Here is a 461,373-nt window from a genome sequence, read left to right as displayed (position 1 = left end):
CGTTATCCGCAATGCGCGAGATGGGGACATCGGTGCTATTTTTGGCATCGGCTTCCCACCATTCTTGGGCGGGCCATTTAGATACATGGACAAACTGGGGATTACTACCGTAGTTCAGCGTCTCAAGCATTACAGTGAGACCATCGATAGCAAATTTGCGCCAGCTGATATCCTAGTCAAAATGGCAGACGAAGGTAAATCGTTTTATTGATGTAAACGATGTTGATAAATTGTTAACAAAACATTAAAAAACCGGGGTTATCCCGGTTTTTTAATGTTTAGGCTTTAAAAAAGCTATTTAAATGTCCAAAATAGGGTAAAATATGACCAGTTAAATTTGATTGGCATCTACCCTAGATAGTAGCTGCGGTTTAGAGAGACAGGTTAATGGTTGTACTCGTATTCTTTATTTCACTGTTGTTTGCATGTTACTACTACGTTGATGCGTTTAAGTCAGGTTTGTGCCCGAAATCATGGGCTGTGACGGGCTTATTACTCGGCCCTCTAGCGTTACCTATGTTTAACATATCCAAACATGTCGCGTGGCGACGGGCTGTTGGCTTTGGTAGCGTCCAACTAGCCGCGTAAGCATAAAAAAAGAGAGGCAAATTGCCTCTCTTCCAAAGATCTGTCCTAGAAAAAAAATCCTTGAATGCCAATTAGTCGAAACGCGTGTTTCTTGGGCGTTTCTTGCCCATTGGCTTTTCTACCACAACAATAGACTTACTGATTGTAGGCGCTTTAGCACCATCGTTGTCTACAGCTACTGCTGATTGTGCAGTTGTCATCGCTAGTGCTATTGCAAACGCTTTCAACATGGTTGACTCCTTTATGTCTTATTTGATTGTAGGTTTTTGACGCCACAAAAGTGACGCGCTAGCTACGTAAAGCTAAAGGCGTGCCAAGTTGGATTAAGTAAAGTTAAATGGCTTACGTAAATTGATGGGGGATGTTAGAAATAGCCTAGCAATAACGATGTAAAACAGTGGGTTACACGTTGTTTTGCGCGATGAGTTGATGCAGTTTTTGATTTTCACGTAGTAATTTTTCGAACTTTTCAGCACTGAGTGGCTTGCTGTAGAGGTAACCTTGGATCATCTCGCAATCATAGCGACGTAAAATTGACAGTTGCTTTTCTTGTTCTACACCTTCAGCCACAACTTTAAGGCCAAGGTTGTGGGCGATGTTGATAATCGCAGCCGCCATATGCCTATCAACGCTGCTTTCAGCTATATCATCGATAAAGGCCTTATCGATCTTCAAGGTATTCAACGGGAAGCGTTTTAAGTAGGCGAGAGAAGAGTACCCGGTGCCAAAATCATCGAGTGCCAAGTGAATGCCACGCTCTCGCAACCTCTGCATTAACTTGAGGCCTTGCTCGGGGTTTTCCATTAGCGTGCCTTCAGTGATCTCACATTCAAGGTGAAGAGGCGACAAACCCACTTGGCGCAGGATTTGGTCAATGCGGTCATCCAAGTCAGGCAATTCAAATTGTTTCGCGGAAATGTTAACCGCAACACGTCCAGTAAATAAACCTTCTTGCACCCAGCGTTTGGTGTCTTCACACGCTTTACGCAGTACTTGCTCACCAATTTCAACTATCTGCCCAGTCTGCTCCGCTAGAGGGATAAATTGATTGGGTGACACGATACCTTTTTGAGGGTGCTCAAAACGCACTAGAGCTTCCATACTGACCAATTTACCTGAAGTAATATCAACCTTGGGTTGGTAGAATACAGTAAAGAGATTGTCGCGTAGGCCTTGTCTAATGAGGTTCTCAATTTGTAATTGGCGAACAGCATTCTGGTTCATTTCACCACTGAAGAATTGATAACTGTTGCCACCACCATTTTTCGCAAAGTACATGGCCGTATCGGCATTCTTTAACAGTTCTTGGGGGCTACGACCATCTTCAGGGAAGAACGCAATCCCTAAACTGGCACTGAGTACAAACTCTTGTTTATTGATGACAAAAGGACGCGATAATGCATCGAGAATACTTTGCGCGAAGTGCGTGATTGTGTGTACATCTTCCTTGTTTTCGATCAGCAAGCTAAATTCATCGCCACCGAGTCGGTAACAGGTTGCCGACGATCCGGTAATACGTTGCACACGGCGCGCTATTTGTTTGATCAATATGTCGCCGGTCTGATGCCCTAATGAATCGTTAATCTTCTTGAAGTTGTCCATGTCAAGACAGATCAGAGTATGCGGTACATTTTTGCGCACTAAGTTGTGATGGCTAGCCTGGAAGAAAGATCGGTTGGGAAGGTCCGTTAGCGGATCAACGTTGGCCAACTTGAGCAATTCTTTTTCTGTGTTTTTACGTGAAGTAATGTCAGAAAATACGCCAACGTAGTGGCTAGTTTTGTTGTCGTCTCCAACCACAGCATCAATGTTTAACTCAATCTCAAAGCGCTCGCCATTCGCTCGCAATGATTCGACTTCACCTGACCAATTACCTTTCTGGCGCAACGCCTTTTTAATCTCATCGGTGAAGGCATCTGGGTACTGATGGAAAAACAAATAACTCGCTAGCGCTTTTTCGCGCGTTTCACCGGTGTATTTACAGTACGCATTATTGACCGAAACAAAACGGAAATCGGTATTAGTGATAAACACACCTTCCGAGATGTTTTCGATTGAGCGCTTAAACAAATAAAGCTGTTCTTCGGCAAGTTTAAGGTGTTGGATATCCTTTAAGGTACCTGTCATACGAAGCGCATTGTTGTTCTGATCGCGCTTAACCACTTTGCCTCTATCGAGCAACCAAATCCACTCGCCTTTAAATGTTTTAGCACGATAGGCGACTTCAAAGAATTCTGTCATACCATCAAGGTGACTTTGCAACGCTTCTCTGACACGCTCAATGTCATTGGGGTGAATGTTAGCTTCGTATGAGCTGGATGTGCGAATGTCATCCTGAGGGAAATCTAAGGTGCCCCAGGTGTTCGAACGATGAACTTGACCGCCATAAATATCCCAATCCCAAAGCTCGTCACCACTGCTCCAAAGGGTCAGCTTTAGTCGTTCTTCGCTTTCACGAATCGCTAACTGAGAAGACTTGCGACTTTGGTATTGGCGAACGAGATAAATGGTGGTTAGCACGATAAAGAATGCGTAAAACACAATAGCATGTCTGTGCAGCCAAATGGGCGGCTCTATTGTGACATGCAATTTACGGCTGTCGGACCAATCTGAATCATATACACGTGATTGAACTTCAAATACATATTCGCCAAACGGGACTCGGCTATAGCCTTCTATTCTATTGGTGTCGTTGTATACCCAGTCATCATCAAAGCCAACGAGCTTGTGTCGGTAGTTGGTTTGTTCAATGTCTATTGGGTTAATCACCCCGTATTCCACACTGAATCGTTCTTTGTATTCGAGCTTAATGCTATCAGACAGGTAGATCGGGGCTTTTAAAATTGAGTCAGCGCTATCGTTTGCTGCAATTGCAGTGTTAAATATTTTTAAACTGAGCAATTGAGGTGTTTCAGCGATGCCTAAATTCAATGTCGGCTGCAGCAGGTATGAAGGGTATATACGTGTAATGCCTTTTTCACCACCAAAATAAATCGCCCCATCATTACCACTGGTAATAGCGCTGTCAAAATGTTCGTTGTTCGCAAAGCGCTGTGATGTTAGTGAAAGTGCATGTTCCAGCTGGGGTAAACGAACTTCGTGTATGGTTTTGATGCCCGAATACCAAATAGAGTCGTCAACGCCGATGCCTGACATTACGTCAGATACATTGCTGGCTAAGTAGTCTACGACAGATAAATCGGACTTACTTAACTTGTATACGCCCTTGGTAGCTGAGACCACGTAATAGTGGCCAGCGTAAGCATAAAAGTAACGCAGCTCTTCAGCATGCAGTGGATGTGAGACATCACTTTGGAAAGGTGCTTCAAATAGGGATGTGTTTGCTTCAAATACCACTGCACCCATATTGGAATTTAGCCATATGCGTCCTAACGCGTCTTCGCCTATTGGCATGGCCGTTGTGATCATCGTTGGCGCTTCAGTCGCCTTACTTTCACCGCTGATCAGGTCGATGCGGACCAGATCGAGCGAGTCATGCCAAAACCAAATCGCCTGTTCGCTAGCATAGAGTTTGTCGATTAGGCTACCTGCGTATAGGTGAGCAAGTTCGCTCAATGAGCCATCGGTGTTAATTGAAAAGTGAAATATGCCGTTTGACGAAGCAATCCATAAATCGTTTTTAGCACCTAAGACTATGTCCCATATGGGGCTGTTCGCCAGATTGTTAAAAATTTGACTCTGCCCGTCTTCGTTCGGCATGCGGACGATTTTGTCCGGCGAGCTGACAAACCAAAGCGCACCGTCTGATGCCTGTTTAATCGACCAAATTTCTTTTACGGGTACTTCACGCGCATCTACGTTGACACTGGAAATGAGTTGTGGCGCTTCTTTTGTGTAGGGCAAGCCTCTAAATACACCGTTAAACGTACCTATCCATTTAACACCATTGGTATCTACATGCATCGACATCAGGTAGTTGCTGCGACTGTTAACTTCAACGGAATTTATAAGGCGTTGCTTAATAACCCGGTCATGACCCATAGTCAGGACGCCACTGCTAGTGGTCAGCCACAGAGTGTCGTCTATGACGTGTATATCTCGGACCTCAATTTTGCCAAGGTCATCAGAGAAAACGTTTCTGACTCCACCCGTCGAGAGAATTTCAAACAATCCTTCTTGTGTTCCGATCCATTCACTACCGTCATAACGTTGTATGGCATAAACCGATGATTGATAAAATTGTATGTTCCAAGGGTTTACATCATTTAAATCGAAAACCGATAGGGTATTTTTATCCAGAGCGTAAGTACCTTGTTCTTTAGTACTTAACCAAATTTTCTCATTGTCTTCCTGAATGAAACTGACTTGCGCGGGTGGGAAGTTACTTACATTGAGTCGCTTCAGCGAGTTATCAGCGATGGTGAATCGGTATAAGCCGTCACTGTCAGCGATCAAAAGTGTGCCATTGTGACCTAGCGCTATGGCCGTCACATCCCCACTCATTAATGGGCTGTTCTCGGCTGTATAACGAATAAAGCGCTCGTGTTTGTCATCATAACGAGACAGGCCTTGACTGCCTGCCACCCATATACGGCCAAGTTGGTCCGCTAAAAGTTTTTCGATGACGCCGTTTTGCAGAGAGCCATCAACATTGGGATCGTATTCAAAGGACGTGATTTTATAGCCATCAAAACGCGTGATGCCTTTTGAACTGTGGGTCCATATAAAGCCATACGCATCTTCCGTAATGTCACTTACGGAAGCGTTTTGTAAGTCGGTCCCCACGAACGCGGGTTTGAAGTTTTGACTGACAGCACAAAAACTCACAGTCCACAGTAGGAAAGTGAGTAAACTGCTTGTCATCAATGTGTTCAGGGCTCTAACTATTTGCACCGAAAGCCTTTGGCAACTCCAGCCGCCTTATAATTATTGTATTGTAAATAATGCGTCCCTCGCATGAAAGGTTAAATATGCCAAGTCATACCAATATCTACAAGCACTTTCTTGGTTCATAAAGCACTTTGCTTAATCGGTGAGCAGCAGATTCTTTACTTATAGGAGATGGTTGATTTGAAGGTGTCGGAATCTTCGATAATAAAGCTGTTGGAGAGTTCTAAAATCGGCATGTCAGGCGACAAGCTTCCGTGGCAATACAGCACCATTTCACCAAATGATTGACGTCGTTGAAGTGCTCGAGCGTGCTCGATGAGTTGCTCAAATTTTATCTGTTTAACAAAGTTAGCAATTTCCTGATTGTGATTAAAATTTGCCTCTTTCATCCCCATTGAAAGCCATAAACGTTGCGCTCTGGCGCTGCTGTTTACGTCAGGGCTTTGCAATTGACGAACGATGTTCATTTGAATTTGTGGCCAGTATTGGCGGTAATAGTCGATGTTGTTCAATTGAGTCATCAGGAATTGGGTGATCTCAATCACCAATGTATTGGCATTGTGTGTTGGCGATTGCACAAAAAACACCATGCCTGGGTAACTATTGTGAGACACAAAACCACTGCCAACTACATAACCTAATTGTTTGCGCGTGCGCATATCATTAAAAAAGGGAGATGCCAGCAACTGTTCAAAAATCATCGTAAGAGCGGTATCTTGAATCGTGTTCGAAGGGGCCTGCAAAAATAATAATGCAGCCGCGTCATCATGATGGCTTTCTACGGCATGGAAATAGGTTCGTGATGGTGTTAAGTGGGCTACATCTCTCGCGACAATTTCAACCTGACTTTGGTCCTTTGAATGCTGTGCAATGATTGTAGAGGTGCTATTGACATCTTCATCAGTCCACGCGCCATGCAAAAAACTTTGAATATATCTTTGGTGAAGCAAGGATTGCCGATGCGATATCATCTCTTCATAAGTAAGAGCTTCAAGAGCCGTTAATACGTCACTAGGGGCGTGGCTATGGCGTTGTAGAAGAACGCCTAAACGGGTGAATAAGCGGTTTACGGGTTTATTTAATAGATTGTTGCGCAATGTTGCGCACTGCATCGTCTTAACCCTATCAAAAACACCTTTGAAGTCTTTGACGTGTAAAACGTCCGCGAGCAAAGCTTGCATCAAATGCTGCTGTTTATAGGCTAATCCCGACGTGTGTATGCTTAGCCCCCCTTGGTGCCCATACAATCGGTAATTTAATCCGGCGACTTCTGCAGCATAGTATTTTTCCTGTAACGTATCGTTAAGACAACTTAACCATACCCGTTTCGCGGCGAGAATATCGGTCCCTTTAGCGTTTGCTGGGCACTCTAACGAGACATATGCGTCAGCTCTCTGTGCATCCATTAGGGGATCTGCAGCCACCCACAGTTCATAATTTTCCGTTTTGAACCGTTGTTCAGGTATAAAAGGTAATGTAGTTTGCGGTTGAGATTGTTCCGGCCCTTGTATGTAGGGATTGCGTTGAGGTAGTTGTAGTGTATCTAATTCTATTTGTGTCGAATGAGGAGTGCGCCATAAATTCATTTGTTTGGTAGACAACACTGACACGCAATAGGGGGTTTCATACCATTGCGCAATATGATCGCAATCCTGCTGATGATTAATATACTTGATCCGTAAATTGCTGATATCAAAATGAGCCAGGAGTTTATTAACATCATCACTCGTGTAGGGTAACTGATCAAAGTGCAAACTCAGTAGTGTTTGACTGGAGTATGTGAACAAACCCTGCGCTAACTGGGTTGCTATTTCTACGTCTGGCGTAACGACGATTTGTCCGCTTTGTATGTCATTGAGTTGTCGTTTTTCCTCAATGCGCCAACCGAAGTCCTTACACTGTGTTATTAAATTGATATAGTGCATGACGCAATGCACTATATCATCGATGTGGGCCTCACCTTGTGGAGTTAATTGCATATTGAGGTTGAAGTCTTTGAAGTTTCTCCCTTCAATGCCACCACCTGCACTTAAACTGACAAGCCAGTTGGCAGATTTTAATACTGCCAAAATGCTGCCTTGTCCTTCATCACCTAGTAGATGACTAATTAACCCTAAGGCTTCAATGTCAGTTGGCTGCATGCCGTCTAAGGCAAATGTAATAATCAGGCGGCGCGCTTCTGATAAGGATTGAACGCCAATCATGACACCTTTTTGACTGGCATTGTACAAAGCTGGGAGCTCAAGTAGCGATGGGGACGGGTTATCTCCAACTGGTAGAAAGTGCTCAAACGCGGTCTTAACTTCCTCGCTTGGTATACTCGATAATAGCGTAATTTTACACAATGGCGCGATAAAACGGCGTTGATGCAACGTGCGAAGCTTTTGGATTAACTGTGGTATTTCGAAGCGGCCAAATACCTCGGCATTGCCAACCGAAAATCGACTAAAAGGATGTTCTGGGTTACAGGTTTCTTTGTGCACTTGGTACAAGCGTCGCAGATCGTCTTTGCGTTTGTATTGAAACTCCGCGTCTATCGTTGCGACTTCTTTTTCGATGCCCGTTTCATCAAATAGAGGCTGTGACAACATAGTATGCAAAATCTCCACCACCGAACTAAATTTGTCTGATGGAAACTTGCATTGGATCGTCATGTATTCAGTGCCGGTGACAGCATTCAGTTGCCCACCTAGTTGCTCAATGCGAGTGACAACGTGGTTTTCAGAACCATTTTGAGTGGTTCCCATGAACAACATATGCTCTAACAAATGCGCGAGGCCTGGGCAGTCTTCATCGTCATAAAAATGACCACATGCAATGCTAATGGCGAGCGCACTTTTTTGCTCATCTGCCACCTCTATACATAGAACGTCAGTTCCATTGGCTAGGCGGTGATGGGTATGGTTGATGCTCTTTGCTCGCACTATTGCCTCAATAACACTGTCAGTTCACACAGCATAGCGTAGATAGGAAGAGTTACAATCCATCATGAACAAATTACTTGCTATAAATTGGCGGAAAAGGCTTTGCTAAACCGGTCGCAATGTGCGTACACTTATCACTACGCACTACAGATGGTCTGTTCGGACATATGCACGCTCAAGGAGCAACATCAACTCGGGTTATTATCGTGAGGCATGGAGAGGCTGAAGCCGCTCTGTTGGATGACAAGTCACGGCAATTAACTGACCGTGGTCGAAAGCAGACAACACAAGCGAGTATTGCTATCTCTCAGTTTGTCCCACATAAGAAGTTCGATATCGCTTTCGTAAGCCCATATCGTCGAGCACAACAAACTTTTGATGTTCTATCTGTGCGTTTAGCGACTAAACAGCGTGTTGAGTGCGAAGACATTACCCCCATGAGTTCTCCTGTGCAGGCCAGTCACATGATCTTGGGGTACACGGAAGACCCTATTGCAGAAAAACAGTGTATTTTAGTGGTTAGTCATATGCCCTTGGTCAGTTTTCTTACGGCTGAATTAGCAAACCTCGAGAGCCCTCCTATTTTTTCTACCAGTGCCTTTGCCGTTATTGATATAGACAACAATAATGGGTTTGGTCATCTAGTCGATTTGGTTCATCAACACGATTAACTGTTCAGATTTTTAGTTAACTTCCGATAATAATGTATCGTACAAATTGACTGAAAATGAATTCATCAAATGACAACAAGAGCCGAGTTGGCACTGCCTGATTTACTCAAGAAAGCGTTGGAGCAACATCGCAATCAGGCTGATATTGCGGATGATGATGACTTGCGTGATTTGATGGGGAAGTTGGATAACCTTAGTGAGAAAGTCAGTTTTTATAAGAATAAAATAAAATCTCGTAGAGGTGGGGCGTAATACTTAAGCGAGCTCTTCCGCTTTTTGATTTGGCCGCCTATATAACTCAGGCATTACACGCAAGGTTTTCACTTTGTTCTCACTCAAATCTACAATCTCTATCGGATAACCTGACAGTCTGAGACTAACGTTATTTTCAGGGATTTCTTCTAGATATTCGATTACCAACCCGCTTAACGTTTTCGGTCCTTCTGTTGGTAATTCCCAATCCATCTCTTTGTTAAGTTCACGTACGTTGGCACTGCCATCAACGAGGACACTGCCATCTTGCTGAATGGTGACTTCTTTGCTGTGAGTAGGGATCATGCTGGTGGTAAATTCACCAATAATTTCCTCTAGAATATCTTCTAATGTAACTAAGCCTTGAATATCGCCATATTCATCAACAACCAAGCCGATGCGCTCTTTCTCAGCTTGAAACTTATACATTAACGTATGTAACTTAGTGGATTCAGGCGTGTAATAAATTTCGCGCACCGCGCGGATCAACGTGGCTTTTGAAAACTGATCTTTAGACAACAGGCGTAACGCATCTCTGACATGAACAAAACCAACCGCGTCATCAATCGTGTCGCGATATAGTAGTACTCGAGTGTGTTGGGAGTTCACTAATTGACGTTGGATATCTTTCCAATCATCGTTGACATCAATAGCAAATATTTCATTTCGCGGGACCATGATGTCTTCCGCGGTAACATTTTCCAGATCCAAAATCCCAACCAGCATTTCTTGGTGACGTTTAGGGATCATACTGCCGGCTTCAAATACAATGGTTCTTAATTCTTCACGACTTAGCGAGTCATCGTTGCCATCAGTGGGTTTGATTCTGAGTAAAGCGAGCAACCCGTTGGTTACACCGTTTATGGCATAGACGAAGGGTTTCATAATTGTCAACAGTGGTAACAGTAACAAAGAACTTGGAAATGCGATCTTTTCCGGATAAAGCGCGGCCAGCGTTTTGGGCGTAACTTCGGCGAAAACTAAAATCACCAGTGTCAGGCCCACCGTCACGATAATCGGTCCCCATACAGGCCCAAATAAACGCATACAAATTTCAGTCGCTACAACGGTTGCAGCGATATTAACCAAGTTGTTTCCAATAAGGATAAGACCGATCAAGCGGTCAGGACGCGCCAATAATTTTTCAACCCGTAGGGCGGCTCGATGTTTTTCGTTTGTTAGGTGCTTGAGACGGTATCGATTGATCGACATCATCCCTGTTTCTGAGCTTGAAAAATACGCTGAGCAGAGGATCAGCACGGCTAGAATGGTGAGCAGCGTACTAGTAGTTAGTGCGTCCAACAAAGGGTCCTTTTGGCTAAGTCAAAAAGTAATGTAATAGCTGAGGCGCTAGGGTTCAAGTGATTATCCATGTTTACGATGAAACTCAGAGCAGAAGTTCTCTTACGACTCGACTACCAAAATACGCAAGGGTTAACAGTACACTGCCAATTGTCACCATGATGAGAGTAGGTTTTCCGCGCCATCCCCAGCGTTTGTTAGCGAATAACGTGAATAAATAAAGCACAAATGCAATCAGCGTTAGCGTCGTTTTGTGGGCATGCTGTTTATCAAACATATTGTCCAAAAAGATTGTGCCGCTGACGATCGCGATAAACAGAAGGGCAGAGCCGATGTACAACAGCTTGATCAAAATTTGATCTAGCATCATCAATGGCGGCATAGATGAATGCAGCAAGCTACTGTCTTTGTGTTTAAGACGGTTATTGATGTAGTTGACTTGAAAGGCATACAACATAACCATAACCAGAGCACCGTAAGCCAACAGAGACAGCGTGATATGGATAATCAGGCCAGGTTGCAGACTAATGCTCATCGCGTAATGACTGGGTAGCGTGACTGACAAGACTATCGACAACAAGGAAAAACCAAATACAACAGGCAGCAACACGGTGCTCTGCAAGTACAGACTACTGGATAACATGGCCACTGTAATCAACCACGCAACCAATGCTAATACATTGGTCAAACTCATATTTTGAGCATCACCTGAAGAAATCAGAAAATAAAGTAAGATCGCATGCGCGACAGTGCCGCCCATGGCTAATAAGCGAGTGGGTGTTTGACGCGCGGTCTCTTTTTGAAAAAATTGACGCGTCAGCATCAGCGTTGACGCCCCATAAAGTCCGCAGGCTAACACTGAAAAAATTAAAACGAACGTATTGATATTTCAGCTCCAATGAAGAACAAAACGCGCTTTTTGCCAATAGTAATCAAGGCATGAACCAATTTCTATGCTTTTATTTAGTGAAAGCTTAAATTTCGGTATACTCGCCAGCAAAGTTTTTTTAAATAGCGCTAATCATGTTTGAGAATTTAACCGAACGTCTGGGCCGGACGCTAAAAAATGTCAGCGGCAAAGGCCGTCTAACCGAAGACAATATTAAAGATACACTGCGCGAAGTCCGTATGGCTTTGCTCGAAGCTGATGTGGCACTTCCCGTTGTTAAATCTTTTGTTAATCAAGTCAAAGAGCGTGCACTGGGCACAGAAGTTTCCAAAAGCCTTCAGCCAGGGCAAATGTTCATTAAAGTGGTTCAGTCAGAACTTGAATCTGTTATGGGCAGTGCCAATGAAAAACTGAATCTGGCGGCAAAGCCTCCCGCGGTTGTGTTAATGGCAGGCTTACAAGGTGCAGGTAAAACGACCAGTGTGGGTAAACTAGCCAAGCACCTTAAAGAACGAGAAAACAAGAAAGTATTGGTAGTAAGTGCGGATGTTTATCGTCCAGCCGCGATAAAACAATTAGAGACTTTGGCGACAGAAGTCGGAGTGTCTTTTTTCCCTTCGACTGTTTTACAAAAGCCAATCGATATCGCCGAGAGTGCAATTGAACATGCCAAGCTGAAATTTTATGACGTTGTATTAGTCGACACCGCGGGTCGATTGCACGTCGATGGCGAAATGATGGAAGAGATAAAAGCTCTGCATCAGTCTATAAATCCTGTTGAGACACTGTTTGTGGTTGACGCCATGACGGGCCAAGACGCAGCGAATACCGCGAAAGCATTTAATGATGCGTTGCCGCTAACCGGCGTTATCTTAACCAAGGCAGATGGTGATGCGCGTGGTGGTGCAGCGTTATCCGTTCGTCACATTACCGGGAAACCGATCAAATTCTTAGGGATGGGCGAAAAGCTTGAAGCGCTTGAACCTTTCCATCCAGAGCGATTAGCGTCACGTATCCTAGGAATGGGGGATGTTTTATCACTCATTGAAGATGTGGAACGCAAAGTCGATAAAAAGAAAGCTGAGCAGCTGGCGAAAAAAGTGCAAAAAGGCCAAGGTTTTGACCTTCAAGACTTTAAAGAGCAGTTAGAGCAAATGCGCAATATGGGCGGCATGATGTCATTGATGGATAAGCTGCCGGGGATGGGCAATATGTCTGCGCAAATCAAAGACAAAGCAAATGATAAGCAGTTTAACCAAATGGAAGCTATCATTAATTCGATGACACCGTCAGAGAGACAACGACCAGATATCATCAAAGGTTCGCGTAAAAAACGTATCGCGGCCGGATCGGGTACCCAGATCCAGGATGTAAACCGTTTACTCAAACAGTTTACTCAAATGCAAAAGATGATGAAAAAAATGTCTGGCGGCGGCATGAAGAAAATGATGAGAAATATGAAGGGGATGATGCCACCCGGAGGCGGCTTTGGTGGTCCAGGCGGCATGTTCCCGCCACGTTAAGATGCATTAGCAGGAGATTTTCAATTTGATAGGTTCTTTGCGAGTTTTGGTTTTGTTGTTTTGCGCTTTGCATTTTACGCAGGCGGCAGCTCAAACAGATCTGGAATGCAAAGAGCCTCTCGTGCTGACATTCGCGGGTGATTGGTTTCCTTATTTCTATAAAGTTTCCAATGCTAAATATGACGGTTCAGATTACCAATTTCTTGCACAAGTGTTGAACGAAATGGGCTGCGATTTTGTCGTGCTTCCGATGAATGAAACACGCACAGGTCGTGAATTGCGTAAAGGCACCTTCGATATGTCAATCGGTGCAAGCTTTACCGATGCGCGGGCACAAGATTACTATTATTCTGACCCCTATCGTGACGAAATCATTGGATTCGCCATTCGTCATGACGGCGCAGGGCTTACTCCTGAAACCCCTTTTGAGCATGCAATTGCTAGCGGGAAAAAGGTAGCAATGAATGTTAATGGCTATTTTGGTGAATTTGTTGAACAGCTGCGTGCTGGCTCACCTAAACTTTTTGTTCATGCGTTTGGACTAAAGCAGCGTTTAAACTGGTTAGCACAAGGTAAGGTTGATGCTGTAGTGGATGATCGCATTGCATTGTGTATGCAGTATGCGGCAGAAAATCCAGCTAAATGGCGAGTCGCAGACCAATTGTTATATCAAAATTCAGTCCATTTTATATTCAATAAACATTCCGTCAGTGAGGCATGGGTGGCACGCTTTAATCAGTATTTGGAATCCCATCGCACCCACAGCGATGCGAATTCCCCACCGACTCAATGTTAACCCCGCAAAAACGCTTACATTTACTTGATTTACATAATTAATCCCGTATAATCTCGCGACCTTAATTTTGGGGTGGGTGTTCCACACTGATGTTAAGGTAATTAGTTAACGGTAACGCTACAACGAGTTGAGGCATTTATGGTTATTATTCGTTTACAGCGTGGTGGTGCTAAAAAGCGCCCATTTTATCAAGTTGTGGTGGCAGACAGCCGCCGTGCGCGCAACGGTCGTTTTATTGAAAACATCGGCTTTTTCAACCCAACAGCGCAAGGTCAAGCAGAGCGTTTACGCTTGGATCTAGACCGTGTTGAACACTGGGTTGGTCAAGGCGCTGGTCTTTCTGACCGTGTTGCACGCTTGGTAAAAGATGCAAAGAAAGCAGCTGCATAAGCTGTCATTATTAAGCAAAAGCTTATGAGGTATAGATGAGTCACGCGTCTGACACACTGGTGATAGGCAAAATCGGCGCTCCTTATGGAGTTAAAGGTTGGGTCAAAATCAACAGCTATACCGATGATTCGACCGGTATTTTCGATTATGTACCTTGGTTTTTAGGTGATGAACGGGAATACCAAGTTGAGCAATGGCGTTTCAGTGGAAAGTCATTGGTAGCTAAGCTGGTAGGAATTGAATCGAGAGACGATGCCGAACGCATCAAGAATCTTGACATTCACATTACTGCACAGCAACTACCAACACTTTCTGGTGATGATTACTATTGGCGAGACCTAATCGGCATGCAAGTGGAAACACAGCAAGGCTACAATTTAGGGACTGTCAAAGAAATGTTCGAAACGGGTGCTAACGACGTTATGTTGGTTAAAGCCCAGAGCAACGACGCTTTTGGTCAAAAAGAACGCATGTTGCCGTTTATCCGCGAAAGCGTGATTAAATCGGTTGATATGCAGGCGCGAACGATCACGGTTGATTGGGATCCAGGGTTTTAAATGCCAACCAAAAGTTGGTTTGGGTTAGTCAGTCTTTTTCCTGACATGTTTACGAGCATGACACAGGAGGGGGTCTTCGGTAGAGCTGTTAAATCAGGTTTGCTTGAACTAGCGCATTTTAATCCACGCGATTTCACTCACGACAGGCATCGCACAGTCGATGACCGGCCCTATGGGGGCGGACCTGGCATGCTGATGATGGTTCAGCCATTAACAGACGCAATACTGGCAGCTAAAAAGGCTGCTGGAAATAATGCCAAGGTGATTTATATGTCACCGCAAGGGCGAAAACTGGATCAGCAAGGCGCTAAAGAGTTGGCGTCAAATGATAATCTGATTCTAGTGTGTGGACGCTACGAAGGTATTGATGAGCGTGTAATCGAAGCTCATATTGACGAAGAATGGTCAATTGGGGATTACGTTCTCAGTGGCGGCGAGTTAGCTGCAATGGTGTTGATGGACACTGTCGCTCGGTTAAAACCGGGAGTACTAGGGCATCAACAATCAGCGCAAGAGGATTCGTTCAGTCACAATTTACTGGATTGTCCGCATTATACGCGCCCCGAGGTGTTAGGTGATAAAACCGTACCCAGTGTATTACTGAGCGGTGATCACGAAAAAATCAGGCAGTGGCGCCTGCAGCAGTCTCTTGGTAGAACATGGTTGCGACGCCCTGAATTAATTAATCATCGAGCTCTGACTGAGGAGCAGAAACGATTACTGGAAGCTTTCCAAACGTCGTTGAAGCAGCAAGATGACAGTTAACTCGAACGAGAGGATATGATGAGTAAAGTTAGTCAAGATATCATCAAAAAAATTGAGCAAGCACAGCTCAAAACTGATGTCCCAGCATTTGGTCCTGGTGACACAGTTATCGTAAAAGTGCGTGTAAAAGAAGGCGATAAAGAGCGTCTTCAGGCGTATGAAGGTGTTGTTATCGCGAAGCGTAACCGTGGCCTGCACTCGTCTTTCACTGTACGTAAAATCTCAAGCGGCGAAGGCGTAGAGCGTGTATTCCAAACACACAGCCCTGCAATTTCTGCGATTGAAGTCAAGCGTCGTGGTGACGTGCGTCGTGCTAAGCTTTACTATCTTCGTGAGCGTTCAGGTAAATCTGCACGTATCAAAGAGAAACTTAGCTAATTTAACAATTTCTGCGTTAACGTTAACTGATTCGAAAGCCCGCATTTGCGGGCTTTTTTGTATTTGACCCAACCTTGTCTATCACATACTGTTTGTCATCAATTATTCAAAAGTTATGCAAACGTGTCGGACCTCATTACCTTTACGCCTCATTTGGAACCTTATAAGTCGCAACGACATCGTGCAAAGCAGTTGTGTTTCCAACTTAATTCATTGTCGCCTGACCAAAAATCAGAACGCAAAGCGTTGCTATCGAAATTATTGCCAAATGCTAAAAATATCATTGTTGAATCTGGCTTTAATTGTGATTTCGGCACCAATATTATTGCCGGGAAAGGGGTTTTCTTTAATCATCATGTAACAGTGCTTGACAGTGCGTCGGTGACCATTGGCAATAACGTGCTGGTGGGTCCGCATACAGTTATTTCGGCCACAACACATCCAAAAGATACAGAACTGCGCCGTTCGGGAGTGCAATATGCATCACCCATTCAGATTGGTCATGATGTCTGGATTGGTGCGAGTGTCACAATTTTACCCGGTGTGATAATCGGGGATGAGGCGATAATCGCGGCGGGTGCTGTCGTCGTCAAAGATGTTCCGGCGAAAACGACCTTTATAAAATAGCAAGCATCGCATAGGTGTGGTTAAATAGGCGGGCTTTTTAGAATTAGAATAATATTATCTAGGCAACCTATGACAACAACAAATTCAACCTGGGTTACTCGTGCGCTCGACAAAGTCGAAGTTATCGGTAACAAACTTCCTGATCCTGCAATTATCTTCTTTGTTTGTTTGGTGATTGTATGGGCTTTATCTGCCGCTTTATCGGGTATCAGCTTCGACACAATTGATCCGCGTACCGGAGAAGCTGTAGTCGTTAATAACTTATTGACGGGAGACTCTCTTGCCGACTTTTTGAGTCGAATGGTTAAGATATTTACCGGTTTCGCACCGTTAGGTGTGGTTTTAGTGGCCATGCTAGGCGTGGGAGTAGCCGAGCATTCGGGCTTTATCAGTGCTGGATTGAAGCGCATGCTAGATGCCACACCTAAAGCATTGTTAACGCCAATGGTGGTGCTAGTGGCTATCATCAGCCACACGGCAACAGATGCTGGATACGTATTAGTTATTCCACTCGCTGGGGTTATTTTCTACGCAATGGGACGCCACCCGCTCGCAGGTATTGCTGCAGCATTTGCCGGTGTGAGCGGAGGGTTTTGTGCTAATTTCATCCCTTCTGCAATCGATCCCTTACTGCAAAGCTTTACTCAAAGTGCGGCGCAAATTATTGACCCAGCGATGCAGATAAATCCACTTAACAATTGGTTCTTTAATAGTGCGTCTACATTGTTGATTGTCGGTATCGCGTGGTACTTGACGGATAAGGTGATTGAGCCGCGTCTAAAAGACGTTGAAGTTGACGGCGATCCATCAGACATCCCTAAATTTGATGAGCTTGATGCCAAGCAAACACGTGCGCTACGCTTCGCAACCGCAACCATGTTGTTGGGTATAGTCGCGCTAGTGGCTATCTTGTATCCTGAAACGTCTCCAATGCGTGATGCAAACGGCGAGTTGACGTCATTTTCAGCACCGGTCATGCAGTCCATCGTACCCCTGATATTTTTGCTCTTCTTGTTACCCGGCATAGTCTATGGATACATGTCTGGCACTTACAAAACCACAAAAGACATGATTGATAGTATGACTAAAGCAATGCAAGGCATGAGCTACTACATTGTCATGGCTTTTTTCTGTGCGTTATTTATTGATGCATTTGGCAAGTCAAATTTAGGTGCATTGTTGGCAATTGAAGGTGCTGAAGTACTAAAATCGCTGGCGTTGCCGAGCATGGTGACAATTGTCGGGATTATATTTTTAACCGCATTTGTTAACTTATTCATCGGCTCATCATCCGCGAAGTGGGCGCTGCTTGGGCCAATCTTCGTACCGATGTTGATGCAATTGAATATATCACCGGATTTAACCCAAGCGGCATATCGATTAGGGGATTCATCTTCCAATATTATTACGCCGTTGATGCCTTATTTCCCATTGGTCGTGGTGTATTGCCAGCGCTATGTGAAATCAACAGGCATCGGCACATTGCTTTCACTGATGTTGCCGTTTAGTGTTTCTATATTATTGTTATGGACCGTATTCCTGCTCGCTTATTGGGGCTTAGGACTGCCGTTAGGGATCCAAGCGAGTTATGTTTATCCGGCAGTAGGATAGGCTTAATTAAACATCTGCACATTAAATAAATACCCGCCACAAGGCGGGTATTTTTTGTTGTCAGTATAAAGGTTGCTACTTTAGTCGATTTTTTACAGAATCGCTTGCTTATTCCTCACTGGCTTGATAAAAAGTCAAGCATTGCTGGCAGATGTTTACTGGCTGGTTGTAAACATAATAATACAAAGACAGAACGCCACCCCCTCGCACATTCGCTGCAATTGCTAACTTATTATTTTCATTAAATTTTGGGATCCCCATGTTCAAGGACACAATCAACAATATTCACGTCAGTGCAGAAGAAGTACTGCTAACACCTGAGGCGCTGGCGAGTGAGCTGCCTGTAAGTGAAAAAGCATTGCAAGCTATCGCAGATTCGCGCAACGTTATTTCAGACATTATTCATCGTCGCGACCACCGTTTATTGGTGGTGTGCGGCCCCTGTTCAATTCATGACGTGGACGCAGCGAAAGAGTACGCCCTTAAGTTAAAAGAGCTGCATGAAACCTGCAAAGACAGTTTGTATATCGTGATGCGAGTTTACTTTGAAAAACCGCGCACCACTACCGGCTGGAAAGGTTTGATCAATGACCCACATTTAGACGGAACCTTTGATATTGAAGCCGGCTTGCGTAAGGCCAGAGAATTGCTAATTTGGTTAGCTGAACTAGAGTTACCATTAGCAACCGAGGCGTTGGATCCTATTAGTCCGCAATATTTGGCCGAGTTGTTTAGTTGGGCAGCAATCGGCGCGCGTACAAGTGAGTCGCAAACGCATCGTGAGATGGCCAGTGGTTTATCGATGCCAGTGGGCTTTAAAAATGGTACTGATGGCAGTTTAGAAATCGCTATTAATGCCCTGAAGTCAGCCGCATCTGGGCACAGTTTTATGGGGATTAATAAACAGGGGCAAGTGAGTATTATTAAAACCCAAGGTAACCCTGACGGACATATTATATTGCGTGGTGGCAGACAGCCTAATTACGACAGTGTTTGTGTATCAGAATGTGAGCGAGAGTTAAAAGATGCCAATTTAATGGCGAGTTTGGTTGTTGACTGTAGTCATGCAAATTCGTCTAAAGATTATCGCCGTCAACCATTGGTTGCGCAAAACGTGGTAAACCAAATACTGGAAGGAAACCAGTCAATTATTGGCATCATGTTAGAAAGTCACATTAATGCGGGGAATCAAAAAAGCGACGGCGTTGCGCGTGATGATTTGCAACATGGCGTTTCGATAACCGATGGATGCATTGACTGGGCAACAACAGAAACGGTTATATCGCAAGCAAGAGAGCGATTAATTACGGTGCTACCCATGAGACAGACTAAATTTAGTAGCCAACAATAATATGAGCGAATCGCCGCAAGAACGCCTTAACGAACTGCGCGACAATATAGACCAACTTGATGCCGAGTTGGTCTCATTGTTGCGTCGTCGTGCTTTGTTAACCACAGAAGTGGGTAAAGTCAAAAGTCAAACCGGAATGCCGATTTACGTGCCACAGCGTGAAGCTGAGCTTATTGCCAGCCGCCGTGCTCAAGCCGAGCGAGAAGGCGTTCAACCAAATTTGGTTGAAGACTTGTTGCGTCGGATAATGCGCGAGTCTTACGCAACACAAGATGGCGAGTTTTTGCAAACCAACAAGGCAGTTGAAAAAGTCGTTATTGTTGGCGGTGCAGGCGCTTTGGGACGTATATTTACCGAGCTATTTCAACGCAGTCATTACGCAGTTACAGTAGTTGAGAAGGAGGATTGGAGAGATGCTGAGCGGTTATTTGCCAACGCTGACCTTGTTCTCATTTGTGTGCCAATAACCCTAACAGAGTCTGTCATCCAAAAGCTACCCAAGCTGCCTTCAAGTTGCGTACTGGCCGACATTACCAGCATTAAAAAAGCCCCATTGGACGCAATGTTAAGGATGCACGAAGGACCTGTAGTGGGATTGCACCCTATGTTTGGCCCCGATTCTATAGGAATGGTTAAGCAAGTGGTTGTTGTTTGTGATGGTCGTTTGCCAGATAAATATCAGTGGCTTATTGAACAAATGAATGTGTGGGGCGCTAAAATTCAACACACTAGTGCTGCAGAGCATGACGCTGCGATGGCGTTTATTCAGGTTATGCGCCATTTTAATACGTTTGTTTACGGTGCTCACTTGCACCATGAAGACCCTGATCTACAATTACTAACAGATTTCAGTTCTCCTATTTACCGCTTGGAGCTTGCAATGGTTGGACGGCTTTTTGCTCAAGACCCAGAGTTGTACGCCGATATTATTTTTAATGATCGCAATAATATTGCATTGCTCAGGCGGTTCAGTGAACGCTTTAATGAAGCCATTGCACTGTTTGAACAAGGTGACAAAGCGGAATTTATTAAGCAATTTATGCAAATTGGCAACTGGTTTGGTGAATACGCCAAGAAATGTTTGGTGGATAGCAAAAAATTACTGCTAAAAGCCGATGACGACCAAATGTTGCGTTGGCATAAATAGTTGATCTGTAAATCGACAATAAGCGTTTAAAAAATATTGCGCCCTAAAATTTTTAGCACACTTTAAAAAGGCTTATGTATGACTCTTAAGTTAAGGCTGTTAGTTACTGTTTTAGCTCTGGTGATCGGCGCTATATTATTTACCGCGATTTCCTCACTGAATATAGCCGTATCAGAATCGACAGAAGCACTTGAAAACAGTGCGAAGAAACAACTTATAGCAGAGCGGGCGCAAACCGAGGAAGCCATAACGGCCTATTTTGCGACCATTGAGAAACAAATCCGAACCAAATCTTCAGATCCAATAATTGTAGAGGCGGCCAAAGCCTTTATTCCAGCCTTTAACCAGTACTTGTCGCAACGCTCAGCATTAAATGCGAGCGAACGGTCATCGCTGCAAAGCTACTACACTAATGACTTTGCTGGCCTATACCAAGAGCGCAACACTGAAGCCCTGCGTGATCCTGCTGCATTATTATCTGGCTTAAGCCCTACAGCTATGGCGTTACAATACGATTTCATCGCGGGTTCAAGTCACCCCATAGGCGAAAAAGACAATCTTACTCGTTTGAACAATAGCTCCGAATATGCACAGCTACACGCGCAGTACCACCCAACTGTTCGGGCGTTTTTAAAAGCGTTTGGCTACTACGATATTTTTATCGCAGATATCAACAGCGGTAATATTGTATACAGCGTTTATAAAGAACTGGACTACGCAACCAGCATCAAAAATGGTCCATATACGCAAACCGGTATTGGTGAAGCATTCAAACTTGCGGCCAGCGCTCGTAACAGTGATGACGTTTTTTTCAGTGAGTTGAAGCCTTATCTACCTTCCTATGATGCTCAAGCTGGCTTTATATCGTCACCGATTTATGACAATGGACAGGCGATAGCGGTACTAATTTTCCAAGCACCTCTTGACGTCATCAGCGAAATTATGACGCATCACCAAGAGTGGAGTTCACGCGGCTTTGGTGAGTCAGGCGAAACCTACTTGGTGACTCCCAGTGAATTGCTATTGACTGAAAGCCGTTTCTTTTTAGAAACGCCGAACCAGTATTTTGCCGCCATTCAAAACAAATACCCAGCGGTAGCACAGAAAGCAAAAGCAAGTGGAACATCAGTAGGTATACAACCGGTTACAACACGTGCGTCGAAAGCTGCCCTTAAAGGCCAAACCGGGTTTGACTTGGTGGAAGACTACCGAGATGTTGAAGTGTACTCCGCGTATGCCCCTATTAAAATAGGCGATTATACCTATGCTCTGATGGCTGAAATTGACAAAGAAGAGGCGCTTCGAGAGGCCAATAGTCTGGCTTCCTCTTTATATGGTTCAGTATTTTTGATTAGCGTTATTGTAATTGGTATCGCCTCTGCTGTAGCCGTTTACATTTCGAATCGCCTTGTTAGCCCATTGGTGAGGTTGGGTGATGCGTGTGAGGGGTTGATTACTGGGGAGGGCGATTTAACACTCCGTTTGCATCAATCTTCTATTCCTGAAATTAACCGCGTGATCCAGGCTTTCAATATTTTTATTGGTCAAATTAGAGACCTCGTGGCGCAAATCAAGGAAGATTCGCATTCACTAGCGTCAGCATCTGAAGAGTTAAGTGCCATAACTGAGCAAAGTGAAAAAAGTTCAAAAGAGCAACGTGATCAAACGCATATGGTGGCGTCGGCCATGCAAGAGCTATCGGCATCAATCGCTGAAGTTGCTCATGCGACCATTACTACACGCGATTTTGGTGTTAAAGCTAAAAAAGGCTTGGATGAGAACATGGAGCGCACGGATATGGCGGCTGAGAATATCCGCCTGTTAGTGGATTTGATTCGTGACTCCAGTGAAGTGATTAGCTCGCTTAAAGCCGAGGTAAATCAAATCACGACGGTACTCAATGTGATCACCAGTATTGCTGACCAAACCAACCTATTGGCCCTCAATGCGGCGATTGAGGCAGCGAGAGCGGGTGAAGCGGGTCGAGGGTTCTCGGTTGTTGCGGATGAAGTACGCGCATTAGCAACTCGATCTCAAGAGAATACCGTTGAAATATCCAAGATTATTGAGAAGATGAATGTCTCGTCTGATCGCTCTGTGAACGCTATGGAACGTGCAGCCGCCGCCGCTGATGGCGGTATTCACTTAGTTGATTTGGTGACTACAGCCATGAACGAATTAGCGGATACAATCGATCAAGTGCAACAAATGACGGATACCGTGGCTACGGCGACTACCGAGCAAGATAGAACATCCGATTCCGTTACAGAGAGTGTGACGCAGATTTCGGATATGGCTGTAGACGTGGAGCAAGGCGCGACTCAAACCAGTGCCGCCGCAACCGACCTAGCCAGAATTGCCGCGCACACAAATGAGTTGGTTGAGCGTTTTAAAGTGTAAAACGGACTTGCACTGGCCTATTCGGCCAGTGCATTAACGGCTGCAACGCGGGTAGGGCTAATCTCTTCGCTAGGATAGCAACCCAACACTTTAAAGTAGCGCGTTATTTTCGACAGTTGTTCTAATGCATTTTGCATGGGACCATCTTCAATGTTGCCATCCACATCCAGATAAAACATCTCTTCCCATGGATTTCCAGGAATTGGACGAGACTCCAATTTCGTCATATTTATCGCATTTTCTTTGAGCACCAACAGCGCTTCAACCAATGCGCCGGGTTTTTGTACCGTAGACATAACAACCGTGGTCTTTGCCGGTACTTGCAAGGGCACGCTGACGGCTTTGCGTGAGACTACGATAAAGCGTGAATGGTTTTCCTTTTGATTGGCTAAGTTGGATTTAATGGCGTGCAGGCCATATAGCGCACCGCCAGCTTCACTGCCAATAGCCGCAACGGTTGGGTCGTGACTTTCACTGACTTTTAGCATTGCCGCTGACGTACTGTCGCATGGCTTAACTTCTACGCTGCCAAGTTCTGCCAAGAAATGGCTACATTGCGCAAATACTTGAGGGTGAGCATAAAGCACTTTAATCGCGGCAAGAGAGGTGTCACAACTAACCAATAGGCTGTGTTTAATCGGGTGGGTTAACTCACCCACGATATTTAATGACGTATGTTGTAGTTGGTCGTAGACCTCGTTGATACTGCCAGAAGACGTGTTCTCTATGGGAAGTACGGCGTAATCGGCTTCGTTGTTCTCTACTTTTCCGACAATTTCAGCAAAGCTCTGGCAGCCGATTTCTAATAATTCACCGCTACGACGGCTGAAGTACTTCTGTGTCGCTAAATAACTATAGGAGCCTTTATCACCCAAGAAAGCAACGCGATTTAACGGTAGAGAGCTACCGGGGTTCGCGCGGGCTGCCAACATGGCTTGCTGATTCAATACGGAGTCTTCGATGACAACATGGAAGACTTGTGTGACGTAGTGAGGATCTAAGCCAACGGTTTTGCCTTGCTGGATAAGGCGAACCAGCAATTGCTCTTCACGCTTTTGATCGCGTACCGGAATATGATGCTTAATTTTAGTTTCAGCAACTTCATTGGTGAGCGCTCGACGTTTGGCAAGTAGTGAAAGCAACTGAGTATCTAACTCAGTGATTGAGTGCCTAAGTGGCTCTAATGCATCGGTTGGCATAGCAAATCCTTTATAAAAAAAAACCTCCCAAGTGGGAGGTTTTGTGAATACACGACACCGCCCAGCCTAGTACCGGAAAAAGGTAAAAGCAAAAAAGCGGATGTGGTTAAGAATCGTTTTCATCATTTGACTTTAAGTTGATGGCTGTGTCTTGTCAATGGCTAATTATTCACTCAGTAAAGCTGCGAGCATGGCTCTGACTTCGTTGGCTTCAAACGGTTTATCACATAATGCGTTTACACCCGTTTGTTGAATGTTTGTCATATGCGCACTGTCTTGTGACTCCGATGTCACCATGATAATGGGTATATGCGAGGTTTCTGGATTAAAACGAATAAACTCAGAGAGTTCGCGACCATCCATTTCAGGCATGTTGTAGTCAGTCACCACTAGATCAAATGTGTCATCTTTGAGGAAGGTCAACGCCAGAGCACCGTTTTCAGCTTCCGTGATTTTACGTAATCCCATGCCCTCTAGAACTCGTCGAATGTGGTTTCGAGCTAAACGACTATCATCGACTAAGAGAACTCGAACATCTTGGATATCAAAAAGCTCCAATTCGAGTTCATCAGTATTGATTAAATCTAAACTTGCATTTAATGCACGGGATAGATGCAGCGGTTCAAAGGGTTTCGGCAAAATAGCAGCGACGCCCGCTTGTTTGAATTCTTCCAACTTGGCCAATCGGTTTTCGCTGGAAACCAACATGAAAGGAGTGGAAGCAATCGTGTTCGACTCTTTAATCGAACGCAGTAAATCTAAGCCGGTACCGTCTTCAAAATACATGGCACTGACGACCAAATCGGCTGGGTGGTTTTTTAACGCTGCAGTTGCTTCAGCAATCGTAGATACAGCATCAATTTCTTTCACATTCTCCTTAAGCAGCAGCGCAGTAATAATCTTACGCTGAGTATCTGAGGGCTCAACCAATAAGAGACTGAGGTCGGATATAGAGAGTTTATCCATGATGATTCCAGTTAGTTAAAAACAGTACGGCAACTGAGGTTGTATTGGAAAAGTGTAGTCTATCTGCGAGGAATACCAAGCTGTATGAACCTCACCCGCCGGCAAGTTTTACGGTAAACCCTTTATTTTGCAACAGTTCTTTAAGTTTTTCTCGAACGTCACCTTGTATTTCAATGGTGCCATTCTTCACTGCGCCACCACAGCCACATTGCTGCTTCAAGGTTTTGCACAATACTTTTAACTCACTATCAGGCAAGCCAAGCCCTTTGATGATTGACATGCCTTTCCCTTTGCGGCCCTTTGTTTCTCGGTGAATGCGAACAATTCCATCTCCCTTATCTATGGGTTTTTGTTGGGCCTTGGGGGGGATTTTTCCGCCGTCTGTTGAATATACCAATGGGTTGTCTGACATTTGTATCTGCACTCTCGTTGGTTGCTTGCTATTTTTACTATTATTAATTAAAACAAATCAATAACATCAGTGCTACACTCAAAGTGTAGTCTTCATTCAATACCACTTAAGAGAACGTTTACTATGGCACTCGAAGCAATACTTTCAGCAGATGAAAAGTCACTTACTATCAAAATGGACGATAAGTTTGATTTTGGGAAAGTTCAGGATTTTAGAAACGCGTATGCTGATCTACCGAGTTCAGTTAAATCAATAGAAGTTGATTTGTCTGATACCGAATACATGGATAGTTCTGCATTGGGTATGCTATTAAATATGCAGAAAGTTTTGCAAGATTCGGTGACACATTACTCAATAACCAATTGTCGGCCAACCGTACAAAAGATTCTTAGCATTTCGCGATTTGATAAAAAGTTCGAAATTAAATAGGCGCTACCATGCGAGTGCTGATTGTCGATGATGAATCAATAAACCGTTTTTTATTGGTTCATATGCTGGAAGAGCAGGGGTTCTTAGAAATCTATGAAGCTCGCTCTGGTCATGAAGCACTGGTTTTGTATGAAAAAGTCCATCCAGATCTCATATTGTTGGATGTGGTTATGCCCGACATGGATGGTTTTGAAGTTGCTCGTCGAGTCAAAACGGGTAAAGATGACGTCTATCTTCCTATTATTTTTATTACCTCACTGGAAGAGGGTGAGACGTTGGTCAGATGCCTCGATGTTGGCGGCGATGACTTCGTGTCCAAACCATTCGATAAAACCATTCTATTAGCTAAATTACGTGCTCATTTACGCACTCGCCAGCTAAGTAAAAATCTCAATGAACAGAATCAGCAATTAACCTATTTTCGCAATAATGTTGAGCGTGAGCGTGAAATCATTGAGCACATATTCAGTAAGGCCATTGTAAATAAGCCCGCAGCAACTAAATTTTTTGATTTTGTCAATCTACCCGCAGATGAATTTAGCGGGGATGTGTTTCTATGTGAGTCTAGCCCTAATGGTGGCCTTTATTTCTTAATGGGAGATTTTACCGGGCATGGACTCGCTTCTGCCATTGGTGCACTGCCGGTGACGCGGGCTTTTCAGGCAATGGCCAGCAAGGGGTTGTCGGTGTCAGAAATCGCCTCGACATTGAATAAAACGTTGGAGCCACTGTTACCTATCCATATGTTCTTTGCCGCAGCCATCGTTGAGATCAGTGTCAGCGGGAAACGATTTAGTGTTTGGAATGGTGGCATGCCGGATCTGTTGCTGCAAGCACCTGATGGTCGATTACTCAAACGTTTTAAATCTCAACATATGGCACTGGGCATACTGTCGAACAGTGAGTTTGAGGAACAAGACGAAGTATTTGAAGCGGAAATTGGCGCGCGTATCATTTGTTACACCGACGGTTTAATAGAGCTTCACAATAGTGATGGCGAGATGTTTGGTGAAGAAGGGCTTGAGCGCTTATTTATTGGCAATCCCAAGATCACCGTTGATGATCTGCTATCCGAGATGCAGGCGTTTGCAGAAGACGCAATTCCGCATGATGATGTAACGGTAGCGATGTTTCGTTGCCAGAGTTTACTCGAGCTTAAGCGCGACAAAGCCTTGTCACCCTTACCATTTACTTTGGAGTCAATGCTAACACCTGATTTGTTGCGTCAGGGCGATTCTATTCAGTACTTTGTAGAGCTTGTCTGCAGTCAGCTAGGCCTGGCATGGGTGCGCTCAGATTTGTTTACCATTCTGACGGAAATGTACAGTAACGCGCTAGAGCATGGAGTGTTACAGATCCCGTCTAGTATAAAATCTACACCAGAAGGGTTTATGGAGTATTACACCCTTAGAGGAGAACGCCTGACAAATCTTAGTGATGGTTTTGTCAGGATCCATGCGACGTACGATCCCAGTGGCAAAACCTTAACCTTGTCTGTTACTGACAGTGGCAAAGGCTTTGACGTTGATGCCCTCAAACCGTCTACAGATGAATTTAGTTACGGGCGTGGGCATACCTTGTTGGAAGAGTTGGCCGATAAAGTCACGTTTTTAGACGGTGGTAAAACCACCCAAGTATCCATAAAGGTATAACCCAAAGGCAGCTTTGCCGATTCAAAAACATTCCAATAGTCGCTCCTCAGTACGATAAATTTGATACATAGAGAGATAAAACTCATTGCCTTTAATCTAATTGAGAATTATTATCAATTGCAATCAGTCTTGTTGGAGAAATATGTGAAGCGTCAACTGTCAGTTATTGGATTGTGTTTGTCAGTCTGTTTTAGTTCATTGTCATTTGCTGAGGAAGTGAATGTCTATTCAGCGCGTAAAGAAGCTTTAATAAAACCCTTGTTAGACAAATTCAGTGCGCAAACTGGGATCAAAGTAAACCTTATCACAGGCAATGCTGACGCCTTAATCACACGCATACAGTCCGAAGGCCAATTCAGCCCTGCAGATATTTTATTAACCACTGATGCCGGCAGGCTCGTTCGCGCTAAAGGGGCAGGCATCACGCGCAAAATAGCCGATTCAGTAGAAGTCGAATTGGTGCCGTCAGAACTTCGTGATGCAGAAAATCATTGGATTGGGCTGACTAAACGTGCACGGCCTATCATGTATGCACCCGATCGTGTTGATGTTCGCTCATTGGATAGCATGCTAGATCTGGCGGATGCAAAATGGCAGGGTCAGATCTGTATCCGTTCTTCCAGCAATATTTACAATCAGTCGATGGTGGCTGCGCTAATGATTGAAAATGGCAGCGACACTATTGAGCAATGGGCAAAGGGGATTGTGACCAACCTGGCGCGTACTCCTAAAGGTGGCGATCGTGACCAGATAAAAGCGGTGGCAGCGGGGCAATGTAATATTGCCGTGGCAAATACTTATTATCTAGCAGGTATGCTCAGTTCTGATGATGCAAATGAACGTGAACAGGCTGCAAAAGTTAAGGTTCATTGGGCCGATAAAGCGGGTGGAACGCATGTCAATATTTCGGGTATTGCTGTGACTCAACATGCGCCAAATGCTGACCAAGCACAACGATTAGTTGCATTTATGCTTACACCAGAAAGTCAGCAATGGTATGCTCAACAAAATCATGAATATCCCGTAGTAGAAGGCGTCGCCTGGAGCGACTTGCTGACATCATTTGGAGCTTTTGAAGCACAAAAAGTCGATTTGCAAAAAGTCGGTGAACAAAACGCTGAAGCACTTAAATTGATGGATCGAGCGGGGTGGAAATAAGTTAGATTGCGGCAAACATTTAACATCCCCTACAAAATTTTATTTTTGTTCTTATCAATGGCGCTTTTGGCGCCATTGAGCATTGTGCTCGCTCATTTGTTTTTCCCTGATGGCGCTGCATGGTCACATTTAGTCGACACCGTTTTATTTGACTACATTATTAATAGCCTTACGTTGACTATCGGCGTCGCGATAGGTGCGTTGCTTATCGGCACCGCTAGCGCTTGGGTAATGACGCATTATGAGTTTTCTCTACGCAAACCTATGCGCGTGCTATTGTTGTTACCGCTGGCGATGCCAGCATATATTCTTGCCTATAGTTACACGGGCTTATTAGATGTTTCTGGGCCCGTGCAGTCTGCGCTAAGAGCATATTTCTCCTGGAGTTATGGTGACTATTGGTTCCCTGATATCCGTTCTATGCCATTTGCCATTATTCTAATGTCTTTGGTGTTGTACCCCTATGTGTACATACTCGCCCGTACTGCCTTTGCAGAACAAAGCCAAAGCATGCATGAGGTTGCTCAAATTCATGGCTTGAGTACTTCTCAATTTTTTCTACGAGTCAGTTTACCGTTAGCTCGACCTGCGCTTTTCACCGGTGCAGCGTTGGCGATGATGGAGGTGTTGGCTGACTACGGTACGGTCCAATATTTCGGTATTAGCACCTTTACCACAGGCATATTTCGTTCATGGTATGCAATGGGAAATCGCACGGCGGCTACTCAATTGGCCGGGCTACTGTGTTTGTTCGTGTTGTGTATTTTAGTCATAGAGCAACACAGTCGACGTAAATTAAAGTTTTACCAATCGGGCACTACTTTACGACGCAGCGCGCCGCGAAAGCGTCTAACGGGTTGGCGAAATGGAGTCGCAATTGGTGTGGTATCAGTACCGGTCGTGTTAGGTTTCTTGCTACCCACGGTTCAATTGGGTGTTTGGGCCTATTCCTCATGGGGGGATGTAGACTGGCCTGAATATACCCGCTTGATCAAAGCGACATTCAGCGTTGCGATTATTACTGCGGTATTGGTTGTCACGATTGCCTTGGCGTTTACTTACCAACAGCGCTGGCTGCCTTCACGCTTAGCGTTGTGGGAAGTGAGAGGGTTGAATTTAGGCTATGCATTACCCGGAATGGTCATTGCGATTGGTGCCCTTATCGTACTTGGTCGTGTTGATAACTGGGCGAATCATCTGTGGTATTCCATGTATGGTGAATATGTGGGGCTAATATTTTCAGGTACGCTGTTCGCATTGATTTTTTGTTACTGTATTCGTTTTATGAGCGTAGCCATTCAAAACACAGAGTCAGGTGCTGCAAGATTAAACCCATCTGTAGACGATGCGGCTCAGTCGTTAGGAAGCGGACGGGTAAAAACCTTCTTTCTGATCCATTTTCCCATAATACGCGCGAGTATTTTAAGTGCAGGGTTACTGGTATTTGTGGATGTGTTAAAAGAACTGCCCGCAACGCTTGTATTGCGCCCGTTCAATTTTAATACACTGGCGGTTAAAACCTATGAACTTGCGTCGGATGAACGCTTGTATGATGCCGCATTACCCGCGTTGACTATCGTAGTCGTCAGTTTATTACCTATTTTTGTCATTACCAAATGGCTTGATCGAGGAGTGTAGGCATCAATGTTATCGGTTCATTCTCTTGCTATTCAGTATCCAGGGGCGAATACACCATATGTTTTGCAAGATATTGAGTTCTCGTTGGAACCTGGTGATATTGGCTGTCTTTTGGGGCCTTCGGGATGTGGCAAAACCTCACTGCTAAGAACCATTGCTGGTTTTATGCGGCCTACAGCAGGCTCAATTTCGATCAACAATGAAACAGTATCTTCTTCCAGTAAAATGCTAGCGGTTGAACATCGACAAATAGGGATGGTATTCCAAGATTTTGCGTTGTTTCCCCACATGACCGTGGCACAAAATATTGCGTTTGGTTTGTCTCATTTAGACAAGCTAACACGCGCCAATGAAACGGATTTTTTTGTTTCAATGGTTGGACTTGGTGATTATAAGGACTCATTTCCACACCAGCTTTCGGGGGGGCAGCAGCAACGCGTAGCTCTTGCTAGAGCATTGGCTCCTCGACCTAAGTTGTTGTTATTAGATGAGCCTTTTTCAAATCTAGATATTCATTTGCGCGAGCAATTGGCGCTTGAAGTGCGCAATTTGCTGAAGCAATTAGATATCACCGCCATATTAGTCACTCATGACCAACATGAAGCCTTTGCTGTTGCAGACAAAATAGCGGTCCTCGAAGGGGGGCGTATGCATCAATTCGGCACGGCTTACGCGCTTTATCATCGACCCGCGACATCATTTGTTGCCAGTTTCATTGGCGAAAGCGTTTTCTTGCCTGTCAAGATGGATTCAGAGGGGGTATTACATACACCTATTGGTGAATTCAGCTCAAATGCCATTACCGCTAATCAAGATACCGATTTACATGACTCTACAGCGTTACGTTTGTTGGTTCGACCCGATGATATTATTCATGACGATACCAGTCCGTTTACCGCGAAAGTTATTCAACGTAGATTTCGCGGTGCGAATATTTTGTATCGTTTACAGTTGGATGCCGATACTGGATTAGCCGGGCATGAAGTATTGTGTTTAGCGCCAAGCCATCATGATCACGCGATAGGTGAAAATTTTGGTATTCGACTGGCGCTGGAGCATTTGATGGTTTTCCCAACAGAATAAGTTGATCATTCAATAGTGATTGCCGAATGGACGCTTTTCGCTTGCTGGTATACACTCGTTAAGATATCCAAGGGTATGTAGTATGATTAAATCGTTCCTCGCTATATTTCAGCAATATGCGGAGCAAGCTCCAAGTGATCAACATACGTTAGAGTTAGCCACTGCTGCACTTATGTTTGAAGTGGTGCGAGCTGACAATGTAGCTGATGAAGCTGAAAAAAACTACGTCAAAGCGGCACTTAAAGACAGGTTTTCCTTGTCTGATGAGGAATTGTCAGCACTGAGTCAAGATGGCCAGCGTCACGCTGAAGAAGCGGTCGACCTCGTCCAGTTTACACGCGTACTCAACAATCATTTTGACTTATCCCAGCGGGCTAAGTTTATTCAACAATTATGGGAATTAGCCAACACGGATGAACGCATTGATATGCATGAGGAGCATGCGATAAGACGCATCAGCGAGCTTATGTATGTACCTCACTCAATGTATGTGCAAGCAAAATTAAACGCTTTGTAGAGTAATTATGGTGCCTAGGCTCTTTTCAAGTATCCGAACCTCCCTACTGATAACCTCCATCGGGTTTGGTTTACTACTGACATCTGCTGTTATGTGGTTAGTGGTTAGTGAGCATGAAGAGTTATACCTAGACAGTACTATGCGTCACTTGAGCGCCTTGAGCACTAATATCAGCAATGACTTGTTACCTGTCATCGGCCCCAACTTAGATATTGTGTCAGTAACATCAACCTTGTTGCGTTTAGATGCCTATCCAGATGTGCTCATGGCGAATTTATATGACCGCAACCTGGTGTTGATCCAGCAATACATCGGTAAATCTGGACGCTCGGATCCCGCTCTGGTCGATCAATTGACCGCTAAAATAGTCGAGCCCGCTATTGGCAGTTATCGATTAGATGAGCATCTCTACAGTGTCGTGCGAATTGGAGAAGGCAACTTTCCGCAGGGTTATTTGGTCGTCGTGAATGATGTCAGTAGTGCCCTGAAAAATAGCAAAAAGCAATTTTTAATCGCCAGTCTGCCGATCTTGCTGATTATTTTCGTCGGCTTATCGGTACTTTATTCTTGGGTGTTACGAAAACGTATCCGCCCACTAATGACGCTGTCAGACTTCACCCAAAATTTGCAGTTCACCAAAGATTATAGTCAGCGCCTGGAAGTAAAAGGAAAAGACGAAGTCTCAAAGTTAGCGCGCAGTATTAATGGCATGGTGGCAACGATTGAAAACGAGTTGAAGATAAATCGAGAGCAAACAGCTAAATTGATTGAGCAACAGCGCACCATGACTCGATTAGCTAACTATGACAGTTTGACTGGCCTACCGAATCGCCAGTTTGTTATGGACACCCTTAAATTGGAATTGGCAAGGGCGTTAAGAGCTGAACAGGATTTAGTGCTAATGTTCTTCGATTTGGATGGTTTTAAGAGTATTAATGACTCATTAGGGCATGAAACCGGCGATAAAGTGCTGATTGATGTGGCGGGTCGCGTGAGCTCTTTGATGCGGGATGGGGACTTAGTTGCGCGTCTAGGCGGTGATGAGTTTTTGGTGATACCGTCTCGTGACACATCTCAGGCGAATATTCACCGAATGGCCACTCGCCTTATCGACGCTTTTCAGGAACCTTTCTACTACAATGGGCTAGATCTCTTCGTCGGTGTTAGCATTGGTGTTTCTAAGGCAACCGATGCAAATTTTGAATTAAATGAGCTGGTCAGCAATGCCGATATTGCGATGTATCGCTCAAAAGAGGCCGGTAAAGGAACTTACACAATATTTGATAGCAGTATGATTGAAGATCATAGGCGCAAGCTTATGATTGCAAACAGCATCAATTCAGCAATTACCAACAATGAATTTCGCGTGCATTATCAACCTAAAGTGGCTGCCAACGGCACTATTGTTGGATTTGAAACGCTGTTACGATGGGCTCATCCAATTTTAGGCATGATCTCACCGGCTGAATTTATCCCTATTGCCGAGCAGGGCGGTAAAATACCATCCATTACGTCATGGGTGTTGGAGCAAGCCTGTATGGATTTGGAACGTATCAAGGCATTGTTTCCACAACGTTTCAGGGTTTCAGTTAACCTCTCGGCATTTGATTTGAAAAACCCATCACTCTTTGACTACATAACCAATTTATTTGACCGATATTCTGTGGATCCACGCTTTTTTGAACTAGAAGTTACAGAATCGGCCTACTTAGAGAACTTTACTGCCAGCGACAAGTTTTTTAGGCGTGTAAGCAATATGGGCTGCGCCATTTCTCTCGACGATTTTGGTACAGGGTATTCGTCGCTTGGCTACTTGACGCGCATCAGCATTGATACGTTAAAAATTGATCGTCAATTTGTGCGCGAAATTAAATCGTCTGAGCGTAGCCGAATGGTAACTGGAACAATTATTGATTTGGCCAAACGCTTGAATTTGACCATTTGTGCCGAGGGTATTGAGGAAGAAGGCCAAATTGACTATCTGATTAGCCAAGGGTGTGACCACCTTCAGGGATTTTATTTTAGTAAGCCCATCCCACTTGATTCTTTATCAAACTTGCCAGAACGGTTCGAAATGCCTGAGCATATGGATTCTCCGCAATTAGCTATTTCATACGAAACCAAATCGTAGTGGGAAAGCGAATTGACGTTGATGCGAAATTCAGACACTTCTACGTCGTCCTCAGTTATGTTTAGTTAATCTAAATAAGTTTATACTTTTCATTGTCTTAGCAAAAATCTTCCAACCCCTTTCGTAATCAGCAAGTTCAGTTGTCACGTATTTTTAAAGTCTGAGATTGCAATTTTTTACGGGTTGTCTGCTGTTAGCGACGAATAGTCACATGCTGTTATTGTGTGAAGGTGTAAATGATTGAAAAATAACAATAAAAAATTTTGGCATTGGTTCTGCTATATGTTGTTTGGCACGGCGTGAGCCCCGGCTCTGAATTGGGTTCGAAGGATATGATCACGTCAAACAACACTGTGAGGAAAATGAAATGAATAAAGTACAAAAATTAACAACTATGTTCGTATGTGCAGCGTCTATCCAAGCTATGATGATGGCGCCTGTTCAAGCTAGCGCAGATTTACTTGCTACGCTGGATACTGACCAAGACGGTTATATTAGCTTGAAGGAAGCGGTCAGTGATGCAAAGTTACTTGAAAATTTTGGCGTTATTGATACTGATGAAGACGGTAAAATCAGTCAGGAAGAGCTGGCAGCGGCCAGCGCGGCAGCAAAAGAAAGCGAATAATTAGCTGACTAATCTAAGTGTGTATGCGCCCAGCCCTCCCTGCTGGGCGCTTTTTATTTGCGCGCGTTATATGACTGTGCGATCCTGTGAAGATTCATTCTTCTGAGATATTTCATGCAACTTGGCTCGCTGCGACAATTAACCTTAGTCAGTTTTGCGGTGGCCTTGATCCCACTTATTGCATTGCTCATTCAAAGCCAAAAAGATTTGGCTGATGTTGCTCGTATGACGGCGGAAGACAATGGTTTCTTCGTAAACTTGGTAAGCGGGACGCGAAATCTGGAGAGCAATGCTGTCGATATAGAACGATTGTTTCGGCAGTATCAGATTGTACAAAATGAAACAACCGTCACACTTATCCATACTCGTTTGAATGCTTTTTCAATCGATGCGCAAAGCATATGCTCTTTGTTGTATCAATATTCATGTGATGCTCTCATTTCACAAATTGATCAGTTGCATGCCTATACAACCGATGCCTCTTCTGAGGGGCTCAGTGAACAGCTATCAAATTTCACCCGAAGTGTGGCTTCACTGCGCGAAGCCGTGAGTATTGCTATCAATAATCGGATTAGCGAACAGCAAACTACGATGCAAACGTTAAGACAAGGACAAGCGTGGTCTACGTCCATTTTGGTGTTGCTCTCGTTAGGGCTGGTTATTGTCGGCAGTCACATGATTGTGCACCCATTTAAAAAATTAAAGTCGGTTATTAAAGCGATAGCCCAGCAATCTGATGGCTTGCCCTCGATAAGTCAGAAAGGCCCTAAAGAGCTGATCGAAATAGAAAAGGATCTGCACTGGCTGGCCGAGCGTCTGCAACAATTAGAACACTTAAGAACTGCATTGCTACGGCATGCTTCTCATGAACTGAAAACGCCATTAGCCAGTATTAAAGAAGGCTGTTCGTTACTGAATGAACAACTGGTGGGAGAATTAACCCCGCCTCAACAGGAAGTGGTGGGGCTACTAGCGTCTAGTACCGAGCGGCTTAATCTGTTAGTGGAAGGGTTATTAAACTACAACCTATTGCTGCAGCAAGCGAAGCCTCAAGTCGCCTTAACTGATGTTCATGACTTACTGCAGAAATGTCTAACCGAAAATGCGCTGGCACTGAAGCAGAATGGTCATCATATTGAAACCGATATTCGAGTAGCGCATATGTACACTGACCCATCATTGTTCAGGCGTATTCTGGATAACCTCTTATCTAACGCGATTGCTTATGGTGTATCGCAAAAGCCTATTTTCATCCGAATTTTTGAAGAAGGTGATTACAATGTGCTGGAGGTCGCAAACGATGGCAATGCAATCGTACCGGAAGAAAGAAAAGCATTGTTTGAACCGTTTATTCGAGGCGGCGCAACGCGCAACGATAAAGTGATCGGGGCCGGTTTGGGTTTGTCCATCGTAAATGATTGTGCAAGATTGTTGCATGGGCGAGTGGATATCGTTGATGTTGATTATGCTGATGTCTGCTTTCGGATACGCTTACCAGCCAATGTCGCCATGTAGAAGAACGAGAATATGAAAATGCGAATCGGAATAATAGTATGCCTGCTTTTTGTTTTGACTGGGTGTGAGTCGATATCAAAGCAGTTAAAAGACAGTTGGTCTGGCCAATCGAGTATGACTACCTGTGTGTTTAGTCAGGACGTTTATGAAAGCATGCGAGCGAGGGAAGAGAATACCTGTGACGTGTTGTTCTGGTTAGAATACTGGCAGCAACAATCGTCCACGCCTTGGCGGGAAAGGAAGCCAGAGCTGGCTAAATTGAGCGATTCAATCGATGATCGTCTAAGACGTTTCTTGTTATCACAACCACTTGATACACCCTATCAAACTAGACTGGGGGCGCAGTTAGTATTTGCCGAGCTGCGAGAGAAGTTAAACCCACAGTATGCAGAATTATTTTACCAAATCGCGTACATCCCCAGTCAAAAGTTACTCGAGTATGAGTCTGCGATCACGGTGTTGAGCCAAGTCAATACGCGCCAACAAAGTCAGATGAAAGAACAGGCTCAGTTATTGCAGGAGCAAGCAGAAAAGCTGAATCAGTTGCTAAAAATTGAAGAGGCGATTCTTGAGAAGTCTGCGGAGCGATAACATATGGATAAAAAAGCCTCACACCTTACACCGACGATTCTACTTGTTGATGATGACCAAAGTCTTCTTCGGCTGATGACGATTCGGTTGGAGGGCGAAGGTTTCGAGGTTATTTCAGTCGAAAATGCTAGAGAAGCACTGAAACAAATCAATGCTAACCATATTGATGTAGTGTTGAGTGATTTACGCATGCCAGGCCAAGACGGGATTGCTTTATTTGAGGAGATTGTCAGTAACCGTAATGACCTGCCGGTCATCATCATGACGGCTCATGGCACTATTCAAGATGCTGTCGCCGCAACGGAGCGGGGCGTCTTTGGTTTTTTGACCAAGCCGGTGGATCATACTGAGCTCAGAAAGTTACTGGACAAAGCGTTAAGTCAAAAGAGTGCTGTACAACAGAGCAGTTGGAATGAAGAAATCATCACGCGTTCATCTGACATGTTGCAAGTGTTGGATCAGGCTCACCGCATAGCGCAACGCGATGTGAGTGTGTTAATTACAGGGGCTAGCGGAACCGGGAAAGAGTTGCTGGCAAAGGCTATTCATAAGGCCAGTAACCGAAAAGATAAGCCTTTCGTGGCGATAAATTGTGGTGCATTGCCGGAGAACTTGCTTGAGTCAGAACTATTTGGCCACACCAAAGGCGCTTTTACGGGCGCCATTCAAGCAAATCCTGGCCTTTTCAAAGAAGCCGATGGTGGCACTTTGTTTCTGGATGAAATCGGCGATATGCCGACGACATTGCAAGTAAAGTTACTGCGAGCGTTACAGGAACAACAGATCCGCCCAGTGGGCAGCAGCAAAGTGGTTGATATTGATGTGCGCATAATATCTGCGACGCACAAAGATCTTGAGCAAGAAATGCAAGAAGGTAGTTTTCGTGAGGATTTGTATTACCGACTTAATGTGGTCAATCTTAAACTTCCGGCGCTAAAACAGCGTGCCGAAGATATTCCGTTGCTCGCACGCAACCTGTTGCAAAAAAGCGCCACTCGACATCAGGTGAACGTAACGCGTTTTTCTGATGATGCAATGCAATTACTGGCGACGTCTAATTGGCCTGGCAATGTACGCCAATTGGTGAACGTGGTAGAGCAATGTGTTGCACTAACACAAACCCCCGTAATTGCTGCCCACTTGGTTGAGCAGGCGCTGTCTTCATCGTCGCAAAATTGGCCGACGTTAACGGAAGCCAGGGATGCGTTTGAGCAACGTTATTTGGTGAAACTACTAAAAATTACTGATGGAAACGTCACGCGGGCGGCGGAAATGGCGGGACGAAATCGAACTGACATGCATAAATTAATGAAAAAGCATGCACTGGAGGCATCGTCCTTTAGACAGTAGTTATGGTTATATTTTGATCAGCTTGGGTCTATGTAATATGCTATGACGTAAGCTGATCTTTGTTTTGAGAGATGTTTTGCCCTTCCGACTCCTGCGTTTAACGGCTGCAAGTTGTATCATCATTTCCATAAGTTTTGGCCTATTGGTTGTTGATGTTCAAAAAGCGATTAGCCAAGAGCACAAACCAGCACTATCTGATGGTCGTCTTTTCACATCTCCATTAACCATTGCGCAACTCAAGAAAGAATCAGAAGATACGATAGTGCAGCATCTAGAAGCCTTACAGGAATCAGATCAAAATCAGCCCGCTGCATTACTGCAGGATATTCAAGTGATCATTGAATACGCCAAAGCTAGTGGGTTGGAACAGTTAGAATTGGAAGCTGTATCGTCATCGGTGTTGGTTCACTCACTACTTAACAATACGCCTGAAGTTGAACGCCTTGTGGAGTTGTATTTACCGAGAACGGTAAATAAAGGCTCCAAAGTAGCGTTATCTAGACTTTACCGCGCACTATTACGCGTCACCGTGGTTCGCGGGCAAGATGATAAGCGTGTCGCAATAAAGAGACAGTTAGGGCAGTTGGTACAACAGGGGCTACCCGCACGGCAAGAGGGCTTAGTTTATTTGTCATTAGGTACCAGTGAATACTTTGGCCGAAATTACTTCGCCGCTATACAAAATTTGCGCCGGGCACTGGATATTTTTGTTAAGCAGGAACTGCGCGTTGATGAGGATCGTGTATTGGCACTACTGGCGTTACTCAACTCACGCTTGGGTAACAATGAGCGTGCTATTGAAATTCAGTTAAAGATCGCGGAGCGCATGAGGCTCGGGGCTAAAACGCTGAATTGGTCGATCGTTGATTTTAATATCGCTCGGGCTTATTTCGATCTTCAAGATTTTGAAAGTGCCAGAATATACGCAGAACGTTCACGCGATGTGGCCAAAGAATTGTCAGATAACGTGGGAGTTGCCTATGCAAATGAGTTACTGGCAGATATTTATATTGTTGAGCAGCGCTATGTCGAAGCGATTAATTTAGCTGAACAGGCAATTGCCACCTTTGAAGAAGTGGGCGATAGGGAAAAGCAACTTGATGCGCTGATTCGAAAAGCAAAGGCGCAGGTGATGCAAAAAAACACAATTGAAGCGTCTAAAACCCTTGAATTGATTAAGCCGCTACAGGCACAAGTTAACCTGCCTGAGCCAAATATAGAAATAGCAGAGCTATTGTCATTGTATTTTGAGGTGCAGGACGATTATCAGCAAGCCTTAGCGTTCTACAAGCATTTTCATCAGCAGTTCGCAGATATAGAGTTGCGTGAACGAGGTGAGGCGCTTGACCGCATGTTGGCTGAGTTTACCAACGATGCACAGCAAAGCGAATATCGTTATTTGTCTCAACAAAACGCATTAAATCAAGCTCAATTAAACGAAAAGGAACAGCAACAAACGATTTTGTATTTGGCTATTTTATTGGCTGTGGTCACGGCCATTATTATCGTCATCATTTTGATAATCCAATGGCGGCGAGGTCGCCTGATGCGAGATTTAGCGCTAACCGATGAACTCACCGGTGCGCCCAATCGCCGTGCATGCTTTAGGTCAGCAAAGCTAGCATTTGATCAAGCTATTGCAGGGCATTATTCAGTCGTCATCGCCATGGTCGATTTGGATCGGTTTAAGCAGATTAATGATAAATTCGGTCATGATGTTGGAGATGAAGTGCTTAAGATTTTCGCAGGTTCAGTGAAGTCAGTAATGCGCGAACGAGATGTTTTTGGTCGTTTGGGCGGAGAGGAGTGGTTGCTTATTTTTCCCCGAAGTGACCTGATGCACATGGACAAAATATTCACTCGCTTGCGTGATACATACCAAGCTAAAGCGCTCGATGCCGCTATTCCTGAAACTCAATTGACGTTTTCGATGGGCGCAGTTAGCTCTTTAGACAACTATTCTTCAGTACAGGCGATGATCACTCAAGCTGATAAGCTGGTGTATCAAGCTAAATCTAATGGTCGAGACAGATTAGAAATTAATCTGCATACAAACAAGGCGTGATCCCGATAGGGCATTCGTTTATAATGCCGCGCTTTATTTTTAATGAATTTTTCTGGCGGAATGTGATGTGTTTCCACACTGACTGCCGACTTGCTTTTTGAGGATTGTCAATGCGCACTGATTATTGCGGAAATATCACTGCAAACTATTTAGATCAAACGGTCACGTTGTGTGGTTGGGTTAATAAACGTAGGGATTTAGGTGGTGTTATTTTCCTCGATTTACGTGACCGTGAAGGTATCGTGCAAGTGGTGTTTGACCCTGATGTGGCTGATGTTTTTGAAACAGCGAACAAAGTGCGCAATGAATTTTGTGTCGAGATCACAGGGCGTGTTCGCGCTAGACCTGAAGGTCAAATTAATAGCGGAATGACCACCGGTGAAATTGAAATTCTGGGCAAATCTATCCGTATTTTCAATGCGTCAGCGCCACTGCCACTCGACAGCAACCAAGAAAACAGTGAAGAGCAACGATTACGTTACCGTTATCTTGATTTGCGTCGTCCTTTGATGACTGAGCGTCTGATGTTCCGCTCTAAAGTGACGGCATTTGTGCGACGTTATCTTGAAGACAACGGTTTCCTTGATATCGAAACGCCAATCTTAACCAAGGCAACCCCAGAGGGCGCGCGTGACTACTTGGTACCAAGTCGTACGCACAAAGGTGAATTTTTTGCGTTACCACAATCACCACAGTTGTTTAAGCAATTGCTGATGATGTCAGGGATGGACCGCTATTATCAAATCGTTAAATGCTTCCGTGACGAAGACTTACGCGCTGATCGCCAACCAGAATTCACTCAGATCGATATCGAAACCACATTTCTTGATGCTGAAGGTGTAATGTCGATCACAGAAGACATGATCCGCTCTTTGTTCACTTCCTTGCTTAATGTCGATTTAGGCGACTTTCCGCGCATGAGCTATGCCGAAGCAATGCAGCGCTATGGTAGTGATAAGCCTGATTTGCGCAACCCGCTTGAGTTGGTTGATGTAGCTGATATCGTTAAAGATGTAGAGTTTAAAGTGTTTAGCGGCCCAGCAAACAGCGAAACAGGTCGAGTAGCCGTTATTAAAGTACCCGGTGGCGCAGAATTGTCACGTAAGCAGTTAGATGACTACGCTAAATTCGTAGGCATCTATGGTGCTAAGGGCTTGGCATGGATGAAAATCAACGACATCGCAGCTGGTGAAAGCGGAATACAATCTCCTGTGCTTAAGTTCTTGGGTGCTGATGTTGCAGCCGCATTGATTGAACGCACGCATGCAAGTAACGGCGATATCTTATTGTTTGGTGCTGACAATGCCAACGTTGTGACGGAAGCGATGGGCGCATTGCGTTTGAAATTAGGCGAAGATTTGTCATTGCTTGAAGGGGACTGGAAACCATTATGGGTAGTCGATTTCCCAATGTTTGAACAGGTTGATGGGCAATTTCATGCACTGCATCACCCGTTCACTGCACCGCGAGATATGACACCGGAAGAGCTTAAAGCAGACCCTGCGAATGCGTTGTCTAACGCTTACGATATGGTGTTAAACGGCGTTGAGTTAGGCGGTGGTTCGGTGCGTATATTTGACGCCAATATGCAATCGGCCGTATTTGAACTGTTGGGTATTGATGAGCAGGAAGCACAAACCAAGTTTGGTTTCTTGCTGGAAGCACTTAAGTACGGTACGCCCCCTCATGCAGGTTTAGCGTTTGGTTTGGACCGCATGGTTATGTTGATGACGGGCGCGTCATCAATTCGCGACGTCATGGCTTTCCCCAAAACCACAACAGCGGCTTGTCCTTTGACCGATGCGCCTGGAGAAGCGAACCCTGCACAGTTGCAGGAGCTTGGTATCGCAACAGTGGCGCAAGCGAAACAAGAAGACTGAGTCAGTCTTGACGCAATTAAAACGTCCTGAATCTTCACTGGTGGTTGTATACGACCACCAGTCTCGTGTACTTTTACTGCAGCGCAACGATGACGCGAATTTTTGGCAATCCATTACGGGTACCATCGAACTTGGTGAAACACCATTGCAAACTGCTTACAGAGAAGTCAAAGAAGAAATAGGCGTTGAGCTGTCTCCTGCATCGATGCAGATCCAAGATTGCCACACCGTTAATCAGTTCAAGATCAGAAATCGCTGGTTACATCGTTACCCGCCTGGTGTCACGACCAATACCGAATATGTATTTTCGTTGTGTATTGATATCAGCACGCCCATTATTCTTACTGAACATTCTCGCTATGAGTGGCTGGATAAGCACTCGGCGATTGCTCGTGCTTGGTCTGAAACAAACCGGCTCGCAATAGATAAATTTGTCCCGGAGTTTGCGTGATTATTTTGGGTATTGATCCGGGCTCCCGTGTGACCGGTTACGGTGTTTTGCGATACCAAAGCAATCAGTTGCACTACTTAGGCAGTGGCTGTATCCGAGTGAGCGGTGAATTGGATAACCGGCTGAATCAGATTTTTAGTGGCGTGACGGCAATTATTGAAGAGTTTTCACCGACGCAGTTTGCCATTGAGCAAGTATTTATGGCCAAAAATCCTGACTCAGCGTTAAAGTTGGGGCAGGCGCGCGGCGCTGCGATAGTGGGAGCTACGCAAAAAAGTCTGCCCGTTGCAGAATACTCAGCACGCCAAATCAAACAAGCCGTTGTCGGACGCGGAAGCGCTGAAAAGGCACAGGTACAACATATGGTGACACATATTTTGGGCTTGAATGCGACCCCTCAAAGTGATGCTGCGGATGCGCTCGCTGTGGCAATGTGCCACGCCCATACTACGCAGAGTTTGGTGAGAATGTCGGGTCAGGCGTCTAAGACTGTACGTGGTAGGTTAAGACAATAGTTAGGTAGGAAACATGATTGGCCGATTACAGGGCACTTTATTAGTTAAGCAACCCCCCGATATTTTATTGGATGTGAATGGTGTTGGATATGAAGTTCAGCTGCCCATGACATGCTTTTATGAATTACCCGATGTAGGTGCGACTGCCACCATCTATACCCATTTTGTTGTGCGCGAAGATGCACAGTTGCTGTATGGTTTTATGGATGTAAACGAACGCACTGTGTTCAGAGAATTGATTAAAGCAAATGGTGTAGGGCCAAAATTGGCGCTAACGATCTTATCAGGAATGAGCGCAGCGCAATTTATGCAATGTGTGAAATTTGAAGATGTATCGACACTGGTTAAGCTGCCGGGGGTCGGCAAGAAAACCGCTGAACGTCTTGTTGTAGAACTGAGAGACAAGTTGGCGAAGCTATCGTTGGGCGATTCGATGCAAATGCCCACCATGGTGGATGTTAGCCGTGACAGTGCTGACACATTAGTACCGGTGTCAGATGTCAAAGAAGAAGCAATGAGTGCCTTATTAGCATTAGGTTACAAACCTCAACAGGCCAGTAAAGCAATCAATGCAGTGTATAGTGAAGACATGACCAGCGAATCGCTCATTCGCGAATCACTAAGAAGCATGGTGTAGGAAACGTAAATGATTGAAGCAGATCGCATTATCAACGCTACAGGTAGTGCTGAAGATGAAGTTATCGACCGCGCCATCCGGCCTAAAATGTTGGCGGATTATGCCGGGCAGCCTCATGTATGCGAGCAAATGGAAATATTCATCCAAGCCGCTAGGCAGCGTAAAGATGCATTGGATCATTTATTGATTTTTGGTCCGCCGGGGTTAGGTAAAACCACACTGGCGAACATCGTGGCCAATGAAATGGGCGTCAGCATCAAGACAACTTCAGGTCCGGTGTTAGAAAAGGCAGGCGACTTGGCGGCATTACTGACTAACCTTGAAGAAAATGACGTTTTATTTATCGATGAAATTCATCGTTTGAGTCCGGTGGTGGAAGAAGTGTTGTATCCCGCGATGGAAGACTATCAGTTGGATATTATGATCGGCGAGGGCCCAGCAGCGCGCTCGATTAAATTAGACCTACCGCCATTTACACTTGTAGGTGCGACCACGCGAGCAGGTAGTTTAACGTCTCCACTACGTGACCGCTTTGGTATTGTTCAGCGCTTGGAATATTACAATGTTGCCGATTTAACCTCCATTATTCAGCGTAGCGCAGACTATTTAAATATGCCGTTGGTTGAAGCCGGGGCAAGAGAAATCGCATCACGCTCTCGCGGTACGCCGCGTATTGCCAATCGCCTACTGCGTCGTGTTCGTGACTATGCTGAAGTGAAGTCCACGGGAGAAATTTCATCGCCTGTCGCTGCTGCGGCACTGGATATGCTTGACGTAGACCAGCAAGGTTTTGATTACATGGATCGTAAGCTGTTACTTGCAATCATTGACAAATTTGGCGGTGGCCCGGTGGGCTTAGATAATCTTGCCGCCGCGATCGGTGAAGAAAAAGATACTATTGAAGATGTATTAGAGCCCTTTTTGATACAACAAGGATTCCTTCAGCGCACGCCTCGCGGACGTGTAGCATCACAACGTGCTTATCAGCACTTCGGCTTAAACAGAGACGATAGCTAAAAAAAAAGCCCGCTCAGTGAGCGGGCAAATAAACAACAAGTGTTTAAGGAAGGAAATAAAATCCAGGGAACTCATGTCAACAAACAAAACTTGGTGTCTCTTTGACAGATGTGCGCATTATATACAGCGTTTGGAATCTCACAATTGAGAAATACTGTGATTTGAGATTAGAAAAACTAATGTGTTAAATATTTGTTTAATTGTTAACGTCTAATTAAAACGTTATGTAACAGTTGTATTACAAGAGGTTGGCGTTTTCAGGTCTTTTTATTTAAATTCTTATCTATGCAAAAAACTAATTATGAATAATAATTCTCGCAAACAACATGAATGGTCTCTTCGAGTGTATTACGAAGATACCGATGCCGGCGGCATTGTTTATTATGCCAACTACTTGAAGTTTTTTGAGCGGGCGCGTACTGAGTGGCTGCGTGAGTTGGGCTTTGAACAAGACGAATTGTTGGAACAATCTATTGGTTTTGTCGTCAAACACGTTGAAATGCATAATCATGCGCCAGCGCGGTTTAACCAACTATTGAGTATTTGTACTGAACTAGTAAACTGCAAGGGCGCTAGCTTGGTTTTCAAGCAAATAATAAAAGGGCCAGAACAACAGTTACTGGCTGAAGCAAACATCAAAGTCGCTTGTGTGGACCTGTCGGTGATGAAACCGCAACGGATCCCAAGCGCTATTTTAGGGGAAATAACGCGTGTCGACTGATCTCACGTTTATCGGTTTGTTTTTACAAGCCAGCCTTGTTGTGCAACTTGTCATGTTGCTACTCATGACGATCTCCATTGTTTCTTGGGCGTTTATTTTTCAGCGCAACGCAGCATTGAAACGAGCCAATACTGAAATGATTACCTTCGAAGATAAGTTCTGGTCTGGCGCTGATCTGAATAAACTTTATCAAGAATTATCTGCACGCCAATCCATCGGTGGAATGGGCAGTATTTTTTGTGCAGGTTTTAAAGAATTCGTGCGCTTACGCAAAAGCGCGAATGTGGCTACACAATCGATTGTTGATGGAACGTACCGTGCAATGCGTGTTGCTATGTCGCGTGAAATTGATAGCCTTGAAAGCCGTTTACCTTTCCTTGCCACAGCAGGCTCAATCAGCCCTTACATTGGTTTGTTTGGAACAGTATGGGGGATCATGAATGCGTTTATCGCGTTAGGTCAGGTTCAACAGGCAACATTAACGATGGTGGCCCCGGGTATTGCAGAGGCACTTATTGCTACCGCTATCGGTCTCTTTGCAGCCATCCCTGCAGTAATTGCGTACAACCGTTTTAGCAGTCAAGTTGAAAAGCTGGAAAACAATTACGGCATTTTTATGGAAGAGTTTTCCGCTATCTTGCACCGTCAAGCGCTAGCATCTAGTCAATCAAACTGACAGGGGCAATAGTATGTACGTACGTAAACGCCGGCGTCAGGTTAGTGAAATAAACGTTGTTCCCTACATCGACGTGATGCTGGTATTGCTTATCATTTTTATGGTGACGGCGCCTTTGGTATCGCAAGGGGTTAAAGTTGACTTACCCGACGCAAACGCTGACGCAATTGAGCAAGAAGATAACCCGCCTATTATTGCGTCCATCGATGCAGAAGGTTTGTACTACCTAAATATTGGCGATGACGAAGAAAAAGCCATGACAGCGGCTGATTTAGCGACCATTGTTGCGGCGCAGCTGCAGAAGCAACCGCAAACACCCGTGGTGGTGAAAGCGGACGGTTTGGTTCCTTACAATGATGTAATTCAGCTAATGGTATTACTGCAAAGAGCAGGCGTGCCTTCGGTAGGGTTAATGACGGACCCCGTTGAAGGCTAGGTTCAGCGACGTGTGAGCATGAAATTAAACGAAGAGCGACAGTCATTTTTAAAATCATTCGGCCTGCACTTCGCTATTGCGATGGTACTGTTGCTGAGTGTCGCTTTTGGTCACGAGCCGATTGTGCCTATGTCGCAACCAACGCCTGTCATTCAGGCTACGTTTATTGATGCGCAAGCAATCTATGATAAACAACAGGCAGCTATTGCAGCCGAGCAAGAACGTCAACGGGAAGCTGAACGTCAGCGAAAAGCGCAAGAGCAAGCTAAGCGTAAAGCGGCTGCAGATAAAGCACGCAAAGAACGCCAAGCAAAGGAACGCGCTGAGCAGCGCGAGCTAGAACGCAAAGCACAAGAGGCGGCGGAACGAAAACGTCAGGAAGAAGCGCGTAAAAAACGCGAAGCAGAAGAAAAGGCCAAAAAAGAAGCTGAGCGTAAAGAACAGCAAGCATTAGAGCGTTTGATGCAAGAACAATTGGCACAAGAACAGGCGGCGCAAGCAAAACGACGCTCTCAGCAAGTATTGTCTGAAGTGGACAAGTACAAAGCACTGATCACGCAAACGATTAATCAGTATGTATTCAGTGACGATAGTTTTCGCGGTAAATCGTGTTTATTAAATATACGAATGGCCAGCAGTGGGTTGGTAACACAAGTTACGATCCTAGAGGGTGACCCTGCACTCTGCCGTGCTTCAAGAAGTGCCGCACTGCGACCAGATAAGTTGCCAATGTCTGATGACATTGAAGTGTATCAGCAACTCAAAGATTTTAACTTACGGGTATCATTGTGAAGAAAAAAACGATTGGAATTGGGATTTGCCTTTGGCTTTGGCTTGGATGGGTAAGTGCAGTCTTTGCAAAATTGGAATTGATCATTACGGAAGGTGTGGATGCAGCCCGTCCTATCGCCGTTGTGCCGTTTAAGTGGCAAGGTGAAGGTCTTTTGCCTGAAAATATTGATCAGGTGATCACCAATAACTTGCGTAGAAGCGGGAAGTTCAATCCGATCTCCATGAGCACAATGCCGCAGTTTCCGGCTACCGATGGAGAGGTTAACTATTCATCTTGGGCGTCTACTGGGGTGGATACGATCCTGGTCGGTCGTATTGAGGTGGAATCAGTTGACCGTTATCGCATCAGCTACGAATTAATCGATGTATTACGCGGCCAGATCACCGGCGGTAATGCGCAAATGCTGGTGGATGGGAAGTTGCAATATAGCAACGATCACATTATTGCGCGTGGCACGTCAATCATTGACGGCAACGGGTTTCGTCGCCATGCACACCAAATCAGTGATGCAGTCTATGAAAAGTTGACCGGTGAACGTGGTGCTTTCCTAACACGCTTGGCGTATGTTGTGGTGCGCGACCGAGAGACCGTAGAGTTACCGTATCAATTGGTTATTTCTGATTATGATGGGGCGAATGAAACACGGTTATTATCATCACCGGAGCCATTAATGTCACCTTCATGGTCGCCAGATGGCGACAGTCTTGCTTATGTAAGCTTTGAAAATGGCCGCCCACAGATTTTTATTCAAGACATTTACACCACAAGCCGCACGCGCTTGACCGATTTCCCTGGTATTAATGGGGCACCGGTATTTTCTCCGGATGGCAAGCAACTTGCTATGGTGCTATCGAAGGACGGTAATCCTGAAATCTATGTAATGGATATTGCATCACGTAATTTACGTAGAATTACGCGTCACCGGAGCGTCGATACGGAGCCTTCTTGGGCGCCAGATGGAAAAAGCTTAATATTTAGTTCAGAGCGGGGTGGTAAACCTCAGATTTATCGCGTAAATTTGTCATCGGGGAAAGTCCATCGTTTGACCTATGAGGGCGAAATGAATTTGGGCGCCTCCTTTACGCCTAATGGAGAGGATATCGTGTTAGTTAATCGTACTAACGGTGACTACCATATCGCTCGCCAACGGATTAATGATGGTGCGATTCAAGTGTTGACTCGAACATTTTTAGACGAGTCTGCGAGTATCGCGCCGAATGGAAGTATGATCATATACAGTACGTTACACGAGGGTAAACAAGTGCTTTCGCTGGTTTCTCTTGATGGACGATTTAAAGCGCGCTTACCTGCTGCAAATGGTCAGGTTAAATCGCCAAGCTGGTCACCATTTTTGTTTTAAACGTTTTAACACAATAAGGAAAAGAAAATGCAAATGAACAAGTTTATGAGAACACTAGTCCTCGCATTGCCTGTGGTCACGCTATTGGGATGTCAATCAGGCCCGAGCGAAGAAGAGCTAGCAGCAGAGCGTAACCGTGTTGCTCAAGAGCAAGCAGCGGCAGAAGCTCAGGCGCGTGCAGCTGAAGAAGAACGTGTTCGTCTAGAATCTGCTGAGCGTGCGCGTAAAGCAGAAGAAATGGCTCAGCAAGAGTTAGAGTCATTGCGTAACGATAGCATCGTATATTTTGATTTTGACCGTGCGACAATCAAATCAGAGTTCATGCCTGTGCTTAAGAAACACGCTGAATTCCTTATTGCGAATCGTGGTCAGTCTATCGTGATCGAAGGTCACACGGACAACCGTGGTACGCCTGAGTATAACATTGCGTTAGGTGAGCGTCGTGCGAAGTCTGTGGAAACATATTTGCTAAATGCAGGTGTTAGCAGCTCACAAATCTCTGTTGTTTCTTACGGTGAAGAAAAGCCAGCTGTGATGGGTGCGACTGAGTACGCATTTGCTCAGAACCGTCGTGGTGTTGTTGTTTATCAATAATGGCTAATTCACGACTCCTGTTCGCAGGTATCATTTCGGTCGCCAGTGCAGCAGTCGCTGCACAGGCACCTGTTATTGATGTAAATTCTACAGAAATTGAATCTCGCCTTAGTGCTATTGAACGTATACTTGATAGCCGCACAGAAAGCCAACATCGTTTACAGTCTCAGCTGGACACTATGCAGCAAGAAGTGGATGAGTTGCGCGGTGCTGTTGAGCTACACAATCATCAACTAGAGAAGATTTTAGAGCGGCAGCGTGAGTTGTATCTCGAAATCGACAAACGTGTTGAAGCGTTAAAAAGCACTGCGTCTATACCTGTAACGACACAAACGCCATCAGGTAATGTGGATGCGGGGTCAAGCGTCTCTCAGCAACCGGTTAGCTCAGCGAGTGAATCTGAAGCCTATGAGGCTGCAGTGAACCTGATCCTTAAAGATCGGGATTACGAACGTGCGGTACCCGCATTTCAGCAATTTATTGCACAATACCCGGATAGTCAGTATGCCGCAAATGCGCACTATTGGCTTGGGCAACTACTGTTTAATCAGCAACAATGGGCTGACGCTCAGCAACAATTTGCCGTGGTTGTTGACAGATTCACTGACAGTACAAAACGTGCCGATTCACTGCTTAAAATGGGTATCATTGCAGAACGTTTAGGTAATGCTGCATTAGCGCGTCAGAAATTTAATCAAGTGATCAGTGAGTACCCAGACTCCTCAGCGAGAAAGTTGGCCGATAGCCGGTTATCTCAATTAGGTGGGTGATTGTTGATTTAATCGACAGTAATTGTTTATTGATTAACCTTGGATAGGTTGCAAGGCAGATTAGTTGTAATTTTACTTAATTTTGTCTTGCACCTCGCAAGGAAATAAGTATTATATGCCGCCGTTGCCGAGTACGGTTGAGCAATCACTCGGAAAGCACTTGAATGGGTCGTTAGCTCAGTTGGTAGAGCAGTTGACTTTTAATCAATTGGTCGCTGGTTCGAATCCAGCACGACCCACCATTCAAGCTCGCACTGCAACATTTCGTTAAGGGTCGTTAGCTCAGTTGGTAGAGCAGTTGACTTTTAATCAATTGGTCGCTGGTTCGAATCCAGCACGACCCACCATTAACGAAAAGCCTTTATCCCTATTTTCTACTTTCTAAACGTACCTAGCAGCGTTCATCGTGTTGGTTAGTATTTGTAAAACCCCACTTGCCGTTTGCAAGTTTAGTAAGGCTTGGGAAAGGCAATGCTTCTGTATCAACTCCCATATTGGTTGTTTATATTCAACTGGCGTATTTAGTTGAGTTTTGATTAAACCAAGTTGTGAACGCCTCAGTATTAAACTCAAATGTGTAATTAATATGACACTCTTGTATAATCCGCGTGATTTTTACTTTTGTACTGAACTGACGAATTGAGATTATGGCCGTAACGCTTCGTATTGATGAAACTTCTTATCCATTTCCAGCCAAACCTAAGCCCTTGTCTGCAGAACGAGAAGCGTTTTTAAAGGCTGAAATTAAGCAGCTTTTAAAACAGAAGAATGCGGTTTTAGTTGCGCATTATTATACCGACCCAGAAATCCAAGCATTGGCCGAAGAAACCAATGGTTGTATCTCAGATTCACTGGAGATGGCCCGATTTGGTCGTGATGCATCAGAGCAAACGTTAATTGTTGCTGGGGTAAAATTTATGGGCGAAACCGCTAAAATTTTAAGTCCAGAAAAAACCGTTCTCATGCCGACATTAGAAGCAACCTGTTCACTGGATATTGGTTGCCCAGCAGATAAGTTCAGTGAATTCTGTGATGCGCACCCTGATCACACCGTTGTGGTTTATGCCAACACGTCAGCGGCTGTAAAAGCTCGCGCTGATTGGGTGGTGACATCCAGTATTGCGCTCGAAATTGTTGAACACTTGGATGCGCAGGGCGAAAAGATTATTTGGGCGCCTGACCGCCACTTGGGTAGCTATATTCAAAAGCAAACCGGTGCCGAGATGTTAATGTGGGACGGCGAGTGTATCGTGCATGATGAGTTCTCTGCCCAAGCGCTGAAAGATATGAAGCGTCTGCATCCCGATGCGGCTATTCTGGTGCACCCTGAATCACCTGCAAGTGTTGTGGAAATGGCTGATGCCGTTGGCTCAACGACGCAATTGATCAATGCGGCCCAATCATTACCCAATGAAAAGCTTATAGTTGCGACGGATCGTGGCATTTTCTACAAGATGCAACAACTTGCGCCGAATAAGACCTTCATTGAAGCGCCAACAAGTGGAAACGGTGCAACGTGTAAGAGCTGTGCACATTGCCCTTGGATGGCAATGAATGGTTTGGAAGCCATCTACAGTGCACTTACAGGTAATCACTCAGAGCATGAAATCCATGTTGATGAAACGCTTCGTGTAGACGCTATGAAACCCTTAAATCGCATGTTAGATTTTGCCGCGCAGCTTAAGCTAAAAGTCAAAGGTAATGCTTGATAAGCCAAGCACTTTTCCCTACTATACGCGCGCTTCAAGAGAATAACGCTTCTGTTGAAAATCGAATTCGGAGAGATGGCTGAGTGGCTGAAGGCGCACGCCTGGAAAGTGTGTATACGTTAATAGCGTATCGAGGGTTCGAATCCCTCTCTCTCCGCCAGAATAAAGAAACCGGCTATATGCCGGTTTTTTTATTGTCGGTGCAACAACAAAACATTTTGCGCATGTATCAGCTCAGTGTTAAATCGATTCTCCGTTATATTCTACCGTTTCACAGTGATATTTTTGCTTAGCTAAATAGGCGCAGAGTTTCCCTGCGGTTTCTGGGTACTCTAAGGGGCCTAAGCGCAAACTGTAAAGGGTTTGTTCTCCCATATCGACTTTGGCGATGACCGGCGCTAAAAATTTACTGATTTCAGGAAGCTGCAGTTTTATGTTGTTCCATTTAGACCTTGCAGTACCTGAACGCAAAAAATAAGCAAGGTGAACGGCATATTGTTGCCTTGCAGACATGTCATTGTCTGCCGCAAATGGCAATGCTTGGTTGTCAGAGGCAAATTGTGTGTAACCTTGGTCCTCACCTGAAAGATCACTCTCTAGTACATCAGTACCTTTCATAGCTGCGTATTGAGGTGGAAGATTTTTCAACTTACTTTGCTTTGAAATCTCTTCAATAATGAGGGCAAGATCACTTTCCAATGCACCTAAGCGTTCAATTTTGGCTATAGACTCTTGCAGCTCCTCCATTCTATTAGTCTGGTTCTCATCATTACTACTAGTGGCGCTGGTAATGGTATAAAAAGGGTTTGAGCTACAAGCTGCAAGTAGCGCACTAAACAGTACCACTGTCGCAATAGAAGTACGGTTTTTATTGTGTACAGCCTTCATTTAACAAGCCTCGTTCAAGCAAGAAGTTCAATACATATTGCAAATAACTTGCCATCGAAATGGTTTTTCTGGTTGGCATATAATCTGCTAGATGTATTTAGGTGAGATGACTGTCTTAAGCGCTACCAATCTTTTAGATTGAAAGCTGGAGATCCGACAATGCTAACATACAAAATTATTATGCTTGTTTTATTGGGATGCATGTCCTTGAGTGGCTGTTCTTCCATAAACCTTTTAGGGCAACAAAATCAATCGCAGGCGCCAGTATCGAATTTTCAAACTGGGCGCTTTGGCGACTTGACAAAACAGTCGGGCGCAGAAAAAGGTATTGAGCCATATGCTAGAGATGTAATGGCACAGATGGCTAATACCATGGTAGGCGTTGATAGTGATAGCCGAATTGTTGTGACTCACTTCAGTGATGTGAATTCAGATTTGCAGTCAACTTCAGCTCTTGGTTTAGCGCTCGGTGAATCCTTTCAAAAAGTATTACATGAGTTTGGGTTTAAGACGGTAGATTATGTGCTAACTGACTCCATACGCGTCACTGAACGAGGGAATTTTGCCTACTCACGGGATTTCCTAAATCTTGTGAGTAACGTTACGAGCGATTACGTCCTAGTTGGCACATTCACCCAACACCGCGGTGGCGTTACTGTTAATGCGCGAATCGTAGACGTTGCATCAAAAGATATCGTGTCGGTGGGTAGTAGTTTTATTCCACAACGGCAGATAAATCTCTTAGTTAACATGCCGCACACTCCCCATGGTGAGAAGGAGATCAGTGAATGAAATCTAAACACTTAGGGATAACGTTACTTTCAGGGGTTATATTGTCGGGTTGCTCATTGACAAATTTAACGTCAATGCCTGAACAGTCAACGAGCAATGAGCTATCACAAAAAATCGATGCACTAAACACAGTGGATTCAAACACTTTGATGCTTCGAGACTATTCTGGTTTCAGTTCTGCGCAACATAACAAGACGCTCCATGATTATGCTGAACAGCTGATTATGGAGTTGGATGTTGATTTTCAGGTTCGAGGAAGCGTAAGTATTGCATCATTTGTCGACTTCGATGAAACCTTACAGCGCACTAATAGACTAGGTAATCAATTGGCAGAAGTCATGATCGTTGAACTAAGCCAATTGGGGTATTCAGTGACAGACATTAACGTCATGGACAACATAAGCGCCTCCTCACAAGGGAATTTTGTCTTATCTCGTGAGAAAGGTTCAGTGCAACGAGACGCGTGTTGTGTGCTTACAGGTACTCTCGTTTACGAGCCCCGGGGAGTTAGAGTCAATGCTCGCTTAGTGCAGCACTCGGGCAACTCGGTGCTAGGCGCATCATCTGTGGTCATCCCTTATTTTGTTATCGAGCACCTATTATGAGCATAATATTGGTTATAAAAAGTGCAAAGCATTACCATATTGAGACGTAAAACAGCGGATCCCTTTTTCCATTAACGCCTCACAAGCAAACAGCGCGTCTATCTTGGTGTCAAATTGGCCTATCTTGAGACGGTAGATCGTGCCGCTAGCCGTTTCGATTTCTTCTGCTACTGGAGTAAACCCTGACAGTTCAGAGGCGTGTGATGCTGTTAATTGTTGCCAAGCACCCTCTATTTTTTGTTTCGTATCCAAGGCCATAAGTTGAATAGCATATTTGCCCGTCAAATTGTTATCCGCCACTTTGACGACAGTATTAGGCGTGATGGGTTCTATGTTGCTGTCTTCGGGGCGGTCTGCAGCTCCAGCTATAACCGCAGGCGACTTATCGACTGTTGCATCAGAATCTTGGGACGCAGACTGACTAGCCAAAACATCAAGTTGTTCAATCAACAGTTTGAGCTCGCTATCGATAGAAACCAAGCGCATTACGGCAGGGCGGGCCTCTTTCCAACTCTTTATCAATTGCTCATTTTCATCGCGCTTTTCAAGCATTGCGATTAAAGCGTAACGTTGCTCTTGAGTAAACTCAACTTGCTCTGATGGACTTGACGTCGAATTGCAGCCACTAAGCGATGTGAGCGCCATGATGCTAAAAATATGTAATGATGCTTTACGTAGCATGCTAACCCCTAATAATTGATATTTATATTAACAGCTCGACAGTTTAAGTCTAAGTCGCTTAGTTGTGAGCATACTTGCCTAACATGTTGCTCCTCTTTCTCACTGTTACCCTCGGCATAGTATGCGCCTAGCACGTATTTATCGCTGTCTTCAAGTTGGTAGTAAAAGGCGTTAATCAGAGCACCGTCTCCCAGTCTTCCGGTAACCAGATTATAAAATATTTTTAGTAGCCCAAGAGACGAGAACTCGCCTATCGAAGCGACATAACCATTGGCCTTCATTAGCGGTCTCAAAACAAAATCCACATCGGTGAATACATCACCTCGTGCTGAGATGTTGACCTGTTTATAACGGTCGGGAGTTAATCCTTTTTGCCTTCCGCTTGAGGTATCAACATGGATTTGGTAATCGCCAGGATAGACTTTGTCAAACAAGTAATATCCGTCAAATTCACTTCGGGTAGATGCAACTGTGTTGCCTGAGGCATCGACCAACTCCATACGCACGTAGGGGAGAATATCTTCTTGTCCTGATTCTGTGCGCGCATAAAGAGTGCCTTCGACCTCACCACCTCTGATTACCGCAATGTCAAACTGTTGTATGGAGCCTTGCCTGGCTTCTACGGCAAAACCTTGTTGGCTCAACATCATGCCAGGCTCTATGAAATTATAATCATCAACCACAATATCCGTAATTTGTCCTTTGGGGAGAGAGGTGAGAACGGCAATACCCTCTGAATTCGTATCGGCAGCCTTATAAGCTTGAACTGCCTCAACGGTAATATCTTTTAGTAGTGGTTCACCCTCTGTGTACTGGTTATCTAAGTTTTCATCTTCATACATCCGAACCACTACCGCACCCGTGCTTGACAGGGCTCGTCCTGAGGTGAAAAGTGTGTCTGTTGTTGCGTCGTATCCTAATCCCATTCTCATGGTAAGGTTTACGCTCCAGTCGTCGCTGTCAGCATAACTCGCAATACCTGTAACCGAAACAGACTCTCCAAACCAATTGAGACGCAAGTCATAACGATCTTCAGAATCTATAATATTATATGAGTACCTAAGCTCACCGGTGAACTGGTTCGAGATAGGGTAATTTAGTGTACCACCAACTGATGTAAACTCGCTTGTTGGCTCTATTGTGTAATTTGTAAATAAGCGTGTGTTAACCCTCCCGAAACGATCGCGGTACCCAAATGTTCCTCCTAGCAACCAATCGCCATACACAGTCTGGCCCGAATCACCATCCAATGAACCATTTCGTTGCCAAATCAGGCCGTTTGAAAAAGAGCCATATCGAGAATTCAACCCTAGGGAGTTTTGGAATATTTCGGTGGAATTTCCACTCGTAAAGTCTGATTTTATCCATTGGTTAAGATAATTAAGGCTTGCTGATGACGTCTGGAACAGGTTCCCGTTCATTCGAATATTAAACGTATCTGATTTGTCTCTTTGAGCATTGACCAAAAGTGCTTCATCCAGGATTTCATCTTGTTGATAGTTGAAATCCCATGATATTCCAGCCAGCTGTGTACGATAACTTTGCAAAAATGACCGTGACTGATTGTCATCTACTTGAAGCTGAGTGTTTAAAACACCCCAGCTACCGAGAGAGATATCTGAACGCACCAAAAAGCGCTGTGATTCTTGTCCTTCATCAGGGAAAAAGAGTGAAGCTCCTGTACCGAGAGACAACCAATCTGAAACCCCATAATTATAAACAGCGCTTATTAAAGGACCGGTTGCTTCAGGGTTGTTCTCTATATCATTGAATCCAAATACGCTCTTTCCACTTTCAGTGATAGAAAATTGAACTGATGATTGGCCTTTTGCCACGGCATTGCCATCAATAAAAAATTGCTCAACACGGCGTTCTATTTGCCCTTGAGGCCCATAAAAAACCAACTCAAAATTATTCTCACCAAAGCCGAGTTCCAGATCATTAAATTCATAACGACCTGAATCAATAGCAGTGATGGAATCGATTAATATCCCATTTCGATAAAGTTCGATATCCCAGCCGACTTGGACTTCACCCGTTAGATTGGTTCTGCGATTGTCAGCAAGCCGGGCAGCTAGATTGTTCATGCTAAAACCTCGACTAAGACCGCCAGTGGCACCTATTCCTGCGTTAACAGGAACAACGTCTCCAAAGGAGTACTCGGACATCTTTAGCGGACCCAGCAGGTCACCATCTGGCGAATACTTACCGAGTGAAAGGCGGGCTTCTATTAAACTGTCATCATCGGTACCGTATAAAAATACTTGGCTAGATAAATATGCAGCGTCCTGACTTGATAGTATCGAGTAAGAGCCAGAAGTGTCGGAGTCGGAATGCCTTACTGAGGCTTGAAAATCGACTAGAGGGTTTGAAAACATTTGGTAGCCGTTTTCTCTCAGTGGTAATACTGATTTGCTGAAACCTTGTCCTTGAACAACACTTTTATTCTTTCTTGCCATGCGTTGTTCGATAGGAAAAGGCCTGGGTGATTGGATCCCCAAGGTCAGGGTTGACTCATCGAGTGATGCCGTTAAATTGAACCATGAAGCTATTGTGCTTAGTTCAACGTAAATGTCATCACTGAGTTCAATATCAGTCAGTGGCTCGACGAAGGCTTTGCCAGCTATATTGACCGATAAGTAGCTTTCATTCGCTCTCGCATCAAACTTAGATGATTCAGCTATAAACCATCCGCTGGCAACGCCATTTTCTGGTTCCACATCAATAGCGAAGTCGACCAATTGAAAAAATTCGCCTAATCCAACTTTTATACCTTTATCGCTAACTATTGCAAACACATCACCGAGAAATATGTCGTTTAACTTAAGCGTGATAATCAGTTCTTCGCCAACGGGGAAGCGGCGAACATTCTCTGGTATTTGTTCACTGGCAGACGGGTAGCTATTCTGCGGAAGAGGAGATGTGATTTCTGAGCTATTCGTACTATCACTAGTATTTGATGCCGGGGACGCAGAATACCGACTCTTGATTCGTTCAAGTAGCTGAACAACCGACTGCTCAGAAGACTGAACTTCAGCTAATGTGTGTGGTGTATAGAGTAAAAAGCAAAGTGCAAAACAAAAAATGGCTTGTTTGAATGCCCCGTAGGTGGACCGTATTGTAGCGCTGCACTTACTGGTTAGTTTCATCACAAACCATTTTTATTATTATACTTAAGTTGTAACTTATTTCGGGGGAATAATCTACTCCGTTGCAATAAAATCGCTAGACTTTAATCGTACTGTTTCATTGATATATTCGATGCCGTCAAAGTCTCTCACTCCTTCATATACAACGCGTAGGGTACCGTTGCTTGGTGTAACTTTCTCTTGCGTCCAAACCAGTTTAGCCTCTAAATAGTCTATCTCAGTCCAAACACTGAAGTCTGCTATTTTGCCAAGCAAGACTTCCTGACCGCCGTCAGGCGTCCAATATGCCTCAATATCTCCACTTGGTGAGTGAAGACCTTCACGCTTAATACCTAATTTGACATTGGCCGCACCAGTACTTTGGCTTAATTCAATGGCTGCTTTTTCAAGTGAGACCTTTGTGTCGTATACACCCTGTTGAACTGAAATCGGAACAGCGAAACTCATAACCATGTTGATGGCAACGCCTTCTTCTACGGCATTCTTTTCTGGAGGAATAGCCTTTAATAAAAGATGTGAACGATATTCACCATCAGTGAGATCACGAGGGCGTCTTAGTGATAATTTTATGACTTGTCTTTCACCAGGTTTTAGAGTGACTTGTCGCGGCGCGAAGCGAATCATATCACTGGCAATAGGAAGTGATTGTGCTTTGGCCTCTTGCTCAGTAAGAAGCTGGTATCCGCCTTCAGGCAATGCTCTGTTTTCGTTCCACTGTAATCGGTAAGTATTTGTTTTATCTGAGGTGTTCGTTAAAGTAATTTGCTCAGTACGTTCATTTTCATCGAACGATATCCTAACAGGGTAAATCAGCAAATTTGCGGAAGCTATTTGCGGAGCTAATAGCATAAACGTTAACAAAAGTGCGGAGATAATACGGGTTTTCAACACGGTGTCATATCCTCAATAAGTTAAATTAATATTAACAGTAATTTCATAGGTTGCAGGCCCTATGTAAGAGCCACCGTTACCGGAGGTCTCTAATACACCACCTACAGAAAATTGTGCTGTTCCTGAAACATTAACCGGCACACTGGCCGGTATATCAACTGCGGTGAGCGTGAATTGCTCCGTTCCAGGAATCGTAGAGCCTGAAAACGCAGGTGTATCAGCCGTTAGCGTTAACAGTGAATACGGAGGGAGCTCCGTGACTGTGTATACACCAGGTGTACCTATTTCCAGTACATAAATGTTGTTAGTAGCAGTTGTCTGACCGTTTCTCGTCATTTGCAAAGAACTCACAACGCTGTTGTTGGTTATTGCAATCCGACCAAAATTTAGCGGGCTATCAACGATCAAAGCCGCTACTACATGACCGGGTAAAAAGAAGCCTATGACGAGTAAATAGAGCAAACTAAGTCGCATAAAAAATCCCAGCAAAACAACATGTATGCTTAGCATACACTGCTTTACTGGGATTGATAATATACAGAGGTTTATTAACGCAACTTAATATGCAACCGTTACGTCAAAGCTGCCTGCATAGCCCGTGTTTTCATAGGCTAGCGTTGGGGTGCCTGGGTCCGTGATAATCGTTGCGCCAACTAGGAATGTTATATTTCCTGATGCGTCAGCAACAATGCTTCCTGAACCCGTTGTCAAGGTAACATTACCAGCAGTACCTGAACTTTGATATACTGAGTGGTTTATCAGTTGAAGCTCTGGAGCACCTGCAGGTGCAGGATTTAATGTCATTGATGTAGCAGTAGTAGGAACAGTTACTGTTAACGTTGTGAATGCTGCGAGTCCTGTAATATCAAACTGCGGACGCGTAATAGAGCCACCCACAATTTGAATCTCTGCGTCACCAGCACCAGTATTACAGGGTTGACCAACACCACCGGGTACGTATGCGCTAGTAGCTGTTGCTGGGTTGGCAGGGATAACGATACCCACACATTCGTCAGAAGTAGGGTCTGCTGTCGCTCGGATCGTACCAACATCAAATGTGCCGGTTAACGCAAAGTTAATGGTATTGTCGACAGTAACCGTAGCTGGGACTGTAAGCGTTTCAGCGTTTGCGGTTGCCGTCACAACAGAAAGCGCAACCAATGCGCCTAAGTGTGATAGTTTAAAATTTGTTTGTTTCATCATCGTATTCCTAAGTAAAAACTTTGGTTCAACACCTTAGTGAGTCCACGTAAAACGCGCAAAACTAACGAAGTGCTCACTCTGTTATCGACTGCTTAACACAAATCTGTAGAAAAATTGTTAACTTAGTGTCATCAAGCAAACGTAATAGTGCAAAATATAATCCATTACGTATAAAGATAGATGCATAAGTATTTCCAATCAACAAATCTAAAGCGTGCGCCTGGATACATATGTATGAGAATCTATACGTATAAGTTGTAAGGCATAGGGGCCGATACTGAGTGCATATCTTGGAGTTGCTTTGTAACCCATATATGTCAAAAAAACACAAATCCTTCATAGTGCAAATCAACAAAAAAGCCGGATCTATAATCCGGCTTTTGATCATTTCGACTCTGCACCTTTCAAGGTGTCAGGCTTTCACTAATACTGTTGTATGATTAGTATGCAACTGTTACGTCAAAACTGCCCGCATAGCCAGTGTTTTCATAGGCTAGCGTAGGAGTGCCCGGGTCAGTGATAAGCGACGCCCCAACTAAAAAGCTGATATTTCCTGATGCGTCTGCTGTTACGGTTGTAGTCACAGCCGCTGGAGTACCCGATGTCTGATAGCCAGTGAAATTTACCAATTGAAGCACCGGAGCACCTGCTGGGGCAGGGTTCAAAGTTAAGTTAACTGCCGCTGACGGTAGTGTTAGATTTAACGTCGTGAAAGATGCTAAGCCAGTGATATCAAATTGAGGACGTGTAATCGTGCCACCTACAATCTGAAGCTCTGCATCACCTGCACCACTACCGCACGGAGCGCCTGTAAATGTGCTGGTCGCAGTTGCCGGGTTGGCTGGGATAACCACACCAGTGCATTCTGCCGCTGTATTGTCAACGGTTGCTCGGATAGTGCCGACATCAAACGTACCGGTTAACGCAAAGTTTATTGTATTATCAACAGTTGCAGCGGCTGGTACTGTGAGTGTTTCAGCGTTTGCGGCTGCTGTGACAACAGAAAGCGCAGCGATCGCGCCAATGTGTGACAACTTAAAGTTAGATTTTTTCATCATTGTATTCCTAAGTAATTACTTGGGGTCAACACCTTTAGAAAGTCTACGTCTAGCGCGCAAAACTACCGAAGGGCCTCGAAACTTTATCGGCAACGAAGTTGTGTTCTTTAATTAGAATCAACGACTTTGTTCGTTAAACAAAAAAGTGGCCAAAAAATATTCACTGCGTATAAAAATAGAACGGTACGTATGAATGGTCAATATGAAGCAGAGTTTGGCTCGTATACGTACGTATAGATACTTATAACTTTTGGTGCGGCAAGTTCTTGGTTAATTGGTATCGCATAGTATGCTGGAATAAAAACGCCAAGTAATATCTTGGCGTTTTTTTCAACTCTTAATCTTGTCTCGTCAACTGACGCTATTGTTAAAGCAAGAGTAGGACACTGTTTTTAGCTTAGTAAGCAACTGTTACGTCAAAGCTACCTGCATATCCTGTATTCTCATATGCAAGAGTAGGAGTGCCTGGGTCAGTAATAAGCGACGCCCCAACTAAAAAGCTTATATTACCAGAAGCGTCTGCTGTTACGGTTGTAGTTACAGCAGCTGGAGTACCCGATGTCTGATAGCCAGTGAAATTAACCAATTGAAGAACCGGTGCGCCAGCTGGGGCAGGGTTCAAGGTTAAGTTAACTGCCGCTGACGGTAGTGTTAGATTTAACGTCGTGAAAGATGCTAAGCCAGTGATGTCAAATTGAGGACGTGTAATCGTACCACCCACAATCTGAAGCTCTGCATCACCTGCGCCACCGCCGCAGGGAGCGCCTGTAAATGTGCTGGTCGCAGTCGCCGGGTTGGCAGGGATAACCACACCGGTACATTCAGTATTATCTGCATCGACCGTTGCTCTAATGGTACCCACATCAAACGTACCGGTTAAAGCAAAATTGATGGTGTTATCGACGGTTGCGGCAGCTGGCACTGAAAGCGTTTCAGCATTTGCGGTTGCCGTGACAACAGAAAGCGCTATAACTGCGCCTAAGTGTGACAACTTAAATTGTGATTGTTTCATCATTGTATTCCTAAGTAATAACTTTCGTTTAACACCTTAGAGAGTCCACGTAAAACGCGCAAAACTAACGAAGTGCTCAACCTGTTATCGACGTGCTTATTGATTTCTATAGGAATATTTGGAATAACTTAGCCAAACACACATTAAAACCATACGGAAATGATGTGATTTGTTTCCGTAATATTGCCGTTCATTGTTTAAATTATGTAAGGGGATAAAGACAGGTATTCGTTGCGATCTGACTGCAAATACTAATGCGTCTAAGCATTTCAATTGCAAACCTGACAAAGAGTTCTACAGCTCATAATCATGCTAAAGTTGCCTCATAATGTTATTTTTATTTTGGACAATGTCGATGTCAAATGTTCATCATTCTCACAGGCAAGCTTTGCGCTATAGCCGACAAATTATGTTAAGTGGTTTTGACTTTGAAAAGCAGGAAAAACTGTTAGCAAGTCGCGTGCTAATTATCGGTGTAGGAGGTTTAGGCTGTGCAGCGGCTCAATATTTAGCGGCAGCTGGCGTCGGTGAAATGACATTGATCGATGATGATCACGTTGAGCTTACCAATTTGCAGCGACAAATATTGCATCATGAAAAGAGTATTGGTCAGCTAAAAACCGAATCCGCTAAAGCTCATTTGCATAAGCTTAATGGCGATATGAAAATCACCACGTTGCATCATCGTTTGAAACACGATGAATTGCGAGTGATAGCCCCAAAGCACGACATTATTTTGGATTGTACTGATAACCTTGATAGCCGTCGCTTGATCAACCAAGTCTGTGTTGAAGAAGGCGTTGTACTTGTATCAGGCGCGGCAATCCGAATGGAAGGGCAGGTGTTTGCATATTTACCCGATACACACAGTGCATGCTACCACTGCCTAAGTCGCCATTTAGCCCCCTTAAATTTGACGTGTGCGGAAGCCGGTGTGTTATCGCCTGTGGTTGGTGTTGTAGGTGCCATGCAAGCGGTAGAGGCGATTAAAATACTGACTCACTATGGACAATTGTTAGCGAATAAAATGCTCCACTATGATGCTATGCATTCAACGTGGAGCGATTTTCAGATAGAGCGTAACGCAGACTGCGGCGTGTGTGCTAAGTCTTAGCCAAAATGAGTGAACTACAGTGCCTTTTTGGTTGGCATTAGGACATTGGCAAATATAAGCCCTGCCACTAATGACATAAATATGACGAAGGTCTCTTGTCCAATATGATCGGTCTGAGTGAAGTCTTGTCCTGACACAAATGAATTAAGCCCAATATAGGTTTTAGAGCCGGGAACCAATACTATCAGTCCTTGCATTAACACGATGCTGGCTGGGGCATTGGCAAGCCGCGTAAACAGGTTGGCGAAAACGCCTACTGCAAACGCACCAACGAACGTACCCAAGCCAAACTCTAAATATTTTGAAGCCCAAAAAGTGCCAAAATAACCGATAAATCCGCACATAATTGCCCAAGGGGCGTGTTTGAGGCGTAATTTAAAGATCACCACAAGTGCAGTACACAAAATAAATACTGCCACAAATGCAGCCCAAGCTGGCATCGGTTTGGTCGGCGTCATTTCCACTTCACTGAATAACCAAAAGCCCATAGCAATACCTAAGAAAGCGCCGAAGTAGAGCTTAAACAATTGCATTAATGCATCCATTACACGGGCTGTGCCTGATACCACATGTCGCGCTGAAAGCTCTGCTAAACCAATGGTTAATGCCAGTCCGGGAATGAAAATGATGATCGATGAAAGCACGACTAAACGAATATTTATCGCGGGATCGATAAAACTCGAAATAGCGCAGGCGCATAATCCCGCAATCATGGCTACCGCAGGTTCTAACATCAGGTTTACGCGCTTACTGCGCATAGCCCAGCGCGTGTACAAGTACATGAGTAAGCCAATAAAACCAGCTGCGAGTGAATCATCAAAGGATGAGCCCATCACTACAGCGAACGCGCCGGTTGACAGACCAAAAGCCAAGCAAGACGTGAGCGGAGAATAGAATTCTGGTAATTCGTCTATTTCGCTAAGTCGTTGGTCAGCTTCTTCTAATGTTAATTCTCCACTGAGTAACTTGGTCACCAGTTCGTCGGTTCTCGATAGTGAGCCAAGATCGAGATCGCCAGGTTGAACCCTTGCGACGCTGTTGTATTCTTCCTCGTGGTGATGGCTCCAAATACTGAAGCTCAGCGACGTTGGCGTTGAAACAAAGCCCGCATGCACACCTAAATAAGCGGAAACCTCCATTAAATGCGCCTCTAAACGAAACGCCGGTGTGCCATACTTATGTAGCATTTTCCCCAATTTGACGATGAATTTTCGAATTTGGACAAATTCTTTCTTTTCCACGTTATCCCTTATTTAACTGCACTGGGTGAAGATTGACGATCTTTATCGAATATAAGCAGAGCGGCGGGCAAGAATATCAAGTCGACGATGAGAGCGACAACAATAATGATGCTGGTCAGCATGCCCATGTCCTCGTTTAAAGCGAACGTCGACAAGGTTAATGTGGCGAAGCCTAAGGCTAGGACCACCGTTGTGATGAGCAACGCCCGCCCGACACTATTGAAGGCATATCGTACACTGTCTTCTGCGCTGTCTCCACGTTTGCGTGCATAATTATATTTGGTGAGAAAGTGCACGGTGTCGTCAACAATAATGCCCAATGTCATACTCAGCACCACCGACAGGGCCATGTTGATTTGTCCTGAAATCAATGCCCAGATACCAAAGCCTAAACCGGCAGGCAGCATATTCGGCAACAAGCTTATCACCCCCATGCGTAGCGATTTTAAGGCAAAGATCAGGAGCCCCGAAATGAGTACCAAGGCGAATAATGTTCCTTTAATCATACTTTGCATATTGGTTTCACCAACATGCGCAAACATCAATGGTGGGCTGGCGGCTGTTATCCTTAATTCAGGCGCGAGGCGCGTAAACCAATCGATGGCACGCTGTTCGAATTCAACAAACTCCTTACTGCCTAAATTTTGCATGGTCACCATTATGCGCGTGGCAGATTTATCAATGTCCACTTGGTTATTCAAATCGAGGCCGTAGGGCAATGACATTTCAAACAACAATAGGTATTGGGCGGCGAGTTCTTTTTCGTCGGGCAAGCGATAATAATCAGGATCATCATCGTGCATGTTTTTATTCAGGCGTTTCATTGTATCTGACAGCGTCGTGACATGGTCTACCTCGGGTTGACTGCGTAGCCAGTCCGCAAATGCGGCAATCACCGTGAGGTTTTTAGGACTATTGATTGCGGACGCTTCTTCTGTGTACACACCAAAATCAGCGGTAGACATGCCACTGAGGTTGTTGGTTTGGAAATCGGCAGCTTGGCGGAATTCGCTGGCGGTATCAAAGTATTCGACCGCAATGTCATTCAGTTCATTGGTAAATGCCAAGGCAATGGCTGCAACAAAGGCGATAATGCTGTAAGGCAAAATACGCTTATGTTTACTGATCACCCAATTGGCCAATATATCGGTCCAAGTATCTTGTTTTGTGCGAGTAGCTGGAACTCGAAGCCTCACAACCATGAGAAATGATGGCAAAAATGTCAGAGATAACCAACAGGCGAGTAGCATGCCAAATGCTGTAAGATTGCCTAAGTCATTTAAAATCGGAACCGCGGAAAAGTTCAATGTTAGGAAACCAATGGCAGTCGTGACAGAGGTGATAACAACGGGCATTAAGTTAATATCGAGGCTGTAACGCAGTGCATCCTCTTTGCTCTTGCCTTGCTGCATGGCGTAGAACATAGATGCTATCACGTGAATGCAATCAGCCACTGCAAGTGTCATGACCATGGTGGGAACATTTACCGTTGAGATACTTAAGAAATAGCCCGTCCATCCAGCAAATCCCATTGTTGCCACAATAGAAAAGGCCACGACCAGCAGCGTTGCCAATGTGCTTAACAGCGAGCGCAGCAATATCCACATCACGACGATAATGGTTAAAAACATTAACGGGATAAGGGTTTGAGCATCGTCATTGGCGGCTTCTTGGAATGCATTGTTAAGCATTACCATGCCGGTGTGATAAAACTTATGGGTCGGATATTGTTCAGCATATTGGTCGGTCAACTTGCGGACAAACTGATAAATAGCGGTCACTTCTGGCGTTTGATCGCCATCGGGCAGCTGAACCGTAATATTGATCACCGCCACATGACCTTCACGTGACACCAACCTTCCGACTAGATTGGGTTCTTTCATAGCGACGGCTTTAATAGCGTTGATACTTGCGTCATCTAAATTTGCCGGGTCCTCAACCAGGCTTTCCACTATTAAGTCGTCATACTCGGCATAGGTGTGCTGAAAGTTGGCAATTGAATCGACTCTTGTAGAGAGTGGCGTTTGCCATGATGCTTCGGTTAAGTCATGAATAAGCGTTAAGGTTTCAGGCGTGAAAACATTACCACTCTCTGGGGCAATGATGATGCTGGCGTTTTCATTCTTATTAAAGATGTTCTGCATTTCTTCAAATGCTAAACGCTGAGGATTGTCGTCTTGGAAGAATACTTTGTAGTCGCCGCGGAAATAGAGGTTTTGCGCACCAATAGCCAGCGCTACTAACGCGATTACATTAATCAAAAGTACCCACCAAGGGTGATTGATTACAAAATCCATCCAGCGCTGCTTCATTTCCAGATCCTTTTTCTACCGAGCATCAACATTACACATCGAACGTCTTTTAAGTTCAATCTCTTGGGCGGGTTAATTGTAGTCTATGCTCGTCGTTTGAAAAGGGAAATGAAGTCAGTTAGCGAAGATAAAGAAGCGGCGATATAAAGCGGCTCATCAGAATGGTTTGGTCGTGGTGAATCGACTGGGTACGTACAGTAACTCGATAAAATGAGACGGTGATGGGGTATTAAGGTTTTGTAGAGATTCAAAATCGAAAGAGCAACAGGGCGTTGGCCAGATTGACCAACGCACCTATTAAGGGGTTACTTGCCAGCGTTTGCAGAGGCTGCTTCCAGCGCGCTGCCTTGCTCTGGCTCGCTTTTACTCAGGCGGCGCTTAATAGCACTGAAGGGCTTGCGTAAATCCAATAGGATCAAATACAAACAAGGTACCAATATTAAGGTGACCAATGTTGCATACATTACTGCGAATCCTAGCGCTACCGCCATTGGCACAACAAAGGCTGCCTGTAAGCTGGTTTCAAACATAATTGGTAGTACGCCCGCAAAGGTTGTAATAGAGGTTAGTGTGATCGCTCTAAAACGCGCACATCCAGCTTCCAATACAGCTTCTCTTACGGAATACCCTTGTTCTCTGCGTTGGTTAACAAAGTCAGTCATAACAAGACTATCGTTGATCACAACCCCTGCAGCGGCTATCAACCCGAAGAAAGACATCATGCTAAGGTCAAGACCCATAAAGAAGTGCCCCCAGATAGCGCCTGTTAAGCTAAACGGGATGACCGACATGATGATCAGTGGCTGACCATAACTCTTTAATGGCACTGCAAGTAGGATGTACACCATGATCATACCTGCGATAAAGAACAATACCTGCTCATTTTGCTGTGCCTGTTGTTCTTTAATGTCACCGCCAAGTTCGGTCTTGACTCCCGGGAACTGCTTAAATAACTCAGGTAACAGTTTTTCTTTGATGTCTTCTACGACTTCATTCGGTTCGACTAAACGCTCATCAATGGAACCCCATACGTAAACGCTCTGATAGCCTGCCTCACGGCGAATATAGCTGATCCCCGGTGTTTCGGTTAATTCGACAACGTCACCTAACATGACTTCGCGTCCAGCTGGCGTTTGAATGACCGCATACTTCAATGACGAGAATTGTTCCCGCGTTAGACGTGGGTAACGCACCATTACGCGTACTTCTTCGCCGTTTCGGATCACGCGTTGCGCTTCACCACCAAAGAAGCTGGTACCGACTTGATTGGCAATGTTAGCCAAGTCTAAACCCAGATCATAGGCAACCGGTTTCAAACTCATTTGAATCTCTTTGCTCGCAGGGTCGATAGTAGAGCTCACATCAAACAAGCCTTCCTGTTGCTGCAACATCGCAATAAATTGACGACCAGCGGCATTCAACGTGGCTAGATCGGGACCAAATAACAAGTATCCAAACTCACCGTTGTCACCACCACCGTTAACGTCATCTTGAACAACAAAAGACTTCATACCGGGAATAGGAGGGATAGCTTCACGCCATCTACGCGCCAACTCGAAGGTATCAAACGGGCGCTCATCTTCATGCACTAATGGCACTACGATGCGCGCATCTGTTCGACCACGGTTGAACGCGAGTAAATCGCGGATCATGCCAGTTCCGTGCTCTTGAATAGTATCTTCTTCAATTTGCCAAATAACGTTTTCGATAATTTGTAACGCTTCAATCGTAGCGGTGTCGGAAACCGTTTCATTCATCTCAATGCGTACGCTTGGGAAATCGTGCGGTACTTTCGGATTGGGCACGGTCCTGACGTAATTGGCGTTTATTAAGCCAAAACTAATAGCCAATAGCGCGATGAATGTCATTAGTGTCGCCCAGCGCCACTCTAAGCATCGTGCGACGAAATTACGGTAAGGACCGTTTACGAAACCGAAGAAGCGTTTGTTAAACCGAGCACGCCAACTGGTTGGTTTAACCGGCGGAAATTTAGTGTGCGCGATATGTGCTGGCAAGATTAATTTGGATTCAATCAAACTAAATGCCAAACATAGGATAACCACCACTGAGATATTGTAGAAAAACGTACCTTCTGGGCCTGAGCTCATTGTCGCGGGGGCGAACACGGCAATTGTGGTCAATACACCAAAGGTTGCTGGTTTCGCTACCCGTTTGGCACCGCGTACGACGTTATCTATACCACCGCCTTTGCTCTCTACTTCAGTGTAGGCACTTTCACCTATGACGATGGCATCGTCGACCACAATCCCCAATACCATGATAAAAGCGAACAACGACAAGATATTAATACTGACGCTGAAAGCTGGCATTAGCATAACGGCACCAAGGAAACATACCGGAAGCCCAACCATGACCCAAAATGCTAAGCGGAAGCGTAAGAATATAGTCAACAATAATGCTACAAGGATTGCCCCTTGGAACAGGTTACTGAGCATCATGTCTAGACGTGCATTGAGGTAGTAAGTTAGATCGACTAAAACCTTTATTTGGGCGCCGTCAGGCAATGTTTGATTGCGCTGTTCGATATATTGCTTAACGCTTTCTGCAACCGGTATCGTATTCTGTGTTTTAGTGGCTTTAACAGCCATCCACATGGCGTTTTGGCCGGAATATTTGAAGTAGCGTTCACCTTCGGTAAAACCATCGGTCACTATGGCCACATCACCTAACAATACACGTGCGCCGTTTGCACCGATCTTAATAGGGATTTTCTTAAACTCTTCACCGTTGTAGATTTGATTTTCGACGCGGACAGAGATGATCCCGGCATCCGTGCGTAATTGTCCCGCTGAGATGTTGGCTGAGAAACGGCGAATAGCCTGGGTTACATCATTGATCGTAACGTTGTATTTGCGCAGCATTTCAGGTTGTATTTCCACCGCGATTTCATCATCGGGTGCGCCCATTTCAACCAAAGATACATTGCTTAATTGCAATAACTCAGTTTCGACTTGCTTAGCAAGCGCTTTTAACTCGGGTAATGGCAGATCACCCACAAGCGACATTTCTAATACATCTTGACGGAATTCAACCTGAGAAACCGTTACTGGTTCCATATCGGCAGGGAAGGTGGCAATACTGTCGACACGCAACTTCACTTTATCGAGTACATCGGTGAGGTCTTCATCAGGGTGGATTTCTAATGATACCTGCCCACTGTTGCGATAGGCGCGAGACACGATGCGCTTGATTTCAGTGACGTCTTTTAACGCTTCCTCAATTTTAATTAAAATCGATTCTTCAATCTCTTGCGGTGAGGCACCGCGATACTGAGCACTGACATTGATATAGTTGATTTCGACATTGGGGAACATCTGACGCTGGATAGTGAAGTAACTTACCAGCCCCATGATGAGTATAAATACCATCAGTAAGTTTGCCGCAACTGAGTTGTGGGCAAAATAGGCGATGATGCCGCTTTTAGTTTCGTTATTTGCGTTCATATTTATACCCTATTAGTCTGAGCTCGCCGCAACGGTAGGCGTGTTTTCATCGACTACTATGACTTCCATACCGTTTTGTGGGTACTCTGGTAATGTCATGATAATACGGTCACCATTTGTAAGCCCCGCTTTTACAAGGAAGAAATCTCCTTGTTCACGGATCACATCAACACGGCGTTTTTGCATTTTGCCTTCGTCGTCTAAGGTCCAAACGATATTGTTGTTGACCAAGTCTTGCTTCACTTTAAATACGTCCTGCAATACAGAGCCATCGAAGCTCACTTCGACATAATTACCGAACTTTAACGGCGTAACATCACTATTCAAACCATAAGGGTCAGGGATACGAACCACTAAGTTTGTCATTCGAGTTGCTTCATCTACAATACCCAGATCGCGGGCAATTACACCGCTGCGTGAAATCGCATTACGGCCACGGGTGATTACCTGTGCGGGCTGGCCTGCAAGGGCTGCAGGAAGGTATTCATTGTCAAAACCCGCGATAGGGAATACAACCTCTGCAATTTCAATGTTATGCAGGGTCGCAACACTTGCGCCGGTTTGTACGAATTGACCGACACCAATGTTGCGGCTTACGACAAGCGCGTCATACGGTGCTGTAACGTTGGTATTATTCAGGTCGCGCTTGGCAATGCGCAAACGCGCTTCCGCTGATTTAACACTGGCTTCAGCGCTCATTACTTGGGGTTTTCTTAAATACAGATCACTGACTTGTTTGCTTGATAGCGCTTTGGCTTCTTTTGCAGCCACTTCAGCGCGGGCTTTTTCCTCAATTAGCAATGCTTTTGCTTGTGAAAGTTCGGCCTCAGCTTGCAGCAACGCAGATTCGTAAGCGTCTTTCTCTATGGAAAATAGGGTTTCGCCGCGTTTAACAATACCGCCTGCAACAAAGTTAGGATTCCACGTCACAACCTCGCCCGATACTTGCGCCGATAGGTTAGTGCTCTCAAGCGGTTGAACTTCACCAAAGCTTTCAATTGTGACCGTATAGTCAATAGCATTGAGTGTTTGCGTTCGCACTGTAGGGCGGGTGTCTTTGAGTTCTTCTTCCTTTTCTTCGGGGGCGCTAGCCTCGATGCTAAATTTGAGCCCAACACCCACTACCAAAATTAGGATTGGGACTAGAATTTTAACAAATAGCTTATTCATAACAGTGCATCATCAGTGATTTAATTCCAGTGCATATACTAACTGGCTGAAGAAAAAAAACGATCAATCAAATGTAACGAACTGTTATTACATTTACATAAATTCGGCTTTTATAAACCGGGGTTTATTGCGTACTTTGGGGGAAACTAACGAGTATTGATTGTTAGGCGCTTGGTGAGTTTCGGCTAATCATTTAAGTAGGTAACTCATTCCCAAATGACTTTGTTTCGACCTTGCTGTTTCGCAATATATAAGCGTTTATCGGCTAGATTGATCGCTTCGTCAATGGTCGTATCTGGCGTGACTTCAGCTAAGCCTATACTGATTGTGACATTGAGTTTCGCGTTGTTGACGGAGATCGGATGAGATTCAATGTAGTGTCTAATCTTCTCAGCTACATCCTTTGCATTTGATGCATTTGTCATCGGTAATAGCAGTAAAAATTCTTCGCCGCCCCAACGAGCTAATAGGTCTTGCCCACGTACAGCTTGTCTGAGGTAATCTGAGATTTTGCACAGCACATCATCGCCCGTATCGTGTCCAAAGCTATCATTGATTTGTTTGAAATTATCCACATCAGCAAGCAAAACAGTAAAGGCCTGACCATCACGGACCGTGCGTTGATACTCATGTTTTAACTGTTCATTTAGATTCCGCCGATTCGGTAATTTTGTTAATTGGTCGTGCAACGCTTGTTGCTCAAACTCATCTCGTAAAAGCCTCATCGCTTTGAAGCTTTGTTCTCGGCTGTATTCGTATAATGCTGACAAAAAGATAATGGTGGCAAAGGAATACAAAAGCCGTGTTTTAAACTCATAGCTGTAGTTGGCAGCCAATAAAGCGTTATCTGGATAAAACAACACGATACTGACACATAGTGTGAAACCAAGGTTGGCAATCAAGCCTCTTTTAAACCCGCCTAAAAACATACATACCGGCGGCACCAAGTACATCCACAATGGACCCGTATTATTGTTCCCGCCGGTGATCACTAAATACAACGTCAGTACCATCAAACAGCATTGTAGAACGGTTGATGATATCAGCTGATAGAAGCGTGTCGGACGAACCACCTGCAATGTGCGTGTGGTGACGAACAAAAAACTTGCAGCGACCAGTGAGACGGCTAAAGGCCAATCGCCAGCTAAAGCCGCTCTTGCGAAGAGCAAAAAGGTAATGGTACTGCCAATAAACGCAAACAGATTAACGATAACGACGCGCCGATTGGTGTCATCGTCGAATCTATCGGAACATCCCGCATTTACGTAGTTGATACACGCTTGTTGAAAGGCTGCCAGCATGAATGCTATCGCTTCCCACTTATATGTTTATTTTCGGCAGCAACAAGTATGTCTTGTGCAAGCATACTGACAGACTCCCTTAATTTGTTAACTGCATGTGAATAACCATCTTCTTCCATTATCAGTCGATAATCAAATAAGTGTGGTGTTGAAGTATCGATTTGCGCTGAATACCAATACCCGCTCATGACCACTTCACCACTTGAGAGAGGCATGAAATGTTCAATTACGATGGCAATACTGAAATGAGGTTCGTGACTTGCACGCTCAAGTAAATTGCCGTAGAACGCCTGAAAACGATCACTGCGGCGAATATTCTTAGCCAGTAAATTGCCAATATCGTCTTCTAACGGTTGTGCCCATAAATGCTTAGTTGCGAGTGATAGCGTCTCATCATTGTTTTGCATGACTAAGCTGCGAGAACGAAGATGTTCGGGCAGTGATACCGTGTCGATGATGATAATCGGCAGTTCATTGTGGGCTTGACGTTCTGCAGGGTGTTGTACACTGTCGAGCAAATAATAATGCAGTGTAACGGGTTGCGATGAGCAGCCCATCAGCCCCATTAGAATAAGCATTGTGCCGATTGAAACCAAAATAAGCTTATTCATCACGTTTCCTCAGAGGTTGGGGATCTTCTTCAGTGTTATCACCAAATACCAGGCTATTGGGTTTTTCATTGAGTCTATTGAGTACGGGCTGAAGCTCAATTAATGCCTGTTGAATGGCTCGCATGCTATCGTTGATATTATTGTACGAGCGGGACCCTTCAGAATAATCTTGCATCAGCGCTTGTACCTTCTGGCTGATCGCTGCGATTTCCTGATTCAGCGCGGCGACATCAAGCTCGTTGATTTTATTATTGAAATTGTCACTGGTGTTAGCAACGGAGTCTGCGGTTGCTGACATGTCGTCCAACATTGTTTGAATATCAGCCGCGAGCTGATTGAACGGCACACTATTGAGTTTATTCAATAACGCATCTATCTTCTGCGTGATTTGAGTAAATTCATCTGAAGCACTCGGGATCACGTCATAGCCAAACAGGGATATTTGCTCCGCTTCAGCAGCGTTTTCTACGTGCTGTAAGTCTACATACAAGGCGCCGGTCAGGATATTGCCCATACGTAAAGTGGCGCGAAGATCGTGTGACACCCAATGTTTCATTTGCTCACGCACGAATGCTAGCCCTTGCTCATTGTCAGGTTGCCGCACTTTACCGGGGTAAATATTGATCAGCACCGGTATGTCATATCCCTCATCCAATATTGTACCCGGCATGGCATCTTGCAGGTTGATCGCCAGTACTTCGCCGATTTCAATCCCTCGATATTCAACGGGAGCACCAACCGTGAGACCACGTACGGTTTCATCAATCAACAATAAGAATTCGGCAGCATGTTTATAGCGCTTGTCGGTCGCAGCTTCAAAGGTTGGGTAGATATCAAAAAATGCACGTGTGGTTATTTGCTCACCGGGCGCAAGACCGGGAGGGATACCAAAGGTGATGCCATTGGTTAGCAGGGTTTCCAAGCTGCCACTTTCTACACTGACACCGGTTGAGCCTAATTTGAATTTAACACCACTGACATTCCAAAAGCGTGTATTTTCAGTAATAAGCTTGTGATAGGGCGCTTCAATAAAAGCATTGTAATAGACTACACGCTCTTCAACGTTAAAGAACGTATCTTCGAACTCGCCGACTTTAAATCCTTTGTAAATGATGGGATCGCCTTCTTTGAACGCAAATTCGTCTGCACTATTCAAAGTAATGTGCAGGCCTGGAGTTCCAGGCGGTGTTGCTGGTGGTCGACTTAGGCCAATAAAATCGCTACGTTCCTGACCATTCTCTGCTGCGGCCATAGCGATATAACTGCCTGACAACAGGGTATTGAGCCCCGATACTCCACTGATAGATATACGCGGCGAAACAACCCAGAATTCGGTGTCAGTGGTGAGCAAATCTTCCACCGATTTATCCATACGTGCGGTAACAATTACGCCATTTAAATCGGGTTTAAGATCGATTTTTTTAACGATACCAACGTCTAAATCTCGCGCTTTGATCGGCGTTTTGTTGACTTCAATTCCGGTAGCCGACTCCAAAGTGATAGTGATAAGTGGCCCTTGATTTGCCCACTGCTGCACAACCATCCATACACCAATAAGCAGCGCAATAAGCGGGATAAACCATACTTTTGAAAAGCGGGCGGCTGGTTTTACCGCGGCGCTGTGAATATCTGTTTTGTCATTCATGAGTGTAACGATACCAAATAAGTCGGCTGTCAAAGGTCATAGCAGCTAGCATAGTAATAAAAACCACAGCACAAAACGCGATGACCGCTGGGCCAGGATATATTGAAAGTGTGTTGCCTAACTGAATCAGTGCTACCAATATGGCGACTACAAACACATCTATCATTGACCATCTGCCGATTAATTCAGTGATACGATAACTAAAGGCTCTAATGCCTGAAAGGTTTGATTGTTGCTGTTGCACTGAATAATTAAGCCACGCCAATACAATCATTTTAACAATCGGCACGATTACGCTGGCAATGAAAATGACGCTTGCCACAGGATAGGAGCCATTTTCCCACAAGGTTACAACGCCTCCAATGATGGTGCTGGGTTCATCATTTCCCAGAACATTGGTGTGCATGATCGGCAGTAGGTTCGCAGGCACATAAAATAATACGGCAGTGACCAGCAACGCCCATGTGCGCTGAATACTGTAGACTGCTTGTTGCGGGTCTAAGGGCTTTTCATGGCCTGCATAAAAATCACTCAACCATATTTGCACTTCGTTACGCTCGTAATATAACAAGGTAAACGCGGAACACACCGTAAACGCAATATAGGCATAAAATGACATGCCGAAATAGATATCGGCCATTGACGTTATTTTGATAAGGCTGACTAAGGTTCCCACCAAAAATATCTCAGCCATGCTCCAAGGTAATAGTCGGTTAACCCAAACATGGATACGGTAGTTACTGAAGCTGGGCTCGCCATATTGATATTGGTATTCTAAATAAGCGATCCCCAGCAATGATAGGCCCGGCAAAATTAACGTTCCTAAGGCCGTAATAACCGCTAAAGAGGTGTAGTCATTCTCTGATAATGTGATTAAACCTGCAAAAAGGTCCATGGTGTGTTGTTGACCACTGGCGCGGAATAACAAAAAGTCAAAGGGCACAGAAAGCGATAGAAAGATTAGCGCGGATAACGCAAATGCGAGGGCATAAGCCGTGTGATTGTCTCTTTGAGCTAACAGCTGATTGCCACAGCGTGGACACATGGCGCGTTCACGGTGTTTAAGGTCTGGCAACTGAACACGCAGGTTACAGTGTTCGCAAAGCAATTCGGCCATATCCACGCTGGTTTTTGTGGTTAATCGTACTTATGAGCATAGAATATACTGTGCGACTAAACCAGCATATTTGTATGCTATTCAGTTGCTTAACACTTATTATTGAGCGTGTGATAATAAAAAGCCGCACTCTTGTGCGGCTTTTGGAAACTCAGTAGTGGGCATTTCCTGGCGTGCGAGGGAAGGGGATTACGTCTCTTACGTTTTGCATACCCGTTACATAGGCAACTAGACGCTCAAAACCTAAACCAAAACCACTGTGAGGTACCGTACCGTAGCGGCGTAAATCGCGGTACCAAGCATAGTCTTCCTGATCAAGCCCCATTTCTGCCAAACGCTTGTCAAAAACATCTAAACGTTCTTCACGTTGTGAGCCACCAATGATTTCGCCAATGCCGGGTGCTAGGATGTCCATTGCAGCAACGGTTTTGTTGTCATCATTTATGCGCATGTAGAACGCTTTAATGTCTTTCGGGTAGTTGCGCATAATAATCGGCGCACCGACGTGTTCTTCCGCCAAGTAGCGCTCATGCTCCGATGACAAATCAACGCCCCACTCGACAGGGAACTCAAAATCTTTGCCACTGGCTTTAAGGATATCTATGGCATCGGTATAGTCCATGCGCACGAATGACGTATTCACTACTTTTTCTAAACGTGAAATAGCATCTTTATTGATGCGCTGAGCAAAGAAGGCCATATCATCAGCGCGCTCTTCTAGCACAGCCTTAAAGACATACTTGAGCATATCTTCTGCCAACTGAGCAATATCATCCAGATCAGCGAATGCCACTTCTGGCTCAATCATCCAAAACTCAGCTAAGTGGCGGCTGGTATTGCTGTTCTCCGCTCTAAAGGTTGGACCAAAGGTATACACTTTAGACATCGCACAGGCGAACGTTTCTACGTTCAATTGGCCAGAAACGGTCAGATAGGTTTCTTTACCAAAAAAGTCTTGTGAGTAATCCACATTGCCTTTGTCATCTTTGGGGATATTGAGCATATCAAGCGTACTGACGCGGAACATTTCACCCGCACCTTCGGTATCACTGGCAGTGAGTATTGGTGTGCTGATCCAAAAATAACCGTGCTCGTGGAAAAAGCGGTGAATAGCTTGAGATAAGCAGTTGCGCACACGAGTTACTGCGCCAATAACATTAGTACGGGCGCGCAAGTGTGCATGTTCACGTAAAAACTCTATGCTGTGGCGCTTTGCTGCCATCGGATAGGTGTCGGGGTTTTCGACCCAACCATTAATTTCTACCGTTTGCGCTTCCAGCTCAACCGATTGGCCTTGCCCTTCTGATTCTTTTACAGTGCCAGTTACCGTTAACGAGCAACCTGTCGTAAGCCTCTGAATATCGGCATAATTCGATAATGTATTGAGTGCAATAACCTGAACAGGATCAAAACAGCTGCCATCATGCAGCGCGATAAAAGACAGTCCAGCTTTCGAGTCTCTGCGGGTGCGAACCCAGCCTTTCACAGTGACAGAATCACCAATTGCGAATTGACCCTTTAGCACGTCAACGACAGGGGCGTGCGACATATATTACATCTCCATTAAACAAAGGCGAAAATCAAACCCCGTAGTATACTGATCCCACATACTTATACCAGCACAGATAGCGGCTAAAACGTTATTGACGCCAATTTTTTTGAACGCTGAGGCAATGAAAGTGATAGACGAATGGATACGAGTAAATTGAAGCCATCTTCAGGCAAAATTAGTGACGAAGAATATTTGAAAATGTCAGGTAGGGACCGACGTACCCTGCCCAGAATGCAAGATACCCTGTATCGCATTGCGATTGGTCTCAATATTATTGGCTGGGTTTGTCTTGTCGCGGCTCTTATTATTTTCCATTTTGCCCGTCCCGAGTTAGCTGCAGGGCTACATGAATACTTTAATATTGAAGTTCGCGATAGCTGGAACGTGGAATATGTGGATTGGTTAAATCTTTTACTGCAAGGTTGTTTGGGGTTAAGCTTAATCAGCGTCTTGTTAAACCAACGTCGTTCTAGACGAGCAAGCGACACCAAGGGCTTTAGTTTTCTATTGCTAGTGATTATTGTGGTGGTTAGCTTTCTGACCCTACAAATTACTGTTATTGGGTCTGTTACTTAAATAGCTTGGTTATGCTAAACGTATCACGCCGCTTGTTGCACTCCGGTCTCCAATCAACCAAATACACTCAAACGGATGGTCTTCTGGGATATCGATAAACGCTTGTTGTGACAACAGTTCAACAGGGCGCCAATCAGGGTGGACATTGCGGACCACCAACCACACTTTTTCGCTGTGATAGTGCTTTTCCGCTTTTTGTTTCAATATGCGTTTTAATGCTGCACAAAGGCGCTGTTGTGTATCACCTTCAAGCATTAGTTGTTGTAGCTCGTATCGCGTGCTGTCGGTTAGTGTACGCCCGAGTATTTTCATGGCTTCTTTTTCGCTGCCATATAAATGCGCAATCTCTATATCAACTTTGTCATTGCCAATTTGACAGGTTACGTCCGGTTTTGCTGGTTGATTCGGTTTTATCAGGCGGCATTGCACGTCATAAGACGTGGCGTACCAATCTAGAAAGACACTCGCGGCTTCTAACTCAAGGGCTAGTTTTTCTGACTCACTTGCTCGACTCATCAGCGACTTCTTGTTCTGCATCTGGGACTAGTTTGATATTTAAATTAGCAAAGTTGGTCAGTTTGTCTTTCAGCCTTTGTGAGTAAGTCACAAAATTGATCAATGCGGCTGCGTCTTTGCGTGCGGGGTCAAGCATCAACAACAGCAAAGAGCGATTGGCGTCATTGATTTCTTGTTGCATTGCCTTGGCTTTTTCTTTCAAAACCACTTGGTCTTTAACGTGTGTTTTATCGCGCATTTCCGCCGCAATTTCGTCAAAGTATTCCAAGGTTTGAATGGAGAGACCACGAGTTAGGATCAATAGGTCACTTTTAAGTTCAATGTAGCTGCTATTGACGAAGCGTTTCGCCTCAAACAAGTCTTTGACGGAATCATGGATCTGAAATAAGTAATCAAATTGGTTTATGAGCTTAATTAACGCGCGCGACTCTACCTTTTGATTGATCAGCGTTACCGCATCGCCGAAGAAATGTTGATAGCGGGTTTTGAGAAAGTCGACGTAAGCAATGCGCTTTTCGGCGGTGTCATATAACCCTTTATAGTTGGTTTCAATGCTTAAGGTAACGGTGTTGTAGTTTTCTTGCAGAAATTTAAACAAATACTCAGCGCTATAATCGAGCTTTTGCTTTACTGTTTGCAAGGTGTCGTCTTCACTGATTGTCGGCAGCTCAATGCGTTCAAAGTCCATACTACCTTCACCCAACATGGAGTCGATAAGTCGGGTAAAGGGATTAATGAGTAGCGTAAATATAATACTGGCGGTTAGGTTAAATACAAGGTGGATGTTTGCTAGCGCTAGGGCTGGATTTTCCTCAAATTGAGACAGTTTATCGCCATAAATAAATAGCAAAGGTAAGAACAAGACAACGCCACCCACGTTGAACATAAAGTGGCTCAATGCCGCTTTTTTGGCTGCAACATCCATATTAAATACGGCAATTAAAGCCGTTGCAGTAGTCCCAATGTTCGCGCCCAAAATAATGGGGACTGCATTCTCAAGCCCAATCATCCCTTGTTGCGTAAATATAATCGCAAGCCCCGTGGTTACCGAGCTCGATTGGACTATCGCGGTAAAGACACAGCCAATCAAGATTGCGTAAATAGGGTTTTGCGGTTCGGTTAAGAAGGAAATTAACGTTTCATTGTGTTCGAGAGGCTCCAGTGTGGTTGAAATCAGGTTTAAACTGAAGAATACAAAACCAAAATAAAAAACGGCCTTACCAAATATGGATGCGCGATTGCGCAGAATGGTCATAAGGAAGCCAATCACAATAAAAAACGGTGCGAAATGGGTTAGTTTAAACGCCACTAATTGCGCGGTAACGGTAGTACCAATGTTGCTGCCAAATATGATCCCAACACTGTTTTTAAACGACAGCACGCCTGCGTTTACTAAGCCAATGCTGATCACGGATGTGGCCGAGCTCGACTGAATGAACATGGTGACGACAGCGCCAATGAGAACGCCGACGATAGGATATTGGGTAGCTGAACTGAGTGCATTGCGAAATTGCTCACCTGAGATACGCTCAATTTCCTTAGAGAAATTCTCAAGTCCAAAAACAAATAATATGACGCCAGTCAGGCCAGCAACGAATAACTGTAAATACTCCAACATGCCTCCTGTAGTGTCGGAACAGATTACATACTTAATTTAACTTAGCGCGGATTGCGCTAATTTGCAGTGATTTACGTCAATGTTTTTATAAGGTTGTCATAGGTTTGGCGTAAAATTGACTCACTCTGACCGCCAGTGGAGTTTACGAATAATATAATGACGCTATTACTCGCCTGATGATACCCCGCAATACTTTGGTAACCGGGTAGCCAACCTGAATGAGTATAAAAATAGGGATAGATTGCTTCCTCTCCAGCCTCAAATAAACTGCCATCATTTAATGCGCGGATAAAACGACCCGTATCCGCTATTGTTGATACCATAGAGCCCCCTGGAATGTCGTAACGCTGTTCAATGCGATCAATACCGCCCCAATATCCGTGCACCATTGCCTCATTGCTGGTGGTTGATTGGTGAAGCAAAGTATTGTTGAGCGATAAAGGCGTCAGAATTTCATCTTGAATGAAAATTTCATGCTCAAATCCCAACACTCTGTCCATAATGAGCCCAAGCAATAAGTAGTTGGTATTGGAATATTCGTATTCAGCGTTAGGTTCGAAATCAGCAGGCTTACCGAATACAAACGCCAATGTCTGGCTTAAATCGGTGTGCGGGTTTTCCCAACTAAATCCTACTTGACTGTCAAAATCAGGAATACCACTTCGGTGTTTTATCAGATGCTCAATAGTGACGCTTTCAAGGTTGTCGATTGAGCTAATATATTCAGGTAACCATGTTGCCACGCTATCGTTTAAGTGCAAACGTTCGCGCGCGACAAGGCGCGTAACCGCAATGGCGATGTAGAGTTTGCTGATACTGGCGATTTTAAATTGATCATGTTGCTCGATGGGAGTGAGTGATGAAATTTCACGATAGCCTGCAACATATATCTGCGCATCATCATTGCGGGTTTGGATATAGGCGAGAATGCCTGCCACATCGCTGTCGCTGGTTGCTTGATTGAGTAATGTTTGTGCATCCAAAGGTTGAGGAATAGGAGAAGGCGTGTTTGTATTGGGTGCCGAGTCTCCGCCACATGCAGACAGTAATATTACGCATAGCAAGGGAAGATAAAAGGCTTTCATCGCAAATCTCCAACAAATCGAAGAAATACCTTAAGCGCAACTTTTCGTGCTGTCTAGACTTCAACTATAATAGTGCTAGTTGATTCTATTGGATAAGTGCTTTGATACGGATCGTCATTTTTTGTCTGACACTGCTAGTACCTCAGTTATCAGAGGCCAGCGCTTATACCGTTGGCTATTACCCTCATTTTCAAATTGACAAATTCAAAACCATTGTAGAAAAGAGCTATCAAGACATTGGGATTGACATTGAATTTGTCGAGATGGCCGTTGCAGAAAGAGCCTATCTGGAATTGAATGCAGGGCACTTGGACGCAGAAGTGGCGAGAGCTAAACAGAACGCACAACATTACGAAAATGTTGTAGTGATTGAGCCCCATATCCTTGAGGCTAATATGTATTTGTTGTGCAAGCCTGAACGGGTCTGTGATACCAGTGTTTTCACAGATGAAAAAGTTTGGATTATTGCGACGCGAGCGATCACCGCTCTGCTACCAGAGGAAATCAGTGAAACGTTATCCGCTCGTTTTTATGATATGGGTAATGTTAAAAGTGTTTACAGCATGTTTGAGTCAGAACGCTTTGATTACGCGGTTATTTCAGTTGATCAAGACCAACTTCCGGCGCTAAAACGCGCTTATCAGTCACATTTACTCACTGTTGTTAAGGGCTATCACATTATCAACAAAAAGCATGCGGCTTTAGCAGACAAATTGTCAGAGGCTATTGCACGCAATAAACAGTCGATAGCGCAATAAGCCTCTTTTAATGCATACTCTCGGGGGCATGGTTGCCTAGCCGTATTGTCGCAATGTGTTGTAGATAGCTTGGGTTAATCGCTCAAGTTGAGCCTCAGTTACAATATAGGGCGGCATGATATACACCAGTTTGCCAAACGGTCTTATCCAGACCCCTGCGTCGACAAAGTGGCGTTGAAGTTCTGCAACCGGTATTGCGCGCACGGTTTCCACCACACCGATCGCTCCGAGTACACGGACATCTGCGACAACCGGTAAACTCTCGCATGCGCTCAATTGTTGTTTCAGTTGTTGCTCGATCCCTAAAACTTGTGTTTGCCATTGGTTGGATTGGATAATGGACAGACTGGCATTTGCTACTGCACAGGCAAGAGGGTTTCCCATGTACGTAGGGCCGTGCATGAAAACACCTGGCTCACCTTCACAAATGCCAAGTGCAACTTCATTGCTGCACACCGTGGCAGCCAAAGTGAGGTATCCGCCGGTTAAAGCTTTACCCAAGCACATAATATCTGGACTGATATTGGCGTGATCAACACCAAACAGTTTACCGGTGCGACCAAATCCTGTGGCAATTTCGTCACAGATAAGTAAAACCTGATAATGGTCACACAATTGACGAATGCGCTTGAGGTATTCAGGGTGGTACATACGCATCCCGCCCGCGCCTTGAACAATCGGCTCTAATATTACGGCGGCTAATTCGTGATGATGTTGTTCGAAAAGTTCTTCAACCGCTAACATTTCGTCATCATTCCAGATAGCACCAAATCGTGTCTGTGGTGCAGGCGCAAAGAGTTGCTTGTGTAATACATTCTCAAACAAGCTGTGCATACCATTGACCGGATCACACACAGACATCGCAGCGAAGGTATCACCATGATAGCCGTTGCGAGGACTGAGTATGCGGTGTTTTTGCGCTTGCCCTTGAGCTGCCCAGTATTGAATGGCCATCTTAATCGCGACTTCAACCGAGACCGAGCCTGAATCGGCCAGAAAGACTCTGTCCATGCCGTGAGGAAGTATGTCGAGTAAGGTTCTGCACAGATCAATGGCAGGTTGGTGTGTTATCCCACCAAACATAACGTGTGACATTTTATCGATTTGAGCATGGGCTGCGTCGTTCAATACTGCATTGTTGTAGCCGTGAATGGCGGCCCACCATGAGGACATCCCATCAATGAGTCTTCTACCGTCGGTTAAAACCAGCTCAACGCCTCTGGCTTCGGCGACTTCATAGCAAGGTAGCGGATTGGTGGCGGATGTGTAGGGGTGCCAAATATGGTGTTTATCAAATTCAATATTGTTCAAAATATAATCACTAGTAAATATTTATCATTGGTCAGAGTTGACAAGTCGCAAGGCGCGCTTAGACTAAGCCAGTCTTAAATAATAGTAAAGGGTATTCCATGGGCATGCAGGCTGTCACTGCCTCACTTCGCGGCGAAGTTCGACACAATTGGACGTTAGATGAGGTTAATGCGTTATTTGAACTGCCGTTCAATGATTTATTGTTCTATGCGCAGAGTGTGCATCGGCAGCATTTTGACCCCAATCATGTGCAAGTCAGTACCCTGTTATCGATTAAAACCGGTGCTTGCCCCGAAGATTGTAAATATTGCCCGCAAAGTGCTCGTTATGACACTGGGTTAGAAAAAGAGCGTTTGATGGAAATTGAGAAGGTCATTGAACGCGCACGTGAGGCGAAAGCGACGGGGTCTACACGTTTCTGTATGGGAGCGGCTTGGCGGAACCCGAAAGATAGAGATATTCCCTATGTTGCCGACATGATACGTGAAGTGAAAAAGCTCGGTCTGGAAACTTGCATGACATTGGGCATGTTAACGCGCGATCAGGCAATTGCGCTCAAACAGGCGGGCTTAGACTATTACAATCATAACCTTGATACGTCTCCCGACTATTATGGCGATATCATTACCACTCGTACCTATCAAGACCGTCTTGATACATTGGAACACGTGCGAGAAGCGGGCATGAATGTATGCTCTGGTGGCATCGTTGGCATGGGCGAAACGGCGGATGATAGATCAAGCTTGCTTATTCAATTAGCGAACTTACCTAGACAACCTGAAAGTGTGCCCATCAATATGTTAGTCAAGGTTCAAGGCACGCCACTGGATTCGATTGAAGATCTAGAACCTTTTGAGTTTATTCGTACCATAGCGGTTGCGCGGATCATGATGCCTAAATCCTATGTTCGATTATCGGCTGGTCGTGAACAAATGAACGAACAAATGCAGTCACTTTGCTTTATGGCAGGGGCCAACTCCATATTTTATGGCTGTAAGCTGCTGACCACGTCAAACCCTGAAACACATGAAGATGTGTTGTTGTTTAAGAAGCTAGGTATCAATGCACACAAGACGCGCGAATATTCTGATGAAGCACACAGCGCCGCTTTGCATGATGAAATTAATCGTAATCAAGGTGCTGACCTATTTTACGATGCGACGCAAACGTCCAGCGCCAGCGGTGCAGCTGAGGTCGCGACGACAAAGTAACCACAATGGCTTTTTCATTTATTCAGTCAGACGTTGCGCAGCGTCAAAGCCAAGCTTTGCTGCGCAAACACCATGTTATTGACCAAGAACACGAGGCACTTATCAGCGTTGATGGTAAAGCCTATATTAATTTTGCCAGTAATGATTACCTTGGCTTGCGGCAACACCCTGAGGTTTTGCAGGCATGGGTCGAGGGGCTTGAACTCTATGGCGGGGGAAGCGGTGCTTCACCTCTGGTCACCGGTTATTATCGTGCTCATCAGCAATTATCAGAAACATTAGCAGAGATGTTGGGACGCGATGAGGTGCTGTTATTCACTTCAGGCTATGCGGCAAATCAAGCCATTTGTCAGGCGTTATTTAAGCACGGCGGCGTATTACTCGCCGACAAGTTATCACATGCTTCTTTGATTGAAGCCGGTCGCAATATTACGGGCGAGTTTAAACGTTTTCGCCACAATGATATGCATCACCTTACGACTCTTTTGTCAGGTTCAGACGCTGTCGCCGCAGACAGTCAAAACCGCTTGATTGCATCAGAAGGTATTTTTAGCATGGATGGTGACAGTGCTGATGTACTGGCACTTAAAGCCATGGCAAAAGAAAACAATGCATGGTTTATGATTGATGATGCGCACGGCTTTGGCGTGATTGGCGCAAAAGGCGAGGGCATCGCAGCCAGTCAAGCGGAGCAAAGGGAATGTCAAATCGTGATGGCGACTTTGGGAAAAGCCTGTGGAACTGGTGGCGCATTCGTCGCTGGTAGTCATGATTTAATCGCGTATTTAACGAACTTCGCTCGCCACTATATCTATTCCACCGCAATGTCACCGGCACAAGCTCACGCTACGTTAAAGGCATTGCAGCTTGTGAAGGCGGGAGAACAGCGCGCGAGACTACATGAAAATATTGGTTATTTCCGTCAGCGAATGCATGACGCAGATCTTATATTGAGTGACTCTGTATCAGCCATTCAACCGGTGAAATTGGGGTCTCCTGAAAGGACCTTGGCTGCCGCGAGCCGGTTAAAGGAACTTGGGATTTGGGTAGGGGCAATGCGTTACCCAACAGTGCCAAAGGGCAGCGACCGTTTGAGGATCACGCTCAGCAGCCAACATCACAAACGGGATCTCGATGTACTTGTCGATGCGCTTTCCATTATTCAGGAGTCTGCATGACCGCTCCTTGCATACCCGCAACTGCACCGGCGTCTGCAGTAGAGAAGTCGCGTATTAGTGAGGCGTTTTCGAAAGCCGCTCAGGTTTATTCTGAACAGGCAAAAGTACAACAACGAATAGCCGATGACTTAGTCTCAATGGTCTCACAGGGTATTAACGGCAACAGTAGTTTGGATTTAGGTTGTGGAACGGGGTATGTAATGTCTCGTTTAGCACAAGCTAAGGAGCAATGGGTAGCCGTTGATTTAGCTCAGGACATGCTAAGCGCTGCACAACAACATATGCAAAATACGCAGTCAGACAGTCAGGTTAGCTATGTACAGTCCGATGCCGAATCCCTTTCTTTGCAATCGGCACAGTTTGACCGTGTTGTATCCAGCATGGCACTGCAATGGGTGCATCAACCGTCTTCAGCGATGGCGGAGATCCAGCGTGTTTTGAAAAACGGAGGCTCTGCCTATCTAGCCATTTTGCGACATGATAGCTTGCCTGAACTTCATCAAGGTTGGCAACGTGTACAGCAAGGTTATAGAGTGACGCCATTTATGGGTAGAGATATGTGGATGATGGCTGTGCAACAAGCCGGGTTGTCGGTGGTGTCGCTGGAAAAGAGGTTGTATACCACGTGGCATGACAATCTATTAGCCTTATTGCACTCGATAAAAGGGATTGGTGCAGGTAGCACTGCGTCGCAGCATACGCCGAGTATTCGCAAAGCAGACCTGCATCAATTATCGCAATGGTGGGGACTAAATTATGCAGAAAAGGGCCAGCTGCGCTTGACCTACAGCGTTGATTTTTGGCAACTAAAGAAGTAACAGGAACACTTTTATGCTCAATTTTTTTGTCACCGGAACTGATACCGATGTGGGTAAAACACTGATAAGTGCGGCGCTGCTTAAAGCATTTGCTGCACACAATATGAAATGTGTTGGATACAAACCCATTTCAGCTGGGTGTACCTTGCATAATGGTCAATTAGAAAACGAAGATGCTGTGTTACTTAAAACCTGTGGCAATGTTGATGTGTCACTCAGTCAGGTTAATCCCATTGCGTTTGAACCGCCTATCGCGCCCCATATTGCTGCCAGCGAAGTCCAACAAAGCATTGATGTTGAAACCCTACATCGAGGCATTCAAGTACTGAAAGAAAAGAAACCAGACGTCCTATTAACCGAAGGTGCGGGTGGTTGGTTACTGCCGATTAATCGAAACGTCACATTGGCCGATGTGATTGAGCCGTTGGATATGCAGATAGTGATTGTGTTTGGTATGCGTTTGGGGTGTTTAAATCATGCTTTGCTAACGGTCGAAGCGATTCAATCGAGAGGCTTTAAAATCGCTGGGTGGGTAGCGAATCACTTGTCCACCGACATGCCATATGCTCAACAAAATATTGAGACGCTGTGCGACTTTATTGATGCGCCGTTATTAGGTGAAGTGCCGTATTTTGATGGTGCAAACTCGCCAATGGAAAAGGTCGCGTTGGTACAATCCCATATCGATATTTCACCCTTGATTAAATAATCCTCACTTTTTAGTTAACGGTTTACAGCGCACGATGAGTTAGCCAACTATCGCGATAAGTATTTGATCAACCTGCTAGGCTGTTGCGTAGTATAGTGATTAATATTGGTAAACAGTAAGAGTGTCTTGGTGATCCGAACTTCGCATAAATTTATTCATATATTCAATGTGTTAATACTGTTTTGCAGTGTCAGCGCAAATGCACAATGGAGCGGTAATACACAAGCGACACTAGTCTTAGTAGAGCCTGTTCGCTACCAATATGAAGAAACCAAAGTTGAAGCTGTAGGCACTGCGGAAGCCTTCCGCTCTGTGATCCTGTATCCAGCAGTCGCAGACGTTGTAACAGCGGTCGAATTTGAGCCTGGACAACATGTCGAAGCGGGACAACTCCTCGTAAAACTAGATGACAGACGCCAGCGAGTGGCGCTTCAACGTGCGCAAATTGAATTAAATAACGCACAAAGAACTTTTCAACGGATCAAAAACAGCGTCAAAGACGGCGCTGCGACACAAAACGAATTGGATCTCGCTCAAACCGCACTCTCGCTGGCGGAAGTGAATGTAAAGGAAGCACAAACCAATTTAGATGATCGCCATGTATTGGCGCCTTTCAGTGGAGTGGTGGGTTTAACGGATATAGAAGTGGGGGACCGCATCACGCTTCAAACCGTTATCACAACTATTGATCAGCGTGATCAGCTATACGTCAATTTCAGCGCTCCAGAATCATCGGTGAGTGTATTGTCTGATAACTCTTCTGTGACATTACAACCCTGGGCGAATCGCGGTGTTGAATTAAGCGCGGCAATTGCGCAAGTCGATTCTCGAATTAACAATGCCGATCGCACCATTCGAGCCAGAGCACTGCTTGAAAACGTAAATGATCAGTATCGTCCCGGCATGAGTTTTCGCGTCAGTTTAACTTTGAGAGGTGAGCATTACGCTGCGATACCCGAAGCGGCCTTACTGTGGGGAGCGACGGGTGCTTACGTTTGGAAATCAGTCAACGGCAAAGCCGTTAAGGTTCCGGTTAACGTTAAACAACGCTTGCGCGGCACTATTTTGGTAGAAGGTGATTTACACGAAGGAGAATACCTCGTGGCCGAAGGGGTTCAGCGCTTGCGCGAAGGTCAATCCGTTCGGTCAGACAACGTGAGTTTGGCACAAGAAATGGCAAATGAAGGGTAAATCAGTATGAGTGGTTTAGATAGCAATCTCACTAACGATTTACCTTCACTGTCGATCCGCCGACCTGTACTAGTGGTGGTGCTTAATTTATTGGTTGTTATCGCCGGACTGGCTGCCATTGTGGGGCTTGAAGTACGCGAGCTACCGGATGTTGATAGACCTATTGTAACAGTGACAGCCAATTATCCAGGTGGCTCACCAGAGACTATTGACGCCGAGGTGACTAGTCGTCTTGAAGGCGCGGTAGCACGCGTCAGTGGCGTTAAATCTATACGCGCGCAAAGTGAAGAAGGCAATTCTCGCATACGGGTTGAGTTTCGCCCGGGCATTAATTTGGAAGATGCAGCGAATGAAACACGTGAATCAGTTTCGCGTGTGCAACGAGAATTGCCGGATGAGGTCGAACGTCTTGCGATTATTAAAGCGGATAACGATGCAGAATCCGTGGTGAGTCTAGCGGTCTCCAGTGACACTCTAAACCTAGAAACTCTGACAGAGCGTGTCGAAACAGACTTAGCGCCGCTATTTCTCAGTATTCCGGGTGTTGCTGATGTGCGATTGAATGGGGATAGAGAGCGTGTTCTGCGCGTGACTGTTGACCCGCTGCGGCTCACCAGCTTTGGTTTATCCATGACAGATGTAGCTGATGCGTTACGTTCTGCGCCTTTTGATGTTCCAGCGGGTAGTCTGCGCTCTAGCGACCAGCAATTAATAGTCCGTGCAGACGCAACATCAGTCACCGCAGAGGATGTTGAAGATATTGTTATTCGTGGAGCGACGCGAGTAGGCGATGTTGCAAGCGTGTATTTTGGCCCCGCAGATCCACAAAGCTTTGTCCGGCTAAATGGTGTTCCCGTCATCGGAGTAGGCGTTATACGTCAGGCTAAGTCCAATACGATTGAAATTTCTGATGAAGTATTGGCTATGGTCAAACAGCTCGACACTCGCTTTCCGGATATGAATATTGTTGTAACGTCTGATGACGCTGAGTTTATTCGAGACTCGGTTCAGGAAGTGATGACATCATTGTCATTCACGGTAGTACTGGTAATCATCACTTTGTGGGTATTTATTGGTAATTTCAGACCCACGTTAATACCCGCATTTTCAATTCCTGTATCACTCGCTGGCGCTTTGGCCATCGTATGGATGCTCGGCTTCTCCATCAATATATTGACATTGTTAGCCTTGGTGTTGGCTACCGGACTGATTGTCGATGATGCCATTGTCGTGTCAGAAAACATTCAGCGTAGACGCAGCATGGGGCTTGGTGCGCGGGCGGCTGCGGTGATAGGTACACGAGAAGTTTTCTTTGCCGTTGTGGCAACAACGGCCGTTTTAGCCGCGGTGTTTATTCCGATCGCCTTTTTACCGTCTACCGCGGGACGATTATTCCGTGAGTTTGGTGGTGTGTTGGCGGGTGCCGTAATTATTTCGTCATTTGTCGCCTTGTCGCTTGTGCCGGCACTTACTGCTCGTTTGCCTCTGAAAGCTGCGGCAAAAGGTGTCATCAGTGGCGGCATCGCGCGATTTGGACATTCATGCCTGAACATTTATCAGCGGTCGCTTGATTGGTCGTTACGTCATGCGTGGCTCGTGATTGGAATGAGTTTGTTGGCAGCCGGTGGTGCTTTTGTCACATACAACATGCTAGAAAATGAATTATTGCCACCAGAAGATCGGGGTACGGTGCGGATATTTGCCCGTGGTCCTGACGGTGTCGGTATCAGTTTTATGGACCGTCAGGCTCATGCGATGGAAGAGAAGCTACTGCCATACGTTGATTCAGGTGCTATTGATAGTGTGTATACCGTGGTCGGGCAGTGGGACCCAAATATTGTTTTTATCACGGTGCCACTTGCTCACTGGGATGAGCGGGACCAGAGTCAGCAACAAATCATCAATCAATTGCGCCCAGAATTGGGTGATATTCCAGGCGCACCAGGAAGAGCCTTTGGGGCAAACAGTCTAAACCTGCGTGGACAAGGTGGCGGGATGGAATTTGCGCTGACGGGCTCTAATTATCCGGATATTTATCAGGCAGCGCTCGACTTTACCGCATTGATTGAGCAACAGTTGCCTGATTTAGGCAGCCCACGCATTTCCTATCAACCCACGCAGCCTCAATTGCGGGTCAATATTGATCGCCGCCGCGCTGAAGAATTGGGTGTTCCCTTTGAGGATATCAACCGAACGTTAAGAGCCGCTATTAACGGTGATGATATCGCAGACCTTAACGTGGGCGATCAAGCCGTACCGATTATTTTGCAATCGTCGAATAGGGCAACCAGTGCTCCCTCTGACTTAACAAACTTATATGTCGCGTCAAATAGCGGAAACTTGGTGCCGTTATCCAGTGTTGCGTATATTACTGAAGAAGGTGTTGCAGCAGAATTAGAACGTCACGCACAGCGACGAGCAATTGAGATTGATGTTGAGCTACCGGAAACCGTGCCGTTGCAAACGGCTGTTGAATCACTGCGGGAATTGTCGCAAAGCGCATTGCCTGATGGCATTGGCCTGGTGTTTCTTGGTGAAGCGCAAACCTTTGAAGAAACATCGCAACAAGTCAGTTTGACCTATATTTTGGCATTTGTGATTGTATTTTTGGTGTTAGCGGCGCAGTTTGAGAGTGTGAACAGTGCGGTTGTTGTCATGTTGACGGTGCCATTTGGTATTGCAGCAGCCATATTTGCACTGTACATCACTGGCACTTCAATCAATGTTTATTCACAGATCGGTTTGGTTATGTTGATTGGGCTATTAGCGAAGAATTCCATCTTATTGGTCGAATTCGCCGATCAGCTGCGCGATCAGGGCGCAAATGTTCTCGATGCGATTAAAAAGGCGGGGGAAGTCCGTCTGCGCCCCATCATGATGACATTGATGTCTACATTACTCGGTGGTTTGCCGCTCATTCTTTCCACCGGAGCGGGGGCGGAATCACGTAATGCTATTGGCTGGGTTGTGTTTGGTGGATTAGGAATAGCGGTTGTGTTTACCCTTTACCTAACGCCCGTGCTGTATCATTTACTAGCCCGCTTTACCAAGCCTCGCGCGAATGAGGCGCAGAGGCTTGAAAAAGAATTGGCGGATGCAAAGCACCAAATGAGTTAATCTTGCAGGTAATCGCTTAAATCATCGCCGGGTTTAATCAGACTCTTGTCGGAGCCTGTGAATACAAACCCGTCAAGGCTTCCTTGTAATGTTAAGCGATTGCCCGTGCGCACCAGAGCCGTTCCTTCTCGAATCGCCAGAACCGGTGTTTGAGGGTTAAGTTGAGTAAACTCAAATAAGCGCTCATCGCGGGTTTCACCGTTATGGTTCGGTGGCTGGTAATCGGTATAGTGGGGATTTAATTGTGCGTTTACAAAACCGAGCGCGTTAAAACTTTTCGGTTCAATAATCGGCATGTCGTTTGTAGTTCGGATACTGAGCCCGCATATATTAGAACCTGCACTCCAACCAACGTAAGGCATGCCACTCTCAACGCGCTGCTGAAGTGAAGTTAGCAAATCGTATTGGTACAGCTGATGTAACAAATGGAAGGTATTGCCTCCACCAACTAAAACCGCATCGGCAGACTGCAATGCTGCTTTTGGATTGTCGCTGCTATGGATACCGGTGATCGATATATGAGGAAGTGCTTGTGAGACTTTTTCACAGTAGTCATCGTAGCTAATACTGACGCCTGCATAGGGAATAAAACAAACGTGTTTAACCTTGTTTTGTGCTGAAGACAGATGGTCATCAATGAGCGGGCGAGCGTGGGCGAGATATTCTTCATTGCCCGCGCGCGAACTGCTGAGCATGAGCACGTGATGCATAGGTGGTCCTATTAGTTTTAAAAGGAGCCAGTATACACGAGCACGACTAAAGGCTTAAGGTCAGTATCCTATGTATTCACCGATTAAGCATTGCGCTTCACTATTAACTGATTACAATGTTGCCTCTTCGCTCGCTTTTACCATTAATCAATGCTCAAAGGAATCACTCATGCCGGCTTCAAATGCATCCGTACTCTTTGTTTGTCTTGGTAACATTTGTCGCTCACCCACGGCAGAGGCAGTGTTTCGCTCGAAAGCGAAAGATGCCGGGTTAAATTTGAAGATAGATTCTGCTGGTACGCATGGATATCACATTGGTAAAGCGCCCGACAAACGATCGCAGAAAGCGGGTATTGCGCGAGGATATGACTTTAAAGGTTTAGCGTGCCGCCGAGTTGACGACGATGATTTTATTGCCTTTGACCACATTTTTGCGATGGACGAAGACAACTTACAGCATTTGTTAGAGCGCTGTCCTGATGAACATAAATCAAAAGTACAACTGTTTTTAACACTTATTGACAATGAGTTTGAAGAAGTCCCAGATCCTTATTACGGCGGTCAACGAGGTTTCGAACTGGTGCTGGATCTGATTGAAGAGGCGTCTGACGCCTTAATTAACAAACTATCTGTGACTGCTTAGTCAGTGTGCAACAGTCGATACTAATCTTGTCTAGACACCAACAGCGTAAATACGGGTATTTATGCGTGTTGGCAGCTTTGCTGATCGTATTATGTGCCAGTATTGTGTGGCTTCAATGGCTGCGAATTGACGACGCGAGCGTGCGTTGGCAAATTCTTCTGCAGTTCACTTTACCCATGATGCTAACCGCAATTATTGTCGGTGCCTCGCTCTCAGCCAGTGCCGCAGCACTTCAAGTATTATTGGCAAACCCGTTGGCTGATCCCGGCATAATAGGTATTTCCAGTGGCGCCAGTTTAGTTGCTGCTGTGGTATTGCTATCGGGCGCAACGCTGCCGTTTGTTGAGATACAGTATGCTTTGCCACTGGCTTGTTTTGTGGGGGCATTGGCGTCTACTGCGCTTATCTATCGTATCGCCAAGCATCTGCAGTCAGCGCCCGTGGCAGTCGTGCTCGCCGGTATTGCAATATCCACGTTAACGGGTGCCGTAGTGTCGTGGTTGTATTATTTTGCCGATGCGCAATCATTGCGAAACCTGACATTCTGGTTAATGGGCAGTTTGTATCAATCCGATTGGTTGCTATTGTCTGCGTCTATTCCATTGTCGGTGATTGCTGTGGGTTATATTGGATTGAAAGGCAGTCAACTTAATCGCCTATTTTTGGGGGCCAATACCGCTTTAGCAAGCGGTGTTGATACGCATCTATTGAATCAACGACTGATCCTAGCATGTGCCGTTGCGGTAGGTGTGGCGGTGTCACTCGCTGGCTCTATCGCATTTATCGGCTTGTTAGTCCCGCATTTTGTGCGCCTGTGGGTTGGTCATGACAATCGTTTTGTTATCCCTCTTTCGGCATTATTCGGCAGCGTACTTTTGCTGTTCATTGGGCTTTTGACAGAACTTTGGGCGGTGACGACCTTCCCGGTTTCTATGTTAACCGCGACTATTGGTGGTCCATTATTTATCTATGCGCTGGTGAAAGGACAATTTCGTGCACATTAGCCCCAGAAACGAGCCTGAAACAGTGTTTAGACTTGAAAACCTTGTAGTGGACGCACGCTTAGAAATTCCTCAATTAGATATTCCTGTAGGCAGTTTAGTGCAAGTACTCGGCGCAAATGGCTCAGGGAAATCGACTTTGTTATTGAGTTTAGCTGGCTTAATAACACCAACCAACGGCACTGTTCTATTCAGGAGTCAGGCACTGAGCGAGTGGACTATCGCTGAACTTGCCACTACGCGAAGTTACCTAGCACAAGAGCTGCACAGTGAATTCTCAATTTCGGTTGCGGAATATTTAACCTTCTTTAGTTCTCAACCTGCTTTACCCGATGCAGTAGAGCAGAGCTTGTCGGTCTCCCAGTTTTTGCAAAAGCCACTGGTTGAATTGTCTGGGGGCGAACGTCAACGGGTGCATTTAGCACGTTGCTTAATGCAAGTTTGGTCTCATTTAGAGGCCGGAAATGGGGTGTTATTGCTTGATGAACCACTGCAAGGCCTGGATATAGTGTTCCAATATAAGGTCATGGTGTTGTTACAAACATTGCAGAAAAAAGGAAATTGTATCGTGATGTCCTGTCATGATGTGAATATGGCGGCGAAGTACAGTTCCCATGCAATATTGTTAGACAAAGGCAATGTACTTGCACATGGGCCAACATCATCTGCGATAACCACTGAAAACTTGTCTACTTGTTTCGGTTGCAAGTTTCATCTTATTTATACTGAAAATGCATACGAATTCTTTGCTTCAGGGCTAAATAGTCGCGATTCTCTGTGATACTCTTCGGAGACTATCATCAACCAAACAGGAAATGAGCTAGATGAGCACGTGGCGCCCAGATACTTGGCGAGAAAAACCGATTCTGCAACAACCAACTTACCGAGATAAAACGTTGTTAGCAGACGTTGAGCAAAGGCTCGCAACCTATCCGCCGTTGGTATTTGCTGAGGAAGCACGTCAACTTCGCAAACAGTTAAGCGATGTTTGCTTGGGGAACGGTTTTTTATTGCAGGGCGGGGATTGTGCAGAGTCATTTGATGAATTTAATGCACCCAAAATAAGAGACACCTTTAAAGTACTGCTGCAGATGGCAATTGTACTGACATTTGCTGGACGTTGTCCTGTTACAAAAGTTGCGCGCATGGCGGGGCAATATGCTAAACCACGATCATCCGACATGGAGACGATTAACGGTGTTTCGCTACCGAGTTACCGTGGTGACATTATCAATAGTTTTGAGTTTACGCCAGAAGCCCGGGAGCCAGACCCAACGCGTTTGTTAGATGCTTATCATCGCAGTGCCTCTACTTTGAACCTATTGCGTGCTTTTGCACAAGGCGGTTTAGCTGACTTGCAACAAGTAAATCGTTGGAATATGGCATTTGTAGAGAACAATCCATTGAAGGAGCGTTACCACGATATGGCGACGCGAATTCAAGACACTCTCGATTTTATGAACGTGATCGGCATCAATGCGGCAAATACTGCAACGTTACACGAAACGTCTTTGTTTACGTCGCATGAAGCGTTGTTGCTTAACTATGAACAAGCGTTGACCCGCATCGACACATTAACCGGTAAACCCTATGACTGTAGTGCTCATATGTTATGGATCGGTGAGCGTACACGCCAGTTAGACCATGCACACATTGAGTTCTTTCGTGGTATTCATAACCCGATCGGAGTGAAGGTGGGACCGGGCATGCAAGGCGATGAATTGATTGAGTTAATTGATGCGCTAAACCCGCTGAATGATCCCGGCCGTTTGACCCTGATCACTCGCATGGGGGCTGACACCTTAGCAGAAAAGCTACCGCCGTTGCTACGCAGAGTAAAAAGCGAAGGTCGCCATGTGGTGTGGAGCTCTGACCCAATGCATGGCAATACGTTTAAAGCGAGCAGTGGCTACAAGACGCGTGATTTTGATTCGATATTGCGTGAAATCCAGCAATTCTTCGCAGCGCATGAACTGGAAGGCACGCACGCTGGTGGTATTCATTTAGAAATGACTGGTCAACATGTAACCGAGTGTACCGGTGGTGCTTATAAAATCAGCGATGATGACTTAGCACAAGCCTATCAAACTCAATGTGATCCGCGTTTAAACGCTGATCAGGTGCTGGAAATGGCGTTCTTGATTTCGGATCGCCTGCGCACTCACCGCTAAACCGAAAAGGTCAATGTGTCCATAGCACTATGGATACATTGACGCTCTCCATACTCAACGCTATGGTTATAGAACGTTCCGTTATGATCATATTGTTTGATGATAGATATCCGTCGAGTTTGTTTTTGGCTTTTTATTTTCTTAGCGCCTATTACCTATGCTAATGACAATACAGTCACTGTAGCAGGGGCCAACTGGACTGGTTTTGTTAACCCTGACGGGACCGGTACATACCTAGATCCAATCCGCAAAGCCTTTCAAAGCGACAAGGAAATCAAGTGGGATATTTCTGAATTCGAACGCGCTAGGCGACTCTTTTTAGCGCAACGCGCCGATATCTTAGTCGGTGTTTACCGAACTACCTACCCGGATAAATTGTATCCGTCTAAGCCCATCGATATTGAGAATGAACTCAGAGCCTATTTTATGCCAGACCGGGTGAATATCAATACCATTGCCGATCTGGACGATAAAGTGATTGCTTGGCGTCATGGCTATGAGTTTCAAGGTTTGTTGAATAACTATACAACCCATGTTGCTCATGAAGATAATGCGAGGGCCTTCGCGCTCCTAGCCGCAGGGAAGTTAGAGGTGATATTAGACTACGTCCACAATGTGCCACCATCACTGCGCAACAAGGTTGATTCGATAGTCGTTTTGCCGAAAGAAACGCTTTGGTTGGTGTTTCAAAATACACCTAAGGGTCAGGCATTGCTACGCCAATACGAGGCTTCAATCGAGTAATAGCACGCAATATGTCTTGGGCGCCTAGCCGCAATGAGAGTGCTTTTTATTGTTTAGACTGCTGTTGCGCTTGCCACAATTTTGCGTAATGCCCATCTAACTTGATGAGTTCATCATGGTTGCCTTGTTCAACCAATTTACCCTTATTGATCACTAGAATGTTATCGGCATCGACGATGGTGGATAGCCGATGGGCTATCATAATGCTGGTGTGGCCCTTTGCTATTTCTCGCAGTGCGTTCAGTATGGCTTTCTCGGATTGAGAATCCAATGACGAAGTCGCTTCATCGAAGATTAAAATAGGTGGACGTTTCAGTATGGTTCTGGCAATCGCCACGCGCTGTTTTTCGCCACCGGATAGCTTTAGCCCACGCTCGCCGACCTGCGTATTGCTGCCTTTGGGTAAGCTTTCAATAAAGTGCTCTAGGTGGGCTAGTCGAATGGCTTCTTCCACCTCGTTGTCAGAAGCTGAAGGCCTGCCGTAACGAATATTTTCAAAAATCGTATCGTTAAACAACACCGTATCTTGCGGCACCATACCGATGTGACTTCTTAAAGACTGCTGAGTAACACTGTCGATAGGGGTGTCATCTATACAAATTGAGCCTTGGTCTGGGTCATAGAAACGGAACATTAATTTAACCAGTGTTGATTTGCCTGAGCCACTTTCGCCGACAATAGCCACCTTGCTGCCAGGCTCAATGGCAAAGCTAATTTTATTTAAAATTTGACGCTCTTTCCCATAACCGAAACTCACATCTTTAAATGCAATGCTTCCGCGGGTAACAACAAGCTCATTGGCATTAGGCTTATCGATGACCTTGGGAGATTGTTCAAGTAAATCAAATAAGTTATCGATATTGGCCAATGAACCGCGGATTTCACGGTAGACAAAACCAAGAAAGTTCAATGGCATAAAAATCTGCATCGTAAATGCGTTGATCAGCACAAAGTCACCAATGGTCATTGAACCATCTGCTACCTTAAACGCTGCCATTGCCATCATTGACGTCATGGCTGCGGCAATGATAAAGGCTTGTCCACCATTTAGCGCAAATAACGAAAGGCGATTACGCCGTCTGGCAATTTCCCACTTCGCTAAATCGTCGTCGTATCGTTTGGCTTCGTAGTGTTCATTACCGAAGTATTTCACCGTTTCAAAATTAATAAGACTATCAATAGCGCGTGTTGTTGTGCTGTTGTCTGCTTGATTCATTTCGCGCACGAAGCGGGTACGCCAGTCTGTCGCTTTTACTGAAAAAGACACGTAGGCAACGACCGAAAGTAAAATGATGCCAGCAAAAGCGAATCCGTAATTAATGAACAAAATGCTGACCACTAAAGCTATTTCAAGCAAGGTGGGACCAATATTGAACACCATAAAGCGCATTAAGAAGCTGATGCCGCTGGTGCCTCGCTCTATATCACGGGATAAACCACCTGTTTGCCGGCTTAGGTGAAAGTCGAGGTCCAATGCGTGTAAGTGATTAAATACGGTTAGCCCCAAACGGCGCATCGCGCGCTCTGTGACTCGCCCAAATAAGGTGTCACGGATTTCACCAAATAACACATTCGCCAGTCTCAAAATGCCGTATGCAATGATTAACGCTATCGGCGCAATAACCAGTTGTGCTTGCGTTGTATCTACATTCAACGCATCCACTGTGTGTTTTAATACGAAGGGCAGGCCGACACTGGCGAGTTTAGCGGCAACAAGGCAACCAATGGCGAGCCACACGCGCTGTTTAAACTCAAGCAGGTAAGGCCAAAGCTTCTTAAAAATCTGCCAGTTAATAGGTTTGTCTTGGTCGTTAAAGTGACGGGAACTGCGCATGAAATGTGGTTGAAAAAAGATTTAGCCACATACTGCCACAAAGCGGCGATTATCGTCACGTTCGTTTGCAATTAAATTGGCATAAGTCAGGTCTTATTGTTCAGGTTTATCGAATAGATTTGTAACAAACTCCCGTTATTCATCCAGCATATTCTTGCGTATGCTGAATACATCAAAAAAGGAGTGTGTGATGCGAGATTTACAAAAATTAGTCGGTGGATTGTCAAAATCCGGTGCTATCAGCGGTTTTTTAGGTGGTGTTGCCGGTGGTGGTTTGACAACAATGGTGGCGAGTAAAAAAGGTCGAAAGGTAGGCAAGACGGCGCTTAAAGTAGGCGCTCTAGCGGCTGTGGGCGGTTTGGCTTGGAAAGCGTATCAGCAATACTCTGCTAAACAAGGTGAAAGTGAAGGCGTTAGACGAGAGTCATCAGGTGGTGGCCAATCCAACACCTATCAAGTTGCGCCTGCTCAATTATCGCAAGCGGCATTTGAAGATGTCGTGGATGATCAGAATGAGTCCGGACAGATGCTCCTTATGCGTGCAATGATCGCGGCAGCTTATGCTGATGGTCACATTGATGAAGCCGAGCGTGCGCGCATTTTTCAACAAGTCGATACGATGGATTTGAGTGTCGAGGAAAAAGCGACGTTGTTTGATGAGTTGCGTAAACCGCTTAAAATGCCGGCGCTTATTGCAGCCGTACCAGATGCCCAAACGGGCATTGAAGTTTACGCAGCCAGTGTAAGTGCGATAGATTTAGAACAGCCAGCGTCGAAAGAATATTTGCAGCAGTTAGCCAGCCAGTTGTGTTTACCAAAAGAGTTAGTTGGACACATTCATCAACAGGTAGCAGCCGCATAGAAGCGTGAATAGTAAAGGAGTCAGTGTGTTAGTCGATCCATATGGCAGGCAGTTTCGTTATTTGCGTTTATCGATTACCGATCAATGCAATTATCGTTGTGATTACTGTTTGCCTGACGGAAACGATCGCCATCGTGACCGCGCTCAATTGTCACTTACACAAATAGACAGCATTGTGGCTGCATTTGCGCATCTCGGCACACAAAAAGTGAGGCTTACGGGTGGTGAGCCTAGCTTGCGGAAAGATCTTACCGATATCATTGCGCAAGTACGCCAACATTCAGGTATTCGCCATATAGCGTTGACTACCAATGGTTTTATGCTCGAAAAACAGGTTGAGCACTGGGCGGACGCTGGATTGGATTCGGTCAATATCAGCATTGATAGCTTGGATCCTAAATTGTTTAGTGCAATCACTGGCCATGATCATTTAGATCGGATATTGCGCGGGATTGACAAAGCGCTTTCGCTTGGTATTTCAGTTAAGGTTAATTCAGTGCTGATGAAAAATATCAATTCTCAGGCACTGGCAGGCTATCTTAATTGGATCCGTGATTTACCCATCACACTGCGCTTTATTGAATTGATGCAAACGGGTCACAATACGCAGTTTTTTAATCAGCGTCATGTCTCTGCACAAGGGATAAAGCATTCACTCTTGCAGGATGGTTGGCAAATGATTAAAAAGCCTGCTCTTGGAGGCCCAGCTGAAGAGTTTAGCCATGTCGAATACTCGGGTAAGGTAGGGGTGATCATGCCCTACAGTCCTTCCTTTTGCAGCAGTTGTAATCGCTTGCGAGTGTCTTCAAAAGGGCGTTTGCATTTATGTTTGTTTGCTGATCAAGGTTATGATCTTCTTGATGATAACGTGCAGCCCAATGTCCAATCGATTAAGGATAATATTAAGCGATTGGTCAACAATAAAGTGGGTGAGCACTATTTACATCAAGGCAACACTGGCGGTACTGAAAATTTGGCCATTATTGGCGGCTGAAAATTCCTTTATGTTCAGAATACTGCTAGCCTTTATAGAGTCACATGTAGCTGAGTAACCTCATGGCGAGCGAATTTTTTGTCAACAACGGCATTGTGCAGATCAGGTTGTTTGATGATGTGGATGCATTTGATTTGATGGAAGTGCATCAAAGTACGTCATTTCTTGAGTTAGTGCGGGAATATAAACACGTACTCTATGACTATTCTGGTGCGAATGTTATTACCCTCACGGAAAGTGATGCTCGTTCTTTTGCTAAATTGGCGACGATTGAGTCTCAGATAACCCCTGAATTGGTGATTGGGGTTATTCCCAAAGATGATGCGCATAAGAAAGGTTCAGAATTTTATCGAGAGTTAGCAGTAGCTGGTGGGGCACGCGTTGTGATTGTTGACTCGGTATATGCCTTTCTGGCAGCCTTATAGCTCTCACCTAACACATTCTACCTAACTCCCTTGATGGGCACAGCATAGTATTGTTTAAGGATAAATATGCACATTACACCGAGCGAACGACTGCGTTTTCGCCTTCTTGACCCTAACAACCCCGCAGATGAAGAACACCTTTTTCAGCTTGATCAAGACCCTGAAGTTATGCGCTTTATCAGTGGCGGCAAAACAACACAAAGAGAAACGTTACGTGATGTGATGCTGCCGCGTCTCGCAACTTACACCCGACCTGAAAAAGGCTGGGGAATGTGGGGCGTATTTGATAAGGAGAATGCAGCATTTTGTGGCTGGATATTGGTGAGGCCTATGCACTTTTTCTCAGATAAGCCAGAACCGGACAATTTAGAAGTGGGCTGGCGCTTTGCTCGGAAATATTGGGGCCAAGGCATCGCGACAGAAGCTGCTAGGAATATTATTCAGGCGCTGAATGAATTGACGGGCATTAACCAATTCAGTGCACTAGCTGTAAAAGACAATGTGGGCTCAATACGAATTATGCAAAAGCTGGGTATGCAATATCTATCGTCAGGTGTTCATAACGACCCCCTAGGTGACATGCTAGTTGAGACTTATTCATTGATGATTAGCTAGTGGTTGCGCGTCTGATATTAGTGTGATGCTCTGCTACGCTGAAAAGTAGACTTGTTGCAGGGTGTTGAATGCAGTAATGATTTGTTTGGCTTTTATCGGATCACCGCCTTTGTCAGGGTGATGTTGATGCAGCAATTGTTTGTAATGTCGTTTTAACTGACTCGCATCTTCAATGGCATTATCGTCCAAACCTAACGTTTGCAATGCATCATTAACGACATCCTGACTCACACAAACAGGTGAACCACTAAACTGTTGCCAGAACTGTTCCAGCAGTGCATCAACATCATCTTCTTGGGTTTGCTGCAATTGCGACCAATCGAGGTAATACTCTCTTAATGGATCATTGGGAACAACACCGTCAGGCTGTTGCGTGAAGGGCATAAGTTGAATTTGCAGTGTATGTATATTGAGCACGCCAACGCCTTGTGAAATCCATGTGTCACGCATCAGATAAAGACTATTGAACAAAATAAAATGGCACCGGAACATATCCAATGTTTGGCGCAATTCCTGGCCAGTAAACAAATGAAAAGGTGCCGCCTTCAGCCGTTGCAATAATTCATATTCACTGATCCCTGCACGTAATTCAGGCCTTAATAGATCCAACGCGTCCAACAACGCTTCTTGTTTTTGAATAAAGTCAGCGTTCACCTGATCATGCCTTTAAGGTCTGAATAATGTCAGGGAAAAGAATGTGTTCCTTAGTTTCCATCCATTCAAATAACAGCATTTCCGTCGTCACCATGGCGCAACCTGAATCTTGCAGACGGGTAAATGCTAGTGCTTTGTCTTGGTTAAATCGAGAACCACAAGCATCCCAAGCCAACCACACGTTAAAACCTTGATTCATGGCGTCCAGCGCTGTCTGCAATACACAAACATGCGATTCAGTGCCGCAAATAATCAGGTTTTTGCGGTTTATACTTTGTAAGTGATTTTTAATAGTCGTTGTTTTTAATGCGGAAAAGGTTGCCTTTGTCAGTTTGGTGAAGAGGATGTTTGACTCCAGCAATTCGGTATGGGTTTGCCCCAATCCTTCCGGGTATTGTTCAACAATGGTAATGGGTAGCTGGAAGGCTGATGCGCCAAGCATAAGTTGCTTAGCGCGCATCAGCACATGCTCGCATTGCTCAATGTGGGGGTACAATTTCTCTTGAATGTCCACCACGAGCAATTGTGTGTGTTGCGGAATAGGGCAATTCATTGTTCAGCTAATTAGACTGTGTTTTGCCTATCATAGCTGATGCCACTATTACGCGCGAATTTGCCCATCTCCGTTAACCAGGTATTTTTCCGTAGTCAGGGATTCAAGCCCCATAGGGCCGTAGGCATGTAGCTTGGTGGTTGCTATACCAATTTCAGCTCCAAGACCTAGCTGGCTACCGTCGGAGAAGCGTGAAGAGGCATTCACCATAACCACAGACGCGTCTACGGTGCGCTGGAATTTGTGGGCATTCACTTCATTTTCGGTACAAATCACTTCTGTATGGTTGCTACCAAAACGTGCAATATGATCGATAGCCCCATCGATGTTATCGACGACTCGGATCGCGATTTCGAGATCAAGGTATTCGTCACCAAAATCGGCTTCATTAATCACGTTACACGCAGGCACGAATTGAGCAGTTGTTGCGCAACCATTCACCCTAACAGCATGGTCGTTCAGTAGTGATGCAGCTTTGGGTAAAAAGGTGCTTGCGATGTCTTTGTGAACCAGTAATCCTTCGAGAGCATTACATACACCGGTTCTCTGCGTCTTACCATTTTCAAGCAGATCGAGTGCTTTCTCGATGTCAGCATCTTTATCTACATATAAGTGACAGACGCCTTTAAAGTGCTGAATAACAGGCACTTTACTGTTATCGGTTACAAAATTGATCAGACCTTCACCACCACGAGGGATAATGACATCTATCAATTCTCGTTGCTCCATAAGCTCCATCATGTGGGCTCTATCTGGATCAGGTACTACCGAAATAAGTGCCTCAGGTAAACCGTGCTGGCGTAATACCGAGGTTAGAATTTCTGCAATTGCGAGACTGCTTTTAAGAGCCTCTTTACCCCCACGTAATATGACGGCATTGCCTGATTTAAAGCACAATGCTCCGGCATCAGCTGTCACATTTGGGCGCGCTTCATAGATCATACAAACGACGCCCAGTGGAACGCGCATTTTGCTGATATTGATACCGTTGGGGCGTTGGCCGAGTGTACGCACTTTGCCCACTGGATCGTCTAGCGATGCAACGGTTTCGATCCCCTTAGCCATATCTTCAATACGTTCAGGGTTAAGTGTCAGGCGGTCGATCATCGCCAAAGATAAATTATTTTTTTGTGCTTCAGACACATCAATTTCATTGGCAGTCAAAATGCTAAGTTGTTGTTCACGTAACGCTGTAGCCATATCTTGCAATACTGCATTTTTTTCAGATTCTTCTAAGATGGCCAAATGACGTGCGGCTGCCGCAGCAGCTGATGAAATCGTATTTACTAAACTCATGAATTCTCCAAAATTGCGATATTTTTATCAGATAAAATAGGTCCAGTGTTTTTCTGAAACTCATCGGCGTATTCAGGATTTTCCTGCTCCGCAATAAAGCTCAGCAAGCAGCTACTGTAATTTGAGCGTGCTTTGGCGATTTTTGTCCCGTCTTGCTTGGTAATCAAAACGGTATCGCCGACATTAAACTGACCTTTGACCTCTTTCAGCGTTGCGCCCGTGAGCTCCTCACTGGCTTTCTCTGCTGGTGCATCGAACTCTTCATTTACAATGAGCTCACCTTGCGCTTTCGCTGTATGTGTCATCCAATGCTGATGGTCACTAAGCGGCTTCGCATGTGGCTGAAAATGCGTTCCAGGGTTTTTACCGGCTAACAGCTGGTTAAATGACAATTCGGTAAACCCATTGACGATGAATGTGTCGATACCATGAGACGTCGCTTTTTCAGCAGCCTGGATCTTGGTTTTCATACCGCCAGTGCCCACGTCACTTACAGCATCACCTGCCATTCTGTAGGTGGATTCGTCTATTTCACTGATCCACGACAGGAGTTTGGCATCGTCATATTTATGTGGGTTTTTGTCGTATAGACCATCTACGTCTGAGCAAATGATAAGTGCATCTGCGTCAAACGCTGCTGCAACCATTGCCGACAAATTGTCATTGTCACCGACTTTTAGTTTGTCGGTTGTGACCGTGTCGTTTTCATTCACGATCGGCAATATTCCATTGTCGACCAAACTGTCGATGGTGTTGCGAATGCTTTCATAGCGCTCGCGGTCGCGCAGATCGGCGTGGGTCAATAAGATTTGTGCGGTCGCAAAATCAAACAGTTTGTCCCATGTAGCCATCATTTCAGTTTGGCCTGCCGCTGCCATCGCTTTTTTAGCTGCAATGGATTTGTCTTGGTCGGCAAATAAATGTCGACCTGCTGCAACAGAGCCTGACGAGACTAACACCACATCAATGCCTCGTTCGCGACAACGTAATATAAAATGTGCAATGCTGAGTAGATAGTGACTACTGCAGCCGTTTTGTTTCGGTGCGATTAACGCACTGCCGCATTTGATAACAATGCGTTTCCAATGTGTATTATCCACGATAACCTCTGCTTAAGAATGTTGAGTCACTAGTTGATGCGTTTTTTCGAATTCTTCCTGTACTTGTTCTGACGGTGATGAATCCAGTGCTGAAACGCCGAAAATTGTAATAAAGCTGACGATAAATCCGGGTACGATTTCGTACACTAGACTACTCAGGGTTTGCCCATCGCCTAGTACGGGCACATAGATCCAAAACAGCACCGTTGCAGCGCCCGTTATGATCCCTGCGATAGCAGCTCTATGGGTTAGATTGGCTTTATATAGACTGCACAGTACCAATGGACCAAACGCTGCACCGAAACCGGCCCACGCGTTGCTCACAATACCCAAAATGGTATTTGACCTGTCAAAGGCGAGTAAGGCAGCCACCAAGGCAACACCTACAACACCAATACGACCAATCAGCACGGACTGATTATCTTCAGTACCTTCTGTCTTTTTACTTGCCGAAAACACGCGATAGAGGTCTTCGGTTAATGAGCTGGCTGATACCAGTAATTGAGACGATATTGTGCTCATGATCGCTGCCAAAATGGCAGCCAACAAAAATCCACTGATGAGTGGGTGAAACAGTATTTCTGAGAAAATGATAAATATCGTTTCTGCATCGTTTACGGCAAGATCGAACTTATTGGCATAGGCAATACCGACGAGTCCTGTGCCTAACGCACCGATGATCGTTACCAGCATCCAGCTCATACCAATATTGCGCGCAGTGGCAATGTCCTTTATCGAACGAATGGCCATAAAGCGCACAATGATGTGTGGTTGACCGAAATAACCTAAACCCCACGCCAAAGCGCTGATCAGCCCTAACCAGGTTAAGTTGGTTAAGCCTTCGCCCATGGTTGGAATTGACGTCGTGGCAAAACTATTCATTTCAGATACGCTGTCAAACGCCTGAAATGCAACCACTGGTACCAATACAAGCGCGATAAACATGATACAGCCCTGTACAAAGTCCGTCATACTGACAGCCAGAAAGCCACCTAGCAGGGTATAACCGACTACAACACCAAGGGTTACCAATAAGCCAATGTGGTAATCAACATTAAATGCCGACTCAAAGAGCTTTCCACCAGCAACGAGTCCCGCACTGGTGTACAAAGTGAAAAACATAACAATGATTACAGCTGATACAATTCTCACGAGTTGTTTGTCACCACCGAATCGATTGGCAAAAAACTCCGGTAAGGTGAGTGAATCTCCAGCTACCTCCGTATATACCCTTAATTTAGGCGCAACAAGATAGTAGTTGGCTAATGCACCAATCAATAATCCAACCGCAATGTAAACAGTCTCAAAACCAACCAGAAACATAGCGCCAGGCAATCCCATTAGCATCCAACCGCTCATATCTGAAGCCCCGGCGGATAACGCCGTTACATGAGGACTGACTTTACGCCCTCCGAGCAAGTAGCCGGAAACGTCGTCTGTTGACGTACGGTAGGCAAAAACACCAATGCACAGCATGGCGATAAAATACAGGCCAATGGATACCCATTGAGACAATTCCATGAATTCCCCACTTAATGTGTTGTTAGAAAAAATACTTAGAGTACGAACTAATTATTGTGCAATAAATTAGCGTTTAAATCAAGCTTGGCATTTTTGATAGTATTTTTAGATTGCTGTGGCGGTGTTATGGATAAGAGAACGTTGTAAATAAGATTAGAATTGAATGTAAATATGCGATTTGGTTAATAGGTAAAGATGAAGTCGACGGTTGTACCGCAGAAGAAGGCTAGCGATCATATGCTGCTCAATTCGCAATGCGCTTTTGTGATGCTGGTACAGGTCATATATTTTATTTGGGACTTAACTTGGGTAGCCCTAACAAAGATGTTGTCAGAAGGTGTCTTTTCAATCGAGGATCAGCGACAATAGCATTACTCTATTAAAGCTGGATATTGCTATGCTAATTTGTGGTGTTGATATTAAAGGAACGGAAGCTGTTATTTGTTTGCTTGAGTACCGTGAAGGTGTATTTTTTATGCCGGATTGTCGTGTACGTAAGCTGGAATTCAGTAAACGTAACAGAACGTTGGATATCCGCTATTTTCAGTCCAGTTTTAAACAGCTAATGGGTGATTACAAAGTGAAACGTGTTGTGATCAAAGAGCGTCCATTAACCGGTAAGTTTTCAGGTGGTGCGTTAGGGTTTAAAATGGAAGCAGCTATCCAATTGATAGATGGGCTTGAGGTTGAAACTGTCCCTGCGCAAACGATTAAAGCGTCGTTAAAACGTCATCCAGTTGCAGTGCCATTTAGCGAAACGGGATTAAAACAGTTCCAAGAAGGAGCGTTTCACACCGCTCATGCTGTGCATATGGGCGGTGCCGAAGATTAACACAGAGGTGTTTTACCCACCTTTACGGAAGTAGTATCTTCAACAATTTAGGGCGGTGGTTGCATCACTGCTTGCAGGTTCAGAATATAAATCTTCTGTTGGTTTACATGATTGGAAAGGATTGCCGTGAAACTTACCAAAGCGAGTCTAGCAAACCCTGTCGCCGTGATCATTGTCACATGCATGATCTTGGCCTTAGGTGTCATTTCGTTATTTCAAATACCCGCACAGCTATTACCCAACATTGAAAAGCCTATCGTAACGGTTATCAGTTCATGGCCTGGCGCATCTCCAGCAGAAATAGAATCAGAATTAACCGTCCCAATCGAAGAAGTGTTGGTGGGTACGCCGGGTATGACCGATATGGTTGCCTGGAGTATGTCTGATTTTGGTTTTATGCAACTTGAGTTTGCCCTTGAAACTGACATGACACGTGCACTTATCGATGTGATCAGTCGGTTGAACCGGCTTCGTCCTTTACCTGCGAATGCACAAAAACCACAAATTATGATGGGTGAGTGGGGCGATGCGAATGACACGTTGATCGATTACTTTATTCAGAACAAAGACGGTATTTCACGTGAGGAAAAGCAGGCTAATAGTAAGTATATTCGCGATTTCGTGCTGCCTGAGTTGCAAGCCCTGTACGGTGTCTCCCGCATAGAATTCGATGATGGTAGCTGGGGCGACGGAGAGCAATTGCAAATCGTCTATGATATTTATCGTGCCGCTGATTTAGGCATCGATATATCACAAATAGCCGCATTAGTTGGGCGTTCACAAGATATGTCGAGTGGCTTCGTTGATATAGGCCGTAAACAATATACCGTGCGCTATGAAGGTCGCTACGACATCGAAGAGTTGTCTTCGCTTATTCTTGAAGAACGTGATGGTGTCGAGATTAAGTTAGGTGATATCGCACGTGTTGAGGTGGGGCCTGGACGGGCCGGTGGTTTTATCTATCAAAACGCAAACCCCGCTTTTCGTCTAGCGGTATCTAAAACCAATGACGCCAACGTACTGGAAGCGCTTGATGGTGTGAAGGCCAAAATGGACGAGTTGAATGCGACCGTTTTCGCTGAACGAAGTATGCATGCGCAATTCTCATTCGACCCCGGTCTTTATATCAAACGTTCAATGGGGCTTTTAACCAGTAATTTAATTGTCGGTATGGTGTTTGCGGTTTTCGTGTTGTGGTTGTTTTTACGGCAGTGGCGAGCAACATTACTTATTGCAACGGCGATACCTGTCTCGTTGTTGGCGACGTTTGTCGTGCTTAACCTAGCCGGGCGTTCGTTGAACGTTATTTCACTTGCAGGGTTGGCGTTCGCCACCGGGATGGTATTGGACGCGGCAATCGTTGTATTGGAAAACATTGTGCGTTTGAGAGAGAAAGGCGAACCATTGGCGGAGGCTTCGGATAAAGGTCCAACTCAGGTTTGGGGCGCATTGCTAGCCTCTACAGCCACTACTGTCGCCATTTTTATCCCGATCATGTTTTTAGAAGATGCAGAAGGGCAGATGTTTGCTGACTTAGCACTCACCATTGCTATCGGTATAACGGTGTCATTGATTGTCGCAATTACCTTGTTGCCAACTGGAGCAAAGTTCCTGTTGCGCAGTGCGCCCGTTGCCAAACAGGGAAATGATGCTTATTGGCAAAAAATTGTATCGATTTTGATGTCGCTGAGTAACACCACAGCTAAACGTTGGGGGTGGGTAGGCACACTGATCATTATTCCACTGGCGTGCATGATCCTGTTGTGGCCGACCAGTAACTATTTGCCACCAGTGAAACGAGATACGGTCGATAGCTTTCTGTTTTTTCCTCCGGGGACAAATGTTGCGACGGCTGATAGAGAAATAGCGCAATTGATTGCACAGCGGCTTGAGCCACACTTAAAGGGGGAAAAAAGCCCTTATGTCAGTGACTATTTCTTCTGGTCTTTCCCCGGTGGTTCGGGTGGGTGGCTTGCCTTAAATGGTGAGGAAGGCACCGACTTAGATGAACTTCAACAAACCATTCAAACGGACATTATCAGCGGGATTCCCGATATGTTCGGGTTTTCAATGCGACGCAGCTTGTTTGGCGGTTTTAGCGACAGCAACAGTGTCCGTATTGAAATGACCAGTACCGACTTAGAGGCAGCAAAAGCGGCTGCGATGATGGGGATGGGGTTGGTTATGCAGTCGATTCCTGGTGCGACTGCAAACCCAGAGCCGGATCCTTTTTCTGAAACCACAGAGTTGCGTTTTATGCCGAATGACAGCCGCCTTAAAGAGGTTGGCTGGACACGAGACAACCTTTCGGCAGTCATCGCTCAGTTAGGGCAGGGGCTTTGGCTCGGTGAATATTTTGATGGCCAAGAACGTTTGGATATTTATTTGAAAACGGAGCGATTTGCCTCTCCTGAAGCACTTGCGGAACTACCGGTAACTACGCCCAAAGGTGGGGTTATCCCATTGTCAGAACTGGTAACAATCGATACGGTATTGTCGCCAAGTGCAATTGTCAGGATGGAACGCAAGCGCGGGTACAGTTTGGTGGTGAATCCGCCTGCGGATATGTCGTTGGAAGCGTTAATTGATGCACTGAAAACGCGCGTTCAACCACAGTTGCTTGCACAGTTGCCCAGTGACGCCAAGATCCAATACACCGGCAGTGCAGAAGATTTAGCCAGAGCGATGTCCTCGCTGAGCCTCAACTTCGTGCTCGCATTTTTATTGTTATTGTTGATTATGACCGGGTTGTTTAAATCACTCACAGCGGCAATACAAGTATGTATTGCGCTCCCTCTCGCCGGTGTGGGCGGTGTTTTGGCGATACAATTGCTAAACGTATTCAAACCTCAGCCACTCGATCTATTGGGGATGATAGGTTTTATCATATTGCTGGGACTGGTCGTGAACAATGCTATTTTGTTGGTATCGCAAACACGGGATGGATTGAAGCAAGGGTTAAGTATAGAAGCGGCAGTTGAACAAGCACTGTCGATTCGATTACGCCCCATATTTATGAGTACACTAACGAGTTTGTTTGGCATGTTGCCACTCCTCTTAATTTCCGGCGATGGCAGTGAAATATATCGCGGTATGGCTGCTGCAATCGTTGGAGGGATGAGCGTGTCTACATTGTTCACCTTGGTTCTTTTACCTTGCCTATTGCAACTCTCGTTTAAACAGGGAAAGACACATGCATAAAATGTTTAAGGTCACTCGTTTTGCATTACTCACATGGTTTGTGAGTACAAGCGCTGGATATGCTCAAAATATGCCGCCGCCAAAAGTTGAAATCATTACCGCAGAGCAAAAGGTATTAGCGCCTAGCATGCAGTTAAAGGGCAATGTGTTGGCGCTACAAGATGCGGTAATTTCCGCTGAAGTTGAAGGTAAGTTAAACGGTATTGCACATGTAGGCTCTCAACTATTACAGGGTCAGCAAATTGCTCAGTTGGATAAATCTCGTTTGGTATGGACGCTCTCACGCGACAATGCTCAGCTTGAGGCGTTGCGATCTGATCTTGCTTTCCGCAAGACCGAAGTAGAAAGATTTGAGCGCCTCGCGAGTCAGGACAATGCCGCGAAAAACCAATTGCAACGTGAGCGTGCGGCCATGTTCCGCTTGGAGCAAGAGATTATAGCGGCCAACGCGCTGGTACTGAGTGCTGAAAAGGCTGTCAATGACGCGGTAATATCGGCACCCTTCGATGGCGTTATTGCTGAACGTTTCGCGCATTTAGGTGAATATATTCGTGTAGGCGATCCACTTGTTCGTTTCGTTAATCCATCACTAAAGGATTTATCTATTCCGGTGCCGATCAAATTACTCGAGCTATTAAAGCCGGGTATGAATATTCAGGTCATGCATGAAGACCACAGCCATGAATTTGCGATTCGGCAGGTTGTTCCTATCGGTGATCCGGCTTCTCGCATGGTGGAAATGCGTTTAAATGTAAGCGATAGCCACCTCACTATAGGTGACTCAGTCACCGCTCAAGTGCCCCTAGAGCTCGAACAATCCGTTGTTGTGGTACCAAGGGATGCGGTTGTCATTCGAGGCAATCAACGTTTTGTATACAAAGTTAATGGTGACAACGTTGCAGAACAAGTACAGGCCGACATTCGTTTTGCGGATGGCCCTTGGGTGGTATTGCAATCGGGTGTAGAGGCGGGGGATAAAATCATTATTCGCGGCGCCGAACGTTTGCAGCCGAATACTGAAGTAGTGTTTTAACCACTCTAAATCCGCGGGTAACGGCAGAAGGTAGCGCATCCCATAGGATAGCACTCCTTCTGCCGAGAAAGACTTATTTACCGATAGCGAAACTAACTTGTATGTCGCTGGGCAATGTTTTACTGATTTCGATATCTCTAATTTCAATGACTTGTCGAGCTGGCGTATAGCGTTGGAATGCCTTCATGGTGTCTGTTGCACCATATTGGCGGGCAAAGTTTGCCACTTGAACACCATTACATAAGAGTCCTTCAGCTAACACTCTATAAGTAGGGCCGGTCACTCGATGTCCGGGCGATATTTGTTGAATCGTTTGGTGTAACCCTAAGCGGTTATTCTCTGCAGCATGCTGGCATACTGATTTAAGGTTATTTTCTAATTCAACAGGATAATTGTTGGCCAGGGTATTGTTGCAAACGGCTGATAGCGACAACACCATTAAGCCTGTAGATAGTGCTCTTACTTTGTTCATTATTTTTTCCTTTGGCATTAATATTTGACGGTGTTCGCTGGCATTACTGCTGCGCAGACTCTTAAATATTATGTCCAGGTGCTTTCATTCACCCTGATATTTACATGAAAAATTCATGATAAATTTAATTGTTTTTTATTCAGTATCTTAACCCCTACTTGTTCATTTAATTGTCATGTGCACCGATGAGCAAGGTCGACTTATGCTAAAATTACTGGTGAATTTGTCGGGGATGTTTATGAATATGAACACGAGCTCCCTGCAGTATGATCAATCGACCCGAACTGTCAGCAATGATCAGGGGATTACAAAAATTTTGTCACCTCAATGTGCGACTTTGCTTGAAATCCTACTTCAGGCCAGTCCAGATATCGTGACCAGAGAACAGATGAAACAAAGCATCTGGGGTCATGATGTTGTAAGTGAAGATGTGATCAATCATTTAGTTTGCCGCCTACGTAGAGAACTTAGCGCCGTAGTTAGTAAGCAGTCTATTCGTATCGAAACCATTCCTAAAGCTGGTTACCGAATAATAATAAAGGATGAGAGCCCACACGACATGACGTATTGGCTTCACCGCTGCAGTGAATGGTTTAAACATTTAGCGGAATAACAAGATTGCTAATCGTTACACAACGTCTTTAAGGTAACTCTTAACGTTGTGATAGCGCTGCTCTTGTTCTGGCGTAAGTGATCCATTCTCAATCGCTTTTATGCAGTGGCGAACCAAGGCCGGTGTATTGTCTGCTACGCCTTTTTCGCGGATCTCGACTGCTGTAGCTTGTAATAGGTTAAGTGCAATTGATGGGTTCTTGGGCATAATAGTAAATGCTTGGCGGAAGACTTGAAGAGCCTCTTCTAAGTCACCTCGTTGATAATGGCTAACCGCTGCATTGTTCAGCTCTTTTGGACTGTGCTGGATAAGGGTTTTTTCTTGCTTTTCTTGTGAGATGTAGTGCATGAATAATTCACCCTGTTCTGGATCATGCTTGCAGCGTCGCTCGATCACATCCAACATATTTAACGCATGCTCTACCAGGCCTACCTCATGAAATGCTTTTGCCTTGTCTAACAATCCTTCCATGGGTTCAGCTTCCCATGCTTCGTTACTTAATTGCCCTAGCAACGACTTGGCGTTGTCAGTTTCATCCTGCAAATAAAGCAACCTGGCATCAATAACCTTAACTTGCTCGTCGACATCCGCTTTTGGAAAGTGCGATTTAAGTTGTTTTAAGTAGTCGTTGGTTTGCTTAATTAATTTGTTGGTTTGAGACGGATCCGCCGTCATCGCAAAATCAATACCAGCGCGGGCTGCTGCGAGATAGTTCTCCGGCTTATCATGAATTGAATGCTTAGCGAATTTGACAATCCGTTTGGCGGCCTCAAACTGCGCCTCGTAGTCATGGGTGATGCGAGACAACTCCATCGCAGTTTTGTGGCGACGAATATTGCGCGGTGACAACTCTGTGGCAACTTCAACACTTTCCAGTGCGTCTTCAAATTCTTGCTGTTTGATTTGCAGTGCCGTTAGAAGATCATATGCTGCTAATTTGCAATCTGGTTTGAACGCGAGTTCGAGTATACGTTTTTCTGCTTCATCATCATGATCCGTTTTGATCAGTGCGCGAACGATACCAAGCTGAGCCCAAGCAAAGGCCTGAACATTTAAAATGGCCTGATAGAACTCGATAGCCTGTTGATAAAACCCACACTGTTCGAGCAGCTCACCTTTAGTTTTTAAGGCCAACGGAAAAAACTCGGAGTTCTTCGGTTCACCGAGAAAACTTTCCAGCGTCGCGAGTGCTTTCTCTGGTTGTTGCTTTTCCATCAACTGGTAAATGGGCTTTAAAGCTTGTTTGCGATTCAACACACGTGTTAAGCGTTTGTCCAATTCACGCACAGTAAATGGCTTGGCAAGGAAGTCATCCGGTTGTAGCTCTACAATGCTATGGACAATATCAGGTGTCGTATCTGCGCTGATAAAAACAAAAGCGGTACTGGGTGCGATATCACCGTCTTGCTTGAGCTGATCGTAGAGATAATAACCGTCTTGTTCATTTTTCAAATCATATGAACAAATAATGAGGTCAAAGTATTCACGACGAATTGTAGACAAAGCTTGATTAACTTTATCTATATACTCGATATTCTGAAAGCCCAACTCTTCCAACGAATACTTCATGTATCCCTTCGCAAGCACTTGATCGTCAATGATCAGTACTCTGGATTGTCGTGCGAGTTTTAGGTTCATATCAGGCTTAACTACTCTGTCATCTTTATATTATCGTTCATTGGCGCAGAATTTTGAGCTATTTCCCCGATTGTTGGGCAAATAGTCGCGTTGCATCAACGGCTGAATGCCAGCGTTTTAAACTACGTTGCCTATCGGAATCGGCCAAATTAGCCGAGAATGTTTTATCGACAGGGTTTTGTTCACTTAACGCGTCTACATCTTTATACAAGCCTGCCGCTAATCCAGCAAGGTACGCAGCGCCCAGCGCGGTTGTTTCCATAACCTGTGGACGTACAACATCTACGTCCAATATATTGGCGAGGTGTTGACACACCCAGTCGTTCTCAACCATACCACCGTCCACCCGTACCGCTTGAGTGGTAATACCGTCTTGCTGCATTGCAGACAGTAGATCATGGGTTTGAAAGCATACAGACTCCAGTGCTGCGCGCGCTAAGTGAGCTTCAGTTGTACCGCGGGTTAGACCAAACACACTGCCTCTTGCATAGGGATCCCAATGCGGTGCACCCAAGCCTGCAAAGGCAGGGACTAATACTACACCGTGACTGTTGTCTACTGTTTCTGCCAGAGCTTTAGTTTGCTTGGCGTTTTCAATGACCTTTATGCCATCCCTCAACCATTGCACCGCTGCGCCTGCGATGAATATTGAGCCTTCTAGTGCGTAGGCTGTTTTGTTGTTAATGCTGTAAGCCACTGTGCTTAACAGCTGATGTTGAGAGAATAGCGGTTGTTCTCCAGTATTCACCAGTGCAAAGCAGCCAGTGCCATAGGTACTTTTAAGGCTTCCCGGGCTAAAGCAGCATTGACCAATCAGCGCCGCTTGTTGGTCTCCCGCGACTCCTGTTATCGGATACTGTTGTGCGAAAAGTCCTTCAGCAGTAACGCCAAAATCATCTGCACTTTGTTTTATGCTGGGTAAGAGTTCAGCTGGTACATCGAACAAGTTGAGTAAATGCTCGTCCCATTCTAATGAACGTAAATTCATTAAATTGGTGCGACTCGCGTTAGTGGTATCTGTGGCGTGCACTTCACCATTGGTTAGTCGCCAGATCAAGAAAGTATCGATAGTGCCGAAGGCGAGTTCACCAGCCAGTGCACGTGATCTGGCACCGTCAACATTATCTAAAACCCAGGCAATTTTGGTTGCGGAGAAATAGGGGTCTAGTCGCAATCCGGTGTGTTGATGAATGTCATCATCTTCTTTCATCAACGTTTCGCATAGCTCTGCCGTGCGTCTGTCTTGCCATACGATAGCGTTATATATTGGCGCCCCTGTTTTTCTGTCCCACACCACTGTGGTTTCACGTTGATTGGTGATGCCAATGGCGCCGATTTTATAGCCTTTCGCTTCCGCTTCATTAATCGCTTTTTGGCATACGGCTAGTGTACTTGACCAAATTTCCTCAGGATCGTGTTCCACCCATCCTTCATGTGGATAGAATTGAGTAAATTCTTGTTGCGCACTGCTGATCATCTGTGCGTCTAATGAAAATACGATAGCCCTACTGGACGTAGTTCCTTGATCAATGGCTAACAGGGCAGGAGTCGTCATATCTACTCTCTTATTATGGCTGTGCAACGCCAAATGTTCTTTTATGCGTCGCATCTGTGTTTGCCCCAATGTAAGTCATCAAACGTAAACTCTCAACTGCCAGCTTGCAATTGCGGCCTCATTTCACGCTGCTGTTTTAGTCTAAGTTTGATTCACCTCAATTTGCGGGAATCCGATCTCGCTATTATTGTTTTAATGCGCAGGGGTTTTGTCGATTGCATAAAGCCAAGAAAGGCAAAGCGCATTTATGGACAACTTTTTAGGCGGTGACTGATGAAGCTTTCTGATTTAACGCGACCACCACAGCAAGAACATATGCACGGCACTGGGCCAATTACTCGCTATCGGCCACATTACCAAAACCTAATGCCGCCGTGTAATCAAGCGTGTCCCGCAGGAGAGAATATTCAAGGCTGGATTGCACTAGTCGAGGCCGGTGAATGGCAAGCCGCTTGGCGGCTGTTAACACGGATGAATCCAATGCCTGCAATACATGGGCGTGTGTGCTACCACCCGTGTGAGACAGGGTGTAATCGTGCAAATGTCGACAGCCCAGTAAAAATTCACGCAACGGAACGCTATCTGGGCGATTTGGCTATCGAGCGAGGTTGGCAGTTTGAACCGCCAAGTGGATCAACCGGTAAACGAATTTTAGTTATTGGCTCAGGGCCAGCGGGATTGTCTGCGGCTTACCATCTGCGCCTTCATGGGCATGATGTTGAGTTATATGAATCCAGTGAAAAGCTAGGAGGCATGATGCGCTATGGTATCCCGGCTTATCGGTTACCGCGTGATGTGTTGGACGCAGAGATTGCGCGCATTGAAGCTTTGGGTGTTCAGTTTCATTGTAATAAGCGCATAGAAGATATCAGCACAGCAAAGCAAAATGGCAACTTTGATGCTGTTTTCCTTGCGACCGGAGCACCGCTTGCGAAGCAGGTGGATATACCCGTACGAGATGCGGCAAAAGTGTTCAATGCGGTTAGCTATCTGCACCAAGTAGAGCAGCATCAAGCACCGTTGCTGGGTCGAAAGGTCGCTGTGTACGGTGGTGGAAATACAGCAATGGATGCTGCCAGAACCGCTAAGCGCCTTGGCGCTGATGAAACAGTGATAATTTATCGTCGTGATAGAGCACATATGCCCGCACATGAATTTGAAGCGCAAGAAGCGCTGGACGAAGGTATCGCAATCAACTGGCTATCAAGTATTGCTGATATTGAAGAGGATGAGCTTACCCTTGAAATAATGGACATTGATGCGCAAGGGCAGGTGCAGCCCACCGGTAAATTTGAAAAACTACAAGCGGATAGCGTCATTATGGCATTAGGGCAGCAAGTCGAAACGCCATTGCTGACGCGTATACCCAATCTAAATATTGAGCAAGGCTGTGTCACTGTTGATGATGCGTTTAAGGTAAATGCAGACGGTGTTTTTGCCGGCGGGGATCTGACTCCCGGTACACGTTCAGTAACGGTAGCTACTGGGCAGGGGCGCAAGGCTGCGCAACATATACACGCATGGTTAAGTGGCGAAATATGGCGAGCACCAGAAAAGCCACCAACAGCCAATTATCAGGATTTGCATCTGTGGTATCACACGGATGCAAATAGCGGAGTACAAACTGAGTTAGCGCCAGACGCGCGAGTAGATAGTTTTGACGAAATAGTGCAAGGATTTAGCCAAGAGCAAGCAACGTTTGAGGCGAGTCGCTGTTACTCTTGCGGCAATTGTTATGAATGTGATGGTTGCTTTGGCGCTTGCCCTGAGCAAGCCATATCAATTTTGGGCAAAGGCAAGGGGTATCAAATCAATTACGAACAGTGCACAGGCTGCGGTGCTTGCGCTCTGCAGTGCCCAACACACGCTATCTCATTGCGTCCAGTGGATGAAGCTGACAAGGAGGGCAACGCATGAAGCATCAGCCAATTATGAAAGTAATGGACGGCAATGAAGCAGCTGCAGATGTGGCGTTTAGATTGTCTGAAGTGTGCGCTATTTACCCTATTACGCCATCATCAACTATGGCTGAACTGGCCGACCAATGGAAGAATGAAGGGCGCACAAATCTTTGGCAAGACTCGCCAACGATAATGGAAATGCAGAGCGAAGGTGGTGCTGCCGGTGCCGTGCATGGCGCGTTGCAATCGGGCAGTCTGTCAACAACCTTTACTGCCTCGCAAGGCTTAATGCTGATGATCCCCAATATGCACAAAATTGCCGGGGAATTAACACCAACCGTATTTCATGTAGCGGCTCGTTCTTTGGCTTCTCATGCGTTGTCTATTTTTGGTGATCACCAAGACGTTATGGCGGTACGTAATACTGGCTTTGCCCAGTTAGTCGCAAACTCTGTGCAAGAAGCGCACGACATGGCAGCCATCGCACATGCATCAACGCTGCAATCCCGCGTGCCTTTTGTTCATTTTTTTGATGGCTTTCGGACCTCACATGAGGTCAACAAAATTGCATGGATTGACGATGAGACGCTGGGTGAATTGATCGACGATGAGTGGATAAGGCAGCATCGAACAAGAGCGCTGCGGCCTGAAAACCCAATTGTACGCGGTACAGCACAAAATCCAGACGTGTATTTTCAAGGGCGAGAAGCGGCTAACCGTTATTATCAGCAGGCATTGTCGATTGTCCAAGGTCGCATGGATAAACTCTATTCATTGACTGGGCGTGAATATAAGTTGGTGGAATACCACGGTGTAGAAGATGCCGAACGTGTGATCATATTAATGGGATCAGCGGTTCAAACAGTCAAACAAACAGTCGATTATCTTAACGTCTCGGGAGATAAAGTGGCTGTTATCGCCATTCGTTTGTATCGTCCTTTCCCGACAGATGCGCTGCTTGAAGCGTTACCTCAAAGTGTTCGAAGCATTGCAGTGTTAGACCGAACTAAAGAGCCCGGCGCACTCGCAGAGCCTTTATATTTAGATGTGGTATCGGCAATTATGGAGGGCAAGCAAGCCGGAAAACGAAGTGCACTGCCTGAAATCGTTGGTGGGCGTTACGGCCTTTCGAGCAAAGAGTTTAATCCGACGATGGTAGCCAGCATATTGTCTGAATTGCGTAAGCCTGCCCCCAAAAATCATTTTACGGTGGGGATTGTTGATGATGTCACTCAAAGCCATATCGACCTTGTGCCCACCGTTCACATTGACGATAAGCAAATCAAACAGGCGGTTTTCTATGGTTTAGGCGCGGATGGCACGGTTGGAGCGAACAAAAACAGTATCAAAATTATCTGCGCGGAATCGCAATTGTTCGCGCAAGGCTATTTTGTGTATGACTCGAAAAAGTCGGGTTCGCAAACTGTGTCACACCTGCGATATGGTCATCACGCAATTGATGCGCCTTATTTGATTGAACAAGCCAGTTTTGTTGCTATTCATCAATTCAATTTTGTGCACCAGCTGAATATTCTCGATAGAGCGGCATTCGGTGCCACATTATTAATTAACGCTCCCTATTCACCTGATCACGTTTGGTCTTCACTACCGCGCCATTTGCAGCAAGGGATTATTGATAAGCAACTTCAATTATATGCAATTGATGCGTATGCAATTGCTTCAGATGCCGATATGGGGCGACGTATTAATACGATCATGCAAACCTGCTTTTTCTACCTATCAGACATCCTCCCACATGAGGAGGCAATTGCATTGATAAAATACGCTATTGCAAAAACTTACAGTAAAAAAGGGCAACAAATCGTTGAACAAAATTACACTGCGGTTGAGCAGGCGCTTTCTGGGCTACATAAAATAACAATTGGAGATATTGAAGGGGCTCGGGAGAGTACAAAAGATACCGCCAAGATGTCTGATTTTGTTAAAAGCGTGACAATGGAAATTATTAAGGGGCAGGGGGATCTGATCCCCGTCAGTCAGATACCTGTTGATGGAACCTACCCCAGTGGAACCAGCCAGTTTGAAAAGCGCAGGATCGCACAGCAAGTACCCGCTTGGGAATCGAGCGCATGTATACAATGCGGTAATTGTGTAGCCGTTTGCCCTCACGCAGCAATACGCGCGAAATTTTATCATCAAGAACGACTTAATGGTGCGCCAGATACCTTTCAGTCTATCGCCACAACGGCAAAAGGTTTTCCGGAAACTCAGTATACGTTGCAAGTTTATGCAGAAGACTGCACTGGTTGTGAGTTGTGTGTCGATGCGTGCCCTGTTCGGCAAGAGGGAGCCGCGGAGAAACGTGCAATTAATATGGTGCCATTAAGCGATGTTGTTGAACATGAAGTTGAGAACCTTAAGTTCTTTGACACAATTGATTATCCCGATCGTAGTAAAGTCGATTTTGCCACGGTGCGTGGGGTGCAATTTTTACAACCTCTGTTTGAGTTTTCTGGTGCTTGTGCGGGGTGTGGCGAAACACCGTATTTGAAAATGATGTCGCAGCTGTTCGGTGATCGCATGCTGGTGGCAAATGCGACAGGTTGTTCGTCTATTTACGGCGGGAATTTACCCACGACTCCTTGGAGTAAGAACGCAGAAGGGAATGGTCCTGCATGGTCTAATTCATTGTTTGAAGACAATGCTGAGTTTGGCTTAGGTTTCCGACTAACCGCAGATCATCACACTGAGCAGGCCTTGAAGTTGTTAGCGCAATTATCTCCACAGTTAGATGCAACACTCGTCGAGCAAATTACTTATGCGCCGCAACAGTCTGAAAGTCAGATCAGGGCACAACGTCAACGCCTTTCTGAGCTATTAGAGGACGTTGCAAAAATTGATAGCAATACAGCCCGTCACTTTGAATCGATTGCGGATCATCTGGTGCGCCGCAGTGTGTGGATTGTTGGCGGCGATGGCTGGGCGTATGACATTGGGTATGGCGGTTTAGATCACGTCATGGCCAGCGGTAAGAATGTGAATATCTTGGTCATGGATACTGAAGTGTATTCAAACACGGGGGGGCAGATGTCTAAGGCTACGCCATTAGGTGCTTCTGCAAAGTTTTCAGTGGGCGGTAAAACGGTCGGCAAAAAGGATCTTGCCATGCAGGCTATTGCTTATGGCAATGTGTATGTTGCGCGGGTGGCAATCGGCGCGAATCCACAACAAACGCTACAAGCCTTCCGTGAGGCTGAAAGTTACCCAGGGCCGTCGATTATATTAGCCTACAGTCATTGTATTGCGCATGGCATCAATATGAATGAAGGGCTGCAACAGCAACATTTGGCGGCGACATCAGGACATTGGCCATTGCTGCGTTACAATCCGTTGTTACGCCAACAGGGGCAAAACCCCTTTGAACTAGATTCATTGAGACCGAGCCGCAGTTTGAAAGAGTACCGGCAGAATGAAGGGCGCTACCAACAATTGATGCGCAGCGACCCAGAGCATGCTGAACATTTATTGGATCTAGCCATTCATGCGTTAGAGTTACGCTGGCAAACCTATGAAGAATTGGCGAGTCGAGATGCACAAGGTTTTGTTGCGCTAGTTGAGTAAAAGCATATTAAAAATACAAACTAACTTAAGAAGTTCGGCAAACCCTTTATCCTTTTCTGTATTGCAAAGGGGGAGCGAGCTTCTTATCTTTAAACAAACGTCTCAATGAACTACTACTCTCATAACCACAAGCTTCAGCGATAATTTCGATCGAAAGATCGGTTTCTTTTAACATGACCTTTGCCCTTTCCAGTTTTAATTCACGAATCCAATCACCATAGGACATGCCGACTATTTTTTGGAAGCGCCGCGTAAATGTTCTAGGACTCACTCCCGCTTGATGGGCGACTTCTTTAATGGTGGGATGCAAAGACTGAGTTGATTGAATATGGTTTAAGATATCGGGTAACTGTTGATGTTTATTTTGTGGTAAAAGCGGCTGCGCTACATCTTGAGTTGCTCTGCCCGAACGTAGGGGAGCAACGACCAAGCGCCGTGCGACATCATTCGCCCTTTTTAAGCCATAGTCTTGCTGCACGATGTGTAAACACAAATCGATTCCGGCGGCACTACCCGCAGAAGTGTATAAATTACCATCTTCACAAAATAACGGAGCGTCACTTACATCTATTTCAGGAAAAGTTTCGATAAATTTGTTTAAAAACATCCAATGAGTGGTCGCCTTTTTGTTTTTTAAAAGCCCCGTTGCTGCCAGAATGTAAGCCCCTCCACAAATAGCAACAATGCGCGCATTACGGTTATGAGCTTCTAACAAAGCATTGATTAAATCGAAGGGGACATCAGTATAGGGTTCGCGCCAACCCGGTAAGACAATAATATCTGCTTGCGACAGGCACTCTATGCTCTTGTCGATTTGGAATGAGATCCCGCCTATGCCCTTGAGATGTTTCCCTTCGACGCTGATTATGTCGAATTGATACCAGTCATTCCCAAACTCTGGACGCGCGAGACCAAAAACTTCGACTGCTATACCAAATTCAAATTGACACAATTTGTCATATGCGATCACAGCAACTCGAGGCCCATTTAAAGCGTTTTGAGACATAAATATTGAAACTTCTTTGTTTTTGACCACTTTCGCACGAAAAGTACCGTTTTGTATATATATAGCTCTCGTTTTTCCATGCTACCTTTAAAAAGTTAAGAAATAGCTATGCAGTCAGTGACAATAACTTTTAAAAGTCAGAGGTGAGGCATTTGGACCCAATTTCTTTTAGGCATGAGCATTACTCTTGTGTCAATGATGGTCAATGCAAAAACTAATAAAGAGTTTTCGACAATTAACGTACGTTTCCTAGATGGAAAAGCGGCCCTTAATATCGATTAAGTATCAATTCAGTATCAATTCAGTATCAATTCAGTATTTCGGACCATAATTGTTCAAGTGAATCAATTTTGACTAGCTGTAAAAAATAAGGAAAAGAACATGATTTCGACAATGAAAACCTCGGCTACTATAAGATGGCGCACTTTTAACAAAGGTGTTTTAGGCTTTGGTTTTATCTTTTTGTCGATGATGGCGAATGCAACTTCAAGCGAAGACTATGCGATTATTAACGCGCGTATTCTGGATGGAAATGGCGGTCCTGTTGTTGAAAAGGGAGCTGTTTTAATAAGTGATGGCAAGATTAAGGATATAGGCGACGATCTACTAATTCCCTCAGGTGTAAAAGTTTATGATGTTGCTGGTAACACGGTTATGCCCGGGCTTGCAGATATGCACACTCACTTGGCATGGGGAGGTGAAGATTTCGACCTGTTAGGCTATCAATGGAAATTAAATGCTTATCTTTATGCCGGAGTAACAAATATTTTTGATTTAGGGGGCGTATTACCTTACTTAAAACAAATACAGGCTGGCCTTAATAACCAAGAGATTACCGGCCCAGCAATTCACTACGTTGGCCCGCTGATAGATAGTGTTGACCCCGCTTGGCCTGAAGTGAGCAGAAGTATGGTTTCCGAAACACAAGCGCGGGGATTAGCGGACTATCTCAAGCGCAATGGTGCAAGTGCTATTAAGGCCTATGCCAAACTTAACAGAGCGCAAGTTGTAGAGCTCGTGCGAGAAGGCAAACGAATTGGCATGCCCGTTTTACTTGATGGTTGGGCACTAAATGGTGCGTTTCACAACATAACGGCTGGTGTCACGGCGTTTGCTCATACGCCTCGTGAAGTGACAGAGCACACGCTATCTTTAATGCAAAGGTTTAAAACAAAGATCATTACTACCCGCTCTGTAGGGGGGGCTGTCCCTCATAGTGTGTTAAGAGGGGCTGCATTTATAGATAACGAGTTTATTAAAAATACCATGCCTCCATGGCTTTTTAATAAAGTTAAAGAAGAAGTGCAAAAAGCTCAAGCTAATCAACAGTATATAGACGACAACTTCAGCCTAGAGTTTCATAAAAAATTGCAAAACACGATAAAAAAACTGCATGATGCTGGTGTTCCTTTAATTGCGGGAACGGATGACACCACTTTCTATGGCGATTCGCTTCATTTTGAACTAGAGCTATTGGTTGATGCAGGCCTTACCCCCTTAGAAGCGATAACAACAACTACCAAGAATGCTGCAGCATTGGTGCAACAAAGCGACCTGTGGGGAACTCTGGAAATCGGAAAAATAGCCGATATTTTGGTTGTCAAAGGAAAGCCTGACGAGAATATTAAACATACCCGAAATATTCAGTTCATTATTAAAAATGGCAATATTGTCAATCGTGATGCATTGATCTATCAAGCATCGGAACACCCCAGCATGCCAAGTACTAAGGTTAACTAGAATGTATATCGTTGAACCATCGTATTAGTCGCTATGTTCCCCGTCTAGGGGCACCTGATGACAATCAATTCCCAAGAAATAACCTCTGTGGTTAATTAATTATTTAGTACTTACTATAAAAGGAAAACCGAGATGCAATTCATCCTGCTAATGCTGCTTATCATTTTATCTACGTTTGTACAGGCTGGAGAGAAAATAGACCTAAACGCATTTGCTAATCAGTATTTTGACAAGATGGTAGCGACTCAATTCCCCAATGCTTCAGAAAAGGATTTAGATGAATATTTGGCTTTGCTAAAAGATGATGTAGGGCATTCACATTTACCTTGGGTTACTGACGATACCAGATATCTAGATGGAAAGAAGAGCATGAAGAAAGGTATGAAACACTACTTGGGTAGTCATACTAGATTTAAGGCAGAGTTGCTCAATGTGTTTACTTTTAATAGTTCAGCTATTGCAGTGCGGTATAAAAAACAAGTATCTGGCACTCATCCGGACAACAATCAGCCTATTGAGTATGAAAGAACAATTATGGAAGTGTTGGAGTTAGAAGGTGGAAAAGTAGCGGTTATTCGTAAATACCACGAATAACGCTATAACCCCGAAAAAGCCTAAAATGAGAAAAACGCTTACGATACACAACTTGTATCCGGAGGAATTCAAGTAGCTATACCGTCAATAAAGAATGTTTTTGAGTAAGACAAACCATCAAGATTGCTACATCAACGGATTTTTAGGCTTTTAAATCAAATACGAGAAATGCTCACATTATTCGGTTGCGGAAATGCAGATTGAGTGAGCGAGAAGCAATTCAAAACAATAAATAAGAATATGGCAGATGTTTCTGCTTCTATTTAAAGCGAAGGATGAAATTAAAATGGGAAAATTTTGGGGCAAATGTGCAATCTGCTGTTTAGGAGCGTTATCTGTGATTGCGTGCGGAGGAGGGGGCTCAACCAACTCAGCGCCAGTACCGTCTTCCAGTGTGCCTACGGGCGCAAGCTACTGGGATGCTGCAGTACCCAACTTTGCGGTCACTATTGATAGCCCCGTAATTGAATTGAATGGCCCAGACGTTGTGTTTTTGTCAGTTGATGAGGAATACGAAGAGCTTGGCGCAACTGCGCACGACAGACAAGACGGCGATGTGAGTGCCAATATCGAGATAGTCAACTTGTGGAACCGATTTTCTGTGGGGGATTATTTTATTCGATATAGCGTATCTGACTCAGATGGGAATAAGTCGTTGGAAAAAATCAGAATTGTACGCGTATTAGATGATACGCCCTCTACCATGAATTTAAGACCAGTAGGTTCGACACAATCCCACTTAGGTTATATCGAAAGTTTACCCAAAGACTATGGTGTTGATGAAAGCAAACAGTATGGACTGTTGATATTCAATCATGGCAACGGCTCAAATGTTGAAGTAAGTGGAAGTGATCCTACGGCGGCTTTGCAAACCATTATTCGTGGTGCTGGCCCCGCATTGATGCAACAAAGTGGAAAATGGGATACCACGTTACCCTTGATTACGCTGAGCCCGCAAATGGGCGGCATTGGTGATGGCGATGAATTAGCGCGCTTGGATGCGTTTATTGATTATGCGGTCAATACCTATCGCATTGATGAGTCACGTATTTATATGACGGGATGGAGTCAAGGTGGCTTTCTTAGTCTTCTGTATGCAGCAGATTATCCTCATCGAACCGCCGCTGCTATATCAATTTCAGGTGGTCTGCCGATGAATGACAACGAGGCGCCTGAGGATATTTGCCAAATAGAAACGGTGCCGGTCTGGGCATTCCATGGCGAATTTGATGATGTGGTCTCAGTAGACTCGAGCATTCGCGCAGTAGACTACATCGAGCAAAATTGTCAGCCAACAACGCTTCCACGGCTTACCGTTTTTAAACAACAAAATCATCGCATCCACCCTCTGGTTTACGGTTTGTCTGCAATGCAAGATGCGCCACGCGGCGTGATTGCAGATGACAACTTTGACCAGTACGACGTCAGTATTTATGAGTGGCTGTTGCAGTATACGAGTGAGTGAAATCTTAGTTCACTGAATGACCAAACAGTCTAATAGAAGCAGCACGATAACGGTGCTGCTTAGTATATTGCGTTGAAAAACGAAGCTGTTATTCTGGTTGCATTACTAATCAGTTGGCGGCATATGAAGCTCAACAATGATCGATTAAACGCATTTTATCAGGTGGCGATAGATAAAAGTTTTTCACAGGCTGCAGATTCATTGTGTATTACGCAATCAGCGTTGTCACAACGAGTGCTTAAATTAGAGCAGGAAGTTGGAACTCATTTAATCATCCGTAGTCCTGATGGGATCAGTTTGACAGAGCAGGGCAAAACGCTTTTTGAATATATATCAGACCAACAGGCTCGAGAGCAGGACGTTTTAAACAAGGTCACCGGTAGAAGTGCTATTGCCAATGGCATTATCAGGATTGGTGCATTTAGTTCTGTAATGCGATCCGTCGTTATGCCATCTCTAATACCGTTGATTAATTCACCTCATCAATTAAAAGTGGAGTTTTTTTCCAGAGAACTTCGCAATCTGCCATCGCTGCTGTTGTCAGGAGAAGTAGATTTTATTATCACAGATTCAGTGCTCGATGATTCTCGAGTGCAATCTGAACTAATAGGGCATGAAACGCTGGTTCATATCCGCAATAAAACGTTGGCTCATCATTTCACCCCCCCCATATTTTTAGATCATGATGTACATGACGTTACGACGTTTAATTTCTTTGAAGCCCAGGGAATGTCTGATTATGAGTTTGATCGCAATTTCTATGATGATGTGTATGGCTTAATCGACGGTGTTAGGCTTGGGTTTGGAGAGGCGATAGTTTCAAAGCATATGATTAAAGAAGACGATGTCTTCGAAATCATTGACTATCCAAAGGTCGTAACTAGCCCCGTCATGTTGTGTTGCCTAAAAACACGATATTTGTCAGAGCTGCAGCAGCAGGTTATTGAGCATTTAAAGCGTAACGTACCTAAACACTTATAGTTATTTTGCAATAATTCTTTCATTAAATCACCCTAACCAACTGATTTGTATGGTTTAAAGATATTTTAATAAGGCAATTAAATTTAATAATTGTACTTGTTTTAGACAGGTCCATAGACTTGCCGCTGTCTAAATAAGCGACTAGGGATAGAAAGAAATGAATAAAATAAAATTAAGCTTCATTGTTGTTAGCTTTTGGTTGTGCAACGCTGCGAGCGCGGGGTTAATGCAGTGGAATGTTACCGGCGTTAATGGAGATTATACGCTTAACGGTTATGTCATGGTGGACGAGGCAAACTTTTTGACGGGAGAAAACCTGACAAGTGTATTTGAAAGTTGGTTTTTTAAGTGGTCAGATGGCGTTGACTTTTCAACCAGCTCTAGCTTCAACGGTGATGTCTTGCTTGTGCCATGGGCTATGTTTCAGGTAGATAATGATAATAACGTGACGTGGGCAACACTGTGCGCCAACGCATGTGATGGTTGGCCAAATGTGCTAGTTAACACACACTCGTGGGATGCAACATTATTTGAAGACCAAGAATGTTGTATTGGCTCTGGTGATGCAGCATGGAGTTTTGCCGGTGTACGTCCGAGTGAAGTGCCTGAGCCGGCTGCATTTGGGTTGTTCGCATTGGCCATGGCTGGCGTTCGATTGGTTTCCAGGAGAACCATGTCTTAGGAACCAAAACGCCATTGCCTTCTGAGAAAAGCCTTTAAACGCGGAGGTGAGTCAAGTTGATTCACCTACGTATACCTTCTTGTCTGTAAATGATACTTCAATGGTTAGGGTTATTCAGATACATCGCCAAACGCTCGACACTGCAAAACGATTAGATTTAAATAACTCGAAATCAATCAGTGCTGAGTCTCTAAATTTCAGCACCTTTCTACCCAGCAAACTCTGCTGATATTACTGAGGCAGTGGTATAAACTCCTGATCGTCTCCTGGTATGGACGGAAATTGTCCGTTGGACCATCTCTTTTCTGCCTCAGCTATCTTTTCTTTAGAATAGGCAACAAAGTTCCATTTTAGATAAGGCATCTTCTCTAACGCCTGACCTCCGATCACAAAATAACGGGCGTTTTCAATGGTTTGCATAACTCGCTCATCTTCCAAAATAACAAAGTCTCCGGCCGTAAATTCTTGCTCGCCAATCAGTACTATTCCACTGATGATGTAACATGCGGTTTCTGAATCGCCGCAAGGCCTCTCTACTTGGGCCCCTGACTCGGTAATTGCATCGAGGTAAAACATCGGAGAATAGGTCTTTACAGGAGAAGTGTAGTTATATGCATCGCCGGCTATCAGACGCATTAAAACCTTTTCCCGGTGGATATAGGGGAGTTTTTCTCTATCGATATGTTGAAAGCTCGGCTCCATATCCACTTTGTCTTCAGGTAACGCTATCCAACACTGTAACCCGTCAAGCGTATGCACGCTTCCTCTGGTTTCGATTGTTTCTCGCTCGGAATGGACAATTCCCTTACCTGCGGTCATCCAGTTAACATCACCAGGGCGAATTTCTTGAATGGAACCTAAACTATCTCGATGAAGCATACTGCCTTCTAGTAAGTAGCTAATAGTTGCAAGCCCAATGTGGGGGTGAGGGCGCACATTTATACCTTGCCCAGCTTCAAACGTGGCAGGACCCATGTGATCGATGAATACAAATGGGCCGACCATTTTTTTGAGTTGATTGGGAATGATCCGTTTGACTGAAAAGCCGCCTAAATCTTTCGTTACGGATTTTATTAAATATGCCATGTTCACTTTCCTTTTGCTAAGTTGCTATTCTCTATCTTTTTCAAACAGTTCAATAAGCTCTTGCCGGCCAAGGTTACCCCTATCAACTAAGCCTTGTGTCGATAAATCACTGTTGATTGCGTGTTGAAGCATGTCTTCGTCATGTTGAGAAAAGATATCAAGCATTCTATCGGCTTGATTGGGTGTATACCCTATTTCGGATAAAACACTGCGACAAGCATCTATACCGCCAGTGAAAAGTTCCCGAATAACACTATCAACCCCCATTTTAGAAAGTTCTACTGCATGCATTCGATTGTGCGCTCTTGCAATTATCCTAATATGTGGAAACTCTCTTTTGATTAATCTGGCGAGTGTTGAGATTTCTTTCATGTTATTAATTGCGATTAATACAATTTGGGCGCTGTTGATACCAGCGTGTTTAAGCAGTTCAGAGTGTGTTGCATCGCCGAAGTAGACTTTGTGTCCGAATTTTTTTACGAACTCGATATGCTCTGCATCCTTATCCATAGCAGTAAAAGCAATATTATTCGCAGACAACACTCTGCCTGTGATCTGCCCAAATCGACCAAATCCAGCAATAATAACGGTGGGTTCACTTGTAACTTGATGATTATCGTAAACCGGCGGGCAATTATTGGTGTTGAATAGCGTACTTTGAATGATGACGATTGGAGAAGTTAATGCCATCGATAATCCAACGACCAAATTGACTATATTCGCGGTGTGTTCTGGTAATACTGATTGTGAAACGGCTAATGTCATGACTACAAACGCGAATTCACCACCTTGGCACAGCATCAAACCGACGCGGGAAGAATCGGTATTAGACTGTTTAGTCATTTTCAAAATGGCAAATACAATCACGCTTTTAACGGCAATTAAGGCAATGGTTAGGGTGAAAATCTGAACCGGTTGCTTCATCAGCAAGCTTAAATCGAGCGTCATACCAATAGCGATAAAAAACAAGCCCAAAAGAAGCCCTTTAAAAGGTTCTATTTCGCTCTCTAACTGATGTTTGAAACTGCTGTCTGCGAGTAAAATCCCAGCTATAAATGCCCCCATTCCCATGGATAGTCCAGACTTGTACATTGCCAATGCTGTGACTAACACAATAAACAGTGCAGCAGCTGTCATGACTTCGGCATTGCCAAACTTAGCGATTAACCGTAAAAAAGGATTGATGAAAAACTTTCCAATGATTAATACTGAAATGACAACTGTTACACTGATGTACCACGCAGGAGCATCATTGTTTTGCAGCGGCGAAAATGATGCGACTATCAGTAGGATAGGGATAACGGCTACATCCTGCATTAATAAAATTGAAAAGCCTTGTTGCCCGGGCGGTGTTTTGAGAATGCGTTGCTCGTTCATCAATTGAATGGCAAATGCTGTAGATGAAAGCGCCAAAGCTAACCCCACTGTTATTGATTGTGGCCAAGAAAAACCGAATGCGTAGTGTGTAATGGCTGTGATACTTAACCCAGTCATCATGAGTTGGCTACCGCCGCTAACTAGTATTGACGTCCTCATTTTCCACAGCATGCTAGGGGATAATTCGAGGCCAATAACGAAAAGTAACAGTACAACTCCAAGCTCAGCGAAATGCAGGATAGTGTAGGGGTCGTCAATGATATTCAAAACCGAGGGGCCTATTACCACGCCTGCAACAAGATACCCGAGAATCGCACCCAAGCGCATACCTTGAAATAATGGGACGGCAATAAGACAAGCAGCCAGAAAGACTGAAACTGAAATTAGAAAATCCATACGACCGCATCGTTAATGAGGATTCAGATGAGTATAAGCTACCGCTTAGGGGTTATCTAATTTCCTTTGTAGTATTTAAAATTTGCTTTTAATGACTAGTCGAGTGTTTTCAAAAGAGTGGTCGACGCTACTGGGCTTGAACCAGTGACCCTCGCCTTGTAAGGGCGATGTGTAGTGGTCGATAAACCCGGACACCTTTTTAGCTAAGTCTTCAGCTTTTGCCGGTGGTAGCCCATCGTTAAATTAATCTCGCTAAAAGTTCAAAATGTTAATCGTAATTTGCAGCACCGTCGCAATGGAAACCCAAATCAAATAGGGAATTTGAGCAATCGCGATGATACGGTAGTGTTTCCAAATTGCGATCATCATCCATACAATTGTTCCCCAAACAATAAGTATATCTAATGAGGCTAGGGTTAGGTTCCGCAGCCCAAACTGAATAGGAGTGAAAATGATATTTGCAACAAGGTTTATTGCAAATGGAAGCATCACACGCCTAGGTATTTTATTTCTGAATCCCTGAATAAAAACAAATAAAAAAGACACTATGATTATGGGATAAAGAATGGACCACATTGTGCCAATAAATGATGGGTCTGGTGTCCAAGATGGTTTTACAAGTGCGTTGTACCATTCCATAAATGACATAAACTCAGTTCCTGAAGTTAGCTACCACCAGATACGAGAACTTATGCCTTATACCTGTTGTTATTGTTAATTGTGTAATACGACGATTTGGGTAAAAGGAACATTTTGAGTAATCGAAAATTCAGTAGTAAATTTAATCTTGGATATGACGCTGAAGAACTAACGCGTGTGCTGACGAGGTCAAAATCACGCGCGCAACAGTTAAAGAAAGTGACTTATGTGTGTTTTGATAGCCAGAAGGTCTCACTTTGATTTACTGACTTTACGAACTCGAATTGGTCAAGTACATAAGGAAGTTTTTCATCAAGAGTCGTATGAGCAAACCGCAATTTAATGCCGTAAGTTCTTTTGCGAGTATTAAATGTAATGGGTTTAATCAAATGGACTATACTTCCTCGTCCGTTTAAGCGCTCGGAGAAGTCCCATTGATAACCTACATTAGGCCCGCCTAACAGGTGTGCACGAATTTGACACGTTTTGTCACAGATTAGACACAGATTTAGTCTATTCTGAATCACATTGTGGTTCGTAATGATGTGTAAGTGTTTGATTTAAAAGATGGTGGACGCTACTGGGCTTGAACCAGTGACCCTCGCCTTGTAAGGGCGATGCTCTCCCAACTGAGCTAAGCGTCCTAAGAGTCTGATACTTAATAAGAAAAGAGTGGTGGACGCTACTGGGCTTGAACCAGTGACCCTCGCCTTGTAAGGGCGATGCTCTCCCAACTGAGCTAAGCGTCCATCTTTTCCCGCTGAAGCGGTTAAGTGGGCGGTATTATAGAGTTGTAATATTAGCTGTCAACCGTAAATTTGAGAGTTAGTTTCGTTTGCCTATTTTGTAAACACCCATTAGATGAGAATGACGCAATTTAAGGTGTGCAGTGGAAAAGAATGGATTTATTTTACAAGCGCATATTCAGGGGGCATTAAAAAATGCTGTTGTTATAAAAGAAGCGAGCGGGGCGGGATAGGCAATAAAGAATATATACACATCGATTGTAACTTAATCGTTTCCATCGTTAATTGTTTTGCTGAAGGGGTTCGCTTCAATCCGCAGCTATTGTAGAATGCGCGCCAATTGATTTAGAGGTGTTTTTTATGACGGTTGTCACTCGATTTGCTCCCAGCCCAACGGGCTATCTTCACGTAGGTGGTGCCAGAACGGCATTATATTCTTGGCTCTATGCAAAAAGTCAGGGTGGACAATTCGTACTCAGAATAGAAGATACCGATATTGAGCGCTCTACTGATGAAGCCAAACAAGCGATATTAGACGGTATGCAGTGGTTGGGATTGGATGCCGATGTTGGGCCAATCTATCAGACCGACCGTTTTGACCGTTACAAATCGGTCATAGATCAGTTATTAGCTGAAGGCAAAGCGTATAAATGCTTTATGCCCGCAGATGAACTAGACGCCATTCGCGAAGCACAAAAAGCTAAAGGTGAAAAACCACGTTATCCAGGGACCTGGAGGGACAGAACCGATCATCCGAGTGATAAACCTTTCGTTATTCGTTTTAAGAATCCTCTAGAAGGTACTGTCGTTTTTGACGATCACGTACGCGGTAAAATTGAAATCGCGAATGCTGAAATGGATGATTTGATCATTATGCGCAGCGATGGAACACCAACCTATAACTTCTGTGTAGTCGTTGATGATTGGGATATGGGGATTACCCATGTAGTGAGAGGAGAGGACCATATCAACAATACGCCTCGCCAAATTAATATCCTTAAGGCCTTGGGTGCACCAGTACCAGAGTATGCGCATGTCTCAATGATTTTAGGGGATGACGGTAAGAAGTTATCAAAGCGCCACGGTGCGGTCAGCGTTATGCAATACCGTGACGATGGTTTCTTGCCGCAGGCGGTGTTGAATTACTTGGTTCGATTAGGCTGGTCTTATGGTGATCAGGAAATTTTCTCTAAAGAAGAAATGATTGAGTTGTTCTCATTGGATGCGATTGGTCAGTCGGCCTCAGCATTTAATACCGAAAAGCTTATCTGGCTTAACCAACACTATATTAAGACATTGCCGGCCAGTGAAGTAGCGAGTCATGCTCAATGGCACTTTGAGCAGCAGGGGATAGACGTGACGAACGGCCCGACAATTGAGCAAGTCATTGAAGTTCAGGCGGATCGTGTGAAAACCTTGGCTGAATTGGCTAGCATCAGTCGCTATTTTTATGAAGACTATGAAGCTTTTGATGAAAACGCAGCGAAAAAGCATTTGCGTCCTGTCGCTCGAGCAGCATTAGAATTGGTTAGCCAAAAGCTAGCGGAAATCAGTGAGTGGAATGGCACCAACATTCAAGCCTGTATTAATCAAACAGCAGAAGAGTTGGAAATTGGCATGGGGAAAGTGGGCATGCCTTTACGTGTTGCTGTTACGGGGGGCGGTAACTCTCCATCGCTTGATTTGACCTTATCGTTGATTTCTCAATCAAAGGTTGTACAACGAATAGACAATGCTTTGAAATATATCGAAAAGCGCGAAAATTCGTAAAAAAACCATTGACACATTAAGGTCTGATGCCTAGAATGCGCCCCGCTGTCACGGAACGGACTCAGCAAGAGTCAGGTCCAATAGCCGGGGCCATAGCTCAGCTGGGAGAGCGCTTGCATGGCATGCAAGAGGTCGGCGGTTCGATCCCGCCTGGCTCCACCAATATCCGGATAGCACTCAGTTAAATGAGTTAATAGTTCTAGGTACGTTGTTAGATAGTAATTGATAACAACACGCTGCAAAGCAGCGACAGAACATTGCAGTTGAAGGTCACTTCAACAGGCCAAGTTTCTGTCCCCTTCGTCTAGAGGCCTAGGACACCGCCCTTTCACGGCGGTAACAGGGGTTCGAATCCCCTAGGGGACGCCATTTTCCTTTGGTGGTTAATTCAAAGGAGCAGTCAGAGACATTCTGACATGAACCGTAAGGTTCAATTTGTTCTAGGTTCGTCGTTGACAATTGTCAACAACATCGCTGGTTAGCCAGCGGCGGAGCAACGCAGTGTTGAAGGTGACTTCAACAAGCCAAGTTTCTGTCCCCTTCGTCTAGAGGCCTAGGACACCGCCCTTTCACGGCGGTAACAGGGGTTCGAATCCCCTAGGGGACGCCATATACAAAAACACCCGCATTTGCGGGTGTTTTTGTTTGTACTGGCATATCCTTGTAGCAAACTCAGCAAACTCAGCAAACTCAGCAAACTCAGCAAACTCAGCAAACTCAAACTTGTTAAGCCTAGTGGATCTCACATAGGGGTATGGTGCGTGCACTTTCACAAAGCTGAAAGTGCCACAGATTCTGCATAGAGTTTTACAACACAGCATGAACTAAAGGCGGCGCAAAAGTCAGGCTAAAACGACTTAACCTTCAGTTTTGAATAACTTTTTTAACGTTTAATGGTTGTTTGATAGATAAAACACTTTAATCCAGATACCGAGAATGGTTACACTCTAGGCTCTATAATACTCATATAAACGCTAGGTTTACGAATACCTGCATAACCACACTAAAAATGCATCCATGGAACTAGAAGTTAAACAGCGAGTGCTTAATCTCATCACAGAAGTCATGCAGGCGAATGGCATTAGCAGTACGCCCAAGTCACTTAAGCTAGATGAGTCTACCTGCCAAGTGCTTTTCAATGCTGGCCATCAGATTGCTGCGGAAAGTCTTGGGTTGTATGCCAGCACATTGGCTGCGAGCGTAACTGTGGGGTCTTGGCTCGACATCTTAGTGATGATGCTTGAGGAAATCAGTGACAATCAATCACTGTTTGTGCTGACCACGTCTGTATCAGGTGTGACCATCACCATCAGCGAGCAATCGGAAGTGTTGGCTGCTCAATGTGTTTTGTGCGGTGTGTTAGTTCAACAACTTCGCTTGTCAGGCTTATTGAACGAAGGTTGGGGCGAATGTCAGGTAAATACACTGTTTTCGCCTTGGCAGGGTAACACCTTTGATTCGAATAATAATTTGTTGTGTCGTTTGAAAATCTCTCAAGAACATTTGTCTCGGCCTATGCGCAACGCCAATGAGCGCGTGTATCAAACGTTGGAGCGGCAGCTAAACATTTATCGCAGAGGCCATAAAAATCAAGCGAATATTGAATTTGCAGTGGTGCGTGAAGTGATGCGCACGCAAGAGTGGTCTGAATTGTCACAATCATCCGTCGCGGCCAAGCTAGCGATGAGCGAGCGAACGTTAAGTCGCAAACTACAAAACGAAGATTTAAAATTTAGAGATATCGTATCAGCCGCCCGCAATGCACAAGCGTTATCTCTGTTGTTTACTGGTCATTCAATCAGTGATGTAACCGATAAGCTGGGGTTTTCTGACCGAGCGACCTTTGAACGTTCATTTAAAAAATGGCAGGGCATGTCGCCAGCTAAGATCCAAGCGCAGTATGTTCTATTGGCAGTGGAACGCGACGTTCACGATATTGTTGACGCCGAACAATTACCCCATTTACCCGCCACTGTCAGCAAATTACTTGATTGCCTGAAAGATTCAGAATCAACGATTGAACAAATTATAGAGTTGTTGCAAAACGACCCGGTGTTAGTCGCTAAGATCATGAAAATTGCCAATAGCAGCATGTACTCGCACGTAAAGGTAGCAAACTTAAAGCAGGCCGTGATTGCCATTTTTGGGGTCGAAAAGCTATATGCGTTAACCTTGGCCATCGTTTCAGCTAAAACCTTTTCTGGGATCAGTAGCAAATTCAATTATGCATCATTCTGGCATAATGCACTGCTGACAGCTCACGTCATAGAGTTGTTGGGTGAAGCGAAAGGGTTGGCCAAAGATATTATTGAAGATAGTTATTTAGCTGCACTACTTCACAATATTGGCGAAATGGTACTGTACTTTTGTTTGCCCGCTAAAATGGTCGAATGCACCGAACAGCTTGATGAATATCCCACATGGCGGGAAAAGAATCGCTACCAGCATTACGTGGTGGGTACCAGTACAGTATCAGTGAGTGCTTTCGTTTGCCGTCTATGGCATATGCCAGAGCACGTTTGTCGCTTGATAGAGTCATTGTCACCGGTCAAAGACGCTAAAACCAGTATTGTTGATGACGCCTTAGATCTGGTCGATTACTTGCTACAACCGACGAAGCAAACCCAACATCAGGCAAAACATTTGTTGGCACACTATTTTGCTTATCAGGAAAATCAGCGTGAATTTTTAACGCGTTGTAAGCAAATGCGGGACGAATTGGATGAAATAGCCAAGCAATTGGTTACAGAGTAACGAATTCCTCTATATCCGTTTGGCTGTTATCGCGGAAACGATTACACTACGCCACCCATTTTAACCGCGGTAATGCTTGCAGTGAACACGTCCGGCAACACACCTTTAACCGTTATGTTGGCTCCGATGGAAGGAGTCGTCGATCACCTTATGCGAGATATGCTTACGCGCATTGGGGGCTATGACCTATGTGTGACTGAGTTTGTGCGTGTCGTAGAACAAAAAATTCCCAATCACGTGTTCTATCGTTTGTGTCCTGAACTTCGCGAAGGCGGCAAAACACCTAGCGGAGTGCCCGTGCGCGTCCAGCTACTAGGGCAATACCCACAATGGATGGCGTATAACGCAGCAAAGGCTGTCGAGCTTGGCTCTCCGGGCGTTGATATTAACTTTGGCTGCCCAGCCAAAACGGTGAATAAGAGCCGTGGTGGCGCAGTGTTATTGAATGAGCCAGAGACATTGCACGCGATTGTGTCAGCAGTGAGATCTGAGGTTGATGAGCAGCTACCTGTTACAGCCAAAATACGCTTAGGCTTTGAGGAAAAAGAGCAGGTGTTTGCCAATGTCAGGGCGTTGGAGGAAGCCGGCGCGTCAGCCATTACCATTCACGCTCGGACAAAAACAGATGGCTACAAACCTCCCGCATACTGGGATTGGATTGCTAAAGTTAAAGCACAATGTTCAGTCCCCATTATCGCCAATGGTGAAATCTGGAATGAAGCTGATGCACGAAGGTGTGTTGATGTTTCTCAGTGCCAACAGTTGATGGTAGGGCGAGGCGCACTGTCAATGCCAAACCTTGCGCTGCATATCAAGCACCAACATGCCCCGATGCCGTGGTCAGAAGTGACAGATTGGCTCGTCGCCTATTCGGGTTATGAAATTTTCGGAGACAAAGGTCGCTATTATCCTAACCGCATCAAGCAATGGTTTGGTTATCTTAAGAACCAATACTATGAAGCTGCTGTAGTGTTTGATGAAATACGACGTTTGCGAGAATCTGATGCCATAGTCGAGGTGATCCGCAATCATCAGGGCCTTCAAGCTACAGCCACGACACGTTAGTATTTAAAACTCCCACATTATTAAATCTCTGTGCTAATGTACCTTGCGCAAACATCAGTACTGCTCGTACGGTGTAGTTAAATTCTCATCCTCAGAAAAGACGTGATATGAAAAAAATAAGATTGTTAACCCTATGCACGGCCAGTGTGGTGTCAGTTAGCCTATTGTCCGGATGCGGTGAAGAAAAGAAGGCTGAGCAAGCCCCTCAAGCAAAATTTGAGTTCGCCAGCGATCCCTACCCAAGTACTTATCAACCATTACCTCGCACAACAACGTTGATCACGAATGTGACCATTCTGGATGGTGTTGGTGGTCAGATGGAAAATGCATCTGTATTGATGACCGATGGAAAGATTACAGCCGTTGGTGATTCGCTATCAGCGCCTGAAGGCGCAACTGTTGTTGATGGCACAGGTCAATGGGTGACGCCAGGCATTATCGATACGCACAGTCATTTGGGGGTGTATCCCGCGCCATCGACTCAATCTCATTCGGATGGGAATGAAATGACTAGTCCGGTAACCGCTGGCGTGTGGGCCGAACACTCTGTATGGCCACAAGACCCGGGGTTCGGTCGTGCCTTAGCCGGGGGAATAACTGCAATGCAAATTTTACCTGGCTCGGCTAATCTGTTTGGAGGTCGCGCGGTTACGCTTAAGAACGTACCGAATCGCACGATGCAGGCAATGAAGTTTCCAGAAGCCCCCTACGGCATCAAAATGGCCTGTGGTGAGAATCCGAAGCGCGTATACGGTCAAAAAGGTGGCCCAATGACACGTATGGGCAATGTTGCAGGCTATCGTCAAGCCTGGGCTGATGCGTTGCAATACCGTGACCAATGGCAACGTTATAACGATGACTACGAACAAGGTAAAAATCCTAAGCCACCCAAGCGTGACTTAGACAACGATACCTTAGTGGGTGTATTGAACGGCGATATTATTGTTCACATGCATTGTTACCGAGCTGATGAAATGACGGTGATGATGGATGTAATGAAAGAGTTCGATTACCAAATCGGTAGTTTCCATCACGCCGTAGAAGCTTATAAAATTGCAGACAAATTAGCTGAAAATAATGTTTGCTCATCGATGTGGGCTGATTGGTGGGGTTTTAAAATGGAAGCCTATGACGGTATTCGCGAGAATATCCCGATGGTACATAAGGCTGGCGCATGTGCGGTTGTTCATTCCGACAGTGATTTGGGTATCCAGCGTTTAAATCAAGAAGCGGCGAAAGCCTGGGCTGATGGTAAGCGCGTAGGTATTGATATCAGCCAAGCTGAAGCGTGGCAATGGTTGTCAGCTAACCCTGCAAAATCATTGGGTATTTTTGACCAAACCGGTTCAATTGAAGTCGGTAAAAATGCTGACGTCGTGTTGTGGAGTGGAAACCCGTTTTCTACCTATACACAAGCGGTACAGGTCTATATCGATGGTGCATTAGCGTACGACCGCAATGATCCTGCCGGTTGGCCGGTGAGTGATTTTGAATTAGGGCAAGTAGCGGAAGGAGACATAAAATGAAAACACTCGCTAAATTAAGTATCGCCAGTGTAGTGTCACTGTGTTTCAGCGTCGCCGCCAATGCTCAGTCATTGGCAATAGTGGGAGGAAAAATCCATACCTTGTCTCAACAAGGCACTATTGAAAATGGCACATTGCTCATCAAAGACGGAAAAGTTGAGAGAGTCGTTACCGATGGTTCAGTGCCAGAAGGTTATGAAACCATAGATGCATCAGGCAAGGTCGTTACGCCTGGACTTATTGGTGCATTAACTAATCTAGGCTTGCGTGAAGTTAGCATGTCGGCAGGGGTGGTTGATAGCAGCGTTAAAGCGCATCCCGTATCTGCTGCTGGCGCGGCATATGATGTGAGTTATGCGGTTAATCCTGATTCATCATTATTCGCTATCACGCGCATTGAAGGTTTCACCTCAGCAGCAACGGGAATATCCAATACTGGTCAGTTGTTCAATGGGCAAGGCGCGATGATTTCGCTAGCCGATTCTGATATGCCAGTAAGCAAACCTCGGGCGTTTGTTCACACGAATGTCGCAAATGATGGCGTACATACCAATGGCGATTCGCGCGCAGCTTTGTGGGTGGCACTTAACCAAGCGTTAGCGGAAGTAAAAGCTGCGCCGAGTAATATGCCGATGGGCTCGGAATGGCATGGCTTAACGTCAGTGGCTGATGTAACTGCCTTGAAGCCTGTGATTGCTGGAGACGTGCCATTGTTGGTTACGGCGAATCGCAAAGCCGATATTTTACAAGTTATAGCGTTAAAGCAGCGTCATCCAAAATTGAAACTGGTTATCGTTGAAGGACTTGAAGCGTGGCGTGTCGCTGATCAGCTTGCACAGCAAGATATTCCTGTGATTGTTAATCCAGAATATAACTTGCCGGGCGGCTTCGATCAGATGGGTGCAACGCTTGCTAACGCAGGTCGTTTGGCGGCTGCAGGTGTAACGGTGGCGATAGGCATGGAAACGCACAACATTAGATTAGCGACACAGCATGCAGGCAATGCTGTGGCAAACGGTCTGGATTACGATGCGGCGCTCGCTGCAGTTAGTCTAAACGTGGCAAAAATCTACAACGTTGATAACAGTGTGGGTAGTTTGAGCCCAGGCAAGCAAGCAGATGTGGTGATTTGGAGTGGTGATCCGCTGGAAGTTACAGAGGCGGCAGAACAGGTATTTATTGCCGGTGAAGCAGTTCCGATGGAATCACGTCAAACGAAATTACGCGATCGTTATTTAGCGTTTGGCGAAGATACGTCGAGCAAAACCTCTACTTACATTCGTCCATAATCGACATCAGTGGCTACCATGATGGTAGCCACTATTTCAGTATCAATTTTTCCAAAGCTTTTTGCATAATGTCGGCCACCATGGGCTGTGCTTTTGCATTTGGATGAATGCCGTCTCGCTGCATCAATTCAGGGTAGAGTGCGATGTCTTCTAAAAAGAACGGGATCAACGGCACGTTCATTTCGTTTGCAACTAAAGCAAAGCTTTCAGTGAACATTTGGTTGTATCGGCGACCATAATTGGTCGGGATTTGCATCTCTTGGATATACACTTCAATCTCTGCTTTTTGCGCCACTTTTACCATTTGTTTCAAATTTGCGCGCACTTTGTTCACATTGTGGCCTTGTAATCCGTCATTTCCGCCCAATTCTATAAGCAAATGAGTAGGGGAGTGTTGCTCCAATAGTCGTGGAAGTCGGGCTAAGCCGCCGTCGGTGGTTTCACCACTGATCGCAGCATTTATAACGTCGATCGTAGAATCATTCTCCTTCCAACGGTTTTGTAGCAGACTAACCCAGCCTTCTTCGGCTTTTAGTCCGTATGCGGCACTTAAACTATCTCCCAGTATTAACAAACGTTTTTGGGAGGTTTCTTGAGCCGCATAAATGTGATCTGAAACTGCCAATAAAGGTAAAAAGAGAAAGGCAATTGCGAACCATTTAGATGTATGGCTTCGTTTAAGATTAACCAATGTAAAGACTCCTCGAATGCAAAATATGATTGAAACTAGATCCATCACCAAGACAGTTAATACTAGCGAAGGCTCACTTCAGATCCTTCAGCCTATATCATTTGAAGTCAAGGCGGGTGAGTCGATTGCCATAGTAGGTGCGTCAGGCTCCGGTAAGTCGACCCTGTTAAGTCTGTTAGCTGGACTAGATGAAGTCAGCAGTGGCGAGATTTTGCTGGATGGACAACCGCTTCACAGTATGGACGAAGAGCAGCGTGCCCGATTACGTGGAGATAAAGTTGGCTTTATCTTTCAAAGTTTTATGTTGGTACAAAGTTTAACTGCGCTTGAAAACATTATGTTGCCGGCTGAAATTAATGGTTTGGATCAACCTAAGCAGCGAGCGCTAGAAATATTGGAACAGGTTGGGTTAGGACACCGAGCGCACCATTACCCGAATCAATTGTCGGGTGGTGAACAACAGCGTGTGGCCATTGCCAGAGCCTTTATTACCCAACCTAAAATTTTATTTGCAGATGAACCGACCGGTAATCTAGACGCGGCAAACAGTGATAAAATCGAGTCGCTATTGTTTACCCTCAATCAAAACAATCAAACGACGTTAGTGTTAGTGACACACGACAATCAATTGGCGGCGAAATGTCAGCGCCAACTGCATATGCAAGCGGGCGTGTTAACCGAGGCATCGGCCGATGATTCCGCGTCACAACCGTCGACTGAGTCCGAACAGCGAGCGGCGGGGTAAGTATGACGACATTTAACCTAGCCTGGCGATTATTTCGCCACGAGGCTCGTCGCGGAGAGTTGACCATCATCTTGATGGCTATCGTACTGTCGGTAGCTGCAGTATTGTCTTTGTCGCTATTCAGCGAGCGTTTACAGGCGGCACTGACTGACCGCTCTGCAGAATTTATCGCGGCTGACAGGCGCTTAAACTCTCGCCATCCTGTGGATGAAAATTGGTTAGTTGAGGCGCAAACCTATGGTTTAAAAACCGCTCAACAAGTCAGCACACGTTCTATGGTCTTTGGCGAACAGGAAATGGCGCTAGCTGATGTTAGAGCTGTGGATGAGCATTACCCTCTGAAAGGGGCGATTAGCATTGCACCTAAACCGTTTGAATTGGCAAGCGATGTTGAAGGTCGTCCTGCGCCAGGAGAAGTGTGGATGGACTCGCGTTTATTCCAGCTGCTTGAGGTCAATTTAGGCGATACGGTTTACGTCGGCGATGCTACCTTGCGTGTTACACAAGTATTAGGTGAAATACCGGATGCTGGTTTTAGCGTATTCAATACTGACCCTATCTTATTGATGGCCATTGAGGATATCCCAGCCACTAATGTCACAGGGCCAGGAAGCCGCGTGACCTACAAAGCTTATTACACCGGTGAAGCGGCAGCACTCGATGATTTTTATGATTGGCTACGCCCCCAATTAAATGATGAATTGCATTACTGGATGTCAGTGGAAGATGACGAGTCTGCTGTTGGGCGGGCCGTGGCGAGGGCTGAACGGTATTTCCTATTAGCCAGTTTGTTGGCGATTGTGTTGGCTGCCGTTTCAATAGCGGTTGCCGCACAGCGTTACAGTCAGCGTCATTTTGATCCGGTTGCGATCATGAAAACTATCGGCGCGAGCAAACAACAAATACAGCGCATATACATTCTTCAAATCAGCTTTATTACGCTGTTAGGCATACTGATCGGTACTGTGCTGGGTGTTATTATTCAGCAAGTTGTTGTCAGTGCGTTGGGTAATAGAGTGGAGGTTTCACTTGATGTTTGGCACTGGCGCCCGTTGTTTATTGCTATCTTCACCGGTGCTCTATGTGCCCTGATGTTCTCACTATACCCTTTGATGCAGCTTTTTTCGGTGCCGCCTTTACGCGTTTTGCGCAAAGATATCAGTGCCAGCCTTAGCTCGCGGACGTTGCAATTTGCAGCGGCTGGTTCAGCTATATTCTTACTAATGTGGGCTTACAGTCGCGACCTCACCATCAGTGCCATTCTATTTGTATCGGGTATTTTACTGATCGTGGGTTTATTGGCGGTTACCTTTGGTCTTATTGCGTTAGGGCGCAAGTTAGGTGGCGGTGCAATGGGGCCTTGGCAACTGGCGTGGGCGCGCATTCGTCGTCGCGCGATGGATAACTCTGTTCAGCTGATCAGTTTTTCAGTCACCATTATGTTGTTGTTAGTTGTATTGGTTATGCGCAACGATATGATTGCGCAATGGCGTGCTCAATTACCGGAGGGGACGCCGAATTATTTTGTCAGCAATGTCACAGAAGAGCAGCGTCAGCCCTTGATCGATCAATTTGACCGATACAATGTCAGGCATGACGACTTCTTCCCTGTGGTGCGAGGGCGCTTTGTTGCCATTAATGACGAGCGTATTCGTACAGAAGTGACTAAAGAAGATGATGAAACCCCACGCGAAGGAAGGGATGGATTGGGCCGAGAGGCAAATTTGACGTGGGATACACAGCTGCAATCGGAAAACCGCATTGTAGAAGGGCGCTGGCTAGATGCTTGGCAACCGGGTATGCCACATGAAGTATCCATCGAGTCAGAGGTTGCTGCACGCCTTGATATTAAACTGAATGATAAATTGACGTTTAATATCGGCAGTGAAATTGTTGAAGTGACTGTCACCAGTTTGCGTGAAGTGAATTGGCAAACCATGCAGCCAAACTTTTTCTTTGTGCTGCATCCGGCGTCGATGGAGCAGTTTGCTGCGACCTACATCACCAGCTTTCACCTAGACCAGTCACGAAAGTCAGAAATTACCCAGATCATGCAGCCATTTGCGTCGGTCACCTTATTTGACGTTGATGCACGTATCAATCAATTGCGTGAAGTGGTTGATCAAGTCTCTCTTGCTGTTGAATTTATTTTGGTGTTAGTGCTGGCAGCTGGCAGTTTGGTGCTAATTGCTCAGGTTCAAGCGAGTATGGATGAGCGTCAGCAGGAACTGGCGATACTGAGAACTCTGGGTGCTAAAGGGCGCCTTATTCGACTCAGTGTGATTTTTGAGTTTCTGATCATCGGTATCGTAGCGGGTTTTATGGCAGCGGTCGCCAATGAGTTTAGTTTGTGGATGTTACAGTCACGCGTATTCGAAATGGAGTCATCCATACATTGGGAATATTGGGCTGTTGCTCCATTGTCGGGCGCCATTGTGGTGGGCGTTTTAGGTGCCATTGGTTGTTGGCGACTACTGGCTTTGAATACCAATGCGTTATTGCGCCGTATGGTCTGATAAGGCCGTTTGAGATAGGTTGTAGGAAACGGTATTTCGCCCTTTTGTGGTGAAATACCGCGACCTTACTTGAGCGGTTTAAGAACGAGTTTCAAATACTAATCTGCTATTCACGTTTTTGTGGGCTTGCTCACCCTTATTCTGCTTTACATGATGTAGCAGTAATACTCAAAGCATTAGATATTGCCGAAACCTTCTTGATTCAGCCACGCAAAGGCGTCGATGTAAGTCTTAAAGTAGCGGGCATAATAGGCATCGCCTTGAGGCATCATCGCATCAATCTGAAACATTTTGACTTGACTCTCATCAATCACGTACGCTTCTCGACGTAATCCAAGGGATACTTGCTCTTCAGTACCTTGTGTAATCACTTCCTGAAATTCGGGGGTGCCGAGCTCCCATTCTCTAACATCAACAATAGTCGCCCACGTTCGTCCGTCCAGTGGTGCTATCAGCTGTTTTACCTGAGTTAGAAACTCATGCGCTAGGCGTTCGTCCCAACACCCAATAGCAATCAGCTCGACAATATCGCCGTTGCGTTCGAGTTGGAAACTTCCTTGATTGCCTGAAAGTCCTGTCATTCTTAAGGTATTCTCTACGGATATGTTGACCCATAAATACTAGGTCAAATTTTTTGAGTCGTACAGAAAGTTAGGTATCTTTGTGATTGGATGGGGATAGCCTGTGAGATCTTACAAAGTCAAATCAGTGAATGCGTCTTCTAATTGGGGAAAGAGAAAATGAAAGCCTTCGTTGATTAACGCGTCTGGCACGACATTTTGGCCGTACACTAATAAATCTGCAGCCTCTCCCATGAGCAGTCTAAGTGCAAACTCAGGCATAGGTAAAAGGCAAGGTCGGTGCAGGGCGTTGCATAACTTTTTAGCGAAAGCTTTGTTGGTTTCTGGTTCAGGCGCAGTGAGATTGTAAATGCCTTTGCTACTGGGGCGTTTAACCAAATGATGTATTCCGTTCACCATATCGCGAATATGGATCCACGACATATATTGATTTCCTGATGCTATCGGACCACCCAACCCACACTTGAAAGGCAGTAACATTTTAGCTAATGCACCCCCATCATCGGCTAGCACAATACCGGTACGCAGAATACAGACGCGCGTTTTCGCGCTAGAGGCCTGTAATGCTATCGCCTCCCATTGTTTGCACAGTTGATGCGAGAATTCATCAAATGGGCGATTGAAGGTTTCTGATATTTTTTCACTTCCCTGACGCCCATAAAAACCAATGGCGGATCCACTAATAAAAACCTCCGGCGGGAATCGACTTTGATTACATAGGTCCGCGAGTTGTTGCGTGATAGATAATCGACTATCGGTAATGATGTCTTTTTGCTGTGGAGACCAGCGTTTGTCTACGATAGGTTCGCCGGCGAGATTGATGATGGCATCAAATTGGTCAAGGTTACGAAAGGGGTCAAGTGAACTGATATATTCACACCCTTGGGGTAACAGTTGAGACGCCTTTGATTGATCGCGCGTAAGAACAGTGAAACGATACGTCGATTCAAATTGGTGAATAAAATGACGTCCAATTAATCCTGTTCCCCCGGTGATCAATATATTCACGTGCTTACCCCTTGTTGCATGACAATGTCAGTGACACCGAATCAGAGAAACGCAATGCATGGGGCTTATCAACCTCTACTTCGGCATAACTTACCCATGGATGTTCGGCTGCTATTGCGAGTACATCAGCGGTTAATTTCTCTAGTAAATAAAAACGGTTATCTTCGACTAATTTGATGATTGCCTTGGTAATGGTTTTGTAATTCAGTGCATCGTCCATTTGGTCACTGTTTGTCGCCTGTTCAGCGTCGTAGTGAATTTTTACGTTCACAACAACATCCTGTTTATTTTTGATTTCATCGTCATTGATCCCAATGTAGGTGCGCAAACGAAGATTTTTTATACGGATTGTTGCCTGGTTTAATTGCATTGTTTATTGAAATCCTTGTTTATGTGTTCAATAGCAGCGAGATTTGTTAGTTTGTCTTAAAGCCTAGTCTAATTAAATAGTTATGGAACTTAAATCGCCCACCGTTAAAGCATTATTTATTATGGCGTCGGTCATAGTTGTCCTTGCGGGATTAAAAGCCGCCAGTGAGATCGTGGTGCCATTTTTACTATCGGGGTTTATTGCGATCGCATGTAGCCCTTTAATTCATTGGGCTAATAGACACAGTATCCCACGATGGTTATCGGTTACTTTAGTTATACTGCTAATTGTTGTTTTTGGTTTTATGTTGGCTGGGCTTGTGGCTCAGTCAATGAGTGAATTTAAGCGAAATTTGCCGCAATACAGTGCACAGCTCAGCCAACAGTTTACTTGGGTGATTGCAAAACTAGAGACGCTGAACATTCATTTGAACACCGATTTGCTGCGCGAGCATCTTGATCCAGGCATGGCGATGTCAATGACAACCAACATTCTGGGTGGCTTAGGCGGCGTTTTGTCCAACTTATTCTTGATTCTATTAACGGTTGTATTCATGTTGTTTGAAGCTGAATCAATGCCGCGTCGTATACACGTCGCAATGGCTGATCCTGACATGAAACTAAATCATATTGATCGCTTTATTCGTTCGGTTAATAGCTACTTAGCGATCAAAACCCTAGTCAGTTTGGCGACGGGCCTCATGATTGGCGTATGGTTGTGGATATTGGGCGTTGATCACTTTTTACTGTGGGCAGTATTGGCGTTTTTACTCAATTATATCCCTAATATTGGCTCAATTATCGCGGCTATTCCGGCCGTTTTAATGGCATTCGTTCAATTTGGTTTTGGCGTAGCGGGGCTTGTGGGGCTTGGCTTTATATTCGTCAATACGGTTATGGGGAATGTGGTTGAACCTCGTCTGATGGGGCGTGGTTTGGGCTTATCTACTTTGGTGGTTTTCCTGTCATTAATCTTCTGGGGTTGGTTACTCGGTAGTGTGGGAATGTTATTGAGTGTGCCGTTGACCATGATCGTAAAAATCGCGCTTGAGACGCGTCAGGAAACCAAATGGCTTGCCATATTACTTAGCAGTGATGAAGGTAAACCGGCTTAAAGCGGAAGCTGCACATTAAAGCGCGCTCCACCGAGTGGGCTGGTTTCAATCCTGAGTTGGCCGTTGTAGGTTTCAATTAAATCAATGACAACGGCCAGACCAATACCTTGACCTTCGTCATAGGTATCAAGGCGCTCGCCACGATTGAGAATGGCATTCGCGTCATCGGCTGGTACGCCGGTGCCGTCATCGTCGACATAGATGTGAATGCTGTTTGCAAAACGCTTTGCCTCTACATTGACCATTGAGTTTGCAGATTTACAGGCGTTATCAATTAAATTTCCAAGCATCTCTAGCAGATCGGTTTCGTCTGCTTTAACGCCAATATCATTGTCAATCGAAGAGGTAATATCTAACTGTTTATCGGCATGTACTTTACGCATTGCATTCAGTAGTTTTTGTACGCAAGGCTCGAGGTCGATGGATGACATACGTTGGGTATTGCCGGTAACCGCTCGTTTCAATTGACGCTGAATAATGGCATTGATCTGCTGTAAGGGATCTTCAATGTGGGGTGGTAAATCTTGTGACGTCTGAATAACCGCTAACGGTGTTTTTAAGCTGTGAGCGAGATCGCCTAAGCTATTTTTATAGCGCTGGCGTTGTTGGGCTTCGGTATCCAACAATTGATTAATACTGATTTTGAGTGATTCCAATTCCGGCGGGTAGCGCTCGGTAAGTTTGTCTGATTCACCACGTTCAGCCGATTTAATGTTCTCGATAATACTGGTTACGGGGGATAGTACCCCTCGGGTAACTAATAAAATAATCACTAAGATAATTAAGCTGAGTAATCCTATCCATTGCCATAATGTAATAAGAAATGTTTGTCGGTTTTGCTGGAATTCGGTTTCTTCGTTAAAGACTAAGAAGGATACGGGTTTGAACGTTCCGCCATCTTCATATTCAACACTAAACGCATAGAAGAATGCGGGCAGTGTGACATCATCGTATTCGCGTTCAATTAAGATGTTACTGAGCTGCAGTTCATCGCCTACGGAGGGAAGGCTGTTGACGACAGGATCTGCATAATCAAGCGATGATAAGCTACGCCAAACGATTTCGTTTTGCCAAATGATATAGCCAATGTAGCCTGAGCCTAACAAGTTGAGTTTTTCTTCGAATAGTTGTTGCGGCATGAAGGGGGTTCCTTCATCGATCTCAAACTCAGTGATCATGGCAAGACTCATCAGTTTGAGTTCGCTGAATTTTGCTTGTTCTAGGCTGCTGGTAAAGCTGCGGTCCACTGTTAAGACCAAGCCGGGCACAATAAACAATAGACCTGCTAATGCTAACAGTATGCTGCGCGTGCGAAGGGATAGGCGTTGCATCGAATAGTTAGTCTGTATTGATCTGGCGGTTTAGACGGTAGCCTCGCCCGCGCAAAGTCTCTATTGGTTTAATACTGCCGTCGGGATCAATTTTTTTACGCAGACGCCCAACAAATACTTCGATGACATTGCTATCTAAGTCAAAGTCTTGATCGTAAATGTGTTCAGTCAACTCGGTCTTGGAGACAATTTTGCTGGGGTTCATCAACAGGTATTCCATGACCTTGTATTCATACGCAGTTAAATCCAGAGATTGACCGGACACCAGTATTTCCTCGCTTCGCGTGTCCATGCTAATGGGGCCAAAGGTGACAACGGGATTGGGTTGTCCAGAAGAACGGCGAATGAGCGCTTTAACGCGGGCAATCAGTTCTTCATTGTGAAAGGGTTTAGTCAGGTAGTCATCTGCACCTGCGTCTAACCCTTCTACTTTTTCTTGCCAACGGTCGCGGGCAGTGAGGATCAATATAGGGCATTTAATATCTTTCGAGCGCGCCGAACGTATGACTTCAAACCCGTCTATTTTCGGCAAGCCGATATCAACAATGGCTAAATCATAGGGGTGTTCGTTTAACAGAAATAGCGCTTTTTCGCCGTCATCGGCCAAGTCCACGCTGTAACCATTGCCACGCAAATAGCTATCGAGTTGCATCAGTAGGCGGCTGTCGTCTTCAACTACGAGTAATCTCATCGCTTTTCCTTTTTGTCTTTAGACGGCTTTACTGCACCCGACTTTTTATCAACATCTACCGAAACCACACGTCCGGATTTTTGTAAGACTTTTACGCGGTAGTTGTCTTGGCGTTTTTCTACCTTAAGCACCCGGCCTTTGAGTTCAGCTCTAGCCCTTTCGGCAGCTTGCGTTTTATCAATCTTTTCGGTTTTATCCTGTTTTTCTTTTTGTTGAGCATAAGCAGGCATAGCGATACCGCTAAGCGTTAGGCTCATCAATACTGCGATTAACAGGTTAAATAACCGGTTGTCTTTCATAGAGTTAAATGCTCGCAAGGTTACCTTTACATCGATTGTACTGTAATACTATGTACAAGCATACGCCAGCTGAATGAATGCTCGCTGAATTGTGCGGGGTTACGGAAGATTCACTTTTCCGCGCAATTGCTTGTTCATGCCATTGCGCTTTTTGGCATCGACACGACGTTTTTGTGAAGCTTTAGTGGGTTTGGTTGCTTTGCGCGTTGGAGCAACATAAGCGGCTTGCTGAATAATTGTGACCAGACGTTCTATCGCGTCTTTTTTGTTGGCTTCTTGAGTTCTAAAGCGCTGTGCCTTTAAAACAAGAACGCCATCTTGCGTAATGCGTGTATCACGTTGCTGTAACAGTGCTTGCTTATACCTTTCGGGTAGACTCGATGCGTTAATATCAAAACGCAAATGGATGGCGGATGACACTTTATTTACGTTTTGACCGCCAGCCCCCTGCGCGCGCATGGGGTGCATGTCGATTTCTTCGAGTGGCAGAAAAACATGATTGTTGATGGCGATCGTGTCATTCATTGTAATCGTTGATCCTAAGCATTGTGGGCTTTGATAAGACTCGTGCTCGTATCAAAGCCCAATATGCTTTATGGCAAAACCTTTTTAAATGGTTTAACGGTAACTGATTGATAGACACCCGCGGTTATATAGGGGTCGGCATCTGCCCACTGTTTTGCATCTTCCAAACTGTCAAACTCTGCAATAACGATACTTCCGGTAAAACCGGCATCGCCGGGATCAACGGAATCTATGGCTGGATTCGGGCCGGCAACGAACAGTCGTTCTTGTGCTTTTAGCGCTTCTAACCGTGCTAAATGGTCAGGACGCGCCGCAAGACGTTTGGGCAATGAGTCCGGTATATCTTGCGCAACTATTACATATAGCATCATATATTCCTTAGGTTTTGGGCCGTTACGTTGCAGCTTTCATCGCGCTGACAAACTCGCCTAATTCAGTGAGCATCGCGTCATGATCGCCAAGGTTGTTGGCAATAATATTGACGGTGGCTGAACCCGATATAGCGCCTGCGGCCCCAGCTTGTATGGCACTTCTGACCTGTTCAGGGGTGGATATGCCAAATCCCAATAACGGAGGCGCAACTTTATATTGGGTCAGTTTATCAATCAAGGCCGAGGCTGGAATGTCTGCGGCAGTTTCTGCACCCGTCACGCCCGCTCTGCCAAGTAGGTAGGTATATCCGGATGATAATTCACCTATGGCCTGAAGGGTCTCATCAGTCGCGTTGGGAGGGGCAATAAGTATCTGTTGTATGTGGTGTTGTTTTGCGATGCTAATAAATTGCTGTGCTTCACGCAGTGGCACATCAGCGATCAGGATAGAGTCTACACCTGCGTCTTCTGCTGCTTGATAGAAGCTCTCAATGCCGGGTTTAAGCACAAGATTACTATATAGCAGCAAGCCAATAGGGACATGCTCGAATTCATCGCGGATGGCACGGATAATATCAAAGCAATCTGATGGTGTGATGCCAGCACTTAGCGCACGAATACTGGCGCCTTGAATGGTTGGACCGTCGGCAATGGGATCGGAATAGGGAATACCGAGCTCTAATGCATCAGCGCCACTGAGAATAAGCTGTCGAATGATGTCGATAGAGGATTGTTTGCCAGGATCACCCAACATAACAAAAGGGACAAAGGCGCCTTGGTTTTGTTCAGATAATCGCGTGAACATCGCTTCATAGCGTGACATTAGGCATTCTCCCCTAAGATAGATATAACGTGATTCAAATCTTTATCGCCACGTCCAGATAGGTTGACCACGATAATGGTGTCCTCTTCGGCTTCATCTGCCATGTTGAGAGCATGGGCTAGCGCATGTGAAGATTCTAGTGCTGGGATAATCCCTTCTTTGCGTGCCAGAAGCTTAAAGGCGTTAAGCGCCTCTTCATCGGTGATCGCGACATATTCGGCACGACCGGTTTCGGCAAGGTGCGCGTGTTGCGGACCCACTGCTGGGTAATCTAAACCAGCAGAAACAGAATAGGATTCTTCGATCTGACCGTCTTTGTCTTGCATAATGAAGCTGTACGCGCCATGCAAAATACCTTTAGAGCCTGTGCAAATCGCGGCGCCGTGCTCCTTGGTGTGAATACCTTTACCGGCAGGCTCTACACCTACTAACCGTACTGAGGGTTCGTCAATAAAATCGGCAAACATCCCGATAGCGTTTGAACCTCCGCCTACACACGCGACAACGGCATCAGGCAGTCGCCCTTCTTTTTCCATGATCTGCTGACGTGTTTCTTCGCCAATCATGCGGTGATATTCACGCACAATGGTTGGAAATGGGTGAGGGCCAGCTGCAGTACCCAGTAAGTAATGTGCCTTATCATAGTTTGCAGACCAGTCTCGCATCGCTTCATTTACTGCGTCTTTCAAGGTGCCTGATCCTGAATTAACCGGGATCACTTCGGCTCCCATCAAACGCATTCTAAAGACGTTCGGCGCCTGACGTTCAACATCTTTTGCGCCCATGTATATGCGCGCTTTTAAACCCAGTAGCGCACAGGCGAGGGCCGTCGCAACGCCGTGTTGCCCAGCGCCCGTTTCGGCAATAACTTCCTGTTTCCCCATGCGCTTGGTCAATAGCGCTTGGCCTAACACCTGATTCGTTTTGTGTGCACCCCCGTGAAGTAGGTCTTCCCGCTTGAGGTACAGCTTTACATTTGGGTTGGTGACTAAGTTTCGTGTCAGTGTCATCGCTGTCGGGCGACCCGCATAGTCATGTAACAGTGACATAAACTCGCGTTGAAATTCTGGATCTTCCTTAGCATCTAAAAATGCTTGCTCTAACTGGTCGAGCGCGGGAATGAGCAGCTCAGGTACATACATACCGCCAAACTCGCCAAATTTTGTGTCTAATTTATTCATCGTTATCTCGTATGTATTTTAGTAACTTCGTAAATGCGCATACAGTGCATTCAATTTGGATAAACTTTTTACGCCTGGCGCGCTTTCGACGCCTGAATTTATGTCTAACATGGCAACACCGGTCGCCAGCGCTGCTGTAACATTGTTTGGCGAAATGCCCCCAGCCAATATAAGACGCTCAGGATGGACCATGTGCTTTACCAAAGACCAATCAAACTGACGTCCTGTGCCGCCCGATTGATCGCCGCTTTTGCTGTCTATAAGTACTTTATCCACAATGGACCACATTGGATCATCTGCGTGGGTGAGCGAAACCGGTAAAGACTTCACCGAATCAGAGGTAATATCAACGCCAATTGCCTTCCAAATTTCGCAGGTTGGGGGAAGTTTGTGTTTTAGTGCACGAATATCAGCTAGGGTTTCGTTCCCATGCAACTGCACGGCTGCAAGGCTAAGTTGATGAGCATATTCGACTATCAAGTCGATTGGCTGATCAACAAATACGCCGACATATTGATTGTGTGCTGCTGCAACAATCTTGGTTGCTTGCTCAAAGCTGACTTTACGCTTTGATTTGTCAGCAAAAATTAACCCGGCATAATTGGCCGGACTCGTTGTCAGGTAGGTGGCAGCTTCCACAGTCGTTATTCCGCAGACTTTGGTGTTTGCAAACAGCAACGACTTAACAGCACGAGTGATGTCATCTTGAGCCATTAACGCACTGCCTACCAAAAAGCCATCACATAGTGGGCTGAGTCTCTTGACGTCCGCATGGGTATAGATACCACTTTCAGAGATCACAACATGAGGGAATTGCACGTTTTGCAGCATGGGTGTTAAACGCTCTGTTGTCGCAAGATCAGTTGATAAGTCACGTAGATTGCGATTGTTGATACCAATGATATTGGCTTTTAAGGCAATTGCTCGTTGCATTTCTTCTTCGTTACTGACTTCGGTTAAAACAGCCATGTGGTAATGAGTCGCAATATTTGCTAAAGCGGTGTATTCGGCATCATTAAGAACAGATAACATCAATAAGATGGCGTCAGCGCCATGGTAGCGCGCTAAGTGAACCTGATATTCATCGACAAAAAAATCCTTATTGATCACAGGTTGAGTCACTCGTGCGGTGACATAGGCTAGGTAGTCAAAAGTACCTTGGAAATATTTTTCATCGGTAAGAACCGATATACAGGCAGCGTAAGGGGTATAAGCCGCCAGAATTTCGTCTAAATCAAATGACTTGCGGATCAAACCTTTTGACGGTGATGCTTTTTTACATTCCAGAATAAAGCTCGCATTCGGGGCGGCAAGTGCGTCGTAAAAAGACTTTTCGGTGGGCGCAAGCTGCGACTGAAATTCGGCAAGCGGGAACTCAACTTTACGCAACGCGACTTCTTCTCGTTTATCGGCAACGATCTGGGCTAGGACGTTTGACATTATTGGTTCTCTCCAGATCCTGATTGGCTAACCTTGGCGGCTAATGCGATGGTTTTGATAGGTTTGCCGCTGTCAATTGCGGCGAGGGCCATCTCCGTCGCTTGTTTGTAAGTTTCAGCTTTACCACTCAGTTTTATTACTGCGGCAGCGTTCATGGCTATTGCGGCTCTGTGCGCAGGCTTGCCCTGACCATTCAAAACATCAGCAATTAAGCGCTTATTCACTTCAGGCTCATCACCTTTTATATCATCGAGTGTGTAGTGGGGTAGGCCAAAATCTTCAGGCGTCAGTGCGTATTTCTTCTGCTCACCATGGTTAACTTCAATCACTTGGGTTGGGCCATGTACTGCAATTTCATCCAAACCACTGCCGTGAATAATCAGTGCATGCGGCATATCAATTCGGCTTGCCACATCTGCATATGGCTGCAGCAAATCAGGGCTATAGACGCCTAGCACGCTGTAAGTTGGTTTTGCTGGATTGGCGAGTGGGCCCAGTATGTTAAAGAGTGTACGGGTCTTCAGGGCTGAACGGATCGGGATGGCGTGCTTCACACCGGAATGATAGACCGGCGCAAATAAGAAACAAAAACCCGACTCATCCAAACATTTACGCGCGGCTTGTGGAGAAGACATCAATTCATAACCAAACGCAGCGAACAAATCGGCAGAGCCAGATTTTGATGAAACACTGCGATTTCCATGTTTCGCAACGGGTGCTCCACAACTGGCGGCCACAATGGCTGCTGCTGATGAGATATTAATGGTGTTATGACCATCGCCACCGGTCCCGACGATATCTGCAAAATCGTAGTCTGGGCGTTCAAACGGTGTCGCGTTGGCGCGCATCGCATCGGCAGCACCGGCTATCTCGGCTGCTGTTTCACCTTTTATCTTGAGCGCTACCAGAAGGGCCGAAAGCTGGCTAGGATCAAGCTTGCCCTGCATCACATTATTAAACAAAGCATAGCTGGTGGCTTGGTCGAGAGATTCTCCCCGATACAATTGTTCTAGGCAGTCAATAACGCGTTGATTATCCATGATCATAGTATTACTCCTTAGGCTGTTGCGATGATGAAGTTGTCATTGGCGTCGTCGCTGAGGTTAAGTAGTTAATCGTTTGCATAAGTAACTGGCTACCTTGTGCTGTCAGAATTGATTCCGGGTGAAACTGAAAACCGATCATCTTATGTTCTTCATGGAAGACCGCCATCGGTAAATGCTGATAGTGTGCGATGACCGACAGGCAGCTAGGCAAGTCTTTGCCAATCAGAGAATGATAACGTGCGACATTTAGTGGGTTCGGTAAAGCCCCGAACAGTTCAGGCATTTGATGGGTGATCGCTGAAGACTTTCCGTGAACAACTTGATCGGCTCTTACGACTTTTCCGCCGCAGAATTCAACGATTGCCTGATGCCCCAAACAAATACCAATAATCGGGAATTTACCCGCGCACAAGGCTAACAATTCAGGCATGCAACCGGCTTCAGATGGGCTGCCAGGGCCGGGTGACAACACCAGTATGACCGGTGCTTGTCGGCGAGCGATTTCCATCGCCGCGAAAATCGTATGTGCAGATACGGTATTTCGATATATCTTTACGTTTACTTTTAAGGCACGCAATTCATCCACCAAGTTGTAGGAGAATGAATCAATGTTATCGAGTAAAAAAACATTGATCATGCTGATACTCCTTGTGAATTCGTTGGTGAAGCTAGCAATGTATTGGCTGCTTGAATAGCACTAATAACAGCCTGTGCTTTACTGCGGGTTTCATCGGCCTCGGCTTGAGGGTTTGAGTCATAGACAACGCCAGCACCTGCTTGGATAAAGGCTTTTCCATGTTGCACGAAGGCGCTTCTGATAACGATACAGCTGTCCATATCGCCCTGAGCATTCAAGTATCCAACGGCACCTCCGTAGCTACCTCTACGTTTTTTTTCTACTTCGCGGATCAATGTGGCTGCACTGACCTTGGGCGCACCCACGAGTGTGCCCATGTTCATGCAGGCTTGGTAGGCGTGCAAGGCGTCTAGATCGCTGCGCAGTTCACCAACCACACGAGACACCAAGTGCATTACATGTGAGTAACGATCGACTTTAAGTAAGTCTTTCACATAGCGTGTGCCAGGCTCACTGACGCGTGCCACGTCATTTCGTGCAAGATCAACCAGCATCAAGTGTTCTGATTTTTCTTTACTGTCTTCGCGTAAATCTAATTCAATGCGACTGTCTAAGTCGGGATCATAGCTGCCGTCAGCACGTTTGCCGCGACCTCGGGTGCCCGCAATCGGGTATATCTCGACGATATTGGTATCAGCGGCATATTTCAGGGCTGATTCAGGAGACGCGCCAAACATGCAGAAGTCCTGATCTTTAAGATAAAACATGTAGGGGCTAGGGTTGCGTTTACGCAGTTCAGCGTATGCATGTAAAGGTGCAGGGCAAGGCAGAGAAAAGGTTCTAGAAGGCACAACTTGGAATATGTCTCCTGCCAAAATATGCTCCTTTAATGCTACAACATCTTCAATGAAGGCATCATCCGACTTATCGACCACAAGCGCTTCGTCAACCACTGTTACATTTGGATTGGCTAAATGCTCAGGTAATGATTGTAAGGCAGCTTTTAGATGTTCTACCCGCTGACTGACGCGAAAGTATGCATTGGCAACTTGCTCGCCGGAAAATACGCTGCCAATGACTTCAGTAGTTTGTTGTTGATGATCAATGCGTACTAATGTCTCTGCTACATAAAACACGTAATCAGGGCAGGTATTGGCACCATTTTCGACGGCAGGAAGGTGCTCAAATGTTGCCAGTAAGTCATAGGCAAATGCACCGCCCATAAAAACAGCGTGTGGCTCGTCTCTGATCGGTTGAATGTGTTTGATGACCAACCGCAATGCGTCGAACACTGAGGCTTGTTTTAAACGCGCATCTTCATCGGTGTCATTGTCGCTTGCAGGGCAATGCAATGTAATACAATTTTTGTCACGAGTGCTTAAAATGGTGACGGGACAATGCGCTTCTATCAACGCAAGCAGGTGCTGACCATTATCTGTTAACGCTTCGCATGTAACCGTATCGATATTACATTCAAAACGTAGCGCGGCATCGACCAAAATCAAACTTTGTAAGTTATCCTTGCTATCGATTTCTGCTGATTCTAGCAGCATAGAGTAGGGGCTATCTGCGCATATTTGTTCATACGCGATTAAAGGATCCATGACATAACTCGCCGGCTGGCAAATCGATTCAACCTTGCCGACTGCATTACCTAATTCCGCTAAACTCATGTTGTATTTTGCTCCTGCAAAAAAAAAGGCCCGTAAAATACGGGCCTTAATTATTTATAAACGCACACACGTGCACCGCCCGTTAGTTCAGGGAGTGCCACCACCAGTTGTTGGTCATTGTGAATGTTTGCGTCATGGAATTCTCTAAAATGTTATTTATGGCTTAGGATTTATGTAGCCACACACGTATACTATGCCTATAGAAGAAAACAAAACGTGGCTTGTGTCAACCGTAAATTTATTTATGTCGCAAAAATTTGATTTACATACCCATACTCGGCATTCAGATGGTGCGTTAACGCCAAAAGAGCTGGTGTTGCGTGCACATACTATGCAAGTGGATGTATTAGCGCTGACGGATCACGACACCATTTCGGGGGTAGTGGAGGCGCGGGCGTTCCAAGCAACACAGAAACGCCCTTTAACGATAGTGAGTGGCATTGAACTGTCTACCCGCTGGCATGGCTATGATATTCATATTGTAGGCCTAAATGTAAATGAGCAAGATGAGACATTCTTAAATCGACTGGAAATTCAACATCAAAGTCGACAAACTCGTGCTAATAAAATTGCTACCAAGTTAGCTGCGTGTGGCATGCCGGATGTGGGTGAAAAGGTACTCGTCGCGAGCACCAGTGAGCAGGTAACGCGCTCTCATTTTGCCAATGCAATGGTGCAATTAGGTTACGTAAAAGATTCTGCACAAGCGTTTAAGCAATTCCTTGGGAAGGGCAAAAGAGCACACGTGAGCCCGCAATGGATTTCGATTGAAGAGGCGGTGCAGTGGATCCATGACGCCGGTGGTAAAGCTGTATTAGCTCACCCAACACATTATGATATGACGACTAAATGGTTGCGCCGTTTGGCGGCAGAGTTTGTTGAACATGGTGGCGATGCAATTGAGATAAACTATCCTAATTTGGAGCCACAAAAGCAGGCTATCCTACTTGAGATAGTCAATGAACATGAGCTACTGGTTTCAGTAGGGTCTGACTTTCATTTTCCTAGCCGTTGGACCGAATTGGGCCGGCGCTCAAGATTACCTGACGATGTCACGCCAATATGGCATGATTGGTCGTGTTTCGATAAACCTCAAGATCAGAGAAGTTAATGAGTCAGTTTTTTTATGTACATCCAGACAACCCTCAAGCGCGATTGCTTAAGCAAGCGTGTGAATTGATTCGACAGGGTGAGGTTATCGTATACCCAACGGATTCCGGTTATGCCATTGGCTGTCAAATAGATAATAAGCAGGCGCTAGAGAACATATGCCGTATTCGTGAGATTGGAAAAGATCACAATTTCACGTTGATGTGCAGAGATATGTCTGAATTATCGCTTTATGCACGTGTTGATAATACGGCTTTTAGACAGATTAAAAATAATACGCCGGGGCCTTATACGTTTATTCTAAAAGCCACTAAAGAAGTGCCTAAACGCTTGCAAAATCCGAAGCGTAAAACTATCGGGATCCGTGTTCCAGATAACGCGATTGCTTTGCAGTTGTTGGAAGAACTCGGTGAACCCTTGATGTCTACAACGCTTATATTGCCGGGCGAAGATATTGCAGAATCGGATCCGGATGAAATCAGAGATAAGTTGGAGAAAAGAGTCGGGCTTATCATTCATGGCGGCTACCTAGGTGAACAGCCCACTACCGTCGTAGATTTATCTGAAGGCGAGAGCACGATCATTCGCTACGGCGCAGGCGATCCCGAGCCATTTTTATAATGAGTGAGAAGACTAAAGATCCTTTATCACAACCGGTTCAACAGCCGCTACCGTTGGCCTTTGTCAACGGTGAGGCGGTAATCGAAAAACCGGAAGATCTTTACATTCCACCGGATGCATTAGAGGTTATTTTAGAAACCTTTGAAGGTCCGCTTGATTTGCTGCTTTATCTTATTCGTAAGCAAAAGTTTGATATTGTGAATATGCCGGTATTGCAGGTCACTCAGCAGTATTTGCAGTACGTTGACATGATGCAAGATCTAAAACTGGAGCTGGCGGCAGAATACCTTTTGATGGCGGCAATATTAGCTGAAATAAAGTCGCGTCTGTTGCTGCCAAAGCGTGAATCTGATGAAGAAGATGAAGTAGACCCCAGAGCCGAATTGATCCGCCGTCTGCGTGAATATGAAGTGGTGAAACAGGCGGCAGAAGAGTTGGATCAATTACCGCGCTTAGAGCGTGATTTTTTCACCGCTACTGCCGAGGCTGCAGAGGATGTGACGCCAATTAAAATCATTCCACAGACCACTCTAAAAGAGTTGGTAATGGCGATGCACAGCGCAATGCAAAGAGCAAAAGCGTTTGAGCATCATCAAATAGCCAGAGAAGTGCTGTCTACGCGAGAGCGAATGGCCAAAATACTGCAAACCCTAAAAACCCAAGACTATACTCCTATGCAGCAACTTTTCACCGTTGAAGAAGGCAGAAGCGGCGCTGTTGTGACTTTTCTGGCAATTCTAGAATTAGTCAAAGAAGGCTTAATTGACTGTGTACAAGCCCAGCCCTATAGCAATGTGCATGTGCGCCTGTGCAGTGATGAGTAACCGTTGATGACAAAGATTAATGCAACCCAACTAAAACAATTAATTGAAGCCGCTATATTTGTCGCGGAGGAGCCTTTATCTAAGGCCCGTATACAGTCGACAGTGCTGGCCGACTTCACTGTGTCGGCTCAACAACTTAATAAAATCCTGGAAGAATTGAAGCAGGATTATGCTGCGCGAGGGATCCAATTACATGAATTGGCGTCTGGATTTAGTTTTCGTTCAAACGACGCATTAAGCCCATTTTTGTCAAGGTTGTGGCAGGAAAGTGCGCCACGTTATTCGCGCGCACTGTTAGAAACATTAGCGTTGATTGCCTACCGCCAACCCATAACTCGCGGTGAAATAGAAGATGTTCGCGGCGTGGCGGTCAGCAGCAACATCATACGGACACTGACCGAACGAGATTGGGTGCATGTGGTCGGACAAAAAGAAGTACCCGGTCGACCGGCACTTTATGCAACTACTGATCGGTTTTTAGATTACTTTGGGTTAAAATCCCTATCAGAATTGCCCACCGAAGATGCATTTAATGCGTTAGCTGAGGCACAAACAGACGAACCATCTTCATCGGAACAAGCGCCAGACTCCAATGAAGGATCGGGCCCGCCGACTACTGAGCAGTTACATTAATGAGTGAAAAATTACAAAAAATCCTTGCCAATTATGGCTTAGGTTCTCGTCGAGAAATGGAAAAGTGGATCGAACAAGGACGCGTTTCCGTTGACGGACAAGTCTCGACTCTAGGCGATCGTGCTGAAGCTACAGCACAAATTCGTGTTGATGGGCATATTATTTCGGGTCTCAGCAAAGACAGTGCTTGTAGAGTGCTGATGTACAATAAGCCGGAAGGGGAGTTGTGTAGCCGCAGTGATCCGGATGGCCGTGCAACGGTGTTTGATCGTTTGCCAGCGATTCGACCTGGCCGCTGGATTGCAGTAGGGCGCTTAGACATTAATACGTCAGGTTTATTATTGTTCACCAATGATGGAGAGCTTGCCAATCGTTTGATGCATCCTAGCCGTGAGGTTGAACGAGAGTATAGTGTGCGTGTATTTGGCGACGTCAACACCGCTCACCTTAAAGCGCTAAAAGCAGGCGTTAAATTAGATGACGGCATGGCTAAATTCACCGATATCAAAGCCAAGCCAAAAGACGATGAAAGCCTAAATCAATGGTTCAATGTAACCCTTTCAGAAGGTCGTAATCGTGAAGTAAGACGCTTGTGGGAGTCACAGGGACTACAAGTGAGTCGCTTGATACGTGTGCGTTACGGTGCGCTTGAGTTGAAGAAAAGGTTGCCTCAAGGCGCATGGATCGAACTCGGACTGGATGATATTAATTCGTTACGTAGCATGGTTCAGTTGCCGCCAGAAACGCAAACTAAAGTTGTTGAAAAACTTAATCAGCTTGATCACGCACGTTTGTCACGGATGCGACGTTCGGTGAAAAAACACAAATTAAATAAGTCGCGAGATGCTTCTGCGCCCAAAAAAGCTGTCAAAAAACCAGTTAAAAAGCGTACCAAGCGAAACTAGATGTCTAGTTCACAAACCGTAATGTCTGAGACGACAAACAGTAACCCTCTATACGGTATTAAGGGCTGGTTAATACTGGTTGCGATAGGTGTCACGTTAGCGCCGCTAAGAATGGCATTTGTGTACTTCCCACTGTACTACGATATTTTCGCAAGCGGCACGTATACAGCGCTTACAACCTTTGACCATCCGGCCTATCATCCCTATTGGGGCCCTTTGATCATCTCAGAGACGTTTTATAACGCGTTGATTTTGGGCTTGTCTGTTTGGTTAGTCTTTCTGTTTTATCGCAAGGACTATCGCTTTCCGAGCGTATTTATTGGGTTGGCAATCGCCAATTTAATCTTTATTCCTCTCGATGCGTGGATTGTGTCATTGATAGTGGTGGATGAGCCTATTTTTGATCCGGATACCATGCAAGAGTTTATTCGTTCAATCGTGACGGTATGCGTATGGTGCCCGTATATGCTGCTATCTCAACGGGTGAAAGTAACCTTTGCCAAGCCCTCGTTTTCTGAGCCGAGTATTTCAGCTCCGAAAATACATTTAAAAACATCTGCAGAATAGCGCTTGACCTTAACCTGACTCGAAGGTTTATCGTGTTTGTCGACTAAGGTATTTAAGGTTCAAAGGCTATGCAGGTATATTTAACAAATACTCCCATTCTCGATTTTCAGCATTCGTCTATCCAGCAACTTGTTGCCGAAAGAGCTTGGCAGGCGCTGCCAGCGTATGAACGTATTGGTGCGGTGTATGACTTTGTGCGTAATGAGATAGTGTTTGGCTACAACAAGAGTGATGATATTCCCGCGTCGTTGGTATTGGCTGATGGGTATGGGCAATGCAACACTAAGGGAAGCTTGTTGATGGCGCTGCTTAGAGCTGTGGGTATCGAGTGTCGATTTCATGGCTTCACTATCGACCAAGCACTGCAAAAAGGCGCGATTCCCAGTCTACTGTTTGGCTTGGCACCACGGTTTATCATTCACAGTTGGGTCGAAGTGTTATACCAAGGGGAGTGGATAGCGTTAGAAGGCTTTATCCTTGACGAGGCATACTTACGTGCGGTGCAGCGTAAGTTTGACAATATCAAAGGAGCATTCTGCGGCTATGGGATAGCTACAGACTGTTTTCAAGAGCCTGGCGTGGAATGGCAAGGAAAGGCAACGTTTATTCAGCACAAAGGCATTGCAGATGACTTTGGATTGTATGATTCACCTGATGATTTCTATCGGCAATACGGTACAAACTTATCGGGCGTGAAGCGCTGGTTCTATCAACATTTTGCGCGTCATATAATTAACTGGAATGTGCGTCGCTTACGCAAAGGGTAAGCGACGCGTGGGATTATTCACCAAAGTAACGACGTACTTTGCTTTGCAATTCTGGATTGGCAAATTCTAATTTTACCGGTCTGTGAAGGATGATTTCACCATCTACTCGGGATTTTGCATCGATAACCAGTTTGGGTTCATCAGAGCCCCAGTAGTTTTTACTGTTTTGCTCATACACGATGTTACCCGTTACGTGACTACCATGCAGTAGAGAAATGTCGCCATTGGTCGTCACGATGTCATTATCGATGTTGCCACTCTTAATTTCGATATCACCGTTAACTGTTTTGACTAAGCCGTTAATGTTGGCATGTTCAGCGATGTCGATATCACCGTTTACTGAGTTTACGCCGTTCTGATTGGTGAAGTGTTCACCAATTTCGATATCGCCATTAACTACATCAACGCCGTCAGCCGTTACGTGTTCACCGATATCAATATCACCATTGACGGAAGAGAGATGATCGACCGTTACTCTGTCTTCAAGCGTTACATCACCATTGACTGACGATACATGGCTTACATATTTGCCTTCGCCAACACTGACATCACCAAACACGCTGCTGACTTCACCATCTTCTATATCCCAACCGTTTCCGCCGCCCACGTGAATAACACAACCGGATAGTCCGAAGGAGACACAGGTTGCAATAATAAGATGTTTAAAGGCTTGTTTGTTTTTCATTCTAGGTTTACCGACTAATTAAACTTAGTGCGGATTAAGCAGGTGCCATGCCAATTGCAAAATTCTCATCAAATCAAGTGGTTACAAATTTTTGCTTTGTTGGCACGCTAGCGAGTTAGCCGATTTGACTAACTCTTAGTGTTAAAGCACTGGGAATAGCCTTGTTAGTATGTACGAAGGGCATTGACGACAGCATCAATTAACTGCTTATGGGAATAAGGCTTAGTTAGAATAATGTCGTTAATATCAACATCAAAACGTGATACTAAGTTACTGCGGCTATAACCGGAGGACAACACCACTTTAATGTTGGGTTGGAGCTGGCGAAGTTTGTGCACGATGTCGAAACCATTTTCTCCAGATTTGAGAACCACATCGCATATCACTAAATCGATTGGCCTAACATACCCGTAATCCAAGGCTTCTGATTCGGTTTGACTGGAGATGATTTCCGCACCCGTTAACTTGAGTAAATTTGCAAGCATATCAAGGACATCTTTATCATCTTCAATGATCATGATAGTAAAATGCGTCAGTGGCGAATCAGAAAATGATATGTTCTCTTCAGCTCCAACGGAGCTGTTTTGCGTTTCACAGAATTTGGGGAAATAGATTTCAAAGGTAGTCCCTTTGCCGGGTGTGCTATCTACCAGAATATCGCCGCCAGTGCTATGTACAAATCCAATTACCGTACTTAACCCCAGGCCGGTACCGTGTTCTTTTGAGGTAAAAAACGGCTCAAAGATCTTACTCACTAATTCGTCATCCATACCAATGCCAGTATCTTCAATACTGATACACACATAATCCCCAGGTTTTAGTGATTTTTGCGACGATATTTCACCATCAATGAAAATGTTCTCGGCACTAATATTGAGTTTTCCGCCGTTAGGCATAGCGTGTTTGGCGTTTACCACAATATTCATCAAAGCGCTTTCAAATTGCACTTTATCCAGGAATGAGTCCCATAAGTCGTCTGCTATATTCAACGACAGTTCGACGTCTTCGCCAACAATACGTTCAATCATGCTTTGTATATCATGTATGGTCGAATTTACGTTGACGCGGGTATTGTGTAATTCTTGTTTTTTACTAAACGACAGTAATTGGCGAGTCAATTTGGTCGCTTTGCTGCAGGCGTTGCTAATGCTAATAATAGCAGAGTCTCGCGTAGTGATCGGAATGTTCTTATTTTTGGCGATCTCCGCATTCCCGCTGATAATTGCCAACATATTGTTAAAGTCGTGCGCGATGCCGGCTGTTAGCTGGCCGACGGCTTCAAGTCGTTGCTGCTGGACGCGTTTTTTATTGAGCTGTTTTTCGAAGGTAATATCTTCCATGATACAGACAATATCGACACCGCCTTCGTTTTCGACTCTGTTCAGTGATATTCGGATGGGGAACTCGCTCCCGTCACTGCGCAGCCCAAATAAATCGCGGCGACCCGCCATGGCACGTTGACCTTTATTTTCAATAAAGGTCTCGCGTTTGTTGGTGTGGGTCGACCGATAGCGGTCAGGCATAAGTTCTTCGACGCGAATACCAACTAATTGGTCATTGGCTAGCTTGAACATTTGTTCAGTTGATTCATTGGCATAGGTCACGCGACCTTCGGTATTGACCACTAAGATAGCGGCAGGGCTCTCTTCGAGCAGGATTTTTAATCGTCTGGCATGCTGTGAAGTTCTGTTGCTAATTGAATGAAGGCTGAGCACAAGCTTAACAATGAAATAGCCAAAAATGAGGTAAAAGGCACCCGATGACAATAACAGATAATCATAAACAGACTTTCCTCTGAGCTCTTTTTCAAGCATGAACACGTCTTTTTCAAGTGAAACATCAACCGTTTGGCGTAATTTTGTTAATGCGTGGATTGCACGCACATCATCGGTTTGCACTAAACTATCAATCAGCTCAGCGGATTCGCTTGAGCGTAACGCCAAAAACTGTTCTTTACTGCGATAGTCTAAAAAGGTTTCTCTAACGGAATCTATAGCATCAAGCACATTTGGGTCGTCAAACAGAACATTGAGTTCCGACAAAGCCGCGGTAACCCTATCAGCATCATCGGCGAGCAATGCATACAAAGAGCGATCATCACGTAATACGATGTTTTTAAAATGGTGGATATAACCACCGTAACCTAATGCATCAGACAACCTGCGCATTTGCAGCTGTGCTTCAAGGCGTTTTTTGCTCAGTTGTGTCCAGTGATCATCAACGTTTACGCGATGAGAAATAACGAAACCACTTAAACTTAAATGCAACACGATAGCCACAATCAGGGCTGCTATTATATGGCCAATTTTAATCGTAGTATCAGTTAGTTGTGTATTCATATCAGCATTCCTTGAAACTCTGTTCTCTGCCTATTGATGTGACACATGGGAAAAAATGATTGAATATAATTGAGCAAAATCAATTGGTTTGGTGATGTACTCACTGAACCCCATTTTGACCAACTCTTCAAGGTTTAAGCTATCTTCTCCAGTAACCGCGATGATAGGGGGGCACTTGGCTATTCGCTTGCGGATCTCTTGGGTTGCAAGCAAGCCATTGCCCTCAGGCATATTAATATCCATCAAAATAGCATCGAACGGTTCCCCCAACGCTAGCTCAATGGCTTCTTTTCCATTGTGGGCGCGGCATATATTCGCGCCTTCTTGTTCCAGTACATAGCTGAGCATATCGGCGGTAATGTCCGCATCTTCTGCAACCAGAATTGACTTACCGCTTAACAGTGCCATTTACACCCCTTAACTGCGATGGCTCACTATTGTGTATAGTTCATGCTGCGAATGAGTCAAATCAATTTGAAATATTATTGATTGATATCATGAAATTATAGGTGCTGGCGATGCTAGAAGAGCTCGATGTCATCGTCTGTAACCTCACTGGTGGAGTCGGTTTCTTCCTGTTCAACGACACCATCATCTGCGAGGTTTTCAGCGCAGCGTTTGAGCAGGGTTACCACTTCACTAAACGTCTCATTGGCTTGATTATTTTCCAGTTTTTGTTCAATTAACTGAATAAAATAATCTTCTTGCTCGTCGGTCATTTCTAACTGATGAAAACTCAAACTGATACTTGTCGCAATACTTTCCAGGTTTTCACGCCGTTCAATTTCCATCGCCTCTATGGCCTTTGACACCATATCGATGGTCTCATTCAATGACTTACGCGTTTGGTTCATGGTTTGTATATTCATTAAGGCGGTAAAGCGAGTGCCTAATGCAGGGACTAATTTTGCAAATAAATCGATAGCAGCATCGTAAGAGTTAGTGCCCTCTGTGGGCATGTTTTTGACTAATATTGATGAATTGTTCTCGTTAAATATCGCACGTTTACCGAAATTATAAATACGCCCATGATTGTGCAGAAGCTGAAAAACTTTCTTTTCGTTCTCGCTACATTCTTTGGTATCAGCATCATAATTATAATTTTCAGTGTCCGTTCTAAATTCAACGGCACAATGATAGCCCTGAGCTAACAAACCTTGCACCAGCGTTTCCATAAATGCGTCTATGGTGTTAGCACGGTTTAAGCGTGCAAGTAACTCTAAACCTGAGCCGTATGCAGATGCCTGCGTCATGGCCATTTCGGCTAGGTTTCTTACGCTGGAGTCTTTTTGTTGCAGAGCTTGAATTTGGTTGATGTCTCGCGACAAGCGCATTAAGCGCTGATGGAAAGAGACGACGTTAAATGGCTTCCCGATGTAGTCGCCTGCACCAAGAGAATAGGCTTTTTTAATGGTTTCATCGCTTTGGTCGCCAGAAAGCACAAGAATACTCGGGCGATCATTGGCGGGTAAGGTCTGCACGTATGCGCAAATATCTAAACCGGATTTCTTGGGTAAGTGAATATCGACGAGAATAAAGTGGAAATGATTCTGTTCTATCGCTGCGATGGCTTTTTCACCGTCATCTACCAGTGCAAGGTCAAAATCTTCTTCCAACATAAGTTCGAGTACAGCCAATAGGTCACTGTCATCCTCAGCGATCAATACTTTGTGTTTAGCCACTCGCTAGCCCTCGATAATGCTTATTTTCCCTATCTGATTGAATCATCTTAGTAGATAACTCAGAACAACCATAGTCTAGGAATCTGATCTATATCAATTTTTTTTTCATCTAAATGAGAAATTTTATTTTTAATTTTTCAACATGCTGCTATACCTAATTACAACAACGGCTGAAGTTTTTAAGTGCGTTGGTCGTTATAGTCTTCGAAGCAATTTAACGAATTTATAAAAACAGGAAGTAAAATGGCGAAAATTTTGACTGTGGATGATTCCGCGTCGATGCGGGCGATGGTGACATTTACGTTAAGTGAGCAAGGTCATGAAGTCGCTGAAGCGGAAAATGGTCAAGTAGGGCTAGAAGTAGCAAAATCGCAACAATTCGATTTGGTTATTTCAGATGTGAATATGCCGATAATGGATGGCATTCAATTGATTACCCTACTCAGACAAGAGCCTGCGTATAAGTTTACTCCGATACTAATGCTGACCACAGAGTCTGGTCAGGATAAAAAAATGGAAGGGAAGCAAGCAGGGGCTACTGGGTGGGTTGTGAAGCCCTTTGATCCGCAGAAGTTAGTCGCGGTGGTAAACAAAGTTCTTAAATAAACAAGGCGCAAACAATGTCTGATCCAATGGAAAAATTTAGGCAAGTGTTTTTTGATGAGAGTGCTGAAGCATTAGATTCGATTGAACAACATTTGTTAGGGTTAGACATTACCAACATTGAATCTGAAGTCGTAAACGATATATTCCGCTCCGCGCATTCCCTTAAAGGCGGCAGTGCAACATTTGGCATGAGCCAGTTAGCTGATTTCACACACTTTATGGAAACCTTGCTCGACATGATCCGGGCGGGTCAACGTGCGTTTACTCAAGACGTGGTTGACTGTTTGTTTGAATGCTTGGATTGTCTGCGCAATCTGGTAAACCATTACCAAATCGACGAAGAGATTAATAGCGGCTTAATCGATCAGGTTAAGGGCACGCTGCAACAGCTTATCGATAGTGATGCTTCTGCTGCGACATCTGCAGGGACCTCTGGTTCTGGGCATGTCAAGCGGTCTCAGGGGCATAAGTGGCAAATTACCTTTGCGCCTGATGCCAAATTATTGTTATCCGGCAACGAGCCCCTCAGGTATATCGAGGAGCTATCGGAGCTCGGTAGCATTATGGTGAGCTGTGACAGTCAAAACTTACCTGCAATAGATAATATTGAACCTCTTGATTTATATCTTTCCTGGACGATCACACTTAATGCTGATTCGGTTGTGAGTGTTGATGATCTTAAAGAAGTATTTTTGTGGATCGAAGATGATGCTCGCTTAGAGTACCGTTGTTTGGATGAAGAAGGGCATGATAGCGCTAAAGTTGAAGACGCGATCGTTCAGGCACCGGTTGCTGAAGCTGCATCGACAAATAGCGCGGCTAATAGCGTAGCAACTCCCGCCGATGCCCCTAAAGCAGCTGCAGCAAGTAAACCCAAGAAAACGAATCAATCTATTCGCGTCGAGTTATCAAAGATCGATGGCTTAATTAACCTACTGGGCGAACTGGTCATTACACAATCGATGTTAAGTACCTTTAACGATGCTGAAAAATACCCTCAATTGCAGCGACTGCAAGAGGGGTTAGGTCAGCTAGAGCGACATACGCGGGATTTGCAAGACGGGGTCATGCAAATTCGTATGTTACCGATTGATTTTTGTTTCAGTCGTTTCCCCAGAATGGTGCGTGATTTATGTAAGCAACTGGGCAAAGAAATCGATGTGGTGATATCCGGTGAATCGACAGAAGTAGATAAAACTGTAATTGAAGAGCTGACCGACCCGATGGTGCATTTAGTCAGAAACTGTATTGATCACGGTATTGAGTTACCCAAAGACAGAGAGGCGAATGGTAAACCTCGAAATGGCACGCTAAGGCTTATGGCTTACCATCAGGTGGGAAATATTATCATTGAAGTGAGCGATGATGGTAAGGGGTTAGATGTCGATCGAATTAAAGCGAAAGCCATAGAAAACGGCGTTATAGGAGCTAATGATCGTTTATCTGACCAAGCTGTCAAAGAACTTATATTTGCGCCTGGATTCTCCACAGCTGAAGCCGTCACCGACCTATCGGGACGAGGGGTAGGCATGGATGTGGTGAAACGGAATATTCAGTCATTGGGTGGGCAAATTGATGTTAAATCTGAAGCCAACGAGGGCACCACATTTAGCATAAAGTTACCGCTTACACTGTCGATCCTGGATGGCCAATTGGTCAAGGTAAGAGGCGAAACCTTTGTTATTCCAATGTTGGCGATTATTGAGTCGATTCAAATCAAGCGTGAAGCTATTAATGAAATTGGTGCGCATGACGTGTCGTTCAAATGGCGATCTCAATTTATTCCATTACTTAATCTGGCTGAAACATTCGGTTCGGCCAATAGCGATAGCCGTACAGACGAAATGCTTGTTGTTGTGGTTGAGCATGATGGGCAGCATTTTGGCTTAATTGTCGACGAACTCGCGAATCATCAGCAGGTAGTGGTGAAGTCATTAGAGGCTAACTATATAAAAGTTGATGAGTTGTCAGGGGCTACCATTCTGGGTGATGGCTCTGTTGCATTTATATTAGATGTTGGCGCATTGATGCGCAGGTTAAAGGTACATTGAGTATGACAGAAGAACTGGCAACAGACGCTGAACTATTAGAGGACGACACTCAGAATAAGTCTGAGTGGCTTAGCTTCTCATTAGGTTCAATTACCTATGCTGTCGACATTTTACGAGTGAGAGAAATTCGCATATGGGAAAGCATGACACGTGTGCCTTATGCGCAGCATTTTATTCTGGGTTTGATCAATATTCGCGGTGCAATAGTGCCAATTATAGATTTGCGTAGACGATTTGGCCTACCTATCAGAGAAGCGGATAAGGAAACCATTGTCTTGATCTTGAATGTTGTCACCGAACAAGGTGAAAAAACCATGGGGATCGTCGTCGACCAGATATCAGAGGTAGTTAATTTGGCGGATGAAGACATTAAGAATGCAGAAAAATTTGATTTGTCGGTCGCAGATAAATTTGTGACAGGGATCGCTGACATACGTGGTGCAATGTCGGTGTTATTGGATATAGATGCAGTGCTAGATATTGCAGACTTTTAACGCGTACAGTTAAACGGGGAATACACAATGAAAAACAACCAGAACAGCTTTATTCTCATAGCTGTCTTATTGGCAGTCGCCGGATTAGGCGTTGCGCTTTGGCAATTTGCCCTCACGCCTTGGGTATTCGCCATTTTTATATTCCAACTGGTAACGGTGTTAGCGGCAATAGCGTGGTTTAAGCAAGCCCAGTCAGCGAGTTCTGAAACCATTGCTGATACCCAAGCAATGCTGCATGAAAAAGAGAAAGATGCTCACTTGCTGAATAATGCGGTGAAAGGTTTATCGACTAATTTAATGATGGCCGATGAGAATCTCAACATCACATTTGTCAATGGCACCTTGCACAGTATGTTGCGATCAAACGAAGCCGAAATCAGGAAAGCGTTACCACACTTCAGTGCTGATAACTTGATAGGTGTGAACATTGATACTTTCCACAAGAACCCGCAGCATCAACGTCAAATGTTAGCGCGTTTAACCAGCAAATATGAAACTAACATTCAGGTTGGGGATTTGCACTTTGGCCTAGTGGTAACGCCATTATTTAATCAAGGCAATCAACCAGCAGGGTTTACCGTTGAATGGCATGACCTAACCCTCAAACTGCAACAGGAAAAAGAACAGCGCAATACCGCTCGTTTGCAGGTCGCGTTAGATAACGTTAATACCAATGTTATGTTGGCCGACAATGACTACAACATCATTTATTTAAACAAAAGTTTGAATAAAATGATGAAAGACAATGTCGACACTTTCAGATTGCTCAAATCCGACTTCAACCCAGATGCGCTTGTTGGTGTCAACATTGATACCTTCCATAAAAGTCCGGCTCATCAACGCACGTTACTGGATCGTCTCACCGATACCTATCAAACTGAAATCAGCTTAGGTGAATTGGTCTTTCAATTAACGGCAACGCCGGTTATTGACAGTAGTGGAGAACGTATCGGTACAGCGCTTGAGTGGGCTGATATTACCGAGCTTAAACAGCAAGAAAAGATCGCAGCAGACAATGCGCGAGTGCGATCAGCACTTGACGGTGTTTCCAGTAATGTGATGGTGGCTGACGCGAATCTAGACATTGTGTATATGAACAACTCTGTTCAAAACATGATGAAATTGGCTGAATCTGATCTTAAGAAAGAGCTGCCTAGTTTTGATGCCAACAATTTGATTGGCAGAAATATCGACCAATTCCATAAAAATCCAGCGCATCAACGCAGCATGCTGGAAAAACTTAATTCAACCTACAGAACACGTATACAAGTGGGAAGAAGACGCTTTGATTTGATTGCAAACCCCGTATTTACCGGTAACGGTGAGCGTATTGGTTTCGTGGTTGAATGGGCTGACGTTACGCTGCAAGTGGAAACGGAGCAAGAAGTCGAAAAACTCGTTACCAGTGTCGCGCAGGGTAACCTGGGTGCTCTGATAGCAACCGACAATAAGGAAGGCTTTTTCCTCAATATTGCCAATGGTTTAAATGAACTTTCACAGACTGTGAATGCCTTCGTACGCGATGTGAATACAGCGTTACAGCGCGTATCTGAAGGGGATATGCGAGTGCAGATTGTTGATGACTACCAAGGTATGTTTGGCGAAGTTAAAAATGCACTGAATGACACCACGCGTCGTCTTAATAACGTTATTTCCTCGATTAAAACCAGTGCAGATTCGATTCGTTCAGCGAATCACGAATTGTCGTTGGGTAATGACCAATTGTCTGAGCGTACCGAAAAACAAGCATCCAACCTTGAGGAAACGGCAGCTAGCTTAGAAGAGTTGACGGGTAATGTGAAAAGTACGGCTGAAAATGCCTCGACAGCGAATCGCGCGGCTGAAGACGCGCGGGTTAAAGCCAATAAGGGCGAACATATCGTCTTAAGCGCGGTGAAATCAATGGAAGAAATCACCGAAAGCTCAAACAAAATTAGCGCGATAATTGGTGTGATAGATGAAATAGCGTTCCAAACCAACTTGCTTGCTCTTAACGCGTCTGTTGAAGCCGCACGAGCCGGAGAGCATGGTAGGGGCTTTGCTGTTGTGGCCAATGAAGTGCGGAATTTGGCCCAGCGTTCGGCGACGTCGGCCAAAGAAATTAAAGAGTTGATTGATGATAGTTCATCGAAAGTTATGACAGGCAGTGACTTGGTTAATCAGTGCGGCGAGTCTCTGAAAGAAATTCTGACCAATATTGATCAACTGTCGTCTCTGATCGCTGATATGGACAACGCGACAAATGAACAGGCCAGTGGTATCGCCCAAGTAAACCAGGCTGTGGCAGAGCTTGATGATATTACTCAACAAAATGCAGCCTTGGCTGAAGAAGCCTCATCGGCTAGTCAGTCTTCGGTACAGCAAGTGGATGAAATGGTAGAGCGCGTATCCTTCTTCCAAGTTGAGGATGATGGCACTGGGTCAGCTGGTGCTGCACCAATGCCTAGAGCATCTGTTGCTAAGCCTTCAGCACCTAAACCCGCGGTTAAAGTGTCTGGTGCTCAAGCGCCCAAATCGGTGAAGCAGACCTATCAGTCGAACGACGAAGAATGGGAAGAATTTTAATTCATGAATACTGCAATGGAGTCAAACCTGGAATTGCTGAGCTTAGATGTTGGTGGTGATTTGTTCGCCATCAACATCACGGATGTTCAGGAAGTTCGCGTCTTAGAATCCGTGCGCCGTTTACCTGATTTACCCTTTGGTTGGTTGGGTGTTATTGATTTCCGTGAAGCCATAGTCCCCATTGTTGATCTGCGTATTGTGCTTGGCAGCGACAATACCAGTATTGGTGATAAAACGGTTGTAGTCATTGTTCAGGCTGAAAGTGACTCCCAATCTCGATTGCTGGGCATTGTCGTTGATGCCGTGTCTGACGTGATGAGTGTAAAGCCGAATGATATTCGCCAACCTCCCAACGTTAAAAACGCCAAAAACAAAGTGATATTTGGTCTGTTTAAACGGGATGCGAACATCATTTTGCTGTTGGATATAGAGCAATTGCTTGAATCAAGCGATTTTGAAGAAGTGCGGTCACAAATTTCGGATGTAAGTAGCGCTGAGTAATGACAAGAAACATTAGTTTCGTTAATCAAAAAGGCGGAGTTGGCAAGACAACTATGTGCGCCAACCTAGCTGATGCGCTGGCGCTAAAGGGACACAAAGTTGTCGCTGTCGATATGGACCCACAAGGACATCTCAGTCAGTACCTCGGGTGTTTGGATAAATCGCTCCCAGGGGTGTACGAGATTATTCAGGGAGAAACAAGCGTTTCTGATGTTTGCGTTACATTGTCGGATAACTTAAGGCTTGTGCCTCCAGGTGAAAAGTTGATGCGCTTGGAGTCGGTGCAGATGAGCCCAGGGCGAGGACTCATAATGCGTAAATCGTTGGCAAAAGATGCAGCATTGCAGGCGGATTTTGTGCTGTTTGATTGTCCGCCATCAAATGGCTTTTTAGTGATTAACGGTATTGCTGCAAGTCAGGAGTTGCTGGTGCCGGTTACGCCTGATTTTCTCGGTTTGAGCGGTTTGTCTGAAATGACAAAGCAAATCAAGCGCTATGAGAATGTTATGGGCAGTTTTAATCATTTGTGGGTTGTGGTGAGTCGCTTCCAACACAGAGCGGTTAGTCGAGAAGCCGAAGCGAAAATACGTCAGTACTTTAATAGCAAAGTCACTGAACAAGTGATCCATGAGCGAGCGGCAATTGCTGAGAGCCCAGGCCACGGGCAATCGGTTATCCGATACAGCAACGATAGTCCGAGTGCTGATGAATTTATGGCATTAGCGAGCGAAATAGAAAGAGGCAATCACAGTGAGCAAAAATAGCAAAAGTGACAGTGAAAAGCTTGGCCATGATCCGCTCGAGTGGTTGCAAGAAGAGGATTCGGATGATGTTCAAGCAGTTAGTGAGAGCCAAGGTGAAGATACGCCATTAGAGCTCGATATTCCTAGCTTAAGTGATGAAGAACCTGAACCAGACAATGAAATAGCAGCGACTGCAGAAGAAGACAAAAATATCTCTGAGAGTGCGGCTGAGCCCGATGTCGCAGACGAAAATGCAGAGCAAACTGTGGCAAACAGTATCGTTGCCGATACGTCACTGACTGTGCAATTCGCTGAAGCATTTCATCAACAACTATTGTCCAGTATCGCAGTGTGCAATAAAGATACACCGCTAGTGGTGGATGTGTCTGAAGTGGGGCAAATTGATTCGAGTGGTTATCAACTGTTACTCAGTGCTTGTATGAGTTGCGGCCAAAAAGGTATCGGCATACAGATAACCGGTGCGTCATCAGCGTTGTCAGAGCAGTTAGAACTTTTAGGCGATAGTACACTCTCGCGTTACATGGAATCTATCCATGACTAGAAGTAAAGAGTTTGATTTTACTTTTGACCATTTTAATACGCTGCGCAAGTTGGCACATAGCCATTCAGGTATCCATATTACGGATGACAAATTTGAGATGTATTACGCACGCTTAGCTAAGCGTTTACGTGCGTTAAATATGAATGACTTCTCTGCCTACATAAAGAAAGTCAAACAAGACCAAAATGAATTTTCTGAGTTTATTAATGCCATCACGACCAATGTCACGGCGTTTGAGAGAGAGCCTCACCACTTCGCTAAACTTAAAGCTGAAATAGAGCAGTTCAATAAAAAAGATTTGAGTATATGGTCTGCAGGGTGTAGCAGCGGGCAAGAACCCTACAGCATACTTATCAACAGTATACCTGTGTGTGAGAAGCGTCATATCAACATAAAGCTTTTAGCTACGGATTTAGACACTAATGTTCTCAATAAGGCTAAGCAGGGAATTTATCCGTTAGATGATATTCGCGGATATTCAGATGCACAAAAGAAAAAGTTCTTTTTCAAAGGGAAAGGCAGTAATCAGGGGCTTTGCCGTATCAAACCTAGGCTCACTAACCTCATAGACTTTAAGCAGTTAAACCTATTTAATCCGTGGCACGTTGATCAAACGTTTGATTATATATTCTGCCGTAACGTACTGATTTATTTTGAAATGCCAAAGAAGCTTGAAATTATTTCTCGCTTCAGAGAAAACTTGAAAGTCGGTGGCATATTGTTTTTAGGACATTCAGAGTCGATTCCTCGCTCTGAAGAACATTGGCGCAACATTGGTAAAAACATGTACCAATTAAGCGAGTAATAATGAGTGTATTGCCAAAGTGCATAAAAGGATTTGAACATATTAATCGGTATTTGGACCGCAATGTCGGAGTAAGTACCGCTAAAATATTGCCTGGTGAGTTTTATGTTACGCGAGAGCCGGAGATTATTACCACGGTTTTGGGGTCATGCGTGTCAGTGTGCATTTATGATTTAAATGCACGGGTAGGTGGAATGAACCACTTTATGTTGCCTGCCAGCAAGCAAACACCCAGTAATGTCACCAGTGAGTCTTTTCGTTTTGGGGATGTGGCGATGGAACAACTCATCAATGAAGTATTAAAGGCCGGTGGCGAGAAAAAACGACTCAAATTTAAAGCCTTTGGTGGTGGTCACATCATTCAGAAAATGACGTCAATTGGCGATAGCAATATTACGTTTTTGAAAAAGTTTATGGCGTTAGAGGGCTTTTCGTTGGATTCGACAGATCTGGGTGGACCTCATCCAAGAAAGGTTCGCTTTGATCCTACGACTGGCAAAGCTTGGGTCAAGAAGCTGGCTCATTTACATAATGAAACTGTGAAGCAACGCGAAGAAAGCTATCAAAAAGCGATTGCTAAAGAAACCACACAGTATGGTGATATTGATTTGTTTTGAGTAAACCTAATGAAGCCTATTCGAATTGTAATCATCGATGATTCAAAGTTAATTCAAAGCGTGTTGCAGGACATCTTCGCTAGCGATCCGCGTACCGAAGTAGTTGGCATTGCTGAAAACCCGCATGATGCAAGACAGGTCATCAAAGACACCGATCCAGATGTAATAACCCTTGATGTCGAAATGCCAAAAATGAATGGGATCACGTTTCTGCGTAATTTGATGAGGTTACGTCCCATGCCGGTTGTTATGATTTCCACACTGACGGCTGAGGGCGCAGGCGTTACCATTGAAGCATTGAATATCGGCGCGATTGATTTTATTGAGAAACCGGCGAATTTAGCACAGTCAATCAATGCCTACCGTGATGAGATTTGTTCAAAAGTGGTCGCTGCTGCAAAAGTACCAAAACTTAAGTTACTGGAGTTACAACAGCGATTGCAACAGGGCGCATCAGAGGCTTCTGCACGGCCACAACAGGTTCAGCAAAAAACAAAGCTGCAATCAGCGCACATTGCAGGTCATCAAATTTGTGCTATTGGCGGTTCAACTGGCGGCCTAGAGGCATTATCGAATCTTCTGACGCGGGTTAAATTTACAGGTCGAGAAACCATAGTTGTCTGTTTGCATTTGCCGGCAGGTTTTACCGCTTCTTATGCCCGACGGTTAGACTCATTGCTACCGATTGCAGTGAAAGAAGCTGTGTCGGGAGAGCCCTTAGAGCAGGGTAATATTTATATCGCGCCGGGTGGTCGGCATATGGAAGTTGCCAAGCGCGGCAGCAGCTTCTGTGTAAGGTTGAATGACAACGAACCGGTGAATCGTCATAGACCTAGCGTATGTGTTTTATTTGATTCTATTGCCCAACATGTTGGGGCAGGTGCAACGGGGATCATACTAACGGGGATGGGGCGAGATGGTGCGCAGGGGCTTGCAAACATGAAGCAGGCTGGTTGTAAAACGTTCGCTCAAGATGAGGCTACTTCGGTTGTGTGGGGAATGCCTGGCGCTGCCTATGAAATAGGCGCTGTAGATGCACAGCATGTTTTGCCATTGGCAAAATTAAGTACATGCGTGGAACAATTTTATCAACGTAGGCATTAACACTGCATACCGAGGGGGTCACCATGTTTAGACTCGTATATGTGAGTAAAATTAATCAGCCATTGTTCGATTCAACTGCATTGGCAAATATTTTAGCCAAAGCGCGCGAGAAAAACGCAGAGCTTAATATTACCGGCATGTTAATTTGTAACTACGTGCATTTCCTCCAAGCATTAGAGGGCGACGAAAATGCAGTTAGGGATTTATATACTACTATCGCCCAAGACCCCCGTCATACCGACGTGGTATTACTGTCAGAAACAGCATGTGAAGAGCGTTTATTTGGCAATTGGCGCATGGGGTTTTCTAGTCTGGAATCGAGTGATACTCAAGATCTGTCTCTATTGTGTGGTGAAAGCGCACTGGAACTGCTACTGGCTAATGTGAAGTAAAATCAGCTATAAAAACTTACTAGTGTTGTTTGAGCGAAAACGCCGAGTATACGAGAGGTTTAGGTTGTGCAAAATGTAAACACATTGGAAAGAGAAGAATTACTTCGCGTTTTTGAGGTGATCATGGAGCATAGTTTTGAGTCCGTAATTATTACTGACGCAATTCCCAATAGTCACAAAATTATTTATGCTAACGCACAATTTTGTCGCATGACCGGGTATACGAAAGAAGAGTTGTACGGTAAAAACCCGCGTATATTTCAAGGGAAAAATACTAAAGCTTCGGTCATTCAGCGACTTAAGTTAGCCCTTCAGCAAGGTGATAGTTTTGAAGGTGCAACCATCAACTATCGTAAAGATGGTTCCGAATACCCTGTACAGTGGAATGTATATCCTGTTAGAAATGAACACAATGAGATCCAATATTTTGTCTCGGTGCAACGCGATCTTACTGCTTTTAGGCAAAGCCTTAACCGCTTAAAAGTATCCAGTAAATTTTTTAAACTATTTCTTTCAGAGTTATTGTCAAAAAATGGCGCTTCGAACGAACTTGAAACAGCCAAAGCTGAACTGGATAAGAATGTTGAGCTGTTATCAGCTTATTCCAGCAAAGTTAGCTCAAGCGAAGAGCAAACGTCTGACTTCTTTGATTTCGATACAACGTCATCCAGACACAATATTAGCGTGGAAAACAAGCGAACTCTAAGTGCTGCTGCGTTTATTGGTAGCGCTGAAATAGATCCTGCATGGATATCAGAACTTAAAGACATTGCGGGACTACTTGCCGTGACGATTTCAACAGATGACTTAACTAACTATGATGAAGTCGACCGTAAGAAACTTATTAACGACTTACAAGAGTTTGCTAACGCCGTATTTTATATCGAAGAGTTTATTGATATTTCGATTAACTTAAGTGAGCTCTCCGCCGCGATGTATCACAGTATCGAAATTCCGTTTGACGTTATTGTGACGCAAGCAATTAAAGGCTTGATCGACGACCTCTATGAATGGGTATACGCAGTTTTTGTAGAACAAACTGCAGAGGATATTCACTGGCTTGATAGCAGTATAATTTCCAGCTGTAAGCAGATAGCCATTTTTACCCGTTTAGACGGTACCAGTGACGAAGACGATGAGTTGTTCTAATCGATGAGTAAGAAATTACTTGATTCCATGGTGGCGTTAACGCGCAGTCGAGATATTGATTCTTTGGAAGCAAGTTTACTCGTAACACTGATAGATTTGATCGAATGTGAGTCTATTGTGTTATACGAGTTTGAATGCCAAGAGGGCATTTGTAAGCGCGCAATTCGGCGTTTGTTTATTTCGAAACAAGCAGAAAAATCACCTGTTCTAGAGGGAAATGAAGTTGTCGCAAAATCGACAATTAGTCAGTTGTCATTGGTTTGTGCCAGTGATGGATTAGTGGTTGATGAGCATGAAAAAACTATCGACTATTGGCTTGAGCAGGAGATTAGCGATAGTAAAAAAGTGTGTGTGAAAGTAACGACTCAATCGAAACTTAGTAAAAATAATCTTTCCTTGATAACCGCATTTCTTAAAGTCTATGCCAACTATGCAATGATTATCGCCCTGAGCGAGCAGGACAAATTAACCGGGCTATTAAACCGGCACTCGTTAGAACGCCGCTTTCAATCGTTAATCAAAGAGCAGTTGGCCTGCAAGCAATCCAAATATGAAACCGACGAGGATGAACAACGAGTACCAGTCGATACTCATGCTTTATGGCTTGGTGTGATAGATATCGATCACTTTAAGCAGGTGAATGATGTGTACGGTCATTTATGCGGTGATGAAGTGTTGCTGAAAATGTCTCAACTAATGCGGGAATGGTTTAGAAAATCCGACTTACTTTTTCGCTTTGGCGGTGAAGAGTTTTTGGTTTTATTGCAGCCCATTGAAACCAAAAATGCTGAACGGGTTTTTGATGACTTTCGTCATTGGATTTCGCAACAAGCTTTTCCGTTGGTTGGGCAAGTTACGATTTCGGTTGGCATAACCGCGGTTAAGCCTAATGAGTTTATCAATAGTGTAGTATCGCGAGCGGATCAAGCATTGTATTTCGCTAAAGAACAAGGACGGAATAAGGTTGCGGTATATGAGCATTTATTGCGCTCAGGCGTGTTCAACGATAAGAGCCAAGCAGAAGGGGATATTGACTTATTCTGATGGCCTGTATGGTTGAATAGGGGGTTCTGGTTCATATCATTCATATTCTCTTAAATAGCATTTTCATCCGTCTTAAGTTTTGGCCTGAAAGAATAGACTGAATATGCTGCCGTGTGTTATCGATTGACCTGCATCAAGCTTTCGCATGCATTAAGTTGTTCAACCGATTATTTACCTCTCTTAAGTTGCTTTTCATTGATCTCTAGACAACACTGAAAGAAGAGTCATAACTGAATGTGTAGTGCTATTCGTGATCGACTATAAGCAATTGCTAGCCAGTGTGAATACGCTTATTTGTGCGGTTTCTCCTGAAGGTAAGTTTCTTTACCTCAATGAGTACTGGCGCGAAGTGCTTGGCTGGACGCTTGATACCTTGTATGAGCAACCTTTTGTTGAGTTTTTGCACCCCTCTGATGTTAAAAAAACGATGCATGCTTTCGAACTCCTTGTATCGGGCAAAGAGGCGGTGACAGGTTTCCGCAATAGGTACCACTGCGCAGACAATAGTTACGTTTGGTTGGAATGGGCTGCACGTATTGATAAAAACGGCAATGTTGTTGCTAGTGCACTGCCTGTAGACGAAAAAGTCGCGCTAGAATCTCATGATAAACAAGCTACTGTTATGTTGCAGCAGGCTGAAAAACTCGCCAATGTTGGGCATTGGCATGTGGATAGAATTACCCGAGAAGTATTTTGGTCAGACCAAATTTATGCCATCCATGGTGTTGACAAAGAATCCTTTACTCCGACGATTGAGTCTTCCGTTGAATTATATCATCCCGATGATCGCCCGGTCTTTCAGGCCGCAATTGATAAAGCTATCAATGAAAAAAGTGGTTGGTCTTTAAATCTAAGAATTGTGCGACCATCCGGCGAAGAAAGACACGTACGCAGTGAAGCATATGTGCAGTGTGATGACGACCATGATGAGCCTATCGAAATATTTGGTGTGTCGGTTGATATCACAGATATTATAGAGCTGAATCAAAAGTTACGCTTACTCTCTAAAGTTGCTGAAGTACCCACGACTTCAATTGTGATCACGAACCCGAAACGTGAAATTGAATGGGTAAATGACTCGTTTATGGCAATGTCGAAGTACTCTTTAGATGAATTAAGAGGTAAAAATATAGCCGATTTGCTTGCCGGTGAGGAAACTGACAAATCATTACTTTTATTGGCGCAAGATAGATTATCTGAAGGTGAGTCCATCGATATTGAGGTTCTTTATTATACTAAAAAGAGCCAAGCCTATTGGGTGCATACGATCATTTCACCGTTAAAAGAAGGGGATGAAATCACGCATTTTATTGAATTTCATCAGGATATCACCAAACGTAAAATGCAAGATGCTCAATTAATGTCTACCCAAAAGATAGCATTGGCGGGTCAAATATCGGCTGGTATTTGTGATGACATCAATAATGTGCTGGCTATTATCGGCAATAGTACTGATGTGTTGGCTTCTGTACCCCATGAAGAATCAATAAATGCTCAACTGCGAAGAATTAAACATGGCGTGGAGAGGGGAAGGAGCGTAACAAGTCGACTGCTGAATTTAACCCGCGGTGATTCTCGTCCTCGGTATATTCTTGACCTCGATGAGTTCATCGCAGAGGCCATTACAGTGTACCAAGCCAAAGTGCCAACATCGATTGAGATAAACACGAACCTCGACGCTAACCGTCAATGCCTGCTCGATCCGGAAATGCTTGAAGATACCATTCATCTGCTAGTTGATAGAGCCAAACGGGTTATACCGACAAATGGTAATATCGTCATTTCAACCCACGTGGAATCAGAATTCTTACCTCATTGGGGACATATACAAGCCAGCCCTACAGAAGCAAGTGATTACATCGTATTAAGTGTTTCTGACACAGGGCAAAGTATACCTATGCAGGAGCTGCCAGAGGTTTTCTTGCCTTATTTTGAATCCGCTAACCGTACAAATACTCAAACTGTCGATCTCAGCAGCGTTGCCACTTTTGCTATAAATCATGGTTGTGGCTTGGTGATTGAATCGTTCAAGGGAAAAGGCACCAGTGTGTCCTTATGGCTGCCAGTATGTGAAGGAAAAGAACCAATGACAAAAGAGATAAAGAATTCAAAAGGGCTTCAGGGTCTGAACATCGTTATTGTGGATGACGAAACAGATATCCTTGAGGTTACAAAGCTATTGTTAACTTCTGATGGTGCTAGCGTAATGGCATTCGAAAAAGCAGAGGAGGCATTACAGTATGTGACCCAAAATCAATCCAGTGTGGATATCGTAATTTCTGATCAAACGATGAAGGGGCAGATGCAAGGGAACGAACTTATCAGCCGTATAACGGAATCTTGTCCACAGATTTATTGCGTCATCATGACGGGGTATTCGGCTCATAAAAAGTTGGCGGACGTTAATGTGAAAGTATTGCAAAAACCCCTGCATCATCAAGAGTTGGTAAAAGAGCTACTGGATTTTTATGATTAAGACGACACGGTTGCGGGGATTTTCCTACCTGAGCATTGGATGTGAAAAGGAGCAGTTATGAGCGAGATGCTAAACCAAGATTCATCAGACAATAAGATGCTGTGCAAAATGTTGGCAAAGTCTGCCTCTGTGTTGATATGGATAGCCAATACGGAAAAGCAATGTATTTACTTCAATGATGCCTGGCTCAAATTTAGGGGCAAGACGATTGAACAGGAATATGGTTTCGGTTGGGCAGCCGGTGTTCACGCCGATGATTATGATCGTTGCCTCGCGATTTATACTGATGCATTTGATAAGCGAGAAGCTTTCAACATGGATTATCGACTATTAGATGCAAACGATGAATATCGCTGGATAAGAGATGAGGGGCGCCCCTATTTTGATAATGACGGTACATTTGGCGGCTATATAGGTTCATGTTTTGACATAACAGATGTAATTGAACTCCAATCCCGCGTTATACAAAGCGAGAAAATGGAAGCTTTGGGTAAGCTGGCAGGTGGACTCGCTCACGATTTTAACAATAAATTGGCCGGTATAATGGGGTATGCTCAGCTGATTACCGCTTTGTCAAAAGATGAAAAAGCGATTGACTTGGCAGAAAAAATAACAAGGGTCTGTGAAAAAACAGGGCAAACTACGAAGACGCTTTTAGAGTTTGCTAAGAAACGGGAAATCGTGTCGTTTGAATTTGACGTGCACAAAGTTATCAAAGACGCATTACAAATATTACAGCATTCACTCGGTAAAAATATTGAGATCTCCAGTCATTTGGATGCGCAGTCTTCACGCGTTCGAGGAGATGAATCAGCCATTGAGAATGTTATTTTGAATCTGTGCTTAAACGCCAAAGATGCCATAGAGGGTGAAGGAAGGGTCGCGATTCACACTAAAAATATTGTTATCGATCAGGTGCAAAAAGAAACAAACTTTCCCGAAATTCAAGCCGGTCAATACCTATCGGTCGTTGTTAAAGACAATGGCAGTGGCATTTCAGAGCGCGATATTGTGAATATTTTTGATCCCTTTTTCACGACAAAACCAGAGGGAACCGGGCTAGGCCTGTCCTCGTCGTTTGCGACGGTGCGTCAACACGAGGGCCTGATTAAAGTTACGTCAACGTTAAATAAGGGAACGACATTCACAATATTACTGCCAGTCTCAGCATCGTGATGTAACGTAAATTGAGGACTCATTGGCTGCTAAATGAATAAACAGCCCTGTGATTAACGAGGTATTTAGCGAGAAAGTTATTCCGCGTTTTTGGTTGTGTTACTGATCTAATGGCGTCATAAAATCTTCAGATAGCTCAAAATCACCATCTACACGGGCGATTTGATCATTTTCAAAATGAATGATCAGTGACTTCTGAAAATCATTCCCACGCTTTTTCATGCCGCGTTTCATTTCGTAGATATAGTACCAAGTGTCATGATCAAAAGAATCTTGAACCACCGGATTACCCAGTACATAAATGACTTGTTCTTTACTCATACCTACGCGAAGTTGTTTGACATCTCGGTCATCAAGGAAATTACCTTGAGGTACATCAATGCGGTAAATCCAGTTAGAACAACCTGTTAACAATAGCGATACAAGCGCGATAGCGGCTAAAAACTTCATGAGAACCTTATCAAATACAAAATAACAAATGGGTGGAAAGCCGCATGACGGCTTAGCAAATAATATGCAAAACACCATTCCGGCAGGCATGCTACCTCAGCAGCATATGACCAATCAACCGTTAATTAGTTCGATGCAGTAACAATTTTTTATGTACTCAGTATTCAGTTGATAATGCAAGTGACCAACCCGCGGTATGAAAGACCTTTCTTGAACTTTCACTTTCTTCATTAGCTTCTATACTCGATAGAGAGAGGTCTGGTGGTACGGTATTATGAAGTCAATCCTTTTTACTTTTGCTACTTTGCTGTTTTTTGCACAATCAGCGGTCGCCGCAACGACTCCAGACCGTTTAAAAGTGTGTTTGATGGATTCAGACCTCTTTCCCCTATGGCGCAAGCCAGGACAAGAAAATCATCCCCATCCGGGTATCAATATTGAATTACAACAGCATCTCGCACGCCAGTTGGGTCAGAGCATAGAGTGGGTACGTGCGCCATTTCCAAGATGTTTGGTACTGCTAAAGCAGAATGAAGTAGACTTATTGAATGTAGCAAGCTTTAGTGCAGATAGGGAACAATATGGGCATTACCCTAAGCTCAATGGAAGCATTGACCCTAAACGACGATTAAAAAGTGACGCGTATCACGCGTATGTGCTCGAAAGCGGTCATGTGAGTTGGAACGGCATGGAGTTTTCCCACTTATCAAACAAGCCTATTGCCATTGAGATTGGCGCATCGATACGCCGTTTTCTCAATGAGAGAAATATACCGGTGTATGAAGTCAGTCGAGTCTCTCAAGCTTTCGGTATGCTTCGATTAGGTAGAGTTAGCGCGGTGGTCACGAACAAATTTAATGGACTTTCTTTTACAAACTCAGGGGTTATTGAGTTACCACAAGAGGTCAATAGTAAAGCCTATTACATTATGATCTCGGACGGGTTTATCAGCCAATATCCAGAGTATGCAGAGCAGATTTGGGCTCAATCTGGCGAAACCCGCAGGGCAATATATAACGATCTATTAGAGAAGTATGGCCGGCTTGAAGGCTGGCCATAACGATCAGGCAACAGCTTGTAACAGCGAGCGAGCATTCGACAATGCACTTTCTGTCAAAGTGTCTCCCGCTAACAAGCGCGCAAGTTCACTCACTCGTTGTTCTTTATCCAGATCAACAATGTGCGTTTCGGTTGTATTATTTTCAATTTGTTTGGTTACAAATAATTGCTGATGTGCCTGAGCAGCGACTTGAGGTAAGTGAGTTACACACATGATCTGAGCTTGATTGCCCATTGTGCGCAACAGTTGGCCCACTATGCTGGCCGTCGGGCCGCTTATCCCAGTGTCGATTTCATCAAATAATAATGTGGGCGACTGTTCTTTGTCAGCGGCAATAGCGTGCATGGCAAGTCCTACTCGAGCTAACTCACCGCCAGAGACTACTTTATCCAGTTTGTCTGCGGGTTGCCCTGGGTTCGTTGCAATACGCAGGGTAATATTATCAAATCCGTTAACCGAACAAGTCTCAGGGCTTGCCTGCACATCGATTTCAATCGTGGCATAAGGCATATTCATACGTTGTATGGATTGCTCTAGTTTTTTCGCTAAGCGCGGAGCTGCCTCGCTTCGTTTAGATGATAGTTGTTCACAACAATGCAAATAGGCACTTTTCAGCGTTTCCACATCATTTTCGATGGATTCTAGTTCATGATCGGCGCTGGTTATTTCATTCAACTCTTCCACCAATGCCATATGGTGAGCATACAAACACTCGGGTAAGACGTTATGCTTCCTAGCCAGTTCGTTGGCTTTATCAAACCGCTGCTCTACTTGTTGCATGCGCATGGGGTCAATATCTAAATCATCGCAGTATTGACGCAATTCTCGCGCTGCTTCTTCAACCTGAATACTTGCTTCGTTAAGTAACCCGACAATTGGACTCAACTGTGCGTCGCTGTCACATAGTTCGGCCAGACTATCAGCACTTTGTTGTATGGCGTTATACGCATTAAAGCGCTCATCATCATACAGACGGTGAAAACTGAGTTGGCTTTGCTCTAACAGGCTTTGACTGTTAGACAAACGTTTGTATTCGACTTCCAGTTCGGCGAATTCATGTTCGCTTAAAGCAAACTCATCTAATTCGCTCACTTGGTAACTTAAAAGATGTTTACGGTCATTGCGTGCTTGTGTTTGTTGCTGCAATAGCTCTAAACGCTTAAGTGCATCAAGGTATTGTTTGTGAGCTGTTTTAGTGTCAAATAAAGCTGATTGGTTGTCGGCAAAGTTATCAAGCATTTGCCGCTGTACCGATTCTTTGAGTAACTGTTGATGGCTGTTTTGTCCATGAATGGTGACCAGCAGGCTGCCGAGTTGCTTAAGTTGCTGAAGCGAAGTGGGGGAGCCATTAATAAACGCCTTTGAGCGACCTTCAGCTGAAATAATACGTCGAATAAAACACGTATCTTCATCGAACAGTTCGTGCTCTTTTAACCACTCCGTCGCTTTTGCATTTTGGCTGATATCAAAATGGGCAATTATCTCGGCCTTCTCGGCCCCCTTTCTTACCATGCTGGCTTCAGCGCGTTCCCCGATACACAATGACAGTGCATCGATACCGATCGATTTGCCTGCACCCGTTTCACCTGTAATGGCTGTCAGGCCAGATTTTAGTGAAACTTCAATATGCTTAACGACCGCAAAATTTTTAATCGATAAATGGGATAACATGACACTTACCTATATATCCATACAGTATGTGTAAATATATACAGTAAAAAGTATTTGTAAAGTGTTTCTTTGATACGAAAATGGAATTAGCGGTTAATGACTAGAATGCCTTAAACATAGTCTGTTTAGTAAAGCTTACTGCCCCAGCCTAATTTATTTCGTAGTACGGTAAAGTAGCTATAGCCCTTTGGATGCACTAGCGACAATTGGTCGGGGTTCTTGCGTATACGGATTTCATCACCTGGCAATACGGGCAATACAATATGGCTGTCACAGCTGACTTGTAAATTAGAGCTATTCACTTTCGACACGCGCATCGAAACGGTTGAATTCGCGTCAACAACGATTGGACGACTACTTAGGGTATGAGGGAACATTGGTACCAGCGTTAAGGCATCTAATTTGGGCATTAGGATGGGGCCACCACCAGATAGAGAATAAGCGGTTGAGCCAGTTGGCGTGGCGATGATAAGCCCATCTGAGCGCTGTGAGAAGACAAAGTGATCATCAATATACACTTCAAACTCCATCATGTGAGCAACTTTGCCATGATGCAGAACCACTTCATTTACCGCGGAGCTGGCACTTTTTAACTGTTCATGACGGTACACTTCCACTTCTAATAAAAAGCGCTGTTCAGTAACACTCTCACCGGCGAACAATAGCTCCAACTGTTGTTGAATTTCATCTGGGTGAATATCTGTCAAAAAGCCTAAATTACCGCGATTGACGCCGACCACTGCCACATTAAATCGCGCCAGCACGCGAGCGGCGCCGATCATATTGCCATCACCGCCTACCACAATAGCTAAGTCAGCCTTTTTACCAATATCAACCAGACTGCACACATGAAGCCCATCTAAATCAACGTCATTGGCGATATGTTCTTCTAACAAAATCGTACACCCTTGCTCACGCAAGAACGCGATAACGGCGGTAAGACTTTGTTGAGTGCCTTCGTGAGCGGGTTTACCTATCAGGCCGACGGTTTTGTAAGTCATTGATTAGAAGTTAAGTGTGCTAATGTCCAGAAACACTAGCACACTTCTACGTGAACACAAATGTTGAGTGTAACTTTGTCGATAAGTTATTGATTAACCCACTGTTTTCTCACGTTGATGGCGTTAGCGACAGGTCCAGCCGCCATCCAAGATAAGAGTCTGACCGGTAATATTACGTGCACTGTTTGATACAAGAAACTTTGCGGTATCGGCAAGCTCAGAAATGTCGATAAAGGCTTTTTTGGGCATGGGTTCAAGCATGATCTTGTTCACTACGTCCTCTTCACTTATACCATTCTCAATCGCCTGAGAGGCAATCTGTTTTTCAACCAATGGCGTTTTAACGTAAGCAGGGCAAAGTGTATTGATCGTGACATCGCAATCGCCCGTTTCTAATGCAACGGTTTTGGCAAATCCAAGCAACCCGTGTTTGGCTGCAACGTAGGCTGATTTGTAAGGCGAAGCAATCACAGAGTGGATTGAACCAACATTGATGATGCGGCCAAAATTTTGCTCTCGCATATGCGGTAGAAAAGCCTGAGTCAGCAGAGCCGGCCCGACTAACATGACCTGAATAAGTTGTTGCCATTTTTCAGGCGGGAATTCCTCAATCTTAGCGACATGTTGAATCCCTGCATTGTTGACCAATATATCAACAGGGTGTGTTTTGAGTAATTCAGGTAAGGCTGCTACTTGCTGGGGATCACATACATCAACCGCTACAGCAGAGCTACTATAGCCTAACGAGCTTAATTCATTGGCAGCAGCTTGAGCCGCTTCAGGGTTGAGGTCAGCAATAATGCAATGGTGGCCTTCTGCAGCTAACCCTTTTGCTATCCCAAACCCAATGCCGCTGGCACCGCCCGTTACAAGTACATTGCGCGTTGTCATTGATACTTCCTTAATTCATCGCGTTAGATAATAGCTGCTCTACCATATGCTCTACAGCTTTAATTTGAACACCATCTGCAGTGGCGTAGTCTTCACCACTGTAGCCCCACCAATCCCAGCAAGCTTGAGGATTGAGAGGCATAAACATAGAGGTTTTAGTTTGCGGGTATAATACGACTATGTTGTTACTGTCAGCCCAGGCATTAAGGCCTGTTTGCGAGGCGTACGCGTCACCAACTGCTTGCGCATTTTGATTGCACCCGTGAAAACTGATGTGTAAACGACAGCCTTCAGATGTACAACTTTCTGGTACGTACAAATAACCCGTTTCACCCAAGCCTTCAGCGTTTTCTCCCCCCAGCTGTTGCTGATTAAAGGAATACAATTTCCCCATTGGCTCTTCTGACTTAGGTTGTAGTTCACCGTACAAAAATTGGAGTAATTCACCCGCTGCATCGTAATCGCAATTTCCAATAAATGGCGATGCTGATTCTTCACATGCAGTGCCAGTCGACGTTGTAGGGAAGTGGTGTGAGAAAGGCTTATCACCGACAAATTCAACGGCACCTTCAGTAACCCACTGAGTATATTGATTGACCAATGTTTCAGCAGCGGTGCGGTTGACCGTTTTATCGAGTTTGCCGTGCAGGATCCACACGCGATCATCAGCTAAATTTTCCAGTGGTGGAATTTTGTTTTGAGCTTGATATTGTGCTGCTTGATTGAGCAAAGCATCTGCGTTTATTGGGGTTTCCATCTTAGACACACATTGGCTTAGCGCAACGCCTATATCGCCCTTAGCACAGTAATAAGGGCCAGTGCCGATAAGAGCTGCACCCGATACCCAGTCGCTGTGGGCTAAATGAAACTGAGTTGCCATATAACCACCAGAGGATAAGCCACTTACAGTCGTTTGGGCTTTGTCTAGTGAAAGCGATGGTAGGGGAGTGTCCGCAAGCGCAACAGGGCTGCTTAAAAGCCCTAATACGATGGCATGTAGTCGTGTCGTTTTCATGATTATTCCTTTAACGTATCTGGGCTATTGGTTGCTTGAGCTTCGTGGTCATCTAGGAAGCGCTTAATCGTATCGGCGTGTTGTGCAATGCCTAAAACCCCCTCAAGATGACCCAATGAGCCTTCGAGTTCTGCATACTGACTGTGTTTGTCTAATTGCACTAAATTTTGATGTGCAAGCTGCGCTAAATAGGGCATTAATAGTAGATCTTGCTGAGCAGGGATAAATAATGTTTTCGCCTTAATGCGCGCAAGTCCTTGGCGTAAATCATTTTGTTGACCGGCCATAAACAACTGGCAGGCGCGAACTAAATACAACAAATGGTTGGCATCCATAAGACGCGCTCGCTGTGCTGCGCGTTCTTTTAACCATGTTGTAATCGAATGATCTGCTTGAATGTTATGTAACGGAGAATGCTCTAATGGCTGTTGGCCTATTTGCATGCCTTGTTGATTAAAAAACTCAGGCGTGAGCGCTATTTGTGTAATAAACATTAAAGATGCGGTTAATCCATCTGTAGGCGCAGTGCCCTGATAGTAATCGCCATTGTTCCAATGTTTATCCAATTTAATGGGGATGGCCCATTGCTCTAAAGCCGCTGTAGTCCATGCGTCAGCAGACGCTGCCCCGATAACTGAAATTAAACGAGGCACCCATTCTGGATAGGCCGCAGCCCATTCAATCGCCTGCATAGAACCCATTGAGGGGCCAGCAACGGCATACAGTTTACTAATGCCTAAACTTTCCAATACGGCTTTTTGTACATTCACCAGATCACGCATAGTGAAAACGGGAAAATCCAGTCCATAGGGCTTGCCGGTTTGTGGATTAATCGACGCAGGACCTGTGGTAATGACATTGGGATCGTTTATGGAAAGGTTTGCCAACGAGTCCACGCTGATAACAAAATATTTGTTGGTATCAATTGCTTTTCCCGGTCCAATAATCGCATCCCAATATCCTGCGACAGGATCATCATTGTGGTATTTGCCTGCCGCGTGGGAATTACCTGTGAAGTAATGCGTTATCAGGATTACGTTATCTTTTGCGTCATTTAAAGTGCCGTAACTTTCCCAACCAACGGTTACCTCAGGGATGGTTTTACCATTGAAGAAGGTGAAATTCTCGGTGGTAAAAGACTGTTTGCTAGTGAGTAATCCCTCAGCAAATGCGGGAACTACTGAAGCCAGCAAAAGGCTTATCGTGATTGCCGCCGCGTGGATCTGACGAGAAGAAAACGGTATGAATTTCATCCTGTAATTATCCTTAGAAAATCGTAAACAGGCCTATAGCCATAATCAGGCCGACCAAAGGCACAACAACAGTCAACGCAGCCAATGGCCAATAAGCGGCTTGGTGAGTCTCGCCACAAATCGCTCTAATAGTGGTTACGACGTAGCCGTTGTGGGGCAATGAATCGAGCGCACCAGAAGAAATCGATACAATACGATGTAACTCTTCTGGATCCACTCCTTGATCGAGGTAGTGGGGACCCACAAGTGGTAGCGCTATAGCTTGCCCACCCGATGCCGAACCGGTTAGACCGGCGATAACTGAAACCGCTATAGCTGCGCCAATCAATTCATTTCCTGGAATTTGTGTCATCACGTCAACCGTTGCTTGGAATGCGTCGGTCGATTTTGCAATGGCGCCAAATCCAACAACCGCAGCGGTGTTACCAATAGCTAGCAATGCGCCTGTAGTGCCTAAATGCACGGCTTCCGACAGGTTGTGAAAATGCGAGAAGTTGATTGCCATTAACGTCAGTACACCACCACCAAGCGCTACTATTAGCGCCAATTGAGCAAGCGCTTCGTGCAAGGTGAAGGATAGAACCAACACCACGATCAGTGGGATGATACCCGTCATTGGATGAGGGTAATCGCGTACTGGAATTTCAGGATCGGATTTACGCGCTTCGAACTTTTCGCCATTGGCAACGGCTTTGCCAATCATGCGCTTTAGCCACCAATAGCCAAACAGGGCCATGAATACTGCAACTACGAAACTTACTTCCCACGCAGCAAATGGAGAAGTGCCTAAATATTTAATTGGGATCCAGTTTTGAATTTCTGGGGAGCCTGCAGACGTCATGGTAAAGGTTACAGAACCAAACGCCATCGTTGCTGGTATAAAGCGGCGTGGCAAGTTAGCGTCTTTGAATAAACTAAGCGCCATAGGGTAGACAGAAAACGCCACAATAAAGACGCTAACACCACCATAAGTCAAGATTGCGCATGCCAATACTACGGCCAAAACGGCTTGATGGAAGCCAAGTTTATCCACAATCCATTTGGCGACAGCATCAGCAGCGCCGGTGTCTTCCATAAATTTACCGAACAATGCGCCAAGCAAAAACATGAAAAACCACGAGGCAATAAAGCCGGTAAAACCTTGCATGTATGTTGATACAAAGTTTCCTTCACCGATAAATACGGGCAAGCCGCTTGTGAGCCCAACAATAAGTGCGCACAGTGGAGCCGCGATGAATAAATTCATTCCACGAATAGTAAGAAAAATCAGAAGTCCAAGACCACCGACTAATCCGATCAAACTAAGCATAATGAGTTTTCCTAATTGAGTACTGTGACCGCAGCCTCTTGAAAACGAGGTTTATTGTGGCGGGAATCGCGATTTGTGCCCATAGTACCATCGTACTACATACCTTAACGAAAAATTCACATAGATTTAACACCAGACCGTAGCCCTGCAATTTAACTAAAACAATTACAGAGACGAAAAGGGACAACCCAATGCAATCACAATCGTACACTCACCCATTTGCCAAACGAGCTTGTGCTATAGCCATTAGTGCTGCGCTAGCTGCTGCTTCACCCATGGTGATGGCACAAGACGCTGACGCCAGTGCTGATGCAGACGCTCCGAAGAAATTAGAGCGTATTGAAGTTACAGCGCGTAAAACTGTTGAATCTATCCAAGAAGTACCTGTTGCCATCACGTCAATTGGCGCGATGGAACTTGAACAGAAGGGCATCTCAGTTTTAACAGAATTACAACAATTCTCGCCTAACACCACGTTACAAACTAGCCGTGGTACAAACTCAACGTTAACAGCGTTTATCCGTGGTTTGGGCCAGCAGGATCCACTATGGGGCTATGAGCCAGGTGTTGGTATCTATATCGATGACGTGTACTTGGCTAGACCTCAAGGTGCCGTGTTGGATCTTATGGATGTTCAACGAATTGAGGTGCTACGTGGTCCGCAGGGAACACTTTACGGTAAAAACACCATTGGTGGTGCGGTTAAGTATGTCACTAAAGAAATGACAGGTGACATGAACTTTAATGTTCAAGGTACCGTCGGAAGCTACTCACAGCGTGACGTAAAAATTACCGGTCAAGTGCCAGTGGTTGATGATACGTTTTATATCGGATTTGGTTATGCTGACCTAACCCGTGATGGATTTGGTACTTACCTTCAGTCAGCGATCCCAAATCAAGACTTAGAAAATTACAATAAAGACCTATGGGCAGCTCGCTTATCTGTTGAGCTACACCCTGCAGACGATTGGTTTATCAGAATTGGTTGGGATAAGACAAACGACACGTCAAATGCTAAGGGCGGTTATCGTTTGATGCCAAGCTTGCTGACTAACGCGCCTGTACCTGATAGCGTGTATGATTCCTATACCAGTATGCCAACATGGAATGAAGTGACCTTGGAAGGCATTAACTGGTTAGTTCGTCACGATTTCTCAGAAAACTTAGAGTTAAAATATATTGGTTCATCACGTGAGAGCTATTCACCTACCAATATTGATTTCGACAATACGGCGTTGGACATTTTTGATGTTCCCGCTGAGTATGATGATGAAAACACTACACATGAATTACAGGCGAACTATACTGCCGATTCATTTTCAGTTGTCGGTGGTTTGTACTTATATGATGGCGAATCGTGCGGTAACTTTGATGCTATCCTAGGTTTCTTAGGCCGTGCCGCATTTGGAACGCCAGGGTTAACCCGTGAAGTGACAGGCTGTAATAACAGCGAAAGTTGGGCGATATACTCTCAAGCTAACTTTGATTTGACTGAAAATCTATCGATGTCTATCGGTGCTCGTTATACCGATGAAGAAAAGTCAGCAACAGTGAATAATGGCCTGATCTTTGACAATGTTTACCCATATTCTGGTTGGATCCCGGGTTATCAACGCCCAGGCGCTGACTTGGTTCCTCAAGTGCTAGGAACCGATACCGATGGCGACGGTGTTCTTGATGCGCCTGCGGTAGAAAGCTGGTCTCGTTTCACGCCTCGTGTTGGCCTTGAATATCAAATGAACAAAGATGTGATGTTCTATGCGAGCTACTCGCAGGGCTTTAAGTCTGGTACGTTCAACCCAAGAGCGACAATCAATGAACCTGGCGTAAACCCAGAAATCGTTGATTCTTTTGAAGTGGGTATGAAGAGCGATTGGAACGACAATCTACGTGCAAACGTGACTTTATTTAGTTACGACCACAAAGATCGTCAATATATTGGTATTGAAGGCAACAGCAATGATCCAACAGCACTTCTTCAACGTCTAAGAAATGCAGCGGAAACAGCGGCGAAGGGTATTGAAGCGGAGTTCACTTATGTGGCTACAGATAATCTTCAATTAGGCTTAAATATCGGCTATATCGATTTTGAGATTAAAAAGAACAACGCGGTTCCACCACTAATTGGTCTGTCAAACACGCCTGAGTTGACCTATAACTTCTCGGCAGGTTATGTCATGGAAAGTGATGTGGGTGACTTCGTGTTCAGTGCAAACTACAACCATCGTGACGATTATTTAATTTTTGAAACAAGCGATCTTATCCAACAAGATGCATACGGCATGCTTAACCTCAGCGTGAGCTGGGAGAGTGTAGACGGTGACTGGTATGCCAGCATACACGGTAAGAACTTAACGGATGAAGAATATGTTGTTGGTGGGTATGACTTTGTAACCCGCAATGACGACGGTACGCTTGGCCCAGGTTTAGGCGGTGACACCACGTTAATTGGTTACTATGGGGATCCTAGAACCTTTCACTTAACCGTAGGATATAGATTCTACTAAGTAAATACGTTCGTGTGTGTTCTGGCGGCTTCGGCCGCCTTTTTTGTGATAAACTCAAGCTATGCAAATACTCGACACTACCCATGTACTGATAGCCGACGACCACCCTTTATTTAGGGCGGCAATGCGTCATGCTCTGCAAGATATTATCAACGGCGACATAATCGAAGCTGAGGACTTTCATCAGGCGCGAGCACAATTGGAAAGCAATGCCGATATTGAGCTTGTTTTCTTAGATCTTTCAATGCCTGGAAACCAGGGGTTAACGGGATTAAGTCAACTTCGATTAGATTTTCCCAACACGCTAGTGGTTGTGGTTTCCGCTCAAGATGATGTTGCGTTAATTCGGCGTGCTGTAACCCTTGGTAGCAGTGGTTATATTCCAAAATCAACGCCGTTACCTGAAATTACCGAAGCGGTTAAATCCATATTAAATGGTGATACGTGGATACCGGCTGATATTGATTTGGAAGATGGTGACAGTGCAAATGAAGCGGACGACTTTGCGGCTAAATTAGGGCAACTCACTCCGCACCAATTTAAGGTGTTAAACCTAATGGCTAATGGACTTTTAAATAAACAGATTGCCTACGAGTTATCGATTTCAGAATCGACTGTTAAACAACATGCGTCAGCCGTGCTGAAAAAACTCGGGGTGATAAACCGTACTCAAGCTGGGGTGCTTTTTAAGCAAGCCATGCAATCTGAAGAATAAAAAAAACCGGTAATGTTCATTACCGGCTATCCGTTTGGATGAATGAGAAGTTAGGTACTTCTCCAGGGTTGGAACTGTCTCAAATTCTGCTCTATTGCGCTGCTTCTTCCTGTTTTACCAGCTTGAATAACACGTCTTTTAATTCAACACGCTTAAGTTTCTGTTGCTCCAGATATTCATCAGATGTCGCCTTATCACCCGCTTCAATTTGGAATACTTCATGATCAATGTCATGGTACTCATCGAACAATTTAGCAAAATGCGTATCGTTCATTTTTAAATGACGGATTGTGTGGTGATGATCCGGAAATTCTTTCAGTAAATTGTGCTTTTCTAATGACATTCTGATTGCCTTGTTTTGTTAACCTATGGCCTCAGTATGCCCACAACAGCAAACAGCAATATTGATCTATGTCATGTTCCGTAATCGTTTTAGCAATCGTTTTAATGCTAAAGGTTTTACGGGTTTGGGAAGGTGGGATAAACCAATGCTAAACGCTTGATCTTTAACACTATCATCGCGATTTGCAGTGGTTAGCACACCGGGGACTTGTTGTTGCCACAGCGCACTGGCTTTGCGTATAGCATCGATACCCGTTTCGCCAGCATCAAGGTGATAATCGACGATCAGCAGGTCGGGTGGGGAAGGGCATAATTGTTGAATTTGGTGCCACGAATCCGTGTTGATAACCGTTGCGCCCCAATCTTGTAGAACATGTGTAACGGCCTTTTGAATTTGCTCATCGTTTTCAACCACTAATACTGTCGTATTCGTTAAGAAACGATCATCTTTTGTTTCCGTAACGTTAGTCTGTTCTTTGTTGATAAGTTGCGCCTGATCGCTTTTGCCGCGAGGCAATGTGACACTAAACACGCTGCCAACATTTACATTGGAAGACAGGCCTATGCTATGTGACAGCAAACTGGCCATGCGTTCAACAATGGTCAAGCCTAAACCTAATCCGTGATGATGTTCAGCCGGATTCAATTGATGAAATTCGGCGAATATAGTTTGCTGGTGTTTTTTATCGATACCGACGCCATTGTCAGCAATGATAATTTCAGCCAGAGCACTGGCTCTTCGCTTGATGCCAACGACAACGCGAGGGCGCTCGTGTGGCCTTGAGTACCGAATAGCGTTGGAAATCAAATTCTGCAATATACGGCGCAACAGTTTCTTATCTGACTTCACGGTTAAACTGGACTTTACATAGCGGATTTCTACGCCTTTTTGTCGAGCAATCACTGAGAATTCGCGGCACAGCGATGAAAACAAATCGTCAATATTAAAGGTCGATATATTGGTTTGAAGTACACCTGATTCCAGCTTTGTCATATCCAATAGAGTATTCAGTAACGACTCAGCGCTGTTCAGTGACTGTTGAATACCTTCGCTGATTTCTCTTAGGCTATCATCATTGTTTGCCTGACTGACTCGCTGCGTGAGCATTGAGGCATACAATACTGCTGCGTTGAACGGTTGCATCAAGTCATGGCCCGCAGCTGCTAAAAATTTAGTTTTACTGACATTGGCCTGATCAGCAGCTTGTTTGGCTTTATGCAGTTGCTCTGTTCGTTGTAGAACGCGATTTTCAAGATTGGTTTTTGCCTGAGTGAGTTCATCTTGGATGCGGATGTAATCACTGATATCTGCATACGTTGTTACATATCCACCACCGGGCAATGGGCTACCATTGATTTCGATAGTCCGTTCATCAGACTGTTTACGAATGTACTTATAGCGGCTGCCATTTCGCATAAAACTAATACGTTTAGCAATTTCTCCCTCTATATCAGTGATATCACCAAACATGCCACGTTCTGCGTTTGTGCGCAGCAATTCTTCAATCGGTTTGCCAACGGTTATAAAGCCCTGAGGGTAATTAAATAGTTCGAGATAGCGTTCATTCCACGCAAGCATAGTGAGGTCGCGATCTAATACGCTAATGCCTTGCTGGATGTGTTGTACTGAAGATTGCAAAACCTCATGATTAAATTGCAGGGTTTGAGACGCTTGTTCTGCAATCTCAACAAGCTCTGTAATGCTGTGATTTTGTTTGGTTGCGACTGTTGATAATAATATTCGAGCGCCCGCTATGCCGACTTGAGACGCTAATTGCCGCTCACTTTGCGCCAGTAGTGGCGCGCTGGCAATGGCTTGCGCACTGTGATTCCTAATTTGTTGCGCAAATACGGAATAGTCTTGTTGTGGCAAAATGCGCTTTAACAGTTTCTCAAGATCTGCAATATGAATGGCCAATGATGGAATTGTATCAGCCGTGCTTGTTTTATTGCTGATACCTGCGGAAGGTCTTAATGCAAAAATGCCGTACACCATCAAATTAATGAGCAAGCTGAGTACAAAATTATTGCCCAGATCGGCATCCGTAGGGGGCGTGCCGAAATAATAGGTTGATGTGATACTTGGCCACAACATGGTGATAAACCAACAAACGCTGCCTGCGGCAATTCCCATCCATGCGGAGAGCGCATTACTTTTACGCCAGAAAAACGGTAGCAATATTGCGGGTGTCAATTGAGACAGCAGAGCCATTGCGATAGTGCCACTTTGAACGAGTGGCGCAGATTGGCTGATGTACACATGGTAGCCATAGGCAACAGACAATACGATCAATACGGTAAAGCGACGAATAATCAGTATTTGCCCGGTTGCCAGCGGTTGTTGCGAATTGCTAGCAAATTTAAATCTCAGCCACAATGGTGTAACCAAGTTATTGGAAATCATAATACCCAAAGCGAGCGTCGCCACAATAACCATACTGGTTGCTGCACTAATGCCGCCAACAAAGGCTATAAGTGAGACGGCACCTTGCTGTTGAGATATGGGAATGGCCAACGCGAAGCTATCAGTAGTGTACTGGTTTGCATCAAGCATGACGTGCCCAGCCAAGGCGATTGGCAGTACGAACAATGTCATTAAGGTCAGGTAAAGCGGAAACATCCAGCGAGCGGTGCGTAGCTCGTCATCACCGTTGTTTTCGACAAACGTAATGTGAAACTGTCTCGGCAGGCAGAATGCTGCACAAATTCCCAACAATACGTGGCACATAAACACGCCGATTGCATTATCGGCATAGATCACTTGTTTGGCTTCTGAATTTGCAGCCGCTTGCGCAATCAGATCCATCGGTCCGTCAAACAAGATAAACACCACATAAATCCCAACTGCGCTGATACCAAACAACTTGAGCACAGATTCAAACGCAATCGTGGTCATTAATCCCGGATGTTTTTCGGTTAAGCTAAGAGTACGGGTACCAAATAGAATGGCAAAAAGCGCCATTAAGGCGGCCACATATAAACTGATACCGGAGGTTGTTGCAGGTGATTCATCGGATATCAGCGACAGCGCTAAGGTTATCGCATCTAGTTGCAACGCAATGTAGGGAATTACCCCTAGAAAGCAAATTAAGGTTACCAATGCTGCGAGGCTAAAGCGGCTCTGATAGCGCGAGCCAATGAAGTCAGCGAGAGAGCTGATTTGTTGCGCTTGGCAATAGTTAGCCAATTTTTTTACCACGCCAAAACCCAAAATAAACACAATAATCATGCCTAGGTAGGTTGGGATAAAGGCCCAGCCATAATTGCTGGCTTGGGTGGTAGTACCAAAAAATGCCCATGAAGTGCAGTGAACACCCAATGCTAAGCTGTATACATAGGGGTGTTGTTGGTGTTCCCTTTTCCGTCTGTCTGACCAAAAGGCGATGCCAAACAAGGTGAGTAGGTAAACAACAATGACAACTGTAACAGTCCAAAAGCTAAACATTACAATATCTTAGATTCACACACTGGGTGGTTGACGCGCGTAGTTTGAATAACACCCATAATGACAAATATTCGTCTATTGACCTAGTAATAGTGAAAAAAATTTAAAAATAATCCCTAAAAGTGGTGTGGTTACCCTTGAACCCTCTAAATACAACCCCATTAAGCCCCCAAAGTGACAAACCGATAGTAGAAATAGAGTGGAGGCATGCATGAGCGACAATCGCGACGTGCAAGAAGAGCAGCAAACGAATTCCAACCTTGATAATGAGCAGGTGCAACATGCAGCTGACGGTAGTGAGGTTGACAACAACGCGCAATCATCTTTGGAAGGCGAATTTGAAACGCCGCACGAGATTATTGCTGCATTAGAAGCAGAACTTGAAGCGGCCAATGCCACAATTGAAGGTCAAAAAGAGTCTGTTTTGCGTGCACGCGCTGAGATGGAGAATGCGAAGCGTCGAGCTGAAGCGGAAGTATCTAAAGCGCGAAAATTTGCGCTTGAAAAATTCGCAGGCGAGTTGCTACCGGTTATAGACAATTTGGAACGTGCGCTTCAAGTGGCTGATGCTGAGAATGAGTCAGTTAAGCCATTACTTGAAGGCGTGGAATTAACCATGAAATCGTTCATTAGCACGGTTGAAAAGAATGGTTTAACGCTTATTGATCCGCAAGGTGAAGCGTTCAATCCAGAGCTTCATCAAGCGATGTCGATGCAGGAGTCTGCTGAGGTTGCGCCGAACACGGTGATAGCCGTCATGCAGAAGGGATATCAAATTAATGGGCGACTGCTACGTCCAGCAATGGTCATGGTTTCACGCGCACCAGAAGGTGGTGTGGATACGCAGGCTTAGTAGAGTTTTTTAGCAGTTTTTTTCGTGGGGAATATTGAAATTTTGTTGAAAGGCCCCACAACTAGTACAGGTATTTGAAACAGTTTTTTGGAGACACACAATGGGTAAAATCATTGGAATCGATTTAGGTACAACAAATTCATGTGTCGCAGTTCTAGACGGCGACAAAGCGAAAGTTATCGAAAACGCCGAGGGCGATCGCACAACCCCATCTATCATTGCGTATACTGAAGACGGTGAGACGCTAGTTGGGCAACCTGCGAAACGTCAGGCTGTTACTAACCCTAAGAACACCTTGTTCGCAATCAAGCGTTTAATTGGTCGTCGTTTTGAAGACAAAGAAGTTCAGCGTGATATCGACATTATGCCATTTAGCATTGTCAAAGCTGACAACGGTGATGCGTGGGTAGAGAGTAAAGGCGAAAAAATGGCGCCACCACAAATCTCAGCTGAAGTTTTGAAGAAGATGAAAAAGACAGCTGAAGATTTCCTAGGCGAAGAAGTTACAGGTGCGGTTATTACGGTACCTGCATACTTTAACGACTCTCAGCGTCAAGCAACTAAAGATGCGGGCCGCATTGCTGGCCTAGACGTAAAACGTATCATCAATGAGCCAACTGCCGCAGCACTTGCTTACGGTATGGATAAAAAATCAGGTGATAACGTAGTTGCGGTATACGACCTTGGTGGTGGTACATTCGATATCTCAATTATCGAAATTGATGAAGTAGATGGCGAGCACACCTTTGAAGTACTTGCGACTAACGGTGACACACACTTAGGTGGTGAAGATTTTGATAACCGTATGATCAACTACTTGGTTGAAGAGTTTAAGAAAGACCAAGGCGTCGATTTGCGTAAAGATCCATTGGCGATGCAGCGCTTAAAAGAAGCGGGCGAAAAAGCGAAAATTGAATTGTCTTCTGCGCAACAAACAGAAGTTAATTTGCCATACATCACAGCTGATGCGTCTGGTCCTAAGCACCTTGCAATCAAAGTAACGCGTGCAAAACTAGAATCCTTGGTTGAAGACATGGTGAAGGCTTCACTTGAGCCAGTTAAACAAGCGTTAGCCGATGCTGACTTAAGCGTAAGTGATGTTAAAGACATCATCTTAGTCGGTGGTCAAACACGTATGCCATTGGTTCAGAAATACGTTACTGAATTCTTTGGTAAAGAGCCTCGTAAAGATGTAAACCCTGATGAAGCGGTAGCCGTAGGTGCTGCAATTCAAGGTGGTGTTCTTTCAGGTGAGGTTAAAGACGTACTGTTACTAGACGTAACGCCATTGTCGTTGGGTATCGAAACGATGGGTGGTGTTATGACGCCACTAATCGAGAAGAACACAACAATTCCAACCAAGAAGTCACAAACCTTCTCTACAGCTGATGATAATCAGTCAGCGGTAACGGTTCATGTACTTCAAGGTGAGCGAAAGCAAGCCCAAGGTAACAAGTCGTTGGGTCAGTTTAACCTAGAAGGTATTCGCCCAGCTGCGCGTGGTGTGCCGCAAATCGAAGTAACATTTGATATCGATGCGGATGGTATCTTGCACGTATCGGCGAAAGACAAAGATACAGGCAAAGAGCAGAAGATCACGATCAAAGCCTCTTCAGGTTTGAGCGACGATGAAGTCGAACAAATGGTACGCGACGCAGAAGCGAACAAAGAAGCGGATAAGAAGTTCGAAGAGCTAGTGCAAACACGTAACCAAGCTGATGGCATGGTTCACGCAACGCGCAAGCAAGTAGAAGAAGCTGGAGATGCTTTACCTGCAGATGAAAAAGCGAAGATTGAAGAAGCAATCAGCGATTTAGAAACGGCGATTAAAGGTGAAGATAAAGAAGCGATTGAAGCGAAAACGCAAGCGCTTATTCAAGCTTCAGCGAAGTTGATGGAAATTGCTCAAGCGAAAGCCCAGGAAGCGGGTGCAGAGCAAGCTACTGACGCAACGCAACAGTCTCAAGATGATGATGTTGTTGACGCCGAGTTTGAAGAAGTAAAGGATGACAAGAAGTAATCGAAAGTCGAATTAGACTGACGACACAATAGCAAACACAGGCGTAGCAGATTTCTGCCTACGCCTTTTTGCTGAAATAAGAGCATTGCCAGTTGTACAAGGTAGGATAAGCACGAGATATGTCAAAACGAGATTACTATGAAGTTTTAGGTGTCGATAAAAGCGCAAGTGAACGCGATATTAAAAAGGCGTATAAAAAACTTGCAATGAAGTATCACCCAGATAGAACTGAGGGTGATAAGGCACTTGAAGAAAAATTCAAAGAAATCCAAGAAGCCCATGAAGTGCTTACGGATGAACGTAAACGCGCAGCCTATGATCAATACGGTCATGCGGGTGTTGATCCAAACCGCGGTGGCGGTGGCTTCGGCGGTGGTGCTGATTTCGGTGACATCTTTGGTGATGTGTTTGGTGATATATTCGGTGGTGGCCGAGGGCGTCAATCACGTGCCCGTTCAGGCGCCGATTTACGCTATAACCTAGAATTAACACTTGAAGAAGCAGTACGCGGAAAAGAAGTTGAAATTCGTGTGCCAACGCTAGTTGGGTGTGAAGTGTGTGACGGCTCGGGGGCGAAGAAAGGTTCTACGCCAACAACCTGTCCAACCTGTCATGGTAATGGTCAGGTTCAAATGCGCCAAGGTTTCTTCGCGGTTCAACAAACTTGTCCAACCTGCTCGGGCAAAGGGCAAATTATCAGTGACCCCTGTAACAACTGTCATGGTCACGGTCGCGTTGAAAAAACTAAGACACTGTCAGTTAAAGTGCCAGCAGGCGTCGACACTGGTGATCGCATTCGCTTAAGTGGTGAAGGTGAAGCCGGTGAACATGGTGCACCTGCAGGTGATTTATATGTACAGGTACACGTAAAAGAACACAAGATTTTCACCCGTGATGGCAATAACCTGTACTGTGAAGTGCCATTAAGCTTTACTACAGCGGCGTTGGGAGGCGAAATCCAAGTACCGACGCTTGACGGTAAAGTGAAATTGAAAATAAGTGCAGAGACCCAAACCGGGCGTATGTTTAGATTACGTGGCAAAGGCGTTAAATCTGTTCGCAGTGGGTCAATTGGAGACTTGATGTGTAAGGTGGTAATTGAAACGCCGGTAAACCTATCATCACGTCAAAAAGAGTTACTGAAAGAACTGGATGAATCGATGGGAAGCGGCACAGATGCAGCTAAGCATAGACCTAAAGAACAAGGTTTCTTCGACGGCGTTAAGAAATTTTTTGACGATCTAACGAATTAATCTGTACGTCTTCACTTATGCAAAAAAAGGCATCGATATAGGTGCCTTTTTTAATGCTTCAAGATTATGAATGCTTTCGTAAAGTTTTTGGCTATACCTTAATGGTATTTGAGCTTTATCGTTGAAATCGGTATTCTCAGACCTTCTTATTTGGGGAATTACAACAAGGAAATAGAATGAAAAAGGTATCAACATTTGCTGTTGCTCTGTGTCTTGGTGCAAGCAGTGCGCTGGTTTCTACAGCGTCATTTGCCGATATGGCTCAGAGTGAACGTCAAGCTGCGAGTGCTGCAACGTTTCGTCAGGCACTATTGCAATTGGTGCGTAGCAATATGGGACCATTAGGCGGCATGGCAAAAGGGCAGATCCCATTTGACACTGAAGTGATGAAAACTAATGCGCTACGTATTGAACAGTTGGGCACAATGTTGCCAGATTACTTCGCAACCAATACCACTTCATTCAATGTGGATACGGAAGCGTTGCCGAAAATCTGGGACAATATGGATGATTTCGTGGCAAAGGCCAATGATATGGTAGTGGCTGCGCAAGCGTTGCAAGTCGCAGCCGAGAGCGGCGACGAAGGCGCATACCGCAAGGCCATTGGTGGTGTGGGCGCAACCTGTAAAGGTTGCCACGACAGCTACAAGGCTGATTAATTAAGCTTTACCGCCTGGGTTACTAATAATAAAACTCGGGCTCAGGCGGTAACACCTCAACTAGTACATATACTCCGGCCGCAACAACTGCTGCTAGGATTACCGCCAATACTAGTCGGGAAGAGTTAATTCCCACATCCTCTTTAAGCCACTTTTTACCCGTGATCATGGCGTTGATTAACGCTTGGCCTTTATAAAACTGATAAAATAGCACCGCGACAACATGCAGGACGACGATAGCCAATAACAGGTTAAACAAATTGAAATGAATGAACTCCATCACGTTTAGTACGGATGAGGACACCGCGCTACGATAAGGTCCTTCAGTGAACACATCATCACTGACAAAGAGGCCACTGATCGCCTGTAGCGCCATTAATACTAGTATCATCACCACTGCCCAGCTTCCGACAGGGTTGTGCCCAGCGTATTCTTTTGACGATTTATTCAATAGCTGCTTACTGTAAGTTAGGGTTTCCTTTGGAGACAACGAAAGCGAACTAAAACGCGCAAAGCGGGTACCAATAAATCCCCAGACAATTCTAAACATGATAAGGCCCAAAAGGGCATAGCCAATGCGTGCATGCCACAAAATAGCGTCATCGAGTAATTCTGCACTTACCCATTGAAACGCAAAACTAGCCACTAATAGCCAATGAAAAATACGCGTAGGAATGTCCCAAATGGTTTGTCGCTTCATAAACGTTTTATTCCTTATTTTATATAGCGTTAGTGTACTGATTGTTTAGTTAACGAAAAGGCGCAAGCGATAGTTTTAATAAACACTCGGACCAATAACCAACAGTGTCCACACCAACGGACCCGAAGTGTTACTGGAATACGTTGATTTATTCACTTTGGTTATTGGAACTAGCCATAAGGTAGTTTAGTAATAACTGATAATGGATATTCAACTGCGTACCAATTCGCTTAGGGAAAGCTGTCTTTAAAACGTCAGTATTGTCATTACTTGTATGCCAGATATTACCCCATTGCTTTTCAGCGTCTCGGTCGCAGGCCGTATTCTGTTTATCGTCAAAGCAATCCCACATGGCATTGTGAGTCGTTTGTGAGTAGCCATCAAAACCTTCTTTTCCATTGATCGTAAAGTTTGTTGCTTCTAGATAGGCAATCGGTATACCCAGACATGCAAAGGGGGAATGATCAGACCAATACCCCGTTTCACCTTCTGGATAACCTTTATATTCAGGATGAAGCGTATAGGTTTGTTGCTTAAAAAATGTGTTGGAATAGGCGAGTAATTCATCTCTTAACGAAGGGGAGTGAGAGTAGGTGCCTGTTTCTTTTGCACAATCGTAAGGCGTTGAGTGGGCACTGTGAATATACAAAATATCGCCACCGACAACAGTGTCGAGGTTTATCATACCTACCGCTTTATTCAGTTGTTCTTGGCTTAATGTTTTCACATAGGCTTTTGAACCTTGCATTGACACTTCTTCAGCGCCAAACGCTAACATCGTAATGCTAATGGGTAATGATTGAGAGGCAAGAGTCTCACTGAGGGTTAGCAGCAAGGCGACGCTTGCCGCGTTGTCAATCACACCGTGCGAGTCGTTACCGATAGAGTCATAGTGAGCGGCAATGTACAACATATCATCGCTTTTTCCAGGCAGTGTAATGCTGACATTTTGAGAGCTATAGGTTTTATCACGTAGTGTGTAGGTAAAAGGGCTATTTACGACCGTGTAACCTTGTGCCTGCCATTGCGTTTCAATGTAGTCTGCTGCTTTTTTTTCAGCATCTGATGCGGGTGGGCGCGGGCCTATTCCTGATGCGGGATTGGACAAAGCGTCTAAATGCCCGAGCATAGTATTTATCGGTTTAGCTTGGACATTAAATGCCAAACACATGGCGGCTAAGGAGATTAAACAATATTTCATGCAAATAGCACCTGGTACTGAGGGTGAAAAAATCGAAGATGATAAAACCCGATCACAATTTATATTCTGCGTTGGTGTGACCCATCTCACGTTTTACTGCAATGCGTTGGTTTTTACCTAAGATAACGCGGATCTGATTGATACTTTCGGCTGCGAGAATACGGCGCTCATGGCGACACCAAATTTTATGGTATATCCGCTTAATAGTGCTGATGGCATCGGGTGAACGGGAAATCAATTGTTGAGCCAATGTTTCTGCAGCGTGCATTGGCTGATCGTTTACAGTGGTTATCAGGCCAATATTGTGGGCTTCATCAGCTGAAAGGGTTTCACTGGTCATCGCTAGTTTAGTGGCATGGTCGTTTGCGACGCATTCGCGCAATCCCAGAGTTCCGCCCATATCGGGGATCAAGCCCCAGCGAGACTCCATAATTGAGAGTGAACAATCGCTTGATGCAATGCGAAAGTCAGCGCCCAATGCGATTTGCATACCGCCGCCCCAACACTTTCCATGCAATACCATAATGACGGGGACTTTAAGCCTTCGCCATCCAACCGTGACACGTTGCGCCAAGTTTGCGTTGCCAGGTAACCATTTAAACAGCAGTCTAAACGCATTTCCTGCGCTGGATAGTACCGACTTGATATCTAAACCAGAGCAGAAGCTCTCACCTGCGCCATTCACAATCACTACGCGGATGGTTTTGTCGCGTTTGATCTGACTGATAACATTATCAATAGCGATAAACATCGCCATATCCAAGGCATTGTGTTTGTCTGGTCTATTCAATGTGACATAGCCAATGTGGTTTCTAACTTCTAGCGTTACACGAGCGCTATCCATAAATGTATCCAAATACGTGATTAATTAAAGACCAAGGCAGCTAGCTCGCCGATTTTGTTCGGCTCTAACCAGCGGGTGACTAACATGAGATCATTTTTTTGGTCGATAACGATAAAGTTTCCGCCAAAGCCTGCTGCATAAAATAGTGACGGATTATCTACTTTTGGCCACTTGCGTTTACCCTGATTCAACCACCACATAAAGCCATAACTAGGATTCGGAGTCGAGGGGGTAATCGCTTGTTCTATCCATGACGCATCGATAACCTGTTCGTCACGCCACATACCATTGCGAGTGAATAGCAAGCCAAATCGCGCTTGGTCGTATGTTGACACAAACACGCCACCACCCGAGTGCCCACCGCCGGTAACACTGTTCATGTTAACACCATCCACTGGCACCCATGCGTGGTCATAGCCAAACCATCGCCACGTGGTAGATGCGTCTATCTTATCCATAACATGCTGTTTTAACACCTGTGGCAACGGTTGTCGTAAAACTTGCAAAAGCGAGTAGGCAAGCAAGTTTACGCGTACATCATTGTATTCCATAACAGTGCCAGGAGTATTTAATTTGCGGTTTTTCCAATCATCCAAGCTACCTTGTGCAGGTGGGCGATCGGCCCAATCTTTTATGCCAAACAGTTCGCCACTCCAATCAGATGATTGATCTAACAAATGACGCCACGTTATTTGGCTATTGTGTTTGCCCGCATAAGTACCGTCCCAAACGTAGCCATCGACTCTTTCATCGACATTCGCAATTAAACCATTCTGCACGGCAATCCCTGCGACGGTGGAAAGATAGCTTTTGGTGACGCTAAACGTCATATCAACACGGTTAAGATCACCCCAGCCAGCAACGACATAGCCGTTTTTGATGATCATGCCTGCTGGCCCCCCGCGTTTTTTGGTTGGCCCTAAAATGTCGTGGAAAGGCTCTTGGGCAAATCCTTTCAATATGGCGATGCGTAAGTCTTTATCTCCGCTGTATTCATTAGCCATTGCAAAGTCTACAGCTTGTTTTATTTTTTGCGGATCGAGGCCCTGGCTCTCAGGGCTTTTAGTCTGCCAGTCACCACGCTCAGGGAAATACGGGGTGGGCTCACTCGCAAGTACGATATTAGCGGTTAATAGGCCAAGTAGAATGGCAAGAATGAATTGTTTTTTAAACATGGTTCCTCTTCCATAGTGTTCAGTGATTGATTGAACAGGCTTAAGCCTACATCCATCGCTTACTTTGGTTTTGTGTTGCAGCAAGCGATACATTAATCAGCTTCAATGCTTCAGACTTTCCTATCATAGGGACAGTGATCTTTTTCGAGGCTAATATCAAAATTGCATTTGCAAAGCCTGCTTTGCGTTGAAAATAGGTTTCAGATAATTGTGTAAGCTGGGTTTTATATAACGGGCTCACACACACATCGGTAGCGAATAATCCTTGCCGCACATAGATGTTGTTGTCATCTACCGTATACCCCCATCGGTACCATCGTAATATGATCAATCCCTCTACTACAACCGGCAGTGCGAGGAAAAAAACATAATATGGGTTGTTTGGTATTAGCCATAATGCGATGCCAATAATAATGCAAAGTAACAGATTCAATGTTAACGAGTACTTAGTAATAAAGCGTTTGCTAATAGGGTGAAACGTTAAGTCGTGAGGAGATACGTGTGAAAATGCGTATTGCCCTAACGCCGCTGCTTGTTCGGCTGTCACCGATGGTACCACTAAAGTTTGCTTATCTTCCCCTGGCACCGACAATGTGTGTTTTAGTTGTTTAAATACCAAATTGATCCTGCCAAATAAGTTGTCGAGCCAATCTTGGTTATATTCAATATGTTGAATGCGTATTTTATTCACGCTCACTTGATGCTTGGTAAGAAGGCCGCTTTGCCGTTTCAGGCGCTGCCCGTTAAAAAGCAATTTATAGTCATAGAAATTCAAAATAGCGCCTGCAACTGACAACAGAGTAACAAGCGTTAAGGTGAGCAGAACCGTTACCGCAATAGCTCCTACAACAAAGCCCAATCCTTGTTCGCTAACTGAAAAGTAATGCGTAAGCTGTAATGCCGAAATACGCTCATCAGCTGCGCGAATGGCATCATCAATAAAAGGTGAAAATACGCCAAGTATTATCCATACACGATTATTGGTTATACCGTGAAGTACCAAATCCTTCACACTTCGTGTGATGAGCAATTGTTCGTCTGCGGATGTGGTTGCGGCAGATGAGTTTGAAGAGGATGTTTCGGTTTGTATTGTAGATTGTAGCTGAGAAAGTCGTTGCGCAATGTTTTCAGCTTGCACTACCGGAAGGGCAACGATAACCGCCTCATCTTTGGCTGAACCCGCCGTGTCTAATGTGACTACGCGCATATCGTTGAAGCGATAGTAAATTGGCTGCGATAGTCGCACGTCTTGTATTTTATCGAATGGCAGATTGAGGCGAACGCGCTTAAAAAGTCCTTTGTGAATTTCAATATGTTTGTCGAGCACACGAAACTGAAATGCAAAGTAGCTGGCAATAACGAAAAATATTGCTATGCAAAGCACTGCGCCGGTCAGCAAAACCACACGCATAGGGTCATCCGTAAAACTATTTTTCAGTGCTATGGCTATTGGAATAAAAACATAAAAATTGCTCGCAGCACCTTTTATCAATTGTGCTGCAAAATACACTAGCGCAATCGGGTGTACGCGCTGCCATTCGTCAAGCATCTTATGTTTGTCGTCCATTACTGAGAATGCCCTGACGCCTCAGCTTCGGCTTTGCTGGCAATGCTGGCCTTATCACTGATTAATTGGCGTAACGTTTGTGCCGCTTGTTCTGGTAATCCGGGTATAATAAAACTCTGAAAACCGCTGCCCGCAGAGTACACGTGCAATTTGCTCAATCCGGCAAGGCGCTCAATTGGCCCTTGGCTGACTTCAACATGCTGCACGCGTCCAAATGGTTGAGACGTTAATCTTTTGACCCACAGACCACCACCAAAATGGATGTCATGTTCACGTACTGCATAGTACTTGGTCCGATCTGACAACCAACCAAGTAAACTAAATACACATCCAGCCGTCGCAATAATTATCGCAACAATGGGCAATAGTGTGATGACACGTGTGTCGAGTGTTATCCAAGGTTGAATAAACAAGATACCTAGCAGCGACAATACAATACCTATATTCACCACTTTGATACTCAGTCGGACCTTGGCATACATTGTCGATAAAGGTTGCTTAGAGAGTGTTTGGACAGAAGCCAATGGGGGAGGGGGAGATTGTTGTGTCATGAGTTTACGTCGCTGCCATCATTGCGCAATGTTAATCTATATCAGTAAAGATTTAAGGAATTTCGAACAACTACTGTAAATTATTGTTGTTTTAGGCACAATGAAGAAAAAATCGAGGAAACGCTATGAATATTGCAATTTTGGGAGCGAATGGCCGAATGGGGCAGGCGCTCATAGAGGCGTCTTCAGTCGTTCAGTCAGTGCAGATCAGTGCTGTATGCGTGCGTGAATCGTCTTCTTTGTATAAAACGACGCTATTGGGATCTTCTCTTCAATATCAGACATTGAATGATACTGACTCAAATGATGTTGATGCCGTTATCGATTTTACGCTGCCCGATGCTTTACCAGCGCATTTGGCCTATTGTGTTGAACATAATAAACCAATAGTGGTTGGGACAACCGGACTGTTAGCAGAGCAAAAGCAAGCACTTTATGAAGCGTCAAAGCACATCCCGATTGTTTTTGCGGCGAATTACAGCGTCGGTGTAACGCTCATGACGAAGCTATGCAGAATTGCAGCTCAGGCGCTGGAAGATACTGCTGATATTGAGATCATTGAGGCTCACCATAGACATAAACGCGACGCCCCGTCAGGCACTGCAAAAGCAATAGGCGAGGCCATTGCCGATCAATTGAACTGGGATTTAGAAACTCAAGCAGTGTATGCCAGAGAAGGTGATACAGGTGAGCGTGATCAAAAAACTATTGGGTTTTCGACCATTCGTGGCGGTGACATCATCGGCGAGCATACCGCATTATTTGCTGATATCGGCGAAAGACTCGAAATCACCCATAAAGCCAGTAGCCGTCAGACCTTTGCCATCGGAGCACTAAGGGCCGCAAAATGGCTGGTGGCAAAAGAGGCAGGTTTGTACGATATGGAAGATGTTTTAGGCTTGAAATAAGTGTCAATTTCGATGGTTTTGTTAAATAAACTTTAAAAAAGCCTTATTTTCAATATTTATCTCAATTGCAATGGATCTGTCAGGGCGCTTGCTATATACTCAGCGGAATTTGCCAAAAATCTGCGTTTTGCTACTAAAACGCCTTTTGATTAGCTGCAAAGACCCTTAGTAAGTAACGTTTTAGGTTACTTATGAACTGTCACGTATCAGGTATAGCTGGCCTGATACATGAGTTAACTTATGCTTGGAGGTTGACTTGGCTAATTCTGCCCTGTTGGTGCTTGAAGACGGTTCTGTTTTCAAAGGCACTGCCATTGGAGCTGACGGGCTCACAGTCGGTGAAGTGGTTTTCAATACGTCGATGACGGGTTATCAAGAAATATTGACTGATCCTTCATACACCGAACAAATCGTCACTTTAACGTATCCCCATATTGGTAATACTGGAACAAATGAAGAAGATGTCGAATCAGACAACGTAAGCGCCAAAGGCCTTATCATTCGTGACCTTCCCCTTCTAGCCAGTAATTTCCGTAATACCCTTTCTCTCTCTGAATACCTCAAACACCACAATATAGTCGCCATCGCCGATATCGATACACGCCGTCTAACGCGTATTTTACGGGATAAAGGTGCGCAGAATGGTTGCATTATTGCAGGTGACGACTTAAACGAAGCGACAGCGCTTGATCACGCAAAAGCATTTCCTGGCTTAAAAGGCATGGATTTGGCAAAAGTCGTTACGATTGACAGTCAACAAGAGTGGAAAGGTAATACCTGGTTATTAGGTACAGGTTATCAACCTGAACCTGAGAAATATGATTTTCATGTTGTTGCCTATGATTTCGGTGCAAAACACAACATTTTGCGCATGCTGGTCGAACGTGGCTGCAGAGTCACACTTGTTCCAGCAACAACGTCTGCTGAAGACGTGTTGGCAATGAAGCCAGACGGTGTGTTTTTATCAAATGGTCCTGGAGATCCGGAGCCATGTGACTACGCCATCGCAGCTATCAAAGTATTCTTAGAAAAATCATTACCGATTTTTGGTATTTGCTTAGGGCATCAATTATTGGGCCTTGCCTGTGGCGCCAATACCGTAAAGATGAAGTTTGGTCATCACGGTGCCAACCACCCCGTCAAAGATTTACGTCGCAATGTGGTTATGATCACCAGCCAAAACCATGGCTTCGCGGTAGACGAATCGAATTTACCGGATTGTTTAGAGGTAACACATGTGTCGTTGTTTGATGGCTCTTTACAAGGTATCGAACATAAAACCAAGCCAGCCTTTAGTTTCCAAGGACACCCAGAAGCGAGTCCAGGCCCGCAGGATGCAGCGCCATTATTCGATCATTTTATTGAATTAATGTCTAACCAACATCGTCAGGACAAATAACGCATGCCAAAACGTACCGACATAAAAAGCATTCTCATCATTGGCGCTGGTCCTATCGTCATTGGCCAAGCCTGTGAATTTGATTACTCTGGTGCTCAAGCGTGTAAGGCGCTAAGAGAAGAAGGGTACCGAGTTATCTTGGTTAACTCTAACCCTGCAACCATTATGACTGATCCTGATATGGCGGATGCTACTTACATCGAGCCAATTCACTGGGAAGTTGTACGTAAAATTATTGAAAAAGAGCGACCCGATGCTGTTTTGCCCACAATGGGTGGTCAAACCGCACTGAACTGTGCACTTGATCTCAATAAACATGGCGTGCTTGAAGAATTCAATATTGAGCTTATTGGCGCGTCAGCAGAAGCCATTGATAAAGCAGAAGACCGTGAGCGTTTCGATAAAGCCATGAAATCAATTGGTTTGGAATGCCCGCGCGCTGAAATTGCTCATACCATGGAACAAGCTCACGATGTGCTAAGCCGCATAGGCTTCCCATGTATCATTCGTCCATCATTTACCATGGGTGGCACGGGCGGTGGTATCGCCTATAACATCGATGAATTTAATGAGATCTGCGCGCGCGGATTGGATCTTTCTCCCACTAATGAACTGCTAATCGACGAGTCATTAATTGGCTGGAAAGAATATGAAATGGAAGTGGTGCGCGATAAGAACGATAACTGCATTATCGTGTGTACCATTGAAAACTTCGATCCAATGGGCGTTCACACAGGTGACTCGATAACAGTCGCGCCTGCACAAACGTTAACGGATAAAGAATTCCAAATCATGCGTAACGCTGCTATGGCTGTATTGCGTGAAATTGGCGTTGAAACAGGTGGCTCGAATGTCCAATTCGGCATCGATCCTAACACTGGACGTATGGTTATCATTGAGATGAACCCGCGCGTGTCTCGTTCGTCTGCATTGGCATCAAAAGCGACCGGCTTCCCGATTGCAAAAGTAGCCGCCAAGCTGGCGGTTGGTTTTACATTAGATGAACTAGCCAACGATATTACCGGCGGCGCTACGCCGGCTTCGTTTGAGCCGGCAATCGATTATGTCGTCACTAAGATCCCACGCTTTAACTTTGAAAAATTTGCCGGTGCTAACGACCGCCTAACTACTCAGATGAAGTCTGTTGGTGAGGTAATGGCGATTGGCCGTAATCAGCAAGAGTCTCTGCAAAAGGCGTTACGTGGTTTAGAAGTGGGCGCTTCAGGTTTAAATCCAATTTTAGATTTGGAAGACCCAGATGCGCGCAACAAGATCGTGTATGAACTGCGTGAGCCAGGCGCTGAACGTATTTGGTACATCGCAGATGCATTCCGTATGGGCATGACAATTGATGAAGTGTTTGACCTGACAAATATCGATCGTTGGTATCTGGTTCAGATTGAAGAACTTGTGCAATTAGAAGGGCTTGTTGAACGTATCGGTATATCTGATATCGACGCTGATCTCATGCGCAAGTTAAAACGCAAAGGCTTTGCTGATGCGCGTCTTGCAGAATTGACCAATGTAGCCGAAAGCGATATTCGTGATATCCGCGCTAAGTTTGATATTTTCCCAGTTTACAAACGTGTTGATACCTGTGCCGCTGAATTCTCTACTAGCACGGCTTATATGTATTCAACATATGATGAAGAGTGTGAGTCTCAGCCGAGTGATAAAGACAAGATCATGGTGTTGGGCGGTGGTCCAAACCGTATCGGTCAAGGTATTGAATTCGACTATTGTTGTGTTCATGCCGCTTTGTCTATGCGTGAAGATGGCTATGAAACTATCATGGTCAACTGTAACCCTGAGACGGTTTCAACCGATTACGATACGTCAGATAGGCTTTATTTTGAGCCAGTGACACTTGAAGACGTGCTAGAAATTGTCAGGGTAGAGCAGCCTAAAGGTGTGATTGTGCAGTATGGTGGTCAAACGCCATTGAAATTAGCAAGAGCACTGGAAGAAAACGGTGTACCCATCATTGGTACTAGCCCTGATGCGATTGACCGTGCGGAAGATCGCGAGCGTTTCCAACAGATGGTTAATAAGCTAGGCCTTAAACAACCGGCTAACGCGACCGTCAGCAACATGGAAGAAGCGTTGGTTAAAGCCGAAGAGATTGGCTTCCCATTGGTTGTGCGCCCAAGCTACGTGTTGGGTGGCCGCGCGATGGAAATCGTATATGACTTAAAGGACTTGAAACGCTATCTCAATGAAGCGGTAAAAGTGTCTAACGATTCGCCAGTGCTATTGGACAGATTCCTTGATGACGCGATTGAAGTTGATATCGATGCTGTTTCAGACGGTGAGACCGTTGTCATCGGTGGCATCATGGAACACATTGAACAAGCGGGTGTCCACTCGGGTGACTCAGCCTGTTCATTGCCGCCGTATTCATTACCGCAAGACATCCAAGACGTTATGCGCGAGCAAGTTCGAGCGATGGCGTTGGAATTGAATGTTATCGGATTGATGAATACACAGTTTGCGGTAAAAGATGGCGAAGTTTACCTCATTGAAGTGAATCCTCGTGCAGCACGTACAGTGCCGTTTGTGTCGAAAGCAACGGGCGTCGCCTTGGCGAAAATAGCCGCGCGTGTGATGGCAGGGCAATCGTTAGTTGACCAAGGCTTTACAGAAGAAGTCATACCGCCGTTTTACTCGGTAAAAGAAGTGGTACTGCCGTTTGCTAAATTCCGCGGTGTTGACCCACTATTAGGCCCTGAAATGCGCTCAACCGGCGAAGTTATGGGCGTGGGTGATACTTTCGAAGAGGCGTATGCAAAAGCCAATTTAGGCGCGGGTTCACCTGTACCTCAAAACGGTAAAGCACTTATCTCTGTGCGAGAGCATGATAAACGCAAGGTGATTGAGCTTGCTAAAGAGCTTGTGGCTAAAGGGTTCGCAATTGAAGCGACTCGTGGAACGGCAACCACATTGTATGATGCGGGTATTATGTCGACCGTGGTGAACAAGTTGTCTGAAGGGCGCCCGAACATTGTTGATGCGATTAAAAACAAGACATACACCTATGTGGTAAATACCACTGAAGGTCGTCAAGCAATCAACGATTCGGTGTATATTCGCCGCGAAGCGCTTGCTAGCAAAACAACCTATACCACAACGCTAAATGCTGCGTTTGCCACTATTCGTGCCAAAGACTCTGATGACAGAAGCAAAGTTGCATCTGTGCAGGAGTTGCATGAACGGGTAAAACAACGCTAGTAGAAGAGTGACAACGACTCAATTAGCAGGTATTCTATGCCGCTTGGAAGTGCGCTTTTTAGCGCACTTTTTTATGAGAAGAATAAAGAGAGAAAAACCATGAGCCAATACCCAATGACTGCTGCGGGTGCACAAAAATTGCGTGATGAATTACATGAACTTAAGACCGTACGTCGTCCTAAGATCATTGAAGCGATTGCTGAAGCGCGTGAACATGGCGACTTGAAAGAAAACGCAGAATATCACGCAGCCCGTGAACAACAAAGCTTCTGTGAAGGCCGGATCCAAGATATTGAAGGCAAACTGTCTAACGCACAGATCATCGATGTTACGAAGATGGAAAATACTGGAAAAGTCATTTTTGGGACTACCGTTACCATCTTAAATTGCACTACAGACGAAGAAACAACCTACCGCATCGTGGGCGATGATGAAGCTGATATTAAATCGAATCTGATTTCAGTGAATTCACCTATCGCACGTGGTTTGATCGGAAAAATGGTAGACGATGTAGTGAATATTCAAACCCCCGCCGGAACGGTTGAATTTGAGATCGTTGAAGTAGAATACGTGTAACGAGATTGCACAAACACATCATAGAAAAACCGCCGAATGGCGGTTTTTTTGTCTCTAAACTATTCGCAGATTGCGCTGTATAGACTTATTTTCTTTGTTGTTTTTGCGACAAAACCAGATTATTCAAACGTACCTTTTACTAAAACCTCATTGTCTTTTATCAGCCACTGTCCTTTAGCCATTACATGCTGTGCGGCCGGTGATTTTCCTTGGCACAAAACAATATCGGCGTCACACCCAACAGCAAGCTGTCCTTTTTGCGCTAACCCAGTGATTGCGGCAGGCGTCGAGGTTACAACTTGCAATGCATCACTAAGGTTAACACTGTGCACGTCAGTTAACTCTCGCAACGATTGCATCAAACTTCCGACTTTACCTACTTCGATTCCAACAAGTTGACCATTATTGTCGAAAACTGGAAGACTCGCATTTCCGTCTGAACTCATACTCAGTTGCGAGGGGGGAACCCCTTTATTTAGGCAATAGGCGATGGCCTCTGCAGCAGGGATCTCGCCTTCAGCAATAAAATGTTCGTTGGTGCTGGCGGTCATATCGATCACGCCACCACGTTTAGTCCACTCAATACCAGCGTCGAGCAATTGTTGATTTCGATTGATGTGGGTAGGGTAGAATTGCGTCGGTTGAATAGGGTACTGGTCAACGACCTGGTGCAGTAGGGAGAGTTGTTCTGACGCTTCGCCCGTGTGGATAAATACGATCCCTGCCTTTCCAGCAAGCATGCCACCGACACGCGAATCGCTGGCAATGCGTGCTAATTCAGCGGCACTCGGCTGACTACCTCTATGATCAGCAATAGCTACTTCACCAATACCTATCATACTGTCAATCAAAACGATGTCGTCAGTGATGCTACCGGTAAGAGTTCGTGCGGGAACTTGATATGAGCCGGTGTAACAATATGCACTGAGGCCTTGATTGTTGAGTGCACGCGCACAGGCAATCAAATCGCCCAAACTGCGCGTTGTAGCATCTGTGCCTAATGCACCGATTACGGTGGTAACCCCAGCAGATGATGCATCGGTAAACTTCATCGCTGGTGTTCGCGTATGAAAACCACCTTCACCGCCGCCACCGCTGATATGAACCAGTGAATCAACAAGTCCGGGAAAAGCGATTAAGCCATCACCATTAAAATGTTGAACAGGTTCTCCAGTAAGCGTGATGGCAGGGGATATTGCTGCGATACGGCCATCAGCAATCAAAATATCGTTAATACCTAACGGGGAAGGGGCGTATACATCTACACCCTTTATCAGAGTCAACATCACTGAAATCCTATCAATACGGCAATTGTTATGGTTATACAGGCAAGCATAAACAGCATGAGCGTTAATCGCCATACAAACCTAAACCATATAGACCAATCTAGTCGGGCTACACCTAAACAACCAATCAAAGATGCAGAGGTGGGAATGATGAGGTTCGTCAGACCATCGCCTAATTGAAACGCGAGTACGGCAACTTGTCGGCTGACGCCGACTAAATCACTTAACGGCGACATCAATGGCATTGTAATCGCTGCCTGCCCGGAGCCTGACGCGACAAAAAAGTTGAATCCACTTTGGAATACTAGCATTAACAAAGCACTGCCAAGTTGACCGACTTCATTGATGGCTTCGCTTGTGTGAAACAAGATGGTGTTGAGTACTGAGGGTTGTGTGACATCATCTCCACCTAATACTAAGACAATACCCTTGGCCATTCCTACAATAAGTGCTGCGGGGAGCAAATCTTTGGCACCATCTACAAATGCTTGGCTAACCTCATTAACTCTCAAACGGCCCGATAAAGTAGCAATGATGCCTACAGCAATTCCAATAGTGAAAAACTGACTCGCAATTTGGGGGATGTAGAATTCATGCACTGTGACGCCCCAAATAACCCAGCCGATACCCGCAGCGAAGATGAGCAATATAATACTGTCTACGGGGGTATAGTCTGATTGCGTTGTTTGCTGTTGCTGTCGAAAATGTTGGTCACTGTTAAAGCTTAATGATTGTTCTGGATTCCGGTGGATGCGCTGGGCGTAGATTAGCGTGAAAATTAAGGTTACTGATGTGAATACAGCCCACATAATCATTCTGAAACCTTGTCCCGATAACAACGGTACGCCCGCAATCCCCTGAGCAATGGCGACAGAAAAAGGGTTCATCCAACTGGTCGCAAAGCCAACTTGAGTGGCAACATAGGTAATCAAGACTGCAGTTATGGCATCATAGCCTAAGGCTATTATTAAGGGGACGAGCACGATGCAAAACGCAATGGCTTCTTCGCCCATGCCAAAAATAGCACCGCCTAGAGAGAATAAAACAAACATTAATGGCAATATGAGACGGCCCGCATTTTGAGTTTTACTGATAAGTGCCATAACGCCATTGTGAATAGCTTGCGAGCGCATGATGATGCCAAATGAACCACCTACAATAAGTATGAAGGCAACGACACCTACTGCAGATCCCCATTTGTTGCCAGACACCAATCCATCAAAAGCATAATTGAGCATGCCGGTATGATCCGCATTACTGCTAAACAGTGATACGCCTTGTGCGTCTTCGCTGATAAGTCGAAATGAATTGGCATCAACCAGTGTGCGGCTTTGCCCATTGACGAGAACGTCACGAGTATCATAGATGCCCTGCGGAATAAAATATGTCAGAACAAATGCCAGTATGATGACAAAAAATAAAATAACAAACGCGTCGGGTATGCGACTCGAGAGGGAATCCTTAGGGATTGTGGTCATTGATATCTCCGCGGTAAAACATGGGAGAGCCGCCCATAGGGCGGCCATACAAATTGCTTAAATACTAGTTAAAGTAATAGCTGATGCCAAGTTGATAACGCGTTCCATAAGGGGCTGCGTTGTATGCATCGTAACCTCGGGACGAACCAAAGACTGTTGGTGCTTGTTTGTCCGTTAGGTTTTCAATGGTGAGTCGCAAATCGAATTGTTCAAACGAATAACCCGCGCTGAGAGTCAGCGTTGTCCAACTGCTTACGTCTCGTTCATCATTAGCATTAAGCGCTCCTAAGCTAGCAATTTCATCAATTTCACGTCCGCGTAGTCGTGCGATGTCATCAGCATAGCTGGAAGTGTAATAGAGGTACAAGCCTGCGTACCAGTCGTCAGTTACCCAGAATAGCTCGGCACTGCCGACGGTTTCGGGATAGCCAAACTGACCGATGAGATCTTCTATCTGATCCGAGCCTACTTTATTGCGGTCATAGGACAAGTAGTGAGTCGCTGATAGGCCAAGCTCAAGCGTTCCGGTATCAAACTTAACATCATGGATTACGTCGAAGTCGATGCCTGCAAGTTCTTGGCTGCCTGTATTGTCCAGTAGCAATACATGGTCGCGATACAAGGGGAGTTCTATATAACGCGGGTCATCAAACGCCGCCCAGGCATCTAGGATCTCAGTTAAGTTCGCTCCCTCTTGTTCGATAGTCAGACCGTTACTGTCGGTGACTAGGCATAAATCCTCCTCGTAGGAAATACCCGTTTCGCCAGCAGGCACTAATCCACAATGTCTAAGAGATGCATCCGTCATGGCCTGCTCTAATACGCCAGTCATATTGGTATCAACCAGATCATCATGTTCAAATTGCCAATAATCGAGAGTGATGTGGGTATTTTGAGTTGGGCTGTATGCTAAGCCAACACTGATAGATTCAGACTCTTCAGCTTTAAGCAAAGGATTACCCAGCTCCAATACATTATTGCCCCGAATGCTACTTTCGCCTTCGCAATATAAATTGGAAACCTGCTGATTCGCCGAGCAGTCAAATGAGGCTCGCGTTGTGCGCAGATCCACACCTGCCTGAGTGAGTGACGGTGCCCTAAATGCAGTTGACCATGAAGCCCGCACGATGAACTCGTCAGTTGGGCGGTAACTAAGTCCTACTTTGGGGTTAAACGTACTGCCAAAGTCATCATAATGATCGTATCGGCCTGCAATACTTAAATTTACCTGCTGGTGCAGTGGAATCAACGCCTCAGCAAAGACTCCCCATTGGGTTCTTTCTGCCTCGGATAAACTAGAACCGAAGCCATACACATCCACTAGGTAGTCGTTGTCAAAACGTGCTCTGGCATTCGCTGTTGGTGTGTCAGTGATTTTTTCACGGCGGATTTCAGCGCCTGTTGCCACACGAATATAGTCATCGCCAAACGGGACTAATTCACCATTGAATTTGATATCCCAACCATAAACAGTACTAGTGCCGCTGCGCTCTGGCTTTGCTTGGGCAACTGCAAGCGCTGCTTGGCTGTCACTACCTAAGGGATCAAATGGGTTATACATCGCCATTAGCTGGGCGCCATTACACGTTAGGGAATCAGCGGATTCATCATAGCTTGCGATGCTGCCGTCAGTGCAAAGTTCACCTTCTACGGCAGCGGTAAAGCGGTACCGGTTGTAGACGCCATCAGTGGCGACTTGATCGGAACGGGACCGTGACAGTGTAATACCGGATTCCCAGTCCCAATCGCCAATCATTCCGCTGAGGCTTGTAACCGCCCTTACTGCTTCTGTTTCAATCTCGATGGTTCTGGGTGCAGCGAAGCGCGCATCGTAGCGAAAGCCGTATAGTTCGCGCCCAGCTTGAGTAATGAATGGATCTATGTACATTGCATCTAACAATGCGTCTCGAACATCATCGGAAAAAAAGTCCAATGCGTATTCACTTGCCCAAGGGCCTTCTTCGTCATCTATTTGGTTAATTGGTGCTGGACTGGAAAAGGAGGTTGATTCGGTGTTTGAAAATAGGATGTCTGCCTTGAGTGTTACTTCTTTAAACGCGTGTTCATAGGTGACTCCGGCTGAAAGAGACTCCAAAGGAGTTTCCAAAACATCATCTTGATTGCCATAGTAGGCACAAATATCTTCACCAAATTCAGTCGTGACAAACGGTGAGTTGCAGTTGGGAGCACCAATTTCATTGCCATCGCGCGCAGACCAATAGTAAATATTAGCCGATTCACTTGGTAAGTAACTGTAACTACTGGCTAATATCGGTGATTTTGTTTGCTCAAAATCATTCGCCCGTGCAGTTTTACGATCATAAAAGTCAATAAACGCGGTCAAGTTACCGCCTAAAACCTCAGTACCCCAGAGCGCTTGCAAATTTAACTTACCATGGTCGGCAGACACGGTCGTGTTTTCGTATGAAGCGTTTAGGTTTAACCCCTCATAATTGTCTTTGAGGATGTAATTGATAACCCCTGCAACTGCATCAGCGCCATAAATGGCAGATGCGCCCGTGGCTAGAATTTCCACACGTTCCACCGCGGCAGCCGGTATTGCATTGACATCGACAAAGTTTTCAGTGCCAGACGCGAATGAACTGGCGGCAATCCTTCGACCATTCACTAGAGTGAGGGTGGCAGATGGGCCTATGCCACGCAGAGACGCAGCAGCTTGTCCTGCTGGAGTAGATGTTGAGGTGGCACCGCTTTGTGTTGTATCAAAGCTACCAAATCCGCCGCGGGTTTGACTCACTGTGCGCATCAGTTCAGCGATAGTATTAGCCCCTGATTTAGCGATGTCTTCAGAGGTCAAAACGGTGAGTGGTTGTGTGCCTTCTAGGTCAACCCCCTTTATGTTGGTACCCGTTACCTGAATAACTTCTACGGTTTCTTCATTGTTTTGTTGCGCTTGAGCGTTGACAGTAAAAAGCGCAAGGCCTACTGCACACGCAATCGTAGTGTATTTCATAAACATTTCCTTCCACAACGCCATGCACAATGCACATTGGAATTGCGATTACTTGTCGTTATTTTTGTGTTTTAAATTTTCTGCGGAAAACAGACAACACAGCACATGCCAAGGTATGGCTGCTGGAGGAAATGCTATTCGTCAAACCACTCTGACAAATAGAAACTTTGGTAATGATAATGGCCTAGATTGGCCGCCTTTTTAATCATTAAATGCCGTTTCAGTTGTTGAACACGAAGACAACTATGCAATTGTTATGCACTAAAAGGTGAATATATTTATGCAATATTCAAAAGCCAATCGTGCGTCAATTTGTCGTTGACTTGTACTACTGGATATCACTAGGGTGATTTAATGTCAAGCCGTTTGGAAAGGACTTTTACCCACATGAAACCTATGTTTAACAATAAGTGGTTAACACGCAAAAAGTTTTCCGTTGTCTTATTTGTGATCGCAAATAGTTTATATAATACAAATGCTTACGGTGAAGATGCTGGCGACTTTTATGATCTTGTTTTGGCCGGTGGCGCGTTAAAAACGTGTGGAAGTTTTGCCCCAAAGAATTGTATCGAGGGAACAATTTTTGACGATGCGAAATCGCAAAATGTGTATGAAATTTCGCCAGAAGCACATGTTCGTTTGCAGAAAACCAGTGTATTTAATCAGCTGACGGATAAAAATAAGGTGAATATAAATTCACTTTTGAGAAAAGGGTATGCAGATGGTGGCGAGCAATTCCTAAGCCGGAATGAGTTTTTAAAACGGATCGATATATTGGCTGGCGACAGTAGCTACTCAAAGAACTTAGCAGACGATGTTTTTTTTGCATTACTGGATACACATGAGAGGCTCCAGGAAGATGGCAACCATCAACGACTAAAAGAGCAGGTGAATATAGCCAGAACAACTTCTGCAGCAAGTAGAGAGATATATCAGGCGTTTATTAAACAGGCGCACTTGCGCTCAGCGGGTGAAACGCCACATATCGTTGTAGTGACGGCATCGAGTCGAGACCCTTTTAGTGTCGCCGACTTCTACACCAATATCTTTGAAGAACTGGGTGCAAAGGTCACTTGGCTGCCGATATCCGGCACGTTGCAGCTTGCTTTATGGTTAGAGCAACTCAACAAGTCAGGCTGCAGCAACATTGCCACTTTGCGGGAACGCTTTGGCAGTTTTGATAGAGAACGCGTGTACCCTGATTTAGCGAGTATTGAGGCGGAATTTTGCCGTCAGCCGTCAGAGATTGTACAGATAATCAATCAGGCTGATGGGATCTTTTTTAATGGGGGAGATCAAAGTCGAACATTGTCGGCATTGCTGACGCCACAGCAGGCTCCATCTGATTTACTTTCATTAATCCGTCAGAGAGTTAAAGCGGGCGAGTTAGTTGTTGGCGGAACAAGTGCTGGCACCGCCGTACAAGGCGGAGGGGTTTGGGCTGATAAGCCGATCCCAATGCTAACTAATGGTTCTTCTGAAAATGCAATGGCGCGAGGCGTATTTGCAAAAGAAGCACCTTCGCAACGCTGCAGCGGTGAGTGCGTAAGTGGGCTGCAATCATCTGATGTCACGATCAAAGGAGATGGCGGTACAGGTCTATTCTCTTATGGTTTACTGGACACCCATTTTTCTGAGCGTGATAGAGAGACACGGCTCGTCATGGCAACGCTTTTTGCTCAGCAATCCTTTGGTTTTGGGGTAGACGAAACAACCGCACTTTTGACTCGGTTTAAAGACGGTGGAGCTGATTTTAAAGTGGTCGGTGCTGCAGGCGTATTTGTGGTGGATTTGCAACGCAGCCAATGGCAACAAGTGCAAGAGGGTAAAGAATTCACACGCACAATTGGCGGAATAGCGCATTACTGGCCAGCAGGCACGCAAGCGAGCATAAATGCAGACGGCCTGACTGTTAAATTACCCGCTATAGTCCAAGCTTCTCATGCTGGCGACCAAGCAAAACTGGATGGCGTATGGAGACGCCAAATGTCGCAAAATTGCGGGACACAGGAATTGTTGCAATGGCAGGACTTTGACAACAAGTACCAAGTGAAAGCCTCAAATTCCACTCAATTCGCGCTATCGCCAAACGAGTTGTGCGGCTATCAGTCTTTACCATTTGTTATTCATCATTCGATGATAGATTGATGATCTAAATGTGTGTGTTAAAAGTCGTCATCAGTTGCACGCGGTAAAGCGTGCAACTGAATTGCTTTCTGCAAAAGACATACATTAGAAGCATCTCGGCTAATGTTGATTAGGTACTTTCTAAAACCCCAGATAGTTTGCAGATTCGGCAGCGTCTTTTATTTTCATACCCACGCGGGCACTTCTGTTTCGTGAAGTGTTTTCTTTTTGGTATGCCATAAAAGAAAGATGACAAATGTTTTTGAACAACGAAACTAGCATTCTTTTGATAAGGCCCTCCTTATAAACTACGGAGTGCTTTCGTCAATAGATATCAGTTCAACATCAAATACAAGCATACCCTTTGGTGCTCCTGCCCTAGGATTTTCGCCATAGGCTAAGTCTTGAGGTATCCAGAAAAGATATCTATCGCCCACCGACATTAGTTGAAGGGCCTCTGTCATCCCCGCAATTAACTTGTTAACCTTAAATTGTGTTGCCATCTTCTTCTGGTTCAAGGGCAGGGTAGAATTTGATCAGATCAGGTTGGCGAGGCAATTCGACGTAGCGCAACCGGTGTCTAAATGTTGACCACTGTTAGCAAAAGGACTAGCGTTAGGTAACCGATTGGTTTTCCTATGCAGTATTTTGAACTCCAATCCTTTTGGAGTGAATATGCAAAAATCAATTGGCTTTTGGCAGTCATGGGCATTAGTTGTAGGTACCATGATTGGCAGTGGGATATTTCTTCTTCCTAGCGTGCTGGCGCAGTTTGGTTCGCTGAGTCTTCTCGGGTGGTTCTTAACTGCTATTGGCACTTTGCTAATAGCGTTGTCATTGGGGTCCTTGTCCTCACGCATTGACAAAGAAGGCGGGCCCTATGCTTATTGCTACGAAGTTATTGGCCCAGTAGCCGGATTCATCATTGGATGGGGCTTGTGGATATCCTTTTGGGTGTCTATTGCTGCATCATCGGTTGCATTTGCAGGCTATGCTTCGACCATCTTGCCGTCTATTGAACACGATGGGGCGTTTAGAACGCTAGTGTCATTGATGATGGTTTGGACGCTTGGTGCCATCTTTATCTTCGGTATTCGTGGTGTGGGCATGACGCAATTAATCACAACCGTGATGAAACTTATTCCGCTTTTGCTGATACCAACCTTGGGTTACGTGTACGCTGAGCAAAGCGTAAGTAGCATTCTCAGCTATGAAGCAAGCGAAGGCTTCTTTGCAACGATTGCCAAAGTGGTGTTGATAACCATGTGGGCGTTTTTAGGGATTGAGGTTGCAACCATTCCAGCAAAGGAAACCCTTAATGCGAAGAAAACTATCCCTCGGGCGTTATTCTTTGGGTTGTTATCTGTCACTTTTGTGTATTTCTTTGCAACTTTAGGCCTATGGTTTTTGCTGCCGACAGAGGTGCTTAGCCAGTCGCCTTCCCCTTTTGCTGATGCTGCAGAGGTTATCTTTGGCCCCGTAGGCGCCACGTTTGTAGCGCTTGGCATCATGATTTCAATCATTGGCTCGGTAAACGGTTGTTTGGTGGGTACAGTATTGTTGCCGGAAAGTATGTCTGATGATGGTTTATTTCCCGCAATATTTTCACACCGGAACCGGTTTGGTATTGCCTGGAAATCTTTGTTGATAGCCTTGGTGCTGATATCTGCCGTGTTAATGCTGAACTCAAATAGCCATTTGGTAGGGGTTTACGAGTTGTTGATTGTGTTATCTACTTTGACCGCAATTTTACCTTATGCAGCCAGTGCTATTGCAGATTTAATTGTACAATGCCGGAATAAGCCCATCAGGGGGATAAAATTAATGTCAATTCTGCGGGCTGTTGGGGCGTTGGTGTTTTCCGTCTGTATGATATTAGGTGCGGGCTTCGACGTCATCTTATACGGCATTATTTTAATCGCAGCAGGCTTGCCCATTTATTGGTGGGTAAAAAGGCCAATGGCAAGGGGTTAATGCTTTTTCTCCTAGACTATTAGTGCGCACATATAGTCTTGGGGTTTGATTTTTTAGCCTATCCCGCACATTTCGATATTGCTTGTTTGGCGCGTTCATACATCCACATAGAATGGTGTACGTGGCTGCTTTTTATTTACTTTTTAGTCACCTTCAAATATCAGCTGGATCGACAGACTGTCACAAAACCATCATCGCTCAGTAACAAAAGTTAAAATAATCTTTCAAAAAGTCGTCAAAGCTTTGTCATAAAACCTGCCTAGTCTTTTTGCGTCGGTTTTGCCGTGCGTTGAGCCAAAACCAATCAAACCAATAGGACTTAACTAAATGAAACTACTAATAAAAACTGCCGTTAGTGCAGTTGCACTGGCCGTATCGTGCGGCGTGGGCGCAAATGTTTTACCCGCACATCAAGTGGACAGCCAATGGTTTACTGATGCCCAACAAACCATTGATGCGAAAGTTGAAATCAACAATCGCTTCAAAGCTAAGAACGTAATCTTATTTGTCGGTGATGGTATGGGGATTTCGACTCTAACCTCAGCGCGGATCTTAGAAGGTCAATTGGCCGGCAATTCAGGTGAAGAAGGTTATTTAAGCTTCGAATCTTTCCCGCACACCGCGTTGGTGAAAACGTATAACGTTGATGCGCAAACACCTGACTCTGCGGGCACTATGACAGCGATGATGTCAGGTTTGAAAACGGATGTGGGTGTTATTGGGGTTGATGAAGACATTGAACGTGGCGATTGTTCTACAGTAGCCGGCAACGAAGTGGTTACAGCGCTTGAGCTCGCTGAAATAAAAGGCCTATCTACAGGCCTTATTTCTACAGCGCGAATCACACACGCAACGCCAGCCGCAACCTATGCAAAATCAGCTGATCGTAACTGGGAAGATAACTCAGACATGCCAGAAGCTGCACTGACTCAAGGCTGCAAAGATATTGCTGACCAACTGGTCAATTTCGAAGAATTTTTAGAGTCACGCTATACCGGTATTGATGTTGACGGCATTGAAGTCGCTTTTGGTGGTGGCCGTAGACACTTTTTGCCTAAGGATGCAGCGTTTAATAGTCCTGACGCCGCCAGCAGCACTGAAGGTGATAGAACGGATGAGCGTGATTTAACGGCTGAATGGCAAGCTAACTATAGCGATGGTGTGTATGTATACGACCAGGCTGGTTTTGACGCGATTGACCCAGCGACGACATCTCACGTGTTGGGTTTGTTTAACGAATCGCATATGCAATACGAAGCTGACCGAGCTAACGATATCGCGGGCGAACCATCGTTAACGGAAATGACTAGCAAGGCAATCGACATTTTAGACAACAATCAGAAAGGGTTTTTCCTAATGGTTGAGTCAGGTCGGATCGACCATTCTCATCACGCCGGCAGTGCATATGGTGCGTTAACTGACACCATTGAATTTGCCGCTGCTGTTAAAGCTGCATATGAAGCGACGGATCCTGAAGATACGTTAATCCTTGTGACGGCTGACCATGGCCACGTATTTACCATTGCGGGTTATCCAAAGCGCGGCAACCCAATCTTAGGCAAAGTTGTCGGCGTGGGCTCTGAAGAGCCAGCTCTTGCTGCTGACGGTATGCCCTATACAACGGTTGGCTACACCAATGGTCTTGGGTTCAGAGACTTAGGTGACGAAACTAATGCCGATGCTACATATGCAGATGCGGCTGACACAGGTCGTAAAGACTTAACAACGGTTGATACCGAAACAACCGGTTTCCACCAAGAAGCTTTGATCCCGCTGGGCTCAGAAACTCACTCTGGTGAAGACATTTCTCTGCATGCATCTGGTCCTGGTGCGCAATTAGTACAGGGCGTAGTTGAACAAAACATGGTGTTTCACATCATCAATCAGTCTCTTGGATTAATTAACGAATAGGCCGCACAGACATGAAAAAATTAAAATTATCAATCATTGCAGTAGCAGTAATGGGCCTAAATGGCTGTTTCCTTGAAGGCGATGACGGTGCTCAAGGCGCTACTGGTCCAGCGGGGCAAAATGGTGCGCCAGGACAAGACGGTAGCGCAGGTTTAACCAGCTTAACAGTGCAAACAGCGTTAGAAGTTGGTGACATCAATTGCCCTAACAGTGGTGTACAGTTTGATTCTGGTTTAGACAGCAATGCTAATGGTGAGTTAGACGCTGACGAAATTAGCCAAACAAACTATGTCTGTGCGCCGGGCAATACAACCGTGAATTCAGGTGAGCTACTGACAAGTTTGAATAATGAGTGGTTTGTTGCTGCTCAAAAAGAAATTGAAGAAGCAAAAACCGTATGGCAGGAAGCAACCGGTCAGGGTGCGTCTGCTCAATCGGCAATGACAATTAATGAGTATCAGTTTGATAGTGCAGAGCAAATGGCTGCTTCTCTTGAACAGATCAAAGGTCAAGCCAAGAATGTTATCTTATTTGTTGGCGACGGTATGGGTGTTTCAACGGTTACGGCAGCGCGAATTCTAGACGGTCAAATGAAGGGGATGGCCGGCGAAGAGAATCAACTTAGCTTTGACGATTTCCCGTTTGCAGGTCTAGTTAAAACATACAACGTGGATGCGCAAACACCTGACTCAGCGGGCACTATGACTGCCATGATGAGTGGTGTTAAAACTGACGTTGGCACAATCGGTGTTGATGAAGATATCTCTCGCGGAGATTGCAGTAGCGTTGCAGGCAACGAATTAGTTTCAGCATTAGAAGTTGCAGAAATAGCGGGTTTATCGACAGGCATTATTTCAACTGCGCGTATTACACATGCTACACCGGCTGCAACATACGCGAAGTCAGCTGATCGCAACTGGGAAGATATCTCTGATATGCCAGCGGATGCGGTTAGCGGTGGCTGTGTAGATATTGCTGATCAACTGGTTAACTTCGAAGATTACCTTGAAGCGCGTTACAGCGGATTAGATGTTGATGGTATCGATGTAGTAATGGGCGGTGGACGTCGTCACTTCTTACCAAAAGATCCAGCCTTCAATAGCCCTGATGCAGTAAGCAGTACAGAAGGCGATAGAACGGATGGCCGTGACCTAACCGCTGAATGGCAAGCTAAGTATGCAGATGGCGTTTATGTATACGATCAAACAGGTTTTGATGGTATTGATACCGAGACTACTAGTCGTGTATTCGGTTTGTTTAATGAATCACACATGCAATATGAAGCTGATCGTGCAAACGATATCGCGGGTGAACCTTCAATTGCTGAAATGACCGAAAAGGCGATTAAGGTGCTGGATAACAACCCTAATGGTTTCTTCTTGATGGTTGAATCTGGACGCATTGACCACTCTCATCATGCGGGCAGTGCATACGGTGCATTAACAGATACGATTGCATTATCTGAAGCGGTCGCAATGGCAGACGCATTAACCAATGATGAAGATACGCTGATCATTGTAACGGCTGACCACGGCCACGTATTTACCATTGCGGGCTATCCTAAGCGCGGTAATCCAATCCTAGGCAAAGTCGTTGGTGTTGGTTCTGAAGAGCCAGCCCTAGCAGCTGATGGCATGCCTTACACGACAGTGGGTTACACCAACGGTCTTGGGTTTAGAGACCTAGGCGATGAGACTAATGCAGATGCGTCATATGCAGCAGCGCCTGATACTGGCCGTAAAGATCTGATGGATGTTGATACTCAGTCGACAGGTTTCCACCAAGAGGCGTTAATACCGCTTGGTTCAGAAACTCACTCGGGTGAAGACATTGGTATCTATGCCAAAGGTCCAGGTGCGTTGTTAGTCAATGGAACAAACGAGCAAAGCTTAGTATTCCATGTAATGACTTATGCAAGTGACATGGTAACTAAAGCGGATAACGCGCTAGAGTAACCTTGATAGAAAGTGCCCCGTCGCATATGTGGCGGGGCATATTTGATTTTTGATATTAGAAATATGATGAAAAACCTAATGGTCAGACTTTTTATTTTCGCCTTTATTTGTACGCTCAGTGTTCATGTTAGTGCGCAACAACAGTGCAATGCAGAATTACTCAAAGCTGAGTATAAGATTACTCAGTTAAACAAACATTCGAACGAACCGTCAGAACAAAGCAAGCACCTCGTGCTAGTGCGTATGCCGGGCATGGTTGCCCAGCAACACAGAGAACTTAATATCACTGAAATATGGGAGCACAGTAAGGCAAACAAGATTAAGCCCTACCGTATGTTTGATGCATATCAACGTGCTATTGAGTATCAGCCTGGAGAGAGTGTGCACGGACGTGTAGAGCGTGATTGGTCATACCGAAATCAGCTGATTTCCGACCGTTTGTTATCGCATATGCAGGTGGTGCAAGAGGTGTCTGAAGGATGTGAGCGCGTGCAATATATGCAAGCTCAGCACGGTGATACACAAATCAATATCGAATGGATCCCCGAACAGAAACTGCTGCGCAAACTGGAAAAGACATCGGCCAACTCTGTTGAAACATGGGAGTTGGTGAACCACGCAAATGACCTAGGTGAAATCAAAGCGTTTTTTGATATACGTATGAACTATCACTCGACTGATTTTGCTGACATTGGTGATGACCATACCGATCCATTTTTGCTCAATATGGTTAACCTTGGTTTTATTGAGGCCGGTGCGAGTGGTTTCTATGATGATCGGGGTAACGCAATTGCAGGGCAGCACTCACATACCCATTAATATTGTGCAGAGAGAAGGTGCATACTGACTCTCTGATCCTCTCGTCTCGCGAACGCATATTTTATTCGTCGATTGATCGAAAAAGAGTGCGAATTGGCTAAAATCTGGTATACAGCATCCTTTATTTTGTTTCATTTGTTACGGGCACATTTTAACAAATGATGATGAGTGAGGATCACTGTGTCAGCCATTATCCAATTACGCGACTATCAAGGCGGAGACTCTACCAATGAGGCGCTGTTTGAAGCGATAGCCTGTGATCTTGAGTCCCAAGGATACAGCATTCGCCCCGGCGCTATGCCGGATGATATCGCGCATATGTTGCTTGAGTGTCAGCAATCATTAAATCAATCTGAATATAATGATGCAGGTATTGGTAGGCGAGATGATTACCTCAAAAATGATTTCGTAAGGACTGATGAAATCTGCTGGATAACCGGCGGTTCGGAAGCTGGCAGGCGTTGGCTCGATTGGGCATCAGATTTACAACAGTACCTCAACCGCCGCCTTTTCCTGGGGTTATTTTCGTTTGAAAGCCACTTCGCTCATTATGCGCCGGGACATTACTACAAACGTCATTACGATGCCTTTAGAGGTGAGATGAACCGTGTTTTATCGTTGGTCGCTTACCTTAATCCGGGCTGGGCATTAAACGAGGGCGGGGAACTTGTACTTTACGAGAACGATGAAGACAAAACCGGCACCAAAGTCGTTCCGTTATTTGGTACCGTTGTGGTTTTCCTGAGTGAATCCTTCCCGCATGAAGTATTGCCTGCGTCTCGTGATAGACATTCAATTGCAGGTTGGTATAGGGTTAATACATCGGTTAATAACAAGATTGATCCACCGCGTTAAGTGATGCCGCGCGATCAGGGAGTTCGTCATGTCTGCAGGTAAAATAAGCCCGCTAAAAGTCTTTCGCTTTTTTAGCATCGTGGCGGTTATATTGGGCTTTGCTTATTGGCTAAAAGGGTATTCTTTTAACCTCGCTGTGATCTCCGCTTTAGTGTGGGCAGCAATTTCCACCCTTGTGTTTGTTTTGACTCGCCTCTATTGGAGTGCGAGAGGTCAGTCATGCAGTACTTGTGAAAAGATACTGCATGAGGATGATAAAGCCGCAGACTAAGCGGGTAGGTGTTGAATGGCTTTTTCTAGCGCTACCGTACGGTCGTTAGTGAAGGCGTCATCATCAAGTAAGTCTTCTAATCCAATGCGCTTAAGCTTTTCTTCCGCTTTGCGTGTTTTCATCACAACAAACACCGCTTTGTTAAGCTCTTTCGCTTCTTTGACCACGTTCTCAATGGATAAGCTGATAGTATCATCCAGCATCGACACATCACTTAAGTCAATAATAATCACGTCGTGATCAGGAATACTTGCACGCTCGCGAGCGAGAGCTTTAGACACGCCGAAAATCATTGCGCCGCTGAGGTAAAAGAACAGGATCCGACCTTCGCCCATATTCAGTAGGCGTTTTTGCTCACGTGTTAACGGGAGTTTGTCATCCATATCGCTTATTGCACGGATATTCTTTGATTGGCTTGCGCTGAGTTTTTCAATGGTAATGACATTGGCGATAAATACGCCGATCCCGACGGCGATAATCAGATCCACGAATATTGTCAGTAGCATCACTGCGTACATGATCAAAGTTGAATGGAAAGACACGCGGTGTGCACGTTTTATAAAGCTCCAATCAAGGATATCGACACCGACTTTGACCGCTATGCCGGCCAATACGGCTAGAGGAATATTGCCTATTAATGACGCGGCGCCAAATACCGCGACGACCAATACGGCAACACGGGTAACGCCGGATAACGGGGATTGTGCGCCACTTTGTATATTGACTACCGTCCCCATGGTTGCCCCCGCACCGGGTAAGCCACCAAAAAGACCGGACATAATATTACCAATGCCTTGACCAACGAGCTCTTTATCGGATTTATGTTCAGTACGGGTTAAGTTGTCGGCAATAACCGAGGTCAACATCGAATCGATACAACCCAACATCCCCAATACCATGGCGTCTACCAACATGGTTTGGAATTGTTCTAAGGTAAATGTTGGGAATATCAAGGAGGGGATCGATGCGTTTATTTCGCCAATACGCTGGATGTCATTGTAGTTAAAGAAGATGACCGAAATTAATGAAACGATGACCAGTGCATACAGTTGCGGGGGGACGAATTTACGCCATTTTTGCGGCGTGTAAAATAAAATAGCGAGCGTTAACAATGCAAGTGCTAATTCGCCCCAGTGAATATTAGCCAGCAATGACGGGAGGTTGGTCAATGTACCGTTCACGCCTCCAGCAGGGGCTGATTGCCCAATTAAGGGGGCAAACTGAATGATGATGAGGATGAAGCCTATCCCTGACATAAAGCCGGAAATCACGCTATAAGGCATCAGCGTGATGTATTTCCCTAACTTTAACAATCCAAATGCGATTTGAAACATACCCGCCATCATGACGACAGTAAATGCCATGGCGAGTCCGTTATCTGGGTTGTCCGCAATTAGGGTTGTCACAACGGCTGCCATAACCACTGTCATGGGGCCTGTAGGCTCTGAGATGAGAGTAGGCGTGCCGCCGAACAAGGCCGCGAAAAGCCCTACTAAGATAGCACCATAAAGCCCTGCCTCAGCACCGGCGCCAGACGCCACCCCGAATGTTAGCGCTAGTGGCAGCGAGACAATGGCTGCAGTAACGCCACCTAATACATCGCCGCGTAGATTTCGAGTATGTAGTTGGTTCAAAAAACTCATCGAATACGTTGCCTGATTTTAGAATTTGGCAATTATAAAACGCAATAAATATAAATCAATTTAAAATTAAAGGTTATTTATATTTATAAAATTAAATGCATTTGTGTACGTTAGTCATGTTTAACAACTTCACCGTTTTTCATCACAAACTGAACATTCTCTAACAAGCTGATATCGGATAAGGGATCGCCCTTAACGGCTACAATATCGGCGAACTTGTCTTTGCTTACACTACCCATAACCGTTTGCTGTTTGAGCAGTGTGGCGGAATTAATCGTAGCAGCCTGAATCGCTTGCATTGGGGTCATGCCAAACTCAACCATGCGTTTGAACTGACGGCCATTGTCACCGTGGGGGTATACTCCCGCATCAGAACCAAACACCATTTTTACGCCGGCGTTGACCGCTTTATTAAAATTGTCGCGTTGACGTTTTCCGACGATACGCTCTTTGGCTAAGCTTTCTTCCAAAATACCGGCTTTGGCTCCTTCACCGAGAATGTATTCGGTGACATAAATATCCATAGAGAAGTAAGTACCGTGCTGTTTTGCCAACGTAATGGCTTCATCGTCTAGTAGGCTGACATGCTCTACTGAGTCAACACCGGCTTTGATTGCTGTTTTAATGCCGTCTGTGCCGTGAGCGTGTGTCGCCACGGTTAATCCGCGCATATGTGCTTCATCAATTAATGCTTTCATTTCTTCAAAGCTATATTGTTGAACCCCAACTTTAGTGCCTTTGGATAGCACACCACCGGTTGCACAAAACTTGATGACGTTGGCACCGTACTTGATGTTTTCTCTGACTTTTTCGCGCACAGCCCATGGGCCATCGGCAACGCCTTCACTTTTAACTTCGTATTCTGCTGGCAATAAATTGTTGTCACAATGACCACCGGTGACGCCAATAGACGGGCCTGCAACAAACATGCGTGGACCGATTACATCTCCGGCCATTATTGCATCGCGAAGGGCGATATCCGCATAGCCGGGAGCCCCGACATTACGCACCGTGGTGAAGCCTGCGAGTAATGTTTGCTTGGCATGCTTCACACCCGTAATCGCAGCGCGTGGCGTAGACACGGCGAGCCCTCTGTATCCGTGCATTGTCGCGTCACTGGTAAGGTGAACGTGCATGTCCATAAAGCCGGGTAACAGGGTATGGCCGCTCAAATCAATAACATCTGATCCGTCAGGTACTTGGTCACGCGTGTGGTTCAACACTTCAACGACTTTATCGTTTTTTACAATGACGAGTGGGTGCTTAATTGTTTTCCCATTTTCAACATCGACGAGTGCATCAGCTTTAATCGCTAATTGTGCGTGGGCTAGGCTAGAAATAAGAGTAAGAATAACGGCGCAGAACAATGCTTTCATGAAGGCTGAACCTATTAAAATGCCAAAACAAGCACTCAGTATAACAGTCAGCGTCGCCGCAACAATGTAAAATCAGCGCTTAACTGGTACGACGATCACGCCAAATCGCTATACCCGCAAACGCAATAAACACTAACCACGCGAGTGCGTCACCGAATATACGGTAAGGTGTGCTTCCAGATACGAGTTGTACTTGATGGCGCAACGACGCCAATTCAAATTGGGGCAGGGCGGCTTCTATTTCACCTTTGTGATTGATGTAGCCACTAATACCATTATTGGTCGAACGAATGACGGGCAAACCAAGCTCTTTGGCCCTTACCTGCGCGATTTGCATATGTTGAGCTGGGCCATGTGAGCGTCCAAACCATGCGTCGTTGCTAACGGTAAGGATCACATCGGTTTGAGCGTAAATGTTTGCTCGTACTTGACGAGGAAACGCTATCTCAAAGCAAATCGCCGGTGCGATATGGATCCCATTGGCGACTAAATTACGCTGTTGGAAATCGCCACGAGTAAAACTCGACATGGGCAAGTCAAAAATAGGAGCAAGGGTTCTTAGTACTGACTCAAAGGGGACAAACTCTCCGATGGGCAACAAATGGTGTTTGGCGAAGCGATTATTGTGGAAATAGCGGTAGTGCCTTTGGGTATCCTCTTTTTCCCTTTTGCCAACGGCAATAAGATTATTATACACATCGCCCGTTTCGTAATTGTAATTCACAATACCGGTGACTAACGCAGTATCATGTTGCGCGGTTAACTCATCCAATTCATGAATGTAGTCTTGTGCGAGTGATTCCAATTTTGGAATAGCGGCTTCAGGCCAAATAATGAGTTCGGCATCGAGCAATGGTAACGTTGCATCAAAGTAGGTGCGCATTGTCGGCATATCTTGCTCCGGCACCCAACGTAATTCTTGTTTTATATTGCCTTGCACCATGGCGGTGTTGACAGACTGATTCCGCGGTGTAACCCATTCAACGTCATTTAATATTGCGCCAGTCACAAATGGTAGCGCTGTAATGAGTACCATACTTAGCCAGCGCTTGTGCAATAAAAACCAAGCAAAGGATACGCTCATCAATATAAGTAATGCACTGAGGCCTGTTTCGCCTATGACGGGTAGCCAGCCAGCTAGCGGGGAGCTCAATTGGCTGTAACCAAGTGATAACCACGGGAAACCGGTTAGCATCCAACTGCGTAGCCATTCCACGAATAACCATACTAGGGGCAACATCAGCGGAATATTGTCAGCACTTGTTTTTTGGCAAATTTTCATCGCAAGTGCGGGATACAGCGCAAGATAAGCGCAGAGTAAAACCATTAGTCCAACGGAGCCAATCAGTGGCAAGCCGCCAAAATCGGCGATACTTACATGAACCCAACTAATGCCAGCGCCGAACCAGGCGAATCCAAACCACGCCATAAGCCAGGTTTTACTGTACTGAGTTTGGCGTAATATTGTGTAGAAAGTGATTGTGAGCGCGAGGGGAGTAACCCACCAATAATTAAAAGGTGCATACGCTAGGGTTAGCGATGCACCAGATAAAATTACGATAAGGTAAATAAACAACTTTTGCAGGGCTAGTCTTCCGTGTCGGTGCTGTTGACTCCGTCTTCTTCTAGCAAGACTTTAAGTTGCTGTAATCGACGTTTGTCAGATTGAGTGACTTTAAATAGTAACTTACCAACCGTGATTTCTTCACCGGTTTCGGGCATGTGACCAAACGCTTTGAGCACGATACCACCAATCGTGTCAGCTTCTTCTTCATTAAACGACGTTTCAAAGAAACGATTAAATTCATCTAATGGGGTCAATGCTTTCACTGAATAGGTGCTTTTGTTGAGCGGGCGAATATCATCCGTACCGTCCTCTTCAACATCAAACTCGTCTTCGATTTCTCCGACGATCAATTCGAGGATGTCTTCAATCGTAACTAAGCCAGAAACACCGCCGTATTCATCGACTACGATAGCCATATGATAGCGTTGTTGGCGAAACTCTTTGAGCAATACATCAACACGCTTACTTTCTGGGACAATGACCGCCGGGCGCAATACGTCTTTAAGCTCAAACTCTTTACCTGGGATAAAGGCGTAGGCTAGTAGGTCTTTTGCCAACAAAATGCCTTCGATATGATCTTTGTCTTCACTAATAACAGGAAAGCGTGAGTGAGCGGAGTCAAGCATCAAGGGCAGAAACTCTTCTACCGATTGATTGATGTCGATGGTGATCATTTGCGCGCGAGGTATCATGATTTCACGTACACGCATATCGTGTACACCAATGACACCTTCGATCATTTCGCGTGTTTGAGGGTCTATGACCTCTCGGGCTTCTGCTTCAGAAATGACTTCTTTTAAGTCTTCCTTGCTTTTCGGTTCTCCGGCGAAAGGTTGGAGTATTTTATCAAACCAACCTTTTGAAGAACCGCTGGTAGAGTGCGGGTTATCGTCGCTCATATTTTAACGTACTTTGTTAATAATGCCGTTGTCGGCTGTTAATAGTTAATGATCTTGGTAGGGATCGTCAATCCCTAATTTTGCAAGCAAACGTGTTTCGAGTGATTCCATCTCTTCTGCTTGCTCTGGATCAATATGGTCAAAACCTAACAAATGCAATACACCGTGTATCGTCATATGTGCATAATGATGGTTGAGATCTTTCTCTTGTTGAATGGCTTCCTGCTCTACAACTGCCGGACATATTACGAGATCACCCAAATAGTCCATTTCGATTTCAGGCGGGCATTCAAATGGAAAAGACAGCACATTGGTAGCTGCGTCTTTTCCTCTGAATTGAAAATTAAGTTGCTGTGATTCCTCTGGGTTCACTAGACGCACGGTGACTTCACCAGCGTCAAGCTGATTCGCGCTAAGAGCACTTTCAACCCATTGTTCAAACGCTTCAATGCTTGGCGTGTCTTGTTCACACGCGACCTGCAGGTCTACGCTAATGCTCACGATTCAGAGTTCTTCAGACGCGCTTGCTCTGCGTCGTACTCTTCATAAGCGCCAACAATACGCGCCACCACAGGGTGTCGCACTACATCATTGGCGTTGAAGAAGTTGAATGATAGTTCTTTGACGTCTTTGAGGACGTCAATCGCATGTCTAAGTCCGGAGCGAGCATTACGGGGCAGATCAATTTGCGTAATATCGCCTGTAATCACGGCTTTGCTATTAAAACCAATACGCGTTAGGAACATCTTCATCTGTTCCACAGTGGTGTTTTGACTTTCATCAAGAATAATAAACGCATCATTCAATGTACGCCCGCGCATGTAGGCAAGCGGTGCAACTTCAATGACATTGCGCTCAATCAGTTTCTCAACCTTTTCAAAACCCAGCATTTCAAATAATGCGTCGTATAAAGGACGCAAGTATGGATCGACTTTTTGTGATAAGTCGCCAGGTAAGAAACCTAATTTCTCGCCAGCTTCGACTGCGGGGCGAGTCAATAAAATACGACGAATTTCTTGGCGCTCTAATGCGTCCACAGCACATGCAACGGCTAGATAAGTTTTACCAGTACCCGCAGGGCCGATACCAAATGAAATGTCATGATTAACAATATTCGCGACGTACTGTGACTGGTTTGGATTGCGCGGTTTAATTACGCCACGCTTAGTTTTAACGTGAACTTCTTTACCGTATTCACCGGCTTCGGCACGTTCTAAACATTTAACTTCCTGGATTGCCAAATGCACTTTTTCGGCTTCAAGTTCCGGAATGCGACCTTTAATGGGCTGTGTTTCAATATACAACAACTTTAACAATTCACCCGCACCACCGGCGCGCATAGGCTCGCCAATAACCTTAAATTGATTATTGCGGTAGGTGATTTCAACGCCAAGTCGGCGTTCAATCTGCTTAATATTATCGTCAAACGGACCACAAAGACTGGATAAGCGCTTTTGGTCTTCTGGTTCTAATACAATTTCGTTGCTAGTTATATTATTCACAATTCCTCGGTCTACGCAGGTTGATATTGACTGACACCTAATGCATCAGGTGCAGTCGTCGATTCTTTATTCATGATGCTTTGCGGACTTACGGCTACACGAAGCCCCATGTCACATTCACGGCGCACCACATCACCGCGCAATGAGTTGGCAAATACGTCAGTGATGTTGATATCGACAAATTGACCAATCATATCGGGCGTGCCTTCGAAATTAACCACACGATTGTTTTCGGTGCGGCCTGAGAGTTCCATTGGATTCTTCTTCGATGGGCCTTCAACTAATACGCGCTGTTCCGTGCCGACCATATTTCTGGCAATGCGCAATGCTTGTTGGTTAATGCGTTGCTGTAATACATATAGACGCTGCTTTTTAGTATCTTCACTGACATCATCCACTGCATCTGCTGCAGGCGTTCCCGGACGCGCGCTATAGACGAAACTAAAACTCAGGTCGTAATCAATCGCTTGGATCAAATCCATAGTCGCTTCAAAATCAGCGTCGGTTTCACCAGGGAATCCAACGATAAAATCAGAAGACATACTGATATTCGGGCGGATCTTACGTAATTTGCGAATTTTGGATTTGTACTCGATCGCTGTGTGACCACGTTTCATAAGGTTCAAGATGCGATCCGAACCGCTTTGAACCGGCAAGTGCAAGTGATCAACCAACTCAGGGATGGTTTCATACGCGGCGATAATATCGTCCGTAAATTCCACAGGATGCGAAGTGGTGTAGCGGATGCGATCGATACCGTCGATGGACGCGACTAATTCAAGCAGTTCGGCAAAACGACATATAGAACCATCGTGCTGCTCACCGCGATAGCCGTTGACGTTTTGACCTAACAAATTAACTTCGCGCACACCTTGTTCTGCTAACTGAGCGACTTCTAACAAGACATCATCTACAGGACGGCTGACTTCCTCACCGCGTGTGTATGGCACAACACAGAATGTGCAATACTTAGAACAGCCTTCCATTATCGATACAAACGCCGTTGGACCTTCGGCTTTTGGCTCGGGCAAACGGTCGAATTTTTCAATTTCAGGGAAGCTCACGTCAACCACAGCCTTTTCACCGGCTTTAATTTGTTCGATCATCTCTGGCAATCGATGCAGTGTTTGTGGCCCGAAAACAAGATCCACATAGGGTGCACGTTGACGAATGGCATCACCTTCTTGTGACGCTACGCAACCGCCGACACCAATAATGAGGTCAGGTTTGCTTTGCTTAAGCGTTTTCCAGCGACCTAGTTGATGAAACACTTTTTCCTGAGCTTTTTCTCGGATTGAACAGGTATTTAGCAGGATAACGTCAGCATCTTCCGGTTCTTCCGCAACGGAAAAACCGTGAGTACTGTCGAGTAGATCGGCCATCTTTTCCGAATCGTACTCATTCATCTGGCAACCCCAGGTTTTGATAAACAGCTTTTTGCTCATGTGGTTTAACAGCTCAACTTTATTCAGTAATTTATTTGCATTTCCAATGGCTTATATCAGTATGCGAATATTGCGGCGATATTGACCAAATGCAATTCAAAATAGCCGGCCATTATACCCTTAAAACGCTATATCTGCCAAGCGATTCACAACAGCCAGCGGCGACGGATCGTGATGTTGGCAGCCCATATGATAAGTACTGAGCCGGTCAGAAGTGAGAGTGTGATAGGTTCGTTCCAGCCTATTGCACCAATGACAGCGGCAAATATAAGGCTGGTGTAGGACAATAGGCCAATTTTGACAGGCGAGGCCAATGCAAATGCTTTGGTCATCAACAATTGCCCCACGGCTGCGAGTATCCCCATCATGACAAGTCCTGGAATAACGCTTATCAGCAATGGCTGCCAAAACAACAACATGGGCACACACGAAATCAATGTTGCGATACCGGTGAAGTAAAACACTATACGCAATGAGGGCTCGCTGTCCGTTAGTTTGCGTATGGCACACTTAGTGGTTGCCACCAGTGATGCACATCCAAGCGCTATCAATATGGCGAGGGTGGGGTACTGACTGTTGCTATCAGGCTTCGTCATCAGAATAAAAATCACGCCGACAAATCCGATGCACATGGCGATAAGCGTTTTTCTATCGATATGTTCATGTAACCAAAACCGCGCGATGATTGGCACGATGAAAGGGGCAAGTAGTAATGCCATCATTGCTTGCGCCAGCGTTAACGCAGTGAGGACGTAAAAGAAACCGTACATAGCGAGCATGCCACAGCAAGCCCTGAAAACATGCAGGCTTAGACGCTGTGTTTTAACGCTTTGCCATGCTTGGTTCATTCCTCTTTTAAACAACAAAGGTAATAGCACAACCATTGCGCTGGCATTGCGAAAAAAGACCAGTTGCGTTTGGTTCATGTCTTCACTCAGCAATTTAACCAACGCGCCGACAAAGGCAAAGCAAAGCTCTGCAGCAATCAGACAAATAGCGCCCAGTAATAAAGTGTTAGTACGTTGTGTTGATAGTTTCATCGCTGCTACATGAGGAATTCATGCCTAGTCATAGGCAGGCGTGCTGTTTTACTTCATAATGCATATTACTACAAATCAGTCACGAGATTATGTTGGATTTCATTGTTATTGGCGGTGGTATGGTGGGTTCAGCCATTGCATTGGGCCTAGCGCAACAAGGCAAGCGTGGGCTTATTATCGAACGCCACTTACCAAAACCCTTTTCAACAGAGCAACTACCGGATATTCGGATGTCGGCTCTGAGCTTGGGGTCGGTCTCATTGTTAACGTCATTAGGGGCGTGGCAGCATATTGAATCGATGCGCTATCAACCCTACTCACGTCTGAGTGTATGTGAAGGTGTTACGTCTGATGTAACTCATTTTGATGCGTCGTCTATCGATCAAACCTGGTTAGGTTACTTTGTTGAAAACAGAGTCACGCAGTTGGCCTTACACAAAGCACTGAAAGACTATGACAGTGTGGAGTGGAAGACTGAGGTTGATGTTGAGCAAATTGATCCTGAACAGGGGGACATTCACCTTAGTGATGGAAGCCGTATACAAGCAGAATTAATTATTGGTGCCGATGGCGCACAATCACGTGTTCGGCAACTTGCCAAAATTGGTCAAACCGGTTGGCAATATGGACAGCAAGCGATGGGGATTATCGTGAAGACACCATTCCCATCCACTCATGAAACCTGGCAACGGTTTAGACCACAGGGACCAATCGCCTACTTACCCATGCATGACCAATACGCAGCGCTCATTTGGTACGATCAAGCAGACAGCATTTCACATTTAATGTCGCTCGATGAGCCTCAACTTAAAGAGGCTCTCGTTTCAGCATACGGCGCTGCATATCTAGGACTTGAGATAATTAACAAAGCGCGTTTTCCTCTCGCCCGTGCGCATGCGAATCAATACGTTAAAGGAAAAGTCGTGCTTGCTGGCGACGCAGCCCACACCATCAACCCATTAGCGGGGCAGGGCGTGAATATCGGTTTTAAAGATGTCGAGCAATTGTTGGCTGCGCTTGAAGGCCAATCCATGCCGTCGGCAGATCAACTTCGCCAGCGGTATGAGCGGCCGCGTCGACGTGCAAACGCGTTAATGATGAGCACGATGGACGCGTTTTATCTTGGTTTTAGCAATGATATATTGCCCCTCAAATTGGCGCGCAATGCACTTTTGAAAGTTGTTGATAATGCGGGCTTAATGAAACAACACATTTTAAAATATGCGGTAGGCTTATAAATGGAATTGTTGATTATATTGGCAGTGTTGTTTGCTGCTTTGTTTATTATTGTCCCTCTGATTGAGCGTTCAAAGGTACGTATCAGTGATGAAGAAACGAGCAAAATATCACGCTGGATATTACCTTTAATTGTGATTTTGCTCGTTGTTCAAGTATTTATGTTTATGGGTGATTAAGAAGCGCTAGAGGAATTTTCTTTAGCACTCCACACGCCATCTTCGTTTTCGCCTTGGATATAACAGTCGCCTTCGGTGTACTCGGGTAACTCGCCGCGATCCCGTTTAGTGAAATAATCTCGACTAATCGATACGATGGTTGGCGTCATCCACACAATAGCAATGATGTTTATTACGGTCATAAGGCCTAAGGCCATATCGGCCATAGCCCACACTTGCGGAAGTGCGGCCATAGAGCCCCATAAGATCATCATTAAATAGCCTAACGTATATAGTGCTCGGCCAATCTTATTATCAAGCCTAAACATATGAAGATTACTTTCTCCATATGCGTAGTTGGCGACTACAGAAGTAAACGCAAACAGACTGATGGCAGCCGCCACAAAGTCCTCGCCACCGTTGCCCAAATGGGAAGCCATGGCGGTTTGAGTTAAACGAATACCTTCCATTTGTTCACCAGATGATCCGCCTGCAAGCAATATGATGAACGCCGTACAGGTACACAAGATCATGGTGTCTATAAACACCCCAAGCATTTGAACATAACCCTGCGATACAGGATGGTTTGGGTAAGGTGACGCACTGGCTGCGGCATGAGGTACACTGCCTGAACCGGCCTCGTTAGAATATAAACCGCGCTGAATGCCATTTTTAACAGCGGCGGCAAACGCACCCGCAGCAGCTTCTGTTAAGCCAAATGCACTTAACACGATGTCACTGATCACGCTGGGTAATAAATCAATGTTGATGGCAGTGACATAAATTGCTACTGAAACGTAACCCACCGCCATAAATGGCACAATCCATTCCGCAAATCTTGCAATGGCGCGTAATCCACCTATTACAATTAAACCCGCAACTAAAATGATAACGAAGCCAGAATGCAACGTGGGGATGTCATAAGCGTTATTCAGTGCATCTGTTATAGTATTTGCTTGAACGGCACTGAAGATAAAGCCGTAACCTAAAAACAAACACAGTGAAAACAGTACTGCTAGCCATTTTTGCTTAATACCTTGGCGAATGTAGTAGGCTGGGCCACCGCGGTACTCTCCATTAGCATCACGCACTTTATACAACTGACCCAACACGCTTTCGGCAAAACCGGTTGCCATACCAAGCAGTGCAATCACCCACATCCAGAAAATAGCACCGGGCCCACCTAAGGATATTGCTACGGCTACGCCTGCAAGGTTTCCGGTACCAACACGGGCACTTAAACTGGTGCATAAAGCACCAAATGAGCTAATACCAGACTTATCGCCGCGCGTGCTGCCGCGCATGATAGAGAACATATGGACGAAATGGCGTAACTGAACGGCGCCTAATTTCCAAGTGAACCAAATACCACAGCCAAGGAGCATGTAAATCAGCACCTGACCTTCACCCCAAAGTACGTTATTTATCGCGGCGACAATGTCATTGATCAAAATAAATCCTTGTTATTCTTATTAGAAAACAAAAGTCTGCCGTTGATTGAAAGGGAAGTCTAGAACCGAATGGAATAACTAACAAAAAAGCGCCTAAAAAGGCGCTTTTTTATATGGCTGGGGTAGCTGGACTCGAACCAACGAATCGCGGGATCAAAACCCGCTGCCTTACCAACTTGGCTATACCCCAATTTGTGTTGTAACGCGACGTCAGCCACATTACTGAATAGTGGCTGGGGTAGCTGGACTCGAACCAACGAATCGCGGGATCAAAACCCGCTGCCTTACCAACTTGGCTATACCCCAACAATGGTGCGGAAGGAGAGACTTGAACTCTCACGCCGTGAAGCACTGGAACCTAAATCCAGCGTGTCTACCAATTCCACCACTTCCGCATAGACAACCTTCTACTAAAGTAGAAAGTGGTGGCTACGGCGGGACTCGAACCTGCGACCCCATCATTATGAGTGATGTGCTCTAACCAGCTGAGCTACGTAGCCACGTAGAAACTCCGTTTCGGAGTGGCGCGTATTATGCTGATAAGGGTATTTACCGTCAACCCCTTTTTAGCGATATATCTTCGCGATATTGCTGATTGCGCATTATCTAGTCAATTTCCTTGTGTATGTAATGACTAATTCGTTAAAAGCGCAGGAGAGAGTTATCAAAAGAGCGATTAAAGTGTGGACTTCACGGCCTCAATTTTAGCAACCCACTGAGCGTGAGTTTCATGAGCGTCGGGGTATTTATTAAACAAGGCCTTGATATTTTTAGCATCACGCATGTTAAATAAAGACTGGTTTAAGCGATTGAGGTAAACCTGAGCCTCTTTGTTTGTTTTTAACACTATCGTATGCACACTATCGGCATGAAAAATCGGTTCAATTTTTTTCATGCAGTCTCGGTTTTGGGCACCATCTACGAACAAACAATAGTAATCAATAATGCTCTCACCTAAAAATAAGTAATCGATTCGTCCAGCATCTAGCATGTCATATAGCTGTGGACGCTGGGCTGTGGGGTAAATATTTTCAAACCCCAGTTCGCGCGACAGCTCCTCATGGATTGATTTTGCTGGTACGCCGATCGTACTGTTTTGTAAATCAATCTCATCAAAGTGATTAACGCTGTTTTTAGGGTGAGTGAATATCGCAGAGCCCTCTGCGATCAAAGGGAGTGAAAACGTCGCCCATTTTTCTCGTTCTTTGGTCTTTAGTGCCGCGAAGACGAGATCGACTTTACCTGACTGTAGTCGCTTCATCGAGGCATTCCATGACGAGGGAATAACGACTAACTCAATATTGGCTTTTTCAGCTGCGGCTTCCAGCAACAGCCACGATAGTCCATATGAGCTGGACGCTGAGACATAACGAGCATGGTCTTCAAAAACAGTGACCGTCACTTCATCCTTGGCATAAGCAATGCCTGTGTAAAAGATTAAAAATACGACGCATAACACACGAAGCTTAAGCAACCTAGACATCCTGTTTGAGCGGAACCTTGTATGATTTTTATACTAACGAATATTACTTTTTTTGTCATAAGAAAATTAACTGTAGAGGCCATTTTGTTGTTTTGATTTGATGGTGGTCAATGTCAATGTGTAGACGTGATTTGGGTGGTCACTTTATCAACGTTTTAGGTTGCAGTGACTAGTTTTTATTGCTGTCATGGTGAGTTGGCAAAGTGTTGTGGAGCAGTCAGCGATGCATCTTGTTAAAGAGGCGATAGTATGACCCATGGTAATCTCGATGTACGTTAATAACGCTCAATTTATTGTGGGATAGTTTATCCAGCAGCACCAAAACGCCCCATTTTAAAGTGATATAGAATGGGGCTTTGGGTGTTTTTAATAGTGGGTTCCGCTATGGGTTCCCAACTGATTAACGGAAGGGCTAGACGTTAAATCTGAAGTGGATAACGTCACCGTCTTTAACAATATAATCTTTACCTTCTAGGCGCCATTTCCCGGCATCTTTTGCACCTTGTTCACCCTTGAATTCGATAAAGTGATCAAAACCAATGATTTCTGCACGGATAAAGCCTTTTTCAAAATCAGTATGGATTTTACCGGCAGCCTGTGGAGCAGTTGACCCTTCAGGGAAGGTCCATGCTCTAACTTCTTTAACACCTGCGGTGAAATAAGTTTGCAGTGTTAAAAGGCTGTAACCTGCACGGATAACGCGGTTTAGACCAGGCTCTTCAAGGCCCATTTCGTCTAAAAACTCTACTTTTTCTTCTTCATCAAGTTCTGCAATTTCTGATTCAATTGCAGCACAAACAGCAACGACTACCGCATTTTCAGTTTCCGCAATGGCTCTTACCTGATCGAGATAAGGATTGTTGTCAAAGCCATCTTCGTTAACATTCGCAATATACATGGTTGGCTTTAACGTCAGCATGTTCATGTAGCTGATCGCCGCTAATTCTTCTTTGCTAAGTTCAAGAGAACGTAGCAATAAGCCTTCATCCAGATGTGGCTTTATTTTTTCCAATACTTTTAATTCGTACTTGGCATCTGCGTCTCCACCTTTAGCTCTTTTGGCTACGCGGATAAGCGCTTTTTCGGTGGTTTCTAAATCAGCCAAGGCCAATTCAGTGTTGATAACATCAATGTCATCTTTAGGGCTTACTTTGCCAGCAACGTGGACAATATTCTCATCATCGAAACAACGAACAACATGGCCTATCGCATCAGTCTCACGAATGTTGGCAAGGAATTTATTCCCCAAACCTTCGCCTTTTGATGCGCCTTCTACCAATCCTGCGATATCAACAAATTCCATCGTGGTGGGTATAACGCGTTGTGGTTTCACAATTTCGGCTAGCGCAGTTAAGCGCTCATCAGGTACAGGTACCACACCCGTATTGGGTTCAATGGTACAAAACGGAAAGTTTGCCGCTTCGATACCAGCTTTAGTCAGTGCATTGAAGAGGGTCGATTTACCAACATTTGGCAAGCCAACAATACCACATTTAAAACCCATAGTTGTTTCCTGTAAACATTATCTGCGCCGAGCTATTAACCGGCTTTAAAAGAGTGAAGTCGTTGTTGCGCAGCGGTTAAGTCTTGCGCTAATAATAATTCCGTACAACGAATTGCTTCGTCTATTACCTCATCCATGGCCAGTTTCTCCTCAGTAGTCGGTTTGCCTAAAACAAAACCTGTTACTTTAGATTTGTGCCCCGGATGTCCAATACCTATTCTCAAGCGCAAAAAATCTTTGTCATTCCCCATTTTACTGACGATATCCCGTATACCATTTTGACTTGAGCTACCACCCACTTTGTATTTGGCAACACCCGGCGGTAAATCGAGTTCGTCAAATGCAACTAATATAGATGATACGGGGATTTTGAAGAAATTCGCCATAGCAGCCACAGATTGCCCACTGCGATTCATAAAGGTACTAGGGTAGAGTAGTCGTACATCTTTATTCGCAATAGTAACGCGAGCTGTTTGACCAAAGAACTTGGCTTCAGGGGTAAGGGATTGATTATACGTTTGTGCCAGTCGTTGCAAAAACCATGCACCGGCGTTGTGACGGGTATTTTCGTATTCGGGGCCTGGATTACCCAGGCCCACAATAAGGCGTATATCAGCCAAAGGAATTATTCCTCTGATGCCTCTTCGTCGTCGCTTGCAGCTTCTTCTTCAGCAGCTGCTTTCTTAGCTTTCTTGATTGTCACAACAGCAAGGTCGTGAGTTTCATCGTTTTTAGCTAGTTCTACAGACTCAACACCTTTTGGAAGTTTGATGTCTGATAAATGCAACGTCTGATCCATTTCTAAATCTGCAACATCAACTTCGATGAACTCAGGTAAGTCTTTTGGTAGACATGTGATTTCGATTTCGTTGACGTGGTGTTCTGCAATACCACCAGCTTTAACAGCAGCAGACTTCTCTTCGTTAACGAAGTGAATTGGAACATTAGTGTGAAGTTTTTCACCAGCGATTACACGTTGGAAATCGATGTGAGTTACTTTCGGCTTGAATGGGTGGCGTTGCATGTCTTTAACAAGCGCTTGCACTTCTTTACCGTCGACGTTTAAGGTAAGGATGTGAGAGTAAAATGCTTCAAACTCTTGTGCTTGGATAACTTTGTTATGCTCAAGAGTAAGTGCTACTGGCGCTTCTTCACCACCGTAAAGGATCGCAGGAACTTTATCCGCGTGACGTAGGCGGCGGCTCGCACCTTTCCCCAAGTCAGTACGGACTTGCGCATCCAAATTAAAAATTGCTTCAGACATTGAAATGTCTCCAAATTAAATCGTTTAAAAGAGTGGCATCTTGCGACCAGATCCCACGGTTATTGCAAGCAAAATGGTTTTACCAAGCTTGCACCCCTCAAAAAAGGGCGGCGAATTCTAACACTTCAATTGCCCATACACAACGCCGTATAAGGAAATAACGAGAAAAACCCATTGTGATGCTGCAAAACCTTTTACCTTGGGGGAATTTGGCTACACTCAAAAGCAATTTCTCGCAAATAAGGATCCAATAATGAGCTGTAATTTTGTGCGCAGGGTAATTAGAGCGGCAGGCGTTATAACGTGCCTAATATTGTCAATAGGTCATGCTATTGCTGACGTGGAGAGGGCTAATCAAAGCGGGAAGGTTGCGTTAGTGGGTGGCCGCTTGATTGACGGCTACGGTCATCAACCATTGGCAAATAGCGTCATATTAATCAACCAAGGTGTTATTGAAGCCATTGGTCAAACGGATTCTTTGCCAGTACCTGAAGGCTATGTGATTGTCAGTACAGAAGGACATGACGTATTGCCAGGACTTTGGGAGAACCATGCTCACCTAATGTTAACCGGGCATGCTGACTATGAACACTGGCGTAAATTTTATACTGATAGGCTCGCTTCAGAAATAATGCCAGCTTCAGCGGTGCAATTGCTGTTGGCGGGGATCACCAGCGCGAGAGATCTGGGGGCACCACTGGAAGATTCGCTGATCGTGCGTCAACGCATTAAAGATGGGGAGATCCCTGGCCCTAATTTATATATTTCGGGTCCATTTATACAGAAAGCACCTTACCCTGGCACATCACATTACCGTTGGGGGGTTGAGGGTGTTAGCGATGCCAAAGCAAAAGTCAATAAACTCGCAGATGCTGGTGTTGATTTTATAAAGCTGGTTGATCAGGACAGTATGACCCATGACGAGGCGCAAGCCGTCATCGACCAAGCGCACGCCAGAGGGTTGAAGGTCATTGGACATAGCCATCGCCCAGATGAAATTCGTGTGGGGTTGGAAATGGGTATCGATAATTTTGAGCATACTGGGTTAACCACTGCACCTGAGTATCCAGACGATGTTATGCAAGCATTAAAAGAGCGCACAGCACGAGGTCGAGTCGCCGGTGGACCTTTATATTGGACGCCGACGGTGGAAGGGCTTTGGAACTATCAATTAACCGTGGCAAATCCAGAGCGCTTGGATAATCCATGCTGGCATAGAGGCCTCAAAGCAGACACCATCGCCGATATCAAGCAATCGTTAGCACAACCCGGCAAGTTAGCGTACATGCAATTAACGCCGTTAAGAAAACCTACTCTGAAACGCAAAATTGAACAGCTTAGAGAGGCCGGTGTTGTGTTCCTTACCGGGACTGACAGTGGCATTCCGACCAAGTTTCATTGTCAAAGTACTTGGAATGAGTTGGCAGTATGGGTTGATGAAATGGATATACCGGCAATGGACGCAATAAGAGCCGCAACCTACTGGCCATCAGTATTTATGAATGTTGATGATAAATTCGGTACTGTAAGCGAGGGGAAAGTGGCGGATATTGTTGCCGTAAAAGGTGATGTATTACGCTATATAAGCCTATTGCAAGACGTCAAAATGGTTATGAAAGGTGGGGTTGTGTACAAATACAATGGGCAAGCCATTGAATCCGCGCTCTGAGACAGTTCAATAAAACAAACGATGCCTTCCATATAATGAAGGCATCGTTGATCTGATTAGAGCTCTTGCGGTGAAGCAGGTTTAGGTTTGACCGATGAATCATCTACATTACTGATAGAATCCACTTTCATAACCGTGCCAAATTGTGTTGTTGTTAACATCTCTGGCATCGGCGTGCCCGTAACCGTTAACGCTAAACCGTGTCTGTGATAGGCCTTGTCCAGACCTTGAAGAACCCACTTACTGCCATCATCACCGATAAACGCGTAGAAACCACCTTCAAAAGGCTTAAACTCTATGTGCCCGTTTAGTGTGATCATGTCAGCCTCTTTTTTATCAGATATATCAATAGGGTTGGCAGGAGCCTCCACTACGGTTTCTTCACTATTGTTTGTGTGTGTATCTGTCTCGTCTTGACAGCCTGTAATGCCCAATGCAATTGCCAATACAGCGATTAGATTTACATGTTTCATCAACTTCATACACTCCTTCACATGACAGTATTGAGTTTGGTGATGTTGCTCACAGTATCGTAAATGTATTGGGAAAACTATACGTCGCCTTCCTTTTTATCGTTGCGTTCAGTCACTATTCAGATACGAGAGTCATGGCGAAGTGTACTCATTGAGTGGCTGGTTTCTGCTGGATTGCGGGTAAAGTCAATAAAGGTAAATCTTGAGCCAATAAAAAAGCCGGCAAAAGCCGGCTTTTCTGATTGTCAGGGTTCGATTTAGTACTCGAACATAGCTGAGATTGACTCTTCATTGCTAATACGGCGAATCGTCTCTGCCAGCATCTGTGATAATGTCAGTTGCTTAACTTTATTAATTTTCTGCATTTCAGGACTCAATGGAATTGAGTCGGTGACGATGATTTCATCAATCACTGAGTTACGCAGGTTTTCACACGCATTGCCAGAGAAAATAGCATGTGTTGCGTAGGCATACACATTACGTGCGCCATGCGCTTTCAGTGCTTCGGCTGCTTTCGCCAGAGTACCACCGGTATCAATCATATCGTCAACGATGATGCAATCACGGTCATTAACGTCACCGATGATGTTCATGACTTGCGCAACATTCGCCTTTGGACGACGTTTGTCGATAATGGCAAGGTCGGTATCATTTAATAGCTTCGCGGTAGCACGCGCACGTACAACACCACCGATATCAGGCGATACTACGACAGGCGCATGGAAGTCTCGGCGACACATATCATCCAATAGGATTGGAGTGCCAAATGCGTTATCCACGGGTACGTCGAAGAACCCTTGGATTTGCTCTGCATGCAAATCAATCGTTAAGACACGGTCAACGCCAACGTTTGATAGGAAGTCTGCAACCACTTTTGCCGTAATAGGTACACGGGCAGAGCGAACACGACGGTCCTGACGGGCATAGCCGAAATACGGTATAACCGCTGTGATTCGTCCAGCTGATGCACGGCGCAGTGCATCAATCATTACGATCAGTTCCATCAAGTTGTCATTTGTCGGCGCACACGTAGACTGGATAATAAAAACGTCCGAGCCACGGACGTTTTCATGAATTTCAACACTGATCTCACCGTCGCTAAAACGACCGACGCTGGCATTTCCCAGCTTGGTGTAAAGCCTATCGGCAACTTTTTGGGCAAGCTCCGGTACTGCATTACCGGTAAATAGCTTCATATCTGGCACGTGTCTATCCTCAGTGCATAAGTTCATGATGTGGCTGGGGTAGCTGGACTCGAACCAACGAATCGCGGGATCAAAACCCGCTGCCTTACCAACTTGGCTATACCCCAATTTTTAGGTTTTGTTCGCAGTGACCCGCATTACGTCAATGCTTCCTTAGGAGTGTTTGCCTAACGCCAGTTTCAATGGCGAACATTCGACACCTTTCGCAACAAATCCCTGCCATTTCGGCGGTAATTGCTGCATAACAGCGAGCGCATCGCTTTCTTGCTCGAATGTTGCAAACACACAGGCTCCTGTCCCCGTCATTCGCGACGGTGCGTAGTTTATCAACCACTGTAATAATTTTGCAACTTTGGGATAGCGATTAATTACCAGATCCTGGCAATCATTCCGCGTGAGATCGAAATCATAGTCATCAATTTCAATTTTCGCGCTATTGCGTGGGAGCTCAGGTGCGCCAAAAATGGCCGCCGTGGAAATATGGCAGTTCGGGAAAACCACGAGGTAATATGCGCTGGGTATTTTGACTGGCGTTAATTGCTCACCCACACCCGATGCAAATGCCGTGTTGCCATGCACAAAAACCGGTACGTCAGCGCCCAATTGGAGTCCGAGCTTGGCAAGTTCATTGTCTGATAAACCACATTGCCACAAATGGTTGAGCACGCACAGGGTTGTCGCTGCGTTAGACGAACCGCCACCAATACCACCGCCCATGGGCAGATTTTTTTCCAACCAAATCTTACAACCAAACGTTGTATTCGTATGGTGTTGAAGCAATTTAGCCGCTTTGACAATTAAGTTGTCGTCGTTTGCTACACCGTCGATGGGGGTCTCGAGTATTATTTGACCATCATTCGGGATAACCTCAAAGGCCAGTCGGTCACCATAATCCAGCATTTGAAAAATACTTTGCAGTTCATGATATCCATCTGCACGACGCCCTGTTATGTGCAAAAACAAATTGAGTTTGGCAGGAGAGGGCCACCACTTCATAACACTTCCCACTGGTTCACTTTTAATCTGATTGATAAGTTTTCGCTCTGACTGATAGTCATCATGCGTGGCAGTACAATGCCTGATTCTTGGGTGTATTGCTGGTAATTGACGTGCCATGGGCCAGATGCCAATGGCACAACAACGGTAGCGAGCAGGCCTTTATCATCTCGCGTCACGATATCGTGCGAGCGTGCAGTACCTTTTACCCAATTTTTCATTGCTGTAACGGGAATAGGCCAGCCGCTGACTTCATAAATAAGCGCCTCTGCATCATTATGGCGATACGTTTCCCCATCGGCTTCGAGCACTGCTTCATGTTCATCCACCGTTAATGACAGCAAGGTCACACCGACAAGATTGGTTAACGTGAAAGTGTAAGCATCGCCGCGTTGTTGCCATCTTACATAGGCGCTGAACGATTCTTGCTCACTCTTGAATGCTAAACGACCGCGCAAATTCCAGTTGTGCATCAACGATAGCTTTTCATCGTTTATTGTCACGTTAACGACATCAGGCGGAGGAGGTGGCGATTTACACGCCGATAGTGACATCAGCGACAAAAATAAAACGAATAGGATACGATGCATTACATCAATGCCTTAACAGATTAAGTGATAAGCGGCCTAGTCACTATCATACAATATTTACATGAGAAGAATTAGGATACGTGCAGTTAGCTTTCCCATGCAAGCCAATAATATGCGTATATTTTTAATGAAATCACGTATAGATGGGCAGAATCGATTAGAACAATCGGGTAAACCAGTCATGCTAATACTTTCTTTCAATTTGGCTTTTTCGTACAATGCGCGGGCTTACAGTCACATCAGTATTCAATGACCTTAATCGCTCTAGGAATTAATCACAAAACCGCACCCGTAGCATTACGTGAAAAAGTCGCGTTCAATGCTGATAGTTTGGTGCAGGCGCTTTTGTCGTTGAAAGAAAAAAAACAAGCGAAAGAAGCCGTGATTGTGTCAACCTGCAATCGTACTGAGATCTATGCACTTGCTGATGACACTGATGCCGAGACCGGCGCCAAAGCACTACAACAGTGGTTAGCAGACTTTCATGCATTATCAGACGGTACGTTAGAGCAACATTGCTATACCTATTTTGATGATTCTGCTGTTCAACATATGATGCGAGTCGCTAGTGGTCTCGACTCGTTGGTGCTAGGCGAGCCGCAAATTTTAGGACAAGTCAAACAAGCCTTTAACGATGCGAAGCACACTGGTGTTGTGGGCAATGGACTGGAGCGTTTGTTTCAATACACGTTTTCAGTGGCGAAGCGGGTGAGAACAGAAACTGAAATTGGCAATAATGCGGTTTCAGTGGCCTATGCTGCGGTGCAGTTGTCTAAGCATATCTTTGCGAGTTTAGACAAGCAAAAAGTGCTTTTGGTTGGGGCAGGAGAGACGATTGAGCTTGTGGCACAACACCTGAAAGAGCAGGGCGTTAAATCCTTGATGGTCGCTAACCGAACTCTGGCCAGAGCCGAATCGCTTGCACAACAACTGTCAGCAGAAGCACTAACGCTGGCGCAACTACCGTCACATTTAGCGCAGGCGGATATCGTGATATCCAGTACCGCCAGTCAGTTGCCACTTATTGGTAAAGGCATGGTTGAACATGCGCTTAAAGCGCGTAAAAACAGGCCGATGTTTATCGTTGATTTGGCAGTACCGCGTGATGTTGAAGTGGAAGTCGCTGAATTAGACAATGCGTATTTGTACACAGTGGATGATTTGCAGCACATTGTTGAGCAAAATATTGCCAACAGACAGAATGCAGCAGAAGCGGCTGAAGAGTTGATTTTGGAGCAGTCAAAGGCCTATGAAGCCTGGTTACAAAGCCGAGACTCAATTGATTTAGTCAGAACCTACCGTCAGCGAAACCAACTGCAAACTGAGCAATTATTAAATAGTGCTTTGCAACAACTGGGTGAAGGAAAAGCCGCAGATAAATTACTGCAAGAATTAGCGCATAAATTGAGTAATTATTTAATGCACGCGCCAACAAAGGCGTTGAATGTAGCGATTGAACGCAACGATGAAGAATTGAAACGGACGTTATCTGATGCTTTTGAGTTAGAAACGCCGTCGATGGAAAAGAAAAACTAAGAGAGCATCATGAAAGAATCTGTAGTAGCGAAGTTAACCTCACTTGTCGAGCGATTTGAAGAGGTTCAAGCATTGCTTAGCTCACCTGAAGTTATCGCAGACCAAGAACGTTTTCGCGCCTTATCAAAAGAGTTTTCTCAATTAGAGGCGGTGGTCAAAGCGTTTAACGAGTATCAGCAAGCGCAAGAAGACTTAGCCTCTGCGTCAGAAATGATGAGCGAGGATGATGCTGAAATGCGCGAGATGGCCCAAGAAGAATACAAGGCTGCAAAAGCGCAAATTGAAGTGTTGGAAAAAGATTTACAGATCTTGCTGTTACCTAAAGATCCGAATGATGATCACAATTGCTTTATTGAAATACGTGCAGGCGCGGGTGGCGATGAGGCTGCGATTTTCGCTGGCGACTTGTTCCGTATGTACAGCCGTTATGCTGAAACGAGCGGTTTGCGTATGGAAATTGTTAGCGCGAATGAAGGTGAACACGGCGGGTTTAAAGAAATTATCGCAAATGTATCCGGCGATGGTGCATACGGTATTTTGAAGTTTGAGTCTGGTGGCCATCGAGTTCAGCGAGTACCTGAAACAGAATCTCAGGGGCGTATTCATACGTCAGCGTGCACAGTCGCGGTTTTGCCTGAGGTGCCAGAGTCAGAAGCGATTGAAATTAATCCTGCTGACCTACGTATTGATACCTTCCGTGCATCGGGTGCAGGTGGTCAGCACGTTAACAAAACCGATTCTGCGATCCGTCTTACGCACATTCCTACGGGCGTTGTAGTGGAGTGTCAGGATGAACGTTCACAGCATAAAAACCGAGCGAAAGCGATGTCGGTACTGAACGCGCGCCTGAACCAAATAGAGCAGGATAAACGCGCCGCAGAAGAGGCCTCTACACGTAAGAGTCTCGTAGGAAGCGGTGACCGATCTGAGCGTATTCGCACATACAATTTCCCACAAGGGCGCGTGACTGACCACCGTATAAACCTTACGTTGTACAAGCTAGATGACGTAATCGAAGGTGATTTAAATGCCTTGTTAGAGCCTATAAGACAAGAACATCAAGCCGATCTATTGGCCTCTCTGTCTGAGGAATAATGGCGATGCGCCTAGACCAAGCACTTGCGAGCACGCGACAGCGCTTAGCAAGTGCTGGCAGTGGGTCTGCATCGGTTGATGCGCGTGCTCTGATAAAACATGTTATGGGCTGTGACGATAGGTTTGTTTTTACCTACCCTGAAACGGTTTTGTCCGATGAACAAGCCCAAACACTCGAATCTTTACTGCAGCGTCGTGAAGCAGGCGAGCCTATCGCTTACATAACGGGTAAGCGGGCGTTTTGGAATTTCGAGCTAAACGTCGCACCCTCAACACTTATTCCGCGGCCAGAAACCGAACTATTGGTCGAAACCGCATTGCAGCGCGTAACAATCGATAATGCTTTAGTGTGTGATTTGGGTACCGGAACGGGCGCTATAGCTCTGGCGCTGGCAGCCGAGAAACCTCATTGGAGCGTTACCGGATTGGACTGTGTCGCCGATGCTGTAAGGCTGGCGCAACAAAACCAGTCAACATTAGGCATTAAAAATGTCTCGTTTATTCAGAGCCATTGGTTTGACGAACTCCCGCGACAAGCCTTTCATCTGATTGTGTCGAATCCACCATACGTAGAGCCGGATAGTCCTTATCTAAGTGAAGGAGACGTGCGGTTTGAACCAACCAGCGCATTAACCGCAGCGGATGATGGGTACGCTGATCTGAGAAATATCATCTTCCAAGCACCTGAGTTTCTTGCTAATGGCGGTTGGTTAATGGTAGAACATGGGTATGGACAGGCATCGAGACTTCAGGAGTTCTTCAATGATGCTGGTTTTTCAAAGGTTGAAACGCTGCACGACTTGCAACAACACCCGCGCATTACGCTGGGAGTTTGGTCTTCGCCACAAAAATAATAATAAAAGGCATATAGCATGAATGACGAACTGTTATTTGTTGATGATCCTGATGAACCCGAACTGCCTCCCATTGAAACCGACAGTGGTACATGGACAATACTGATCGTTGACGATGAACCGGAAGTTCACGCGGTTACTAAACTCGCACTGAGTGATTTCAGTTTTCACGGTAAAGGATTAAGTTTCATCAGCGCTTACTCAGGTGCCGAAGCAAAAGAAGTATTTAAGCAGCACAATGACATCGCTGTGGTGTTGCTTGATGTGGTGATGGAAGAAGATGACTCTGGCTTGAAAGTTGCCGAGTATATTCGCGATGAAATCCACAATCATTTCTGCCGTATCATTTTGCGTACAGGGCAGCCTGGCCAAGCGCCAGAGAAAGATGTCATCATCAATTACGATATCAATGATTACAAATCCAAGACTGAATTAACGGCACAAAAACTATTTACCGTCGTCATTTCAGCATTACGTTCGTTCAATGACATTATAGTCATCGAAGAAAACCGGGCGGGATTACAAAAAATTGTTGAAGCGTCTGCGGATTTATATTGTGCGCGCTCATTGGAAACCTTTATTCAAGGCTTAGTGCAGCAGTTGGCTTCTATCTTAGGTTGTTCTAAAGATGCTGCGTATATCACTAGTGCAGTAGCGACACCACAACCGATGAATCGCCCTGATTCTGAAGAGTTATTTATCTTTGCTGGGAATGGTGAATACGCCAATTATGAAGGTAAAAAGCTGCAAGATGTGATTAACGAGAAAGAGTTATCGACCTGTCGAGAAGCGCTAGAAAAGAAAGAGATCATCTATGGTGAAGACCATTTAGTCGCGTTTTGCCACAGTAAATCCAGACACGGTTCATTGTTGTACTTATCTGGTTTGCCGCGCAAGCTCAGTTATAACGATAAATTACTCATCGATGTGTTTGCGCAGAACGTTCAATTTGCATTTGAAAATGTCTTATCAACTCGCGATATAGAAGATACTCAGCAAGAGGTGATAGAACGTTTGGGTGTGGCTATGGAACACGATACAGCCACCAGTGAGCAATTACGCCGCATTCGTTTGATCTGCGAGTTGCTTGGTAAAAGCGCCAAACTTTCAGAGCAAGAAATTGAACGTTTAAGTATGGCAGTGCCTTTGCACGATATTGGCAGTACAAAAGTCCCTCACGCGATTATCCAAAAACCGGAAGAGCTTTCTAGCGAAGAAAGAGAACTCATTAAACGTCACACTAAGTTCGGTTACGACATTTTGAGTGGCTCAGACAGACCGGTTATCCAATTAGCGGCCACATTAGCCTATCAGCACCATGAGCGGTGGGATGGAACCGGCTACCCCAATGGCTTAAAAGGGGATCAGATTTCATTGGAAGCGAGGATCACCGCGCTGGCTGATGTATTTGATGCACTTTACAATAAACGTCCGCATAAACCCGCTTGGCCATTAGAAAAAGTGGTTGAGCACATACAGGCGCAAAGTGGCAAACACTTTGATCCTGAGCTAGTCGAGTTACTGCTTGCCAGTGTGGATGACATCGTCAAGATCCAGTCCGCTCATCCATGCCTTAATTAAATTCAGGAGTTTTGCTATGTACATGATGATGAAGCATCTTCATCTAACCGCTATTGCGTTAAGCGTATTATTTTTTGTGTTCAGATTTGTATTAAAACAAATGGATGCTGCAATGTTGCAGCAAAAATGGTTGAAGATAGTGCCGCATATCGTTGATACCGTGCTTCTGGTATCAGCCATTACGCTGTGTGTATTGCTTAGTCAATATCCTATTGTAAATGGCTGGCTTACGGTCAAATTAGGTGGGCTTATCGCCTATGTGGTGTTTGTTTTTCTTGCGCTTAAACGCGCACAAAGTAAAGCAGGGCAATGGGGCTCGGCTGTTGCAGCACTCATTTGTTTAGCCGTGACAGCGAAGGTTGCCATCCTGAAACAACCATTGTTCTTCTGAGGTTGTAATGATTGAAAACGTACAAGTTAAAGGTATCACTGTAGCTAATGACGCACCTATGGTGCTATTTGGTGGCATGAATGTGTTGGAATCCCGCGATTTGGCATTGCGTATTGCTGAACGCTATATGGAAGTGACGCAGAAGCTCAACATTCCCTATGTATTTAAAGCTTCATTTGATAAAGCCAATCGCTCTTCTGTGCACTCTTATCGAGGTCCAGGGCTAGATGAAGGCCTAAAGATATTTGAAGCCATTAAACAGCAGTTTGATGTGCCGATCATTACTGATGTTCATGAGCCGCATCAGGCTGCCCCTGTGGCAGAAGTGGTTGATATCATTCAGTTGCCGGCTTTTCTGGCGCGTCAGACTGACTTGGTGGTCGCAATGGCTGAGACGGGCGCTGTTATCAATGTGAAGAAACCTCAATTTTTAGCGCCCCATGAAATGCGCCATATCATCAAGAAGTTCGCAGAAGCCGGTAATGAAAAAATCTTATTGTGCGAACGTGGTAGCTGTTTTGGTTACAACAATTTGATTGTTGATATGTTGGGCATGGATGAAATGAAGCAATATGCGCCGGTTATTTTTGACGCCACTCACGCCTTGCAAAGACCTGGAGGTAGAAGTGACTCAGCCGATGGCAGACGTGCTCAAGCTGCGCAGTTAGCGCGTTCCGGCATGGCATTGGGTATTGCTGGGTTATTTATTGAAGCGCATCCAGATCCCAATCAAGCGTTGTGTGATGGACCCTGTGCACTGCCGTTAGATAAGCTTGAACCTTATCTTGCGCAAATGAAAGCCGTTGATGAAATGGTTAAACAGTTTCCCGCTCTAGATACAAGTGCCAACTAATTGTTGGCACTCATCGTTATCGCCATTAAATCGCTAATTATTCGCCAATCACTACCTTAAATTGATTTTGTGGCAATGTTTGCCTAGCTAGCGATAAGCGAGTGTTAAGCTCGTGAGCAAGCTCTTCTTGCTTAACCGCATTGGCAACGGTTTGCTGGATATAAGGTGCTTCTATATTTTTGATGTTTTGACGTATTTGTGCGGCTAGCTGTTGCGTTATATCCTGCGTTTCAAACAGGCGTACATCTGACGCATCTACAGATGATGATGCAAATGCAGTGTTAGTGACAATAGTCGCGACTAAATTGATGGCAATGAACAGGGTTTTCATGATGAAATTACTCTACCTTGAGTTAAATAAACTTGTTAACGATTTGTGATTGTTTTCACAATTGATTAAAATAAAAATGCTTAATCAATAATGAGTTATCAAACAACCTGAACAAATTATACTCAAATATTGGCGGAGCGAAATTGACAAAAATTTAGATTTTGGATTAGAAAAACTAATCCTTTTGTAGCATAATCTTCACGTTTACCTTTTCTGAGACAACTATGAACCGTCGCTTACCTCCGTTAAACGCACTGAAAGCGTTTGAGGCCGCCGCTAGACACCTAAGTTTTACTAAGGCTGCTGATGAATTATTTGTTACTCAGGCCGCTGTGAGCCATCAGATAAAATCATTAGAAGATTATCTGAGCATGAAATTGTTTTTGCGTAAAAATCGCACCCTATTGCTTACAGAGGAAGGGCAGGGATATTACTTAGAGTTGCGTGAAGCATTTCGGCATATGCAAGATGCGACGGAACGATTGTTGGCTAAAGGCGCTAAAGGTGCTCTCACGGTGGCAACGCCGCCTAGCTTTGCCAGTCAGTGGTTAATACCCAGGATCAGTCGTTTCTCGATACAAAACCCCGATATTGATGTGCGCATTAAGGCGGTTGATCATGACGAAGGGTTTTTGCAAGCAGATACAGATATCGCGGTTTATTATGGGCGAGGACGTTGGTCGGGGTTGCATGCTGAGCCGTTGCATGCAGAATACCTCACGCCGCTCTGTTCACCTATGTTGCTTACGGGCAATAAGCCGCTTGAAGTGCTAGAAGATTTAAAGTTTCACGTCCTTTTGCATGATTCTAGCCGTGAGGGGTGGAGTAACTATTTACGCCAGTTTTCAGTAAAAGGGGTTAACGTAAATCAAGGGCCAATGTTTAGTCACTCAATGATGGTGCTACAGGCCGCTGCATTGGGCCAAGGTATAGCACTAGGGAATACGATTCTGGCTCGCCCTGAAATCGATGCAGGGCGCTTAGTCGCACCGTTTGCTGAAAAGATAAAAAGTAAGGATAGCTTTTACCTTGTGTGTGAAGAAAGCCAAGTCGAGTTGGGTAAAATAGCGGCGTTCAGAGAGTGGATCCATAACGAGGTAGAACAAGAAATTGATGCAATGCTTTAACGTACCAAAAGGGAAATCAATCCATAAGCAAGTATTGCTTGCCCATGGTGCAGGGGCGGGTATGCAATCGGATTTTATGCAACACATAGCCCGTGAACTCAGTGAAAATGGTGTTACAACATGGTTGTTTGATTTCCCCTACATGCAAAAAGCTCAGGCGCTTGGGAAAAAGCGCCCTCCCGATAGGGCACCTGTGTTGCTGGATGCATTTTCCACCGCGATAGGAGAAGTGACTTCAAGTCGTGCGTTTGACCCTGACGTTCCCTTTTATATTGGTGGCAAATCGATGGGCGGGCGTATCGCGAGTCTATGGGCGTCTGACGATGAGCTTGTACTCCCGGAAAATGTTTCATTAGCCGGTGTTATTGCGTTAGGTTATCCTTTCCACCCACCCGGTAAACCCGAAAAGTTACGCACCGAGCACTTATCTACTTTGCGCTGCCCCATGTTAATTGTGCAGGGTGAAAGGGATACATTTGGCAATCAATCACTGGTTTCCGAACTAGTATTACCCGATATCGTGTCGTTGTTATGGTTAGCGGATGGCGATCACAGTTTTAAACCGAGAAAAGCGTCAGGTTTTTCTCAGCAGGCGCACATTGCGCAAGCCGCAGATTGGATAGCAGCATGGTAAATCAACGTAAAACAGGCGCGTTAATTCTCGCTGTTGCTGCAGCTGCCGCAATGCTGGCGGTCGCGATGGGGGCTTTCGCGGCTCACGGGCTTAAGGCATATATCAGCGTAACAGCATTGAATACAATTAAAACAGCGGTCTTGTATCAATTTATCCATAGCATCGCAGTTATTCTGTGCGTGCTATTGGCAGGGCAACCTCATTGGCAAAAGCAGGCTACTTTGCTGATTAACAGTGCGCGCTTGTTCTTATTGGGTGTTGTACTGTTCAGCGGTAGCTTGTACGCATTGAGTTTGTTTGAATGGCGTTTTATGGGGCCGATAACACCCATAGGCGGTTTGGCCTTTATTGCCGGCTGGCTATGCCTGACGTGGTGTGGATTGCGTGGTTACAGGGATATCAATGACAACTAAATATTGCTCGTTACTTGCCTACTGCCGAGCCGGTTATGAAAATGATTTGGCGGCGGAATTGACCCAAATGACTGCCCAATTGGGTGTGTATGGTTATCCGCAGGCTAAGGCTGGAGACGGATATGTACAGTTTATACTGCATGATGATTCAGCCCATCGTTTTGTTAAGCAATGCGCGGTCAGCGACATTATCTTTGCACGTCAACTGTTCGTTTCATTTTGCACTATCGAACCCTTTCCCAGTGAACATCGTGTTGAGGCGGTGCTCGATGGCATTGCAGAGGCTGACCTCGAGGGTTTAAGCACAGACTTAAGCAAGTTTATGTTTGGCCAGGCTGTTGTTGAATACCCTGATACGGAATCGGGTAAGCAAGTCGCGCGGTTTGCCAAAAAATTTGCTGTACCGTTACGACAAGCTTTGCGTAAACGTGGCTTACTGAGCAAAACAGCGCGTAACGATATGCCTTGTTTACATGTATTCATAGACGACTTCGCACGATGCTTCCTAGGGTATTCGTTGCCTCAGCAACATAGTCCCTATCACAATGGCATCCATCGTTTGAAATTTCCTAATGAGGCGCCGAGCCGTTCAACGCTGAAGTTAGAAGAGGCTATTTTGGACTTAGTCACACTGGAGCAACAGCAAATGTTGTTCAGAGAAGGCGCCAGAGCGGTGGATCTAGGAGCTTGCCCTGGCGGGTGGACTTATCAGCTAGTTAAACGAGGCATGCACGTTGAAGCTGTTGATAACGGCGCAATGGCTGAGTCCTTGATGAAAACAGGTCAAGTCAGTTACTTTGCCGCAGATGGTTTCAAATACAAACCGCAATATGGCAGTGCTCAGTTATTGGTGTGCGATATGATTGAACGTCCGGATAGGGTGGCTCAATTGATGCAGTCATGGTTAATCAAGGGCTATGCGCAAGCCGCCATATTTAACCTAAAACTGCCAATGAAAAAACGTTTTGATACTGTTTCAGGGCTTCTGAGTGAATTAAAAACGGCGTTGAAAGGGCGTTTTATTATCCGATGCAAGCAACTTTATCATAACCGCGATGAAGTCACCTTGAGCGTGATGCCGAAAGAATAAACACGCTCCATTTCGGGGTTTTACAGCGAATAGACAAGTTTTTTTCTGTTTTAGTGCAAAAAAAGTATAAATGTCATGCAGAAATCCTATATAATCCCCGCCGTTTTTTTCCTTGAACCAATAACGAAGTAGGGCTATGTCAGACTTATCCAAATACAGAAATATCGGTATTTTCGCGCACGTTGATGCCGGAAAAACCACTACGACCGAACGTATTCTTAAACTTACCGGTAAAATCCATAAAACTGGTGAGGTACACGACGGTGAATCAACAACCGACTTCATGGAGCAGGAAGCAGAGCGTGGTATTACCATCCAGTCAGCAGCAACGACCTGTTTCTGGAAAGATCACCGCTTCAACATTATCGATACTCCTGGACACGTTGACTTCACTGTTGAAGTATACCGTTCACTTAAAGTATTAGACGGTGGTGTTGGTGTATTCTGTGGTTCTGGTGGTGTTGAACCTCAGTCAGAAACTAACTGGCGTTATGCTAACGAATCTGAAGTAGCTCGTATCATCTTCGTTAACAAACTAGACCGTATGGGCGCGGATTTCTATCGCGTTGTTGGTCAGGTTAAGAAAGTATTGGGTGCGAATCCACTCGTTATGACATTGCCAATCGGTATCGAAGATGACTTCGTTGGTGTTGTTGACGTACTAGAGCGTAAAGCGTACGTATGGGATGACTCTGGTCTTCCAGAAAACTACGAAGTACAAGATGTTCCTGCTGACATGGTAGACAAAGTTGAAGAGTACCGTGAACAGTTGATCGAAACAGCGGTTGAACAAGACGACGACCTAATGATGGCATACATGGATGGCGAAGAGCCGTCTATCGAAGACATCAAGCGTTGTATCCGTAAAGGTACAATCAACCTAGACTTCTTCCCAACATTCTGTGGTTCAGCATTTAAAAACAAAGGTGTTCAAAACGTTCTTGATGCGGTTGTAGATTACCTACCAAGCCCGACAGAAGTTGAACCTCAACCTTTGACTGATGAAGAAGGTAATGAGACTGGCGAGCACGCACTAGTATCTGTTGATGAGCCACTTCGTATGTTGGCGTTCAAAATCATGGACGACCGTTTCGGTGCATTAACATTCGTACGTATATACTCAGGTAAGCTTAACAAGGGTGACACCATCCTTAACTCAGCTACCGGTAAAACTGAGCGTATTGGCCGTATGGTTGAGATGCATGCTAATGAGCGTACTGAACTTTCATCAGCGCAAGCAGGTGACATCCTAGCTGTTGTTGGTATGAAGAACGTTCAAACAGGTCACACACTATGTGATCCTAAGCACCCATGTACACTTGAAGCGATGGTATTCCCAGAGCCAGTGATCTCAATCGCAGTTGCGCCAAAAGATAAAGGTTCAACTGAGAAGATGGGTATTGCGATTGGTAAGATGGTTGCAGAAGATCCTTCTTTCCAAGTTGAAACTGACGAAGATTCAGGTGAAACCATCCTTAAAGGTATGGGTGAGCTTCACTTAGACATTAAAGTAGACATCTTGAAGCGTACTTACGGCGTTGAATTGAACGTAGGTCAGCCTCAGGTTGCTTACCGTGAAACTATCACTCAGCCAGTTGAAGATAGCTACACGCACAAGAAGCAGTCTGGTGGTTCTGGTCAGTTCGGTAAAATTGATTACCGCATCCGCCCAGGTGAGCCTGGCAGTGGCTTTAAGTTTGAATCAACGGTTGTTGGTGGTAACGTTCCTAAGGAGTACTTCCCTGCAATCGAAAAAGGCTTTAAGTCTATGATGGAGCAAGGTGTTCTTGCTGGTTTCCCTGTACTAGACGTAGAAGTTGAGTTGTACGACGGTGGATTCCACGCAGTTGACTCATCTGCAATTGCGTTCGAAATCGCAGCGAAAGGTGCATTCCGTCAGTCGATTCCTAAAGCATCTCCACAATTGATTGAACCAATCATGAAAGTTGACGTGTTCACTCCAGAAGATCACGTTGGTGATGTAATCGGTGACTTGAACCGTCGTCGCGGTATGATCAAAGACCAAGAAGCGGGTGCAACTGGTGTGCGTATTAAAGCTGACGTACCACTTTCAGAAATGTTCGGTTATATCGGTCACTTGCGTACTATGACTTCTGGTCGTGGTCAGTTCTCAATGGAGTTCAGCCACTACTTGCCTTGCCCACAAAACGTGGCAGAGAAGGTAATTGAGGAAGTTAAAGCACGTGACGAGAAGAAGTAAGCTGACTAATCAGTTTATGTGTTAAATTTAAAAAGGGCCTCTCGAGGCTCTTTTTTTATGGTTGTTTAAACGCAAACGACTGTGCAATTGGCGTGGATACTAAGCGTATTTCTTGACTGCGCGAGCTAAGCGTTTGCGCTTCAGTTTGAGCCCTTGGCATACTGATCGGTCGTCTTCTGTTTGTCTACTTTTGTATTGGTTCTGCACATAGGCGTAGGTAATATCAGCGAAGAGTTGGCGAACATCGCGTGGCAGGCGCGTGCGTATGTCATTGAGGTAATCGTTTGCACCACGCATGTTGCGCTGATCACGCGTCAACAACTCGACTAATTCGCAGCTACGGCGGTACTCATCAGCTATTGGATTTTTAGGTCGGTTGCGCAGTTGAGGCAATATGTAGAGCAGCATCAAGAACGCAATAAATAACACTACACCCACGCCAATAGCGCTCAATTTGCTAGCGGTTAATTCGCCAAACAGCTGTTTCAACAAATCATATTGCTGTTTGCTGTCAAATCCAAGGATCCATTTGCTCCATTGATAATCCAACTGCGCAAACCACATGCGTATTTGGTTGAACATCTCAATGTTCTTTAGTCGGGCTAGTGACAGTGGAGAATCTTCAAGGAAACTACCTTCATCACGCATTGCATGCTCTAAACCAAAATCAATGCGCCCTGGCGATACCCAGGCGGTTGGGTCAATGCGTAACCATCCGCGCTCATCCAGCCAAGCTTCAACCCAAGCATGGGCATCATATTGATGTACGCTGATCACATTGGGGGTTAGCTCTTCACCCCCTTGATAGCCGGTCACCATCCGCGCAGGAATTCCGGCTAAGCGTAAAGTATAAGCAAATGCACTGGCATAATGGGCGCAAAAGCCCGCTTTATGATCAAACAAAAAGCGATCAACCGGATCATTGGGCATGGGCTGTGGTTTTAAGGTGTACCTAAAATTCTGATCAAGAAAATACTGACGCATATTTTCAATAAAGGCCATGTCGTCTGGGTACAGTTTACGTTGCTCTGCGACCCATTCGCGTGTTTGAGGGTTGCCAGTTTTCGGTACAAGTAGATTTATGCGGGAATCTACGCTGGCTAATGTTTGATTCAGTGGCATTGTGTAATACGACTGAACTTGATAACTGAAAGGTGATACTAAAGGGCGAGAAGCGATGAGTTGGTATTCATGTCCGTGGCGGATACTGATGTCGTTGCTCGTGGTCGCTTTAGGAATATCTAAACTGAACAGCCAGCGTTGATGACTTGGCTCTGCAATGATTTCATAGTCAAAAAAGTCGCCTTCAAGGACCGGAGAGAAGGCGTGTCCCACCTGTTGATATTGTTGGTTCAGTTGCCGCCTTGAAGGACTGACTGACCAAGTTTTTCCATCAAAATTTTCAAGTGTCATGACACGCCAGTAGCGGTAAAAGTTTGAAGGCGGTGTGTCAGGGAAAATGGCCCGAAATGCCAGCTCAGTCGATTGACTAAGTTCAGCGAAATCGCCCGCTGTGACCGAGTCAGAGAGACCGGTTTTAGCGCCTTTTCCTGTAGGCATTTGCCACAGTGGTGGAAGTTGAGGCAGTACTAAAAAAAGCAATACAGCTATTGGTAAAGCTTGGCCGACTAACAGGCCTGTCGAACGTAGATTGCTAGATAGACGAACACTCGGTGCATTGTAACTAAACAGCGCAACCAGAATTAATAGCGTAATACTGAAATAAATGATTGAGTGAACAATACCTTGTTCAAAGATAAAGCCGCAGCCGGTTAAAAAGAGTAGGGTTGCCGCGAGTTGGCGAATATCCTTGTCGTTATTTATTCGCATCAGTTTGAAGGCGCAGGCCATGACCAATAAGTTCACCATGGTGAGCAATAGCCCCAACGACAGGCTAAACCAAGCAAGCGCTATAGCCGCAAGAACGGCGAGCAAATTGATACTTCGCATTGACATGGGTTGATGCGCATGGCGAAAAAACAGCACATAACGCATCACCGTAACGCAACCCGCTAGGATTGAAATCCAAATCAGCAATGGCGTAAACAGCGTCGCCGTGATTAGTGCATAGGCCGTTGCCAGCAGCAACATGCAGAGACTACGCTCTAAACGCTGTGGAGACATTGTTACGCTATTGGCAAGCAGCATCATGCGATATTCTCTGGTCTATTCGGGTAACAAGCTAATGCTTTAAGGCAATCAGTGCGATGCGCATCACCTTGGCTGGGTGCAATGCTATAGTTGCCCAGCTGCAACCCAAAACAGACATTTTTCTGGCTACATTGATTAATTTGGAAAGCCAACTGAGACAGTGCTAGCTCTACCGCATCCGAATCGACGACAGAAAGTTTGAGCCACCCTACAACCGCTGTATTTGAAGAAAACTGTTTACTTAACCATTGTTGCTGCTTCGCCACTTGTTTCCAGGCAACCCGATGCAAACTATCGCCTACAACGTAACTTTTTAACCCATCAAAATCCTCGGTACCTGCACTTTCCTGCAATCCGGAACCTTCATCATTGTCACTGGCTTGATTGTATAATTTGACCGGGCATGGCACTGGCTTGGGGTAGACGAAGATATGGCGATCAAAATCCAAATGTGTCCAGCAGCGGTATATCCCGAGCGGGTAGTAGCTTTCAATTGTCAGTCGCGGCACGCGATATATGCCGCGTGTTGGCAGCTGCATGCTGATCTCGCCAGTGGTATCGGTATCACAATCAATCGAGTGGCGCTCTTGATTATTGAAGGATGATACATAAATGAGCCCGTGTGCAGTCTTTGTGCGCTTCGACGCATTGCTATCAAGCCGAAGTATGGCGTGATCGCCAGCATATCCGGGGCTAATCGCATTTAGTTTGAGGTTCAAACGCACAAAGTTCCAGTAGCTGGCATGCAGGTTTATGAGGAGTAAGCCAACCAATAAAAAACACAGCAATAGCATTAAATTATTTTGATAGTTTGTGCCTAATAGGAATAAGCACATACACAACACGATGAACAGCCAACCAAAACGGCTGGGGAAGATAAACACACTTCTCATGTTCAGTTCATGCGTATGTTTAGCCGGTATTCGTCGGTCTAGCCAAGTGACTAAACGGGAGTGAAAATGTTTTTTGATTGAACCAATCACAAACGGACTAAATAGCGCTTAAGCTGCAATAGGGTCAACGGCTGCTAGCAGCTTTTCACTGACTTGATAGGATAGGTCTGCTTCAGCGTTTGGCGTGCGCAGACGGTGCTCCGCTACGGCAGAAAATATATTCTGTACGTCTTCAGGTAACACGTGATCGCGCGCATTCATCCATGCCCAGGCTTTGGCGGCTTTTAGCAAAGCTTTACTGGCTCTCGGAGACAATGGGTTGGCAAATAAACCAGAATCTCGACTGTGGTTTACAAGGCGCAAAATATACTCAATGACAGCATCTGCAACGTGAATGGCGTCTGTCTGCTGCTGCCAATTTTGTAATTCTGCAGCAGTACTAACAGCTTGAATGCCTTCATTCACAGTGTTTCTGAGCATTTGTTTTTCCGCTTGCCAGTCTGGATACCCTAGCGTTATTCGCATTAGAAACCGATCGAGTTGAGATTCAGGAAGCGGGTAGGTGCCTGATTGGTGCATCGGGTTTTGTGTCGCAATAACGAAAAATGGATTCGGTAAGGCGTGGGTTTCACCATCAAGGCTGACTTGTCTTTCCTCCATAGCTTCTAGCAGCGCGCTTTGCGTTTTGGGACTGGCACGGTTAATTTCGTCTGCTAGTACCACCTGATTAAAAATAGGGCCAGGGTGGAAGGTAAACTGTTGCTTATGAACATCAAATACATTTGCCCCTAGCATATCAGCCGGCAGTAGGTCTGATGTAAATTGAATACGTGAATAATCCATCCCAAATAGGTTGGCTAATGCATGAGATAATGTGGTTTTTCCCATGCCGGGTAAATCTTCAATCAGCAAATGGCCATGGCTGAGTAAACAGCATAAAGCCAATTTAATCTGTTGAGGTTTTCCTATTATCGTCTTTTCTAACGCCGCAATCACTGGCGAGATAGTTTTGTTCATAGCATGCCCTTATCGGTAGTACTAAAACTGTAGCTGAAATTTCATGCCATATCAGGGTTTTCATTTAATACCGAAGTATAAACTGCATGGATTACTTGGTTGGATTACTTGAGATGAAAAAATAGGACAAAGACATAGAGATAGTCATGATTTTAAAATTTTCAGGGCATATAATAAGTCGCGATATTTGATAAGGATTTGCATGAAAACAATAACAATTGATGATGAACTTTATGCGTATATTGCTGCGCAAACCAAATACATCGGTGAAGATGCTTCAGACATCTTAAGACGCCTACTATTGCCCGATACGGAGACTGCACCACAATCTGTAGTCGACGCGAGTGAAGAGCCGCAGCCAACGGCTAGCACGGATAATGCAGTTTCAGCAGAATCGAATGTTGATGTTGTCGCCAAACCCGCAGAAACCGAAAATGGGGCAGTGTTTGTGCCGGAAGCTACTGCGTTAGCGGGGTGCTCAACTGTGGTAGAGCGTTTTTTACAGTTACTGAGCGGTCTACATCGTCATCATGCTGCAACATTTGAAAGTGTATTATCAATCCGTGGTAAAGGGCGTGATTACTTCGCTACGTCAAAAGAGCAATTGCTCGCAACGGGTAGCAGCACTAACCCGAAAGCGATCCCAGAGAGTCAGTTTTGGGTCGTAACCAATAACAACACCGGTAAAAAAGCGGCTATCTTAAGACAAGTAGCAGAAGTCTTGAATTACACACCATCACAACAAGATGTCATCGTGGATGCTTTAACCCAATAAAACAACACAACTAAGGAACGGAACTATGGCGCTTCACCCTCAGGCTGGTCAACCTGCTGACCCTAAGCAGTTAATCAATGTCGCTAAACTTGTCAGTGATTATTATGCTCTCAGGCCTGATGTTGAAGACCCTAATCAGCAGGTTACATTTGGCACCTCTGGTCACCGTGGCAGTGCAGCGCTGTGTTCTTTTAATGAGTCTCATATCGCGGCAATATGTCAGGCGTTGGCAGAGTATCGACAAGTACAAGGGATCACCGGACCTTTGTTCATGGGAAAAGATACTCATGCATTGAGTGAACCCGCGCATATTACGGCCCTTGAAGTGTTGGTCGCAAACGGCGTAAATGTGGTTATTCAACAAGCAAATGGTTTTACACCAACGCCCGCAATTTCGCATGCAATATTGTCCTTTAATAAAGGTAAAGCAACGGGATTGGCCGATGGTGTTGTGATAACGCCTTCGCATAATCCGCCAGAAGATGGAGGCTTTAAATATAACCCTCCTCATGGTGGGCCAGCAGATACGACAGTGACTAACCTTATTCAGGCGCGCGCAAACGAATTGTTGGGTAGGCAGAATACGGATGTGAAGCGTATATCGGTTTCACAAGCACTGAATTCGCCGTTGGTATCGCAAATTGATTTTGCCCAAGCATATATTGAAACGCTTGATGAAGTCATTGATATGCAAGCCATCAGCAAGGCGGGTGTCAATATGGGTTGCGACCCTCTTGGTGGGGCGGGCGTTGAATATTGGGATCGGATTGCACAGCATTATGGATTGAATATTGATGTAGTGAATAGCCAAGTGGATCAGCGTTTTGCCTTCATGCGCAGAGATAAAGACGGAAAGTTGCGCATGGATTGTTCGTCGCCTTACGCGATGGCAGGTTTGATCGACATGGCGGACAAGTTCGACGTTGCTTTTGGTAACGATACTGATTTTGACCGCCACGGCATCGTAACGCCCAGTGCAGGTCTTTTAAATTCAAACCACTACCTAGCCGTCGCAATCGACTATTTGTATCAACATCGCCCGCAGTGGCCTGCTCATCTGAAGGTCGGCAAAACGCTGGTGTCATCCAGTATGATTGATAGGGTCTGCGGCAACTTGGGGCGCTCTTTGGCTGAAATGCCCGTTGGGTTTAAATGGTTCGTAGATGGCTTAGCTAATCAAACGATAGGTTTCGCTGGCGAGGAAAGTGCTGGCGGGATTTTTTTACGGCGTGATGCAACACCGTGGGCAACGGATAAAGACGGCTTTATTATGTGTCTGCTCGCGGCTGAAATGATTGCGGTTACCGGTACAGAGCCAGGTGTTCGTTATAAGCAATTAACTGAATCTTTCGGTGAACCTAAATATACACGTATTGATGTGGCGGCAGACTTAGCGCAAAAGCAGGCATTGTCAAAAATGCAGGCCGATGTGATCACCAGTGACACACTCGCAGGTGAAGCGATCACGCAGGTTCAAACCCATGCACCTGGCAATAACGCTGCGATTGGTGGCGTTAAAGTGTCTACCGAGAACGGTTGGTTTGCTGCGCGTCCTTCGGGCACTGAAAATGTGTACAAGATTTACGCTGAGAGTTTTCTGGGCGAAAGTCACTTGCAGAATCTGGTAGAGGAAGCGCAACAACTCGTTGATAAAGTGATTAAATAATCAATCTGCAACGATTTATTTTGCAATCGTATTCATACGCTAAATGTTAATTTAATGTTAAATCTGGCTAAAAATTGCCCAAAAGCGGTCTGCATTTACATTTATTTAACAATAAATCGAAATTTACGCTGCTATATTGATTCGTATTCGACGACTTGTTTGTCATTTTTATATGAAAATGTCTTTTACGGATGAGATATCAATATGAGCACAAAAGTTAAAGCGGCAACGTCTGCCACATCGCGTAAAGCCAAAAAAGCAGAATCTGCTGAGTCTATGCCGGTCAAGTTAGATAAAGCGGCATTGAAAACATCTATTGTTAAGCATCTCCACAGTTCGTTAGGTACTGACGAAAATAAAGCGAACAATCATGCTTGGTGGAAAGCAACCTGCGCGGCTATTCAAGAGTTGGTGCTTGAAGGATTGCGTAAGACACAAAAAGCTCACTATTTTAATGACACGCGAGCAGTACACTATTTCTCAGCCGAGTTCTTAATGGGCCGTTTGTTGTCCAACAATATGCATAACTTGAACTTGTTTGAGGTTGCTAATGACGCATTGACCGAATTAGGCGTGAACCTTTCCGATGTACTTGAGGAAGAGCCTGACATGGCGCTGGGCAATGGTGGTTTAGGCCGATTAGCTGCGTGTTTTATTGATTCGCTTGCAACCATGGAAATGCCAGCCATTGGCTACGGGATCCATTATGAGCATGGTTTGTTTCGCCAGGAAATTCGCAACGGCGCGCAAATAGAGCGTCCTGACAGCTGGCGAGACTATGGCAATCCGTGGGAGATCTGCCGTCCAGAGTCGATCCAAGAAGTATCTTTGTATGGCTATGTCGAAACGAAATACGGCGATAATGGTCGCATTCAAAAAGAATGGCACCCGGGCAGCATCGTGAAAGGTGTGCCTTGGGACATTCCGGTGGTTGGCTATGGCGGTAACACGGTGAACGTATTGCGCCTGTGGCAAAGCCAGTCTTCAGGCTATTTTAATTGGGACGTATTTAATGCTGGCGGGTATGTCGATGCGCAACGTGAAAATGTGCAAGCAGAAACCATTTCTAAAGTCTTGTATCCCAACGATGAAACAGAAGCCGGCAAAGAGCTACGATTGATCCAGCAGTACTTTTTCTGTGCCTGTTCATTGAAAGACATCATACGTCGCTACAAACGCGCTCACGGTGATGATTGGAGCCGATTCACCGATCAAGTCGTGATCCAATTAAACGATACGCACCCCGCTATAGCCATTCCTGAACTGATGCGAATATTAGTCGATAGAGCGGAATTAGATTGGGATAGCGCATGGGATATTTGTACTAAGACCTTCGCGTATACCAACCACACACTATTGCCAGAAGCGCTAGAAAAATGGCCTGCACGTATGTTGGAAAAAATACTGCCGCGCCATTTGGAAATTATTTATGAAATCAATCATCGCTTTATGGCTGATGTTGAAAGGCAGTGGCCAGGTAATAATCAAATCAAAGCTAAGCTGTCGATCATAGAAGAAAGTAATGAGAAGATGGTTCGAATGGGCCACTTGTCAGTTATTGGTTCTTTCCGCGTAAACGGTGTTGCTGAGATCCACAGTAAGCTCGTGAAGCAAAACTTGTTTCCAGAATTTGATCAATTGTGGCCAAACAAACTGACTAACGTCACCAACGGAATAACGCCACGTCGCTGGCTTAAAGCGTGTAACCCTGCATTGTCTGAACTCATTGACAAAAAGATTGGTCATGACTGGCCGCTGCACTTGGATAAATTATCTGAGTTAGCAGCATTTGCCGATAATAAGGCATTCCAGAAACAATTTATGCAAGTGAAACAGGACAACAAAGTCGCGCTGGCAAACACTATAAAAGAGCTTACGGGGCTAGAGGTGAATACCAATGCCATATTTGATGTGCAAATTAAACGTTTGCACGAATATAAGCGTCAGCATCTGAACCTGTTGCATATTTTGGCTTTGTATCGCCGTTTGTTGGAGAACCCTGCATACGATATTCACCCACGCGTATTTATCTTTGGTGCTAAGGCTGCACCGGGTTATGCGTTAGCGAAGGATATTATTTACGCGATTAACAAAGTCGCAGACAAAATAAACAATGACCCCCGAGTGAATCAAAAACTTCAGGTTGTATTCCTGCCGAACTATCGCGTTTCGTTGGCCGAGAAAATGATCCCTGCAGCAGATGTTTCAGAGCAGATATCGACTGCCGGAAAAGAAGCGTCAGGCACAGGGAACATGAAACTTGCGCTAAACGGTGCTGTGACGGTTGGTACGTTAGATGGTGCCAATATCGAGATTGCTGAAGAAGTGGGTGACGAGAATATCTTTATTTTCGGCTTAACGGTCGATGAGGTCGCGGCACTAAAGCGACAAGGATATAGTCCTGATGATCACTATTATCGGAACACTGAAATAAAGGCGATCTTAGATTGGCTCGAGAGCGATTATTTCACGCCGGGAGCGCCAGGTGAGCTAGCCTCGATTAAGCAAAGTTTGTTAGGCGGTGGAGATCCTTACTTATGTCTTGCTGATTTTGAATCTTATTCAAATGCTCAGAAAGCGGTGGATGAAGCGTATCGCGATAAATCTCGTTGGGCCAGAATGGCGATTATGAATACGGCCATGATGGGTAAGTTTACATCAGATCGTTCAATTCGGGATTACGTTGATAGGGTATGGAACTTAACAGCCTGTAATGTAGAAGATTGATGAACAGTGAAAAAAGGCGGTGATACCGCCTTTTTTGTATAAAAAATAAACACACAAAATACTAATGCTAGTCAAAGCAAATATTTGCCTTTACACTGCTCCCAGAATCCTTAGAGACCCGTTGTTTTCTTGAGTCGTATACATCCCAAATTAAACGCCATTCCTAACCGCTTCGCGTTTATTAATTGCATTGAACAGTGTGCTGAGCAATATGATGCTGTGTCTATCATGCTTATCGATGTGGTGCGCTTTTCTGACGTAACAACCAGTTTCGGTACGCATATTGGTGATGAGTTTTTACTGTCTATTGCCAATCGCATAGGGTTATTGTTCAAAGACGCGAAAGTACTTGGCCGCGTCAGTGGGGATGTGTTCGCACTATTGTTTGAAGGGCACATGTCTCGCAATGAGTTGATGCAAAAGTTCGAACACTTGGTTGAACATTTTAAAACACCGATTCAGCGCGCTGACCACTCGTTTATTGCCGATTTCAATGTGGGCGCTGCGGCGTGTAAGACTCAAAAATTTGAAATAACCGATTTTGTTGCGCGAGCTGAAGCTGCGCTAAAGCAAGCTAAACAAAACAAGTATGAAAACTTTGCCTATTTAGCTGATCGCAAAGAGCAAGTAAATGCCAGAAGTCTTACGCTAAAAGCCGATCTCCAACGGGCGCTCGATAACAATGAACTAGAGCTTTATTTTCAGCCAAAAATCCAACTCGACAATTTGAAAATCGTCGGTGCAGAATGCCTTTTACGTTGGAACCATCCACTCGATGGGGTGCTGTTCCCAGGTCCGCTCATTGAAGCCGCGGAATCCTATAACATGATGAATGAGCTCGGCTACTGGACAATTGAGAATGCGTTTAAACAAATGCGTCGATTTGCACAGTCGGGTATAGAGTTGTCTTTGTCAGTTAATATTTCACCCACTCAGCTCTACGATTCGCGCTTAGTGTCGTGTTTACGGCAGTTCTCTGAAACCTATGAAATTCCATTGGCTCAATTCGAACTTGAATTAACTGAAGACGTAGCACTTTCAAACAGTTTGATGGTAAAACGCCAATTAGACGAATTGCGTCACTTAGGCTTGTCGATTTGCATTGATGATTTCGGTAAAGGGTATTCGAACCTTTCCTACATCCGAGAGCTAGCTATCAACACACTCAAAATAGATAAAACCTTCGTACTCGAACTGCACGACGATAACATCAATAAAGCGATTATTCAGGCAGTTAAACTGATTGGCGATGCTAAGGGCTGTAAAGTTGTGGCTGAAGGTATTGAGTCTGTTCAACATCTTCACATTTTGCGCGATGTGGGTATCGAACAAGGGCAGGGTTTCTTATTTACACGCGCATTGCCTTTTGATGAATTCATTGCGTTTGCCCAGCAGGATATTTCTGTTGGTACATCGCCACTTCAAACTAAACGTCTTTCGTCTTAACGCTTACATCTCAATACAGATGCGGTACCATACACCTGATTTTTATTTGTGTAGGTGACCATGGATTTACTGCATTCTCTTAGGACACAAGGCTTTCTCGCATTAAGCAGACAGCAGCCTGATTTGTTTCAATTAACGACCTCTCTATCCCTAAATGACGGCACGCAAGTGATTGTGCATGCTGAAGGCCTTATTGAGTTTATGCCCGTCTATTTAGCCGATTTGACCGATAGTAGCGCGACCAAAGCCATTGTTTTGTCATGCGGTATTCATGGCAATGAAACGGCGCCAATTGAGATTCTTGATGATTTAGTACAAGACCTACTCAATGGTCGAAAGCAGTGTGCTCATCCCGTATTGTTTATTTTCGGAAATTTACCGGCCATGGATATTGGCCAGCGATTTGTGGAAGAAAACATGAATCGACTCTTCTCTGGTGCGCACAGTGAAGGAGAGGGAGCTATCAATGCAGAGCGCGTACGTGCGCGTGATATTGAGCATGCGGTGGCCGAGTTTTATCAAAAATTCGGTAAGCAACCAACGCGTTATCACTATGATTTACATACTGCCATTAGAGCATCAAAGAATGAGAAATTTGCGGTGTATCCGTTATTGCATGGGCGCAAACACAGCCGCTCTCAATTGTCGTTTTTGGCAACATGCGGCGTAAAAACGATCTTGTTATCTGAAAGTCCAACAACAACCTTCAGTTATTTCTCCTCAACACAATTTAATGCGCATGCGTTTACCGTGGAGCTAGGGAAGGTACGCCCGTTCGGACAAAATGATATGACGCGTTTTGCAGAGGCTCAATCAGCCTTAACATCTTTAGTGTGTGACGCGTCCTATCAAGCGCCCGAGATACCGTTATCTGAGATGTTGATCTATCGTGTGAATCAAGTGATCAACAAGCACCAAGATGACTTTCGCCTGCATTTTGACGATGACGTGGCCAACTTTACTGATTTTCCGAAGGGAACGGTATTCGCTAGCGAAAGTGGTCAGGAGTATAAAGCTGAGTATGATGGTGAGGCTATTGTCTTTCCAAACGCGAATGTTGCGATTGGTCAACGCGCGATTTTGACCGTTGTTCCTACACAATTGAGCGCCACTGATGAATAATCAATTTGGTCTGGATGGCCGATTGCAAGCCGACACCTATGTTGTAGGCTCATTACCTTTGTGTGAATTGCTATTGAGTAAGGATGCTAATTATCCGTGGTTTATTTTAGTGCCGCGAGTAGCCGGCGCGACAGAGATGATCGATTTAACGGCAGAGCAGCAGCACCAATTCAACATTGAGAGCAATGCTTTAAGTCATTATTTACGTGAAACATTCAAGGCTGATAAGCTGAATATTGCAGCACTAGGTAACGTTGTGTCTCAATTGCATGTCCATCATATCGCCCGATTTACAACCGATGTGGCGTGGCCAAAACCAATTTGGAACGCAGTAGCGGCCAAGCCGTACAGTGATAATGAATTGAAATTAACACTGTCTACAGTATTCAACTACATGAAAAAGAAGGAATTATTATGATTATAACAACAACGAATCAGTTGGAAGGTAAGAAAATCGACAATTATTACGGCATCGTAATTGGCGAAGCAGTGATGGGAGCAAACTTGTTCAAAGATTTGTTTGCCTCAATTCGTGATATTGTCGGTGGTCGTTCAGGCTCTTATGAAGATGAATTAACCCGCGCGCGCAAGATTGCATTTACCGAAATGGAGCAAGAAGCGCGTATGTTAGGGGCAAACGCCATTATTGGTGTTGATATTGACTATCAGGTGATCGGGGATAAAGGCAGCATGTTGATGGTAAGCATTGCGGGGACCGCGATCCGCTATTCAGAGTAGAATTGAAAATTGGCTGAAATACGCGCTTGCGTGACTCGGTCTATAAGTTTGTCTTTTAACGTACGCTAACGGAGTGTGTATGAGTTCGAATAGTTATCAGCCACCTAAAGTTTGGACTTGGGATAAAGGCAGTGGTGGGCGTTTTGCTAATATTAACCGACCAGTGTCGGGCTCAACACATGAAAAAGCGTTGCCTCAAGGTAAACACCCTTTTCAGTTGTATTCAGTGGCGACGCCCAATGGTGTGAAGGTCACTATAATGTTAGAAGAACTGCTCGCCGCCGGCGTCAAAGAGGCGGAATACGACGCTTTTCTTATCGATATTATGGAAGGTGAACAGTTTTCGTCGGGATTTGTTGAGGTAAACCCTAACTCAAAAATACCCGCCATGTACGATACAACCACTAATCCGCCAACTCGATTATTCGAATCAGGCTCAATTGTTTTGTATCTTGCCGATAAATTTAAGCGCTTTATTCCACAAAGTGCTGAACTGCGCGCAGAATGCATGAACTGGGTATTCTGGCAAATGGCCAGTGCGCCCATGTTAGGAGGTGGTTTTGGACATTTCTATGCCTATGCACCAGAGAAATGGGAATACCCAATCGATCGCTATACCATGGAGGTGAAGCGCCAGTTAGATGTGCTGGATAAGCAGTTAGCCAATCGGACATATATTTTAGGTGATGAATACAGTATCGCTGATATTGCTATTTGGCCATGGTATGGCGCGTTAGTATTAGGTTACTTGTATGAAGCTGCTGACTTTTTAGATGTTAGCAGTTATACCCATGTTGTACGGTGGGCTGAACTAGTGGCCGAGCGTCCGGCGGTTAAGCGCGGTAAAATGGTTAATCGCAGTTGGGGGAAGCCAGAAGGACAGTTACGCGAGCGTCATGATGCGAGCGACTTTGAATTGCGAACCCAAGACAAACTTGAACCATCCGCAGAACAAAGCTAACCCTATGTGATTTATGCTTGAGGCTTTTCGTTATCCGCTTTACGTTGAGCCTCATTTGCCTCTGACAAACTCGATTTAAACGGCATTTTTGCAGATTGCTTAAGCAGCATTATGTTGCTAATGATCACGGCTAGCACGATGGCTATGATCAATACGACCCATCCAAGACTCATAATATTGGGATCCCTTTGTTCAATACGTAGCGATAATAAATTTCGTCGAAATGTTCGATAAGCAAATCTTTGCCGCATATGTCACTGGCGTTAATCAATGCCAACAGGGCCGGCTTTTCAAAATTTGATTCAATTTTTTGAGCAAGCGGCACATAACTTAGATGCCAAGGCTCAGCGCCTATACCGCCAGTATATTTGTGATAAGGACGGTAAAAACCAAAATCCTGTGCATGCTGCTCTAGCCACTGGCTAAGCGTAGCGCAAGGGCCTGAATGTTCATATTCTTCAGCCACTAAATGAAACGGTTGACCCCATGCGTCCACAGCAGCTTTGTCGTATACGTCGATATCGCTGCCCCAATGATGACGTGATGCGCCGGGCATAGCGGACCATAATAATATGGCATGCATTTTCTCGGTGTCGCTTAAACTACCTTCTGGGATGATGACACTGTGAATATCGCGAATTGGGATCTTACCTTGCCACTTACCATTCCAAATAGCACATTGCCCTTCAAAACTGCGGTAGCTGCTGACAAGTTGCAAATCAATACCGGCAAGTTGAGCAGCACCTTGCATATCGTTAAATGCATTGAGGGTTTCACTACATAACGCGTGCTTTTCATTTATCTGGGTCAAATGAGAAGCATCGACACCTAGGTATTGAGTCGTCAGCATTACACTAATAACTCCTTCATCACACCTTTATACAAGTGAACCAAGGTTTCTAAATCAGTGATCCTGACATGCTCATCGATTTTATGGATACTGGCATTTACCGGGCCTAGCTCTACGACTTGCGCGCCGGTAGGGGCTATGAATCGCCCGTCAGATGTGCCGCCGGCGGTTGAAAATTCAGGTGCTTGGCCGACTTCATGGCGGATGACTTTATCTACCGCGTTAACTAATTCGCCGCGTTGGGTAAGAAACGGTAGACCATTAAACGTCCATTTGATGTCGTAATTCAGTTGGTGACTATCCAAAATACTGCGTACTTGGTCGATGAGCTCTTCAGCGGTGACTTCCGTGGAGTAGCGAAAGTTAAAACACACCTCACATTCACCGGGAATTACATTACCAGCACCGGTGCCAGCATGAATGTTCGATACTTGAAAGCTGGTGGGGGGGAAGTCGGCATTGCCGTCGTCCCAATGCGCATTGGCTAGCTCACTTAACGCCGGTGCCACGGCATGAACTGCATTATTGGCCAGATGTGGATAGGCTACATGTCCTTGGGTACCATGAATAACCAAATCGCCGGTCAATGATCCCCGTCGACCATGTTTAACCACATCACCAATATGTTCGGTACTTGAGGGTTCACCGACAATACACCAAGTAATTTTCTCATTGCGTGCTTCAAGCGTGTCGATAACACGCGTGGTGCCATTAATAAATGGTCCCTCTTCGTCACTGGTAATCAAAAATGCTATCGAACCATTGTGGTCTGGGTGATCTGCGATGAAAGCTTCAACGGCAACGATCATAGCAGCCAAGCTGCCTTTCATGTCCGCTGCGCCGCGCCCATAAAGCATGTTGGCATTTACTGTGGGTTCAAATGGCGGGTAGGTCCATTTTGATTCTGGGCCGGATGGCACAACATCTGTGTGACCAGCAAAACAAAATACTGGGCCCTTGCTACCGCGTCTTGCCCACAAGTTAGTCGTATCTTCAAATACCATGGTTTCGAGCGTGAAACCTAATGCGGCGAGACGCTCGCCCATTATACGCTGGCAGTCAGCATCTTCAGGCGTGACTGAACGCTTAGCGATTAATGTTTTGGCCAGTTCGAGCACTTCACTCATTGATTTAATGCCTCAGCATAGATTTCTGGCTTGAACCCTACCAGTGTTTTGCTATCTGCAATAAGCACTGGGCGTTTAATTAGGGTAGGGTTGTCAGCCATGAGTTGAATCGCAGTATGCTCATTGACCGACGCTTTCACTTGCTCGTCTAGTTGACGAAACGTTGTGCCACGTTTGTTTAGCAGCGTTTCCCAGCCGACTTGCTGCTCGACCGATGCAACCCAATCACTGTCAATACCGTCTTCGCGGAAATCGTGAAAGGTAAAATCGATATTGTGTTGTTCCAACCACTTCTTCGCTTTTTTTACCGTGTCGCAGTTTTTAATGCCATACAGCGTAATTGTCATAGTTAACTCTTGTATCCGATTATTTTAAACATACCGTCATTAGGGTATCCGATAGCGCTACAATTTTCCTGCCTTTATCAGCATGATTAGTGTGTAACTCAATGGACTTTAAAGGGTTTAATATGGTTACCGCAATACCAGGAATACCAACATTTTGTTTGAGTAAATTAATATCAAAGTCCAACAAACACTGCCCGGACGAAATTTTATGTTTGTTCTTACTGTGGCGCCTAAACTTTAATCCCATCAATGATTGAACGTTGGGCGTGAAGGCTATGCGTAAAACTAAGCCATTTAGCGCCCGTAGCGTAAGCGTATGGCAAGTGGGACTAATATTTATCACGTGACCGTCAAAAGGGGCGAACAATTGTGAACCCGTGAGCTGGATATAGGCACCGTGTCCGAATAAGCCGAGTGCAACGGTATTGTCAGGTGCATTGACGTGAGGAAAGGCCGTGCCATTACAGAGGGATAAAACGTCTATTGTCTGGCTGGTTTTCTCGTCAGTCATTAACGGATCACGTTATAGCCGTCATTCTCGAGCGCTTTTAGTGCCGTTTCCAGTGACTTTTGCTTAACTAGGAAGTAGTCCGTTTCAAACGTTGATAACACAAAAATGCTGACTTTAGCTTGTGCTAAAACATTGCAGATCTTCGCCATAATACCAACCATTGACAGGCTGAGGGGACCTAAGACTTCAAGTGCGCGCCAGTCACCATCGCTGTCATCTGCATCGATAGGCACACTTTCTGGTACAACAATCGATAACTCTTCCGGTGTTTTACCAAGAAAATAAAGAGGTGCATTTAACACGCATTCAGGCACCTTCGCATCAGGAGGCAAAGTGTGAATGACCATTGTGTCAGGGATAACGGCCAACGTTTGTTTCGGCATAGGCGTAGAAATCACCACAAAATTTTTATTCAGACTAGCATAGGTTTGTGATGAGAATGAAGTGTCTCAACACAACGTTTTGATCTAGATACTGTCAATCGGTAATATCGGGCGGTCGCCTATTGTTTGACAAAATGTATCAAAGTCATCTGCTAGCCTTTCTGTTTCCTTAAACACCTGTTGCCAGTACGCTATTCGTTGTTCAGCTGAAAACTGAGTAAAGTCTTCTCTGTCGGGTATCTTTTGATAGGGCAGAGAGGCAACAAACTCTTCAGAAGGGACTAACATCACGACATTATCGTAATTGTGTCGTGATACTTTTCGTGTGAGCGATTTATCAAACCAGCCCGCGCGCGGTGATGCATTAAAATGCGGGTACAATACCAGACCGTCACCGCTATTAATCTTGATGTCGAAGTGATAATCAATGATGCCACCATCCCGATACATGCCCTTTGGCGCACCCGGAATATTGGGAATGCCTTGCATAACTAACGGAATTGACCCCGACGCAAGTAACGACAACTTAAGGTTTTGTGGCGTAAACGGTATTGTAGTCGTAGCAAATTGATAGTCATCCTGGAACTCAAGTTGACCACTGGGTGATGAAAATACGAAACGTTCATATTGCGACTTTATCGCCTGACGTTTGAAACGATTCAAGGCATAACTGCGGGTTAACCCGAGTAATTGTGTAGCCTTACGTTCAGACGCCACTAAACCGTTCACTTTCGCTACGATAAAATGAGCTTTCATTACGGGGTTTTGGATGATTTCATCCAAGTTGTCGTCAGGCACGACAATATCCAGCAAAGCTTTGGCTTTTTCGGTTATTTCTGCTGGCGTTGGTTTGTCAGAATAAGTCGTATGGCAATAGTGCTCAGCCAGCCTTTCGATGGCTTCGACAGGGTTTGCTTGGGCAAAGCAGGCTGAACGAAACGCGCCTGCAGAGGATCCAATTAATTGCAGCGGTTTTTTCCGCGAGCGAAAAAATTCTCCAAACATGTATTTGTCTAAGCCAAATAATGTAAACCACTTAGGACCCCCGGAAGCACCTAGAAATGCTGTAAACATGTCTTGATGAAAACCTTCTTCGCGTAATCGGGCTGCAGCAGTATTGCCAGCATAGATTGATAACAACTCGCGTCTCCTATCGCTTATGTGTGGTTATTAATTGCATTATTGAACAGTGGGCTAAAACACAATGCATGCAGAATATCTAAGTGTCTATCATAAAAGATACGTTAGGGATTTGTTTTATCATACTTATTTATACAATCTATTTGTCAGCTAAATCTCATCCGATAGGGGCTGTGGTTGCCGCTACATCAAGCTTGCAGCCTGCTGTCAGTCAGGTATGATGGAAAAAACAACAATAAGAGTGCCCGCGCATGGAAAAGCACCAAATCCTGATCGTGGAAGACGATCCTGTCAATATCAATGTTTTGGTTGCTACCTTGCGCGATCGGTTTGTGTTGTCCATCGCTAAAACCAAGAAAAAAGCCCTCGAAATTCTAGATCAAAAGCACGTCGATATTATACTGCTCGATTTAAACTTGCCTGATGGCAATGGTTTAGAAATTTGCCAATCAGTGCGCAGCGAGCGAGATACCTACGCTCAACCTTCTATTATTGTAATGACCGGCAGTGAATCGACCGAAGACGAGCTGCGCTCATTAGAGCTAGGTGCCAACGATTTTATCAACAAGCCGGTTCACAACCGAATACTCATGGCGCGTATTGATATTCAAATTGATCTGCTGAGAAAAACTCAGTTATTGAATCAATTAGCGCGTATTGATGGTTTAACCGAAGTGGCAAATCGCCGTGCGTTTGATGAAGCGCTTGTACGAGAGTGGCATCGCTGTAAAAGAGCTGGGCAACCGTTATCGTTACTATTGGTTGATGTGGATGAGTTTAAGGTTTACAACGATACTTATGGGCATACCAGTGGTGATACATGTTTACGCCGTGTCGCGCGATTGCTCAGTGATGTTTTTAAACGAGCGTCAGACCTCGTTGCGCGATTTGGTGGCGAAGAGTTTGCCATAATAATGCCCAACACCTCTCAACAAGATGCATTGGCACTGGCCAATGTCGCGTTAGGCAAAATGGTAGAGCTTAGTATTCCACATAAAACATCGACGGTGCATGACGTGGTCACCTTTAGCGGTGGGTTAATTACCACATTCCCAGTGGATATTGATTTGAGCGCGGATGAAATCATTAATCAGGCTGACATACAATTGTATGCAGCGAAAAATGAGGGTAGGGCTCGCATCATGCCGGCACTGACGCGCACATTGAGTGAGCGCGTCGGTTAAGACGCGCCAAACTGCTTCAGAAACGTCTCTATTGGTTCGGGTTTGTGTAAACCGAATCCTTGTAAATAGGCTATATCCATACCGTTTAGCATGTTCACGGCCTCTTCTGTTTCGACACATTCAGCGACTACTTTAATGTCTTTGGCTGAAGCAATACCGACGATAGACTCAATCATTTTCTGATTCACCACATCGGTTTCGAGATCACGCACGAACATACCATCTATTTTAACCGTATCAATTGACAGTCGCTTTAAGTATTCATATGACGACGTACCGGTGCCAAAGTCATCAAGGGCAAATCGACATCCGAGTTCTTTAAGCGTATTGATGAATGCGATCGTCGCTTCAAGGTTGCTAATAGCGGAAGACTCAGTGATTTCGATACAGAGACGCTCTGGAGCGACATCATATTGTTCTAATTGGCGCTGTACGTAATCAGCAGATGATTCTTTGACGATAAACGCACCGCTCACATTGACCGAAAGCTCAATCACCTGAGTATTACTCAGTGCTTCGATACTCTTCGCCAAAATATAGCGATCAATTGCATCGATAATGTTGAATTTTTCCGCAACGGGTATAAAGAAACTTGGCGGTTGAACACGTCCTGAGCTGTCCATTAATCGCGCTAAAATTTCAGCTTTATGCAGTGTTTTGCCGCCGTCAGAGTATATACCTTGAGCAAATAACTTAATCCGTGATTCGTCTATGGCTTTGCGAATGATCGGTACCATACGCATTTGTTGTTGGGTTTTATCGACATGAGCACGGGTTACGTTATAGACCGAAATTTCACCTCCACCTTTTAACTTACTTTGATAGCAAGTTCTCTCGGCAACACTGATCAGGTGCGAGACCGAATCGATGCTCTCATCAATTTCTACCAAGCCCATACTGACGTTATGTTTGAATTTCTCATCCATCCACACAAATTCGTATGACTCCAATATTGACTTCAAAGCGCGTATTTTTTGAATTGCAAAGCCCATATCGGGTTGGACGAAGTAAACAGCGAATTCGTCTCCGCCAATACGCGCGACAATATCTTCTTTATCCAACTGGCCTCGCAGTATTTCCGCTAGTTGGCGTAATAATTCATCACCCGCAACGTATCCACAAGAGTCGTTAACTATCTTGAACTGGTCCAAATCGATGAGGCAGAGGAAACTTGTTCCATTGCTGGTCGTTGATGCCATGCACTCGTTTAGCCGCTCTTCTAGGGCAAAACGATTGTACATACGTGTGACAAAGTCATGGTGCGATAAAAAGGAGAGTTTGTCTTGCAGGCTGCGCCGTTCATTAATCTCTCTACGCAAACTGGTGTTGGCGGTAACGAGTTCACGTGTACGTTCTTCTACTTTCTTCTCCAAGCGTTCATTGGCGCTGCTCAGTAGCATATTGGTTTCATCTAACGCTTTTAATGTTGAAGAGAGTTTCAAATGCGTCATAACGCGCGCTTGTAACGCATCGCTATCAACAGGCTTAACGATGTAGTCTACTGCACCAACGTCAAAGCCTTCTGCGATGTCTTCATCACTGCTGGTAAGGAATAAAATCGGAATGTTGGCATTTTTTTCTGTGGCTTTAATGTGTTTACACACGTCAAAACCTGACATGCCGGGCATATTAATATCCAGCAATATAAGATCAGGGGATTCTTCTTCAACAACGCGTAGCGCTTTCTCACCATTATTGGCAACCAATATACGTGGATCTAATGGTTTTAATTGTTGTGTTATGACCCTAAGGGTCACGGGGTCATCATCAACTGCGAGTACGGTAAATCGTGATAAATCATTCATTATGTTCGTCTAATACTTGTAAAGCGAGTTCGTAATCAAATACGTCCAACGCATCCAGCAATCCTTGTTTTACAGTAGGCGCACATACGTCTTCAGATAGTCCTTCTAGCGCATCAATGAGTTCGGTTGGCACAATTTCGCTGCGCTCCAAGTGTTGCCGGATCTCATTTAGGACTTCTTCGTTTCCTGTACTGGTTTTTGTTTGTATCGTTTGAGTATTGGCTAAAACGATAGATTTTGCATCTTTTATTGATGATGCAAGCATACTGGCGAAAGCATCTAAGTCTTCTTGAGATACATTGCCTTCTTTAACTTTACTCTCAGTTTCTTTACTCAGAGTAAACAGTTTTACAAAGCCCATATTGCCACTGCTGCCCTTTATGGTGTGGAGCAAGCTCTGCAACTTGTCGCTCTCATTTCTATTCGTTGGGCATACAAGATCACTTTCTATCGCTCCATATTGCGCGATATAAACATTCAGAGTTTTTACATACAGTGCAGGTTGAGAGCTCAGGCTAGGGCGGTGAGTTTGCCAATCCATTGTCGTGAGATCGTCAGGCAGGATTAATGTGTCTGCTGCATTGTCGCCTTCACTTTCGGAGCTTACAGGTAACCCCGCGCTGGCTTTCAGTGAGGGAGATTCATGTGCATGTAGGGCTGCCACCAATTTTTCAGTGAGTACATCTAACTCAATGGGTTTCGGTATATGATCATCCATACCGGCCGCAAGGCATTTTTCCCTATCGCCTTTTAAAGCATTGGCGGTCATTGCCAAGATAGGAATCTTTTTGTTCGATTCTCCCGCAGTGCCGCTGCGGATTTGGCGTGTTGCCTCATAGCCATCCATTATGGGCATTTGACAGTCCATCAAAACCGCAGAGTAGTAACTGTCAGGTTTGCTATTGAGCATATCGATTGCTGCCTGGCCGTGCTCGGCATGCTCGCAATAAAGATTCAAGGTACCGAGCAGGCCCTCGGCAACAAGTCGGTTCACCTGATTATCTTCAACGAGCAATATTCTGGTATCTTCAGGCCATTGGACATCCAGAGAGTGCTGTTTGTGTAATCGTTGCAATGCATGCTCAGATACGAAGACTCGCTTTTCAGTACCGCTTTGATTAACTGCAATCAAGGCTATAGCATTAAACAGATCACTGGTGACAACCGGTTTTGTTAGGCAACCGTCTAGACCCAGTCGAGCCAGATCGGCACTGGCAATTTGGCTGGACACTGAACTTAGCATCAATATCGGTAGCTGTTCATTGGTGTAGTGGTTGCGCACGCTTTCAGTCAGCCACAAGCCATCTTTTTGTGGCATGTGCATATCTGTCAAAATGAGGTTGAAGTTGGCAGTAGGCGTTGCCTCTGCTCCATGATGATTTATGCGCAAAATATCCAGTGCTTCATCAACACTGTGTGCTGCTACCACTTTCGCCCCCCAGTTATCCAAATGAGCACTTAATATGTCGATATTGGTTTGATTATCATCGACGACCATCACTTTCCAATCTTGAAGACTGATTTGCGGGATTTCAGAGACCACCACATCAGTCGTTCTAAGACGAACGCTGAAAGCAAAACAGCTGCCTTCTCCAAAACGGCTATCAACGGATATTTCACCATCCATGAGGTTTACTAATCGCTTGGAAATAGCCAGGCCTAGTCCACTGCCACCAAAATTTCGTGTAGTGGATGAATCCACTTGGGTAAACGATTCAAATAAGCCAGACAGTTTGTCATCGGGAATACCGATACCGGTATCTTTAACTTTGCAATGTAAGCGCAGATCATCTTGTTCTTTGACTAAGGTTGCCTCCACATGAACTTCACCGTCTTCGGTGAACTTAATGGCATTCCCGATCAAGTTAGTAAGAATTTGGCGGATCCTAAGTGGATCACCGGAAACAAAGTCAAAGTCTATTTCAGAAACATCAACCAACAACTCAATGCCTTTAGTGTCGGCTCGAATGGCAAGTGATTGAGCGGTTTCTTCTATTAACTGACGCAAATTGAAATCGATATCCTCGATGGCCAATTTACCCGCTTCAATTTTAGAAAAATCAAGAATGTCGTTGAGCACTGACAACAGCGCGTCAGCGCTGGTCTTCGCGACGCTAACTTTTTGCCGCTGGTCGTTATTCAACGTTGAACGGCTTAGCAATTCAAGCATGCCAATCACGCCATTCATGGGAGTGCGAATTTCATGTGACATACGGGCTAAAAATTCACTTTTAGCGCTGTTAGCATTATTGGCTTGCTGGGTAGCGAGCTTGAGTTGTTGTTCGGCGAGTTTACGCTGGGTGATGTCTCTGCTGATCCCCAGAATCAGTTCCTTGCTTTCATCTGGCAAGTGAAACACTGATTTACGCGTTTCAAACAATACTTGTTGTTCTTCACCGATAGCGGTCCAGCGTTCGGTAATACGCGGTTTTTCACTGGCTAGCGTTTCTTTATCGTCCTGTTTAAACGCATTAGCTTCTGCGCGACTGTATAACTCATTGTCATGCTTACCTTCTACGTCTTCGACTTTTAATCCCAACAGCGCAGCAAACGCCTTATTTACCCTGAAGTAATATCCATCTTCTGATTTACAGAAAATAGGGTCGGGGATTGCGTCAAAAACCGTTGAAATAAGCGTCCTCTCGCTTTTCAGTTGTTCGGCTGTTTGTCTCAGTTCGGTGGTACGAGCCAACACTTCTTCTTCAAGCGCTCTAGCGGAATCTTTAATAAGGTGAGTCGCGCGGCTATAAAAAACATACAGTACGCCACCCAATGCAAGCGTGAATCCGATGATGATTGCCAATAGTGATATGATGATTGAGCGCGCGCGAAAATACGGTTTCATTGCCTCATTCACGTCGATTTCTGATGTGATACCGAGTGATAAAAAGTCAAGGTAACTCCAAGCGCCCATCACCGGCACACCGCGATAATCTCTATAACCTTCCAATTGCATGCCGGCAGATTGGTTAATGATACTTTGCGCCACTAATGTGAGCGGTTGCTGATCTCGCTCAGTTGACGCTTTTTTACCAAGCGTTAAATCGACACCGGGGTTTCTTACGTCCACGTGTAAAATGGATGAGCTACCTGAAACAATTAATTTGGCGCGCGTGAGATCGGCAATAAATCTGCTTTCGGAAACTAATTCGCCGGACTCATTGATTAAATAAGTTTCGCCAGAGTTCCCTAAGCGCCCTAGTTGAGTAATGGATGACAATTCTTCTTTGGGACTGTGATGGGATGCCAGCAGTGCGATCACTTCACCTTGGTAAACTATCGGTGCTACGTAATGCGAGGTAATAAATTCGCTTTGTTTGATAAATTCTTTTGTCGGAGGAATATACGCTGCTATTCCTTCTTCAATAATACTCTGAACGATATGAGCATACTGGTTGATAAATACGGGGACTTTATTGGCCGCGATATTGGCAGTTGTTACGACACGCTCACCATCTAGTTTGAGTAGGTCAAATCCGTTGTGGCCTTGTAGGCGTTGCAATTCAAAAAAACGGGTATGCAATAACTCTTCAAGAACCGCTTGTTCACCCTCAGGCGTTGTTGGGTCAAGCAGGGCTGCAACAGATTCATTTAATCCGTCAGTCGATGCCGCTTCGACTATCTGAATAATGTTGTTCTCGTGCCACAGTCGTAACGCTGTTGTGGTTGTTTCCATTACAACGGTCAATGCGTTACCCACTTCATTGCGCACATTGTCGCGAATAGAAATAAGTGCAAAGCGGGTTACCACAATAGATACGATAATTAGCACTATCGCTGCCGCTAGTGCAGTTTTAAGTAGCCGAGTATTGCTTTGATCAAGGTTTTTATTCAACGTTGATAATCTGTGCTTACATACCGTTAGTTATGAATGTAGCAGCCTGTTTATGGACCCGTCTAGTATTAGATAGCCTTAACATTTTGATTTGTTGAAAAAAGGTTTAAAAAAGCGCGAAAAGCACTTGCAGAAACAAGGTTGAATGGCTAACATACGCGCCGCTTAGTCAAGCACACCTATGCGTCTATAGCTCAGTTGGTTAGAGCGCTACCTTGACATGGTAGAGGTCCCCTGTTCGAGTCAGGGTAGACGCACCACCTTATAATTCCATAATGTTCCAATAAAATATTTAAACCCTTCAAAATTAACGGTTTTAGGCGTTTTAAAGCATAGCCATTGTGTACTAAAGTTACGGAAACTAAAAAGTTGCCCTACCGTCTCACAACTGTAACGTAGTACGCAAACTTAGAGAAAATATTACATGGCTAGTGAAAATTCCAGTAAACAGATGCAGTTACGTTCTCGTTCTCAGAATTAACCCTCTATACTAACAAAATTGAGCCATGGCGCATTTATGGACGCGTTAACTTATGATAGAGCGCATCGAAAAATTATTTTCAAATAGAACCCCGCTTTTATCTCCTTGTAATGAAATAGTTCAACCAAGGCGGAGAGGCCATTACTTATTAAAAAATATAGCGGTATTGGGTATTCTCGCTTGCCCGTTTTATCTTCAAGCTTACGAGATAAAATCGCTGTTCGAAATGCCTTTATCAGAGCTACTCAACGTCGAAGTTGCTGTATCAAACCGAAATGCAACGCCTATCAATTATACTCCTGCAAGTGTAACCGTGTATTCAAGTGCGGAGATAGAGAGTTTGGGGGTACGCACCTTAGATCAATTGCTCAACTATATTCCCGGATTTACTGTCGCCCGTTCTGATATCGAAGGTCGAAGTTATACGCCCGTCGTAAGAGGGCGCCGATCAAACTCAGTAGGACGAGAAATTCTCGTGTTATTAGATGGTATAAGGCTAAATGATCCCGTTACAGGAGGCGTCTTTTCTCAGGAACGCGGCATCAATCTGGCCAATGTAAAGCAAGTTGAGGTCATCAGAGGTCCTGGTTCAAGCATGTATGGAGCAAATGCTTTTTCAGGCGTCATTAATATCATTACTAAAGACAATGGCCGATTTACCCAAGTCGAGCTTGGTCAATTTAACGCCAAAAGTGCCGTTTTGATGGCATCGCATAATAGTCAGAATTGGGGCATCAGTGGAACATTCGCGTACTATCGTGATGATGGTGATGATTACCCTAATTTTTATAACTTCTTTGGCTCCTTGAACGATACGCAAGATCCAGAACGACAGACTGATGTTTTCCTCAACCTCTTTTACAAAGATACTAAGCTGATAGTCAGACACAATGAACGCATCAGTTACGATTTTATAATCGCTGGTGGTCAAGCCAATGGGGAACAGCGTCACTTGGTGGATAACACATCTATACGGTTATCAACTGACAACCAGCTCGGTCAATTTGATGTTAACTGGTTTGCAGAATATTCCATCAATGACGCTGACTCCCGTTTTGGTTTGTTTCCGGACTCTCCAAATCCAATACAAACAGGAAATCCACTCTATTGGTCGGACGGCATTACAGTGCAAATGATTGGTGGAAATATCCGAACCGTTAAACAACAGAGGTTTGGGGCTGATGCCAAGTATCAGATCGCGCCCAATCATTTACTGAATATCGGTCTACTTTACAAAAAGGAATCGGTAGGTCTTAATCCGTTTCAGACCAACATTGATATTGCAGAACTGGAACGAACTGGAAGACTGATTCCAAGTACGACAGGCATCGAATACGGTTTTTATATTGGCGGGGTGCGCTTTGATTTATTTACGCCGTCCTCCAGACGAAGCAGCGGTGTGTACGCTCAAAGCAGTTGGCAAGTTGATCCCTCAATCACACTGACATCAGGATTGAGATACGACGATTACGAGGATTTCGGTGACCACCTTAGCGTAAGGTTGGGGCTTGTTAAGAAGTGGGATACTGATACAACATTCAAGCTCTTATACGGTGATGCGTTTAGGGCACCCTCTTTCGTAGAAACCCGCGCAGGAATAGCATCGGGGGGGATTTCCAACCCGGCATTAATTCCAGAAAAAGTAAATACCTATGAGTTATCCTGGACAGAGAACCATGATAGTTTCAGCTCAACATTTACTTATTTTTATAATCAATATGACGATATGGTGGTGCCTGTCTTAGTGGATGATGTGGTTCCTGGCTTTACCGCATTTCAACCGCAAAATAGATCAAATGCGAATACCAGTGGTGTAGAGTGGGAAGTGAGTGCGGAGTTATCAGAAAATTTACGTGTTCGCAGTGGTGCCAGTCACATGTTTAAACGTATCGCAGAAGAACCTGTAGGCAATACATCTTTGTTTGTTATTGGCGAGTATAAATTCAGCGATTTTAGCTTTAATTTAAGCGCGTACTATCACGATAAGGTACTGTCGAGAATTAATGGCAACATACAACTCGACAGTTACATTGTGACAAACGCAATGTTTTATTATTCAATAAACGAACAACTCGATATTTCATTAAGAGCGAATAACCTGTTTGATGCAGCTTACACGACCTGGTCACCACAGGCTGGTTTGGAAGAGGGTATACCCGCAAGAGGTAGACAAGTTCTCATTGGACTTAAGTATACGCTTTAGTCTGAATTGCGTTTTACTGCACTCTCAACGTCTTAGGCGTTAACCTCGTGATTGCTGTATTTTATTTTAATTAAATCGAAAGCTGATACGCACAAATGCCCACTGAACTGGCGAGGTTTAGCGAGTCGATGACTCCACTTCCAGCAATGGTATAGGGTTTTGCATTGAATTGCGTTAGCGCCTGATGCGGAACTCCGCGAGCTTCATTGCCAAATAAATAACACTCATAATCGGTAAAGCTGGGAGTATTAATAGTACTGCCTTGCAGATCCAAATAGGCAAACTTAGCGAAACGATCCGACAGTGTTTCCAGCGCCACATCCAGCTCGATAGGCAAACTGAATATCGCCCCCATACTGGCGCGCACCACTTTTGAATTATAGGGGTCTACGCTGTTAGGACTCAGCAGTAGTTTAAATTCACCAAACCACGCTAATGTGCGAATGATAGTGCCGAGGTTACCGGGGTCTTGTACTTCGTGCAGATAAATACAGCGCATGGGTTGTGAAGCCGAGAGTTTGGTATTAGCGCTCGCTTTTGATGGTGATAGGGGGACTCTCGCAATCATGCCTTGCGGTGTTTTGGTATCACTAAGCTGCGCCATTTGTTTGTCGCTGACTACAACCAATTCAAACCCAGCGGATAGCTGTTTGGCCCATTCTTGATTGGATTCGGTCACATAGAGAGTGATCGCACGAGCGCCTTCGGTGTCTGGACAGGCTTTTTGCAATTCTAATATGAGGTGTTCACCCTCAACCAGATAGTAGCCAAATTGTGAGCGATACTTCTTTTGATGCAGCTTTTTGACATCGTCAAGCTTCATATGGGCGAGCCTGTTTTACAGTGGGAGGTTTGTAATTCGAGCCTGTGAGTATACAATATTTGCCGTTTTAGCGATACCAACAGAAGACACACCCGATGGCCCGATCAAAGACCAGTAAAAAATGGATGGATGAGCACGTTAACGACCCCTACGTTAAGAAGGCGCAAATGGATGGGTATCGCTCCCGCGCTAGCTACAAACTCATCGAAATCAATGAAAAAGACAAACTGTATCGCCCGGGATCTGTGGTGATGGATCTGGGGTCTGCGCCGGGTGGGTGGTCTCAAATCGTCGCGCCTGTCGTTGGTGAGTCAGGGCGCGTGATTGCGTCTGATATTTTGCCGATGGATTCCATCATCGGTGTGACCTTTATTCAAGGCGATTTCACTGAAGAGGCAGTGTACGAAGAAATTCTTCAAGCACTCAATGGTAGCCAAGTGGATACGGTTATTTCAGACATGGCGCCCAACTTAAGTGGTGTTAAAAGTACCGATCAATACACCTCAATGTATTTGGTAGAGTTGGCGCTTGATATGGCGCGTAACGTGTTAAAGCCCGGTGGCAGCTTCTGCGCCAAAGTGTTTCAAGGTGTGGGCTACGAAGAATACGTCAAAGACGTACAGCGTTCGTTTGATAAGGTCATTGTCCGCAAGCCTGCAGCGTCTCGACCTCGCTCTCGTGAAGTGTATTTGGTAGGCAAAGGCTTCCGCGCTTAACGCTCAAGTAGCGGCAATTTGTTCGCGACGCCGTTCCATTCGTCGGCATCGGCAGGGGGCGCTTTTAACTCATTGATGTTGGGCCATTGTTGGCAGAGCTCAGCATTGATAGCCAGATAAGGTTCTTGCCCACGGGGAAGGTCATTATCTTGAAAAATCGCTTCGGCTGGACATTCCGGAACGCACAGCGCGCAATCGATACAAATGGCCGGATCAATGGCCAAAAAATTGGGTCCTTCAAAGAAGGCGTCGACGGGACAAACCGCGACGCAATCGGTGTATTTGCACTTAATGCAATTGTCGGTGACTACAAAGGTCATGCGCAGAGAACAGCGTTGCTAGGTGAATATGCCGCATAGTGTAATCAAGCCCATTTAAAACACAAGTTTCCATTGTTGCCCTATAGTTGAAATGCCTCGTTTAGCTACCTAAATTGCAGCATCTGATTTACACTACGCACCTTTGCGAAGAAGCTATCCAATCTACTGATGAGTAAGTCTACATGTTGCGTTTAACTGATATTCAATTACCTCTGGCTCACGAAGAGTCAGCGCTTGAGCAGGCTGTGTTGAGTAAGCTTAACATTCCAGCTAGCCAGTTGCTGTCATTGAATGTGTTCAGACGCGGTTATGACGCGCGCAACAAGCGAGATATTAAACTGATTTATACCCTAGATGTGGAAGTAGAAGGTGAAGAGGCGCTATTAACCAAGTTTTCTCCCCAACAAGGAGTGCGTCAAACACCTGATATGGAATACAAATTTGTGGCTCAAGCCCCTGATGATTTGAGCGAAAGACCTGTCGTTGTTGGTCTCGGGCCGTGTGGTTTATTTGCGGCGCTTATTCTGGCGCAAATGGGATTCAAGCCAATTGTACTTGAGCGCGGCAAAGCAGTACGTGAACGCACAAAAGACACCTTTGGTTTTTGGCGCAAACAGCCACTCAATCCTGAATCCAACGTACAATTTGGTGAAGGCGGTGCGGGTACCTTCTCTGATGGAAAGCTATACAGCCAAGTCAAAGATCCCAAGCACTATGGCCGCAAAGTGTTGCATGAATTTGTTGCAGCTGGCGCCCCTGAAGAAATAATGTACGTAAGCAAACCCCATATTGGGACCTTTAAGTTGGTCAATATGGTTGAAAAGATGCGTCAACAGATTTTGGACTTAGGTGGTGAGATCCGTTTCAGCACCCGGGTTGAAAAGCTCGATATGGACAGCGCGGAAGGCCAACATAAAGTTAGAGGTCTTCATTTGTCGAACGGTGAATACTTACCGTGCAAACATGTGATCCTAGCGGTAGGGCACAGCGCGCGTGACACTTTTGAAGCGTTGTATGACCAGGGTGTCTATATTGAAGCGAAGCCATTCTCTATTGGCTTTCGCATTGAACATGAGCAGAGCATGATTGACCGCTGTCGCTTTGGTGATAATGCGGGCAACCCGATCCTTGGTGCGGCAGATTACAAACTGGTGCATCACTGTAAAAATGGTCGCTCAGTGTACAGTTTTTGTATGTGTCCGGGAGGCACTGTCGTGGCTGCTGCATCTGAGCCAGGCCGCGTAGTGACCAATGGCATGAGCCAATACTCACGCCACGAACGTAACGCGAATAGCGCAATTGTGGTGGGTATTGAACCCGAGAAAGACTACCCAGGGCATCCTCTCGCAGGAATCGCGTTGCAACGCAAGTTAGAAGAAATGGCATTCAAAGCCGGGGGCGAAAATTACCATGCACCCGCACAATTAATTGGTGACTTCCTGAAAGGTAAACCGAGCATTGAGTTAGGCGAAGTACAGCCTTCTTACACGCCGGGTATTACCTTGACCGATTTAAGTAAGGTCGTGCCTGACTATGTGACCGAAGCGATCCGCGAGGCCATTCCAGCCTTTGACCGTCAAATTAAAGGGTTTGCTAAAGCGGAAGGTTTATTGACTGGCGTCGAAACGCGTACGTCTTCACCGGTTTGCATTAAACGTGGTAAAGACTACCAAAGCGTTAATGTAGAAGGGCTTTATCCCGCTGGCGAGGGAGCCGGTTATGCAGGCGGCATTTGGTCCGCGGGGATTGACGGCATTCGCGTTGCCGAGGCCGTAGCGCTATCTGTGGTAGAAAGCCCTAGCCAGTAAAATTGGCAACCTAAATCACCTGCGATTTTTCTTCATGCGTCGACTTTGTTCGGCGCGTTTTTCGGTGCGTTTTTCTTTGCGCTCTTGTTTGTCTGGCGTCGCTGATCCGTCTTTGAAACGCTGTTTACGTTTAGCTTTTTCAGCAGCCTTTTTAGCCGCAGCTTCGGCTATTTCGATCTGTTCTTGCGCAAGCATTTCTGGTGTTTCTAGGCTGATCCTACCGAGCTTTCCTGACTGCAATTCGTTTAATAGGACTTCACAAATTTTATGCAGGTTTACTTTGCCGCCACTCATGATAGCACCACGCTTTTTCGCGGCAGCTTCAAGAAACTCTATTTCGGTGTCTGGCAGTTCATCAAGCTTATAGTTCTGCTTCATCAATTCAGGGTAGGCTTTAATCAAATAATCAGCCGCAAAGAACCCGACGTCGTCATATTCCATCGCGGTGTTTTTAACCGCCCCTGAAGACGCTAACCGGTAAATTGAATTGGGGTTTTCTAACTTTGGCCATAACACGCCTGGGGTGTCGTGTAAGACTATGCCATTATCTAAACGTATACGCTGTTGGGCTTTGGTTACAGCTGGCTCATTGCCGGTCTTGGCTATCACGCGACCTGCTAAGATATTAATCAACGTTGACTTACCTACATTCGGAATGCCTGTAATCATGGCGTTAATGGATTTAACAGACGCATCTTTTTCGGGGCAGATACGGCGTATGATCTGCATGATTTGCTTGCTCTCGGCCGGTTTGTCACTTGAAGTTGTAATGGTGGTGACACCGCGTTCACTTTCTAAATGCGCCTGCCAGCGAGCTGTAATTTCTGGGTCTGCCAAGTCGTATTTGTTTAAAATCTTGAGGCAAGGTTTGTCGCCACGGATTTTGGCAATTTCAGGGTTTTCACTGGAATAGGGAATGCGAGCATCCAAAACCTCAATGAGGATGTCTACTTGACTGAGAGATTCCTTAATCTCTTTAAGGGCTTTGTGCATATGCCCCGGAAACCACTGTAACGCCACTTGAACTGCCTTTTCACCATGTTAAAGCGCTATTGTACTTGATTTATGGATAAGTGTTTCAATTCTATTGTTCGAGTTTCTATGGGCCCAGCGGTTTTGTTGTGTTGTCTCCATTATATTGCCGTAATGTTTATGGTGATTTCGTTTCATTCATCTCGGCGTGTGCTTTCAGAAACGGCTGATAGTCGGCGTAGTCTCGATGGTGCAGAACTTGTCCCTCTTTGAGTTCTAGAATGGTAATAAAAGGCATGCTTTTGGTATCTACGATTTTATTGTCGCCGAGGTCAATTTTCCAATTCAGCACACCTTCAAATATCGCGACATCCCCCGACACCCATTGACGGGATGAAGTAAACGACATCTCCTGAATGCTGGCGTAGTTTTTTGTAAAGTAGGTCACTGTCTCTGCTTTTCCCGCAACGGAAACGTCACCAAATACAGGTTTAGCCGTGGTATCTGCGAAGCTACCATCCTCATGAAGAAATTGCGCTAGTGTTTGCCAATCACGTGCAATGTAAGCGTCAAAATAGGTCTGAGCGATTGTCTGGTTGTCTACCTGAGGGTTAGCAAATAGATGAAAGCTAACGAGACAAAGTACTATGGTTGCAAGATATTTTTTCATGGCGTTTCTCCAAGGGGCCAAAGTTCCAGCATAAATAACATTGTATTTTTCTGTCGTGTTTATACGACCAGAGTGCCCGTGCGCAAGATAAGTGGACGACTGTTTGGCTTTTTACCTATGCCATGCAAACCACCCGATCCAAATTTCAGCCCAGTGCTCTTTTAGTCTGGAATTCATCGGTGCAAAAATGTATTTCTTTGTTTCCTCTGGTGTATCCTCACTTATTAAGTACAAATTAGCCGTTTTCAGTTAGGTAGCTCAATATGATGAAGTCCATAAGTAGTCTTTTCCTTAAAACCTTCGTGTGTGCGTTTGTCATGTTGTTCAACTGCGCAAAAGCGTCAGACCTAAACAATCTGTTGCTCATGAATGTTGATATTGTCGATGTGGAAAATGCGGAACTGTTAAAAGATCAAAACATTCTAATTGGTGATGGAAAGATACTAAAGATCAGTGCAGATCCTTCAGGATTGCGCGAGGCGGCAAAGCACCACCTCGATTTATCTGGTTACACCGTAACACCAGGCTTGTTTGATATGCATGTACACAATGCAACATCGCCATCGGGATATGATTCGCTAGATGACGTGAAAAAGCGATTACGTTTTTTATTGCGTCATGGCGTTACAGGGATCCGTGATATGGCCGGTGATGTGAGGCAGTTAGCTTATCTATCAAGGATGGCACTGATTGACGAAATTGATTCTCCAAATATCTATTATTCAGCTCTTATGGCTGGGGAAACATTTTTTGATGATCCGAGAACTCACGCTTCAACTGCAGGTTTAACAGCCGGTCAAGTGCCTTGGATGAAAGCGGTTTCAAATACAACCGATTATGCTTTAGCTGTTGCCCAAGCTATTGGCACTGGTGCATCAGGGATCAAGCTATATGCAGACCTTACTGCAGAACAGGCTGGTGAAGTAATTTCAGAAGCCCGTCGACAAGGTATTCCGTCGTGGGGACACGCTGCTATTCTGCCAGCAAAGCCACATGAGTTAGTAGATGCAGGGATAACGAGTATGTCGCATGCTAGCTTATTAGCTTGGAGTTCAACGGATAAAGGCACGGGGACGGGTAAAGAACGCTATTCAGACTTTGCGATAGACACTGATGCTTCGATGTTCAAACAAATGATCTCCAGTATGGTTGAACAAAGCATTTACTTGGATGCCACCATTAACACCTTCAAGGATCACAAATCTAAGAATGTATATCAGAATGGGATTGCGGCAGCAAAGGCTGCTTATACTGCAGGCGTTCCTTTCCTCGTCGGCACAGACAGCGGTGTTGATTACAGTCAACCTTATCCACCGATTGTTGATGAAATGATGGCATTGCATGAGGAGGTAGGACTGACCCCTATAGATGTGATCAAAGCTGCGACAATACATGCGGCTAAATTACTGAAAATTGAACAATCAGTTGGTTCTTTGAGTGAAGGTAAACAAGCCGATTTGGTTATTTTGAACAGCAATCCTCTTAACGATCTAAATGCCTTTAAGTCAGTGGTGATGACAATCAAAAATGGCAGGATAATTCAATGAATTAAACAGATCACTGCGTTCACTCAATTTGATTGTAAAGGCACGAAGAAATGTCGCGCCTTATCAATCAAAATAATTCCCGATCATTGACAATTTCATTGTTCAAAGTGCTGATTAAAACAACTCTATCGAGTTATCTACACAGCGAACGAACATCCCTAGTGCACAGTTTCGCGGTGACGGTCTTACTTGTCATATTTCAACTCAAAACGCATTTTTGATGCAACACGGATACCTCAATTTAGACAAATTTTGCAACATGTTAGCCTATACGTTTTTGAATCTAGTGTGTTATAACAAACTCGTTGCTTGGAGTTTGGGCAACAGAACTACTAAATAAAACAACAAGTTGTAGTTATACACACAGGGACAATAAATGAAAAACAGAAACACAGTAAAACTCGCACTGACTGCGGCCGCAGTAAACTTAGCTCTCTCTTCTTCGTATGCATTTGCACAACAAACCGATACCGATAACATCGAGAAGATCGAAGTTACCGGCTCTATTATTAAGCGTACGGATTTAGAAGGTGCATCACCGATCACATCAATAGATGCCGAGCAAATAGCAAACACCGGCGTAACAGACTTGATCTCGCTGTTCACCAAATTGCCAATTTCTGGGCAGGGAACATTCTCAACACAGGGAAATAGTAGCGATGATACGGCTAATGGCGGTTCAAGCGTTTCATTGCGCGGGTTAGGTGCGGACTCTACCCTAATACTTGTTAATGGACGCCGCGTGTCGGTTTCACCTTTTGCAAAAGGCATTGATACGGCGTTCGTTGATATTAACAATATTCCGCTAGCAGCAATCAAGCGAGTGGATATTCAAAAAGATGGCGCGTCGGCGACCTATGGTTCTGATGCTATAGCGGGTGTTATCAACATTGTTTTAAAAGATGATTTTGATGGCGCTCAAGTCAGTGCAAAAATCGGTACAACAGCTGATGGTGGCGGAGAAGAGCGCAATGTCAGCCTAATATGGGGTAGCAGCGCAGACAAATTCAGTCACACTTTCATTATGGATTACTTTGATCGTGAAGAAGTTTTATACGCCGATCGGTCATATTCTCGCTCAGCTAATCAGTCCGCATTGCGCCCTGGTGATCCTGATGCAGTCGACTTCAGAAGTTCATCGGGTATTCCAGGTACCATTGCACTGGCTTCAGACCCAACCAATCGGATTATCGATGAATTTGGTAACGACCGTTGTGCACCAGAAGACATAAATCGTGCGGCATCTTTATGTGTATATGACTATGCACCTTATATGACTATGGTCCCAGATGCTGAACGATTCAGCTTTAACTATATGGGTAAATATGAGGTAAATAACGACCTACGCGCGTTCGCCGAATTAAATGGTCAGAATTCGAAATCTATAGTGCGCGGTGCGGGAAGCCCTAGCTTCAATGAATTGTTTATGTCGGGCGATAACCCAAATCATCCATTTGCAGATGATCCAAGTCACCCATTTTATGGTCAGGATCTGACGATGCGCAGACGTACTGTTGACATTGGCAATCGTGAGAAGCGCGTGGATACTGATTATTACCGTGCAATCATTGGCCTTCAGGGAGAGTTTGATACTTGGAACTGGGAAACTGCCTACAGCTACATCAAGAGTGAATCTGTCGAGCGCGGGGTTGATGGCTTCCCGAACTCTGAACGTATTCAAGACGCAATTGATAGCGGACTCTGGAATCCGTTTGAACCAAGCTCGAATACACAAGAAGCATTAGATTACATCGAGACATCCACTACACGTGTAGGTAAATCAACGGCGAAAACGCTAGATGCGTCTATCTCTGGACCAATCATGCAAATGGCGGGTGGCGATATGATGCTGGGTTTAAAAGCTGAATACCGTGAGGAGGCAATTGCGGATAACCCAGATGACCAATTCCTGCGTGGCAACGTTTTTGGTACTGAAGCGACTCAAGCAAATGGTAGTCGAGACAGTAACGCATTTACTGCTGAGCTTGTTATGCCTGTAATGGATGAGCTGGAAGTTCAGTTTGGTATTCGTCATGAGGATTACAGTGATTTTGGTACGACTACCGATCCTAAAGTGGCGGTTCGCTGGACACCTGCAGATAACCTAACCGTTCGTGGTTCTTATGGCACAGCGTTCCGTGCGCCGTCGTTACATCAACTGGGTCTTGGCCGTACCGATGAATCACCGAATTTGGTTGATACCATTCGCTGTAATGCTGTTGGCGTAGGTTGTCAGCCTATGGAATATACCGCTGTTTTCGCCGGTAACCCTGATTTGGGACCGGAAGAATCGACTAACTACAACATTGGTGTTATTTATGAAGTTACCGATGCGCTAAGTTTCTCTGTCGATTATTACGATTATGAAATTGAAAACATCATCGACTCAGATACCCAATTCGTGTTCACTAATTTTGGTGATGATCCTAACGTTGTCGAGCGTATTCCTACAGGAAATCCAGGTGATCCGGGCGAAGTTGTACGTGTATATGACTCATTCCAAAATATCGGTGACTTGAATACATCTGGTTTGGACGTCGATGTTCGCTATCGTTTAGAGACCGATATGGGGATGTTTAGATTCAGCTATGTCATGAACTATGTGCTCGATTTTGAAGAGCTTCGTCCTGATGCTTCTGGCGGTAAGCGTGTGAATAAGCAAGAAGGTGAGTTTGAGCAGCCTGAATTGCGCTTCACTGCTTCTGTCGATTGGTCGATGGATGATCTTGCAGCAACACTAGCTTGGAATCATATCGGAGAGTTTGATGGAGACGCAGATTCAGGGTTTGGTGATAAAACGATTGATGCGATGAACACATTAGATTTAGTTGTTAACTATTCGCTCAACGATAACACTCGTTTGACGTTAGGTGCTACTAATCTGCTAAATGAAGAGCCTTCATTTAGTCATCATGACTTTATGGGCTATGTACAAAGTGTGCACAGTGGTCAAGGTCGGTTTACCTATTTACAGGCGACATACAGTTTCTAACTGTTAGTATTGGCAAATTAAAGCGGCACATAGGTGTCGCTTTTTTTTATGGGTATTGAATAAATACTGTTGTAATCCTTTATTTTTAATGCTGTTTTTAATTTCAGATATCAAAATATATTTTTGCGTTTATCATAGGTATATAAATTACCTATCTGGTCTCTGTGATGCATAAACTTGATGCCACTGATAAACGTATATTAGACATACTGCAAAAAGATGCCTCGATTTCTGTTTCAGAAATTGCAGAACGGGTGAATATGTCACAACCTCCCTGTTGGCGAAGGATCAAGCGATTAGAAGAAAACGGTATTATTGAGCGTCGAGTCGCATTGGTGAACCGTAAAAAGCTTGGACTCAATGTCATTATCTACGTGGAAATCAAATTGTCTGCAAATGGACGTCAACACGTGGGAGAGTTTGAGGAGCAAATTCGAAATTTCCCTGAAGTAACAGAGTGTTATGTCATGCTTGGCAGGATAGACTTTCTTTTAAGAGTTGTAACGCAAGATGTAGAAAGTTATGAACAATTCTTTCGAACGTATTTATCGCAGGTGCCAGGTGTGCAAGAAATTAACTCTATGGCAGCGTTAACTCAAGTGAAGTACACCACCGAAGTACCATTGGATGCGATCTGACCAATATTGCATTTTGTGTCTCCTTCGCTGACTTTTGCGATCGCTTTGACTTACAGTAATTCATGTTGGAGCTACAACGAGGAATTTATATGGTTAAGGTATTTATAATTCATAAAAATGGTCAAGGTGAGATAAAAAATACCCGATAGGTCAAATTGAATACCGAGTTAGATAAAAAATAACTGAGTCGTTTACTTACAATCTACGCAAGAACAAATATACCCAGCGAGATGCAAGGCTCAGTAAATGAATACCTCAAATGACAACCTTACCTATTCATCTAGTCACTCCATCGTAAACGGCAGTTTTGCTGATATTAAAAGTGCGCACAAGGGATGTGCTCTTCGCGGTGCTGAGCTCTTGATCAAGGCGCTTATTGCCGAAGGTGTAGAGGTTGTTTTTGGTTATCCAGGTGGTGCCAACTTGGAAATTTTTGACGTTCTTGCACATAGTCCTATCCGTGTCATCAGAACCGAGCATGAACAAGGAGCAGTGCATGCAGCGCAAGGCTATGCAAGGGCTTCCGGTCGAGTAGGGGTATGTTTGGCGACATCAGGTCCCGGTGCAACCAATTTGGTGACAGGGATTGCCGACGCAAACAGTGACTCCACACCGATAGTTGCAATTACAGGCAATGTACCAACGCATTTATTAGGTAAGAACGCGTTTCAAGAAGTGGATATTACAGCCATTACGGCGCCCATTACCAAAGCCAGTTTTCTGATCAAAAAGGTATCCGACATTCCTGAAATCGTAAGTCGTAGTTTCCTTTTGTCGACCACTGGGCGGCAAGGTCCGGTGCTAATCGATTTACCTAAAGATATTCAACAGCAGTATCCTTTGGATTGCTTTGGTAATTATATTGAGCCACCAATCCCTGCGCTTGTTGACATGCCATCTGCCAGCAATCAAGAGATGACGCAATTTCAGGTGGAGGAGATATATCGCTTAATTGAACAAGCGCAAAAGCCCGTCATTTATGCCGGTGGGGGTATTGTGGCGGCCAACGCTGCGGCCAGCTTGCGATTGTTTGCTGAGCGCATCGAATGCCCTGTTGTTACCACTATTATGGGACAAGGGCTTCTTCCGTCCGAACACGCATTGAATTTTGGTCCTTTGGGAATGCACGGCAGCAAGTGTGCAAATACTGCAGTGAATGAAGCTGATTTGGTGCTCGCACTGGGGGTTCGTTTCGACGATCGTGTGACCGGCAACGTAAACACATTCATTGAGCACGCTAAGATTATCCACATTGACATTGATCGCAATGAATTGAATAAGAACAAAATCGTTACGTTTCCGATTTGCGCAGACTTAGCTGTCGCGCTCTCTCAATTACGGGATGTGCCAGTAAAACCCAAACAAAATGTTTGGGTGGATTATCTGAACGTTTTAAAGCGGGATTATCCTTTTAACGTTCCTCTTAGCGATGGGAATTCATTGTCACCTCAATACGCTATTTCTGTATTAGCTGAAGTTACACAGCGAAATGCGATTGTTTCGTTAGGCGTTGGACAACATCAAATGTGGGCAATGCAACATTATGCTAGTGCTGCACCTCGACAATTTTTGTCCAGTTCAGGTTTTGGCACCATGGGCTTTGGCCTTCCCGCTGCGATTGGGGCAAAAGTAGCGTTTCCTGAACGCATGGTCATTGATATTGATGGTGATGGCTCATTCAATATGAATGTGCAGGAACTCGCGACGTGTTATCGCTTCGGTTTGGGCGTGAAGATCGTGATCATTAACAATCAGTGGTTAGGGATGGTGAGGCAATGGCAGGACATGATATATGACCGGAACAGATCTAGTTCTGACATGTCAGATCCATTTGAGCAAGGCGATGTAAACTCTGCGATTTACCCTGACTTTATTGCGATTGCGAAAGGCTACAATATAACTGCCGAGAGAGTAACGCATAAAGATGAATTAGAGGGAGCGTACAAAAGGATGTTGGCCGATCCGAATCAACCATATTTGCTCGATGTGGTGGTTGAGTTTGAGGAAAATGTGTTTCCTATGATCCCCGCAGGGGGCAGTTATAAAGACATCATCATGGATCAGCAGCAATTAGTGCATGCGAATAAAGGCCAACAGGGAAGCAACATTTAACAGAAAATTTACTGAGTCGCACATTGATATGTGCGACTCGTCAGTTTGGATTATGTGTACCAACTACACACTTATCTATTGCCAATCAGACATGCCATAGCGACTCATAATTTGCTGTAATTGACCGGAGGCGCGCAATTGTGCGGTGCCTTCTTCTATTAATTTTATATATCCTGCAGAACTTTCTTTGGCAGGACTACAAGCAATAAACATTTCGGATGGTTCACCCAAGGTACCCGCTTGCTTAATGTTACTGAGTCCGAGCTCCTGCAATTTCGCTTTCATAACATTGGGTGACTCAATAACAACATCAATACGACCAGCAGAGAGTTTTTTGATGTTCTTTTCCAAAGCGTCGTTACCGCCTAAACCGTCAAAACTGCTTGGATTAGCGGCAATCAATTCATCAATCTCTTCACCATATGCGTAGCCGTTAATGACTCCGACCTTTTGTGTTAGCAGTGAATCAAAGCCAGTGTATTCCCATGCGCTATCCGATTTAACAAAGAATCCTGTACTGTCGAGCCCCCACGATACAGCAGGGAACGCGAAATCAGGCGCGTCTTCTTTGTAAGCGCCCACGACACAGTCATGGGAGCCTTTACGCACCGAATCAACGGCTCGCTCCCATGGCATTAGTTGATAATCTACCGTATGCCCAGCAGGCTCGAATATAGCCTTTGCTAACTCAATCATATAACCCGGCTTATCTGAATTGGGATCGCCATTATTGGGATACCAATCGTCAGCGCGAATAGATATGGTGTCAGACAGTGCATGACTACTAAAAATCGCAAAACTCAAAGCAAAGATAGGGGTAATGTTTTTCATCTTTTCTCTCTTGAACCCGTTGAACGGTAAAGTGTTCAGAGCTGGGAGCTTCATGAACGAATGATGTAAAGGACTACCTAAATATAGCCACACAATCTAGGAATGCCAAAATAGGTCGACAGGCCGGAAGTATGCATGGCTAATATTAGGCGTTGAAGCCTGCTTAATTGGTATTGTACAAAAATCAAACAAAAAAACTGGCGGTAAAAAATTCTCAACTATACTTACGCCTGAATGGTCAATTCTTTGATGAGAGCAGTCATGAAACTAAAGTGCTTCGTTTTAACCGCGTGTTTAGTTACTCCATTTGCTGTAAATGCAGAGTGGTCTTCAACCATAACGCTTGCCAGTGATTATCTCTTTAACGGTGTTTCACAAACAGATGAGGACCCTGCTTTGCAGGGCAGTATCGATTGGGAAGGTGAAACCGGTTGGTATGCTGGCACATGGGCTTCTAACGTAGATTTCGGCGATGACACTGATATTGAAATCGATCTGTACGTCGGTTATTGGCACGATCTCGGTGACGACATGAGTTTGGATATCGGCATCGCTCAGTACACGTATCATGGTGGCGACTTCAGTAGTGATGGAGACTATGCGGAAGCCTATATTGCGTGGGGGATCAACAATACCGAGCTCAAATTTTGGTATGCATGGGATTACTTTGGTACAGGCGCGGGTCACTACATCACTAAAATTAGTCATACGATCCCTGTAAATGATGATTTCAGCGTACTGGTAGGGGTCGATAGATCAGTCAGCATGGACGAGGATGATTTTGTTTGGGAAGACAACGATAAGGATTATATACATTGGCAATTGACTGCTAGCTATGCGTGGCAAGGTTTTGACTTCACTTTAGGCGTGGAGGGAACGGACCTAGACACTTATGGCGATACCGTTGTTCTAGCGACCGCCAGTAAAACCTTCAGTTTTTAGGAGGCGTTATGCGAATTGTCACACTTGTCATTGCGCTCTTATTTACAGCAAAAGTCGCGGCTGAAACGGTTTATGTAACGTCTCTTGTTTGGCCGCCTTATTCTGACTCGCAAATGAAAGAGCTGGGCGCTTCCATTGCCGTTGCTAAAGCCGCGTTTAGTGCAATGGGTCATGAATTAGTGGTTGAGTTTTACCCATGGAGCCGCGCGGTCAACTTGGCAGAGAAAGAAGATAGTAAATACATTGGTTACTTGCCAGAGTATTTTTTTGAAAGTGATAAATTTGTGTTTTCAAACCCAATGGGGAAAGGGCCACTCGGCTTGGTGGAGTCCGTCAGTTCGCCCATTAGTTGGTCAAGTTATGATGATCTCAACGCTTATACCATTGGTGTTGTACAAGACTACGTCAATACCGAAGAGCTTGATGCCAAGATTGCTTCAGGCGAAATCAATGCGCAAACCGTAACATCAGATGATAAAAACCTGTTAAAGGTCGCAGCAGGCAGGATCAATGCGGCGGTGATTGATGCAAATGTGTTTCGTTATATGGTTGAAAACGATAAAGCGCTTGCGAAGGTTGCCGATAAACTTCAAATGAACCCCAAGCTATTAGTCGAGAAAGATCTCCACATTGCGTTTAAAAATTCGGCCGAAGGAAAGCGATGGCAGGCCATATTTAACGAGGGACTTGAGAAAATAGATGTAGATGCGGTAATGGCAGACTATCTGAAATAAAGACGCTTACCAGTAAGGAATATACGGCATATGAAGTTTACTCAGTCCATATCATTTCGCTTGATTATCGCTGTACTCGCTGTGGTAGTAGTAGTGGTTATTGCTTCAGGCATATTTGAATATAGCTCTCAAAAGAACCGTCTTCATAATCGATTGGAAACGCAAATTTCAATGGCAGCTACACGCCTTCAGCTCAATTTGCCGGGAGCGGTGTGGAATTTCGAAGAACAGCAAACAGAGCGCATCTTAAGTGCAGAACAACAAGCGGATAGCATAGCCCGACTTGAGCTATTCAATGACTCTGGTGAGCAAACAATGGCCTCTCCAGGAGCAACGACCGATGATATGCGTATCATAAAGCTCTCTTTTGATGATGGTGGAAACCAGGTTCCTGTTGGGCAAGTTAAATTATATGTCGATCATACAGCCGTTGATGATGAACTTAGTAGTTTAGCGATAACTGCTGTAGTGAAGGGCATTATATTAGCTGTTCTGTTAGTCGCTGCGTTGTATTCGTTGGTAGAGTATCTGGTGCGCAAACCACTGTCTGAAGTCGGATTGGCTCTTGAAAACATTGCTCGCGGAGAGGGGGACCTAACCAAACGCCTTACCGTCAAAAATGAAGATGAGATTGGCATGGTTGCTAATTCATTCAACGAGTTTGTAGTCAAAATTCAAAACCTGGTGGTGGCAATTCAAGGGGCAATCTCTGAAGCCGTGAATAATGCGCAAAACGTGGAAAATGGCACCGTTAAGGGGCGTGGTTATATCGAAAAGCAACAAATTGAAACTGACCAAGTCGCGACAGCGGTGACACAAATGGCGTCGTCATCCAAAGAAATAGAACACAATGTGCAAAATACAGCGGGTGCGGCTGAGCAGGTCAGCGTCGATGCACAGCGAGTATCAGATGTTATTGGTGAATCGGTTGCGTCAATCAATGAACTCTCTCGACAGCTAGACTCTGCAACTGAGGTTATTCTATCTCTAGAAAGTGATGTTGAAGGTATTGTAAGCGTATTAGAGGTGATCGTTAGTATCGCCGAGCAAACCAATTTACTCGCACTCAATGCGGCGATTGAAGCTGCTAGAGCGGGTGAACAAGGGCGCGGGTTCGCGGTTGTTGCGGATGAAGTGAGGGCATTAGCGAGTCGCACTCAAGAAAGTACAACGCAGATCCAAAACACGATCCATAAGTTGCAGTCCAGCGCTAAATCTGCAGTATCCGTAATGTCGTCGAGTCAGCAGCAAAGTAAATTATCAGTCGAATCTGCATCAAGCTCCAGTGCGTCCATTAGCGGAATTTTACAATCAACTAAGGATATCACCGGCATGGCGGCGCAAATCGCAACGGCTGTTCAGGAGCAAAGTACGGTGTGTGAAGAGTTGAGTTGCAACATCAACCGAATCGTCAGTGCAGGACAAGATAGCTTGTCACAATTTACCTCAATGACGAATTCAGCGGAGAATATGCGCGAAACGGCTAATCAGCTTGACGAGCTAGCAGGGCAGTTTAAAGCTTAGATTTTGTAGGTTTGGATCAACAGTCCAAACCTGTTGAACTATGGAATCGTAACTCACCGCTATATAAATGCATTGAGACTGCTATCCTCGATGTCAGCACATCTTGCCGAATACACATACCCTAATGCTGCTGCATTTTTATAAATGACAACCGTTAAATTAATAAATGTAGTTTAGGCAACCGACATCTTCTGAAGGCTATCGATGTGCTGTTCATGGCCAAACACATTAAATGTATTGAGCCCAATCAGTTCGGTTTTCGCTGCTGTTTTTGCGATAAAGTCACCGCTAGTGGGATCAAAATCATATTCTTGTTTCCAACTCTTCAGATTCTGCATAACACTGCGCACAGCTGTAACGATAGATTGTGCTTCTTCATCTGTGTTTGTCGGGTGTAACGATATTCTCACCCAGCCAGGTTTATCAGACAGATCGCCTTGGTCGATTTTACAGGTAATAGACTCAGAGTGCGCTTTGTCTACATTCAACAAAATATGGCCATAGGTTCCTGCACAACTGCATCCACCTCTCACTTGAATGCCAAACTTATCATTGAGTAAACGAACCAATAGATTGTAATGGCATTGCGGAGCGTATAGTGAAACGATGCATAGCCTATCCTTTATATCAGGCTCTAGCAGGTAAATACCTTCAATTGAGCTTAGCCCGTTCATCAGAATGGCAGTAAGCTCTTTTTCCCGGCGGCTAATGTTATTTACGCCCATTGCGTCTTTAACCTGTATAGCGAGTGCGACTTTAATGGTTTGCAGAAAACCCGGCGTACCACCGTCTTCCCTGATTTCGATATCGCTGTAAAAGCCTTGTTGTCCCCAAGGATTTGTCCATGTCACAGTGCCGCCACCGGGTTGATCGGGGACATCCGTTGCGTACAACGAACGGTCAAACACGAGCACGCCACTGCTGCCAGGACCGCCAAGGAATTTGTGTGGTGAAAAGAAAATTGCATCTAGCTTTTGTTGCGGATCACTCGGGTGCATATCAATATTTACGTACGGAGCAGAGCAAGCAAAATCAACAAAACATAATCCGTCATGTTGGTGCATGATTTTGGCGAGTTGGTGATAGTCCGTTCGAATACCCGTGACGTTACTGCAGGCGGTGAAAGATCCAATTTTTAGCGCGTGGTTGCGATATTGCTGTAGCAGTTCAATCAGATGGTTTTGACAAGGCTTGCCGTCAGGTCCGCGCTTTATAATTTCTACTGTCACATCACAGGTGTTCCATGTGGTTTGATTAGAGTGATGCTCCATGTGAGTGACAAACACGACAGGGCGCGAGGGATCATCGACGCTCTTACTCATGCTATTCGGTACACGCAATCCCATCATGCGTTGTAATTTATTAACGACAGTCGTCATACCTGAGCCCGCACAGATGAGCGCATCATGTTCATTGGCATTTACGTGCTGCTTAATGATTTGTTGTGCCTGATGGTACGCATGGGTCATAGTTGAACCTGTAAGGTTCGTTTCAGTATGGGTATTGGCTACATAAGGGCCAAGCGCTTGACTGATAAACTGCTCAATCGGTTCGTATAGACGGCCACTTGCCGTCCAATCTGCGTACAAAATATCGTGGCTTTGACCATTCAACTCATGGGAAATTTGTTGGCCAATGATGTGCTTTCTAAAAGCTGCAAAGTGTTGGGTCAGCATGGATATTCGTGTTCAGTCTGTTCGATTTATAGAACGTATTTTCCTCTTAATGTGTTAGCAAATTGTTTCTTTCTTACGTCAATTACGAAATGTGAAAGAAAAAGTATTTCAATATAATTTCAATATGTAGAAATAATTACTATTAAAAGCGATCTTGATGGGGTTTTCACTTTGCTGGGGGCTGTTCTTAATTATCCCTAAACACTTGCCAATGTTGCTCTGCTGCACAGGTATAGGTATTGGTGCGTAAGAAGGTTTATACCCTTCCGATGCCTGTTTGGCCAATGGAAGGTCCATTAACATTTTATTAAAAATATGATCTGGAACAACTTTCGCGTTGTTAGTGGTTGAGTTTAAAAATGTCCGTTGTGTAATGAGTACCTTAGCTTGGTATGCATAAATGCAAGGTGGACACATGGTAGGGAAAGTGCTCGTCATCTCGGTGCTGATTGGTTTAGGCATCAATAACGTTTTGGCACAAGAAAAAACGCAAGAGCTGGTAGAACAAGGGTTGGAACGATTACAAGATAATCGCTCGGCTCAACAACAGATAGACGCTGATTACGAAGCCACACGCGCGTTAGAAAAGCAATATATCGATGAGCTCAAAGTGGTAGATGGATTAAACATGTACAACGCCATGCTGCAACGCCAACTGGACGATCAGCAATCAGAAATTGCCAAGCTTAACTTCTCCATTAGCAATGCCACTCAAATTGAGCGACAGATTATGCCGTTGTTGGTGCGGATGGTCGACGCTCTGGAAAATTTTGTAGCGCTGGATATGCCGTTTTTGCCACTCGAGAGAGAAGAGCGGATCGAGGGGTTACGTAACTTGCTCGAAAAGTCAGAGTATTCAACCTCAGAAAAATGCCGACGAGTATTTGAAGCCTATCAAATCGAAAACGAGTATGGCTACACGATCGAATCATACAAAGGACGGGTGCAAGTGTCGGGTAACCAATTTGCCGTTGATTTTTTACGCATCGGCCGTATCGCACTGTTATATCGTGATCTTGCAGGTGAACAAGTGGGTATGTGGGATAAGCAGAGTAACCAATGGCTTCCCCTGACTGAACAGCAATATCTACGTCATATTACCAAAGGCTTGAAGATTGCGAGAGAAGAAATATCACCTGAGCTAATCACCGTTCCCATGCAGGCTTCTGTGGAGGTGCGCCAATGAAAGCACTAAAACTATTTATACCCATGCTTCTGGTTATTGCATTTATGGGGGTAGCACAGGAGAACAATCAGCAAAGTGCTACAGGAGCTTCGGATACGCCAAATACATCTGAATCAAAAGCCATTTCTATGGACGCATTGCTCGACAGCGTTAAAGCTGGCCACCGCAGCGACGCGCTATTTAATCAGCAACGAATTGCAGAGTTTAGGCAAGATAAGACACAGCAACAGCAATTGCTCAAAGATATTCAAGAGCAACGCAAGGCTGCAGAAACACTGAGTGCGCAACGAGAGCAAGCCTTTGAAGACAATGATCAGCAAATCACTTTGTTGCAAGAGCGACTAGGTGAGCGGTTGGGAGCGCTAAAAGAATTATTTGGTGTTTTACAGTTAGTTGCGAATGATGCACAAGGGCAATTTGATAACTCGTTAATTCAGATACATTATCCAGAGAGAACGCAAAGACTGAATCAGTTTTCGCAAAAGATGGGCTCGTCAACTGAGTTACCGACTGTTGAGGAAATCGAATCGTTATGGTTTGAATTGCAGCGCGAAATGGTTGAGTCTGGCAAGGTTGTTCAGAGTCAGCAGACCGTACTGAACACTGAAGGTCAAGAGCAACAAATGGATGTTATCCGTTTAGGCACATTCAACCTGATTGCCAACGGTAAGTATATCCAGCGTATCGCCGAAACAGGGAGGCTGGTGGAATTCCCCCGCCAACCGTCCAATCGTTATATGAGTGGTGCAGAGCAAATCGCTAACAACGACGCCAGTATTATTCCGCTCACGCTTGATCCTGTTAGAGGGCAACTCATTTCATTGATGGGGGCTGCGCCAGATCTAAGAGAGCGCGTGCAGCAAGGCGGTATTATTGGTTACATCATTCTTGGGCTGGGCGCAGTTGTTGTCCTGCTCGCATTGCTGCGATACATCATCCTAGTAATTGAAGATGCCAGGATCAAAGGTCAGCTTAAACATCTAGATAAACCCGGCAACAATGCGTTGGGTCGCATAATAAGCGTGTATCAAAACAATTTAAATGATGGTTTGGAGTCTCTGGAGTTAAAACTAGGCGAAGCTGTTTTGCGCGAGGTACCGCGCATTACCAGAGGGCTGTCATTCTTAAAGATCAGTGCCGCGATAGCTCCATTATTAGGTCTGCTAGGCACCGTTACCGGCATGATCATAACGTTTCAAGCGATAACCTTATTTGGTGCTGGTGACCCTAAACTCATGGCTGGGGGGATTTCTCAAGCCTTGGTGACTACCGTATTGGGCTTAACTGTCGCAATTCCGACCTTACTGTTACATAACTTAGTTAATGATAAAGCGACCAAATTGTCGCAAATCATTGAGCAGGAAGCTGTCGCCTTAGTTGCTGTTCAGGCGCAAAAGTCGGGGGACTAGAGCATGCCTGTTTTCCTCGATAATTTATTTCCGTGGTTAGGCGACATGCTAGAGCTGGGCGGTGATATTTTGTTTTTGATCATCGTCATTGCCGCGTTTATGTGGGCACTCATTGTGGAGCGCGTCGTGTTTTTCTACATGGTGTTACCCAGCAAGCAACGTGTAGCCTATTTATTGTGGCAAACCTTGCCTGAGCATAAGAGTTGGCATGCGGGGCAGTTTCGTCAATTGTTGATCAGTCGCCTTTCACGCGACATGCAACGCAACCTTCAGTTGATCCGCACTATGGTGAAAGTTTGCCCCTTATTAGGCTTACTTGGAACCGTTTTGGGGATGTTGGAAATTTTTGATGCATTAGCGATAACCGGTAACAACAGTGCTCGAACAACTGCCGGTGGGGTATCTAAAGCCACGGTATCCACCATGGCAGGTATGGTGGTGGCGATATCAGGCCTAATGGTTTCCAATTATCTAATTAAAAAAGCTGATGTTATGAAGCTGGTATTCCTAGAAACATTCCGCATGGATGAAAACCATAAACGGATCAGAAAGGTGAATAAGCATGCGTAGATTTATAACCACTCAAGCACAAGATCAAGAAGCCAGTGTTGACATTACACCGATGTTGGATGTGGTGTTCATTATGCTGATCTTTTTCATTGTAACGGCTACGTTTGTAAAACTGTCTGGCATTGAAATTGATGCACCAAAAGCCTCAACGTCAGTGGTACAAGAAAAAGCCAATATATTGATTGCCATTGATGCTAATAATAAGGTTTGGATTAATCGCCGTGAAGTGGATCTTCGCGCGCTGCGCCCCAACATTGAAAGGTTGCATGCTGAGAACCCTAAGGGAATTGTGGTTATTCAAGCGGATCGTATGTCACGAAATGAAACGCTCGTCAAAGTGATGGACGCTTCACGTAAAGCCGGCGTATATGATATTGCGCTCGCAGCGGATCGAGACTAATGAGTCAATTAGAAATAGATAGCTTAGCGCAAGTATCTGACCGTCATTATGCTTGGCGTTTTGCGCTTTTATTTGTACTGGGTGTTGTTGTCGCAGGTGCATTAACGCTGTTTATGCATGCGCTTATTCAAGCGAGTCATAAGGAGCTTGATGATAGCGCAAAGGCTAATTTCCTAGATTTCGTGCGCGTAAAACGTGACGAAACATCTACCCAAAACCGACGTAAGCCTACGCGGCCAGAAGAGCAACAAGCTCCACCAGCGCCACCCACACCGCAAAGTAATCAGCAGGCCGTAAGTGAAGGTGTATTAGAAGTCGCTGCGCCCTCGGTTGAAAGTGCAATTGATGTTGATATTGGTGCAATTGGCGTGGGGCAGGGAGACGGTGAATACCTGCCTATTGTGAAAGTCGCACCGGTGTATCCGATCAAGGCCTCGATGGAAGGGATAGAGGGGACCTGTTTAGTCGAATACACGGTCACCGAAACAGGGGCAACTAAAGATGTGCAGACGGTTCAGGGGCAGTGCCCGAAACTGTTTGTGAGAGCTTCACTAGACGCGGCTAAAAAGTTTAAGTACAAGCCTAGAATAATTGATGGTGAAACTATTGAAGTGCCCCATGTGCAAAACCTATTTAGGTTTACTCTTCACGATAGGAATGAGCAATGATGCAAAGAGTCTGCTTGGCAATTATTTGTGCGTTTTTGCTGCTTAGCGTTAGCTTTTCAGGGCAAGCGGCAAAGGGTAAAAAGACTTATGCAATGAGTCTCCCAGTGTTTAAAGCGGTTGAAAGCATCAATCAATTGGTTGATGAAGAAAATGAGCAAGAAGCGTTAAGCGTATTAGAGGAAACGTTAAACAGAAGCCGATTATCGCGTTATGAGCAAGCTCAATTATGGTACTTAAAAGGTACAATCTTATATCGCACGAAAGGAGAAGCGGCCTCGATGCCGGCATTTTCGCAGGTACTGGAATATGAGGGCGGGATCCCGGTGTTTTTGCATATGCGAGTGCTTAAAACGCTGATGCAATTAAATATGGTTCAAGAGAATTACGTCGCCGCACGTGATCTAGGCGCTAAGCTGGTTGAGGTTGCGGAAGTTCCTTCGTCAGATGATTGGGCATTGTTAGCACAAGCCAATTACAAACTCGGTGATTGGAACGCAGCCTTAAGCGGTGTATTTAAAGCCAGAGAAATTGATCAACTTGCAGGCAATATCCCTAAAGAAAACCTTCTGCTATTACAAAATGCGGTCTACTTTGAATTAAAGCAGTTAGACAATATGATCGAGACACTCGTTCTACTTATTAAACACTACCCGAAATCGACTTATATTCTGTATTTAGCATCCATCTATGGCCAGAACGATCGGTTGGATAAGCAAACGGTATTGATGGAATCGTTATATGAAGCAGGAAAACTCAAGGAGTCTTCTCAGCTACTTAATTTAGCCAGCTTGTACATGTCTGAAAAGGTGCCGATAAAAGCGGCGCAATTGATAGAGCAAGAGTTGTCATCTGGCCGATTGAAAGAAACGCAACGCAATTTTGAAATGCTGTCTCAGGCCTGGCGTTTAGCTGCAGAAGTCGATGAATCGATGGTCGCACTAGAGCGAGCGGCTAGCATGGCTGAGGACGGTGAATTGTACATGCGATTGGCGTATATGCATTATGATGTAGCACAGTGGCGAGAGGCTGAAACTGTTGCGCGAACTGCTTTGGATAAGGGCTTAGACCCAGAACATCTTGGTGAGGCTTGGCTACTCATTGGCATGACACGCTATAATGTAAATGCCTTCGACAGCGCCATCCAAGCCTGTGAAAAGGCAGCACAACACAGTAAAAGTCGAGATCTAGCCCAACGATGGATCAGTTATATCTCTAAAGAGCAGGAAAAGTATAAGGCAATGAGAGGTGAGAGTTGATTTTGTGCATTGAATTTTAAAATCGTAGTTAAGCTTTCGACAAAATTCTCACTTCAAATAAAGCGTCAAACATTAAAAAGCCGGAGAAAATCTCCGGCTTTTACTATTCAACATAATCAACAGGTTCGATTAGCGTGAGGCAACTCTGCGGAATGCCAATAATAACATCATAGATAACATGCCTAGCGTCGCAGGCTCAGATACTGAAGCTAGAGAGTCACGAACAATAATGTTGTCAAAGAAAACGTCCCCGACTGTGCCACCTGAACCTACCCAATCTTCAAGAAATAAATACATAGAATTACCTGTTACTTCAAACGTGTAGGTGTTCCATTGACCGTTATCTACTAATAGGTCTGGGTATGGCGCAGTTGTGCCCACCCATTGGGTGATACTATTGCCAAAAAAACCACCACAGTTGTTGGTTTGGCAAGTACCTAAATAATCAAATGAAATAAAGAATTTACCGGTTGTACTGGTAAGCGTTTTTGAAAACAAATCGCCTCCGCCGATAAGTGAACGGAAACTTAATGCTTTGTCTCCTTGAAGCGGATCGACGACGATAGCGCCTGAAATATTACTAACCCAGTTATTTCCCGCGCCAAACAAAAGACCATTTTCGAAATCTTCAGAAAAGATGATCGCCGCGTTAGCAACGTTTGATAATAGTAGAAGGGTAACACACAACAATTTTTTCATTTTTACTACTCAGACAAATTTTACTACAGAGGTACTGAAGCAAGTGATGTGCCTAAAATAAAATCTAATTAATACAATGCATTATTGGATAGTCTGATGTTGGGTGTAAAAAAATCTGACAGTGGAGGGGGACTTTTCGGTTACCTCGTGATAGTTGAGAAACGAGTTAATGTAAATGCCTTCGACAGCGCCATCCAGGCGTGTGAAAAGGCAGCACAACATAGTAAAAGTCGAGATCTAGCCCAACGATGGATCAGTTATATCTCTAAAGAGCAGGAAAAGTATAAGGCAATGAGAGGTGAGAGTTGAGCTTTGCTCTCAACTTTAAGAGGTTAGCTAGAACCGGGAATTTTAAAATGTTGGATAGGTATAGTGTTCAACACCTACCCAACGTTTCGCTTACTGTATTGGTTCTACATGCAACACGCCTACATCAACGTGAGTGATCTTGACTAACTCGCCTTTTTTAAGCGGTGATTGACACTTTATTTGCCAATTAACCCCAGAATACTTTTGCATGGCTCTTTGCCCCGGCTCAATATCACTGTCGACGTCAAACGTGTTGCCAATCAGATCCGATTTCACTTCATTCGGCGCCTTATCGTGTTGCATCTTTTTCATCGGGCGATAAAGAATAGCCAGTAAAATGCTATCCAATACAGCAACCGCGATAAACGCGTGAAGCATGTTTTCTTCTAGAATATCGGCGTACATTAAACCTGATGTGATCATCATTGAAAGGCCTAAGGTCATCATTAGAACAGTGGTAAAACCGACCAGGACTTCCAAGATGAGTAACAAAACGCCAATGCCCAGAAACAAGTGAGGCATGCTGGTTAGCATGTTATCCATAAGACTATGCACCCTTGTTTGAATTTAATGTGTTGATGATTGACATGGCTTGCGCAACAACTCCACCGATTTCAGTATTGCTCTCAGGCAACAAAACCACTGAACTTTCTTTGGCGATTTTTTCTTTGGCGGTAATAGCGCCTTTTGCAAGATCAAGTTGAATTGCTTTTTGGCCTTCACTTGTCGCCGCTGCTTTACCAATGGTTTCAATCGCTTCAGCCTCAGCCGCTGCTACGCGGGTAATGGCTTGCGCTTCACCTTCGGCTTTTAGAATTTGTTGCTCTTTGTCAGCTTCAGCAGCCAGTACTATAGCGGCTTTGTCACCTTCCGCACGGTTGATTGCGGCCTGTCTATCACCCTCAGACTCAAGAATTTGTGCACGTTTTACACGCTCGGCGCGCATTTGCTGTTCCATTGCATCTAAAACGGAATTGGGTGGATTAATATCTTTCAGTTCATAACGCAATACCTGCACACCCCAAGGAGAGGCTGCTTCATTCAGTGCGTACACGATATTGGTATTTAGCGCATCGCGCTCTTCAAATGTTTTATCCAGCTCTAATTTACCAATTTCGCTACGCATTGTGGTTTGCGCCAGTTGCGTTACCGCAAAGGTATAGTGCTCTACACCATATGTTGCTTTATAGGCGTCGATGACACGAAAATACAAAACCCCGTCAACTGACAATGTAATATTGTCTTTAGTAATCGCACTTTGCTCGGGTACATCGACCGCTTGTTCTTTTAAGCTTCTATCCGCAGCAACACGGTCAATAAAGGGGACGATAAAATTTAAGCCTGCTTCTAAGGTCGTTGTGTATTTGCCGAATCGTTCGATGATGAATGCACGGTTTTGTGGTACGAATTTCACCGATGACTTAAGCAATATTACGACAAGAACAAGTAGCAACGCTTGCGCGGTAAATAGATAGTTGAAGATTAATTCCATTGTATGTCTCCACTTTTAAATTGTCTGAGTAAAGCACTGCCCTTAATGCGATGCTAGATGGCAAAGCAGGTGTTAAACACCAACCTTTGTTGGGCTTCCGTGCACGCGGAAAACTATAACACCAATTTACGCAGATACAGCACTATATTCTTATTTATCTTGCGCTTTGTGCAGACATAAAAATATCCAATTTTGTTTTATCGCTAAGTTAATCGCCTGGGTTCTCTTAATTAATAATGACTATTCATTAAGCGACAATAGTCACCCAATATCGTTAAATTTTATGGTTCTGTATCTCTTCAAGTAACGTCTGATAGCTCGGAGTTCCGGTTTCCGCATAGTTAAAGTTTTTAAATTTGCCTGTTAACCGAGTGAAAAAGTCGCGTGCTTGCTGCTTATCACTGAAGTCGTAGTCTTGCTGGGTGTAGTCGCAAATTAGATTGAACAGTAGTTTTTGACGAGACATAACACAGGCGGCATCAATGGGGTCGAATGCATCCTGTTGTAAGTAAACCATATCGATAAATAATGCTTTTTGATACACGATAAAGTCTTCTAGCGTGACGCCTTCTTCGCCGGTTACTTGCATCATTTGCAAAACTGCATCACCGTGATGAAGCATCGCTTGCAGCGCAGCGACTTGTGCACTCCAGCCGGGCTGTTGGTGTTCATCAAACCAATCGTGAAGTTGTTCGGAATACCGGGACCATGAGAGGAGGGGATCTACAGCCGGATAAAAGCGTTTGTATGCGCGATCTGCCGACAAGCCCAGAAAGCATTTCACCGTAGATAGGGTTGATTGTGTAACTGGTTCATCAAAGTTTCCGCCGGCTGGGGAAACAGTACCAATAAGCGTCAGGCTGCCGATCGCTTTGTCGTTTGTACGGACGCTGCCAGCTCGCTCATAGACACTTTTAATCGATGATTCTAGATAGGCAGGGAACCCTTCTTCGCCGGGGATCTCTTCAAGTCGTCCCGAGGTTTCTCGCATGGCTTGCGCCCATCGCGACGTTGAGTCAGCAATGAGCAGCACATCCAATCCCATTTGCTGATAATACTCGCCAATCGTTATGCCAGTATATATCGATGCTTCTCGAGCGGCGACCGGCATGGAAGAGGTATTGCAAATGATAATGGTACGATCCATTAACGTGCCACCAGTGTGTGGATCTGTCATGTGAGGAAACTCTGTAATAGTTTCAACCACTTCGCCAGCACGTTCGCCACAGGCAACGACGATGACCACATCGACCGCAGCGTGGCGAGAAATCAGATTTTGCAATACGGTTTTACCCGCGCCAAAAGGGCCGGGAATACACGCGGTTCCGCCTCTGGCAATTGGGAAAAAGGTATCAATTAAGCGTTGTGAAGTGAGTAAAGGCTCTGCCGGGTATAGTCGCTCAGAATAGCCATTTTTAACCAGTTTCCGGTTAAGTGGTTTTCGCACGGGCCACGATTGCTTAAGGGTAATGCGGTGTTTTCGTTGGTGATTGTCTACTACCTTTGCTACCGCATCATCAACAGTAAAATTACCTTCTTGGATCCAATCCAACAGAAATTCGCCGCGCCAATCAAATGGCAACATGATTTTGTGACTGATCCGTCCTTCTTGGACAACACCAATGCAATCACCAGCATGCAGTTTGTCACCGCTTTTTCGACTTGGGACAAACGACCATTTTTTGTGAGTATCTAACGGGTTTACACGATATCCTCTGGGTAAAAAAGTACCGCATTGATTAGCCAGTTCAGGCAATGGACTTTGCAGACCATCATACACTTGCCCCAATAATCCGGGGCCCAGTTCTACCGACAGCATTTGTTGGGTCTGGTAAACCGGATCGCCAATAGCAACGCCCTGAGTGCTTTCATATACCTGAGCATCTGCGCAGTCTCCTCTAACGCGCAGTATCTCAGCCTTTAGCCACTCCTCATGTGGTGCACTTGCATCCACCTTGGGGCAAACATAGATGACTTCATTTTTAGTTAAGCTGCTGGTAGTTGGGTCAAGTAATTGAATTTCCACCAAATCGTCTTGCACAGCCACAATCCGAGCTGATGCTTTTTGTATGCTATCAGCTTCCATTTATCGTGCCTCCTGAGTAAATAGCTGTCGATATTGTCCCAAGCCCTGTTTAACTAACTGTTCAAAACGTCGTTGTGCCTGATAACCATTACTATTCAGTGAGCGATCCAAAATGTTCCATTTCAAGACGTAAATGACGACGGCTTCAAAATCAAACCTATGTTGATGGCTGAGTCGCTGCAATTGTTTAAATGATTCAGTCAGAATTAGACGCTCAGCTAACACTGGGTTGTCGTTTTCAATATGCTGGCGAAACTCATTTATCCATGGGAATAAATGACTCAATGCAAAGTCGGCTTCCTGCCAATGGTTAATGATATGTGTTTGCCATCGTCCAAAACCCCACCGTGCGCTGGAGGGCTTGGCTTTCCCGTTGTGACGCATTCTCGTAGCTGCGATAAGCGTCCGCATTTCTAAACGGTTTCGAATGATAAGACTCAATGTTTCATTACGAACACTTGATATCGCGTGTAAATCTAGTGCTCGTATCATTTCATCAGACATATCAGCATCTAAAAAGCGCCAGTCTAAGGCCTTTTCCACACTCGCCAATATTGTGTGCTCAGCTGGTGATAAAACACTTAGACGCTGTTCTAGTTTTATCCTTGATAACGGGGTATGGCTAGATTTAAACAAGCCATTCGGGCTGGGCAAGCTCGATATCAGCATTACATACTTGTCTTCGCTAAAAGCGCTCATCGAATAACGCCCTCAAGGATTGCCCTAAAACGCGGTTGCAAATGCTGTAAGAGCAGTGTGGCCACAGCTGTATCGCTTAAATCTAAAGTCACGTTTTGGTCAACCAATTTAATGTGTATGCCGCCATCAAGTTCATCCGAAGCAGCAAACGTAACGCCGTTTTTCAGCATGTCGCGTGTTAGGTTGAAGACTAAATTTGACAATGCTCCTTCATGCAATGTTTTTGGATCACTGCGAAGTTCCTCAAGACCTACAATTTTCTCTGGCAAAAGCAATTGAACGTTGTCGGCATTGCTGACCGGCGCCGATGTTTGTCCGACGATTTCTAATATCATTTTTTCGAGCAATTCCGGCTGTTGTGTTGCCTCTACAACAAGGCGCTGCAGATCGTGGCTGAATTCGCGCGTTAAGTCAGCTTTTAATTCTAATACCATATCTCGCATGGCGGTTTTGAGTGCTGATTCAGCGGCTTGTTGGAACGATTGCGCCTCTATTCGGGCTTTTTGCAAACGCTCTTCTGATTCTTTCTTTGCCTCAGTTATCAACTGTCTTGCTTTTTGCTTCGCTTCCTCAACAATGGTATCCGCTTTTGCTTGACCCGCGGCAACGCCTTCGGATTTTAAACGCTCTATCAGTTCGTCAACACCGCGCGATACTATATGCTCGTGCCCTGGCTTTTCATTCATAAAGTACCTCCAGCGATACCGCCGCTAACGACTAAAGCGAAAACAAATGCAAAAACAGCAAATCCTTCGATGATGGCTGCCGGGGCCAGTGATAGACCGAAAATCTCAGGTTTTTCTTTTGCTGCATTGATGGCGGAAGCACAGGCTTTACCTTGCCATATACCGCTGTAAAGCATGGCGATACCAGCAAGCAGTCCAACGCCAAATAATCCACCTGCGTTTTCGATGGTTACCACACGGTTCAGCGTGAACATGATCACGATGCCGTAGATCACAAATGTAGAAGGGAAGGCGGAAATACCAATGTATTTTCCATATCCCCCTTCTGTTTCAACCATTGCGCCAATGCCTGCCTGTCCCGCAATACCACAGCCAATTGCACTGCCAATTGCGCCCAATGCCATTGGGGCATATATACCGAACCAGCCAAGTGCGATGACAAACTCATTCATGATTAATCTCCTTGCGTGCAAACCGTTGAAACGGTTTACCTTCATTGGGGAGTCCCCATTTATAAAATTCAATAAAATTCAAACGTAACCCATGTACCACGCCGCTTATCAACGATAGTGCGATATTCAAAATATGGCCGATCAATAGGATTAAGATGGCGCCCAATAGCCCCAAACCCGGCGAACTGTGGTAAACATCGGCGGCCAATTGATTGAAAGTGATCGCCAACGACGCGCTGGCTAACCCCAGGGCAAACAGCCGCATATAGCTCAACACATCGCCAAAGATCCCCATGATCCCAGTAAGTTTGAGTAGCCCTTTAAGCATTTCTAGTACGCGTTGTTTGGGGGCAAGGGGCGTTTCTGTGGTCGAAAACAGTGTTATCAAGACAACGCCAATTACCGCTACGCACACAGCTAAGATGTAGAGTGCTTCAATATGTTTGTATTGCCACACCAATACACCGGCGATGATCAAACATATCCAACCAAGCGACGACCACTTTCGTGTGTTGTGACGCAAGGTGAACGCTTGCATTGCGTTTGCTATACCTATGTGAATGGCACCAATAAAAATAGATAACTGCATCATGCTGTCAAAATCGTTTAGATTCAGTATGTGCAGTTTACCCAGCCAGTGGGACTCACTCGGTGTCATACCAAAATAACTGCCGACCATAACACCGTACAAAACAGTGGTAACGGAAAGGCATAGGCCGAGTAGGTAATACGCATGACCGTGACTTTTTTGCGTAATGTGTTTTTTACTCAGTAGCAAGGCGACTAATAGTACGATGCCATAGCCAGCATCGGCGAGTATCATAGAGAAGAATAGGCAAAAAGAAGCGAGCAAAACTTTGCTCGGATCCCAGCTTCGATAATGCGGTGTTTGATAAAACAAACTCATATCTTTGCCAGCTGCCAGAATCTCTGGCTGTTCAATAAGCGTTGGTGGTTCGTCAGTGACGGAGGGGGATTGCTCAATCCGTGCGCATTCGAATGAATCACATAGCTGATCGAGTGCGGGAATGGCGGCCGTAGGCACCCAAGCTTGTAGTATCACCCAATTCTCATTGTCGAGTGTTTGGGTTCCGGCAAATTTCAACAGTGCTTTGTCGTCAGCCTCAGCCAAATGCAACCGCATCAGTAGCAAGTATCGGGTGAGCGCTTCTCTTTGCGATTGCAGATCTTCGATTTGCGCATGCAGTTGCTCTAATTGAAGAGATAGCTCCTGCATTGGTAATGCACCAACGTGAGTTCTTGCAACAGGAAGTAAATCTGGCTGTGGCTCTTGTTTTGCAATCACCACTACATAAGCAAAACGTGGAGTAATGCTCACAATTTGCCAGGGGAGCTCAATTTGTTGCAGGCTTTCCATTTTGTTGCGAGGCAACATATAGAACCATAAGTGATAGCCTTTTAACTCTTCGTTAGGTGGGAATTCGATGTCTCCCCACGGTTTCATATCCTGGATACGCTTACGCAGAAAATCGGCTTTATCACTAGCGTCCCGCAAGGCAGATTTGATTTGTAGCGCTTCTTGACTGACTTGTTCAACATCAAAATCATTCGCACGGCTCAATGGTCGACGTTTATTCGAAACAGACTCTAGGAACATTATGGCGTTGTAAGTTCGCTCTGCTCTGGGTGAGCGCCTTTCTGTTGGTGCGGCGACTTTGCCATCTTGTGCTTTATTGAGCGGCATTATGTGAGCACAACCCAACGTTTGTAATTTTGCCAGAAAGTCCGGCTTGTGCTTTTTCAACATGATAAAGGTGACTTTTTTAAGTCGCGCAATACTCATTCGACTCTCCGTTGAGCATGTTTGCGTTTAGCTATTTTAGAGCGTACGACTGACACCATTTGTTCATCGGATAAATAAATTCTGATGCGCTTGATGTTATCTTTAGCTTTGGGAATAAGTACTTTATCGAATAAATTGACCCGTTGGGTTATGGTCGATACTGCTTTTTCTAAAAGTTTTATGCGCTTGCGTTGTACCTGCAGTTGAATATCGAGTAGCAGTGCTTTTGCGAGTTGACGGCATACATAATCGACCCAATGTGGCTTGCTGAAATAACTGTAAGGTTTAGTTACGACGTTGTATGACGTTAATACCGGCAGCCGAGTACCGACAATATTCTCTTCATCAATCTCGATATCCGCGATACTCACTAAGTTTTCTAGCGATATGTCTGAATTGGCTAACATTGGTGCTTTGTCGGCAATGGACTTTAGCAATACTGCGTTTTCTTGCTCTAAACGGACCAAATCGTTTCTCGCGTTGGCTCTTTCTGCCATTAATTGCTGCCGTTTGAGATCGAGAGACGGTAAAAAGCGCTGATACGTTTTTAAGTTGTGCGACTCTTTTGCCAGTGCCGATTTATTCAGTTGCAGTCGCGCCATACTGGCTTTCCTCACTCGTTGACGAATGGAAATACTTATCGATCAACGCTTGTTTCATTAACAGTTGTTCGGCCGAGAAGCATTCAGCGAGGGTTTGCCAGCACATATCCAATGCTTGCTCTAAGGGCATAGACACATTGATATCCATAAAGCGCGTTTTAAATAAATCGCCAAACTTCAATAGTTGATGGTCGTAGGCAGACAATTCAAATGCCATTGCCTTTTTCTTTTGTGCGTCCTGGGCTTCAGAATAAAAGCGGATCATCGTGTTCATTAACTGACTGTGATCATCGCGGGTAATTTTGCCAATGACGTTTTGTTTTAATCGGGACAATGAACCAAACGGGTCGATAACCCCGTTGTGCAAATAAAATTGCCCTTCAGTAATGTAACCCGTGTTGTCAGGCACAGGGTGAGTGACGTCATCGCCGGGCATGGTTGTGACCGAGAGAATAGTAACTGAACCTCCCTTAGCGTAGTCGCAGGCTTTTTCATATCGTCTTGCGAGTTGAGAATAGAGGTCCCCCATGTAACCGCGGTTGGACGGAACGCGTTCCATTGCGATGCCAACTTCTTTCATGGCATCGGCATATGCGGTCATATCTGTCAGTAATACCAGTACGCGTTTGCTTTCTTCTATGGCAAATCTTTCGGCTACCGCAAGTGCCATATCGGCCACCATTAGCCTTTCAACTATGGGGTCGGAGGCTTGATTAACAAACATGACGGTTCGAGCAAACACGCCAGCGTCTTCAAAGCTTTTTCTGAAGCGATAATAGTCATCGAAAATAAGCCCTAGTCCACCAAAGATCACGATGTCTGCGTCAGCTTGAATGCCGATGCGCGCGAGGAAAGGGTTGAATGGCTCACCAGAAACTGAAAATAGTGGTATTTTTTGACTTTCAACCAGACAGTTGAATACATCAATCATCGGGACATCAGTACGTATCATTTTTTTCGGTACGATCCGTTCGCACGGATTGACGGATGGGCCACCAATATTGATTTTTGGATCTAAGCTGAGATCGGGCCCTTTATCTAATGGGCGACCGAGGCCATCGAAAACTCTACCCAAAATGTTGGGTGAGTATGTGGTTTGAATAGGGTGGCCGAGAAAGGTAACACTGGCACTACTGGATATTCCTTTTGTGCCTGCAAAGACCTGTAGCGATACAATATTCCGATCGATGCTAATGATTTGTGCGGGCAACGACTCTTCATGCTCGGTGCGAACTAAGGCTAAATCACCTAACCGGATCGCCATGTCTGTAGGTCGGTTATCAGCTTCATCAGACACGCTGACTTTTAAAATGTCTCCTACAATTTCAAGGATGCGTGAGTAACGGATTAATTGTTGCACCCAACCAACTCCCTTATCTTGGCAATTATTGTCTTAATATCAAATGAAACCGGATTGCATTCAATCGGTTATAGGCAATTTATTGATTTCGATCAGTTTTAAGAGTGTAGGCTAACTTTGGCTATTGAGCGCAGTTAATCGGGGCAATTTTCAAATCTATATAATGGCCGCTACTTAATCTTTCGGATATTTTGCGGTGCACTACTATTTGGGCTTAACAAAAGACACAAATTGCTTGGCTGCCGAGTTGACCGACTTGGCGCCATCAAAAATATTTTGCGCCGTACGAGTAACAAATATACCCACTAGCCATGTATCCACTTCTTCAACGAGGGATTTTAGAACGGTAATGTGGAGTTCTGTAAGGGTGTTATCATCTATTGAAGCCAATACTTCCGCCACTTCATTCAAGGCTAAAGATGTGTCGGTAAATTCAACTAAGAAAAAGATGTCATCAGATAATTGGGCAATTTTCTCTCGAATAAATTCGATTTGAGATAGGTCGCTTTGCTCTGCAGACAAGCATTCAACTTCTTCTTCTATGTCTCTGAGAGTTTGAATAAGCGTATTGATTTCTTCCTGCGTCAAATGGCCATTGGCTAGGTACTCTGACGCGCTCATTCGCTGTTGAAAGGGAGGATTAGGTTCCTCCACTAAATCCATAGCATCCAGTTCTATAAACAAATCATCGTCAGCGTCGTCAGCCTCAGTAGCTGACGTTGATACATAGTTAGATGCATTGTTTTTTAAACTGTTTAGAAGTTTGCTTTCGGAATGTTTGATATTCTCGGCCTGTTTTTTACCCGATGTTAAATCATTAATCAGGTTTATCACTTGTTCGTTAAGGGTTTTAGCGTTTTTGGCGCGTTCTACCAATGTGGTTAGGTCGCGTTGACCGGAAATATACATTTCAACTGCGCCACTCTCGTTTCTGATCGGCGATATATCCCACGAAACAGGGTAACAGCTACCGTCTTTTCGATAATTTTGTGACATGCCGCGCGCATAACCGGTCGTTTCTAAAGACTCGCTTAATTTTTTTAAACCATCATAATTGCTATTAGGGCCTTGAAGGATTTTGGGCGAAAGACCCACAATTTCGGCAAGTTCGTACCCGTTTAAACGGCAAAACGCTTTGTTGGCGTAAATGATTTTATATTGGCCATCGACCTGACCTGCGTCGGTTATTACTATCGGCGTAACTGAATTAGCTAGCACTTGTCGGATCAAGCTAACGGGCTTTACGTTGTTGAATATCTGCGAGAGGAACAGCATTTCCTCTTGATTTGTACTCATTGCCCTTTTCCTTAATCTGTTCCGATAAGTTTAATTATTTATATAGAGCTTAGAAGGCTAGCTTTAATTTGCAACTAAATCATTGATCAAGCTCAAAACTTTTAAATTTAACTATATAGGCATATCTGTTTCTCAATTAATCTTCGCGGAAATTATTGCCACATTCTGGCTATAATAATTGGAAATGAAAAAATGTTTTATATTTGCTATACTTATCGACGGGTCAATGGATTTAGGAATAAAAACACATTCTTTTTTAGCAGCATCAAAAAAAAAACGCTGCATGTAAATGGCAATGCAAATTTGTGAGCCAGCATCATTTCTTAACCATCACTTGACCCCAGTGTTTAATAACTAACAGAGGGCATTGTGAAACTAGCTAAATTTTTTAAACGGAAATACCCCTATTCACCGATTGCGTATTTAGGACGCAAAAACGTTGAGCGTATTTTTGGTGCGCGGATCATCAAGTATAAAAAGCTTGAAAAAATTAAAGCGCAGCAAGATGCTAGCAATGAAGCGTCTGATTTAGAGCAAAAGAAAAGCGCTTAGTAGGCAGTAATTATCACGTTTTAGAAGGCGATAAATTACAGCGTTTGAATAGCTCCTGCCACAACGTAATGTGCTCCCTCATCGCGAGCGCGTAGCGGTCATGTTGCGCTAACATTTCGTCTATCGCATTCTTCCATTCAGGTGCTATCTCTGACAAGTCAGCAATTCGCACCAATAACGGTGAAAGTTTGTAATAGCTGTTGTTAATTTGCCCGGCTATAGGTTGAATTTGTTCAGCAAAGAACATGAAAAATACATTGCGTAATATAGAGGCCCTGTTTTGTTCGGCAGATGTACGGCAACTGATGGTGTCGAACTGCTGTTTTAACAACGGCGTTGAGAAATCGAAAAAAGCGATAATGAGCTGTTCAGAACGCCATAATTTGGCTGGTAATCTTGTTTTCAGTAAATCGTGTAAATGATTTTCTAAACGTTCACTTTCGATTGATGATGACAACTGTTGTTCAGGATTGATCGACAATAAAAACTCTAATGCTGCAAGGGTTTCGACCAATCCACTATTTTCTGTTAGATCAATAAATTCAGCAGATTGCGTCAAAGCCTGATGGATTTCACTGCTGGTTTGCAGCAAGTTAGCGTAACTGTGATGTATGGTTGTGCGTTTGTGTTCGAAAGCTTCCACTAATTTCCCTTGGTCACTGCTATCACTGTTAGCATCTATGCACTGGCGTAATGTGTTGAGTAAATTAACCTCATAGATATAGCGTTGAGAAGGGAGTTGCGTTTTACCCATTGCCGTATTGCGTTCTGCTATCAACGTACTTAACTGACAATCGGGAAGGGACATAAACTCTTGAACATTAATGCTAAGTGATGCAGGTTCTTTGTAAAGTGTACTTTTAGGCGGAAACGAATGCTCAAACGTGAAAGGTTGTTGAGAAATCTCGATATCGAGTACACGGGCTAAACGTGAATGGTATTCTTCCAGTGCATCTTTGAGTGCATTGCTGGGGCTACAAGCAGTGAGTACGAATAATGCAATTAGCAGGATGTATGTCTGTTTAAGCACAACGGAATTCATTTTCGTATAACAATTGAGTTTTCTTTTAATTTTTCCACGTTATAACACGAACGATGCGTTAAATCGTTAGACTAGAATGATGTTATATAGCGATTATATCGACCGTTTAATAGCCTCAACTAACGAACGACTCATCTCTAGGTAGCTATCGCCGAATAGCACTTGATGATTTAGTGCATGAGACAACTGATAAATGGACCGGCGCAACGCCATCCCATCTGGCATTGCATTTAAATCGCAATAGGTTGAGAAGAACGACTTGGCAAAGCCGCCAAACAGAGCTGCCATTGCGAGATCACACTCTGCGTCACCTATCCACACTGCGGGGTCAAAAATAACCGGTGCTGAAGTGCAAAAGCCAATATTGCCATGCCACAAGTCACCGTGTAACAGGGCTGGGTTGGGGGAGTGGCCGGATAATACCTGATGGATAATCTGCAGAGTTTCGTTATCAACAACGTTTTCCTTTTTAGGAATGTCACTCAGAAATCGTTCAATACGCTGAGTAATGTAGAAATCCGCCCAATTTCCACTAGGTGTATTGAATTGCTGTGTTGCTCCGAGAAAGTTATTCCGATGCCAGCCATATTGATGCTCTTGTCCGTTGAGTGTGAGCGAAATAGGTGCATTATGTAAGGCGCTCAACTGTTGGCCAGCCGTCTGCCAAAGATTTTCGCTTGGCGATTTGAAGGTAATGTATTGCAGCACTAAATATTCGTAATGCTTGTGTGCTTCTGAAAATTTGCCATAGCAAATAACCTTGGGACATTTTATCGTTTGCGTATCGGTTAGCGCGTTAAGCCCTTCAGCTTCGCAAAATAGGGGGGATGGGGCCTGTTCTATCACATCAAGGTTGTCGCATATTTTAACGAAAAAGCGACGCTGACTGCCCTTAAGCAGGTAGCTGGTATGGTGATGTTGACGATGTATTGGTTTAGCGCTGTCACATATAAAGACTTCATTTATCGCCGAACTAATCGTGTCGCTAATAAAATGCCACATATGTCTCTCTAGCAGGGCTTGAACTTCAAGTATGGACAACAATCTTAAATGTGTTAATCCAGTTCGATATGAAAAAACGCGTTTTTATGACGAATCATCATTAATAATTAAAAAAGGGGGAGCGAGCTGTAGGGCTAAGCCATTGCATATAAACGATTAAGCGTTATAATCGCGGCTTAACAGCACCCCCTCGTATGGGTGTTTTTTATTGCCTTTTATTTTAATTAAACAAGTGGCGCAGAGTAGGCGTCACCACTGTGTAGGATCGAACATGCCTGTAATTACTCTTCCTGACGGAAGCCAACGAGAATTCTCTAACCCTGTTTCAGTACTCGATGTCGCTATGGATATCGGCCCTGGCTTAGCAAAAGCTACCATTGCGGGGCGCGTTAATGGTGAACGCGTTGATGCGTGCGACATGATTGAAGATGATGCAACACTTAGCATTATTACAGCAAAGGACGAAGACGGCTTAGAAATTATTCGTCACTCTTGTGCTCACTTGATTGGGCACGCGATTAAGCAATTGTATCCAGACGCTAAAATGGCGATCGGTCCTACCATTGATAACGGTTTTTATTACGACGTTGATTTACCTGAAGCGTTAAGCAACGACGATTTAGCCAAGATTGAAAAGCGTATGCTTGAATTGGCTAAGACCAACTATGATGTGATCAAGAAGAAAGTATCATGGCAAGAAGCGCGCGATGCATTTGAGGCACGCGGCGAAACATACAAAATGGAAATCTTGGACGAAAACATCAGTAAAGATGACCGTCCAGGTTTGTATCACCACGAAGAATACGTCGACATGTGTCGTGGTCCACACGTACCAAATATGCGTTTTTGTCAGCACTTTAAACTGATGAAAGTGGCTGGTGCGTACTGGCGTGGTGATTCAGAAAATAAAATGCTGCAGCGCATATATGGCACAGCATGGGCAGATAAGAAACAACTTAAAGCCTATTTACAGCGTTTAGAAGAAGCTGAAAAACGTGACCACCGTAAAATCGGTAAGTCATTGGATCTTTGGCATTGGCAAGAAGAAGCGCCGGGTATGGTGTTTTGGCACAGTGATGGTTGGTCAATTTACACCGAACTAGAAAAGTTTATCCGCATTAAACAGCGTGAATACGGTTTTGGTGAAGTAAAAGCGCCATTGATGATGGACCGCTCATTATGGGAAAAGTCTGGTCATTGGGATAAATACGCAGAGAACATGTTCACGACGGAATCTGAAAAGCGTGAGTATGCGATCAAACCAATGAACTGCCCGGGGCACGTACAAATCTTCAATCAAGGATTGAAATCATACCGTGATCTACCGTTACGCTTAGCTGAATTTGGCTGCTGTCACCGTAACGAGCCTTCAGGTGCGTTGCATGGACTCATGCGTGTACGTGGCTTTACTCAAGACGATGCCCATATTTTCTGTACTGAAGAGCAAATTCAGGACGAAGTGTCTAGCTGTATTCGCATGGTGTATGAAGTTTATAAAGTATTTGGCTTTGAAAATATCGCAGTAAAATTGTCCACTCGACCTGAAAAGCGTGTGGGCTCAGATGAAACCTGGGATAAAGCTGAGCAGAAATTGGCCGATGCATTAACTGCAAATAATATCGATTTTGAATATTTGCCGGGTGAAGGGGCGTTTTATGGCCCTAAAATCGAGTTTACATTATATGACTGCCTTGGCCGTGCTTGGCAATGTGGAACCGTGCAACTTGATTTCTCAATGCCAGGCCGATTGGGTGCAACATACGTAGCGGAAGATGGCGAACGTAAGGTACCGGCAATGATCCACCGTGCTACATTGGGGTCACTTGAGCGTTTTATTGGTATTTTGACCGAAGAATATGCTGGCTTTTTCCCAACGTGGTTAGCCCCAGTTCAGGTCGTTTTGCTCAATATTACGGACAAACAGGGCGAATATTCGCAAAAAGTAGCGAAAAAGTTACAGGAATCTGGGTTTAGAGCAAAGTCTGACTTGAGAAATGAGAAGATTGGCTTTAAAATCCGCGAGCACACATTACAGCGTGTGCCATACATGTTGGTAGTAGGTGATGCCGAAATGCAAGATAATGCAGTTGCGGTAAGAACCCGCCGAGGTGAGGACCTCGGCAAAATGTCGGTAGATGCATTCATTGAATTGCTTTCTAAAGACGTCTCGGAACGAGAAATAAAGTAAACCGATAACATGTACTTAACGTTTGGCTCGGATAAATAAGTTCAGGGCCAAACATACGATTTTGTTTTTGGAGGAATAGCACATTAAAGGCGCTAACAATAAGGCTCAGGGCGATAAAGCCCGCATTAACGACGAAATTACAGCACGTGAAGTGCGTTTGATAGGAAGTGAAGGCGAGCAGGTTGGGGTTGTCTCCTTTGCTGAAGCCCAACAGGCAGCAGATGACGCTAGTCTGGACCTAGTAGAAATTAGTCCGAATGCTGAGCCGCCAGTCTGTAAAATTATGGACTACGGCAAATTCCTCTTTGAAAAAAGTAAGGCTCAAAAAGAGCAAAAGAAAAAGCAAAAGCAAATTCAGGTCAAGGAGATTAAATTTCGCCCTGGCACTGATGAAGGCGATTACCAGGTAAAACTGCGCAACCTGCGTCGCTTTCTTGAAGGCGGTGATAAAGCCAAAGTCACAATCCGTTTCCGCGGACGTGAAATGGCTCACCAAGAGATCGGCATTGAATTGCTAGAACGTGTTAAAAACGATCTGCAGGACATTGCCAACTGCGAGTCTTTCCCTAAACGGGTAGAGGGTCGTCAGATGATCATGGTGCTCGCCCCACTGAAGAAGTAGTAGCGGTCTAAAGTACCGTCGGTTCTGCACCCGACAGTCACCCTGCTGCAAATTTTAACTAGGCAAATATACGACTGCACGTATCAAGGCCTACATTTAACAATGCGGAGTTTTAGCAATGCCTAAAATGAAATCAAACAGCGGAGCAGCGAAGCGTTTTCGTAAAACAGCTTCTGGCCGCTTTAAAAGCAAGCAGTCTCACTTGCGTCACATTTTGACCAAGAAGAGTAGTAAGCGTAAACGCCATTTACGTGGCAAAAAATTAGCGCATGAAGCGGATACTAAGCTTATCCAACGCATGTTGCCGTACGTTTAAGACAAGGAGACTGAATAATGGCTAGAGTAAAACGCGGTGTAATTGCACGCGCACGTCATAAAAAAGTTCTGAAGCAGGCTAAAGGTTACTACGGTGCTCGCAGTCGTGTTTATCGCGTAGCTGTCCAGGCAGTTACTAAAGCAGGTCAATATGCATACCGTGACCGTCGTCAGCGTAAGCGTCAATTCCGTCAATTGTGGATTGCTCGTATCAACGCTGCCGCTCGTCAAAATGGTATGTCTTACAGCCGTTTCATTAACGGTTTGAAGAAAGCATCTGTTGAAATCGATCGTAAGATCCTTGCGGATATTGCGGTTCACGACAAAGTAGCATTCAGTGCACTTGTTGAAGCAGCCAAAGGCGCTTTAGCATAATCTATTAACCAATAGGTTTAAGTTCTTTCATGGAAACGGCGAGCAGGAAGCTCGCCGTTTTTTTATGTGTGAAAAATATCGGCGACACATATTTGTCTGCTTGTCATCGCTTTCCCGGCAATCCTTGAATGTGGGCTAAATCAACGGTTTAATACGTCTTGTATTCTCGATTGTTCGAGTTGGTTGCAGTATGTTTACGGTTAAATCTGGTTGCATAAGAAGTTTTTAAGTTGCGAATGAAAGAGGTAGCAGGGAAGTGAAAATATGACGCCAGCAGTGGAAACTCTAAACCGTTTCAAAATTTCCCACACACTGCATGAGTATCAGCATAATCCCTCAGCTGATTCATACGGCCTTGAAGCCGCAGAAAAACTGAAGCTAGATCCGCAAACCGTCTATAAAACCTTAGTATGCCAGCTCAATACGCAAGAATTAGTTGTCGCCGTTATCCCGGTAACAGAGCAGTTGAATCTCAAATTGTTAGCGAAAGCCGCTAATTCGAAGAAAGCAGTAATGGCTAATCCCATGGATGTTGAGCGCACAACCGGTTATGTCCTAGGCGGGGTTAGTCCACTTGGTCAGAAGAAGCCCTTAAAAACTTATATTCACAAACGTGCTGTTGAGCACAAGATTATATATGTAAGTGCAGGTAAACGAGGGCTAGAAATAGGTTTGTCACCGAACGATCTATTAAATTTGACCAAAGGACAGTTGGCCGTTTTATGCAATTAATCGAATTACGCTAATCACTCAGGATAAAACCTACTATTTACTGCTATTTAGCGGCAACTAGCCCTAGCACTTATGGTGCATTCTTGTGTAAAATACTCGGCTTTATTTTGCACGCTTTTACGCACAAATTTAGCTGCGTTCACCGCTAGAGGGTACTATGGATCTAGAAGCGATCATCAATGAAGCTAAAGCATTGATTGATGCCACTGATAATGTGGCAAATCTCGACGAAATACGCGTCGAGTTTATGGGTAAAAAAGGTAAGTTAACTGAACAGCTAAAAGGTTTGGGCAAATTAAGCCCAGAAGAGCGTCCAGCCGCAGGCCAGTTAATCAATCAGGCTAAGCAAACTATTCAAGGCCTGTTAAGTGATAAAGGCCAAGCGCTAAAGACTGCTGAGCTGAATGCTAAGTTAGCGGCTGAAACCATTGATGTTACATTACCCGGTAGAGGCCAATTAGCCGGTAACCTACACCCTGTTTCTCGCACCATTGCCCGTATTGAGAGCTTTTTTGGTGACTTAGGTTTTGAAGTCAAAACCGGCCCTGAAGTTGAAGACGGTTTTCATAACTTTGATGCACTGAACATTCCGGCGAATCACCCGGCACGTGCTGACCATGATACCTTCTACTTCTCTCCAAATATCATGCTTAGAACCCAAACCAGCGGCGTTCAAATCCGTACTATGGAAGCTGAAAAGCCACCATTGCGTATTATTTCGCCGGGCCGAGTTTACCGTAACGATTACGATCAAACCCATACACCTATGTTCCACCAGGTAGAAGGCTTGATGGTCGATAAAAACATCAGTTTTGCGGATTTGAAAGGCATATTGCATGATTTTCTTCATCACTTTTTCGAGGAAAATTTGCAAGTGCGTTTTAGACCGTCTTACTTCCCCTTCACCGAACCATCAGCAGAAGTTGATGTAATGGGTAAAGACGGTAAATGGCTAGAGGTATTGGGTTGCGGCATGGTACACCCGAATGTACTGCGAGCAGTGAATATTGACCCAGAAGAATTTACTGGATTCGCCTTTGGTATGGGCGTTGAGCGCCTAACAATGTTGCGCTATGGCGTAACCGATTTACGCGCATTTTTCGAAAACGATATGCGCTTCTTAAAGCAGTTCAAATAAGGGGCGACGAATATGAAATTCAGTGAAAAGTGGTTGCGTGAATATGTAAACCCAGCGCTTGATAGCAATGCATTATCTGAGCAGCTGAGTATGGCCGGTCTTGAGGTCGATGGTGTAGACCCTGTTGCGGGTGAGTTTTCAGGTGTTGTAGTCGGCGAAGTTGTTGAATGTGGTCAACATCCTGATGCAGATAAATTACGCGTGACAAAAGTCAACGTGGGTGATGAAGAGTTACTCGATATCGTATGCGGAGCACCTAACTGTCGCCAAGGCTTAAAAGTTGCGGTGGCTAAAGTTGGCGCAGTACTGCCTGGCAACTTTAAGATCAAAAAAGCAAAATTACGCGGGCAGCCAAGTTTGGGCATGTTGTGTAGTTTTTCTGAATTGGGCATGGGCGAAGACCATTCGGGTATTATCGAGCTGCCAACAGATGCGCCAATTGGTGTCGATATCATCGAGTACTTGTCGCTTGACGACAATATTATCGAAGTCGATTTAACACCAAACCGTGCTGATTGCTTAGGCATGCGTGGTATCGCTCGAGAAGTGGGCGTGTTGAATAATCTTGATGTTAATCCGTTGTCTTTTGAAGCAGCAGCTTCAACCATCGATGATACGCGTGAAATTGAACTTCATTCTCCAGACGCGTGCCCACGCTATTTAGGTCGTGTCATAAAAGGTATTACATTGGATGTAAAGACGCCGTTGTGGATGGTTGAGAAGCTTCGTCGTAGCGGCGTGCGTAGCATCGATCCTGTTGTCGATATCACTAACTATGTATTGCTTGAGTTAGGGCATCCAATGCACGCGTTTGATTTAAATGCCATCGACGAAAAGATTATTGTTCGCCACGCAAAAGCAGATGAGCAGTTAACCTTGCTGGATGAGAGCACGGTAACGCTCAAAGACAATACATTGGTTATTGCTGATGCCACTAAACCATTAGCGATGGCCGGTATTTTTGGTGGCCTTCACTCAGGTGTTACAAATAAGACGGTGGATATTTTCTTAGAGTCAGCATTCTTTGCACCTGACGCGATTATTGGTAAAGCACGTCAATATGGTCTTCATACTGATGCGTCACATCGCTATGAGCGCGGTGTCGATCCTCAGCTTCAACGCACAGCGATGGAACGGGCGACACAGCTATTGCTCGATATCGTCGGGGGCGAAGCCGGTCCAATCGTGGAAGCCGTGTCAGAACAGCATATTCCGCAAATGGCGTCAGTTACGCTGCGACGTGAGCGTCTTGATCGCGTATTAGGTCATCATATTTCTGACGATACCGTGACAGAAATCCTGACGCGTTTAGGTTTGTCGGTACAATTTGCTAGTGGTGAGTGGACAGCTGAAGCGCCGAGCTACCGCTTTGATATTGCAATAGAAGAAGATTTGATCGAAGAAGTTGCACGTGTATACGGCTACAACAGTATTCCTAACAATGCGCCGAACGGCACATTGGCGATGCTGCCAAGCCGAGAAGCAAAATTATCGTCATCTGCGCTGAAAAACGTATTGTTGCAACGTGGATATTCTGAAGCGATAACCTATTCGTTTGTTGATCCTAAGCATCAACAAGCGCTTTTCCCGAACCAAGAAGGGCTAGTGTTACCGCATCCGATTTCCAGTGAAATGTCAGTGATGCGCGTGAGTTTGTGGACGGGCTTGTTGCAAGCTGTCAGCTACAATCAAAACCGTCAGCAATCGCGCGTGCGTTTGTTTGAGACTGGATTGCGTTTTATACCTGATGCAAATGGCGAAAATGGGCTACGACAAGAATCTATGATTGCCGGCGTGATAGCAGGGCACCAATTGGCGACACATTGGGAAGTGAAAGAGCAGCATGTTGATTTCTTTGATATCAAAGGCGATGTGGAAGCACTGTTAGATATCAGTGGTTTGAATCAGAAGGTTACGATTGTTGCGGCACAGCACAGTGCGCTACACCCAGGTCAATCTGCTGAAATTCAGCTAGACGGTAAGGTGATCGGTTGGGTTGGTGCAATTCACCCTCAGTTTGAGAAAGCCTTAGGTCTAAATGGCCGCACATTTGCGTTCGAGTTGTTTATTGACGCGATCAGTCAACGTGACATTCCATTGGCAAAGCCTATTTCCAAATTCCCAGCCAATCGACGTGATATTGCTATCGTGGTTGATGAAAGTGTGAATTTTGGTGATATACGTGGGTATGTAGAAAAAATTGGCGTAAATCAATTAGTTGACCTAAACTTGTTCGACGTGTACAGAGGTAAAGGTATAGAGCCTGGAAAGAAAAGCCTCGCTCTATCGCTTACATTGCAAGACACCAGCAAAACGTTAGAAGAAGCCGAAATACAACAAGCGGTGGAATCAGTAGTTGCAGGTCTTGAGTCAGAATTTAGGGCTGCGTTAAGAGAGTAACAAGACAATGGCATTGACCAAAGCTGAAATGGCGGAACACTTGTTCGAAAAGTTAGGCATGAACAAGCGAGATTCCAAGGAACTTGTTGAAGCATTCTTTGAGGAGATTAAATCTTCTTTAGAGGCCGGTGAACAAGTTAAGTTGTCAGGGTTCGGTAATTTTGATCTGAGAAGCAAAAACGAGCGTCCGGGAAGAAACCCCAAAACAGGGGAAGATATACCGATAAAGGCGCGCCGTGTAGTGACGTTTCGTCCGGGTCAAAAGCTTAAGAGCCGCGTAGAAAACGCTAAACCGACAGGTCAATAGCCAGAAATAAACGCATACCGCGTTTTATTTTCCTCGCTGTATAATGCGACGCATACTGTTCAAGTGTGCGTCTGCTATTATGTCATCAAAAATCTTATATAAATCAATAACGTTTTAGTTCAGTTATGACTATGGAACAGAAGAAACCCATGAAATATCACTTGTGGTTGTGGATATTGGCTGCAGCTGCTGTGATTGCTACTGTCGTGTACCAATTTAATCATTCAGAGCCGCAGTTTGACGAGCCTCAGATTTTGCTAGAAGAACTATTTAATGCGAGTGATGTGCAAGCTGGCTTGTTAGAAGCACTTACGCTTAATGACGATGACCTGTTCGAATCATGGCAATCGCGGTTGATAGATGCTGCTATCTCAGTCGGTTACAAACAGCAGCAGTTGCATTTTTTAGAGGGGGACAAGGGGATCGATTACCTTCGTTTTCGCGCGTCTCGCTGGGCATTTCAACGCGAAATTGATGAAGCGTACAGCGCCGGTGAGGCATTTGAGCCTATCGCGGCGAAATATCCTCAAGCCAAGGATTTATTGCCTGCTGTACAGGCGTTATTTGAGGCTCGGGATCAAACCCTCGACTCGATTGCTGAAGTACTGATAGAAGCGCAAAAAAACGAAAATGATGGCGCTCGTTTGAACGTGCAGGAAGCCAATGCACAAGCATTGGCTTTGTGGCAAGCAAAGTTAAATGAGAGCGCTACGCCTGCGGTTCAAAACTAATCGTATAGATTGGCGCGGACGGTAACAGCGGTGTTTTTTCGCCGTCCATATAGTCGCTAAAACCGACGCGATAGAATTCACTTAGAGGGTGGCCAGATTGGCCGCCTGGGATCGTCAGAATAGCCTCATTCTCACGGCCGGGTTGCACAGTGAGCCGCTGCGAGGCACCATGAGTTCCGTTTTGTACTGCCGGCAAGTAACTGTCGCCATAGCCGGGTACGGATGGCATATCAAGAAAACGCGAAAGGATTGGCATCACCCGACTAAACGGGTGCTGGATATTTAACTCATTGACGTTGCCCCATGTGAGCTTATCAATATGTTCAATTTGCCCATTGGCATATTCATCCAATAGTGATTGGCGCGTTTGACGATAGGTATCCAATAAAAAGGGAAGGTAATCTTGATAGCCTGATGGCAACCATTGCGGTGGTTGTTGTTCCAGTAGTGCATTCAATGCTGGCTCCAAATGACGCAATACTGGTCTTAAACTCATCCCCTCTGTTTGCAGGTGCTGCTCAATCGGCGCAAATAAACGATCGAGTAATGCGCTGCGAAACTTTCTAGTCAAGGTATAACCAACAGACGAGCTGCATGCACATGCTTGCCATTGGTCTAGCAACTTAAGATCGGTTTCAAATTCATTCGGGCTTTGGCGTAGGGTATTGACCAATAATGCCTGCCAAGATGATAGAAACTGAGCGTCGTTGTCTTGTTGAATAAGGTAAAAGTCTTCTTCAGAATACTGTTCTTTTTCGAATAGCCTATCCCTGATCTGCATGCCTCTTGCGCCGACTGCATATCCTCCATCACCGTATCGGGCCAAATCATCGACACCAATTACACGTGCATTTGCAGTCCAAATGCGTTGGTGTTCAGGGTTTATAACGGCAGGAAGGTTCGGTTCACGTTGTGGCCACAGGTCTGATACATCTTCTTGATTGATTGCTGTATTAGTGGGTGTTTGACGGGCAGTAACGGCGCCCGCTGGCATCCAGCCGATATTCCCCTCTGCATCAACAGCGACAAAGTTTTGCACAGGTATGCCAGTGGATGACGCTATGTCTCGGGCTTCATGGATAGTTTTAACAGCGTCCAGATCCAAATGTTTGAGGTTAATGGCATAGGGATAATGTGCGACCCATTGCAAGGCATAACGTTGTCCTGCGATGGTTCTCACAGGCCCGTATTCGCTAATTTCTATAGCCAATTCGTGCTGACCGTCAGGTGTATGAATCAACTCTTTTACAGTGTTGGTCGGTGTATCGTCCGTCAGTTTTACCCAGTCCGTGTTATCGAGATTGGCATTGGTGAAACCCCAAGCAACATGCATATTGCTACCAACAATAATGCCGGGAGCACCAGGTAAACTGACGCCATGGATGGATACGTTTTGATCATCTTGCGTATAAGACAATGACAGTCGATACCAAATGGGCGGAACGCGCAATCCGAGGTGCATATCATCGCTTAACATGGGGACACCGGAGGACGTTAAGGCACCGCTGATCGCCCAGTTATTGCTACCGATATCAATTGGTTCTGGGATCGGAATGGCTGCCCAGTCTTTGTTGTCATTGGTGGGGAGTGGAGGGATATCGATAACAACCGGCGGCTCTACATCAGTGTAATCTAACGCTGCTTGATAACTGCTGGGCAATAGCATGAAATCGACCATGGATTGGCCATATCGAGCAGCGACTCTGGAGAATGTTATATCACGCTCGACCTGACTGCCTTGCAAGTCAAGGTACATGCTATACACCACGAGCAAAGAATCTTCGGGTAGCCATGGTTTAAACTGTGCGCCCAGCAGTAAATACTCAAAGGGTAACAGGGTGTACTGTGCTGCTGCGTCATTTACCCCTTGCGCGTACGCGTTTAAAACGGCTAATTGGTCCTGTGGTAATGAGGATAGTACCGAATGCGCTCGTTGACGGAATTGATGAAAGCGGGCACGCTTGTCCATTTCAATTGCCGCTTCTCCAAACAGCTCAGCAATTTCACCGGCACCGCTGCGGCGGAATAGATCCATTTGAAACAGTCGGTCTTGGGCATGCGCAAATCCGGTCGCATAAGCGGCATCGACGCGACTGGCGGATTCAACATGAGTATGTCCTTTTGCATCCCGATGAACACTGGTTTTAGCAGAGACGGGGGCAACACGATCATCGTTAAGTGAGGGAAGGCTTAGGGACAGGCTTAAGTACAGGCCACTGATACATAGAAGCAGTAATACACTTACTGCAATCAAGATGCGTTTCATGGTAGTTTTTCGTATAGTTTCAATTTGTTGTCTCATCCTATCGAGGCAATTGCCTAAAGCAAAGCGTTAAATACAGGAGTAGTCGTATTTTGGGTCCAGTTATGCTTGATATTGCCGGTCAATCGTTGACCGAAGAGGATAAGGAAATTCTCCGTCACCCTCAGGTGGGGGGACTGATTTTATTCTCCCGAAATTACGACAATCCAGAGCAACTCAGATTATTGATCAATGCGATAAGGGATGAGTCACCCAATATTTTGATTGCGGTTGATCAGGAAGGAGGGCGAGTCCAACGTTTTCGTGATGGCTTCACACGTATACCCGCAATGGGGACTTTGCTGCCTTTAGCAAATGGTTCAATTGAGCATGCCGCTGTGCTTGCTAAAGCCTGTGGCGTGGTCATTGGTTTTGAAATGACGCAAATGGATATTGATGTTTCTTTCGCACCCGTACTGGATATTAACGCAATTTCAGAGGTTATCGGCGATCGAGCATTTGCAACAAATGCCAATCAGGTTATTCATTTAGCTGAAGCTTTTATACTCGGCATGCGCAGTATGGGGATGTCTTCTACCGGAAAACATTTTCCAGGTCACGGTTCCGTTAAGGCTGATTCACACATTGATATACCTGTTGATCCGCGCGATTTTGATACGATTGCATGTACCGATATGCATGTTTTTTCTCGGCTAAATGAAATGAAATTACTTGATGCGGTGATGCCCGCGCACGTGATTTACCCGGCGGTTGATCAACATCCTGCCGGATTCTCATCTATATGGTTACAAAACATTCTGCGACGTCAGTTGAATTTTAATGGCGTTATATTTTCTGATGACCTATCCATGCATGCCGCTACTGTGGCAGGAAATGCCGACTCACGAGCCCAAGCAGCACTCAACGCAGGCTGTGATATGGCATTGGTGTGCAATAATCGAGATGATGCAATTACAGTGCTTGAATCATTGGGTAGTAAAGTCGATAAAATTACACGAGCGAGCAAATTAAAAGCGCGTAGCGTACCCGCGTCACATAGAAATAGCCTTTATCAACACGCTTTAAAACAATTAGAACAAATTCAGGAGCTTGAGGCATGAGTGAAGTACAACAAAATTGGGTGAAGTGGCCAATGGTGGCACTAGCACTGGTGTTGTCGAGTGGAACCTTCGTTGCAATTTCATTTACGGAACAACCCAGTATTATTGCCTTAACCGCAGCTATCACAATGCTCGTTGGGACGATGTGGGTAACGGAGGCCATGCCAATCCCTGTTACGTCTATGATCCCATTTGTTGCGTTCCCATTAGCGGGGGTTATTGACCATAAAACCGCAGCCTCGGCATTGGGCAATCATGTCATTGTATTATTGATGGGTGCCTTCATGCTATCTAAGGCATTGGAAAAGTCAGGTGTTCATGTGCGTCTTGCGTTTAACATGTTACGTCTTACAGGGACGCACAGTGCTCGGCGTATTGTATTGGCGTTTATGCTAACCGCAGCAGTGCTCAGTATGTGGATTTCAAACTCCGCTACGACGCTGATGCTAGTTCCTCTTGGTTTAGCGGTAGTCGCACATTTGAATCAACCTAGACTGGCTATTGTATTGTTATTGGGGATAGCCTATGCCGCGAGTTTAGGCGGTGTAGGAACGCCGATTGGAACGCCTCCTAACATTATCTTTATGAGTGTTTATGAGGAGTTTACTGGTATTCAGATGACATTCCTTGATTGGATGCAGTACGGCGTACCGATCGTAGTACTGGCCATTCCGATCATGGCGCTATGGCTAACCAGAGGAATAGGAGAGCTCGCGCACACCCCGATCCCTGAACAGCCCGCATGGTCATCACCTGAACGCCGTGTACTTATCGTGTTTGCCTTTATTGCCATGGCATGGGTGTTTCGTCCATATTGGTCGGCATTCCTTGGCGCGCCGGGTATTGGCGATAGCACGGTCGCATTGCTTGGTGTTGTCGCGATGTGCCTAATTCCATCGGGTGAAACTAATCCCGAAACTAAAAAGCCTGAATACTTGTTGGATTGGCAAACGGCACAATACATCCCGTGGGGTATGTTGTTGCTCTTTGCTGGCGGTATCTGTATTGCCAGTGCTTTTACGCACAGTGGTTTGAGTCAATTGATTGGCGAGGCGTTGTCCGGTTTGACTGTTTTGCCTATAGTGCTGCTTGTATTGGGGATATGTTTGGCCGTTAGTTTCTTGACTGAAATCACGTCGAATACGGCAACGGCTACGTTGCTAATGCCGATCTTAGCCAGTGCTGCTATGGCCAATAATATCGATCCTGCATTGTTAATGATCCCTGCCGCAATTAGTGCAAGTTGTGCCTTTATGTTACCGGTTGCAACGGCACCGAATGCGATTGTGTATGCGACGGGAAAAATTGACATCTCAACGATGGCCAAAGAAGGGGCCTTGTTGAATGTTATCGTGGCAGTGATTGCAGCAGGCGTTATCAGTTTGCAGTTTAGCGCGTAGAGATTACACCGGAATATCGCTGACACCATTGGCATGATTGCACAATCGTGCCATGACAAATAAATAGTCAGATAATCGGTTAAGGTACTGTTGCGCGTTCGGCGCTACATCGTGCTCAGTGTGTAAATGCACCAATACGCGCTCAGCTCTTCTGCAAACCGTTCTGCAAACATGGGCTTGAGCAGCGCTTTGTGTGCCGCCGGGCAATATAAAGTGCGTTTGTGCGGGGAGGCTCTGCTGCATTTTATCGATGGCATCTTCGAGCATGGTCACGCGCTCAGATTCCAATGTACTGGAATCTGAAATTGCAAAGCCGATAGTGAACAAATCACGTTGTATATGTTGTAGCTCTTGAACATAGCTTGCTAACGCGACATTGTCAGTGCCTAAGTAACAAGACAGTAGGCCAATGTGAGCGTTCAATTCATCAAGCGTTCCATATGCTTCTAATATCGCGTCGTCTTTTCGAACCCTAAGTGTGTCTTTGGTGTAGATCTGTGTTGTGCCACCGTCACCTTGCTTGGTATAGATCTTCATTGCGACAACGTATCCGTTAGCAACGCATCCACTTCAGGTTCAGGCCTTTGGTGTCGACGTATTTGTACCACAATGCCAAACAATGGATGGTCGAAATAGTGCACTTGTTGACTGATTACACGACGCAGTTGTTTGAGTTCAATTGCTTCAAACGCTGTTGGTAAACCGTTTTCTGCATATGCAGTAGGACGTTGATAAACCAAATCATTGTCGATATGTAAGTACGGGACGCGGTTAATGTATTGCAAGTACACTTTAAACTCGCCGTCTATCTGCCATAAAGGTGTTTCATAAGTTGCCAATAGGTCATCGCTTTTCTCATCGCTACGCAATATCTCAGCAACAATATTGCTTGAAACAGGTGCGTCTAATAGGGCGGGGAGTTGATCAAATAAAGCCTGTTGCTTTTCTTGTTCCGGAGTCAGGGTTTGATGTGATAGTGCCGCTAGGGTATCGGCTAAATAGTCAGGATTCTCGTCATCCGCAGAGACAGTTTCAATTTCGTCAGTAGCGGCTTCGATTGCATCTTGCATATTATTTTGCTCAATTTGAGCGTCTGCTCGCGCCTTCTCGTATAGCGGTAAATATAAATCGGGGCCAGCGATTAAACGCATGCTATCTGCTACATCACGACCGAACTTAACTTCCTGACGCCACAATGTGTGCAATAAGACTTTATGATCTTTCTGTCGATTAACGCCTCTAGCAAAGTCGTTCAACTCTCTTAACGTATTAGGCAATAAATGAGCCTCTGACGCACGGAACCATTCCACTCCGTCAATGTTCACTGGTATTTGTGCTTTGCGCGGTAAAGTAGTGTCAAAGGCATAGAGCTGTCCCTCACTACCATCCAGATATTCAGAGTCCAGAATGCAATTAATTCGAGTCGGAAGTTTTACTGGCTCTAAAGCTGGCAGCGTATCAATATAAGCTTGAAACCGAGTGGAATAGGGTTCAATTTCAAAGGCTAAATCGGACGCTTCCGGTAACTGCGTATTTGACGTTACCTCATCCCTAAGAAAGTCAATTTCTAGCGCTGAGTCAGAGGTATCCGTCAGCTCTTCACCTTCTAGTTGCGTCTCATCAGCAGGGATGGTTAGTAAATCGTCTTCACTATTTTCTAGCTCAATCAACGCGTCAACGGCATCTACACTATCAGCGTTTAATGCTGTTGATAGAGCCTCTTCCCGCTCAGCTTCAGCCAGTGCTTCTTGTGCTGCAACATAGGCGTTGTAGCTCTCAATTATGCTCTCTATTGATGGCAGTGGCTCGACAACTTCACACGCTTCTAGCAATGGCAATAGGCTTGCGACGTTGGGGGTCAGTGCGCGGCTTATAAGATCGCTATCCCAATTCGATGGAATGGTTTCGACAGGATCAAAGTGTTCCTCGACCGGCATTTCATGTTGACGCTCAAACACGATGACTTCTATATCAAACCACCATTCTTGTTCCTGTGCGCTGACCTGATGAGTCACCATTGTACTTAACAACACAAGTGAAGATGCACGCAAAGTGGATTTTAACGCTGACCAGAACGTGTAGCGAGACAACATCATGTAGGCCTGGATTCCTTAGTAAAAGATTGCAACATGGAAGATACCATATCCAGACGCTTTTGCGCATCGCTTGGTGTATTTACCAACTTCAATCGGGTAGGGCCATCGAAGCGGAATTGCTTTGACTGAGTTTGCACCAATTGAATAATGTATCCTGGATCCACTTTGGTATCTTCTGCAAATTCTATGCTACCAGATTGACTGCCCATATCTATTTTGGTGATGCCGATGTCTTTGGCCTGTAATTTATATTCTGCAATAGCGACCAAATTTTTCGCAGCAGGGGGCAACATACCGAAACGGTCAATCAGTTCAATCTGCAGATTATCGATGTCGACTTTTGAGGCACAACTGGCCAGCTTTTTATACAATGAAAGGCGAGTGCTAACATCCCCGATATAATCATCAGGGAATAGCGCGGGTATACGTAATTCAATCTCTGTTTGTTCAGCCAAGGCAGCATCTAGAGATGGCTCTTTGCCTTGTTTTAGCGCTTCGACAGCTTGCTCAAGCATGTCCATATACAGGGTGAAGCCAATACTTGCGATCTGACCGGATTGGTCATCACCTAATAGCTCTCCTGCGCCACGTATTTCTAAATCGTGAGTCGCCAGTTGGAAACCTGCGCCGAGATCTTCCAAATTGGCAATCGCTTCCAACCGTTTGGTCGCATCTTTGGTCATGCGCTTAGGATGAGGCGTCAGCAAATAGGCATACGCTTGGTGATGAGATCGGCCTACACGACCTCTAAGTTGGTGAAGTTGAGCCAAACCTAAATGATCTGCACGATCCATGATGATGGTGTTGGCTGAAGGGACATCGATACCCGTCTCGATGATAGTCGTACAGACTAATACGTTAAAACGTTGATGATAAAAATCACTCATCACTTGTTCGAGCTCTCGCTCACGCATTTGACCATGTCCGATAGCAATTCTTGCCTCGGGGACTATTTCGGCTATTTCCTGGGCGGTCTTTTCGATGCTGTCGACTTCGTTGTGGAGGAAATACACTTGCCCACCACGCAGTATTTCCCGCATGACCGCTTCTCTGATCACTTCTTTGTCGCGTTGTTGCACAAAGGTTTTAATCGACAAGCGTTTGGCCGGCGGTGTGGCGATGATGGATAGGTCGCGCATACCACTTAGGGCCATATTTAAGGTTCTGGGAATAGGAGTGGCGGTCAGTGTTAAGATATCAACATCAGCGCGCAACGATTTGAATTTATCTTTTTGACGCACGCCAAAGCGATGCTCTTCGTCAATAATCACCAGCCCCAGATCATGGTACTTCACATCATCCTGGATCAGCTTATGTGTTCCAACAACGATATCAACTTTACCTTCTGCCAACCCTTTCAATACTTGGTTTGTTTGCTTAGTACCCACAAAACGTGACATGACTTCAATATTAAACGGCCAATCAGCAAACCTATCTTTAAAGTTCTCATAGTGTTGTTGCGCTAGAAGCGTTGTAGGAACAAGGATTGCAACTTGCTTGCCTTGATTTGCCGCTAAGAAAGCTGCTCGCATAGCAACCTCGGTCTTACCAAAGCCTACGTCTCCACAAACCAGTCTGTCCATCGCACTGGGTTGGCCCATATCGTTGATTACAGCGCTAATAGCCTGCTGTTGGTCCACCGTCTCCTCAAAGGGAAAACTGTCTGCAAAACGCTGATACTCTTGCCAGTCAATGGTATAGGCGAACCCGGGCTTTACGGCTCTTCGTGCATATACATCGAGTAGTTGTGCGGCTACGTCACGTACTTTTTCGGCTGCTTTTTTCTTGGCTTTGCTCCATGCGTCGGAGCCGAGTCCATGCAGTGGTGCATGATCTGGGTCACCACCACTATAGCGACTAATTAAATGCAAGCTTGCAACAGGCACGTAAAGCTTTGCGCCCTTGGCATATTCAATGGTGAGGTATTCTGTTGTGACACCACCGGCATCAAGGGTTTGTAACCCAATATAACGACCAACACCATGTTCTATATGAACAACCGGTTGTCCTTCAGTTAGTTCAGCGAGGTTACGTATTACAGCCGATTCATCCGTGGCTTTCTGTTTGTCACGCCTGCGTCGTTGGCTTACTTTGTGGCCGAGCAGTTCGGTTTCAGTGATAAATAACAGTTCACCATCGCTATATTGCAGGTGGAAACTGTTTTCCACATTGCCGATGGTTAAACCAATGGCACCGTGTTGCTGAATAAAAGCGTCGAGATGATCGACCTGCACCGGTGAGATATGGGCTTTTTTAAGGATGTTTAATAAGTTTTCCTTGCGCCCTATGGTTTCAGCACAAAATAAAACTCTGCCACCACGAGATAGAACGTCCTCAATACGTTGCCGTAGGCGTTGAGCTGGTTCCTTGTGTTGCGGCTGTAGCGCGATATCATCTACATACTGCGCTGCAAAATTCATTTGGCCGGGCTTATCATCCACGTCTACGGGCGATATTTTGACCCGTGGCCACGACTTTAATTGTGCAAAAAGTTCCTCAACCGTTAGGTATAAGGATGAAGGGGGCAGCAGTGGGCGTTCGGGGTTATAACGACGTTGTTCATAACGGTGTTGAATGTCTGCCCAGACAAATTCACAAGCATCATTAATATCACCGTGCATCAATACTTGTGTGTTATCACTTAAGTAGTCAAATAATGTTGATGTGCTCTCGAAAAATAGCGGTAGATAGTATTCAATGCCCCCCGGAAGAACGCCACTACCGGTCGTTACTCGGTGAAAAATCGATTCTTTGGAACTTACCGCATCAAAATGAGTTAGATACTGTTCTCTGAATCGAGCAATGGCCGGTTTGTCGGTGGGGAACTCACGTGCGGGTAAAAGTCTGATTTCGTCAACTTTATCTGACGAACGCTGATCTTCTGGATCAAACAAGCGAATAGAATCAATTTCGTCATCAAATAAGTCGATCCTGAATGGGAGTTCGCTGCCCATCGGATACAAGTCAATAATACTACCACGCACCGAAAATTCGCTATGGCTCATGACCTGATTAACGTGCAAGTAACCGGCTTTTTCCAATTTGCGTCTAAACGCCTGAATGTCGAGCGTTTGCCCGGTTTTTAACAATAGTAGGTATTGGTCCAGATAGTCTGTTGGCGCAAGTCGTTGGATCAAGGTATTGATCGGGACAATGACTAAGGTGTCAGCAGCATTTGAGAGCGTATCAAGGGTTTCAAGGCGCTGAGAGACAATATCCTGATGCGGCGAAAAGGTATCATATGGCAAGGTTTCCCAATCTGGGAACACCTTAATGCTGAGAGCATTGGGCTTAGCAAAAAACTGGATTTCGCGCTCTAATCTAAGCGCACTGGGTGTATCTGCGGTAACCAGTAACGTAGGGCCTTTATGTTTGCTTGCTGCATTGGCAATCGCAAGCGCTGCACTGCTTTTAGGCAGCTGGCCCCACTGTAATAAGTCGACTTGCTTATTTTTTTTCTTTGGTAGTTCAGGATCGAATATCGAGTGTTTCATGAATTAAAAAAGAGTACCTACTTGAATGCCGCGATTGTTACTGTTTTTCGCTGTTTTCGGATCGTTTTCGTAATTGTTGCGTTTGCAAGTGCAAGCTGGCTCGCACCAATAGCTCCTGATCGGTGTCGCGGATACGGCTATAAATAAAGGCGATATGGTAACCGTCTTCGTGAGGGTCGCAAGCAATAACTTCGGCAAAACAAAATACAGCTGCCGCTTCTTCTGGCAGAAATACTTTAAGCTCAACCGCGCTCCCAATTGCAAGGGCTTGGTCATACATGACTTCAATACCACCACCGCCAAAACGTAGTGTCGAGTAACGCTGAGCTTCGTCATCTTGTTGATGCAGAATATATGACATCATCAGATCAATTTTACGCGCTTGCGCGTTTAGAAAATCAGCCAAATCTGCCGCGTGAGTGCTTAAATTACGCAGTGGCCTAATCGCTTGGGCTTCCAGCGCGGCAAGTTCACCCGCAATTTTAAAAGCATAAGGCATATGCTCTTCTAACATATTTGGTGAGGGCAATTCACTGTCTTCTACTGGTTTAATATTGACATTGAGTGTGTGTTTGATCAGAAAAAATTCGCTAAAGCGCTCTTTTTTTTGTTCGGGCGTTAGACTGTCAAATGACTGATCCATAGTAGATTACCTTGTATGGCTACACAGATGTTCGTATCATGCGTAGGCATTGTCGCATTAACCATAACTTTCGCAAGCGATTCAGATGAATCTGCGAAATGCTCAGTTATACAGGACGTTATGTTCCATCCAGTTTTCGCATTTATTGGTCTGCGCTATTCACGCGCATCGCAAGCCAGTAGTTTTGTTGCTTTTATAAATTTTTTCTCAGTGACCGGTATAACGCTAGGGATCATGGCGCTGATTGTTGTGTTGTCGGTGATGAACGGGTTTGAAGGCCAGCTTAAACAGCGAATTTTAGGGGTTATGCCACATATTGTTGCGCAAGCGCCAGCACAAACCCTTGCGACTGAACAGATACCGTCGCTTGTTGGTGCGATGCCGTTTGGTGAAGCAGAAGGCGTGTTACAGACGTCCAATGCGTTACGTGGGGTTATGCTGCAGGGCATTGAGCCCGAGCAAATGGAAACGCTATCGATTATTGATGACAGTTTATTGGTTGGCGACCTAAGTGATCTTCAGCCAGGCTCTTTTCGCATTATTATGGGCCGAGCATTGGCCTCGCAATTCGGGATTAGACCCGGCGAGCCGTTACGTATTTTGGTTGCTGGTGCTTCTGTTTACACACCATTTGGTCGAGTGCCGAGCCAACGATTGGTTGAGGTGGCGGGTATTTTTGATATGGGGTCTGAACTGGATGATAAGACCCTGTTTATGCATGTAAGTGATTTGCAAAAACTCAAGCGCGAAAAAGGGCCAATCGATACCTCCAGAATCTTTTTATCTGATGCGTTTGATTACGCCAAATCGTCGGCAGCACTAGATGAAGCCGGGATTGACCATACTACATGGAGAGCCCGCCAAGGGCCCTTGTTCGACGCAGTTAAAATGGAAAAAAACATGATGTTCTTGCTGCTATTGCTGGTGATCGCTGTGGCGGCATTCAATATAATTTCTGCTTTGGTCATGGTAGTGAATGAGAAGCAGGGGGATATTGCCATATTAATGACTCTCGGCATGCACAAGTACAGCATCATGAAAGTGTTTTTATTTAATGGTATGGCAAACGGATTGAAAGGTGCTGTTTTGGGAACAGCGCTGGGGGTTATTGCCGTGCTAAGTTTAAACCCACTGTTGTCGACTTTCGGTGTGTCCACTGGATACAGTCTATCGGGTGGTTTACCGATTGATTTGAGAGTCAGTCAAGTGATAGGCGTAGCGGTTTTTGCGCTAGTATTGTGTTTGCTGTCTACGTTATATCCAGCATTTAAGGCATTAACCGTGCAACCGGCAAGAGCCTTACAATACGAATAAGTTTTCACTATACTTGCGGCCATTCATTTTTTAGGGGCAGCTCATGCAAAAAACCTTTATTACTGCACAATCACTTCTTGAAGATTCATTTAGACTCGCCTCTAAGGTGTATGAAGATGGTTTTCGCCCTCAATTTATCATCGGTATTTGGCGCGGTGGTGCACCGATTGGTATAGCGGTTCAGGAATTTTTTGAGTTTAAACAAACGCCCACGGATCATATTGCGGTGCGCACGTCTTCCTATTACGGCATCGATAAACAAGCCAAAGAAATTAGAGTGCATGGCTTACATTATTTGATTGAAAATGCCAATGCAGACGATGCTATTTTGATCGTGGATGATGTCTTTGATTCAGGCCGTAGTGTGGATGCTTTGATCAAGCAAATTAAGGCACAAATGCGTCTAAACATGCCGCATGATGTGCGTATTGCATGCCCTTGGTTCAAACCTGCCAATAATAAAACTGAACTGACACCGGACTACTATGTACGTGAAAGTGACGAATGGTTAGTGTTCCCACATGAGCTTGCTGGGCTTACTGAGCAGGAAATTCGTGAGGGTAAAACCGAACTCTCCAACATTATGGATGTTTTGTTTTAGGTTAAAAGTGTTCGATTAAAAAAAGCGCCGCAAGGCGCTTTTTTATTGTCTATTAACACCGGTTACTTGCCATCGATATAAAACTTATCGTGAAACGTGTAAACCCAATGAGGCTTATAGATCACCAGCAATGTCATCGTCATACCGTTTAGCATGCCTTCAGGAAACAATAGCAGCGGGATTAGTACTACAAAATTGTCTTTAACGGTGAGCCAGTCGTATATGCCGTCAACAGTATAGTAGCTTCCTAATAGGAACATTTTACTGGCAATCATCAGTGCACCCGGAAAAAATGCACAGACAAATATATACACAAACAAATTCCGTGGCAGACGGTGAAATGAAAAATTAAAAATCAGGTGGGTTAAGGAAACGGGCAGCAAAATGCCTATCAGGCCATTAATGCCAAACATATGCCATTCTTCCAGTCCTATTGCCGTTACCCCCAGTAATGCTGCTGTGGCTGCAAGGATGGAATAGCGTACACCTAGAGTTAACGACAGTGCGGTTAGCCATAAAAAGTGAACTGACAAACCATCATAGATGCCTGCACGGAAAATCCATAAGAAAAACACACTGGCACTGGCACCAAATACAAGGTGCTGTTGTAATTTAGACTGGCGTAAAGCCGCTAGATCAATATGTTTAACCACCCAAAGTAAAATCAGTGCGAAACTAACAATGCCTAAGGTTTGTAACAATGTCACCGCTTAGCCTCCGAAGCTAGCCCAGATAGGCGCATGATCTGAAGGTTTTTCAATCCCTCTAAGTTCGTAATCGATGCCGGTCTCAATGAGTTTTTCAAGCATAGAAGGTGTTGCTAATATCAAATCAATACGTAACCCACGGTTGTCATCAAACCCCTTTGAACGATAATCAAACCAGCTAAACTGGTCACTTCGATCAGGGTGCTGATGACGATAGGTATCATGCAGTCCCCAACTCAGCAAATTATTGAGCCAGTCACGTTCCTCAGGCAAAAAGCTACACTTTCCAGTGCGTAACCAGCGCTTAGCATTTTGTTCACCAATACCAATATCGTGGTCAGTGTGGGATATGTTCATATCCCCCATTACAATGACATTCTGCTGGTTGTCACATTCGTCATTTAAGTAGTGATCTAAATCTTGATAGAACTTACGCTTGGCAGGGAATTTAGTGGCATGATCACGACTCTCTCCTTGCGGGAAATATCCGTTAAGAACGGTGACTTGCTGCCCTTCAAGAGTGTAGTGACCAATGATCATGCGTCGCTGAGCGTCGTCAGCATCACTTTTAAAACCATATTCAACATTGTCTGCCGGGACCTTTGACATCAGTGCAACGCCGTAATGGCCTTTTTGCCCATGAAAGGCAACGTGATAGCCCATGGCTTCGATATCAGCAACAGGAAAGGCATCGTTGTCGACCTTGATCTCTTGCAAACCAATGATGTCAGGTGAATGCTTGTCTATGAGAGCTTGTAATTGGTGCAATCGTGCACGGATGCCGTTGATATTAAAAGAGATGAATTTCATTGATGTGTACTACTTTGAATGAATAACAATATTTTATGTGTAGAGTATCAAAAATTAGCGCCCAGTGCGCCTAGTTAAAGCCAGAGAATTTGCCTCAAAATGCATAAGTTTTTATCGTTTAGGCAAGTTTTGGGCTGGTACATTTATTGGTCAATCGGTAGAATCGCGCCACTTCATTTTTAGGACGAAATATTATGCAAATCGATGGACATGACGCAGCTGCGGATAAACTCAGTAGTGAGGAGTTTTTGCGTGTTACACGCCTTACGCCAGAGCAACGTTTTGACTATTTTCTTGAGCATTTAAAAACGATACCGGTTATCTGGGGATTGTTTGGCAAAAACGGCTGGGTGATGGTGGAAAGCGAGAATGAGCTATGTCTACCCATTTGGCCACACCATGATTTCGTTGTTGGATGGGAAAGGGATGACTTTCCTGAATGTGAGCCTAAGAGTATTGAGCTTGAAGAGTTCCTGAGTGTTTGGGCAGAAGGTCTGGCAAAAAACAATACGTTATTGCTGTTATTCCCGTGCGGAGAAGAAGAAGAAGGTATTGTTATTAGTGCAAACGAGTGGGTTGAATGTGTTAATGAAGCGCTTTCAAATGCTTCTTAAGGTTGTTCGTGCCTGATAAACATTTACCCTTGGCGACTGCGATCCACGCAAGTAGGGCGTGGGATAGCATGTTTCGCCAAATCATGTTGGCGGGAAAGCAAATGCGCCCGCTGGATGAATCGCAACAAATTGATGAGAATAAAGTGGTTGGCTGTGAAGCGGCTGTCTGGTTAGTGGTTGATATTAATGCGCAAGGCAGTAAAAGCTATCATGCCTATTCACCATCCAAAATTGTGCGCGGCTTACTGGCGATAATTTTAGAAAAAGCCAATAGCTTAACAGGCAGTGAGCAGGCAACCTTCGACTATCAGCAGTATTTGTCTGATATCGGGTTGTCACGTTTTTTAAGCCCCTCGCGACAAAATGGGTTAGCCGCCGTTATAAAGCGGATCCAAACCGAAACAAACTAACCTTCTCCACCTTCTTTCGATTCAAGCTCCTTCTTCAGTGCTGTTTTTGCCTCAATCCATTGGCCCATGTACTTAGTGCTGGCATGAGAATGATGCCGTAACATTGCACCCACAAAGTTGCGCTTGCGTCGTTGTTCCAGACCTTTATGGGCATCTACCAGTGCTTCAATCAAGCTCTGTTGGTGCGCCTCGTAGCAGGCGGGCGTCAGACGTAATTGTAATGCTTGTTGATGGGCTAGGTACCACGCATTTTCATCGGTGTATAAGCGTACTGCATGGTTGATAATGTCATCAGGTGATTCGCTGATGTATCCCGGCCAGTTTGACTTATCTGTTATACCTTCACTGCCTAGAGGGGTTGTCATACAAGGCGTTCCAACTTGAAACGCATCAAGAAACTTACCTTTTACGCCAGCTCCAAATCGGAGGGGGGCTAAACAAATTCGAGCGGCTGCCAATGTTTGCTGTGCATTTTCAGCCCAACCTTCTACAAAAAACCGTTGCTTGGGGGCATGAAACTGCATTGCTTTCGGTGGCGGATAGGAGCCATAGATACGCAAATTTGCAGTTTTAAGCTTTTGACTGAGTTGCGGCCAGATGGTCTCTTTTAAGTATCGAACACAATCCCAATTAGGCTCGTGGCGAAAACTACCAATAAAAACAAAATCTTGTCGCTGTGAAAAGTCGGGGACTGCATGCGCAGAATTTATCTGCGGCATGAGTGGATGCACCTGTAAGTCGTCTTTATTTATAGCGAAATTATGCTGTAAAAAGCGCTGTTCAAATTCAGACACTAACAATGTTATATCAGAGCGCATGATGCTGGCGACTTCACGATAAAAAAGATCACTGTGCAGATTAACTTCTTGCTCGCCAGATTTATTCTGTTGCTGTCTAGCCGAACGCAGTGCATGCAAATCTTCAGTATTTAGTACGCATAGTGCTTGAGGGCACTGTTGGCGGACGCGCCAGGAGAATTGTTCTTCGATCATAAATCGATCGAAGATAACAATGTCAGGGGCTAACGCTGCGATCAATGAATCAAACGACGCATCATTGATAACAATGTCATGCGGTGTAACCCCGTAATCGGTTAGTACAATTGCATTGTCGCTGTGTTTGGCTGCACACAGAAAGTCTACTCGCCATCCTTCAGAGACCATTGCCGTCATTAGATTAAGCATATTTTGTCCGGCGGCCGAAGAATTGGGTTCTGGCCATACGTAACCGACAACAACTGCGTGCATGAATTATCTACTCTAGTAACTGAGTTTATTGGAATTATCGCGTATGATAGCAAGATTCGTTTACTACAATAACCTTACTATGCATTCTCAATTGGTTTTTGGCGCGGGTTTAATCGGCTGTTATTTAGGTGGTGTGTTAACACATATTGCGCAGCGCAGAGAAAACTCTGGCAATGTGTCCTTGTATTGCAGACCGAGTATGGCGGACAAAATTTCATCAGGCCTTACCTTGACTGATTACGTGCACAATACATTGTCAGTAGAAAACGTGTCGATTATTCGCTCAGATGAGGAAGTAAGCCCGCATTCTGTTTTTGATATCGTCTGGCTTACAGTGAAATGCACAGGTCTCCAACAGGCGGTAGAAGATATGAAACCTTTTGTTGGTCAACATACTTTAATTTTGTGTTGTCAAAACGGTTTAGACTCAGATCACACCGTACGTGAGGCATTTCCAGACAATGAGATCATTAGGGTGATGGTGCCATTTAACGTGGTCGATCAAGAAAATGGTCATTTTCACAGAGGATCTGAAGGGCGATTGACCATAGAATCATCAACCCACGATGCTATGTTGCGCGATTGTTTGTGTTTGGATGGGTCAGATGATGGCTCTGTAGAAAGCCGATTACCGTTAGATTTTACCGCTGATATGACGGCGATGCAGTGGGCAAAGTTACAATTAAATTTAGGAAATAGTATTAACGCCTTGGCGAATATTCCAGTCAAGGCTATGCTTGAACAAAGAGAGTATCGATTAGTAATTGCAGCAATGATGACAGAATTGCTCTCGGTGGCTAAAGCACTTAACTTGACGCTACCAAAAGTTGCTTCTGTTTCTGCACCCATAATTCCGTGGATATTGCGATTACCGAATTGGCTATTTAAACGTGTGGCGAACAAAATGTTGGCGATAGATCCAACGGTTAGAACGTCCATGTGGTGGGATATAAATGCTGGTCGGAAAACGGAAATCGAATTTCTCAATGGAGCTGTACTGAGAAACGCTGAACGTTTGGGCATTGATTGCCCCGTGAATGCAAAAGTTGTGGACATGATCCACGAAGCTGAAGCGTCGAATAATGGTAAGGACAGTATTAGTGCGTGTGATTTGTATCATATGGTTGGACTGAAATAATGAATGTTATTGATTACGCTGCTGAAGCAGCTGAAATGTTCGCTCTGCCAGACACTGTTACCACGTTGAAGGCCGTGATTGATGATGAGCAATCGACGGTTGACGACATAGCCAGTTTAATTACCTTTGATCCAACCTTAACCGCTCAGTTGCTCAAACTTGCCAACAGTGCGTTATATAAATTTCCAAACAGAATTGAGACCATATCAAAAGCGATTCAAATCATTGGTACGAAGGCGCTTTATGATTTGGCTGTTTCATATGGTGTGGCCAAAACCTTTGCCACAGTGAGTAGCAATGTCATTGATTTGGATAAATTTTGGGAGCAAAGCTTAAGTTGTGCGTTGCTCGGTAAATATATAGCCGAACAAAAGCGTATCGCTGAACCAGAGCGGTTATTTGTAGCGGGTTTGCTACATAATATTGGTGAGCTAGCCATTGTGCAATCGCACCCCGAAATGGCGTCTCAATGTGCCGCGATTAATAAAAATACGACACCTCGTGCGATGCAACAGACGTTGTGTGGCTTCACCTTTGCGCAATTGTCAGCAGAAATAATGACAGCATGGGGCTTGCCTGATCGGCTCACCGACTTAGTGGCGAATGTTCACCATAAACTGTTTCCAGCCGATCATATTGAAGATCAAATAATCCAATTGTCCTACGTCCTTGCGCTCGATAATGTTCATCAGGACGTGTACGACCCTTACGCGAACTTGCAACCCTTTCTGCGTGAATGCCTGGATTGGGAAGAAGAGCAGATTGAAACAGCACTGGATACAACTAACTTACAGTGTATTAATGTCATTTCGCTCTTCAACCCAAGCAGTTTTATGGTGTTTTAGTCGAAGATAGCCACGGTTTGACGACTGATTGCAACAAGCTCGCCGTCAGCGTCCCAAATATTGGCTTCGGTGTGCCCGTATCCCTCTCCAGCCTGGCGTGTCTCAGCTTTATACGCAAACCAATCATCCGGTTTTACTGGCCGGTGAGGGTGGAGAAACTCAATGTTCCAACTCACGGTGCTTGCGGGAGCCGGCCATTTGAGCATTTGCAGTAATGTTGGAGGCCACGCATCTATCAAAGATATTAAGTGTACATCTGTCATTGCTTTAGGGGGCTTGGAGTAGCGCATCCAGCCGTAGTAATGCGATTTCTTGCCATTCATAAAGGGAACGCCGCCATCATCAATAGCGAGATCAAAATGACGCAAAAATTTTGGCGTGACTTTAGGTATTTGAGGAATAAATTTAGCTTTCAAAGGCGGCGATAATTCATGTTGTAGTGCCTTATTGACCACAATTTTAGAATCTCTACCCACACCAAAACAGGCTAATGCAGACAAACAAATTTTTTCATCTTGGGTAATTTGAACGTTCAATTGCGATACATTTTTACCGCTACGGAGCATGGTTGCGGTAACGGTAAATGTTGCATCAAACATCAGAGGGCCGACAAAGTTGACTGAGTAGCTACGTAACACGCGATCATCACTTACTAGGGGTTTACAGCACAAATACGCTATACCCGCGGACACGCCGCCATAAACCGTGCGTCCTTGTGCCCATGAACTGTCCAGTGTCAGTTCAACGACGTTAGTTGTGCTTTGGGTGATTTGATCCCGAGTTATCGTCTCGATTATGTCATCTATATTCATAACAATTTCTGGTCGGATGAGTTGGTCGTATGTTGCTTGATACGGGGTTACAGTGCAAACAGTTTTAGTTATGCATACAAATAATTAACATTTAGTTGAGCCGCGTTGCACATTTTCCGTACACTGAGGCAACTGAACAATAATAAGAGCCAGTATGAGTAATCCCGCAGGAGAAGTCCCGGCCGCAACTTCAGGCGCTAATGAAGTATCAAACGGCTATAGAAATTACGTGTTAATTATATTAACGCTTGTATATGCATTTAATTTTATCGACAGGCAAATATTGGGGATTCTAAGTCCGTTCATCAAAGCCGATTTAGGCCTAGATGACGCGCAACTTGGATATCTTAAAGGTATTTACTTTGCGCTACTGTATACCATCGTCGGTATACCCATTGCGTGGCTTGCTGACCGCTACAATCGCGTCAATATTGTGGCAATATCATTGACATTGTGGAGTGGTTTTACGGCCTTGTCAGGTCTCGCAACTAACTATGTCCAATTAGCGTTAGCGCGCATTGGTGTTGGTATCGGTGAAGCGGGCGGTAGTCCACCATCACACAGTATTATCAGTGACTTGTTTCCAAAAGAAAAACGCGCGGGTGCGCTGGCAATATACTCACTCGGTATTCCGTTTGGGATCATGGCCGCATTCTTTGCCTCAGCCTTTTTCCTCACAGGTGGCAGTGCTGATTGGCGGATCGTTATGTTCAGTGTTGGTTTGCCAGGTATCCTACTTGCGATTTTGATGAAACTGACGATCAAGGAGCCTGTGCGCTCTCAGCAACCGGCGACAGACAATGCAGATAAGCCGAGTGTCAAAAAATCGATTAAGCTATTACTGTCTATCCCAACGTGGTGGGGGATGTGTTTGGGTATTTCTTTCGCCTCATTCGGGAATTATGCGATTTCAACGTGGTTAATTGATTTTTACGTACGCGTTCACCCTGACTATCCGATTAGAGACCTGTTAATTGCCTTTGGTATTATCAATGGTACTGCTTACGCGCTTGGCGTCTGGTTAGGAGGGGCTGTAGCCGATAAATGGGGTAAGCATGACCGTCGCGCGTATGCGCTTTTGCCGGCTATCATGTTAATTCTGGGTGTACCGGCGTTTTATTTCACCTTGCAAGTTGAGAGTGTGATGTTGTCTCTGGGCTTGATCACCATCTTCCTGTTTACCAGCGGCTCTTATTTAGGTCCGTCATTTGCCATGGCGCAGACCTTGGCTCCTGTTAATGTAAGGGCTATGTCTACAGCACTATTCTTCTTTGTGCTGAATATCATTGCCTTGGGTGGTGGTCCGACTTTGGTGGGTATATTCAGTCAATCGATGGTACCTGAATTAGGGGAAACCGTGGCATTGACGACGGCACTTGAGTACTTAGTGGTTATGTATGTTTTAGCGATATTAGTATTCTTGTGGACTTCAACACGTATTCGCAAAGATTGGCAACTCGCTGAAGAGAGAGGGCACTAACGCCATCCTTATTTATCCCGGGTAGATTTCTGCCTGGGATATCAATGTCACTGTGCTAGCCTTTACTGTATTATTCTGGCGTTTACATTGGGCTAGTCATCTTTCCTCTGGAGAATTATGCAAGATAACGCTCTCACCCTGCATTTCGCTCACGCGAACGGTTTTCCCTCAGGATCTTATCGTAAATTATTTAACGCTTTCCCTGACAACTATCATGTTATTGCAATAGAAAAAATGGGGCACTCGTCGCGTTTCCCGGTATCCAATAACTGGCACAGTCAGGCTGATGAGTTGGTGGAATATATCAATAAGAATACGCCAGAAAATGAGCCTGTTTACGCTGTTGGTCATTCATTTGGTGCTGTGGTGTCGTTTATTGCTGCATGCCGTTTTCCCGAACGCTTCAAAGGCGTGATCATGTTAGATCCTCCGTTAACTAGTGGGATCAGTCGTCATTTTTTTGCATTGGCTAAAAAAGTCGGAATGATCGATAAGTTTACGCCGGCAAAGCTAGCGGAAACAAGAAAACGCCGCTGGCAGCATTCGGTAGATTTGGTCGATTACTTTGCTGGCAAGGGGTTATTCAAGCGTATGGATCGTGATTGTATCGCGGACTATGTTAATTCTGTTATCGAAACGGCGGGGGATGAACAGGTATTAACCTTTGATCCCGCTGTTGAGGCTCAATTGTTTCGCACTGTTCCGTCGGATTTGCATCGCTATGCGGGTAAATTGAAGTGTCCGGGATATATTATCACCGGTGAGCAGACTGATGTTTGTGTGCCATTTTTGCGCAATACGTTTATTAAAGAAAATAACTTGGTCCATAAAACAGTGCCGGGTGCACATATGTTTCCGCTTGAGCGCCCACAAGAGATTGCGCAGTTAATCAGTACAATTATTGATGATTTGGCCTCGTCGGCTGACGAGGCCTAGTGCGGTTAAAACCCTACGGGTTGGCCGAGCATTTCGCGCGTCACTAATACTACGCCACGTTCAGATACACGAAATCCACGGGCTTTATCTTGCTCATGGTCGTAGCCAATTACCGTGCCTTCGGGCAGTACACAACCTCGGTCAATAATGGCTTTACGTACTTTACAATGACGATTAATGACAACATCAGGAAGAATGACCGCTTCTTCAATCTGGCTGTAGGAGTGCACACGTACATTTGAGAAACACAAGCTGCGACGGAGCGTTGAGCCAGATATGATACAGCCTCCTGAAACAACTGAATTGATTGCCTCACCCCGTCGGTTTTCCTCTTCCCAGACAAATTTGGCTGGCGGTAACTGTTCCTGATAAGTCCAAATTGGCCACTTTCTATCGTATAGGTTAAGCGCTGGAACTGGTGAAACTAGCTCCATATTGGCTTCCCAGAAAGAGTCGAGTGTACCCACATCGCGCCAATAGTTATTGCCTGCATCGCCTTCAGCAAAGGGATAAGCGTACACTGGGTGATCGGCAATAATACTCGGAATGATGTCCTTGCCAAAATCGCGTTGCGAACCTGATTTTTCAGCGTCTCGTTTGAGTTCCGAAAATAAAAATTCAGTATCAAACACATAATTTCCCATTGATGCTAAACACATGGTCGGGTCATTTGGCAGTGGAGTAGGGTTAGCGGGCTTTTCTTCAAAGCCCAAGATACGCATACTTTCATCGACGGACAGTACGCCGAATGCATTTGCGGCCTCTTCAACCGGAACAGGCATACAGCTGACGGTCATTTGCGCACCGCTTTCTGCGTGGCGCGCCAACATTGCGCCATAATCCATACGGTAAATATGGTCGCCTGACAGTATCATCACGTATTTAGGTAATTCATCGCGAATGATATCGATATTTTGAAACACTGCGTCGGCAGTACCTTCGTACCAGCTTTCTGAAAAACGTTGTGACGCAGGTAAAATCTCGATGGATTCACCCAGTTCCTTTTTAAAATGACCCCAGCCACGCACTAAATGACGGATCAGACTATGTGATTTGTATTGGGTTATCACACCGACGCGACGAATACCGGAGTTAATACAATTTGATAGAGGAAAATCAATGATGCGGAATTTACCGCCAAAATATAAAGCGGGTTTAGCTCGCCAATCGGTGAGTTCATGCAAACGAGAACCTCGTCCGCCTGCAAGAATCAAAGCATAAGTTTCTTTGGTTAGATTACTGATGTAGCGAGATTTATTGGCAGCCATAGACGATTCCCATTCGTTGTTGTATCGGCGTTTACGTATTGTTGTTCATGTTTTAGCCTAGTCATACTACAGCTAAATGACAAACGCCAGCGGCATGAGCCGAAATGGATTTTTTTCACCATTTAACGTTTCGCAAGTGTTAATGGAATGTTATACAATGATTTTCGCTCACTCATAGCAAGGGATGATTATGTTACTGCTGAAACGATTGGTTATTGGTCTGTGTATAGCGCTGGTAGCCTTGTATGTAATTGGTATGGTGTTGCCGTCGAAATACACCTTAGAGCGTTCAGTGGTCATAGAAGCGCCCGCGTCTGCTATTTATGATCAAGTGGTCGATTTGCGTCAATGGAAAACCTGGGGGGTGTGGTTTAAGCGAGACCCTGATATGACGGTCAGTTACAGTGGGCCAGACCGAGCCGTGGGCATGCGTTCTGAATGGCAAAGTGAAACGCAGGGTAACGGTGCGATGGAAATCACCGACTTGCAGCATGACAAGCGTATTGAATATCGCATTATGTTTCCTGATATGGATATGCAAAGTACAGGCACATTGCTATTTGAAGAGGTCAGTCAGGGTGTTAAAGTGACGTGGATGGACAGCGGTGATGTCGGTGATAGTGTCATCTATCGCTACTTTGGTTTGTTTATGGACAACCTAGTAGGGCCCGATTTTGAAGCCGGTTTAGCCAACCTGAAAGTGGTGAGTGAAAACCTTCCACGCTAATGCAGTTGAGGTGAAGTAAAGATGGCAGAGCATTTAAAACTTATTCGCAAGCTGAATCTACGTCCATTCATGCTGCGCTCTGACTGGCAGGGCAGTTACCTGCTATTAGTGAATTATTCATTGCTCCTCTTTGCATTAGCGCTCCCAGCTGTCTGGTCTCATTGGCTGGCGTATGGGATAAGCCTCACTTTACTTGGCAACCGCCAGCTTGGTCTTGGCATATTGATGCATGATTGCGCACACTATGCGTTGTTTAAGTCCAAACAAGCTAATGTTACGGTGGGGCGTTGGCTGTGTGCTGCACCTATATTCGCCCAATTTGATGGATACCAGCATTACCATTTAAAACACCATGCTAATGCCGGGACCAAAAACGATCCAGACTATCCCAATTATGCACCGTACCCGGTTAAGAAAACGTCGTTAAGACGTAAAATCATTCGTGATTGCTTGGGGATCACCGGTGTAAAAAATTTTATTGCCGTATTGTTAATGCACGCAGGTGTATTGGAATACGATATGGCATATAAGAAAACCACCGACATGCGCTGGCCAGGATTGGTGAATGTGCTGAAAAACTTAGCGAAACAACTCTACCGCCCTGTGATCATGCATACACTTATTCTGGGTTTTTGTTTGCTAATCAACCATGTGGTGATGTATGGGGTTTGGTGGGTAGCATATTTCACTACCTTCTCACTGTTTTCCCGAGTAAGAAATGCAGCAGAGCATGCAAGTGTACCTGATCTGTTGGATGTTGATCCTCGTCGACATGCCCGCACAGTATATGCCGGCTGGTTAGCACGGTTGACGGTGGCACCAAACCATGTGAATTACCACATCGAACATCATTGGCTGCCTCAGGTGCCCCCTTATCATCTGGCGAAACTACACGCGTACATGAAAGAGCAAGGCATATTAGAAGGCGCAGAAATCCTGCCGAACTATATGGCGGTAATGAAGAAACTTGCCTGAACACATTCGTCTTGTTATTGCGCTGACGGTTAATAAGTGTGCCGGCATTCTATTGTCGGCAAAAACATTGTTACCCGGATTGGTGCTTGCCATGGGTTTACCACCTTGGCTGGTTGGTTGGATAGTTCCGGTGAGAGAGTCTTTCTCTTTACTTCCCCAAGCCGCATTGAGCGTATATTTGCGCAATTACTCTAAACGCTATTGGGTGTGGCGAATGGGTATGTGTGTGCAATTGTTGTGTACCATTGGATTAATCGGTATGTGCTGGTATGCCATGCATGGCCATACTCAAATCCACGCTTTTCTATTTGCCTTGCTATTTCTAGCGACTATTGCAATTTATAGTATTGGTCGTGCATGCTCCTCTTTGACGGTTAAAGACATTCAGGCGGATGTTGTCGAGAAAGGACGACGTGGCAGTTTAATCGGTAATACCACTATGCTGTCTGGGGTTCTCTCGATCGTCATCGCACTTCCCATCGCCATATATCCGGTGTTTCAAGAGCAAAACTCACTGCTGTTGCTTGCGCTACTGTCTGCCTTAATGGTGGGGACGGCAATTTTTTTGATGTGGCCAATACGAACAGAGGTTATGCCGGATGTTGAACAGGATAAAAAAGGTCCTGCATTGCAAAACCTATTGCCGCAACTATCAAAAAAAGCGCGCAGGTTTATTCTGGTAAGAGCCATTTTTACTCACTCAGCACTGGTAGCCCCATTTTTTATGCTCTCTCAATCGTCTGTAGCGGAGCGTTTGGCGCTTTATTACCTTGTGGCAGAGGCGTTAGCGGCATTAGTGGCCGCGAGACTGTGGGGCAAATTATCGGATAAAAGCGCTAGATCGACATTGCGTTTATCAGGTGGGATGGCTGTTTCGGCGTGTGTTGGGTTATTGCTATTGCAACCGGATGAGTTGTGGTTATCCATAGGGCTATTCTTCCTACTGTCTATCGCTCATACCGGCGTGCGTAATGGTCGCAAGACCTACACTTTAGATATTGAGGAAGGCCAGTCACGCACCGAGTTGGTCGGCAGTGCAAACACTATAATTGGACTGGTTTTATTGATTGTTGGCGCGGTGTATGCGGCGCTTCAGCCATGGTTGGGCGAGGGTGTTGTCGTGATCATGACCGCCATGCTGACTCTGGGAGTCGCCATGACGTTCACCCTCGCAAAAGAAAAAGACTAGCGAGCGAGTAGTGCATTGGCCACTTTTGATTGATTCGCTTTGCCCAAGCTCGTGGTAATCGCCTGACCGGCTTTTGCTAATTTATCGATATCAACACCCGTGCGGATCCCCATGCCATTGAGCATATAAATCACATCTTCAGTGGCAACGTTGCCGCTTGCTCCCTTTGCATAGGGGCAGCCACCGAGTCCAGCAACGGCACTGTCGATAGTTGAAATACCGTTTTCCAGTGCAACCAGAATATTGGCTAATGCTTGACCATAGGTGTCATGAAAATGCACAGCCAGTGCGTCTTTGGGCACAACGTTCATCACCGCATCTAGCATGCGTTGGGTTTTTAGCGGCGTACCAACACCAATGGTGTCGCCCAATGAAATCTCATAGCATCCCATTTCATAGAGTGCTTGACTGACTTCTGCAACAGCACTTTCGGCGATCTCACCTTCATATGGACAGCCCAAAACACAGGATACGTATCCGCGCACTTTTAGGTTGTGTTCTTTGGCGGCTTGCATTACGTCTTTAAAGCGGGCAAGACTTTCTGCAATCGAGCAGTTTATGTTCTTTTGTGAAAATGACTCCGATGCAGCACCAAATATGGCGACTTCATCGGCACCACTTTCAAGCGCGCCCTCAAATCCGCGTAGGTTGGGGGTCAGTGCCGAATATGTAACGCCATCATGACGCTTAATTTGCTTGAATATTTCAGCACTATCAGCCATTTGTGGCACCCATTTGGGTGACACAAAACTACCGGTTTCAATACGCTTCAGACCTGCTTGGGCTAAAGCATCAACCAGTGCCAGTTTGTCAGAGAGTGGGATCAGTGACTTTTCATTTTGCAGGCCATCACGAGGTCCCACTTCTACGATACTGACATCAGTAGGATATTGAATGCTATTCATCCGCATCAAACTCCAACAATGCAGCGCCACCATCAACCAGTGCGCCAGCATCGAAATAGAACTCGACCACACGACCGTTGGACGGAGCTTTGATAGCGTGTTCCATCTTCATCGCTTCCATGATCATTAGCGACGTACCTTTTTCGACGTTTTGGCCTGGCTCTACGAGTAAGGTCACGATTGTGCCGTTCATAGGGGCCGTCAATCCACCCTGATTGGCGTCATCGTCTTCGATGCCCAAATCCGGTAGGACTAGGCTAAATTGCATGGAATAGCGGTCAGTAAATAACTGATATGCGTTATCTTGTTGTGCCAAAGTCAATTGTTTGCGGTGACCATCGACATTCGCATCAAGAATGCCATCGACGAGCTGACCGCTGCACGTATGCGATTGGCCATCAATGTCAATACGCCAAGTGGGTAGGGTGCGACCAGGAATAAAGCTCGCGCTAACGTCAACTAGTGAACCATCATTCAGGCTTAGCTGAATATGTTGTTGGTGCAGTTCATTCGCGCGCCAACCATCCAATACATGCGCTGGCGAAACAGGTTGATGCTGTTGTGTTTGAGTCAACAGCGTGGCTAACGCTGCATACACAACCAACTCTTTTCCACCCCGTAAACTGGCAGAAAATAGCGAATCGTAATGTTCATCGATAAAGCCTGTGGTTAACTTCGCTTCGCGGAAGGGTGATGAAGATGCAATGTTGTAAAGGAATTCGATATTAGTCGTTACACCGTGTACGTGATATTCACGCAATGCAATGGCCAAACGATTTAACGCTTTATCCCTGTCTTCATCCCACACGATTAGTTTTGCAATCATGGGGTCATAGAATACCGACACGCTATCGCCTTCAACAACACCAGTATCGACGCGTACAAAACGATTTTCCTGCGGCGGTCTTAAGGTGCTTAATACCCCAGTTGCAGGTAAAAATTCATTATTAGGGTCTTCAGCGTAAACACGAGCCTCAAAAGCATGACCGTGCATGGTGAGCTGGTCTTGCATACAAGGAAGGGGTTCTCCGCTGGCTACGCGTAACTGCCACTCAACCAGATCTTGGCCAGTAATCATCTCGGTTACAGGGTGCTCTACCTGCAAACGAGTGTTCATTTCCATGAAGTAGAAGCTGCCATCTACATCGAGTAAAAACTCAACCGTCCCCGCACCAACATAGTTGATTGCTTTCGCGGCTTTAAGCGCCGCTTCACCCATTTGCTGGCGAATGTCTTCACTCATGCCAGGGGCCGGGGCTTCTTCAATAACTTTCTGGTGGCGACGTTGAACTGAACAATCGCGTTCGAATAGATAAACACCATTACCTGTTTGGTCACAAAATACTTGGATCTCAACGTGACGCGGTTGAGTTAAGTATTTTTCAACGAGCATGATGTCATCACTAAAGCTCGACATGGCTTCTCGTTTAGCAGCGGCCAAGCCTTCATCAAACTCTTTTGCGCTGTGGACTTGGCGCATACCTTTACCGCCACCACCGGCAGCGGCTTTCAATAATACCGGGTAGCCAATGCTATCAGCGGCTTGTCTGAGGGTTTCAACGCTCTGATCTGTTCCATGATAACCCGGTACTAGCGGAACCTTGGCGGCTTCCATGATGGTTTTAGCCGCAGATTTAGATCCCATGGCTTCAATTGCATTGATTGGCGGACCAACGAAAATAATATTGTTGTCGTGGCATTGCTGCGCAAATAAAGCATTCTCTGACAGAAATCCATAACCCGGGTGAATGGCATCTGCCCCGGTTTGTTTCGCCGCTTCAATAATACGCTCACTGCGTAAATAGCTGTCTTTTGAAGCGGATCCACCAATATGAATAGCTTCATCAGCCAGTTGAACGTGCAGTGCATTTGCATCTGCATCTGAATAAACAGCAACCGTGGCAATGCCTAACCGTTTCGCGGTGCGGATAATGCGGCAAGTAATTTCGCCTCGGTTAGCAATTAATAATTTTGTGATCATGCGTTGTCCTCACGCCATGCTGGTGTGCGCTTTTGCAAAAATGCGTTTAAGCCTTCCTGACCTTCATCGGATACACGAACTTTGGCAATTAATTCGCTGGTCATTGTCATTAATGCACTATCAATGGGTTTGCCCGCAACGTCTGCCGCTAATGTTTTAGCCAATTTGACTGCGTCTGGACCGTTAGCCAACAGATTGCTAATAATATCTTCAATCGTACTGTCTAACTCTTCATCTGTTACGCATTCACTGACTAAACCTAAACGCCGTGCTCTGCGAGATGAGAAGACCTCTGCCGTCATAAAATAGCGCTTAGCGACACGAGCGCCCATGGCTTCAATGACGTAAGGCGAAATAGTGGCTGGAATTAGGCCGATTTTGACTTCGCTTAAGCAGAATTTGCTGAGCTTGTTTGCAATTGCGATATCACAGCAGGCAATAAGCCCTACAGCACCACCAAACGCAGCACCTTGTACACGTGCTATTGTTGGTACCGGAACCCTGTATAGCGCATCAAACATGGCGGCAAGTTCACCAGCGTCGGCTTTGTTTTGTTCATAGGTGTACGATGCCATGCGTTGCATCCAGCCTAAATCCGCGCCGGCACAAAAGCTCTTACCTTTTGATGCAAGAATTAATGCGCGTGCAGTTGGCTCATTGCTGGCTCTATCAAAGCATTGGCGCAATTCACTGATCATAATGTCATCAAACGCATTGTGTTTTTCTGGGCGTTCCAACGTAATGGTAATAACACCACGTGAATCCAGTGTATAACTTACATGTGTTAGTTCAGTCATGTGGCTTACCTTACATTCTAAATACGCCAAACTGCGTATCTTCAATTGGTTTATTCAGCGCCGCAGACAAAGAAAGGCCAAGCACTCTGCGTGTATCAGCCGGATCAATAACTCCATCATCCCACAAACGAGCAGATGCGTAGTAGGGGTGACCTTGTTGCTCGTAGGTGTCGATAATCGGCTGTTTAAATGCACTTTCTTCTTCTGTGCTCCATGATTCACCGCTGCGTTCTTTTTGGTCGCGTTTAACCTGTGCGAGTACGCCAGCTGCTTGCTCGCCACCCATTACGGAAATGCGAGCGTTAGGCCACATAAATAAGAAGCGCGGATCATACGCGCGGCCGCACATGCCATAGTTACCAGCGCCGAAGCTACCGCCGATCAAAACCGTTAATTTAGGGACTTTGGCACAAGCAACCGCGGTTACCATTTTCGCGCCGTGTTTCGCAATACCGCCAGCTTCATACTGCTTCCCGACCATAAAGCCGGTGATATTTTGTAAGAAGACTAATGGGATCTTGCGCTGTGCGCATAATTCTATGAAGTGAGCGCCTTTTTGCGCCGACTCAGAGAAAAGAATACCGTTGTTGGCCACGATGCCGACAGGGAATCCGTAAATGCGCGCAAATCCGCACACTAACGTGGTGCCAAACAAAGCTTTAAACTCATCAAACTCTGAAGCATCTACGATACGCGCGATAATTTCTTTCACATCATAAGGCTGACGTGTGTCTTTAGGCACAACGCCATAGATCTCCTCGGGTGCGTACGCGGGTTCACGTGAAGGCAAAACATCAATGTCATAGTGCTTCTTACGGTTTAAACGAGCAATCGCATTACGCGCCAATGACAGTGCATGGTGATCGTTATTGGCGAGATGATCGACAACGCCCGATGTACGACAGTGCACATCACCACCACCAAGTTCCTCGGCAGTCACAACTTCACCTGTCGCAGCTTTTACCAAAGGGGGCCCACCTAAGAAAATAGTGCCTTGGTTTTTAACAATGATAGATTCATCTGCCATTGCTGGAACATAAGCACCACCTGCGGTACAAGAGCCCATAACAACCGCTATCTGAGGGATGTTTTGCGCCGACATGTTGGCTTGATTGAAGAAGATCCGTCCAAAGTGTTCCCGATCGGGAAAGACGTCGTCTTGGCGAGGTAGGTTAGCACCGCCAGAATCGACTAAGTAAACACAGGGAAGGTTATTTTGTTCTGCAATCGTTTGGGCGCGCAGGTGCTTTTTAACGGTGAGAGGGTAGTAGGTACCACCTTTCACCGTAGCATCATTGGCTACGACCATACATTCGATACCGTTAATGATACCTATACCAGCAATAACACCCGCACTTGGGACGTAATCATCGTATACGTCCCAGGCCGCAAGCTGGCCAATTTCAAGAAACGGTGAACCTGGGTCGAGCAAAACGTTGATACGTTCGCGGGGTAACAGTTTACCGCGATCCAGATGGCGCTGGTTCGCTTTTTCACCGCCGCCTAACTTAATTTGAGCGACCTTTTCGCGCAGATCATCAACTTGATGTTGCATGTGCGCTTGGTTGTCAGCAAAAGCCTGACTATTAACGTTTATTTGACTAATGATGCGAGGCACGCGATCTCTCCTTAGGCAGACTCTTTAAATAGTTCACGCCCGACCAACATGCGGCGGATTTCTGATGTACCGGCACCGATTTCATACAGTTTGGCATCACGTAACAAGCGTCCTGTGGGGTACTCATTGATGTACCCATTTCCACCTAATAGCTGAATGGCATCTAGTGCCATCTTGGTGGCAAGCTCTGCTGAATATAAAATTGCGCCGGCAGCATCTTTACGTGTGGTTTCGCCGCGATCGCAAGAACGTGCAACTGCGTACACATAGGCGCGCGCAGCATTCATTTGTGTGTACATGTCAGCAACTTTGCCCTGAACCAATTGGAATTCACCAATAGATTGCCCAAACTGCTTACGGTCATGAATGTAAGGAACAACGATATCCATACACGCCTGCATAATGCCGAGTGGACCGCCGGACAATACCAAGCGCTCGTAATCCAAACCGCTCATTAATACGCGAACACCGCCGCCTTCTTCGCCAAGAATATTCTCTTCAGGTACTTCACAGTCTTCAAAAACAAGTTCACAGGTATTAGATGAACGCATACCTAACTTATCGAGTTTTTGCGCCTGGCTGAATCCTGGGAAGTCACGCTCTACGATAAATGCTGTGATACCACGAGGACCTGCATTGACGTCTGTTTTAGCGTAGATAACATAGGTATTGGCATCAGGACCGTTGGTGATCCACATTTTATTACCATTGAGGATATAACGGTCACCTTTTTTCTCGGCACGTAGTTTCATGCTCACAACGTCTGAACCTGCATTCGGCTCACTCATGGCTAACGCACCAATATGCTCACCAGAAACAAGTTTAGGCAGGTATTTAGCGCGTTGTTCAGCGTTACCATTTTTGAAAATTTGGTTTACGCATAAATTTGAATGTGCACCATAGCTAAGGCCGATACCGGCAGAAGCACGACTGACTTCTTCCATCGCAATAGTGTGGGCCAAATAGCCCATGTCAGAACCGCCGAATTCTTCTGAAACGGTGATGCCCAACAAACCCATTTCACCTAGCTTAGGCCACAATTCATTTGGGAATGCGTTGTTTTCATCTGCCTTTTCCGCCAGCGGCGCGATCTCACCTTGAGCGAATTGATAAACGTGCTCACGCAACATATCAATGTCTTCGCCAAGGCCGAAATTGAGAGTAGGGTAAGGGGTATTCATGCGATTTTTCCTCGTTCTAATTCGCTTAATTCATCACGGCAACGACTTTCTACTTCATCCAGTTCATTCATTAGCATTTGAATGTCGTCTAACTGCTGTCGCAAGGTTGCGCGTTTTTGTTCTGTCATTTTAAGCATTGCAGTTAACTGCGCTGCGGAGTTTGGGTTTGAGTCATACAACTCGAATAAATTTTTTACTTCGGCTAGAGAGAAGCCTAGGCGCTTCCCACGTAAGATCAACTTCAAACGGACTTTATCTTTAGTCCGGTAGACGCGAGATTGGCCAACACGTTCAGGTTGAAGCAGTTCTTGCTCTTCATAAAAACGGATTGAGCGCGGTGTGATATCAAATACCTTGGCCAATTCGCCTATAGTGAAAGTCTTTTCATTCATATGTACTGTTGTCCTGAGCGTTAGTAAAAGTTTACGCAATGAGTCTATTCATCTTCATTGAGTAATGACTTTTTGCTTGTCCTCACGTTTTTTAAACGCTAAGTTTACGTTTACGTAAACCTAAGTTAACGTAAAGGTAAAGTAGCCGACTTCATTCGTCAACTTGATCGGACATCTATGGGTGCATAGAACCAAAGTTGTGTGTCAAATTTGCTATACGAATGCTAGCGTTAATCAAATATTTCAAACGAAGGTACAAGTATGAGTCAGGATTCAGTAGTCATTGTTGCAGCTAAACGCACCGCTATGGGCGGATTTATGGGAGCTTTGTCTACAGTTCCCGCTACCCAGTTAGGCAGCCATGCAATTAGCGCGGTTTTAGACGGCGTTGCGCTAGAGCATGTTGATGAAGTGATTATGGGTTGCGTTTTACCAGCGGGCCTGGGCCAAGCGCCTGCGCGTCAGGCCTCGATTGGTGCATCACTTCCGCTTTCGGCGGGTGCAACCACTATCAATAAAGTGTGTGGCTCTGGTATGAAAGCTGTGATGATGGCTCATGATTTGATTAAAGCAGGGTCTGCTGAAGTCGTCGTAGCCGGCGGTATGGAAAGTATGAGCAATGCGCCTTACATACTACCAAAAGCACGTGCGGGTATGCGCATGGGGCATGGTCAGGTCATGGATCACATGATGCTTGATGGCCTTGAAAACGCTTATGATGGTCAGGCGATGGGGTGTTTCGCACAAGGTACTGCTGACGATGAAGGCATTACACGTGAAAAAATGGATGAATTTGCGCTGAGCTCACTATCCAAAGCCAACACTGCTATAGAACACGGTACTTTTAATGACGAAATCACGCCGGTTACAGTCAAAACCCGTAAAGGTGATGTAACGGTTGATACTGATGAAGGTCCTGGCAGTGCACGCCCAGAGAAAATTCCTAGCCTGCGTCCTGCGTTTAAAAAAGACGGTACGGTTACCGCTGCGAATTCAAGTTCGATTTCAGATGGTGCTGCAGCATTGTTGGTTATGTCTGAATCTAAAGCCAATGCAATGGGATTAAGCCCGTTAGCCAAAATCGTTGCGCATGCGACTAACTCTATTGAGCCTGAAGCATTCACAGTAGCGCCTGTTGGGGCAATAGAAAAACTATTGGCCAAGGCAGGTTGGGATAAAGACGATGTAGATTTGTTCGAAATCAACGAAGCATTCGCGATGGTTACTATGCTTGCCATCAGCAAATTGGGTCTGGATGAAAGCAAAGTGAATATTAAAGGCGGCGCATGTGCACTAGGTCACCCCATTGGTGCCTCTGGTGCGCGTATTATTGTGACCTTGTTACACGCTTTGAAACAGCAAGGTCATAAGCGCGGCGTTGCAGCGCTATGTATTGGTGGTGGTGAAGCAACCGCAATTGCCGTTGAACTGTGTTGATTATTGAGTAACTTATCTGTAAAAAAGGGCACCCTCGGTGCTCTTTTTTTATAAGGGAATAACATGGTAGTAAGCATTCGAAAACGTATAAAAACAATTGCATTATTGTCAGTTTGTGCGCCTTTGGCGATGATGTCTGTGTCTAACGGTGCATTGGCTAACGCCTCTGGCGAGCCAAAGCAATACTTGCATGGTGTCAGCTTCGCCTCGGTGACAGAGTTACCATCGCGCTCACCAACCCGTGTGATGACATATGGCGAAGATGAGAATCAATTTATTGAAATTTGGGCGAGTCAGAATCGTGACCGCATATATCCAGGCGGAGCAGGTGTTGTCATTGTGCATGGGGGATGCTGGCGAAAAGAATACGGCGTTGATCATGTGCGCCCATTAGCCACGGCACTCAGTGATGACGGGTACAATGTGTTTGCCATTGAATATCGCAGGACAGGACAACCAGGCGGCGGCTGGCCAGGCAGTTTGAATGATGTGCGCAATGCGGTTAAAGCCGTACGAGATCAGTATCCTAAAAGTTCATTAGCCTTGGTTGGACATTCAGCGGGGGGGCACTTGGCGTTGCTCGCCGCAACAGATGCGTCATTGCGTTTAGATGCGGTTATTGGCTTAGCGGCTATTACCGATGTGGCCAGTTACAGTGAGCTTAAATCCAGTTGTTCAGAGGCCGGTGTTGCTTTTATGGGGGCGTCTGTTGAAGACTCGCCTGAAGCCTATGCTAAAGCCAACACACGTGACAAGAAAATTGTACCGCCGTTATATTTGTTAACGGGCAAAAGCGACTCAATTGTACCCGAGAGTCAGAACAAACATCCGCAATCTAAGCGTTTCCATGGCGACAATATTGGTCATTTTGACTGGATCCACAGTCAAAGCGAAGCGTACCAACACCTTAAAAATACGTTAGGTCGACTGTATGAGTGAGCATTCGTTGCTTGCACAAGCGGAGCGCATGGATAAGCAGGATCCGCTTGCGCCATATCAACAGCGGTTTGAATTACCTTCAGATACCGTTTATTTGGATGGTAATTCTTTAGGTCCATTAACTTCAGCGTCTAAAGCGCGTGCCAAGGCGGTTGTTGAACAGCAATGGGGACGAGATCTGATTACCAGTTGGAATGCGCATAAATGGATTGAATTGCCGACACGTGTTGGCGAAAAGATCGCGCCACTCATTGGGGCAGCCAGTGGTCAGGTAGTGTGTTGTGATTCTACCTCAGTTAATATTTTCAAATTGTTGTGTGGCGCTATTGCGATGCAACCTGAGCGCCACGTGGTGCTTACTACCGACGATAATTTTCCCACTGACCGCTACATGATTGAGGGGATCCAGCGTCTTCATCCGCAGCTAGACATGTTGAGTGTTGATGAAAATGACATTCTGAGTCGAATCGACTCGTCTATTGCGGTGATGTTGCTGACCCAAGTGAATTACCGTACGGGCAAGCGTTTGAATATGCAGGAGATAACGCGCAAAGCTCATGAGCATGGCGTGCTGGTGATATGGGATTTGGCACACAGTGCCGGTGTTATTGATATTCAACTGGATGAATGTGACGTGGATTTTGCCGTGGGGTGTGGCTACAAATACCTTAACGGTGGTCCAGGCGCACCTGCATTTTTATATGTTGCTAAACGTCATCAACCGGCTTTTAAGCAGCCCCTACAGGGTTGGATGGGACATAGCGCTCCCTTTACCTTTGATCCGCACTATCAGCCTAGTCAAAGTATTCAGCACAACCTTGTGGGAACACCCAATGTATTGTCCATGAGTGTGTTGGATGCGGCTTTGGATATCTTCGTTGAGCTGCCAATGGAAGCAGTAGAAGCGAAGGCACTAGGTTTACGTGAATGGTTTGCGACGTTGTTAAATGAATGCGATGTTGTACGTTATTTTGATCAACTTGTTTGCCACCATGGAAGCGATGGCGGCGCTCAATTGGCACTGCATCACAAAGACGCCTATGCGATTTGTCAGGCTTTGATTGATGTTGGTGTGATCGCCGACTTTCGTGCGCCAGACATTTTAAGGATCGGTTTTTCGCCATTATTTCTAACATATAAAGATTTGCTAGTGGCTGTAGAGCGTCTTTCTGACATAATGGTCAACAATCATTATAAACAGCCGCGATATCATATAAAGCAAGCGGTTACCTAAGCGTATCCATGACTCATTTTTTTAAATTGATTTTTACCTATGTACTGGGATGTACTGTTGCCTTTCTAACGGTTTTTTCCGTTCAGGCTCAAGTGTCAAATGCGCAAGACCGCGTAACCCTGCATTATTGTGTTGATCCAGACTGGATGCCATACGAAGCGATCCGTAATGGCGTTCATGTGGGCATTTCAGCAGACTATCTGCAATTGCTATCTGAATTAGCAAATATTGAGTTCGTGTTGGAGAAAACCGAGAGCTGGACGGAAAGTTTACGCAAGGTAGCCGCCGGAACTTGTGATCTGATCCCCATGCTGAATCGAACACCTCAGCGAGAGTCTAGTATCGCTTTTACCGATACTTTTTTTACCTCTTCTAATGTCATGGTAGCACCGAGTTCTTCTACTGTTATTCAGGGTTATGAAGCCATAACCGATCAAGTGTTAGGAGTCGTGAAAGGGTATCGTCATAGTGAATATATCCAACGCTACTATCCCAATATCGCACTGCAACAATTTGATACAGAGCGAGACGTATTGTGGGCGCTGTCTGAGGGAAAAATTGATTTGGCGGTTGGCTCTTTATTGGCCGTCAATGCCATGATCCAAAACAACGGTTTAACCAACATTCAGGTGATTGGGTTGGCTCAGCCTCACGACCAGTTACGCGTGGGAGTGTCAAGACGTTTAAATAAGATCATCAATGATGAAGTCGTCTCAGCACGAGACATTCTCGATCGTTTAAACGACGCCATTCGTCAAATTCCAGAAACTGAACACGTCAATATTTATCGTCAGTGGAATAACGTTAAATATATCGAACATACCGACTACAAGATGTTTGTGTGGCCGGTGGTGTTACTGCTTATTATTATTTCGGCAATTGTTTGGCGTAACCGCAGTATAAATGCAATTAATCGGGCTCTGTCACTCACCAATAGTGAACTTGAACGATTGCAAACGGAGTTAGTAGAAAAAAACAGAAGCCTAGAGTTCTTATCGATTCACGATCACTTAACAGGCTTATATAACCGCAACTTTATGCTGCAAAGGGCTGAGGAAGCGGTGAATGCGTTTGAGCGATTCAAGCAGCCTGTATGTATTATGGTGATGGACGTCGATCATTTTAAAGCTATCAATGACCGTTTTGGGCATGCCGTAGGTGATAAAATATTAATTGAATTGACTCGCATTTCTCAGGGCAGTTTGAGAGAAGTCGATTTGATTGCGCGTTGGGGAGGAGAAGAGTTTCTGATCCTTTGCCCGAATACCACAGAAGGTGAGGCCAAAGTTCTAGCAGAACGGATCCGCACCTCTCTGGCTAAAACAAGGATTGCGCCATTAGATGGGCCCATTACCTGCAGTTTTGGTGTCGCTGAAATTCGCAGCGGCGATGACTTTACGACCTGGTTCGATAATGCCGATCGGTGCATGTTTAATGCGAAGAGAGAAGGTCGAAATCGTATTGTTGGATTATCCGATGCGCGCTAACTATATATTGCTGTTAATGGTGACCGTTATGTTGGTTTTGGGCGGTTGTCAGCGCGATGACCTGCCAACCATTGGTAGAACACACGGTGATTTTCCGATGGCGCGTATTCTAGTGAATAAAGATGGGTGTTGGGTGTTTACGCAGAAGGTGTATTTTGACACACCATTTGCTACTGGCATGAGCTTTGATAAAAACAGTTGTTTGCAAGATTCTGCTAAGATTGGTCGTAAGCAGGTCACTGATCTCGTTAATATGCACGTATCACTGACCTACGATGGCGAATATTACATTATTAAAAACGGTTACTAGTGTTATCCGCTATACCATTGGGTCATAGTGCCATTGGTGATCGTCATAGTTGACAACCGATCGTCCGTACTCTCGTTCAGAGCGCCATACGCGGTTATTGAGTTTTACCGATACGCCTGAATACATGCGTTTAAAGGCTTTAAGCATAATACCTCGCGTGTAATCGTCCTTGGCTTGTTTCATTTCAAGGTTTTTGATTTCAAGCCAATTCAATAACTGCGCTTCGTTTTCAAACATTTCTAAGGCTTCGTCTACTTTGCTGCGCAAACTTTTGGGGATCAGCTTGGATTTGATTAAGTCGATTTTATCTTTGTGTTTGGAGTTATTTTCGCGCAGTTGTTTTAGCAAATCGTCGAGAAGATCCTTTCGCTCCATTAACTGATTAAAGCCTTTACTGAAGTCGATGGCCAGGTTACTACCTGATACCGCACCAAGCGTGCCCGCCATGACCGCTTTTTGGCCAATGACATTACAGGCAAATAGATTACCATTCGGGTTATCGACTTGACCTACAATGATATCGCCTTTGCACTCTAATCGACTGTAGGCGACTTGACGTCCTATAGTGATATTGCCGCCACACTTGATATCAAGCCCTTGTCCATGCTGTACGTGAATACTACCACTGGCCTTTAATTCACAACTAAAGTCAGTTTGATCATCGCTGGCTTTCCCCATAGCACCTTCGGTGATCACGATGTCGCCACCAGCATGAATAGATGCTGATTCAACAAACCCATTCACGGTAATGTCGCCTGTTGCGACAATCACCATTTTTTCCGTAACATCACCATTGACCAGTACGGCACCGTCATAATTGATATTACCGGTGCCGACATTGACGCCTTGGCAAATAAAGGTGTCATCAACGGTCATGATGAAATCTTGGAATTTAGGCATGCCTGAGATCGTCGCAACCACTAGATTCTCATCATGGTCACTGATAGCGGTACCATCACCGAGTTTAATGCTCTGCCACTCGCCGGCTTTTGCTTCAAGCTGGTTGCCCTTAATGTCAAAACCAGAGCGCCCTTGGGAAGGTGGTAAACGACGTAATACTTCAGTTCCTGCTTTTACGCATATAACTTCACCCAAATTTCGCATATCGACGCGCGATGCAGACGATGTTTGAGGACGAAGTACGCGCTCTAATGCGTTTGGGACAAGCGGTTTAACGTGTGACGAATGGCCATCTCGTGCAGGGAGCCCTTTGGCAATGATTTGTTCGACAAGTTGCCCTGGCGCTGCCAATCTAACTTTATCTATTGCTTCTTTTATCCGCTTTAATCCGAGGCCTCTGGTGATCCCTTGTTGCTTCGCCATTTTGACAATCGCTTGTAGGCTCGGGGTTTGCCCACCGTAAGGCGCAGTAATCGCGAGTGTGGCTTGCATTGAATCCTCCGGTACGCGGAATTCAACTTCGGCGTGTCGTTTTTCACCGATTTTACTGTTTACGACGGAGAAATCTTTGGTTTTAAAGTGGTGATTTGCTTTATCACACGCACTTTTTATTTCAGTTTCAGAAAGATATAGCGAGGCATAATCGCTTTTTTGTACGTAGGCAAGCAGCGCCTTTGATTCGACTTCTTTTTCAAACTCAGCAGGATTGATTGACAATTCTACTGCATTGGCTTGCTCATTATACTTTAGCGAAACACCTTTCATTTGCACCAACCACTGAAGTTACGACATTTTGTTATCGGCGGTTTATGATTAAACCTTTATATAAGGATAGTCAACACTACAAGTTCTGTGCATATTCCGCAAGTGCACGCAGTATTGCCATTTTATTCGGGTCGTTTTGATATTGTTCAACTAATTGCTCTAACTCAAGCATGAAAGTATGGATATCGAGCCAGCCTGCCTGATTGTCAATCATTAATCTTGCTTGTCGGTGAGCTTGCCATTTGGCCATTTCTTGGGCATCTAACGTCGCCGGGAAGTTCCGCGCACGATATCTAAATAAACGGGTCTTAAATGCTGCAGTCGGGGCGTGATCCGACAATTCAGCTAGCTGCTCTGGCTTAGTTTCAATGACCTGTTGGCACCAGCGCTTTCGCTCGGCGGATAAAAAGCCTTCATGATATAAACCGAAGTCGGGATCAATTATTTGTTCTGGCGCGGCGTCGTCAAATACATCGATTAATTTTTCAATTAATCCTGGCGTATTGAGACATTGCTGGTGCCTCTCTAGTGCGACTTGTATATCTATTCCCAATTCTTTTGCCCGAGACTCCGACAATGTCGACATGGGCGCTACAAAGGGACAGCGGTTAATTGCGATGGTTTTTAGTGCCGGACGTGTTTCATCGGGACCTAATTCGGATGACTTTAGATATAGCCTCTGGCGGATTTCATCACTGTTTAATGACAACAAATTGTCTATCGGTTCAGATAAGTTAATGGTGATGACCGAGTTTCTATTGATCGGATGCAGGGCTATCGGCATGACGATCGCACAGCAACCGTTACTTGCTTTAAAGCGCGAGCTAATATGAACGACAGGCTGCATTGAATGAACATTGAGCCTCGCCTGAACCGTTTGCTTTTGCCGCAAACTAAACCCGTATTCGTATAGTTTAGGCTGTTTATCTTTGATTAACTTGGCTAGCCCGATGGTGGCGCGTACGTCAGATAATGCATCATGGGCGCTGGCATGATCGAGTCCATTCGCTTTTGACAGATCTTCTAATTTAAAAGAAGGACTGCCATCTTCTTTGTAAGGCCATTCTATTCCCTCAGGGCGAAGGGCATAACAGGCTCGGACTAAATCGATAAGATCCCAACGACTATTGCCGTTTTGCCACTCTCGAGCATAGGGATCATAAAAGTTACGAAACAATGAGAAGCGGCTGACTTCATCATCAAAGCGGATACTGTTGTAGCCAACAACGCAGGTGTTCGGTTCACTCAATTCTTTATGCACTAAGCGCATAAATTCAGACTCTCTGTACCCATCGCGTAAGCTTTGTTGAGGCGTAATGCCCGTGACTAAGCATGCCTGAGGGTGGGGCAGATAATCATTGGGAATTTGGCAGAACCAATTAACAGGCTTGTCGACTTCATTGAGTGATAAGTCAGTTCTAATTGCGGCAAACTGACTTGGCCAGTCTCGTTTTGGATCTGCGCCCCATGTCTCATAATCGTGAAACAGAAGGGTGGGCGTTGTAGACGTATTACTCAAACCAAATTCAGCTTATTCTTCGTCGCTGTCAAAGCCCAGCTGTTCAACATAGTTTTTAAACTTAGCAGCTTGTGCTGGGCCAAGTGATGCACTTTCAAGCAGAGTGTTGGCTTTCATTGCTTCTTGCAGGTGCTCAGGGCTTAAGCGTTCTGTCTGGGATATATTTGCTAATACTTTTAATAGGCTCATTGCCACTTGTTTATTTTGTGGCGAAAGTTTCAATGCTTGCTTGAGATTTTGAAAAGCTGGGCCCATGCGGTTTTCTTTGTAGTTTACCGCTGCCATTTCCTTCAGCTCTTTTGCAGTAAAACTAATTTCACGTCGCTCGATACTTTCTTGTTTCAAATATTCATTGACGACATTACTGGAAAAGCTATCACCGGCAATTTGCTTGCCCATTTTATCCAATATCGCTAAAGACTTTTCTTTGTGGCCTAGCTCGTGAAACGCTTTCATCTTATCGAGATTGTCTTCCAACGAAGCTTTATCGGAAAGAGAGACTTCCTCTTCCATCAATTTTTCAGCACTTTTCTTATCATCTTTGACGCACAAAATTCGCGCTTTCAGTACCGCAATTTGTTCGTTGTCAATTGCCATCGAGCCACGGCTTAATTTTAACTTTTCGATATCCCGATCTGCACGTTGCAAGAATGGCACAGCTTCTTCTTTGCTTAGGCTCGTCGCTAAATCGATGCCTGCGCGAACAACATTTAGCAAAAGTTCAGGAGAGTCATGTATTGAGTTTTTGGCATACCTAGCCATATTTTGTGTGGCCTGATATTGACCCATTTTATCGTGATTCAGCCGAGCTAAATCCCATAGCTTTTTATTACGGTTAATGTTGCGTGGTGCTAATCGGCTGGCCTCTTTCATCTGCTCATATGCTTCCGCATATTGCTCGTGGTCGATGTGGTACTGGGCCAGCAGATCGTATGTATTAAAGCGTGTATCTTCTCTCTCTAACATTTCTTCAATAAGCATGTCAGCTTCATCTTTTTTGTTCTGTTTCAACAAGGCTCTCGCCAAGCCAATTGAAACCCAACCGTAATTAAATTCTTTCAATAATTCGGTGTAATGGCGCTCTGCTTCCGCGAACTCATGTAAGCCAATAAAACATTCACCAATGATGCGCTTAACACGTGGATAAAGGTCCTTGAGTGACGGATCCAATAGTTGCCTTTCAGCGTGGTAAATAGCAGCAGAATAATCTTGATGATCCAAACAATAGAGCAGTTTATGCAGCTTTTTACGGATTGCTAATAGGTACTTTAAGCGCCTTTCTACTTTGGCAAGATCAAGAGGTTTAACCCAAAAATCATCAGGTTGAAGTTCAATAATACAGTTAACTAATTCTTTGCTGGTTTCTGCACTTAGGAACACAACCGTTGTTTCTTTGTTGATGTAACCTTTTATTTTGAGTTCTTCGTACAGGTGGAAGCCATCTTTGTCAGCATTGACATCAAACGAAATCATGATGATATGGAATTGGTGGGCTTCACATAAACGCAGCGCGTAAAACGCATTTTGTGCGCTTTTTACTTTGGTGATACCTACTTCTTTAAATGCATTTTTAATATTGTCTTGGACTAAGCTTTGTCCATCAATGATTAATGCACTTATTTCATGTGGTTCTAGTGGAGCAGGTATTTTTTTCAATCCGTAACTCAGCCTTTATGTAAGAATTGTTTGTAGCTAACTGAAAAATATAAAAAGGTTCCTTCTCCAAAATAATAGCGACATTCACGACGTTCGACAACTGTTGTTCGTGGGTTCTGGTAATAGGTTAGCGTTCAGCGTATGGTTAAATCACTTCTATTTACGGGAAATTGGTAAGATGGTTCAAGTTTTACGCAAAGGGCTATTGTTTGTAACGTTGTTCTTTATCAGTACGTTCGCTTTATCGCATGGTTCTCATTCAGTTGCTATCGCGATCCATGGAGGTGCGGGAACGATTACAAAGGCTGACTTAACAGATGCGCAAGAAGCTGCCTATAGAAAAGCATTAGCTGAGGCATTGGACACGGGATACGCGTTATTACAAGCGGGTAAGCCTGGCGAAGAGGCGGTGGTTGCAGCGATTCAGTTGATGGAGGAGTCGCCGCTTTTTAATGCCGGAGTTGGCGCGGTGTATACTTTCGACGCCATTCATGAGTTAGACGCGTCAATCATGCATGGGTTGTCGCGTGATGCTGGTGCTGTAGCAGGCGTGACGACAATAAAAAGCCCAATTGCCGCTGCTAGAGCGGTCATGCAGCATTCCCCGCACGTAATGTTGACGGGTAAAGGAGCAGAAACGTTTGCTAAGCAACAAGGCCTATCCTTGGTAGATAATAGTTATTTCAATACACAAAGAAGACTGAAAGCACTACAAAAAGCCAAACAAGCACTTAGCACTGAAACTTCAATGAGAACACTATTTGAGAGTGGGGCTGAATATAAATTTGGAACTGTTGGTGTTGTAGTGCTTGATAAGGACGGTAATTTGGTGGCTGGAACATCAACTGGTGGTATGACGGCAAAGCGTTATGGCCGCGTCGGTGATTCTCCTATTATCGGTGCTGGCACGTTTGCCGATAACAACAGTTGTGCTGTATCAGCAACCGGGCACGGCGAATACTTTATCCGCTATAATGTTGCAGCGGATATTTGTGCAAGAATGCAGTATCAATCACTAACGCTTGAACAGGCAGCAGATACAGTAATCAACAAGGTTTTAAAACCTGTCGGTGGTGACGGTGGCGTGGTGGCTGTTGATAAATATGGCAATGTTGCAATGCCATTTAATACTGAAGGAATGTACCGTGCGAGTATCGATGCGATGGGAACTCGCACTATTGCTATCTACCGTGACAACTGATCAATAGCTGACAAGTTGCAGTGCGTTAGTTGTAGGTGGTAAAAATTTCTTTTAAAAAGTAGTGGTTTAGTCGATTTACATCTACGCTTATTTTATGCAGCGTAGTTTTATCACTCAGGCTGCCGATAATAAGAAATAGGCTGTTAGTCATAGGAGTCATAATGGAATCACTATTGGTTTCAGATTATATGAATCGTCGCGCAGTTAAATTAACTGTAGATATGCCGATTGCAGAGGCGGTTGAGCGCTTGCTGACCAGCAAGCAATCAGGCGGCCCCGTCGTAGACGCACACAACAAAGTAGTAGGATTTTTATCCGAGCAAGATTGCCTGAGTAAAATGATTACGTCGAGTTACTACCGTGAGCAAGTGTGCCGGATTAAGGATGTTATGCAAACAGAGGTTTTATCTGTTAAGCCATATTCTTCGGTACTCGAGCTTGCTGAACTTATGCTAAAGGCTAAGCCGAAGATTTATCCCGTAATTGATGATGATGGTTTTTTACTTGGCAGTATTAGTCGTTCTGAAGTGCTAAATGCTATCGATGTGCAATTGCAGGACGGATATAAAGCGAAAGCAAGTTAGTCCAATTTGCTAGAGTAACTAGTATTTTGGCGAATGTTCTTCTAGGATCGCGCACCTATTAAATCATTAACGGGTGCCGATTGAGTTCTACTGACACGTCAATTCCTGATAACTTCGATGAAACCTTATCTATTGACCAGGTAAGCGCATTGCTGCCTGAGTGTGCGCTAGTTGATGCTCATCGTCTATCACGCGAATATTCCCGTCTGCATTCCTCCTTGAAAAAAGCTTCATCGGCAGATTTGGAGAAAAACGCGCGCTGGCGTGCTTTATCGTCTCGCTTGCTTAAATCTGTTCAACGTGTGCAATTACGTAAACAAAACATTCCCAATGTGCATTATCCAGACTTGCCAGTCAGTCGAGAAAAGGAACAAATTCAACAAGCAATTGCCAACAATCAAGTCATTATTATCGCGGGCGAAACCGGCTCTGGCAAAACAACTCAGTTGCCTAAGATGTGCCTTGAAATGGGGTTGGGAACGCGCGGGATGATTGCTCATACGCAACCACGTAGGCTTGCTGCGAGAAGTGTTGCGTCTCGAATCGCTGATGAGTTGGAAACGCCAATTGGCGAGCACGTAGGGTTTAAGATCAGGTTCAGTGACAACGTTAGCGAGTCTACGTATATCAAGTTAATGACGGACGGTATGTTGCTGGCTGAGATGCAAAATGATCGTTTTCTCAATCAATACGACACGATCATTATTGATGAAGCTCACGAACGCAGTTTGAATATAGATTTCTTGTTGGGTTACTTAAAACAGTTACTGGATAAACGTCCTGAACTTAAGTTGATCATCACGTCAGCGACTATCGACCCTGAGCGCTTTTCTAAGCATTTTAATGATGCGCCAATGATAGAAGTCAGTGGACGAACGTATCCTGTTGAAATTCGTTATCACGCACCTGAAGAAGACAGCGATTTAATGGATGCGATTGTTGGCGCTGTCGATGAGCTCATGCGTGAAGCTCCCGGTGATATTCTGATATTTCTCAGTGGCGAGCGCGATATACGTGATGCGCAAGAAGCGCTACTAAAACAGCAATATCGTCATACTGAGATTATTCCTTTATTCGCCCGTCTGAGTGCTAGTGAACAAAACCGTATTTTTCAAGCGCACTCAGGGCGTCGAATTGTACTCGCTACAAACGTAGCGGAAACGTCCTTAACCGTGCCCGGCATAAAATACGTGGTAGACCCTGGACTTGCTCGGGTTTCAAGATATAGCGCACGCAGTAAAGTGCAGCGTTTACCGATTGAAGCAATATCTCAGGCAAGCGCTAACCAGCGCGCCGGGCGATGCGGACGTACTTCTGAAGGTATATGCATTCGGTTATACAGTGAAGAAGACTATTTAGGTCGTCCTGAGTTCACCGATCCTGAAATACTCAGAACAAACCTCGCATCAGTTATCCTACAAATGTTGTCGTTAGGGTTAGGTGATATTGGAAAGTTTCCCTTTGTTCAGCCCCCCGATAGCCGCAACATTAAAGATGGTTTTTTATTGTTGGAAGAATTGCAAGCGATAACGCCGAGTAAAAAAGGGCCAGTGTTGAGTCCACTTGGACAACAATTAAGCCGTCTTCCAATCGATCCCCGTTATGCGCGAATGGTTCTCGCTGCGGGCGCCTTCGATGCTGTCAATGAGGTGATGATTATTGCGGCGGGTTTATCGATACAAGACCCGAGAGAGCGACCACAGGATAAAAGACAAAAGGCAGATGAAGCGCATAAAGTATTCCACGATGAAAGTTCAGATTTCATCGCACTATTGAATCTGTGGAATGGGTTTAAATCTCAACAGCGAGCATTATCGAGTAATCAACTGCGTAAGTGGTGTAAAACGCAATTTATTAATTATCTGCGGATGCGCGAATGGCAGGATATCGTTAGCCAAATCAAACATTCATTAGTCAACATAGATTTACGCCTAAACTCAACACCAGCTGAGTATGACGCGATCCACCAAAGCATTGTGACCGGTTTATTGTCACACGTGGGCCAATTGGACAAAGATCGTGTTTATACCGGCGCGCGAAACGCAAAATTCATGATATTTCCAGGTTCCGGAATCGCGAATAAAACCCCTAAATGGGTAATGGCAGCCGAATTAGTTGAAACATCCAAACTGTTTGCTCGTGTCGTTGCCAAGATACAACCGGAATGGATTGAGCCTTTAGCTCCACACTTAGTCAAATCGAGTTATAGCGAACCACACTGGTCGAAGAAACGTGGTGCCGTGATGGCATTCCAACGGGTTACTTTACTCGGTCTTCCCATTGTCGCTAAACGTTCTGTGAATTATGGCAACATCGATCCAGTGATATGCCATGAGCTATTTATTCGCGAGGCATTAGTCAATGGACACACGCAGTTAAACTATCAGTTTTTACGTGATAATCATGCGTTGGTAGAGCACATTGATGAATTAGAGCAAAAGACGAGACGACGTGATTTATTAGTATCAGAAGATGAGTTGGTCGACTTTTATCTTACCCGCATTCCAGAGCATATCGTCAGTGAAGCGAGCTTCAAAAAATGGTACCGACAACAGTCCTCGGAAAACATAGCAGCGCTGCAATTTAGTCGCAAAGATATTAGCCGTTCAGATGTTGCCGACAATACTGATGTTCAATTCCCCGCGTTTTGGCGCCAAGGGGATATGGTACTGCCCCTTGAATATGAATTTGATCCAGCCGCTGAGCATGATGGGGTTAGTGTTGTAATACCGTTACCACTTTTAAATCAAATTAAAAACCAAGGCTTTGATTGGTTGGTGCCGGGTTTGCGTCATGAGCTCGTGGTGGCCTTGATAAAAGGCTTACCAAAACGTTTGCGCCGACATTTTGTACCTGCACCTGATTATGCGACCGCGGTGCTAGCGGCGTTAACAGATAAACAGGTTTCGCCTGAACAACCGTTAATACCGGCTATTGCTGAGCAGCTCAAGAGAATGACGGGAACCTTGCTTACTGCAGAAGACTTTATTGATATTCAATTGCCAGTACATTTGCGCATGCATTTTCGTGTTGTGAATGAAAACAACAAGGTTTTGGCACGTGGCGACAACTTGGTAGAGCTACAGAAAAGCCTACAAGGCCAGGTTCAAGATACGTTAAATAAAGCCGCAACACCTGAATTTGAGCGCGAAGGATTAACGCAATGGGATTTCGAACAACTACCCGAAAAGTTCTCGCGTAAAACAGGGCAATTTGAAGTGCAGGCCTATCCAGGCTTGGTGGCAGCTAAGCAAGGTGTCGATATAAAACTGTTTGATACGGAACAAGAAGCGCATGAAGCACATAGGGCGGGTATAACCGCACTGGTCAAATGCGTAATACCTTCACCAATCAAACATTTACAACAGAAACTGCCCAACAAATCGAAGCTTGGATTGTATTTCAATCCATTTGGTTCGATTGCTGCGCTAATTGATGATTGTGTGGGTGCAGCGATTGATGCCATGGTGATTGATATGTACGGCGGGCATAGTACTGTGCGCAGTCAATCGCAGTTTGATGCACTGTGTGAACATGCTAGAGCCAATATAAATGAAGATGTACTTGCCTTGGCTATCCAAGTCGAAAAGGGATTGGTTGTCGCAGCTCAAATTCAAAAGCAACTCAAAGGGAAAATTGACTTTCAACTTGTGCATGCGTTGGCCGATGTTAAAGCGCATTTATCCACTTTGGTGTATCCCGGTTTTGTGTCTGATATTGGTGTCTCGCGCATCAAAGATTGGCAGCGCTATATCAATGGGCTTGCCAACCGAATTGAAAAACTCAAGGTTGATATAAACCGAGATCGGGTCAATATGCTGACAATTGAAAAGATCACTCAACAGTACTCAAAGTTGTTAGACGAGCGGCAAAGAATGCGAAACGTGTCACCGGAATTGCTTGAAACTCGCTGGTTAATCGAGGAATTGCGCGTATCATTGTTTGCTCAACAATTGGGGACACGAGTGCCTATTTCGGCTAAGCGAATAGAGAATCATTTAAAATCTCTTGCATAATCAGAAAGCTAACTTGTTGGTTGTGTGCTGTCATTAGATGTTCACTTTCAAGTCATTGACATTGATTGGATTGCATCCTATAACTTGGGAAGCAAATTGATGAAACAATTATCTGTCACGCTGGACCAACACAGCTAAACAGTCAGGAGATGCAGTAATGCTGGGATACGACGATAAGCGCAACTTTTTCCGAATGATGGTGAACTCTCCGTGCGAATTGATATTAAACGATGATGAATCGAGCCGCACGATACAGGCTATTTGCAGAGACATCAGCGCCACGGGCATGTCGTTGGAAGTCGGCGAATCTTCTATTGAACTTGGTACGCTTGTATCGGTAGCCATTGAGTCCACAAGTAGTCAAATTCCCTCATTATCAGCCAAAGCGAAAGTTGTCAGGTGCGAACCGGAGGGAGAGTCTAGCTGTGTCGTTGGGGTAGAAATACTCGAAATGAAATAACCACGCATTGCGTGGTTAAAACACCTGACATAATAAACCTTTCAAATAATACCCTTCAGGATAGTTGCCAGAAGTGGCGTGGTCTGGCGCTTGAGAAAGGCGCTGCAGGATCTTGAGCTCTCGGTTAGCGTCCAACGCAGCATCCGATACAATTTTCTGAAAAAGATCTGCAGGCATTAAGCCAGAACAACTATAGGTCGCTAAATACCCACCGGGTTTCACTGCATGAATACCGTAAAGGTTTATGTCTTTGTATCCACGTGATGCACGTGACAAAGAAGCTTTGCTGTCAACGAATTTGGGTGGGTCCAGAATAACGGTATCAAACTGTCGCTGCTGAGAATGATAATCTCTTAGCAGTTGGAATACGTCTTGTTGCACAAAGTCGTTTTCAGCATCCGAAAAACCATTCAACTGAGCATTGCGTTTAGCTGTTTCTAAAGCACTGGGTGAAACATCTACATGGGTAACATGAGCTGCGCCGTATTTTAATGCATAACAACCAAATGTTCCGGTGTAACTAAAACAGTTGAGTACGTGTCTGTCTTTACAATAACCGGCAGTCACATGCCTATTATCACGTTGATCGAGGTAAAATCCGGTTTTATGGCCATTGATCAAATCAACAATAATCGAAACACCATTTTCTTCAATCACAACTTCGTCGGGTAGCGTTCCACTTAACGTCTCGACACGTTGTGCTAACCCTTCTTTTTCTCTAACGGCTACATCACTGCGTTCGTGGATAATAGCTTCTGGATAAAAGCGTTTAACCGCCCATACTATCTTGTCTTTGTGCTTTTCTGCGCCTGCTGATAAAAGCTGCAAAACCACAACATTTTTATACACATCAATGGTTACGCCCGGTAAACCATCGGATTCACCTGCGATCAGTCGATAGGCATTAGTTTGAGAAGTTTCAATTACGTGCTGTCGCTGCGTTTGAGCTTGCTCTAGGCGACGGCAAAAGAATGCATTATCTACACTTTCAGACTGGTTGAAGGTCCAAATGCGGACGCGGATCTGTGAATGAGGGGAATACGCGCCACGCCCCAACCATTGACCTTTAGCCGATACAACATCAACGGTGTCTCCAAGTTGACAGCGTCCCTTTATCTTTGCAACGGCTCCGGCAAAAACCCATGGATGTTTGCGAAGCAGTGACTTTTCTCGATCGGCAGCTAGAATAATTGTGGCAGGCATAATTTTCGTATTTAATGGAAAACGCTGATTATACCGTACATTTAACCTCAACTGCGGAGATTTTATGCCCAATCAGATGCGATATATAGCATACGATAGCCAACAACCCGGCTCAGATCTTCAAATTCAACATATGGCAGTGCCAGCAGTGGGGAACGAGCAACTACTGCTCCGTGTTACTGCGTTTGCATTAAACCGCGCTGACCTTTTGCAACGCCAAGGCAAATATCCCCCTCCGCCAGGTGACAGTGAAGTACTTGGACTAGAGGTCAGCGGTGAAGTGATATCAGTGGGGGCAGATGTCAGTAATTGGCAGGTTGGCGATGCTGTGTGCGGTCTTGTCGCGGGTGGTGGATACGCAGAATATGCGTTAATCGATGCCAAGCAAGCGATTGCAGTGCCATCGGGAATGGAAATCGTAACGGCCGCAGGCTTGGCAGAAGTGTTTTTAACGGCGTATCAATCGCTGTTTAGTATTGCAGATTTAAAACCCAAAGAACGAGTACTGATCCATGCAGGGGCCAGTGGTGTTGGACTCGCTGCTATTCAACTCGCTAAGCTTGTTGGTTGCGATGTGGCATGTACGGCCTCCAGCGCAGACAAACTTGCACAATGCAAAGAGTATGGCGCACAGCTCCTCATCAACTATAAAGAACAAGATTTTGCTATCCAGTTAAAGCAGCTGAAATGGCAAGCAAACGTTATTGTCGATGTTGTAGCGGGAGATTATATCGCTGGAAATCTCAATGTCGCCTCACTAGACGCTCGAATCATATATTTGGCGATGTTAGGCGGACGAGTAGGGCAAATAGATATGGCTAAGATGCTAGCGAAGCGAATAACCATGGTGGGATCAACATTGCGAAATCGTTCGGTTGAGTACAAACGCGCTTTAGTGAAGAGTTTTTGCCAATCGATGGTTGCGCATTTCACTACCGGGGAGCTTGTTGTGCCGGTTGATAGCATTTTACCGGTTAACAGCATAAATGAAGCTCATCAGCGTATGCAGAGTAATCAAACCCAAGGAAAAGTCATCATAACGTGGGATTAAGACTCTTCACAAAAGCCCTGATCCGGCTGCAAATCTGATGATTCTGCGGCCGCACGAGCGAGCTCATCGCAACGTTCGTTTTCAGGATGACCTGAATGGCCTTTGACCCAATGCCAGTTGACGTTATGTTTGCTAATAGCCTGATCTAGCTGTTGCCAGAGGTCGACATTCTTAACCGGTTTTTTAGCGGCGGTTTTCCAACCATTTTTTTTCCAGTTGTGGATCCATTGGTTGATGCCATTTTTGACATACTGACTGTCAGTAGTTAACTCTACTTGGCAGGGATGCTTGAGAGAATTTAAGCCGACGATGGTTGCCAGAAGCTCCATGCGATTATTTGTCGTGTGTTGAAATCCTTGGCTCAATTCCTTTCTGTGTTGGTTAAAAATAAGTACTACTCCATAGCCCCCAGGGCCTGGATTACCCAGACAAGAGCCATCAGTATAAAGCTGAACCAGTTTCATTCAGTTAAGATCCTTAATATGAATTTTCGATTTTTCTAACGAACAGCGTGGAGTCACGATTAGTGTTGGGTATACTATCGCAAATAGTCGAGAAATAAGAGTCCTTATCCTATGCGCCAGATTGTACTGGATACTGAAACAACCGGTATTGATCCCAAAGAGGGACACCGGATCATCGAAATTGGTTGTGTTGAGTTGGTAGACAGAAAGCTCACGGGTAATCACTTCCATGTGTACATCAATCCAGAGCGAGAGGTTGAACAGGAAGCGATTGATGTGCACGGCATTACTAATGAGTTTTTGCAGGATAAACCCCGCTTTGAAGACATCGCAAAAGAATTTGTGGCGTTCATTGAAGGGGCTGAGCTGGTTATTCACAATGCGCCGTTTGACGTAGGTTTCATGGATTGGGAGTTTGCCATGACACCAAGCGTAACTGAAATACGTACAGCTAATATTTGCAGCGTATTAGACAGCTTAGTATTGGCGCGCAAAATACATCCTGGAGCCAAAAATAACCTAGATGCTTTATGTAAGCGCTACGGAATCGATAATAGTCATCGAACCTTGCACGGCGCGTTGCTGGATGCGGAAATTCTGGCCGATGTTTATTTAATGATGACAGGCGGCCAAAAAGCCTTAAATTTGGCCAATCAAAATCAAAATGAAGACGGAGGCGCTTCCATTGACGGTCGTCGCCCTATTGATCGTAATGGATTGAACCTAAAGGTTATTCGCGCTTCTGCCGATGAATTAGCTATGCACGAAACGCGTCTGGATATTGTAGAAAAATCAGGTAAGTGTCTTTGGCGCCATTGAACATATAGGAATGTCGATTGACCTTTTGGTGGTTTAAGCGAAGCTCATCCCCTTTTCATAGAACACTACTGGCACTGTCCTGCTTGGTGGCCATTTTTTATTGTTCAATTATTAGCGCACAAACTTCTCCACAAGCAGAGGGACAAGAGGAAGCCCCTTCGCCTTTAACGACACTCGGAGATGAATATCACAACAGTATTAAATTGTTGCAAAATCGTTTCCGTATCGACTATGAAGTCGATGAAATAACCCTAGTTTTCTTTAGACAGTTTGGTTCGGCACCTGTTGTACTGGTTAGACCCGACGGATCGAAGATCTTTTCTACACAGGCTGATGGTGAATCGGTGTTTTGGTACGACGCTAACACCTATGACATGATCAGTATTAAAAACCCAACTCCCGGTCCGTGGCAGGCGGTAGGACAAATTTTGCCGAATAGTCGGGTCATGGTGCTTTCGGATATAAGATTGCATGCAGAGCCATTACCGCCGATGATTTTTTCGGGGGAAATACTCAAGCAAACAGCCTATCTTACCAATGGTGAAGAGCCGATCAATTACAGTGAATTTCGCGATGTAGTTGAATTGTCGATTGAATTTAGCAGTACCAACAACCCCAATTACAATAACTTTGGGGCAGACAGCGAAATTGTAGCAACCTTCGTTGATAATGGACTGGGAATGGACGAAGCACCATTGGATGGGACCTTCACGGGTCAATTTAATTTGGCCATTGCGGCAGGGGAATGGCAACCCGTATTTCGTGTCATCACACCTATGTTTACGCGCGAACAGATCGATCCTCCACTCGTGCTTCATCCCAATCCGGTAATCATAAATGTAGAATTTACCGATGAGAAGGAGGGGTATCACAAACTGTTGATCGATGTGCAGCGAGATTTGGTCGATATTTCGTCGTTGCTGGTAGATGGCAAAATTCGCTTTCCCAATGGTGATATCCAGAATTTCTCACTCACGGAGTTGAGCGATGATGTTAGACAACACCCAATTGTTAACTTCGAAGATGGTGTATTCAGGGTCAAACTAACCGCATACGGCAAAACCATCAATGGCCGTGATTTTATCCTAGACGTGCCCGAATATACTTTTGTGTACCAAAGTCCTGTACCCGAAGTTGTAGAAACCGCAGCAACATCAGAAGTGACACCCGAAACGGTTATCAGTACGACTGAAAATGTCCCTGATGAGCATCGCGCAGAAGCGACAGAAATTGATGTTGTGTTTTGGGTATTGGCGATCAATGGTGGCATCATTCTATTGGGAGCTGTAGGCGGCGGGGTGTACTGGTGGATGAATAGATCGCCTAAGTCAGCTAACGCGGCTAAGGATGCTGAACCTGCAGCGGATGAATCGTCTGAAGAGTCACAAGAAACACCAGCCGAGAGCAAGCCTACATTGTTAAGCAAGCTCAAGTCACTATTGCCCTCGAAAAAGTCTTAATGGCGTAAATTTGAGCTAAAATTCCGTTTAATTGCGAATTTTGGTGGTTTATCAATCAATTGATTCAGTAACGCCCATTAAGCGTCAAAAAAGCGTTGACTCATTGCAGTGTAACCCGTATCATCTGCGCCGCAATGAGGGAAGGGGACTTACCTTAAGTTCAGTAACTCATTGTTTTAATTGATGATTGTGGAGCGGTAGTTCAGTTGGTTAGAATACCGGCCTGTCACGCCGGGGGTCGCGGGTTCGAGTCCCGTCCGCTCCGCCACTGTCAATTTATCAAATAATCGCCGGAGCGGTAGTTCAGTTGGTTAGAATACCGGCCTGTCACGCCGGGGGTCGCGGGTTCGAGTCCCGTCCGCTCCGCCATTATTTGAATCCCCTGATGCGGAGTGGTAGTTCAGTTGGTTAGAATACCGGCCTGTCACGCCGGGGGTCGCGGGTTCGAGTCCCGTCCACTCCGCCATTTATGCTTTCCCCAGACAAAGTTCTAATCGTCTACAATACCTATACCATCACCAGCGTTTACGCATTTATCAATACATACCGTGTAATTACCTTGACGCACACCTTTATGCATGTAACGTTTAACGTCTGATTTGACGAACGTATACATCAGAACCATATTTAGTTAGTGACGTGGCGTTTATTGCACGCGCTGTTGTCTATAAGGATATTATGAATACGCTGAAGGTAATAATTATTTTCCTCTTGCTTGTTGCGCTCAAAATTGAGTGGATGGGCAGCGCGTATGCACAAGATACGACGGAAAAAGTTGTAAAAATTGCCGCAATTGATTGGTGTCCTCAAATTTGTCCTCAAGATCCCAGTCAAAATGGATATGTGTTAGACATCGTCAAGCGCGTGTTTGAGGGCTCAGCATATACTCTACAGATCGATTATTTTCCTTGGTCCAGAGCCATTCAATATGTCAGACAAGGCAAATATCAAGTTTTACTCTCGCCGGCTAAGAAAGAAGCCCCCGATCTGACGTACCCCCAATTCCCTATAGGAACACAGCAAATGTGTTTTATTTCTCTAAAGGATTTTGATTGGTATTACCAAGGCTTAGAGTCACTTGCAGGGGTTAGAGTCTTGATTGCAACGGATACGTCTGTTGAGGAGCTGAATAGTTTTGTACTGAGTCACCCTAGCCAGGTCGCATTTATTCCTTATAGCGATACGTTTATTACGCGCGCAATTGAAATGTTAGAGAAAGATCGGGTTGAAACCTTTATGTTTACTTTACATAGCAGTCAGTATGTCGCTAAACAAGACGGTAAGTACGCAAAATTGAAAGTGGTGGGATGCGTTTCTGAGGCACCGATTTATTTTGCTCTGAGTTCCTCTGATGAGGTTATTGAGGAAGCACTTGAGTTACAGACATTCTTTGATTCACGTATTAAACAATTAATTTTAGAAGGTGATGTGGATGACATCATGCAAGCTTATGAATTGCGCATCACCTCAAACAACTTACTTAAGTTTGTGGACCCGATCCCCACTCAGTAAACAGCGATTAAGTGAAAACATGGCTTTGCTTAGCCTTCAACTGCTGTTCTTCGCCTCAAATGTGTAAACCTCAGCCGAACATTACAATATCTTGATTTGAAATCGATAGGTTAAGCATTCTTTTACTGATTGTAGGGTCAAAAGCATGTTCAAAATCAAATCTCGCTACCACAATGCCTGTATTGCATTCGCTTTGGCTGGTTGTGCAGCATGGGGCACTTCTTTTGCTACGGGTATTACTCACCATGCCATAGAGCCTATTCTAAATGATCACGCCACTGTTGATTATGGCTCTAGTATTTCACCGGATGGCAGCACTATGTATTTCACAAGAGCTGCTTCTGATTTTTCATCGCGTCAATTGATGGTAGCAAGACTTGATGATGGTAAAGTCGTAGACGTTCAACCTTTATTATTAGGTGGGAAAAGCATTAAGGGAGGGGACGTACAAATCTCTCCAGATGGGCAGACATTAACGTTTTGCGCCGAACTCGCAATTGACCGAGATGCTGAGCGAAAAGATAGAGATTTGTATTATTCGACTAAAACCTCAACAGGATGGTCAGCACCGAAACGTTTCCCTGACACTATCAATACAACCAGTGGAGAGTTCTATCCAGTGCTAACTCACTCTGGAAATCTCTACTTTTCTAGAGCAAATGAACAAACCAGTATGGACGTGTATGTATCTGAATGGGTTGAGGGAAATTATCAACCTGCGCGTAAGTTAGGTGGCAATATTAATACTGACTTATTGGAGTCTGACGCCTACATTTCACCGGATGAGTCCTTCATGTTATTCGTCAGAATGTATGAAGAGGGGGCACTTGGCGTTTCCGATATATATTTGTCCAGAAATACGGAAAATGGTTGGTCAAAACCAGAAAATCTAGGCCCAACGGTTAATTTTGCAGGTGTTGATGGAAGCCCGTTTGTAACACAGGACAAGCAATGGTTATATTTTACATCTAATCGAGATGCCTCGGATCCTAAGAAGTTTGATACTCATTTGGGCGTATTTAGATTTGAGTTGAATGCTGTTTTGTAGAAAAAAGGGTGCGGTGAATATTTCACTGCACCCTTTTTGACAACGGTTGTTCGTTATTTGTTACTTGCGATGTAATCGTCAACAAACTGTTCGAGTACATTTAATGGTACTGGGCCGCTGGCAAGTACCACATCATGGAACTGTCTGATGTCGAATTTATCACCCATTGCTTGTTGGGCCTTTTGGCGCAATTCAAGGATCTTTAGCATACCAATTTTGTACGCAGTGGCTTGGCTTGGCATTACAATGTGACGTTCAACCATTTTGACGGCGTCAGCTTTCGCGTTTGGCGTATTGTTGACGTAATAATCAATACCTTCTTCGCGCGTCCATTTCATGGCATGTATGCCGGTATCAACAACTAATCGGCATGCTCGCCACAACTCCATGGCTAAACGACCGAAGTCGGAATAGGGGTCTTCATATAACCCAATTTCTTTTGGTACTAGCTCGCTATATAGCCCCCATCCTTCAGTGTAGGCTGTGTAGCGGCCAAATTTACGGAACTTAGGAATGCCTTCCAACTCTTGCGCAATGGCGATTTGCATGTGGTGACCTGGAATACCTTCGTGATAGGCAAGGGCTTCCATCTGGTAGGTTGGCATCGACGCCATATCATACAGGTTCGCATAATAGGTGCCCGGTCGACTACCATCCATTGAAGGCTGTTGATAGAAGGCTTTACCTGCTGATTTTTCACGGAAAGGTTCAACCGCTTTAACAATGAGATCAGCCTTTGGCTTGGTGATAAACAATTCATCCAAGCGAGTTTTCATGTTATCAATCCAAGCCGTTGCTTCATCCAAATAGCGCTTGCGGCCTTCTTCAGTGCTCGGGTAGATGAATTGTTCACTTTCACGCATAAACACGAAAAATTCTTGCAGGTTTCCTTCAAAGCCCACTTTTTTCATGATCTCACGCATCTCGTTATGGATGCGTTCGACTTCATTTAAGCCAATCTGATGGATTTCGTTCGCCGTAAGGTCGGTCGTTGTAGTGCGTTTAAGGGCGACATTGTAGTAGGTATCACCTTCAGGAAATTTCCATGCACCGTCTTTATTATCTGCTTTGGCTTCTAAGGCCTTAACCGCGGTAATAAGAGCTTCATACGCTGGCTTAACCGAGTTGGTCAACGCCTCAGTGGCTGAATTGATCAGTGCTGATTTTTCTTCGTCTGCAATTTCAAGCTTGTTCACTTTGCCGCTAAAATCAGCGAGCAAAGTACTGGCTTCACCGTCATCAAAAGGGGCTCCAGTAATAATGTTTTGGCTGTCGTTGATCACGTGCGGGTAAACGAACTTAGGTGCAATGATACCTTTGTCGGCTCGGGCATTTAGATTAACGATAAGTTGCTCAAACAAGCTGGGTAGGGCATTTAGACGGCTAATATAAGCATTAGCATCGTTTACGTCAGAGATCCTGTGTTGGTTTATAAGCAATGAAGCAACCCCAGAATGCATACCAAACATTTGGTTTACGGGGTAGTTGTATAAGCGCCATTTAAAGTCTTCAATGTCTTCCTCAAGACCTTGTTTCATGAGCTCCCAACTGACCTTGGTTTGCGTGTCCAGTTTAGACACATCAATCGCTAATACGCGATCCAAATTGGTTTTTGTAATGGCAAGATCTTCAAGTGCACGGCGCTCTGAAATATCGTCCCATTTATCCTGATCTTTTTTAATGCCTAAATACGCTTGATATGTTGGGCTGCGCATGACGCTTTGCATAAAAATTTCTTCAAAAAGCGCATTGGCTTTTTCTGACTCTGTTTGGGCTTCCTTTACCTGAGATTCAGTTGAGACGGGTGTGGCATTATGATTGTGTGCGTATGTAATTCCGGTTCCCATAATTGCCAGCGAAACTACCGCGGCTATCTTACTGAGTTTTTTCATTCTCTCCCCTCAAGGTCTTTTGTTGTGTTAATCAACCAGAATCTCCAATTAGTGCCGGATGATCCAGTCTATCTATCTTGATTTGTAATAATCTGGTCTCAAGGTACTTATGTTTTGTAGCAATTGACGCAATTTCAACCCCGATCTTCATATTTAATTTGTGATTGATTCAAATCAACGCTACTTTTTAGTCACGTCGTTAGGCTATTGTTTTACCGAACGTTCTTTGTAAATGGACAACACATCATTTCGATTTATTTGTATTGGCAACCTATTGCACGGCAATGACGGGTTAGGGCATCGTGTGTTCCAGCAATTACAGCATTATTTTTTACCTGCAAATGTTGACGTTATCGAAGGCGGAATAGGGGGGATGACCCTGCTGCCGTTGTTCAGAGACATCGACCATGTGGTTATTATCGATATTATGAAACGTGACAATAATACTGGGGAGGTAACGCTGTACCCTGATGTGATTGGGCGTTTACCGGCAAATGCAAATGTTAACAAAGCCCATGGTGGCGATGTCACTACGTTATTAGGCATGTTGCCAGTATATTTAGACAAGGTTCCAATGGTTGATTTAGTGTGTGTCAATGTGACGGATGTAGAGCACTATTCTGTCGCACTAGAGGAACAAGTAGAAGCGTCGGTAAAACAGGTATGTGACACATTAATAGGCTTGATTGAACACAATTACGTGCAGTGTGATGACGTTAAGGGAGTCAATACATGAAATTATATTGGTTTGGTGCAGCAATGGGGTTAACTTCTCATTCCGCGATGGCACATGAAGAGTTTCGCTATTCGGTCTTTTTAGACTGGTTGCACTGGTTTTTACATCCTGAACATGCATTAGTTCTCGTGCCCTTGTTAGTTTGGGCTTGCATTAAATTGATTCGGCGCAACGTCAAAACCAAAAGAAGCTGATCAATTGGTACGCCTCCGTTTCAATGGTCGAGTTCAAGGCGTAGGGTTTCGACCCTGTGTCAAACGCGTTGCCGATCATCTAGGGCTAACGGGCCGAGTGTGGAATGCAGAACAAGGCGTTATAGTTGAATTGCATGCAAGTGATAGGGCTACGCAGGCGTTTATTGACGTACTAAACACCGCACTTCCTGAAGTCGCACGTATCGATTCAACTCAGATCGAATACGACATTGAAGGCTTTGAGCACTCCAGTTTTGACATTGTACAAAGTGACGATAATTGGCATGGCAAAAATGTATTGCCTGACATCGCACTATGTTCAGACTGTCGCTTAGACATTGAGACGCCTACTGGCCGTTTTCATCAATATCCATTCACAATTTGTGCAAACTGTGGGCCGCGATTTTCGATGATTTGCACCATGCCATTTGACCGCGGGCACACTAGCATGGAACAGTTCCCGATGTGTACGGCGTGCTCAAATGAGTTTGCAGATCCTGCCGCACGTCGTTTTCATATAGAGGGGCTGTCATGTCAATCTTGCGGGCCAACACTTACCTTTTATGATCGCTCTGGTTGTGAGTTTGTTACTCAGCACGACAATATCATGGTTGAAGCAGCTGACCGAATTAGTCGCGGTGACATCATTGCCATCAAAGGTCTGGGTGGTTTTCACATTGCTTGTTCTGCACTTAAACCTGACACAATTAGTCGATTACGCTCGCGAAAAAAACGTCCCACCAAACCACTTGCAATAATGATGAAGGATATTGCACAAGTAGAGCAGTATTTTACCCTCACTGAATTGCAGCGCTCTTTGTTGCAAGCGGCTGAGGCGCCGATCGTACTACTCCCAAAAAAGCAAAGTATTCAACCTTTACCTGACGTTATTGCACCTGGCGTAAATGAAATAGGCATAATGTTGGCCTACTCCCCGCTGCATTTCTTATTGTTACAAGCGACAAACGAGCCTCTAGTGATGACGTCAGGCAATCCCCGTGGGGAACCTATTTGCATCGATATCGACCAAGCCATTGAACAGTTGTCGGGCATGGTGGACGGTTGGCTATCGCACAATCGAAATATAGTGCACAGAGTAGATGATTCTCTTGTGCGCTGCTGCAATTCACGATCTCTGCTTATTCGCCGCGCCCGAGGATACGTACCAGAGCCGATTTCGATGCCTCTATACAAAAAGTCTGAACAGTCGCACATATTGGCCTTGGGGGCAGATTTTAAAAATACGTTTGCCATAACGCTGGGGGGAGATGTTATTTTATCGGGCCATAATGGTGATCTGGCCGATGTTGGAAACTTCATCGACCTTCAATCCCAAATAGAGTCAATGAAGCTATTGTATGGCGTGTGCATCGACACTGTGGTTATTGATAAACACCCGGATTATTTTAGTGCCAATCTGGGGCGGCAACTTGCTGAGCAATACAGTTTAAGATTGGTACAGGTGCAACATCATCATGCACATTTCGCAGCATGTTTATGTGACAACCAAGTCAAGGTGACAGCGCCTATCTTAGGCATCATGCTTGATGGCATTGGCTATGGTGATGACGGAACCCTTTGGGGCGCAGAAATATTGCTAGGTGACTACTCTGAATGCTCGAAAATAGGCGGTTTAGCTTCGTTTCCGTTACTCGGAGGCGACGCTGCAAATCGTCAACCATGGCGTAATATGATAGCACTACTGGTGAATGCGGGCGTTTGGGAGGACTTTTTAAAGTCTCCATTAACACGCGAGCGGATCCCACCATCACTTGATAAAGAACATTTATCGTTGTTGCTTAACCGATTTGAACAGTTTCCCCAAACCAGCTCTGCTGGACGATTATTTGATGCTGTTGCAAGCTTGTTGTGCGTTACACCAATGGAACAAAGCTACGAAGGTGAGGCTGCGATGAAGCTTGAGGCCCTTGCCGAGCAGATGTCAGACATAGGTAATAAGGTTTCATTGGTGTGTTTCTCTATCATTGAAAAAGAGGGGAAATGGCGACTCGACCCTAGCGTGTTTTTTAAGGCACTCTTGAAGCACTTAACAGAGGGCCACTACACATCAGCTGAATTAGCGTTGTGGTTTCATCTTTGTTTTGTTGAGAGTTGGGCCAGAGTCGTCGAAAAGGTGAGCGCACAGAAACGCTATGTTGGCTCAGAAGTCGCGTTGAGTGGTGGGGTTTTTCAGAATATGCTTATCCTAAATGGGTTAACTGAACGTCTCGAAAAAGCCGGCTTTAAGGTCTATAGTCATCTACATGTGCCGACCAATGATGCGGGGATCGCATTAGGGCAATGTGTAATAGCGGCAAATAGGGAATAACGTCAAAATGTGTTTAGGTGTACCGGCCAAAATAATTGAAATTGTCGATGAAAACTTAGGTAGTGCATTGGCTGAAACTGATGGTGTGCGTCGCCAAGTTAATGTTGGCTTGTTAGCACTAAAGGGAACCGGTTACGACAGGCTCGTTGGACAATGGATCCTTGTTCATGTGGGATTCGCCATGGCACTCATTGATGAAGAGGAAGCGCTTCAGACATTGCAGTTGTTAAGGAGCGCAGATGAGCAGCAATGAGTTTGATGGGCGAGAGTTTCAAGCCCCAATGCTCGTATCACCTTTGATTGATGAGCTAAACCCTCTCATTGATAGTGTTTCTCAACGTCTCGGCAGAAAACTGCAAATAATGGAGGTGTGTGGTGGTCATACACATGCCATTTTCCAAAATGGTTTAGAGCAATTAATCAGCAGCAATCTGGAGTTTGTGCACGGACCGGGTTGCCCTGTCTGTGTATTGCCGACAGAGGCTATCGATAACGCCACGCTTATCGCAGAAACCAGCAATACAATACTGGTGACCTTTGGCGATGTGTTACGCGTACCCGGAAAGAAGGGTGATTTACAAAAGGTTAAGGCACTAGGCGCGGATATACGGGTGGTGTATTCGCCTATGGACGTGCTGAGCATTGCAGATGCGCACAGGGATAAATCAGTTGTGTTTTTTGCTATTGGCTTTGATACCACCATGCCGAGTATTGCGTTAACGATACAGGCAGCAAAAAAGCGCGCTCTGACGAATCTTAGCTTCTTGTGTTACCACATTCGCCTTATTCCAACCTTGCAAACTTTGCTTGAGCGGGACAATGTGGTGATTGATGGCTTTATTGGGCCGGGACATGTCAGTATCGTGATTGGTAGTAGCGCATACCAACCCATTGCAAAGGCGTTTAAAAAACCCTTTGTGATTTCGGGTTTTGAACCCGTTGATATATTACATGCCTTGCTCAAATTAATTAGACAAATTGATACCTCACGTTGTGAGGTTGAAAATGCATATGCAAGGGTTGTTAGCCCTGAGGGTAACGATATTGCGCAAGCGGCCATTCATGATGTTTTTGTCAATTCAGACTACAGTTGGCAGGGCCTGGGCAGCGTGCCCAATTCGGTAACGTCACTCACCCAAGAGTATGCAATGCTTGATGCCAGTGGGCGGTACGCAGTATCGAACCGGTGCGCACCATCCCAATCCAGCTACTGCGAGCAAGTATTAACGGGACAATTAAAGCCGACACAATGCCCTAAATTTAATCGAGAATGTACACCAGATACGCCGCTCAATGCGTTAATGGTATCGTCTGAAGGTGCTTGTGCTGCGTATTACACCTATAAGGTTAGAGTACATGCGTGAAGCTATCGTTACCATGGCGCATGGGGCTGGAGGACGTGCATCTGCAGAGCTCATTCAACAGGTGTTCATTAATGCATTTTCCGACACTCCTGAGTCGACATTACAAGATGCTGCCAGCTTCAATGTAAATACCAGCAATAACGCTAAAATCGCGATGACCACCGACAGTTACGTCGTGTCTCCGGTGTTTTTCCCTGGCGGCGATATAGGCAAAATGGCGGTGTGCGGAACAGTGAATGATTTGGCTGTTAGCGGCGCCGTTGCATCTTACCTGAGTGCAAGCTTTATTTTGGAGGAAGGGTTAACGATTGCTGAACTTCAACAAATTGTAACGTCGATGGCAGACGCGGCAAGAAAGGCTAAGGTTAAGATTGTGACCGGTGATACCAAGGTCGTGCCAAGCGGCATGGCGGACAAACTATACATCACCACGACAGGATTAGGATTTATTCCTGAACATGTGAATATTGATGTCAGTGAGGCAAAAGCAGGGGATGTCATCATCATAAATGGTCATATTGGCGATCATGGCGCAGCTGTAATGTTGGCGCGCGGAGAGCTTGGATTTGATGCCGATATTGTCAGTGATTGCGCAGCCTTGAACGACATGATTGCTGACGTAGTGGCTCAATGTCCGGATATTCGAGTGATGAGAGATGCAACTCGCGGAGGTGTAGGAACGGTATTGGCCGAAATCGCCAATGCATCTGATGTTTCCATCGCGCTGGAGGAGAACTCGCTGCCTATTCGTCGGCAGACAAAAGCTGTGTGTGAGTTGCTGGGTATGGATCCGCTGTTTCTTGCCAATGAAGGTTTAGCGGTATTTTGTGTACCGCGTAAACTTGTCGATGATGTATTAGTAGCTATGCAACGTTATGAGTGCGGTCAGGATGCGCGTGCAATTGGGCAAGTGATGAATTCGAATAAAAGTTTGCTCTATATCAATACATCGTTTGGCAGTAAACGCATGATAGATGTTCCTTACGGCATCCAGCTGCCACGAATATGCTAGTAATGAGGTATTGGCATGCATGAGTTATCGGTTATTACTGCGCTGTTGGATAAGGTGAAATCAGTAGCCAAAAGTGAAGGGTTCAATACGGTTAAGACAATTGGTATAGAAATAGGTCAAATGACTTGCGTTGACCCACAGCGACTTCAGTTTTGTTTCGACATGGTTAAAGAAGACTCAAGTATGGCGGATGCTGTATTGATGATTAGTAGAGTACCGGCAACGGTGCGGTGCAAACAATGTGGCGATGAACATGCAGTTGCAGGCTATGGTGAAGCGTGTTGCTGTGGCAGTTACGAATGTGAGTTTTTGACCGGAAAGGAATTAAATTTAACGGAAATAGAGTGTGAATAATGTGTACTCATTGTGGATGTAGTAGTGATAAAGCCAGTGTCGTCAATCCGGGTAGCGGTCAAATACCTGAGACGATTACGCGCAAAGAAAGCGCTCATACCTTGCACTTACAGCAAGCAATTTTGGATGGGAATGATGATATCGCTGCGCGAACCCGACACCACTTTCAGCATCAGCAGGTGGTGTGTATTAATGTTATGGGCACCCCTGGAGCTGGTAAAACACACTTGTTAGAGACACTGTTGCGAAACGCATACTTTGACAACGAGCGAGTGGCGGTTCTTGAAGGCGACCAAAACAGTAACAATGATGCTCAACGTATCATCAACGCTGGCGGTAAAGCGCTGCAAATCAATACTGGAACAGGTTGTCACCTCGATGCAGAGATGATCAGCGTTGGTGTGGAAACGCTAGCCCTTACCACGGACAGTTTATTGTTTGTGGAGAATGTAGGGAATTTGGTCTGTCCCGCTTTGTTTGACTTAGGCGAATCGGCTCGCATTGCGATTATGGCGGTAACGGATGGAGAAGATAAGCCGGTTAAGTATCCACATATGTTTAGCCAGTGTGATCTTGTATTGATCAATAAGTCCGATTTGCTCCCTTATGTAGACTTTAATGTTGAAAAAGTCATTCATGATATTTCGCATTTAAACCCGGGTTGCCCGGTATTACTGGTATCAGCCAAAACTGGCGAAGGGGTAGATGCCGTGGCTAAATGGATCCTAGAGCGAACACCCCATGACCAAGCTATTCATACCGCGCAGTGAACTGGAACACTTGCTTAATGTGTTAAAAACATTGGGCTATTCAACGATTGCGCCGCAGGTCAAGCAAGACGCCATTGTGTTTGATTTTATCGAGGGCGTTGAACAACTCCCATGGGGCGTAGAGCAGGAAACTGCGCCCGGTCGATACCAATTGCATCATACCGATAAGCAACGTTGCTTTAGCTGGAACACTGGACCGCAATTATTTAAACCTTGGTTGTTTCAGCCGACTCAAACTTTGTGGACAGGGGTTGAAACTGAGCACGGCATCACGTTTAAACCTGCGCAACAAGATGTGCAAAAACTGGCGTTTATTGGCGCACGAAGTTGCGATATTGCAGCGTTGTATTTGCATGATCAGCACTTTATTCATGGCCCCTACGCCGATGAGCATTATGCTAGACAGCGATCGCAAATATGTATTGTTGCGGTGAATTGTAGCCAAAGTACTCAAACTTGTTTTTGCACCTCAACAGGCGATGGTCCAGAGGCGACATACGGATATGATGTTTTACTCGATGAATTAGAAGAGGGGTATCTCATCTCGGCCAAGAGCCCGACGGGAAATGAAATTATAGAGAAGTTAGCCACGCAGCAAGCGAAGCAAACGCATTTGAGCATGGCGCAGCAGCAATTGGCTAACGCCGCAAACCAACAGCGACAAATGCCGACTTCAGAGGATCTGCAAAAGTTAACGCAACATTTATCTGACGACCAATGGGATAAGATCGCTGAACGTTGTTTAGCCTGTGGCAACTGCACCTCGGTGTGTCCAACCTGTTTTTGTTCAAAACAAGAATCCGAAACAGACGTTGAAACGGGGGAGCATGGTCAAGTTCGTTATTGGGATTCGTGTTTTAGTGAACAACATGCCTACATCTCCGGCAAACCGATACGCACAGCAATCAGCCAGCATTATCGGCAATGGGTATTACATAAACTCGCAAATTGGCAGGTTCAGTATGGCCGAAGTGGTTGTGTTGGCTGTGGTCGCTGCATTGATTGGTGCCCCGCAGCAATTGATTTAGTCGAAGAAGTAAACCTGATGTTAGGGGGCGAGGCCCATGACTAGCTTTGTGCCAATGCAGGCTCGTATTGTTGATAAATCAGTAGAAAGTCCTGGGCTTGAAACCTTGCATCTGGCGATGGATCAGACGGAACCGTTTGCGTTCCATTTTGGCCAATTTAACATGTTGTCAGTCATGGGCATTGGTGAAATCCCCATTTCTATCATGGGCTGGCAAGATGGCGCTTTGTTGCACACTATCCGTAGTGTAGGGCGAGTATCAGAAGCGATATTACAACTTCCCATTGATACACATGTTGGTTTACGCGGGCCATTTGGCCAAGGCTGGCCACTCGAACATTTTGAAGGGCGCGATCTGGTGTTTATTACGGCCGGACTGGGCTGTGCCCCAGTCGTAGCAGCCATCAATTTTGCGGTTACTCATCGCAATAATTATCGACGCATTGTGATTCTTCAAGGGGTTAAACATCACAACGATTTGTTGTGGCAGCCCAAGTATGATGCATGGCGAGAGATGGGTGATTGTCAGGTGCTACTCGCTGCGAGCGAAGAGAAAAAGCAAAAGCATCAGTGGAAACTCGGTATGGTGACGGCGCTTTTGGATGATGCTGAGTTTGATCCGTCTCATTGTGCAGTGATGATTTGTGGTCCAGAAATTATGATGCTATCGGCGATGCCATACCTACAAAAACGTAACGTGCGCGACGACGATATCTATTTGAGTATGGAACGTAATTTTCAATGTGGCCAAGGATTATGCGGACATTGTCAGTTAGGCCCATTTTTCGTGTGCAAAGATGGGCCTGTTTTTCGTTATTCAGACGTTAAACCCTGGCTAGGTGTAAGAGGTATTTAATATGTCAGATCACCTTAGTGTTGCCATCCATAAATTAACCTCGTGCTCTGGCTGCCAGTTGGGCTTTATCAACCTCGGTAGCAAATTGCTCAACGTTATGTCTTTTGTGCATTTTACTCATTTTATTGAGGCCGGCGTCTATGATCCTGATACGCCGGTGGATGTGGCATTGGTAGAGGGGAGTGTCTCAACTGAGGATGATCTGTTACGCCTTGAACAAGTGCGTAAGAATTGTCGGTGGCTGGTGACTATGGGGGCGTGTGCTACCAGCGGTGGTGTTCAAGCACTTCGCAATATTGCAGATGCACAGGCGTGGAAAGCCTCAGTATATGCCTCACCGGAGTTTGTTGAGTCGTTGGATACATGTACGCCAGTCGCGGAGCATGTCAAAGTCGATTTTGAATTGTGGGGGTGTCCGGTTACCCATGAGCAATTAATACAGTTGCTACAACAACTGCGAGTCGGGGTTTTGCCAAAAGACAATAGTGAAAAAGTCTGCATGGCGTGCAAGCGTTCACAAAATGTGTGTGTCATGGTGACACATCAATCGCCATGTTTAGGCCCAGTTGTCAGAACTGGCTGTGGTGCGTTGTGTCCGTCATTTGGCCGCGCGTGTTTCGGTTGTTTTGGCCCATCCGGTCAGGCTAACACGGAAGGGGTTGCAAATCGTTTTGAGGGATTAGGTCTACAACCTGAAGCGATAGCGCAAGTATTCGCCGGGATCCACAGTCACCAACAACAACATCGTCAACAAATTGAGCGATGGCGTGACATTCCAATCAAGGAGGTTAAATGAGTAAAGGTCCTACCGAAGGTTTCACCGAGGGTCGCACCATTAACCTTAAAGTGCCTTTCATTACGCGTGTTGAGGGAGAGGGCGCATTAGAGCTTGTAACCTCGGGCGATCATATTGAAACGCTGCATTTAAAAATATTCGAACCGCCAAGGTTGTTTGAGCGATTGTTGCAAGGTAAGTCTTATACCGAAGTCCCCGATCTCAGTGCGCGAATTTGTGGGATTTGCCCCATGGCATATCAGTTGACATCCATACTGGCAATGGAGACGTTATTTGATGTAGAGATACCACGTCCGCTAGTGGAACTGCGTAAGTTGATGAATTTAGGCGAGTGGTTACAGAGCCATTCGTTGCACATTCACTTTCTTGCTATGCCCGACTTCTATGGTTTTGACAGTGCGTTGCAAATGGCTGCAACACACGGTGAGCTGCTCAAGCGAGGTATGCAGATCCAAGAGGCTGGTAATACCTTGATGCGATTATTGGGGGGGCGTTCAGTACACCCTGTGGGTTTGAAAGTGGGGGGCTTTAGCCAGTTACCGAGTAAAACCGCATGGGAAAACGCAAGACGGGTGGTAAATGACGCAATCCCTGCCGTGAATGCGTTGTTAAATTGGTCTGCTCAATTGACAATACCTCAGCACACACAAGATTTTGTCGGTGTGTGTTTACGAGATGAACACGAATATGCCATGAATCAAGGACGAGTTTGTTCGTCCAGTGGTTTGAATATATCGTCAGAGCGTTACCCGGACAGTTTTAAAGAGCATCAAGTCGCACATTCAACCGCTTTTTATTCATTATTAGATGGCAAGGATTACCTCGTGGGTCCTTTGGCCAGAATGAACATGAATTTCGACTTACTGCCTGAAAATATTCAATATATGGCCAATGAACTGGGTTTGAGTTTTCCCACTCAGAACATGTTTACCAGCATTCAAGCGAGGGCTTTAGAGTGTGTCTGGACTCTTTATTCGGCGCAGCAAATTCTGCAACAAGACTGTCCTACAGGAGCCGCGAGTGTGGGATATGATGTCAAAGCTGGGCACTGCACATTTGCAACTGAAGCACCGCGAGGTCTGATTTTTCATCGCTATGAATTAGACAATCAAGGGCGTGTAGAGGATTGCACGATCATTCCGCCCACAAGCCAAAATCAAGCGCGCATTGAACAAGATCTGAAAGTATCTGTGCGCCAGTTTGGGCTGGATAAACCTGAACAGGAGATTAAACATTTTTGTGAACAGATCATACGAAACTATGATCCCTGCATCTCCTGCTCAACACACTTTTTAGACTTCACTCATATTCGTAATTAGGCTTAGCTTTTAGTGTCATCAGATTGTCGTTAAACCGTAACGGATTTGTCATGCGTGGCATGCATAGTTGCATAGGTAATCAATTAGTTACGATATTTTATGCCAACACTTTTATCTGCAAGTGCGCGTACCAATCTGGCAATTGATATTGCCAAATCTCTTATTCAATGCCCATCTATTACACCCAATGACGCCGGCTGTCAGCGCATTATCCAATCGCTCCTCGAACCCTTAGGATTTCATTGTGAAACAATCAATGTGAACGGGGTGAGTAATTTGATTGCACGCATCGGTAATGGCGAGCGGCATATTGCGTTTAACGGTCATACTGATGTTGTGCCGCCCGGTCCAATGGATCTGTGGCAATGCGATCCGTTCGCGGCCAACATCATAGGCGATAGCCTTTATGGCCGCGGTGTGGCGGATATGAAAACGGGCGTTGCAGCGATGCTGGCTGCCTGTCAGCAGTTCGATTGGCATTGTCTAGATCCCAGTACTTCATTTTGGTTTCTTATAACCAGTGATGAAGAAGGAGAAGCTGAAGATGGCAGTAAAGCCATAAAAGCTTACCTTGATAATCAGGGAGTCCAGTTTGATAGTGTGTTGATAGGGGAGCCCACTGCAAGTGCTCACACAGGCGATACTTTAAAAGTAGGGCGAAGGGGTTCTTTATCAGGCACACTACTGTTAAATGGCAAACAAGGCCATGTGGCTTATCCGAGCAAGGCTATTAATGCGGCACTCCTTGCGGCACACGTTGCCCACGAATTAAGTGAATTGCCCTTTGCCTGCGGTTCTGAAGATTTTCCTGGCACCAGTTTGCAAATTACGCAGATTGACACTGGCGCATTCTCAGACAACATTATTCCGGGTCGGTGTACGATTAATTTTAATGTTCGCTATGCCAGCGATTTTACCGAAGGCGAATTGCAAACGCTTATTATGACGGCCGTTGAACGGGTGACGTCACACTACAGTATTACGTGGCAACGGCCGTGCACCGCTTATTTGAGCCAGCCGCGCAATTCCGAGCGCTGTTTGATCAGACTCGCCGAGCAAGCGATTGTTGATACCACTGGGCGGTATCCAAAGTTGAGCACCGCAGGAGGCACATCGGATGGCCGTTTTTTTGCCAGTGAAGGCACTCAGGTTGTGGAGCTAGGCGTACCCAACACTACCATTCATCAAGTCAACGAACGCGTACCTTTGGTTGAGATTAAACGGTTACAGCGGGTCTATTCTCGTTTGTTAAGTAGTTGGCTGGGGTAAGGCTGGATTAACCAGCCTTTTCTTGGTGTTGATGCACTTGTATGTAACGTTTATGCTTCTTAGCCTGCATTGTGGCGGTATCAACAACGACTAGGCCATCTATGCAGTGGTTAAAATCAGGATCCACGTTAAAATCTAGAAACGCAACGCCACCTTCCTCACATATTTCTGAATACTGTTTAAATAGTGTCGGAACATTGCAACCAATATTGGCGAGCAAGTGCTTCAATTGTTTAAATGCGGAAGCGTAATCGCTGTCAATAAAGTTTACTGGACTTTGTAAATGACCACCGTAGGGCGTTACCGCTGTTGCCTTTAACTCAGGTTGAGAATCTAACTGAGTGAACCGAGATGAATAAAAGTTTACCAAGAGGGCTTTGGCTGGCTCAGGCAGCGCGTTACTGATGCTAACAGCGCCAAACATATATTGGTAATTGGGGTAACGATTTAAAAAAGCACCGATCCCGTACCATAAATAATCGAGACTGCGCTTGCCCCAATAGCGCGGTTGCACAAAACTACGTCCAAGCTCTAGCCCTTTATCCATCATGGCCTGGCATTGAGGCGAATAATCAAACAACGTCGCAGAATATAACCCGGTTGGATGATTGGGCGCAGATAATTGCTTAGCATCACCTAAGCGGTAGGCGCCAACTATTTCGAGATCGTTATCATCCCACAATATCAAGTGGTAATAGTGACTGTCGAAAACGTCTATATCTCTACGTTTCAGAGAGCCTTCGCCAACAGCACGAAATGCAATTTCGCGCAATCGGCCAATCTCCCGCATGATAGGAGAGCTGCGTGTATGTTGATATAAATATATGAGCTTGCCATCACTGGTTGTGCCTAAATGTTCACACTGAGTTTTAATCGCGTGTTTTAAGCACTGTCTGTCTTCAGGTAAGGCTATTGGGTTTTGTGTGATAAAGAGTGGCTTTTTACCTTGGCCGACACGGTATACATGCTTTTTCATCAGTTTTGTGGTGTCGTCTATAGACAAGTTAATACCTGCATAGCTGCTATGCGGAATTAGCTCACCAATGCGAACTGGGATATGCGCACAACGTTGTTTGAACATTTCCTTGACTAACAGCGCCGTCGCTAAGGGTTTGTAAAGCATCGATGCACCGTAGAATAATGCCGAGTTTTTGGCATCAACGAACATCGGCAAAACCGGGGCTTGTACCGATTGAGCGATACGTAAAAAGCCAGTATGCCAATGGGTATCACGCACACCTTGAGGACGAAGGCGAGACACTTCACCTGCTGGGAATATCAATACTGCACCACCGCCGTGAAGGTGCTTTCTAATGTTGGCAAGATTTTGTTTTGGGGTTCTGCCGCCCATGTTATTGACGGGAAGTAACATGTCATTTAGCGGCTTAATTGCCATTAACATAGTGTTAGCAACAACCTTAAGATCGCTGCGTACTTCACTGAGCAATTTAATCAGTACCAGCGCATCAAGTGAACCGATAGGGTGGTTTGCAATGATGACCACTTTTCCTTCGCTGGGGATGTTTTCTTTCTCGCTATCGCGTACAGAAAAGCTGATGTTGAAGTACTCTAATACTTGTTCGACAAAGTCTATGTCGTGCAAGTGAGGATAGGTTTCTGCGAATGCTGCAAATTCGTCTTCATTGAGTAAGTGCTTAAGCAAAAAACTGGACGATTTATATAACAATGGTCGCTCAGACAATTGTGGATAATGTTGCTCAATTACATCAGATACAGTGAACATAGTATGTCTCTCTTAAGCAGCGTGATGACGTGTGAAAGGTATAACTTCAGCTGGCGCAATAGCCGCATCAATCATACTGTTGGTCAGTAGACGTAACTCACCAGATTCGAGTTCAATGAGTGCGGAGCAGCTTTCCACCCAATCACCGTCGTTGACATAGTGAACGCCATGTACGGTTACAGATTCAGGGTGGTGTATATGGCCACAAATAACGCCATCTACCTGATACTCAGCCGCTCTGCGACACACCGCATTGCGGTATCGATCAATGGCGAGGTTTGCACCTTTTATGCGCCTTTTTATATAGCTGGCAAGCGACCAGTAACGTTTATTACGACGCTGCATGTAATGGTTATACCAACGGTTCAGAGTGAGTAAAAAATCGTAACCTTTGTCACCCATCCATTGGTGGAACCAACCTAGCGTCACATCGGCATCAAACTGATCACCATGCAAAACAAGATATCGTTTACCGTCGGCAGTGGTATGAATGGTTTCTCGTTGGATATCCACTTCACCAAACGACATGCCATCGTATTTTTGTAACGGCGCGTCGTGATTACCGGGCAAGAAAACCACACGGGTTCCTTGGTGACTGAACTCCATCAGCTTATGAAGAACATCATTGTGGGCTTTGGGCCAGCGAAATTGCTTACTCATTTGCCACATATCAACAATGTCGCCAACTAAATAGAGTTGTTCGCATTCTAAGGCGTCGAGAAAATCAAGTAATAACTCAGCTTTACAGTCACGGCTGCCGAGATGAATGTCTGAAAGAAATACACTGCGGGCTTTAATGCGAGGTGTAGGCATAATGTGTCCAAGTCTGTAGGATCTACTCGGATTGATAGCGTATAGCCTTCGCTTGACAGAATCGTGAACGATTGATGACGTTATAGTGACAAAATAAATCGTCGATTAATTGTCAGCTTGGTTGAAATTTGCGTTATCATTCGCGCATCTATCTGATAAAGCTACTATTGTTTATGCCTCCATTGTTAACTTGTCACGCGCTGTGTAAATCATTTAAAGACGGAGAGAAGTCCATCGATGTTTTACAAAATGTTAATTTTAGTGTGAATGCGGGAGAGCAGGTCGCGATTCTAGGCAGCAGTGGCTCCGGAAAATCAACATTACTGCATATTCTTGGCGCCTTAGACACACCAACCAGCGGTAGTATAGAAATAAATGGCAACGCATTGTTTGATATGAATAGTCAGCAACAAGCTGACTTTCGTAATCACACGATGGGCTTTGTTTATCAATTCCATCATTTATTGCCCGAATTTAGTGCATTAGAAAACGTTGCGATGCCGTTATTGATCGCCGGGATAAATCCAAAGCAAGCCGAAGAAAAAGCTACCAGTATGTTGGATAGAGTAGGGCTTTCTCATCGACTGAAGCATCAACCCGCCAAACTATCCGGTGGTGAACGACAACGTGTAGCGATTGCCCGGGCGTTGGTCAACGAGCCGCAATTAGTATTGGCTGATGAGCCGACGGGTAATTTGGACAAAGCAACAGGTGAAACCATCGCCGAATTGTTGACTGAGCTGAGAGCGTCTCTGGATACCGCTTTTGTGGTGGTTACTCATGACAACGCCTTTGCTGAACAATTTGATAGAATATTAAGCCTTTCAGCAGGTCACCTAGAGGAGGTGCGTTGATGCCATTGGTATGGCAATTAGCCACCCGTTTTAGGCGCGCTAAACAAACTAACGGTTTTGTTTCGTTTATTTCTTTTTCCTCTACATTTGGCGTCGGATTAGGCTGTTTTGTACTGATATTGTTGCTTTCCGTTATGAACGGTTTCGAGCGAGAACTTAAACAGCGTGTATTATCCTTTATTCCTCACGGTGAGCTGCAAGCAGTGTCGTCTCAGGGTATTGCCGATTGGCAAATGGCAGCCAGAACCTTTTCACAAGACGGTCGAATCAAACACGTTCAACCTTACGCTAAGTTAACCGGTATGTTGCAGGTGGGAAGTAGCATGAAAGCGGTTGATCTGACGGCGTTGTCGCCGACTGAAATAGAACAAAATGCGTTGTTTAGTTATGTCGATGAGCAAAGCAAAGAGGCTTTTTCGGCACAAGATAATGGTGTGATTCTAGCGGCCGGTATTGTTGAATCTCTGGGCTTGAGCGTGGGTGAAAAAGTCCAACTTTTGATACCGACAGTAACAGAAGATTTAACTTTTAAAGCGCCTCAAACCATATGGCTAACCCTGATTGGCAGTTTTTCGATTGGCGGTGAATTGGACAACAAAATAGGCTTTTTACCGCTATCAGTGGCAGTTGAAAAACTTAATATTGACCATGGTGCGCAGGGCTTACGCTTTGAATTGTATGACCCATTCGACGCCTACAATACCATGCGCGATATTGGCTACAATTTTGACCAAGCCGTTTATATTTCTGATTGGACACGTACTCAGGGCCATTTATATCAAGACATACAGTTGGTGCGTTTAATCGTATATATTGCCTTGACGCTGGTTATTGCAGTAGCGTGCTTTAATATCGTCTCAGGGCTTGTTATGACGGTAGAGGAAAAGCGCTCAAGTATTGGTATTCTCAAAACGATGGGACTAAATGACAGTCGAATACGGCTGACGTTTTTAATCCAAGGGCTGATCAATGGCTTTATTGGTATAATTTTAGGGTGTTTGCTCGGTGTCATTACCGCCATCAATTTAAGTGATTGGATCGGTGCATTAGAGCGTTTGGTCGGTATTCAATTGCTCTCAGGCGACATCTATTTTGTCAATTTCTTACCAACCGAATTGCAATGGCACGATGTGGTGGTAACCGCCGTCATCGCCAGCGTGCTGACTATTATTTCTACGCTTTACCCGGCGTCTAAAGCGGCTAAAGTCTCTCCTGCAAGTGCTTTAAGTCATTAGATAATTCGTTTACCCCAAATTTATTTTGAATGCCAGCATTTGCATCTGTGCAAACTATGATGGCTCTGTCTATAGTTAGCTAACTTGCATTTTTTGTTAAGCGTTCACAGGAATAATTATGGATAGATTTGAATATAAGATTGTTGATTCTAAGGATGTCGAGTCAGCGGGGTTATTTAAAGGGCGCAGGCGCGAAGATGTGGAAGCCTATTTGAATGAGCTTGGTGCACAAGGGTGGGAGTTGGTTAATGTTGATTTTCGTGAGCTGGAAGCTGCATTGGAATTCTCTGGTGTTATGAAGCGTAAGCCATAATCTGTAGGTAACAGTTAATCATGAACAATCAAATTGAAGCTATTGGCCAATTAGCCATAACGGTGAAGGACATCAGCAGCGCATTAACCTTTTACCGGGATGTTTTAGCGTTACCTTTTTTATTCTCTCCCAATGAAAACCTAGCGTTTTTACAATGCGGTGAAACACGCATTATGCTTACCACGCCTCAAGGTTCTGGGCAGATTGGAGCTAACTCAATACCCTATTTCAAAGTGAGCCAAATTGAAGGCTTCTATGCCAATGCTGTTGAACAAGGCGCGACAGCTGAAAGAGTGCCTGCGATGGCTGCTCAAATGAGCGATCACGATTTATGGATTGGTTTCTTAAAAGATCCTGATGGAAATCTGATTGGTATAATGCAAGAAAAGCCAACAGAACAATGAATATTAAACGACTCCAACTTTTCCCGGCAAGGCAGCAAGTCATATGAAGTTACGTTACCCACACTGTGTGTGTTTATTGGCAATATGCGCTGTGCAATTCGCATATGCCAGCTCCTCCCCTGTTAAATTCTTAGATGCAGAGGCTTCAGACCCTAGGTCATTAGCCTGGATGCAAGGCACGCCACCCCCACCTGAAAAGCGCATCACGCAGCCGCAAAGCAATTATTTTAGTTTCCCTAAATTACGTTGGACGGTTTGTCATATTCGAGAGCTATTACCGACGAAACGAGTTAGCCGTGGCCTTGGGGCTCCGAGCCGGCTTGATTACGCGTTAGATCCGGCTATCGATTCACTTCAATTCCAACCTCTAAACCAAGATGAAACGATGTCTTGGCGGCAATCATTGGATGCTAATTACACCGATGGCGTTGTTGTGTTACATCGCGGTCGTATTGTTTATGAATATTATTCGGGATGTTTAAACGAGGAAAGTCAGCATGCTGCAATGTCTATGACCAAGTCATTGACGGGACTAATGGCAGAAATTCTGATCGCTGAAGGTTATCTTGACGAGACATTACTTGTACAGGACATCATTCCTGAACTGCGTGATAGCGCTTTTGGCAGCGCTACGGTTCGTCAAGTAATGGATATGACTACGTCACTACAATACAGTGAGGATTATGCAGATCCTCAAGCGGATATCTGGCAATACTCTGCGGCTGCAAGCCCACTACCTAAAGCGCCTGATTATAAAGGACCAAACGGCTATTTTGAGTACTTGCAAACGGTAAAACAAAATGCAGAACATGGTTCAGAGTTTGGCTACAAGACGATCAATACGGACGCGTTGGGTTGGGTTATTAGTCGCATTACGGGAATGGGATTGGCTGAATTTTTGTCTTATAAAATATGGCGAAAAATAGGTGCGGAACAAGACGCCTATATGACGGTTGACGCCTATGGTACTGCGTTTGCCGGTGGTGGTTTAAGTGCCGGTTTACGAGATTTAGCAAAAATTGGTCTTTTGATGCTGAATGACGGCAAATTAAACGGTATTCAAGTTTTTCCTAGCTCAGTTTTAGACAGTATCCAAAGCGGTGGAGACCAGCAGTTATTCGCTCAAGCCGGGTATAAAACCTTACCTGGAGCTAGTTATAGAAGCATGTGGTGGGTTTTCCACAATCAAAACAAGGCATTTGCAGCCAGAGGTGTGCATGGACAGACAATATACGTGGATCCTACAGCTGATATGGTGATTGTTCGTTTGTCGTCTTACCCGCTGGCTAAAAATGGCTATATAGATCCAACTTCATTGCCAGCCTATCAGGCGTTAGCCGATTATTTAATGTCTAAACCCGTTAATAAGGAATAATGATTATGAAAAAAGCAGCATTGTTATTTATCGTTGCGGCGCTAACCGGCTGTATGTCGCAAACGTTACAAGGTTTTGTTGGTAAAGACGTAAGAAGCGTAATGGTTGATATGGGACCACCGGATAACGCGTTTGATATGGGCGATGGCCGCAGAGCGTTTCAATGGGTTCAGAATCGTGAGTACACAGATCCGGTGACGGTCACAACAACAGAAGTGACAAAGGACGGTAAACATGTAGATTGGGTAAATTCAGTATCTACCATTTCTGGTGGTAGAACGGTTTCAACACCTTGCCACTATACGGTATTTGCGCGCTGGAATTCATCAAATGAGGCTTGGATTGTAGAGGACTTTAAACGTCCAAGCATTGAATGTGAGTAAAAGCCGTTTTATAGCTACTTACTGTACTTACATAAGCGATCGTTTCTCAGTATTCGAGTGCCATTTTTTTGTGCGAAATGAGCATAAAGTCGCTACATTTCATGTACATTTGTGACTTAACCAATTGTTCTAATTGCGGATTAGTGAACGAAACGCGTGCTCTCGTTTCGTTAATTGGTTAAATAATGACACGAGGTTTTATAAATTATGAATGCATCCAAGCCTTGGATACTGGGTATTTCGTTTATCATTGGTTGCCTACTACTGGGTATGACGCTGGGTAAGTCAGCGTTGGATTTTAAGGCGTTTGAACGCTCGGTGACGGTCAAAGGGTTATCAGAGAGAGAATACCCTGCAGATATCGTCATTTGGCCAATTCAATTCAATATTGCCAGTAATGAACTCTCATCGCTGTATCAAGAAATTGAACAAAATACGCAAGCGATAAAACAATTTTTAACCTCCAACGGATTAGGTGATGATGACATTACGGTCTCGTCTCCGAACATTACCGATAAATCGGCACAGCAGTATGGTGGTAATGCGCGAGCAGAGTTTCGATATACGGCTTTTCAAACGGTCACTGTATATTCTAACGATATCGATACCGTGCGAGCCGTTATGGGGAAATTAAGCGATTTAGGTAAACAGGGCATTGTCTTGACGGGTGGGAATTACAATGGCCAAACCGAGTACTTGTTCACTCGATTAAATGATGTTAAACCTGAGATGGTCGAAGAGGCAACGCGCAAAGCGCGCGAGGTAGCGGAAAAGTTTGCATCTGACTCTCAAAGTCGGCTGGGTAAAATTAAACGTGCGTCACAAGGCCAATTCACGATTTCTGCGCGTGACAATAATAACCCTCACATTAAAAAGGTGAGGGTGGTATCAACTGTTGAATATTACCTTTCAGATTAAAAAAAAAGCGCCAATCGGCGCTTTTTTTGACTAGGGTTTATTGTGCGAGAAGTCGGTAAAGTCGACTTCCTCTTTGCTTCCCCCAGCATCAGGATCATGATAAGTGTTACGATCCAACTCTTTCTCACTGTTAGCCACGATACACGCTACCGTGCAGTCACCGGTAATATTGACAACGGTTCGTGTCATATCGAGTAACCGATCGATACCGATGATTAAAGCAATACCCTCGACTGGCAGATTAACTTGTTGCAGTACCATCGCTAACATGATCAAACCAACGCCGGGAACGCCAGCGGTGCCGATAGACGCGAGCGTTGCAGTGACTACAACCATAAGCATGTCTGTTGTTGATAAGTCGACGCCGTATACCTGAGCGATGAATACGGTCGCTACGCCTTGCATGATAGCGGTACCGTCCATATTGATGGTCGCCCCAAGTGGGATGGTGAAGGATGATACTGTAGGTTTTACCCCTAACTTGTAGCGAGCGGTTTCCAGTGTGACGGGTAAAGTCGCACTGCTGCTTGATGTACTAAATGCAAATAGGGCAGCATCACGCATTTTTCGCAGGAGAATTATTGGGTTTAACCCGGTAAAAAACTTCAGTAAAAGGGGATAGGTGAATAAGGCATGCGCGATTAAAACAAAAAAGACCAAAAAGAAATACTTCGCCAAGCTACCCAACATATCAGTACCGACGGTCGCAAATAACTTCGCCATCAATACAAATACACCATAGGGCGCAAGATTCATAATGATCGTTACTAACTTCATGATAACGGTGTTGATATCATCGAAGAATTTACCAATACGTTTGCCGGCATCGCCTGTCATCGCCATCGCAATACCGAATAGCACGGCAAACACGATAATTTGTAGCATGTTACCTTCTGCCATTGAATTAATAGGGTTGGAAGGGAACATATTGATAAATACTTCAGACAGTGGTGGGGCTTGATTAGCACTGAATTGAGCGTCTGTAGGTCTCTCTACACCAGACCCCGGCTGGATTAGCAAGGCAAAAAACATCGCAATTGAAATGGCGATAAAGGTTGTAAAAATATACAAACCGATAGATTTCGCACCTAAGCGGCCTAATTTACTGGGTTCCGACAAACTGCTGGTACCACATACCAAAGACACGAACACCAAAGGAACTACCAGCATTTTCAAACTGGCTATAAAGATAGTACCTAAAGTTGAAAATATACCGTCTACTAAAATTCTATACGCGGAAAACTCCATACCAAATAGGCTAATGAGTAAATCTCCGCTATCATCAGCGAGAAGTTGAAGCAAACTGCCGATAACGATTCCGGCAATCATGCCGATAAAAATTCGTGCAGTTAGGCTATATTTAGTAGTAGGAGCTTCAGACATGCAATTTCCGAGTGTTATTGTTGTTGTAGTTGATAGCCTAACAAGTTTGCCGATTAACCTGAACCTTTTTAGACACCAAACTGTGGTCAGTGGATGGAAACCATAGCGGGGAAAACCAATGAATGTAAAGCTATCATCAATACCTAAAATAATCTTTATGATGCTCAGCCTGTTACTTGCGGCATGTGGCGGCGGGGGAGAAATCTCCCGAGAAGGAACTATAGAACCAGATCCCCCTACAGCATCGGTCATGGCCATATCACTGCAAATAGTAGATAGTGATGGTCAACCGCAAAATGAATTAGCATCAGGCGCACCGCTGACTATTGTCGCCACCGTTACCCAAGATGGCGATCCGGTGAACGACGAACTGGTGACATTTTCTTTCAGCATCGATGGTTTAGCTGAATTTGGTAATGACACAGGAACGGCGTTAACAGGAAGTGATGGCGTCGCTACCATCGACATTCTGGTCGGTGAAGATTCAGGTGACGGTTTAGTATTGGCGAACGCTGGCACTGCTGAAACCGCATCAGTCGGGTTTAAATCATCAGGTTCAGTTATCGTCGGAGAATTGCCGACTTCATTAGAATTCTTTGCATCGTCTATTCAACTCGCGTCGAGTGGCTCGGATCAAGTCGAGCTGATTGCGTTAGTTAAGAATGAGCAAAATATTTTAATGGAAGGTATTCAAGTAGATTTCTCTGCAAACCAAGATGCGTCACTGCAAATTGTAAATGCTGTCACACAAGCTGATGGTACCGCGCGGGCATTACTTTCTACGTCTAATAAAGCACTACGTACGATTACGGCAACAGCTTCAACCAGCAACTTGACTAATACGGTAGACGTAGAAGTCGTAGGAACTGAAATAAACTTGAATGCACCATCAAGCGTGATTATCGATGATAGCTCACCAGTCACGATCATTGTTGCCGATTCTGATGGTACAGGTATCCCTAATCAAACTGTTCAATTGAGTGCTCAATTTGGCACGTTAGACAATACGTCTCCGTCAACCAATGAAAATGGTCAGGTAACGGTTAATTACAGCTCATCGGTATCAGGCACGGATACCATTGTTGCATCGGCGCTAAACACTGAAACCAGTATTGATATAGTGGTGCAAGAGGATGATTTTAGTTTCTCAACGTTACCGACAGAAGATGTTGAGTTAGGTGAAAATGCGACGATTCGTATTCGTTGGTATAAAGATGGCACTCCGCTAGTGGGTGGTACTGTCTCGCTAACGGCGTCTCGCGGCACATTAAACACCAATGCTCAGCAAACGGATTCGAACGGTGTTGCTTCATTTAGCATTAGCTCAACTGATGCAGGTGTTTCATCACTCTCAGCCTTAGGTGTTGATGGCGGTGGCAATGAAGTGACTGCACGTGGTTCGGTTGAGTTTATCGCGACAGATGCACAAACAATCTACGTTGATGCATCACCGGATCTAATTGGTCCAGAAGGCAAGAAGAGTACTATTACTGCAATCGTACGTGATGGGTCTGGTAACTTGGTGAAAGGTAAACTACTTGAGTTCCGCCTTGACGATATCAGTGGTGGTAGCATCGAGCCGAGCACCGCTACAACGGATAGCAACGGTATTGCATCGACCGTATACACCAGTAATGCAACCAGCAGTGAAGATGCTGTTATTGTTCATGCAACAGTATCTGATAACCCAGCGGTAACAAACTTTACAACGTTGACGGTTGGTGAGCGAGCGTTTGACCTATCAATTGGTACGGGTAAGGATATTAATATTCCTGACTCAGCTTCATATATGAAAGAAATTGCAGTGTTCGTATCCGACTCTGTTGGTCAGGCAGTAGCAAATGTTGATTTGACGGTATCTTCAACGCCAGTGAAGTTCTCGCAGGGTGGTGGTTATTACAAGGGCTACTGGGAATGGGATCCAGATCTACGCGTGTGGTATCCAGTTCGTACTATTTTCTGTCCGAATGAAGATATTGATGCGAATGGCTTCCTAGATGCCGGAGAAGATAACAACGGCGACGGTGAGTTAACCCCAGGTATTATCGGTACGGTTGCGTTCCAAGATGGCGATAACTCGACTGACACAAACGGTCAGGCCACAATCGAATTGCGTTATCCGAAGCAATATGCGCCATGGACTGATGTATTGGTGTCGGCGTTCGGTAATTCGTCAGGTAGTGAAGCAACAGACAGCTTACAACTCACATTGCCAGTGGCTGCAAGTGACGTGAACGTTGAAGCGTCACCACCACCGCCAAACCCGTTTGGCGTGCTACCAGATTGTTCAACAACTGATTAATATCCGAAGCCGCTCAAATGAGCGGCTTTTTTTATGGGTTCTTACCTTTCTAGGTTTTAAACACCGTCTTATATTTTGTAGATTGATTCAAGGTGAAAATCTTAAATGCTAAACGCTCACAACTATGTCTCGTTGAATCAAATTTTTGCAACGTTACAAGCAGGTTTTAACCGATATTTAAACGATATTAGATAGAGTACTTACGTTATGTTTGTGGTTAGAGTATCGATGAATAAGATTAAGTGTTTTAGCCAATGGGCAAGTGAACTTTGGAGCAAAGTAAAAGCCCCCGGTGAAACGAACTCCGGGGGCTTTGGATTTAGTCTTTTTGGAATGGGTACACTGAACCCAATTTCATGATTTGAGTTAATTCATCAAGCGCTGTGCGTGACTCAATCAGAAGCTGTGGGTCACATAAATCTTTTACCGACAGTTCATCACGGTAATGCTTATCGACCCACTGATTTAAACGCGCAAACTGATTGTCGTTCATTAGTGCGTTTGGATTCACAGCAGCAAGTTCTACGTCATTCATGGCTACGCGTAACCGCAAACACGCAGGGCCACCGCCATTTTGCATACTTTGCTTAACGTCGAAGTATTTAACCTGCTTAATAGGTGTGCCCAATGTGACCAGCTTGTCTAAATACTGCTTCACCGCTGCACTTTCTTCACATTCGGTGGGGGCAATAATCGCCATTTCATTGTTGGGCAACGTAATAATTTGCGTGTTAAATAGATAGGTCTTAACAGCGTCCGCGACGCTGACTTCAGCGGTCGGAACTTTAATAAAGTGTACTGGACTGTCGCCAAACTTACGTTGGATCTCAGCTAGCTTCTTGTCGGTATCGAGGAAAGCTTGCTCGTGATAGAACAATACATTCTGATTTCCTACAGAGATAACATCATTATGGAATACACCCTGATCGATTACATCAGGGTTTTGTTGGATGTACACGACACTGTCATCACTTAATCCATGGAGGCGAGCCACTGCCTGACACGCTTCATATGTGTGGCGAGCGGGGTACTTAACGGGCGCGGGTTTACTTGTATCAAACGCATAGCGACCATACACAAATAGCTCAACGCCAGAAAACCCATATTCGTTGCATAACCGAGTGTGGTTTGCTGCACCTTCATCGCCAAAATGCTCATTGTCTGGCAAATGCTTATGGTGAGCAAAATACTTTTCGTTCGCGAAAATCGCTTTCAAAATATTGCCCGTTACCTGTGGTTCCAAACTACGGTGAAACTTGTTGGTTAGGTTAGCCGGCGTGAAATGCACTCGGCCATCTGCCGTGTCTGCGCTGGGTGAGACGGTCGCAGCATTTGCTGTCCACATACTAGATGCTGAACAACAAGCAAGAAAAATCTGAGGCGCTTGCTCATATGCATCCTTTAATACGCGTTCATCACTGCCGGTGAAACCTAGTCGGCGTAATGCATATATGTCTGGACGTTCTTGAGGCGCTAGCATGCCCTGAACCATACCCAAATCAGAGAGTGCTTTCATTTTTTGCAAACCCTGTTTAGCGGCCTGTTTGGGGCTACTCGTTGCATTCGCATTATTCAATGATGCAACGTTGCCATATGACAAGCCTGCATAGTTGTGTGTTGGTCCTACAAGGCCATCAAAATTCACTTCAAAATGCTGCATATACTCAGTTTTTCCTGCTCTATTATTATTGGAGGTGCAACGCATTATACGCATTTAAAGGGGGCTGCCAATCGAGATGGTTAAAAAGTGAACAGTTGAATTGATGTAAAAACCACCAATTGTGCGTAAGTATGAAGAAGAACTTGTTTTCTATTCACTTTGCCGATATATGTTAAAAAAGAAAAAAGTACCGCGACAGTGGTGTTAGTTGCGAGAATGTTGTTAAAAACCATTTAAAATCATAGGTTTAATTTAATTTAATGTCGAAATCACTGGTTATTGTGGAGTCTCCTGCCAAGGCGAAAACAATAAATAAATATTTAGGGAAAGATTTTATTGTAAAATCTAGCGTCGGCCATGTTCGCGACCTCCCAACGAAAGCGTTAGGTAAAGTAGAGCCGAAAAAACCGGCAAAAGAACTTAAGCAATTATCGGAAAAAGAACAGCAAACTTACCTACGCAAACATGAATACTTGAAGTTAGTTGATCGTATGGGTGTTGATCCTGAAGATAATTGGCGCGCTCACTATCAAGTACTTCAAGGCAAAGAAAAAGTTGTCAATGAACTGAAAAAGTTAGCCAAAACCGCTGACACTATCTATCTCGCAACGGATTTGGATAGAGAGGGGGAGGCGATTGCATGGCACCTTCAAGAGTTACTTGGCACTAAAGACAAAGAATATAAACGCGTAGTGTTTAACGAAATCACCAAAAATGCTATTCAAGAAGCGTTTGAGCACCCTGGTGACGTAAATACTGCGAGAGTGAACGCACAGCAAGCCCGACGCTTTCTTGATCGCGTTGTTGGCTTTATGGTATCGCCGTTACTGTGGAAGAAAATAGCCAGAGGCTTGTCTGCGGGTCGTGTGCAATCAGTTGCTGTTCGACTAGTGGTTGAGCGAGAGCGCGAAATTAAGGCGTTTGTTCCTGAAGAGTTTTGGGATGTACATGCTGATCTTAAATCGGGAGCAACCGATTTACGCATGCTGGTTGCAAAACAAAATGGTGATACATTCAAGCCTAAAAATAAGGCCGAGACGGATAAAGCGGTCGCGTTGTTAACTTCGTCAGATTACGAGGTATTACAACGTGAATCAAAACCGACATCAAGCAGACCGAGTGCCCCTTTTATAACGTCTACATTGCAACAAGCCGCTAGTACACGCTTAGGGTTTGGCGTTAAAAAGACTATGATGATGGCGCAGCGCCTGTATGAGGCGGGCCACATCACATACATGAGAACTGATTCAACTAATTTGAGTCAAGAAGCGGTTGCGAGCTGTCGCGATTATATTGCAGAAAACTTTGGCTCAGCCTATTTACCTGAAAAACCTAACTCATACGGAAGCAAAGAAGGTGCGCAAGAAGCTCACGAAGCGATAAGGCCTTCAAATGTTGCTATTAAGGCAAGTGCATTGGGTGACATGGAACGTGACGCTCAGAGGCTGTACGAGTTGATTTGGCGCCAATTTGTGGCATGTCAGATGCCCCCTGCGAAATATGATGCGACAACTATCCGCGTCAAAGCCGGCGATTTTGAATTGACTGCGAAAGGTCGAGTATTGAAATTTGACGGTTGGACCAAGGTCCAACAGCAGATCCGCAAGAAAGGAGACGAAGAATTAACGCTCCCCGATGTTAAAGTTGGCGATAAGCTGAACTTGCAAGCATTGGATCCTAAACAGCATTTCACCAAACCGGTTGCCCGCTTTAACGAAGCTTCATTGGTTAAAGAGCTTGAAAAACGCGGTATAGGCAGACCGTCTACTTATGCCAGCATTATTTCTACTATCCAAGATCGTGGTTATGTTCGCCTAGAGAATAAACGCTTTTACGCTGAAAAAATGGGCGAGATAGTGAATGACCGGTTGATGGAAAACTTTGATGATCTGATTGGTTATGATTTCACTGCCAATATGGAACAGCGCCTTGATGATATCGCTGAGGGTAAGAAAAACTGGAAGTCAGTGTTAGACGAGTTCTATAAAGATTTCTACCAGAAACTGTTGCAAGCCGAAAAAGATCCTGATGATGGTGGAATGCGTCCCAATCAGGCAGTTCCAACCAATATTGATTGTACTTCGTGTGGTCGTAAAATGAATATACGGACTGCAAGTACAGGTGTTTTCTTAGGTTGCTCGGGCTATAACTTACCGCCGAAAGAACGTTGTACTAACACAATGAACCTGACGCCGGGTGACGAAGTCATCAAAGTAGACGATGAAGAAGAATTAGAAACCGAAGCGCTGCGTTCAAAACGTCGATGTGATGTTTGTGGAACCGCGATGGACAGTTATCTCGTTGATGAAAAACGCAAACTTCATGTATGCGGTAATACGCCGACTTGTCCGGGCACGTATGTTGAAGCCGGTACGTTTAAGCTTAAGGGTTATGATGGTCCCATTATCGAATGCGATAAGTGTGGGTCTGACATGGAGCTCAAAAATGGTCGCTTTGGTAAATACTTCGGGTGTACCAATGACGCATGTAAAAACACGCGGAAATTATTGCGCAACGGTGAGCCAGCGCCACCTAAAGAAGATCCTGTAGATTTGCCTGAATTGCCTTGCCAAAACAGTGATGCTCACTTTGTCTTGAGGGATGGGGCGTCAGGTATATTCCTTGCGGCGCATAATTTCCCTAAATCAAGAGAAACGCGAGCGCCTAAAGTTGAAGAGTTAGCACGTTTTCGCGATCGCTTATCGCCTAAGTTTTATTATTTGGCCGATGCACCCGCACAAGATCCAGATGGAAACTTGGCGGTCGTAAGGTACAGCCGCAAAACGAAGCAACAATATGTGATGTCAGAAAATGCTGAGGGTAAGGCCACGGGCTGGTCCGCTTGGTACACTGATGGGCAGTGGAAGGTTGACGATAAGCGTAAGAAATAATACAGGTTATAAAATATTATGGCATTGTCGCTACAAGAACAGTTGCTAAAAGCCGGTGTCGCAGATAAGCAAAAGGCAAAGCAAGCCAGAGCTGATAAGCGCAAAAAGCAAAAGCAGAAACAACCGCTGGATAATGAGGCCAAAGCAGCAGCACAGGCATCGCTTGAAGCAAAAAAAGCAAAAGATAAGGCGTTAAACGACGCGCAAAATAAAGTTAAGCAAGAGCGCTCTATAGCGGCTCAGGTTAAACAGCTAATAAACTTAAATAAGCAGCCACGAGCTGGAGGTGAAGTTGTACTCAACTTTACCCACGATAATAAAATCAAGCGGCTTTATGTTACGGATGCGCTCCACAAAGGTGTATTAAAAGCCAGATTAGCAGTGGTTCAATTGGAAGATGAATACGAATTGGTACCGATTAAAGTGGCTGACAAAATCGCAGAGCGGAGTCCAGAAACCGTTGTCTATATAGCGGATCTTTCAGCCGAAGAAACGTCAGCCAGTAGCGAAGAATCTGATAATTGGTACGCTGATTTTGAAATTCCTGACGATTTGACCTGGTAGCTCAGAGCATGCAAGCTGATGTGTTGCTGAGGGTTAGGTTTGCTGATTGTGATCCGCAAAATGTGGTTTTTAATGCCCGCTATGCGGATTACGTAGATGTGGCGAGTACCGAGTATCTGCGTGGACTGTGTGGTGGTTATGACAAGCTTGAGGCGCAGGGGTTTGCAACGCAAGTCGTCAACCTGAATATCGATTGGCACTCTTCTGCCCAGTTTGACGATGTGCTGCTTTTATCAATGCAATGTGAGCATATTGGAAATTCGTCTTTTACCTTGATGTGTTCAATGATGCGCCATGAGGATAGTACACCTATTGCAACCGCGCGCGTTGTCTATGTTTTTATGGATTCAACAGCAACAACAAAGTGTAATGTACCTGATTGGATGCGAGCCGCATTGTCACAGAAAAAAGTGCATGGTCCAGTCAATATGGCTGGCTTGTGAAACGTTAACGTGAAGTGGATTAAATGATTGGCTAAGCGAGTTGTTCGCTTAGCCTAAAGCATTTACTAGCGCGGTAGAATAGCGCTTGGGTCATTCGCTTTTAATTGATCATTCCAATGAGCTTTGACTGAGAATGCACCTTTGCTTGCTTTTTTCGCGGCTTTCTTCGCAGCGGGCTTTTTGGCCGCAGGCTTTTTTTCGCTGGCTGCTTTAGCCGGTTTTTCTGCCTTAGCAGGTGCTTCGCCACCCATAGAGTCGGCCAGTTCATTTAACTGAGCAAGACGCATATTCTTTCCGCCATCTACACTGAACCATCCGCCTTTTGCTTCGATCGCTGGCGCTTTACCATTTTGCTTCGTGTAGGCAAGGGTAAACTTTTCGATAACTTTATCTTTATCTAACGCTGCCATGATGGATTGATTTCCTTTTAGTTGTTATTAATAAGATAATCTAGCATCTGTTTTATACCGATATTTACTAACAAAGTCTAATTTACAAAGGTTTTACATGTCGATTACACAAAATGCCTTGGTGCAATACCTGGACAGCTACTTAAATGTTGCCAAAATTCGAGACTATTGCCCGAATGGCCTGCAGGTTGAAGGTAAACCTAATATCGAACGGATTGTGACCGGGGTGACAGCCTCTCAAGCGCTTATTGATAAAGCTATCGAACTCAATGCAGATGCAATTCTGGTTCACCATGGTTATTTTTGGAAAGGGGAAGATCCATGCGTAAAGGGCATGAAAAAGCAGCGCTTAGCGAAAATTCTGCGTCATGATCTGAATCTATTCGCCTACCATTTGCCATTAGATGTGCACCCTGAGGTGGGTAATAACGCTCAATTGGCTGCAAAGTTAGGCATTGATGTAGGCGTCGGTTTAGATGCTCACGATCCCTTTAGCGTGGCATTAAGAGGGCGATTTAAAGATCCCATTACTCATGCTGAACTTGTCCAACGGATTGAAGAGAATATTGACACAAAAGTCCTCAGTGAAGGGGATGCGAACGCTGTCATCGAGACAGTTGCTTGGTGTACTGGAGGCGGACAAGGTTATATTGATTCAGCAGCAGAGCAAGGTATTGATGCGTTCATCAGTGGCGAAGTGTCTGAGAAAACCATCCACACAGCTCGCGAAATGAACGTGCACTTCTTTGCTGCGGGACATCACGCAACAGAACGCTATGGTGCCAAGGCGCTGGGAGAGCACCTTGCAGAGAAATTTGGACTGGATGTACAGTTTATTGATATTGCTAATCCGGCGTAAAGCACTGCATGACTCATATTAAAACAGATCAAAGTTTTGATGGTATCGCCAATAAATTCGATAAAAATATCTATGGCACAACTAAAGGGCAATTACGTCAAGCGGTGCTCGAAAGTCGCTTAACACCAATATTAAATACAGAACCATCGCTCTCGCTGATTGATATCGGCGGGGGCACTGGAGAAATGGCGCGATTTGCGCTTAATCTGGGCCATTCGGTATTGATCAATGACATTTCTAATGAAGCCATTGAATTAGCGAAATCCAAGTTATCTGAATTCAGTCATGCGAGTTTTAGTTGTGACGATCTGCACAATATCGAAGCAGAGCCAGCAGATTTAGTGCTGTGCCATGCCGTGCTCGAATGGACGATAAAACCCTTCGAAGTGCTGGCGAAAGTAAAGTCTCTGATTAAACCTGGCGGCCTGTTAAGTCTTACGTTTTTTAATTACGATGCTGCACTATTTGGTAATGCGCTTTACGGTAATTTTGATTTGATTAGACAAGGCATGGTGACGAAAAATCGAGTGCGATTGAACCCGAATAATGCACAAAGGCCGAAAGACATACTGGCGCATCTAGCAAAGGATTACGATATTTTGAGCACAGCAGGGATTAGATGTTTCCATGATTATATGCGCGATCGGGAACATCAAACCCTCAAGTATTCCGAATTACTGGCATTAGAACTCGAATATGCTGAAAAAGAACCCTACAAGTGGCTAGGAAAGTATTTTCATATAATTGCAAGGCATCAGCCCGAACAACCGATTTAACTCTCAACCCTAGGAATGATGGTAATGGAATTTATAACTCGAATAATGTTAATGCTGTCTTTGGTATTCGTTGCAAGAGTTGCGTTCGCAACTGAACCAAAAGAAGAGCTTCCCGAGCGTTTGGATCAGCAACAATTAGTGTATCTGTATACTCAAGAGGGAACGGTTATTATTGAATTGAGTGATAGCATTGCGCCTAAACATGTTGAACGTTTCAAACAGTTGGTCAAAGAAGGCTTCTATGATGGTTTGAGTTTTTACCGCGTGATTGATGGTTTTGTCGCTCAAGCAGGCGATCCATCAGAAGCAAAAGAATCTCAATACCGCTCTCCACTCAAAGCAGAGTTTAGTCGCACTAATAAAGATTTCGAGAACGACTTTACGCTGATCCAATCACCGGAGTTCCTTGCTGAAGAAACCGGGTTTATCAATAATTTTCCAGCGGGTAGAAGTGTAAAAGATGACCGCCAATGGTTATTGCATTGTCCCGGAGCTGTGGCAATGGCACGCTCGACTGAGGCCGATTCTGCTACCACTGAATTTTATATCGTTATAGGTCAAGCCCCGCGCCATTTGGATAGAAATATGAGTGTGTTTGGTCAAGTTGTTTATGGTCTGGAAGTGGTTCAGAAGTTTATGCGAGGAAATCCACAACAGGCTGGCGGCGTGATAGAGAACGAAGAAAAGCGTTCGCTTATCGTTAAAGCGTTAATGGGGACCGACGTTAGTGTACAAGAACAAATTGCACTGGAACGTCTAGGAGCAGACTCTTCGGCGTTTCAAAAACGTATAGAGAGTGCCAGAACGCTGGATAATCCTTTCTATCACTATGCCGGAAGCGGCAATGTAGATGTCTGTTATTATCGACCACGAGTGACTGTCACCGCTACTGTAAGTAGCGATGAGTAATGGAAAGGCTATGAGTATATTGATCACGGGAGCCGGGCGCAGACTTGGGCTAACGCTAGTAGAGCATTTCCTCGCTCAAGGAGAGCATGTTACTGCGGTTACGCGTGGTGGATGTGATGAGCTACATCGATTGAAACTGCGCTTTGAGCACGAACTTGCTATCGAAGTGATAAGTAATTACTCAATAGAAGGGCTAGAAGCGCTTATTGGCCGCTTGGGCCAGCGTAAATTTTCACTCTTGATCAATAATGCCTCAATGTTTGAAGATGACCAAACATCAAGTGGTGTGCAGGCAGCATATAATCAATTCACCCATTTTTTTGATGTGCATATGGCATTTCCTGCGCTGTTAGGAGATTGGTTTTACACGCAGTATGCGCCCACACAGGATGGACAAAGCGGATTGATCATCAATATAACAGATATTTATGTTGCTAATCCTAAACCTGGCCGGGCTTTTTATTCGGCGACTAAGGCAGGATTGGAAAACCTAACGCTGTCGCAGGCAAAAGAGTATGCACCTAAACTTCGAGTGAATAGTATTCAACCGGGAACGATGAAGTTTCTGCCAGAACATGACGAGCAAACGCAACAACAGGTACTCGCGCACAGTTTATTCCAATATGAAGCGGGATTTACACCGTTAGTGCAAGCCATTGAGTATTTGATGGGCAATTCATTTGTCACTGGGACGGCGTTGAAAGTCGATGGTGGGCGATCGCTCGCACGTTAGTCGGCTAGCCCGAGAAAGCGTTTAACGACAGGTTTATTGTTCACATAGTCATGTATGTTTTGCAGCGTAACATTTGCAATTTCATTCATGGCTTCTTGAGTAAAGAAACCTTGGTGACCGGTAATGATTACATTATGGAAAGTTGAAAGGCGTTGAAAAATATCGTCTTGGATCACTTCACAACTGTGATCTCTGAAAAATAGCTCAGACTCCATTTCGTAAACATCAAGGCCTACATATCCCACATGATGGCTCTTCAAGCCTTGTATGAGTGCCGATGTATCGATTAACCCACCTCGCGATGTATTAATCAGCATGACACCGGGTTTCATCTGAGCAATAGCGTTTTCATCGATCAAATAGCGATTCTCTTGGGATAACGGACAATGTAAGCTGATGATATCTGCACTTGCAAACAGCGTCTTTAATGAAACGTACTGACATTGCTCAGAGGTTATAGACAAGTCCGGGTAGGGATCATGACATAAGATTTTGCAGCCAAACCCGCTTAATATTCTGACAAAGGCTTTACCAATGTTGCCTGTGCCAATAACACCGACGGTTTTGCCTCGCATGGTAAAACCCATTAACCCTTGTAGATCAAAATTGCCTTCTTTAACCCGATTGTAGGACTTATGCATTTTTCTATTCAGCGTGAGGATAAGTGCCACTGCGTGCTCAGCTACCGCCTCTGGCGAGTATTGAGGTACGTGACTTACGGCAATACCTACCTCATGGCATTGGGCAATATCGACATTATTGTAGCCAGCGCAACGTAGCGCTATGTGTTTTACCCCCAACGCCGCCAGCTCTTTGACAACAATTGCGTTCAGTTCGTCGTTGACGAACACGCATACGCAATCACAACCCTGCGCTAACGAAACGGTTGTTTCATCCAGCCGGGCTTCAATATGTTTAATATCGATAGGAAACGAGGCACTCAGTGGATCAAATACAGTTTGGTCGTATCGTTTGCTGCTGAAAAAACCAACTGTAATTTGATCCATAGGATAGACCTTACAGTAACGCTTCTATTTTGTTTTTAAGTGCTTCAGGTTTTGTAGTGGGGGCAAAACGTTCAACAGTATTACCGTTACGGTCAACCAAAAACTTGGTGAAGTTCCATTTGATGCCTTTACTACCTAGCAAGCCTGGCGCATCGTCCTTGAGTTGTTTGAACAGTGGCGATGCATTGTCACCATTCACTTCAACTTTTTTGAACAGCGGAAAACTGACATTAAAGTTAAGTGAACAAAACTGTTGTATTTCTTTATCATCACCGGGCTCTTGATGACCAAACTGGTCACAGGGGAATGCTAAGATCGTAAAACCCTTATCCTTGTATTCATCATACAGCGCTTGCAAACCATCATATTGCGGTGTGAATCCACATTTGCTTGCCGTATTGACGATCAAAATGACTTGCCCTTCAAAATCTTTAAGCGATTTCATTTCGCCATTGTTTAAAGTGACTTCATGTTGATAAATTGGCTGCGACATTTCGTTATCCTTTTATTATCATCGGCATGAGTATAAACGAATCATAGCCTGAGTGTGATCACTTCTGTTGATTGAAAGGGCTTTTCTCACATTAATGAAGAGAATAGAAATAATGCAAATAACTGACATAGCATTTATTGGGTTGGGCGTGATGGGTTATCCCATGGCGGGACACTTAGCCAATGCAGGCCTTAATGTCCGTGTGTTTAATCGCACCATTAGCAAAGCAAAAGCCTGGTGCGAAGACTACAACGGGGCATATTTCGATACGCCTAAAGCGGCATGTGAAGGCGCGCAGTTAGTGTTGATGTGCGTGGGGAATGATGATGACGTTCGTTCTGTCGTTTATGGCGAGAATGGCGTATTAGCTGGTACTTCAAGCAATGCTATCGTGGTCGATCATACTACCGCCTCCGCAGAGCTTGCCAGAGAACTCGCACAGGCGTGTAAAGCAAAAAACATTGGCTTTCTTGATGCTCCCGTATCTGGCGGACAAGCGGGTGCTGAGAATGGGCAATTAACCGTTATGGTTGGTGGCGACCATTTAACCTTTGATACTGCCAGTTCAACGCTTAGTCATTATTCGCGCTGTATACGTCTTATTGGCGAGTGTGGGGCAGGTCAGCAGGCCAAAATGATGAATCAAATATGTATAGCCGGTATTGTACAAGGCTTAGCTGAAGCGCTGCATTTTGGTCAGTCAGCAGGGTTAGATTGCGAAGCGGTTATTGACACGATCAGTAAAGGTGCAGCGCAATCCTGGCAGATGGAAAACCGCTACAAGACCATGCTAAAAGGTGATTACGACTTTGGTTTTGCGGTGGATTGGATGCGTAAAGATTTGGGCATTGCACTTGCTGAAGCGAACAAACACGGTGCCAGATTACCCTTAACCGCGCTAGTTGATCAGTTTTATGCGGATGTTCAAGCGCTTGGCGGCGGCCGCAACGATACGTCTAGTTTGTTGCGGCGCTTTACTCAATAAACTCGTTACGCTGATAGTGTTTCACTGCTGATCACTTGTGGTACAGGAAAAGCGTCCTGTGCCGCATAGCGTTCATAATCTTCGTTTATTACGTCGCTCAACTCTTCAAGACGTTGGCGATTGGTTTCCGATAATTGTTGGTGCTGTAAGTGGTCAAGTAGCGGTAATGCATGCACGCCTTTAAAGTTCGACTTTTGATCACGCACCATACTCTGTAGCAAGTTGATGGCAAACGCAGGGATATGTTCAGCCAATTTATGCGCGTTAAAAAATTCACTGAGTGCGACGTCATTGTGTCCGGCAATAAAGGCTTCGGTACCTTTTTTGTTGTGCTCTAGTGCTGACTGTTCGGCTAGGCCCATAGCCTTTTCACTTTCTACTAATTGCGATTCAACCATCACGTGCTCGATTTGATCATCTAATGTGGCTGATTTTAGGGCACACAGTTCTAAAATTTGTTGTGCTCTGGATTCATCTCCAACGGCGAACCAAACTTGTGATGCAATCATCATGGTGCTGGTTTCACTACGAGAAAAATCGTGCATCCATTCATTTTCGAGCAATTTTTGCGCTTTGTCTGTATCACCTTCTAATACATGGGAATAGCACAACATGTAATCTCTGCGTTGATGAGCTTGGCGATCCGCAGCATTGCGAGAGGCATTGCCTATTAATCTTCGGGCAATATGCAGATTTTCTTGACGCTCATTAGCTTTTAAATTGACAGCATGGCGAATATGGCAATCGGCTAATTCAAAGGTTAATTCGTCGCGTTGCTCACGCACGCTCATTTGACTCAGGCGCTTTTTCTCTAGGAACTGTATTGCATCGTCTAAACGTTCTTGCATTTGATAGGTGAGGGTCTTCAGACGCGTTGCTTGCATCGTTAGTTCGCTCATTTTGATGTTATCTAGCCAACGTTCAGCTTTTTCAAAATTCTTTTCTTCGAATGCGATACAGGCCAACCATTCATAGGCTTTGTTTTGGGTAAATTGTAATTCAAGTAAATCACCAATGGCTGACTGACAGCTGTTCCAATCACCCTGCATAAATAAGCATTTAATTTTGCCCCAGCGTGCCCAAATAACATTGTTGGAGCGATTTAATACCGATTGATACAGTGCCATGGCAGAGTCATAGTCTTTCATCAACATCAAAATACGCGCACGCAGTTTCAATAGGTGGATTTTGTAACGCTTGGCGTTTGGATCTTGTATGACTTTATCCAGAGCTTTCAAAGCTTGCTCATACTGTTGTTTATCCAATGCGTGCAATACATTAGCAACAAGTTTTCTGATCGCCATGTATTGAGTCAGTACTTGTTTGATTGAGCGAATGGTATAGGGTTTGACGACGAGAAAGTCAGGCTGAATATCGAGGATCTGTCCAATCGTCTGTGCTGTTTGGTCAGATGTAATAAAAATAATGCCGGTAGAGGGTTTAAGCATGCCGGATTTCTGCAAACTTTTAACCCATTCAACGCCGTTTTTATTTTGCCCTAAATGAAAATCACTGATCACAATATCAACAGATTGCGTACGCAATGCAGCTTTTAGCTCTTTGCCATTGCTAAAGCTGAATATATCCAACTGGCCTAACGCCAGTAGGTGGCTACGTAAATGAATGCGTGCACTGGCGTTATCTTCAACGATGGCTAAACGCAAGTTCTGTTGCATAATGTAAACGGCTGTCTGCTGATTTATTAGTCAGCATAGCAAGTTGAGTTGCAAACATCATTATTCTGTTGCGGTTTTGTTATTGATTGATATAACCATTGCAAAAATTACGCGCGCGTCACAAAATTTTTACAAGAGTTAGGGCCGTGTCCGACCAGTTTACGTTTACGTTAAGGTAAGATGCGGGTATCGTACACCCAAATTACTGTGAACTAGGAAATCTCCATGCATACTGTTCCTTTGCTAATCAACGGTGAATTCGTTGAATCTAAAACCGAAAAATTCATTGCGGTAACTAATCCAGCTAATAATGAAGTGATTGCTCAAGCCCCTGTTGCAACTGATGATGAAGTTGAAGCGGCAATTGCGTCAGCGGAGAAAGCCTTTGAAACATGGCGTAAGATCCCGACGCCTGAGCGTGCGCGCGTTATGATGCGTTATCAGCATTTGCTGAAAGAGCATCATGATGAGCTGGCGACTATTTTAGCCAGCGAAACCGGTAAAACGTTTGATGATGCGAAAGGCGACGTGTGGCGTGGTATAGAAGTGGTTGAACAAGCCATGAATATTCCGGCACTTATGATGGGTGAAACGGTAGAAAATGTTGCACGTAATATTGATACCTACAGCTATATTCAACCATTAGGTGTATGTGCCGGTATTACGCCATTTAATTTCCCTGCGATGATCCCGCTTTGGATGTTCCCAATGGCCATTGCCTGCGGAAATACGTTCGTGCTTAAGCCTTCTGAGCAAGATCCTTTGACGCCTATTCGTCTCGCTGAATTGTTTATTGAAGCTGGCGCGCCTGAGGGGGTTTTGAACATTATTCACGGTGGCAAAGAGCAAGTTGATATTTTACTAAACCACCCAACAATCAAAGCTGTTTCTTTCGTTGGGTCAGTGCCAGTTGGCCAATACATCTATCAAACTGCATCAGCCAACATGAAGCGTGCACAATGTTTCGCCGGTGCTAAAAACCACACAGTCATTATGCCGGATGCGAACAAAGAACATGTACTGAATAACATGGTAGGCGCTTCAGTGGGTGCCGCGGGTCAGCGTTGTATGGCGATTTCGGTAGCTGTATTTGTTGGCGACAGTAAAGATTGGGTTGAGGAACTAGCGCAACGTATCGCGAAAGTACGTCCTGGTATTTGGGATGACAAAGATGCTGGTTTTGGCCCGTTGATCAGCCCTCAAGCTAAGGCGCGTGTATTAGATCTCATTCAGTCTGGTAAAGATGAAGGCGCGACCTGTTTGGTAGACGGTTCAAACACGACGGTTGAAGGATATGAAGCCGGTAACTGGGTTGGTCCAACAGTATTTACTGACGTAACGACGAATATGCGTATATATCAGGAAGAGATTTTTGGTCCGGTATTATGCTGTATGTGCGTAGACACACTAGAAGAAGCACTTGCTCTCGTTAACGCAAACCCATACGGCAATGGAACATCAATCTTTACTAACAGTGGTGCTGCAGCTCGTAAGTACCAGAGTGAAGTTGAAGTGGGTCAAGTGGGGATCAACATTCCTATTCCTGTGCCACTACCATTCTTCTCATTTACTGGCTGGAAAAATTCTTTCTATGGCGATTTGCATGCTTACGGTAAGCAAGCGATTCGTTTCTACTCAGAAACCAAAACGATTACGTCACGTTGGGTGGAAAATGACATTCCGTCAGGTCCAAATATGACGATTTCATTGAGATAATGGGAAGGTTTTGATGAATTTTGAATTAACTGATGATCAAATCGCTTTTGCTGAAACGGCGAAACAATTTGCAGACCAGGCGTTAGCGCCTTTTGCTGCTGAATGGGATCGAGAACATACGTTTCCGACCGACACCTTTCGTCAAGCGGGAGAGCTTGGGTTTTGTGGTCTTTATTCGCCGGAAGAAGCGGGCGGCCTAGGTTTATCGCGTTTAGATTCGTCGATCATATTTGAACAGCTATCAATGGGGTGTACCACGACAACGGCTATGTTAACGATACACAACATGGCAACGTGGATGATTTCTACTTGGGGGACTGATGAGATTAAAGCACAGTGGTGTGACGATTTAGTCAGTGGTCAAAAGCTAGCTTCATACTGCCTCACCGAACCAGGTTCAGGCTCGGATGCTGCGTCATTGAAATCTAATGCCAAGCGTGAAGGTGATGAGTATATCCTCAATGGTTCAAAGGTATTTATTTCGGGTGCGGGCTCTACAGATGTACTCGTAGTCATGGCAAGAACAGGGGCTGATGGTGCTAAAGGCGTATCTGCTTTTGTTGTGCCGGCCGACGCCGAGGGCGTAGGGTACGGGAAGCCGGAAGAAAAAATGGGCTGGAATGCACAACCCACACGTATGGTCACGTTTGATAATGTACGTTTACCGGCTAGCGCATTGCTTGATCAAGAGGGCAATGGTTTTAAACTTGCTATGCAGGGGCTGGACGGCGGTCGTATCAACATTGCGACATGCTCTATCGGTACTGCACAGCAAGCACTGAATACTGCCCGCGAGTACATGTTGGAGCGTCAACAGTTTGGTAAACCCATCGCGGCATTTCAAGCGCTGCAATTCAAGTTAGCGGATATGAATACAGAGCTAGTCGCAGCGCGACAACTCGTGCGTCTTGCTGCCAGCAAAGTTGATAATAAACATCCTGATCGTTCCACATACTGCGCGATGGCGAAGCGATTTGCCACTGATGTTGGTTTTAAAGTTTGTAATGAAGCGCTTCAGATCCATGGTGGTTACGGCTATATCAAGGAATATCCATTAGAGCGTCATGTGCGTGACGTTCGAGTACATCAGATTTTAGAAGGTACAAATGAAATTATGCGCGTGATCATTGCGCGTCGTCTATTATCAGATGCAGCCGAGATACTATAAGGATTGCTATGACAGAACAAAGTGTACTGTGTAAAACCCTTGATGCTGCCGAAGGTGGCAAAATTGGTTATATTCAATTAAACAAGCTCAAGGCACTGAATGCCATCGATTTGTCTATGGTTCGCCGAATAGACGCACAACTCGTTGAATGGCAGAGCCAAGAGGATATTGTTTGTGTCATTTTAGATTCTGTTGGCGATAAAGCTTTTTGTGCTGGTGGCGATGTCGTGTCTATGTACAACGCCATGGTGCAAGAACCGAAAAAAACGCCTGCGTTCTTAGAAGATTTTTTCAATTACGAATATCAATTAGATTTTCGTATTCATACTTATGAAAAGCCTATTATCGTCTGGGGTAAAGGGATCGTAATGGGCGGCGGTCTTGGTCTCTTCAATGGTGCCAGTCATAGAGTCGTCACTACAACATCTCGCATCGCAATGCCAGAAATTACGATCGGTTTGTATCCTGATGTGGGGGGCAGTTGGTTTCTGCCTAAAATGCCGGGAAAAGTCGGTTTGTTTTTAGGCCTCACGGGCGCAAGTATTAATGCAACAGATGCGTTGTATTCCGGCTTGGCGAATTTCTATGCGGGAGAATATAGCATTGACGACTGCATAGATGCGCTAGTACGCCAACCCTGGCCATCTGAAAAGATGTCGAAGAATGCTATTCGCGAAATGCATACCTTGGTCAGTGATGTCTTGCTGACCTTCCACAATATATCTCAAGATAGCAAACCAGAAGGGTTTATAGAGCCATTGCAGAAAGCGATTGATGCTGCCTGCTCTGCAGAAGATGTGAACTCGATTGTCGATAACATTCTGGCATTAGACAGTAGTAACAATAAGTGGCTATCCAAAGCGCAAAATAGCTTGGCACATGGCTCTCCAATAACGGCTTCGATCGTTCTTGAGCAATTGAAGCGTGGTGAGAGTATGAGTTTAGCCGACTGCTTTCGTATGGAGCTAGATTTGTCCTGTCGTTGTGGTGAGTTTGGTGAATTCGCAGAAGGCGTCAGAGCACTTCTGATTGATAAAGATATGCAACCAAAATGGCGCTACAGCGCTATCAAAGATGTTCCACAAGACACCATTGATTGGTTTTTCTCTTCTCCTTGGGAGCCAAGTGAGCATCCGTTAGCAATGTTAGGGAAATCATAATGAAAAAAATTGCATTTATTGGATTGGGTAACATGGGTGGCCCAATGGCTGAAAACCTCGTAAAGCATGGCTTTGCGGTGACTGTTTTTGATTTAGTCGATGCAGCCATGGCACAACTTAAATCGGTTGGCGCAACAACTGCTAGTAGCGCTAACGAAGCGGTTAAAGGTGCTGATATCGTTATTTCAATGCTACCTGCTGGGGCTCATGTACGCTCTCTATACAGTGCTGAGCAAGGGGTATTGAGTGAATTAAGCCAAGGCTGCTTGGTTATTGATTGCAGTACCATCGATGCAGACTCTGCAAAAACGGTGGCTAAACAACTCAGCGACTGCGGCATACGTTTCATCGATGCGCCCGTATCAGGCGGAGTAGGCGGCGCGAAAGCAGGCACGCTAACGTTTATTGTTGGCGGTGAAGAAAGTGATTTGAATGAAGCAATGGAAGCCCTAAATGCTATGGGAAAAAACATTTTCCATGCGGGCGCTCACGGTGCTGGTCAAATTGCCAAAATATGCAACAACATGCTGTTGTCTGTTTTGATGGCGGGTACATCAGAAGCGCTTCAAATGGGTATTGATAACGGATTAGATCCAAAAGTGTTATCAGAAATCATGTTGAAGAGTTCTGGGCGTAACTGGACATTAGAGTTATACAACCCTTGTCCAGATGTTATGGAAAACGTACCGTCAAGCAATGATTATCAGGGGGGGTTTATGGTCGATCTAATGAAAAAGGATCTATCATTAGCTATGGAATGTGCGGCCCAGTCAAATTCTACTGTGCCTATGGGTTCACAAGCTCAGAATTTGTATAAACTGCACAGCAAGCAGGGCAATGGTAAACTCGATTTCTCGAGCATTTTTAAACTGTTCTCCGCGCGCTAGTCAACGCAAAACGCTAGGCGCCGAGGCATTACAGGGTAAAGTAGGTCATGGCGGCTAGCGCAACTCCAGCACTTTTTCTCGATCGAGATGGCGTTATCAACGTTAATCATGGGTATGTCTATAAACCCAGAGATGTTGACTTTATTGATGGGATCTTTGGTCTGATCAAGCGCTTCAATGATGCAGGTTATAAACCTGTAATTATTACCAATCAATCCGGTATTGCACGGGGGATGTATTCAGAAGATGAATTCTTCCATGTGATGGACCTATTCCAAATCGAATTCAAAAAATGCGGTATAGGGACAATTCCCGTCTATTTTTGTCCCCATCATCCAGAATATGGTGAGCACAATGATTGTGATTGTCGTAAACCTAAGCCTGGCCTTTTTACGCTTGCGGCCACCGAACAAAATATCGATATGGCGCGAAGTATCATGATTGGTGACAAATTAACGGATGCGATTGCCGCTTCTCGTGCCGGGGTTGGGCGTTTTGTATTGTTTGATCCCATGGGGGAAGAGGAGACCAAGCTCGCCAGCCACCGGAATCAAATAACAACTCCGATGGTGCAAGTGGTACATACACTGGACGATATCAATCCTTAGCGTGAAGAGAAGCGACTTAAATGTTTAATCGCTTGACTGAATAGGTCAGTGTTTAACGTTGCAGTGCTGCGATTCCCATTGGCAATATCGCTGATATTGTAGTTACCATTACTCATCACTTCGGTGCGAAGGTTGCCGTGTAGCAGAATAATTTTGTCACCACTGGTTGTCACTACCCATTGGCGCTGTGGTTCTAGTAAATTTTGACCGGTTGAATACAAACCAACGTCCGCATTACATCCCATCATATTCAAAGCTGTTGGGATCAAATCTTCGGTGCTTGCCATCGCCGAGTCAATATCAGCAGAAGAATACAGCGTACCTGCTGTTTCTGGCGATTCAGGGTTGTAACCGGTAGCGATTAACAAATGCGCCTTACGTATGCTAGGTAGTGTAAGCCATTGCTCAATATCGGCTGCGGCAGCGAAAACAACAACTATCTTACCGCCGACGATGCTATTGGCGAAACGCAAACCATCTTGACTGACGATTGCAGCGCCTTTGTGCTTCACTAGGCCAGGGTCGGTATCTACAACGATTGGGATATCGAATGCCTCAGCCATATCAAACAAAACTGGCGTACGGTCACTGAGAGTTTGAGAATAAATCTCAGGAACGCCGTACAAGGTTGTATTCACCAGTGAACTGATATCCGTTGAAGAAACATAAAAACGCGGATTTTTGCGCAGATCCATGTCATCCAATACGCCGATAGGTTGAGTATCGGTTTGAACAAAAATAGCGAGTGATTGCTCTGAACTTATGCTGCAAAATAGCGAGGATAAGGGATAGGTAACCGTTTTTAGATGCGGATTAAATTGCAGCTGCTTGCGTTGTTGGTAGCTTTCTAAATCCAATAGTTCATATCGAGATAACAGTGTTTTAGCCGTCGCAGGGTAGGACAGTGGAAACATGTTATCTTGCTTTATGATGGGTTGGTAAAGCCGCGCATCTGCCCAAACGTGCATGGCATGGCTTGTTACAAAGCACAGCACAAACAATCCAGTCACAGGAACGCCCACCTTGTGTTTGGTTAAGCGTTCAATTCGTTTCCAAATCGCATTAGCGATAACCAACTGAAAAAGAAACCACACAACAAACAGTAGCCCAAGGTAGCTCCACTCTTGCCAACCAAACAAACTCAATTGGTTTTGCGTTTCCGATCGAACCAGTGCCGCAGAATTAAGCGTTATGTGAAAACCTGTGCGATTAAAGATGAGCGCATCGAGAGCCAGCAGCGCTAACCCAATGGCTGCGATTGCGGAACCACTGCCTTTCACAAAGTTAGAGTTGGTTACCCAGTAACATTGGGGGAGAACAAAAATGACAAACCCACAAAAAGTCAAAAAGCCAATGTGGCCGAACCAATTAGCGAATAAATAAACGGTTCCGATCCATGTCCCCGATTGCGGTGACGAGAAAACAAAAATTGACGAAATGATGAGAGCTAAAAGTATATTCGCTAGCGCAAACCAATGCCCCCAATTAACTAACTTTGTAACACGCTGTCGACGCGGCGATTCTGCTAAAATCATAGGGTTACTTCACGCTTTTTAACATTGCTTGGCTGAATTGTTCGGCCATCGCTTGTCGCTGGTTCTCGTCGTATTGTTGGGTGAGTACAGTTGTAACGGTGTTACCCAATACCATCAGCGCCAAGTCACGACCACATTGATGTTTATTTAGCACATCAACTAAATCTTGCATGACTGATTCGATTTGGGTGTTGGAGTAACGTGATTGTATTGGCATGCAGATCTCAATTTTTTATGTAGTTTTTGTCAAAAGGCATGGATTTTTATTTAGATCGATTATAATCCCTGCTTTCACGATAACAAAGTTTATCGCAAAGTTTACCCGATTACGCAACAAGGCCTTGAAAATTCATGCTGTTTTATCGCTTTGTTGCCAAAAGTATAGTCAGAAAAGTGAAATTTTGTCGTTCTCTCGACTGAGGAAATCTTGAATCAATGAGTGCAGTCATACACCAGTTTATTGTTCATCAACTGCTCGTGAAATCTGAACAGAAATTAACCTTATTACCTCGCGAAGCCTGTATTGAGGTTACCCCTTCAATAGAAACGTTGGTTGCGCAAATTAACCATGCATTTAATGGTAAACCAAGTAAAGGTATAGGTAAGTTTGCTGCACCTGAAGACGAACAAGCCTTTATATTCGAACAGGCGCTAAATCAAATGCTGATTGGCAGTGAATCAGAAAGCAGTGAAGAAACCTTTCAACACTTTACGCAAGCAGCAGCGCAGCATTTAATTGCGACTATGGCTGATATGCAGATGGTTGAAACGGGGTTTTTGGTGTTTTGTCGTTATGAGTATTTAGCAACAGATTACCTGATGGTCTGCCTACTTAATACACAGCAACATGTACACGTGGATAAGCAATTAGAGCTTACGATTAGTGAGCACCTGGACTTAGCCAAAATGCAATTAGCGGCTCGCATTGATCTGACTCAATTGAGTGTGCAGCCAGAGAAAGCTCGATACATTAGCTTTATAAAAGGGCGCATGGGACGAAAAGTGGCTGATTTCTTTATGGCCTTTTTAGGTTGCGAAGAATTGCTCGACATCAAACAGCAAAATGCACAATTGCTTAACAGTGTTGATGACTATCTGGCCAGTGAGCAGCTTGATGTGCAAGAAAAGCAGCAACACCGTGATACGGTGAAAGAATACTATAAAGAAAAGATAGCCAGTGGCGACGATATTCAGCTTAGCGAGCTGTCAGCAAAGCTACCGTCTGATGCGGCTGAGAATTTTGACTTCAGTCAATTTGTCCAAGCGTCTGAAACGCCAATAGAGGATACTTTTCAACCTGATCGAGCGGTGATAAAGCAGTTGGCTAAGTTCAGTGGACAAGGTGGGGGGGTTACGTTGAGTTTTGATCGCAATCTATATGGCGATAAAGTTAAATACGATGCCCATACGGACACGCTGGTTATTCGCGGCATACCACCCAACCTAAAAGATCAGTTAATGCGCAGCGAGAAATAAAGCAGTTCGCGTCGCACATATTGGTGAAACCCCGTTATACTATGCAGCAAATGGGGTTTAACTCCCCTTATTTAAAGAAATTAAAGGTACTATGCAGTTATTTGTTAATGATTTAACCGTAATGGATTTTTCTTACCTCTGCGCTAAGCGCGGAATGGTAGGGGAGAGTTGGATTGTCGATGTCGTTTTAGCGGGTGAGCTCAACGAAGAAAGCATGATCCAAGATTTCGGTAGGGTTAAGAAAGATCTTAAGCGCTTAATTGACGAGTACGTCGACCACAAGTTGCTAGTACCGGTGGAATCTCCTAGTACGTCGGTCATTCATCATACAGATGATGGTATGGTGCAAGTCAATTTTGAGCGGACCTGCGCTGGGGAGAGCGACGGTGAAGCGGTTACTCAGGATGCCAGCATCTACATGTATTGCCCTGATGAAGCTTACGCATTTGTCTATGCTGAACAAGTGGATATGGCATCAGTAAGTCAATATCTCAAAGATATCATTGCAACGCACTTACCGGATAATGTTGATGATATTACGCTAAAGCTGCGTACTGAAGTGATACCGACACCGTTTTATCACTACACTCATGGTCTCAAGAAACACGAAGGGAACTGTCAGCGTATTGCACATGGGCATCGTTCAAAAGTAATCGTGTATGAGAACGGTAAGGAAAGCATTGAAGCTGAACATTATTGGTCAACGCGTTGGTGCGATATCTACATAGGCTCTCAAGAGGATGTCATAGCGCCTGCACAATTAAAGTTATCGGGTATTAACAAATCCTTTGATTATGCACACTGCTTTGCTTACGAAGCGTCTCAAGGCTATTTTGAATTGGTGATCGCGAAAGCTGAAAGTGAAATTATCGATACTGACTCAACTGTGGAATGTTTGGCGCAGTATATGTTGCAGGAGCAACAGAGAATGGAACCCGATAAAGAATACGAAGTGATTGCTTTTGAAGGCGTTGGTAAGGGAGCAATTGCGCGTGTATAGATGCTTAGGTTTATGTTTACTGGTGTTTTCATCATTCCTATGTGCTGCACCCTTTGCATTAATCGATACGCCACAGCCAGGTGCATTGGTAAGAGGCAAGCTAACCCAACCTGCTACGTTATATTTTGACGATAAAGTGCTGAAAACGAGCGCTAACGGATGGTTTGTATTTGGTGTTTCAAGAGATGCTACCGGTGAGGTAATGTTACGCTGGGAAAACCATGAAGGTAGTGGTGAAGAGCGTTACGCGTTACCCGCTCGGGAGTACGATATACAACGAATTGATGGCTTGCCTCAGAAAATGGTGACGCCGCCAGAGTCAGTATTGGAGCGCATTCGCAAAGACAATCAGCAAGTGGCAAAAGGGCGCAGTATAAATACTGATTTTGAGTATTTCGCGCAATCGTTTATTTGGCCAGCTGAAGGCCGTATTAGTGGTGTATACGGTAGTCAACGTGTACTCAATGGTGAGCCTAAGCGACCTCACTATGGGGTTGATGTGGCAGGGCCCGTCGGCACGCCTGTCATAGCGCCTGCGGATGGCGTTGTCACATTATTTGTGCCGGATATGTATTATTCTGGTGGCACGTTGATTATTGATCATGGACATCAAGTAACGTCGACATTTATTCACTTGCACAAAGCGCATGTAAAAGCAGGAGATAAAGTCAAACAAGGTCAGCTCATTGCTGAAATTGGTGAAACTGGACGCGTAACTGGTGCACATCTAGACTGGCGTATTAATTGGGGATCAGTAAGAGTCGATCCCCAATTGCTGGTTCCTGCTCGTGATTAATTAAAACCTAACCACTGCTCAAGGCGCTCGAGATCTGCAATTTCAATATATGCAGTGTCAGCGGCTTGCGAAGACAACATACAGGGTAGGCTGAGCAGGCGACCATCTCGAATCACGGTCAGGCTAACCTGAGTGTTTGGCTGCTTTAAAAGCCGAGCAAGGTTCATAGGGGTTACAACCCATTGATCAATTGCAATTAGCTTATCGCCAACCTGTAACCCGGCATTGCATCCATTGCTGGCTTCTCTTACTTGTTGTACCAATACGCCAGTGTCTGATGATTTTATATTGATGCCTAATGGATTCAGCATAGGCTGAATGGCTTTCTTGCCACCCACGTCGTCAAAGTTTTCAGCGTGGGTGATTTTCAGCTTCAATCCTATCTTATTCAATACATCTGAAAGTGGTAATTCACCTGGTTCATAAACTAACTGATTGAGTAACTCATCTACAGGTTGTCCGATCAATCCTGACACTATTGTATGGATAACATTGTCCGGTGTGCCTTTGTTGTGCTTGCCGTATTCGTGCCACAGGGTGCGCATTACGTCATCCATTGAGTAGCGGCCTTGAGATTTTTCGCGAATGTAGACATCTAGGCACAGCGCAATTAAGCCTCCTTTGGTGTAATAGCTCACAATATGATTAATAGAGTTAGCATCTTGCTGATAGAAACGTGTCCATGCGTCGTAACTGGAGTCGGCAGCACTTTGTTTTAATCGGCCTGGGTTGCGCAGCAATCGAGTGATATTTTTACTTATCATCGCGGTGTATTGTTCGGGGGTAATGGCTTTGGCGCGAGCTAGCGCTAGATCATCATAGAAACTGGTGAAGCCCTCATAGATCCACAGCTGATTCGTGTATGACTCTTTGTCTAGCTGATAGTCAATAAACACCTCTGGTCGAGTGCGTTTAACATGCCATGTGTGCAAAAATTCATGGCTACAAAGGGCGAGAAAATCGCGGTAACTGTCTGTTTTTTGAAAATCGGTTGCTGCACCTTCACCGACTAGCGGTAAGTCCCAACGTGGATACATTAGCACCGTTGAATTAGTATGCTCTAGGCCGCCAAAACCGGTTTCAGCCAACAACGTCATAAACCAATATTTGTTTATTGGCGCCTTATCGTTAAATAAATCCACGTGTTGTTGAAGAATTGGTACCAGATCATCGGCTATTCGCTCAACATCGAGGGGCAACTTTCCCGTAAATAACATGACAATGTCGATATCGCCTACTTTAAAAGTATGTTCGAGTAGAACACCAAATAGAATCGGGTAATCAATTAATGTTTGATAATTGTCTGCTTGATAGTGACCCAAACCACTTGAATCGTTTTCTATTGCAGGCATACCGGTGCGTACTTGCCAATCTAGTCGCTGGTATTTTTCACCCATCGACAAATGAACGGTACATGGTTTACTAGCGTGTTCTTGTACGCACAAGAACGCGCTGGTGCCATTAATAAAACCAAATTCATCGTTTAAATATGCGCTTCTGACAGAGTAATCAAATGCATAGACGAGATACTCCACAGTCAGAGCTTGACCATCAGAGTGCACTGTCCACGTTTGCTTGTCTTCTTTATGCCAAGGGAGCGGGTCTCCTTTAGCACTTTTTACGGTGAACATAGACAGGTTTTTATTAAAATCCCTGATCATGTAGCTACCTGGGATCCACGCAGGCATTGTCAGTGTTAGTTGGTCTTGTTCGTGTGCAGTAATATCTAACTTCACATGAAACAAATGCTGACTTACCGAATGTGGACTTAAATGATAAACAATAGTTGGTGCATTACCCATATAACCCATGACTCTCTGTGAATAGTGACGCTGCAACAAAGCGCATTGCTTTGTTGGAAAAGGCCGATTATGATTTTAACTTTAAGATTACCAATAATTTGCCGTGACAAAAAATAAAAGCGTGAAGGCACCTCAAATTTCGGCAGACGATCTGGCTAGCTTGCGAGCACTTCAGCCCGGTGCTCTTGTTGACCTTCAAGTTTCTACGCCTACGAGTCCCAAGCGTGTAAAAACGGTTTATGTGGGGATGGACTATCCCCGTTGTCTGATATTTCAATTTCCCAATATCAAAAAATATGGCGTGATGAAGGATGTTTTGTATCCTGAAAATACCGTGATTATTCGCTATGTGCTGGAAGGTTCTAGTGGTCAGGTTATTGCGTTTAAAGCCAAAATAAATCATGTCCAATCACAACCGGGTCAATTGTTTTTTACGACGTTTCCTCGTTCGTTACAAAGTATCGGTTTACGCTCAGAAAGGCGGGCTGCACCTGGCATTGCTGCGGAGCTCAGTTTAGGTGATGATAAAAATGTCCTCAGCAGCTTGATCGTTGATGTATCGCAAAGCGGTTGTCGTGTTGCAGTGGCACAATCGTTGTTTGAAGACCGTCCGGCAGAATGTATTGAGGCTGGTCAGGAAGTCACTTTGTGTGTTGATCTCAGTGAAAAAACGCTGATTTTAAAAGGTGACATTCGAAATAGTCGTTCCGACGATGGCTATTTATTTTTGGGAATACAATTTGAATCGACGACAAATGATGTCGATGTATTATTAAAACGTCACATAATAACAGTATAAAACCGACGGAGGTTAGTATGCGTCAAATTGAGGCATTGCTACAAAAGTATGGCGAGAGTCATCAAAACAAAACCAATATTATGATCCATGCAATTGCGGTCCCGGCAATCTATTTAGTCACCGTTGGCCTATTGTGGTCGATTCCGGTTCCAGATTTTATCGCCTACTTTAATGTAAATTTTGCGCATATAGCAGCAATACCGGTTTTGTATTACTACTTCAAATTATCAGGCCCCATTGGCGCTGCAATGACATTGTTAACGCTGGCGGCTTTCGGCTGCATTAGATTGTTAGTGTTTTATGATATCAGTGTGTTTTATTTCTGTGTCAGCCTGTTTGTGGTGATGTGGATATTACAGTTTGTAGGCCATAAGGTTGAGGGCAAGAAACCTTCATTCTTTGAAGATTTACGCTTTTTATTGGTGGGTCCTGCCTGGTGGTGGGTTCACTGGTTAAAACGCATGAATATCAGTTACTGATGTGTATTTCTTCCTTTAAATTCTAGGGATCTGCGATAAGAAGGTGCGTTGATACGACCAGCGCATCTTCATTAACACTTTTTCCTTTTATAATCGAATCAAAGACTTCTAAAAGTGAATGATGTGAGTCGTTGGCAAAAAGTATTCGATAATAACGAACGTCTATTCTGGGCACTGCACTCTGCTGGTTGGGCAGGGTTTGCACTGGTGTATTACATCGGTTCGTTTTTGCATGATATGCGACCGATTTGGGTTTTCATCATAATTCTGAATGCCTATGCAGGTTGGCTTTTCACCATTCCTCTTCGCTACATATTCCGTTGGGCTCGTCAGCAGTCTGTAGTGAAAATGTTAACCACAGTGTCGTTGTCGAGTTATTTAGTAGCACTCATATGGGCCGTCGTTAAGAACATCAACTATTGGGAAATATACAAGCACGGATATCGTCCTGATGAATGGTATATGTATACAACCAATACCATTAACTCATTGATGATGATTGTGTGTTGGGGCGGTTTATATTTTGGTATTAAAAACTTCCAGATGCTACAAAAGGAAAAACAGTTAGCACTAAAAGCTACAACCATGGCTCATCAAGCTCATATTCGTATGCTGCGTTATCAGCTAAATCCACACTTTTTATTCAACACATTAAACGCTATCTCAACATTAATTTTAATGAAAGAGAATAAAACTGCTGAAACTATGGTCACTAGATTGAGTAACTTTTTACGTTATTCGCTGGATAATGATCCGATTAAGCGCGTGCCATTGTCACAAGAGATACAAGCATTGCGGTTATATTTGGACATTGAAAAGGTCAGGTTCGATGATCGGTTGACTGTCGAATGGGAAATTGAGCCACGTTGTGAGCGAGCGTTGGTGCCGAGTATGATACTTCAACCATTAATCGAAAACGCAATCAAATATGCGATTTCTAAAATGAGTAGTGATGGCACAATTCGTATACATGCGCGCGTGTTTGGTAGTGATCTACTTATCGATGTTTCAGATAATGGACCTGGTGCAGAAATAAAAGACGGTAAGCTTACCCGCGAAAATGGCGTAGGTTTACCGAATATACGTGAAAGATTGCATTCGCTTTACGGGAAGAATTTTTCTTTTGTAATTGCTAATAATCAACCAAAGGGGTTGCGCGTGAGTATCCGCATTCCCTACGAGGTAAAGGAAGCCGAGAATGACGAATAAAACATTGCAGGTGATGGTTGTGGATGACGAGCCTTTGGCGCGTCAAGGCCTTAAATTAAGGCTGCAAGCTCACGATGACGTGGAAATAGTGGGTGAATGCAGTAATGGTTTAGACGCTGTTACTCAGATACCACAAAAACGCCCTGATTTGGTATTCTTGGATATTCAAATGCCAGAACTCAATGGCTTTCAAGTAATTCAGAAGCTTCGCGATTTACGTCAGCCAATGCCACTGATTGTGTTTGTCACCGCATACGATAGTTATGCCATTAAGGCCTTCGATATTCATGCATTAGATTATGTGCTTAAGCCGATAGATGATGTTCGCCTTGAAAAAGCACTGAGCAAAGTACGAAACGCTTTGACCCATCAGGAAAGTCAACAAAACACTGATAAGCTTGTCAGTTTAGTCGCCGACCTAACCGGTGATGATTGTGAAGAAATCTTGAGAAAACTGGCAACGGGCGAGCCTGTTGAGAGTTCACCGTACCCAGATATTATGTCGATTAAGGATGGTTCTGAAGTCACGCGAGTGCCTGTATCTGATATTCAATGGGTAGACGCAGCCGGCGATTACATGTGTGTTCATGCGCGAGATGGAATGCATATAATGCGCAAAACGATGAAGGAATTAGAGCAATCGCTAAACCCTAAAATGTTTATTCGCGTGCACCGATCTGCCATCGTCAATATCAACTTTGTGAAAAAGTTAGTCAGCCATGTAAGCGGCGAGTATCACCTTATTCTACACAATGATACAGAGCTCAAGGTGAGTCGTAGTCACAGGGATAGGGTAAAAGCTGCTATGGATTTATAGCAGCTTCGCTAATCTGTCGTCGCGTTGACCAGAGTTCGCATAGTATCAACGCAGAAACCTTCCAATGGCTTACTGTTCTCCCATGTATGCGGTAAGGGAACTGAGACCGGTGAGCCATCAACTTCCCCAATCATTACGCCTGTTTCACCATTTTTAATGGCATAGACTGCGTGAGCTCCAAGCTTACTTGCGAGGATCCGGTCTTGTGGAACGGGAGAGCCACCACGTTGAACGTGACCTAGGATCACCGGCCTGACATCGCTACCGGTACGTTTTTCGAGTGTCGCTACTAAATTTGCGATCCCGCCTGGCCAAACATTTTCGGCTACGACAACAATATAACTGATGCTGCCATGCGTCTCGCGACGGTAATCCAATTCATCGATCATGGCCTGAAGCGCTTTTTCTTCTGTTTCAAAAAGCTCCGGTACGATCACATGATCTGAAGCTGATGCTAAGGCTGCATTTAACGCAATAAAACCGGAATGACGCCCCATTACTTCAACTAAAAATATACGTTCGAAAGCATCCGCTGTGTCTCTGACTTTGTCGATAGAACTAACTGCTGTCTCAATCGCCGTGTAATAACCGATTGTGGCATCTGTACCGTATATATCGTTATCAATGGTCCCAGGTAATCCAATGACTTGTCCTGTCCAAAACTGACTTAAATGATGAGCACCTCTGAATGAACCATCACCGCCAATAACCACTAATGCGTCTACGCCCGCATCAGAAAGGTTTTTGGCAGCGAGTTCTCCAGCTGCGTCGGTTTTAAATTCAAGACATCGAGCACTGTGCAAAACAGTACCACCGCGTTGAATCAGGTTGTGCATGTCTTGCGCAGCTAGCGGTTTATATTGCTGTTTAAGTAAACCGTTGTAACCGTGTAAGTAACCAATGGCTTCAAAACCTAACTGTTCACAGGCTAACACTACAGCACGTATACAGGCATTCATGCCAGGCGCATCGCCACCTGAGGTCAAAACAGCAACTTTTTTTGTCACAAAAGGAATCCTTTTACTAATTGTTTGTCGTAACAAGCGTATAAGCTACGCAAGCAAATTTGAATTGGCAAGTCACATTCGCTTACACAAAGCTGCGCAGTTTGATTTTATATTTTTGTAAACTGACAGTCGTACATTGCACATTATATTCAACGGTTACAGGTACGATAAACAAGGAGTTTTTATATGCGTCAGTGGTTGGTTATCAGTGCTGTTATTCTTTTTATCAGTGGTTGTTCTTCAAAATTCGCTTATAACAATCTGGATTGGTTGGTGTATTGGTATGTAGATGATTATGTTGAGCTATCAAAACAACAAGAATCAATCTTTGACGAAAAGCTAAATCAATGGTTGTCATGGCATCGTGATCACGAACTCAAGCGCTACATCGATCATCTCAATCAGGTAAAGTCCAGCGCGATGTCGGAGGGATTGACGCCGGAGCAAGTTAATCAACAAATAGAACTCGCACAGCAACACTGGGAAAGATTACGTTCAAAGTTGGCGCCAGAATTGGCACAGATGGCGGTTTCATTGTCTGATGATCAAGTGGTGTATTTGTTTGCCGCGTTAGAAAAAGAGAACCAAGAACGGGAAGAAAATCGTGCAGACATGGATGATGAGGAGCGTTTGGAGCGCCGCCGCGACGACTTATATGAAGACGTTGAAGAGATGATCGGTAAGTTGACCAATGAACAAAAGCAAATTATTGAGTTATATGTTCCATTGTTTGAATCAACGGTTGATGAATGGATAGCCTACCGACGCGATGTTCAACAGCGCGCAAGGGTATTGTTTACTATGCGACGCGAAAACCCTGATTTTGTTAGCCAATTAACAGAGTTAATGTTAAATCCAGATGTGTATCGGAGCGAAAAGCACAAAGAAACACAGGCGCACAATCGTCTCTTATACACAACTATGATTTCTGAAATTCATAGTACATTAACGAATAAACAAAAACGTAAGCTTGAAGAAGAAATTAGCGCTATTATTGCCGATCTTGAGGATTTGATGAGCTAACGTCATTGAGCGCGGTACAACAGCAAGTATATCGACCCGGTTTAGGTTTCTTTCTAGCATTTATTACAGCCGTTTTGTGGGGCATATTGCCTGTATTTTTGAAGCTCTGTCTAATGGTAATGGACAGTGCAACTATTACGGCCTATCGCTTTTACAGTGCAGGTTTAGTGGTGTTTGGCATGCTTCTGTTACGCAGACAAATGCCAACTAGACACAGTTTGAGCCGCAATGGTTGGGTATTACTTAGCGCGGCAACTGTACTGCTCGTATTGAATTATGTGACAAATGTTCAAGGGCTATTGTTTCTAAATCCGGAATCGGCACAAGTCCTGATGCAAATAGCGCCCTTTATGTTAATGCTCGGAGGCGTGTTTTTTTACAAAGAAGTCTTCACCCGTCAGCAAGTTACCGGCGCTGTTGTTCTGTTACTCGGATTAGTTTTATTCTTTAATCAGCGTTTGCCACAAATATTGTCTTCAACTCATGAAAGCCCTTATGGGCTATTTCTAATTATTATTGCTGCAGTATGCTGGGCGGCTTACGCGTTGTTGCAAAAGCCATTACTATCATCAATAACCGCACGTCAGCTCACGTTTTTTATCTACATGTTGGGCGGCACGATGTTATTGCCTTTTACTACGCCGATGTCCATTTTTGAGATGGACACTGTACAGCTGTGGTCATTGGTATTTTGCTGTGCGAATACGTTAATTGCCTACGGTGCATTTACTTACGCAATGGGAATATGGGAAGCATCGAAGGTGAGTGCAGTAATCGCGATCGCGCCACTGTTTACACTCATCTCCTCTGAAATAGCCATTGACGTTTGGCCTTCTGTATTCGTCAGTAGTGAACTTGATACTGTCGCGTACATCGGCGCTTGTTGTGTAGTCTTAGGCAGTATGTTGGCTTCTTTGGGGCGAAAGCGCAGCGCGAATTAGTTTTCCTTGCGAGCACCAATGGGTTTTTGGTCACCTTTGCAAATGGTGTCATAACCATCCCTGTAGTACCGCAGGTCAGTACATTCGGTTTCGTAACGTTTTCTAGCGGTTAAGGCTTGTTGCGGATGTTTATTATCTCGCATTGTTTTAGCTAGATCCTGACAAACCGCTTCTTGACGCTGGACTTCGAGTATATCTTCGCAAATATCCTTTGAGGCGCAGCCAGATAATGACGAGACAAAAGCAACACTGATAGCTGTCATAACAATTCGCATGGATTTACTCACTTTTAATATAGGGGGTCAGTTCAGATGTTAGCGCATCTAGTTTTTGTTGGTGCATGTCACGTAATGGAATGCTATTTACTAATTTATAGACGTCCTTGAGCTCTTTTACCAATTTGGCATCTGGTTTGCGTTGCATGTCGAGCAACTTCACTAAACTTTGCAGAAGATTGAGTGCGACACCAACATTGACTGGGGCTAATTCTTGAGCAGAACGAAAGCTATCTGCTGCGGTTTCATAGCGCCCTTCACGGTATGCATCAATACCGTTTTTATTGTGCACTTTGTATGCATCTTTCCGTTCCTGACTATCGGCTTGTTTGTCGAGTAAGTATTGTACGTTGGGATCGATGAATTCTTCATTAGAGGTTAGTAGCTTAGTTAATTTTTCAGCTTCCTCAAAATCACCGATATCGGTCATCACTTTAATGCTATCGGGCGCCAGTTTTAGCGGGAAGTCTGGGAAGTTTTGCTCAATGTTAATTTGTGCTTCTTCCATTAATTGTTTCGCTTGGAGTATTTTACCATCAATAGCGCTGATGCGTGAATTCACAATCGTTTCGAACAACGCATAGTCGAACTGTTCATCAGGTCGACTGAATACTTCGTCACGTTTACTGCGTTGCAGGGTAAGTAACGCCTCTTGTTGATAGCGATTTTGCACCTTCTTTTCGTCGGCTTGTTCGGCAATATCTAACAAGCTTCTTACGTAATTGCTGAAGTGCATGACATCTTTGTGCATTGAACGTTTACTGATCTGCCAAATGGTGTGACAACACTCTTTGGCGAACTCTAGATCTGTATTCACGCGTCCAATTTGGGCTGCTAATAATTGACGTTGAATGGACAAGGGCGCAATGGCAATAGCTTGCTTGATGTCCTCTAACGCTTCCTCGTGGGAACCTTCTAACATATGCGCTTGTGCGCGAAGATCGTACGACTCAACATAGAAGCGATTAACACTTAACAGCTGATTCGCGATGTCAAAGACAGGGGAGGGATTGCCTTGACCAATATACCCTCTCGCAAGGGCAACTTGTGCCCATTTAACCGGTCGGTTTTCATTTACGCTCGATGATAATGATACCGCAGCGTCATAGTTTTCAGCACGTAAATAAAGATTTGCTAATAGCTTCAGGCAGTTATTGCGATAGTTTAATTTACCCTTCAGAAGCGTCTGACAACAGTCAACGGCTTCATTAATTTCGTCTTTCTCTACAAGCTTGTATACGGGAGCTAACTCCATTCGCTTGTGAAATGCGCGGTTCAGGCGAGTTTTTAATTGGACTTGTGAAAATGGTTTAATTAGATAGTCATCAGGTTCTTTTTCAATAGTACCCAATACACGATGTCGTGTGCTGTCTGAACTTATTACTAACATTACAGAGGTGGGCTTAAGCCATTTGCGCGCCCGTAGCTCCTCTATTAATTCATAACCATTTTTCTTGTCTTGGCCTAAATGGATATCCGTAACCACAAAATCAAATTTCTCCTTACGACATAAGCCAAGTGCACTCTCTGCATTTTGTGCAACAGCAACGCTTTGGGCACCCAGCGTATTAAGCAAGCCCCTAAGCATCATAAGAAAGGGACGCTGGTCTTCGACCACTAAAAAGCGTTTTTTGGAGTAATTTATGATTTCCATGAATATATGTTTACTGCGTTCATAACCTGAATAGTTAATCAAAGCCAGCATAAAGGCAAGCTGAAGAATTTATTTTGCTGGCCGATAGTATTGAAAAGTCGAAGAAATTTTTAACTTAATGTCTGATAGCGCGGTTGTTGATCATCTTATTCTGCGAGACCTTGAATTTAGTGGACGCTTAAACAAAGCGTTACATTCAGGGCATGACTTTAGTTATTACTTAGCGCAAGTCAGCACAGACATTACCGAGAAACTATCGATCCAATCGATACAAGCTGAAAATGATGCGCGCGGGCAAGATACTCTCTCAAATTTCTACCGAAGACCCGCACTTTCAGCTTTGCCAAGTGACTATAATACTGTGCGAGTTAATGCTGAATGTTCGGCGCAAAACGATATGCCAAACTTAAAGCTTTGGCTGTGTATGCATCCAGAGCCCTTATCTGTACATAGTGATCCTAAGTACATAGAACCAGAGGTAGTTGCTAACTGCGATTGGCCGACACAACAAAGACTCAAACAGGCGCTAATACACAGTGTTCCACAATCGGCTCCTGAACTCGCAGACATTATTCCAATGAGTCAGGAATTGCTTGCCTAGTTTGCAATTTAACAGTCATTTCCGTATAGTTCGCGCCGCATTTTGCACTGGTTTTACGTTCCAATTCGCAAATAGGAAAATTTATGTCTGCTATAACCGTATGCGCGTTATACAAGTTTGTAACGCTGGAAAACTTCGAAGAGATCCGTCAACCCCTAACTGATGTCATGTTAAAGCATGGTATTAAAGGTACCTTGTTACTTGCCCATGAAGGCATTAATGGCACTGTCTCTGGTACGCCAGAAGCTATCGAGTCATTACTGGCATGGCTGAATGCTGATGAGAGGCTAGCGCCTATCTCGTATAAAACCAGCATACATTCTGAACAGCCTTTCTACCGTACTAAAGTCAAGTTAAAGAAAGAAATTGTGACTATGGGGGTCAATGGTATCGACCCGCGTAAAACGGTAGGTACATATGTTAAGCCTAAAGATTGGAATGACTTGATTTCAGATCCAGAAGTATTGTTGATCGACACTCGCAACGATTATGAAATTGAGATTGGTACTTTTCAAAATGCAATCAATCCGAACACAGAGTCGTTTCGTGAATTTCCACAATATGTAAAAGAAAACCTAGATCCCAACAAACACAAGAAAGTCGCAATGTTTTGTACGGGCGGGATCCGTTGTGAGAAATCTACTGCGTATTTAAAAGAGCAGGGATTTGATGAGGTATACCATTTAGAAGGCGGTATTCTTCAATATTTAGAAGATGTACCCAAAGAAAACTCTATGTGGGAAGGGGACTGTTTCGTTTTTGATAACCGTGTTGCGGTGAATCATGATCTAGAGAAAAGTGTTTATGATCAATGCTATGCGTGTCGTTTACCAATTACTGAAGAAGACAAGCAAAGCGACAAATTCGAAGCCGGCGTTAGTTGCCCTAAATGTTTCGGTACGCACTCCGAAGAGCAAATAAAGCGCTTTAGAGAGCGAGAAAAGCAAGTTCAGCTAGCGATGGAGCGCAATGAAGCACACGTGGGTAGTGACGCTCGAATTGCAACGAAAGAACGTCGACAAAAGAAAGCTGCTGAGCGAAGAGCGCAAAAGCAAGCAATGGGTAAGCCTTTTTAATTGGTTCGAAAAAGACTGAGGCACCATCAGGTAAGCGTAGACATTCAGGTTAATTCAAGGATAAACTTGAGTTTCATTTATAGATAAATTTAGTGTTGTACTATGTCTGATAAGCAATTGACAAACGAACAAATTGAAGCGATTCGTAAAGAATTTGAATTTTTCGATAAAGATAATAACGGCCAAATAGACTTACCCGAGTTTATCGAGCTGTTAACGATTATTTCTCCTAAAACAAAAGCGAGCCGCGTTAAAGAAGGGTTTGATTTGATTGACGACAACCACGATGGTTTCATCGATTTTGAAGAATTTCTGGACTGGTGGCAAGAAGGCTGGTGGGAATACTAAAAGTACCCAATCAAAGAACTTAAAAAGGGCGCCTATGGCGCCTTTTTATTATCTAATGTATTTCTCTTGAGCCTTGCAGCGTCGTATCAGCAGTTAACTTTTAGCGTTTCTGTCACTACTGAGCGGCTTTTCAGTGCAAATTCACTTACTTAGTCTTCATCCACAGGCTTGGGTTTGCGTCGAAGTGGGGCATCTCCAACTTCGGTGCCGAGCATACTTTTTACACGTTTATTCGATGTTTTTGACTCAGAGTTAGTAGTTTTTCGAGCTGTTTTCTTTTTGGGGGCACCTTTAGGTTTGCTCGGGGCTTTGATATCAAAGCCTTTAAACGCAGCCGCAAATCCTTCTATGATCTTTTGCGGTAGTTCATAGTCAAGAAGAGCACGTATAAGGGTAAAGCTACGCCAATCCCGAGGACCAACCAATGAAAGGCTCTGGCCAGCGCGACCCGCACGGCCTGTGCGCCCAATGCGGTGGATATATTCTTCAGGGTGTTTAGGTAAGTCAAAGTTGACCACAAGTTCAACGCGTGGCAGATCGAGTCCACGACTCGCAACATCCGTGCATATCAATAAGGTATGCTGGCCTCTGGAAAACGCGTTCATAATGTTTGCTCTTTGATTCTGAGCAAGCTCTGCATGCAGTGCGACAGCATCGAACCCTTGTTCATTCAATACCTGTGCTAAACGTTCTGTATCTTCGCGTGTTGCAACAAACGTAATCGCTTGACCATGAGGCGTTTGCTTTAATATCTGTGCAAGCAATTGGTCTTTATGTTCGACTGAATCGGCAAAAACGTAATGCTGACTAATATCAGCATGTTGTTCAGTGTCGCTGCCGACAACTATTTTTGTTGGGGTTTTAAGTAATTTTTCTGCCAGAGTATCAATACTGATTTTGCCAATCGTTGCAGAAAACATCATAGTTTGACGTTTACGATGATCAGCAAAGCGATTGATCATCTCCAATTGTTCTTTGAAACCGAGATCTAACATACGATCGGCTTCATCAAATATGAGTAGTTCTAGCCCATTAATGAAGAAAGAGCGACTATCTAAATGGTCGGCAATACGACCAGCAGTGCCAACGATGATATGTGGACACTTTCGTAGGGCTTTGATTTGGTCATTGTAATTTTCACCGCCCACGATCAATTGACAATTTACAGGCATACCCGCGGTTAACCACTTAGCTTCGCTGAATACCTGCTTAGCGAGTTCTCTTGTTGGCGCGAGAATGAGTACACGAGGGTCTTTTCTACTGAGTGCTTTATTACGTAATAAGCGTTGAACCGTTGGGATCAAAAACGCCAAGGTTTTACCGGACCCCGTTTTAGACGAGGCAACTATATCGTTACCTTTTAAAGCGGGGGCGATCACCTTAGCTTGGATTTCGGTTAAATCGGTTAACTTTTTCCCATCGAGGGCCTTAAGAATTCGGTGATCTAAGGGGAGTTCAGAAAATAGCAATGCAGCGTCCTCATATTAGTCTGCTTATTATCGCCGATCACCGCACAAAACGACAGTAAACAATACGTTTACTCAAACTAGATTAAATTGCTCGTGATATCGTGTAGTGACTACCACATACTACGTGTTCTTATCTGGAACGCTTGCCTTTACAAACTTAGCTCAATATTACACACAACAAGAATGTTCTATTTTGTTTCTAACCAATACATAACTTGCAGTTAAAATCGCTCATTTTGTTCCGCATCTTGTGAACGAAAACCGACTATGGTTCCGGTTTTGGCATCTAATTATGGTGACAACATCATGCCTTCTGAACAACCCGCTATAGGGCCATTGCCTACGATAAGAATGTCACCCTGACTCCATCCCGAAATTGATTTTTACGTGATTTTTATTGGTTGTATTTGTAAAGCTCAAACAAGGTTTACACTTCAGTGATACTAAGTGCGAGTATTGCAGGAAACTACTTAAATAAGATCGGTAAATGAAAACACTATTTCAAATTTTCCTTTTTGCCTCATTTAGCATAAGTCAGGCTTTAGCAAACATTGCTGCATCCGATGATGAAGAGGTTCGATATTTCACAAAAATAGTAGGCATTATTTCTCCCTTTATCGATTACACCTTGGTTGGAGAGATTGATAGCAGTAGCACATCCGCGCTGAATCACTACAAAGTTTCATATGATGCTCGGGGAAGAGTTAAAACCATCGCTTATTTTCATGGCATACATCCTTCTGAAGATTCGTATTTCTACGCTCACGAGGTACGTTATTCGTATGCTAAAGACATCATGTCGAGGCGGTATTTCGACATGAATGGCGCGCCTAAAGCCATGTGGAGACACTATTACATGGGCGGTGATATTCATCACGAACAATTTAAACAGTCACAGGAGCATGTGGAGTTAACGTTGTATTCAACCGCAGGCGAACCCGTTGAGACAGGCTTAAACGCCTATAAATTTGTTAAAAAGGAAAAAGACCTAGCGCAGTTCATTCAAACTCAATACGACAAAAATGAAACCCCTGTTGTTCTGACGAATTACTTTCCGTTTGAAACATCGTTAATCGTGTTAGATGAAAAAGGGTATCTAAACAGTATCATCAATCTCAACCCCAACACGGAAAAAGTGGAAAATCATGCTATTGCGGAGTTCAGTCATGTTGCTTTTGACTTCGATGAATTTGGTAATGAGCTTGGATGGACGTTTCTTAATACTAATGGAGAAAGGGTTAACAGACCGAGTGTTATTGAGTCACCAGGGTATGCTGAATGGAC

At 44.9% G+C, this 461,373-nt stretch carries 408 protein-coding genes, 17 tRNA genes and 2 pseudogenes (2 of these 427 cut by a window edge); 253 read left to right on the top strand and 174 right to left on the bottom strand.

Going from position 1 to position 461,373, the window contains the following annotated elements; genetic code table 11:
• A protein-coding gene (gene fadJ, locus CSH93_RS04440) for a fatty acid oxidation complex subunit alpha FadJ (RefSeq protein WP_100641983.1) crosses the window boundary here: on the top strand, nucleotides 1-211 show its 3' portion. Its footprint begins 1,907 nt before the window's first position; the window shows 211 of its 2,118 coding nt (coding positions 1,908-2,118); its start codon lies beyond the left edge, outside the window; it ends in the stop codon at nucleotides 209-211.
• Nucleotides 212-387: 176 nt separating this feature from the next.
• Nucleotides 388-588, top strand: a complete 201-nt coding sequence (locus CSH93_RS04435) for a hypothetical protein (RefSeq protein ID WP_100641982.1) — start codon at nucleotides 388-390, stop codon at nucleotides 586-588.
• 71 nt (nucleotides 589-659) lie between these two features.
• Here the strand turns inward: CSH93_RS04435 and CSH93_RS17895 are convergent, their stop codons facing one another.
• The 3 genes from CSH93_RS17895 to CSH93_RS04425 form a co-directional block, all read right to left on the bottom strand.
• Complete coding sequence (locus tag CSH93_RS17895) at nucleotides 660-818, bottom strand: hypothetical protein (RefSeq protein ID WP_164078292.1); 159 nt, start codon at nucleotides 816-818, stop codon at nucleotides 660-662.
• A 172-nt stretch (nucleotides 819-990) separates the two neighbouring features.
• Nucleotides 991-5,442 (bottom strand): EAL domain-containing protein, encoded by a 4,452-nt coding sequence (locus CSH93_RS04430; RefSeq protein ID WP_124748934.1) that lies wholly within the window; start codon nucleotides 5,440-5,442, stop codon nucleotides 991-993.
• 155 nt (nucleotides 5,443-5,597) lie between these two features.
• Nucleotides 5,598-8,363, bottom strand: coding sequence for an insulinase family protein (locus CSH93_RS04425; RefSeq protein WP_100641980.1), 2,766 nt, complete (start codon nucleotides 8,361-8,363; stop codon nucleotides 5,598-5,600).
• Between the two features lie 167 nt (nucleotides 8,364-8,530).
• Between CSH93_RS04425 and sixA the strand changes: the two genes are divergently transcribed.
• Both sixA and CSH93_RS04415 read left to right on the top strand, forming a co-directional pair.
• Entirely contained in the window at nucleotides 8,531-9,034 is a 504-nt protein-coding gene (gene sixA / locus CSH93_RS04420; protein ID WP_164078291.1) for a phosphohistidine phosphatase SixA, read from the top strand.
• Nucleotides 9,035-9,103: 69 nt separating this feature from the next.
• A complete protein-coding gene (locus CSH93_RS04415) occupies nucleotides 9,104-9,286 on the top strand; it encodes a hypothetical protein (protein WP_100641978.1) in 183 nt (60 codons plus the stop codon).
• 3 nt (nucleotides 9,287-9,289) lie between these two features.
• Here CSH93_RS04415 and CSH93_RS04410 read toward each other — a convergent pair whose 3' ends face one another.
• Together CSH93_RS04410 and CSH93_RS04405 are read right to left on the bottom strand one after the other, a co-directional pair.
• Nucleotides 9,290-10,588 (bottom strand): HlyC/CorC family transporter, encoded by a 1,299-nt coding sequence (locus tag CSH93_RS04410; protein ID WP_100641977.1) that lies wholly within the window; start codon nucleotides 10,586-10,588, stop codon nucleotides 9,290-9,292.
• A gap of 85 nt (nucleotides 10,589-10,673) precedes the next feature.
• A complete protein-coding gene (locus tag CSH93_RS04405) occupies nucleotides 10,674-11,411 on the bottom strand; it encodes a cytochrome C assembly family protein (protein WP_100641976.1) in 738 nt (245 codons plus the stop codon).
• Between the two features lie 200 nt (nucleotides 11,412-11,611).
• On the opposite strand from CSH93_RS04405, the gene ffh reads away from it, so the two are divergent.
• From ffh to CSH93_RS04350, 12 genes and pseudogenes are all read left to right on the top strand, one after another.
• Nucleotides 11,612-13,000: a signal recognition particle protein gene (gene ffh / locus CSH93_RS04400; RefSeq protein WP_100641975.1), complete on the top strand. Its 1,389-nt coding sequence runs from the start codon at nucleotides 11,612-11,614 to the stop codon at nucleotides 12,998-13,000.
• A 121-nt stretch (nucleotides 13,001-13,121) separates the two neighbouring features.
• A complete protein-coding gene (locus tag CSH93_RS04395; RefSeq protein ID WP_164078290.1) occupies nucleotides 13,122-13,796 on the top strand; it encodes a substrate-binding periplasmic protein in 675 nt (224 codons plus the stop codon).
• A 138-nt stretch (nucleotides 13,797-13,934) separates the two neighbouring features.
• Nucleotides 13,935-14,186: a 30S ribosomal protein S16 gene (gene rpsP, locus CSH93_RS04390; protein ID WP_100641973.1), complete on the top strand. Its 252-nt coding sequence runs from the start codon at nucleotides 13,935-13,937 to the stop codon at nucleotides 14,184-14,186.
• A gap of 35 nt (nucleotides 14,187-14,221) precedes the next feature.
• A complete protein-coding gene (gene rimM, locus CSH93_RS04385; RefSeq protein WP_100641972.1) occupies nucleotides 14,222-14,743 on the top strand; it encodes a ribosome maturation factor RimM in 522 nt (173 codons plus the stop codon).
• Entirely contained in the window at nucleotides 14,744-15,508 is a 765-nt protein-coding gene (gene trmD, locus CSH93_RS04380) for a tRNA (guanosine(37)-N1)-methyltransferase TrmD (protein ID WP_100641971.1), read from the top strand.
• A gap of 18 nt (nucleotides 15,509-15,526) precedes the next feature.
• Complete coding sequence (gene rplS / locus CSH93_RS04375) at nucleotides 15,527-15,886, top strand: 50S ribosomal protein L19 (protein WP_100642338.1); 360 nt, start codon at nucleotides 15,527-15,529, stop codon at nucleotides 15,884-15,886.
• Between the two features lie 123 nt (nucleotides 15,887-16,009).
• A pseudogene (locus tag CSH93_RS18260) lies at nucleotides 16,010-16,141 on the top strand (maltose acetyltransferase domain-containing protein); the annotation flags it as partial.
• A 240-nt stretch (nucleotides 16,142-16,381) separates the two neighbouring features.
• Nucleotides 16,382-16,486: pseudogene (locus CSH93_RS18255) on the top strand (DapH/DapD/GlmU-related protein); the annotation flags it as partial.
• A 96-nt stretch (nucleotides 16,487-16,582) separates the two neighbouring features.
• On the top strand, nucleotides 16,583-18,124 hold the full coding sequence (locus tag CSH93_RS04365) for an AbgT family transporter (RefSeq protein ID WP_100641969.1): 1,542 nt from the start codon (nucleotides 16,583-16,585) through the stop codon (nucleotides 18,122-18,124).
• 259 nt (nucleotides 18,125-18,383) lie between these two features.
• The gene (locus CSH93_RS04360; protein ID WP_100641968.1) at nucleotides 18,384-19,475 is read left to right on the top strand and encodes a 3-deoxy-7-phosphoheptulonate synthase; all 1,092 of its coding nucleotides are present in this window, start codon (nucleotides 18,384-18,386) and stop codon (nucleotides 19,473-19,475) included.
• Nucleotide 19,476: 1 nt separating this feature from the next.
• A complete protein-coding gene (gene tyrA, locus CSH93_RS04355; RefSeq protein ID WP_100641967.1) occupies nucleotides 19,477-20,622 on the top strand; it encodes a bifunctional chorismate mutase/prephenate dehydrogenase in 1,146 nt (381 codons plus the stop codon).
• Nucleotides 20,623-20,700: 78 nt separating this feature from the next.
• A complete protein-coding gene (locus CSH93_RS04350; protein ID WP_100641966.1) occupies nucleotides 20,701-23,022 on the top strand; it encodes a methyl-accepting chemotaxis protein in 2,322 nt (773 codons plus the stop codon).
• Nucleotides 23,023-23,039: 17 nt separating this feature from the next.
• Here the strand turns inward: CSH93_RS04350 and pheA are convergent, their stop codons facing one another.
• The 3 genes from pheA to yciH form a co-directional block, all read right to left on the bottom strand.
• Nucleotides 23,040-24,221, bottom strand: coding sequence for a prephenate dehydratase (pheA, locus tag CSH93_RS04345; RefSeq protein ID WP_100641965.1), 1,182 nt, complete (start codon nucleotides 24,219-24,221; stop codon nucleotides 23,040-23,042).
• Between the two features lie 165 nt (nucleotides 24,222-24,386).
• Nucleotides 24,387-25,187 carry a response regulator transcription factor gene (locus CSH93_RS04340; RefSeq protein WP_100641964.1) on the bottom strand — a complete coding sequence of 267 codons (801 nt, stop codon included), beginning with the start codon at nucleotides 25,185-25,187 and terminating at the stop codon, nucleotides 24,387-24,389.
• A gap of 91 nt (nucleotides 25,188-25,278) precedes the next feature.
• Nucleotides 25,279-25,599 carry a stress response translation initiation inhibitor YciH gene (gene yciH, locus CSH93_RS04335; RefSeq protein WP_100641963.1) on the bottom strand — a complete coding sequence of 107 codons (321 nt, stop codon included), beginning with the start codon at nucleotides 25,597-25,599 and terminating at the stop codon, nucleotides 25,279-25,281.
• 123 nt (nucleotides 25,600-25,722) lie between these two features.
• On the opposite strand from yciH, the gene CSH93_RS04330 reads away from it, so the two are divergent.
• The 28 genes from CSH93_RS04330 to CSH93_RS04195 all read left to right on the top strand — a co-directional run bounded on the left by CSH93_RS04330 (nucleotide 25,723) and on the right by CSH93_RS04195 (nucleotide 52,072).
• Nucleotides 25,723-26,028, top strand: a complete 306-nt coding sequence (locus CSH93_RS04330) for an STAS domain-containing protein (protein ID WP_100641962.1) — start codon at nucleotides 25,723-25,725, stop codon at nucleotides 26,026-26,028.
• Between the two features lie 8 nt (nucleotides 26,029-26,036).
• Nucleotides 26,037-27,680, top strand: a complete 1,644-nt coding sequence (locus CSH93_RS04325) for an ATP-binding SpoIIE family protein phosphatase (RefSeq protein WP_100641961.1) — start codon at nucleotides 26,037-26,039, stop codon at nucleotides 27,678-27,680.
• Nucleotides 27,681-27,824: 144 nt separating this feature from the next.
• On the top strand, nucleotides 27,825-28,838 hold the full coding sequence (locus CSH93_RS04320; protein ID WP_100641960.1) for an extracellular solute-binding protein: 1,014 nt from the start codon (nucleotides 27,825-27,827) through the stop codon (nucleotides 28,836-28,838).
• A 6-nt stretch (nucleotides 28,839-28,844) separates the two neighbouring features.
• Complete coding sequence (locus CSH93_RS04315; RefSeq protein WP_240615480.1) at nucleotides 28,845-30,476, top strand: ABC transporter permease; 1,632 nt, start codon at nucleotides 28,845-28,847, stop codon at nucleotides 30,474-30,476.
• Between the two features lie 6 nt (nucleotides 30,477-30,482).
• Nucleotides 30,483-31,559 carry an ABC transporter ATP-binding protein gene (locus tag CSH93_RS04310; protein WP_100641959.1) on the top strand — a complete coding sequence of 359 codons (1,077 nt, stop codon included), beginning with the start codon at nucleotides 30,483-30,485 and terminating at the stop codon, nucleotides 31,557-31,559.
• 82 nt (nucleotides 31,560-31,641) lie between these two features.
• Nucleotides 31,642-32,076: a tellurite resistance TerB family protein gene (locus CSH93_RS04305; RefSeq protein ID WP_100641958.1), complete on the top strand. Its 435-nt coding sequence runs from the start codon at nucleotides 31,642-31,644 to the stop codon at nucleotides 32,074-32,076.
• A 91-nt stretch (nucleotides 32,077-32,167) separates the two neighbouring features.
• Nucleotides 32,168-34,207 (top strand): EAL domain-containing protein, encoded by a 2,040-nt coding sequence (locus CSH93_RS04300; RefSeq protein WP_240615479.1) that lies wholly within the window; start codon nucleotides 32,168-32,170, stop codon nucleotides 34,205-34,207.
• Between the two features lie 367 nt (nucleotides 34,208-34,574).
• Nucleotides 34,575-34,832 carry an EF-hand domain-containing protein gene (locus CSH93_RS04295; protein WP_100641956.1) on the top strand — a complete coding sequence of 86 codons (258 nt, stop codon included), beginning with the start codon at nucleotides 34,575-34,577 and terminating at the stop codon, nucleotides 34,830-34,832.
• Nucleotides 34,833-34,946: 114 nt separating this feature from the next.
• Nucleotides 34,947-36,347, top strand: a complete 1,401-nt coding sequence (locus tag CSH93_RS04290) for a sensor histidine kinase (RefSeq protein WP_100641955.1) — start codon at nucleotides 34,947-34,949, stop codon at nucleotides 36,345-36,347.
• A gap of 12 nt (nucleotides 36,348-36,359) precedes the next feature.
• Nucleotides 36,360-36,938 carry a hypothetical protein gene (locus tag CSH93_RS04285; protein WP_100641954.1) on the top strand — a complete coding sequence of 193 codons (579 nt, stop codon included), beginning with the start codon at nucleotides 36,360-36,362 and terminating at the stop codon, nucleotides 36,936-36,938.
• A gap of 3 nt (nucleotides 36,939-36,941) precedes the next feature.
• Complete coding sequence (locus CSH93_RS04280; protein ID WP_100641953.1) at nucleotides 36,942-38,288, top strand: sigma 54-interacting transcriptional regulator; 1,347 nt, start codon at nucleotides 36,942-36,944, stop codon at nucleotides 38,286-38,288.
• Nucleotides 38,289-38,364: 76 nt separating this feature from the next.
• Complete coding sequence (locus CSH93_RS04275; protein WP_124748933.1) at nucleotides 38,365-40,353, top strand: GGDEF domain-containing protein; 1,989 nt, start codon at nucleotides 38,365-38,367, stop codon at nucleotides 40,351-40,353.
• A 110-nt stretch (nucleotides 40,354-40,463) separates the two neighbouring features.
• Nucleotides 40,464-42,233, top strand: a complete 1,770-nt coding sequence (aspS, locus tag CSH93_RS04270) for an aspartate--tRNA ligase (RefSeq protein ID WP_100641951.1) — start codon at nucleotides 40,464-40,466, stop codon at nucleotides 42,231-42,233.
• A 7-nt stretch (nucleotides 42,234-42,240) separates the two neighbouring features.
• Nucleotides 42,241-42,684, top strand: a complete 444-nt coding sequence (gene nudB / locus CSH93_RS04265) for a dihydroneopterin triphosphate diphosphatase (protein ID WP_240615478.1) — start codon at nucleotides 42,241-42,243, stop codon at nucleotides 42,682-42,684.
• Nucleotides 42,681-43,199 carry a crossover junction endodeoxyribonuclease RuvC gene (gene ruvC, locus CSH93_RS04260; protein ID WP_100641949.1) on the top strand — a complete coding sequence of 173 codons (519 nt, stop codon included), beginning with the start codon at nucleotides 42,681-42,683 and terminating at the stop codon, nucleotides 43,197-43,199. Before nudB ends, ruvC begins: the two co-directional genes overlap by 4 nt.
• Before the next feature lie 13 nt (nucleotides 43,200-43,212).
• Nucleotides 43,213-43,836 (top strand): Holliday junction branch migration protein RuvA, encoded by a 624-nt coding sequence (gene ruvA / locus CSH93_RS04255; protein WP_100641948.1) that lies wholly within the window; start codon nucleotides 43,213-43,215, stop codon nucleotides 43,834-43,836.
• A gap of 9 nt (nucleotides 43,837-43,845) precedes the next feature.
• Nucleotides 43,846-44,853, top strand: a complete 1,008-nt coding sequence (gene ruvB, locus CSH93_RS04250; protein WP_100641947.1) for a Holliday junction branch migration DNA helicase RuvB — start codon at nucleotides 43,846-43,848, stop codon at nucleotides 44,851-44,853.
• A gap of 301 nt (nucleotides 44,854-45,154) precedes the next feature.
• Nucleotides 45,155-45,574 (top strand): tol-pal system-associated acyl-CoA thioesterase, encoded by a 420-nt coding sequence (ybgC, locus tag CSH93_RS04245; RefSeq protein WP_100641946.1) that lies wholly within the window; start codon nucleotides 45,155-45,157, stop codon nucleotides 45,572-45,574.
• Complete coding sequence (tolQ, locus tag CSH93_RS04240; protein ID WP_100641945.1) at nucleotides 45,564-46,250, top strand: protein TolQ; 687 nt, start codon at nucleotides 45,564-45,566, stop codon at nucleotides 46,248-46,250. Before ybgC ends, tolQ begins: the two co-directional genes overlap by 11 nt.
• Nucleotides 46,251-46,263: 13 nt before the next feature.
• A complete protein-coding gene (tolR, locus tag CSH93_RS04235; RefSeq protein WP_100641944.1) occupies nucleotides 46,264-46,686 on the top strand; it encodes a protein TolR in 423 nt (140 codons plus the stop codon).
• 18 nt (nucleotides 46,687-46,704) lie between these two features.
• On the top strand, nucleotides 46,705-47,478 hold the full coding sequence (gene tolA / locus CSH93_RS04230) for a cell envelope integrity protein TolA (protein ID WP_100641943.1): 774 nt from the start codon (nucleotides 46,705-46,707) through the stop codon (nucleotides 47,476-47,478).
• Between the two features lie 11 nt (nucleotides 47,479-47,489).
• Complete coding sequence (gene tolB / locus CSH93_RS04225; protein WP_420807242.1) at nucleotides 47,490-48,839, top strand: Tol-Pal system beta propeller repeat protein TolB; 1,350 nt, start codon at nucleotides 47,490-47,492, stop codon at nucleotides 48,837-48,839.
• A 27-nt stretch (nucleotides 48,840-48,866) separates the two neighbouring features.
• The gene (gene pal / locus CSH93_RS04220) at nucleotides 48,867-49,433 is read left to right on the top strand and encodes a peptidoglycan-associated lipoprotein Pal (protein ID WP_100641941.1); all 567 of its coding nucleotides are present in this window, start codon (nucleotides 48,867-48,869) and stop codon (nucleotides 49,431-49,433) included.
• Nucleotides 49,433-50,203 carry a tol-pal system protein YbgF gene (ybgF, locus tag CSH93_RS04215; RefSeq protein ID WP_100641940.1) on the top strand — a complete coding sequence of 257 codons (771 nt, stop codon included), beginning with the start codon at nucleotides 49,433-49,435 and terminating at the stop codon, nucleotides 50,201-50,203. The genes pal and ybgF overlap by 1 nt, the downstream gene beginning before the upstream one ends.
• Before the next feature lie 166 nt (nucleotides 50,204-50,369).
• Nucleotides 50,370-50,445, top strand: a tRNA-Lys gene (locus tag CSH93_RS04210).
• 29 nt (nucleotides 50,446-50,474) lie between these two features.
• Nucleotides 50,475-50,550 (top strand) — tRNA-Lys (locus tag CSH93_RS04205).
• Nucleotides 50,551-50,850: 300 nt separating this feature from the next.
• Nucleotides 50,851-51,912 (top strand): quinolinate synthase NadA, encoded by a 1,062-nt coding sequence (nadA, locus tag CSH93_RS04200; RefSeq protein ID WP_100641939.1) that lies wholly within the window; start codon nucleotides 50,851-50,853, stop codon nucleotides 51,910-51,912.
• A gap of 69 nt (nucleotides 51,913-51,981) precedes the next feature.
• Nucleotides 51,982-52,072: transfer RNA gene (locus CSH93_RS04195), tRNA-Ser, on the top strand.
• Nucleotides 52,073-52,152: 80 nt separating this feature from the next.
• Here CSH93_RS04195 and CSH93_RS04190 read toward each other — a convergent pair.
• On the bottom strand, nucleotides 52,153-52,800 hold the full coding sequence (locus CSH93_RS04190; protein ID WP_100641938.1) for a hypothetical protein: 648 nt from the start codon (nucleotides 52,798-52,800) through the stop codon (nucleotides 52,153-52,155).
• Between the two features lie 159 nt (nucleotides 52,801-52,959).
• On the opposite strand from CSH93_RS04190, the gene CSH93_RS04185 reads away from it, so the two are divergent.
• Together CSH93_RS04185 and CSH93_RS04180 are read left to right on the top strand one after the other, a co-directional pair.
• A complete protein-coding gene (locus CSH93_RS04185) occupies nucleotides 52,960-53,592 on the top strand; it encodes a FlgO family outer membrane protein (protein ID WP_100641937.1) in 633 nt (210 codons plus the stop codon).
• Nucleotides 53,589-54,197: a FlgO family outer membrane protein gene (locus tag CSH93_RS04180; protein ID WP_100641936.1), complete on the top strand. Its 609-nt coding sequence runs from the start codon at nucleotides 53,589-53,591 to the stop codon at nucleotides 54,195-54,197. Before CSH93_RS04185 ends, CSH93_RS04180 begins: the two co-directional genes overlap by 4 nt.
• A 12-nt stretch (nucleotides 54,198-54,209) precedes the next feature.
• Here CSH93_RS04180 and CSH93_RS04175 read toward each other — a convergent pair whose 3' ends face one another.
• The 7 genes from CSH93_RS04175 to CSH93_RS04145 form a co-directional block, all read right to left on the bottom strand.
• Nucleotides 54,210-54,878, bottom strand: a complete 669-nt coding sequence (locus CSH93_RS04175; protein WP_100641935.1) for an SPOR domain-containing protein — start codon at nucleotides 54,876-54,878, stop codon at nucleotides 54,210-54,212.
• Between the two features lie 8 nt (nucleotides 54,879-54,886).
• Complete coding sequence (locus CSH93_RS04170; RefSeq protein WP_100641934.1) at nucleotides 54,887-58,027, bottom strand: hypothetical protein; 3,141 nt, start codon at nucleotides 58,025-58,027, stop codon at nucleotides 54,887-54,889.
• A gap of 54 nt (nucleotides 58,028-58,081) precedes the next feature.
• Nucleotides 58,082-58,918 carry a fimbrial biogenesis chaperone gene (locus CSH93_RS04165; RefSeq protein WP_100641933.1) on the bottom strand — a complete coding sequence of 279 codons (837 nt, stop codon included), beginning with the start codon at nucleotides 58,916-58,918 and terminating at the stop codon, nucleotides 58,082-58,084.
• 12 nt (nucleotides 58,919-58,930) lie between these two features.
• Entirely contained in the window at nucleotides 58,931-59,392 is a 462-nt protein-coding gene (locus CSH93_RS04160; RefSeq protein WP_164078288.1) for a DUF4402 domain-containing protein, read from the bottom strand.
• 84 nt (nucleotides 59,393-59,476) lie between these two features.
• Entirely contained in the window at nucleotides 59,477-60,121 is a 645-nt protein-coding gene (locus CSH93_RS04155) for a hypothetical protein (RefSeq protein WP_124748932.1), read from the bottom strand.
• Nucleotides 60,122-60,561: 440 nt separating this feature from the next.
• On the bottom strand, nucleotides 60,562-61,179 hold the full coding sequence (locus CSH93_RS04150; protein WP_124748931.1) for a DUF4402 domain-containing protein: 618 nt from the start codon (nucleotides 61,177-61,179) through the stop codon (nucleotides 60,562-60,564).
• A gap of 397 nt (nucleotides 61,180-61,576) precedes the next feature.
• Nucleotides 61,577-62,194: a hypothetical protein gene (locus CSH93_RS04145; RefSeq protein WP_124748930.1), complete on the bottom strand. Its 618-nt coding sequence runs from the start codon at nucleotides 62,192-62,194 to the stop codon at nucleotides 61,577-61,579.
• Between the two features lie 352 nt (nucleotides 62,195-62,546).
• Here CSH93_RS04145 and CSH93_RS04140 point away from each other — a divergent pair, with 352 nt between their 5' ends.
• Nucleotides 62,547-63,305: a HesA/MoeB/ThiF family protein gene (locus tag CSH93_RS04140; protein WP_100642336.1), complete on the top strand. Its 759-nt coding sequence runs from the start codon at nucleotides 62,547-62,549 to the stop codon at nucleotides 63,303-63,305.
• A 14-nt stretch (nucleotides 63,306-63,319) separates the two neighbouring features.
• Here CSH93_RS04140 and CSH93_RS04135 read toward each other — a convergent pair whose 3' ends face one another.
• The 9 genes from CSH93_RS04135 to asnS all read right to left on the bottom strand — a co-directional run bounded on the left by CSH93_RS04135 (nucleotide 63,320) and on the right by asnS (nucleotide 77,715).
• Nucleotides 63,320-64,546: a threonine/serine exporter family protein gene (locus CSH93_RS04135; protein ID WP_100641928.1), complete on the bottom strand. Its 1,227-nt coding sequence runs from the start codon at nucleotides 64,544-64,546 to the stop codon at nucleotides 63,320-63,322.
• Between the two features lie 8 nt (nucleotides 64,547-64,554).
• Entirely contained in the window at nucleotides 64,555-66,858 is a 2,304-nt protein-coding gene (locus tag CSH93_RS04130) for an efflux RND transporter permease subunit (RefSeq protein ID WP_100641927.1), read from the bottom strand.
• A gap of 305 nt (nucleotides 66,859-67,163) precedes the next feature.
• Nucleotides 67,164-70,322 carry an efflux RND transporter permease subunit gene (locus tag CSH93_RS04125; RefSeq protein ID WP_100641926.1) on the bottom strand — a complete coding sequence of 1,053 codons (3,159 nt, stop codon included), beginning with the start codon at nucleotides 70,320-70,322 and terminating at the stop codon, nucleotides 67,164-67,166.
• 12 nt (nucleotides 70,323-70,334) lie between these two features.
• Nucleotides 70,335-71,492 carry an efflux RND transporter periplasmic adaptor subunit gene (locus tag CSH93_RS04120; RefSeq protein WP_100641925.1) on the bottom strand — a complete coding sequence of 386 codons (1,158 nt, stop codon included), beginning with the start codon at nucleotides 71,490-71,492 and terminating at the stop codon, nucleotides 70,335-70,337.
• 206 nt (nucleotides 71,493-71,698) lie between these two features.
• Nucleotides 71,699-72,793, bottom strand: coding sequence for a GGDEF domain-containing protein (locus CSH93_RS04115; protein WP_100641924.1), 1,095 nt, complete (start codon nucleotides 72,791-72,793; stop codon nucleotides 71,699-71,701).
• 5 nt (nucleotides 72,794-72,798) lie between these two features.
• Nucleotides 72,799-73,404 carry a PqiC family protein gene (locus tag CSH93_RS04110; protein WP_100641923.1) on the bottom strand — a complete coding sequence of 202 codons (606 nt, stop codon included), beginning with the start codon at nucleotides 73,402-73,404 and terminating at the stop codon, nucleotides 72,799-72,801.
• Nucleotides 73,397-75,049: an intermembrane transport protein PqiB gene (gene pqiB / locus CSH93_RS04105; RefSeq protein ID WP_100641922.1), complete on the bottom strand. Its 1,653-nt coding sequence runs from the start codon at nucleotides 75,047-75,049 to the stop codon at nucleotides 73,397-73,399. The genes CSH93_RS04110 and pqiB overlap by 8 nt, the downstream gene beginning before the upstream one ends.
• Nucleotides 75,042-76,166: a paraquat-inducible protein A gene (locus CSH93_RS04100; protein ID WP_100641921.1), complete on the bottom strand. Its 1,125-nt coding sequence runs from the start codon at nucleotides 76,164-76,166 to the stop codon at nucleotides 75,042-75,044. The genes pqiB and CSH93_RS04100 overlap by 8 nt, the downstream gene beginning before the upstream one ends.
• A 151-nt stretch (nucleotides 76,167-76,317) precedes the next feature.
• Complete coding sequence (gene asnS / locus CSH93_RS04095; RefSeq protein WP_100641920.1) at nucleotides 76,318-77,715, bottom strand: asparagine--tRNA ligase; 1,398 nt, start codon at nucleotides 77,713-77,715, stop codon at nucleotides 76,318-76,320.
• A 141-nt stretch (nucleotides 77,716-77,856) separates the two neighbouring features.
• Here asnS and CSH93_RS04090 point away from each other — a divergent pair, with 141 nt between their 5' ends.
• Nucleotides 77,857-78,294: a hypothetical protein gene (locus CSH93_RS04090; RefSeq protein ID WP_100641919.1), complete on the top strand. Its 438-nt coding sequence runs from the start codon at nucleotides 77,857-77,859 to the stop codon at nucleotides 78,292-78,294.
• A 9-nt stretch (nucleotides 78,295-78,303) separates the two neighbouring features.
• On the opposite strand, the gene CSH93_RS04085 is transcribed toward CSH93_RS04090, so the two are convergent.
• The 3 genes from CSH93_RS04085 to CSH93_RS04075 all read right to left on the bottom strand — a co-directional run bounded on the left by CSH93_RS04085 (nucleotide 78,304) and on the right by CSH93_RS04075 (nucleotide 81,513).
• Complete coding sequence (locus CSH93_RS04085) at nucleotides 78,304-78,810, bottom strand: hypothetical protein (RefSeq protein WP_100641918.1); 507 nt, start codon at nucleotides 78,808-78,810, stop codon at nucleotides 78,304-78,306.
• Complete coding sequence (locus CSH93_RS04080; RefSeq protein WP_240615477.1) at nucleotides 78,794-80,428, bottom strand: Na/Pi cotransporter family protein; 1,635 nt, start codon at nucleotides 80,426-80,428, stop codon at nucleotides 78,794-78,796. Before CSH93_RS04080 ends, CSH93_RS04085 begins: the two co-directional genes overlap by 17 nt.
• A gap of 71 nt (nucleotides 80,429-80,499) precedes the next feature.
• The gene (locus CSH93_RS04075) at nucleotides 80,500-81,513 is read right to left on the bottom strand and encodes a serine hydrolase domain-containing protein (RefSeq protein ID WP_100641917.1); all 1,014 of its coding nucleotides are present in this window, start codon (nucleotides 81,511-81,513) and stop codon (nucleotides 80,500-80,502) included.
• A 101-nt stretch (nucleotides 81,514-81,614) separates the two neighbouring features.
• Here CSH93_RS04075 and CSH93_RS04070 point away from each other — a divergent pair, with 101 nt between their 5' ends.
• Nucleotides 81,615-82,271, top strand: a complete 657-nt coding sequence (locus tag CSH93_RS04070; RefSeq protein ID WP_100641916.1) for a hypothetical protein — start codon at nucleotides 81,615-81,617, stop codon at nucleotides 82,269-82,271.
• A 36-nt stretch (nucleotides 82,272-82,307) separates the two neighbouring features.
• On the opposite strand, the gene bioA is transcribed toward CSH93_RS04070, so the two are convergent.
• Nucleotides 82,308-83,582: an adenosylmethionine--8-amino-7-oxononanoate transaminase gene (bioA, locus tag CSH93_RS04065; protein WP_100641915.1), complete on the bottom strand. Its 1,275-nt coding sequence runs from the start codon at nucleotides 83,580-83,582 to the stop codon at nucleotides 82,308-82,310.
• 104 nt (nucleotides 83,583-83,686) lie between these two features.
• Here bioA and bioB point away from each other — a divergent pair, with 104 nt between their 5' ends.
• The 6 genes from bioB (at nucleotide 83,687) to CSH93_RS04035 (ending at nucleotide 91,806) form a co-directional block, all read left to right on the top strand.
• Nucleotides 83,687-84,793 carry a biotin synthase BioB gene (gene bioB / locus CSH93_RS04060; protein ID WP_240615476.1) on the top strand — a complete coding sequence of 369 codons (1,107 nt, stop codon included), beginning with the start codon at nucleotides 83,687-83,689 and terminating at the stop codon, nucleotides 84,791-84,793.
• A 5-nt stretch (nucleotides 84,794-84,798) separates the two neighbouring features.
• A complete protein-coding gene (locus tag CSH93_RS04055; RefSeq protein ID WP_100641913.1) occupies nucleotides 84,799-85,971 on the top strand; it encodes an aminotransferase class I/II-fold pyridoxal phosphate-dependent enzyme in 1,173 nt (390 codons plus the stop codon).
• On the top strand, nucleotides 85,968-86,789 hold the full coding sequence (locus CSH93_RS04050) for a methyltransferase domain-containing protein (RefSeq protein ID WP_100641912.1): 822 nt from the start codon (nucleotides 85,968-85,970) through the stop codon (nucleotides 86,787-86,789). The genes CSH93_RS04055 and CSH93_RS04050 overlap by 4 nt, the downstream gene beginning before the upstream one ends.
• 13 nt (nucleotides 86,790-86,802) lie before the next feature.
• On the top strand, nucleotides 86,803-87,498 hold the full coding sequence (gene bioD / locus CSH93_RS04045) for a dethiobiotin synthase (protein ID WP_100641911.1): 696 nt from the start codon (nucleotides 86,803-86,805) through the stop codon (nucleotides 87,496-87,498).
• 132 nt (nucleotides 87,499-87,630) lie between these two features.
• A complete protein-coding gene (locus tag CSH93_RS04040; RefSeq protein ID WP_240615501.1) occupies nucleotides 87,631-88,689 on the top strand; it encodes an efflux RND transporter periplasmic adaptor subunit in 1,059 nt (352 codons plus the stop codon).
• 6 nt (nucleotides 88,690-88,695) lie between these two features.
• Nucleotides 88,696-91,806 carry an efflux RND transporter permease subunit gene (locus CSH93_RS04035; RefSeq protein ID WP_100641909.1) on the top strand — a complete coding sequence of 1,037 codons (3,111 nt, stop codon included), beginning with the start codon at nucleotides 88,696-88,698 and terminating at the stop codon, nucleotides 91,804-91,806.
• On the opposite strand, the gene pepE is transcribed toward CSH93_RS04035, so the two are convergent.
• On the bottom strand, nucleotides 91,803-92,516 hold the full coding sequence (pepE, locus tag CSH93_RS04030) for a dipeptidase PepE (protein WP_100641908.1): 714 nt from the start codon (nucleotides 92,514-92,516) through the stop codon (nucleotides 91,803-91,805). The two genes, CSH93_RS04035 and pepE, sit on opposite strands and share 4 nt — an antisense overlap.
• A 169-nt stretch (nucleotides 92,517-92,685) precedes the next feature.
• Here pepE and CSH93_RS04025 point away from each other — a divergent pair, with 169 nt between their 5' ends.
• The 5 genes from CSH93_RS04025 to CSH93_RS04005 all read left to right on the top strand — a co-directional run bounded on the left by CSH93_RS04025 (nucleotide 92,686) and on the right by CSH93_RS04005 (nucleotide 97,075).
• Entirely contained in the window at nucleotides 92,686-93,159 is a 474-nt protein-coding gene (locus tag CSH93_RS04025) for a low molecular weight protein-tyrosine-phosphatase (RefSeq protein WP_100641907.1), read from the top strand.
• Nucleotides 93,160-93,185: 26 nt separating this feature from the next.
• The gene (locus CSH93_RS04020) at nucleotides 93,186-94,163 is read left to right on the top strand and encodes a FecCD family ABC transporter permease (protein WP_240615475.1); all 978 of its coding nucleotides are present in this window, start codon (nucleotides 93,186-93,188) and stop codon (nucleotides 94,161-94,163) included.
• A complete protein-coding gene (locus tag CSH93_RS04015; protein WP_100641906.1) occupies nucleotides 94,153-94,941 on the top strand; it encodes an ABC transporter ATP-binding protein in 789 nt (262 codons plus the stop codon). Before CSH93_RS04020 ends, CSH93_RS04015 begins: the two co-directional genes overlap by 11 nt.
• Before the next feature lie 43 nt (nucleotides 94,942-94,984).
• The gene (locus CSH93_RS04010; protein ID WP_100641905.1) at nucleotides 94,985-96,331 is read left to right on the top strand and encodes a class II 3-deoxy-7-phosphoheptulonate synthase; all 1,347 of its coding nucleotides are present in this window, start codon (nucleotides 94,985-94,987) and stop codon (nucleotides 96,329-96,331) included.
• Between the two features lie 96 nt (nucleotides 96,332-96,427).
• Nucleotides 96,428-97,075 carry a hypothetical protein gene (locus CSH93_RS04005; RefSeq protein ID WP_164078287.1) on the top strand — a complete coding sequence of 216 codons (648 nt, stop codon included), beginning with the start codon at nucleotides 96,428-96,430 and terminating at the stop codon, nucleotides 97,073-97,075.
• A gap of 46 nt (nucleotides 97,076-97,121) precedes the next feature.
• On the opposite strand, the gene CSH93_RS04000 is transcribed toward CSH93_RS04005, so the two are convergent.
• Nucleotides 97,122-98,909, bottom strand: coding sequence for an ABCB family ABC transporter ATP-binding protein/permease (locus CSH93_RS04000; RefSeq protein WP_100641903.1), 1,788 nt, complete (start codon nucleotides 98,907-98,909; stop codon nucleotides 97,122-97,124).
• A 190-nt stretch (nucleotides 98,910-99,099) separates the two neighbouring features.
• On the opposite strand from CSH93_RS04000, the gene CSH93_RS03995 reads away from it, so the two are divergent.
• The 4 genes from CSH93_RS03995 (at nucleotide 99,100) to CSH93_RS03980 (ending at nucleotide 101,805) form a co-directional block, all read left to right on the top strand.
• The gene (locus CSH93_RS03995) at nucleotides 99,100-99,771 is read left to right on the top strand and encodes a tellurite resistance TerB family protein (RefSeq protein ID WP_100641902.1); all 672 of its coding nucleotides are present in this window, start codon (nucleotides 99,100-99,102) and stop codon (nucleotides 99,769-99,771) included.
• Between the two features lie 25 nt (nucleotides 99,772-99,796).
• Nucleotides 99,797-100,765, top strand: coding sequence for a GTP 3',8-cyclase MoaA (moaA, locus tag CSH93_RS03990; protein WP_100641901.1), 969 nt, complete (start codon nucleotides 99,797-99,799; stop codon nucleotides 100,763-100,765).
• 62 nt (nucleotides 100,766-100,827) lie between these two features.
• Nucleotides 100,828-101,190, top strand: coding sequence for a hypothetical protein (locus CSH93_RS03985; protein WP_100641900.1), 363 nt, complete (start codon nucleotides 100,828-100,830; stop codon nucleotides 101,188-101,190).
• 66 nt (nucleotides 101,191-101,256) lie between these two features.
• Nucleotides 101,257-101,805 carry a GNAT family N-acetyltransferase gene (locus CSH93_RS03980; protein WP_100641899.1) on the top strand — a complete coding sequence of 183 codons (549 nt, stop codon included), beginning with the start codon at nucleotides 101,257-101,259 and terminating at the stop codon, nucleotides 101,803-101,805.
• Nucleotides 101,806-101,838: 33 nt separating this feature from the next.
• Here CSH93_RS03980 and CSH93_RS03975 read toward each other — a convergent pair whose 3' ends face one another.
• From CSH93_RS03975 to putP, 5 genes are read right to left on the bottom strand one after another with little or no spacing between them, the layout of a single operon-like run.
• Complete coding sequence (locus tag CSH93_RS03975; protein ID WP_100641898.1) at nucleotides 101,839-102,459, bottom strand: DNA-J related domain-containing protein; 621 nt, start codon at nucleotides 102,457-102,459, stop codon at nucleotides 101,839-101,841.
• 4 nt (nucleotides 102,460-102,463) lie between these two features.
• Nucleotides 102,464-103,012, bottom strand: coding sequence for an isochorismatase family protein (locus CSH93_RS03970; protein WP_100641897.1), 549 nt, complete (start codon nucleotides 103,010-103,012; stop codon nucleotides 102,464-102,466).
• Nucleotides 103,013-103,060: 48 nt separating this feature from the next.
• On the bottom strand, nucleotides 103,061-104,308 hold the full coding sequence (locus tag CSH93_RS03965) for a glutamate-5-semialdehyde dehydrogenase (protein ID WP_100641896.1): 1,248 nt from the start codon (nucleotides 104,306-104,308) through the stop codon (nucleotides 103,061-103,063).
• Complete coding sequence (gene proB / locus CSH93_RS03960) at nucleotides 104,305-105,408, bottom strand: glutamate 5-kinase (protein ID WP_100641895.1); 1,104 nt, start codon at nucleotides 105,406-105,408, stop codon at nucleotides 104,305-104,307. Before proB ends, CSH93_RS03965 begins: the two co-directional genes overlap by 4 nt.
• 12 nt (nucleotides 105,409-105,420) lie before the next feature.
• Nucleotides 105,421-106,929 (bottom strand): sodium/proline symporter PutP, encoded by a 1,509-nt coding sequence (gene putP / locus CSH93_RS03955; protein ID WP_100641894.1) that lies wholly within the window; start codon nucleotides 106,927-106,929, stop codon nucleotides 105,421-105,423.
• A gap of 397 nt (nucleotides 106,930-107,326) precedes the next feature.
• Between putP and CSH93_RS03950 the strand changes: the two genes are divergently transcribed.
• From CSH93_RS03950 to CSH93_RS03940, 3 genes are all read left to right on the top strand, one after another.
• Nucleotides 107,327-107,761 (top strand): DUF3010 family protein, encoded by a 435-nt coding sequence (locus tag CSH93_RS03950; RefSeq protein WP_100641893.1) that lies wholly within the window; start codon nucleotides 107,327-107,329, stop codon nucleotides 107,759-107,761.
• A 126-nt stretch (nucleotides 107,762-107,887) separates the two neighbouring features.
• On the top strand, nucleotides 107,888-110,962 hold the full coding sequence (locus tag CSH93_RS03945) for an efflux RND transporter permease subunit (RefSeq protein ID WP_100641892.1): 3,075 nt from the start codon (nucleotides 107,888-107,890) through the stop codon (nucleotides 110,960-110,962).
• Nucleotides 110,955-111,995, top strand: a complete 1,041-nt coding sequence (locus CSH93_RS03940; protein WP_100641891.1) for an efflux RND transporter periplasmic adaptor subunit — start codon at nucleotides 110,955-110,957, stop codon at nucleotides 111,993-111,995. The genes CSH93_RS03945 and CSH93_RS03940 overlap by 8 nt, the downstream gene beginning before the upstream one ends.
• Nucleotides 111,996-112,068: 73 nt before the next feature.
• Here CSH93_RS03940 and CSH93_RS03935 read toward each other — a convergent pair whose 3' ends face one another.
• The gene (locus CSH93_RS03935; RefSeq protein WP_164078286.1) at nucleotides 112,069-112,467 is read right to left on the bottom strand and encodes a DUF3718 domain-containing protein; all 399 of its coding nucleotides are present in this window, start codon (nucleotides 112,465-112,467) and stop codon (nucleotides 112,069-112,071) included.
• 202 nt (nucleotides 112,468-112,669) lie between these two features.
• Here CSH93_RS03935 and CSH93_RS03930 point away from each other — a divergent pair, with 202 nt between their 5' ends.
• Nucleotides 112,670-113,080, top strand: a complete 411-nt coding sequence (locus CSH93_RS03930; protein ID WP_164078285.1) for a winged helix-turn-helix domain-containing protein — start codon at nucleotides 112,670-112,672, stop codon at nucleotides 113,078-113,080.
• A 15-nt stretch (nucleotides 113,081-113,095) separates the two neighbouring features.
• Here CSH93_RS03930 and CSH93_RS03925 read toward each other — a convergent pair whose 3' ends face one another.
• Nucleotides 113,096-114,718, bottom strand: coding sequence for a response regulator (locus CSH93_RS03925; protein WP_100641888.1), 1,623 nt, complete (start codon nucleotides 114,716-114,718; stop codon nucleotides 113,096-113,098).
• A 58-nt stretch (nucleotides 114,719-114,776) separates the two neighbouring features.
• Nucleotides 114,777-116,273, bottom strand: coding sequence for a glycerol kinase GlpK (glpK, locus tag CSH93_RS03920; protein ID WP_100642333.1), 1,497 nt, complete (start codon nucleotides 116,271-116,273; stop codon nucleotides 114,777-114,779).
• Nucleotides 116,274-116,546: 273 nt separating this feature from the next.
• Between glpK and CSH93_RS03915 the strand changes: the two genes are divergently transcribed.
• Both CSH93_RS03915 and nifJ read left to right on the top strand, forming a co-directional pair.
• Nucleotides 116,547-118,190 carry an NAD(P)-binding protein gene (locus CSH93_RS03915; protein ID WP_100641887.1) on the top strand — a complete coding sequence of 548 codons (1,644 nt, stop codon included), beginning with the start codon at nucleotides 116,547-116,549 and terminating at the stop codon, nucleotides 118,188-118,190.
• Complete coding sequence (gene nifJ, locus CSH93_RS03910; protein ID WP_100641886.1) at nucleotides 118,187-121,756, top strand: pyruvate:ferredoxin (flavodoxin) oxidoreductase; 3,570 nt, start codon at nucleotides 118,187-118,189, stop codon at nucleotides 121,754-121,756. The genes CSH93_RS03915 and nifJ overlap by 4 nt, the downstream gene beginning before the upstream one ends.
• A 46-nt stretch (nucleotides 121,757-121,802) precedes the next feature.
• Here the strand turns inward: nifJ and CSH93_RS03905 are convergent, their stop codons facing one another.
• Entirely contained in the window at nucleotides 121,803-122,762 is a 960-nt protein-coding gene (locus CSH93_RS03905) for a DJ-1/PfpI family protein (protein WP_100641885.1), read from the bottom strand.
• 381 nt (nucleotides 122,763-123,143) lie between these two features.
• On the opposite strand from CSH93_RS03905, the gene CSH93_RS03900 reads away from it, so the two are divergent.
• From CSH93_RS03900 to CSH93_RS03880, 5 genes are all read left to right on the top strand, one after another.
• The gene (locus CSH93_RS03900) at nucleotides 123,144-124,502 is read left to right on the top strand and encodes an amidohydrolase family protein (RefSeq protein WP_100641884.1); all 1,359 of its coding nucleotides are present in this window, start codon (nucleotides 123,144-123,146) and stop codon (nucleotides 124,500-124,502) included.
• A 132-nt stretch (nucleotides 124,503-124,634) separates the two neighbouring features.
• Nucleotides 124,635-125,096: a hypothetical protein gene (locus CSH93_RS03895; protein WP_100641883.1), complete on the top strand. Its 462-nt coding sequence runs from the start codon at nucleotides 124,635-124,637 to the stop codon at nucleotides 125,094-125,096.
• 286 nt (nucleotides 125,097-125,382) lie between these two features.
• Nucleotides 125,383-126,561 carry an alpha/beta fold hydrolase gene (locus tag CSH93_RS03890; RefSeq protein ID WP_164078284.1) on the top strand — a complete coding sequence of 393 codons (1,179 nt, stop codon included), beginning with the start codon at nucleotides 125,383-125,385 and terminating at the stop codon, nucleotides 126,559-126,561.
• Nucleotides 126,562-126,684: 123 nt separating this feature from the next.
• A complete protein-coding gene (locus CSH93_RS03885; RefSeq protein WP_124748929.1) occupies nucleotides 126,685-127,542 on the top strand; it encodes a LysR family transcriptional regulator in 858 nt (285 codons plus the stop codon).
• A gap of 157 nt (nucleotides 127,543-127,699) precedes the next feature.
• On the top strand, nucleotides 127,700-128,224 hold the full coding sequence (locus CSH93_RS03880; RefSeq protein WP_100641880.1) for a PEP-CTERM sorting domain-containing protein: 525 nt from the start codon (nucleotides 127,700-127,702) through the stop codon (nucleotides 128,222-128,224).
• A gap of 231 nt (nucleotides 128,225-128,455) precedes the next feature.
• Here the strand turns inward: CSH93_RS03880 and CSH93_RS03875 are convergent, their stop codons facing one another.
• The 5 genes from CSH93_RS03875 to CSH93_RS03855 all read right to left on the bottom strand — a co-directional run bounded on the left by CSH93_RS03875 (nucleotide 128,456) and on the right by CSH93_RS03855 (nucleotide 132,471).
• The gene (locus CSH93_RS03875) at nucleotides 128,456-129,310 is read right to left on the bottom strand and encodes a pirin family protein (RefSeq protein WP_100641879.1); all 855 of its coding nucleotides are present in this window, start codon (nucleotides 129,308-129,310) and stop codon (nucleotides 128,456-128,458) included.
• Nucleotides 129,311-129,334: 24 nt separating this feature from the next.
• Nucleotides 129,335-131,083: a monovalent cation:proton antiporter-2 (CPA2) family protein gene (locus CSH93_RS03870; RefSeq protein ID WP_100641878.1), complete on the bottom strand. Its 1,749-nt coding sequence runs from the start codon at nucleotides 131,081-131,083 to the stop codon at nucleotides 129,335-129,337.
• A gap of 252 nt (nucleotides 131,084-131,335) precedes the next feature.
• Nucleotides 131,336-131,731: a TspO/MBR family protein gene (locus tag CSH93_RS03865; protein ID WP_100641877.1), complete on the bottom strand. Its 396-nt coding sequence runs from the start codon at nucleotides 131,729-131,731 to the stop codon at nucleotides 131,336-131,338.
• Between the two features lie 559 nt (nucleotides 131,732-132,290).
• Nucleotides 132,291-132,366 (bottom strand) — tRNA-Val (locus CSH93_RS03860).
• Nucleotides 132,367-132,395: 29 nt separating this feature from the next.
• Nucleotides 132,396-132,471, bottom strand: a tRNA-Val gene (locus CSH93_RS03855).
• Between the two features lie 357 nt (nucleotides 132,472-132,828).
• On the opposite strand from CSH93_RS03855, the gene gltX reads away from it, so the two are divergent.
• The 8 genes from gltX (at nucleotide 132,829) to CSH93_RS03815 (ending at nucleotide 140,872) form a co-directional block, all read left to right on the top strand.
• Entirely contained in the window at nucleotides 132,829-134,238 is a 1,410-nt protein-coding gene (gltX, locus tag CSH93_RS03850; RefSeq protein ID WP_100641876.1) for a glutamate--tRNA ligase, read from the top strand.
• 86 nt (nucleotides 134,239-134,324) lie between these two features.
• Nucleotides 134,325-134,400: transfer RNA gene (locus CSH93_RS03845), tRNA-Ala, on the top strand.
• Between the two features lie 131 nt (nucleotides 134,401-134,531).
• A tRNA-Glu gene (locus tag CSH93_RS03840) sits at nucleotides 134,532-134,607 on the top strand.
• 165 nt (nucleotides 134,608-134,772) lie between these two features.
• Nucleotides 134,773-134,848 (top strand) — tRNA-Glu (locus CSH93_RS03835).
• A gap of 407 nt (nucleotides 134,849-135,255) precedes the next feature.
• Nucleotides 135,256-136,992 (top strand): HDOD domain-containing protein, encoded by a 1,737-nt coding sequence (locus CSH93_RS03830; protein WP_100641875.1) that lies wholly within the window; start codon nucleotides 135,256-135,258, stop codon nucleotides 136,990-136,992.
• Nucleotides 136,993-137,064: 72 nt separating this feature from the next.
• Nucleotides 137,065-138,057 carry a tRNA-dihydrouridine synthase gene (locus CSH93_RS03825; protein WP_240615474.1) on the top strand — a complete coding sequence of 331 codons (993 nt, stop codon included), beginning with the start codon at nucleotides 137,065-137,067 and terminating at the stop codon, nucleotides 138,055-138,057.
• Between the two features lie 107 nt (nucleotides 138,058-138,164).
• Complete coding sequence (locus CSH93_RS03820) at nucleotides 138,165-139,583, top strand: amidohydrolase (protein WP_100641874.1); 1,419 nt, start codon at nucleotides 138,165-138,167, stop codon at nucleotides 139,581-139,583.
• Nucleotides 139,580-140,872 carry an amidohydrolase family protein gene (locus CSH93_RS03815; RefSeq protein WP_100641873.1) on the top strand — a complete coding sequence of 431 codons (1,293 nt, stop codon included), beginning with the start codon at nucleotides 139,580-139,582 and terminating at the stop codon, nucleotides 140,870-140,872. Before CSH93_RS03820 ends, CSH93_RS03815 begins: the two co-directional genes overlap by 4 nt.
• Nucleotides 140,873-140,903: 31 nt before the next feature.
• Here CSH93_RS03815 and CSH93_RS03810 read toward each other — a convergent pair whose 3' ends face one another.
• The gene (locus CSH93_RS03810; protein ID WP_420807234.1) at nucleotides 140,904-141,563 is read right to left on the bottom strand and encodes an arylesterase; all 660 of its coding nucleotides are present in this window, start codon (nucleotides 141,561-141,563) and stop codon (nucleotides 140,904-140,906) included.
• Nucleotides 141,564-141,588: 25 nt separating this feature from the next.
• On the opposite strand from CSH93_RS03810, the gene CSH93_RS03805 reads away from it, so the two are divergent.
• Together CSH93_RS03805 and CSH93_RS03800 are read left to right on the top strand one after the other, a co-directional pair.
• The gene (locus CSH93_RS03805) at nucleotides 141,589-142,308 is read left to right on the top strand and encodes an ABC transporter ATP-binding protein (protein ID WP_100642331.1); all 720 of its coding nucleotides are present in this window, start codon (nucleotides 141,589-141,591) and stop codon (nucleotides 142,306-142,308) included.
• 2 nt (nucleotides 142,309-142,310) lie between these two features.
• Nucleotides 142,311-144,824, top strand: coding sequence for an ABC transporter permease (locus CSH93_RS03800; RefSeq protein ID WP_100641872.1), 2,514 nt, complete (start codon nucleotides 142,311-142,313; stop codon nucleotides 144,822-144,824).
• 176 nt (nucleotides 144,825-145,000) lie between these two features.
• Here CSH93_RS03800 and CSH93_RS03795 read toward each other — a convergent pair whose 3' ends face one another.
• The 3 genes from CSH93_RS03795 to folX form a co-directional block, all read right to left on the bottom strand.
• Nucleotides 145,001-145,405 (bottom strand): hypothetical protein, encoded by a 405-nt coding sequence (locus CSH93_RS03795; RefSeq protein ID WP_100641871.1) that lies wholly within the window; start codon nucleotides 145,403-145,405, stop codon nucleotides 145,001-145,003.
• 111 nt (nucleotides 145,406-145,516) lie between these two features.
• Nucleotides 145,517-146,413 carry a TIGR01777 family oxidoreductase gene (locus CSH93_RS03790; protein WP_100641870.1) on the bottom strand — a complete coding sequence of 299 codons (897 nt, stop codon included), beginning with the start codon at nucleotides 146,411-146,413 and terminating at the stop codon, nucleotides 145,517-145,519.
• Nucleotides 146,414-146,417: 4 nt separating this feature from the next.
• Nucleotides 146,418-146,783: a dihydroneopterin triphosphate 2'-epimerase gene (gene folX, locus CSH93_RS03785; protein WP_100641869.1), complete on the bottom strand. Its 366-nt coding sequence runs from the start codon at nucleotides 146,781-146,783 to the stop codon at nucleotides 146,418-146,420.
• Between the two features lie 82 nt (nucleotides 146,784-146,865).
• Between folX and CSH93_RS03780 the strand changes: the two genes are divergently transcribed.
• The gene (locus CSH93_RS03780; RefSeq protein ID WP_205663187.1) at nucleotides 146,866-147,897 is read left to right on the top strand and encodes an AI-2E family transporter; all 1,032 of its coding nucleotides are present in this window, start codon (nucleotides 146,866-146,868) and stop codon (nucleotides 147,895-147,897) included.
• Here CSH93_RS03780 and CSH93_RS03775 read toward each other — a convergent pair.
• From CSH93_RS03775 to CSH93_RS03725, 11 genes are all read right to left on the bottom strand, one after another.
• Nucleotides 147,894-149,228 carry an ATP-binding protein gene (locus CSH93_RS03775; RefSeq protein ID WP_100641867.1) on the bottom strand — a complete coding sequence of 445 codons (1,335 nt, stop codon included), beginning with the start codon at nucleotides 149,226-149,228 and terminating at the stop codon, nucleotides 147,894-147,896. The two genes, CSH93_RS03780 and CSH93_RS03775, sit on opposite strands and share 4 nt — an antisense overlap.
• 7 nt (nucleotides 149,229-149,235) lie before the next feature.
• Nucleotides 149,236-149,919 (bottom strand): response regulator transcription factor, encoded by a 684-nt coding sequence (locus CSH93_RS03770; protein ID WP_100641866.1) that lies wholly within the window; start codon nucleotides 149,917-149,919, stop codon nucleotides 149,236-149,238.
• Nucleotides 149,916-150,218 carry a PepSY domain-containing protein gene (locus CSH93_RS03765; RefSeq protein WP_276307695.1) on the bottom strand — a complete coding sequence of 101 codons (303 nt, stop codon included), beginning with the start codon at nucleotides 150,216-150,218 and terminating at the stop codon, nucleotides 149,916-149,918. The genes CSH93_RS03770 and CSH93_RS03765 overlap by 4 nt, the downstream gene beginning before the upstream one ends.
• A gap of 99 nt (nucleotides 150,219-150,317) precedes the next feature.
• Nucleotides 150,318-150,743: an alternative ribosome rescue aminoacyl-tRNA hydrolase ArfB gene (gene arfB / locus CSH93_RS03760; RefSeq protein ID WP_100641865.1), complete on the bottom strand. Its 426-nt coding sequence runs from the start codon at nucleotides 150,741-150,743 to the stop codon at nucleotides 150,318-150,320.
• Nucleotides 150,744-150,811: 68 nt separating this feature from the next.
• Nucleotides 150,812-151,111 carry a YciI family protein gene (locus CSH93_RS03755; protein WP_100641864.1) on the bottom strand — a complete coding sequence of 100 codons (300 nt, stop codon included), beginning with the start codon at nucleotides 151,109-151,111 and terminating at the stop codon, nucleotides 150,812-150,814.
• 25 nt (nucleotides 151,112-151,136) lie between these two features.
• Nucleotides 151,137-151,937: a tryptophan synthase subunit alpha gene (trpA, locus tag CSH93_RS03750; RefSeq protein ID WP_100641863.1), complete on the bottom strand. Its 801-nt coding sequence runs from the start codon at nucleotides 151,935-151,937 to the stop codon at nucleotides 151,137-151,139.
• Nucleotides 151,937-153,118, bottom strand: coding sequence for a tryptophan synthase subunit beta (gene trpB, locus CSH93_RS03745; protein WP_100641862.1), 1,182 nt, complete (start codon nucleotides 153,116-153,118; stop codon nucleotides 151,937-151,939). Before trpB ends, trpA begins: the two co-directional genes overlap by 1 nt.
• An 18-nt stretch (nucleotides 153,119-153,136) precedes the next feature.
• Entirely contained in the window at nucleotides 153,137-154,558 is a 1,422-nt protein-coding gene (gene trpCF / locus CSH93_RS03740; RefSeq protein WP_100641861.1) for a bifunctional indole-3-glycerol-phosphate synthase TrpC/phosphoribosylanthranilate isomerase TrpF, read from the bottom strand.
• Entirely contained in the window at nucleotides 154,558-155,598 is a 1,041-nt protein-coding gene (trpD, locus tag CSH93_RS03735) for an anthranilate phosphoribosyltransferase (RefSeq protein WP_100642328.1), read from the bottom strand. The genes trpCF and trpD overlap by 1 nt, the downstream gene beginning before the upstream one ends.
• 10 nt (nucleotides 155,599-155,608) lie before the next feature.
• Complete coding sequence (locus CSH93_RS03730; protein ID WP_100641860.1) at nucleotides 155,609-156,241, bottom strand: aminodeoxychorismate/anthranilate synthase component II; 633 nt, start codon at nucleotides 156,239-156,241, stop codon at nucleotides 155,609-155,611.
• Nucleotides 156,238-157,854 carry an anthranilate synthase component 1 gene (locus CSH93_RS03725; protein WP_100641859.1) on the bottom strand — a complete coding sequence of 539 codons (1,617 nt, stop codon included), beginning with the start codon at nucleotides 157,852-157,854 and terminating at the stop codon, nucleotides 156,238-156,240. The genes CSH93_RS03730 and CSH93_RS03725 overlap by 4 nt, the downstream gene beginning before the upstream one ends.
• Nucleotides 157,855-158,098: 244 nt before the next feature.
• On the opposite strand from CSH93_RS03725, the gene CSH93_RS03720 reads away from it, so the two are divergent.
• From CSH93_RS03720 to CSH93_RS03690, 7 genes are all read left to right on the top strand, one after another.
• Entirely contained in the window at nucleotides 158,099-158,965 is an 867-nt protein-coding gene (locus CSH93_RS03720) for a PHP domain-containing protein (RefSeq protein ID WP_100642327.1), read from the top strand.
• Nucleotides 158,965-159,585: an L-threonylcarbamoyladenylate synthase gene (locus CSH93_RS03715; RefSeq protein ID WP_100641858.1), complete on the top strand. Its 621-nt coding sequence runs from the start codon at nucleotides 158,965-158,967 to the stop codon at nucleotides 159,583-159,585. Before CSH93_RS03720 ends, CSH93_RS03715 begins: the two co-directional genes overlap by 1 nt.
• The gene (locus tag CSH93_RS03710; RefSeq protein ID WP_100641857.1) at nucleotides 159,585-160,409 is read left to right on the top strand and encodes a segregation and condensation protein A; all 825 of its coding nucleotides are present in this window, start codon (nucleotides 159,585-159,587) and stop codon (nucleotides 160,407-160,409) included. Before CSH93_RS03715 ends, CSH93_RS03710 begins: the two co-directional genes overlap by 1 nt.
• A gap of 6 nt (nucleotides 160,410-160,415) precedes the next feature.
• Nucleotides 160,416-161,042: an SMC-Scp complex subunit ScpB gene (gene scpB / locus CSH93_RS03705; RefSeq protein ID WP_100641856.1), complete on the top strand. Its 627-nt coding sequence runs from the start codon at nucleotides 160,416-160,418 to the stop codon at nucleotides 161,040-161,042.
• On the top strand, nucleotides 161,042-161,947 hold the full coding sequence (rluB, locus tag CSH93_RS03700) for a 23S rRNA pseudouridine(2605) synthase RluB (RefSeq protein WP_100641855.1): 906 nt from the start codon (nucleotides 161,042-161,044) through the stop codon (nucleotides 161,945-161,947). The genes scpB and rluB overlap by 1 nt, the downstream gene beginning before the upstream one ends.
• Nucleotides 161,948-162,514, top strand: coding sequence for a DUF2569 domain-containing protein (locus tag CSH93_RS03695; protein WP_100641854.1), 567 nt, complete (start codon nucleotides 161,948-161,950; stop codon nucleotides 162,512-162,514).
• Between the two features lie 68 nt (nucleotides 162,515-162,582).
• Nucleotides 162,583-163,281: a transglutaminase-like domain-containing protein gene (locus CSH93_RS03690; protein WP_100641853.1), complete on the top strand. Its 699-nt coding sequence runs from the start codon at nucleotides 162,583-162,585 to the stop codon at nucleotides 163,279-163,281.
• A gap of 13 nt (nucleotides 163,282-163,294) precedes the next feature.
• Here CSH93_RS03690 and CSH93_RS03685 read toward each other — a convergent pair whose 3' ends face one another.
• The 4 genes from CSH93_RS03685 to CSH93_RS03670 all read right to left on the bottom strand — a co-directional run bounded on the left by CSH93_RS03685 (nucleotide 163,295) and on the right by CSH93_RS03670 (nucleotide 167,987).
• Nucleotides 163,295-163,966, bottom strand: coding sequence for a DUF4097 family beta strand repeat-containing protein (locus tag CSH93_RS03685; protein ID WP_100641852.1), 672 nt, complete (start codon nucleotides 163,964-163,966; stop codon nucleotides 163,295-163,297).
• Nucleotides 163,967-164,130: 164 nt separating this feature from the next.
• Nucleotides 164,131-166,305 (bottom strand): hybrid sensor histidine kinase/response regulator, encoded by a 2,175-nt coding sequence (locus CSH93_RS03680; RefSeq protein ID WP_100641851.1) that lies wholly within the window; start codon nucleotides 166,303-166,305, stop codon nucleotides 164,131-164,133.
• Nucleotides 166,306-166,335: 30 nt separating this feature from the next.
• Complete coding sequence (locus CSH93_RS03675; RefSeq protein ID WP_100641850.1) at nucleotides 166,336-166,713, bottom strand: response regulator; 378 nt, start codon at nucleotides 166,711-166,713, stop codon at nucleotides 166,336-166,338.
• A 113-nt stretch (nucleotides 166,714-166,826) separates the two neighbouring features.
• The gene (locus tag CSH93_RS03670) at nucleotides 166,827-167,987 is read right to left on the bottom strand and encodes a response regulator (protein WP_100641849.1); all 1,161 of its coding nucleotides are present in this window, start codon (nucleotides 167,985-167,987) and stop codon (nucleotides 166,827-166,829) included.
• Nucleotides 167,988-168,230: 243 nt separating this feature from the next.
• Between CSH93_RS03670 and CSH93_RS03665 the strand changes: the two genes are divergently transcribed.
• The 15 genes from CSH93_RS03665 (at nucleotide 168,231) to CSH93_RS03595 (ending at nucleotide 184,272) form a co-directional block, all read left to right on the top strand.
• Nucleotides 168,231-168,593, top strand: a complete 363-nt coding sequence (locus tag CSH93_RS03665) for a response regulator (protein ID WP_100641848.1) — start codon at nucleotides 168,231-168,233, stop codon at nucleotides 168,591-168,593.
• 14 nt (nucleotides 168,594-168,607) lie between these two features.
• Nucleotides 168,608-170,644 (top strand): chemotaxis protein CheA, encoded by a 2,037-nt coding sequence (locus tag CSH93_RS03660; protein ID WP_100641847.1) that lies wholly within the window; start codon nucleotides 168,608-168,610, stop codon nucleotides 170,642-170,644.
• Nucleotides 170,645-170,646: 2 nt separating this feature from the next.
• Nucleotides 170,647-171,138, top strand: a complete 492-nt coding sequence (locus CSH93_RS03655) for a chemotaxis protein CheW (protein ID WP_100641846.1) — start codon at nucleotides 170,647-170,649, stop codon at nucleotides 171,136-171,138.
• Nucleotides 171,139-171,165: 27 nt separating this feature from the next.
• Nucleotides 171,166-173,703, top strand: coding sequence for a methyl-accepting chemotaxis protein (locus CSH93_RS03650; protein ID WP_100641845.1), 2,538 nt, complete (start codon nucleotides 171,166-171,168; stop codon nucleotides 173,701-173,703).
• Nucleotides 173,704-173,706: 3 nt separating this feature from the next.
• A complete protein-coding gene (locus tag CSH93_RS03645; RefSeq protein WP_100641844.1) occupies nucleotides 173,707-174,204 on the top strand; it encodes a chemotaxis protein CheW in 498 nt (165 codons plus the stop codon).
• Complete coding sequence (locus CSH93_RS03640; RefSeq protein WP_100641843.1) at nucleotides 174,204-174,968, top strand: ParA family protein; 765 nt, start codon at nucleotides 174,204-174,206, stop codon at nucleotides 174,966-174,968. Before CSH93_RS03645 ends, CSH93_RS03640 begins: the two co-directional genes overlap by 1 nt.
• Nucleotides 174,955-175,509, top strand: coding sequence for an STAS domain-containing protein (locus CSH93_RS03635; RefSeq protein ID WP_164078283.1), 555 nt, complete (start codon nucleotides 174,955-174,957; stop codon nucleotides 175,507-175,509). Before CSH93_RS03640 ends, CSH93_RS03635 begins: the two co-directional genes overlap by 14 nt.
• A complete protein-coding gene (locus CSH93_RS03630) occupies nucleotides 175,502-176,314 on the top strand; it encodes a CheR family methyltransferase (RefSeq protein ID WP_100641841.1) in 813 nt (270 codons plus the stop codon). The genes CSH93_RS03635 and CSH93_RS03630 overlap by 8 nt, the downstream gene beginning before the upstream one ends.
• Before the next feature lie 2 nt (nucleotides 176,315-176,316).
• Nucleotides 176,317-176,931: a chemoreceptor glutamine deamidase CheD gene (cheD, locus tag CSH93_RS03625; RefSeq protein ID WP_100641840.1), complete on the top strand. Its 615-nt coding sequence runs from the start codon at nucleotides 176,317-176,319 to the stop codon at nucleotides 176,929-176,931.
• A gap of 9 nt (nucleotides 176,932-176,940) precedes the next feature.
• Complete coding sequence (locus CSH93_RS03620; RefSeq protein WP_100641839.1) at nucleotides 176,941-178,035, top strand: protein-glutamate methylesterase/protein-glutamine glutaminase; 1,095 nt, start codon at nucleotides 176,941-176,943, stop codon at nucleotides 178,033-178,035.
• Between the two features lie 23 nt (nucleotides 178,036-178,058).
• Nucleotides 178,059-178,427, top strand: coding sequence for a BLUF domain-containing protein (locus CSH93_RS03615; RefSeq protein ID WP_100641838.1), 369 nt, complete (start codon nucleotides 178,059-178,061; stop codon nucleotides 178,425-178,427).
• 66 nt (nucleotides 178,428-178,493) lie between these two features.
• Nucleotides 178,494-179,576, top strand: a complete 1,083-nt coding sequence (locus CSH93_RS03610) for a PAS domain-containing protein (protein WP_100641837.1) — start codon at nucleotides 178,494-178,496, stop codon at nucleotides 179,574-179,576.
• Between the two features lie 3 nt (nucleotides 179,577-179,579).
• A complete protein-coding gene (locus CSH93_RS03605) occupies nucleotides 179,580-180,620 on the top strand; it encodes a GGDEF domain-containing protein (protein ID WP_100641836.1) in 1,041 nt (346 codons plus the stop codon).
• 250 nt (nucleotides 180,621-180,870) lie between these two features.
• Nucleotides 180,871-183,096, top strand: coding sequence for a PAS domain-containing protein (locus CSH93_RS03600; protein ID WP_124748928.1), 2,226 nt, complete (start codon nucleotides 180,871-180,873; stop codon nucleotides 183,094-183,096).
• Nucleotides 183,097-183,153: 57 nt separating this feature from the next.
• Complete coding sequence (locus tag CSH93_RS03595; RefSeq protein WP_100641834.1) at nucleotides 183,154-184,272, top strand: two-component system sensor histidine kinase NtrB; 1,119 nt, start codon at nucleotides 183,154-183,156, stop codon at nucleotides 184,270-184,272.
• A gap of 99 nt (nucleotides 184,273-184,371) precedes the next feature.
• Here CSH93_RS03595 and CSH93_RS03590 read toward each other — a convergent pair whose 3' ends face one another.
• A complete protein-coding gene (locus CSH93_RS03590; RefSeq protein ID WP_100642326.1) occupies nucleotides 184,372-184,722 on the bottom strand; it encodes an outer membrane protein assembly factor BamE in 351 nt (116 codons plus the stop codon).
• A 274-nt stretch (nucleotides 184,723-184,996) separates the two neighbouring features.
• Between CSH93_RS03590 and CSH93_RS03585 the strand changes: the two genes are divergently transcribed.
• Complete coding sequence (locus CSH93_RS03585) at nucleotides 184,997-185,782, top strand: substrate-binding periplasmic protein (protein ID WP_100641833.1); 786 nt, start codon at nucleotides 184,997-184,999, stop codon at nucleotides 185,780-185,782.
• Between the two features lie 3 nt (nucleotides 185,783-185,785).
• On the opposite strand, the gene recN is transcribed toward CSH93_RS03585, so the two are convergent.
• The 6 genes from recN to CSH93_RS03555 form a co-directional block, all read right to left on the bottom strand.
• A complete protein-coding gene (gene recN / locus CSH93_RS03580; RefSeq protein WP_100641832.1) occupies nucleotides 185,786-187,453 on the bottom strand; it encodes a DNA repair protein RecN in 1,668 nt (555 codons plus the stop codon).
• Nucleotides 187,454-187,578: 125 nt separating this feature from the next.
• Nucleotides 187,579-188,454, bottom strand: a complete 876-nt coding sequence (nadK, locus tag CSH93_RS03575; protein ID WP_100641831.1) for an NAD(+) kinase — start codon at nucleotides 188,452-188,454, stop codon at nucleotides 187,579-187,581.
• A 123-nt stretch (nucleotides 188,455-188,577) separates the two neighbouring features.
• Nucleotides 188,578-189,345 (bottom strand): 3-hydroxybutyrate dehydrogenase, encoded by a 768-nt coding sequence (locus tag CSH93_RS03570; RefSeq protein WP_100641830.1) that lies wholly within the window; start codon nucleotides 189,343-189,345, stop codon nucleotides 188,578-188,580.
• Nucleotides 189,346-189,355: 10 nt separating this feature from the next.
• Nucleotides 189,356-190,360 carry an extracellular catalytic domain type 2 short-chain-length polyhydroxyalkanoate depolymerase gene (locus CSH93_RS03565; RefSeq protein WP_100641829.1) on the bottom strand — a complete coding sequence of 335 codons (1,005 nt, stop codon included), beginning with the start codon at nucleotides 190,358-190,360 and terminating at the stop codon, nucleotides 189,356-189,358.
• Nucleotides 190,361-190,362: 2 nt separating this feature from the next.
• Nucleotides 190,363-191,613, bottom strand: coding sequence for an E22 family MetX-like putative esterase (locus tag CSH93_RS03560; RefSeq protein WP_100641828.1), 1,251 nt, complete (start codon nucleotides 191,611-191,613; stop codon nucleotides 190,363-190,365).
• 13 nt (nucleotides 191,614-191,626) lie between these two features.
• Entirely contained in the window at nucleotides 191,627-192,922 is a 1,296-nt protein-coding gene (locus tag CSH93_RS03555; protein WP_100641827.1) for a GntP family permease, read from the bottom strand.
• 191 nt (nucleotides 192,923-193,113) lie between these two features.
• Between CSH93_RS03555 and CSH93_RS03550 the strand changes: the two genes are divergently transcribed.
• Both CSH93_RS03550 and CSH93_RS03545 read left to right on the top strand, forming a co-directional pair.
• Nucleotides 193,114-195,429 (top strand): TonB-dependent receptor, encoded by a 2,316-nt coding sequence (locus CSH93_RS03550; protein WP_100641826.1) that lies wholly within the window; start codon nucleotides 193,114-193,116, stop codon nucleotides 195,427-195,429.
• Between the two features lie 61 nt (nucleotides 195,430-195,490).
• A complete protein-coding gene (locus tag CSH93_RS03545; protein ID WP_100641825.1) occupies nucleotides 195,491-196,144 on the top strand; it encodes a response regulator transcription factor in 654 nt (217 codons plus the stop codon).
• Nucleotides 196,145-196,235: 91 nt separating this feature from the next.
• Here CSH93_RS03545 and CSH93_RS03540 read toward each other — a convergent pair whose 3' ends face one another.
• Together CSH93_RS03540 and CSH93_RS03535 are read right to left on the bottom strand one after the other, a co-directional pair.
• Nucleotides 196,236-196,487: an HP1242/YdcH family protein gene (locus CSH93_RS03540; RefSeq protein ID WP_100641824.1), complete on the bottom strand. Its 252-nt coding sequence runs from the start codon at nucleotides 196,485-196,487 to the stop codon at nucleotides 196,236-196,238.
• A gap of 66 nt (nucleotides 196,488-196,553) precedes the next feature.
• Nucleotides 196,554-199,931 (bottom strand): hybrid sensor histidine kinase/response regulator, encoded by a 3,378-nt coding sequence (locus CSH93_RS03535; RefSeq protein WP_100641823.1) that lies wholly within the window; start codon nucleotides 199,929-199,931, stop codon nucleotides 196,554-196,556.
• Between the two features lie 211 nt (nucleotides 199,932-200,142).
• Between CSH93_RS03535 and grpE the strand changes: the two genes are divergently transcribed.
• The 4 genes from grpE (at nucleotide 200,143) to CSH93_RS03515 (ending at nucleotide 204,716) form a co-directional block, all read left to right on the top strand.
• The gene (gene grpE, locus CSH93_RS03530) at nucleotides 200,143-200,784 is read left to right on the top strand and encodes a nucleotide exchange factor GrpE (protein WP_100641822.1); all 642 of its coding nucleotides are present in this window, start codon (nucleotides 200,143-200,145) and stop codon (nucleotides 200,782-200,784) included.
• 100 nt (nucleotides 200,785-200,884) lie between these two features.
• Nucleotides 200,885-202,804: a molecular chaperone DnaK gene (gene dnaK / locus CSH93_RS03525; RefSeq protein ID WP_100641821.1), complete on the top strand. Its 1,920-nt coding sequence runs from the start codon at nucleotides 200,885-200,887 to the stop codon at nucleotides 202,802-202,804.
• Nucleotides 202,805-202,923: 119 nt separating this feature from the next.
• Complete coding sequence (dnaJ, locus tag CSH93_RS03520) at nucleotides 202,924-204,057, top strand: molecular chaperone DnaJ (protein WP_100641820.1); 1,134 nt, start codon at nucleotides 202,924-202,926, stop codon at nucleotides 204,055-204,057.
• Nucleotides 204,058-204,233: 176 nt separating this feature from the next.
• On the top strand, nucleotides 204,234-204,716 hold the full coding sequence (locus tag CSH93_RS03515; protein WP_100641819.1) for a c-type cytochrome: 483 nt from the start codon (nucleotides 204,234-204,236) through the stop codon (nucleotides 204,714-204,716).
• A gap of 22 nt (nucleotides 204,717-204,738) precedes the next feature.
• Here CSH93_RS03515 and CSH93_RS03510 read toward each other — a convergent pair whose 3' ends face one another.
• The 6 genes from CSH93_RS03510 to CSH93_RS03485 form a co-directional block, all read right to left on the bottom strand.
• Nucleotides 204,739-205,416: a cytochrome b/b6 domain-containing protein gene (locus CSH93_RS03510; protein ID WP_100641818.1), complete on the bottom strand. Its 678-nt coding sequence runs from the start codon at nucleotides 205,414-205,416 to the stop codon at nucleotides 204,739-204,741.
• A gap of 148 nt (nucleotides 205,417-205,564) precedes the next feature.
• Complete coding sequence (locus tag CSH93_RS03505) at nucleotides 205,565-206,617, bottom strand: M28 family metallopeptidase (RefSeq protein WP_100641817.1); 1,053 nt, start codon at nucleotides 206,615-206,617, stop codon at nucleotides 205,565-205,567.
• Nucleotides 206,618-206,669: 52 nt separating this feature from the next.
• Complete coding sequence (locus tag CSH93_RS03500; RefSeq protein WP_100641816.1) at nucleotides 206,670-207,461, bottom strand: crotonase/enoyl-CoA hydratase family protein; 792 nt, start codon at nucleotides 207,459-207,461, stop codon at nucleotides 206,670-206,672.
• Nucleotides 207,462-207,481: 20 nt separating this feature from the next.
• The gene (locus tag CSH93_RS03495) at nucleotides 207,482-208,636 is read right to left on the bottom strand and encodes a serine hydrolase domain-containing protein (protein WP_100641815.1); all 1,155 of its coding nucleotides are present in this window, start codon (nucleotides 208,634-208,636) and stop codon (nucleotides 207,482-207,484) included.
• 46 nt (nucleotides 208,637-208,682) lie between these two features.
• Nucleotides 208,683-210,203: a PH domain-containing protein gene (locus tag CSH93_RS03490; RefSeq protein WP_100641814.1), complete on the bottom strand. Its 1,521-nt coding sequence runs from the start codon at nucleotides 210,201-210,203 to the stop codon at nucleotides 208,683-208,685.
• The gene (locus CSH93_RS03485; protein ID WP_100641813.1) at nucleotides 210,203-210,754 is read right to left on the bottom strand and encodes a PH domain-containing protein; all 552 of its coding nucleotides are present in this window, start codon (nucleotides 210,752-210,754) and stop codon (nucleotides 210,203-210,205) included. Before CSH93_RS03485 ends, CSH93_RS03490 begins: the two co-directional genes overlap by 1 nt.
• 125 nt (nucleotides 210,755-210,879) lie before the next feature.
• On the opposite strand from CSH93_RS03485, the gene dapB reads away from it, so the two are divergent.
• The 4 genes from dapB (at nucleotide 210,880) to greA (ending at nucleotide 216,865) form a co-directional block, all read left to right on the top strand.
• Nucleotides 210,880-211,662, top strand: coding sequence for a 4-hydroxy-tetrahydrodipicolinate reductase (gene dapB, locus CSH93_RS03480; RefSeq protein ID WP_100641812.1), 783 nt, complete (start codon nucleotides 210,880-210,882; stop codon nucleotides 211,660-211,662).
• Between the two features lie 256 nt (nucleotides 211,663-211,918).
• On the top strand, nucleotides 211,919-213,061 hold the full coding sequence (carA, locus tag CSH93_RS03475; RefSeq protein WP_100642325.1) for a glutamine-hydrolyzing carbamoyl-phosphate synthase small subunit: 1,143 nt from the start codon (nucleotides 211,919-211,921) through the stop codon (nucleotides 213,059-213,061).
• A gap of 3 nt (nucleotides 213,062-213,064) precedes the next feature.
• Nucleotides 213,065-216,289, top strand: a complete 3,225-nt coding sequence (gene carB / locus CSH93_RS03470) for a carbamoyl-phosphate synthase large subunit (RefSeq protein WP_100641811.1) — start codon at nucleotides 213,065-213,067, stop codon at nucleotides 216,287-216,289.
• A 99-nt stretch (nucleotides 216,290-216,388) separates the two neighbouring features.
• Nucleotides 216,389-216,865 (top strand): transcription elongation factor GreA, encoded by a 477-nt coding sequence (greA, locus tag CSH93_RS03465; RefSeq protein WP_100642324.1) that lies wholly within the window; start codon nucleotides 216,389-216,391, stop codon nucleotides 216,863-216,865.
• Between the two features lie 119 nt (nucleotides 216,866-216,984).
• Here greA and iadA read toward each other — a convergent pair whose 3' ends face one another.
• From iadA to CSH93_RS03450, 3 genes are all read right to left on the bottom strand, one after another.
• Nucleotides 216,985-218,151 (bottom strand): beta-aspartyl-peptidase, encoded by a 1,167-nt coding sequence (gene iadA / locus CSH93_RS03460; RefSeq protein WP_100641810.1) that lies wholly within the window; start codon nucleotides 218,149-218,151, stop codon nucleotides 216,985-216,987.
• Nucleotides 218,151-219,629 (bottom strand): putative basic amino acid antiporter YfcC, encoded by a 1,479-nt coding sequence (gene yfcC / locus CSH93_RS03455; RefSeq protein WP_100641809.1) that lies wholly within the window; start codon nucleotides 219,627-219,629, stop codon nucleotides 218,151-218,153. Before yfcC ends, iadA begins: the two co-directional genes overlap by 1 nt.
• A gap of 64 nt (nucleotides 219,630-219,693) precedes the next feature.
• Nucleotides 219,694-222,609 carry a TonB-dependent receptor domain-containing protein gene (locus tag CSH93_RS03450; protein WP_100641808.1) on the bottom strand — a complete coding sequence of 972 codons (2,916 nt, stop codon included), beginning with the start codon at nucleotides 222,607-222,609 and terminating at the stop codon, nucleotides 219,694-219,696.
• A 381-nt stretch (nucleotides 222,610-222,990) separates the two neighbouring features.
• Here CSH93_RS03450 and CSH93_RS03445 point away from each other — a divergent pair, with 381 nt between their 5' ends.
• Entirely contained in the window at nucleotides 222,991-224,751 is a 1,761-nt protein-coding gene (locus CSH93_RS03445; protein WP_100641807.1) for a cyanophycinase, read from the top strand.
• Nucleotides 224,752-225,038: 287 nt separating this feature from the next.
• On the opposite strand, the gene CSH93_RS03440 is transcribed toward CSH93_RS03445, so the two are convergent.
• Nucleotides 225,039-225,233, bottom strand: coding sequence for an FKBP-type peptidyl-prolyl cis-trans isomerase (locus CSH93_RS03440; protein WP_100641806.1), 195 nt, complete (start codon nucleotides 225,231-225,233; stop codon nucleotides 225,039-225,041).
• 172 nt (nucleotides 225,234-225,405) lie between these two features.
• Between CSH93_RS03440 and CSH93_RS03435 the strand changes: the two genes are divergently transcribed.
• The 6 genes from CSH93_RS03435 (at nucleotide 225,406) to CSH93_RS03410 (ending at nucleotide 232,515) form a co-directional block, all read left to right on the top strand.
• Nucleotides 225,406-226,704, top strand: coding sequence for an APC family permease (locus CSH93_RS03435; protein ID WP_100641805.1), 1,299 nt, complete (start codon nucleotides 225,406-225,408; stop codon nucleotides 226,702-226,704).
• Nucleotides 226,705-227,031: 327 nt separating this feature from the next.
• On the top strand, nucleotides 227,032-228,615 hold the full coding sequence (locus CSH93_RS03430; RefSeq protein WP_100641804.1) for an alkaline phosphatase: 1,584 nt from the start codon (nucleotides 227,032-227,034) through the stop codon (nucleotides 228,613-228,615).
• An 11-nt stretch (nucleotides 228,616-228,626) separates the two neighbouring features.
• Nucleotides 228,627-230,570, top strand: coding sequence for an alkaline phosphatase (locus tag CSH93_RS03425; RefSeq protein WP_100641803.1), 1,944 nt, complete (start codon nucleotides 228,627-228,629; stop codon nucleotides 230,568-230,570).
• Between the two features lie 78 nt (nucleotides 230,571-230,648).
• Complete coding sequence (locus CSH93_RS03420) at nucleotides 230,649-231,389, top strand: hypothetical protein (RefSeq protein ID WP_124748927.1); 741 nt, start codon at nucleotides 230,649-230,651, stop codon at nucleotides 231,387-231,389.
• A gap of 180 nt (nucleotides 231,390-231,569) precedes the next feature.
• Complete coding sequence (locus tag CSH93_RS03415) at nucleotides 231,570-232,244, top strand: 2OG-Fe(II) oxygenase (RefSeq protein ID WP_240615473.1); 675 nt, start codon at nucleotides 231,570-231,572, stop codon at nucleotides 232,242-232,244.
• A gap of 28 nt (nucleotides 232,245-232,272) precedes the next feature.
• Nucleotides 232,273-232,515 carry a hypothetical protein gene (locus CSH93_RS03410; protein WP_100641801.1) on the top strand — a complete coding sequence of 81 codons (243 nt, stop codon included), beginning with the start codon at nucleotides 232,273-232,275 and terminating at the stop codon, nucleotides 232,513-232,515.
• Here the strand turns inward: CSH93_RS03410 and CSH93_RS03405 are convergent.
• The 8 genes from CSH93_RS03405 to CSH93_RS03370 form a co-directional block, all read right to left on the bottom strand.
• Nucleotides 232,512-234,158, bottom strand: coding sequence for a SulP family inorganic anion transporter (locus tag CSH93_RS03405; RefSeq protein WP_100641800.1), 1,647 nt, complete (start codon nucleotides 234,156-234,158; stop codon nucleotides 232,512-232,514). The two genes, CSH93_RS03410 and CSH93_RS03405, sit on opposite strands and share 4 nt — an antisense overlap.
• A 110-nt stretch (nucleotides 234,159-234,268) precedes the next feature.
• On the bottom strand, nucleotides 234,269-235,534 hold the full coding sequence (locus CSH93_RS03400; protein WP_100641799.1) for a Xaa-Pro dipeptidase: 1,266 nt from the start codon (nucleotides 235,532-235,534) through the stop codon (nucleotides 234,269-234,271).
• A 79-nt stretch (nucleotides 235,535-235,613) separates the two neighbouring features.
• Complete coding sequence (gene lnt, locus CSH93_RS03395; RefSeq protein ID WP_100641798.1) at nucleotides 235,614-237,119, bottom strand: apolipoprotein N-acyltransferase; 1,506 nt, start codon at nucleotides 237,117-237,119, stop codon at nucleotides 235,614-235,616.
• Between the two features lie 2 nt (nucleotides 237,120-237,121).
• On the bottom strand, nucleotides 237,122-238,000 hold the full coding sequence (corC, locus tag CSH93_RS03390) for a CNNM family magnesium/cobalt transport protein CorC (protein WP_100641797.1): 879 nt from the start codon (nucleotides 237,998-238,000) through the stop codon (nucleotides 237,122-237,124).
• A gap of 45 nt (nucleotides 238,001-238,045) precedes the next feature.
• Nucleotides 238,046-238,501, bottom strand: coding sequence for an rRNA maturation RNase YbeY (gene ybeY, locus CSH93_RS03385; RefSeq protein ID WP_100641796.1), 456 nt, complete (start codon nucleotides 238,499-238,501; stop codon nucleotides 238,046-238,048).
• Complete coding sequence (locus tag CSH93_RS03380; protein ID WP_100641795.1) at nucleotides 238,498-239,502, bottom strand: PhoH family protein; 1,005 nt, start codon at nucleotides 239,500-239,502, stop codon at nucleotides 238,498-238,500. Before CSH93_RS03380 ends, ybeY begins: the two co-directional genes overlap by 4 nt.
• An 11-nt stretch (nucleotides 239,503-239,513) precedes the next feature.
• Entirely contained in the window at nucleotides 239,514-240,947 is a 1,434-nt protein-coding gene (gene miaB, locus CSH93_RS03375; RefSeq protein WP_100641794.1) for a tRNA (N6-isopentenyl adenosine(37)-C2)-methylthiotransferase MiaB, read from the bottom strand.
• Nucleotides 240,948-241,093: 146 nt separating this feature from the next.
• Entirely contained in the window at nucleotides 241,094-241,987 is an 894-nt protein-coding gene (locus tag CSH93_RS03370; protein ID WP_100641793.1) for a DMT family transporter, read from the bottom strand.
• Between the two features lie 89 nt (nucleotides 241,988-242,076).
• Between CSH93_RS03370 and CSH93_RS03365 the strand changes: the two genes are divergently transcribed.
• Together CSH93_RS03365 and CSH93_RS17890 are read left to right on the top strand one after the other, a co-directional pair.
• On the top strand, nucleotides 242,077-243,225 hold the full coding sequence (locus tag CSH93_RS03365; RefSeq protein WP_100641792.1) for an FAD-dependent monooxygenase: 1,149 nt from the start codon (nucleotides 242,077-242,079) through the stop codon (nucleotides 243,223-243,225).
• Complete coding sequence (locus CSH93_RS17890) at nucleotides 243,226-243,402, top strand: hypothetical protein (protein ID WP_164078282.1); 177 nt, start codon at nucleotides 243,226-243,228, stop codon at nucleotides 243,400-243,402.
• On the opposite strand, the gene CSH93_RS03360 is transcribed toward CSH93_RS17890, so the two are convergent.
• From CSH93_RS03360 to CSH93_RS03320, 9 genes are all read right to left on the bottom strand, one after another.
• Nucleotides 243,399-244,832, bottom strand: a complete 1,434-nt coding sequence (locus tag CSH93_RS03360) for an alanine/glycine:cation symporter family protein (RefSeq protein WP_100641791.1) — start codon at nucleotides 244,830-244,832, stop codon at nucleotides 243,399-243,401. The two genes, CSH93_RS17890 and CSH93_RS03360, sit on opposite strands and share 4 nt — an antisense overlap.
• 114 nt (nucleotides 244,833-244,946) lie before the next feature.
• A tRNA-Gln gene (locus CSH93_RS03355) sits at nucleotides 244,947-245,022 on the bottom strand.
• 40 nt (nucleotides 245,023-245,062) lie between these two features.
• Nucleotides 245,063-245,138 (bottom strand) — tRNA-Gln (locus CSH93_RS03350).
• 4 nt (nucleotides 245,139-245,142) lie between these two features.
• A tRNA-Leu gene (locus CSH93_RS03345) sits at nucleotides 245,143-245,227 on the bottom strand.
• Between the two features lie 28 nt (nucleotides 245,228-245,255).
• Nucleotides 245,256-245,332 (bottom strand) — tRNA-Met (locus CSH93_RS03340).
• A 176-nt stretch (nucleotides 245,333-245,508) separates the two neighbouring features.
• Entirely contained in the window at nucleotides 245,509-246,306 is a 798-nt protein-coding gene (locus CSH93_RS03335) for a substrate-binding periplasmic protein (protein WP_164078281.1), read from the bottom strand.
• A 421-nt stretch (nucleotides 246,307-246,727) separates the two neighbouring features.
• Nucleotides 246,728-247,819: a redox-regulated ATPase YchF gene (gene ychF / locus CSH93_RS03330; protein WP_100641789.1), complete on the bottom strand. Its 1,092-nt coding sequence runs from the start codon at nucleotides 247,817-247,819 to the stop codon at nucleotides 246,728-246,730.
• Between the two features lie 35 nt (nucleotides 247,820-247,854).
• Nucleotides 247,855-248,439 carry an aminoacyl-tRNA hydrolase gene (gene pth, locus CSH93_RS03325; RefSeq protein WP_100641788.1) on the bottom strand — a complete coding sequence of 195 codons (585 nt, stop codon included), beginning with the start codon at nucleotides 248,437-248,439 and terminating at the stop codon, nucleotides 247,855-247,857.
• Between the two features lie 5 nt (nucleotides 248,440-248,444).
• Nucleotides 248,445-249,083 (bottom strand): 50S ribosomal protein L25/general stress protein Ctc, encoded by a 639-nt coding sequence (locus CSH93_RS03320; protein ID WP_100641787.1) that lies wholly within the window; start codon nucleotides 249,081-249,083, stop codon nucleotides 248,445-248,447.
• A gap of 253 nt (nucleotides 249,084-249,336) precedes the next feature.
• On the opposite strand from CSH93_RS03320, the gene CSH93_RS03315 reads away from it, so the two are divergent.
• Nucleotides 249,337-250,752 (top strand): amidohydrolase family protein, encoded by a 1,416-nt coding sequence (locus CSH93_RS03315; RefSeq protein ID WP_100641786.1) that lies wholly within the window; start codon nucleotides 249,337-249,339, stop codon nucleotides 250,750-250,752.
• A 56-nt stretch (nucleotides 250,753-250,808) separates the two neighbouring features.
• On the opposite strand, the gene CSH93_RS03310 is transcribed toward CSH93_RS03315, so the two are convergent.
• From CSH93_RS03310 to lolB, 5 genes are all read right to left on the bottom strand, one after another.
• Nucleotides 250,809-251,234, bottom strand: coding sequence for a ribose-phosphate pyrophosphokinase (locus CSH93_RS03310; protein ID WP_100641785.1), 426 nt, complete (start codon nucleotides 251,232-251,234; stop codon nucleotides 250,809-250,811).
• A 248-nt stretch (nucleotides 251,235-251,482) separates the two neighbouring features.
• Nucleotides 251,483-252,430 (bottom strand): ribose-phosphate pyrophosphokinase, encoded by a 948-nt coding sequence (locus CSH93_RS03305; protein ID WP_100641784.1) that lies wholly within the window; start codon nucleotides 252,428-252,430, stop codon nucleotides 251,483-251,485.
• 31 nt (nucleotides 252,431-252,461) lie between these two features.
• Nucleotides 252,462-252,537, bottom strand: a tRNA-Gln gene (locus CSH93_RS03300).
• 46 nt (nucleotides 252,538-252,583) lie between these two features.
• On the bottom strand, nucleotides 252,584-253,426 hold the full coding sequence (ispE, locus tag CSH93_RS03295) for a 4-(cytidine 5'-diphospho)-2-C-methyl-D-erythritol kinase (protein WP_205663182.1): 843 nt from the start codon (nucleotides 253,424-253,426) through the stop codon (nucleotides 252,584-252,586).
• A complete protein-coding gene (gene lolB, locus CSH93_RS03290) occupies nucleotides 253,423-254,016 on the bottom strand; it encodes a lipoprotein insertase outer membrane protein LolB (protein ID WP_100641782.1) in 594 nt (197 codons plus the stop codon). The genes ispE and lolB overlap by 4 nt, the downstream gene beginning before the upstream one ends.
• 249 nt (nucleotides 254,017-254,265) lie before the next feature.
• Between lolB and hemA the strand changes: the two genes are divergently transcribed.
• Genes hemA through kdsA form a run of 6 tightly spaced genes read left to right on the top strand, consistent with a single transcriptional unit; the run spans nucleotide 254,266 to nucleotide 260,326 of the window.
• The gene (hemA, locus tag CSH93_RS03285; RefSeq protein ID WP_100641781.1) at nucleotides 254,266-255,552 is read left to right on the top strand and encodes a glutamyl-tRNA reductase; all 1,287 of its coding nucleotides are present in this window, start codon (nucleotides 254,266-254,268) and stop codon (nucleotides 255,550-255,552) included.
• Between the two features lie 9 nt (nucleotides 255,553-255,561).
• Nucleotides 255,562-256,647, top strand: coding sequence for a peptide chain release factor 1 (gene prfA / locus CSH93_RS03280; RefSeq protein ID WP_100641780.1), 1,086 nt, complete (start codon nucleotides 255,562-255,564; stop codon nucleotides 256,645-256,647).
• A 5-nt stretch (nucleotides 256,648-256,652) separates the two neighbouring features.
• Nucleotides 256,653-257,501, top strand: a complete 849-nt coding sequence (prmC, locus tag CSH93_RS03275; RefSeq protein WP_205663180.1) for a peptide chain release factor N(5)-glutamine methyltransferase — start codon at nucleotides 256,653-256,655, stop codon at nucleotides 257,499-257,501.
• An 18-nt stretch (nucleotides 257,502-257,519) separates the two neighbouring features.
• Nucleotides 257,520-259,082, top strand: coding sequence for a DUF3369 domain-containing protein (locus CSH93_RS03270; RefSeq protein ID WP_100641778.1), 1,563 nt, complete (start codon nucleotides 257,520-257,522; stop codon nucleotides 259,080-259,082).
• Nucleotides 259,083-259,098: 16 nt separating this feature from the next.
• The gene (locus CSH93_RS03265; protein ID WP_100641777.1) at nucleotides 259,099-259,473 is read left to right on the top strand and encodes a SirB2 family protein; all 375 of its coding nucleotides are present in this window, start codon (nucleotides 259,099-259,101) and stop codon (nucleotides 259,471-259,473) included.
• A gap of 7 nt (nucleotides 259,474-259,480) precedes the next feature.
• Complete coding sequence (gene kdsA / locus CSH93_RS03260) at nucleotides 259,481-260,326, top strand: 3-deoxy-8-phosphooctulonate synthase (RefSeq protein ID WP_100641776.1); 846 nt, start codon at nucleotides 259,481-259,483, stop codon at nucleotides 260,324-260,326.
• A 37-nt stretch (nucleotides 260,327-260,363) separates the two neighbouring features.
• On the opposite strand, the gene CSH93_RS03255 is transcribed toward kdsA, so the two are convergent.
• Nucleotides 260,364-260,657 (bottom strand): hypothetical protein, encoded by a 294-nt coding sequence (locus CSH93_RS03255; protein WP_100641775.1) that lies wholly within the window; start codon nucleotides 260,655-260,657, stop codon nucleotides 260,364-260,366.
• A gap of 224 nt (nucleotides 260,658-260,881) precedes the next feature.
• Between CSH93_RS03255 and CSH93_RS03250 the strand changes: the two genes are divergently transcribed.
• The 5 genes from CSH93_RS03250 to fusA all read left to right on the top strand — a co-directional run bounded on the left by CSH93_RS03250 (nucleotide 260,882) and on the right by fusA (nucleotide 266,142).
• Complete coding sequence (locus CSH93_RS03250; protein ID WP_100641774.1) at nucleotides 260,882-261,784, top strand: transcriptional regulator GcvA; 903 nt, start codon at nucleotides 260,882-260,884, stop codon at nucleotides 261,782-261,784.
• Nucleotides 261,771-262,418 (top strand): alpha/beta family hydrolase, encoded by a 648-nt coding sequence (locus CSH93_RS03245; RefSeq protein ID WP_100641773.1) that lies wholly within the window; start codon nucleotides 261,771-261,773, stop codon nucleotides 262,416-262,418. Before CSH93_RS03250 ends, CSH93_RS03245 begins: the two co-directional genes overlap by 14 nt.
• Nucleotides 262,412-262,831 carry a DUF423 domain-containing protein gene (locus CSH93_RS03240; protein WP_100641772.1) on the top strand — a complete coding sequence of 140 codons (420 nt, stop codon included), beginning with the start codon at nucleotides 262,412-262,414 and terminating at the stop codon, nucleotides 262,829-262,831. Before CSH93_RS03245 ends, CSH93_RS03240 begins: the two co-directional genes overlap by 7 nt.
• The gene (gene rlmM, locus CSH93_RS03235; RefSeq protein ID WP_100641771.1) at nucleotides 262,821-263,921 is read left to right on the top strand and encodes a 23S rRNA (cytidine(2498)-2'-O)-methyltransferase RlmM; all 1,101 of its coding nucleotides are present in this window, start codon (nucleotides 262,821-262,823) and stop codon (nucleotides 263,919-263,921) included. The genes CSH93_RS03240 and rlmM overlap by 11 nt, the downstream gene beginning before the upstream one ends.
• Nucleotides 263,922-264,057: 136 nt before the next feature.
• Complete coding sequence (fusA, locus tag CSH93_RS03230; protein ID WP_100641770.1) at nucleotides 264,058-266,142, top strand: elongation factor G; 2,085 nt, start codon at nucleotides 264,058-264,060, stop codon at nucleotides 266,140-266,142.
• 99 nt (nucleotides 266,143-266,241) lie between these two features.
• Here fusA and CSH93_RS03225 read toward each other — a convergent pair whose 3' ends face one another.
• From CSH93_RS03225 to CSH93_RS03215, 3 genes are all read right to left on the bottom strand, one after another.
• On the bottom strand, nucleotides 266,242-268,293 hold the full coding sequence (locus tag CSH93_RS03225; protein ID WP_100641769.1) for a transglutaminase TgpA family protein: 2,052 nt from the start codon (nucleotides 268,291-268,293) through the stop codon (nucleotides 266,242-266,244).
• Complete coding sequence (locus tag CSH93_RS03220; protein ID WP_100641768.1) at nucleotides 268,290-269,186, bottom strand: DUF58 domain-containing protein; 897 nt, start codon at nucleotides 269,184-269,186, stop codon at nucleotides 268,290-268,292. The genes CSH93_RS03225 and CSH93_RS03220 overlap by 4 nt, the downstream gene beginning before the upstream one ends.
• Before the next feature lie 108 nt (nucleotides 269,187-269,294).
• Entirely contained in the window at nucleotides 269,295-270,203 is a 909-nt protein-coding gene (locus CSH93_RS03215) for an AAA family ATPase (protein WP_100641767.1), read from the bottom strand.
• A gap of 202 nt (nucleotides 270,204-270,405) precedes the next feature.
• Here CSH93_RS03215 and CSH93_RS03210 point away from each other — a divergent pair, with 202 nt between their 5' ends.
• The 8 genes from CSH93_RS03210 to yghU all read left to right on the top strand — a co-directional run bounded on the left by CSH93_RS03210 (nucleotide 270,406) and on the right by yghU (nucleotide 279,638).
• Nucleotides 270,406-270,978, top strand: a complete 573-nt coding sequence (locus CSH93_RS03210) for a hypothetical protein (RefSeq protein ID WP_100641766.1) — start codon at nucleotides 270,406-270,408, stop codon at nucleotides 270,976-270,978.
• A 25-nt stretch (nucleotides 270,979-271,003) separates the two neighbouring features.
• Entirely contained in the window at nucleotides 271,004-272,644 is a 1,641-nt protein-coding gene (gene pgm / locus CSH93_RS03205; protein ID WP_100641765.1) for a phosphoglucomutase (alpha-D-glucose-1,6-bisphosphate-dependent), read from the top strand.
• Between the two features lie 276 nt (nucleotides 272,645-272,920).
• Nucleotides 272,921-275,371: a glycogen/starch/alpha-glucan phosphorylase gene (locus CSH93_RS03200; RefSeq protein WP_420807241.1), complete on the top strand. Its 2,451-nt coding sequence runs from the start codon at nucleotides 272,921-272,923 to the stop codon at nucleotides 275,369-275,371.
• 129 nt (nucleotides 275,372-275,500) lie between these two features.
• A complete protein-coding gene (locus CSH93_RS03195; protein WP_100641763.1) occupies nucleotides 275,501-276,817 on the top strand; it encodes a putative bifunctional diguanylate cyclase/phosphodiesterase in 1,317 nt (438 codons plus the stop codon).
• Between the two features lie 60 nt (nucleotides 276,818-276,877).
• Nucleotides 276,878-277,939, top strand: coding sequence for a succinylglutamate desuccinylase (gene astE / locus CSH93_RS03190; protein ID WP_100641762.1), 1,062 nt, complete (start codon nucleotides 276,878-276,880; stop codon nucleotides 277,937-277,939).
• The gene (locus CSH93_RS03185; RefSeq protein WP_100641761.1) at nucleotides 277,932-278,357 is read left to right on the top strand and encodes an HIT domain-containing protein; all 426 of its coding nucleotides are present in this window, start codon (nucleotides 277,932-277,934) and stop codon (nucleotides 278,355-278,357) included. Before astE ends, CSH93_RS03185 begins: the two co-directional genes overlap by 8 nt.
• Nucleotides 278,354-278,677, top strand: coding sequence for a heavy metal-binding domain-containing protein (locus tag CSH93_RS03180; RefSeq protein ID WP_100641760.1), 324 nt, complete (start codon nucleotides 278,354-278,356; stop codon nucleotides 278,675-278,677). The genes CSH93_RS03185 and CSH93_RS03180 overlap by 4 nt, the downstream gene beginning before the upstream one ends.
• A gap of 79 nt (nucleotides 278,678-278,756) precedes the next feature.
• Nucleotides 278,757-279,638, top strand: a complete 882-nt coding sequence (gene yghU / locus CSH93_RS03175) for a glutathione-dependent disulfide-bond oxidoreductase (protein WP_100641759.1) — start codon at nucleotides 278,757-278,759, stop codon at nucleotides 279,636-279,638.
• 11 nt (nucleotides 279,639-279,649) lie between these two features.
• On the opposite strand, the gene CSH93_RS03170 is transcribed toward yghU, so the two are convergent.
• The 7 genes from CSH93_RS03170 to CSH93_RS03140 form a co-directional block, all read right to left on the bottom strand.
• Entirely contained in the window at nucleotides 279,650-279,811 is a 162-nt protein-coding gene (locus CSH93_RS03170) for a DUF2897 family protein (protein WP_100641758.1), read from the bottom strand.
• Nucleotides 279,808-280,488: a M15 family metallopeptidase gene (locus CSH93_RS03165; protein WP_100641757.1), complete on the bottom strand. Its 681-nt coding sequence runs from the start codon at nucleotides 280,486-280,488 to the stop codon at nucleotides 279,808-279,810. The genes CSH93_RS03170 and CSH93_RS03165 overlap by 4 nt, the downstream gene beginning before the upstream one ends.
• Complete coding sequence (gene dapE / locus CSH93_RS03160; RefSeq protein ID WP_100641756.1) at nucleotides 280,488-281,615, bottom strand: succinyl-diaminopimelate desuccinylase; 1,128 nt, start codon at nucleotides 281,613-281,615, stop codon at nucleotides 280,488-280,490. The genes CSH93_RS03165 and dapE (CSH93_RS03160) overlap by 1 nt, the downstream gene beginning before the upstream one ends.
• The gene (locus CSH93_RS03155; protein ID WP_100641755.1) at nucleotides 281,612-281,962 is read right to left on the bottom strand and encodes an ArsC family reductase; all 351 of its coding nucleotides are present in this window, start codon (nucleotides 281,960-281,962) and stop codon (nucleotides 281,612-281,614) included. Before CSH93_RS03155 ends, dapE (CSH93_RS03160) begins: the two co-directional genes overlap by 4 nt.
• 19 nt (nucleotides 281,963-281,981) lie before the next feature.
• Nucleotides 281,982-282,473, bottom strand: coding sequence for a PTS glucose transporter subunit IIA (locus tag CSH93_RS03150; protein ID WP_100641754.1), 492 nt, complete (start codon nucleotides 282,471-282,473; stop codon nucleotides 281,982-281,984).
• Nucleotides 282,473-282,856 (bottom strand): ACT domain-containing protein, encoded by a 384-nt coding sequence (locus CSH93_RS03145; RefSeq protein WP_100641753.1) that lies wholly within the window; start codon nucleotides 282,854-282,856, stop codon nucleotides 282,473-282,475. Before CSH93_RS03145 ends, CSH93_RS03150 begins: the two co-directional genes overlap by 1 nt.
• A gap of 84 nt (nucleotides 282,857-282,940) precedes the next feature.
• Complete coding sequence (locus tag CSH93_RS03140) at nucleotides 282,941-283,996, bottom strand: patatin-like phospholipase domain-containing protein (protein ID WP_100641752.1); 1,056 nt, start codon at nucleotides 283,994-283,996, stop codon at nucleotides 282,941-282,943.
• 251 nt (nucleotides 283,997-284,247) lie between these two features.
• On the opposite strand from CSH93_RS03140, the gene CSH93_RS03135 reads away from it, so the two are divergent.
• Complete coding sequence (locus tag CSH93_RS03135) at nucleotides 284,248-285,180, top strand: GGDEF domain-containing response regulator (protein WP_100641751.1); 933 nt, start codon at nucleotides 284,248-284,250, stop codon at nucleotides 285,178-285,180.
• Here CSH93_RS03135 and CSH93_RS03130 read toward each other — a convergent pair.
• Nucleotides 285,177-286,985, bottom strand: coding sequence for a two-component system response regulator (locus CSH93_RS03130; protein WP_100641750.1), 1,809 nt, complete (start codon nucleotides 286,983-286,985; stop codon nucleotides 285,177-285,179). The two genes, CSH93_RS03135 and CSH93_RS03130, sit on opposite strands and share 4 nt — an antisense overlap.
• Nucleotides 286,978-290,820: a response regulator gene (locus tag CSH93_RS18190; protein WP_100641749.1), complete on the bottom strand. Its 3,843-nt coding sequence runs from the start codon at nucleotides 290,818-290,820 to the stop codon at nucleotides 286,978-286,980. The genes CSH93_RS03130 and CSH93_RS18190 overlap by 8 nt, the downstream gene beginning before the upstream one ends.
• A 183-nt stretch (nucleotides 290,821-291,003) precedes the next feature.
• Here CSH93_RS18190 and CSH93_RS03120 point away from each other — a divergent pair.
• Together CSH93_RS03120 and CSH93_RS03115 are read left to right on the top strand one after the other, a co-directional pair.
• Nucleotides 291,004-291,080, top strand: a tRNA-Val gene (locus CSH93_RS03120).
• A gap of 447 nt (nucleotides 291,081-291,527) precedes the next feature.
• Nucleotides 291,528-293,504, top strand: coding sequence for a TonB-dependent receptor plug domain-containing protein (locus tag CSH93_RS03115; RefSeq protein WP_164078280.1), 1,977 nt, complete (start codon nucleotides 291,528-291,530; stop codon nucleotides 293,502-293,504).
• A 70-nt stretch (nucleotides 293,505-293,574) separates the two neighbouring features.
• On the opposite strand, the gene CSH93_RS03110 is transcribed toward CSH93_RS03115, so the two are convergent.
• Nucleotides 293,575-294,327: a TrmH family RNA methyltransferase gene (locus CSH93_RS03110; protein ID WP_100641747.1), complete on the bottom strand. Its 753-nt coding sequence runs from the start codon at nucleotides 294,325-294,327 to the stop codon at nucleotides 293,575-293,577.
• A 95-nt stretch (nucleotides 294,328-294,422) separates the two neighbouring features.
• On the opposite strand from CSH93_RS03110, the gene rlmE reads away from it, so the two are divergent.
• Complete coding sequence (gene rlmE / locus CSH93_RS03105) at nucleotides 294,423-295,043, top strand: 23S rRNA (uridine(2552)-2'-O)-methyltransferase RlmE (RefSeq protein ID WP_100641746.1); 621 nt, start codon at nucleotides 294,423-294,425, stop codon at nucleotides 295,041-295,043.
• On the opposite strand, the gene fdxA is transcribed toward rlmE, so the two are convergent.
• The gene (gene fdxA, locus CSH93_RS03100; protein WP_100641745.1) at nucleotides 295,040-295,363 is read right to left on the bottom strand and encodes a ferredoxin FdxA; all 324 of its coding nucleotides are present in this window, start codon (nucleotides 295,361-295,363) and stop codon (nucleotides 295,040-295,042) included. The genes rlmE and fdxA overlap by 4 nt on opposite strands.
• Nucleotides 295,364-295,545: 182 nt before the next feature.
• Between fdxA and CSH93_RS03095 the strand changes: the two genes are divergently transcribed.
• The gene (locus CSH93_RS03095; RefSeq protein ID WP_100641744.1) at nucleotides 295,546-297,171 is read left to right on the top strand and encodes an NAD(P)/FAD-dependent oxidoreductase; all 1,626 of its coding nucleotides are present in this window, start codon (nucleotides 295,546-295,548) and stop codon (nucleotides 297,169-297,171) included.
• Nucleotides 297,172-297,186: 15 nt separating this feature from the next.
• On the opposite strand, the gene ylqF is transcribed toward CSH93_RS03095, so the two are convergent.
• Complete coding sequence (ylqF, locus tag CSH93_RS03090; protein ID WP_100641743.1) at nucleotides 297,187-298,191, bottom strand: ribosome biogenesis GTPase YlqF; 1,005 nt, start codon at nucleotides 298,189-298,191, stop codon at nucleotides 297,187-297,189.
• Between the two features lie 130 nt (nucleotides 298,192-298,321).
• On the bottom strand, nucleotides 298,322-298,813 hold the full coding sequence (locus tag CSH93_RS03085; protein ID WP_100641742.1) for a nuclear transport factor 2 family protein: 492 nt from the start codon (nucleotides 298,811-298,813) through the stop codon (nucleotides 298,322-298,324).
• Nucleotides 298,814-299,076: 263 nt separating this feature from the next.
• Between CSH93_RS03085 and CSH93_RS03080 the strand changes: the two genes are divergently transcribed.
• From CSH93_RS03080 to ilvB, 4 genes are all read left to right on the top strand, one after another.
• Complete coding sequence (locus CSH93_RS03080) at nucleotides 299,077-300,360, top strand: amidohydrolase family protein (protein WP_100641741.1); 1,284 nt, start codon at nucleotides 299,077-299,079, stop codon at nucleotides 300,358-300,360.
• A 376-nt stretch (nucleotides 300,361-300,736) separates the two neighbouring features.
• A complete protein-coding gene (locus CSH93_RS03075; protein WP_100641740.1) occupies nucleotides 300,737-303,352 on the top strand; it encodes a TonB-dependent receptor plug domain-containing protein in 2,616 nt (871 codons plus the stop codon).
• A gap of 167 nt (nucleotides 303,353-303,519) precedes the next feature.
• A complete protein-coding gene (locus CSH93_RS03070; RefSeq protein WP_100641739.1) occupies nucleotides 303,520-303,990 on the top strand; it encodes an Lrp/AsnC family transcriptional regulator in 471 nt (156 codons plus the stop codon).
• Between the two features lie 246 nt (nucleotides 303,991-304,236).
• The gene (gene ilvB / locus CSH93_RS03065) at nucleotides 304,237-306,102 is read left to right on the top strand and encodes a biosynthetic-type acetolactate synthase large subunit (RefSeq protein WP_100641738.1); all 1,866 of its coding nucleotides are present in this window, start codon (nucleotides 304,237-304,239) and stop codon (nucleotides 306,100-306,102) included.
• 75 nt (nucleotides 306,103-306,177) lie between these two features.
• Here ilvB and CSH93_RS03060 read toward each other — a convergent pair whose 3' ends face one another.
• Nucleotides 306,178-306,933: a substrate-binding periplasmic protein gene (locus CSH93_RS03060; RefSeq protein ID WP_100641737.1), complete on the bottom strand. Its 756-nt coding sequence runs from the start codon at nucleotides 306,931-306,933 to the stop codon at nucleotides 306,178-306,180.
• A 261-nt stretch (nucleotides 306,934-307,194) separates the two neighbouring features.
• Here CSH93_RS03060 and CSH93_RS03055 point away from each other — a divergent pair, with 261 nt between their 5' ends.
• The 3 genes from CSH93_RS03055 to CSH93_RS03045 are packed head-to-tail and all read left to right on the top strand — an operon-like array spanning nucleotide 307,195 to nucleotide 310,133.
• Nucleotides 307,195-307,875, top strand: a complete 681-nt coding sequence (locus tag CSH93_RS03055; RefSeq protein WP_100641736.1) for a TorF family putative porin — start codon at nucleotides 307,195-307,197, stop codon at nucleotides 307,873-307,875.
• Nucleotides 307,876-307,883: 8 nt separating this feature from the next.
• The gene (locus CSH93_RS03050; protein WP_100641735.1) at nucleotides 307,884-308,609 is read left to right on the top strand and encodes a substrate-binding periplasmic protein; all 726 of its coding nucleotides are present in this window, start codon (nucleotides 307,884-307,886) and stop codon (nucleotides 308,607-308,609) included.
• A 30-nt stretch (nucleotides 308,610-308,639) separates the two neighbouring features.
• Nucleotides 308,640-310,133 (top strand): methyl-accepting chemotaxis protein, encoded by a 1,494-nt coding sequence (locus CSH93_RS03045; RefSeq protein ID WP_100641734.1) that lies wholly within the window; start codon nucleotides 308,640-308,642, stop codon nucleotides 310,131-310,133.
• A 173-nt stretch (nucleotides 310,134-310,306) separates the two neighbouring features.
• Here CSH93_RS03045 and CSH93_RS03040 read toward each other — a convergent pair whose 3' ends face one another.
• Nucleotides 310,307-311,809: an aminotransferase class V-fold PLP-dependent enzyme gene (locus tag CSH93_RS03040; protein WP_100641733.1), complete on the bottom strand. Its 1,503-nt coding sequence runs from the start codon at nucleotides 311,807-311,809 to the stop codon at nucleotides 310,307-310,309.
• A 415-nt stretch (nucleotides 311,810-312,224) separates the two neighbouring features.
• On the opposite strand from CSH93_RS03040, the gene CSH93_RS03030 reads away from it, so the two are divergent.
• The 6 genes from CSH93_RS03030 to CSH93_RS03005 are packed head-to-tail and all read left to right on the top strand — an operon-like array spanning nucleotide 312,225 to nucleotide 317,298.
• Nucleotides 312,225-312,995, top strand: coding sequence for a DUF3450 domain-containing protein (locus tag CSH93_RS03030; RefSeq protein ID WP_164078279.1), 771 nt, complete (start codon nucleotides 312,225-312,227; stop codon nucleotides 312,993-312,995).
• Nucleotides 312,992-314,404 carry a DUF3450 family protein gene (locus CSH93_RS03025; RefSeq protein ID WP_100641730.1) on the top strand — a complete coding sequence of 471 codons (1,413 nt, stop codon included), beginning with the start codon at nucleotides 312,992-312,994 and terminating at the stop codon, nucleotides 314,402-314,404. Before CSH93_RS03030 ends, CSH93_RS03025 begins: the two co-directional genes overlap by 4 nt.
• A gap of 3 nt (nucleotides 314,405-314,407) precedes the next feature.
• Complete coding sequence (locus CSH93_RS03020; RefSeq protein ID WP_100641729.1) at nucleotides 314,408-314,974, top strand: MotA/TolQ/ExbB proton channel family protein; 567 nt, start codon at nucleotides 314,408-314,410, stop codon at nucleotides 314,972-314,974.
• Complete coding sequence (locus CSH93_RS03015) at nucleotides 314,967-315,374, top strand: ExbD/TolR family protein (protein WP_100641728.1); 408 nt, start codon at nucleotides 314,967-314,969, stop codon at nucleotides 315,372-315,374. The genes CSH93_RS03020 and CSH93_RS03015 overlap by 8 nt, the downstream gene beginning before the upstream one ends.
• Nucleotides 315,374-316,042: an energy transducer TonB gene (locus CSH93_RS03010; protein ID WP_100641727.1), complete on the top strand. Its 669-nt coding sequence runs from the start codon at nucleotides 315,374-315,376 to the stop codon at nucleotides 316,040-316,042. The genes CSH93_RS03015 and CSH93_RS03010 overlap by 1 nt, the downstream gene beginning before the upstream one ends.
• Nucleotides 316,039-317,298 (top strand): tetratricopeptide repeat protein, encoded by a 1,260-nt coding sequence (locus tag CSH93_RS03005; protein WP_100641726.1) that lies wholly within the window; start codon nucleotides 316,039-316,041, stop codon nucleotides 317,296-317,298. The genes CSH93_RS03010 and CSH93_RS03005 overlap by 4 nt, the downstream gene beginning before the upstream one ends.
• 129 nt (nucleotides 317,299-317,427) lie before the next feature.
• Here the strand turns inward: CSH93_RS03005 and CSH93_RS03000 are convergent, their stop codons facing one another.
• The 11 genes from CSH93_RS03000 to CSH93_RS02945 form a co-directional block, all read right to left on the bottom strand.
• Nucleotides 317,428-317,997 (bottom strand): hypothetical protein, encoded by a 570-nt coding sequence (locus CSH93_RS03000; RefSeq protein WP_100641725.1) that lies wholly within the window; start codon nucleotides 317,995-317,997, stop codon nucleotides 317,428-317,430.
• A 399-nt stretch (nucleotides 317,998-318,396) separates the two neighbouring features.
• Complete coding sequence (locus CSH93_RS02990) at nucleotides 318,397-318,849, bottom strand: NfeD family protein (protein WP_100641723.1); 453 nt, start codon at nucleotides 318,847-318,849, stop codon at nucleotides 318,397-318,399.
• A gap of 4 nt (nucleotides 318,850-318,853) precedes the next feature.
• Nucleotides 318,854-319,798, bottom strand: coding sequence for an SPFH domain-containing protein (locus tag CSH93_RS02985; RefSeq protein ID WP_100641722.1), 945 nt, complete (start codon nucleotides 319,796-319,798; stop codon nucleotides 318,854-318,856).
• 274 nt (nucleotides 319,799-320,072) lie between these two features.
• Nucleotides 320,073-321,884, bottom strand: coding sequence for a V-type ATP synthase subunit A (locus CSH93_RS02980; protein WP_100641721.1), 1,812 nt, complete (start codon nucleotides 321,882-321,884; stop codon nucleotides 320,073-320,075).
• Nucleotides 321,885-322,583 carry a DUF2764 family protein gene (locus CSH93_RS02975; RefSeq protein ID WP_100641720.1) on the bottom strand — a complete coding sequence of 233 codons (699 nt, stop codon included), beginning with the start codon at nucleotides 322,581-322,583 and terminating at the stop codon, nucleotides 321,885-321,887.
• Complete coding sequence (locus CSH93_RS02970) at nucleotides 322,580-323,269, bottom strand: hypothetical protein (protein ID WP_100641719.1); 690 nt, start codon at nucleotides 323,267-323,269, stop codon at nucleotides 322,580-322,582. The genes CSH93_RS02975 and CSH93_RS02970 overlap by 4 nt, the downstream gene beginning before the upstream one ends.
• Nucleotides 323,266-323,721, bottom strand: a complete 456-nt coding sequence (locus tag CSH93_RS02965; RefSeq protein WP_100641718.1) for an ATP synthase subunit C — start codon at nucleotides 323,719-323,721, stop codon at nucleotides 323,266-323,268. The genes CSH93_RS02970 and CSH93_RS02965 overlap by 4 nt, the downstream gene beginning before the upstream one ends.
• Entirely contained in the window at nucleotides 323,714-325,525 is a 1,812-nt protein-coding gene (locus CSH93_RS02960; protein ID WP_100641717.1) for a V-type ATP synthase subunit I, read from the bottom strand. Before CSH93_RS02960 ends, CSH93_RS02965 begins: the two co-directional genes overlap by 8 nt.
• The gene (locus CSH93_RS02955) at nucleotides 325,522-326,127 is read right to left on the bottom strand and encodes a V-type ATP synthase subunit D (protein WP_100641716.1); all 606 of its coding nucleotides are present in this window, start codon (nucleotides 326,125-326,127) and stop codon (nucleotides 325,522-325,524) included. The genes CSH93_RS02960 and CSH93_RS02955 overlap by 4 nt, the downstream gene beginning before the upstream one ends.
• Nucleotides 326,105-327,487, bottom strand: a complete 1,383-nt coding sequence (locus CSH93_RS02950; protein ID WP_100641715.1) for a V-type ATP synthase subunit B — start codon at nucleotides 327,485-327,487, stop codon at nucleotides 326,105-326,107. Before CSH93_RS02950 ends, CSH93_RS02955 begins: the two co-directional genes overlap by 23 nt.
• Nucleotides 327,488-327,691: 204 nt before the next feature.
• On the bottom strand, nucleotides 327,692-328,783 hold the full coding sequence (locus CSH93_RS02945) for a PAS domain-containing protein (RefSeq protein ID WP_100641714.1): 1,092 nt from the start codon (nucleotides 328,781-328,783) through the stop codon (nucleotides 327,692-327,694).
• Nucleotides 328,784-329,152: 369 nt separating this feature from the next.
• Between CSH93_RS02945 and CSH93_RS02940 the strand changes: the two genes are divergently transcribed.
• The gene (locus CSH93_RS02940) at nucleotides 329,153-329,335 is read left to right on the top strand and encodes a hypothetical protein (RefSeq protein ID WP_164078278.1); all 183 of its coding nucleotides are present in this window, start codon (nucleotides 329,153-329,155) and stop codon (nucleotides 329,333-329,335) included.
• A 13-nt stretch (nucleotides 329,336-329,348) separates the two neighbouring features.
• On the opposite strand, the gene CSH93_RS02935 is transcribed toward CSH93_RS02940, so the two are convergent.
• Together CSH93_RS02935 and CSH93_RS02930 are read right to left on the bottom strand one after the other, a co-directional pair.
• Entirely contained in the window at nucleotides 329,349-330,365 is a 1,017-nt protein-coding gene (locus CSH93_RS02935) for a DUF3080 family protein (RefSeq protein ID WP_164078277.1), read from the bottom strand.
• A 105-nt stretch (nucleotides 330,366-330,470) separates the two neighbouring features.
• Nucleotides 330,471-331,379 carry a fructosamine kinase family protein gene (locus tag CSH93_RS02930; protein ID WP_100641711.1) on the bottom strand — a complete coding sequence of 303 codons (909 nt, stop codon included), beginning with the start codon at nucleotides 331,377-331,379 and terminating at the stop codon, nucleotides 330,471-330,473.
• Between the two features lie 271 nt (nucleotides 331,380-331,650).
• On the opposite strand from CSH93_RS02930, the gene thrS reads away from it, so the two are divergent.
• The 9 genes from thrS to CSH93_RS02885 all read left to right on the top strand — a co-directional run bounded on the left by thrS (nucleotide 331,651) and on the right by CSH93_RS02885 (nucleotide 340,187).
• Complete coding sequence (thrS, locus tag CSH93_RS02925) at nucleotides 331,651-333,567, top strand: threonine--tRNA ligase (RefSeq protein ID WP_100641710.1); 1,917 nt, start codon at nucleotides 331,651-331,653, stop codon at nucleotides 333,565-333,567.
• 82 nt (nucleotides 333,568-333,649) lie between these two features.
• Nucleotides 333,650-334,189, top strand: a complete 540-nt coding sequence (infC, locus tag CSH93_RS02920) for a translation initiation factor IF-3 (RefSeq protein WP_100641709.1) — start codon at nucleotides 333,650-333,652, stop codon at nucleotides 334,187-334,189.
• A 118-nt stretch (nucleotides 334,190-334,307) separates the two neighbouring features.
• On the top strand, nucleotides 334,308-334,505 hold the full coding sequence (gene rpmI, locus CSH93_RS02915) for a 50S ribosomal protein L35 (protein WP_100641708.1): 198 nt from the start codon (nucleotides 334,308-334,310) through the stop codon (nucleotides 334,503-334,505).
• Nucleotides 334,506-334,522: 17 nt separating this feature from the next.
• Nucleotides 334,523-334,879, top strand: coding sequence for a 50S ribosomal protein L20 (rplT, locus tag CSH93_RS02910; protein ID WP_100641707.1), 357 nt, complete (start codon nucleotides 334,523-334,525; stop codon nucleotides 334,877-334,879).
• Nucleotides 334,880-335,143: 264 nt separating this feature from the next.
• Nucleotides 335,144-335,611 carry a Cys-tRNA(Pro) deacylase gene (gene ybaK, locus CSH93_RS02905; RefSeq protein WP_100641706.1) on the top strand — a complete coding sequence of 156 codons (468 nt, stop codon included), beginning with the start codon at nucleotides 335,144-335,146 and terminating at the stop codon, nucleotides 335,609-335,611.
• 157 nt (nucleotides 335,612-335,768) lie between these two features.
• Nucleotides 335,769-336,749 (top strand): phenylalanine--tRNA ligase subunit alpha, encoded by a 981-nt coding sequence (pheS, locus tag CSH93_RS02900; RefSeq protein WP_100641705.1) that lies wholly within the window; start codon nucleotides 335,769-335,771, stop codon nucleotides 336,747-336,749.
• 12 nt (nucleotides 336,750-336,761) lie between these two features.
• Nucleotides 336,762-339,149 (top strand): phenylalanine--tRNA ligase subunit beta, encoded by a 2,388-nt coding sequence (gene pheT / locus CSH93_RS02895; RefSeq protein ID WP_100641704.1) that lies wholly within the window; start codon nucleotides 336,762-336,764, stop codon nucleotides 339,147-339,149.
• A gap of 7 nt (nucleotides 339,150-339,156) precedes the next feature.
• Nucleotides 339,157-339,456 carry an integration host factor subunit alpha gene (locus tag CSH93_RS02890; protein WP_100641703.1) on the top strand — a complete coding sequence of 100 codons (300 nt, stop codon included), beginning with the start codon at nucleotides 339,157-339,159 and terminating at the stop codon, nucleotides 339,454-339,456.
• A gap of 149 nt (nucleotides 339,457-339,605) precedes the next feature.
• A complete protein-coding gene (locus tag CSH93_RS02885; RefSeq protein WP_100641702.1) occupies nucleotides 339,606-340,187 on the top strand; it encodes a hypothetical protein in 582 nt (193 codons plus the stop codon).
• Here CSH93_RS02885 and CSH93_RS02880 read toward each other — a convergent pair.
• Nucleotides 340,165-342,453, bottom strand: a complete 2,289-nt coding sequence (locus CSH93_RS02880; RefSeq protein WP_100642322.1) for a penicillin acylase family protein — start codon at nucleotides 342,451-342,453, stop codon at nucleotides 340,165-340,167. The two genes, CSH93_RS02885 and CSH93_RS02880, sit on opposite strands and share 23 nt — an antisense overlap.
• 101 nt (nucleotides 342,454-342,554) lie before the next feature.
• Between CSH93_RS02880 and nagZ the strand changes: the two genes are divergently transcribed.
• On the top strand, nucleotides 342,555-343,550 hold the full coding sequence (nagZ, locus tag CSH93_RS02875) for a beta-N-acetylhexosaminidase (RefSeq protein WP_420807240.1): 996 nt from the start codon (nucleotides 342,555-342,557) through the stop codon (nucleotides 343,548-343,550).
• On the top strand, nucleotides 343,547-344,950 hold the full coding sequence (locus CSH93_RS02870) for an SLC13 family permease (protein WP_100641700.1): 1,404 nt from the start codon (nucleotides 343,547-343,549) through the stop codon (nucleotides 344,948-344,950). Before nagZ ends, CSH93_RS02870 begins: the two co-directional genes overlap by 4 nt.
• Nucleotides 344,951-344,953: 3 nt before the next feature.
• Here CSH93_RS02870 and CSH93_RS02865 read toward each other — a convergent pair whose 3' ends face one another.
• The 4 genes from CSH93_RS02865 to CSH93_RS02850 are packed head-to-tail and all read right to left on the bottom strand — an operon-like array spanning nucleotide 344,954 to nucleotide 351,183.
• Entirely contained in the window at nucleotides 344,954-345,487 is a 534-nt protein-coding gene (locus CSH93_RS02865) for a cob(I)yrinic acid a,c-diamide adenosyltransferase (protein WP_100641699.1), read from the bottom strand.
• A complete protein-coding gene (locus CSH93_RS02860) occupies nucleotides 345,484-347,046 on the bottom strand; it encodes a CsiV family protein (protein ID WP_100641698.1) in 1,563 nt (520 codons plus the stop codon). The genes CSH93_RS02865 and CSH93_RS02860 overlap by 4 nt, the downstream gene beginning before the upstream one ends.
• A complete protein-coding gene (mfd, locus tag CSH93_RS02855) occupies nucleotides 347,043-350,540 on the bottom strand; it encodes a transcription-repair coupling factor (protein WP_100641697.1) in 3,498 nt (1,165 codons plus the stop codon). Before mfd ends, CSH93_RS02860 begins: the two co-directional genes overlap by 4 nt.
• Nucleotides 350,541-350,577: 37 nt before the next feature.
• The gene (locus CSH93_RS02850) at nucleotides 350,578-351,183 is read right to left on the bottom strand and encodes a PilZ domain-containing protein (RefSeq protein ID WP_100641696.1); all 606 of its coding nucleotides are present in this window, start codon (nucleotides 351,181-351,183) and stop codon (nucleotides 350,578-350,580) included.
• A 120-nt stretch (nucleotides 351,184-351,303) separates the two neighbouring features.
• On the opposite strand from CSH93_RS02850, the gene CSH93_RS02845 reads away from it, so the two are divergent.
• Together CSH93_RS02845 and CSH93_RS02840 are read left to right on the top strand one after the other, a co-directional pair.
• The gene (locus tag CSH93_RS02845) at nucleotides 351,304-352,497 is read left to right on the top strand and encodes a lipoprotein-releasing ABC transporter permease subunit (RefSeq protein ID WP_100642321.1); all 1,194 of its coding nucleotides are present in this window, start codon (nucleotides 351,304-351,306) and stop codon (nucleotides 352,495-352,497) included.
• Between the two features lie 43 nt (nucleotides 352,498-352,540).
• Nucleotides 352,541-353,098 carry a phosphoribosyltransferase gene (locus CSH93_RS02840; RefSeq protein WP_100641695.1) on the top strand — a complete coding sequence of 186 codons (558 nt, stop codon included), beginning with the start codon at nucleotides 352,541-352,543 and terminating at the stop codon, nucleotides 353,096-353,098.
• 62 nt (nucleotides 353,099-353,160) lie between these two features.
• On the opposite strand, the gene CSH93_RS02835 is transcribed toward CSH93_RS02840, so the two are convergent.
• Together CSH93_RS02835 and xthA are read right to left on the bottom strand one after the other, a co-directional pair.
• Entirely contained in the window at nucleotides 353,161-353,805 is a 645-nt protein-coding gene (locus tag CSH93_RS02835) for an energy-coupling factor ABC transporter permease (protein WP_100641694.1), read from the bottom strand.
• A 3-nt stretch (nucleotides 353,806-353,808) separates the two neighbouring features.
• Nucleotides 353,809-354,615 (bottom strand): exodeoxyribonuclease III, encoded by an 807-nt coding sequence (gene xthA / locus CSH93_RS02830; RefSeq protein ID WP_100641693.1) that lies wholly within the window; start codon nucleotides 354,613-354,615, stop codon nucleotides 353,809-353,811.
• A gap of 194 nt (nucleotides 354,616-354,809) precedes the next feature.
• Between xthA and CSH93_RS02825 the strand changes: the two genes are divergently transcribed.
• The gene (locus tag CSH93_RS02825) at nucleotides 354,810-355,229 is read left to right on the top strand and encodes a DUF2750 domain-containing protein (RefSeq protein ID WP_100641692.1); all 420 of its coding nucleotides are present in this window, start codon (nucleotides 354,810-354,812) and stop codon (nucleotides 355,227-355,229) included.
• 8 nt (nucleotides 355,230-355,237) lie between these two features.
• Entirely contained in the window at nucleotides 355,238-355,639 is a 402-nt protein-coding gene (locus CSH93_RS02820) for a SufE family protein (protein ID WP_124748926.1), read from the top strand.
• Here the strand turns inward: CSH93_RS02820 and CSH93_RS02815 are convergent.
• Nucleotides 355,636-356,886 (bottom strand): glycosyltransferase, encoded by a 1,251-nt coding sequence (locus tag CSH93_RS02815; RefSeq protein WP_100641690.1) that lies wholly within the window; start codon nucleotides 356,884-356,886, stop codon nucleotides 355,636-355,638. The two genes, CSH93_RS02820 and CSH93_RS02815, sit on opposite strands and share 4 nt — an antisense overlap.
• A 43-nt stretch (nucleotides 356,887-356,929) precedes the next feature.
• Here CSH93_RS02815 and CSH93_RS02810 point away from each other — a divergent pair, with 43 nt between their 5' ends.
• Together CSH93_RS02810 and CSH93_RS02805 are read left to right on the top strand one after the other, a co-directional pair.
• Complete coding sequence (locus CSH93_RS02810) at nucleotides 356,930-358,024, top strand: 2-dehydropantoate 2-reductase (protein WP_100641689.1); 1,095 nt, start codon at nucleotides 356,930-356,932, stop codon at nucleotides 358,022-358,024.
• Nucleotides 358,024-358,869 (top strand): HDOD domain-containing protein, encoded by an 846-nt coding sequence (locus tag CSH93_RS02805; protein ID WP_100641688.1) that lies wholly within the window; start codon nucleotides 358,024-358,026, stop codon nucleotides 358,867-358,869. The genes CSH93_RS02810 and CSH93_RS02805 overlap by 1 nt, the downstream gene beginning before the upstream one ends.
• Here the strand turns inward: CSH93_RS02805 and CSH93_RS02800 are convergent.
• Entirely contained in the window at nucleotides 358,866-359,681 is an 816-nt protein-coding gene (locus tag CSH93_RS02800; protein WP_100641687.1) for an acyl-CoA thioesterase, read from the bottom strand. The two genes, CSH93_RS02805 and CSH93_RS02800, sit on opposite strands and share 4 nt — an antisense overlap.
• Before the next feature lie 154 nt (nucleotides 359,682-359,835).
• On the opposite strand from CSH93_RS02800, the gene CSH93_RS02795 reads away from it, so the two are divergent.
• Nucleotides 359,836-361,161: a spinster family MFS transporter gene (locus CSH93_RS02795; RefSeq protein ID WP_100641686.1), complete on the top strand. Its 1,326-nt coding sequence runs from the start codon at nucleotides 359,836-359,838 to the stop codon at nucleotides 361,159-361,161.
• A gap of 117 nt (nucleotides 361,162-361,278) precedes the next feature.
• On the top strand, nucleotides 361,279-362,097 hold the full coding sequence (locus tag CSH93_RS02790) for an alpha/beta fold hydrolase (protein WP_240615472.1): 819 nt from the start codon (nucleotides 361,279-361,281) through the stop codon (nucleotides 362,095-362,097).
• Nucleotides 362,098-362,102: 5 nt separating this feature from the next.
• Here CSH93_RS02790 and glgC read toward each other — a convergent pair whose 3' ends face one another.
• Nucleotides 362,103-363,365: a glucose-1-phosphate adenylyltransferase gene (gene glgC / locus CSH93_RS02785; RefSeq protein WP_100641684.1), complete on the bottom strand. Its 1,263-nt coding sequence runs from the start codon at nucleotides 363,363-363,365 to the stop codon at nucleotides 362,103-362,105.
• A gap of 190 nt (nucleotides 363,366-363,555) precedes the next feature.
• Here glgC and CSH93_RS02780 point away from each other — a divergent pair, with 190 nt between their 5' ends.
• Genes CSH93_RS02780 through CSH93_RS02770 form a run of 3 tightly spaced genes read left to right on the top strand, consistent with a single transcriptional unit; the run spans nucleotide 363,556 to nucleotide 366,256 of the window.
• Nucleotides 363,556-364,092, top strand: coding sequence for an SRPBCC family protein (locus CSH93_RS02780; RefSeq protein ID WP_100641683.1), 537 nt, complete (start codon nucleotides 363,556-363,558; stop codon nucleotides 364,090-364,092).
• 21 nt (nucleotides 364,093-364,113) lie between these two features.
• Nucleotides 364,114-365,067 (top strand): fatty acid desaturase family protein, encoded by a 954-nt coding sequence (locus CSH93_RS02775; protein ID WP_100641682.1) that lies wholly within the window; start codon nucleotides 364,114-364,116, stop codon nucleotides 365,065-365,067.
• A complete protein-coding gene (locus tag CSH93_RS02770) occupies nucleotides 365,060-366,256 on the top strand; it encodes an MFS transporter (RefSeq protein ID WP_100641681.1) in 1,197 nt (398 codons plus the stop codon). Before CSH93_RS02775 ends, CSH93_RS02770 begins: the two co-directional genes overlap by 8 nt.
• On the opposite strand, the gene CSH93_RS02765 is transcribed toward CSH93_RS02770, so the two are convergent.
• Genes CSH93_RS02765 through CSH93_RS02740 form a run of 6 tightly spaced genes read right to left on the bottom strand, consistent with a single transcriptional unit; the run spans nucleotide 366,253 to nucleotide 373,130 of the window.
• The gene (locus CSH93_RS02765; protein WP_100641680.1) at nucleotides 366,253-367,161 is read right to left on the bottom strand and encodes a hydroxymethylglutaryl-CoA lyase; all 909 of its coding nucleotides are present in this window, start codon (nucleotides 367,159-367,161) and stop codon (nucleotides 366,253-366,255) included. The two genes, CSH93_RS02770 and CSH93_RS02765, sit on opposite strands and share 4 nt — an antisense overlap.
• Nucleotides 367,154-369,142: an acetyl/propionyl/methylcrotonyl-CoA carboxylase subunit alpha gene (locus tag CSH93_RS02760; protein ID WP_100641679.1), complete on the bottom strand. Its 1,989-nt coding sequence runs from the start codon at nucleotides 369,140-369,142 to the stop codon at nucleotides 367,154-367,156. The genes CSH93_RS02765 and CSH93_RS02760 overlap by 8 nt, the downstream gene beginning before the upstream one ends.
• The gene (locus CSH93_RS02755) at nucleotides 369,139-369,939 is read right to left on the bottom strand and encodes an enoyl-CoA hydratase/isomerase family protein (protein ID WP_100641678.1); all 801 of its coding nucleotides are present in this window, start codon (nucleotides 369,937-369,939) and stop codon (nucleotides 369,139-369,141) included. Before CSH93_RS02755 ends, CSH93_RS02760 begins: the two co-directional genes overlap by 4 nt.
• A 10-nt stretch (nucleotides 369,940-369,949) precedes the next feature.
• Entirely contained in the window at nucleotides 369,950-371,557 is a 1,608-nt protein-coding gene (locus CSH93_RS02750; protein WP_100641677.1) for a carboxyl transferase domain-containing protein, read from the bottom strand.
• A gap of 11 nt (nucleotides 371,558-371,568) precedes the next feature.
• Complete coding sequence (locus tag CSH93_RS02745; RefSeq protein ID WP_100641676.1) at nucleotides 371,569-372,738, bottom strand: isovaleryl-CoA dehydrogenase; 1,170 nt, start codon at nucleotides 372,736-372,738, stop codon at nucleotides 371,569-371,571.
• Entirely contained in the window at nucleotides 372,735-373,130 is a 396-nt protein-coding gene (locus tag CSH93_RS02740; protein ID WP_100641675.1) for a MerR family transcriptional regulator, read from the bottom strand. The genes CSH93_RS02745 and CSH93_RS02740 overlap by 4 nt, the downstream gene beginning before the upstream one ends.
• Nucleotides 373,131-373,391: 261 nt before the next feature.
• Between CSH93_RS02740 and CSH93_RS02735 the strand changes: the two genes are divergently transcribed.
• From CSH93_RS02735 to CSH93_RS02715, 5 genes are all read left to right on the top strand, one after another.
• Nucleotides 373,392-374,567, top strand: coding sequence for a thiolase family protein (locus CSH93_RS02735; protein ID WP_100641674.1), 1,176 nt, complete (start codon nucleotides 373,392-373,394; stop codon nucleotides 374,565-374,567).
• A gap of 63 nt (nucleotides 374,568-374,630) precedes the next feature.
• Nucleotides 374,631-375,506: an alpha/beta hydrolase family protein gene (locus CSH93_RS02730; RefSeq protein WP_100641673.1), complete on the top strand. Its 876-nt coding sequence runs from the start codon at nucleotides 374,631-374,633 to the stop codon at nucleotides 375,504-375,506.
• A complete protein-coding gene (kynU, locus tag CSH93_RS02725) occupies nucleotides 375,499-376,740 on the top strand; it encodes a kynureninase (protein ID WP_100641672.1) in 1,242 nt (413 codons plus the stop codon). Before CSH93_RS02730 ends, kynU begins: the two co-directional genes overlap by 8 nt.
• A gap of 8 nt (nucleotides 376,741-376,748) precedes the next feature.
• Nucleotides 376,749-378,227: a transporter substrate-binding domain-containing diguanylate cyclase gene (locus tag CSH93_RS02720; RefSeq protein ID WP_100641671.1), complete on the top strand. Its 1,479-nt coding sequence runs from the start codon at nucleotides 376,749-376,751 to the stop codon at nucleotides 378,225-378,227.
• Nucleotides 378,217-378,537, top strand: coding sequence for a hypothetical protein (locus CSH93_RS02715; RefSeq protein WP_100641670.1), 321 nt, complete (start codon nucleotides 378,217-378,219; stop codon nucleotides 378,535-378,537). The genes CSH93_RS02720 and CSH93_RS02715 overlap by 11 nt, the downstream gene beginning before the upstream one ends.
• 9 nt (nucleotides 378,538-378,546) lie before the next feature.
• On the opposite strand, the gene CSH93_RS02710 is transcribed toward CSH93_RS02715, so the two are convergent.
• The 3 genes from CSH93_RS02710 to CSH93_RS02700 all read right to left on the bottom strand — a co-directional run bounded on the left by CSH93_RS02710 (nucleotide 378,547) and on the right by CSH93_RS02700 (nucleotide 383,377).
• Complete coding sequence (locus CSH93_RS02710; RefSeq protein ID WP_100641669.1) at nucleotides 378,547-380,202, bottom strand: DUF342 domain-containing protein; 1,656 nt, start codon at nucleotides 380,200-380,202, stop codon at nucleotides 378,547-378,549.
• A 76-nt stretch (nucleotides 380,203-380,278) separates the two neighbouring features.
• Complete coding sequence (gene sbcB, locus CSH93_RS02705) at nucleotides 380,279-381,721, bottom strand: exodeoxyribonuclease I (protein ID WP_100641668.1); 1,443 nt, start codon at nucleotides 381,719-381,721, stop codon at nucleotides 380,279-380,281.
• 12 nt (nucleotides 381,722-381,733) lie between these two features.
• Nucleotides 381,734-383,377 carry a response regulator gene (locus CSH93_RS02700; protein ID WP_100641667.1) on the bottom strand — a complete coding sequence of 548 codons (1,644 nt, stop codon included), beginning with the start codon at nucleotides 383,375-383,377 and terminating at the stop codon, nucleotides 381,734-381,736.
• 178 nt (nucleotides 383,378-383,555) lie between these two features.
• Between CSH93_RS02700 and CSH93_RS02695 the strand changes: the two genes are divergently transcribed.
• The 4 genes from CSH93_RS02695 (at nucleotide 383,556) to CSH93_RS02680 (ending at nucleotide 389,638) form a co-directional block, all read left to right on the top strand.
• Nucleotides 383,556-384,578, top strand: a complete 1,023-nt coding sequence (locus CSH93_RS02695; protein WP_100641666.1) for an isoaspartyl peptidase/L-asparaginase family protein — start codon at nucleotides 383,556-383,558, stop codon at nucleotides 384,576-384,578.
• 161 nt (nucleotides 384,579-384,739) lie between these two features.
• Nucleotides 384,740-385,162 carry a CBS domain-containing protein gene (locus CSH93_RS02690; RefSeq protein ID WP_100641665.1) on the top strand — a complete coding sequence of 141 codons (423 nt, stop codon included), beginning with the start codon at nucleotides 384,740-384,742 and terminating at the stop codon, nucleotides 385,160-385,162.
• 80 nt (nucleotides 385,163-385,242) lie between these two features.
• Nucleotides 385,243-389,178 (top strand): ATP-dependent RNA helicase HrpA, encoded by a 3,936-nt coding sequence (gene hrpA, locus CSH93_RS02685; RefSeq protein WP_240615471.1) that lies wholly within the window; start codon nucleotides 385,243-385,245, stop codon nucleotides 389,176-389,178.
• Nucleotides 389,179-389,335: 157 nt separating this feature from the next.
• Nucleotides 389,336-389,638 carry a PilZ domain-containing protein gene (locus CSH93_RS02680; protein WP_100641664.1) on the top strand — a complete coding sequence of 101 codons (303 nt, stop codon included), beginning with the start codon at nucleotides 389,336-389,338 and terminating at the stop codon, nucleotides 389,636-389,638.
• Nucleotides 389,639-389,653: 15 nt separating this feature from the next.
• Here CSH93_RS02680 and CSH93_RS02675 read toward each other — a convergent pair whose 3' ends face one another.
• On the bottom strand, nucleotides 389,654-390,841 hold the full coding sequence (locus CSH93_RS02675) for a class I SAM-dependent rRNA methyltransferase (RefSeq protein WP_100641663.1): 1,188 nt from the start codon (nucleotides 390,839-390,841) through the stop codon (nucleotides 389,654-389,656).
• Between the two features lie 64 nt (nucleotides 390,842-390,905).
• Here CSH93_RS02675 and CSH93_RS02670 point away from each other — a divergent pair, with 64 nt between their 5' ends.
• Nucleotides 390,906-391,892 carry an NAD(P)H-quinone oxidoreductase gene (locus CSH93_RS02670; protein ID WP_100641662.1) on the top strand — a complete coding sequence of 329 codons (987 nt, stop codon included), beginning with the start codon at nucleotides 390,906-390,908 and terminating at the stop codon, nucleotides 391,890-391,892.
• Here the strand turns inward: CSH93_RS02670 and rnhA are convergent.
• Nucleotides 391,889-392,356, bottom strand: coding sequence for a ribonuclease HI (rnhA, locus tag CSH93_RS02665; protein ID WP_100641661.1), 468 nt, complete (start codon nucleotides 392,354-392,356; stop codon nucleotides 391,889-391,891). The genes CSH93_RS02670 and rnhA overlap by 4 nt on opposite strands.
• A 111-nt stretch (nucleotides 392,357-392,467) precedes the next feature.
• On the opposite strand from rnhA, the gene dnaQ reads away from it, so the two are divergent.
• The 7 genes from dnaQ to CSH93_RS02630 all read left to right on the top strand — a co-directional run bounded on the left by dnaQ (nucleotide 392,468) and on the right by CSH93_RS02630 (nucleotide 397,195).
• Nucleotides 392,468-393,175 carry a DNA polymerase III subunit epsilon gene (gene dnaQ, locus CSH93_RS02660; protein ID WP_100641660.1) on the top strand — a complete coding sequence of 236 codons (708 nt, stop codon included), beginning with the start codon at nucleotides 392,468-392,470 and terminating at the stop codon, nucleotides 393,173-393,175.
• A 92-nt stretch (nucleotides 393,176-393,267) separates the two neighbouring features.
• Entirely contained in the window at nucleotides 393,268-394,635 is a 1,368-nt protein-coding gene (locus CSH93_RS02655; protein ID WP_420807239.1) for a TIGR03503 family protein, read from the top strand.
• Nucleotides 394,636-394,826: 191 nt separating this feature from the next.
• Nucleotides 394,827-394,903 (top strand) — tRNA-Asp (locus CSH93_RS02650).
• A 24-nt stretch (nucleotides 394,904-394,927) separates the two neighbouring features.
• Nucleotides 394,928-395,004: transfer RNA gene (locus tag CSH93_RS02645), tRNA-Asp, on the top strand.
• A 20-nt stretch (nucleotides 395,005-395,024) separates the two neighbouring features.
• Nucleotides 395,025-395,101 (top strand) — tRNA-Asp (locus CSH93_RS02640).
• 212 nt (nucleotides 395,102-395,313) lie between these two features.
• A complete protein-coding gene (locus CSH93_RS02635) occupies nucleotides 395,314-396,147 on the top strand; it encodes a substrate-binding periplasmic protein (protein WP_100641659.1) in 834 nt (277 codons plus the stop codon).
• Between the two features lie 145 nt (nucleotides 396,148-396,292).
• Nucleotides 396,293-397,195: a TolB-like translocation protein gene (locus CSH93_RS02630; protein ID WP_100641658.1), complete on the top strand. Its 903-nt coding sequence runs from the start codon at nucleotides 396,293-396,295 to the stop codon at nucleotides 397,193-397,195.
• A gap of 53 nt (nucleotides 397,196-397,248) precedes the next feature.
• On the opposite strand, the gene CSH93_RS02625 is transcribed toward CSH93_RS02630, so the two are convergent.
• Nucleotides 397,249-399,087, bottom strand: coding sequence for a DUF885 domain-containing protein (locus tag CSH93_RS02625; RefSeq protein ID WP_100641657.1), 1,839 nt, complete (start codon nucleotides 399,085-399,087; stop codon nucleotides 397,249-397,251).
• Nucleotides 399,088-399,319: 232 nt separating this feature from the next.
• Between CSH93_RS02625 and CSH93_RS02620 the strand changes: the two genes are divergently transcribed.
• The 13 genes from CSH93_RS02620 (at nucleotide 399,320) to dapE (CSH93_RS02560) (ending at nucleotide 411,113) form a co-directional block, all read left to right on the top strand.
• A complete protein-coding gene (locus CSH93_RS02620) occupies nucleotides 399,320-399,823 on the top strand; it encodes a hydrogenase maturation protease (protein ID WP_100641656.1) in 504 nt (167 codons plus the stop codon).
• On the top strand, nucleotides 399,820-400,017 hold the full coding sequence (locus CSH93_RS02615) for a hypothetical protein (protein WP_100641655.1): 198 nt from the start codon (nucleotides 399,820-399,822) through the stop codon (nucleotides 400,015-400,017). The genes CSH93_RS02620 and CSH93_RS02615 overlap by 4 nt, the downstream gene beginning before the upstream one ends.
• A 4-nt stretch (nucleotides 400,018-400,021) precedes the next feature.
• On the top strand, nucleotides 400,022-402,346 hold the full coding sequence (gene hypF / locus CSH93_RS02610) for a carbamoyltransferase HypF (protein WP_100641654.1): 2,325 nt from the start codon (nucleotides 400,022-400,024) through the stop codon (nucleotides 402,344-402,346).
• Between the two features lie 7 nt (nucleotides 402,347-402,353).
• Nucleotides 402,354-402,599: a HypC/HybG/HupF family hydrogenase formation chaperone gene (locus CSH93_RS02605; protein ID WP_100641653.1), complete on the top strand. Its 246-nt coding sequence runs from the start codon at nucleotides 402,354-402,356 to the stop codon at nucleotides 402,597-402,599.
• Complete coding sequence (hypD, locus tag CSH93_RS02600; RefSeq protein WP_100641652.1) at nucleotides 402,586-403,710, top strand: hydrogenase formation protein HypD; 1,125 nt, start codon at nucleotides 402,586-402,588, stop codon at nucleotides 403,708-403,710. Before CSH93_RS02605 ends, hypD begins: the two co-directional genes overlap by 14 nt.
• On the top strand, nucleotides 403,703-404,722 hold the full coding sequence (gene hypE / locus CSH93_RS02595; protein WP_100641651.1) for a hydrogenase expression/formation protein HypE: 1,020 nt from the start codon (nucleotides 403,703-403,705) through the stop codon (nucleotides 404,720-404,722). The genes hypD and hypE overlap by 8 nt, the downstream gene beginning before the upstream one ends.
• A 15-nt stretch (nucleotides 404,723-404,737) precedes the next feature.
• Nucleotides 404,738-405,076, top strand: coding sequence for a hydrogenase maturation nickel metallochaperone HypA/HybF (locus CSH93_RS02590; protein ID WP_100641650.1), 339 nt, complete (start codon nucleotides 404,738-404,740; stop codon nucleotides 405,074-405,076).
• Nucleotides 405,076-405,846: a hydrogenase nickel incorporation protein HypB gene (hypB, locus tag CSH93_RS02585; protein ID WP_100641649.1), complete on the top strand. Its 771-nt coding sequence runs from the start codon at nucleotides 405,076-405,078 to the stop codon at nucleotides 405,844-405,846. Before CSH93_RS02590 ends, hypB begins: the two co-directional genes overlap by 1 nt.
• A complete protein-coding gene (locus CSH93_RS02580) occupies nucleotides 405,818-406,918 on the top strand; it encodes a 4Fe-4S dicluster domain-containing protein (protein ID WP_100641648.1) in 1,101 nt (366 codons plus the stop codon). Before hypB ends, CSH93_RS02580 begins: the two co-directional genes overlap by 29 nt.
• The gene (locus CSH93_RS02575) at nucleotides 406,911-407,729 is read left to right on the top strand and encodes an FAD/NAD(P)-binding protein (protein ID WP_100641647.1); all 819 of its coding nucleotides are present in this window, start codon (nucleotides 406,911-406,913) and stop codon (nucleotides 407,727-407,729) included. The genes CSH93_RS02580 and CSH93_RS02575 overlap by 8 nt, the downstream gene beginning before the upstream one ends.
• A 1-nt stretch (nucleotide 407,730) precedes the next feature.
• A complete protein-coding gene (locus CSH93_RS02570; RefSeq protein WP_100641646.1) occupies nucleotides 407,731-408,525 on the top strand; it encodes an NADH-quinone oxidoreductase subunit B family protein in 795 nt (264 codons plus the stop codon).
• Nucleotides 408,522-409,844 carry a Ni/Fe hydrogenase subunit alpha gene (locus CSH93_RS02565; RefSeq protein WP_100641645.1) on the top strand — a complete coding sequence of 441 codons (1,323 nt, stop codon included), beginning with the start codon at nucleotides 408,522-408,524 and terminating at the stop codon, nucleotides 409,842-409,844. The genes CSH93_RS02570 and CSH93_RS02565 overlap by 4 nt, the downstream gene beginning before the upstream one ends.
• A 99-nt stretch (nucleotides 409,845-409,943) precedes the next feature.
• Nucleotides 409,944-411,113 carry a succinyl-diaminopimelate desuccinylase gene (gene dapE / locus CSH93_RS02560; protein WP_100641644.1) on the top strand — a complete coding sequence of 390 codons (1,170 nt, stop codon included), beginning with the start codon at nucleotides 409,944-409,946 and terminating at the stop codon, nucleotides 411,111-411,113.
• A gap of 7 nt (nucleotides 411,114-411,120) precedes the next feature.
• Here the strand turns inward: dapE (CSH93_RS02560) and olsF are convergent, their stop codons facing one another.
• Both olsF and CSH93_RS02550 read right to left on the bottom strand, forming a co-directional pair.
• Nucleotides 411,121-412,857 (bottom strand): bifunctional ornithine lipid synthase OlsF, encoded by a 1,737-nt coding sequence (olsF, locus tag CSH93_RS02555; RefSeq protein WP_100641643.1) that lies wholly within the window; start codon nucleotides 412,855-412,857, stop codon nucleotides 411,121-411,123.
• Nucleotides 412,858-412,869: 12 nt separating this feature from the next.
• Nucleotides 412,870-413,670 (bottom strand): UDP-2,3-diacylglucosamine diphosphatase, encoded by an 801-nt coding sequence (locus CSH93_RS02550; protein WP_100641642.1) that lies wholly within the window; start codon nucleotides 413,668-413,670, stop codon nucleotides 412,870-412,872.
• A gap of 173 nt (nucleotides 413,671-413,843) precedes the next feature.
• On the opposite strand from CSH93_RS02550, the gene lolD reads away from it, so the two are divergent.
• The 7 genes from lolD (at nucleotide 413,844) to CSH93_RS02515 (ending at nucleotide 419,152) form a co-directional block, all read left to right on the top strand.
• Nucleotides 413,844-414,524 carry a lipoprotein-releasing ABC transporter ATP-binding protein LolD gene (lolD, locus tag CSH93_RS02545; RefSeq protein ID WP_100641641.1) on the top strand — a complete coding sequence of 227 codons (681 nt, stop codon included), beginning with the start codon at nucleotides 413,844-413,846 and terminating at the stop codon, nucleotides 414,522-414,524.
• Entirely contained in the window at nucleotides 414,524-415,759 is a 1,236-nt protein-coding gene (locus CSH93_RS02540; RefSeq protein WP_100641640.1) for a lipoprotein-releasing ABC transporter permease subunit, read from the top strand. Before lolD ends, CSH93_RS02540 begins: the two co-directional genes overlap by 1 nt.
• 118 nt (nucleotides 415,760-415,877) lie before the next feature.
• Nucleotides 415,878-416,072 (top strand): DUF4177 domain-containing protein, encoded by a 195-nt coding sequence (locus tag CSH93_RS02535; RefSeq protein ID WP_100641639.1) that lies wholly within the window; start codon nucleotides 415,878-415,880, stop codon nucleotides 416,070-416,072.
• Between the two features lie 20 nt (nucleotides 416,073-416,092).
• Nucleotides 416,093-416,476 carry a VOC family protein gene (locus CSH93_RS02530; protein WP_100641638.1) on the top strand — a complete coding sequence of 128 codons (384 nt, stop codon included), beginning with the start codon at nucleotides 416,093-416,095 and terminating at the stop codon, nucleotides 416,474-416,476.
• Nucleotides 416,477-416,519: 43 nt separating this feature from the next.
• The gene (locus tag CSH93_RS02525; RefSeq protein WP_164078276.1) at nucleotides 416,520-417,851 is read left to right on the top strand and encodes a serine hydrolase domain-containing protein; all 1,332 of its coding nucleotides are present in this window, start codon (nucleotides 416,520-416,522) and stop codon (nucleotides 417,849-417,851) included.
• A 5-nt stretch (nucleotides 417,852-417,856) separates the two neighbouring features.
• Nucleotides 417,857-418,234 (top strand): hypothetical protein, encoded by a 378-nt coding sequence (locus CSH93_RS02520; protein WP_124748924.1) that lies wholly within the window; start codon nucleotides 417,857-417,859, stop codon nucleotides 418,232-418,234.
• Nucleotides 418,235-418,441: 207 nt separating this feature from the next.
• The gene (locus CSH93_RS02515) at nucleotides 418,442-419,152 is read left to right on the top strand and encodes an SIMPL domain-containing protein (RefSeq protein WP_100641636.1); all 711 of its coding nucleotides are present in this window, start codon (nucleotides 418,442-418,444) and stop codon (nucleotides 419,150-419,152) included.
• A 30-nt stretch (nucleotides 419,153-419,182) separates the two neighbouring features.
• On the opposite strand, the gene CSH93_RS02510 is transcribed toward CSH93_RS02515, so the two are convergent.
• A complete protein-coding gene (locus tag CSH93_RS02510) occupies nucleotides 419,183-420,535 on the bottom strand; it encodes a dicarboxylate/amino acid:cation symporter (protein WP_100641635.1) in 1,353 nt (450 codons plus the stop codon).
• 118 nt (nucleotides 420,536-420,653) lie between these two features.
• Here CSH93_RS02510 and CSH93_RS02505 point away from each other — a divergent pair, with 118 nt between their 5' ends.
• A complete protein-coding gene (locus CSH93_RS02505) occupies nucleotides 420,654-422,837 on the top strand; it encodes an Ig-like domain-containing protein (RefSeq protein WP_100641634.1) in 2,184 nt (727 codons plus the stop codon).
• Between the two features lie 319 nt (nucleotides 422,838-423,156).
• Here CSH93_RS02505 and astB read toward each other — a convergent pair whose 3' ends face one another.
• Nucleotides 423,157-424,497: an N-succinylarginine dihydrolase gene (gene astB, locus CSH93_RS02500; protein ID WP_100641633.1), complete on the bottom strand. Its 1,341-nt coding sequence runs from the start codon at nucleotides 424,495-424,497 to the stop codon at nucleotides 423,157-423,159.
• A gap of 260 nt (nucleotides 424,498-424,757) precedes the next feature.
• Here astB and topA point away from each other — a divergent pair, with 260 nt between their 5' ends.
• From topA to CSH93_RS02485, 3 genes are read left to right on the top strand one after another with little or no spacing between them, the layout of a single operon-like run.
• Nucleotides 424,758-427,388 carry a type I DNA topoisomerase gene (gene topA / locus CSH93_RS02495; protein WP_100641632.1) on the top strand — a complete coding sequence of 877 codons (2,631 nt, stop codon included), beginning with the start codon at nucleotides 424,758-424,760 and terminating at the stop codon, nucleotides 427,386-427,388.
• A gap of 18 nt (nucleotides 427,389-427,406) precedes the next feature.
• A complete protein-coding gene (locus tag CSH93_RS02490) occupies nucleotides 427,407-427,952 on the top strand; it encodes a DUF2058 domain-containing protein (protein ID WP_100641631.1) in 546 nt (181 codons plus the stop codon).
• Between the two features lie 8 nt (nucleotides 427,953-427,960).
• Entirely contained in the window at nucleotides 427,961-428,395 is a 435-nt protein-coding gene (locus CSH93_RS02485; protein ID WP_100641630.1) for an acyl-CoA thioesterase, read from the top strand.
• Nucleotides 428,396-428,460: 65 nt separating this feature from the next.
• Here CSH93_RS02485 and CSH93_RS02480 read toward each other — a convergent pair whose 3' ends face one another.
• Nucleotides 428,461-428,805 (bottom strand): hypothetical protein, encoded by a 345-nt coding sequence (locus CSH93_RS02480; RefSeq protein WP_100641629.1) that lies wholly within the window; start codon nucleotides 428,803-428,805, stop codon nucleotides 428,461-428,463.
• Nucleotides 428,806-428,902: 97 nt separating this feature from the next.
• Here CSH93_RS02480 and CSH93_RS02475 point away from each other — a divergent pair, with 97 nt between their 5' ends.
• From CSH93_RS02475 to CSH93_RS02460, 4 genes are read left to right on the top strand one after another with little or no spacing between them, the layout of a single operon-like run.
• A complete protein-coding gene (locus CSH93_RS02475; protein WP_100641627.1) occupies nucleotides 428,903-429,664 on the top strand; it encodes a Nif3-like dinuclear metal center hexameric protein in 762 nt (253 codons plus the stop codon).
• An 8-nt stretch (nucleotides 429,665-429,672) separates the two neighbouring features.
• A complete protein-coding gene (locus tag CSH93_RS02470) occupies nucleotides 429,673-430,440 on the top strand; it encodes a methyltransferase (protein WP_100641625.1) in 768 nt (255 codons plus the stop codon).
• 24 nt (nucleotides 430,441-430,464) lie between these two features.
• A complete protein-coding gene (locus CSH93_RS02465) occupies nucleotides 430,465-431,349 on the top strand; it encodes a peptidylprolyl isomerase (protein WP_240615470.1) in 885 nt (294 codons plus the stop codon).
• Nucleotides 431,350-431,359: 10 nt separating this feature from the next.
• On the top strand, nucleotides 431,360-432,082 hold the full coding sequence (locus CSH93_RS02460; protein ID WP_164078275.1) for an SDR family NAD(P)-dependent oxidoreductase: 723 nt from the start codon (nucleotides 431,360-431,362) through the stop codon (nucleotides 432,080-432,082).
• On the opposite strand, the gene CSH93_RS02455 is transcribed toward CSH93_RS02460, so the two are convergent.
• Together CSH93_RS02455 and CSH93_RS02450 are read right to left on the bottom strand one after the other, a co-directional pair.
• Nucleotides 432,079-433,089 (bottom strand): 2-hydroxyacid dehydrogenase, encoded by a 1,011-nt coding sequence (locus CSH93_RS02455; protein WP_100641619.1) that lies wholly within the window; start codon nucleotides 433,087-433,089, stop codon nucleotides 432,079-432,081. The two genes, CSH93_RS02460 and CSH93_RS02455, sit on opposite strands and share 4 nt — an antisense overlap.
• Nucleotides 433,090-433,099: 10 nt before the next feature.
• The gene (locus tag CSH93_RS02450) at nucleotides 433,100-433,582 is read right to left on the bottom strand and encodes a glutathione peroxidase (protein ID WP_100641617.1); all 483 of its coding nucleotides are present in this window, start codon (nucleotides 433,580-433,582) and stop codon (nucleotides 433,100-433,102) included.
• A gap of 112 nt (nucleotides 433,583-433,694) precedes the next feature.
• Between CSH93_RS02450 and CSH93_RS02445 the strand changes: the two genes are divergently transcribed.
• Nucleotides 433,695-434,567, top strand: a complete 873-nt coding sequence (locus CSH93_RS02445) for an NAD(P)-dependent oxidoreductase (protein WP_100641615.1) — start codon at nucleotides 433,695-433,697, stop codon at nucleotides 434,565-434,567.
• 5 nt (nucleotides 434,568-434,572) lie between these two features.
• On the opposite strand, the gene CSH93_RS02440 is transcribed toward CSH93_RS02445, so the two are convergent.
• Nucleotides 434,573-436,243, bottom strand: a complete 1,671-nt coding sequence (locus tag CSH93_RS02440; RefSeq protein ID WP_100641613.1) for a response regulator — start codon at nucleotides 436,241-436,243, stop codon at nucleotides 434,573-434,575.
• Nucleotides 436,244-436,468: 225 nt separating this feature from the next.
• On the opposite strand from CSH93_RS02440, the gene CSH93_RS02435 reads away from it, so the two are divergent.
• Genes CSH93_RS02435 through CSH93_RS02415 form a run of 5 tightly spaced genes read left to right on the top strand, consistent with a single transcriptional unit; the run spans nucleotide 436,469 to nucleotide 441,782 of the window.
• Nucleotides 436,469-437,959 carry a CoA-acylating methylmalonate-semialdehyde dehydrogenase gene (locus tag CSH93_RS02435; protein WP_100641610.1) on the top strand — a complete coding sequence of 497 codons (1,491 nt, stop codon included), beginning with the start codon at nucleotides 436,469-436,471 and terminating at the stop codon, nucleotides 437,957-437,959.
• 13 nt (nucleotides 437,960-437,972) lie between these two features.
• The gene (locus tag CSH93_RS02430; RefSeq protein WP_100641608.1) at nucleotides 437,973-439,127 is read left to right on the top strand and encodes an acyl-CoA dehydrogenase family protein; all 1,155 of its coding nucleotides are present in this window, start codon (nucleotides 437,973-437,975) and stop codon (nucleotides 439,125-439,127) included.
• A gap of 8 nt (nucleotides 439,128-439,135) precedes the next feature.
• Nucleotides 439,136-440,287, top strand: coding sequence for an enoyl-CoA hydratase/isomerase family protein (locus CSH93_RS02425; protein WP_100641606.1), 1,152 nt, complete (start codon nucleotides 439,136-439,138; stop codon nucleotides 440,285-440,287).
• On the top strand, nucleotides 440,287-441,174 hold the full coding sequence (gene mmsB / locus CSH93_RS02420; protein WP_100641604.1) for a 3-hydroxyisobutyrate dehydrogenase: 888 nt from the start codon (nucleotides 440,287-440,289) through the stop codon (nucleotides 441,172-441,174). The genes CSH93_RS02425 and mmsB overlap by 1 nt, the downstream gene beginning before the upstream one ends.
• Before the next feature lie 47 nt (nucleotides 441,175-441,221).
• The gene (locus tag CSH93_RS02415) at nucleotides 441,222-441,782 is read left to right on the top strand and encodes a D-glycero-alpha-D-manno-heptose-1,7-bisphosphate 7-phosphatase (protein WP_100641602.1); all 561 of its coding nucleotides are present in this window, start codon (nucleotides 441,222-441,224) and stop codon (nucleotides 441,780-441,782) included.
• On the opposite strand, the gene CSH93_RS02410 is transcribed toward CSH93_RS02415, so the two are convergent.
• On the bottom strand, nucleotides 441,779-443,317 hold the full coding sequence (locus CSH93_RS02410) for a DUF3413 domain-containing protein (protein WP_100641600.1): 1,539 nt from the start codon (nucleotides 443,315-443,317) through the stop codon (nucleotides 441,779-441,781). The genes CSH93_RS02415 and CSH93_RS02410 overlap by 4 nt on opposite strands.
• 4 nt (nucleotides 443,318-443,321) lie before the next feature.
• Nucleotides 443,322-443,534: a YejL family protein gene (locus CSH93_RS02405; protein WP_100641598.1), complete on the bottom strand. Its 213-nt coding sequence runs from the start codon at nucleotides 443,532-443,534 to the stop codon at nucleotides 443,322-443,324.
• Nucleotides 443,535-443,752: 218 nt separating this feature from the next.
• On the opposite strand from CSH93_RS02405, the gene yejK reads away from it, so the two are divergent.
• From yejK to CSH93_RS02390, 3 genes are all read left to right on the top strand, one after another.
• Nucleotides 443,753-444,793 (top strand): nucleoid-associated protein YejK, encoded by a 1,041-nt coding sequence (gene yejK / locus CSH93_RS02400; protein WP_100641596.1) that lies wholly within the window; start codon nucleotides 443,753-443,755, stop codon nucleotides 444,791-444,793.
• A gap of 91 nt (nucleotides 444,794-444,884) precedes the next feature.
• On the top strand, nucleotides 444,885-445,793 hold the full coding sequence (locus CSH93_RS02395; protein ID WP_100641594.1) for a 6-carboxytetrahydropterin synthase: 909 nt from the start codon (nucleotides 444,885-444,887) through the stop codon (nucleotides 445,791-445,793).
• A gap of 19 nt (nucleotides 445,794-445,812) precedes the next feature.
• Nucleotides 445,813-446,589, top strand: a complete 777-nt coding sequence (locus CSH93_RS02390; protein ID WP_420807238.1) for a M23 family metallopeptidase — start codon at nucleotides 445,813-445,815, stop codon at nucleotides 446,587-446,589.
• On the opposite strand, the gene CSH93_RS02385 is transcribed toward CSH93_RS02390, so the two are convergent.
• A complete protein-coding gene (locus CSH93_RS02385; protein WP_164078274.1) occupies nucleotides 446,586-448,391 on the bottom strand; it encodes a M61 family metallopeptidase in 1,806 nt (601 codons plus the stop codon). The genes CSH93_RS02390 and CSH93_RS02385 overlap by 4 nt on opposite strands.
• Nucleotides 448,392-448,512: 121 nt before the next feature.
• Here CSH93_RS02385 and CSH93_RS02380 point away from each other — a divergent pair, with 121 nt between their 5' ends.
• The 4 genes from CSH93_RS02380 (at nucleotide 448,513) to CSH93_RS02365 (ending at nucleotide 451,695) form a co-directional block, all read left to right on the top strand.
• A complete protein-coding gene (locus CSH93_RS02380) occupies nucleotides 448,513-449,190 on the top strand; it encodes a PilZ domain-containing protein (RefSeq protein ID WP_164078273.1) in 678 nt (225 codons plus the stop codon).
• Nucleotides 449,191-449,207: 17 nt separating this feature from the next.
• Entirely contained in the window at nucleotides 449,208-449,669 is a 462-nt protein-coding gene (locus tag CSH93_RS02375) for an Mpo1 family 2-hydroxy fatty acid dioxygenase (RefSeq protein ID WP_100641586.1), read from the top strand.
• Nucleotides 449,670-449,792: 123 nt separating this feature from the next.
• Entirely contained in the window at nucleotides 449,793-450,878 is a 1,086-nt protein-coding gene (locus CSH93_RS02370; RefSeq protein ID WP_100642317.1) for a sensor histidine kinase, read from the top strand.
• The gene (locus tag CSH93_RS02365; protein ID WP_100641584.1) at nucleotides 450,868-451,695 is read left to right on the top strand and encodes a LytR/AlgR family response regulator transcription factor; all 828 of its coding nucleotides are present in this window, start codon (nucleotides 450,868-450,870) and stop codon (nucleotides 451,693-451,695) included. Before CSH93_RS02370 ends, CSH93_RS02365 begins: the two co-directional genes overlap by 11 nt.
• 8 nt (nucleotides 451,696-451,703) lie before the next feature.
• On the opposite strand, the gene CSH93_RS02360 is transcribed toward CSH93_RS02365, so the two are convergent.
• Nucleotides 451,704-452,702: an ATP-dependent 6-phosphofructokinase gene (locus CSH93_RS02360; RefSeq protein WP_100641582.1), complete on the bottom strand. Its 999-nt coding sequence runs from the start codon at nucleotides 452,700-452,702 to the stop codon at nucleotides 451,704-451,706.
• Nucleotides 452,703-452,888: 186 nt separating this feature from the next.
• On the opposite strand from CSH93_RS02360, the gene CSH93_RS02355 reads away from it, so the two are divergent.
• Together CSH93_RS02355 and CSH93_RS02350 are read left to right on the top strand one after the other, a co-directional pair.
• Nucleotides 452,889-453,725: a DUF6279 family lipoprotein gene (locus tag CSH93_RS02355; RefSeq protein ID WP_100641580.1), complete on the top strand. Its 837-nt coding sequence runs from the start codon at nucleotides 452,889-452,891 to the stop codon at nucleotides 453,723-453,725.
• Nucleotides 453,726-453,730: 5 nt separating this feature from the next.
• Entirely contained in the window at nucleotides 453,731-454,666 is a 936-nt protein-coding gene (locus CSH93_RS02350) for a DMT family transporter (protein WP_240615468.1), read from the top strand.
• Here CSH93_RS02350 and CSH93_RS02345 read toward each other — a convergent pair.
• Both CSH93_RS02345 and CSH93_RS02340 read right to left on the bottom strand, forming a co-directional pair.
• Nucleotides 454,663-454,941: a hypothetical protein gene (locus CSH93_RS02345; RefSeq protein ID WP_100641578.1), complete on the bottom strand. Its 279-nt coding sequence runs from the start codon at nucleotides 454,939-454,941 to the stop codon at nucleotides 454,663-454,665. The genes CSH93_RS02350 and CSH93_RS02345 overlap by 4 nt on opposite strands.
• Before the next feature lie 4 nt (nucleotides 454,942-454,945).
• Nucleotides 454,946-456,595, bottom strand: coding sequence for a response regulator (locus tag CSH93_RS02340; RefSeq protein ID WP_164078272.1), 1,650 nt, complete (start codon nucleotides 456,593-456,595; stop codon nucleotides 454,946-454,948).
• Between the two features lie 118 nt (nucleotides 456,596-456,713).
• On the opposite strand from CSH93_RS02340, the gene CSH93_RS02335 reads away from it, so the two are divergent.
• The 3 genes from CSH93_RS02335 to CSH93_RS02325 all read left to right on the top strand — a co-directional run bounded on the left by CSH93_RS02335 (nucleotide 456,714) and on the right by CSH93_RS02325 (nucleotide 458,620).
• The gene (locus CSH93_RS02335; RefSeq protein WP_100641574.1) at nucleotides 456,714-457,196 is read left to right on the top strand and encodes a VC2046/SO_2500 family protein; all 483 of its coding nucleotides are present in this window, start codon (nucleotides 456,714-456,716) and stop codon (nucleotides 457,194-457,196) included.
• A gap of 83 nt (nucleotides 457,197-457,279) precedes the next feature.
• Nucleotides 457,280-458,272, top strand: coding sequence for an oxygen-dependent tRNA uridine(34) hydroxylase TrhO (gene trhO, locus CSH93_RS02330; RefSeq protein WP_100641572.1), 993 nt, complete (start codon nucleotides 457,280-457,282; stop codon nucleotides 458,270-458,272).
• Nucleotides 458,273-458,374: 102 nt separating this feature from the next.
• A complete protein-coding gene (locus CSH93_RS02325; RefSeq protein WP_100641570.1) occupies nucleotides 458,375-458,620 on the top strand; it encodes an EF-hand domain-containing protein in 246 nt (81 codons plus the stop codon).
• Nucleotides 458,621-458,769: 149 nt separating this feature from the next.
• Here CSH93_RS02325 and CSH93_RS02320 read toward each other — a convergent pair whose 3' ends face one another.
• Nucleotides 458,770-460,089: a DEAD/DEAH box helicase gene (locus CSH93_RS02320; RefSeq protein ID WP_100641569.1), complete on the bottom strand. Its 1,320-nt coding sequence runs from the start codon at nucleotides 460,087-460,089 to the stop codon at nucleotides 458,770-458,772.
• Nucleotides 460,090-460,576: 487 nt separating this feature from the next.
• Between CSH93_RS02320 and CSH93_RS02315 the strand changes: the two genes are divergently transcribed.
• Nucleotides 460,577-461,373, top strand: the 5' portion of a protein-coding gene (locus CSH93_RS02315) for a hypothetical protein (protein WP_100641567.1). The gene runs 388 nt beyond the window's last position; only the first 797 of its 1,185 coding nucleotides appear in the window; the start codon lies at nucleotides 460,577-460,579; the stop codon falls past the right edge of the window.

This window comes from Neoalteromonas facilis (genome assembly GCF_002807665.1).
Taxonomy (GTDB): Bacteria; Pseudomonadota; Gammaproteobacteria; order Enterobacterales; family Alteromonadaceae; genus Alteromonas_E; species Alteromonas_E facilis.
This window is presented reverse-complemented; position numbering and strand designations above follow the sequence as displayed.

What these genes read in the sequence shown, in the direction of transcription:
- CSH93_RS04435 (WP_100641982.1), top strand. Translation starts at nt 388, where the DNA reads ATGGTTGTACTCGTATTCTTTATTTCACTGTTGTTTGCATGTTACTAC.
- CSH93_RS17895 (WP_164078292.1), bottom strand. Translation starts at nt 818, where the DNA reads ATGTTGAAAGCGTTTGCAATAGCACTAGCGATGACAACTGCACAATCA.
- sixA (WP_164078291.1), top strand. Translation starts at nt 8,531, where the DNA reads ATGCACGCTCAAGGAGCAACATCAACTCGGGTTATTATCGTGAGGCAT.
- CSH93_RS04415 (WP_100641978.1), top strand. Translation starts at nt 9,104, where the DNA reads ATGACAACAAGAGCCGAGTTGGCACTGCCTGATTTACTCAAGAAAGCG.
- CSH93_RS04405 (WP_100641976.1), bottom strand. Translation starts at nt 11,411, where the DNA reads ATGCTGACGCGTCAATTTTTTCAAAAAGAGACCGCGCGTCAAACACCC.
- ffh (WP_100641975.1), top strand. Translation starts at nt 11,612, where the DNA reads ATGTTTGAGAATTTAACCGAACGTCTGGGCCGGACGCTAAAAAATGTC.
- rpsP (WP_100641973.1), top strand. Translation starts at nt 13,935, where the DNA reads ATGGTTATTATTCGTTTACAGCGTGGTGGTGCTAAAAAGCGCCCATTT.
- rimM (WP_100641972.1), top strand. Translation starts at nt 14,222, where the DNA reads ATGAGTCACGCGTCTGACACACTGGTGATAGGCAAAATCGGCGCTCCT.
- trmD (WP_100641971.1), top strand. Translation starts at nt 14,744, where the DNA reads ATGCCAACCAAAAGTTGGTTTGGGTTAGTCAGTCTTTTTCCTGACATG.
- rplS (WP_100642338.1), top strand. Translation starts at nt 15,527, where the DNA reads ATGAGTAAAGTTAGTCAAGATATCATCAAAAAAATTGAGCAAGCACAG.
- CSH93_RS04365 (WP_100641969.1), top strand. Translation starts at nt 16,583, where the DNA reads ATGACAACAACAAATTCAACCTGGGTTACTCGTGCGCTCGACAAAGTC.
- CSH93_RS04360 (WP_100641968.1), top strand. Translation starts at nt 18,384, where the DNA reads ATGTTCAAGGACACAATCAACAATATTCACGTCAGTGCAGAAGAAGTA.
- tyrA (WP_100641967.1), top strand. Translation starts at nt 19,477, where the DNA reads ATGAGCGAATCGCCGCAAGAACGCCTTAACGAACTGCGCGACAATATA.
- CSH93_RS04350 (WP_100641966.1), top strand. Translation starts at nt 20,701, where the DNA reads ATGACTCTTAAGTTAAGGCTGTTAGTTACTGTTTTAGCTCTGGTGATC.
- pheA (WP_100641965.1), bottom strand. Translation starts at nt 24,221, where the DNA reads ATGCCAACCGATGCATTAGAGCCACTTAGGCACTCAATCACTGAGTTA.
- CSH93_RS04340 (WP_100641964.1), bottom strand. Translation starts at nt 25,187, where the DNA reads ATGGATAAACTCTCTATATCCGACCTCAGTCTCTTATTGGTTGAGCCC.
- yciH (WP_100641963.1), bottom strand. Translation starts at nt 25,599, where the DNA reads ATGTCAGACAACCCATTGGTATATTCAACAGACGGCGGAAAAATCCCC.
- CSH93_RS04330 (WP_100641962.1), top strand. Translation starts at nt 25,723, where the DNA reads ATGGCACTCGAAGCAATACTTTCAGCAGATGAAAAGTCACTTACTATC.
- CSH93_RS04325 (WP_100641961.1), top strand. Translation starts at nt 26,037, where the DNA reads ATGCGAGTGCTGATTGTCGATGATGAATCAATAAACCGTTTTTTATTG.
- CSH93_RS04310 (WP_100641959.1), top strand. Translation starts at nt 30,483, where the DNA reads ATGTTATCGGTTCATTCTCTTGCTATTCAGTATCCAGGGGCGAATACA.
- CSH93_RS04305 (WP_100641958.1), top strand. Translation starts at nt 31,642, where the DNA reads ATGATTAAATCGTTCCTCGCTATATTTCAGCAATATGCGGAGCAAGCT.
- CSH93_RS04300 (WP_240615479.1), top strand. Translation starts at nt 32,168, where the DNA reads ATGTGGTTAGTGGTTAGTGAGCATGAAGAGTTATACCTAGACAGTACT.
- CSH93_RS04295 (WP_100641956.1), top strand. Translation starts at nt 34,575, where the DNA reads ATGAATAAAGTACAAAAATTAACAACTATGTTCGTATGTGCAGCGTCT.
- CSH93_RS04290 (WP_100641955.1), top strand. Translation starts at nt 34,947, where the DNA reads ATGCAACTTGGCTCGCTGCGACAATTAACCTTAGTCAGTTTTGCGGTG.
- CSH93_RS04285 (WP_100641954.1), top strand. Translation starts at nt 36,360, where the DNA reads ATGAAAATGCGAATCGGAATAATAGTATGCCTGCTTTTTGTTTTGACT.
- CSH93_RS04280 (WP_100641953.1), top strand. Translation starts at nt 36,942, where the DNA reads ATGGATAAAAAAGCCTCACACCTTACACCGACGATTCTACTTGTTGAT.
- aspS (WP_100641951.1), top strand. Translation starts at nt 40,464, where the DNA reads ATGCGCACTGATTATTGCGGAAATATCACTGCAAACTATTTAGATCAA.
- ruvA (WP_100641948.1), top strand. Translation starts at nt 43,213, where the DNA reads ATGATTGGCCGATTACAGGGCACTTTATTAGTTAAGCAACCCCCCGAT.
- ruvB (WP_100641947.1), top strand. Translation starts at nt 43,846, where the DNA reads ATGATTGAAGCAGATCGCATTATCAACGCTACAGGTAGTGCTGAAGAT.
- ybgC (WP_100641946.1), top strand. Translation starts at nt 45,155, where the DNA reads ATGAATAATAATTCTCGCAAACAACATGAATGGTCTCTTCGAGTGTAT.
- tolR (WP_100641944.1), top strand. Translation starts at nt 46,264, where the DNA reads ATGTACGTACGTAAACGCCGGCGTCAGGTTAGTGAAATAAACGTTGTT.
- tolA (WP_100641943.1), top strand. Translation starts at nt 46,705, where the DNA reads ATGAAATTAAACGAAGAGCGACAGTCATTTTTAAAATCATTCGGCCTG.
- pal (WP_100641941.1), top strand. Translation starts at nt 48,867, where the DNA reads ATGCAAATGAACAAGTTTATGAGAACACTAGTCCTCGCATTGCCTGTG.
- ybgF (WP_100641940.1), top strand. Translation starts at nt 49,433, where the DNA reads ATGGCTAATTCACGACTCCTGTTCGCAGGTATCATTTCGGTCGCCAGT.
- nadA (WP_100641939.1), top strand. Translation starts at nt 50,851, where the DNA reads ATGGCCGTAACGCTTCGTATTGATGAAACTTCTTATCCATTTCCAGCC.
- CSH93_RS04190 (WP_100641938.1), bottom strand. Translation starts at nt 52,800, where the DNA reads ATGAAGGCTGTACACAATAAAAACCGTACTTCTATTGCGACAGTGGTA.
- CSH93_RS04185 (WP_100641937.1), top strand. Translation starts at nt 52,960, where the DNA reads ATGCTAACATACAAAATTATTATGCTTGTTTTATTGGGATGCATGTCC.
- CSH93_RS04180 (WP_100641936.1), top strand. Translation starts at nt 53,589, where the DNA reads ATGAAATCTAAACACTTAGGGATAACGTTACTTTCAGGGGTTATATTG.
- CSH93_RS04175 (WP_100641935.1), bottom strand. Translation starts at nt 54,878, where the DNA reads ATGCTACGTAAAGCATCATTACATATTTTTAGCATCATGGCGCTCACA.
- CSH93_RS04170 (WP_100641934.1), bottom strand. Translation starts at nt 58,027, where the DNA reads ATGAAACTAACCAGTAAGTGCAGCGCTACAATACGGTCCACCTACGGG.
- CSH93_RS04160 (WP_164078288.1), bottom strand. Translation starts at nt 59,392, where the DNA reads ATGCGACTTAGTTTGCTCTATTTACTCGTCATAGGCTTCTTTTTACCC.
- CSH93_RS04155 (WP_124748932.1), bottom strand. Translation starts at nt 60,121, where the DNA reads ATGATGAAACAAACAAATTTTAAACTATCACACTTAGGCGCATTGGTT.
- CSH93_RS04150 (WP_124748931.1), bottom strand. Translation starts at nt 61,179, where the DNA reads ATGATGAAAAAATCTAACTTTAAGTTGTCACACATTGGCGCGATCGCT.
- CSH93_RS04145 (WP_124748930.1), bottom strand. Translation starts at nt 62,194, where the DNA reads ATGATGAAACAATCACAATTTAAGTTGTCACACTTAGGCGCAGTTATA.
- CSH93_RS04140 (WP_100642336.1), top strand. Translation starts at nt 62,547, where the DNA reads ATGTCAAATGTTCATCATTCTCACAGGCAAGCTTTGCGCTATAGCCGA.
- CSH93_RS04130 (WP_100641927.1), bottom strand. Translation starts at nt 66,858, where the DNA reads ATGAAGCAGCGCTGGATGGATTTTGTAATCAATCACCCTTGGTGGGTA.
- CSH93_RS04125 (WP_100641926.1), bottom strand. Translation starts at nt 70,322, where the DNA reads ATGAACGCAAATAACGAAACTAAAAGCGGCATCATCGCCTATTTTGCC.
- CSH93_RS04120 (WP_100641925.1), bottom strand. Translation starts at nt 71,492, where the DNA reads ATGAATAAGCTATTTGTTAAAATTCTAGTCCCAATCCTAATTTTGGTA.
- CSH93_RS04115 (WP_100641924.1), bottom strand. Translation starts at nt 72,793, where the DNA reads ATGCTGGCAGCCTTTCAACAAGCGTGTATCAACTACGTAAATGCGGGA.
- CSH93_RS04110 (WP_100641923.1), bottom strand. Translation starts at nt 73,404, where the DNA reads ATGAATAAGCTTATTTTGGTTTCAATCGGCACAATGCTTATTCTAATG.
- pqiB (WP_100641922.1), bottom strand. Translation starts at nt 75,049, where the DNA reads ATGAATGACAAAACAGATATTCACAGCGCCGCGGTAAAACCAGCCGCC.
- CSH93_RS04100 (WP_100641921.1), bottom strand. Translation starts at nt 76,166, where the DNA reads ATGGCCGAATTGCTTTGCGAACACTGTAACCTGCGTGTTCAGTTGCCA.
- asnS (WP_100641920.1), bottom strand. Translation starts at nt 77,715, where the DNA reads ATGTCGCACGCCCCTGTCGTTGACGTGCTAAAGGGTCAATTCGCAATT.
- CSH93_RS04090 (WP_100641919.1), top strand. Translation starts at nt 77,857, where the DNA reads ATGGATACGAGTAAATTGAAGCCATCTTCAGGCAAAATTAGTGACGAA.
- CSH93_RS04085 (WP_100641918.1), bottom strand. Translation starts at nt 78,810, where the DNA reads ATGAGTCGAGCAAGTGAGTCAGAAAAACTAGCCCTTGAGTTAGAAGCC.
- CSH93_RS04080 (WP_240615477.1), bottom strand. Translation starts at nt 80,428, where the DNA reads ATGTTGGAGTATTTACAGTTATTCGTTGCTGGCCTGACTGGCGTCATA.
- CSH93_RS04075 (WP_100641917.1), bottom strand. Translation starts at nt 81,513, where the DNA reads ATGAAAGCCTTTTATCTTCCCTTGCTATGCGTAATATTACTGTCTGCA.
- bioB (WP_240615476.1), top strand. Translation starts at nt 83,687, where the DNA reads ATGCAGGCTGTCACTGCCTCACTTCGCGGCGAAGTTCGACACAATTGG.
- CSH93_RS04055 (WP_100641913.1), top strand. Translation starts at nt 84,799, where the DNA reads ATGGCTTTTTCATTTATTCAGTCAGACGTTGCGCAGCGTCAAAGCCAA.
- CSH93_RS04050 (WP_100641912.1), top strand. Translation starts at nt 85,968, where the DNA reads ATGACCGCTCCTTGCATACCCGCAACTGCACCGGCGTCTGCAGTAGAG.
- bioD (WP_100641911.1), top strand. Translation starts at nt 86,803, where the DNA reads ATGCTCAATTTTTTTGTCACCGGAACTGATACCGATGTGGGTAAAACA.
- CSH93_RS04035 (WP_100641909.1), top strand. Translation starts at nt 88,696, where the DNA reads ATGAGTGGTTTAGATAGCAATCTCACTAACGATTTACCTTCACTGTCG.
- pepE (WP_100641908.1), bottom strand. Translation starts at nt 92,516, where the DNA reads ATGCATCACGTGCTCATGCTCAGCAGTTCGCGCGCGGGCAATGAAGAA.
- CSH93_RS04025 (WP_100641907.1), top strand. Translation starts at nt 92,686, where the DNA reads ATGCCGGCTTCAAATGCATCCGTACTCTTTGTTTGTCTTGGTAACATT.
- CSH93_RS04010 (WP_100641905.1), top strand. Translation starts at nt 94,985, where the DNA reads ATGAGCACGTGGCGCCCAGATACTTGGCGAGAAAAACCGATTCTGCAA.
- CSH93_RS04000 (WP_100641903.1), bottom strand. Translation starts at nt 98,909, where the DNA reads ATGCGCAGTTCCCGTCACTTTAACGACCAAGACAAACCTATTAACTGG.
- CSH93_RS03995 (WP_100641902.1), top strand. Translation starts at nt 99,100, where the DNA reads ATGCGAGATTTACAAAAATTAGTCGGTGGATTGTCAAAATCCGGTGCT.
- CSH93_RS03985 (WP_100641900.1), top strand. Translation starts at nt 100,828, where the DNA reads ATGGCGAGCGAATTTTTTGTCAACAACGGCATTGTGCAGATCAGGTTG.
- CSH93_RS03980 (WP_100641899.1), top strand. Translation starts at nt 101,257, where the DNA reads ATGCACATTACACCGAGCGAACGACTGCGTTTTCGCCTTCTTGACCCT.
- CSH93_RS03970 (WP_100641897.1), bottom strand. Translation starts at nt 103,012, where the DNA reads ATGAATTGCCCTATTCCGCAACACACACAATTGCTCGTGGTGGACATT.
- CSH93_RS03965 (WP_100641896.1), bottom strand. Translation starts at nt 104,308, where the DNA reads ATGAGTTTAGTAAATACGATTTCATCAGCTGCTGCGGCAGCCGCACGT.
- putP (WP_100641894.1), bottom strand. Translation starts at nt 106,929, where the DNA reads ATGGAATTGTCTCAATGGGTATCCATTGGCCTGTATTTTATCGCCATG.
- CSH93_RS03950 (WP_100641893.1), top strand. Translation starts at nt 107,327, where the DNA reads ATGCTAATTTGTGGTGTTGATATTAAAGGAACGGAAGCTGTTATTTGT.
- CSH93_RS03940 (WP_100641891.1), top strand. Translation starts at nt 110,955, where the DNA reads ATGCATAAAATGTTTAAGGTCACTCGTTTTGCATTACTCACATGGTTT.
- CSH93_RS03935 (WP_164078286.1), bottom strand. Translation starts at nt 112,467, where the DNA reads ATGAACAAAGTAAGAGCACTATCTACAGGCTTAATGGTGTTGTCGCTA.
- CSH93_RS03930 (WP_164078285.1), top strand. Translation starts at nt 112,670, where the DNA reads ATGCTAAAATTACTGGTGAATTTGTCGGGGATGTTTATGAATATGAAC.
- CSH93_RS03925 (WP_100641888.1), bottom strand. Translation starts at nt 114,718, where the DNA reads ATGAACCTAAAACTCGCACGACAATCCAGAGTACTGATCATTGACGAT.
- glpK (WP_100642333.1), bottom strand. Translation starts at nt 116,273, where the DNA reads ATGACGACTCCTGCCCTGTTAGCCATTGATCAAGGAACTACGTCCAGT.
- CSH93_RS03915 (WP_100641887.1), top strand. Translation starts at nt 116,547, where the DNA reads ATGAAGCTTTCTGATTTAACGCGACCACCACAGCAAGAACATATGCAC.
- nifJ (WP_100641886.1), top strand. Translation starts at nt 118,187, where the DNA reads ATGAAGCATCAGCCAATTATGAAAGTAATGGACGGCAATGAAGCAGCT.
- CSH93_RS03905 (WP_100641885.1), bottom strand. Translation starts at nt 122,762, where the DNA reads ATGTCTCAAAACGCTTTAAATGGGCCTCGAGTTGCTGTGATCGCATAT.
- CSH93_RS03900 (WP_100641884.1), top strand. Translation starts at nt 123,144, where the DNA reads ATGATTTCGACAATGAAAACCTCGGCTACTATAAGATGGCGCACTTTT.
- CSH93_RS03895 (WP_100641883.1), top strand. Translation starts at nt 124,635, where the DNA reads ATGCAATTCATCCTGCTAATGCTGCTTATCATTTTATCTACGTTTGTA.
- CSH93_RS03890 (WP_164078284.1), top strand. Translation starts at nt 125,383, where the DNA reads ATGGGAAAATTTTGGGGCAAATGTGCAATCTGCTGTTTAGGAGCGTTA.
- CSH93_RS03885 (WP_124748929.1), top strand. Translation starts at nt 126,685, where the DNA reads ATGAAGCTCAACAATGATCGATTAAACGCATTTTATCAGGTGGCGATA.
- CSH93_RS03880 (WP_100641880.1), top strand. Translation starts at nt 127,700, where the DNA reads ATGAATAAAATAAAATTAAGCTTCATTGTTGTTAGCTTTTGGTTGTGC.
- CSH93_RS03875 (WP_100641879.1), bottom strand. Translation starts at nt 129,310, where the DNA reads ATGGCATATTTAATAAAATCCGTAACGAAAGATTTAGGCGGCTTTTCA.
- CSH93_RS03870 (WP_100641878.1), bottom strand. Translation starts at nt 131,083, where the DNA reads ATGGATTTTCTAATTTCAGTTTCAGTCTTTCTGGCTGCTTGTCTTATT.
- CSH93_RS03865 (WP_100641877.1), bottom strand. Translation starts at nt 131,731, where the DNA reads ATGTCATTTATGGAATGGTACAACGCACTTGTAAAACCATCTTGGACA.
- gltX (WP_100641876.1), top strand. Translation starts at nt 132,829, where the DNA reads ATGACGGTTGTCACTCGATTTGCTCCCAGCCCAACGGGCTATCTTCAC.
- CSH93_RS03830 (WP_100641875.1), top strand. Translation starts at nt 135,256, where the DNA reads ATGGAACTAGAAGTTAAACAGCGAGTGCTTAATCTCATCACAGAAGTC.
- CSH93_RS03825 (WP_240615474.1), top strand. Translation starts at nt 137,065, where the DNA reads ATGCTTGCAGTGAACACGTCCGGCAACACACCTTTAACCGTTATGTTG.
- CSH93_RS03820 (WP_100641874.1), top strand. Translation starts at nt 138,165, where the DNA reads ATGAAAAAAATAAGATTGTTAACCCTATGCACGGCCAGTGTGGTGTCA.
- CSH93_RS03815 (WP_100641873.1), top strand. Translation starts at nt 139,580, where the DNA reads ATGAAAACACTCGCTAAATTAAGTATCGCCAGTGTAGTGTCACTGTGT.
- CSH93_RS03805 (WP_100642331.1), top strand. Translation starts at nt 141,589, where the DNA reads ATGATTGAAACTAGATCCATCACCAAGACAGTTAATACTAGCGAAGGC.
- CSH93_RS03800 (WP_100641872.1), top strand. Translation starts at nt 142,311, where the DNA reads ATGACGACATTTAACCTAGCCTGGCGATTATTTCGCCACGAGGCTCGT.
- CSH93_RS03795 (WP_100641871.1), bottom strand. Translation starts at nt 145,405, where the DNA reads ATGACAGGACTTTCAGGCAATCAAGGAAGTTTCCAACTCGAACGCAAC.
- folX (WP_100641869.1), bottom strand. Translation starts at nt 146,783, where the DNA reads ATGCAATTAAACCAGGCAACAATCCGTATAAAAAATCTTCGTTTGCGC.
- CSH93_RS03780 (WP_205663187.1), top strand. Translation starts at nt 146,866, where the DNA reads ATGGAACTTAAATCGCCCACCGTTAAAGCATTATTTATTATGGCGTCG.
- CSH93_RS03775 (WP_100641867.1), bottom strand. Translation starts at nt 149,228, where the DNA reads ATGCAACGCCTATCCCTTCGCACGCGCAGCATACTGTTAGCATTAGCA.
- CSH93_RS03770 (WP_100641866.1), bottom strand. Translation starts at nt 149,919, where the DNA reads ATGAGATTACTCGTAGTTGAAGACGACAGCCGCCTACTGATGCAACTC.
- CSH93_RS03765 (WP_276307695.1), bottom strand. Translation starts at nt 150,218, where the DNA reads ATGAAAGACAACCGGTTATTTAACCTGTTAATCGCAGTATTGATGAGC.
- arfB (WP_100641865.1), bottom strand. Translation starts at nt 150,743, where the DNA reads ATGAATGACACGATCGCCATCAACAATCATGTTTTTCTGCCACTCGAA.
- CSH93_RS03755 (WP_100641864.1), bottom strand. Translation starts at nt 151,111, where the DNA reads ATGCTATATGTAATAGTTGCGCAAGATATACCGGACTCATTGCCCAAA.
- trpA (WP_100641863.1), bottom strand. Translation starts at nt 151,937, where the DNA reads ATGTCACGCTATGAAGCGATGTTCACGCGATTATCTGAACAAAACCAA.
- trpB (WP_100641862.1), bottom strand. Translation starts at nt 153,118, where the DNA reads ATGAATAAATTAGACACAAAATTTGGCGAGTTTGGCGGTATGTATGTA.
- trpCF (WP_100641861.1), bottom strand. Translation starts at nt 154,558, where the DNA reads ATGTCAAACGTCCTAGCCCAGATCGTTGCCGATAAACGAGAAGAAGTC.
- trpD (WP_100642328.1), bottom strand. Translation starts at nt 155,598, where the DNA reads ATGGATAATCAACGCGTTATTGACTGCCTAGAACAATTGTATCGGGGA.
- CSH93_RS03730 (WP_100641860.1), bottom strand. Translation starts at nt 156,241, where the DNA reads ATGATCAATGTTTTTTTACTCGATAACATTGATTCATTCTCCTACAAC.
- CSH93_RS03725 (WP_100641859.1), bottom strand. Translation starts at nt 157,854, where the DNA reads ATGAGTTTAGCGGAATTAGGTAATGCAGTCGGCAAGGTTGAATCGATT.
- CSH93_RS03720 (WP_100642327.1), top strand. Translation starts at nt 158,099, where the DNA reads ATGTCGCAAAAATTTGATTTACATACCCATACTCGGCATTCAGATGGT.
- CSH93_RS03715 (WP_100641858.1), top strand. Translation starts at nt 158,965, where the DNA reads ATGAGTCAGTTTTTTTATGTACATCCAGACAACCCTCAAGCGCGATTG.
- CSH93_RS03710 (WP_100641857.1), top strand. Translation starts at nt 159,585, where the DNA reads ATGAGTGAGAAGACTAAAGATCCTTTATCACAACCGGTTCAACAGCCG.
- scpB (WP_100641856.1), top strand. Translation starts at nt 160,416, where the DNA reads ATGACAAAGATTAATGCAACCCAACTAAAACAATTAATTGAAGCCGCT.
- rluB (WP_100641855.1), top strand. Translation starts at nt 161,042, where the DNA reads ATGAGTGAAAAATTACAAAAAATCCTTGCCAATTATGGCTTAGGTTCT.
- CSH93_RS03695 (WP_100641854.1), top strand. Translation starts at nt 161,948, where the DNA reads ATGTCTAGTTCACAAACCGTAATGTCTGAGACGACAAACAGTAACCCT.
- CSH93_RS03690 (WP_100641853.1), top strand. Translation starts at nt 162,583, where the DNA reads ATGCAGGTATATTTAACAAATACTCCCATTCTCGATTTTCAGCATTCG.
- CSH93_RS03685 (WP_100641852.1), bottom strand. Translation starts at nt 163,966, where the DNA reads ATGAAAAACAAACAAGCCTTTAAACATCTTATTATTGCAACCTGTGTC.
- CSH93_RS03680 (WP_100641851.1), bottom strand. Translation starts at nt 166,305, where the DNA reads ATGAATACACAACTAACTGATACTACGATTAAAATTGGCCATATAATA.
- CSH93_RS03675 (WP_100641850.1), bottom strand. Translation starts at nt 166,713, where the DNA reads ATGGCACTGTTAAGCGGTAAGTCAATTCTGGTTGCAGAAGATGCGGAC.
- CSH93_RS03665 (WP_100641848.1), top strand. Translation starts at nt 168,231, where the DNA reads ATGGCGAAAATTTTGACTGTGGATGATTCCGCGTCGATGCGGGCGATG.
- CSH93_RS03660 (WP_100641847.1), top strand. Translation starts at nt 168,608, where the DNA reads ATGTCTGATCCAATGGAAAAATTTAGGCAAGTGTTTTTTGATGAGAGT.
- CSH93_RS03655 (WP_100641846.1), top strand. Translation starts at nt 170,647, where the DNA reads ATGACAGAAGAACTGGCAACAGACGCTGAACTATTAGAGGACGACACT.
- CSH93_RS03650 (WP_100641845.1), top strand. Translation starts at nt 171,166, where the DNA reads ATGAAAAACAACCAGAACAGCTTTATTCTCATAGCTGTCTTATTGGCA.
- CSH93_RS03645 (WP_100641844.1), top strand. Translation starts at nt 173,707, where the DNA reads ATGAATACTGCAATGGAGTCAAACCTGGAATTGCTGAGCTTAGATGTT.
- CSH93_RS03640 (WP_100641843.1), top strand. Translation starts at nt 174,204, where the DNA reads ATGACAAGAAACATTAGTTTCGTTAATCAAAAAGGCGGAGTTGGCAAG.
- CSH93_RS03630 (WP_100641841.1), top strand. Translation starts at nt 175,502, where the DNA reads ATGACTAGAAGTAAAGAGTTTGATTTTACTTTTGACCATTTTAATACG.
- cheD (WP_100641840.1), top strand. Translation starts at nt 176,317, where the DNA reads ATGAGTGTATTGCCAAAGTGCATAAAAGGATTTGAACATATTAATCGG.
- CSH93_RS03620 (WP_100641839.1), top strand. Translation starts at nt 176,941, where the DNA reads ATGAAGCCTATTCGAATTGTAATCATCGATGATTCAAAGTTAATTCAA.
- CSH93_RS03615 (WP_100641838.1), top strand. Translation starts at nt 178,059, where the DNA reads ATGTTTAGACTCGTATATGTGAGTAAAATTAATCAGCCATTGTTCGAT.
- CSH93_RS03605 (WP_100641836.1), top strand. Translation starts at nt 179,580, where the DNA reads ATGAGTAAGAAATTACTTGATTCCATGGTGGCGTTAACGCGCAGTCGA.
- CSH93_RS03595 (WP_100641834.1), top strand. Translation starts at nt 183,154, where the DNA reads ATGAGCGAGATGCTAAACCAAGATTCATCAGACAATAAGATGCTGTGC.
- CSH93_RS03590 (WP_100642326.1), bottom strand. Translation starts at nt 184,722, where the DNA reads ATGAAGTTTTTAGCCGCTATCGCGCTTGTATCGCTATTGTTAACAGGT.
- CSH93_RS03585 (WP_100641833.1), top strand. Translation starts at nt 184,997, where the DNA reads ATGAAGTCAATCCTTTTTACTTTTGCTACTTTGCTGTTTTTTGCACAA.
- recN (WP_100641832.1), bottom strand. Translation starts at nt 187,453, where the DNA reads ATGTTATCCCATTTATCGATTAAAAATTTTGCGGTCGTTAAGCATATT.
- nadK (WP_100641831.1), bottom strand. Translation starts at nt 188,454, where the DNA reads ATGACTTACAAAACCGTCGGCCTGATAGGTAAACCCGCTCACGAAGGC.
- CSH93_RS03570 (WP_100641830.1), bottom strand. Translation starts at nt 189,345, where the DNA reads ATGACAACGCGCAATGTACTTGTAACGGGCGGTGCCAGCGGCATTGGG.
- CSH93_RS03565 (WP_100641829.1), bottom strand. Translation starts at nt 190,360, where the DNA reads ATGAAAACGACACGACTACATGCCATCGTATTAGGGCTTTTAAGCAGC.
- CSH93_RS03560 (WP_100641828.1), bottom strand. Translation starts at nt 191,613, where the DNA reads ATGAAATTCATACCGTTTTCTTCTCGTCAGATCCACGCGGCGGCAATC.
- CSH93_RS03555 (WP_100641827.1), bottom strand. Translation starts at nt 192,922, where the DNA reads ATGCTTAGTTTGATCGGATTAGTCGGTGGTCTTGGACTTCTGATTTTT.
- CSH93_RS03550 (WP_100641826.1), top strand. Translation starts at nt 193,114, where the DNA reads ATGCAATCACAATCGTACACTCACCCATTTGCCAAACGAGCTTGTGCT.
- CSH93_RS03545 (WP_100641825.1), top strand. Translation starts at nt 195,491, where the DNA reads ATGCAAATACTCGACACTACCCATGTACTGATAGCCGACGACCACCCT.
- CSH93_RS03540 (WP_100641824.1), bottom strand. Translation starts at nt 196,487, where the DNA reads ATGTCATTAGAAAAGCACAATTTACTGAAAGAATTTCCGGATCATCAC.
- CSH93_RS03535 (WP_100641823.1), bottom strand. Translation starts at nt 199,931, where the DNA reads ATGTTTAGCTTTTGGACTGTTACAGTTGTCATTGTTGTTTACCTACTC.
- grpE (WP_100641822.1), top strand. Translation starts at nt 200,143, where the DNA reads ATGAGCGACAATCGCGACGTGCAAGAAGAGCAGCAAACGAATTCCAAC.
- dnaK (WP_100641821.1), top strand. Translation starts at nt 200,885, where the DNA reads ATGGGTAAAATCATTGGAATCGATTTAGGTACAACAAATTCATGTGTC.
- dnaJ (WP_100641820.1), top strand. Translation starts at nt 202,924, where the DNA reads ATGTCAAAACGAGATTACTATGAAGTTTTAGGTGTCGATAAAAGCGCA.
- CSH93_RS03515 (WP_100641819.1), top strand. Translation starts at nt 204,234, where the DNA reads ATGAAAAAGGTATCAACATTTGCTGTTGCTCTGTGTCTTGGTGCAAGC.
- CSH93_RS03510 (WP_100641818.1), bottom strand. Translation starts at nt 205,416, where the DNA reads ATGAAGCGACAAACCATTTGGGACATTCCTACGCGTATTTTTCATTGG.
- CSH93_RS03505 (WP_100641817.1), bottom strand. Translation starts at nt 206,617, where the DNA reads ATGAAATATTGTTTAATCTCCTTAGCCGCCATGTGTTTGGCATTTAAT.
- CSH93_RS03500 (WP_100641816.1), bottom strand. Translation starts at nt 207,461, where the DNA reads ATGGATAGCGCTCGTGTAACGCTAGAAGTTAGAAACCACATTGGCTAT.
- CSH93_RS03495 (WP_100641815.1), bottom strand. Translation starts at nt 208,636, where the DNA reads ATGTTTAAAAAACAATTCATTCTTGCCATTCTACTTGGCCTATTAACC.
- CSH93_RS03490 (WP_100641814.1), bottom strand. Translation starts at nt 210,203, where the DNA reads ATGGACGACAAACATAAGATGCTTGACGAATGGCAGCGCGTACACCCG.
- CSH93_RS03485 (WP_100641813.1), bottom strand. Translation starts at nt 210,754, where the DNA reads ATGACACAACAATCTCCCCCTCCCCCATTGGCTTCTGTCCAAACACTC.
- dapB (WP_100641812.1), top strand. Translation starts at nt 210,880, where the DNA reads ATGAATATTGCAATTTTGGGAGCGAATGGCCGAATGGGGCAGGCGCTC.
- carB (WP_100641811.1), top strand. Translation starts at nt 213,065, where the DNA reads ATGCCAAAACGTACCGACATAAAAAGCATTCTCATCATTGGCGCTGGT.
- greA (WP_100642324.1), top strand. Translation starts at nt 216,389, where the DNA reads ATGAGCCAATACCCAATGACTGCTGCGGGTGCACAAAAATTGCGTGAT.
- iadA (WP_100641810.1), bottom strand. Translation starts at nt 218,151, where the DNA reads ATGTTGACTCTGATAAAGGGTGTAGATGTATACGCCCCTTCCCCGTTA.
- yfcC (WP_100641809.1), bottom strand. Translation starts at nt 219,629, where the DNA reads ATGACCACAATCCCTAAGGATTCCCTCTCGAGTCGCATACCCGACGCG.
- CSH93_RS03450 (WP_100641808.1), bottom strand. Translation starts at nt 222,609, where the DNA reads ATGTTTATGAAATACACTACGATTGCGTGTGCAGTAGGCCTTGCGCTT.
- CSH93_RS03445 (WP_100641807.1), top strand. Translation starts at nt 222,991, where the DNA reads ATGAAACCTATGTTTAACAATAAGTGGTTAACACGCAAAAAGTTTTCC.
- CSH93_RS03440 (WP_100641806.1), bottom strand. Translation starts at nt 225,233, where the DNA reads ATGGCAACACAATTTAAGGTTAACAAGTTAATTGCGGGGATGACAGAG.
- CSH93_RS03435 (WP_100641805.1), top strand. Translation starts at nt 225,406, where the DNA reads ATGCAAAAATCAATTGGCTTTTGGCAGTCATGGGCATTAGTTGTAGGT.
- CSH93_RS03430 (WP_100641804.1), top strand. Translation starts at nt 227,032, where the DNA reads ATGAAACTACTAATAAAAACTGCCGTTAGTGCAGTTGCACTGGCCGTA.
- CSH93_RS03425 (WP_100641803.1), top strand. Translation starts at nt 228,627, where the DNA reads ATGAAAAAATTAAAATTATCAATCATTGCAGTAGCAGTAATGGGCCTA.
- CSH93_RS03420 (WP_124748927.1), top strand. Translation starts at nt 230,649, where the DNA reads ATGGTCAGACTTTTTATTTTCGCCTTTATTTGTACGCTCAGTGTTCAT.
- CSH93_RS03410 (WP_100641801.1), top strand. Translation starts at nt 232,273, where the DNA reads ATGTCTGCAGGTAAAATAAGCCCGCTAAAAGTCTTTCGCTTTTTTAGC.
- CSH93_RS03405 (WP_100641800.1), bottom strand. Translation starts at nt 234,158, where the DNA reads ATGAGTTTTTTGAACCAACTACATACTCGAAATCTACGCGGCGATGTA.
- CSH93_RS03400 (WP_100641799.1), bottom strand. Translation starts at nt 235,534, where the DNA reads ATGAAAGCATTGTTCTGCGCCGTTATTCTTACTCTTATTTCTAGCCTA.
- corC (WP_100641797.1), bottom strand. Translation starts at nt 238,000, where the DNA reads ATGAGCGACGATAACCCGCACTCTACCAGCGGTTCTTCAAAAGGTTGG.
- miaB (WP_100641794.1), bottom strand. Translation starts at nt 240,947, where the DNA reads ATGAGCAAAAAGCTGTTTATCAAAACCTGGGGTTGCCAGATGAATGAG.
- CSH93_RS03370 (WP_100641793.1), bottom strand. Translation starts at nt 241,987, where the DNA reads ATGAAACTATCAACACAACGTACTAACACTTTATTACTGGGCGCTATT.
- CSH93_RS03365 (WP_100641792.1), top strand. Translation starts at nt 242,077, where the DNA reads ATGTTGGATTTCATTGTTATTGGCGGTGGTATGGTGGGTTCAGCCATT.
- CSH93_RS17890 (WP_164078282.1), top strand. Translation starts at nt 243,226, where the DNA reads ATGGAATTGTTGATTATATTGGCAGTGTTGTTTGCTGCTTTGTTTATT.
- ychF (WP_100641789.1), bottom strand. Translation starts at nt 247,819, where the DNA reads ATGGGTTTTAAATGTGGTATTGTTGGCTTGCCAAATGTTGGTAAATCG.
- CSH93_RS03320 (WP_100641787.1), bottom strand. Translation starts at nt 249,083, where the DNA reads ATGTCTGAAGCAATTTTTAATTTGGATGCGCAAGTCCGTACTGACTTG.
- CSH93_RS03315 (WP_100641786.1), top strand. Translation starts at nt 249,337, where the DNA reads ATGAGCTGTAATTTTGTGCGCAGGGTAATTAGAGCGGCAGGCGTTATA.
- CSH93_RS03310 (WP_100641785.1), bottom strand. Translation starts at nt 251,234, where the DNA reads ATGAAGTTGATGAAACATGTAAATCTAATCGCTGTATTGGCAATTGCA.
- ispE (WP_205663182.1), bottom strand. Translation starts at nt 253,426, where the DNA reads ATGAAGTGGTGGCCCTCTCCTGCCAAACTCAATTTGTTTTTGCACATA.
- lolB (WP_100641782.1), bottom strand. Translation starts at nt 254,016, where the DNA reads ATGCATCGTATCCTATTCGTTTTATTTTTGTCGCTGATGTCACTATCG.
- hemA (WP_100641781.1), top strand. Translation starts at nt 254,266, where the DNA reads ATGACCTTAATCGCTCTAGGAATTAATCACAAAACCGCACCCGTAGCA.
- prfA (WP_100641780.1), top strand. Translation starts at nt 255,562, where the DNA reads ATGAAAGAATCTGTAGTAGCGAAGTTAACCTCACTTGTCGAGCGATTT.
- prmC (WP_205663180.1), top strand. Translation starts at nt 256,653, where the DNA reads ATGCGCCTAGACCAAGCACTTGCGAGCACGCGACAGCGCTTAGCAAGT.
- CSH93_RS03270 (WP_100641778.1), top strand. Translation starts at nt 257,520, where the DNA reads ATGAATGACGAACTGTTATTTGTTGATGATCCTGATGAACCCGAACTG.
- CSH93_RS03265 (WP_100641777.1), top strand. Translation starts at nt 259,099, where the DNA reads ATGTACATGATGATGAAGCATCTTCATCTAACCGCTATTGCGTTAAGC.
- kdsA (WP_100641776.1), top strand. Translation starts at nt 259,481, where the DNA reads ATGATTGAAAACGTACAAGTTAAAGGTATCACTGTAGCTAATGACGCA.
- CSH93_RS03255 (WP_100641775.1), bottom strand. Translation starts at nt 260,657, where the DNA reads ATGAAAACCCTGTTCATTGCCATCAATTTAGTCGCGACTATTGTCACT.
- CSH93_RS03250 (WP_100641774.1), top strand. Translation starts at nt 260,882, where the DNA reads ATGAACCGTCGCTTACCTCCGTTAAACGCACTGAAAGCGTTTGAGGCC.
- CSH93_RS03245 (WP_100641773.1), top strand. Translation starts at nt 261,771, where the DNA reads ATGCAATGCTTTAACGTACCAAAAGGGAAATCAATCCATAAGCAAGTA.
- CSH93_RS03240 (WP_100641772.1), top strand. Translation starts at nt 262,412, where the DNA reads ATGGTAAATCAACGTAAAACAGGCGCGTTAATTCTCGCTGTTGCTGCA.
- rlmM (WP_100641771.1), top strand. Translation starts at nt 262,821, where the DNA reads ATGACAACTAAATATTGCTCGTTACTTGCCTACTGCCGAGCCGGTTAT.
- fusA (WP_100641770.1), top strand. Translation starts at nt 264,058, where the DNA reads ATGTCAGACTTATCCAAATACAGAAATATCGGTATTTTCGCGCACGTT.
- CSH93_RS03225 (WP_100641769.1), bottom strand. Translation starts at nt 268,293, where the DNA reads ATGATGCTGCTTGCCAATAGCGTAACAATGTCTCCACAGCGTTTAGAG.
- CSH93_RS03220 (WP_100641768.1), bottom strand. Translation starts at nt 269,186, where the DNA reads ATGAGAAGTGTGTTTATCTTCCCCAGCCGTTTTGGTTGGCTGTTCATC.
- CSH93_RS03215 (WP_100641767.1), bottom strand. Translation starts at nt 270,203, where the DNA reads ATGAACAAAACTATCTCGCCAGTGATTGCGGCGTTAGAAAAGACGATA.
- CSH93_RS03210 (WP_100641766.1), top strand. Translation starts at nt 270,406, where the DNA reads ATGAAAACAATAACAATTGATGATGAACTTTATGCGTATATTGCTGCG.
- pgm (WP_100641765.1), top strand. Translation starts at nt 271,004, where the DNA reads ATGGCGCTTCACCCTCAGGCTGGTCAACCTGCTGACCCTAAGCAGTTA.
- CSH93_RS03200 (WP_420807241.1), top strand. Translation starts at nt 272,921, where the DNA reads ATGCCGGTCAAGTTAGATAAAGCGGCATTGAAAACATCTATTGTTAAG.
- astE (WP_100641762.1), top strand. Translation starts at nt 276,878, where the DNA reads ATGGATTTACTGCATTCTCTTAGGACACAAGGCTTTCTCGCATTAAGC.
- CSH93_RS03185 (WP_100641761.1), top strand. Translation starts at nt 277,932, where the DNA reads ATGAATAATCAATTTGGTCTGGATGGCCGATTGCAAGCCGACACCTAT.
- CSH93_RS03180 (WP_100641760.1), top strand. Translation starts at nt 278,354, where the DNA reads ATGATTATAACAACAACGAATCAGTTGGAAGGTAAGAAAATCGACAAT.
- yghU (WP_100641759.1), top strand. Translation starts at nt 278,757, where the DNA reads ATGAGTTCGAATAGTTATCAGCCACCTAAAGTTTGGACTTGGGATAAA.
- CSH93_RS03170 (WP_100641758.1), bottom strand. Translation starts at nt 279,811, where the DNA reads ATGAGTCTTGGATGGGTCGTATTGATCATAGCCATCGTGCTAGCCGTG.
- CSH93_RS03165 (WP_100641757.1), bottom strand. Translation starts at nt 280,488, where the DNA reads ATGCTGACGACTCAATACCTAGGTGTCGATGCTTCTCATTTGACCCAG.
- dapE (WP_100641756.1), bottom strand. Translation starts at nt 281,615, where the DNA reads ATGAGTGAAGTGCTCGAACTGGCCAAAACATTAATCGCTAAGCGTTCA.
- CSH93_RS03155 (WP_100641755.1), bottom strand. Translation starts at nt 281,962, where the DNA reads ATGACAATTACGCTGTATGGCATTAAAAACTGCGACACGGTAAAAAAA.
- CSH93_RS03150 (WP_100641754.1), bottom strand. Translation starts at nt 282,473, where the DNA reads ATGACTGACGAGAAAACCAGCCAGACAATAGACGTTTTATCCCTCTGT.
- CSH93_RS03145 (WP_100641753.1), bottom strand. Translation starts at nt 282,856, where the DNA reads ATGCCGAAACAAACGTTGGCCGTTATCCCTGACACAATGGTCATTCAC.
- CSH93_RS03135 (WP_100641751.1), top strand. Translation starts at nt 284,248, where the DNA reads ATGGAAAAGCACCAAATCCTGATCGTGGAAGACGATCCTGTCAATATC.
- CSH93_RS03130 (WP_100641750.1), bottom strand. Translation starts at nt 286,985, where the DNA reads ATGAATGATTTATCACGATTTACCGTACTCGCAGTTGATGATGACCCC.
- CSH93_RS03115 (WP_164078280.1), top strand. Translation starts at nt 291,528, where the DNA reads ATGCCTTTATCAGAGCTACTCAACGTCGAAGTTGCTGTATCAAACCGA.
- CSH93_RS03110 (WP_100641747.1), bottom strand. Translation starts at nt 294,327, where the DNA reads ATGAAGCTTGACGATGTCAAAAAGCTGCATCAAAAGAAGTATCGCTCA.
- rlmE (WP_100641746.1), top strand. Translation starts at nt 294,423, where the DNA reads ATGGCCCGATCAAAGACCAGTAAAAAATGGATGGATGAGCACGTTAAC.
- fdxA (WP_100641745.1), bottom strand. Translation starts at nt 295,363, where the DNA reads ATGACCTTTGTAGTCACCGACAATTGCATTAAGTGCAAATACACCGAT.
- CSH93_RS03095 (WP_100641744.1), top strand. Translation starts at nt 295,546, where the DNA reads ATGTTGCGTTTAACTGATATTCAATTACCTCTGGCTCACGAAGAGTCA.
- CSH93_RS03085 (WP_100641742.1), bottom strand. Translation starts at nt 298,813, where the DNA reads ATGAAAAAATATCTTGCAACCATAGTACTTTGTCTCGTTAGCTTTCAT.
- CSH93_RS03080 (WP_100641741.1), top strand. Translation starts at nt 299,077, where the DNA reads ATGATGAAGTCCATAAGTAGTCTTTTCCTTAAAACCTTCGTGTGTGCG.
- CSH93_RS03075 (WP_100641740.1), top strand. Translation starts at nt 300,737, where the DNA reads ATGAAAAACAGAAACACAGTAAAACTCGCACTGACTGCGGCCGCAGTA.
- CSH93_RS03070 (WP_100641739.1), top strand. Translation starts at nt 303,520, where the DNA reads ATGCATAAACTTGATGCCACTGATAAACGTATATTAGACATACTGCAA.
- ilvB (WP_100641738.1), top strand. Translation starts at nt 304,237, where the DNA reads ATGAATACCTCAAATGACAACCTTACCTATTCATCTAGTCACTCCATC.
- CSH93_RS03060 (WP_100641737.1), bottom strand. Translation starts at nt 306,933, where the DNA reads ATGAAAAACATTACCCCTATCTTTGCTTTGAGTTTTGCGATTTTTAGT.
- CSH93_RS03055 (WP_100641736.1), top strand. Translation starts at nt 307,195, where the DNA reads ATGAAACTAAAGTGCTTCGTTTTAACCGCGTGTTTAGTTACTCCATTT.
- CSH93_RS03050 (WP_100641735.1), top strand. Translation starts at nt 307,884, where the DNA reads ATGCGAATTGTCACACTTGTCATTGCGCTCTTATTTACAGCAAAAGTC.
- CSH93_RS03045 (WP_100641734.1), top strand. Translation starts at nt 308,640, where the DNA reads ATGAAGTTTACTCAGTCCATATCATTTCGCTTGATTATCGCTGTACTC.
- CSH93_RS03040 (WP_100641733.1), bottom strand. Translation starts at nt 311,809, where the DNA reads ATGCTGACCCAACACTTTGCAGCTTTTAGAAAGCACATCATTGGCCAA.
- CSH93_RS03030 (WP_164078279.1), top strand. Translation starts at nt 312,225, where the DNA reads ATGGTAGGGAAAGTGCTCGTCATCTCGGTGCTGATTGGTTTAGGCATC.
- CSH93_RS03025 (WP_100641730.1), top strand. Translation starts at nt 312,992, where the DNA reads ATGAAAGCACTAAAACTATTTATACCCATGCTTCTGGTTATTGCATTT.
- CSH93_RS03020 (WP_100641729.1), top strand. Translation starts at nt 314,408, where the DNA reads ATGCCTGTTTTCCTCGATAATTTATTTCCGTGGTTAGGCGACATGCTA.
- CSH93_RS03015 (WP_100641728.1), top strand. Translation starts at nt 314,967, where the DNA reads ATGCGTAGATTTATAACCACTCAAGCACAAGATCAAGAAGCCAGTGTT.
- CSH93_RS03010 (WP_100641727.1), top strand. Translation starts at nt 315,374, where the DNA reads ATGAGTCAATTAGAAATAGATAGCTTAGCGCAAGTATCTGACCGTCAT.
- CSH93_RS03005 (WP_100641726.1), top strand. Translation starts at nt 316,039, where the DNA reads ATGATGCAAAGAGTCTGCTTGGCAATTATTTGTGCGTTTTTGCTGCTT.
- CSH93_RS03000 (WP_100641725.1), bottom strand. Translation starts at nt 317,997, where the DNA reads ATGAAAAAATTGTTGTGTGTTACCCTTCTACTATTATCAAACGTTGCT.
- CSH93_RS02990 (WP_100641723.1), bottom strand. Translation starts at nt 318,849, where the DNA reads ATGGATAACATGCTAACCAGCATGCCTCACTTGTTTCTGGGCATTGGC.
- CSH93_RS02985 (WP_100641722.1), bottom strand. Translation starts at nt 319,798, where the DNA reads ATGGAATTAATCTTCAACTATCTATTTACCGCGCAAGCGTTGCTACTT.
- CSH93_RS02980 (WP_100641721.1), bottom strand. Translation starts at nt 321,884, where the DNA reads ATGGAAGCTGATAGCATACAAAAAGCATCAGCTCGGATTGTGGCTGTG.
- CSH93_RS02975 (WP_100641720.1), bottom strand. Translation starts at nt 322,583, where the DNA reads ATGAGCGCTTTTAGCGAAGACAAGTATGTAATGCTGATATCGAGCTTG.
- CSH93_RS02970 (WP_100641719.1), bottom strand. Translation starts at nt 323,269, where the DNA reads ATGAATGAAAAGCCAGGGCACGAGCATATAGTATCGCGCGGTGTTGAC.
- CSH93_RS02965 (WP_100641718.1), bottom strand. Translation starts at nt 323,721, where the DNA reads ATGAATGAGTTTGTCATCGCACTTGGCTGGTTCGGTATATATGCCCCA.
- CSH93_RS02960 (WP_100641717.1), bottom strand. Translation starts at nt 325,525, where the DNA reads ATGAGTATTGCGCGACTTAAAAAAGTCACCTTTATCATGTTGAAAAAG.
- CSH93_RS02955 (WP_100641716.1), bottom strand. Translation starts at nt 326,127, where the DNA reads ATGGCGCGACTGCAACTGAATAAATCGGCACTGGCAAAAGAGTCGCAC.
- CSH93_RS02945 (WP_100641714.1), bottom strand. Translation starts at nt 328,783, where the DNA reads ATGAGTACAAATCAAGAGGAAATGCTGTTCCTCTCGCAGATATTCAAC.
- CSH93_RS02930 (WP_100641711.1), bottom strand. Translation starts at nt 331,379, where the DNA reads ATGTGGCATTTTATTAGCGACACGATTAGTTCGGCGATAAATGAAGTC.
- thrS (WP_100641710.1), top strand. Translation starts at nt 331,651, where the DNA reads ATGCCTGTAATTACTCTTCCTGACGGAAGCCAACGAGAATTCTCTAAC.
- rpmI (WP_100641708.1), top strand. Translation starts at nt 334,308, where the DNA reads ATGCCTAAAATGAAATCAAACAGCGGAGCAGCGAAGCGTTTTCGTAAA.
- rplT (WP_100641707.1), top strand. Translation starts at nt 334,523, where the DNA reads ATGGCTAGAGTAAAACGCGGTGTAATTGCACGCGCACGTCATAAAAAA.
- ybaK (WP_100641706.1), top strand. Translation starts at nt 335,144, where the DNA reads ATGACGCCAGCAGTGGAAACTCTAAACCGTTTCAAAATTTCCCACACA.
- pheS (WP_100641705.1), top strand. Translation starts at nt 335,769, where the DNA reads ATGGATCTAGAAGCGATCATCAATGAAGCTAAAGCATTGATTGATGCC.
- pheT (WP_100641704.1), top strand. Translation starts at nt 336,762, where the DNA reads ATGAAATTCAGTGAAAAGTGGTTGCGTGAATATGTAAACCCAGCGCTT.
- CSH93_RS02890 (WP_100641703.1), top strand. Translation starts at nt 339,157, where the DNA reads ATGGCATTGACCAAAGCTGAAATGGCGGAACACTTGTTCGAAAAGTTA.
- CSH93_RS02885 (WP_100641702.1), top strand. Translation starts at nt 339,606, where the DNA reads ATGAAATATCACTTGTGGTTGTGGATATTGGCTGCAGCTGCTGTGATT.
- CSH93_RS02880 (WP_100642322.1), bottom strand. Translation starts at nt 342,453, where the DNA reads ATGAAACGCATCTTGATTGCAGTAAGTGTATTACTGCTTCTATGTATC.
- nagZ (WP_420807240.1), top strand. Translation starts at nt 342,555, where the DNA reads ATGCTTGATATTGCCGGTCAATCGTTGACCGAAGAGGATAAGGAAATT.
- CSH93_RS02870 (WP_100641700.1), top strand. Translation starts at nt 343,547, where the DNA reads ATGAGTGAAGTACAACAAAATTGGGTGAAGTGGCCAATGGTGGCACTA.
- CSH93_RS02865 (WP_100641699.1), bottom strand. Translation starts at nt 345,487, where the DNA reads ATGAAGATCTATACCAAGCAAGGTGACGGTGGCACAACACAGATCTAC.
- CSH93_RS02860 (WP_100641698.1), bottom strand. Translation starts at nt 347,046, where the DNA reads ATGATGTTGTCTCGCTACACGTTCTGGTCAGCGTTAAAATCCACTTTG.
- mfd (WP_100641697.1), bottom strand. Translation starts at nt 350,540, where the DNA reads ATGAAACACTCGATATTCGATCCTGAACTACCAAAGAAAAAAAATAAG.
- CSH93_RS02850 (WP_100641696.1), bottom strand. Translation starts at nt 351,183, where the DNA reads ATGGATCAGTCATTTGACAGTCTAACGCCCGAACAAAAAAAAGAGCGC.
- CSH93_RS02845 (WP_100642321.1), top strand. Translation starts at nt 351,304, where the DNA reads ATGTTCCATCCAGTTTTCGCATTTATTGGTCTGCGCTATTCACGCGCA.
- CSH93_RS02840 (WP_100641695.1), top strand. Translation starts at nt 352,541, where the DNA reads ATGCAAAAAACCTTTATTACTGCACAATCACTTCTTGAAGATTCATTT.
- xthA (WP_100641693.1), bottom strand. Translation starts at nt 354,615, where the DNA reads ATGAAATTCATCTCTTTTAATATCAACGGCATCCGTGCACGATTGCAC.
- CSH93_RS02825 (WP_100641692.1), top strand. Translation starts at nt 354,810, where the DNA reads ATGCAAATCGATGGACATGACGCAGCTGCGGATAAACTCAGTAGTGAG.
- CSH93_RS02815 (WP_100641690.1), bottom strand. Translation starts at nt 356,886, where the DNA reads ATGCACGCAGTTGTTGTCGGTTACGTATGGCCAGAACCCAATTCTTCG.
- CSH93_RS02810 (WP_100641689.1), top strand. Translation starts at nt 356,930, where the DNA reads ATGATAGCAAGATTCGTTTACTACAATAACCTTACTATGCATTCTCAA.
- CSH93_RS02805 (WP_100641688.1), top strand. Translation starts at nt 358,024, where the DNA reads ATGAATGTTATTGATTACGCTGCTGAAGCAGCTGAAATGTTCGCTCTG.
- CSH93_RS02800 (WP_100641687.1), bottom strand. Translation starts at nt 359,681, where the DNA reads ATGAATATAGATGACATAATCGAGACGATAACTCGGGATCAAATCACC.
- CSH93_RS02795 (WP_100641686.1), top strand. Translation starts at nt 359,836, where the DNA reads ATGAGTAATCCCGCAGGAGAAGTCCCGGCCGCAACTTCAGGCGCTAAT.
- CSH93_RS02790 (WP_240615472.1), top strand. Translation starts at nt 361,279, where the DNA reads ATGCAAGATAACGCTCTCACCCTGCATTTCGCTCACGCGAACGGTTTT.
- glgC (WP_100641684.1), bottom strand. Translation starts at nt 363,365, where the DNA reads ATGGCTGCCAATAAATCTCGCTACATCAGTAATCTAACCAAAGAAACT.
- CSH93_RS02780 (WP_100641683.1), top strand. Translation starts at nt 363,556, where the DNA reads ATGTTACTGCTGAAACGATTGGTTATTGGTCTGTGTATAGCGCTGGTA.
- CSH93_RS02775 (WP_100641682.1), top strand. Translation starts at nt 364,114, where the DNA reads ATGGCAGAGCATTTAAAACTTATTCGCAAGCTGAATCTACGTCCATTC.
- CSH93_RS02765 (WP_100641680.1), bottom strand. Translation starts at nt 367,161, where the DNA reads ATGAATAGCATTCAATATCCTACTGATGTCAGTATCGTAGAAGTGGGA.
- CSH93_RS02760 (WP_100641679.1), bottom strand. Translation starts at nt 369,142, where the DNA reads ATGATCACAAAATTATTAATTGCTAACCGAGGCGAAATTACTTGCCGC.
- CSH93_RS02755 (WP_100641678.1), bottom strand. Translation starts at nt 369,939, where the DNA reads ATGACTGAACTAACACATGTAAGTTATACACTGGATTCACGTGGTGTT.
- CSH93_RS02745 (WP_100641676.1), bottom strand. Translation starts at nt 372,738, where the DNA reads ATGAATACCCCTTACCCTACTCTCAATTTCGGCCTTGGCGAAGACATT.
- CSH93_RS02740 (WP_100641675.1), bottom strand. Translation starts at nt 373,130, where the DNA reads ATGAATGAAAAGACTTTCACTATAGGCGAATTGGCCAAGGTATTTGAT.
- CSH93_RS02735 (WP_100641674.1), top strand. Translation starts at nt 373,392, where the DNA reads ATGAGTCAGGATTCAGTAGTCATTGTTGCAGCTAAACGCACCGCTATG.
- CSH93_RS02730 (WP_100641673.1), top strand. Translation starts at nt 374,631, where the DNA reads ATGGTAGTAAGCATTCGAAAACGTATAAAAACAATTGCATTATTGTCA.
- kynU (WP_100641672.1), top strand. Translation starts at nt 375,499, where the DNA reads ATGAGTGAGCATTCGTTGCTTGCACAAGCGGAGCGCATGGATAAGCAG.
- CSH93_RS02720 (WP_100641671.1), top strand. Translation starts at nt 376,749, where the DNA reads ATGACTCATTTTTTTAAATTGATTTTTACCTATGTACTGGGATGTACT.
- CSH93_RS02715 (WP_100641670.1), top strand. Translation starts at nt 378,217, where the DNA reads ATGCGCGCTAACTATATATTGCTGTTAATGGTGACCGTTATGTTGGTT.
- CSH93_RS02710 (WP_100641669.1), bottom strand. Translation starts at nt 380,202, where the DNA reads ATGAAAGGTGTTTCGCTAAAGTATAATGAGCAAGCCAATGCAGTAGAA.
- CSH93_RS02695 (WP_100641666.1), top strand. Translation starts at nt 383,556, where the DNA reads ATGGTTCAAGTTTTACGCAAAGGGCTATTGTTTGTAACGTTGTTCTTT.
- CSH93_RS02690 (WP_100641665.1), top strand. Translation starts at nt 384,740, where the DNA reads ATGGAATCACTATTGGTTTCAGATTATATGAATCGTCGCGCAGTTAAA.
- CSH93_RS02680 (WP_100641664.1), top strand. Translation starts at nt 389,336, where the DNA reads ATGCTGGGATACGACGATAAGCGCAACTTTTTCCGAATGATGGTGAAC.
- CSH93_RS02675 (WP_100641663.1), bottom strand. Translation starts at nt 390,841, where the DNA reads ATGCCTGCCACAATTATTCTAGCTGCCGATCGAGAAAAGTCACTGCTT.
- CSH93_RS02670 (WP_100641662.1), top strand. Translation starts at nt 390,906, where the DNA reads ATGCCCAATCAGATGCGATATATAGCATACGATAGCCAACAACCCGGC.
- rnhA (WP_100641661.1), bottom strand. Translation starts at nt 392,356, where the DNA reads ATGAAACTGGTTCAGCTTTATACTGATGGCTCTTGTCTGGGTAATCCA.
- dnaQ (WP_100641660.1), top strand. Translation starts at nt 392,468, where the DNA reads ATGCGCCAGATTGTACTGGATACTGAAACAACCGGTATTGATCCCAAA.
- CSH93_RS02635 (WP_100641659.1), top strand. Translation starts at nt 395,314, where the DNA reads ATGAATACGCTGAAGGTAATAATTATTTTCCTCTTGCTTGTTGCGCTC.
- CSH93_RS02630 (WP_100641658.1), top strand. Translation starts at nt 396,293, where the DNA reads ATGTTCAAAATCAAATCTCGCTACCACAATGCCTGTATTGCATTCGCT.
- CSH93_RS02625 (WP_100641657.1), bottom strand. Translation starts at nt 399,087, where the DNA reads ATGAAAAAACTCAGTAAGATAGCCGCGGTAGTTTCGCTGGCAATTATG.
- CSH93_RS02620 (WP_100641656.1), top strand. Translation starts at nt 399,320, where the DNA reads ATGGACAACACATCATTTCGATTTATTTGTATTGGCAACCTATTGCAC.
- CSH93_RS02615 (WP_100641655.1), top strand. Translation starts at nt 399,820, where the DNA reads ATGAAATTATATTGGTTTGGTGCAGCAATGGGGTTAACTTCTCATTCC.
- CSH93_RS02605 (WP_100641653.1), top strand. Translation starts at nt 402,354, where the DNA reads ATGTGTTTAGGTGTACCGGCCAAAATAATTGAAATTGTCGATGAAAAC.
- hypD (WP_100641652.1), top strand. Translation starts at nt 402,586, where the DNA reads ATGAGCAGCAATGAGTTTGATGGGCGAGAGTTTCAAGCCCCAATGCTC.
- hypE (WP_100641651.1), top strand. Translation starts at nt 403,703, where the DNA reads ATGCGTGAAGCTATCGTTACCATGGCGCATGGGGCTGGAGGACGTGCA.
- CSH93_RS02590 (WP_100641650.1), top strand. Translation starts at nt 404,738, where the DNA reads ATGCATGAGTTATCGGTTATTACTGCGCTGTTGGATAAGGTGAAATCA.
- hypB (WP_100641649.1), top strand. Translation starts at nt 405,076, where the DNA reads ATGTGTACTCATTGTGGATGTAGTAGTGATAAAGCCAGTGTCGTCAAT.
- CSH93_RS02580 (WP_100641648.1), top strand. Translation starts at nt 405,818, where the DNA reads ATGACCAAGCTATTCATACCGCGCAGTGAACTGGAACACTTGCTTAAT.
- CSH93_RS02575 (WP_100641647.1), top strand. Translation starts at nt 406,911, where the DNA reads ATGACTAGCTTTGTGCCAATGCAGGCTCGTATTGTTGATAAATCAGTA.
- CSH93_RS02570 (WP_100641646.1), top strand. Translation starts at nt 407,731, where the DNA reads ATGTCAGATCACCTTAGTGTTGCCATCCATAAATTAACCTCGTGCTCT.
- CSH93_RS02565 (WP_100641645.1), top strand. Translation starts at nt 408,522, where the DNA reads ATGAGTAAAGGTCCTACCGAAGGTTTCACCGAGGGTCGCACCATTAAC.
- dapE (WP_100641644.1), top strand. Translation starts at nt 409,944, where the DNA reads ATGCCAACACTTTTATCTGCAAGTGCGCGTACCAATCTGGCAATTGAT.
- olsF (WP_100641643.1), bottom strand. Translation starts at nt 412,857, where the DNA reads ATGTTCACTGTATCTGATGTAATTGAGCAACATTATCCACAATTGTCT.
- CSH93_RS02550 (WP_100641642.1), bottom strand. Translation starts at nt 413,670, where the DNA reads ATGCCTACACCTCGCATTAAAGCCCGCAGTGTATTTCTTTCAGACATT.
- lolD (WP_100641641.1), top strand. Translation starts at nt 413,844, where the DNA reads ATGCCTCCATTGTTAACTTGTCACGCGCTGTGTAAATCATTTAAAGAC.
- CSH93_RS02540 (WP_100641640.1), top strand. Translation starts at nt 414,524, where the DNA reads ATGCCATTGGTATGGCAATTAGCCACCCGTTTTAGGCGCGCTAAACAA.
- CSH93_RS02535 (WP_100641639.1), top strand. Translation starts at nt 415,878, where the DNA reads ATGGATAGATTTGAATATAAGATTGTTGATTCTAAGGATGTCGAGTCA.
- CSH93_RS02530 (WP_100641638.1), top strand. Translation starts at nt 416,093, where the DNA reads ATGAACAATCAAATTGAAGCTATTGGCCAATTAGCCATAACGGTGAAG.
- CSH93_RS02525 (WP_164078276.1), top strand. Translation starts at nt 416,520, where the DNA reads ATGAAGTTACGTTACCCACACTGTGTGTGTTTATTGGCAATATGCGCT.
- CSH93_RS02520 (WP_124748924.1), top strand. Translation starts at nt 417,857, where the DNA reads ATGAAAAAAGCAGCATTGTTATTTATCGTTGCGGCGCTAACCGGCTGT.
- CSH93_RS02515 (WP_100641636.1), top strand. Translation starts at nt 418,442, where the DNA reads ATGAATGCATCCAAGCCTTGGATACTGGGTATTTCGTTTATCATTGGT.
- CSH93_RS02510 (WP_100641635.1), bottom strand. Translation starts at nt 420,535, where the DNA reads ATGTCTGAAGCTCCTACTACTAAATATAGCCTAACTGCACGAATTTTT.
- CSH93_RS02505 (WP_100641634.1), top strand. Translation starts at nt 420,654, where the DNA reads ATGAATGTAAAGCTATCATCAATACCTAAAATAATCTTTATGATGCTC.
- astB (WP_100641633.1), bottom strand. Translation starts at nt 424,497, where the DNA reads ATGCAGCATTTTGAAGTGAATTTTGATGGCCTTGTAGGACCAACACAC.
- topA (WP_100641632.1), top strand. Translation starts at nt 424,758, where the DNA reads ATGTCGAAATCACTGGTTATTGTGGAGTCTCCTGCCAAGGCGAAAACA.
- CSH93_RS02490 (WP_100641631.1), top strand. Translation starts at nt 427,407, where the DNA reads ATGGCATTGTCGCTACAAGAACAGTTGCTAAAAGCCGGTGTCGCAGAT.
- CSH93_RS02485 (WP_100641630.1), top strand. Translation starts at nt 427,961, where the DNA reads ATGCAAGCTGATGTGTTGCTGAGGGTTAGGTTTGCTGATTGTGATCCG.
- CSH93_RS02480 (WP_100641629.1), bottom strand. Translation starts at nt 428,805, where the DNA reads ATGGCAGCGTTAGATAAAGATAAAGTTATCGAAAAGTTTACCCTTGCC.
- CSH93_RS02475 (WP_100641627.1), top strand. Translation starts at nt 428,903, where the DNA reads ATGTCGATTACACAAAATGCCTTGGTGCAATACCTGGACAGCTACTTA.
- CSH93_RS02470 (WP_100641625.1), top strand. Translation starts at nt 429,673, where the DNA reads ATGACTCATATTAAAACAGATCAAAGTTTTGATGGTATCGCCAATAAA.
- CSH93_RS02465 (WP_240615470.1), top strand. Translation starts at nt 430,465, where the DNA reads ATGGAATTTATAACTCGAATAATGTTAATGCTGTCTTTGGTATTCGTT.
- CSH93_RS02460 (WP_164078275.1), top strand. Translation starts at nt 431,360, where the DNA reads ATGAGTATATTGATCACGGGAGCCGGGCGCAGACTTGGGCTAACGCTA.
- CSH93_RS02455 (WP_100641619.1), bottom strand. Translation starts at nt 433,089, where the DNA reads ATGGATCAAATTACAGTTGGTTTTTTCAGCAGCAAACGATACGACCAA.
- CSH93_RS02450 (WP_100641617.1), bottom strand. Translation starts at nt 433,582, where the DNA reads ATGTCGCAGCCAATTTATCAACATGAAGTCACTTTAAACAATGGCGAA.
- CSH93_RS02445 (WP_100641615.1), top strand. Translation starts at nt 433,695, where the DNA reads ATGCAAATAACTGACATAGCATTTATTGGGTTGGGCGTGATGGGTTAT.
- CSH93_RS02440 (WP_100641613.1), bottom strand. Translation starts at nt 436,243, where the DNA reads ATGCAACAGAACTTGCGTTTAGCCATCGTTGAAGATAACGCCAGTGCA.
- CSH93_RS02435 (WP_100641610.1), top strand. Translation starts at nt 436,469, where the DNA reads ATGCATACTGTTCCTTTGCTAATCAACGGTGAATTCGTTGAATCTAAA.
- CSH93_RS02430 (WP_100641608.1), top strand. Translation starts at nt 437,973, where the DNA reads ATGAATTTTGAATTAACTGATGATCAAATCGCTTTTGCTGAAACGGCG.
- CSH93_RS02425 (WP_100641606.1), top strand. Translation starts at nt 439,136, where the DNA reads ATGACAGAACAAAGTGTACTGTGTAAAACCCTTGATGCTGCCGAAGGT.
- mmsB (WP_100641604.1), top strand. Translation starts at nt 440,287, where the DNA reads ATGAAAAAAATTGCATTTATTGGATTGGGTAACATGGGTGGCCCAATG.
- CSH93_RS02415 (WP_100641602.1), top strand. Translation starts at nt 441,222, where the DNA reads ATGGCGGCTAGCGCAACTCCAGCACTTTTTCTCGATCGAGATGGCGTT.
- CSH93_RS02410 (WP_100641600.1), bottom strand. Translation starts at nt 443,317, where the DNA reads ATGATTTTAGCAGAATCGCCGCGTCGACAGCGTGTTACAAAGTTAGTT.
- CSH93_RS02405 (WP_100641598.1), bottom strand. Translation starts at nt 443,534, where the DNA reads ATGCCAATACAATCACGTTACTCCAACACCCAAATCGAATCAGTCATG.
- yejK (WP_100641596.1), top strand. Translation starts at nt 443,753, where the DNA reads ATGAGTGCAGTCATACACCAGTTTATTGTTCATCAACTGCTCGTGAAA.
- CSH93_RS02395 (WP_100641594.1), top strand. Translation starts at nt 444,885, where the DNA reads ATGCAGTTATTTGTTAATGATTTAACCGTAATGGATTTTTCTTACCTC.
- CSH93_RS02385 (WP_164078274.1), bottom strand. Translation starts at nt 448,391, where the DNA reads ATGGGTAATGCACCAACTATTGTTTATCATTTAAGTCCACATTCGGTA.
- CSH93_RS02375 (WP_100641586.1), top strand. Translation starts at nt 449,208, where the DNA reads ATGCGTCAAATTGAGGCATTGCTACAAAAGTATGGCGAGAGTCATCAA.
- CSH93_RS02365 (WP_100641584.1), top strand. Translation starts at nt 450,868, where the DNA reads ATGACGAATAAAACATTGCAGGTGATGGTTGTGGATGACGAGCCTTTG.
- CSH93_RS02355 (WP_100641580.1), top strand. Translation starts at nt 452,889, where the DNA reads ATGCGTCAGTGGTTGGTTATCAGTGCTGTTATTCTTTTTATCAGTGGT.
- CSH93_RS02345 (WP_100641578.1), bottom strand. Translation starts at nt 454,941, where the DNA reads ATGCGAATTGTTATGACAGCTATCAGTGTTGCTTTTGTCTCGTCATTA.
- CSH93_RS02340 (WP_164078272.1), bottom strand. Translation starts at nt 456,595, where the DNA reads ATGGAAATCATAAATTACTCCAAAAAACGCTTTTTAGTGGTCGAAGAC.
- CSH93_RS02335 (WP_100641574.1), top strand. Translation starts at nt 456,714, where the DNA reads ATGTCTGATAGCGCGGTTGTTGATCATCTTATTCTGCGAGACCTTGAA.
- trhO (WP_100641572.1), top strand. Translation starts at nt 457,280, where the DNA reads ATGTCTGCTATAACCGTATGCGCGTTATACAAGTTTGTAACGCTGGAA.
- CSH93_RS02325 (WP_100641570.1), top strand. Translation starts at nt 458,375, where the DNA reads ATGTCTGATAAGCAATTGACAAACGAACAAATTGAAGCGATTCGTAAA.